Origin of the sequence: Streptomyces lavendulae subsp. lavendulae (assembly GCF_002803845.1) — a bacterium.
Classification (GTDB): domain Bacteria; phylum Actinomycetota; class Actinomycetes; order Streptomycetales; family Streptomycetaceae; genus Streptomyces; species Streptomyces lavendulae.
The window spans coordinates 2,693,879-3,150,670 of the sequence record NZ_CP024985.1; the positions used below are offsets into that span (position 1 = coordinate 2,693,879).

The window sequence follows — 456,792 nt, forward strand, 5'->3', positions numbered from 1 at the left end:
GCGGGCCGAGAGGCCGGGGAGGAAGGCGACGAGCCCGATGGCGACGGGGGCGCAGACGGCGGCGGTCGCGGTGGCGGAGGCCCCGGCGGCGATGGCGGCGAAGGTGGCCAGGCTCCCGGTGGCGGCGAGGAAGGTGGCCGCGACGAAGGGGGCGTCGCCGTCCGGGATGAGTGCGACGAGGGCGACGGAGGCGACGAGGACGCAGAGGCAGCCGAGCAGGAACTGCAGGCGGCCCGGCCCCTGGCCCGCGCCGGCGGCGACGATGCCGGATCCGGCGATCAGCAGGTGCGGCAGGCCGCCGAGGCCGAGCGCGACTGCGGAGCCGCGGTCGCGGTAGACGCGGGCGCGCACCCCGGCGGCGGCGGTGAGCAGGAGGCCCACGGCCCCCGCGATGATCCCCGGCAGGCCGTGCATGTCGTGCCGCAGGGGATCGGCGTACCAGAGGACGAACCCGAGCAGGACGAGCAGCAGGGCGGCGCCGGCCAGGCCCGCCCCGCGCAGCATGTCGTCGCTCCAGCGGTGCCGGTCGCGCACGACCGCCGCGGCGACCGCGTCGGAGACGTCGTCGAAGACGGCCGGCGGCAGGGACTCGGCGAAGGGGCGCAGGCTGAGCACCTCGCCGTCGAGCACCTGCTGGGCGGCGAGGGTGCGGGCGCCGTCGAGGACGGTGCCGGAGCGGCGCACGAGGTGGAATCCGGTGGGGGCGCCGACGGGCTGGGTCTGGCCGGTGAGGCGCAGCAGCTCCGGGTAGACGTCGGCGACGGCGATGTCCTCGGGGAGGGCGACGTCGATGCGGCTGTCGGGAGCCACGACGGTGACCCTGCAGAACCCCGTCGCCTCGGCCGTACTCACCTGTGGGACCCCCCTGGTTGGCGCCGGTGGCGGCGTCCGATTCGCGGATGCGCATGCTGCGCGCGTCACCCTACCCGGCGGGGGTGCGACTGTCGGCAAGTAGGATCACCGGGCGCGGAGGAGTCCCCCTCCACGCCCGGGACTTGGGGGCGCCGGTTGCGGCGTCCCGTCCGTTTTCAAGGGATTGATGCTCCGGTGAGCCAGATCGTCGTCAAACGCCCGCCCCGGTCCCTGCCGCCCGAGGTGCCTTCGGACGACCTGAGACTGGAGGCTCCGCCGGAACTCCCGCGGGGGCAGCAGGAGGGCATGCTGATGCAGCTCCTGCCGATGCTCGGCATGGGCTCGTCGGTCGTCTTCTTCTTCATGCCGGGTGCGGCGCCGTTCATGCGCATCATGGGCGTGCTGATGCTGGCGTCGACGGTGGGCATGGTCATAGCCCAGCTGGTGCGCTTCCGGCGCGGTACGCAGGGGCAAATGGCGGACGTACGCCGGGACTACCTCAAGTACCTCGCGCAGACGCGCCGTCAGGTGCGCAGGACCGCACGGGCGCAGCGTGACGCGCAGCTGTACCTGCACCCGGCGCCCGAGCAGCTGTGGTCGGTGGTGGCGGAGGGCTCGCGGCTGTGGGAACGGCGGGTGGGCGACGCGGACTTCGGCCAGGCCCGGCTGGGCCTGGGCGCGCAGCGGCTCGCGACGGCCCTGGTGGCTCCGGACACGGCTCCGGTGGACGAGCTGGAGCCGCTGACGGCGGGCGCGATGCAGCGGTTCCTGAAGGTGCACTCCTCGCTGGACGGGCTGCCGGTGGCGCTGTCGATCCGGGCGTTCTACCACGTGACGGTGTCCGGGGAGCCGGAGTCGGCGCGCGGTACGGCGCGGGCGCTGGTGGCGCAGCTGGCGACGCTGCACTCCCCCGAGGACCTGGTGGTGGCGGTGGTGGCCGCGCCGGGGGCGGTGCCGTCGTGGGACTGGGTGAAGTGGCTGCCGCACACGCAGGTGCCGGGCCGGGTCGACGGGGCGGGCACGAAGCGGCTGTTCGGCGATGACCTCGGTGAGCTGGAGGAGCTGCTGGGCCCGCGGCTGGAGGGGCGGTCGCGGTTCAGCCGCGAGGGGTCCCCGGTGCTGGACCAGCCGCACCTGATGGTGGTCCTCGACGGTGGACTGGTGCCGCCGGACTCGGTGTTCGCGGCCGCCGAGGGCCTCCAGGGCGTGACCATCGTGGAGGTGGTCGCGGGCGAGCTGGACGAGCCGCGTGGCGGTCTGTCGGTCGTGGTGCGGCCAGGCCGGCTGCGGCTGGAGTCGGGCGCGGGCGTCGTGTACGAGGGCACGCCGGACGTCCTGTCGCTGCCGGCGGCGGAGGCCCTGGCGCGTCAGCTGGCGCCGCTGCGCACGGGTGGCGGGGACGACGACGAACCGCTGCTGGCGAACCTGGACTTCACCGACCTGCTGAACCTGGGCGACGCGGCGGCCGTCGACGTGGCGCGGACCTGGCGGCCGCGTTCGGCCGGCGAGCGGCTGCGCGTGCCGATCGGTGTGGGCGAGGACGGCGCGCCGGTGATGCTGGACCTGAAGGAGGCCGCGCAGGAGGGCATGGGCCCGCACGGCCTGTGCGTGGGGGCGACCGGTTCGGGCAAGTCGGAGCTGTTGCGCACGCTGGTGCTGGGGCTGGCGGTGACGCACACCTCGGAGACGCTGAACTTCGTGCTCGCCGACTTCAAGGGCGGTGCCACCTTCACCGGGATGGGGCAGATGCCGCACGTCGCGGCGGTGATCACCAACCTGGCGGACGACCTCACGCTGGTGGACCGGATGGGCGACTCGATCCGCGGGGAGCTCCAGCGCCGTCAGGAGCTGCTGCGCTCGGCGGGCAACTACGCGAACATCCACGACTACGAGAAGGCCCGCGCGGCGGGCGCCCCGCTGGAGCCGCTGGCCTCGCTGGTGCTGGTCATCGACGAGTTCTCCGAGCTGCTCACGGCGAAGCCCGACTTCATCGACATGTTCATCCAGATCGGCCGCATCGGCCGTTCGCTGGGCGTGCACCTGCTGCTGGCCTCGCAGCGGCTGGAGGAGGGCAAGCTGCGCGGACTGGACACGTACCTGTCGTACCGGATCGGCCTGCGGACCTTCTCGGCGGCGGAGTCGCGCACGGCGATCGGCGTGCCGGACGCGTACCACCTGCCGTCGGTGCCCGGTTCGGGGTACCTGAAGTTCGGCACGGACGAGATGACCCGCTTCAAGGCGGCCTACGTGTCGGGCACCTACCGTTCGGGCGGGCCGGACCTGTCGGCGGGGCCGTTCCCGGTGGAGCGGCGGCCGGTGCTGTTCACGGCGGCCCCGGTGCCGGTGGTGTACGCGGCCCCGGACCCGGCGTACCTGGCGGCGGGCGCGGTCCGGGAGGACGACGCGCTCGCGGACACGGTGCTCGACGTGATCGTGGGCCGGCTGGAGGGGCAGGGGGTGCCGGCGCACCAGGTGTGGCTGCCGCCGCTGGACCAGGCGCCGCCGCTGGACCAGCTGCTGCCGGCGCTGGCCCCGTCGGCGGAGCGGGGGCTGCACGCGCAGGGGTACACCCGGCCCGGTGGGCTGGTCGTTCCGCTCGGTCTGATCGACAAACCCTTCGAGCAGCGCCGCGAGGTGCTCTACCGGGACTTCTCGGGGGCGGCGGGCCACATGATGGTGGTCGGCGGTCCGCAGTCGGGCAAGTCGACGCTGATGCGGACGCTGATCTCGGCGTTCGCGCTCACGCACACCCCGCGCGAGGTGCAGTTCTACGGGCTGGACTTCGGCGGCGGCGGTCTGTCCGCGGTGTCGGAGCTGCCGCACGTGGGCGGGATCGCCTCCCGGCTCGATCCGGAGCGGGTGCGGCGTACGGTCGCGGAGGTGGCGGGGGTCCTCAACCGGCGCGAGGAGTTCTTCCGGGCGAACGGCATCGACTCCGTCGCCACCTACCGGCGGCGGCGCGCGGCGGGCGAGCTGCCCGGCGAGGCGTGGGGCGACGTGTTCCTGATCGTCGACGGCTGGGGCGGTTTCCGCACCGAGTACGAGGGCCTGGAGCCGGTGGTCACGGACATCGCGTCCCGTGGTCTGGGCTACGGGATCCACGTGGTGGTCACGGCGGCCCGGTACATGGAGGTGCGGGCCGCGCTGAAGGACCAGATGCTGGGCCGGCTGGAGCTGCGGCTCGGCGACGTGATGGACTCCGAGTTCGACCGGCGGGTCGCGGCCAACGTGCCGACGGGGATGCCGGGACGCGGCCAGGTGCCGGAGAAGCTGCACTTCCTGGGCGCCCTGCCGCGCGTCGACGGCGCACACGACCCCGACAGCCTCTCTGAGGCCACGGCCGCCTTCGTGGCGGCGGTGCGCTCGGGCTGGTCGGGGCCGGCGGCTCCGGGCGTACGGCTGCTGCCGCGGCTGCTGCACGCGGACCGGCTGCCCAAGGGCGGGGAGTTCCCGGAGCGCGGGATCGCGATCGGCATCGACGAGACCGCGCTGGAGCCGGTGTTCGTCGACTTCGAGACGGACCCCTTCTTCCTGGTGTTCGGCGAGAGCGAGTCCGGGAAGACGAACCTGCTGCGGCTCATCGCCCGGCAGATCGCCGACCGGTACTCCCCGGACCAGGCCAAACTGGTCGTGGGCGACTACCGGCGCGGGCTGCTGGGGGCGCTGCCGGAGGAGCACCTGCTGGAGTACGCGCCGATGGCGGGCTCCCTGCAGATGCACATGGAGGCGCTGGGCGGGGTGTTCTCGCGCCGGCAGCCGCCCACCGACGTCACCCCGCAGCAGCTGCGCGACCGCAGCTGGTGGACGGGCCCGGACGTGTACATCGTGATCGACGACTACGACCTGGTCGCGACGAGCCAGGGCAATCCGCTGGCGCAGCTCGTGGAGTTCCTGCCGTTCGCCCGGGACACGGGCGTCCGCTTCATCATCGCGCGCAGCTCGGCGGGGGCCTCCCGGGCGCTGTACGAGCCCTTCATGCAGCGGATCAAGGAGCTGGGCGCGCAGGGCGTGGTGCTGTCGGGCGACCCCTCCGAGGGCGATCTGCTGGGCACCGTACGCCCGCGGCCGATGCCGCCGGGCCGCGGCTGGTTCGTCTCGCGCAGGCGCGGCACGTCGCTCGTGCAGCTCGGGCGGATGCCGGGGCTGTGAGGGCCGGTGCGGCCCGGCCGGGTGCGGGGTGATCATCGGGAAACGCTCCCCCGCGCCGGCCGCCAGCACCGATAATCGGCAGACCGCGGGAGCACCGCACCACCGAGGGAAGGGCCGCACATGGGCACCCAGCAGGAGAAGGACGAGCTGTACGCGCTCGACATCAGCGGCGTCGAATGGCAGGGCCCGCCCGGGACCAGCCCGGACGAGGAGCGGGTCGAGATCGCCAAACTGCCCGAGGGCGCGGTGGCGATGCGGTCCTCGCTGGACCGCGACACGGTGCTGCGGTACACGGCGGCCGAATGGGAGGCCTTCGTCCTGGGGGCCCGGGACGGGGAGTTCGACCTCACCTGAGGGTGGTCGCGCATGCGCGAAGGGGGCGCGCCCCGGGTGGGCGCGCCCCCTTCGCGCGGGCGCCGTGCCGGTGGGTACCGGGCTCAGAAGGCCTCGGTGAACAGGCGCGAGGCCTTCACGTCGGTGGCACGGTAGTCGCCCTTGCCGCGCTCGATGATCTGGGCGACCTTTTCGAGCTCCTGCTGCATGTGGTCGGCGCGGCGGTGGTACTTCGTCTGGAGGTTGACGTACTCCAGGTGCGCCTCACCGTCCCAGGTGTCGGTGACGACCTTCACGGCCGCCTCCATCTCGTCGAGGTCCTTGAGGATGTTCTTCGAGACGACGCGGATGCGGTCCGCCATCTGCTGGACGCTCTCGTACCGTACCCGGGTGTGGCCGTCGGTGCCGGACATGATCTTCTCCTTCGCGGTGGGGTTGCTGGGGACGGCGCCGGACTCAGATGCCGTCGAGGCCCGAACGGCCGCCGCTGCCGCCGCCGATCGAGTTGAACGCGGCGCGCACCTCGTCGTCCTGGGCGTTGGTCAGGTTCTTGGTCTGCGAGACGGCGTTGTGCAGCACGCCGAGCAGGCGGCGGATCTCGTCGTGGTCGATGTTGAGGTCCGACTGGGCCTTCTTGAAGCCCTCGGCACCCACACCGGTCCAGCCCGCGCTGACGGTGGCCAGGATGTCGGCCAGCTCGCGGGACTGCGTGGTCACGGCGTTGGCCGTCTCGGAGATCTTGTTGGCCGCCTTGACGACCGGATCGTCCGCAAGACCGAAGTTGTTCGTCATCCGAAGCTCCTCACTTCTCAATTCCCCGGCAGAACCGGCGGATTGCAGGGCGGAGCGGACCTTCGCGGCGCGGAATTCCAGCCACGCGCAACGCACTTCCCCCTCCGCTTCACGAATCCCCCGATCACAGTCGTGAAGCCTGCGGTCACTCTAGCCAGTTCGGGTTCCGCGCCCAACACCGGTGGGCCGTCACCGTAGATGAACCGTTACCGTTCACTGCAAAGGGTGTCGGCGGCGTCGGCGGGCCTCGCGGACGACCGTCGCGGTGGCGGCGATGACGGCGATGAGCACGGCGCCGACGCCCAGAGCGTACGTGCCGATCCGCTCCTCGCGCTCCTGGACGGTCTCCGACAGGGCGAGTTCGGCGGCCCGGGGCGCGGCCGCCGGGGGCGGGCCCGGGTCGGGGACGGGGGCCCGGGGAGCCTCGCGGTCCTGGGTGACGGCGCGGACCGGGTCCACCACACCCCATCCGACGTAGTCGTCACGGCCGTTGACGGCGCGCTCGGCGGTGTTCTGGATCTGCCAGACCACCTCCTGCGGGGTCCACTGCGGGTGCTCGGCGCGCAGCAGGGCCGCGACCCCGGCCACGTAGGGGGCGGAGAAGCTGGTGCCGTTGTCGATGCACTGGCCGAAGCCGGGGACGGTGGAGACCATGTCGACACCGGGGGCGGCGACGCCGATGAAGTCGCCGGGCTGGGAGAACGCGGCGCGTTCGTTGTTGCGGTCGGAGGAGGCCACGGCCAGGACCCCGGGGAAGGCTGCGGGATAGGTGCGGCGCTTCTGGCCGGTCAGGCCGTCGTTGCCGGCCGAGGCGACGACCACCGCCTTGGCGTCCAGGGCCCGCTGGACGGCCTTGCCCAGGTCGGAGTCGGGGGTGAGCGGGGCGTCGGTGTCCTGGGAGATGTTGATGACCTGGGCGCCCTTGGCCACCGCGTGGTCGATGGCCTGGGCGAGGGTGGCGGCGTTGCCGTTGCCCTGGCCGTCGTTCTGCCGGATGGGGATGACGGTGGCCTCGGGGGCGAGGCCGACGAAGCCGGTGCCCTCCTGGGGGCGGGCCGCGATCAGGCCGGCGACCTTGGTGCCGTGCCCGACGGTGTCGTTGGTGCCGTCGCCGCCCTTGGGGTCGAGGAAGTCCCGGCCGGCACCGGGATCGAGGGCGCCGGAGAGCTGCGGGTTGGCGCGGTCCACGCCGGTGTCGATGACGGCGACGCGGACGCCCTTGCCCTTGGTCCGCGCCCACAGCGCGTCCAGCATGAGCCGCTGGAGGGCCCAGGGCCGGTCGGCGATCTGCTTCTTCATGGGGAAGGTGCACTCCCCCGCCCCGGCGAGCCGCAGGGCGTACGGGGGTGGCGGCGGCGCGGACCGGGCGCCGGGCGCGGCGCCGGCACCGGCACCGGCACCGGCACCGGCACCGCACGCCGCGACGAGGGCGAGCGCGGCGCCCGCCAGGACGGCGCGGGGCGTCTGCGGCACGGACGGCCTCCTCATGAACCCTGCGGCTGACGGGCGGAGTTGGTGTCGAGGCGGGGTCCCTTGGAGAGGAACTCCGACCAGGCGATCGGCACCATGGCGGGCACGACCCCGCCGTAGCCGAGCCGGATCTGCGCCTGACTGGCCTCGGGACGGCCGTCGCCGCCCCCGCCCGGGGCCTGCGGGTCGGGCGCGCCGATCTTCGACTGCGCGGCGTCGCTGTCGCCGTTGGCCTGGACTGCGTAGCGCAGGCCGGTGTCGGTGACCAGGAACAGCGACCCGCCGGCGGTGGTCTGGCGGCCCTGGACCTGGGTGTAGAGCAGTCCGGTTCCGGGGGTGACGTAGGAACTGGTGCCGCTCGCGGCGATGTCGACGGGGAAGCCGGTCCCGGCCCAGGTGCTCAGCGTCTGGTTGCCCTGCCCGTCGACCGAGCGCAGCACGTTGCAGACGGTGTCGCGCCGTTCGGCGCCCTGCGGGGCGCCCGGGGTGTCGGCGACCCGGTTGACCTGCGGTCCGCGCTTGCGCGGCCAGCGGGCCTCCTCCTTGAAGGGGGTGGCGTCGGGGCCCAGGGACTGCAGGTCGATCTCGTGGGCCTTGCCGTGCATGTTGAGGCTGTCGGTGGCGGGCGAGGAGATCAGCAGCCAGGCCACGAACTCCGAGACGGGGGCGACCCGGTCGGGCAGGACGACGTAGTGCTGCGTTCCGGAGCCGGTCTGGGCGGTCAGCACCATGCCGACCCTGGCGTCGGCCGCGCCCAGGCCCGGTACCGCCGCGTTCGCGCCCGGGGTGCCGGGCAGTTGCGGGAAGGCCAGGTCGTCGCCCGCGTTGAGGGTGGCGAGCCACTCCGCGGTGACCGGCTGCGGGGTGGCGCCGGTGCCGACGAGGGCCGTGGTGAGGGTCGCGGAGTCCGGCCTGCCCTCCGGGAAGCGATACCTGGTCCCGGCAGCGTCCACGAGGAAGCGCTCCTTGGCCCCGCCGGTGCTCTGCACGTACAGCACCTGGCCGTCGGCGGTGCGGCGCGCGTCGTCGAGCAGTCCGGCCTCGCGGTCGGCGAGGACGAACGCCGCAGTCTGGACGCCCCGGCCGTTGCCGCCGGGCTGCTGGCAGACGGCCCAGCGCTTGGCCTTGCCCGCGTCCTGCTTCGCGGGGAGCCGGTCGGGGGCGTAGGGGATGCCGATGATGGGGCCGCGCGGGGGTTTGCCCGCGTCGAGCACCTTGTCCTCGACCTGGACGACCTTGAACTTCTGCGGGTCGAGGAGGAGCCGCGCGGAGGCCAGGTTCAGCACGGGGTGCAGCCGGGTCTGGTCCTTGCCGCCGACCTTGGTGGTCAGGACCACGTACCGGGTCGTCGACTGCCTGCCGACGATGACGGTCGCGCCGGGCTCGTCCCAGCCCTTGGGGGCCTGTGGCCGGAACATGCCCCAGGCTCCGAAGCCCGCGACCACGAGCGCCCCGATCACGACCCCGGGCACGACGGCGCGCAGCGGCCTGGGGGCGCCCTCCTCGGTACCGGTGGCCGAGGGCTGCAGGAACGCTGCCACCGTGCGCCGCTTCGCGAAGGTGTACGCGTTGAGCTCATCACGTCGTGATGCCATGACCGCCTGCTTCTCCCCGCACGGCCCGGTCGGTGGGTCCGTTCCCCGGGCCTTGGTTGTCGGACCGGGGACCTACTATGCCTCTTGACGGAGGGTCGGCCGGGGGCGGGTAGGCTGGGAAGTCGGCTCAGCGCCTTCCGGACCGGGGCGGTCAGGACTTGTCGGGGTGGATCGTGGAGGTTCCGGAGCGGGCGGCCGCTGCCGCACGGTGCCGGACGCGCCGGGTCCGCCCCCTTGATGGGGAGGTGCGCGAGTGAGGGCCACCGTGACGGAGCCGCAGGCGGCCTCGGCCGCGCCCGTACGGAGCGCCGTGACGCCGCATCCGAGGTCGGGCCCGGGCCGGTTCGGACCGTTCCGGCTGCAACAGCTGGTGCTCCTCCAACTCGCGGCGGCCGTACTGCTCGTGGCGTGGGTGGTGGAGCCGCTGCTGCTGGTGCCCGCCGGCGTCCTGGCCCTCGTCCTGGTACTGCTGGCCGTCGTACGCCGCCACCAGCGGTCCCTGCCCGAGTGGATCGGCGGCGCGCTCGCGCTGCGGGCCCGGCGCCGCAGGGCCGCGTCGCTCGCGGTGCCCGCGGGGACCGAGCCGGGGCTGGCTCCGCTGGTCGAGGCCGATCCGGCGCTTCGGACGCTGACCTTCAGCGACCGTGACCGGCGGCCGGTGGGCATGGTCGGCGACGGGACCTTCCTGACGGCCGTGGTCCAGGTGGACATGGACGCCACCGCGCTGCGCCCGGACCGGGGGGCGCGGCCGCTGCCGCTGTCCGCCGTACGGGACGTCCTCGAAGTGGACGGCATCCGGCTGGAGTCGGCGCAGCTCGTCCAGCACACGCAGCCCGCCCCGGCCCCGCACCTGCCCGCCCGGTCGATGGCGGCGCTCAACTACGCCCCGCTCCAGGCCCGGACGGGCACCCCGGCCGTGCGGCTGACGTGGATCGCGCTCAAGCTCGACCCCGAACTGTGCCCGGAGGCCGTCGCCGCCCGCGGCGGCGGTCTGGCGGGGGCGCAGCGGTGTCTGGTGCGGGTCGCGGACCAGCTGGCGAGCCGGCTGGCCGGGGCCGGGTTCCGGGCCGCCGTGCTGACGGAGCAGGAGCTGACGGGCGCGCTCGCGACCTCCTCCTGCGCGAACCCGATGGCGATCACCCAGGCGGGACGTTCCGCGAGCACCGGCCGGCGCACGGAGGAGACCCCGCGGACCTGGCGCTGCGACGACCGGCGGCACACGACGTACTGGATAGCCCGCTGGCCGCAGTTGGGCGGTACTGGGGCGGCACTGCCGCAGTTCGTGGCCCTGCTGACCTCGCTGCCCGCGCTGGCGACGAACTTCAGCCTGACGATGGCCCCGGCCGAGCGGCAGGGCGTGACGCTGACCGGGCACGTCCGGGTGACCGGGCGCAGCGACGAGGAGCTCGTCGCGGCCCGGCGGGAACTGGAGCGGACCGCGCGGGGCGTGCGGACGGGGCTGGTCCGGCTGGACCGGGAACAGGTGCCGGGGCTGCTGGCCTCGCTGCCGTTGGGAGGAGCGCGGTGACGGGCCCGGCGAGGAGAGCGGTCAGGGGCGGCTTCGGGCTGATCGGGCCGCGCCGGGAGCGGCACGTGGTCCCGGCGGGCGATCTGGACGCGCTGGCGCTGCCCGTCGGGGACGACGGGGTCGTCATCGGGGTGGACGCGGAGGGCCGCCCGGCGGTGCTCGGCGTGAACCGGCCCACGCCGTACGAGGTCACGCTGATCGGCGGGCTGTGGACGGCCCAGGTGCTGGCCCTGCGGACGGCGGCGACCGGGGCCCGGGTCGCGGTCGAGACGGGGCGCGCGCAGGTGTGGTCCGGGCTGGCCCGGGCGGCCGGCGGCGGGCAGCAGTGCGTGACCCTGCACGACGTGGGCCGGGTGCCGCCGCAGGGCGCCTCGGCGGGCAGTCCGGTGCTGGTGGTCCGGGACTGCGGGATGCGGCCGCCGCGCGGAAGGGTGGTGGCGGGGCCGTGGCAGTCCGTGCTGACCCTGCTGCCGTACCTGAGCCCGACGGCTCCGCGGCTGCTGAGGAACTCCTCGCTGGTGGGGGTGCAGCGGGTGTCCCCCGACGAGGCGGAGCGGATCGGCGTGCTGATGGAGCTGCCGCGGGCGGCGGTGGAGTCCCTGCCGACGCTCGGGGACGGGGTGACGCTGTGGTGTACGCCCCGGGACCGGAAGTTCGTGATGACGCAGGGCACGGAAACGGAGACGGGCCTGCTGGGCGCGGCGCGGCGCATCGACTGAACCGACGGGGGCGGTGGTGCGCGATGACGGTTGCTCAGGGCGCGGGTGGCCTGTAGGCAGGAGTACGGGGGCGTGACCTCGGGGGCCGTCGGTCCGCGGGGCGCGATTAGGCTGAGCGCGGGCGCGGCGTCGAGGTGGGCGCCCGACCGGTGTTCGACAGACCAGGAGGACCAGTGAGCGGCGATCGGAACGAGAGGCGCGGCGGGACGTGGGACGTCCCGACGGACGATCAGTCCGACGCGGAGCCCGATGTGACGGGCGAGTTCACCATCGACTACACCCCGCCGGCCTGGTACACGCAGGGCGCGTCGACGCCTGCCGCGCCGGTCCCGGGGCTGCCGGGGCTGCCCGAGGGCAGCGGCTTCGAACCCCACCGGCCGTCGGACGTGGTCTCCCCGCCGACGATGCGGATCGCTCCGCCGGTTCCGCGCACCCCGTCCGACACGCCGCCGCCGGCCGAGACCGCACTGCCCGGGTTCCCGGCCCCGGCGGACGCGGGCACCCCCGTCCTCCCGCCCCAGGGCCCGACCGGCTTCCCGGCCCCGGCCGACACCCCGCCGCCCGCAGCCCCGGCGGACGCCACTCCGCCCGCGTTCCCGGCGCAGGGCCCGGCCGACGCCCCGGCTCCGGCTCCGGCTCCGGCTCCGGCTCCGGCTCCGGCTCCGGCTCCGGCTCCGGCTCCGGCTCCGGCTCCGGCTCCGGCTCCGGCGGACGCTGCGCCGCCCGCGTTCCCGGCGCAAGGTCCGGCCCCCTTCCCGGCCGACCCCCCGGCCGCCGCGCCGTCCGCGTTGCCGGCGCAGGGTCCGGTCCCCTTCCCGACTCCGGCCGACGCCCCGCCGCCGTTCGCAGCCCAGGCCTCTGCGGACGCCGCGCCGCCCGCACACCCGGCTCAGGGCCTGGCGGCCTTCCCGGCCGATGCGCCGCCGTTCGCAGCCCAGGGCCAGGCCCCGGCGGACGCCGCTCCGCCCGCATACGCGGCGCCGAGCCCGACCGGCTCCTCGGCCCCCGCTCCTGCGGACGTCGCGCCGCCCGCGTTCCCGACGCAGGGTCCGGCCGACGCGCCCGCCCACCCGGGCCCGGCCGACGCAGTGCCCGCGTTCCCGGCCCAGGGCCAGGCCCCGGCCGATACCGCTCCGCCCGCATACGTGGCGCAGGGCCCGACCGGCTCCCCGGCCCCGGCCGACGCTCCCGCTGTGCCGTTCCCGGCCGGTTACCCGGCGCAGGGTCCGGTTGACGCCGTGTCCCCCGTCCAGGCCGCGGAGGGGGCGGGTCCGGCGGATTCCTCCGGCTCCGAGGGAGCGGCCCCGGCCGACGCCCCCTTCCGGGTGCCGGTGGTGGAGCCCATCGCCGTGCCCGCGCCGCCGGAGGTGCCGGCCGCGCCCCGGACCGCCACGCCCCCCGAGGGCGTGGCGGTGCCCCAGGACGCCCCGCAGGGTCCGTACGCCGCCGCGCCCTCTCCCGCGGATACTCCGTTCGGGGGACCCGGCGCCGGGGGTGAACTGCCGCCGCTGCCGCCCGCGTTCCCGTCCTCGGGTCCGCCCCAGGGGTACGGGTTCCCGCCCGTCACCCCGCAGCAGCCCCAGGCCCAGCCCCCGCAGGGGTACGGTTTCCCGCCGCCGCAGGCCACCGGGCAGGCCACCCCGCAGGCGGCGCCGCAGGCCCCCGCCCCCTGGCCCCAGCAGGCCGCGCAGCCGCACCCGCAGGGCCCGTACCAGCAGCAGCCCGGCCAGGGCCCCGGCGCGCCGCTGGGCTACACCGCCGCCGTCGAGCTGTCCTCCGACCGCCTGATCCGCGCCAAGCAGAAGCCCAAGCCCACCCGCTCCGGCTTCCGTTTCGGCGGCAAGGCCGCCGAGGCCGACCGCCAGCGGAAGCTCGAACTCATCCGCACCCCGGTGATGTCCTGCTACCGCATCGCCGTCATCAGCCTCAAGGGCGGCGTCGGCAAGACCACGACCACCACCGCCCTCGGTGCGACCCTCGCCACCGAGCGCCAGGACAAGATCCTGGCCATCGACGCGAACCCCGACGCCGGCACCCTCGGCCGCCGCGTCCGCCGCGAGACCGGCGCGACGATCCGCGACCTGGTCCAGGCGATCCCGTACCTGCACTCGTACATGGACATCCGGCGGTTCACCTCGCAGGCCCCCTCGGGCCTGGAGATCATCGCCAATGACGTCGACCCGGCGGTCTCGACGACCTTCAACGACGAGGACTACCGCCGCGTCATCGAGACGCTCGGCCGCCAGTACCCGATCATCCTCACCGACTCGGGCACCGGACTCCTCTACTCCGCCATGCGCGGGGTCCTGGACCTGGCCGATCAGCTGATCATCATCTCGACCCCGTCGGTGGACGGCGCGAGCAGCGCCAGCACCACCCTCGACTGGCTGTCCGCCCACGGGTACGCGGACCTGGTCTCGCGCTCCCTCACCGTCATCTCCGGGGTCCGCGAGACCGCCAAGATGATCAAGGTCGAGGACATCGTGCAGCACTTCGAGACCCGCTGCCGCGGGGTCGTCGTGGTGCCCTTCGACGAACACCTGGCGGCCGGCGCCGAGGTGGACCTGGACCTGATGCGGCCCAAGACGCGGGAGGCGTACTTCACGCTCTCCGCGCTGGTCGCCGAGGACTTCGTCCGTGCGCAGCAGCAGGGCGCGCAGGCGCACTGGGGCGGACCCCAGCAGCACCAGCAGCACCCGCAAGCCCCGCAGCCCCAGCAGCAGCCGTACCCCCAGCAGGCACCGCAGGCCCCGCAGGCCCCGGCCCCGCAGCCGGCGGGCCCGTACCAGCAGCCCCAGCAGCAGCCCCCGTACGGCGGCCAGCCCTACCCGCAGCCCGGCCAGCCCTGGCAGCAGCCCCCGGGCCAGCCCCCGCGCGACCCGCGCCTCGGCTGAGAGCGAGAGGGCCCGTACCGTCCCCAGGACGGTACGGGCCCTCTCGGCTCGCGCGGCGCGTCAGCGCTCGGAGTCGTACGCCTCCGTCAGCACCCGCGCCCGCTTCACGTCGTCGGCGATCGCCTCCAGCAGCCCGTCAAGCGACTCGAACTTCGCCATGCCCCGCACGTACGCGAGGAAGTCGACGGACACGTGCATCCCGTACAGGTCCAGCCCCACGCGGTCGATCGCGTACGCCTCGACGGTCCGCTCGGTGGCGTCGAACTGCACGTTCGTGCCGACCGAGATCGCCGCCGGCATCCGCTCGCCGTCCGCCGTCAGCCAGCCCGCGTACACCCCGTCGGCCGGGATCGCGGTGTGCGGCTGGGTCTCGACGTTCGCCGTGGGGTAACCGAGCTCGCGGCCGCGCTGCGCACCGCGCACCACGACGCCCTCGACCCGGTGCGGGCGGCCGAGGATCTCGGCGGCGCCGTCCATGTCCCCCTCGGCGACGAGCCTGCGCGCGAGGGTGGACGAGAACGGCACCCCGCCGCCCGCCTCGCCGCGCTCCACCAGGTCCACGACCTCGACCTCGTAGTCGTACGTGGCGCCCAGCTCGGTCAGGAAGTCGACGTTCCCGGCGGCCCGGTGGCCGAAGCGGAAGTTCGGGCCCTCGATGACGGCGCGCGCGTGCAGCTTGTCGACCAGCACCTTCACGATGAAGTCGGCCGGGGACAGCTGCGAGAACTCCGCCGTGAAGGGCAGGATCAGCAGTGCGTCGACCCCGAGACCGGCCATCAGTTCGGCACGGCGGTCGTAGGGGGCCAGGATCGGCGGGTGGCTGCCCGGCCGGACCACCTCGCTGGGGTGCGGGCTGAAGGTGACGACCACCGAGGGCACGCCGAGGGCCCGCGCCTTCTCCACGGCCCGCCCGATGATCAGCTGGTGTCCCCGGTGCACACCGTCGTAGGAGCCGATGGTGACGACGCTGCGTCCCCAGTCCTGGGGGATGTCCTCCAAGCCACGCCAGCGCTGCACTGTGACCGCTCCTCGCCCGAACCCGTGTAGTCCCTGTACTGATTGCCGATTGCAGGTCTAAGACTGCCATGCCGGTGGCCGGGGCCCCGCATCGGCGTCCGGCTCAGGGGCGGGCCGCCTCATGTGACGTCAGGGGCGGCCCTGCTGAGGGTCTCCACGGTACGCCGGGCACCGGGTCCGAGGAGGGCCGCGGCATCCGCCTCCGCGTCCGTGAGCCAGCGGGCGACCAGCGCCCCGAACGCCGGATCGGCCCGGGCCAGCTCCACCGTGCGGTGCTCGAACACCACGGGCCCGCCGGGGGCCCGCAGCAGCCGGCGGCCGGTCCGCCGCAGCAGCTCCCGGGTGCGCTCCTCGGGGCGTACGGGGGCCGCGGCGGCGAGGGCCTCCAGGAAGGTGCCCAGGACCGACGGATCTTCCTCCTCGCGCAGCAGTACGTCGGCCAGCTCGCCGCGCAGCGTCCGCGAGGGCTCCCCGCCCGGCGCCGCCAGTACGCGGGCCAGCTCGGACCGCACCGCCGAGGGGGCCGTGCGCAGGAGGTCCAGGACGAGGGCGCGCAGCACGGGCCCGGCGGCCGGGCCCTGTTCCAGGCGCCGGTCGACGAACGCGGCGGCGTGCGGGGCGTCCTCGGGGTGGCCGGCCAGGTGGTCCCGTACGAGGTCGCCCGCGCGCCGGGCCAGCCCGGGAGTGGTCAGCGCGGCCAGCGCGCGCAGCACCTCGCCGTCGGCGCGGGCCCGCAGGGCGGCGAACACGGCGTCCGGGTCGGGGAGTACGGGCAGGGCCGCGACCAGTGCGGAGGCGGGCAGCCGGGCTCCGCTGCCGGGGTCGCGGAAGCAGTCGAGGGCATCGGGCAGGTAGCGGGCCCGCACCTGGGGGTCGCGCAGCAGCACGGCGAGGGCGCTGCCGTGCAGGGGGGCGTCGCCGGGGCGGGCGAGCAGCGCCTGGGCGGCGTGGCGCAGCAGCTCCCGGTCGGCGGTGCTGCGCACGTGGGGGGCGGTCGCGAGGCCGTACGCGGCCGCGGCCACGCGGCGGCCGGGGCGCTCGTCGTGTGCCCAGCGGTGGACGGCGCGGGACAGGGCGGAGGGCTCGTCCTCGGCGAGGACGGCGAGCAGTTCGTCGGCGCGGGGGTGTCCGGCGCCGACGAGGGCCTCGGTGAGGTCGTCGACGGCCAGCGCCCGGTGGGTGTGCAGGAGGGCCTGGGCGGCGGTGGCCACGGTGGCTCCGGGGCGGCCGCGCAAGCGGCGTTCGTCGGTGAACCAGGCGCAGACCAGCGGCAGGACGAGCCGCGGGGCGCGGACGAGACGGCGGGCGGCGGCCTCCAGGTAGTGGTGGTCGGAGGGCAGCAGGCGGCGCAGCAGGTCGAGCCGGTCGGACTCGGGCAGCCGGAGCCGGTTCCAGAACCAGCCGCCGAACTCCCCGGGGCCCGCGCGGGCCACGTGCTCGGCGAGGGCGTGCAGGACGGGGAGGTGGGGGGCGGCGTCGGGGGCCCCGAGCAGGGTGCCGCGCAGCAGCCGGGCGGCCCACCAGACGCGGTCGGGGTGGACGGGGCCGTCCGGCTCCGCCGGCTGTTCCGTGAAGCTGTTGAGGGCGCCGACCAGGCGGTTCAGCACACCCCGGGTCTCGGCGGTCGGGAGCCGCCGCAGGGCCTCCAGGACGGGCCCGATGCGGTGCCGGGGCACGGGCGGCCCGGGAGTGGCGGGGCCGTGGTGGACGAGGGCGTCAAGGGCGGTGGGGACGTCGAGGTGGGCCGCCTGGAGCCAGTCGGAGAGCTCCTCGTGGGCGAAGCGGTAGCCGGGGCCGGCGGGGACGAGGAGGCCCTCGGTGAGGACGGCGGAGGCCCAGCCGGTGCGCCAGGGGAACAGTTCCTCGAAGGAGGCCCGGTCCAGCTGGCCCTGCCCGGGGCCGAGGCAGCGCCGGGCGGCCTCGTGCACCCGCCCGGCCACCCGCGCGGCAAGCCGCCGCACCCCGGGCCCGTACACCACCCCCAGCCCGCCACTCACGGGCCCCGGGTCCCGACCCCCGTCCCACGGACGGCCCGCGCCGTCGCCACCGGCCCCCGCGGGTCCCGGGGCACGACCCTGGGCTCCCGGATTACCCGAGTCACAGCCATCGGCACCCGCGGGTCCGGGGTCCCGGCCCCCGTCCCATGCACCATCCAGGCCACGGTCACCGGCCCCTGCGGGCCCCGGGTCGCGACCCTGGGCCCCCGGACGACCCGCGCCACGGCCCTCGGCCCATGGACGGCCCGCGTCACAGTCGTCGGCACCCGTAGGTCCCGAGGCAGGGCCATCGGCCCGTGGTTGGCCCGGGGCGCCGGCCCATGCCGGGTCGGTGCCGGGCCTCGCCCCGGCGCGGTGGGCGCCGGTGGTCCGGGTCCCGGCGGGCCACGCCCCGTACCCGGCCGAGCCGGGGCCGTCACCAGCCATCGGCCAGGCACCGGGCGATCCGGCCGTCCGCGGCCGCGGGATCCCGCCGTCCGGGGCGGGGCCCCGGCGGTTCCGCTCCCCGTCCCCCCGGACGCCACCGGCCGGGCCACCGGCGGACCCGGGGCCCGGACCCTGAGCACCGGCGGCTCCGGGCACACCGCCGCGCGTCCCGTCCGCGGGGTCCGGGCCATCGAAGCGCCCGCCGCCGAAGCCCGGACCCCCGACCTGCGCGCCACCGGAGTCCACGCCCCCGGCGTACCAGCCGCCAAAGCCCGCACCCCGGGCATACGCGCCATCAGGGTCCGAGCCACCGGCCTGCGCGTCACCGGGGTAGCCGCCGTCGAGGTCCGCGCCGTCGGCGGGCCGCCCGTCGGGGGCCGTGTCGCCGGGGGTGTGGGGGCGGTGGGTGGGGTCGGGTGGTGGAGGGGGAGCGGGGTGCGGGGTTCGCGCGGCGTCGGTGGGTGTGTCGGGGCCCGTGTGGGACCGCGGCGGGACGCCGGGGGGCCGCCCGGTGTCGGCGACGGCGATGCGGACGGCCACGCGCAGGGCCACCAGGTCCAGGTGCGCCGCGAACACCTCGTCGCGCCCCGGGCGGCCCGCCGTGACCCCGGCGGCCCGGATCCCGGCGAGCAGGCTCAGGGTGAGGGGGTGCCGGGCGTCGGCCTCCCGCACGGCGTCGTCCGGGATCCCCAGACGGGCCCGCGCCGTCCGCGCCTCGTCCGGGGTCAGGTCCCCGACCGGGAGCGCGGGCGGCAGCCGCCGGGCCGCCCGGTCCGGGGTGTGCAGCATCCCCGGCGGGTACAGCTTCCCGGCCCCCTCCCAGTATTCGGGCCGTGCGGCGACCACCAGCCTGGCCCCGGTCCCGCGCAGCCACCCGGCGGTGGCTCCGGTCCACGGCGCGAGGCGGTGTGCGAGCTGCGGCGGCATCTCCTCGGGGGTGTCCAGCACGACCAGCAGCGCCCGCCCCGCGGCCGCCGCCAGCCCGGCCACCCGCTCGGCCGTCCCCTGCGGCACGGGCCCCGCCCCGCCGGCGGTGACGATCCGGCCGGCCGCTTCGAGGGCCCGTGTCACGGCGTCGGCCAGGGAGGCGTCCCCGCCCCGCAGGTCGGCCCCGCGCAGCCACAGCGTCGGCGCGGGGAGGGGGCCGCGCGCGCGGTCGGCGGCGAGGGCGGCGAGGGCGGTGGTGCGGCCGGTGCCGGGGGCGCCGACCAGGCCCAGGACCGGGCGCTCGCCCGTGGTGAAGGCCGCGAGCCCGGCGGCGACCGCGGGGCGCGGCACGGGTTCCGCCGCGGCGTCGGGCGCGGGCGCGGTGCCGAGGGCCGGGGCCGGGGGGAATACCGAGCCGAGGGCGGTCGCGGTCAGCTCCAGCACCCCGGCGAGGTTGAGGTCGGCCCCGTACCCCGGCACGGTGGCGGAGTTGCGTTCCAGCAGGGCCGCGAGGGGGCCGCCGGGCGCCGCCGCGGCGCAGGCGCGCAGCGGGACGGCGAAGTTCCCGGAGCGGTGCTCCGTGCCGAGAGCGGTGCCGAGGACCGCGAGCACCGCTCCGGTCTCCGCGTCGAGGACCGGCCCCCCGCAGGTCTCCGCGCCCCGCCTGAGGGCGTCCCGGCCGTCCGTGCCGATCGCCAACTCGACGGTGGCGGGCAGGAGATGGGCGCGGCCGGCCGCGGTGTAGGTGACCTCCGCACCGGCCGCGAGCACCCGCGCCTGGCGCCAGCCCCGCGCGGGGAGGCGTACGTACGTCCCCGGAGGGATCTCCTCGCACGCCGCGACCGGCAGCGGCCGCAGCCCCAGCCCGTCGGTCCGTACGAGGGCCAGCCCGAGGTCCGGCAGGGGGGTCACGTCCTGCGGGCCGGCGGGCCAGCTACGGCCCTCCGGAGCGTGCAGGACCACCCGGCCCGGTCCGTCGACGGCCGCGTGGCTGGTGATCACCGTGCCGCGGTCGTCGGCCACGAAGCCGCTGCCGCGCGGCCGTCCGGCCTCGTCGCAGACCAGCACGAGCCTCAGCGCCTCGCCCGCGGCGTCACCGGCACCCGGTTCCGCCCCGGCGGCTCCCGTGCCCGGGCGCGCGCCGGAGCCCCGGCCCGGACCCGCGCCGAAGTCCGTCCGAGGCTCGGCCCCGCAACTCCTCGTACCGCCGGTGACCTCGTCCGTCATCGCCGCACCACTCCCCTGCCGCGGGACCCCTGGTCACGACGGTAGGCAAGTGAAGATCAGCACGAAAAGCACGCGGTGCGAAAGCGCCCCCTTACGCTCCCCGCATTCACTCCGAGCGCCTGCTCGGACGGGTGAATACGGGGCTCCGGGTGGATAGAGACCTACCCGAGGGGGGTCGTGGAGCGGTGAGCGGCAGTCCGTGTGCGCTCACCGCTCCACGTCGGCATCCCGACCGGCTCAGACGAAGACCGCGAGGGACTTCGCCTTGCCGTTCTTGCTCTCCACGAGCCCGAGCAGCTGCCCCTCGGGCCCGTAGACGGCGACCGTCCGGCCGTCCTGGTACTCGTCCGGCATCTCGATCCGCACCCCGTTGGCGAGCAGCGAGGCCCGCCGGGCGTCCAGGTCCCAGCGCGGGAAGGCGGCGGCAGCCGCCTCGCCGATCGGCATCACGGTCAGCTCCTCCTGGAGCTGGTCCAGCGTCCGCGCGCGGTCGAGCTTGTACGGGCCCACCCGCGTGCGCCGCAGCGCCGTGAGGTGGCCGCCCACGCCGAGGTCGGCGCCCAGGTCGCGGGCGAGGGCTCGGATGTACGTACCGCTGGAGCAGACGACGGAGACGACGAGGTCGACGACCTTGGTGCCGTCCTCGGCCTCCGCCTCCCGCATGTCGTACACCTGGAACGACGAGATGGTCACCGGCCGGGCCGGGATCTCGAAGTCCTCGCCGTCGCGGGCGCGCTTGTAGGAGCGCACGCCCTTGATCTTGATGGCGCTGACCTTGGACGGGACCTGCATGATGTCGCCGGTCAGCTTCGCGATGCCGGCGTCCACCGCCTCGCGGGTCACCCCGGAGGCGTCGGCCGACGAGGTGATCTCGCCCTCGGCGTCGTCCGTGAGGGTGTACTGCCCGAGACGGATGGTCCCGAGGTACTCCTTCTCGGTCAGCGCGAGGTGGCCGAGGAGCTTGGTGGCCTTCTCCACGCCGAGGACGAGGACGCCCGTCGCCATCGGGTCGAGGGTGCCGGCGTGGCCGACGCGACGGGTCTTGGCGATCCCGCGCATCTTGGCGACCACGTCGTGCGAAGTGAAGCCGGACGGCTTGTCGACGATGACAAGGCCGTCCGGAGTCTTCCCTGCGTTGCTGCTCATTCCGCGGCTGCGTCCTCGTCGTCCTCGTCGCCCGGCTTCTTGTACGGGTCGGCGTCGCCGGCGTACTGGGCGCCGGAGGAGACCTCCCGCACCTGGGCGTCGGAGGCGCGCGCCTTGTCGAGGAGGTCCTCGATGGTCTTGGCGTTCTCCGGGAGGGCGTCCGCGACGAAGGTCAGGGTGGGCGTGAACTTGGTCCCCGCCGCCCGGCCGACCGCGGAGCGCAGTACGCCCTTGGCGCTTTCGAGGCCCGCGGCCGCGCTGGCCCGGTCCTCGTCGTCGCCGTAGACCGTGTAGAAGACCGTGGCCTCCCGCAGGTCGCCGGTGACCCGGGTGTCCGTGATGGTCACGTGCGTACCGAGGCGGGGGTCCTTGACGCCGCGCTGCAGCTTCTCGGCAACCACCTCCCGGATGAGGTCCGCCAGCTTCTTCGCCCGCGCATTGTCGGCCACTGGTCCGTCTCCTTCTTCCTTGCAGACAAGCAATCAGTCTTCATCACCGTGGAACCGCCGCCTCACGGACAGCAGCTCCACTTCCGGACGCGCCGCGACCAGCCGCTCACAGCGGTCGAGCACGTCCGATACGAACCCCGCGTCCCCGCTCACCAGGGCGACCCCTATACGGGCCCTGCGGTGCAGGTCCTGGTCTCCCACCTCGGCCGCGCTCACGGAGAACTTGCGTTGGAGCTCGGCGACGATGGGCCGGACGACGGAGCGTTTCTCCTTCAGCGAGTGGACGTCGCCGAGGAGCAGATCGAAGGACAGAGTCCCCACGTACATGCAGTTCCGGATGTCCCGCCGGTGCGGGTTAGGTGGCCCGCCGGGCCGTCGCCCGGAGGGATCTCCCGGTCGCGCGAGCGGCCGGTCACCAGAACCGTACACGCAACGGCCGGGGCCGATCGACGGATATTCCGCCGACCGGCCCCGGTGTTACAGCTGACTACGACACGGTGCGAACCGCCTCGCGCTTACGCGCGGGGCTTCTCGCGCATCTCGTACGTCGCGATGACGTCGTCGATCTTGATGTCGTTGAAGGAACCGAGGTTGATACCACCCTCGAAGCCCTCGCGGATCTCGGTGACGTCGTCCTTGAAGCGGCGCAGACCGGAGATGGTGAGGTTCTCGGCGATGACCTTGCCATCGCGCAGGAGCCGCGCCTTGGTGTTGCGCTTGACCTCGCCGGAGCGGATGAGGACACCCGCGATGTTGCCCAGCTTGGACGAGCGGAAGATCTCGCGGACCTCCGCCGTACCGAGCTCGACCTCTTCGTACTCCGGCTTGAGCAGACCCTTGAGGGCCGCCTCGATCTCCTCGATGGCCTGGTAGATCACCGAGTAGTAGCGGACGTCGACGCCCTCGCGGTCCGCCATCTGCGCGGCACGGCCCACGGCACGGACGTTGTAGCCGATGACGATGGCGTCGGAGCCCATCGCCAGCGAGATGTCCGACTCCGTGACCGCACCCACACCGCGGTGCAGGACGCGGATGTCGACCTCTTCGCCGACGTCGAGCTGCAGCAGCGAGGACTCCAGGGCCTCGACCGCACCGGACGAGTCGCCCTTGATGATGAGGTTGAGTTCCTGGACCAGACCGGCCTTGAGGACCGAGTCGAGGTCTTCCAGGGACACCCGGCGGACGCGCTTGGCGAAGTTGGCGTTGCGCTCACGCGCAGCACGCTTCTCGGCGATCTGACGGGCGGTGCGGTCCTCGTCGACGACGAGGAAGTTGTCGCCGGCGCCGGGGACGTTGGTGAGACCCAGGACCAGGACGGGGGTCGAGGGACCCGCTTCCTCGATGTTGTTGCCCTTGTCGTCGAGCATGGCGCGCACACGGCCGTAGGCGTCGCCCACGACCATCGTGTCGCCGACGCGGAGGGTACCGCGCTGGACGAGGACGGTGGCGACGGCACCGCGGCCACGGTCGAGGTGGGACTCGATCGCAATACCCTGAGCGTCCTGCTCGGGGTTGGCGCGCAGGTCGAGCGAGGCGTCGGCGGTGAGGACGACGGCCTCCAGCAGGGAGTCGATGTGCAGACCCTGCTTGGCGGAGATGTCGACGAACATCGTGTCGCCGCCGTACTCCTCGGCGACCAGACCGAACTCGGTGAGCTGACCGCGCACCTTGACCGGGTCGGCACCCTCGACGTCGATCTTGTTGACCGCGACGACGATCGGGACGCCGGCGGCCTTGGCGTGGTTGAGCGCCTCGATCGTCTGCGGCATGACGCCGTCGTTGGCCGCGACCACGAGGATCGCGATGTCGGTCGACTTCGCACCACGGGCACGCATGGCGGTGAACGCCTCGTGACCCGGGGTGTCGATGAAGGTGATCTTGCGGTCTTCACCGTTGACCTCGGTGCCCACCTGGTAGGCACCGATGCCCTGGGTGATGCCACCGGCCTCGCCCGCGACGACGTTCGTCTTGCGGATGGCGTCGAGCAGGCGGGTCTTACCGTGGTCGACGTGACCCATGACGGTGACGACCGGCGGACGCGGCATGAGGTATTCCTCGCCGCCCTCGTCCTCGCCGAACTCGATGTCGAAGCCCTCAAGGAGCTCGCGGTCCTCTTCCTCCGGGCTGACGATCTGAACCTGGTAGTTCATCTCGCCGGCCAGCATTTCGAGGGTCTCGTCGGAGACGGACTGCGTGGCCGTGACCATTTCGCCGAGGTTCATCATCACGGCGACGAGCGACGCCGGGTTGGCGTTGATCTTCTCCGCGAAGTCGGTGAGGGACGCACCGCGCGACAGGCGAACGGTCTCGCCGTTGCCGCGGGGCAGCATCACGCCGCCGACGGACGGGGCCTGCATGGCCTCGTACTCCTGGCGCCTCTGACGCTTGGACTTGCGGCCACGACGGGCCGGACCGCCGGGACGGCCGAAGGCACCCTGCGTGCCACCACGGGCACCGGGACCACCGGGACGCCCGCCGAAGCCGGGACGACCGCCGCCACCGGCACCGGCCGGACCGCCGCCGAAGCCGCCGCCACCCGGACGCGGGCCGCCGAAGCCGCCGCCCGCCGGACGCGAGCCCGGACCGGCCGGACGGCCGGCGAAGCCGCCGCCGGGACGACCGGCGCCACCGGGACGGGGACCGCCCGCACCGGGACCACGGCCACCGGGGCCGCCACCGGGACGGGGACCGGGACCACCGGCAGCGGGACGCTGCGGCATCATGCCCGGGTTGGGACGGTTACCGCCGGGAGCACCACCGGGACGCGGGGCGCCGCCCTGCGGACGGGGCATGCCGCCCGGGGTCGGACGGGCGCCGCCGGGACCCTGCGGACGCGGAGCGCCACCGGGGCCGCCCTGCGGACGCGGAGCACCCTGGCCGCCGCCGGCGCCGGGGGCACCGGGACGGGGAGCGCCGGCCGGACGGGGCGCCTGCGGGCGCGCCATGCCGGTCGAGCCACCGGAGGTGAAGGGGTTGTTGCCCGGACGGGGACCGGCCGGACGGGCGCCCTGGGGACGCGGGGCCTGGGCGCCACCGGGGCGCGGGGCCTGGGCACCGGGGGTGGCGCCGGCCGGACGCGGGGCGCCGGGACGGGCACCGCCCTGACCACCCTGCGCCGGACGCTGCTGCGCCGGACGGGGGCCGGGGGCCGCGGCGGGACGCTCGGTGCGCGCCGGGGCGGCCGGGGCCGCCGGAGGCGCGGAGAACTCGGTCGCCACGGGAGCCGCCGGAGCGGGCTTCGGGGCGGGAGCCTTGGGACCGGGACGCGGGCCGGGAGCGGCCGGAGTCACCGGGGCGCTGACCGCCGGAGCCTCGGCAGCGGCGGGCTTGGGAGCCACCGGTGCGCCGGGCTTGGGGGCAGCAGGACGTGCCGCGGCGGCCGGGGAGGGCGCCGCGGGCTTGGCGGGCGCGGCCTTGCGGGGCGCGCCGGGCTTCGCAGCGGACTTGCCGGCGTTGCCGCCGGGCCCCTGCAGTGCGTCAGTCAACTTGCGTACAACCGGCGCCTCGATCGTCGAGGACGCCGAACGGACGAATTCACCGAGTTCTTGGAGCTTGGCCATGACGACCTTGCTCTCCACCCCGAACTCCTTGGCGAGTTCGTATACCCGGACCTTAGCCACTTCGCTCCTTTTAGGTCCGGGTTACGCCGGACCGTCGCTACTTCATGGGCGTACTCATCGCGTACTCATCGAGTGCTCATCGCAATCTCGACCTACTTCCAACTCGCGAGGTACCTGACCGCACGGGATGTCCGTGCCGTACTTCTTCTTACGGTGTCGCCTCGGCCTCGACGGCCAGGGCTGTGCGCAGTGCCGCCGTGTCGAGCGCTCCTGCGGACCGTAGGGCCCGGGGGAACGCTCTGCGGCGGACCGCCTGGTCGAGGCAGACCGCGGCAGGGTGCACATAGGCACCCCGGCCGGGCAGCGTACCGCGTGGATCGGGGACGCATTCGTCCCCGACCGCCACGATGCGCAGCAGATCGTTCTTGGCCGCTCGCTCCCGACACCCCACACAGGTGCGTTCGGGGCATGCGCGGGCTTGCGTCCGGCCAGACACGCCTAAGTCTACCTCCCCGTACCGACCTCACCCCTTCAGGTGAAAAATCGAACGGACGTTGTTGTGATCCACGAGCGGGCTTCCCCTTGCGGGTCCCGCTCCGTGTACCTGTCTACCGGCCGGAAACCTCCGGCCGGTACTGGTTTATTCCCGGCCCCGGCCCTGGCCGCGGTCGTGACCTCGGTCCTGGCCACGGTCGTGACCGCGGTCCTGGGCCCGGTCCTGGCCTCGGCCGCCGTCACCCTCGCCGTCCCGGTCCGAGTTCTCCTCGGTGTCCGGGCGGATGTCGATGCGCCAGCCGGTGAGCCGCGCGGCGAGGCGGGCGTTCTGGCCCTCCTTGCCGATGGCCAGGGACAGCTGGTAGTCGGGCACGGTCACCCGGGCGGAACGGGAGTCCCAGTCGACGACCTCGACCCTGCTCACCCGAGCGGGTGACAGGGCGTTCGCGACCATCTCCGCCGGGTCGTCCGACCAGTCGACGATGTCGATCTTCTCGCCGTGCAGCTCGGCCATCACGTTGCGCACGCGACTGCCCATCGGTCCGATGCAGGCGCCCTTCGGGTTCAGGCCCGAACGGGTGGACCGGACGGCGATCTTGGTGCGGTGACCGGCCTCGCGGGCGATCGCGGAGATCTCGACGCTGCCGTCGGCGATCTCGGGGACCTCCAGCGAGAACAGCTTCTTCACCAGGTTGGGGTGGGTGCGCGACAGGGTCACGGAAGGACCGCGGACACCCTTCGCCACCCGCACGACGTACGTCTTCAGACGGAGCCCGTGCGTGTACTCCTCACCCGGGACCTGCTCCTGCACCGGCAGGATGGCTTCCAGCTTGCCGATGTCGACCAGGACGTTCTTGGGGTCCTTGCCCTGCTGGACGACGCCGGTGATGACGTCCCCCTCGCGGCCGGCGAACTCGCCGAAGGTCAGGTCGTCCTCGGCGTCGCGCAGACGCTGGAGGATCACCTGCTTGGCGGTCGTCGCGGCGATCCGCCCGAAGTCCGACGGGGTGTCGTCGAACTCCTTCGGCTCCTGGCCCTCTTCGAGGTCCCTCGGGTCCTCCGTCGCCCACACGACCACGTGACCGTTGGTGCGGTCGAGCACGACGCGGGCACGCCGGAAGCTGCCCTCGGTGCGGTGGTACGCGATGAGGAGGGCCGACTCGATCGCCTCGACGAGCAGGTCGAAGGAGATCTCCTTCTCCCGGACCAGACCCCGCAGGGCACTCATGTCGATGTCCACGGCTACGCCTCCTCTTCCTTCTTGTCCTTGCGGTTGAACTCGATCTCGACACGCGCCTTGGCGATGTCGGTGAACGCGATGCGGCGGGTGGTCGCCTTGCGGCCCTTCACACCCGGTACTTCGAGGTCCAGGCCCTCGTCGTCGACGCCGAGGATGCGGGCGACCAGTTCCCCGGCACCCTTTTCACCGTCGGCGGACAGCTGAAACTTCACGAGGCGACCGGTCGCCCGAACGTAGTGACGGTGCTCGCTGAGCGGCCGGTCGGCGCCGGGGGAACTGACTTCGAGGACGTACTCGTCCTCACCCATCACGTCGGAGGCGTCGAGCAGGTCGGAGGCCTCACGACTCAGCTCGGCACAGGCGTCCAGTTCCACGCCCTCATCGGAGTCCACGACGATCCGCAGCATGCGGCGCTTGCCCGCCTTGGACAGTTCGATCTCTTCGAGGTCCAGTCCCCTGGCGGTGACGAGCGGCTCCAGCAGTCCGCGCAGCCTGTCGCTCTGGGTGGTGCTCATCCGGGTGACTCCTCGGCCGCGTGTGCTGTTGTGGTTTTCGTCGCGTGTCAGGTCAAAGGGTATCCGGTCGCGGAGGGTGTTGCCGTCCGCTCTCCCGACGGGCCCCCGGGTACCGTGATCACACCCTGCCCAGACACCACCCCCCGAGGACGGCGCCGTGCCCTGGACCCTGCCCCCCCGGCCCTCCCGAAGGAGCCTGCTCACCGGAGCCGCCGGCGCGGCCGGGGCCGCCCTGCTCGCCGGATGCACCGGCGGGGGCGGCCCGTCCGGGGACGGCACCGGGATTCCACTCGAACGGCGGATGCGGGAGGGCGCCGTTCGTGACAGTGCCCGGCTGCTCGAACGCTACGACGCCACCCTCGCCGTCCATCCCGGGCTGGCGGAGCGGCTCGCACCGCTGCGGGCCGCCGTCGCGGCGCACTCGGCGGCCCTGGCCTTCCCGGCCCCGGCCGCCACCCGTTCCGCCTCCCCCTCGCCCTCGCCGTCCGCATCCGCCGCCGCGGCGGCCGCCACGCCCTCCGGGTCCACCGCGGCCGGCCGTGCGGACGTGCCGCCGAAGCCCGCCGAGGCGCTGAGCGCCCTCGCCGACGCCGAGCGGAGCCTGTCGGAGGCGCGGACCATCGCGCTGGCCGGGGCGCCCGGGGAACTGGCCCGGCTGCTGGCCTCCGTCGCGGCCTGCGGCGCCGTCCACGCGTACCTGCTCACCTCCACCCCCGGAGCCGCCTCGTGAAGCCCGAACCCTCCCCCGCCGGCCGCGCGCTGCAGGCCGCCCAAGCCGCCCTGGCCGCCGAGCACGCGGCGGCGTACGGGTACGGGGTGATCGGCGCCCGGGCCGCGGCGGACCGCGCGACCGAGGCCCGCGAGGCGTACGGGACCCACGTGGCCCGGCGTGACGCGCTCACCCGCACGGTGCGCGAGCTGGGCGGCGCACCCGTGGCCGCCGAGGCGGCGTACGCCCTGCCCTTCGAGCTGCGCACCCCCGACGACACCACGCGGCTGGCCGCCGTGATCGAGGACCGGGTGGCGGGCGCGTACTCCGACCTGGTGCGGGCGGCCGACGGCCAGTTGCGCCGCGAGGCGGCCGACGCGCTGAGCGCCGCGGCCGTCCGCGCGGCGCGCTGGCGCGGCAGCGGCGTAGCCTTCCCTGGGCTCGCGGAACGCTCCGACCGAGCTCCCACCAGCTGAAAAGGATCACGCACGCATGGCTTTCGAACCGCCGCAGCGGCTTGTACGGGCGCTCGGCGAGCTGCCGGAGGAGGCGCGGGACACCCAGTGGCTGGGGCACCTGCCCGAGCTCACCGAGGAGGCGCTGCACCGGCGGCAGGTCGTGGCCCAGCGGGTCCAGGCCCCGGGCGGCCGCAGCAGCCTGGTGCTCCTCGTCCGGTACGCCGACGGCACCCCGGCCGCCCTCAAGCTGGCCCCGCCCGGGGCCCGGCCGGACCGGGAGCTGGCGGCGCTCGCCCACTGGGGCGGTTTCGGAGCCGTACGGGTCCTCGACTCGCGCCACCACGAGACGGACGGGGCCCTGCTGCTGGAGCGGCTGCACCCGGAGGTCTCGCTGCGTTCGCTGCCGGACGCCAAGGCCCTGCTGGAGGCGTGCGGCACGTTGCGGCGGCTGTGGGTGGAGCCGCCTCCCGGTCACCCCTTCGAGACGGTGGCCGAGCGCACGGCCCGCCAGGGCGAGGCGCTGCGCACCGCGCCCGCGGAGGTGCGGGCGCTCGCCGACTCGGCGCTGGCGGTGCGCGCGGAGCTGACGGCGCTGCCGGGCGAGCAGCTCCTGCTGCACGGGAACTTCCGGCAGGGCAAGGTGCTGGCCGGGGAGCGGGCGCCGTGGTTGACGGTGGGCCCGGATCCGCTGGTGGGTGAGCGGGCCTACGACCTGGCCCGGCTGGTGCGGGACCGGCTGGAGGACCAGATGGCCACCTCGGCGGGTGCGGCCGGGGCCCGGCGGCGGGTGCACCGGCTCGCGGACTCCCTGGAGGTGGACCGCGACCGGCTGCGGGGCTGGACGGTGTTCCGGGCGGTGGAGTCCGGGGTGCGGGCGCTGGCCGCCGGGCGGCGTGGGGACGCGGAGCTGCTGCTGGAGTTCGCCGCCTGGTTGTAGGGCATACCGTAGGTAAGAGGTATGAGTCCGGCAGGGGGCCGTCATGGTCGAGGAACTGCTGACAGCGGCGGTGGCCGCCGCCGCGGGTGTGATGGTGTACACGGGCGTCGCGGCCCGGGTGGTGAAGCAGTACGAGCGGGGCGTGGTCTTCCGCTTCGGCCGGCTGCGGGAGGGCGTCCGGGGGCCCGGGTTCACGATGGTGCTGCCGTTCGTGGACCGGCTGCGCAAGGTGAACATGCAGATCGTGACGCTGCCGGTGCCCGCCCAGGAGGGCATCACCCGGGACAACGTCACGGTGCGGGTCGACGCGGTCGTGTACTTCAAGGTCGTGGACCCGGCCAACGCGATCATCGAGGTGGAGGACTACCGGTTCGCGGTCTCCCAGATGGCGCAGACCTCGCTGCGCTCGATCATCGGCAAGAGCGACCTGGACGACCTGCTGTCCAACCGTGAGCAGCTCAACCAGGGGCTGGAGCTGATGATCGACAGTCCGGCGGTGGGCTGGGGCGTGCAGATCGACCGGGTCGAGATCAAGGACGTGTCGCTGCCGGAGACCATGAAGCGGTCGATGGCCCGGCAGGCGGAGGCCGACCGCGAGCGGCGGGCCCGCGTGATCAACGCGGACGCGGAGCTCCAGGCCTCGAAGAAGCTGGCGCAGGCCGCGGCCGTGATGTCGGAGCAGCCCGCCGCCCTCCAACTGCGCCTGCTCCAGACGGTGGTGGCGGTCGCGGCGGAGAAGAACTCCACCCTGGTGCTGCCCTTCCCGGTGGAGCTGCTGCGCTTCCTGGAACGTGCGGCCCCGACCCCCGCGGCGGCCCCGGACGCCCCTGCCCCGGACGCCCCGGCGGCGCCCGCGCCGGATGCCATCGGCCGGGGCCGGGCTGCGGGCGGGCTGTCGCCGGTCGCTTCGCCGCCGCCTCCGCCGCCTCCGGCGCGGCCGGACGGGCGGCCGGAGGGGCGGCGGGCGGAGTCCGCCTAGGCCTGGCCGGCCGGTGCGTTCAGGCGGGCGAGGGCCTCGTCCAGGGGGAGTTCCTCGCGGGTGCCGGCCGCGCGGTCCTGGAGTTCGACCACCCGGTCGCCCGAGCGGCGGCCCGCCACCAGGATCCGGGGCACGCCGATCAGTTCGGCGTCGGTGAGCTTGACGCCCGGGGAGAGTCCGGGCCGGTCGTCGAGCAGGACCCGGTGTCCGGCGGCGGCGAGGGCCGCGGCGGCCTCCTCGGCGAGCGCCAGCGGGACGGCCTTGCCGGCGGCCACGACGTGGACGTCGGCCGGTGCCACGGCGGCGGGCCAGCACAGGCCCCGGTCGTCGGCGGTCTGCTCGGCGAGCGCGGCGACGGCGCGGGAGACGCCGATGCCGTAGGAGCCCATGGTGACCCGGACGGGCTTGCCCTCGTTGCCGAGGACGTCGAGCCCGAAGGCGTCGGCGTACTTGCGGCCGAGCTGGAAGATGTGCCCGATCTCGATGGCCCGGTCCAGGCGCAGTCCGGCCCCGCAGGAGGGGCAGGGGTCGCCCGGCTCGACGACGACCACGTCGAGGTAGCGGTCGACCTCGAAGTCGCGGCCGCAGACCACGTTGCGGGCGTGCGTGTCCGCCTTGTTGGCGCCGGTGACCCAGGCCGTGCCGGGAGCCACGCGCGGGTCGGCGAGGTAGGGCACCTTGTCCAGGCCCTGCGGGCCGACGTAGCCGCGTACGAGGTCGGGACGGCCGGCGAAGTCCTCGGCCGTCACCAGCTCGACCACGGCCGGGGCGAGGTGCTCGCCGAGCTTGCCGAGGTCCACCTCGCGGTCGCCGGGGACGCCGACGGCCGTGATCTCGCCGTCGACCTTGACGAGGAGGTTCTTCAGGGTCGCCGACGCGGGGACGCCCAGGTGCGCCGCCAGGGTCTCGATCGTGGGGGTGTCGGGGGTGTCCACCTCCTCGATCGCCGGGTGTTCGGCGCTCACGGGGGTCAGCGCGAAGGTCACGGCCTCGGTGTTCGCCGCGTAGTCGCAGGACGGGCAGTCGACGAAGGTGTCCTCGCCGGCCGCGGCCGGTGCCAGGAACTCCTCGGACGCCGATCCGCCCATCGCCCCGGACACCGCCGAGACGATCCGGTGGTCCAGGCCGAGCCGCTCGAAGATCCGTACGTAGGCCTCGCGGTGGAGCCGGTAGGACTCGGCCAGGCCCTCGTCGGACACGTCGAAGGAGTAGGAGTCCTTCATCTGGAACTCGCGCCCGCGCAGCACCCCGGAGCGGGGGCGGGCCTCGTCGCGGTACTTGGTCTGGATCTGGTAGAGCATGACCGGCAGGTCCTTGTAGGACGTGCACTGGTCCTTGACGACGAGGGTGAAGATCTCCTCGTGGGTGGGGCCGAGCAGGTAGTCGGCGCCCTTGCGGTCCTTGAGCCGGAAGAGCAGGTCGCCGTACTCGGACCAGCGCCCGCTGACCTCGTAGGGCTCCTTCGGCAGCAGGGCCGGCAGCAGCACTTCCTGCGCCCCGATGGCGTCCATCTCCTCGCGGACGATGCGCGAGACGTTGTCCAGGACGCGCTTGCCCAGCGGCAGCCAGGTCCACACCCCCGCCGAACTGCGGCGGACGTAGCCGGCGCGTACCAGGAGGCGGTGGCTGAGGGTTTCGGCGTCGGCCGGGTCCTCGCGGAGGGTCTTGGCCATGAGGCGGGACATGCGCTGCACGTGTTGCGTTGACATGTCCGGAGGCTACCGGGGCGGGTGCGGCTCCCGGAAACCGTTTCGCGGGCCGAGCAGCGGGAGCCGCGCGCCCATGACCGCGTACGGGAGGCTCGCGCTCGGGAAGTGGACGCGGCGGGCCAGATCCCGGTAGCCGAGGGCGGTGTAGAGGCCGCGGGCGGGGCTGTCGGTGTCGATGGCGGAGAGGATCGAGTGGGGTTCGCTCGCCCCGTCGGTGAGCCGGGTGATGAGGGCGCGGCCGACGCCGTGGCCCTGGAACCCGGGGTGGACGTGGAGCTCGGTGATGACGAAGGAGCCGTCGAGCCAGCCGTCGGCGCCGCCGGCGCGCAGGTAGGGCTCGACGATGGTGGACCACCAGTGGGCGCGGTCGTTGGGCATTCCGTAGACGAACCCGGCGAGGGTCCCGTCGTCGGTGAACGCGCCGAGGGCGCGGGCGCCGGGGCAGGTCATGTGGCGCTGGACGATGTAGCGCCGGATGCCGACCTCCTCCTCGCTGAGCCCGAAGGCCACGGCCTGGACGCGCAGGGCCTCGTCCACGCGGCCGGCGAGGTCGAGGGGCCCGATGCGGAGTCCGGCGGGCCGTGCGGGGTCGTCGCCCCCGGGGGTAGGAAGCATGCGGCGACCTTACTGCGGGGTAGTACCGCTCGGGTACGGCTTCCGCGAGGAAAAGGGGAGCTCGGAACGGGGAAGGGTGCGGGGCCCGGGAGCGGCGCTCGGAACGGGAAGCTCAGAACAGGACGCTCATGAACGCGCCGACCTCGCGGAAGCCGACCCTGCGGTAGGAGGCGCGGGCCGCGGTGTTGAAGTCGTTGACGTAGAGGCTGACGACGGGGGCGATGTCGCGCAGGGCGTACTCGACGACGGCGGCCATGCCGGTCTCGGAGTGGCCCCGGCCGCGGAACTCGGGATCGACCCAGACGCCCTGGATCTGGCAGGCGCGGGCGGTGGCGGCGCCGATCTCGGCCTTGAACACGACCCTGCCGTCCTCGACGCGGGCGAAGGAGCGGCCGGTGCCGACCAGCTCGGCGACCCTGGCCTGGTAGAGGAGGCCGCCGTCGCCGGCGAGCGGGGAGATGCCGACCTCCTCGGTGAACATGGCGACGCAGGCGGGCATGATCAGGTCCATCTCGTCCTTGCGGACGCGGCGCACCAGGGGGTCGGCGGAGACCTCCGTGGACGGCTGCTCGATGACCATGAGGGGCTGGTGGGCGCGGACGTCGCGGGCCGGTCCCCAGCTGGGCTCCAGGAGCTTCCACAGCAGCCGGGTGGCCTCGGCGGGGCCGACGATGGAGGAGCAGCGGCGGCCGGTGCGGCGCGCCCGGTCGGCGAAGGCCCGTACGGCGTCGGGTCCGGCGCAGACGGGGACGAGGTTGGCACCGGCGTAGCAGAGCGAGCGGAGCTCGCCGCCGGCGTACCAGCCCCACATCTCCCCGCCCAGGCGCCAGGGGTCGAGCCCGGCGACCTGGACCCGGGAGGTGACGAAGGCGTTCTCGACCGGCTCGCGTCCGAGGATGTCGAGCGCGGCGTCGAGATCACTGGGCTCAAGGACCCGGGTGGTGGTCTGCGTCAACACTGGGGCCTCACCGTGCAGGTCTGCTGATCTCCGCACTGTACCCGGCGTCGCCTGCGGATGCCCTGTCCCACGGGTCACGAAAAGGCCCCGGCCCCGCCCCCGAGCTGCGGGAACGGGGCCGGGGCCGCTTCTTCGGATCAGACGCCGATGGCGACGGTGGGCTCGCCGGAGGCGATGCCGTCCTTCTCCATCTGCTCGGCGATCTTCATCGCCTCTTCGATGAGGGTCTCCACGATCTTCGACTCGGGGACGGTCTTGATGACCTCGCCCTTCACGAAGATCTGGCCCTTGCCGTTGCCGGAGGCGACGCCGAGGTCGGCCTCACGGGCCTCGCCGGGGCCGTTGACGACGCAGCCCATGACCGCGACGCGCAGCGGGACCTCCATGCCCTCCAGGCCCGCCGTGACCTCCTCGGCCAGCTTGTAGACGTCCACCTGGGCGCGGCCGCAGGACGGGCAGGAGACGATCTCCAGGCGGCGCGGCCGGAGGTTCAGCGACTCCAGGATCTGGATGCCGACCTTGATCTCCTCGACCGGGGGCGCGGACAGCGACACGCGGATGGTGTCGCCGATGCCCTCGGAGAGCAGCGCGCCGAAGGCGACCGCGGACTTGATGGTGCCCTGGAAGGCGGGGCCGGCCTCGGTGACGCCGAGGTGCAGCGGGTAGTCGCAGGCGGCGGCCAGCTGGCGGTAGGCGTTGACCATGACGACCGGGTCGTTGTGCTTGACCGAGATCTTGATGTCGCTGAAGCCGTGCTCCTCGAAGAGGGAGGCCTCCCACAGCGCGGACTCGACCAGCGCCTCGGGGGTGGCCTTGCCGTACTTCTTCAGCAGGCGCGCGTCGAGGGAGCCGGCGTTGACGCCGATGCGGATCGGGGTGCCGGCGTCCTTGGCGGCCCGCGCGATCTCCTTGACCTTGTCGTCGAACTGCTTGATGTTGCCCGGGTTCACGCGGACGGCGGCGCAGCCGGCGTCGATCGCGGCGAACACGTACTTCGGCTGGAAGTGGATGTCGGCGATGACCGGGATCTGCGACTTCTTCGCGATGACGGCGAGCGCGTCGGCGTCGTCCTGGGTCGGGCAGGCGACGCGGACGATGTCGCAGCCGGAGGCGGTCAGCTCGGCGATCTGCTGGAGCGTCGCCCCGATGTCGGAGGTCCTGGTGGTGGTCATCGACTGGACGGAGATCTGCGCGTCACCGCCGACGGCCACCTTGCCGACCTGGATCTTGCGGCTGACCCTGCGGTCGGCAAGCTTCGTCGGCACGGCCGGCATTCCGAGAGAGATGGCAGTCATCTGCTGTGCAACCCCAAGGTGTGGATCAAGGTCCCGAGATCGGCGGGCTCCAGGCTTCGAGATTACGCCAATCCACACGGTCCCCCCGCATCCGAGGGGGTGCGCCACCCGAACGTAGGGAGCCGGGCACGATGCGTGCCCGGCTCCCCGGTCCGTCCCGTATGGCGCTCCGCGGTCAGGTGATCTTGATCGGGTTCACCACGTCCGCGACGAGCACCAGCAGCGTGAAGCAGACGAAGACGCCGGCGACCACGTACGCGGCGGGCATCAGCTTGGCCACGTCGAAGGGTCCCGGGTCCTCGCGCCGGAAGAGCCTGGCGACGCTCCGGCGCAGGGACTCCCACAGGGCGCCGGCGATGTGGCCGCCGTCCAGGGGCAGCAGGGGCAGCATGTTGAACAGGAACAGCGAGAGGTTGAACATGCCCAGGACGTTGAGCAGGATCGAGAACTTCTGCTCGCTCGGCAGGTCCAGGGCGGCGATGTCCCCGCTCATGCGGGCCGCGCCGACGATGCCCATCGGGGAGTCGGGCTCGCGCTCGCCGCCGTCGAAGGCCGCGTTCCACAGGGCGGGGATCTTGGCGGGGAGCTTGACCAGGCCCTGGATGCTGCCGTCGACGATCTCGCCCATGTGGTCCACGGACTCGCCGAAGGACAGGGCCGCGATCTCGTTCTTCGGGCTGAAGCCGAGCCAGCCGGCCGTCACGTACTCGCCCTTGACGTAGCCGCCGTGGCCGTCGGTCCTGGCGACCCGGTTCTCGATGAGGTTCACGGGGACGACCACGCGCTGCCCGTCGCGCACGACGGTGACGGTGGTGGCGCCGATGGTGTCGCGGATCCGCTTCTGCAGCTCGGACCAGTCGGCGACCGGCCGTCCGCCGAAGGCGACGATCCGGTCGTCCGCCCGCAGGCCGGCCTGCTTGGCCGGGGCCACGGGGTCACCGGCCTTGCAGACCTCGCGGTTCTCGCTCTGCTGGATGACGCAGGGCGAGACGCTCGCGATCTGGGTGGTCGTCCGGTTGATCCCGAAGGTCATCCAGACGCCGAAGAAGATCGCCAGGGCGAGCACCAGGTTCATGAAGGGGCCCGCGAACATCACGATGACGCGCTTCCAGGGCTTGCGCGTGTAGAAGAGCCTCGACTCGTCCCCGGGCTGGAGCTCCTCGTAGGCCGCCGAGCGGGCGTCCTCGATCATGGAGCGGAACGGGGAGGTGGAGCGGGCCGTGACCTTGCCGTCCTCGCCGGGCGGGAACATCCCGATCATGCGGATGTAGCCGCCCATGGGGATGGCCTTGATCCCGTACTCGGTCTCGCCCTTCCTGCGCGACCAGATGGTCCTGCCGAAGCCGACCATGTACTGGGGCACGCGGATGCCGAAGAGCTTGGCCGTGGAGAGGTGGCCCAGCTCGTGCCAGGCGATCGAGAACAGCAGTCCGCCCACGAAGACGAGTACACCGATCAGGTTCAGCACCAGCGTCATGCGCTCGCCTCCAGGGCGGCCCGCGCCGCCATCTCCCGTGCCCGGGCCCTGGCCCAGGTCTCCGCTTCGAGGACGTCCGCCACGGTCAGGGAGGTTCCCGACTCCGGCGTCCCGTGCTCGTCGACCACGGCAGAGACGGTATCCATGATTGCTGTGAACGGCAGCCGACCGGCCAGGAAGGCCTCGACGCACTCCTCGTTCGCCGCATTGAACACGGCGGGCGCGGTTCCGCCCAGGGTGCCGACGTGCCGGGCCAGGCCCACGGACGGGAAGGCCTCGGTGTCCAGCGGGAAGAACTCCCAGGTCGACGCCTTGGTCCAGTCGAAGGCGGGGGCCGCGTCCGGGACCCGCTCGGGCCAGCCCAGACCGATCGCGATGGGGCCGCCCATGTCCGGCGGGGTGGCCTGGGCGAGGGTGGAGCCGTCGGTGAACTCGACCATGGAGTGCACGTAGGACTGCGGGTGGACGACGACCTCGATGCGGTCGAAGGGGATGTCGTAGAGCAGGTGGGCCTCGATGACCTCCAGGCCCTTGTTGACCAGGGTGGCGCTGTTGACCGTGATCACCGGCCCCATGGCCCAGGTGGGGTGCGCGAGGGCGTCCTCGACCGTGACGGAGGCCAGCTCCGCGCGGGTGCGGCCGCGGAAGGGGCCGCCGGAGGCGGTGACGACGAGCCTGCGGACGTCGGCGCGGGTGCCCGCGGCGAGCGCCTGGAAGAGGGCCGCGTGCTCGGAGTCCACCGGGATGATCTGGCCGGGCTTCGCGAGGGCCTTGACCAGCGGGCCGCCGACGATCAGCGACTCCTTGTTGGCCAGGGCCAGGGTGCGGCCCGCCCGCAGCGCGGCGAGGGTGGGCGCCAGGCCGATGGAACCGGTGATGCCGTTGAGGACGGTGTGGCACTCGGAGGCGGCGAGTTCGGCGGCCGCGTCGGGGCCGGCGAGGATCTCGGGCAGCGGCTCGGACGCGCCGTACTGCCCGCTCAGCGCCTCCTTGAGGGCCGGTACGGCGTCCTCGCGGGCGACGGCCACCGTCTCGACGCGCAGCAGCCTGGCCTGTTCGGCCAGCAGCCCGACGCGTCCGCCGGCGGCGGACAGCGCGGTGACGCGGAAGCGGTCCGGGTTGCGCAGGGCGAGGTCGATGGCCTGGGTGCCGATGGACCCGGTCGACCCGAGGATGACGATGTCCCGGCGGCCGGCCGAGGCGTCGAAGAGGAGGTGCGGGTCGGCGAGGGGGGCTGGACTGTCGCTCATGCCCCCCATTGTTGCCGCAACTCAGGGACGCTCGGACAGGGAGTCCCCGTCCGCGACCCGCAGGAGCAGGTGCGGGAGCGTTCCGGCGAAGTCCGGGAGGGTCCGGGCCGCCTCCCACCAGGCGTCCGGATCCCCGCCCAGGGCCAGTGCGAACAGCCGGGCGGCCTCGGCGCGGGCGGCGAGCACGGCCTCCGGCCGGTCGTAGCGGTCGGGGTGGTCGACCTCGCCGAGCCAGTGGTCCTCGTCCAGGGCCCAGCAGGCGGGGAGCTTGTGCCGGATCACGTCGGTGCCGGTCAGGAGCCCGCGGTCCAGGCAGTCCCGGACCCATCGGATGTCCTCGTCGACGGTCTCCATGGGCACGGCGAGGCTGGTCAGGGCCAGTTCCCGCTCCACTCCCCCGGTCGGTTCGAGGGCGGCCGGGGCCAGGGCGCGCACGGCCTCGGCGAGACCGTCGGCCGGCGGGCCGGGCTGCGGCCCGGGCAGGACGCCGTTCGCGACGCCGTGGGCGAGCGCGGTCAGTGCCCCCGGGAAGGACGGGGCCTGCCGCAGCAGTTCGCCCCACAGCCGCGGATCGTCCCCCAGGGGTTCCAGCGCGCGGGTGGCCGCGGTACGTATCTCCGCCCGCTCGGACAGGTTCCAGCGCAGGCCCCGGGTCCCGGCCGGGCCGCACAGCAGCAGGGCGCGGTGCGCGGGGGCGGTGTGGGCGACCAGCTCGGCCGGGGTGAGCAGCCCCATGCGGACGGCGCGGACGAACGGGCGGTGCCAGGCCCTGCCGTACGGGGCGGCGCCCGTGGTCGTCAGCAGCGTGCGCACGGTCTCCCGGGACGGCCGCGCGCGCATCAGCAGGGCCTCGACGGAGCCGGGCGGCAGCGGCCGCCGCAGGTGCTCGGAGGCCGTCAGCTCCGGGTCCGCCGTGTGCGGGAGCGCCAGGATGTCCAGCGGGACCCTGGGGTGGTGCGTGCCGTGGCGGCGGAGCAGGCCGATGAGCTCCTCGCCGCTCAGGGGACCGTCGGCCGGGTCGCGGCCGAGTTCGGCGCGCAGCAGCGGCAGCAGCGCCTGCGGGGTGCGGCGGGCCGCGTAGCGGTCGGGGCCCGGCAGTCCGGGCAGCGGGCAGCCGCGTACGTAGGGGTTGCGGGCGACGAAGTGCCGGTCCCGGTCGGTGCCGTCGCGCACGAGGAGGGTGACGGCGGTGGCGGGCAGGCGCTCGTCGCGGCAGAGGTGGTCGCGGGTTTCCGGGTCGAGCCGGCCGATCAGGTCCGCGGTGATGTGCTGCGGTGCGTGGCGCAGTACGAGCGCCACGCACCAGGCCCGCCGCCGGCTGTCCCTGTGTCCGTCCATCGCCTTGCTCCGTGCCGCTCGTACGCCTGTCCGCTTCCCCGCCGTGCGGCGATGATCGCAGGTCAGCGCAGCGGACGGTGCACGTTTTTGTGTACGGACGGGCCGGGGGCGGCCTCCGCGATCCACGGGCCGTCGCCCGAGGGGTCGAGGACGCCTTCCTCCAGCCAGGTGTAGGCGCCGCCGAGGACGCCTTCGACGACCTTGCGGTCGAGGTCGTCGGTGTTGGACCAGAGGCGGCCGAAGAGCTCCTCTACGCGGAGCCGGGACTGCCGGCAGAAGGCGTCGGCGAGCTGGTACGCCTCGCGGCCGTGGTCGCCGGTGGCGCGCAGGTGCTCGGCGCGGACGCAGGCGGCGCTCATGGCGAAGAGTTCGGCGCCGATGTCGACGATCCGGCCGAGGAACCCCTGCTTCGTCTCCATGCGGCCCTGCCAGCGCGCCATGGCCAGGAAGGTGGAGCGGGCGAGTTTGCGCGAGCCGCGCTCGACGTAGCGCAGGTGGGTGGCGAGGTCGGGGTGACCCGCCGGGTGGAACTCCCGGTAGGCGCCGGGGACCTGGCCGGGGCCGGCGGCCAGCTTGGGCAGCCAGCGGGCGTAGAAGCCGGTGGCGCGGGCTCCGGCCCTGGCCTTGTCGGACAGGGCCTTGTCGGGGTCGATGAGGTCCCCGGCGACCGAGAGGTGGGCGTCGACGGCCTCGCGGGCGATCAGCAGGTGCATGATCTCCGTCGATCCCTCGAAGATCCGGTTGATGCGCAGGTCGCGGAGCATCTGCTCGGCGGGTACGGCCCGCTCGCCGCGGGCGGCGAGCGACTCGGCGGTCTCGAAGCCGCGGCCGCCGCGGATCTGGACCAGCTCGTCGGCCATCAGGCAGGCCATCTCCGAGCCGTAGAGCTTGGCGAGGGCCGCCTCGATGCGGATGTCGTTGCGGTCCTCGTCGGCCATCTGGGAGGCCAGGTCGACCACCGCTTCGAGGGCGAAGGTGGTGGCCGCGATGAAGGAGATCTTCGCCCCGACCGCCTCGTGCCGGGCGACCGGGCGGCCCCACTGCTCGCGTACGCCGCTCCACTCGCGGGCGATCTTCAGGCACCACTTGCCGGCGCCGACGCACATGGCGGGCAGCGACAGGCGGCCGGTGTTGAGCGTGGTCAGGGCGATCTTGAGGCCGGCTCCCTCGGCGCCGATCCGCTGGGCGGCGGGCACCCGGACCCGGTGGAAGCGGGTGACGCCGTTCTCCAGGCCGCGCAGGCCCATGAAGGCGTTGCGGTGCTCGACGGTGATCCCCGGCGAGTCGGCCTCGACGACGAAGGCGGTGATCCCGCCGCGGTGCCCCTCGCCCTTCGGGACCCGGGCCATGACCACGAGGAGGTCGGCGACCACCCCGTTGGTGGTCCACAGCTTCACGCCGTCGAGCACGTAGGCGTCCTCACCGTCCGGCACGGCCGTGGTGGCCAGGCGGGCCGGGTCGGAGCCGACGTCGGGCTCGGTGAGCAGGAAGGCGCTGATCGCGGAGGTGGCGCAGCGGGGCAGGTAGGCGTCCTTCTGTTCCTTCGTGCCGAACATCTTCAGGGGCTGCGGGACGCCGATCGACTGGTGCGCGGAGAGCAGGGCGCCGATGGCCGGGCTGACCGAGCCGACGAGGGCGAGCGCCTTGTTGTAGTAGACCTGGGTCAGCCCCAGGCCGCCGTACTCGGTGCCGATCTTCATGCCGAGGGCGCCGAGCTCCTTGAGCCCGCGCACCGTCTCGTCGGGGATCCGTGCCTCGCGCTCGATGCGCTGACCGTCGATCTCGTTCTCGCAGAAGACCCGCAGCCGGGCCAGGAAGGCCTCCCCGCGCCGGACGTCCTCGTCGGCGGGGAGCGGGTGGGGGTGGATCAGGTCGAGCCGGAACCGCCCCAGGAACAGCTCCTTGGCGAAGCTGGGCTTGCGCCAGTCCTGTTCCCGGGCCGCCTCCGCGACCTGCCGCGCCTCGCGCTCGGTCACCTTGGGCTGTACGGGCTGTACGGGCTGCGTCGCTGACATCCGGGTGCTCACCTCGCCGTATCGGGGGGACTACCGATCGGTGCTACCTGTGAGTCGTACCCGTTCCGGGCACCCGGGAAAAGGCCCGTGCGGGTGGCGGGGAAAGGCGGCGGGGAAAAGGGGGACGGCCGGAGCCCCCGCACAGTAGGCTCCGGCCGTCGGTCCGTGACCGTACGAGTCGGTCAGATGTCGAGGCCCGTGAGGACCAGGACGCGCTCGTACGTGTAGTCGTCCATCGCGTAGCGGACGCCCTCGCGGCCCACGCCGGACTGCTTGACGCCGCCGTACGGCATCTGGTCGGCGCGGTAGGACGGCGCGTCGCCGATGATCACACCGCCGACCTCCAGCTCGCGGTGGGCGCGGAAGGCGACCTGCACGTCGCGGGTGAAGACGCCGGTCTGCAGGCCGAACTTCGAGTCGTTGACGGCGGCGAAGGCCTCGTCGGTGTTCTCGACCCGGGTGATCGTCAGGACCGGGCCGAAGACCTCTTCGGTGGCGAGCTTGACGCCCGCCGGGATCTCCGAGAGGACGGTCGGCTCGACCGTGGCACCGTCGCGCTTGCCGCCGGTGAGCAGCTTGGCGCCGGCGGAGACGGCCTCGTCCACCCAGGACTCGACGCGCTTGGCGGCGTCCTCGGAGACCAGCGGGCCGACGTCGGTGGCGTCGTCCGCCGGGTCGCCGGTGACCTGGGCCTGGACCTTCGCGACGACCTTCTCGACGAGGCGGTCGTAGACGGAGGCGTCGGCGATCACGCGCTGCACGGAGATGCAGGACTGGCCGGCCTGGTAGTTCGAGAAGGTCGCGATGCGGGTCGCGGCCCAGTCGAGGTCGGCCTCGGAGGACCAGTCGGCGAGGACGACGGCCGCGGCGTTGCCGCCGAGCTCCAGGGTGCAGTGCTTGTGGGGCACCGACCGCTGGATGGCGTAGCCGACGGTGTCGGAGCCGGTGAAGGAGATGACCGGGAGGCGGTCGTCCTTGACCAGGGCCGGCATCTTGTCGTTGGCGACCGGCAGGACCGACCAGGAACCGGCCGGGAGGTCGGTCTCGGCCAGCAGCTCGCCCAGGATCAGGCCCGAGAGCGGGGTGGCCGGGGCCGGCTTCAGGATGATCGGCGCGCCGACGGCGATGGCGGGGGCCACCTTGTGGGCGCACAGGTTCAGCGGGAAGTTGAACGGCGCGATGCCGAGGACCGGGCCCTTGACGAAGCGGCGGGTCAGGGCCAGGCGGCCGACGCCACCGGCGTCGGTGTCCAGGCGCTGGGCCTCTCCGCCGTTGAAGCGGCGGGCCTCTTCGGCGGCGAAGCGGAACACGGAGACCGCACGGCCGACCTCACCGCGCGCCCACTTGATCGGCTTGCCGTTCTCGGCGGAGATCAGCTGGGCGATCTCCTCGGTGCGCTCGGTGAGGCGCTTGGAGACGTGGTCCAGGGCGGCGGCACGTACGTGGGCGGGGGTCGCGGAGAACTCCGCCGTCACGGCGTACGCCGCGGCCACGGCCTCTTCCACCTGGGCGTCGGTGGGCACGCTGACCGTGCCGACGAGCCGGCCGTCCCACGGGTTGTGGACGTCGAAGCTGTCCTCGCCGGTGGCCTGGCGGCCGGCGAGCCAGAAGGCGTGGGTGGAAGTCATGCGAATCCCGGCCCTTCGGATTGTGCGGTGGGGTCCTTGTCGACACCACCGTAGGACTCCGCGGGGCTTTCGGCGTTTATCCGGCATGGAGCGCCGCCCTCCCGCCCTGCGCCGCTTTGTCACTGTCGCGGTCAGGACCCGCCGTGCGGTGGGGGCTACGGGGTGGTCGTGCCGGCCTTCAGGGCGAGCCACAGCTCCATCCGTACGTCCGGATCGTCCAGCGAGCGCCCGAGGATCTCCTCGACCCGCTTCATCCGGTAGCGCAGCGTGTGACGGTGCACGCCCAGGTCGGCCGCCGCCGCGTCCCACTGCCCGTGGCGCGAGAGCCAGGCCTGGAGGGAGGCGACGAGATCGCCCCGGCCGGTCGCGTCGTGCTCGCGCAGGGCCCGCAGGGTGCCGTCCGCGAAGGCCCGTACGGCGTCGTCGGCCAGCAGCGGCAGGACGGAGCCCGCCGCCAGGTCCTCGTGCTCGACGAGCGGCCGTCCGCGGCGCCGGGCCACGGCGAGGGCCTGGTCGGCCTGCTTGAAGGCGGCCGCCACGCCCGCCGCCGTAGCGGGCGCCGACAGTCCGACCACCAGTTCGTCCGGCTCGGGCCCCGTCGCGTCCCGGCCGCGCCGGGTCTCCAGCGCCTCGGCGTGGTCCGCGCACGCCTGTACGGCCGAACCCCCGTCGGCGGCGAGCACCACCAGCCGGCCCTCCTCCGGGACCACCAGCAGCGCCTCGCCGGTCCGGGCGGCCGCCGACTCGACCGCGTCGGCCAGCAGCGCCAGCCCCTCCGGCTGGGCCGTGCCCGGCAGCGCCGGTTCCGCGACGACGATCCGGAACGGCGCCTCCAGCAGGGCCCCGTACAGGTCCCCCGCCACCGCCCGGGCGTGCTCCGCCTCCCCCTCCAGCAGCATCCGCAGCACGGCGGCGCCGAGCCGGGACTCCGCGTCGTGCAGCGACCGGGAGCGCTCGGTGGTCAGGGTGAGCAGGGCGACGGCGGAGTGCACGGCGTACCGTTCGGCGGTGCCCAGCGGGGCGCCCGTGCCGACGGCCAGCGCGCCCCGGGCCCGCCGTCCGGTGCCCAGCGACTGGAGCTCGACGCGGTCCTCCGAGCCGCCGACGACCGCGCTCGCCGGCGCGGGCCGCTCCCGCAGCCGCTCCACGTCGGGGGTGAGCCGGGCGGCCCGGCGGGCGGCCCACTCGGGGGCGGCCGCGACGACGGCGCCGGAGGTGTCGTACAGCGCGGCCCAGCCGTGCACGTGGGCGGCCAGCTTCGCCAGCAGGTCGGCGGGGCCGTCGGCGGAGAGGGCGGCCCGGGTCAGCTCCCGCTGCGCCTCGAAGCCGGCCGTCACGGCCCGGTACTGGTCGGCGGCGAGGGCCGCCGAGACGGCCTTGCTGATGGCGAGGAACGGGGTGCGCCGGGGCACCTCCAGCAGCGGCAGGTCCTCCTCGCGGGCCGCGTCGACCAGTGCCTGCGGGACGGCCTCGTAGTTGACGCCGACGGCGAAGCCGATCCCCACGACCCCGGCGGCGGCGAGGCGCCGTACGTAGCGGCGCATCTCCTCGGGGTCCTCGGCGTCCAGCTTCATCGCCGTGACGAGCAGCAGCTCGCCGCCCTCCATGTAGGGGACGGGGTCGGCGAGCTCGCTGACGTGGGCCCAGCGCACGGGGGTGTCGAGCCGGGTCTCCCCGGCCCGGACGCTGAGTTTGAGCGCCGAGTGCTGGACGAGCGAGGCAAGGGTGAGCGGCATCGGGTACCAGGGGCCTTCGGCGGGAGGGGAGGGAGACTGCGGGGCCCTTCGGGATTTCGCCGTGTCGTATGAACGGCCCCTCTCGATTCTGCCACCCCGTACGGGTCGGCTCAGCCCGTTCCGGCCAACCGGACGAGCAGCGGCGCGGCCCGCTCCCCGCGGACCGAGGTCAGCGAGAGCACCGCGCAGCCGGGCGGTACGGCGTGCGCCAGCTCGGAGGCCGACCACCGCTCGCGCTCGACCTGGCGCACGGTGACGGCGTCGGTGGTGACCGCCTTGCCGGTGACCATCTTGCGGAAGGCGTGGATGGCCCGGGTGAGCGGCTGGTCGGCGAAGACGGTGCGGTGGGTGACGTCCCGGGTCTCGACCCATTCGGTGCCCCAGGCCTCGGCGAAGCGCTTCCCGTCCCAGGTGGTGACGCCGGAGAAGGCCATCCGGCAGCCGACGGCGCCGAGCAGCGGGGTGCGCAGGGCCTCCGGTACGTCGTCCAGCGCGCGCAGGGTCAGCAGCACCCCGGCGTTCACCGACCGCAGCCGCTGCACCCCGCGGACCGTCTCGGGGGTGAGGGTGTGCGAGGCGTCGTCGAGGGCGAGGAAGGCGAAGAGCGAGCGGTCGGCGCGGGCCGCGGCGCAGGCGTTGAACTGGGCGAGGAGGAGCCGGGCGAGCATCCGGGAGGCGTCGGCGTGGCCCCGTTCGGGGAGGTCGATGCGGACCCGGACGGGGTGTTCCAGGGCGCGCATGGAGAAGGGGCGGCCCTGGCCCGTGGTGTCGAAGAACCCGGCGAAGGCGGGCCGGTCCAGCAGGGCGAGCCGGTCGGCGAGGGCGGGGCCGGGGTCGGCGGGGGCGCCGTGCTGGCGGGCGCGGGCGTCGAGCTCGCGGAGCATGGCCTGTTCCCCGGCGTCCGCCAGCGCGTGGCGCAGCGCGTCGAGGGCGGGCGACGGCCCGTCGAGGAGTTCGCGCAGCTCCGGCACCGCGGGGAAGCGTCCGTGGGCCGTCCGGTAGGGGCCGAGCAGCTGCGCGAGGGCGGTCGCGGCGCGGCGCACGTCGACGCCGGGGAGGTCTCCGACGAAGGCCTCGGCGAGGAGGGTGGCGGCCTCGTCGGGGTCGGCGGTGCCGCCGTAGAGGTCGAGGTCGTGGACGGAGCCGGGGTCGCCGACGCGGACGACGATGTCGTAGCCGCCGTCGGGGCCGAGCCCGGGGCCGGCGGGGCCGGCGGATCCGGCCGAGCCGACGGCGATGACGGCGGCCTGGCCGGCGAGCGCCTGCAGCGCGAGGGACTCGACGACGGGCCGCACCAGCCGGGCGGTCTTCCCGGTCCCGGAGGGGCCGACGGCGAGCAGGGAGGTCCCGAGCACCTCGGGGTCGAGGGCGAGGGGGGTGCCGCGGCGGGCGTAGGGGTTGCGCTCCTGGTCCTCGACGCTGCCGAGCAGCACCTGCCGGGCGAGCAGGTCGTGCCGGGCGGCGCGCACGGGCAGGTCCCGGTCGCCGGAGGGGTGGAGGCAGGCGGCGGCGCCCTTGTCCCGCACGGAGTCGGCGAAGGCCCGCACGCGGGAGGGGTCGGCCTGGACGGAGTCCCAGGCGCGGCGGATGCGCGCGTAGTCCACGTCGTTCATCCGCCCCCCCGCCACCTCCCCCCCAAGCCTCTCGGCCACCTCCCACAGCCCGGCGGCCCGAAGCTGGGGCCACTGCGCGGGATCGGTGCCGTCTTCGGGGGCGACGGGCGGGGCGGAGGGCCGCCCCGGCCGCTCCTGGGGCGCGGGGCGGCGGCCCAGGCGGGTGAAGAAGACGACCACCGGTACCGCGACGGCCACATACACGAGGTTGCCGACCAGCGTGGCGGTGCCGTCGCTCATGTTCTCGTACGGCAGGTGTCCACCGACGAGGCCCAGGACCGTCACGGTGTTCGTCCAGATCAGCAGGCCGACGAAGAGTCCGCCTGCCGTCGCTCCCGCGATACGGGCGCGACGCCCGCGCGACGCGACGAGACGCTCGAAGGCCAGGCGCCAGGAGCCGAGCCGGCTGAACCAGAGGACCAGGACGGCCGTCACCAGCAGCATGTACGCCTGAAGGGCCGCCGTACCCCGCCCGTCGACCGGTCCGCCGCCCAGCTGCCACCAGTCGCGGGGGGTGAAGAGTTTGAGCGGGACGTCGAAGTAGGGGATGTAGTTGTTCGACACCAGAGACCACACCAGTACGCACGCCAGGAACGAGATCACCGCCCCGCTCAGCAGCGACCGGTCCGTGCCCGGCTCTGCCTCGTCCGCCCGCTTCGGCTGGTATCCGAACCGCCACACACCCGGCTCCGCCCTCGGCCGCGGTGTGCGGGCCCAGGTTGCCAGGGGGGAGCCCACCGTCGGGGCGTGGGACGGCTTCGGCGGCAGCGCAGGAGGGCCCGCCGGTCTCGGCACGCGGCCTCCCTGGGCCGTCCGTCCGTCGTGCGTGCCTTCGGTGTCCATGAACCCCTGCCCCCTGCCCGTGCCAAGCGCTGCGGCGCTCAATCTAGTGCCCGGTACGCCCCCGCGACCCGTGGCCCACCGGGTTCCGCGGGACGCGTCCCCGTTCCTTCCTATGGCCGCCGCGGACAAGGACACGCGGGTACCACTCCCGAACGGAGCATGCCTTACCCCCTCCCCCGGGCCTAGCCTGCGGACAAAGACACAAGTGCGTCCGAAAACACCCCCCAGGAGCCCCCTATGACCGCTGTCCCGCAGGAGCGCCGCATCGTCACCGCGATCCCCGGCCCCAAGTCGCAGGAGCTGCAGGCCCGCCGCCTTTCGACGGTGGCCGGCGGCGTGGGCTCCGTGCTGCCCGTCTTCACGGCCCGCGCGGGCGGCGGCATCATCGAGGACATCGACGGCAACCGCATGATCGACTTCGGTTCCGGCATCGCCGTGACCTCCGTCGGCGCCTCCGCCGAGGCCGTCGTGCGCCGCGCCTCCGCGCAGCTCGCCGACTTCACCCACACCTGCTTCATGGTCACCCCCTACGAGGGCTACGTCGAGGTGTGCGAGGCCCTCGCCGAGCTGACCCCCGGTGACCACGCCAAGAAGTCGGCCCTGTTCAACTCGGGCGCCGAGGCCGTCGAGAACGCCGTCAAGATCGCCCGTTCGTACACCAAGCGCCAGGCCGTCGTCGTCTTCGACCACGGCTACCACGGCCGTACGAACCTCACGATGGCCCTGACCTCGAAGAACATGCCGTACAAGCAGGGCTTCGGTCCGTTCGCCCCCGAGGTCTACCGCGTCCCGGTCGCCTACGGCTACCGCTGGCCGACCGGCGCCGAGAACTGCGGCCCCGAGGCCGCCGCCCAGGCGATCGACCAGATCAGCAAGCAGATCGGCGCCGAGAACGTCGCCGCGATCATCATCGAGCCGGTCCTCGGCGAGGGCGGCTTCATCGAGCCGGCCAAGGGCTTCCTCCCGGCGATCGTGAAGTTCGCCAACGACAACGGCATCGTCTTCGTGGCCGACGAGATCCAGTCCGGCTTCTGCCGCACCGGCCAGTGGTTCGCGTGTGAGGACGAGGGCATCGTCCCGGACCTGATCACCACCGCGAAGGGCATCGCGGGCGGCCTGCCGCTCGCCGCCGTGACCGGCCGCGCCGAGATGATGGACTCCGTGCACGGCGGCGGCCTGGGCGGCACCTACGGCGGCAACCCGGTGGCCTGCGCCGGTGCGCTCGGCTCCATCGAGACCATGAAGGAGCTCGACCTCAACGCCGCGGCGAAGAAGATCGAGTCGATCATGAAGACCCGCCTGACGGCCATGCAGGAGAAGTACGACATCATCGGCGACATCCGCGGCCGCGGCGCCATGATCGCCATCGAGCTCGTCAAGGACCCGGTCTCCAAGACCCCGTTCCCGGAGGCGGCCGGCGCGCTCGCCAAGGCTTGCCACGCCGAGGGCGTGCTCGTCCTCACCTGCGGCACCTACGGCAACGTGCTCCGCTTCCTGCCCCCGATCGTCATCGGCGAGGACCTGCTGAACGAGGGCCTGGACGTCATCGAGGCCGCTTTCGCGGGCATCTGAGCGAACACCCGAACACAGGCGCCCTTCCCTACCGCCGGTAACGGTCGGGCACTGTGAAGAAGGTGTGGGGGGCCGATGGCGGGAGCGCGTTCCCGCTGTCGGCCCCCCTCCCGTTGGCGTACGGTTTCTGCAGATGAGTGAGACAGACCGTTCCCGGGCAACCGGGGACGATTCCGGTACCGGGCTTCCCCAGCGCCGTACTGGGCATGCGTTCGCGCACACTCCTCTCAGATCGGACGGCCGTCCGCCCCAAACCCCCCGGGGCGCACGGCAACCCGATCCGGGCGGCCGTCCCGGAACCATCCCCCCTGTTCCGGGACGGCCGGCCATCCTCTCGGCCACCGCGGCCGTCTCGGCCCTCTGCGCCGTCCTCTTCGCCCTGATCACCTGGCAGGTCCGCGTCTCGGGGCCGCTGCTGACGCCGGATCACGCGCTGAGCCGCGCCGTGGTGTGCACCGTCCCCGACGCCTTCACCGAACGCCTCGCGGACCTCGGGAACGTCCCGGTCGCCGTGCCGGTCCTGGTCCTCGCGATGCTCTACGCCGCCCGGCGCGGCCGGGCCCGCGCCGCGCTGACGGCGGGCCTGGCGATGGCCCTGGTACCGGCGCTGATCGTGCCGCTCAAGGAGTGGACCGCCCGCCCGGGTCCGCTGGAGCCCTGGGCCGCCGGCTACTTCCCCTCGGGGCACACGGCCACGGCCCTGACGGCCTATACGGCGGCCGCCCTGCTGGTCGCCCCGTACACCCGCCGCCCCTGGCCCGCGGCCCTCGCGGCCCTGCTGACGGCCCTGACCGCGGCGGGCCTGGTCCTGCGCGGCTTCCACTGGCCCCTGGACGTCCTGGCCAGCCTCCTGCTGTGCACCCCGCTCCTGCTGGCCGTACGCCGGGCGGCGGCCCGCCCCGTACGGGCGGAACGCCACCCGGCCGGACGGCCGGCGGCGGCGGGTCAGCCGCCGAAGTAGGCGTCGAAGCCCCGGCTGAACTCCCAGCCGCCGAAGCGGTCCCAGTTGACCGACCAGGTCATCAGGCCGCGCAGGTCGGGCCGGATGCCGTGGGGCTGGTACGCCCCGCAGGCCAGCCCCTTCGTGAGGCAGTCCAGCGCCTTGGTCACCTCGGCGGGGGCGGTGTAGCCGTTGCCCGCGTCGGTCGTGGCCGGCAGGCCGATGGCGACCTGGTCGGGGCGCAGCGGCGGGAAGACCCGGGCGGTGTCTCCCGCGACCGGGAACCCGGTGAGCAGCATGTCCGTCATGGCGATGTGGAAGTCGGCGCCGCCCATGGAGTGGTACTGGCCGTCCAGGCCCATGACGGGGCCCGAGTTGTAGTCCTGGACGTGCAGCAGGGTGAGGTCGTCGCGCAGGGCGTGGATGACCGGGAGGTACGCGCCCGCGCGCGGGTCCTGGCCGCCCCAGGGGCCGGAGCCGTAGTACTGGTGGCCGAGCTGTACGAAGAAGGTCTCCGGGGCCATGGTCAGGACGAAGCCCGGGCCGTACCTGGCCTTGAGGGTCTTCACGGCGGAGATCAGATTGACGATCACCGGGGTGGTGGGGGCGCGGAAGTCGGTGTCGCCGGTGGCGAGGGAGAGGGAGTGGCCCTCGAAGTCGATGTCGAGGCCGTCGAGCCCGTACTCGTCGATGATCCTGCCGACGGAGGAGACGAAGGCGTCGCGGGCGGCCGTGGTGGTGAGCTGGACCTGGCCGTTCTGGCCGCCTATGGAGATCAGGACCTTCTTGCCCGCGGCCTGCTTGGCCTTGATGGCCGCCTTGAACTCGGCGGCCGACTCCACGTTCGGGCACTCGGTCACCGGGCAGAGCCGGAAGCGGATGTCGCCGGAGGTGACCGAGGTGGGTTCGCCGAAGGCGAGGTCGATGACGTCCCACGAGGCGGGGACGTCGGCCATGCGGACGTAGCCGGAGCCGTTGGCGAAGCTGCTGTGGAGGTAGCCGACGAGGGCGTGAGCGGGCAGCCCCGGGGTGCCGGGGCCCCCGCCGCCGGTGGTGGTGACGGTGACCGGCGGGCTCTGGGGCGACTCGCCCGCCGCGTTCACGGCCGCGACCCGGAAGGTGTACGGGGTGGACGCGGCGAGGCCGGTGACGGTGGCCGAGGTGGTGGCGGAGGTCAGCGGGGCGGCGCCGTCGCGGTAGACCTTGTACGAGGTGGCGCCGGTGGCCGCCGTCCAGGACAGGGCCACCGTGGAGGCGGAGGCGGCGGAGCCCGTGAGGCCGGCGGGGGTGGCCGGGGGCTGCGGCCCGGGCCCGGTTCCGCCCGGGTCGGGGCCGACGAGGGCGAGGTCGTCGGTGAGGTGGGCGCCCTGGCCGTACCAGCCGTGGGTGTAGACGGTCACGGAGGTGGTGGCGGGGCCGGTGCGGAAGCCGGTGGTGAGCTGCTTCCAGGCGCCGGGGGTCTGGGTCCAGGTGGAGACGTCGGTGGTGCCGGTGCCGCTCGCGCCGAGGTAGACGTACGCGCCCTGCACCCAGGCGGTGAGGGTGTACGCGGAGTCGGGCCTGACGGTGACGGTCTGGGAGCAGCGGGCGTTGTCCTGGCCGGCCGGGGTGGCCCGGAGGGCGGCACTCCCGCCGTGGACGGGGGCGGTGACGACGGCTCCGGACGCGCCGGAGCAGCTCCAGCCGTCGAGGCCGGATTCGAAGCCGCCGTTGCGGACGAGGTCGGCGTCCGCGGCCGCGGCGGGCGGGCCGGCGGTGAGGAGTCCGGCCACCGCCAGGGCGGCGGCCGTGAGGAGGGGGAGCACTCTGCGCACAACTGCCTCCGGAACATGGGGGGACGGGGCCTTGCTCCCTGGCGGGGAGCGACAGCGGCGCCCAAGATGATCCAGACCAATCCCCTTGTCAAGGGGTGCGGTCCGCGCCGCCCTCCCCCGCCAGCACCCGCGCCACCGCCTCGTGCATCGCGAGCTCCAGCACCACCGGGTCGGTGAGCGTCCCCTCCCCGTCCGGGACCACCAGCCAGCGCACCCCGTCCGCCTCCCGGACCGGGTGCGGGACCACGATCCAGGTCCCCCGCCCGGCGCCACGCACCCCCGTGCCGAGCCAGCGCGACGCCGTCCCCGGGGGCACGAAGAAGCCCACCCGGGCGTCGTCGCAGTCCGCGAGCACCGGACCGGGCCGGCCGGTGAGCAGGTGCAGTACGTCGAGGGTGGCCCGGCCCAGCTCCCCCGGCAGGATCAGCACGTCCCAGCTCCGGCCCGCGGGCAGGAGGGCGACCCCGAGGGGGCCGCGCTCCCATTCCCACCGGCAGGCGTCGGGATCCGGCGCCACCGATACCAGCCATTCCACTGCCGCTTTGGCCCCCGGGAACGCCATCGCCCGGCCTCCGTTCTCTCGTACGCGGTGAAGGGTTCTCACCGGGAGAGAGCGGGGCCGGGCGGCGGTATGACGCGAGTTCCGTTACTCCGTCATGGTGAAGCGGGTCACACGGTGGGCGCGCGGTGGGCGCGGGCGTCAGCTGTCGAAGCCGAGCCCGAAGCGGTCCAGGGTGCGCAGCCAGAGGTTGCGGCGGCCGCCGCGGGCGTCGGACCGGGCCAGCGACCACTTGGTGAGGGTGATCCCGGTCCAGGCGAACGGCTCCGGCGGGAACGGCATCGGCTTGCTGCGCACCATCTCCAGCCGGGTCCGCTCGCTGGACACCCCGTCGAGCAGGTCCAGCATCACGTCGGCCCCGAAGCGGGTGGCGCCGACGCCGAGCCCGGTGAAGCCGGCCGCGTAGGCGACCCGGCCCTTGTGGGCCGTGCCGAAGAAGGCCGAGAAGCGGGAGCAGGTGTCGATGGCCCCGCCCCAGGCGTGGCTGAACTTCACCCCCTCCAGCTGCGGGAACGCGGTGAAGAAGTGCTCCGCGAGCTTGAGGTAGGTCTCGGGCCGGTGGTCGTACTCGGAGTCGAGCTTCCCGCGGTACGGGTAGATGGCGTCGTAGCCGCCCCAGAGGATCCGGTGGTCCTTGGTGATCCGGAAGTAGTGGAACTGGTTGGCGCTGTCGCCCAGGCCCTGGCGTCGCTTCCAGCCGATGGAGGCGAGCTGCTCCTCGTCGAGCGGCTCGGTCATCAGCGCGTAGTCGTACACCGGGACGGTGAAGGGACGGATCCGCTTGACCAGCGAGGGGAAGATGTTGGTGCCCAGCGCGACCCGGCGGGCGAGGATCGTGCCGTACGGGGTGGTGACGGCCATCCCGGCGCCGACGGGGGCCATCTTCAGGCCGCGCGTGTTCTCGTAGATACGCACGCCCAGCTCCAGGCAGGCCCGCTTGAGGCCCCAGGCGAGCTTCGCCGGGTTGAGCATGGCGACGCCGTCGCGGTCCCACAGGCCCGCGAGGAAGGTCGGGGAGTCGATCTCGGCGCGCAGCGCTTCCCGGTCCAGCCATTCGGAGCCGTCCGCGAGGCCGAGCCTGCGCGCCTCCTCGTGGAGTTCGCGCAGTTCCTCGACCTGGTGGGGCTCGGTGGCCACGTCGATCTCACCGGTGCGCTCGAAGTCGCAGTCGATGCCGTAGCGGGCGACCGCCGCCTCGATCTCGTCGAGGTTGCGGGCGCCCAGCTCCTCCAGCTTGGCGAGTTCGCCGGGCCAGCGGGCCATGCCGTTGGCGAGCCCGTGGGTGAGGGAGGCCGCGCAGAAGCCGCCGTTGCGGCCGGAGGCGGCCCAGCCCGCCTCCTTGCTCTCGATCAGGACCACGTCCCGGCCGGGGTCACGCTCCTTGGCGATCAGAGCGGTCCACAGCCCGCTGTAGCCCCCGCCGACGACGAGCAGGTCGCAGCGCTCGTCGGAGGTGAGCGCCGGCTCGGCGGCCGGCTTGCCGGGGTCGTCCAGCCAGTACGCGACCGGCTTCGCTTCGGAAAGGGATTTCGCAACACTACGCATGGCGACTGGGGCCATGGCTTCCAACTCCCTACGGAACTGAACTGATTACTTCGGTTGTGCCTTCTTGCGGCGGTTGCCGACCCACTGGCCGGCGAGCACCACCAGGACCGCGATGACGAACATCGCCGTACCGATGACGTTGATCTGGACGGGCGTACCACGCTGGGCCGATCCCCACACGAACATGGGGAAGGTGACGGTGTTGCCCGAGTTGAAGTTGGTGATGATGAAGTCGTCGAACGAGAGCGCGAAGGACAGCAGCGCACCGGCCGCGATGCCGGGGGCGGCGATCGGCAGGGTGACCCTCAGGAACGTCTGCACCGGTCCGGCGTAGAGGTCGCGCGCGGCCTCCTCCAGCCTCGGGTCCATCGACAGCACGCGCGCCTTGACGGCGGCGACGACGAAGCTGAGGCAGAACATCACGTGCGCGATCAGGATGGTCCAGAAGCCGAGCTGGATGCCCATGTTGAGGAAGAGGGCGAGCAGCGAGGCGGCCATCACGATCTCGGGCATGGCCATCGGCAGGAAGATCAGCGAGTTGACCGCGCCGCGCGCCCGGAACCGGTAGCGCACGAGCGCGAAGGCTATCGCGGTGCCGAGCACGGTCGCGCCGATGGTGGCCCAGAAGGCGATCTGGAGGGAGAGCGAGAGGGAGCCGCACAGGTCGGCGACCCCGCAGGGGTCCTTCCAGGCGTCGAGCGAGAACTCCTGCCAGGCGTAGTTGAAGCGCCCGGCGGGGTTGTTGAAGGAGAAGACCGTCACGACGACGTTGGGCAGGATCAGGTACGCGAGCGTGCCGAGTCCCGCGATGACCACGAAATTGCGGCGGAGCCAGCCAAGGGGCTTGTTCATCAGACCAGGTCCTCCGTCCCCGCCCGGCGGATGTAGATGGACACCATGATCAGCACGATGGCCATGAGGATGAAGGACAGCGCGGCCGCCGTCGGGTAGTCGAGGATGCGCAGGTACTGCGACTGGATGACGCTGCCGATCATCCGGGTGTCCGTCGAGCCGAGCAGTTCGGCGTTGACGTAGTCACCGCTCGCCGGGATGAAGGTGAGCAGGGTCCCGGAGACCACGCCCGGCATCGACAGCGGGAAGGTCACCTTGCGGAACACCGTGGCGGGCCGGGCGTACAGGTCCCCGGCCGCCTCGTGGAGGCGGGTGTCGATGCGCTCCAGCGAGGTGTACAGCGGCAGGATCATGAAGGGGAGGAAGTTGTACGTCAGGCCGCAGACCACCGCGAGCGGCGTGGCCAGGACCCGGTCCCCCTCGGTCATGCCGAGCCAGCTGGTGACGTCGAGGAAGCCGACGGCGTTGAGGGCGCCGACCACCGGGCCGCCGTCGGCGAGGATCGTCTTCCAGGCCAGGGTGCGGATCAGGAAGCTGGTGAAGAACGGGGCGATGACCAGCACCAGCAGGAGGTTGCGCCAGCGGCCGGCCTTGAAGGCGATCAGGTAGGCCAGCGGGTACCCGAGCAGCAGGCACAGCGCGGTCGCGGTGCCCGCGTAGAGCAGGGACCTCAGGAACTGCGGGTAGTAGTCGCCGAAGGCCTCCCAGTAGGTCTGGAAGTGCCAGGTGACCTTGAAGCCCTCTTCGAGCGAACCGGTCTGCACCGAGGTGGAGGCCTGGTAGATCATCGGCAGCACGAAGAACACGAGCAGCCACAGGATGCCGGGGAGCAGCAGCCAGTACGGGATCAGGCGCTTGCGCAGGGACGCCTTGTGCACCGGGGGTTCGGCCGGGGCGGCCTCCCGGGGCGGCGCGGAGACGGCGGTCACGCGCTCTCCTCGACGGTCTCGACGCCGGCGTCGATGTCCATGGCGGCGTCCAGGCCGAAGGTGTGCTCCGGGTTCCAGTGGAGTACGACCTCGGCGCCGGGGACGAGGCGGGCGTCGCGCTCGATGTTCTGGGCGTACACCTCCAGCTCCGGGCAGACCCGGCTGTCTATCACGTACTGGGTGGAGACGCCGATGAAGGAAGAGTCGGCGATCCGGCCCGCGATCTTGTTGCGGCCGGCCGCGACGGTGTGCTCCTCGTCCGCGTGGACCAGGGAGATCTTCTCGGGACGCACGCCGACCAGCAGCTTTCCGCCCGCGCGGGGCGTGGTCGAACATCGCTGCCCGGGCAGCCGCAGCGTCGTGCCGGAGGCCGAGACGACGACGTCGGTGCCCGCGGACTCCACCGAGGCCTCGATCAGGTTGGAGGTGCCGAGGAAGTTCGCGACGAAGGTGGTCCGCGGGTTCTCGTACAGCTCGGCGGGGGCGCCCAGCTGCTCGACGCGGCCGCCGTTCATCACCGCGACCGTGTCGGCCATCGTCATGGCCTCCTCCTGGTCGTGCGTGACGTGCACGAAGGTGATGCCGACCTCCGTCTGGATCCGCTTGAGCTCCAGCTGCATCTGGCGGCGCAGCTTGAGGTCGAGGGCGCCCAGCGGCTCGTCGAGGAGGAGCACCTGGGGGTGGTTGATCAGGGCGCGGGCGACGGCGACGCGCTGCTGCTGGCCACCGGAGAGCTGGTGGGGCTTGCGCTGGGCGAACTGGCCGAGCTGCACCAGCTCCAGCATGTCGTCGACCTGCTTCTTGACGGACTTGATGCCGCGGCGGCGCAGCCCGAACGCGATGTTCTCGTAGATGCTCAGGTGCGGGAACAGCGCGTAGCTCTGGAAGACGGTGTTGACCGGGCGCTTGTACGGCGGCAGGTGGGTGACCTCGCGGTCGCCGAGGCTGACCGTGCCGGTGGAGGGCTCCTCCAGGCCGGCGATCATGCGCAGGGTGGTGGTCTTCCCGCAGCCCGAGGCGCCGAGCAGGGCGAAGAAGGAGCCCTGGGGGATGGTGAGGTCCAGCGGGTGCACGGCGGTGAACGATCCGTAGTGCTTGCTGATCCCGGCGAGGCGGACGTCGCCGCTCGCGGTCTTGTCAGTCATGGGTCGCGGCCTTCGGTGGTGGTGTCGTCGGAAGGGTGCGGGAGCGCGGGGGTGGAGGGGTCCGGCGGGGCCGGGCGGTGGGTCAGGCGCCGATGAGCTTGGTGAACTTCTCCTCGTACGCCGTCTCTTCCTCGCTGCTGAGGGAGCGGAAGGCGTGGGACTTGGCGGTCATCGCCTTGTCCGGGACGATCAGCGTGTTCTCCGCGAGCGCGGGGTCGATCTTGGCGAGCTCGTCCTTGACTCCGTCGACGGGGCAGACGTAGCTGATGAACGCGGCCAGCCGGGCGGCCACCGGGAGCTCGTAGTAGTAGTCGATGAGCTTCTCGGCGTTGGCCTTGTGCCGGGCCTGGGCCGGGACGAGGAGGTTGTCGCTGGAGGTGATGTACCCGGCCGCCGGGACCGCGTACTTGATGTCGGGGTTGCCGGCCTGGAGCTGGATCACGTCCCCCGCCCAGGCCAGACAGGCCGCGAGGTCCCCCTTGTCGAGGTCGGCGGTGTAGTCGTTGCCGGTGAAGCGGCGGATCTGCTTGGTGTCCACGCCCTTCTGGAGGCGGCCGATGGCGCCGTCGAAGTCCGCGGTGGTGAAGTTCGCCGGGTCCTTGCCCTGGTCGAGCAGGGTCATGCCGACGCTGTCGCGCATCTCGGTGAGGAAACCGACGCGGCCCTTGAGGGAGGGATCGTCGAGCAGCTGGGTGACGGAGTCGACCTTCCTGCCCTCGGTGGCCTTGGAGTTGTAGGCGATGACCGTCGATATGCCGGTCCAGGGGTAGCTGTAGGAGCGGCCCGGGTCCCAGTCGGGGCTGCGGAACTGCGGGGAGAGGTTGGCGTAGGCGTGCGGGAGGCGGGAGGGGTCCAGCTTCTGCGCCCAGCCGAGGCGGATGATGCGGGCGGCGAGCCAGTCGGTGACGACGATCAGGTCGCGCCCGGTGTCCTGGCCGGCGGCCAGCTGCGGGCGGATCTTGCCGAAGAACTCGACGTTGTCGTTGATGTCCTCGGAGTACTTGACCTCGATGCCGGTCCGCTTGCCGAACTCCTCCAGCGTGGGACGGGACTTCTCGTCCTCGCTGGTGTCCATGTACTCGGTCCAGTTGGAGAAGTTGAGCACCTTCTCCTGTTCCGAGTGGTCGGCGGAGGCGGCCGCGGTGCCGTCCTCGCGCCGGGCGGGCGGGATGCCGCAGGAGGTCAGGGCGGAGAGGCCGCCGAGGGTGAGCGCCCCGATGCCGGAAGCGCGCAGCAGCGAGCGGCGGGTGAGGGCACCGCGCCCGCTGGTGAGACTGCGCCGCATCGCGGCGAGCTGCGCCGCGGAGAGGCGGTCGGGGTCGAGCTGCTCCATTGGCTGTGGCCTTTCGGGAGGTGTGCCGCTGGTCGGGCGGTGGCTGTTATCGGTCCCCGAAGATGGTGCGGTGCCAGTCCTTGGCCGCCACCGCGGTGTTGTCGTACATCACGTGCTTGACCTGCGTGTACTCCTCGAAGGAGTAGGTGGACATGTCCTTTCCGAAGCCGCTGGCCTTGTAGCCGCCGTGGGGCATCTCGCTGATGATCGGGATGTGGTCGTTGACCCACACGCAGCCGGCCTTGAGCTCGCGGGTTGCGCGGTTCGCCCGGTAGAGGTCCCGGCTCCAGGCGGAGGCGGCGAGCCCGTACGGGGTGTCGTTGGCCAGGGCGAGGCCCTCGTCGTCGGTGTCGAAGGGCAGGACGACCAGCACCGGGCCGAAGATCTCGGACTGGACGACCTCGCTGTCCTGCGCGGCGCCGGAGATCAGGGTGGGCCGGTAGTAGGCGCCCTCCGCCAGCTCGCCCCCCGGGGCCTCGCCGCCGGTGACGACCGTGGCGTACGCGCGGGCGCGCTCGACGAAGGCGGCGACCCGGTCGCGCTGGGCGTGCGAGACCAGTGGGCCGAGGTCGGTGGTGGGCGCGAAGGGGTCACCGAGCCGGACGGTCTCCATCAGCTCGGCGACCCGGGCGACGAAGGCGTCGTGCAGGGGGCGCTGGACGTAGGCGCGGGTGGCCGCGGTGCAGTCCTGGCCGGTGTTGATCAGCGAGGCGGCGACGGCGCCGTGGGCGGCGGCCTCCAGGTCGGCGTCGTCGAAGACGAGGAAGGGGGCCTTGCCGCCGAGCTCCAGGTGGAGCCGCTTGACGGTGGCGGTGGCGATCTCGGCCACCCGCTTGCCGACCGCGGTGGAGCCGGTGAAGGAGGTCATGACCACGTCGGGGTGGCCGACCAGGTGCTCGCCCGCGTCCCGCCCGGCGCCCGTGACGATGTTGACGACGCCGTCGGGGATGCCCGCCTCCTTGGCCGCCTGGGCGAACATCAGGGAGGTCAGGGGGGTCAGCTCGGCGGGCTTGAGGACGATGGTGTTGCCCGCGGCGATGGCCGGGAGGATCTTCCAGGCCGCCATCTGGAGCGGATAGTTCCAAGGGGCGATGGAGCCGACGACGCCGATGGCCTCGCGCCGTACGTAGGAGGTGTGGTCCCCGGAGTACTCGCCGGCCGCCTGGCCCTGGAGGTGACGGGCCGCGCCCGCGAAGAAGGCGGTGTTGTCGATGGTCCCCGGTACGTCGAACTCCGTGGACAGCTTGACCGGCTTGCCGCACTGCAGGGACTCCGCGTACGCGAAGTCCTCCGCCTGCTCCGCCAGTACGCCGGCCAGCCGGTGCAGCGCGTCCGAGCGCTCCCCCGGGGTCGCGGCCGACCAGGCGGGGAAGGCCCGCTTGGCGGCGGCGACGGCCTCGTCCACGTCCGCCGTGCCCGCCAGTTCGTAGGTGAGCACCTCCTGGCCGGTCGCGGGGTCGACCACCGTGTGCGAGCGACCCGAGGTACCGGGGCGGAGCCGGCCGTCGATGTACTGCGCGCCGTCTGCGAAGCGGTCCTTAACCTGGAAGCGGTTACCCATCACGCTCTCACGCTCTCCGTAGCTACAGCTCGAATTGAGTGCCGATCCTGGCAGAGGCGTTCGCCTCCGCCAAGTGATTCCGTTGTTGCCTTTTGATTACGCGACGGAATCGGTCGACCATGTGTCGAGGCGCGCCCGAAATCCCGTACGAAGTGTCAGTGGTGACTGCAAGACTCGCGTGCATGGAGATGACCGACAAGTTGATCGGGCAGGTCAGCCGTGGTGAACGGCTGAAGTACCTGCCCTTCTGGGGCCACCGGCCGCAGCCGGACGGACGGCTCGGTCCGAGCTGCCTGAGCCAGTGGTGGCCGTCCGCTTTCACTGTGGGTGATGTCCGCTACGCCACGGCCGAGCACTGGATGATGGCCGGCAAGGCCCGGTTGTTCGGGGACGCGGAGGCGGAGCGGGCGGCACTGGAGGCCCGGAGTCCGGCGGCGGCGAAGAAGGCCGGCCGGCTGGTGCGCGGCTTCGACGAGGCCGTGTGGCAGCGGGAGCGGTTCGCGCTGGTCGTGGAGGGCAGCGTGCACAAGTTCGGCTCCGATCCGGCACTGCGGGCGTACCTGCTCGGTACGGGCACGAGGGTGCTGGTGGAGGCGAGCCCCGTGGACCGGATCTGGGGCATCGGACTGGCCGCCGACGACGAGCGCGCCCTGGACCCGGCGCGCTGGCGTGGGCTGAACCTGCTGGGCTTCGCGCTGATGGAGGCGCGGGAGCGGCTGCGGGAGGGGAACGCGGAGTGAATCCGGCGGAGCGGCGCCGGGTGGCGGCCGTCATCGTGCGGGGCGGCAGCGTGCTGATGGTGCGCGAGCGGGGACGGGGGCCGTCCGGCCGGCACGACGGGGCGGAGTACTGGACCCTGCCGGGCGGCGGGGTGGAGCCCGGGGAGGACCCGGAGGCGGCCGTGCGGCGCGAGGTGGCCGAGGAGACGGGGCTGCGGGCGCTGTCGGTGCGCTACGCCTACGAGGCTCCGTACCCCTCCGGCTGGACCACCTGTTTCCGGGTGGAGGTGGCGGCCGGGGAGCCGGTGCTGGGGGTGGACCCGGAGCTGGGGTGCGACTGCCCCCGGATGGTGGGCCTGACCTGGGTCCCCCTCCCCCGTACCGGGGCGGACGGCCCCTACATGGTCCCCACCCTGCTGTCCGCCGCCGCGCCCTGACCCGCTCGGGCGGCGGGGCGGGGGGCCGGAGGCGGAGGGGGCGAAGAGGTCGGGGGCGTCAGACGCGTTCGCGGGGCTGGTCGTCGGTCCGGGAGACCGAGGGGCCGTCCTGGCCGCCGCCGGATTCCTCCAGGGTGGGGCCGAGGAAGACCAGCAGGGTCACGCCGATGCCCAGCACGATGCCGACCCCGCCGAGGATGATCCCGGCCAGGGCCATCCCGCCGTTGGTGGATTCGCCGCGGCTCGCCTTGCCCCGGCCCAGCGCGCCGAGGACGACGGCGGCGATGCCGAAGGCGATCGACCCGAACATGGTCACGCAGCCGACCACCGAGAGGATGCCGAGCACCAGGGCGGCGACGCCGAAGCCGTTGGAGGCGGGCCTGGCATAGGGCGGGTACCCGGCATAACCGGGGTAGCCGGCGTAGCCCGGATAGCCGGGGTAGCCCTGCTGGACGGGCGGCGGCGGGCCGGGGTACGCGTAGGCGGCCGGGTCCGGCGGGACCGGGTAGCCGTACGCGGGCGTGGACGGCGGCGCGGATATCGGGGGCGGCGCGTACGGCGACGCCGCGGCCGGGGGCGGCGCGCCCTGGAACCCCGGCGGCCGCACGGACGGATCCTGCTCGTGAGCCGGTGGAACGGCGGCGGGCGCGGTCGGCGCGGTCGCGGCCGGGTGCACCGGGGGCACGGAGGGCGTCACCGGCGGCGCCCCGGCCGGCTTGCCCGGTTCCGCCGCGGACCTCTCGGGCGGGGCCCACGGGTCCCTCGGCTCAGGGCTCTGGTCGGTCATACGGCACCCCCCTCTCGTACAGCCATGCTAAGGGCTGCCACCGACACGCCCCGGGGCTGCCTACGATGAGGCCGACCTGCCCGCACCCGCGCCCTCCCGGAGGCACCCCATGCCCGACCTGCACCCCTTCATCGCGGGGCTGCCCAAGGCCGAACTCCACGTCCACCACGTCGGTTCGGCGTCCCCGCGCATCGTGGCCGAACTCGCTTCCCGCCACCCCGACTCGAAGGTCCCCACCGACCCCGAGGCCGTCGCCGACTACTTCACCTTCACGGACTTCGCCCACTTCATCGACGTCTACCTCTCGGTCGTCGACCTGGTCCGCACCCCCGACGACGTGCGCACGCTGACCTTCGAGGTCGCCCGCGACATGGCCCGGCAGAACATCCGCTACGCCGAACTCACCATCACCCCCTACTCCTCGACGCGCCGCGGCATCGACGAGGACGCCTTCATGGAGGCCATCGAGGACGCCCGCAAGGCGGCCGAGGCCGAACTGGGCGTCATCCTGCGCTGGTGCTTCGACATCCCCGGCGAGGCCGGCCTGGAGGCCGCCGAGGAGACCGTCCGCCTCGCCGTCGACCTGCGCCCCGCGGGCCTGGTCTCCTTCGGCCTCGGCGGCCCCGAGATCGGCGTGCCGCGCCCGCAGTTCAAGCCGTACTTCGACCGGGCGCGGGCCGCCGGTCTGCACAGCGTGCCGCACGCCGGCGAGACCACCGGCCCGGAGACGGTCTGGGACGCCATCCGCGAGCTGGGCGCCGAGCGCATCGGCCACGGCACCAGCTCCACCCGGGACCCGGAGCTGCTGGCGTACCTGGCCGAGCACCGCATCGCGCTGGAGGTCTGCCCGACCTCCAACATCGCCACGCGCGCCGTCGCGGACCTCGACGAGCACCCCGTCAAGGAGATGGTCGCGGCGGGCGTGCTCGTCACCATCAACAGCGACGACCCGCCGATGTTCGGCACCGACCTCAACAACGAGTACGCGGTCGCCGCCCGCCTCCTCGACCTCGACGAGCGGGGACTGGCGCAGCTGGCGAAGAACGCCGTCGAGGCCTCCTTCCTGGACCCGGCCGGCAAGGCGCGGCTCAGCGCGGAGATCGACGCGTACACCGCGGACTGGCTCGCCCGCTGACGTCCCGTCGGGCCCGGCGGCCGCGGAGAATGGGGGCATGAACACCCTGACTGCCGTCGGTCACCGCGGCGACCCCTACCGTGTCCGCGAGAACACCCTCGCCTCCGTGCGCTCCGCCTTCGCCCGGGGGGCGGACGCGGTGGAGGTCGACGTACGGCTGACCCGCGACGGCGTGCCGGTCCTCCTCCACGACGAGACCCTGCAGCGGCTGTGGGGCCACGACGTGCGGCTGGACGCCGTCACCGCCGCACAGTTGAAGGAGCTCGCGCAGGGCGGGATCCCCACCCTGCGCGAGGCCCTGACGGCCGCGGGGGCCGGCCGGCTGATGCTGGACCTGCCGGGCGCCACGGCCGAGACCGTACGGACCGTCGTGGGCCTGGTGCGCGAGTGCGGGGCGCGCGAGCGCACGTACTACTGCGCAGGGCCGGACACCATGCTCGCCGTCCGCGCCGCCGACCCGGGCGCGGAGATCGCCCTGACCTGGACCACCCTCTCGCCGCCGCGCCGGGTGCTGATCGACGCGGTGGCCCCCCGCTGGCTCAACTACCGCTTCGGGCTTCTCGACCGGGAGCTCACGGACGCCCTGCACCGGGACGGGCTGCTGGTGTCGGCGTGGACGGCGGACACCAAGCGGTCGATGCGCGCCCTGGTCGCGGCGGGCGTGGACTCCGTCACCACGAACAGGGTGGACGCCCTGACCGCGGTGCGGGCCGAGTCCGGCCGGTGATACGGGCCTGGGGGGAGCGGATCCGGACGGCGGACCCGCGTCGGCAGGACCTGGGGCTGACGCTGCTGGTGCAGGTGGCCACGACCATTCCGTTCGTGGTGCCCCGCGACCCCCGGGAGTCGCCCGCGACCTGGGCGGCGTACCTGCTGACCACGCTCGGCAACCTGCCGCTGGTGTGGCGGCGCAGGGCCCCGGTCCTGGCGCTGTGCGGGGTGGTCGCGGCGGGTTCGGTGTACCGGCTGGCGCTGGACGGGCCCGGGCAGCCGCTGCCGTACGCAGGGCTGATCGCCCTCTACACGATCGCGCTGCTCTGCCCGGAGCGGGTGCGGCTGGTCACGGGCGCCGTCGTGACGGTGGTGATCTTCGGTTCGGTCGCGCTCAACACGCAGACGGCGCGGGAGCTGCTGTTCTCGCTGTTCGTGTTCGGGGCGGCGTTCGCGCTGGGGCGGCTGCAGGCCACCCGGCAGGCGTACACCGAGGCGGCCCTGGAGCGGGCGGAGCAGCTGGAGCGGGCGAACCGGATCGAGGCGGAGCAGGCGGCGGCGCGCGAACGGGCCCGTATCGCGCGGGAGATGCACGACATCCTCTCGCACGCGGTCAGCATCATGATCGTGCAGGCGGAGGCGGGTCCGGTGGCGGTGCGCCGGGCCCCGGAACGGGCCGAGGCGGCCTTCGAGGCGATCGCCGAGACGGGCCGGGACGCGATGGCGCAGCTGCGGACGATGCTGGGGGTCCTGCGGACGGACGAGGCGGCCCCGCGTGCGCCGCAGCCGGGGATCGCGGGGCTGCCGGCGCTGCTGGACCGCGTCCGGGCGAGCGGGCCCACGGTCTCCTACGAGCGGACGGGCGAGGTGCGCGCGCTGCCGGCCGCGCTGGAGGCGACGGTGCACCGGGTGGTGCAGGAGGCGCTGACCAATGTGGTCAAGCATGCCGGGGCCTCGGCGGTGGAGGTACGCCTGGATTACGGGGTGGGGGACCTGACGGTGACGGTCACCGACGACGGCCGCGGACCGGACGGGGCACGGAGCGGCGCGGCGGGCGGCGGGCACGGGCTGATCGGGATCAGGGAGCGGGCGGCGGCGCACGGCGGGACGGCCCGGTGCGGCCCGGGGCCCGACGGGGGGTTCTCGGTGCGGGTGGTCCTTGTAACCTCGCCGCTGGAGGTGGGGAAGTGACGATCCGTGTGGTGGTGGCCGACGACCAGGAGCTGGTGCGCAGCGGTTTCGCGATGATCCTGGACGTCCAGGAGGACATCGAGGTCGTGGCGGAGGTGGGGGACGGGGCTTCGGCGGTGGAGGCGGTCGCCCGGCTCGCGCCGGACGTCGTGCTGCTGGACATCAGGATGCCGGTGCTGGACGGGATCGAGGCCTGCCGGAGGATCTCGGCGGGCGGCGCCTGCCGGACGGTGATGCTGACGACCTTCGACTCGGACGAGTACGTGTACGAGGCGCTGCACGCGGGGGCGAGCGGGTTCCTGCTGAAGGACGTGCGGCGGGACGATCTGGTGCACGCGGTACGGGTGGTGGCGGCGGGCGAGTCCCTGCTGGCGCCTTCGGTGGCGCGGCGACTGATCGAGGAGTACACGGCGGTGACGGCCCGGCCGGCGGGCGCGCGGGCCCTGTCGGAGGACCGGCTTCAGGTGCTGACGGCCCGGGAGCGGGAGACGCTGCTGCACCTGGGGCGGGGGCTGTCGAACGCGGAGATCGCGGCGGCGCTGACGGTGAGCGAGCACACGGTGAAGTCGCACGTGGGCAACGTGCTGGGGAAACTGGGTCTGCGGGACCGGATCCAGGCGGTGATCTGCGCGTACGAGACGGGTCTGATCGCGGCCGGTTCTCCCTCCGGAGAGTGAGGAGCGGCGTGTCGGCTCCCCCGCGCCGGTGAGTTGTCGTACCGGTGAAGACCCCTCTCACCGGTGATCCGCAACCACCCCTGTGAACAGCACCATTGAGGACGTCGGGGCAGCGGGTCCCGCGGCTCGCACACAGGGGGATCACCATCATGAAGACACGTACACGCACTCGCACGCTGGTCGCGGCCGCTCTGGTACTGGGCGTCGTGTCCGGCCCGGCGGTCGCCGCCCACGCCGCCGGGACGCCGGCGGCGGTCGCGGCGGCCACGGACGGCCGGGTCCGGGCCGCTGGGGCGCAGGCTCCCCTCTTCTCGTCCCCGCCCGACGCGGCGGCGCTGGAGCGGGCCATCGCGGGCCTGGGCGCCGATCACCCGGAGGCGACGGCCGCGCTGGTGCGGGTGGGCGGCACGAGCGGTTCCTGGAAGGGAAGTTCGGGGGTCGCGGACGTCCGCAGCGGACGCGGGGCGATCGAGGACGCCCGGTTCCGGGCGGGTTCGGTGACGAAGACCTTCACCGCCGCGGTGGTGCTGCAGCTGGCCGCCGAGGGCAGGCTGGATCTGGACCGGCCGGTGCAGGAGTACCTGCCGGGGCTGCTGCCCGGCGGCCCGGGCGGTTTCGAGCCCGTCTCCGTACGCCAGTTGCTGAACTACACGAGCGGCCTGCGGTCGGCGGACGGCCCGGGGGACGCCTTCGCGGACGAGTACGCCCACCGCTTCGACGTGGTGGACCCGCGGGCGCTGATCGCCAATGCGGCCGCCAAGGGCCCCGAGTCCCGGCCCGGCGAGAAGCAGCACTACAGCAACATCCACTACACGGTGCTCGGCGTGCTGATCGAGAAGGTGACGGGGACGACGTACGAGAAGGCGGTGTCCCAGCGGATACTGCGGCCGCTGGGGCTGCGTGACACCTCGTTCCCGGCCCGCACCCAGACGCGGATACCGGGCCCCCACAACCACGGCTACCAGGCGGTGCCGCAGCCGGGCGGGGGCAGCTCCCTGGTGGACGTGACGGAGTGGAACTCCTCCTCCAACTGGGCGGCCGGGGACCTCATATCGACCACGGCCGACCTGGAACGGTTCACGGTGGCGCTGTTCGGCGGCAAGGTGGTCCCGCGGCCCCAGCTGGAGGAGATGTTCACCGTCCCCGACGTGCAGGACGCCGAGACCGGTGAGCACGCGGTCCAGACGGCCGGCCTGAAGGAGTTCAGGCTGCCGGGCGGTGCCGTGGTCTACGGCAAGACCGGGGCCCGCTTCGGCTACAACACCGTGATCGGCGGCAGCCGGGACCTCTCCCGCACGCTCGTGTACTCGGTGAACTCCACCGATGCCAAGGGCCGGGACATGAACAAGGTGGCCATGGGCATCGTGGGTGCGGCCTTCGCCAAGTAGGTGCGGCGGGCGGCCCGGTCAGAGTCCGACGATGGAGTTCCAGCGTTTGGCGAAGGAGGAGCGCTCGGCCGAGGAGATGTCCCGGGCCACGACGAGGCGCTTGCGCATCCCGTCGTCGGGGAAGATCAGCGGGTTCTCGGCGAGCAGGGCGGTCTCCTTGTCCGGGGAGGCGGCCAGCACCTCACGGGCGGCGGGGACCGGGCAGACGTAGTTGACCGCGGCCGCGAGCTCCGCGGCCACCGCGGGCTCGTAGTAGTAGTCGACGAGGGCCTCGGCGTTGGCCTTGTGGCGGGCGAGGTTGGGGACGAGCAGGCTCTCGGCCCAGAGCTCGGCGCCCTCCTCCGGGACCACGAACTCGATGTCGGGGTTGTCGGCCTGGAGCTGGATGACGTCGCCGGAGTAGGCCTGGCAGGCCAGGACGTCTCCCTTGCTGAGGTCGGAGGTGTAGTCGTTGCCGGTGAAGCGGCGGATGTGCCTCTTCTTCACCATGCTCTCGACCTGGTCGCACATCCGGTGGAAGTCGGTTTCGGTCCACCGGGTGACGTCGGCGCCGTTGCCCTGCATGAGCAGGGCGAAGGACTCGTCGAGGCCGGAGAACAGCGTCACCTTGCCGGCCAGGTCCGGCTGCCAGAGGTCCTTGACGGACTTGATCTCCCGGCCCAGGGCCTTGCGGTTGTAGGCGATGCCGGTGATCCCCGACTGCCAGGGGACGGTGTGCAGCCGGCCCTCGTCGAAGGCGGGGGACCGCAGCTGGGGGTCGAGGTGGCGGGCCACGTTGCCCTGGGCGGACCGGTCCATCTTCTGGGCCCAGCCCAGGTGGACGAAGCGGGCGGCCATCCAGTCGCTGACGACCACGAGATCGTGACCGGTCGACTGGTGGTTCATCAGGGCCGGGCTGACCTTGCCGAAGAACTCGTCGTTGTCGTTGATCTCCTCGGTGTACCGGACCTCGATGCCGGTCTTCTTCGTGAAGGCCTCCAGCGTCGGGCGGCTCTCCTCGTCCTGGTCGTCGGTGTCGATGTAGAGCGGCCAGTTGGAGAAGGCGATGCTCCGGTCCCGGTCCGAGAGGTCCTGGCCCTGCCGCCGGTCCTCGGGGACGTAGGCGGCGGGCACACCGCAGCCGGTGAGGGCGGCCAGCAGGCCCGCGGCACCGAGGCCGCGCAGCGCCGCGCGGCGGGAGAAGGCGAGTTCAGGCATGGGCCCAGCCTCGGTGAACGCGAAGGGGCGGGCAATAGACAAGGTGTCTACTGCCCGCCCCTTCAGTGGCCTGCGGTGATCAGTCCGCGTCCGTCACCGCGACGGCCGCGGCGGTTCAGCCGTCGAGCGAGGTCATCACGTGCTTGATGCGGGTGTAGTCCTCGAAGCCGTAGGCGGAGAGGTCCTTGCCGTAGCCGGACTTCTTGAAGCCGCCGTGGGGCATCTCGGCGACGAGCGGGATGTGGGTGTTGATCCACACGCAGCCGAAGTCGAGGTTCTTGGACATGCGCATCGCGCGGCCGTGGTCCTTGGTCCACACGGAGGAGGCGAGGGCGAACTCGACGCCGTTCGCGTACTCCAGGGCCTGGGACTCGTCCGTGAAGGACTGGACGGTGATGACGGGGCCGAAGACCTCGTTCTGGATGATCTCGTCGTCCTGCTTGAGGCCCGAGACGACGGTCGGGGCGTAGAAGAAGCCCTTGTCGCCGACCCGGTGGCCGCCCGCCTCGACCTTGGCGTGGGCGGGAAGGCGCTCGATGAAGCCCGCGACCTGCTGGAGTTGGTTGGGGTTGTTCAGCGGGCCGTACAGCACGTCCTCGTCGTCCGGCTGCCCGGTCTTGGTCTCCGCGGCGGCCTTGGCGAGCGCGGCCACGAACTCGTCGTGGATCGACTCGTGGACCAGTACGCGGGTGGCGGCGGTGCAGTCCTGACCGGCGTTGAAGTAACCGGCGACGGCGATGTCCTCGACGGCCTTGGCCAGGTCGGCGTCCTCGAAGACCACGACCGGGGCCTTGCCGCCGAGCTCCAGGTGGACGCGCTTGACGTCCTTGGAGGCGCTCTCGGCGACCTGCATGCCCGCGCGCACCGAACCGGTGATGGAGGCCATCGCCGGGGTGGAGTGCTCGACCATGGCCTTGCCGGTCTCGCGGTCGCCGCAGACGACGTTGAAGACGCCCTTGGGCAGGACGGAGTCGATGATCTCCGCCATCAGGACGGTGGAGGCCGGGGTGGTGTCCGAGGGCTTCAGGACGACGGTGTTGCCCGCGGCGATCGCCGGGGCGAACTTCCACACGGCCATCATCATCGGGTAGTTCCACGGCGCCACCTGGGCGCACACGCCGACCGGCTCACGGCGGATGATCGAGGTCATCCCTTCCATGTACTCGCCGGCCGAACGGCCCTCCAGCAGGCGTGCGGCGCCGGCGAAGAAGCGGATCTGGTCCACCATCGGCGGCAGCTCCTCGCTGGCCGTCAGGCCCACCGGCTTGCCGGTGTTCTCCGACTCGGCGGCGACCAGCTCGTCCGCGCGCGCCTCGAAGGCGTCCGCGATCTTGAGCAGGGCCTTCTGCCGCTCGGAGGGGGTGGTGTCGCGCCAGCCCGGGAAGGCGGCAGCGGCGGCGGCCATGGCGGCGTCCACGTCGGCCTGGCCGGACAGCGGGGCGGTCGCGTAGACCTCGCCGGTGGCGGGGTTGACCACGTCGGTGGTCCGCCCGTCGGCGGCGTCCTTGAACTCCCCGCCGATGTAGTTGCGCAGACGACGCAGTTCGGTGGTCACTACAGCCACTCTCCTGATCACATGTCCAACGATTGAGACGACCTCCCAAGACTAGCTCCTCGGGCGACGCTTTCGACAGAGCCGGACATCACGAACTACGAAATCCGTGCAATCCGAGACCCTTCACAACGGATTTCATCGATTACGGGTTGCGGAACGGACGACTCCTCGTGCAGAGTGAGGTCGTGGTCAGTCGAAGCGCAGATTCCAGGAACAGACAACCGTCCCCTTCGGTCGATGCTGTGTCCCTGGCGATCATCGAGCAACTGCAGGAGGACGGTCGCCGTCCCTATGCGTCGATCGGCAAGGCCGTGGGCCTCTCCGAAGCGGCCGTCCGCCAGCGCGTACAGAAGCTGCTGGACCAGGGCGTGATGCAGATCGTCGCCGTCACCGACCCGCTCACCGTGGGGCTGCGGCGCCAGGCCATGGTCGGCATCAACGTCGAGGGCGATCTCGACCCGGTGGCCGACGCGCTGACCGCGATGGCCGAATGCGAGTACGTCGTGATGACCGCCGGGTCGTTCGACCTGATGGTGGAAATCGTCTGCGAGGACGACGACCACCTCCTGGAGACGATCAACAAGAAGATCCGCACGCTCCCCGGCGTGCGATCAACCGAGAGCTTCGTTTACCTGAAGCTCAAGAAGCAGACCTACATGTGGGGAACCAGATAACCGTGAGCCAGGACCTCTCCAAGACCGCGTACGACCACCTGTGGATGCACTTCACCCGCATGTCGTCGTACGAGAACTCCCCCGTCCCCACCATCGTCCGGGGCGAGGGCACCTACATCTGGGACGACAAGGGCAAGCGCTACCTGGACGGCCTCGCGGGCCTGTTCGTGGTCAACGCCGGTCACGGCCGCAAGGAACTGGCCGAGGTCGCCTACAAGCAGGCCCAGGAACTCGCGTTCTTCCCCATCTGGTCGTACGCGCACCCCAAGGCCGTGGAGCTCGCCGAGCGCCTCGCCCACTACGCCCCCGGTGACCTGAACAAGGTCTTCTTCACCACCGGTGGCGGCGAGGCCGTCGAGACCGCCTGGAAGCTCGCCAAGCAGTACTTCAAGCTGCAGGGCAAGCACACCAAGTACAAGGTCATCTCCCGCGCGGTCGCCTACCACGGCACCCCGCAGGGCGCCCTGTCCATCACCGGCCTGCCGGCCCTCAAGGCCCCCTTCGAGCCGCTGGTCCCCGGCGCGCACAAGGTGCCGAACACCAACATCTACCGCGCCCCGATCTTCGGCGACGACCCGGAGGCCTACGGCCGCTGGTGTGCCGACCAGATCGAGCAGGAGATCCTCTTCGAGGGCGCCGACACCGTCGCCGCCGTCTTCCTGGAGCCGGTGCAGAACGCCGGCGGCTGCTTCCCGCCGCCGCCCGGCTACTTCCAGCGCGTGCGCGAGATCTGCGACGAGTACGACGTGCTCCTCGTCTCCGACGAGACGATCTGCGCCTTCGGCCGCCTCGGCACCATGTTCGCCTGCGACAAGTTCGACTACGTCCCGGACATGATCACCTGTGCCAAGGGCATGACCTCGGGTTACTCCCCGATCGGCGCCTGCATCATCTCGGACCGCCTCGCGGAGCCGTTCTACAAGGGCGACAACACCTTCCTGCACGGCTACACGTTCGGCGGGCACCCGGTGTCCTCCGCCGTGGCGCTGGCCAACCTCGACATCTTCGACAAGGAAGGCCTGAACCAGCACGTGCTGGACCAGGAGGGCAACTTCTTCAACACCCTGAAGAAGCTGCACGACCTCCCGATCGTCGGCGACGTCCGCGGCAACGGCTTCTTCTACGGCATCGAGCTCGTCAAGGACAAGGTCACCAAGGAGTCCTTCACGGACGAGGAGACCGAGCGCGTGCTCTACGGCTTCCTCTCCAAGGCGCTCTTCGAGAACGGCCTGTACTGCCGGGCCGACGACCGTGGCGACCCGGTCATCCAGCTGGCCCCGCCGCTGATCGCGGACCAGGGCACCTTCGACGAGATCGAAGGCATCCTGCGCTCGGTGCTCACCGAGGCGTGGACCAAGCTGTAACCCCCGGCGCCACGCGGCGATAGTCCGATCACACGGCCCGGATCCCCCGTTCGAGTGAGAACGCGGGGGTCCGGGCCGTGTGCTGTCACCATCCAAGACGTTCATCTCTTTACATCTCAGTGCGGCGCCAGTGACCGAAGGGGCTCCGCTTCGTTCCCCCGGACGGAGGTGTACGCCATGGTGGCTCCATCGGACAATGCCCCACCGGACGATGACGTGCTCTGGGCACGCGCCCTGCACTACTCCCACAGCGGTTCCCCAGGACTCATCGGGGTCACCGCAGGAGTGCGCCGGGGCGAGATCCTGGCCGTGACCGGCCCGCGCGGCAGCGGGAAGACCACGCTGCTGCGCTGCCTGACCGGGCGGCTGGTGCCCGAACAGGGCGAGGTCTGGTTCGACGGCGTCCCCGTCCACACGCTGGGCCCCGTCGCCCGCGAACGGCTGCGCCGCGACCGGTTCGCCTGGATCGGGCCCGAGCCCCAGCTGCTGCCGGAGCTCAAGGTGTGGGAGAACACGGCCCTGCCCCTGCTGCTCACCGGCGCCACGCACCGCGCCGCCAAGCACGCCGCCTGCGCCTGGCTGGACCGCCTCGACATCGGCGGATTCGCCCGCAAGCGCCCCGGCGCCCTGACCCGCGCCGAATGCCAGCGCGTCGCCCTCGCCCGGGCCCTGGTCGGGGAGCCCACCGTGCTCTTCGCCGACGAGCCGACCGCCCCGCTGCACCGCGCCGAGCGCGCCCTGCTGCTGCGGACGCTCACCACCGCCGCCCGCTCCCACGGGATCACCGTGGTGCTGGCCACCCACGACGAGGAGACCGCCGCGCCGGCGGACCGCAGGCTGGACCTGCTCGACGGCCGCCCGGCCGCGGCCGCCACGGCGGCCGACTCACCCCGGACCACGGAGGACCAGGCCGCGTGCTCGCTCTCCGCCTAGCCCGCGGCTCCCGCCCCGCGGTCCAGCTGCGGCGGATGCTCGTCGCCGCCGCCTCGGCCGGCACCGGGTTCCTGCTGCTGTACGTCCTCGCGGAGGCGATGGCCCGGCCCGCCGGATCGCTGCCCCGGCTGCTGTGGGCCCTCGTGCCGCTCGCCGCCACCGTGCAGTTCGCGGTGGCGGTGGCGCGGACCGACCCGGCGACCCGGCCCCGCGAGGGGCTCGACGCCGTGGGGCTGGGCCCCGTACGGCTCACCCTGGTCGGCGCGGTCTCCACCGCCGTCGCCTGCGCCCTCGGCAGCGCCCTGGCCCTGGCCGTCTTCCTGCACCTGCGGGGCGAACTGGCGGGCCTGCCCTTCGACGGCGCGGGGGCCGGGCTGCTCCACGCGGACCAGCCGCTGCCGGTGGCCGGGGCCCTCACCCTGCTGTCCCTGATCCCCCTCACGGCCTCCGCCGCCACCGTCGTCGCCCTGCGCCCCCGCCCCCCGACGGCCGGGCTCAGTCCCCAGAGCGGAGTGCCCTGGGGGGTGGCGCTCGCCGCCAGCGGGCTCACCGTCGAGGCCTACGCCGGCCCGCGCGGGGCGGCCGTTCCGGCCGGCTGGGGCCTGATCGCGGTCGGGCTGGCCCTCGCCGGGCCCGGCGTGGCCTACGCCTGCGGCACCCTCGTCCAGGCCGTCCGCCCGGGCGCGCTGCGGCTGCTCGCCGGGCGGGCCCTCCAGGAGGAGGCCCCCCGCCTCGGCAGGCCCCTCGGGGTGCTCTGCGCCGTCGGCGCCGCCGCCCTCACCTCCGTGGCCCTGCGTGACCAGGGCGGCCTCCTCACCCCGCTCGGACCGCTGACCGGTCCGGCCGCCGCCCTGGTGGCCCTGTGCGCGGGCGCGACCCTTCTCACATCGGCCGCCGAGTCCCGCCACTCCCGCTCCGCCGCCCGGGCGGCCCTGCTCGACCTCGGTACACCGGGAACGGTGCTGCGTACGGCCGTGACCGTGCGGGCCGCCGCGCTCCTCGTCGTGTGCCTCCCGCTCAGCTGGGGTGTGGCGCAGCTGACGTCGCTGGCTTTGACCCGCTGAGCGGACCAGCCCTTAGTGTGGGCCGAATGGTCAACGCAGACATCGAGATCGAGACGCTCGCGGAATTCGACCGGGTCGCGGCCCGGGGCTCACTGAGCGGCTACCGCGTCCAGTCGGTCAACCTGCTGGAGCGGACGTTCGCGCTGCTGTCCGCCGACACCTCCGACGCCGTGTTCCTGGGCTGTGCGATGGAGCCCGACGCCTCGGCGAAGGTCCGTGCGGACGGCGCGCTCGTCTTCCCCCCGGTGCCGGACCTGCCCTTCGACCCGTACCGGGGGCGGCTATACACGCCCGACGAGCTCTTCGCCGGTCTGGCGGACGGTTACGAAGCCACCCCGGACGCCCAGACCTACGCCTGGTTCCAGGAGACCAAGGCCGACGGCGACGTCTTCTCCTCGATGCTCCGCTCCATCCACGACGACGCGGTCTGCGACGCCCTCGACGAACACCTCGCGGGCGCCCGCGTGGTCGGCGTGATGGGCGGCCACGCCGTGGAGCGCGGCGGCCCCGACTACCGGGGCGCCGCCGAACTCGGCCGGACGCTGGCCCGGTCGGGGCTGACGGTGGCCACCGGCGGCGGACCCGGCGCGATGGAGGCCGCCAACCTCGGCGCCTACCTGGCCCCGGCCCCCGACGGAGCCCTCACCGAGGCGCTCGGCATGCTGGAGAAGGCGCCCTCCTTCGCCCCGTCGGTCTCCGACTGGGCGCGCGCCGCCTTCGCCGTACGGGAGCGGTGGCCCGGGGGCGGCGACTCCGTCGGCATCCCGACCTGGTTCTACGGGCACGAGCCGCCGAACCCCTTCGCGAGCCGCGTCGCCAAGTACTTCGCGAACGCCACCCGCGAGGACGGGCTGCTCGCCCGGTCCACGGCGGGCGTGGTGTTCCTGCCGGGCGCGGCGGGCACGGTGCAGGAGATATTCGACAACGCGACCCCCAACTACTACGGGTCGCGCGGCGAACCGACGCCGATGGTCCTGGTCGGCCGCGCCCACTGGACCGGGCACCTGCCGGTCTGGCCGCTGCTCCGGGCCCTGGCGAGCGGCCGCTCGATGGAGTCCCGGATCGCGCTGGTGGACTCCGTGGACGAGGTCCCGGACGTGCTCGCCGCGATGCGCTGAACTCTCACCCGCTCCCCCAGGCAACTTCCGGGGCCGTTCACACGTCTGGTCTAGGTACCGCAAAACCTGCCAGACGTGAACGGAGCCCTCTGTGCTCATAGGCCTGCTGACCGCTGTCGCGGCGTCCATCTGCTACGGCACGGGATCCGTCCTGCAAGCCGTGGGCTCGCGCCGGGCCGCCCGGACCTCCCCGGCCGCCGCCGGGGTGACGGCGCACGGCGGACCGAACCTCACCTCCACCGCCAAGGCGGCGATGACCTGGGAGTTCATCGTCGGCACGATCCTCGACTTCGTCGGGTTCGGACTGGGTGCGCTGGCCGCCCGGATGCTGCCGCTGTTCCTGTCCCAGACGGTCATCAGCGCGAACCTGGTGATCACCGCCGTGCTGAGCGTGAAGATGCTGGGCATCCGGCTGACCCGCAAGGAGTGGGCCTCCATCGGAGTGGTGTGCGCGGCGCTGGTGCTGCTCGCCACGGCCGCCGGACACGAGGGCGGCCACCACGCCCCGATGGCCACGCACTGGTGGCTGCTCGCGGTGACCGCGCTGATCATCGTCGGCGGCACGGTGGCCGTGCGCTTCCTCGGCGCCCGGGCCGCGATCCTGGCGGGCCTGCTGTCGGGGCTGGCCTTCGGCGCACTGGGCGTCGGGGTGCGGATCCTGGACGGCGTCGAGCCCTTCGCCCTGGGGACGCTGCTCGCCGACCCGGCCCTCTACGCCATCGTGCTGGCGGGCGCGGGCGGCATGTACCTGCACACCGTCGCCCTCCAGATCGGCTCCGTCAACGGTGCGACGGCGGCGCTGGTCGTCGGCGAGACCGTGCTCCCGGGAGCCATCGGCGTGCTCTGGCTCGGCGACGCCTCCCGGCCGGGACTGGCATGGCTGGCCGTGCTGGGCTTCGTCCTCGCGGTCACGGGCGCCGTGGCGGTGGCCTGGTACGGCAACCACGAGGGGGCCGGGGAACCGGCGCCGGAGCCCGTCCCCGAGCCGGTGTCCTGACGCGCGGACACCCCTGCGTGCGGCGGCCGCGGGCCCGCCGCCCCGTTCACCCCCACGGGTGCCCGGGGTGGCGGGCCCGCGGCCGCTGCCGCTTGCTGGGTGCATGGAGACCACCACCGCCCGGATGGAGACGCCGCGCGCGGCCGGTGCGGCCGGGATCCTCTTCGCACTGCTGCTGGCGGCCTCGATCGCGCTGATCCGCTACGCCCTCCCCTCGGACGTCGCCCACGCACCCGTGGATCCCGACCGGCGCTGGGCGGTGAGCGCGGCGCTGGAGATCGTCCCGTTCGCGGGGATCTTCTTCCTCTGGTTCATGGGCGCCCTGCGCGCCCACACCGGGGACGCCGAGGACCGCTTCGTCGCCACCGTCTTCCTGGGCAGCGGCTTCGTCTTCGCGGCCACCCTGTTCGTCGCCGCCGCCGCGGCGGGCACCGTCCTCCAGGAGAGCACGGCGCAGTCCGGCTTCGGCCGCTCCTTCGCCTACACGGTGCTGACGACGTACGGGATGCGGATGGCGGCCGTGTTCGTCTTCACGACCTCGTCCATCGGCAGGCGGCTCGGCGTCTTCCCGAGGCCGGTGGTGCTGCTGGGCTTCGCGGTCGGGCTGGTGCTGCTGCTGGTGGGTTCCTCGCTGCCCTGGTCCGAGATGCTCTTCCCGGCCTGGGCACTGGCCGTCAGCGGGTACATCCTGCGGGTGAGCAGGCACTAGTCCTCCCGGCAGGCGACCCCGGGGTGGTGCGTGCATTCTGGAGACCGGGGGTGACGGGGGTGTTCGGGCCACGGAAGGGCTGATGCCTCATGAGGCTTGTCGTCGACCTCAACCGCTGCCAGGGATACGCCCAGTGCGCGTTCCTCGCTCCCGAAGTGTTCGCGATGCACGGTGAGGAATCGCTGCTCTACGACCCGAACCCGGGCACGGACGGGGAAGCGGACGCGGAGCTGCGCGAGAACGTCACCCGGGCGGTTGCCGCCTGTCCGGTACGGGCGATCTTGCTGGAGCTGGCGGACGGCCGTGCCGGGGACGGACCTGGAGGCGCGTCATGACCGTCGACGGCAGCCTGGAGAGGCTCAAGCGCGAGGGGCGCATCGTCGTCGTGGGCGCTTCGCTGGCGGGCCTGCGGGCCGCCGAGACCATGCGCGAGAAGGGTTTCACCGGCTCCCTCACGATGATCGGCGACGAACCGTACGAGCCCTACGACCGGCCCCCGCTGTCCAAGCAGGTGCTGCTGGGGCGGGCCGGCCCGGAACGCACCGCGCTGCCCCGCCGCCGGGACATCGAGGCCGCGTGGCGCCTCGGCGTCCCCGCGACCGGCCTGGACATGGCGGCCCGCCGGGTCCGCCTCGCCGACGGGGACGAGGTGGAGTACGACCGGCTGCTGATCGCCACCGGCGTGCGGGCCCGGCCCTGGCCCCAGGCGGACGAGGCCGCGCTCGACGGGGTGTTCGTCCTGCGCACCCGTGACGACGCGGCCGCCCTGGAACAGAAGCTCGCCGCCGGACCGGGCCGGGTGCTGGTGATCGGCGCCGGGTTCACCGGCTCCGAGATCGCCTCCGCCTGCCGGGAACGCGGGCTGCCCGTCACGGTCGCCGAACGGGGCGCCGCCCCGCTGGTCGGCGCTCTGGGCGGGGTGGTCGGCGAGGTGGCGGCCGAGATGCACCGCGAGCACGGGGTGGACCTGCGCACCGGGATCATGGTGACGCGGCTGGAGGGCGACGCCACCGGGCGGGTCCGCGTCGCGCACCTGTCCGACGGCACCACCCTGGAGGCGGACGTGGTGGTCGTCTCCCTCGGCGCCATGCGCAACACCGAGTGGCTGGCCGGGTCCGGGCTGGGCGCCGGCCCCCGCGGCATCGCGTGCGACGCGGGCTGCCGGGCCTTCGACATCCGGGGCATCGTCACCGACGACATCTACGTGGCGGGTGACGTGGCACGTTCCCCGCACGCCCTGTTCGGGTACCAGTTCCTGTCCCTGGAGCACTGGGGCAACGCGGTCGCACAGGCCGAGACGGCGGCGCACAACATGCTCAGCGAGAGCGCCGACCGCCGGCCCCACCTGTGGGTGCCGGCCTTCTGGTCCTCCCAGTTCGGCGTGAACATCAAGTCGGTCGGGGTGCCCTCCATGGGCACGGAGATCCTGATCGCCCAGGGCTCGCGCGACGAGCGCCGGTTCACGGGCGTCTACGGGTACCAGGGCCGGGTGATCGGCGCCGTAACCTTCGACCAGTCGCGGTGGCTGCAGTTCTACGAGCGGCTCATCGAGGAGACCGCGCCGTTCCCGCCGACGTTCACCACCGTGGACCGCAGGCCCGAGGGCAACCGGCCGATGCCCGCGGACTTCCCCGACCCGTCGGTGCCCACGCACGGCCCGACCATCACGCTCAGCGGCTATTCGCCGGCCGACCGGCGGATGACGTTCACCCCCGCGCACCACTGACCCGGACGCGCCCTCCCCGGAGGAGCGCGAGGAGCACGAGGACCCCTCATGACTCAAGACATCCTGCGTCAGATCCTGGACTACTCCAACCGGGCCGACCCGTACCCGCTCTACAAGGAGCTCCGCCGGACGCCGGTCTACCACGACGGCAGCGGGCCGTTCGTCGTCAGCACCTACTACGAGATCCAGGCCCTGCTGCACGATCCGCGGATCAGCTCCGACGCCCGCAACCTGGCGTCGAACGCGGCCGACCCGCTGGCCGAGCCGGGCGGGGAGGAGGAGACGGTCCTGCCGCCCTCCTTCCTGAAGCTCGACCCGCCCGAGCACGACCGGCTGCGCCGGATGACCAACCGGCCCTTCGGGCCGCCGCACTCCCCGCACCGCGTGCACGACATGCGGGGCGATCTGCACGAGATCGTCAAGGGGCTGATCGACAGGATCGCGGAGAACGGCAACGCCGAACGGATCGACCTGGTCGAGGAGTTCTCCTACCCCTTCCCCGTGACCGTGATCTGCCGGCTGCTGGGCGTGCCGCCCGAGGACGAGGCGCGCTTCCACGTCTGGGCGGACACCCTCGCGGCGAGTCTGGACCCGGATCCGGACGCCGACCCCAAGGAACGCGAGAGGCGCACGCACGACTCCCGCATGGAACTGGGCATGTACCTGTCCGGGCTGATCGAGGAGCGGCGCAAGAACCCGACCGGTGACATGCTCTCCGAGCTGGCCACCGGGAACGGTCCGGACGGCACCATGACCACGATGGAGGTGCTGAGCACGGCGGCGCTGCTGCTGATCGCCGGCCACGAGACCACGGTCAACCTGATCACGAACGGGATGCTCACGCTGCTGCGCTTCCCGGAGGTCCTCGATCGGCTGCGCGAGGAGCCGGAGCTGTCCGTCAACCTCGTGGAGGAGCTGCTGCGCTACGAGCCCCCGGTGCAGCTGGTCCCGCAGCGCAGCACCCTCGCCGACATCGAGGTGGCGGGGGTGTCCATCCCCAAGGGCGCCTCGCTGTGGCTGGTCCTGGCCGCCGGGAACCGGGACCCCCTGCGGTTCGAGGACCCGGACCGGTTCGACCCGGACCGCGAGGACATCCAGCACCTGGGCCTGGGCAGCGGCATCCACAGCTGCTTCGGGGCGCCGCTGGCCCGGCAGGAGGCCCAGCTGGCCCTGAGCGAGCTGGCCCGCAGGCTGGAGAACCCCCGGCTGCTGGCGGACCCGCCCCCGTACCGCCAGAACGCGGTGCTGCGCGGCCCCCGCCACCTGCCGATCGCCGTCGACGGCATCCGGCCCTGAGGGCCTGAGGGCCCCGAGGGGCGGGCCCCGCGGACCACGGTCCTCAGGGCCCGTCCGGCAGCACGACCACCTCGGACGGGGTGAAGGACACCCGGACCCGGTCACCCACGGCCGGAGCCCCCGCGAGGGAACACTCGGCCTCCAGCACCGGGCCCGCTCCGGGCCTCAGCAGCAGGGCCACATGGGTGCCGCGGAAGGTGCGCGAGGCCACCTCGCAGCTCAGTCCGTCCGTCCCGGCCGCCTCCAGACGTACGCCGACCGGGCGGATCAGCAGCCGCCGCTCGCCCTCCGGTGCCCCGGCGGGGACCGGGACCTTCCCCCACGGGGTCGCGGCCGCGCCCCCGGACACGGTGGCCGGGACCACGTTCTCGAAGCCGAGGAAGCGCGCGACGAACTCGGACGCCGGCCGCTGCCAGACCTCCAGCGGGGTCCCGGCCTGCGCGATCCGCCCGTCCCGCATGACCACGACCCGGTCGGCCAGCGCGAAGGCCTCGCCCTGGTCGTGGGTGACGGCGAGGACGGTGGTGCCGAGGCGGGAGAACAGGGAGCGCAGTTCCACCACGAGCCGCTCCCGCAGCCCCCGGTCGAGCTGGCCCAGCGGCTCGTCCAGCATCAGCAGCCGCGGCGAGGGGGCCAGCGCCCGGGCCAGGGCCACCCGCTGCTGCTCACCGCCCGACAGCGAGGCCACCGCCCGGCGCCCGGCGCCCGGCAGGCCGACCAGCTCCAGCAGTTCCTCGACCCGGGCGGCCGAGGACCCGCCGGAGGCACCCCGCATCCGCAGTCCGAAGGCGACGTTCCCGCCGACGTCCCGGTGCGGGAACAGCTGGTGGTCCTGGAACATGAGACCGACCCCGCGCCGGTGCACCGGCACCGCCGCCTGGTCCGCGTCACCGAGCAGCACCCGCCCGGCGGACACGGGCTGGAGCCCGGCGACCACCCGCAGCAGCGTGGACTTGCCGCTGCCGCTCGGCCCCAGCACACAGACGATCTCGTGCTCGGCGACCTCCAGGTCCACCGCGTCCACGACGGCCCGGTCGCCGAAGCGGACCGACACGCCGTCGAGCCGGAGCAGGGTCATCAGAACTCTCCCGAGGTCGTGGCGGGGCGCAGCCGTTCCAGCAGCAGCAGGGACACCGCGCACACCAGCATCAAAATCGTGCTCAGGGCCATCGCCTGCCCGTAGTTCATCTCCCCGGCCCGCCCCAGCAGCCGGGCCACCGCCACCGGCAGCGTCGGGTGGTCCGGCCGGGCGATGAACACCGTCGCCCCGAACTCCCCGAGCGAGACGGCGAAGGCGAAGCCCGCCGCGATCAGCAGGGCCCGCCGCACCAGCGGCAGGTCCACCTCCCGCCAGGCCCGCAGCGGCGACGCCCCGAGCACGGCCGCCGCCTCCCGCAGCCGGCCGTCCACGGCCCGCAGCACGGGCAGCATGGTCCGTACGACGAACGGAACACCGACGAGCGCCTGCGCCAGCGGCACCAGGATCCACGAGGTCCGCAGGTCCAGCGGTGGCTCGTCCAGCGTGATCAGGAAGCCGAAGCCCACCGTCACGGCGGACACCCCGAGGGGGAGCATCAGCAGGGCGTCGAAGCCCCGCACGAACGACCCGCCGCGGCGGGTCAGCGCCGCGGCCGCGAGCCCTCCGACGAACAGGGCGATGGCGGTGGCGGCCAGCGCGTACTGCAGGGAGTTCCAGATGGCCTCCAGCGGCGGCACCAGAAACGTTCCGCCCCCGGCGCCCGCGTCCTGCAGCGCCCGGTAGAAGCCCAGCCCGTACCCGCCGGGCGCGTCGAAGGACCGTTCCACCAGCACGGCCAGCGGTGCCACGATCAGCAGCGCCACGCTCAGCAGCACCCCGCCGAGCAGGATCCGCTGGGACCGGCCGCGCGGGCGGTGGGCGGTCTGCGCCGGGTCCACCAGCCGCAGCGCGCCCTCGCGCCGGCGCACGGTCCGGGCGTGCACGGCGAGGATCAGGCCGACGGCGGCGAACTGGACCATCGTCAGCACCGCGGCCGTCGGCAGGTCCAGGAGCTGCGCGGTCTGCCGGTAGACCTCCACCTCCAGGGTGGAGTACGAGGGTCCGCCGAGGATCTGCACGACGCCGAAGGAGGTGAAGGTGAACAGGAACACCATCAGCGACGCGGCGGCCACCGCCGGTCCCAGCGCGGGCAGCGTCACCCGCCGCCAGGCGGCGAACCGCCCCGCGCCCAGGACCCGGGCGGCCTCCTCCTGGCGCGGGTCCAGCTGGGCCCACAGCCCGCCGACCGTCCGGACGACGACGGCGTAGTTGAAGAAGACGTGGGCGAGCAGGATCGCCCAGACGGTGGTGTCCAGCCGGACGCCCCACAGCTCGTCGAGCAGTCCGCCCCGCCCCACCAGCGCCAGGAAGGCCGATCCGACGACCACGGTGGGCAGCACGAACGGCACGGTGACCAGCGCCCGCAGCAGTTGTTTGCCGGGGAACTCCAGGCGCGCGAAGACGTACGCGCCGGGAAGGGCGACCAGCAGGGTCAAGACGGTGGAGGCGAACGCCTGCCACGTGGTGAACCACAGGACGCCCGCGATGTCCGGCCTGGCCAGGACCTCGCCGATGCGCCCGAACTGCCATCCCTCGTCCGTCTTGAGCCCGCGCCCCACGATCGCGGCGACGGGATAGGCGAAGAACAGCCCGAAGAAGGCGAGCGGCACCGCCATCAGGGCGAACCTGACGGCGGTGGCGCGCCCGCCCGCCTTCGGGGAGGCGTCCCGCACTACTTCACGACGAGCGAGGACCATGCCTTGACCCACTGGTCACGGTTCTTGGCGATGGCGTCGGGGGCGACCGTTTCCGGCTTCTCGACGACCACGCCATGCTTCGTGAACACCTCGGGCAGCTTCGCGTCCTTGATCACCGGGTTCACGAACATCTGGAGCGGCATGTCCTCCTGGAACTTCTTGCCCACCAGGAAGTCGATGAGCGCCTTGCCGCCCTCCTCGTTCTTCGCGCCCTTGAGCAGACCCGCGAACTCGACCTGGCGGAAGCAGGTGCCGGTGGCCACGCCCGTGGGGGCCTCGGCCGGCTGCGGCTCTCCGTAGAGGACCTCGACCGGCGGGCTGGAGGCGTAGGAGACGACCAGCGGACGGTCGCCCTTGGCCTTCTTGCCGCCGGCGGAGCCGGAGAAGCGCTCGTTGTAGGCCTGCTCCCAGCCGTCGACGACCTCGACGCCGTTGGCCTTGAGCTTGCTCCAGTAGTCCTTCCAGCCGTCCTCGCCGTACTTGCCGACGGAGGCGAGGAGGAAGCCGAGGCCGGGCGAGGAGGTCGCGGCGTTCTCGGTGACCAGCAGGTTCTTGTACTCCGGCTTGGTCAGGTCGTCCAGCGTCTGCGGCGGGGCGATCTTCTTGTCGGCGAAGTAGGCCTTGTCGTAGTTGACGCAGATGTCGCCGGAGTCGACCGGGGTGACACGGTGCTGCTGGTCGAGCACGAACTCCGGCTTGACCTGGTCCAGGCCCTTGGCCTGGTACGGGGTGAAGATCCCGTTGTCGAGGGCGCGCGAGAGGAGCGTGTTGTCGACGCCGAAGAAGACGTCGCCGCGCGGGGAGCCCTTGGTGAGGATCTCCTGGTTCAGGGCGGCGCCCGCGTCGCCGGACTTCAGGACCTTGACGGTGTAGCCGCTCTGCTGCTCGAACTCCTTGAGGACCGTGTCGGTCACGTTGAAGGAGTCGTGGGAGACGAGGGTGATCGTCTTGGACTTCGGGGCGTCGCTCGCGCCCGCCGGCTTGTCCTTGGCGTCGCCGCCGCCGCAGGCGCTGAGCGTGCCGACGCCCAGCGCGGCCACGAGCGCCGCGCCCGCGATCTTCTTGGTGGTGCTCACTGGTGAATTCCTCCTGGGATGTCCAGGAGAAGACGCGGCCCTGCCCGGCGCTCTGTGGGAGCGGACGCCGGGCAGGGCGCAACAGCTTGAGTGATGACCGAACTTCCTACCCCGAATGACCGGGGCGAGGTTCAGAGGGTCTGCGGATGACGGTTACCGCACTCTCAGCGCTGTGGCGCTCCCCTGTCGGAATGATGAAGTTGTTCGGCCACAGGGTACCCCGTGGCCGATTACGGGCTGTCGCGGCCGGAATCTAGCGCTCGGAGGCGGCCAGCTGGCCGCACGCGCCGTCGATCTCCTGGCCACGGGTGTCGCGTACGGTCACCGGCACGCCGTGCCGGGCGATGGCCTCGACGAAGGCCTTCTCGTCCTCGGGGCGCGAGGCGGTCCACTTCGAGCCCGGGGTCGGGTTGAGCGGGATCAGGTTGACGTGCACGCGCTTGCCCTTGAGCAGACGGCCGAGCAGGTCGCCCCGCCAGGCCTGGTCGTTGATGTCGCGGATCAGCGCGTACTCGATGGAGATGCGCCGGCCGGACTTCTCCGCGTACTCCCAGGCCGCGTCGAGGACCTCGCGGACCTTCCAGCGGGTGTTCACCGGGACCAGGGTGTCGCGCAGCTCGTCGTCCGGCGCGTGCAGCGAGACGGCGAGGCGGCACTTGAAGCCCTCGTCGGCGAAGCGCAGCATGGCCGGGACCAGGCCGACGGTGGAGACGGTGATGCCGCGCTGCGACAGGCCCAGGCCGTCGGGCTCCGGGTCGGTGAGGCGGCGGATGGCTCCGACGACCCGCTTGTAGTTGGCCAGCGGCTCGCCCATGCCCATGAAGACGATGTTGGAGAGCCGGGCCGGGCCGCCGGGGACTTCTCCGTCGCGCAGGGCGCGCATGCCGTCCACGATCTGGTGCACGATCTCGGCCGTGGACAGGTTGCGGTCCAGACCCGCCTGGCCGGTGGCGCAGAACGGGCAGTTCATGCCGCAGCCGGCCTGCGAGGAGATGCACATGGTGACCCGGTCGGGGTAGCGCATCAGCACGGACTCGACGAGCGTGCCGTCGTGCAGCTTCCACAGGGTCTTGCGGGTGGTGTCGTCGTCGCAGCTGATGTGCCGGACGACGTTCATCAGCTCCGGCAGCAGCTCCTGCTGGAGCTTCTCGCGCGACCCGGCGGGGATGTCGGTCCACTCGGCCGGGTCGTGCGCGTAGCGGGCGAAGTAGTGCTGGGAGAGCTGCTTGGCCCGGAACGGCTTCTCGCCGATCGCGGCCACCGCCTCCCGGCGCTCGGCCGGGGTCAGGTCGGCGAGGTGCCGGGGCGGCTTCTTGGCCCCGCGAGGGGCGACGAAGGTGAGCTCTCCCGGAACGGGGCGGGCCATGGCAGGTACTCCTTGTAAGACGAAAGGCGCGCCGCAGAAGCAGCGCGCCTTCCAAGAGTAACCGCCCGGCGTGTCGCCCGGCTTTTCCGCAGGTCAGCCCGTACCGACGAAGGCCGCCAGCAGCAGCCAGACCACCGGAGCGGTCGGCAGCAGCGAGTCGAGCCGGTCCATGATGCCGCCGTGGCCCGGGAGCAGGGTGCCCATGTCCTTGATGCCCAGGTCGCGCTTGATCATCGACTCGCCCAGGTCACCCAGGGTGGCGCTGACCGCGACCGCGAGGCCCAGCAGCAGGCCCTGCCACCAGGAGCCCCCGTCGATCAGGAACTCCATGCACAGCGCGCCGGCCGCCATGGCGAAGGCCACCGCCCCGAAGAGTCCCTCGCGGGTCTTGCCGGGGCTGATGCGCGGGGCGAGCTTGGTCTTGCCGAAGCGCCAGCCCACCGCGTAGGCCCCCGTGTCGCTGACCACCGTCAGGACCAGGAAGGTCACCACCCGCTGGGGGCCGTCGTCGGCGGTGAGCAGCATCGCGACGAACGTGGCCAGGAAGGGCACGTAGAACGCCGCGAAGACGCCCGCCGTGACGTCCTTGAGGTAGTCCTCGGGCGCTTCGGTCATCCGCCAGACGAGCACGGCCAGCGCCGTGAGCGCCATGGCCACCCAGGCGCCCTCGGCCCCCCGGACGTATCCGGCGATCACCATGGCCGCGCCGCCGACCGCGAGCGGGACGAGCGGGGCCTTGATGCCCTTCTTCTCCTGGAGCCGGGAGGTGAGCTCCCACAGGCCGACGACGACGGCGACGACGATCACACCGACGAAGACGGCCTTCACGATGAACAGCGAAGCGAAGATCACCGCGCCGAGGCCGACGCCGACCCCTATGGCGGCACGCAGATCCCGCCCCGCGCGCTTCTTCTGCGGCGGCGGGGAGGCGTCCTGCGGTACCTGCGAAGGCGGGGGCGGGGGGCTGGGCATGGGCTCCTGCGGCGGCGTCTCGGCGCGGAACGGGGGGCCGCCGAAGGCGGCGGCCCCCCGATCGCGTGCTTCCCGGTCGTCGAAATCACGGCCGGCGGCATCGGGCACGATGGACATGGGCCGAGTCTGCGGGCCCACCAGCGCATCGTATGCGGGACCCGCCGCGACCGGCTCGGCGGCCCAGGGAGAGTCGTTCATCAGACCTCGAGCAGCTCGGATTCCTTGTGCTTGAGCAGCTCGTCCACCTGCGCGACGTACTTCGCGGTGGTGTCGTCGAGCTCCTTCTCGGCGCGGCGCACCTCGTCCTCGCCGGCTTCCTTGTCCTTGACGAGCTTGTCGAGGGCGTCCTTGGCCTTGCGGCGCACGGAACGGATGGAGACCTTGGAGTCCTCGGCCTTGGTGCGCGCGACCTTGATGTACTCCTTGCGGCGCTCACCGGTGAGCTCGGGGAAGGTCACCCGGATGATGCGGCCGTCGTTGCTCGGGTTGACACCGAGGTCGGAGTCGCGGATCGCCTGCTCGATGTTGCGCAGCGCGGACGCGTCGAACGGCGTCACGATCGCCATGCGCGGCTCGGGAACCGCGAAGGAGGCGAGCTGGTTGATGGGCGTGATGGCACCGTAGTAGTCCGCCACGATCTTGTTGAACATCGCCGGGTGCGCACGGCCCGTGCGAATCGCGGCGAAGTCCTCCTTGGCTACGACGACGGCCTTCTCCATCTTCTCCTCGGCCTCGAGGAGGATTTCTTCGATCACCACGTGCTCCTGCATGTCAGATATGGATGGTTCAGGCGGGCGGGGCGGTGCGAGCCGCCCGGACCGGGCCCGGCCGGAGCCGGGCCGCGGTGGGGCTCAGACCCGGGTGCCCTGGTCGCTCACGAGCGTGCCGATCTTCTCACCCTTGACGGCGCGGGCGATATTGCCCTCGGCGAGGAGTTCGAAGACCAGGATCGGCAGTGCGTTGTCGCGGCACAGCGTGATGGCCGTGGCGTCGGCGACCTTGAGGTCCCGGGACAGCACCTCGCTGTACTCCAGCGCGTCGAACTTCACCGCGTCCGGGTTGGTCTTCGGGTCGGAGTCGTAGACCCCGTCGACGCCGTTCTTGCCCATGAGGAGGGCTTCGGCGTCGATCTCCAGGGCACGCTGGGCGGCCGTGGTGTCGGTGGAGAAGTAGGGCATGCCCATGCCGGCGCCGAAGATCACGACGCGGCCCTTCTCCAGGTGCCGTACGGCGCGCAGCGGGATGTACGGCTCCGCGACCTGGCCCATGGTGATGGCGGTCTGGACCCGGCTGTCGATGCCTTCCTTCTCCAGGAAGTCCTGGAGGGCGAGGCAGTTCATGACGGTGCCGAGCATGCCCATGTAGTCGGACCGGGCCCGGTCCATGCCGCGCTGCTGCAGCTCCGCGCCGCGGAAGAAGTTGCCGCCGCCGATGACGATCGCGATCTCGGCGCCGTCGCGGACCACGGCCGCGATCTCGCGGGCGATGGCGTGCACGACGTCAGGGTCGACACCCAGCCCGCCGCCGCCGGAGAAGGCTTCGCCGGACAGCTTCAGCATGAAGCGGCGACCCTTCTTCTCGTGGTCGCTCTTGTCGTCGGAAGCGGTGTGGGTGTCCACGCCCTGGTTCATGGAGATCTCCTCGTGCACATACGAAGAAGGCCATTGCCGGTGGGTCCTTGCGGTTCCCTCTACGGCAATGGCCTCCTCGTCAGATCTGCGGTCGCCTCGCGCGAACGCGGACGACTGCTTCAGACCCTACCGGGGTCCGGTGTCCGTCGCGTACGGACGGACTCAGATGCCGACCTTGATGCGGGTGAAGCGCTTCAGGGTGACACCGGCCTCGTCCAGAACCTTCTGGACGGACTTCTTGTTGTCCAGGGCGTACGGCTGGCCGAGCAGCGTGGCGTCCTTGAAGAAGCCGTTGACGCGACCCTCGACGATCTTGGCGATCGCGGCCTCGGGCTTGCCCTCGGCGCGGGTGGTCTCCTCGGCGACGCGGCGCTCGGACTCGACGATCTCGGCCGGGACGTCCTCGGCGGTGAGGTACTTCGGCGCGAAGGCGGCGATGTGCTGGGCGATGCCCTTGGCCAGGTCGGCGTCGGCCTTGTCCAGCTCGACCAGGACACCGATCTGCGGGGGCAGGTCGGGCATGGTGCGGTGCATGTAGGAGGCCACGAAGGCACCCTCGTACGCCGCGAAGCGGTCCAGGACGATCTTCTCGCCGAGGTTGGCGTTGGCCTCGTCCACGAACGCCTGGACGGTCTTGCCGGCCTCGATCTCGGACGCGAGCAGCGCCTCGATGTCCGCGGGCTTGCTGGCAGCCACGTGGGCGGCGAGCTGGTCGGCGACGGCCAGGAACTTCGGGCTCTTCGCGACGAAGTCGGTCTCGCACTTGAGCTCGACGAGGACACCGGAGGTGGCGTCGGCGGCGATCAGGGAGGTGACGGCACCGTTCTCGGCGGAACGGCCCTCGCGCTTGGCGACACCCTTCAGGCCCTTGACGCGCAGGATCTCGTTGGCCTTGGTGACGTCACCGTCGGCCTCGACGAGCGCGTTCTTGCAGTCCAGCATGCCGGCGCCGGTGAGCTCGCGGAGCTTCTTGACGTCAGCGGCGGTGTAGTTCGCCATGAGTCTGTGATTCTCTCTCGAAGTCGTAGATCTACGGGTGAACGGCGGAGGCGCCGCGCTCGTGGCGCGGCTCCCCCGCCGTCATCGTCCGTGCTGCGAGTGCCCGGCGGATGAACGCCGGGCCCACTCAGTGGGTCAGGCCTGCTCGGCGTCGGCGGCCGGAGCCTCGACAGCCTCGACAGCCTCGGCGGCCGGGGCCTCGACGGCGGCGTCGGCCGCGGGGGCCTCGGCGTCGTCGGCCTTCTTCTCACCCTCAAGCAGGTCGCGCTCCCACTCGGCGAGCGGCTCGGCGGCGGCCTTCTCGCCCGGCTTCGAGTCACCGGTCGCAGCGCCGGAGCGGGCGATGAGGCCCTCGGCGACGGCGTCGGCGATCACGCGGGTGAGCAGGGTGACGGAGCGGATCGCGTCGTCGTTGCCCGGGATCTTGTAGTCGACCTCGTCGGGGTCACAGTTGGTGTCGAGGATCGCGACCACGGGGATGTGCAGCTTGCGCGCCTCACCGACCGCGATGTGCTCCTTCTTGGTGTCGACGATCCAGACGGCGCTGGGAACCTTCGACATCTCGCGGATACCACCGAGGGTCTTCTCCAGCTTGGTCTTCTCGCGGGAGAGGACCAGGAGCTCCTTCTTGGTGAGACCCGAGGCGGCGACGTCCTCGAAGTCGATCGCCTCAAGCTCCTTCAGACGCTGGAGGCGCTTGTAGACGGTGGAGAAGTTGGTGAGCATGCCACCGAGCCAACGCTGGTTGACGTACGGCATGCCGACGCGCGTCGCCTGCTCGGCGATGGCCTCCTGGGCCTGCTTCTTCGTACCGACGAACATGATGGAGCCACCGTGCGCGACGGTCTCCTTCACGAACTCGTAGGCGCGGTCGATGTACGACAGCGACTGGAGCAGGTCGATGATGTAGATGCCGTTGCGCTCGGTGAAGATGAAGCGCTTCATCTTCGGGTTCCAGCGACGGGTCTGGTGACCGAAGTGGACGCCGCTCTCCAGCAGCTCCCGCATCGTTACGACGGCCATGGCCATCTCCTTGGTTTCTCGGTTTGGTTCCTGACGCCCCGCCGCGCCCTGCCCCGCAGAGGGACCGAGAGACGCTTTCACCAGGCCGGATCCGGCCGATGCTGGGGCGTGCGAAGTCGACCCGGTGACCCGGATCGCCACAAGAAGTGTACGGGACCCGGCGGTATGCCGGGTGACGCCGTTGTCCACACGCTTTCGGCCATCCACAGGCACGGCCGTCCGGGGCCGTCCGCGCGGGAGCCTGTGGACATGACGACACTGCTGCTCACCCTGCTGCTGGCCCTGGCCCCCGGCCTGGCTCCCGCCCTGCCCGGGGCCCTCGTACCCGCCCCTGCCCCAGCCCCCGTCCCGGCGGCGGTCCGGCCGCTGCCAGCGCCGCTGTCCGTGGCCCGCTGGTGGGATCCGCCGCCGACTCCGTACGCGGCCGGCCACCGCGGGGTGGACCTGTCCGCTCCGGTGGGGGAACGGGTCCGGGCCGTCGGGCCGGGCCGGGTGCACTACGCGGGGCAGGTCGCGGGCCGCGGGGTGCTCTCCCTCACCCTCCCCGGGGGCCTGCGCACGACCTACGAGCCGGTGCGGCCGCTGGTCGCGGAAGGGGAGGAGGTCACGGCGGGACAGGAGGTCGCGGTCCTCACCGCCGGCTCCCACTGCCCGGCCCCGTGCCTGCACTGGGGCCTGCTGACCGGCGAGAACACCTACCTCGACCCGCTGACCCTGCTCCCCCGCCCCACGCCCCGCCTCCTGCCGACGGCCGGGCTCCCGCGGGGCGGCGGCTAGCCGCGCACGCCCCGCAGGGCCATGGCGACGGCGGCCTCGGTCACCACCTCGGGCTCTTCGGCCGCGCCCAGCTCGATCCGGCGCACCGCGGCGTCCACGACGCCCTGGAGCAGCATCGCGGCCAGCCGCGGTTCCGTCTGGCCCAAGGCGCCCAGGGCCTCGACGATCATCGCGACCAGGCCGCCGTGCGCGGCGCGGATCTTCTCCCGCGCGCCCGCGTCCAGCTCACTGGCCGAAATCGCCACCACCGCCCGGTGCCGGCGGTCCCCCACCAGCCCGAGCTGGCTGCGCACGTACGCCTCGATCTTCGCCTCGGGCGTCTGCGCCGCCTCCATGGCCGCCTCGATCTCGGCGGCCCACACGGGGAAGTCCACCGCGCACAGCTCTTCGACGACGGCCGCGCGCGACCGGAAGTACTCGTACACGGAGGACCGGGCGAGCCCGGTCCGCTCCGCGAGGGCGGGGAAGGTCAGGGCTTCCGTCCCGCCTTCGGACAGCAGGGAGCGCGCCGCGTCCAACAGGGCGCCGCGCTGCATCGACCGGTGCTCGGCCACGGAGGCCGCTCGAATCCTGGGCACGTCACCACTCTACGGAGGGTGTGCAAGGGCGGTACCGGCTCACCGGCCGACGTCGGCCAGCTTGGCCCTCAGCTGGAGCACGGACTTGGTGTGGATCTGGCTGACGCGGCTCTCGGTCACGCCCAGCACGTTGCCGATCTCGGCGAGGGTCAGGCCCTCGTAGTAGTAGAGGGTCACCACCGTCTTCTCCCGCTCGGGGAGCGTGTTGATCGCCCGTGCGAGCAGCCGGCGCAACTCCCGGTCCTCGGCCACCTCGACGGGGTCGTCGGCGGCGTGGTCCTCCAGGGTGTCCATCAGGGAGAGGCGGTCGCCGCCCTCCCCGCCGACGTGCAGCAGCTCTTCGAGGGCGACCACGTTGGCGAGGGACAACTGGCTGAAGACCGTGTGGAGTTCCTCCACCCCGATCCCCATCTCACCCGCGACCTCGCCCTCCGTCGGGGTCCGCCGCAGCTGGGCCTCCAGGGTGGCGTAGGCCCGCTCCACGGCGCGCGCCTTCTGCCGTACCGAGCGCGGGATCCAGTCGAGCGCCCGCAGTTCGTCGATCATCGCGCCGCGGATCCGGGTGATGGCGTACGTCTCGAACTTGATGGACCGTTCGATGTCGAACTTCTCGATCGCGTCGATCAGGCCGAAGACCCCGGAGGAGACGAAGTCGGCCTGTTCCACGTTGGGCGGCAGGCCGACGCTGACCCGGCCCGCCACGTACTTCACCAGCGGCGAGTAGTGCAGGATCAGCTGCTCCCGCAGCCGTTCGTCGCCCGAGTCCTTGTATGAGCGCCAGAGCACCTCCAGGGACGAGGGCGCGGTGGACCGCACGCTGCCGCGGGCAGCGGGGGGCACCGCAGCGCGGTCGGACCCTGAGGTGTGCTGGGGCATGCTTCGCCTTTGCCGGAGCGGGATTCCTTGGGAGCGTAGCGTGACGGAAGTGTCGCGGTGCGCGAAGAGTACGGGATGGCGCGGGGGCGCAGCGGCGCCCGGACTCGCACGGGCGGCCCGGGACCGGCGCCTGGCGCTCGGTCCCGGCGGCTGCCACCGGGAAGACCGCGTCTCTCATCGCCGTCACTCTTTCACCGGAACGCCCCAGGTCAATGACCGCCTCGCCGGGTGGCCCGGGATTGCGCCCCCTCTCGTGGCGTGCGCGGGGTCAACCGCCAGCCGTCGCCCTGCCGTTCGACGAACCCCAGAGAGTGAAGTTCGTACAGTCTGCCGATGACTTCATCGGTACCGGTGGCCGCGGCGAGGGTGATCTCCTCCAGTCGCGCGGCCCGGCCGGCGGGGAGCGCGTCGAGCACGCGCACGGTGTCCGGGGGCAGGAGGTCCCGGGCGAGCACCGGTCCGCGGCGCTCGGGTGCCAGCTCGCCGATGTCGCCGACCAGTTCCACCACCTCGGCGGCGTCGGTGACGAGCTGCGCCTCGCCGCGCAGCAGCTCGTGCACTCCGGCGGAGAGGCCGCTGGTGGCGGGGCCGGGGACGCCCATGGTGAGGCGGCCGAGCCGCTGGGCCCGGCGGGCGGTGACCAGGGAGCCGCTGCGATGGGCGGCCTCGACGACCACCGTGCCCCGGGTGAGGGCGGCGATGACCCGGTTGCGCAGGACGAACCGGCTCGGGGTGGGGTGGCTGCCGGGCGGCAGCTCCCCCAGCACCAGCCCCTGACGGGCGATCCGGCCGAGGAGTCCGGCGTGGCCGCGGGGGTAGCTCACGTCGACTCCGCAGGCCAGCACCGCGACGGTGGCGCCGCCGCTGCCGAGGGCGCCCCGGTGCACGGCTCCGTCGATCCCGTACGCGGCGCCGGAGACCACCACCCAGCCGCGCTCGGCGAGCCCGGCGGCGAGGGTCTGCGCCATGTGGGCCCCGTACGGGGTGCACGCGCGGGCCCCGACCACGGCGACCGAGCGCAGGGCCCAGGTCCGCAGGTCGGCGCCGCCCCGCAGCCACAGCCCGACGGGCCGGGCGTCCCCGAGGTCGTCCAGCTGGGTCGGCCATTCCGGCGAGCCCGGCGGGACGAAGCGGCACCCCGCCGCGGCGGCCTCCGCGAGGTCCCGCCGGGGTTCGGCGAGGGCGGCCCGTCTGCGGTACCCGGCGATCCGCTCGGGTCCGACCCCGGCCAGTACGCCGGTCTCCGCCCCGTCGCCGGTCAGGAGCCGCATCAGCCCGACGGCCCCGTGCTCGCGCAGCCACCGGCCGCCGCACTCGTCCCCGGGTTCCAGCACCCGGGTCAGCGCCACCCGCGCCAGCACCTCCGCCCCGGGCTCCGGTGCGGGCTCCACCGCGGCCTCCGCCACGCCCTCCCCTGCCTCCGTGCCGCCCCGCCCCCGACCGGTCCCGGCCCGCGGTTCCCGCCGCCCGTCGGTGTCGCCCCGGACCTCCGGGCCGTCGTGCCCGGCCCGCGCCGCGCCGTCCCGCTCACCCCTCCCGCCGCGGACCCCGGCCCCGGGGCCGCCGCGGCCGCCGTGCTCCGGGACCCCGGCGTCTCCCGGCCCGCCGGCGGTCACCGCCGGGCCCCGGTGTCCATGGCCGCCCCTCGGGCGATCCCGGTGCGCAGTTCCAGGGCGACGGCCACGTCCAGCGCGCCGGGGCGGTCGTGGCCGCGCAGGTCGGCCACGGTCCAGGCGACCCGTAGCACCCGGTCCAGGCCCCGCGCGGTCAGCAGTCCGCGCTCCATGTCCCGCTCGGCCCCGGCGAGCGCCCCGGGGGCGGCCGGCCAGCGGGTGCGCAACTCGTGCCCGGGGACCTCGGAGTTCAGCCGCCAGGGCGTGTCGGCGAACCGGACGGCGGCCCGGTCGCGGGCCTCGCGGACCCGGGCGGCGACGGTCGCGCTGCTCTCCCCCCGGCCGCCCTGCCCGAGGAGGTCGGAGCGGGTCACGGGCTCGACCTCGACCCTCAGGTCGACCCGGTCCAGCAGCGGCCCCGACAACCGGGCCTGGTAGCGCCGGATCACGGCGGCGGGGCATTCGCACCCGGCGCCGTGCAGGGTGTGCCGCCCGCACGGGCAGGGGTTCGCGGCGAGGACCATCAGGAAGCGGGCCGGCAGCCGCACCACCCCGGCGGCACGGGCGATGACCACGTGCCCCGCTTCCAGGGGCTGCCGCAGGGCGTCGAGCACCTTCCCGCTGAACTCCGCGGCCTCGTCCAGGAACAGCACCCCCCGGTGGGCCAGCGAGACCGCCCCGGGCCGGGGGATCCCGGCGCCCCCGCCGACCAGGGACTGCATCGTCGCGGAGTGGTGCGGGGCGCAGTACGGGGGCCGCCCGACCAGGGGTTCGCCGGGCGGCAGGATCCCCGCGACGGAGTGGACGGCGGTCACCTCCAGGGAGTCCTGCCGGTCGAGCGGGGGCAGGAGCCACGGCAGCCGCTCGGCCAGCATCGTCTTGCCCGCGCCGGGCGGCCCGCTGAGGAAGAGGTGGTGGCCCCCGGAAGCGGCCACCTCCAAGGCCCGGCGGGCCCCGTACTGGCCCGCGACGTCGGCGAGGTCGGGAGCGTCCGCGGCGTCGCCCCCGCCCCGGGCCAGGCCCGTACCGAGTCCGGCGCCCGGCACCACCAGCCCCGCCCGCATCGGGTCGGGGCGACCCGGCCGGTCCGGCGGCTCCTCCTCGGGCACCACCGCGTCGGTCAGGACGGCGATCAGCTGCCGCAGGCTGCGCACCCCGAGCACGGCGACGTCCGGGACCAGCCCTGCCTCACCGGCGCACTGTTCGGGCACCACCACCTGCCGGTACCCGGCTTCGGCGGCGGCGAGCACCGCGGGCAGGATCCCCCGCACCGGCCGGACCCGGCCGTCGAGGCCCAGCTCCCCGATGAGCACGAGGTCGGCGATCGCCCCCGGGTCGACCACCTCGGCGGCGCCCAGCACCGCGACGGCGACGGCGAGGTCGAAATGGGCGCCCGCCTTCGGGACGGACGCCGGGCTGAGCCCCACCGTGAGCTTCTTCTGCGGCCACTGGGCACCGGAGTTCACCACGGCGGCCCGCACCCGGTCCCGGCTCTCGACCAGGGTCTTGTCGGGCAGCCCCACCAGGGTGAAGGCGGCCACCCCCGGCTCCAGGTCGGCCTGGACCTCGACCAGTACGCCCTCGACGCCCACCAGGGCCACCGAGCAGGCCCGCGCGAACCCCATCAGGCCACGCCCCTGACGTGCTCCACCCGCGGCGCACCGCGCCGGGGCAGCAGTACTCCGACGAGGTCGATCCGCACCCCGCCCGGGGGCGGTCCGCCGTGATCGGCGAGCCAGCGCCCGGCCAGCCGCCGCAGCCGCTCGGCCTTCGCGGTCCGGAGCGCGGCCATGGGGTGCTCGAAGACCCCCTGGCGGCGCGTCTTGACCTCGCACAGGACGAGGGCGTCCCCGTCCCGCGCGACGATGTCGATCTCCCCGCCCCGGCAGCGCCAGTTCCGGGCGATCACCGTCATCCCCGACTCGGTCAGCCGCCGCACGGCGAGCTCCTCGCCGTACCGTCCCAGCGCCTGTCGTGCCACGCCCTTCGCGTTCATCCGGCACCACCTCCGGCACCGAGGTTCCCGCGTCCGGACGCACCGAGTGGATCTTGGTGGACAACCGGGGCGTTGTGGAAAACCCGCTCACCCCCAGGGGTGAGCGGGCGGGGCGGATCAGCCGCCCGGGAGTTCGAGGTCGCTCTTGTTGAGCTCCTCGATGTTCACGTCCTTGAAGGTCAGCACCCGTACCTGCTTGACGAAGCGTGCGGGCCGGTACATGTCCCAGACCCAGGCGTCCGCCATCGAGACCTCGAAGAAGACCTCCCCCTGGACCGAGTGCACCTGCATCTCGTAGTCGTTGGTGAGGTAGAAACGGCGCTCGGTCTCGATCACGTACTTGAACAGCCCGACGACGTCGCGGTACTCCCGATAGAGCTTCAGCTCCATCTCGGTCTCGTACTTTTCGAGGTCCTCGGCACTCATGGCATGTTCCCCTTCAGCCGTGCGTCCCCCTATTGTGCGCCAGCGCCACGGGCCCCTAAACGATTTCCGGGGCCAGGACCACCGGAGCACCCGGAGGACCGTCGTCGAGCAGCGTGCGCAGCAGCTCGGCGAGTCTGGTCGGGTACACCGTCTCATGGGCCGCCGACAGTTCCTCGGAGGTCCACCACCTCGCTCCCGCGACGCTGCGCCGCTCCAGCTCGGTGAGCCCGCCCATCTCGATCGCGGTCCGGTCGGTACGGGCGAGGAAGTACCACTCGTCCTGTTCCCAGCGCCGTCCGTCGAAGGGGAAGGCGCAGTAGCGGCGCCACAGCACCGGCCCCAGTTCGACCTCTGTGATCCCCGTCTCCTCGGCGAGTTCCCGCAGCGCCGCCTGCTCCCGGCTCTCGTCGCCCTCCAGCCCCCCGCCCGGCGTGAACCACCAGTCGGCGGCGGGATCGTCCGGCTCGAAGCCGTGCAGCAGCAGGATCCGGTCCTCCGGGTCCAGCAGGACCACCCGGGCGACCTTCCGCGGCTCCGGGACCCGCTGCCCGCCGGCGCCCGGCTCAGCGGGCACCGGAGGTCTCCCGCCGCCCGCGCCCCAGGATCCGTACGAGGGGGCCGTAGGCGGCCCCCAGCACCACCAGGGCGGCTCCTGCCACCACCGCGGCCACCTGGAGCCGCAGCGGCCCCGGCGCGGAGACCCCGCCGGGCAGGGAGGCGTACGCCCGCGGCCGTTCCACCATCGTCATCGACGGCCAGGCCAGCGCATCGACCCGGGCCGAAACGGCCGACCGGGGCACGGTGCCCTGCCCGGCCTCCTGGAGGTGCGCGCGGGAGTCGAGCGAGGAACTGCGGTGGTCACCCAGCAGGAAGAGGTTGTCCTCGGGCACCTTCACCTCGTACGGGGCGCCGGCCGTACCGATCGCCGCCCCTTCGCTGCCCGCCCGGTCGAGGTAGGGCTCGTCGAGCTCCTTGCCGTTCACGGTCAGCCGGCCGCCCTGGCCGCAGCAGCGGACGGTGTCGCCGCCCACGGCCACGACCCGCTTGACCATCGGAGAGCCGCCCCACTCGGTGTCGGTGAAGACGACGATGTCGCCGCGCCGCACCTGGTCGCCGTCGATCCGCTGGGCCAGGACCCGGTCGTTCGGCCGCACCGTCGGCACCATCGAGTCGGTCGGCACCGTGTACGGCTGGTACACCAGCGCCCCCCAGACGAAACCGCCGAGGAAGAACACGAAACCGATGGCCACGGCGAGCCCCGACAACACGTTGCCGAGGCCGCCGCGGCCACCGGTGGTCCCGCGTCTTGCCTGTGTTCCGCCCATTGCAGCGCCCCCACCTCGGAGATCGTCGACCTGGGCGGCACCCTACCGGGCGGTACGCCCGTTGGTCAGCCTCCTCCTGCGCCACATCACCACGGGCACCGCGCCCGTGAGGCCCAGCGCCGCCGGGCCGAGCCCGACCGGGGCGAGGCCGGAAGCCCCGAGGCCGAGGGCGGTCGCCGCCGCCTGGTGGTTGATGCCGGGCTGGTCGAAGGTGTCCGGAACCGGGAGGGTGGCCCACCGGGTGAGCGGCCACGCGACCACCACGGCCCGGCCGACGACCTTGTCCACCGGCACGAAGCCCTGGGTGGAGTCCTGCATGTGGTAGCGGGAGTCCTGGGAGTTCTGGCGGTGGTCGCCCATCACCCAGATCTTGCCCTTGGGCACGGTGATCGGGCCGAAGGGGGCGTCGTCGCAGGCGGTGTTGCCGGGGTAGATGTACGGCTCGTCCAGCGCCTTGCCGTTGACGACGACCGGTCCGCCCTTCTTGCACTCCACGGTGTCCCCGCCGACGGCGATGGTCCGCTTGATCAGGTCCTTCTCGTCCGCGGAGGGCATCAGGCCGATCTTGCTGAGGATCGTCTGCACGAAGTTGGGCTCCGGGGTGGGCTCCCCCGCCAGCCAGCTCGCCGGATCGTGGAAGACAACGACCTCGCCGCGCTCGGGCTCCGAACCGAACCACGGGGTCAACTTGTCCACCAGCACCCGGTCACCGCGCTGGAGGGTGTTCTGCATCGAGTCGGACGGGATCGAGAACGCCTGCACCAGGAAGGTCTTGATCAGCAGGGCCAGCAGGAGGGCGATACCGATGAGGAGCGGGAGCTCCTTCCAGAAGGAACGCTGCGGCTGTGCCGCCGCACCGCCGTCCTCCGCCCCGGTCTCGCGCTCGACGGCATCGTCCGGCCGCTCCTCGCCCTCATCGCGTCCGGACCGCGCGCCTACCGCCACGTCCCCCACATCCACTCCTCGTTCGGAATTCGCGTCCCGCGCCGGATCGGTCGACGGGCCCTCCCCTCCCTTAACGAGCGGGAGTTCCCTAAGGCGCGGGAGACCGAGGACACACTATGCGAACGCCGTGCCCCGACGGCGCCCAAGGCGCCCGCGCCGCCGACCGGTTCGCGCCGGATCCGGAACCGTCAGGAAGGTCGCCGGCTGCTCCAGCCTGCGCCAGTGGTCGAAGGGCCAGGCGATCACCACCGCCTGCCCGACCACGCCGTTCTCGTCGATGGTGCCGTCGAAGGCCTCGTCGAGGTGGTAGCGGGAGTCGGCCGAATTGGCGCGGTGGTCGCCCATTACGAAGAGGCGTCCCTTCGGTACGTGCACCTCGAAACGGATCTCCGAGGGGGCGTTGCCCGGTGACACGTACGGCTCATCGAGCGGCGCGCCGTTGACGGTCACCCGGCCCCGCGCGTCGCAGCACTTCACGGTGTCCCCGCCGACGCCGACGACCCGCTTGATGAGGTCCTGCTCGTCGGCGGACGGCAGCAGGCCGATGAAGGTCAGGGCCTCCTTGACCTGCTTGATCCCGGCCGGGTCCTGGTCCGGCTGGGCGGCCTCGCCCTTGAGCCAGCCCCCCGGGTCCTTGAACACGACGACGTCGCCGCGTTCGACCTTGGCGCCGAACCACGGGGTGAGCTTGTCCACGAGCACCCGGTCCCCGATCCGGATCGTCTGCTCCATCGAACCGGACGGGATGAAGAAGGCCTGCACGAGGAAGGTCTTGAGCAGCAGCGCGATGCACAGGGCGACGACCACGAGCAGCGGCAGCTCGCCCGCCCGCCGGGTGCGCCGACGCCGCCGGACCCGCCGTGCCAGCCTGCGCCGCTCGGCCCGGCCGCCGGGCTCCGGCGCGGCGGTCTCCTCCTCGCCGGCTCCGGCGGAACCCGAGGCGGCAGCGGAGGCCGAACCGGAGGCGGCGGCAGAAGCCGACCCGGGCTCCGGGTAAGGCTCGGGCTCGGGAACGGGCGGCGTCGGCTCCGGTTCCGCCCCGTGCCCCCTGTCCCGACCGCCCCTCGGGCGGCCCCGGCTACCCATGGGAGCCGCTCCCCACGCGGGACCACGCCCCCGCGCCGTCGGGCAGCGAGCCCCAGCGCGTCACCGGCCAGCCGAGCCAGTCGGCCCGCCCGATCACCTTCTCCACCGGCACCATCCCGCCGCCCGGCTCCCCCAGGTGGTCCCGGGAGTCACGGGACTGGGAGCGGTGGTCGCCCATGACCCACAGGGTCCCCAGCGGGACCACGATCCGGAAGGGCACCGCCGAGGGGGAGTCACCGGGGTGGAGGTAGGGCTCGTCGACCGCGACCCCGTTGACCTTGATCCGGCCGGCCGCGTCGCAGCACACCACGTCGTCCCCGCCGACGCCCACGACCCGCTTCACGAAGTCCGTGTCGGAGGGCTCCGCGAGCCCGAGCGCCGAGAACGCGCCGTGCACGGCCTCGCCGACCGGATTGCCCGCGGGACGTTCGCGCACGAAGGAGCCGGTCCCGTCGAAGACGACCACGTCCCCGCGCTTCGGCTCCTGGCCGAAACGGTACGCCAGCTTGTTGACCAGGACCCGGTCCCCGACCTTCAGGGTCGGCTCCATCGAGCGGCTGGGGATCAGGAACGGCTGGACCACGAAGTTGGCGAACAGCAGCAGGAAGACGGTGCAGACCACGCCGAGCAGCCCCGCCCGCCGCCAGGACGACGAGCGTCGGTCCCGTCCGGAAAACGCAGAACGCGGCCCCTCCTCCCCCTGCTCGGGGGAGGAGTGGCCGCGCTGTGTGAGCTCTGCTTCGGTGTCCATCGGGGGCGAGCCTATCCGGCCTTCCCCTGGACCCGGAGAGGAGATCAGCGGTCGCGCTTCTCCTTGATCTTCGCGGCCTTGCCGCGGAGCTCACGGAGGAAGTACAGCTTGGCGCGACGCACGTCACCGCGGGTGACGAGCTCGATCTTCTCGAAGATCGGGGAGTGCACGGGGAAGGTGCGCTCGACGCCGACGCTGAAGGAGACCTTGCGAACGGTGAAGGTCTCGGAGACGCCAGAGCCCTGGCGACGGATGACAACGCCCTTGAACTGCTGGATACGGGAGCGGTTGCCCTCGATCACGCGGACGTGCACGTTGATCGTGTCACCCGGGCGGAAGGCCGGGACGTCCGTGCGCAGGGAGGCGGCGTTGACGCCATCGAGCAGGTGAGACATGTTCTTCGTCTGCTTTCTTCGCACGACGCCACAGGTCGCCGGTGCGGATTTCCGTAGAGAATTCGGGAGCCGTGGCACGTCGCGGACGACGGTCCCCCTGTGGCAGGGGCGCACGCGAGCACACAGCAGCCGCCTATTCTTCCACGGCCTGCGGCCTGCGCCAAAATCGGCCGTCGGCGGTGGGCTTCCAGCCCAGGATGCTCAGGATCTCCCGGTCCTTCTTGTCGAAGGCGGAGGCCTCGCAGCGCTCGATCAGGTCCGGGCGGTTGCGGGCGGTCCGGCGGAAGGCCTCGTCCCGGCGCCACCGCGCGATCTTGCCGTGGTGGCCGCTGAGCAGCACCTCGGGGATCCCGCGCCCGCGCCACTGCGGGGGCTTGGTGTAGACCGGGCCCTCCAGCAGGTTGGCCATCTCGCCGGGCGCGAAGGAGTCGTCGCGGTGCGATTCCGCGTTGCCGAGCACCCCGGGCAGCAGCCGGGCCACGGCCTCCGTGACGACCAGGACGGCGGCCTCGCCGCCCGCCAGGACGTAGTCGCCGATGGAGACCTCGTAGACCGGCATCCGCGTCGCGTACTCGTCGATGACACGGCGGTCGATGCCCTCGTACCGGGCCGGGGTGAAGATGAGCCACGGGCGCTCGGAGAGCTCGACGGCCAGTTCCTGGGTGAAGGGACGGCCGCTGGGCGTCGGGACGACCAGGACCGGGCCGCGGGCTCCGGACTCGTAGCCGTCGGCCAGCGCCGCATCCAGGGCCTCGCCCCACGGATCGGTCTTCATGACCATGCCCGGCCCGCCGCCGTACGGGGTGTCGTCGACCGTGTTGTGCCGGTCGTACGTCCAGTCCCGCAGGTCGTGGACGTGTACGTCGAGCTGGCCGCGCGCCCGCGCCTTGCCGACGAGGGAGACGTTCAGCGGCTCCAGGTACTCGGGGAAGATCGTGACGACGTCCAGCCGCATCAGGCGCCGTCCCCGCCCTCGGCCCCGGCGTCGCGCGCCGACGCGATCTCGGCGCGGTCGTCGATCAGCCCGGGCGGCGGGGTGATGACGCAGCGCTGCTCCTCCAGGTCGATCTCGGCCACGATCTCCCCCACGAAGGGGATCATGACCTCGCTGCCGTCCGGGCGCTCGACGATGAAGAGGTCCTGGGAAGGCAGGTGGGAGATCTCCGTGATCCGGCCGACCTCGGTGCCGTCCTCCAGCACCACGTCCAGGTCCATCAGCTGGTGGTCGTAGTACTCGTCGGGCTCCTCCGGCAGCTCCGCCGGGTCGACGTCGGCGATCAGCAGGACGTTGCGCAGCGCCTCGGCACCGGTGCGGTCCTTGACGCCCGCGAAGCGGAGCAGGAGCCGGCTGCTGTGCACCCGGCCCGTCTCGATGGTCAGCGGACCCGCCGACGCCGGTTCGGTCCGCAGGACGGCGCCCGGGCTGAGCCGGAGCTCCGGCTCGTCCGTCCGCACCTCGACGGTGACCTCACCCTTGATCCCGTGGGCGCGGCCGATCCGCGCGACTACCAGCTCCACTGTGCGTCTCTTCCCCTTTGCGCGGCCGGACCGCCGCCGCTCCCGCGGAGGTGGTCCCTCTGCGTCCTGGTTTCTCAATCAATGGTCGCTCTGCTCACAGGCAGAAACGACTCGGGCCGGGGAAGGCGACGAACGCCCTCCCCGGCCCGTGCCGGTGATTCAACTGCTCAGCGGACCTGGTCCACGTCGACGAGGTCGACGCGGATCCCCCGGCCGCCGATGGCGCCCACGACGGTACGCAGTGCACGTGCGGTGCGGCCGTTGCGGCCGATCACCTTCCCGAGGTCGTCCGGGTGGACCCGGACTTCGAGCACCTGACCGCGGCGCAGGTTGCGCGAGGCGACCTGCACGTCGTCGGGGTTGTCCACAATGCCCTTCACGAGGTGCTCAAGAGCCTCCTCGAGCATGATCAGGCCTCGGTCGACTCGGCGGCGGCCTCAGCCTCGTCCGCCTTCTTGTCGGCCTTCTTGGCCTTCTGCGTGATGGCCTCGCCCTTGGTCTCGCCGATGCCCTCAAGGGCCTTGGCGAACTCGTCGAAGGAGCGACGCTTGCTCTCCTTCGTCTCGGGCTGGAGCAGCGGCGCGGGGGCCGGGAGGCCCTTGTGCGCCTGCCAGTCACCGGTCAGCTTCAGGATGGCGAGAACAGCCTCGGTGGGCTGGGCGCCAACAGACAGCCAGTACTGCGCACGCTCGGCGTTGACCTCGATGCGCGACGGGTTGTACGTCGGGTGGTAGATACCGATCTCTTCGATCGCGCGACCGTCACGGCGGGTGCGGGCGTCGGCGACGACGATGCGGTAGTGCGGCTGGCGAATCTTGCCGAGGCGCTTGAGCTTGATCTTGACTGCCACTGGAGTGGTGTCTCCTGAACTTGACGTGGTTGGGCACATGAGATGCCACGTGGGGTTGCGGTACTCGGGTGCCCGATGGACGCGTCAGCCGGAGGAGAGAGGGGTCCTATGCGACTGTCGAGTACAGCTGTCCATTGTGCCACATGCCTGCGGCGCTCCTCACGGGGAGGGGCGATCGGAGGCGTGCGGCAGCACCCCACCGGGCCGCCGCCCCGCCGGCGGGCCCGCGCCCGGCCGCCGCCCCCGTACGGCCGCGGGAGCCGCGGGGCCGCGGGCTCAGGAGGCGGCCGCCGAAACGGCGACCTCGGGGATGCGGAACGGCTTCATGCAGCCGCCGCACACGATCGGCGCCTGGGCCAGCACGGACGGGACCACCCGGACGTTGCGCCCGCAGTCGCAGACCGCCTTGACCCGTACGCCGCCGCCGGAGGAACCGTGCCGGGCGGCCGGACCGCGGAAGCTGCGCTTGGTGTCGGCGGCCGTGGCCGCCGTGTGCGCCTTCAGTGCGCGCTGGAGCCGCTCCATGGTGGGGCGGTAGCGCCTCTTGGCCTCGGGATTGAGGGAGACCAGGGAGAACCCGCTGCTGGCGTGCGGCTCCTCGGAGTGGTCCAGCCCCATCTCCTCGGCGATCGCCAGGAATCTGCGGTTGTGGTAGCGGCCGGCACGCGAGGTGTCACGGACACCGCGGGCGGCCGCGATGCCGTGGACTGCCTCGTGCAGCAGTCGCTCGAAGGAGAGCTCCGCGCCGCAGGCGGACGAGGACTCTCCGATCAGGGACTCGGGCGCGGCAAGGTCAGGCAGCTCGGGGTGGTACCGCTGAATGTCGGCCCACGCCTGCGCCAGCTCTGCGGCGAGAACAGGTGGTGTCGTGCTCACGTCGTGACAACGAGCCGGGGTGCCCCGGTGTTCCGATTCCGGGCCATTCCAAATTTTTTGCACGTACCAGTCAGTTCACTCTGATGCGTCCTGAGGAGGACGGGTGCGTCGATCTCAGGAGGAGTCGGTACGTAACGAAGACCGGCAATGGCCACGCCCCCGGCGCGCGGCCGAAGCCGCACGCCGGGGGCGCGATGCCGTGCGTCAGTACGAGCGCGCCACGATGGCGAGCGTACCGGGGGCGTCGTCCGCCTCCGGAACCGACCCGTCCGCCGCGATCAGGCAGCGCACGGAGACGGCCTGCTCGGCCAGCTTGGCCTCGCCCTCGGGGCCCAGGTCGGCCCACGGGATGCGCGCCCAGCCGCCTGCGACGGCGGCCTCGGCGGCCTCCTCGATGGTCGAGACGTCCGACGTGCGGGCCTCGCGGCGCTCGCGGGACTCGCGCAGCAGCTGCGCCTGGTCCTCGTCGAGGACCTTGGGCAGCAGGTCGGCGAGGGCGTCGATCTGCACCGGGGTCTTCCCGCCCGGGATCCGGCGGGCCAGCATCGCGGTGCCGGCCTCCAGGTCGCGGGGGCCGATCTCGATGCGGACCGGTACGCCCTTGAGCTCCCAGTCCACGGCGCGACGGCCGAAGGGGGTGTCGACGCGGTCGTCGACCTGGACGCGGATGCCCGCGGCCTTCAGCTGCGCACCGAGCTCTCGGACCTTGGCCACGGCCTCGTCGCCCTTGATCGCCATGACGACGACCTGGACGTGCGCGAGGCGCGGCGGGACGCGCAGGCCGTTGTCGTCGCCGTGGGACATGATCAGGCCGCCGACCATGCGGGTCGAGACGCCCCACGAGGTCTGCCAGACCAGCTCCTGCTTGCCTTCCTTCGACAGGTACTGGGTGTTGAAGGCCTTGGCGAAGTTGGTGCCGAGCTCGTGGCTCGTGCCCAGCTGGAGCGCCTTGCCGTCGCCCATCATGCCTTCGAGGGTGAGGGTGTTGATGGCGCCGGCGAAGCGCTCCTTGGCGGTCTTGCGGCCGAGCACGACGTCGATGCCGAGCACGTTCGTCATGAAGTCGCCGTAGACGTCGCGGTGGATGCGGGCGGCGTAGTCGCGGGCGTCCTCGTACGTGGCGTGGGCGGTGTGGCCCTCCTGCCAGAGGAACTCGCTCGTACGGAGGAACACGCGGGGGCGCATCTCCCAGCGGACCACGTTGGCCCACTGGTTGATCAGCAGGGGCAGGTCCCGGTAGCTCTGGACCCACTTGGAGAAGTAGTCGTTGATGATCGTCTCGGAGGTGGGCCGGACGACGACCGGCTCTTCCAGCTCCTTGCCGCCGCCGTGGGTGACGACCGCGAGCTCGGGGGCGAAGCCCTCGACGTGCTCGGCTTCCTTCGTCAGGTACGACTGCGGGATGAACAGCGGGAAGTACGCGTTCTGGGCGCCCGCGTCCTTGATGCGGGCGTCCATCTCCTGCTGCATCCGCTCCCACAGGCCGTAGCCGTACGGCCGGATGACCATGGTGCCGCGGACCGGACCGTTGTCGGCCAGCTCGGCCTTGTTGATCAGATCCTGGTACCAGCGGGGGAAATCCTCCGCCTGCGGGGTGAGAACGGGTGCCTTTGCCATGGCGCGAATGGTACGGCGCCGGGCGCACCGAGCGTGAATCGGGTGGCGCACTCCTCTGGACGCGGGGGCGAATGGGGAGTTCCCTGGCAACGGGGGCAAGGGGGCGAGACGGAATCAGGAGCGCTCTTTCGATGACACCGACGCCGACGGCGACGCTCGTCGCCCGGGACTGGGCGGAGATCCAGGAACGGATGCTGGTACCGCTGTACGAGGCGGTCTACGACCGGCTGGAGGTCGGGCCGGGTGACCGGCTGCTGGGCCTCGGCTGCGGGGCCGGGCTGCCCCTGCTGCTGGCCGCGGGCCGGGGCGCCGCCGCCACGGGCGTGGAGGCGGATCCGGCCCGCCGGGCGCTGGCCCGGGAGCGGCTGCTGGAGGTGGTGGCGGCTCCCCCGGTGCCCGCCGCGCGGCCCTACGACGTGCTGCTGGCGCTCTCGCCGGGGCCGGGCGCCCTCGCGGAGGCCCTGCCGGCGGTCCGGCGGGGCGGCGCGGTGGTGCTGGCCGACTGGGGTCCGGCGGAGCGCTGCACGGTTCCGGCGGTGCTGGGCGGCGGCCCGGCGGCCCGGGACCTGGACGAGCTGGTGGCGCGGGCGGGTCTGGTGCCCGACGGGTCGGGGCGGGTGTTCTGCCCGTTCGGGTACGCGGACGTGGACAGCGCCGTACGGGGTCTGCTGTCGACGGGGCTCTACGACGCGGCGGCCGATCCGGCGCTGGCGGAGAAGGAGCTGTCCGAGGCGCTTCACCCGTACGAGCGGACCGACGGAGCCGTCTGGCTGCCGAACATCTTCCGCTACGTCGTCGCCCGGGTGGCCTGAAGGCCGGCCGCCGGGCGGCCTCGGGCCGCCCGGCGCTACTTCTCCAGACGGGTGATCCCGGCCGCGGCGTACGCCGCCTTCTCGTCCAGGGTCTCGTGGGCGAGCAGGGCCTCGGCCAGGGCGTCGAGTTGCGGGCGGTGCTCGCGCAGGACGCGGCAGGCCTCCTCGTAGCACTCGTCGACGATCCGGCGCATCTCGTGGTCGACGGCGTCGAGGGTGGCGGGGGCGGCGGCGAGGCCGTAGGGGCTCTGTCCGTCGGAGGGGATGGCGGTCAGGCGTCCGACGCGCTCGCTCATGCCCCAGCGGCCGGCCATGCCGCGGGCGATGCCGGTGACCTGTTCCAGGTCGCTCTCGGAGCCCGTGGTGATGACGTCGTAGACGACGTGCTCGGCGGCCATGCCGCCCAGTGCGCCGATGATGCGGCCGCGGAGGTAGTCCTCGGTGTAGGCGTACCGGTCGGCGTCCGGGGCCGAGAGGGTGACGCCGAGCGCGCGGCCGCGGGGGACGATGGTGATCTTGCGGACGGGGTCGGCGCCCGGGCGGAGCATGCCGAGCAGGGCGTGCCCGCTCTCGTGGTAGGCGGTGCGGCGGCGCTCCTCGTCGGGCATCACCAGGGACCGCTCCGCGCCCAGCTGGATCTTCTCCAGGGCCTCGGACAGGTCGGCCGGGGTGACCTGGTCGCGCCGTCGCTTGACGGCCAGCAGGGCGGCCTCGTTGGCGAGGTTGGCGAGTTCGGCGCCCGTCATGCCCGGCGTGGTCCGGGCCACCCGGGTCAGGTCCACGTCGGGGGCGAGCGGGATGTCCCGGGTGTGGATGCGCAGGATGGCCGCCCGTCCGTCGCGGTCGGGCGGGGAGACGACCACCGTGCGGTCGAAGCGGCCGGGGCGGGTGAGCGCCGGGTCCAGGACGTCGGCCCGGTTGGTGGCGGCCAGCACGATCACGCCCTCGGCGCCGGAGAAGCCGTCCATCTCGGTGAGGATCTGGTTCAGGGTCTGTTCGCGTTCGTCGTGGCCGCCCACGCCGGCCCCGGCGCCGCGGGCCCGGCCGATGGTGTCGATCTCGTCGATGAAGATGATCGCGGGGGCCACCTTGCGGGCCTCCGCGAACAGTTCGCGCACCCGTGAGGCGCCCACGCCGACGATCATCTCGATGAACTCGGAGGCGGAGGCGGAGAAGAAGGGCACGCCCGCCTCGCCGGCGACGGCCCGGGCCAGCAGGGTCTTGCCGGTGCCGGGCGGGCCGGACAGCAGGACGCCGCGCGGCATCCGGGCGCCCATCCGGCGGTACTGTCCGGGGTTCTTCAGGAAGTCGACGACGTCGTTCAGCTCGCCCTCGACCTCGTCGATGCCCGCCACGTCCTCGAAGGTGGTGCGCTTGGCGCCCGCCAGCTCCACCGGTTTGGGCGGGGCCTTGCGGCCGAGGGCGCCCATGCCGCCCATCCCCGAGCCCATCCGCCGGGCGATGACCACCCACAGGAGGACCAGGAGCAGCATGGGGGCGAGGGAGAGCAGCAGATTGGCGAGGAAGCTGCGCTGTACGACGACCGGCGAGGCGGTCACGGTCACGTTGTGCTGGGTGAGGTTGGCCCACAGCTGGTCGTCGGCGAACGCGGGGCGCTGGGTGGTGAACTTGGTGTAGTCGCCCTTGCCGTCGGGGAGGGGCTGCGCGGACTTCAGCTCGCCCTGGATGGCGTCGCCCTTGGAGTAGATCTTCGAGACGTTGCCGGCGGCGACCTGCTTGCTGAACTCCGTGTACGAGACGACCGGTTCGTCGCCCTCGTTGAAGAAGGACAGGACCACGTTGGCGATCAGGTAGACGATCAGCGCGGTGAGGATCAGCCCGCGCCAGCCGCCGGGCATCCGTTTCCTGGGTGGCGGTGCGGGCGGGGCGCCCTCCGAACGCCAGGGGGTGTCGGCCCGGTCGCGCGGCGGTACGGGGGTGGGGCTGGGCACGGGGCCTCCTTATGCCGTCCTCCCGGCCGACCTTAGGCGACAAACAGGACGTATGCCCCCGCAGGAAACGGGAGGGCCCCGGCCGTGCGTGCACGGCCGGGGCCCTCTTCGCGTACCCGGGTACGCCTGCCCGGTGCTACTTCATGAACTTCTTGAACTCGTCCGGCAGGTCGAAGTCCTGACCGCCCTGGCCGCCCGTGGGCAGGCCGAACGGGTTGCCGCCGGCGGCGGGCTCGATCGCCTGCGGGCCCTGCTCGCGCCGGGCCGCGGCCGCGGCCTCCTCTTCCTTGCGCTTCATCGGGTTGCCGCTCTTGCGCTTGCCCTTGGCCTGCTTGACCTGCTTCTTCTGCCGGCCGGGGCCGCCGCCCATCCCGGGGATGCCGGGCATGCCCGGCATGCCGCCGCCCTGGGCCATGCGGGACATCATCTTGCGGGCGTCGAAGAACCGCTCGACCAGCGACTTGACGGCGCTGACCTCGACGCCGGAGCCCTTGGCGATGCGGGCGCGGCGGGAGCCGTTGATGATGTGCGGGTCCTGGCGCTCGGCCGGGGTCATCGACTTGATGATCGCGGCGGTGCGGTCCACGTCGCGCTCGTCGATGTTGTTGATCTGGTCCTTGATCTGGCCCATGCCCGGCAGCATGCCGAGGAGCTTGGAGATGGAGCCCATCTTGCGGACCTGCTCCATCTGGGCCAGGAAGTCGTCGAGCGTGAACTCCTTGGGACCCTTGGCGAGCTTGGCCGCCATCTTCTCGGCCTCGGCCTGCGAGAAGGTCTTCTCGGCCTGCTCGATGAGGGTGAGCATGTCACCCATGTCGAGGATCCGGCCCGCCATGCGGTCGGGGTGGAAGGCGTCGAACTCGTCGAGCTTCTCGCCGTTCGAGGCGAACATGATCTGCTTGCCGGTGACGTGCGCGATGGAGAGCGCGGCACCGCCCCGGGCGTCGCCGTCGAGCTTGGAGAGCACCACGCCGTCGAAGCCGACGCCGTCACGGAAGGCCTCCGCGGTGTTGACGGCGTCCTGGCCGATCATCGCGTCGACGACGAAGAGGATCTCGTCGGGGCTGACGGCGTCGCGGATGTCCGCGGCCTGCTGCATCAGCTCCTGGTCGATGCCGAGGCGGCCGGCGGTGTCGACGATGACGATGTCGTGCTGCTTGGTACGGGCGTACTCGACGGAGTCCTTGGCCACCTGGACCGGGTCTCCGACGCCGTTGCCGGGCTGCGGCGCGTAGACGGCGACACCGGCGCGCTCGGCGACCACGGAGAGCTGGTTGACGGCGTTGGGGCGCTGGAGGTCGCAGGCGACGAGGAGCGGGGTGTGACCCTGCCCCTTGAGCCAGAGGCCGAGCTTTCCGGCGAGGGTGGTCTTACCGGCACCCTGGAGACCGGCCAGCATGATCACGGTGGGCGCGGTCTTGGCGAAGCGCAGCCTGCGGGTCTCGCCGCCGAGGATGGAGACCAGCTCGTCGTTGACGATCTTCAGGACCTGCTGGCCGGGGTTCAGCGCCTTGCTGACCTCCTCGCCACGGGCCCTTTCCTTGACGTTCGCGATGAAGGAGCGGACGACGGGAAGCGCGACGTCGGCCTCAAGGAGGGCGATACGGATTTCCCGCGCCGCAGCGTCGATGTCCTGCTCGGAGAGGCGGCCTTTGCCCCGGAGGGACTTGAAGGTCGCGCTGAGGCGGTCGGAAAGCGTATCGAACACGGTGGTCGCGATTCCTCGGGTCGGGGGCGTGGTGGTCGTCCCCCAGGGTATCGGGCCACGCCGCCTGCCCGGCCCTGCGGGAGGCAATCCCCCGCCCGCCCCCCGCTCCGGCTCCCCGGGGCGGACCCCGGGGAGCCGGACGGGACCCGGTGCGGGGTCTAGGACAGGGCCGCCTCCACCGCGGCGGCCAGGGCGGCGGCGTCGGCCCCGGACAGGGGTTTGCCGTCGGTGTCGACCACGTACAGGGTGTCCACCGCGTTGGCGCCCAGCGTCGAGACGTGGGCGCTGCGCACCCGGACCCGGCGGGACTCCAGCGCGCGCCCGATGCGGTGCAGCAGCCCCACCGCGTCGGGCGCCCGCACCTCCAGCACGGTGGCCAGCGAGGAGACGTCGGGGACGACGGCCACCCGGGGCGGCGGCGGGACCACTCCGCGCCGCCTCGGGTACGCCGCCTCGCGGTCGGCGAGCCGCGCCGGGACGTCCAGCGAGCCGTCCAGCGCCCGGACCAGGTCGGTCCGCAGCCGGGCGGCCTCCGGCAGGGCCCCGTACTCCGCGGCCACCCGCCAGCGCAGCACCAGGGCCTCCCCCAGCCGGTCCGGCAGCTCCAGGAAGCGCAGCTCGGCCGCCCGCACGGTCAGCCGGTGCAGCGCCAGGACCCCGGCCGCGGCCGGGAGCACCCCCGGCTGGTCGGGGACGGCGACGACGAGTTCGACCCCGACGGCTTCCTCCTCCTCCCGGCGCGCGTGGAGCATGAGCACCGGCTCCCCGGTGCGCAGGGCCTCCACCGCCAGGCGCTCCTGTTCGGTGGTCGGGATGTCCGGCTCGGAGGCGTCGGGCGGGGAGCCGCTGAGGACGGCGGCGACCCGGGCCACGAGGTCGGCCACGAGGGAGCCCCGCCAGGTGCTCCAGGCGGCGGGTCCCGTCGCGAGCGCGTCGGCCTCGGTGAGGGCGTGCAGGATCTCCAGGGTGCCCGTCGAGCCGACGGCCGCCGCCACGGCCCGCACGGTGGCGGGGTCGTCGAGGTCGCGCCGGGTCGCGGTGTCGACCAGCAGCAGGTGGTGGCGCACGAGGGTGCCGAGCACGGCGATGTCCTCGGGGTCGAAGCCCACCCGGGCGGCCATGTCGCGGGCGATGGTCTCACCGGCCACCGAGTGGTCCCCGGGCCAGCCCTTGCCGATGTCGTGCAGCAGGGCCGCCATCAGCAGCAGGTCGGGCCGGCTCACCCGGCGGGTCAGCGCCGAGGCCCGCACGGCCGTCTCGATCAGGTGCCGGTCGACCGTCCAGGTGTGCACGGGGTTGCGCTGGGGCCGGCAGCGCACCCGCTCCCAGTCGGGGAGCAGCCGGGTGATCAGCCCCTCGGCCTCCAGCGCCTCCCACACGGCCACCGTGGGCTCCCCGGCGCCCAGCAGGGTGAGCAGCTGTTCCCGGGCCTCGGCCGGCCAGGGCACCGGCAGTGGCCGGGCCCGGTCCGCGAGGCGGCGTACGGCGTGCAGCGAGACGGGCAGGCCCGCCTGGGCGGCGGCGGCGCCGAAGCGCAAGGGCAGGACGGGGTCCCGCTCGGGCCGGGCGGCGAGGGCCAGCACGGCCTCCCCGTCGGACTCCACGACGCCCTCGGCCAGCGGTGCCCGTTCGCCGGCGGGCGCGCCACGGGTGCCGAGGAGTCCGCGCAGCCGGGGCCGGGCGGTCCGGGCCCGCAGCACCCGGCCGACCTCGCGCCAGGTGACGTCGCCCGCGTAGGAGATCACCCGGGCGGCCTCGTACACCTCGCGGAGCAGGGCGTCGGCGTCGAGCAGGCCGAGGCGGGCGGCGACCTGGGGCTGCTCCTGGAGGGAGAGCCGGTCGGTGGCCCGGCCGGTGACCAGGTGCAGCGCGTCCCGCGCGTCGAGCAGCCGCCGCCGGGCGTCGGCCAGTCCCTCGCGCGGGGCGTCGGCCAGCCAGGACGCGGCGACGGCCCGCAGGGCGGTGGCGTCGCGCAGTCCGCCGCGGGCCTCCTTCAGGTCGGGTTCCAGCAGGAAGCGCAGCTCACCGGCCCGCTCGGCGCGCTCGCGGCACAGGGCGTGCAGCTGTGGGAGCCGTTTGACGGCCTGGTTGCGCCAGTCGGCGAGGACGGAGGTGCGCAGCCCCGCGAGCAGCCCGGCGTCCCCGGCGACGAGCCGTGCGTCCAGCAGGCCGAGGTGGGCCTTGAGGTCCTCGGCTGCGGTCTTTCGGGCCTCGGCGGGGGTGCGCACCGAGTGGTCCAGGGCCAGGCCGAGGTCCCACACGGGATACCAGAGGCGGTCGGCGAGCGCGGCGAGCGCCCGGGGTTCCGCCTTGCCGTCGTGGAGCAGCAGCAGGTCGAGATCGCTGCGCGGGGAGAGTTCCGCGCGGCCGTAGCCGCCGACGGCGACGAGGGCGGCGCCGCGTACGCCGGTCTCCCGCGCGGCTGCGGCGAACAGCGCGGACAGCCAGTGGTCGGACAGCGTGGACAGCGCGGAACGCCGCGAGGGCCCGGACCGCGACTCCTCCTGGAGGAGTCGCAGCCGGGCCGCGGCGTACCCGCTGGGTCCCGAGCCGTCCGGGCGGTCGTCGCCGGCTTCGTCGGTGGTCACTTCGACGCTCGTCACCCAGGAGCTCCCGTCACCTAGAGCGCGTCGGCGCCGCGCTCGCCGGTGCGGACCCGGACGACCGAGTCCACGGGGACGCTCCACACCTTGCCGTCGCCGATCTTGTCGGTGCGGGCCGCCCGTACGACGACGTCGATCACGTCCTCGGCGTCCACGTCGTCGACGAGCACCTCGATGCGGATCTTCGGCACGAGGTCCACGGTGTACTCGGCGCCCCGGTAGACCTCGGTGTGACCGCGCTGGCGGCCGTAGCCGCTGGCCTCGGAGACGGTGAGCCCCTGGACCCCGAAGGCCTGGAGGGCTTCCTTGATCTCGTCCAGCTTGTAGGGCTTGACGATCGCGGTGATCAGCTTCATGCGTCGACCTTCTTGCTCGCTGCGGCAACGGGGGCGGGGGCCGCGGTGCCGCGGGAGGAGATCCCGCCGCCGGCCCCGCTGAAGTCGTAGGCGGTCTCGGCGTGCTCGCTCTGGTCGATGCCCGAGACCTCCACGTCCTCGGATACCCGCATCCCGATGGTCTTGTCGAGGAGGAAGGCCAGGACGGCGGAGACGACGAGGGAGTAGGCGAGGACGGAGAAGACGCCGACGGCCTGCTTGCCGAGCTGGGCCAGGCCGCCGCCGTAGAAGAGGCCGGCCGCGTCGGACTGGACCCCGCCGGTGGCGAAGAGGCCGACGAGCAGGGAGCCGGCGATGCCGCCGACGAGGTGGACGCCGACCACGTCGAGGGAGTCGTCGTAGCCGAACTTGTACTTCAGGCCGACGGCCATGGCGCAGAGCACGCCGGCGATGGCACCGATGGCGATCGCGCCGAGCGGGGAGCAGGAGCCGCCGGAGGGGGTGATGGCGACGAGGCCGGCGACCGCGCCGGAGGCGGCGCCGAGGGTGGTGAAGGAGCCGTGGCGCAGCTTCTCGTAGCCGAGCCAGGCGAGCATCGCGGCGGCGGTGGCGACCTGGGTGTTGACGAACATGACCGCGCCGACGCCGTCGTCGTTGCCGAGCCAGGATCCGGCGTTGAAGCCGAACCAGCCGAACCACAGCAGCCCGGCGCCGAGCATCACGAGGGGGAGGCTGTGCGGGCGCATCGGGTCCCTCTTGAAGCCGACGCGCTTGCCGATGACCAGGATCACGCCGAGGGCCGCGGCACCCGCGTTGATGTGGACGGCGGTGCCGCCCGCGAAGTCGATGACGCCGAGCTCGAAGAGCCAGCCGCCGGCGCCCCACACCCAGTGGGCGACGGGGAAGTAGACGACGGTGACCCACAGGGCGGAGAACAGCACCCAGGCGCTGAACTTCACGCGGTCGGCGAGGGCGCCGCTGATCAGGGCCGGGGTGATGACGGCGAACATCAGCTGGAAGACGGCGAAAACGTAGACCGGGATGGTGTAGCCGTCCCACAGCTCGGTGATGCCGATGCCGCTGAGGCCGACGTAGTCGGAGTTCCAGCCGATGAGCGAGCCGGAGTCGGTGCCGAAGGCGAGGCTGAAGCCGAAGAGGACCCACAGGATCGTGACGATCCCGAGGCTGATGAAGCTCATCATCAGCATGTTGAGGCTGCTCTTGACGCGGACCATGCCTCCGTAGAAGAAGGCGAGTCCCGGGGTCATCAGCATGACCAGGGCGGAGCAGATGAGCATGAACCCGGTGTTCGCGGCAGAGAGCGTCGGGGCGTCTGCCGCGAGGGTCGTGATGGCTGATGCCATCGGCGTCTCCTCGTCGTCGGTACGTTCGCGTGCGGGCGAGCGTGAAAACCTGAGCGGCGCAAGGCGTAGGCCGGGGGGCTGGCCTGGGGACTGGCCGGTTATTGGCCCTGAGATTCGCGCAGGCCGGTTTCCGGCGGCGCCGCTGGGTGTTTCGCCCCGATGACGAAGAGGTCGGGCGTGTTACGCGTCAATGAACAGGACTCGAAGGGCCCTGGAGCTCCGGGGAGGGCTAGACCGCCTCGGCGGCCTCGGGAAGCCGGGACGCGAGGAGGTCGGTGAGCCGGACCACCTCGGCGACGTCGCCGTATTCACGGGCGGCGCTGTCCACGGTCTTGCGGAGCCGGGTGTTCACCCGTTCGGAGCGTACCTTTCGCGCCACGTCGAGGGCGCGGTCCACGAGGACGGTGGCCTGCTCGGGTTCCTTCTGGAGCAGGTGGACGGTGGCCATGCCGATGAGGTTCAGGGCGTACGAGCGCTGGTGTTCGTCGTCCTTGGAGAACAGCTCGACGGCCCGCGCCATGACCGGTTCGGCGAGGGAGGCGTAGGTGGGGCTGCGTCCGGCGACGTAGGCCAGGTCCCGGAACGAGTGGGAGTTCTCGCCGTTGAGCTCGGCCTCGGAGAAGAAGCGGATCCAGTCGGGCTCGGGCTCGCCGTCGAAGCCGACGTCGGAGAAGGTGTCCTCGGCCATCCGCACGGCCCGCTTGCAGCGGCTCGGCTGGCCCATGTTGGCGTAGGCGCGGGCCTCCATCGCATACAGCATGGCCTGGGTGCGGGGTCCGGCGCAGTCGCGGCTGCCGTACTGGGCGAGGTGGACGAGCTCCAGCGCGTCCTCCGGGCGGCCCAGGTGGATCATCTGGCGGCTCATGCTGGAGAGGATGTACGAACCGAGCGGCTTGTCGCCGCCCTCCTTCGCGGCGTGCAGCGCGAGGACGAAGTACTTCTGGGCCGTCGGGTGCAGGCCGATGTCGTAGCTCATCCAGCCGGCGAGTTCGGAGAGCTCGGCGGCCACCTTGAAGAGCCGCTTCATGACCGGGGCCGGATGGTTCTCCTGGAGCAGGTCGGTGACCTCGTGGAGCTGTCCGACGACGGCCTTGCGGCGCAGTCCGCCGCCGCACTGGGCGTCCCACTGGCGGAACATCACGGTGGTGGCTTCGAGGAGGCCCAGTTCCGGTTCGGTCAGCCGGGGCGGCCGCTGCCCGGGGCCGCGGCCCGCGGAGCCGCCGTCGGCGCGCACGCCGGGGTCGGCGGCCGGGGACGGGACGAGCCAGCGCTGCATGGGCTCGATGAGGGCGGGGCCGGCGGAGAGGGCGAGGGAGGTCCCGAGGAAGCCCCGGCGGGCCAGCATGAGGTCGCTGCGGGAGAACTCGCTGAGCAGTTCCACGGTCTGCGGGCCCGCCCAGGGCAGGTCGACGCCGGAGACGGAGGGGGTCTGGTGGGCGGTGCGCAGGCCCAGCTGCTCGATGGCGACGACCGAGCCGAACCGCTCGGAGAACAGCTCGGAGAGGATCCGGGGCACGGGCTCGCGGGGCTGCTCGCCGTCGAGCCAGCGGCGCACCCGGGAGGTGTCGGTGCTGATGTGGTGGGCGCCCATCTGCCGGGCGCGGCGGTTCACCTGGCGGGCGAGTTCGCCCTTGGACCAGCCGCTGCGGACGAACCACGAGGTCAGCTGGACGTTCCTGTCCTCGGCGGCATCGCCACTCGTTCCGCTTGCGCCGCTGCCGCTCACTGGAACGCCCCCATCCGCATCGCTTTCTTCAGCACAAACCCTGGCCGGGGCGGACGGCGCCGCCTGGGACCTTCACAGGTCCTCCACAGTTTGCCTCCGGCATACCCACGACTGGGCTCGCCTTCCGGGTTCGTGCACCGAAAGTAATCCTACGATCACCGCTGCCGCGAGGTCGATTCCAGAAACGCCACCATTCGCCACCCCTTCGAATGAACTCCCCACCGGCCAGGCGCGATTCACTTGACACCACGGCGAAACAGAACGGTTGGACGGGAGTGCGCAGGGGGCGCGCGCGGCGAGGAGTGCGCCGGGCGGCCCCGGTGGAAGGCGTACTGCACCCGCCCGGCCGACCGGTGCCGCCGGCGTCGTAACCACCGGCGCGTCCGACCCGTTGGAGGGGGCATGGGCATGGGCTTCACGATCGGCGGCAGCCGCGGCACCAAGGAGTTCCGTTCCGGCGTCCGGCGCCGCGGCCGGACATCGGAGTGCACCACCGTGGCGGAGTACACGGGACTGTGGGGCTGGGACGCGGTCCCCGGCGCCCGCGCCGCCGCTCCGGCCCGGGACTGCTCCTGCGGTCGTACGAACTGCGTCGCTCCGGGGGCGCATCCGCTGGGCTTCGCTCCCACCGTCCCCGGGGGCGCCACCCTCGACGAGGTCACCGAGATCTGGGGCGAGTACCCCGGTGCGACGATCCTGCTCCCCGTGGGCCGCGCCTTCGACCTGATCGAGGTCTCCGCGGAGGCCGGGCGGCGGGCACTGGTGCGGATGGAACGCATGGGGCTTCCGCTGGGGCCCGTCACGGTGACCCCGGACGGCCGTGCGCAGTTCTTCGTCGCCCCGGGCGCCGCCGCCGAGCTGCCGCAGCTGCTGTACCGGATGGGCTGGGACGACGCCGACCTGGACCTGCGCGCTCTGGGCCACGGCGCCTTCCTGACCGCGCCGCCCAGCGACCACGCGGGCCTGGGCCCGGCCGGCTGGCTGCGCCGGCCCGCGCTGGACTGTGCGGGCGGCCCGCCGCAGGCCCGCCTGCTGCTGGGCACCCTGGCCTACACCTGCCACCGCTTCCGGCGCTGAGCCACCCTCGCACGCCAGTGCCCCCGCATCCGGCGCGGATGCGGGGGCACTGGCTACGCGTGACGGGGCCGGGCCCGGGCCCGGGGCCGGTCCTCAGTCGCCGATGAGGGCGTCCACGAAGGCTTCCGGCTCGAAGGGGGCCAGGTCGTCCGGGCCCTCGCCGAGGCCCACGAGCTTGACCGGGACGCCGAGCTCGCGCTGGACGGCGACGACGATGCCGCCCTTGGCGGTGCCGTCCAGCTTGGTCAGGACGATGCCGGTGATGTCCACGACCTCGGCGAAGACGCGCGCCTGGGTCAGGCCGTTCTGGCCGGTGGTGGCGTCGAGGACCAGCAGGACCTCGTCCAGCGGGCCGTGCTTCTCGACGACGCGCTTGACCTTGCCGAGCTCGTCCATGAGACCGGTCTTGGTGTGCAGGCGGCCGGCGGTGTCGATGAGGACCACGTCCGCGCCCTCGGCGATGCCCTCCTTGACCGCGTCGTAGGCGATGGAGGCGGGGTCGCCGCCCTCGGGACCGCGCACGGTGCGCGCCCCGACCCGCTCGCCCCACGTCTGGAGCTGGTCGGCGGCAGCGGCGCGGAAGGTGTCGGCAGCGCCGAGGACCACGCTGCGGCCGTCGGCGACGAGCACGCGGGCCAGCTTGCCGGTGGTGGTGGTCTTGCCGGTGCCGTTGACGCCGACGACCATCACGACGGCGGGGGTGTCCACGCCGCTCTCGGTCTTCACGGCGCGGTCGAAGTCGGTGCCGACCAGGGTCAGCAGCTCCTCCTTCAGCAGCGCGCGCAGATCGGCGGGGGTACGGGTGCCGAGCACCTTGACCCGCTCCCGGAGCCGGTCCACCAGCTCCTGCGTCGGCGCGACGCCGACGTCGGCGATGAGGAGGGTCTCCTCGATCTCCTCCCAGGTGTCCTCGTCGAGGTGCTCGCGCGAGAGCAGCGTGAGCAGCCCCTTGCCGAGCGAGTTCTGGGAACGGGCGAGCCGTGCGCGCAGCCGGACCAGGCGGCCGGCGGTGGGCTCGGGCACCTCGATCTCGGGTGCGGCCGGGGCCTCGGGCTCCGCCGCCGGCTCCTCGACCGGAGCCTCGGCCTCCGCCTCCGGGAGCCCAACCTCCTCGATGGTGCGGCGCGGCTCTTCCGCCGTCTCTACGGCGTCCTCCCCCACCTGCGGTTCGGCAGGCGGGGCAGTGATGGTCGGCGTGCTCGGCGGCGCCGTGGGGGGCAGCTGCTTCTTCTTGCGGCTGCTGACCACGAGCCCGCTGATCGCGCCGACCGCGACCAGGGCGATGACTACAGCAAGGATCAGGATTTCCATAACGACCCCAGTATCGGCCACGGGTCGCCCCGGGCCCCGTACCTTGGACGTTCGCACCGGGCCCGAAAGCCGCCATTTGTGGTTTTAACGTCAATTCCACGATGATGGTCGACTTGTTCCATGCCCGGCCCCCAGGGAGTACCGCATGCCTGCCGAAGAGACCGTCCTGGACGGCGCCGTCGAGAGCCGGGGCCTGGAGCCCGTGCCCGACGGCGAGCGCGGCGGCCGGGTCCGCGAGCTCTTCCCCACGTGGGTCGCCGCCAACATCAGCGTGCTGCTGCTCACCATGGGCGCGGGCCTGGTGATCTTCAACAAGCTCAACATCTGGCAGGTGCTGGTCGTCGCGGTCGCCGCGCCCGTCGTCTCGTACGGCATGGTCGGCCTGATATCCATCGCCGGGAAGCGCGGCGGGGCGCCCGGCATGGCGCTCTCGCGGGCCGTCTTCGGCCAGCGCGGCAACCTCTTCCCCGGCGCCCTGATCTGGGTGGCCCGGTGGGGCTGGGAGACCATCAACGCGGTCAGCGGCGCCTACGCCGTGCTGACCGTCCTCGACCTGCTCTTCGGCGTGAAGAGCAGCACCCCGCTGATCGTGGTCACCCTCCTCTTCTTCGTGGGCTGCACCTTCGTGGTCTCAGGGCTCGGCATCAACGCGCTGCGCGTCTGCTCGAAGTGGTCGACGTACCTCTTCGGCGCGTTCAGCGTGCTGGTCCTCGGCTACCTGCTCGTCACCACGGACTGGTCCGCCGTCTTCGCCAAGCCGGCCGGCTCCACGGCGATGATGGTCGCGGGCATCGGCACCATCGCGGCCGGCGGCATCAGCTGGGTCCCCTCGGGCCCGGACTTCACCCGCTACCTGCCCCGCACCGCCTCCTCCAGGGGCCTGGTCGGCGCGACGATCGGCGGCGCGGGCGTGGTCGTGCTGCCGATGGTGCTGATGGGCGCGGTGATGGCCGTCGGCACCCCGGACCTGGCCGGCGCGCAGGACCCGGTGTCCTTCATCGGCGAGCTGCTGCCGACCTGGATCGCGGTCCCCTACCTGCTCATCGCCCTCGTCGGCATGCTGCTGATCAACTCGATGTCCATGTACTCCGCCGGCTTCACCGCGCAGACCCTGGGCATCAAGGTGCCCCGCGCCGCGGCGGTCAGCGTCAACGCCGTCATCAGCCTGGTCTTCGGCTTCCTGCTGATGGTGGTCGCGACCGGCTTCTTCGGGTCGTTCATCTCCTTCCTGACCCTGCTGGCCGTGGCCTTCTCCGCCTGGATCGGTGTCTTCGGCGTGGACATGCTGCGCCGCACGTCCTACGACGGCGCCGCGCTGCTGGACACCACGCCGGGCAGCGCCTACTGGTACCGGGGCGGTTTCGCCTGGCAGGCCATGACGGCCTGGGGCGCGGCCCTGGTGGCGGGGCTGCTGTTCACCCGCGTGGACTGGTTCAGCGGGCCGCTCGCCTCCACCTGGATCGGGGAGAACGGCCTCGGCTGGGTGACCGGCATCCTGACGTCCGGCCTGCTCTACGCGGTCCTGCCCCGCACCCCGGCGCCGGCCGCGCAGGCTCCCGCCGAGGAGCACGGGCGCGTCGGATCCCTGTCCAACTGACGCCGCGTCAGCTAGCGTCCCCCTTCGCCCGCCCACCCACCTCCGGCGAAGGGGGACACCTCCATGCCCATCACCGTGGTCCGGTTCAATCTCGTCGACCCGCACGGCACCCCCGAGACCCTCTCGGCCCGCTACCGGGCCGCCCTGGAGATGGCCAGGTACGCGGACGACCTCGGCGTGGACACCGTCCAGACCGAGGAGCACCACGGCACCGCCAACAACTGGCTGCCGTCCCCCTTCGCCTTCGCGGGCGCCGTGTTCGGCGCCACCCGCCGGATCGCGGTCACCGTGTCGGCGATCATCGGCCCCCTCCACGACCCCCTCAAGGTCGCCGAGGACATCGCCGTACTGGACCTGCTCAGCGGCGGCCGGCTGGTGACGGTGGCGGGCATCGGGTACCGGCCCGAGGAGTACGAGCAGCACGGCGTGGAGTGGGGCCGGCGCGGCCGGCTCCAGGACGAGCTGCTGGAGACCCTGCTGAAGGCGTGGACCGGCGAGCCGTTCACCTTCCGCGGCAGGACCGTACGGGTGACCCCGCGCCCCTTCACCCGGCCGCACCCGCTGCTGCTGGTCGGGGGCAGCTCCGAGGCCGCGGCCCGGCGCGCGGCCCGGCTCGGGCTGCCGTTCTTCCCCAGCGCGCACCTGCCGGAGCTGGAGGAGTACTACCGGGCCCGGCTGGCGGAGTACGGCACGGAGGGGTTCTGCATGATGCCCGCGGCCGAGACCCCGCTGCTGCACGTCGCCGAGGACCCGGACCGGGTCTGGGCCGAGTACGGGGACCACTTCCTGCACGAGGCGGCCACGTACGCCTCCTGGCAGTCCAAGGACATCCGCAGCGCCGTCCGGTCGGCCGCCCGCTCGGTGGCGGAGCTGCGCGCGGAGGGCGTGTACCGGGTCCTGACCCCGGACGAGGCGGTGGCGTACGCGAAGGGCGCGGGCGAGGCGGGGAACCTGGTGCTGCACCCGCTGTGCGGGGGGATGCCGCTGGACGAGGGCAGGCGCAGCCTGCAGCTGCTGTGCGAACGGGTACTGCCCCGGCTCAAGGACTGAGCCGGGGCAGCGCCCGCGGAGGAGAGGGGTGGTGGCGGGGGATGGTTACCCCATCTCCTCCAACGCCTTGCCCTTGGTCTCCGGCACCCATTTGAGGATGAAGGGGATCGAGAGCAGGGCGAAGGCCGTGTAGATCAGGTAGGCGCCGGAGAGGTTCCAGTCCGAGAGGGTCGGGAACGACACCGTGATGACCCAGTTGGCGATCCACTGGGCGGCGGCGGCCACGCCGAGGGCCGCGGCGCGGATGCGGCCCGGGAACATCTCGCCGAGCAGCACCCAGACCACCACGCCCCAGGACAGGGCGAAGAAGAGGACGAAGCAGTTGGCCGCGATGAGGGCGACCAGCCCCTGGGTGTGCGGCAGGGCGATCTGGCCGCCGCTGGTGTCCTTGTAGGAGAAGGCCCAGGCGGCGCAGCCGAGGGAGATCGCCATGCCGGCGGAGCCGATGAGGGCCAGCGGCTTGCGGCCGATCCGGTCGACCAGGAGCATCGCGATCACGGTGCCGATGATGTTCACGACGGAGGTCTCGAAGGAGTACAGGAACGAGGAGCTCGGGTCCACACCGACCGACTGCCACAGCGAGGAGCTGTAGTAGAAGATCACGTTGATGCCGACGAGCTGCTGGAAGACCGACAGGCCGATGCCGACCCAGACGATCGGCAGGAAGCCGAAGCGGCCGCCGAGCAGGTCGGTGAACCTCGGCTTGTGCTCCGAGTGGATGGCGCTGTCGATCTCGCGGACGCGGGCGTCGGCGTCGATGTTGTCGCCCTCGACCTCGCGCAGCACCGTCTTGGCCTTCTCCATGCGGCCGACCGAGACGAGGAAGCGCGGGGACTCGGGGATCGCGAAGGACAGCAGGCCGTAGAGGACGGCCGGGACCACCATGACGCCGAGCATCCACTGCCAGGCTTCCAGGCCGCCGATCTCGCCGCGCTGGTCGCCGTCGGCGAGGTTGAGGATGCCCCAGTTGACCAGCTGCGAGACGGCGATGCCGATGACGATGGCGGCCTGCTGGAAGGAGGCGAGCCGGCCGCGGTAGGCGGGCGGCGAGACCTCGGCGATGTAGGCGGGGCCGATGACCGAGGCCATGCCGATGCCGAAGCCGCCGATGATGCGCCACATGGCGAGGTCCCAGAGGGCGAACGGCAGGGCGGAACCGATGGCGCTCGCGGTGAAGAGGACAGACGCGATCTGCATGCACCGGATTCGGCCGATCCGGTCGGCGATACGGCCGGCCGTGGCAGCGCCGAAGGCGCAGCCGATCAGCGCGGCCGCGATCACCTGGGCGAGTACGGCGGATCCGACGTCGAAGCGGTCGCGGATCGCCTCGACCGCGCCGTTGATGACGGAGCTGTCGTATCCGAAGAGGAATCCGCCCATGGCCGCGGCCGCGGTGATGAAGATGACGTGCCCGAGGTGCTCGGGGTGCGACGGGCTCGGCCCGCCGGGCGCCGGGGTCTTCGCTGTGCTGCTGGTCAAGGTGTGCTCCGTGGGGGTTTCGTCCGTTCTCCCAGTGGCGCACAGGTCAAGATCGGGCACCACCGGAGGACGGGAGACAGCGGAGCGAGCCTATGCGTTCATTTCCTGAAGTCAATAGTTGGCGTGAAGGTCGTGTTAAGCGGCTTGTTGGGACCTTGACTTCACTTCTTGAAAAGTAAAGGGGGTCGGCGCAGTTCGGCGCGGGTTCAGCGCAGTCGCTGGCTGATCACCTTCGAGACGCCGTCGCCCTGCATCGAGACGCCGTAGAGCGCGTCCGCGACCTCCATCGTCCGCTTCTGGTGCGTGATGACGATCAGCTGCGAGCTCTCCTGGAGCTCCACCATGATCCGGATCAGCCGTTGGAGGTTGGTGTCGTCCAGGGCCGCCTCGACCTCGTCCATCACGTAGAACGGACTGGGCCGGGCCTTGAAGATGGAGACCAGCAGTGCCACGGCCGTCAGCGAGCGCTCCCCGCCCGACAGCAGCGACAGCCGCTTGACCTTCTTGCCCGGCGGGCGGGCCTCGACGTCCACGCCGGTCGCCAGCATGTCGTCCGGGTCGGTGAGCACGAGCCGGCCCTCGCCGCCGGGGAACAGCCGCGAGAACACTCCCTCGAACTCGCGGGCGGTGTCGTGGTAGGCCTCGGTGAAGACCTGCTCCACCCGCCGGTCCACCTCCTTCACCACTTGAAGAAGGTCGGCCCGTGTCTTGCGCAGGTCGTCGAGCTGCTCGCTGAGGAACTGGTGCCGCTCCTCCAGCGCCGCGAACTCCTCCAGCGCGAGCGGGTTGACCTTGCCGAGCTGCTGGTAGGCGCGCTCGGCCGCCTTCAGACGCTTCTCCTGCTGCGCCCGGACGAACGGACCGGGCCGGTTGCGGGGGTCCTCGGGGTCCTCCGGAAGGACCTCGCCCTCGGCCGGCGGGGACGGCGGGACCGGCTGGTCCGGCCCGTACTCCGCGACCAGGGCGGCCGGCTCCACGCCCAGCTCCTCCAGCGCCCGGGTCTCCAGCTGCTCGATCCGCAGCCGCTTCTCGGCACCCAGCACCTCGCCCCGGTGCACGGAGTCGGTGAGCTTGTCGAGCTCGGCCTTCAGGTCACGGCCCCGGCCGCGGGCCTCGCCGAGCTCCCGCTCGCACGATCCCTTGGCCTCCTCGGCCGCCGTACGCTCCCGGTCCGCGCGGCCGATCGACACCTCCAGGTGCGCCAGCAGCTGCCGCGCGCCCTCGGCGACGGCGCGGCCCACCTCGGCCTCGTGGCGCAGCCGCTGCCGGCGCCGCTCCGCGCGGGTCCGGGCCTCGCGTTCGGCCCGGGCCGCGCGGTCCAGCCCGTCCGCGCGCCCGGCCAGCGCCTTGACCCGTTCCTCGTGGGTGCGCAGTTGCAGGCGGGCCTCCATCTCGGTCTGCCGCGCGTTCGCCCCGTCGGCCGCGAGCCGGTCCCGCGCCGAGGTGTCGGGTTCCCGCTCCACGGGCATCTCCTCCACCGCCGCGAGCCGCTCCGCGCACTCCTCCACCTCGGCCCGGGCCCGCTCCAGCGCCTCCTCGGCCTTGGCCGCGGCCAGGGCGCTGCGTTCGGCTTCGCCGAGGGCCCCCTTCGCCTGCCCGGCCAGCCTCCCCAGCTGCTGCGCCACCCCGGCGCGGGCGCGCTCCCCGGCCCGGTGCCGCTCGGCGAGCTCCTCGGCGAGGGCGGCCGCCGCGTCGCGACGGGCCCGGGCCTCCGCCTCGGCCGCGGTCAGCTCCCGGCACTCCCCGTCCAGCCGCTCCAGCTCCGCCGCCGCCTCGTCGACGGCGGCCTGCACCTCGATCAGGCTGGGCGCGCCCGCGGAACCGCCGTGCGCGAGGTGCGCCCCGAGGAGGTCCCCGTCCGCGGTCACCGCGACCAGGCCGGGGTGACCGGCCACCACCGCCTCGGCCTCCTCCAGGGTCCCGACCACGACGTGGTCCCGCAGCACCCAGGCCACGGCCCGGCGCACCTCGGCGTCCCCGCCCACCAGCGCGGCGGCCTCCCGCCACGCGGGCCCGCCCGCGGTCAGGACCGGGGCCTGCGGCTGCGCCGCCTCGCCCCCCGCCCCCCGGCCGTCCGCGGGGGCCGGGTGGGGGGCGTCGTCCGGACCCCGGTCCTGGCCGGGCAGAGCGGTACCGCCGCCCGGCGCGGGGGCCCGGTCCGGAGCCGCCCCGTCCGGGGCCCGGCCCGGGCCCGGGACCGCCGCCGGGGCCACCAGGAACGTGGCGCGGCCCGCGTCGGCGGCCCGCAGGTGACGGATGGCCAGGGCAGCCGCCGCCGGGGAGGCCACGGCCACCGCGTCGGCCGCGGCCCCGAGCGCGGCCGCCACCGCCACCTCGTACCCGGGAGCCACCGTCACCCGCTCGGCGGCCGGCCCCAGCAGTCCGGCCAGCCGCTCGCGCGCAGCGAGCAGCGCCCCCGTCCCGTCCTTGCGCCGCAGCCCCAGCGCGAGCGCCTCCCGCCGCGCCGACACGGCGGCTCGGGAGCGTTCCGCCGAGGTCAGCGCCTCCCGGGCGGCGGCCAGCGCGGCCTCCGCTGCGGCCAGCGCGGCCCGCGCCTGCTCGTGTTCGCCCTCCGCCGCCGGGTCTTCGAGCCCGCCGACCTCCTCGGCCAGCGCCTCGTACTCCTCCCGGGCGGCCTCCGCCCGCACCCGCGCCTCGTCCCGGGCGGCGACGAGCCGGTCGATCTCGGCCTCTGCGGCCCCGGCCCGGGAGCGGGCCGCGCCCAGCCGCCCGGTCAGCCGGGCCAGTTCCTCGCGCCGGTCGGCGATCGCCCGGGCCGCGTCCCGCAGCCGCCGTTCCTCCTCGGCGAGGGCCCGCTCCAGATCCGCCCGGTGCTCGGCGGTGTCCTCCAGCGCGCGCTCGGCGGCCTCCAGCGCGGCGGCCAGCTCCGCCTCCTGCTCCCGGATCCGGGCGGCCTCCCGTTCCAGTTCCTCGGGGTCGCGGCCGCGCCGCTCGTCCTCCACCGGGGCCGACGCGCTCTTGACCCGTGCCAGTGCCAGCGACTCGGTCCCCCGCACCCGCTCGGCCAGCTGCGAGAGCTCGTGCCAGGTCTGCTGCGCCCGCTGGAGCCGGGGCGCGAGGCGGCGTACCGATTCCTCCAGCGCGGCCTCCTGCCGCAGGGCCCCGGCCAGGTCCCGTTCGGCGGACTCCTTGCGCTCCTTGAGCGCGGCCTCGTCGGCGATCTCCGCGTCCAGGGCGCCCCGCAGGGCCACCAGGTCGTCGGCGAGCAGCCGCAGCCGGGCGTCGCGCAGGTCCGCCTGGATGACGGCGGCCCGCCGGGCCACCGCGGCCTGCCGGCCGAGGGGCTTGAGCTGGCGCCGCAGCTCGTCGGTCAGGTCCTGCACCCGCGCGAGGTTGGCCTGCATCGCGTCGAGTTTGCGCAGCGCCTTCTCCTTGCGCTTGCGGTGCTTCAGAACCCCAGCGGCCTCCTCGATGAAGGCGCGTCGGCCCATCGGGTCGGCGTGCAGGACGGAGTCGAGCCGGCCCTGGCCGACGATGACGTGCATCTCGCGGCCGATGCCGGAGTCGGAGAGCAGCTCCTGGATGTCGAGGAGCCGGCAGGTGTCCCCGTTGATCTGGTACTCGCTGCTGCCGCCGCGGAACATGATCCGCGTGATGGTGACCTCGGCGTACTCGATCGGCAGCGCGCCGTCGGAGTTGTCGATGGTGAGGGAGACCTCGGCCCGCCCCAGCGGGGGGCGGCCCGTGGTCCCGGCGAAGATGACGTCCTCCATCTTCCCGCCGCGCAGGGATTTGGCCCCCTGCTCCCCCATGACCCAGGACAGCGCGTCCACCACGTTGGACTTGCCCGAACCGTTCGGTCCCACGACGCAGGTGATGCCCGGCTCGAAGCGCAGGGTGGTCGCGGAGGCAAAGGATTTGAAGCCACGCAGGGTCAGGGACTTGAGGTGCACGCCGCCGGACTCTACCTTTCACGTTCGGTTTCGCCCATGAAGGTGCAGGGCACATCAGACGTTAAAGGAATGGGCCCCCCACCTGGCCCAATGCGGGCTCGCGGCGGGACGGCGGCGGAGTAGGACGCGGAGGGGGACAGGACGTCGGTGCAAGAAAGAAGGGACGCCGGAGCGTCCCTTGCAGATCATGCGGGGCTGGAGTGGTACGACGAGTAGCGCGGATCAGGTGAGCGCAGGCTCCGCCTGGGGTACGTCGAGGTCAATGCTGTCCAGCAGCGAGTCTCCGTGCTGAGCGGCGGCAGCGTTCAGTGCGTCGTTCTCGGACTGGATCCGTCCGAGCTCGGACTCGAGGTCCTGGACGCGCTGCTGAAGCCGTCGCATCTCGGCGAGGAGTCGCGGGTCGGAACCGCCGACGTAACCGAGAAGCGCCTTTGCCATGATGGATGGTCCTCCACACTGAGTGACCGACCGAAGCGGTGTGGGTCGTGAGGGAATCGCACCCGCGGATGTCCGGCAGCGACTGTCAGTCACTGCGCTTACTACTGCCAGCACTGCCAAACAGCTCAGGTGCGCGGGGCTTCCAGCGTCTCACCAAAAAGTTTGACGGTCAACACGATCACGCCCCGTATCGGCGGGCGGTCCGGCCGTCTCGGGCGGCGGGGAGGTCGGCCTCGGTTCCGAGCCTTCCACGAATCGATCTCCCCGGCAACGCCTCGACGGCGAATGCGCAGTTCCGACCGTGTGTGGTCCATCCAGGGATGCGATCAGTCCATGATCGTTCGATCGGTCACCGGATCGCGAAGCCCTCGTAGCCACCGCGCGGTGTGCCCCAGATCTCTGTCACCCCGTCCACCCGCCCGGGCGTGTCGGCGGAGCGGAGCCAGTCCAGCAGCCGGTGGCAATTCTCACGTTGACCTTCTGCCACCACCTGCACTCGGCCGTCGTCGAGATTGAGCGCGAAGCCGACCACCCCTCCGATCTCCAGAGCATTGGCCCTGGTGAACCAGCGGAAGCCCACTCCCTGTACTCGGCCGCGTACCCAGGCGGTCAGCCGGACGTCTTCATTCATGCATGAACGCTAACGGGGCAAACGATTCCGCATCACATCGCCCCCCAGGGCTCATCGACTACAGTCCCCCACCAATGCCTCACCCGTCCGGGTGAACAGGGTCGATCTTGCGAGGGAAGGCACGCCGCCGATGGGACGCCACCGACTCCATGCCACGCCGCGCCGCGGCGGCCGGCGCCGCACCGTCGTGCTGGGCGGGGTGCTCGGCGTGTCCGTGGCGGTGGCCCTCGGCACGGCGGCCGTCACGACCGGTTTCGTGCCGGTCGGCGGCTCCTTCCCCTACGTGGGCACGGACTCCGGGAGCCGGACCGAGGCCGGGGCGCAGCCGTCTGCGAGCCCCGAGCGGCAGGCGCCGGAGCAGCAGGGCGGCCTGGCCAACCTGTCCGGCCGCGCCTCCTCCGCCCCCGAGACGGGCACGCCCTCCACCAGCCCCTCGGCCTCCGCCTCTGCGTCGACCTCCCCCTCCCCTTCGGTCCCGCCCTCCCCGTCGGCCTCGCCCTCGACGGCGCCCCCGGCCCCGGTCCGGGAGCCGGAGAAGAGCGTGGCCCCGCAGACCACGAAGCCCGCGCCCCCGAAGACGGCCGCCCCGAAGCCCCCGGCCCCCAAGCCCTCCGCGACGACGCCCGACGACGGGCATTCCGCGGAGGAGGCCGCCGTCCTGACCCTGGTGAACCAGGAGCGGGCCCAGGCCGGGTGCGTCCCGGTCCGCGCGAACCCGCCGCTGGCCTCGCTGGCCGCGGCCTTCAGCAAGGACATGGCCGTACGGGGCTTCTTCGACCACACCGACCCGGACGGGAACACCCCCTGGAACCGGGCCGACAAGGCCGGGATCGGCGGCCTCGGCGGTGAGAACATCGCGCGCGGCCAGGGCGACGCCAAGTCCGTGATGCAGGCCTGGATGAACAGCCCGGGCCACAAGGCGAACATCCTCAACTGCGAATACCGGACCCTGGGCGTGGGCGTCTACTTCGGCGCCGGCGGCCCCTGGTGGACCCAGGACTTCGGCTTCTGACCGCCCCGCCCGCCCGGATCAGGGGCGGGCCACCGTGCGGGCCGCCCCTCGGGCCGCCCGCACCGGCGCCGGTCAGGCGCCGGACGCCGCCAGTGCCGCCCGGCCGGCCAGGACCACGCGGGTGTGCTCGGCCACGCGGCGGCCGAGGTGCTCGGCGGTCGCGATGTCGGCCTTGTGGACGCCCTCCGGACCCTCGTCGGAGTTGGTCTGGGCCGCGGCGCCGGAGGAGAAGCCGAGGCGATTGAGGTCGAACTCGGTGCCGGCGGTGGAGTTCCAGCCCGGCTTCAGACCCAGGTTGACCCAGCTCATGCCGTGCTGCGAGGCCAGCATCTGGAAGAACTGCAGGGTGTTCAGCTTGTCTCCGGCCTTGGAGGCGGAGTTGGTGAAGCCCGCGGCGATCTTGTCCTGCCACACGTCGCCGAACCAGCGCTTGGAGGTGGCCTCGGCGAAGACGTGGAAGGCGCCGGAGGCGGTGCCCATGTAGGTCGGGGAGCCGAAGACGATCGCGTCGGAGGCGTCGAGCAGTTCCCACTCGGCGTCGGTGATCGCGTCGACCTTGATCAGGTGGACCGTGGCACCCGTGGCGGCGGCACCCTCCCGCACGGCCTCGGCGACGACGGCGGTGTGGCCGTATCCGGAGTGGTAGGCGATCGAGACGACGGGGGCGGACGCGGTGGTGGACATGGTGGTTCTCCTCAAGAGCGGGGTGCGGGTGCACCGCCGCGCGCCGGGCACGGGGCGGTGCGACGAGAGAAAGAGAACCACTAACTTTTCGAAAGCGCAAGCGGACAGTTAGCGCTGCCCGGGAGTACGCTGTCCTTATGGAGACCCCTGTCTGTACCGACGCCACCACGGCCGACCTGCCGTTCGACGTCTTCGCACGCGCCTGCCCGTCCCGCGAGACCCTGGAACACGTCACCGGCCGCTGGGGCAGCCTCACCGTCGGCGCCCTGCGCGACGGTCCCTGCCGCTTCAACGAGCTGCGCCGCCGGGTCGAGGGCGTGAGCGAGAAGATGCTCTCCCAGACCCTGCACGCCCTGGAGCGCGACGGCATCGTCCACCGCGAGGCCCAGCCCACCAACCCGCCCCGGGTCGACTACGAGCTCACCCCGCTCGGCCGCGAGGTCGCCGACCGCCTGCTCTCCTTGATCCACTTCCTGGAGGGCAGCATGGACGAGGTCCTCGTCTCCCGGCGGTCCTACGACACCGCGCGCGGCGGCCGCTGACAGCGCGGGCAGAAGTAGCTGGACCGGTTCATCCACGCCCGCCGCCGGATCGGCGTACCGCAGCGTCGGCAGGGCTCGCCCTCGCGCCCGTAGGCGTCGAGGGACCGGTCGAAGTATCCGGATTCGCCGTTCACGTTGACGTAGAGGCTGTCGAAGCTGGTCCCGCCGACGTCCAGCGCGGCGTTCATGACCTCCCGCGCCCTGGCCAGGAGTTCCGCGCTCCGGGGGCGGGTGAGGGTGGCGGTGGGGCGCTCGTAGTGCAGCTTCGCGCGCCACAGGGCCTCGTCGGCGTAGATGTTGCCGACCCCGCTGATCAGGGACTGGTCCAGCAGCGCCCGCTTGAGCGTGGTGCGCTTGGCCCGCAGCGCCAGGTGGTACGCCCCCTCGTCGAAGAGAGGGTCGAGCGGGTCGCGGGCGATGTGCGCGATCACGTCGGGCAGCCCCTCGGCGCTGCCGGGGACGGTCTCGTGCAGCGAGAGCCCACCGAAGGTCCGCTGGTCCACGAAGCGCAGCTCGGTGCCGGCGGCGTCGTCGAAGCGGATCCGGATCCGCAGGTGCTTCTCGTCGGGGGTGTCGGCCGGCTGCACCAGCAGCTGCCCGCTCATCCCGAGGTGCCCGAGGACGGACAGCTCCCGCTCCTCCAGCGGCAGCCACAGGTACTTGCCGCGCCGCCTCGGCACGCCGACGGTCTGCCCGGCCAGGCGCGCCGCGAAGTCGGCCCCGCCCGCCGGATGGCGGCGTACGGCCCTGGGGTGGAGCACCTCCACGGACGCGACGGTCCGCCCGGCCACCCACCGCTCCAGACCGCGCCGGACCACTTCGACCTCGGGCAGCTCGGGCACGGTTCTCCTCCGGGTTCGACGCGGATCCGCTCGCTGCGGCCGAGCCTACCGGCCCCCGTGGGAGGCCCCCGAAACGGGTCCGCCCCGCCCCCCGCCGGAGCGGGGGGCGGGGCGGGAACGTCCCGAAGGAAGGGGTCAGACGCCCGGCGCCGGGTCGACGGGCGTCGGCGCCCCGCCGTCCGCGGCCCCGGTCCCGGCCGGAGCCGGGTCCTGCGCCGGAGCGGCGGCGGCCACGGCCGCTGCCGCGATCCGCTCGTCCGCGGCGGCACGGATCCCGCGCCACGCGGACTCCGCCGCCTGCTGTTCCGCTTCCTTCTTGCTGCGGCCGGTGCCGGTGCCGTACGAGACACCACCGACGCGGGCGGCAGCGGTGAAGGTCTTCTCGTGGTCCGGTCCGGTCTCGGTGACCAGGTACTCGGGCACCCCGAGCCCTTCGGCCGCCGTGAGCTCCTGGAGACTGGTCTTCCAGTCCAGGCCGGCCCCGAGGTTGGAGGACTTCTCGATGAGCGGGTCGAAGAGCCGGTGGACCAGCTCCGAGGCCGCGTCGAGGCCCTGGTCGAGGTAGACCGCGCCGATCACCGCTTCAAGGGTGTCGGCGAGGATGGAGGCCTTGTCCCGGCCACCCGTGCCCTCTTCGCCCCGGCCGAGCCGGATGAAGGAGCCGAGATCGAGGCCGCGCCCGACCTCCGCCAGTGCGCGCGAGTTGACCACCGCGGCCCGCAGTTTGGCCAGCTGGCCTTCCGGCAGGTCGGGGTGGGTGGTGTACAGCGTGTCCGTGACCACCAGGCCCAGCACGGAGTCCCCGAGGAACTCCAGGCGTTCGTTGGTGGGCAGACCGCCGTTCTCGTACGCGTACGAGCGGTGGGTCAGCGCACGCACCAGAAGGGCGGACTCGAGTCGATACCCGAGCCGCCCTTCCAGAAGCGTGTGGGACGAGGCCGCGTTGTTACTGTCTGCCTGCTTCTCAGCGTTGGACAGCTCAGACATTGCGCCTCTCACCAGCCGCTCAGACCTCGAGGACCTGGCGCTTGTTGTAGGTGCCGCAGCTCGGGCACGCAATGTGCTGGAGCTTCGGCTCCTGGCAACGCTCGCACGAAACCAGGGTGGGGACCGCAGCCTTCCACTGCGACCGGCGGTGGCGCGTGTTGCTGCGCGACATCTTCCGCTTCGGAACAGCCACGGCTACTTCTCCTGCTTCTCGGCGGCGCCCTGAACTCCGTCAGAGGCAGTGCCGCTCATGTTGTCCTTCTCATCGCCCTGATCGGTGACGAGTCCTTGCAATGCCGCCCAACGGATGTCGACGGCGTCGTGGTGGTGGTCCGGGTCGTCGTTCAGGCTGGTCCCGCAATCGGGGCACAGTCCGAGACAGTCCTCCCGGCACACCGGCTGCATCGGCAGTGCGAGCACCACCGCGTCCCGCAGCACGGGTTCGAGGTCGAACAAACCGTCCTCGAGGAAGAGCGTGTCCTCGTCGTCCTCGGCGTCGTCGGCCGGCTCCGCGGAGCGGTTCCGGTCGTCGGCGTCAGGGTACGAGAACATCTCCTGGAAGTCCGCCTTGAGCTCGCGCTCGACGGCCTCCAGACACCTTACGCACTCCCCCACGGCCGATGCACGGGCGGTGCCTGTGACAAGCACCCCTTCCATGACCGACTCCAGGCGGAGGTTGAGCTTCAGCGGGGCGCCTTCCGGCACTCCGATGACTCCGACGAGACCGAAGTCCGCCGGGGTCTCGATCTCACGGGAGAGCCGCTGCATGGCACCAGGACGCCGACCCAGCTCGTGCGTGTCGAACACGAGGGGGTTGCGGTGGTCGAGGCGGGTATTCAGGGCCGTTCCTGCTTTCACAGATCGCTGAAGATCGAGTTCCTGCCGCGTGAGCGAGAAGACGCTTACGGGCAGCATGGATCGCGGTGCATACGCGCGACCGAAGAGCCAGGATACCCGGCGCTTCGCTCTGAGCCCAATCCGGGGTCAGCGCCCCTGTTCGTACTGGCGCAGCTGGTCGAGGTTGATCATGCTCGTGTCGAAGAAGCTGGTCTCGTCCAGAGCGGGCTGCGAAGGCGCCTGCTGGGGATGGCGGTCCTGGGGCTGCTGGTAGGCGCCGTACGGGTCGGGCTGCTGTTGCTGCTGGTAGACCGCGTACGGGTCGGGCTGCTGCGGGACCCCGTAGGAGTGACCCGCGTACGGGTCCTGGTAGGCGTAGGCGTCCTGCTGCTGGACGGCCGGCTGCTGCGGGTACGGGTACGCGTCGTACTGCGGTGCGGGCTGGGCCTGCGCGGGGACGTGCGCGCGCACCGGGTCCGGCTCGGCCAGGCCGGCCAGGAAGTCCGCGTCGCTCGACGGGCGCGTCCCGGCGCCGCCGGCCGCGTCCTGGGCGGCCATGTGCGCGCCGAGGTCGTCCGTCGGGACCCGGCCCAGCAGCTTCTGGCGGCCCCGGCCGACGGCCTCCAGGGTCTTGGCGAGCACCGCCTCGAAGGTCGCCAGCTTGGTGTCCACGTACGCGTCCGCCTGCTGGCGCTGCACCTGCGGGTCGTGGCTGCGCTCGGGGGCGTCCGCGTCGGCGAAGCCCTGCTCGTCGAGGCCCGGGCCCCGTCCCAGGAGCTTCTCGCGGCCCCGGTCCACGGAGCCGATGGTCTTGCTGAGGACGACCTCGAAGTTGGCGAGCTTGCTGTCGACGTAGTCGTCCGCCTCGGCCCGGATCTCCTCGGCCTCGCGGCGCGCGTCCGCCAGGATCCGGTCCGCCTCGGCCTGCGAGCGGCGGGCGATCTCGGTGTCGGAGATCAGCGAACCCCGCTGGGCGTGCGCGGACTCGATGATCCGGTCCGCCTCCCGGCGGGCCTCCTCGACCATCTGCTCGCGGCCGCCGATCAGTTCGGCGGCCGCGGCGAGCGAGCCGGGCAGCGCCTGGCGCACCTCTTCGAGCATGTCCAGGAGTTCCGCACGGTTGATCACGCAGGACGCCGACATGGGCATGGACCGGGCGCCGCCGACGGCCGCGACGATCTCGTCGAGCTTCTTCTGTACGTCCATGGGGGCTCGCACTCTCTCTGCCTCGGACGGGTCCTGTGCCGGACGGGACCACTGACGGAGACGACTGTAGGGCCACCGGCCGGACGCGCGGCGCGGACCGGGGAAGCCTGGTCCGGCCGCCGCCGCCTCACTTCGCGCGCAGCCGCTCGATCAGCGCCGCGTGCACGTGCGCGGGGAGCAGGTGGGTGACGTCGCCGCCCCAGGTCGCGACCTCCTTGACCAGGGAGGACGAGAGGAAGCTGTAGGTGGGGATCGTCGGGACGAACAGCGTCTCGACGCCCGACAGGCCGCGGTTCATCTGGGCCATCTGGAGTTCGTAGTCGAAGTCGCTGACCGCGCGCAGGCCCTTGACGATGGCCGGGATGTCCCGCTGCTTGCAGAAGTCGACGAGCAGGCCGTGGAAGGCCTCGACCTCGACGTTGCCGTAGTCGGCGGTCGCCTCGCGGATCAGCTCGATCCGCTCCTCCACGGTGAACAGGCCCTGCTTCGACTGGTTGATCATCACGGCGACGTGCACCACGTCGTACAGCCTGGCGGCGCGCCCGATGACGTCGAGGTGTCCGTTGTGGATGGGATCGAAGGACCCCGGACAGACCGCGCGGCGCAACTGAACTCCCTCGTTCATGAGTCTTCGCTGGTGGAGGCGGCGCGACCGTGCCAAAGGGTGCCCTCGCCGTACTTCCGCGAACGGAGCGGCTCGAAGCCCTCGGGCCACGGGAACGCTCCGCTCCTCGTGCTCCGCTCCACGGTGACGAGCGCATCGTCGGTGAGCCAGCCATTGGACCGGAGTGTGAGGAGGATCTCCCCAAGATCGCCGTGCTCGACGGCGTACGGCGGGTCCAGGAAGACGATGTCGTACGGGTCCCCCTGTGCGGCCGCCGCCACGACCTGCTCGGCCTTGCCGGCCCGGAATTCGGCGCCGGGCAGGCCCAGCGTCCTGATGTTGTCCCGGATCGCCTTGGCGGCCTTGGCGTCGGCCTCGACGAGCAGGGTGTGGGCCGCGCCCCGGGAGAGGGCCTCCAGGCCCACGGCGCCGGAGCCGCCGTAGAGGTCGAGCACCCGGGAGCCCTCCAGCCCGTGCAGGGACTCCCACGTGGAGAAGAGCCCTTCGCGCATCCGGTCGGAGGTCGGGCGGGTGCCGGTGCCGGGCGGCACGGCCAGCCTCCGCCCGCCGGCGGTGCCGGCGATCACGCGGGTCATCTGGGGTCCTTCGGTGCTCGGGGGTTCGTTCGACGCTCCCCCATTGTCAGCCCTTCTCCAGGTACTGCTCCCGCTCGGTGTCCAGCAGGGCGTCCAGGGCGGTGCGCAGGCCGGGCAGGCGGGTCAGTTCGGGGTCGTCGGCGACCACGCGGGTGGCCTCCTCGCGGGCCTGGGCGATGACCTCCTCGTCCTCGATGACGGCGAGCATGCGCAGCGAGGAGCGCACGCCCGACTGGGCCTGGCCGAGGACGTCGCCCTCGCGGCGCTGCTCCAGGTCGATGCGGGAGAGTTCGAAGCCGTCGAGGGTGGCGGCGACGGCGGCGAGCCGGGCGCGGGCCGGGCTGGCCTCGTGCATCTCGCTGACCAGCAGGCACAGGCCCGGGGCGGAGCCTCGGCCGACCCGGCCGCGCAGCTGGTGGAGCTGGGAGACGCCGAAGCGGTCCGCGTCCATGATCACCATGACCGTGGAGTTGGGGACGTTGACGCCGACCTCGATGACGGTGGTGGCGACGAGCACCTTGACCTCGCCGGCGGCGAAGCGGCGCATGACGTCGTCCTTGTCGGCGGGGTCCATCCGCCCGTGCAGGACCTCGACGCGGAGCCCGGCGAGCGGTCCCTTCGCCAGCTGCTCGGCGATCTCCAGCACGGCGAGCGGGGGCCGCCTGTCCCCGTCCTCCTCGGCGGCCTTCTTCTTCTTGGGCTCGTCCTCGCCGTCCCCGATCCGGGGGCAGACCACGTAGGCCTGGTGGCCGTTGCCGACTTCCTCGCGGACGCGTTCCCAGGCCCGGGTGAGGAAGTGGGGCTTGTCCTGGGCGGGCACGACGTGGGTGGCGATCGGGGAGCGGCCGGCGGGCAGCTGGTCCAGGACGGAGGTCTCCAGGTCGCCGAAGACGGTCATCGCGACGGTGCGCGGGATGGGGGTGGCGGTCATGACGAGCAGGTGCGGGGGCTGCTTGCCCTTCGACCGCAGCGCGTCGCGCTGTTCGACGCCGAAGCGGTGCTGTTCGTCGACCACGACGAGGCCGAGGTCGTGGAAGCGGACCTTGTCCTCGATGAGCGCGTGGGTGCCGATGACGATGCCCGCCTCGCCGGTGACCAGGTCGAGCAGGGCCTGGCGGCGGGCGGGCATGCCCATGGAGCCGGTGAGCAGCACGACTTTGGTGCCCTGGTCGGAGCCGCCGAGCATGCCGCCCTCGGCGAGCTCGCCCATCATCTCGGTGATGGACCGGTGGTGCTGCTGGGCGAGCACTTCGGTGGGCGCGAGCATCGCGGCCTGCCCCCCGCTGTCGACGACGGCGAGCATGGCCCGCAGCGCGACCATCGTCTTGCCCGAGCCCACTTCGCCCTGGAGGAGGCGGTGCATGGGGTGGCTGGTGGCGAGGTCGTCGAAGATCTCCCGGGACACCTTCTGCTGGCCGTCGGTGAGGGTGAAGGGCAGCTTCGCGTCGAAGGAGTCGAGGAGGCCGCCGGGGGCGGGGCGGCGGGGGACGGCGGGGAGCTGGGAGTCGGCGTGGCGGCGGCGGGCGAGGGCGACCTGGAGGACGAAGGCCTCGTCCCACTTCAGGCGTTGGCGCGCGTCCTCGATGTCGGCCTTGGTGGCGGGGCGGTGGATCTTGAGGAGGGCCTCGGTGAGCGGGACGAGCCCGCGGCCCTCGCGCAGGGCGGCCGGAAGGGGGTCCACGGCCTCCTGGGCGCTGGGCAGGACCGCGTCCACGCATTTGGTGATCTTCCAGGACTCCAGCTTGGCGCAGGCGGGGTAGATCGGGATGAGCCGGTTCGCGAAGGCGGTCGCCGCGTCCCGGTCGGAGGCGTCGGCGCCGAGGAGTTCGTATGCGGGGTGGGAGAGCTGGAGCTTGCGGTTGAACATGCCGACCTTGCCCGCGAACATGGCGCGGGTTCCGGGCAGCAGGTCCTTGTGGGGTTTGTGGACGCCGGCTCCGAAGAAGACCAGCTGGAGCCGGCCGCTGCCGTCGGTGATGGTGACTTCGAGGCGTTTGCCGCGGCCGCCGTTGAAGGTCAGGATCCGGGCGTCGGCGACCTGGGCGACGACCGTCACGTGCTCGTCGAGCTGGTCGGCGAGCTCGGTCAGCGGGGTCAGCTCACCGCGCTCGGCGTACCGCCGGGGGTAGTGGTGGAGCAGGTCCAGGGCCGTGTGCAGGCCGAGCTGCTCGGCCAGCACCTTGGCGGTGGCGGGGCCGAGGGTCTTCTTGAGGTCTTCGTCGAGCGCGGGCACGTGTTCCATTGCACACCATCGCGCTGACAAGCCCGCTATTCCACCCCGATGAGCAGGGGCGCCGAGTACCGGCCGCCCCGGTAGGTGACCGTGTCGACGGCGAGGTGTCCGTGCTGCACGTACGCCTCCAGGCGCGCGGCGAGGGCGTCGGGGACCTCGGGGCCCAGGACGAGGGTGACCAGTTCGCCGCCGGAGCCGAGCATCCGTGCCAGGACGGCTTCGGCCGTCTCGGGCAGGCCGGCGCCGATGACGGCGACGTCGCCGTCGATCAGGCCGAGCACGTCGCCGGCCTGGCAGATGCCGGCGGAGGTGAAGGACTGCCGTTCGGCGACGGCCAGTTCGCCGTAGCGGGTGGCGCCGGCGGCGGCGGTCATGGCGACGACGTCCTCGTCGAAGCTGCCGTCCGGGTCGTGCACGGCGAGGGCCGCCAGGCCCTGGACCGCGGAGCGGGTGGGGATGACGGCGACGCGTACGCCGTCGGCGCGGGCCTGTTCGGCGGCGGCCGCGGCGGCGGCCCGCAGGTCGGCGGCGCCGGGCAGCAGGACCACCTCGCGGGCGTGGGCCCGGCGGATGGCGTCGAGCAGCACCGGGACGGCGGGCGGCTCGCCGGGGCGGGCCAGTACGGCGGTGGCGCCGGCCTCGCCGCACAGTCCGGCCAGCCCCTCGCCCTGGACGACGGCGACGACGGCCCGCTGGACGCGCGGGGCCCGCGCGAGGCGGCGCTCGTCGCCGAAGTGGGTGATGCGGATCCGGTACGGCCGCCCGGCGACCACTCCGGCCTCGACGGCCGCGCCGGGGTCGTCGACGTGGACGTGGACGTTCCACAGGCTGTCGCCGCCGACCACCACCAGGGAGTCGCCGAGCCCGTCGAGCGTGGCGCGCAGCTCCCCGACCGCCTCCTCGCCTGCCTCCAGCAGGTAGACCACCTCGTAGGCGGGTCCGCCCAGCTCCTCGGCGCACGGCCGGTCGTCCCGGGGGCCGGGCACGGCCCTGCCGCGCGCCGGTTCGGCCTCGGGCTCCTGTCCGGACAGCGCCTGCCACAGGGCCCCGAGTACGGCGACCAGCCCGCAGCCCCCCGCGTCGACGACCCCGGCCCGCCCGAGCGCGGCGAGCTGGCCCGGGGTCTCGGCGAGGGCCGCGCGGGCCCCCTCGTAGGCGGCGCGTGCCACGTCGGCGGCGGTCGCGGCGGCGGCTCCGGCTGCCGCTCCGGCTGCCGCCGCGGCCCGGGCGGCGGCTCCGGCGACGGTCAGCATGGTGCCCTCGACCGGGTGCGCGACGGCCTCGTACGCCTCCTCGGCGGCCTTGGACAGGGCGCTGGCCAGCAGCGGGCCTGCGTCGCGGCCGGCGGGCTCGGCGCCCAGGACGTCGGCGACCCCGCGCAGCAGCTGGGCGAGGATCGTCCCGGAGTTGCCCCGGGCGCCTATGAGGGCGCCGTGCGCGTAGGCCCGTACGGCCTCGGACAGGGAGGGGGTCCCGGCTGTGCCGTCGGTCACGTGGGCGGGGGGTGCGGCGAAGGCCTCGGTCAGGGCGCGGTCCGCGGATTCGGCGGTGAGGTAGAGGTTCGTGCCGGTGTCGGCGTCCGCGACCGGGTAGACGTTGATCGCGTCGATGTCCTCGCGGGCCCGGCCCAGTGCGGCCAGGGCCAGCGAGCTCCAGGTGCGCACCGCTTCGGCGTCGAGGGTGTGCGGGCCAGGCTCGTGCGCCACCGGGCGTTCCTCCTTGTGCGGGCCAGGGTTCACCGCAGGGTAACGAAGGACGGGCCCCGGCTCGGGACCCCGGGGCGGAGCCCGTCCCCGCCATGGTAGTTTTCTTGGACCCAAGCAGTCGTTGTATGCTGCTCAGGTTGCCCGTCGAGAGTCGGGTCATTCGTCCGGCAAGCCACTTCAGATCTCTGATTCCGGTGCGCCGGATTCCACCGTAATTGCATCTGAAGTCTTGGAGTGACCTGTGGCTGCCAACTGCGACGTTTGCGCCAAGGGGCCGAGCTTCGGCAACAACATCTCCCACTCGCACCGCCGCACCTCGCGTCGCTGGAACCCGAACATCCAGCGCGTCCGTGCCGTGGTCAATGGGACGCCGAAGCGCCTCAACGCCTGCACCTCGTGCATCAAGGCCGGCAAGGTCTCGCGCTGACGCCTCCCGTCGTCGTAGCGCAGCCCTTTCCGGTTGCCAAGAAGGCCGGTTCACCTCTGGTGAACCGGCCTTTTGCCTTTCCCGGGACGGTACGGGGAGGGGGTGGGCGCGTTCAGCGCCACTGCCAGGCGTGGTCGACGGGGCCGATGCCCGCGCCGAGCGCGAAGCCGGCCGCGATGGCGCCCGTGACGTACTCCTTGGCGGCCGTGACCGCCTCCGGGACGGCGAGGCCCTTGGCCAGGCCCGCCGCGACGGCGCTCGCGAGGGTGCAGCCGGTGCCGTGCGTGTGCCGGTTGTCGTAGCGGGGCGCGCGCAGCCACAGTTCCTCGGAGCCGTCGGTGAGCAGGTCCACGGCCTCGCCGCCGTGGGCGGCCAGGTGGCCGCCCTTGATCAGCGCCCAGCGGGGTCCGTGGCCGAGGACGGCGTCGGCGGCCCGGCGCATGCCGTCCTCGTCGGTGACGGTCAGCCCGGTGAGCTGCGCCACCTCGTCGAGGTTCGGCGTCGCCACCGTGGCCCGGGGCAGCAGCTCCCGGCGCACGGCGTCCAGCGCGGACGCGGCGAGCAGCGCGTCCCCGTGCTTGGAGACCCCCACGGGGTCGACCACCACCGGGGCCGCCGTGCCGGCCAGCAGCCCGGCCACCGTCTCCACCAGCACGGCGGAGGACAGCATCCCGGTCTTGACGGCCTGGACCCCGATGTCGTCGACCACGGCCCGGTACTGGGCGGTGACGGCCTGGGCGGGCAGTTCCCAGGCCCCCCGTACGCCGAGGGAGTTCTGCGCGGTCACCGCGGTGACGACGCTCATGCCGTGCACGCCGAGGGCGAGCATGGTCTTGAGGTCGGCCTGGATGCCCGCGCCGCCGCCGGAGTCGGATCCGGCGACGGTCAGGCACAGGGGCGGGTGCGGGTGTGGTGCCTGCCGGGTCACTGGGACGGTCCCTCGGCGGCCGGATCGGCGCCGAAGTGGTCCCAGCCGCCGGTGCTGGTCCAGGGGGCGCCGTCCACGGTCACCTGGGGCAGCGCGGAACGGTGCTGGACCTCCCCGATGACCTTCCAGCGGGCCGGGAGCTTCACGTCGGACGGGAAGGTCGCCACGATGGCGTGGTCCTCTCCCCCGGTCAGCACCCACTGGAGCGGGTCCACGCCGACGGCCTGGCCGATGTCGTGCATCTGGGTCGGGATGTCCACGGCCCCCGAGCGCACGTCGATGCGCACCTTGCTGGCCTCGGCGATGTGGCCGAGGTCGGCGATCAGGCCGTCGCTGACGTCGGTCATGGCGGTGGCGCCGAGTCCGGCGGCCGCGGGGCCCGCGTGGTACGGGGGCTCGGGGCGCCGGTGCGCCTCGACGAAGGCCCGCGGGGAGCGGAAGCCGCGCGAGAGCACCGCGTAGCCGGCCGCGGACCAGCCGAGCCAGCCGGTGACGGCCACGACGTCCCCGGGCCGGGCGCCGGAGCGCAGGACGGGTTCGTGGTTGCGCAGGTCACCGAGGGCGGTGATGGAGACGGTGATGGTGTCGCCGCGCACGACGTCGCCGCCGACCACGGCCGCGCCCGCCACCTGGCATTCGTCCCGGATGCCGTCCATCAGCTCGGTGGGCCAGGTGACCGGCAGTTCCGCCGGGACGACCAGGCCCAGGAGCAGCGCGGTCGGCACCGCGCCCATGGCGGCGATGTCGGCCAGGTTCTGCGCGGCGGCCTTGCGGCCGACGTCGTAGGCCGTGGACCAGTCGCGCCGGAAGTGCCTGCCCTCCAGCAGGATGTCCGTGCTCGCCACGACCCGTCGGTCGGGGGCCGACACCACCGCGGCGTCGTCGCCGGGTCCGAGCCGGACCGCCGGGGTGGTGGTGAGCCGTGAGGTGAGCTCCCGAATGAGCCCGAACTCCCCCAGCTCGCCCACAGTGCCCTTCATCGCTGTGCCCCTTCTTGGCAAGTCCGCTTGCGGTCGCGAGCCGTCACAGCTCTGGGTACCGTCAACAGATACGTCAACTTCTGCTCTCCGTGCGCCCCGCTGTGCGTGGCGCCGGGCCCACGGGTCTCCCCGCGGCGCACGGCGACGCGGTACCGTGGCGTCCCTTCTTCCCCGGGCCCGCCCGATCTGCCTGGGCCCATCCGAAGGTTAGGGGAAATGATCCTCGTGGCCGCCCTGGAGGTTCCGTGGTACAGGCGTACATCCTCATTCAGACCGAGGTGGGCAAGGCGTCGTTCGTCGCCGAGTCCATCGGAAAGATCGCGGGGGTGATCCAGGCCGAGGACGTGACGGGTCCGTACGACGTGATCGTGCGCGCCCAGGCCGACACGGTCGACGATCTCGGCCGCATGGTGGTCGCCAAGGTCCAGCAGGTGGAGGGGATCACCCGCACCTTGACCTGCCCCGTGGTCCATCTGTAGCCCCCGTCTACTCTTGGCCGGTGATGTCACTCCACCACCGGCCGTTCCGTCTAGCCGCCCCACTGGCCCTGCTGGCCCTCGCGGGCTGCGCCCCGGGGGATTCCGAGGCCCGGGTGGACCCGCCGCCCGCTCCGCCGGCCGCCGTCGCGGGGCTCTGTGCGTCGCTGCACAAGGAGCTCCCGGAGTCGGTGGCGGGACTGGCGCGGACCGCCACCGAGCCGGTGTCGGATCTGACCGCCGCGTGGGGCGGCTCGGCGATCGTACTGCGGTGCGGTATCCCCAAGCCCCCCGCGATGGCCGATCCGAAGCAGGAGGGCGTCGAGGTCAACGGCGTCGGGTGGCTGCTGGAGAAGATGTCCGACGGCGGCTTCCGGTTCACCACCGGGGCGCGGCTGGCGTACACGGAGGTCCGGGTCGACAAGGAGCATGCCACGGACGCGGGCATGCTGGTCGGTCTGTCCGCCGCCGTGGCCAAGACGGTGCCGGTGGGCATCTCCTCGTACTGATCCCGCGGGACCCGCCCCCGCTCACACCGCCGCCCGTCGGCCGCCCCTCTCGGGGCGGACGGCGGGCGGTCGGCTGTACGGGGCCGGGTGCGGCTAGCGCAGCCCGGTGGAGCGGCGCAGGGCCGCCTGGAGCAGGAGGTCCACCAGCTCCTGGTACTCGATGCCCGACTCCTGCCACATCCGCGGGTACATGGAGATCGGCGTGAACCCGGGCATGGTGTTGATCTCGTTGATGACGAAGGTGCCGTCCTCGGTGAGGAAGAAGTCGGCACGCACCAGGCCCTCGCAGGACGCGGCCTCGAAGGCCTCGATCGCGAGCCGCTGGACCTCGGCGGTCTGCTCCGGGGTGAGCGGGGCGGGCACGAGTCCGGTGGCGGAGTCGATGTACTTCGCCTCGAAGTCGTAGAAGTCGTGGCTGGAGACCGGCGGGATCTCGGCCGGGACGCTCGCGCGCGGCCCGTCCTCGAACTCCAGCACGCCGCACTCGATCTCGCGGCCGCGCAGCAGCGCCTCCACGATGATCTTCGGGTCGTGGCGGCGGGCCTCGTGGACGGCCGCTTCCAGTCCGGAGGGGTCGTCGACCTTGGTGATGCCGATGGAGGAGCCGGCGCGGGCGGGCTTGATGAACAGCGGCCAGCCGTGCTCGCCCGCGAAGTCCAGGATCCTGGCCGTGGCGGCGGCCGGGTCGGCCTCCCACTCACGGGGACGGATGGTCACGTACGGGCCGACCTTCAGCCCGAAGGAGGTGAACACCCGCTTCATGTAGTCCTTGTCCTGGCCGACGGCCGAGGCGAGGACGCCCGAGCCGACGTAGGGGACCCCGGACAGCTCCAGGAGGCCCTGGAGGGTGCCGTCCTCGCCGTAGGGACCGTGCAGGACGGGGAAGACGACGTCGACCTCGCCCAGCGCCTTGGGGACGGCGCCCGGCTCGGTGTAGACGACCTCGCGGCTGGCGGGGTCCACGGAGAGCACGACGGTGCCGTCCGGGGAATCCGCCAGTGCCTCCACGCTCGGGAGGACACGGTCCGCGATGGCCATGCGCTCGGGTTCGTCGGCGGTCAGGGCCCACCGGCCGTCCGTGGTGATGCCGATGGGCAGCACCTCGTACTTGGCACGGTCGATGGAGCGCAGCACGGCGCCCGCCGTGACGACCGAGATGGCGTGTTCCGAGCTGCGGCCGCCGAACACGACGGCCACGCGGGGCTTGCGGCCCTGCTGCTCAGGGGTCTGGGGGAGGTTCTCGCTGCTCATATCGCCACGAGGGTACCCGCTCACACGTCCGGAAAGGACTCAGCGGCGTTCCGGTTTCGCGCTGCGGCCCATCAGTTCCTTCAGCGCGACCAGCGGGGGCTTGCCGTGGTGCACGATGTCGACCACCGTGTCGGTGATCGGCATGTCCACCCCGTACCGGCCTGCCAGATCCGCCACCGACTGGCAGGATTTGACGCCCTCGGCGGTCTGCCGGGTGACCGCGATGGTCTCCTCCAGGGTCATCCCGCGGCCCAGGTTGGTACCGAAGGTGTGGTTCCGGGAGAGCGGCGAGGAGCAGGTGGCGACGAGGTCGCCGAGGCCCGCGAGGCCGGAGAAGGTGAGCGGGTCGGCGCCCATCGCCAGGCCCAGGCGGGTGGCTTCGGCCAGGCCGCGGGTGATGAGGGAGCCCTTGGTGTTGTCGCCCAGGCCCATGCCGTCCGCGATGCCGACGGCGAGGCCGATGACGTTCTTGACGGCGCCGCCGAGCTCGCAGCCGATGACGTCGGTGCTGGTGTACGGGCGGAAGTACGCGGTGTGGCAGGCGGCCTGGAGTCGCCGGGCCACGTCCTCGTCCACGCAGGCGACGACGGAGGCGGCGGGCTGGCGGGCGACGATCTCGCGGGCCAGGTTGGGTCCGGTGACCACGGCGACGCGTTCGGCGGGGACCTTGGCCACCTCTTCGATGACCTCGCTCATCCGCTTGGCGGTGCCGAGTTCGATGCCCTTCATCAGGGAGACGAGCACGGCGTCGGCGGGCAGCAGCGGCGCCCACGCGGCGAGGTTGGCGCGCAGGGTCTGCGAGGGGATGGCCAGGACGGCGAAGTCGGCGTCGCGGGCGGCCTCGGCGGCGTCGGTGGTGGCGCGGAGGTTCGCGGGCAGTTCGACGCCGGGGAAGTAGTCCGGGTTGGTCCGGCCGGTGTTGATGGCGTCGGCGAGCTCCTGGCGGCGCCCCCACAGGGTCACCTCGCAGCCGGCGTCGGCGAGCACCATGCCGAAGGCCGTGCCCCAGGAGCCCGTTCCGAAGACGGCCGCCTTCACGGGACGTGTCACTTGTCGCCCTCCCCCGCGGCGTTGCGCCGCTGCTCCGCCCTGGCCTTGCGGTGGTCGTACGGCTGCCCGGGCGCGCGCTGCCCGCGCAGTTCCTCCAGGAGCCCGGTGATGTCGGCCATGATGGCCTCGGTGGCCCCCTTGAGGACCTCCGGAGTGGGTTCCCGGTCGTAGTAGGCCGAGAGGTCCACGGGCGGTCCCGCGAGCACCTGGAGGGTCTTGCGCGGGAACAGGCGGACCTTGTTCTCCTTGGCGTAGGGCGGCATCGCGAGGTTCGCGCCCCACTGGGCCACCGGAATGACCGGGGCCTTGGTGATCAGTGCCACGCGGGCGACGCCGGTCTTGCCGGCCATCGGCCACATCTCCGGATCGCGGGTGAGGGTGCCCTCCGGGTAAAAGGCCACGCATTCACCGCGCTCGACGGCGTCGACGGCCGCACGGAATGCGTCCAGGGCGTTCGTGGTCTCCCGGTAGACGGGGATCTGCCCGGAGCCGCGGAGGATCGTGCCGACAAAAGGCACCTTGAAGAGTCCGGCCTTGGCGAGCAATCGGGGCACCCGGCCGGTGTTGTACTGGAAGTGCGCGTAGGAGAGCGGGTCCAGATACGAGTTGTGATTGACGGCGGTGATAAATCCGCCCTCAGCCGGAATGTGCTCCATTCCCCGCCAGTCCCGCTTGAAGAGCACTACCAGCGGCGGTTTAGCGATGACCGCCGCCAGGCGGTACCAGAAGCCGATTCTGCGGCGGGACACTCGGACACCTTCCTCTAGGAGCGGTGCGCGGCTTGGGCACCTTGCGGGCCGGACAAGTGTCGCTTCGGGTCCGGTCCCTGTCGAGGACACCGTACGCCCCGCTCGCACCACCGGGCCCCCCTGTGGCCGGTCGGAGGCGACAATGGGCCGACCGGGGGCCGGGCGACGGCCCGCCGATGGCCGGGGCGGGTGCGGGAGCGCACCGGAGGGAAGGGGTCCGTCACGAACGCCGTGTGGAGTCTGGTGGTGCCGCTGAAGCCCTTGGCGCTGGCGAAGAGCCGGCTGGCGGCGGCCGTCGGCGCGTCCCGTCCGGGGCTGGCTCTGGCCTTCGCCCAGGACACCGTGGCCGGGGCGCTGGCCTGCGCCTCGGTCGCGGATGTGGTGGTCGTCACGGACGACGTCCTGGCCGGTGCGGAACTGGCCAGACTGGGTGCGCGGATCCTTCCCGACTCCCCCGGGGCCGGGCTCAACGCCGCCTTGGACCACGGGGCGCGGGCGGTGCGCGCCGGGCGGCCCGGGACCGCGGTGGCGGCGATCAACGCGGACCTGCCCGCCCTGCGGCCGCCGGAATTGCTACGCGTGCTCGATACCGCCACCGCATTTCCCCGGGCATTTCTGGCGGATGCGGCCGGAATCGGTACGACGCTGCTTTGCGCGGGCCCCGACGTGGAATTGGCGCCCTCGTTCGGCGGACCCTCCCGGGCCCGTCATTCGGCCTCGGGGGCGGTGGAAATCGCACTGACGGACGTCGAGAGCGTCCGCCGGGACGTGGACACTCCGGCGGACCTGCGCACGGCCCTGGCCCTCGGCGTGGGGCGGCACACGGCCCGATACAGTGCCCGTATGCAGGCGACCGCGTACACGTACGACTCCCGGACCCACAGCGGCAGTGTGCTGCTGGACGACGGCACCCCGGTGCCCTTCGAGGCCGCGGCCTTCGAGGCGGGCGGTCTGCTGCTGCTGCGCCCGGGGCAGCGCGTGCGGATCGAGACGGACGGCGAGGGCCCGGCCCTGCGCATCACCCTGGTCACGCTGCAGACCTTCTGACCTGCACAAACCCCGGCCGAGCGGCCCGGGGCCACGCACCGCGGGCCGGCTTCCCTCTGCTGGGGAAGCCGGCCCGGCGTGTGTGACTCGTGCCCCTTACTTCTTGCGGGCGGTGGTCTTCTTCGCGGTGGTCTTGCGCGCCGTCGCCTTCTTCGTGGCGGGCGCCTTGGTCGCCGGGGTGGCCTTCTTGGCCGCCGGGGCGGTCTTCTTGGCGGCGGCGGTGGTCTTCTTCGCCGCGGTCGCCTTGACGGCGGTGGTCTTCTTGGCCGCCGTCGCGGCCTTCTTGGCCACCGGGGTCGTCTTCTTCGCCGTCGCGGTGGTCTTCTTGGCGACGGTCTTCTTGGCGGTCGCCGTGGTCTTCTTCGCGACCGTGGTCCTGGCCGCCGCCTTCTTGGCGGTGGTGGCCTTCTTGGCCGCGGCCTTCTTGACCGTCGCGGACGCCGAGGCACCGCCGGACAGGCTGCCCTTCGGCGCCTTCTTCACCGACACCTCGCCGCCCTTGGGGAGCTTCTTGGTGCCGCTGACCAGGTCCTTGAAGCCCTGACCCGCGCGGAAACGGGGAACCGAGGTCTTCTTGACCCGGACGCGCTCACCCGTCTGCGGGTTGCGGGCGTAGCGGGCGGGCCGCTCCACCTTCTCGAACGAGCCGAAGCCCGTGACCGAGACCCGGTCGCCCGCGACGACCGCGCGGACGATCGCGTCGAGTACCGCGTCGACAGCGTCCGCGGCCTGCTGGCGGCCGCCAACCTTGTCGGCAATCGCTTCTACGAGCTGCGCCTTGTTCACGTCTTCCCCTTCGGAGACTTCGCCAGAACGAATGTGTTCAAGCTTATTTCGCACGTTAGGCGGATATATACCGCAAATCAAACACGAAACGGGCTAATCACCCTAGTGCCGCAACGATGTAGGCCGTTACGGAGTTCCTTCGCATCAGTCGCCTTCAGGGAATCGACCCTCGTCGAGGTCCTTCATCAACCTGTCCAGGCGCCTTGCCGCATCGACGAGATCGTGCTTCGACGCCGCAGTGACGACCAACAGCTTCCGGGACAGCGCCATCCTTACGCCCTCCGGGACTTGCAGTGTGCGCACCCTTGCGTGTGCTTCTTTCAACCGGTCCGCGACGAGTTCGTAGAGGTGCAGTTGACTGTCGCGTTCCATGCACAGATTGTGCCATCTGGGGCGAGTTGTCGCCTCACGGGGCCTCAACATACGGCTGTGCCCCCCGCCGGAAGGCGGGGGGCACAGTGTTGCCGATGTGATCGCCCTAGGGCGAATAAGCGCTGATCAGGCAGGAATCACGCGCGAATCGTACGGGGCTTGAAGGCCGGGCGGGTGCTTTCGTAAGCGTCGATGTCCGCTTCGTTCTGAAGGGTGAGCGAGATGTCGTCCAGCCCCTCCAGCAGACGCCAGCGGGCGTTGTCGTCGAGTTCGAACTCCGCCTCGACGCCCTCGGCTCGGACCTTGCGGTCCACCAGGTCGACGGTGATCTCGGCGGTGGGGTCGGCCTCGGTCAGCTCCCAGAGCCGCTCGACCGTCTCCTGGGGCAGGACGACCGTCAGCAGACCGTTCTTCAGCGAGTTGCCGCGGAAGATGTCGGCGAAGCGCGAGGAGATGACGGTCTTGAAGCCGAAGTTCTGCAGGGCCCAGACGGCGTGCTCGCGCGAGGAACCGGTGCCGAAGTCGGGACCGGCGACCAGCACGGTGGCACCGGCGCGCTCCGGACGGTTCGTGACGAACTCCGGGTCCTTGCGCCAGGCCTCGAAGAGCCCGTCCTCGAACCCGTCGCGGGTGATCTTCTTCAGCCAGTGGGCCGGGATGATCTGGTCGGTGTCGACGTTGCTGCGGCGCAGCGGGACGGCCCGGCCGGTGTGGGTGGTGAAGGCTTCCATGGTTCAGACTCCGGCGGTCGCGGTGGCGTCGGACAGGTCGGCGGGCGAGGCCAGGTGGCCCAGCACCGCGGTGGCGGCGGCCACCTGCGGGGAGACCAGGTGGGTCCGTCCGCCCTTGCCCTGCCGGCCTTCGAAGTTGCGGTTGGAGGTGGACGCGGAACGCTCGCCCGGAGCCAGTTGGTCGGGGTTCATGCCCAGGCACATCGAGCAGCCCGCGTGCCGCCATTCGGCGCCGGCCTCCTTGAAGACCTTGTCCAGGCCCTCCTCCACGGCCTGGAGCGCGACCCGGACCGAGCCCGGGACGACCAGCATCCGTACGCCGTCGGCGACTTTGCGGCCCCCGATGATCCCGGCGACGGCCCGCAGGTCCTCGATGCGGCCGTTGGTGCACGAACCTACGAAGACCGTGTCGACACGGATGTCGCGCAGCGGCTGCCCGGCGGTCAACCCCATGTACTCCAGGGCCTTTTCGGCGGCCAGGCGCTCCGAAGCGTCCTCGTACGAAGCCGGGTCGGGGACGTTGGCCGACAGCGGCGCGCCCTGGCCCGGGTTGGTGCCCCAGGTGACGAACGGGGACAGCGTGGCGCCGTCGATGACGACCTCCGCGTCGAAGACCGCGTCGTCGTCGGTGCGCAGCGTCTTCCAGTACGCGACCGCCGCGTCCCAGTCCTCGCCCACGGGGGCGTGGTCGCGGCCCCGGAGGTAGTCGAAGGTGGTCTGGTCGGGGGCGATCATGCCCGCGCGGGCGCCGGCCTCGATCGACATGTTGCAGATGGTCATGCGGGCTTCCATCGAGAGCTTCTCGACGGCCTCGCCGCGGTACTCCAGGATGTAGCCCTGGCCGCCGCCGGTGCCGATCTTGGCGATGATCGCCAGGATCAGGTCCTTCGCGGTGACGCCCTCGGCCAGCTCGCCGGTGACGGTGATCGCCATCGTCTTGGGGCGGGCCAGCGGCAGCGTCTGGGTGGCCAGCACGTGCTCGACCTGGCTGGTGCCGATGCCGAAGGCCAGCGCGCCGAAGGCGCCGTGGGTGGAGGTGTGCGAGTCGCCGCAGACCACCGTGGTGCCGGGCTGGGTCAGGCCCAGCTGCGGTCCCACCACGTGGACGACGCCCTGCTCGACGTCGCCCAGCGAGTGCAGACGGACACCGAACTCGGCGCAGTTCGCCCGCAGCGTCTCCAGCTGCGCGCGGGAGACCGGGTCCGCGATCGGCTTGTCGATGTCGATCGTGGGGGTGTTGTGGTCCTCGGTCGCGATGGTGAGGTCGAGGCGTCGGACCTTGCGGCCGGCCTGGCGCAGGCCGTCGAAGGCCTGCGGGCTGGTCACCTCGTGCAGCAGGTGGAGATCAATGAAGAGGAGATCGGGCTCGCCCTCGGCGCGCCGGACGACATGGTCGTCCCAGACCTTCTCCGCGAGTGTCCTACCCATCGCTTTCCCTCCGGCTCACCGTCCCGGATCCAGTGGTTCGTGGACCCGTACATACAGACTCGCTGGTTCTTGGAAAAATTGAACTTGCGTTTCACAGTGTGAGACGTGAATATCGTTTCATGGACAACTCTAGCGGCGTCGGCGTTCTCGACAAGGCAGCTCTGGTATTGAGCGCACTGGAGTCCGGTCCGGCCACCCTCGCCGGGCTGGTCGCGGCGACAGGGCTCGCACGACCCACGGCACATCGCCTTGCCGTGGCACTGGAACACCACCGGATGGTGGCGAGGGACATGCAGGGCCGGTTCATCCTCGGTCCGCGGCTGGCAGAGCTTGCCGCCGCGGCCGGCGAGGACCGCCTGCTGGCCACGGCCGGACCGGTGCTCACGCACCTCCGTGACGTGACGGGCGAGAGCGCGCAGCTCTACCGTCGTCAGGGCGACATGCGCATCTGCGTGGCGGCCGCCGAGCGGCTGTCGGGCCTGCGGGACACCGTCCCCGTGGGCTCCACGCTCCCCATGAAGGCCGGATCGGCCGCGCAGATCCTGATGGCCTGGGAAGAGCCCGAACGGCTCCACCGGGGCCTGCAGGGCGCGCGCTTCACGGCCACGGCCCTGTCCGGCGTACGGCGCCGGGGCTGGGCCCAGTCGATCGGCGAGCGGGAGCCCGGCGTGGCCTCCGTCTCGGCGCCGGTGCGCGGTCCGTCGAACCGCGTGGTGGCCTCCGTATCGGTCTCCGGGCCGATCGAGCGCCTGACCCGGCACCCCGGGCGCATGCACGCCCAGGCCGTCATCGACGCGGCCGCCCGACTGACGGAGGCCCTGCGCCGCTCCGGCTGAGCACCTCCCGGCCACAGACCTCCCACCACCACCCCCGGGTCCGGGGGCGCGTACGACGCCGCACACGTCCGAACTCGCGCCTCCGGGCCCGTACTTATGCGCCGGGCCGGCCCACTCGGGCGCCCGGCCGGAAACAGCGAAGAGGCCCTCCGCGATGATCGCGGAGGGCCTCTTCCGTGCGTACCCCCGACCGGATTCGAACCGGCGCTACCGCCTTGAGAGGGCGGCGTGCTAGGCCGCTACACAACGGGGGCTAGCTGTTACTGCGGTACTGCGCTGGGCTACCAGGACTCGAACCTAGAATAAGGGAACCAGAAACCCTCGTGTTGCCAATTACACTATAGCCCAAAGGTCTAGACCAGCTAGACACTGTACCCCCGACCGGATTCGAACCGGCGCTACCGCCTTGAGAGGGCGGCGTGCTAGGCCGCTACACAACGGGGGCCCTAGCGATCCTGCATCAAGACGTCCGGGTGCGACCCTGGAGATCTCGCGGGAAGGATCTGTACCCCCGACCGGATTCGAACCGGCGCTACCGCCTTGAGAGGGCGGCGTGCTAGGCCGCTACACAACGGGGGCAAAGCACTGCGTTACTGCTGCACTGCGCTGGGCTACCAGGACTCGAACCTAGAATAAGGGAACCAGAAACCCTCGTGTTGCCAATTACACTATAGCCCACCGAACTTCAACCCCCTGGGGGGCTTTCGTTTGGTTAGCGCCTCCGTGTCCGGCCTTTCGGCCCGCTCCGGCGGCGCAGAAAGAACATTACCGGATGCCTGACCGTGCTCCAAAACGGGTATCTGCTGCCAGCAGCTCCGGCAGCCGGTCGAGTCCGGCGATCCGGTGCACTCCGGCCGGACCGGGCCCGCGCCCGCCGTCCCGGTCGAGCCAGACCGCCTTCAGGCCCGCGTCCCGGGCGCCCCGCGCGTCGATCTCCGGCTGGTCGCCCACGTACGCCACTTCGCCCGCGGGCAGCGCCAGGGCCGCGCAGGCTGCGAGGAAGGCGGCGGCGTCGGGCTTGCTGACGCCCAGCTCGGCGGCGCAGACGAGCACCTCGAAGCGGTCGCGCACCCCGAGGTGGCGCAGCTTGGGGTCCTGGTTGGCGGCGGAGGAGTTGGAGAGCACCCCGTGCCGGTAGTCACCGGCCAGGGCGTCGAGTACGGGCACGACGTCCGGGAACAGCACCCAGGCGGCCTTGTAGTGCTCGACGTAGCGGTCGAACCAGGCGTCGGCCTGCTCGTCGCCCATGCCCGGGGAGTCGAGGAAGTCCCGTACGCGGTCCTGCCGCTGGCCCTGGAAGGTGACCTCGCCGGCGGCGAAACGCGCCCAGTGCACCTCCGTGAGGCGCCGCCACAGGGCCAGGGCGTCGGCGGGGGTTCCGTAGCGCTCCCCCAGCCCCTCGTCGGCGAGGTGCCGTGCCAGGCCCGCCGAATCGGCACCCGTGTAGTCGAAGAGGGTGTCGTCGATGTCCCACAGCACGGCGCGGATCGGCATGGGTGCGAGCCTACGCCGCGGCGTCCTCCTTCGTGGGCACGACGAAGAAGTCCGTCACGAAACAGGTGACCTCGCCGTCGGCGTCCCGGCCGACCCAGGTCGGGTAGTGGCCGTCGCCCCAGCCGGAGCCGAAGGCGGCGATGTTGTGACCGTGCTCACCCGCGACCAGGTACGGGCCGGGGCCGTGGCCGGCTCCTTCGAAGGCGTCCCAGAGCGGGCCCTCGTCGCCCTCGCAGTCCGGGAAGGAGTCGTCGGCGGCCTTGTCGTAGAAGCAGCCGGCGCCCGCGTCCACCCCGTAGCCGAAGAACTCGCCGTCGCCGAGCCCGGAGACGTCCTGGCCCTCGGTCACGGCGTGCTCCCAGCTCGCCGTCGCCGTGTCCCGGATCACCAGCCGGGCGGCGGCCGTACGCAGGTGCGGGCGGCCGCCGGGGTCCGCGCCGGGGGTGACGAGGGTGGCTATCGCCGTCTCGACGCGGTAGCGGCCGGGGGCCACCCGGGTGGTGAACGGCTTGGTCCATCCCCCGCCGAGGCTGACGAAGGGGTCGCAGGCGATCACCTCGCCGCTTGGGAGCCACAGCTCGCCCGCGACGGCCACCGCGAGGGTGCCGCTCTCGCCGCTCTCGTAGACGAAGGAATGGCCCGGCGTGAAGTACCGGTCGAAGTCGGGGGCGGTCATCGGCATGGTGCGGCCTTCCGGGGAGTGCGTGATCGACTGCACGCACCTTAGGGCCGATCGCCGACAACGCCGAAAGGGGCGGCGGCCGGAAGGCCACCGCCCCTTTCACGGGGTGCGGATCAGGCGGCGAGCTTCGCCAGCGCCGCGTCGATGCGCGCCAGCGAGCGCTCCTTGCCCAGGATCTCCAGGGACTCGAAGAGCGGCAGGCCGACCGTGCGGCCGGTGACGGCCACGCGGACCGGGGCCTGCGCCTTGCCGAGCTTGAGGCCGTGGGTCTCACCGGCGGTCAGGACGGCCTGCTTGAGGGACTCCGGGTCCGACCAGTCGGCCGCGTCCAGGTTCTCGCGGGCGGTGGTCAGCAGGGCCGCGGGCTCGCCCTTCATGGCCTTGTCCCACGACGCCTGGTCCTCGACCGGCTCCTTCAGGAACAGGAAGTCGACGTTCGCGGTGATGTCCGACAGGACGGTGACGCGGGTCTGGGCGTGCGGGGCGATGCGCGCCCAGGCCTCGGCGTCGAAGTCCTCGGGGGCCCAGTTGGCGTGCGGGGCCCGGAGCCACGGCTCGCAGGCGTCCGCGAAGGCCTTGGGGTCCATGCGGCGGATGTGGTCGGCGTTGATCGCCTCGCACTTCTTGAGGTCGAAGCGCGCCGGGTTGGCGTTCACGCCGTCGATGTCGAACTTCGCCACCATCTCCTCGATCGAGAAGATGTCCTGGTCCTTGGAGAAGGACCAGCCCAGGAGCGAGAGGTAGTTCAGCAGGCCCTCGGGCAGGAAGCCGCGCTCGCGGTAGAGGTTGAGCGAGGACTCCGGGTCGCGCTTGGAGAGCTTCTTGTTGCCCTCGCCCATGACGTACGGCAGGTGGCCGAACTGCGGGGTGGCCTTGGCGACGCCCAGCTCGGTCAGCGCCTTGTAGAGGGCGATCTGGCGGGGGGTGGAGGACAGCAGGTCCTCGCCGCGCAGGACGTGCGTGATCTCCATCAGCGCGTCGTCGACCGGGTTGACCAGCGTGTACAGCGGGGCGCCGTTCGCGCGGACGATGCCGAAGTCCGGCACGTTCTCCGGGGTGAAGGAGAGCTCGCCGCGGACCAGGTCCGTGAAGGTGATGGTCTCGTCGGGCATCCGGAAGCGGACGATCGAGCTGCGGCCCTCGGCCTCGTACGCGGCCTTCTGCTCCGCCGTGAGGTCGCGGCACTGGCCGTCGTAGCCGGAGGGCTTGCCGGCCGCGCGGGCGGCGTCGCGGCGCGTGTCGAGCTCCTCGGTGGTGCAGTAGCAGTGGTAGGCGTAGCCGCCGTCCTGGAGCTTCTGCGCGACGTCCGCGTAGATGTCCATGCGCTGGGACTGGCGGTACGGGGCGTGCGGGCCGCCCACCTCGGGGCCCTCGTCCCAGGTGAAGCCGAGCCAGCGCAGCGAGTCGAGCAGCTGGACGTACGACTCCTCGGAGTCGCGCGCCGCGTCGGTGTCCTCGATGCGGAAGACGAACGTACCGCCGTGGTGGCGGGCGAACGCCCAGTTGAAGAGGGCGGTGCGGACCAGGCCCACGTGGGGGTTGCCGGTCGGGGAGGGACAGAAACGTACGCGGACGTTCGCGTTAGCCACGCTTGATCACCTTGTTGGTGAGAGTGCCGATGCCTTCGATGGTGACGGCGACCTCGTCGCCGACGTTGAGGGGGCCGACTCCGGCCGGGGTCCCCGTGAGGATGACGTCGCCCGGGAGCAGGGTCATGGCCTCGCTGATGTGCACGACCAGGTCCTCGACGGAGCGGACCATGTCGCTGGTGCTGCCGAGCTGGCGCTGTTCGCCGTTGACGGTGCACTGGACGGCCAGGCCCGCGGCGATCGCCGCCGGGTCGAGGCCGGTCTCGATCCAGGGGCCGAGGGGGCAGGCGCTGTCGAAGCCCTTGGCCCGGGCCCACTGCTTCTCCCGCTGCTGGACGTCGCGCGCGGTGACGTCGTTGGCGCAGGTGTAGCCGAGGATCACGTCCTTGACGCGCTCCCTGGGGACCTCCCGGCACATGCGGCCGATGACCACGGCGAGCTCCGCCTCGTGGTGGAGGTCCTGGGAGAAGGAGGGGTACGTGATCGGGTCGCCCGGGCCGACCACCGAGGTGGAGGGCTTGAAGAAGGTGATCGGCGCCTCGGGCACCTCGTTGCCCAGCTCCGCCGCGTGCTCCGCGTAGTTGCGGCCGACGGCCACGACCTTGTTCGGGAGCACGGGAGGCAGCAGCCGGACCTTGCTCAGCGGGACCTTCGTGCCCGAGAGCTCGAAGTCCGCGAAGGGGATGCCCTTGATGATGTCGAGGACGAGCTCCGACCCGTCGCCGGGGGCGGCGTCGCCCTCGACCGCGCCGAAGGCGACGTTGCCGTCGATCGAGAACCTGGCGATGCGCACGTGTTGCGTCTGCCCCTCTTGTGTTTCCGCTGGCTGGAGTCTGCGGACTCCAGGCTAACGCGGTGGGCGGCGGCGCTCCGCGTCCTCGCGCGGGGCCGCTACTGCGCGGCGGCGACCGGCGCGTCCATCAGGACGGTGCGGCGGGGGTTCGCGGTCTGGGCCGGCAGCTCGACGGAGTGCTCCGGGGTGGCCGGGGCCGCCTGCAGTTCCTCGGCGTCCTTGAGGTGCGCGAGGGTCGTGCGGCGGGGGTTGGCTATGTTGCGGAACATCATCGTCGTCTTCATCGGAGTTTCGGGCCCTCGGCTCGCTCGTGGGGTGAGGGTTGTCGGATGCGCCGGGTGTGGCGCCAACCCTTTAAAGGGCAAGGCTAAACATCTGAATCCCCGACCGAACCGGGAAGTAATGGCCACGAGCGTGTGAGTTTGCTCACCAACGAAGGGGCATTCCGGGCATAATGGTCAGTCAATTCCGCTTGACGAAACGGACATTGCGCCACTGAATCTGTCATTCCGCTCCTGATCATCAGGACTGGGACACCTTGCCAGAGGCAAGCTTTGATTGGCGTAAGTCCGATTCATCCCGATAGCGGTTGTACGTCGCGTAGCCCGCCCGTCACGTGCCGTGACCGGCTCGCCGGGGCGACACGCGCACCTTGTTGGAGATCCCCCACTGTGCTGGAATTCGCGGGACCGCCGCGGGTATCAGCCGGCGCGCAGGTGGCGCGAGAGAGCGCCGAGCGCGGTGGCAAGGAGAGGGAGACGCGCCGGTCACCGACGACCACCATGGGGCCGTCAGTGCCCCACGACTCGACACCGTCCCACCGCTCACCCGGCGGGACGCCTGGTCCAGAGGTTGCGACGCTAGTGCAGGGACGATTCAAGAGGGATGGCAGCGCTGCGGCGGAGCAGGAGCCGCGCGGCGGGACCGACCGTGGCTCCTCGCACCAGCACGCCCAGAACCGCGGGCCGGCTGTCGAAGGAGCGGGCGTCCCGGACGCCTCGGCTTCGGTGAAGGCGAAGGGCCGCGGCAAGTCCGCCAAGGCCGGCAAGGTCGCCAAGGCCGGCCGCGCCAAGGGCAAGAGCGAGCCGGCCGAGACCGACGAGGCGATACCGAAGGCCCCTCCCGGGCCCGGTTCCCGTCTGGCCATGCAGAACTGGCGCATCAGCACGCGACTGGTGTCGCTGCTGACGCTGCCGGTCGTCGCCGCCACCACGCTCGGTGGCTTCCGCATCAACGACTCGATGAACGACATCGCGCAGCTGGAGCACATGCAGCTGCTGACGACGATGACCCGGCAGGCCACCAACCTGGCCGCCATGCTCCAGGAGGAGCGCGACAAGTCGGCCGGTCCGCTGTCGCAGACCAAGGACGGCAAGGCCAACAGCCTCGTCCAGGGCGTCCGCGACCAGACCGACGCCGCCGCCAAGGCCTTCGCCTCCGCGACCGACAAGGTCGACAACGCGCAGGACAAGGACGAGACCCTCAAGTCGATCCGCAACAACATCCTGCAGATCGGCCGCCAGCTCACCGGCATCGAGGACATCCGCAAGAAGGCGTACGTCAACGGCGCCCAGCAGACCGTCACCGAGTACAACTCGCTGATCGTCTCGCTGCTCTCGCTCTCGCAGGACATGGCCCAGGCCACCTCCAGCCCCGAGATGATCAAGCGCACCCGCGCCCTGGCGGCGTTCTCCGCCGCCAAGGAGTACGCCTCCATCCAGCGCGCGATCATCGCCGCCTCGCTCCCCGAGAGCGGTGACAAGCCGGGCAAGCTGGAGGAGAACGACCGCCTCTACGCCCTCTCCGCGCTGCGCGGCGAGAGCCAGCAGAAGAAGACCTTCGAACTCGTCTACCAGGGCAAGCCCGAGGAGCTCCTCGCGGCGCTCGGCGACGGCAACACGGAGATCGGCACCGCCGACCACTACGCCCGCCGCGTCCTGAGCACCCAGGGACAGTTCGGCAAGGAGAAGAACCGGTCCTGGATGGACTGGTACGACGCCGACGACACCAAGCTCCAGGCGATGAAGGTCATCGAGCTCACGCTGCTCGAAGACATGGAGCAGAAGGCCCGCGAGCTCAAGAACGAGTCGCAGCAGGACGCCATCATCAACGGTGCCCTGATCCTCCTCGTCCTCGGCGTCTCGCTCGTCGGCGCGTTCATCATGGCCCGGTCCATGATCCGCTCGCTGCGCCGTCTGCAGGACACCGCGACGCGCGTCGCCCAGGACCGACTGCCCGAGCTCGTCAAGCAGCTCTCGGAGTCGGACCCGCAGGACGTGGACACCTCCGTGGAGTCCGTCGGCCTGCACACGCGCGACGAGATCGGCCAGGTGGCCGCGGCCTTCGACGACGTGCACCGCGAGGCCGTCCGCCTCGCCGCCGAGCAGGCCCTCCTGCGGGGCAACGTCAACGCGATGTTCACCAACCTCTCGCGCCGCTCCCAGGGCCTCATCCAGCGTCAGCTCTCGCTCATCTCCGAACTGGAGTCGCGCGAGGCCGACCCGGACCAGCTGTCCTCCCTCTTCAAGCTCGACCACCTCGCGACCCGCATGCGCCGTAACGGCGAAAACCTCCTCGTCCTCGCGGGCGAGGAGCCGGGCCGCCGGTGGACCCGCCCCGTCCCGCTCGTCGACGTGCTCCGCGCCGCGGCGTCCGAGGTGGAGCAGTACGAGCGCATCGAACTCGCGTCGGTGCCCGGCACCGACGTCGCCGGCCGCGTCGTCAACGACCTCGTGCACCTCCTCGCCGAGCTGCTGGAGAACGCCACCTCGTTCTCCTCCCCGCAGACCAAGGTCAAGGTCACCGGTCACGCGCTGCCCGACGGGCGCGTGCTCGTCGAGATCCACGACACCGGCATCGGCCTCTCCCCCGAGGACCTCGCCGCGATCAACGAGCGGCTCGCGTCGCCGCCGACCGTGGACGTCTCCGTCTCCCGCCGCATGGGCCTGTTCGTGGTCGGCCGCCTGTCCCTGCGACACGGCATCCGCATCCAGCTGCGCCCCTCCGACTCGGGCGGTACGACGGCCCTCGTCATGCTCCCGGTGGACGTCGCCCAGGGCGGCAAGAAGCCGGCTCCGATGCCGGGCCAGGGTGGTCAGGGCGGCCCCGCGGGCGCTCAGGGCGGTCCCGCGGGCGGCCAGGGCGGCCAGGGTGCTCCCGGCGGGCAGGCTTCCGTGCCCGGCGCGGGCGCGCGTCCCCCCGTGGGCGCCGGCCAGCAGCGCGGCCAGGTCCAGGGCGGCGGCCAGCGTGCCGCACTGCCCGGACGTGACGGCGCGCCGGGCCAGCAGCGTCCGCAGCAGGGCGGCCCGGGGCAGCGTCCCCAGGGCGGTCCCGGCGCCGCGACGGGTCAGGGCCAGGGCGCCTTCGGCTCCGGGGCCCCGCTGCCCGCCCGCGGTCAGGGCGGCAACCAGGGCGGCGGCCTCCTCTCGGGCGGTCCGCAGGCCCGTCCGGCCGGCATGCCGCAGCAGCCGGCGCCCGGCGGGTTCCCGCAGGGCAACGGCTTCGAGCGGCCGCAGCAGCCCCAGTCCCAGCAGCCCGGCCAGTACGGGCAGCAGGGCCAGCAGGGCCAGCCCCCGCAGCAGCCGGGCCAGCAGGACCGGCAGCAGCCGGCGCAGAAGGCTCCGGTCCAGCGCCGGCGCCCGCAGCTGCCGCCGCGCGGCGGCGCCCCCCGCCCGGAGCTTCCGGGTGCCGGCGCTCCCGCGGCCGGGCTCCCCCAGGCCACCAGCTGGGGAGTCGGGCAGAACGGCCAGGAGGTCCCGCGCGGCCACGACGAGCTGTCGGGCCCCGGCTCCACGGCCGAGTTCGCCCGTCCGGACTTCAACGCCCCGCGCCCGCAGGACGCGGGCCCGGGCCAGACCGGCCAGTTCGAGCGCCCGCAGCAGGGCGGTCCGCTGGACCCGTCCTCGACCGGCCAGTTCGCCCGGCCCGGCGGCCCCGGTGCCGGCGGCTACGGCGAACAGCAGCCGCAGGCGCAGCAGCCGGGCGGCTACGCCCCGGCCCCGCGCGCCGAGGCTCCGCAGCTGCCGCAGGCCCACCAGCCGGAGGCGCTGCCCGCGGCCCCGTCGCAGCACACCGGCGAGCTGCGCAGCCCGATCTTCGACACGCTGGAGTCGAACTGGTACCCCCAGCAGGACGCGCAGTCCTCCGGGCAGGCACCGGCCGTACCCCAGCAGCCCCAGCCGTCCGGGCCGCAGCGGTCCGCCGCTCCGGCGGCCCCGCAGCAGGGCCTGCCGCAGCGCGGCCAGGAGCACGCGGCCGAGCCCGCCACCGCGGTCACCGGCAGCACGCCGACGGTCAGCTGGCGGTCCTCCCCCAACGACGAGCTGATGCGTCAGGCGGAGCGGGTGCGTCAGCCCGCCGCGGGCGGCATCACCACCTCGGGGCTGCCCCGCCGGGTGCCGCGGGCGAACCTCGTGGCCGGTACCGCCCAGCAGCAGGCCGACGCCCAGGCGGGCCCGCAGGTCTCGCGTGCCCCGGACGACGTCCGCGGGCGCCTCACCAACCTCCGACGCGGTATCCAGCAGGGGCGTCAGGCCGGCACCTCCGGCCCCGCGACCGGCAGTTACCACATCGACCCCACTTACCAGCAGGAGCGATAGTTGAGTTCGATGAGCCAGGCGGCACAGAACCTGAACTGGTTGATCACCAACTTCGTGGACAACACCCCTGGGGTGTCCCACACCGTGGTGGTCTCCGCCGACGGACTCCTTCTGGCGATGTCCGAAGGATTCCCCCGTGACCGCGCCGACCAGCTGGCGGCCGTGGCCTCCGGTCTGACCTCGCTGACCGCCGGGGCCTCCCGGATCTTCGAGGGCGGCGCCGTCAACCAGACCGTGGTCGAGATGGACCGGGGATTCCTCTTCCTCATGTCCGTCTCCGACGGATCCTCGCTGGCCGTTCTCGCGCACCCCGAATGCGACATCGGCCTCGTGGGCTACGAGATGGCCCTCCTCGTGGACCGCGCCGGCAGCGTCCTCACCCCGGACCTGCGCGCGGAGCTTCAGGGAAGCCTGCTCATCTGACTCGCACACTCCCGGCCGGACGGTACTTCCGGCCGGGGGACCGGGACTCCGCACCCGGAAACCAGTACACCCGTCAGGCCGTCATCACGTCCCCCCACCGGCCGCCCCGTCAGACGGCACGCTGACCACTGCTGTCCAGCCCGGAGGATCAATGACCCCGCCCCCCGCCTATCCCGATGCGTACGGAGATTCGTACTCGGAAGGCGACCAGCCGCTGGTGCGTCCGTACGCGATGACCGGCGGCCGTACCCGGCCCCGCTACCAGCTCGCCATCGAGGCGCTGGTCAGCACCACGGCCGATCCGATGCACCTCTCCACCCTGCTCCCCGAGCACCAGCGCATCTGCACCCTGTGCCGCGAGGTGAAGTCGGTCGCGGAGGTCTCCGCACTGCTGTCGATGCCGCTCGGTGTCGCCCGGATCCTCGTGGCCGACCTGGCCGAGGCCGGAATGGTGGCCATCCACCAGCCGGGCAATGGAGAGGCCGGCGGAACGCCGGATGTAACGCTGCTCGAGAGGGTTCTCAGTGGACTTCGCAAGCTCTGACGCCGGAGCGGCTCCCCGCTCCACCACCTCCGCGAAGATCGTGGTGGCGGGCGGCTTCGGCGTGGGCAAGACCACGTTCGTCGGCGCGGTCTCCGAGATCAACCCGCTGCGCACCGAAGCCGTCATGACGTCCGCGAGCGCGGGCATCGACGACCTCACCCACACCGGTGACAAGACGACCACCACGGTCGCCATGGACTTCGGCCGCATCACCCTGGACCAGGACCTGATCCTGTACCTCTTCGGTACGCCCGGTCAGGACCGCTTCTGGTTCATGTGGGACGACCTGGTCCGCGGCGCGATCGGTGCCATCGTGCTCGTCGACACGCGCCGTCTCGCGGACTGCTTCCCGGCCGTGGACTACTTCGAGAACAGCGGCCTGCCGTTCGTCGTGGCGCTCAACGGCTTCGAGGGGCACCAGCCGTACACGCCGGAGGAGGTCCGCGAGGCCCTCCAGATCGGGCCCGACGCCCCGATCATCACCACCGACGCCCGCCACCGCGCGGACGCCAAGAGCGCGCTCATCACCCTCGTCGAGCACGCGCTGATGGCCCGGCTCAAGTAACACGGTCTCCAGGTGGATTCGCCGGGGCGGGCTGTGTCATCGGACACGGCCCGCCCCTGTCGTTCATAACGTTTCGACAGTGAATTGCCGCCAGTTGGGCACAGCGCGCGTTCGGCTGGTATCGCTGTGCGCACATCCGTCCCGGCTTTTGCCGTAGCTCGCTCTTTATGTCCGGTTTATGCGGGACATAAGGCTCTGGGAACGGCCGGTTTCAACTGTTTGGAACACGGCCGTTCATCATGCTGGAATTCAACGAACTAGCTAGTAGCACCGCCGAGAGGTTGTTGGTCGAGTGAGGCGAAGCAACTCGAGCCCCGCGGATGAACCCGCGCGCGGCAACTTCACCCCGCCGCCGCGCGCGGCCGCGTCTCCCGTCGACGTACCCGTGGAACCACCCACCGGCGGCGGCAGCACCAGCAAGTTCTCCCCCCGCAACTGGCGCGTGCCGACCCGTCTGAACGCCATCCTCCTCGTACCGGCCCTCGTGGGCCTGGTCATGGGCGGCTTCCAGGTGAAGGGTTCGGTCGACAGCTGGAACGAGGCCAAGGACGCCGAGCAGACCGCGCGGATCGTCCAGGCGGCGGCCGAATACGGCCAGGCCCTCCTCAACGAGCGCGACCTCACCGCCGAGCCCCTCCTCAAGGGCGACCGCAACAACGAGGCCGTGACGAAGGCCTACGCGGCCACCGACGCGGCCAAGGCCAAGTTCGCCCAGGCCGCGAAGAACCTGCCGCAGAAGCAGGGTCTGGAACGGCGCCTGGAGCTCTTCCGCCAGGAGGAGCCCAAGCTGGAGCAGGTCCGCAAGACGGCCTACGCCGTCCCCGAGACCGCCAAGAAGAACCTCCCCGCCGCGGCCGGCCCCATCCCGACCGAAGAGGGGTACGTGCTGGTCCAGCACTACCTCATGCAGTTCTCCAACGAACTGGGTCTCGGCACCGGCAACGTCACCAGCTACGGCCGCATGGTCTACGCGGTCGAGCTGGCCAAGGCCGCGAACTCGCTCCAGCGCTCCGTCGGCACGCACCTGCTGGTGCGCCCGAACGAGGACGAGAACGTCCGGAAGGCCCAGCTCGTCGCCTTCTCCTCCTACGCCTACCTCGAAGAGATCGCCATCGGTGAGTACGTCGCCGCCGGCACCGACGAGGACACCAACCGGCTGAAGGAGGTCATGGGCAAGAAGTCCCAGGAGGGCGCCGCCAAGCTCGCGCAGGCCAAGCAGGCCGCCGAGCAGTCCGGCAGCACCACCTTCAAGGCTCCGCCCGTGGTCAACGGCTCCGCGCTCACCGGTATGACCGAGGCGATAGCCAGCGGCGACAAGCCCGCCAAGCTCGCCCTGAACGGCACCACCGCCCCCGCCTGGCAGGCCGCCGCCACCGCCAAGTTCGACGCCTACGCCGAGATCGAGAAGGACCTCCTCGGCAAGGCCGTCGACGACGCCGTCGCCGTCTCCGACAAGTCGCAGAGCGACGCCATCCTCACCGGCGCCATCGTGGTCGTGGCCATGCTCGCCGCGTTCATCCTGGCCGGCATGATGGCCCGCCAGATGAGCCGCGCGATGCTGCGCCTGCGCAGCTCCGCCTTCGACGTCGCCGAGCAGCGCCTGCCGATGCTCGTCGACCAGCTCTCGCGCACGGACCCGGGCAAGGTCGACACCCGCGTCCAGCCGATCCCGATCAACTCCCAGGACGAGATCGGCGAGGTCGCCCGCGCCTTCGACCAGGTCCACCGGGAAGCGGTCCGGCTCGCCGCCGAGCAGGCGCTCCTGCGAGGGAACGTCAACGCGATCTTCACCAACCTCTCCATGCGCAACCAGTCGCTGATCGAGGGCCAGCTGACCCTCATCACCGACCTGGAGAACAACGAGGCCGACCCGGACCAGCTGGAGAACCTCTTCCGCCTGGACCACCTCGCCACCCGTATGCGCCGCAACGGCGAGAACCTCCTCATCCTCGCGGGTGAGAACCCGGGCCGCCGCTGGGACCAGCCGGTCCCCCTCGTCGACGTGCTGCGCGCCGCCTCCTCCGAGGTGGAGCAGTACGAGCGCATCGAGCTCTCGGGCGTCTCCGAGGCCGAGATCCACGGCCAGGCCGTGACCGACCTCGTGCACCTGCTCGCCGAGCTCCTGGAGAACGCCACCACGTTCTCCTCCCCGCAGACCAAGGTCCGCGTCAACGCCACGCGTCTGCCCGACGGGCGCGTGATGGTCGAGATCCACGACAAGGGCATCGGCCTCACCGCCGAGGACTTCGCGGACATCAACCACAAGCTGGCCAACCCGCCGACCGTGGACGCCGCGATCTCGCAGCGCATGGGTCTGTTCGTGGTCGGCCGGCTGGCGGACCGCCACAGCATCCGCGTGCAGCTGCGCCCCTCGGGCGAGGCGGCGGGCACCACCTCGCTGGTCATGCTCCCCGACGCCATCACCCACGGTGGCGGTGGCGAGGGCATCCCGGACGACGACTTCACCGTCTCCTCGATCATTCCGCAGCAGCAGAGCCAGCAGGCGGCCCCGCTGCGCACCGCCGCCGAACTCGGCTTCGACGACTCGCGCTACGACGCCCAGGGCGGACAGGGCCCCGACGGGGCGCCGGTCGACCCGGTCGTGCGCTCGCTCGGCCGCGAGGAGCGCCGGGCCCAGCTGGAGGCGCAGGTCGGCTTCCCGCAGGAGCAGCCGCAGCCTCAGCAGCAGCAGCCGGAAGCTGCCGGCCAGGAGTATCCGGAACCCCAGCCGGAGCACGCGTACCAGCCGTACCAGGGCTACGAGCAGCCGGCCGCGCCGGCCTACGAGGCCCCGTACGAGAACGCGCAGCAGCCCCAGTCCTACGAGGCGTACCCCGACCAGGGATATGCCTATACGGAAGACGGCTACCCGGAGCAGCAGCAGCCCGCGCAGGCGTACGACGGCGGTTACGAAGAGCAGTCACCGCAGGCGGCATGGCCCGAGCAGAACACCTTCCCGGGCTCCTACCAGCAGGACTACGGGATCGAATCGGAATCCCAGCCCGCTCCCGAACCGGCCCGGGAACGCGTAGGCTTCGACCGTCCGGGCGCCGCTGCCGACACCGGTCACGAAATGACCGGAGCGGGCCTGCCGCGACGCGGCAGCCAGCAGCAGTGGCAGCCGGCACAGCAGGAAGCGGAGTCCTCCGGATCCCTCTTCGAGCAGCGCCCGCAGCGTCAGCAGCAGGCCGCCGCCGCGGAGAAGGCCCCGGCGGAGGAGACGGACGACGGCGCCGCGTGGCGTTCGCGCAACGACGAGCGCTGGCAGCAGGCCGGCAAGCTCCGTGAGCCGAAGGCGGGCGGGGTCACCCCGTCCGGTCTCCCTCGGCGGGTACCCAAGGCCAACCTGGTCGAGGGCGCCGCGGAGACGACCCCGCAGGGCGGCCCGCAGGTCTCCCGCGCACCGGAGGACGTCCGTGGCAGGTTGAGCAACCTGCGACGCGGTGTCCAGCAGGGACGCAGCGCGGGTTCCGAGCAGTCAAGTAACAGCTATGACCAGGAGCGTTAGTGTGAGCCCGATGAGCCAGGCGGCACAGAACCTGAACTGGTTGATCACCAACTTCGTGGACAACACCCCAGGGGTGTCCCACACCGTGGTGGTCTCCGCCGACGGCCTTCTTCTGGCGATGTCCGACGGGTTCCCGCGCGACCGCGCCGATCAGCTGGCGGCCGTGGCCTCCGGTCTGACGTCGCTGACCGCGGGAGCCTCCCGGATCTTCGAGGGCGGCGCCGTCAACCAGACCGTGGTCGAGATGGACCGGGGATTCCTCTTCCTCATGTCCGTCTCCGACGGATCGTCCCTCGCGGTGCTCGCGCACCCCGAGTGCGACATCGGCCTCGTGGGCTACGAGATGGCCCTTCTTGTCGATCGCGCGGGCAGTGTCCTGACTCCGGATCTGCGCGCCGAGCTGCAGGGAAGTCTTCTCAACTAACAGACAGGCAGTGTGTTTCGCGTCATCGCACCGTAGGGTGCGGTGGCGCGGTTCCACAGGGAGTACTGCGTTCTTGGAGTCGGAGGAGGAAACGTGACAACACCCGGAGGACATCCTTATGGCGGCGCGCAGCAGCCGCAGGGTGGGCACGACCAGAACCGCTTCAACTTCCCCTCGGCTCCCAGCCGGCCCGTGCCGGAGCAGAACCCCTACCAGCACCAGCAGTACGGCCAGCCCCAGCAACCCCCGTATTCCCAGCGCCCTTCGCAGCAGCCGTTGCGCGGCTCCCAGCCGCAGGCTCCGAAGGCGCACAACCCGCTGGTGCGTCCGTACGCGATGACCGGCGGTCGTACCCGGCCGCGCTACCAGCTCGCCATCGAGGCGCTGGTCAGTACCACGGCGGATCCCGCCCGGCTGCAAGGGCAGTTGCCCGAGCACCAGCGCATCTGCCGCCTGTGCCAGGAGATCAAATCCGTAGCGGAGATCTCGGCACTTCTCTCCATTCCTCTTGGTGTCGCCCGCATCCTCGTAGCCGACCTGGCGGAGGCGGGCCTTGTCGCCATTCACCAGCCCGGCGGCGACGAGTCTGCCGGTGGCCAGCCAGATGTGACACTGCTCGAAAGGGTGCTCAGTGGACTTCGCAAGCTCTAACGGCGGAGCGGCTCCTGCTCGCTCCACCACCTCCGCGAAGATCGTGGTGGCGGGCGGCTTCGGCGTGGGCAAGACCACGTTCGTCGGCGCGGTCTCCGAGATCAACCCGCTGCGCACCGAAGCCGTCATGACCAGTGCCTCGGCCGGCATCGACGACCTCACCCACACCGGTGACAAGACGACCACCACGGTCGCCATGGACTTCGGCCGCATCACCCTGGACCAGGACCTGATCCTGTACCTCTTCGGTACGCCCGGTCAGGACCGCTTCTGGTTCATGTGGGACGACCTGGTCCGCGGTGCGATCGGTGCCGTCGTCCTCGTCGACACCCGCCGTCTCGCGGACTGCTTCCCGGCCGTGGACTACTTCGAGAACAGCGGCCTGCCGTTCGTGATCGCCCTCAACGGCTTCGACGGCCACCAGCCGTACACGCCGGAGGAGGTCCGCGAGGCCCTCCAGATCGGGCCCGACGCCCCGATCATCACCACCGACGCCCGCCACCGCGCGGACGCCAAGAGCGCGCTCATCACGCTCGTCGAGCACGCCCTGATGGCCCGTCTGCGGTAGCCGTCCCCCTCGTGCGCCGGAGCGCCGGGATCCCCTCAGGGGATCCCGGCGCTCCGTCTTTGCCGCCCCGCGCGTGGCACGCCCTGGCCCGCGGCCCGTTGTGGGATCGTCGCGTCGACCGGATCGGCGAGCGGCGAGTTTCGAGGTGATGGGGATGTCCGTGTCCCGCAGCGACGCGTACGGCACGTGGTTCTACGAGAGCCAGCAGGACGGCTCGGCGCGGTCCGCCGAGCGGGTGCTGCCGCTGGTCTTCGACCTGGTCGAGCCCTCCAGCGTGGTCGACCTGGGCTGCGGTACGGGGTCCTGGCTGGCGGCGGCCCGCCGGCTGGGCGCGCAGTCGGTCCTCGGGGTCGACGGGGACTGGGTCACCGAGTCCGCCCTGCGCATCCCGGCGGAGTCCTTCCTGCGGTGGGACCTCTCCGAGCCGCTGCGGCTGGAGGGCCGGCGCTTCGACCTGGCCATGTCCCTGGAGGCGGCCGAGCACCTGGACCCGGGCCGGGCCGACTCGCTGGTCGCCGACCTCTGCGCGCTGTCCGACGTGGTGCTCTTCTCGGCCGCGATCCCCGGTCAGACCGGCAGCGACCACCGCAACGAGCAGTGGCCGAACTACTGGCGCGACCACTTCGGCCGGTGGGGGTACGAGCTCGTCGACTGCCTGCGAACCCGGCTGTGGGACGACCCCGAGATCGAGCCCTGGTACGCGCAGAACGCCTACCTGTACGTGAGCGCGGACCGCCTGGCGGAGGACGAGCGGCTGCGGCAGGCGGCGGCGGAGACGGGGCGCATGCCGCTGTGCGCGGTGCACCCGGGGCTGCTGGCCCTCTTCTCGAAGCCCTTCGCTCCGGAGGTGCCCGTACCGCGCGTGCTGCGTCCCGCTCCGCTGCGTTTCACCGCGGCCGCGCGGTAGCCGACCGTCAGGCCTGGGCGGGCACCGACAGCCGCTGGAGGGCGAATCCGCGGTTGATTTCGGTCTGCCTGCGGTAGGAGGCGGGCAGGGCGGGCAGGGCGAGGAGCCGGTCGCAGGCGTGGAGGCTGGCGGCCAGGTCGCCCACCCAGAACGCGGTGATGGAGTACTCGAACAGCAGCCCCCAGCGGTAGACCCAGGGCTGGATGAACAGGACGTCGTCCGGGACCGGCCGGTCCAGGCAGGCCCGGACGATGGCGTGCGCCGAGTGGTACCGGCCGAGGAGCCGTAGCCGCGAGACCAGTTCGTAGCAGGCCTCCATCCGCTCCGGCCGGGACTCCCAGGCGCGGTCGAGCGCGTCCCTCGCGGCGGGCCAGTCGGCCGGGTCACCGCTGTCGCCGTGCAGCACGCCGACCTGGAGGAGGGACTGGTACACCTCCTCGCCCCAGCCGCCCATGGCCGCCCGCCGCTCGTACAGGCGGATGGCCTCGGCGCGTTCGCCCATGTCGCGCATGGTCTGGGCGAGGTAGAAGACGGTCCGTCCGTTGTCCGGGTCGCGTGCCATCTCGGCGCCCAGCAGCCGGGCGTCGCGCTCGAACTTGTCGTGCTTGGAGCCGCCGTCGCCGTGGTCCTCGATGGCCAGGGCGTCCAGGTGGGCCACGGTCTCCGAGCGGTCGCAGGTGATGTATTCGTGGGTGACGCCCTCGTACCGCCACGGCAGCCGGCCGCTCACCAGCCGCTTGATGCGGTACTCGGTGTCGCCCTCGTGGCGGAGCATGTACGAGTCGGCCACCAGCGGCGGCAGGGGCGCGTCGGCCCGCAGGACGAGGTCGGCGTCGAGGAGGAGCAGATAGTCGGCCTTGCCGCGGGCGTGGGCGATGTTGAGACTCCGGTTGTGGCCGAAGTCGGTCCAGGGCTCCTCGTGGAGTTCGCCGGGGATCCCGTCGAGGGCGGCGCGGATCAGCTGCTGGGTGCCGTCGGTGGATCCGGTGTCGGAGATGACCCAGGTGTCGATGTGGTCGCGCACCGAGGCCAGGCAGCGCTCGATGACGGCGGACTCGTTCTTCACGATCATGCAGAGGCAGATGGTCGGCTTCACGGCGGGGACCCTATGGACCGCCGGACGGGTACGGCCCGCAGCGCGCCGCGCGGCTGACCCGGGCGGGTGCGTGCACTGGGCCGAACCGCTGAACGGCGGGCGCGCCGCGCGGCGCGGCGCGGCGGGTGGTCCCCAGCATGTCTGCGTACCACCGGACGATCCGGTGATCATCCGATCAGATTTTCCAAGGAGCGGCACATGCGTCCTGAGGACAGCTGCAGATCCAAGCTGGGCCCGGTGCCCAGGCGAGCCGGCTGGCTCACCGGCGGAGCGTTCGCCTCCCTCGCCCTGGTGCTGGGCGGCGTCGCCTCCCCCGCCGTCGCGGCGGCGGCACCCGGGGCTGATGCCCTGGGCGGTGGGGATCACTGCACGTCGTCCGAGTCGCGGCACAAGGCGGCGCCGTCCGGCGGGGGTGGCGACGACGACGAGTGCCGCGGTCCGCAGGGCCCGAGGGGTCCGCGCGGTCCGAAGGGCGAGCGGGGTCCGACGGGTCCGACAGGTCCGACGGGCGCCACCGGAGCCACGGGTGCGACGGGTGCGACGGGAGCAGCCGGCCCGTGCATCGACATCGACAGTTACTCCCGCTCCAACAGCGAGTCGTTCAGCGCCGCCGTCCGCAACGGCATCGTCTCTGCCGGTCGTGCGCCGAACACGGGTGCCCCGGTGATCTGGCAGAACCTCTCGGGCATCACCGGCTACCCCAGTACCGCTGAAGCGGGCGTCCCGTGCGGCGTCTCGATCGAGGCCGCGGGCAACGACGCCTACGTCAAGACCCTGACCACCACCGGCCGGGTCTACCAGCTGCACGTCGCCGTCAACGGGGCGAACTTCACCCCCGACACCACGACGGGATGGGTGCTCCAGGTCGGCCCCGCCCTGCGCCGGGGCAAGAGCGTCCCCTTCCACGGAGAGGTTTCCTACGGCTTCTCGCCGAACAAGGTCGAGTGACCCGGGCCTGACCGTCCGGCATGCCGGCGCCCGGCCCCGCCCCCACCCCGGGGCGGGGCCCTTCGGCGTCCGGGCTGCGAACGCCGACGGCCGCCGTCCGTACCCGGGTTCGGGTACGGACGGCGGCCGTCGGACGAAGCGGTGGCGCGTCGGCTAGCCCTGCCAGCTGTGCGGGGCCTGGAAGCCCCGGCTGCGCTCCAGGCGGCGCCAGCCGGCCTGGGAGCGACGGGTGGTGGCGGCCTCCTCGGGCGCGGCGGCGGCGCGGGCGAGCAGGATCGCGGTGATCGCGGCCAGCTCCTCGGGCGCGGCGTTGCCCTTCTCGACCTTCAGCAGGGTGTCGGTGGCGGTGCTCATCGGTGGCAGGTCTCCTTCGCTCGTTACTGCGGCGGGTTGCCGTGCTTGCGGGACGGCAGATCGGCGTGCTTGGTGCGGAGCATCGCGAGGGCGCTCACGAGCACCTCGCGGGTCTCGGCGGGGTCGATGACGTCGTCCACGAGGCCGCGCTCGGCCGCGTAGTACGGGTGCATCAGCTCGGCCTTGTATTCCTTGACCATCCGGGCGCGCATCGCCTCGGGGTCCTCGGCGTCCGCGATCTGCTTGCGGAAGATGACGTTGGCCGCGCCCTCGGCGCCCATGACGGCGATCTCATTGGTCGGCCAGGCGTAGGTGAGGTCGGCGCCGATGGACTGGGAGTCCATGACGATGTACGCGCCGCCGTAGGCCTTGCGCAGGATCAGCGAGATCCGCGGCACGGTGGCGTTGCAGTACGCGTACAGCAGCTTGGCGCCGTGGCGGATGATGCCGCCGTGCTCCTGGTCGACGCCCGGCAGGAAGCCGGGGACGTCCAGCAGTGTGACGATCGGGATGTTGAAGGCGTCGCAGAGCTGGACGAACCGCGCGGCCTTCTCGGAGGCGTGGATGTCCAGGACGCCGGCGAGGTGGCCGGGCTGGTTGGCGACGATGCCGACGACCTGGCCGTCCAGCCGCGCGAGGGCGCAGATGATGTTGCGGGCCCAGCGCTCGTGGATCTCCAGGACGTCGCCGTCGTCGACGAGCTCCTCGATCACCTTGAGCATGTCGTACGGGCGGTTGCCGTCGGCCGGGACCAGGTCCAGCAGGACCTCGGAGCGACGGTCCTTCGGGTCGTCGGTCTCGTGGACCGGCGGGTTCTCGCGGTTGTTGGAGGGCAGCATCGTGATGAGGTAGCGGACCTCGGAGATGCAGGTCTCCTCGTCGTCGTACGCGAAGTGCGCCACGCCCGAGGTCTCGGCGTGCACGTCCGCACCGCCGAGGCCGTTCTGGGTGATCTCCTCGCCGGTCACCGCGCGGACCACGTCCGGGCCGGTGATGAACATCTGCGAGGTGTCGCGGACCATGAAGACGAAGTCCGTGAGCGCCGGGGAGTACGCGGCGCCGCCGGCGCAGGGGCCGAGCATGACCGAGATCTGCGGGATGACGCCCGAGGCCTTGGTGTTGCGCTGGAAGATGCCGCCGTACCCGGCGAGCGCCGAGACGCCCTCCTGGATGCGGGCGCCCGCGCCGTCGTTGAGGGAGACCAGCGGGGCACCGGCCGCGATGGCCATGTCCATGATCTTGTGGATCTTCGTGGCGTGGGCCTCGCCCAGCGCGCCGCCGAAGATCCGGAAGTCGTGCGCGTAGACGAAGACCGTACGGCCCTCGACGGTGCCCCAGCCGGTGATGACACCGTCGGTGTAGGGCTTCTTGGCCTCCAGGCCGAAGCCGGTGGCCCGGTGCCTGCGGAGCTGCTCGACCTCCTTGAAGGAACCCTCGTCGAGCAGGAGCGCGATGCGCTCACGCGCGGTCAGCTTGCCCTTGGCGTGCTGCGCTTCGGTCGCCCGGTCGCTGGGGCCGCGCCGGGCGTCCTCGCGGAGGGAGTGCAGCTCGGCCACGCGCCCGCGGGCGTCCGTCGGCTCGCTCGGAGTCTGGTCCACAACGGTCATGTACCGACCTTACGAAGCCCGGCCATGAAAACCCTCCGTTGGTTCTACACAGTCTCGGGCCCCATCCGCTGTACGGGCCGGACAGAACCTCCGGAGGATGTACGGACTCCCCCAGCGGGGACCTTCGGCCTTTGTGGGAGTCGAACAAAACCGACCCACATGGACGCAGGAAGTTGAAATTTGAACGGAATGGCTCTAGCCTCGCTCTAGTTGAACTTTCAAGCAATTTCCACGCAGAACCTTCCGAGGAGGAAGCCATGGGTCTCTTCACCCGCCGCAGCCAGACCACCCCCGTCGCCACGCTCGACGTGGACCCGGCGCTCGCCGCCCTCACCGGGGACTACACGATCGACGCGAGCCACAGCAGCATCGGCTTCACCGTGCGCCACGCCATGGTGACCAACGTCCGCGGCAGCTTCACCGAGCACGAGGGCACCCTGCACCTCGACGGCACGGACCCGTCCCGGTCCACGGCCGCCATCGACGTCACCATCGCCTCCGTCGGCACGGGCATCGCCGACCGCGACGCGCACCTGCGGGGCGCCGACTTCTTCGACGCCGAACGCTTCCCCCTGATGCGCTTCCGCTCCACCTCGGCGCAGCGCGTCGGCGGCGACACGTACCGGATCACCGGAGAACTGACGATCAAGGACGTCACGCGTCCGCTCTCCATCGACCTGGAGTTCGCGGGCAGCGCGACCGACGTCTACGGCAACGAGCGCGTCGGCTTCGAGGGCTCCGCCGAGATCCTGCGCTCCGACTGGGGCCTGACCTGGAACGCGGCCCTGGAGGCCGGCGGCGTCATGGTCAGCGACAAGGTGAAGCTGACCTTCGACATCTCGGCGATCAAGCAGGCCTAGTCCTGCCGGGCGGCTCCGGGCCGGGGGCGGCTACCAGCCGCCCCCGCCGTCGAAGCCGCCGCCCCCGTCGAAGCCGCCCCCGCCGCCGAAGTCCCCGCCGCCGAAGTCGGACGGGTTGAAGTCCGCCCCGGAGACGTCACCGCCCTCGAACCCGGAGCCCATGCCACCGCCGAAGTCGGAGGCGTAGGCGGGAGAGGACATCATCGAACCGAGCATCGTGCCCACGAGCAGGCCGGGCAGGATGCCGCCGCCGAAGTAGCCGCCGGCCCAGGGGCCGTACGCCGGGCCGGCGTCGTAGTACGGGCGCGGCCCGTGCTCGGTGTCGACGGTGCGGACCGCCGGGTCCAGGCCGTCCCGCAGCCGTACGGCGTCCGCCGCGCAGACCGGCACCGTACGCGGCGCCCCGCCGGCCGGCGCCCAGGCGGCGTCCTCCGTGCTCGGGCCGTGGCGCGGGTCGAAGAAGCAGGGCGAACGGCGCTCCGGCAGGGGCCGACCCTGGCGGCGCGCATCGAGGCGGGCCAGCGCGAAGCGGCCGTCCTCCAGCGCCTGGGTCACGCCCTGGACCTCCTCCGGGCGCTGCACCGAGGCCATGATCTGCTTGGCCTTCTCGTAGGAGTCCAGGCCCTGCTCGTAGTCCGCGCGCATCGCGTCGTCGGCGCCGGGCTCGCCCGGGTGGAAGTCGAGGCGGTCGAGCTCCTCGCCGAAGGCGGTGATGTCCTCGTCCACGACCACGCTGAGGCGCGCGACGGCCTCGCGGCGGGCCTCCTCCTTCTGCCTGCGGTTGCGCTTGACCAGCGCGTACGCCCCGCCGCCACCGACCAGTGCGACCGCGCCGAGGCCGATCAGGGCGCCGGTGGGGAAGGCCTCGTCCGCCGCGGCGCCGCCCCAGGAGGCCGGGGCTCCGCCCTTGACCTGGGTGAGGGCCTGGTCGACGAAGTTGTTGAGCTGGGTGTTCGCGTCCACCGGGGTGCCGGTCTTGACGGCGTCGGTGAGGTTGCGGACGGCGTTGCCGGACATCACCGTCCGGTCGGCGCCGGCGTTGAAGCCGTCGCCGAGGCGGATCGCGTACAGGCCGGTGATCCCGGTCTCGGCGCGGACCGCGCCGAGCACCTTGTCCTGCGGGAACTGGGCGGTGTTCGGGAGCACGGCGACGAACACCGGCTTCCCCGCGTCCTTGATCTTCTTGGCCAGCGCGTCCGCCTGGCTCTGGGACAGCTGTGACCGCGCCCCCGGGTCGACGTAGACCGGCCCCTCCTTCAGGGCCTCCCCCACGGCGGAGACCCCCGTGGCCGCCGACGCCTGCGGGGCGGCCACGAAGGCGGTCGCCGACAGGGCCAGCAGCAGGCCTGCCAGCATCGGTCGGAAGCGCGCGGAAATCAGCCTGGTCCTCATGCCCACGACGCTACCCGAACCGGATGTTTCCTGTGTGAGCTGGACATAAGGGCGATCCGGCGACCCGGCGGACCGCGCCGGGGACGCCTGCTCCGCCGGTTCGGCTACTCCGCCGGTTCGACGCCCGCGTGCAGGAGGCCGAAGGTGAAGGCGTCCTCCAGGGCCTGCCAGGACGCGGCGATCACGTTCTCGGCGACGCCGACCGTGGACCACTCCCGGGTGCCGTCCGTCGTGGAGATCAGGACGCGGGTCGTGGACTCCGTGCCGTGCTTGCCCTCCAGGATGCGGACCTTGTAGTCGATGAGCTCGAACTTGGCGAGCTGCGGGTAGAAGCGTTCGAGGGCCACGCGCAGGGCCCGGTCCAGGGCGTTGACCGGGCCGTTGCCCTCCGCCGTGGCGACGATCCGCTCGCCCTTGGCCCACAGCTTGACCGTGGCCTCGTTGGCGTGGGTGCCGTCGGGGCGGTCCTCGACGATCGCGCGCCAGGACTCCGTACGGAAGTACTTGCGGGCCCGGCCCTCGACCTCGGCGCGCAGCAGCAGCTCGAAGGAGGCGTCGGCGGCCTCGTACGTGTAGCCCCGGAGCTCCCGCTCCTTGACCCGCTCGACGACCCGGGAGATCAGCGCGCGGTCCCCGCCGAGGTCGACGCCGAGCTCCTTGCCCTTGAGCTCGATGGAGGCGCGGCCGGCCATGTCGGAGACCAGCATCCGCATGGTGTTGCCGACCCGCTCGGGGTCGATGTGCTGGTAGAGGTCGGGGTCGACCTTGATGGCCGAGGCGTGCAGGCCCGCCTTGTGCGCGAAGGCGGAGACGCCCACGTACGGCTGGTGCGTGGAGGGGGTGAGGTTGACGACCTCGGCGATCGCGTGCGAGATGCGGGTCATCTCGGCGAGGGCGCCCTCGGGGAGCACCTTGCGGCCGTACTTGATCTCCAGTGCGGCGACGACGGGGAAGAGGTTGGCGTTGCCGACGCGCTCGCCGTAGCCGTTCGCGGTGCACTGCACGTGCGTGGCGCCGGCGTCGACGGCGGCCAGGGTGTTGGCGACAGCGCAGCCGGTGTCGTCCTGGGCGTGGATGCCGAGGCGGGCCCCGGTGTCCGCGATGACCGTCGCGACGACGGCGGTGACCTGGGCGGGGAGCATGCCGCCGTTGGTGTCGCAGAGGATGACGACGTCGGCCCCGGCCTCGTGCGCGGTGCGGACCACGGACTTGGCGTACTCGGGGTTGGCGCGGTAGCCGTCGAAGAAGTGCTCGCAGTCGACGAAGACGCGGCGGCCCTGGGCGACCAGGTGGGAGACGGTGTCCCGGACCATCTCCAGGTTCTCTTCGAGGGTGGTGCGCAGGGCGAGCTCGACGTGCCGGTCGTGGGACTTCGCGACCAGGGTGATCACCGGGGCGCCGGATTCCAGGAGGGCGCGGACCTGCGGGTCCGCGGCGGCGCTGCCGCCGGCCCGGCGGGTCGCGCCGAAGGCGACGAGCTGGGCGTTCTTGAAGTCGATCTCGGCGCGGGCGCGGGCGAAGAACTCGGTGTCGCGGGGGTTGGCGCCGGGCCAGCCGCCCTCGATGAAGCCGACTCCGAAGTCGTCCAGGTGCCGTGCGATGGTCAGCTTGTCCGCGACCGTGAGGTTGATGCCCTCACGCTGGGCGCCGTCGCGCAGGGTGGTGTCGAAGACGTGGAAGCTGTCATCGAGGGCCGCTGTCGGCTCCGTCGCCTCTGTCGTCGTCATGCTGATCTGACTCCTGTCGGATGAGTGGTTCCGGAAGCCCGGGATCCACTGCCCCCATCATCGCGCGCTGCCGACCCGGCGTGGTTTTGGAGCCGGGAAACGAAAAGACCCCTCGCGGGTGCGAGAGGTCTGCGCGCGGGTCTGAGGCACGGTGGCCGCTGCCGCGAAGGTCTTCCACGGTTTCAGCGGTCACAGAGGACCGGCGCGCTGCTGTCCATAATCATGAGCTGAGCAGGCACGCTCGCAGTGTGCCACACCGCCCGTCGCCCGTGGACGCCGGTCTCAGCATCCGGGCACCCCGGTCCGGCAGCCGGTCCGGCCGCCCCGTCAGGCTTGTGCCACCAGGGCTTCCGCGAGGTACTCCGCCACGTGTTCGAGGATGTCCTCGCGCCCCGTGCCCGGCAGGCCGACGGCCAGCTGGATGCTGAAGCCGTCGAGCAGGGCCCGCAGGCGGGCCGCGAAGCGGTCGGCGTCCACGGGGCGGAACTCGCCGCGCGAGATGCCCTCGGCGAGGAGGGCGACCAGGTCGCGGTGCCAGGCGCCCTCGATGGCGGCCTGCCGTTCCCGTTCCTGGGGGCCGGCGTTCTGGGAACGGTTCCAGACCTCCAGCCACAGGGTCCAGTGCGGGTCCCGGGGGCCGTCGGGCACGTAGAGGTCCACGTAGGCCCCGATGCGGGCGCGTGCCGTGCCGGGACGGGACAGCAGGGCCCGCCGCTCGGTGCCCAGCGCCGCCTCGCTCCACTCCAGGGTCCGCAGCAGGAGCTCGTCCTTGCTGCCGAAGTAGTAGAGGAGGTGGCCGCTGCTCATGCCGACCTGGCGGCCGAGGCCGGCCATGGTCAGGCCGTCCAGTCCGCGCTCGGCGATCGTGGCCATGGCGGCGACGAGTACGTCCTCGCGCGGGGGCGCGTTCTTGCGCGCCGCCCGTACCGGTACTCCACCCGCCACCATGGGCCACTCCTTCACGAGGTTCGCCGGCGGTCCGTGGGTCAGACCTTCGGCTGCTGCTGGGTGATGCAGTGGATACCGCCACCCCCGGCGAAAATCGTACGTGCGTCAACGAGCGTCACGGTCCGCTCCGGGAAGAGACCGCGGAAGATCTCGGCGGCCTCCTCGTCGCGCGGGTCGTCGAAGGCGCACAGCACCACGCCGCCGTTGCAGAGGTAGTGGTTGATGTACGAGTAGTCCACCCATTCGCCGTCCTCCTCCAGGACGGTCGGCGCCGGGACCTCCACGACCTCCAGCTGCCGGCCGCGGGCGTCGGTGGAGGCGCGCAGGATCGCGGCGATGGTCTTGCAGCGCTCGTGGTCCGGGTGGGCGGGGTCGGGCTGGGTGTGGACCATGACCACGCCGGGGCGGGCGAACGCGGCGACGATGTCCACGTGGCCCTGGGTACCGTAGGTGCCGTAGTCGCCGGCCAGGCCGTACGGGAGCCAGATGGCCTTGGTGGTGCCGAGGTGGGCGTGGATCTCGGCCTCGACCTCCTGGCGGGTCCAGCCCGGGTTGCGTCCCTCTCCGAGCTGCACGGTGTCGGTCAGGAGCACGGTGCCCTCGCCGTCCACGTGGATGGCGCCGCCCTCGTTGACCAGGCGGGTGCTGTACGTACGGGTGCCCGCGAGGTCGGAGACGTGCCGGGCGATCTTCTCGTCGTGGTCCCAGCGGGCCCACTCCTGGGCGCCCCAGCCGTTGAAGGTCCAGTCGACCGCGGCCAGCTCGCCGGCCTCGTTGGTGACGAAGGTGGGGCCGATGTCGCGCATCCAGGCGTCGTCGAGCTCGCGCTCGACCAGCTGGACGTCCTCTCCGACGATCGCGCGCGCCGAGTCGGCGTCGCCCGGGGAGACGACGAGGGTCACGGGCTCGTACGAGCGCACCGCGCGGGCGACGGCGCCCCAGGCCTCGCGGGCCTCGGCGAGTTCCCGCTCGTTGGTGAAGGTGGGGTTGGGGCTGGGCCACGCCATCCAGGTGCGCTCGTGGGGGGTCCACTCGGCGGGCATCCGGAAACCGTCGGCGGTGGGCTTGTTCGTGGTCATGGCAGAGGTCCTTACGGGCTTCACAGGAAGTACAGGCGGTTGAGGGAGACCGACTCGGCGGCTTCGGAGCGCAGCGGTTCCCCGTCGAGGGAGACCAGTCCGCTGCGCGCGTCCACATCGACCGCGCCCACCCGGGAGTTGAGGAGGAGGTCGCGCGGGCCGATGCCGCGGGTGCCGCGGACGGCGACCCGGCGGCGGCGGGTGGGCATCTCGTCGGAGCCGAGCGCGGCGGCCGCGGCGGAGACGAAGGCGACGGAGATGTCGGCGGCGGTGGCCCCGTGGGAGCCGAACTGCGGGCCGAGGACGAGTGGTTCGCAGGTGTCGGTGGCGGCGTTGGGATCGCCGGTGACTCCGTAGGCGGGGAAGCCTGACTTGAGGACCAGCTGGGGCTTGGCGCCGAAGAAGGCGGGGCGCCACAGGACGATGTCGGCGAGCTTGCCGACCTCGATGGAGCCGATCTCGTGGGCCAGGCCGTGGGCGATGGCCGGGTTGATCGTGAGCTTGGCCATGTAGCGCAGGACGCGGGCGTTGTCGTCGCCCTCGCCGTCGCCTTCCAGCGGGCCGAGCTCGCCCTTCATCTTCGCGGCCATGGCGAAGGTGCGGCGGATCGTCTCGCCGGCGCGGCCCATGCCCTGGGCGTCGGAGGAGGTGATGCCGATGGCGCCCAGGTCGTGCAGGACGTCCTCGGCGCCCATGGTCCCGGCACGGATGCGGTCGCGGGCCATGGCGGCGTCGCCGGGGAGGTCCGGCTTGAGGTCGTGGACGGAGACGATCATGCCGTAGTGCTCGGCGACGGCGTCGCGCCCGAAGGGCAGGGTCGGGTTGGTGGAGGAGCCGATGACGTTCGGCACGCCCGCCATCTTGAGCACGTTGGGGACGTGCCCGCCGCCGCAGCCCTCGATGTGGAAGGCGTGGATGGTGCGTCCGTCCAGGACGCGCAGGGTGTCCTCGACCGAGAGGCATTCGTTGAGGCCGTCGCTGTGCAGGGCGACCTGTACGTCGTGCTCCTCGGCCACCCGCAGGGCGGTGTCCAGCGCGCGGGTGTGGGCGCCCATGTCCTCGTGGACCTTGAAGCCGGAGGCCCCGCCCTCGGCCAGGGCCTCGACCAGCGGGGCCGCGTCCGAGGAGGACCCGCGGGCCAGGAAGCCGATGTTGACGGGCCAGGCGTCGAAGGCGTTGAAGGCGTGCTTGAGGGCCCACGGGGAGTTGACGCCGACGCCCCAGACCGGGCCGAACTCCTGGCCGATGATCGTGGTGACGCCCGCGGCGAGCGAGGCCTCCATGATGCGCGGGGAGAGCAGGTGGACGTGGGTGTCGACGGCTCCGGCGGTGGCGATCAGGCCCTCGCCGGAGACGATGCTCGTGCCGGTGCCGACGACCACGTCGACCCCGTCGAGGGTGTCGGGGTTGCCGGCCCGGCCGATCGCGTGGATGCGGCCCTCACGGATGCCGATGGACACCTTGCGGATGCCGAGGACGGCGTCGATGACCAGGACGTTGCTGATCACGACGTCACAGGTCTCGCGGACGGCCGCTGCCTTCAGGTGCAGGCCGTCACGGGCCGTCTTGCCGAAACCGGCCAGGAACTCGTCCCCCGGCTTCTGCGCGTCGGACTCCACCCGGACGGTCAGCCCGGAGTCGCCGAGCCGGACCCGGTCCCCGGCGCGGGGGCCGAAGACGGAGGCGTACTCGTGCGGGTCGATGTGCCGGCTGCCCGGGGCGCAGTGCGCGCTGTGGTCGGTGTGGGGGGTCTGACGGCTCACGCAGGGTCTCCTTCCGGGGCGCCTTCCGGAGCGCCTTCGGTGGTGCCGGCCACGCCCAGGTAGCCGCAGGCGGCGGCCCGGCGCAGGGCCTCGGCCTTCGCGCCGGGGGCGTCGAGCGGGCCGTCGACCAGGCCCGCGAAACCGATCGCGATCCGGTCGCCGCCGATCGGGACGAGGCCGACCTCGCCCTCGCCGTGCGGGTCGAAGCGCACCGAGGACCCGGCCGGGACGCACAGCCGCATGCCGTAGGCCGCGGCGCGGTCGAAGTCGAGGCGCGGGTTCGCCTCGAAGAAGTGGAAGTGCGAGGTGACGCTCACCGGCACGGGGGCGGTGTTGCGCACCCGCAGGTGGAGGGCCGGCTCCGGCTGGGGGGCGCCGGGGCCCGGTACGACCGCGCCCGGGGCGTCGTCGCCGAGCGGGGTCGCGCCCCGGATCGGGGACGAGACCACCGCGAGGCGGGAGCCGTCGTCGAAGACGGCCTCCACGTGGACCTCGGTGACCACGTCGGCCACGCCGGGCAGCACGTCGTCGGGGCCCAGGACGCTCCGGGCCTCCTCGATGGCCTCCGCCAGGCGCCTGCCGTCCCGCGCGGCCTCGCAGACCGTGTCCGCGATCAGCGCGGTCGCCTCGGGGACGTTGAGCCGCAGGCCCCGGGCCCGCCGGGCCCTGGCCAGTTCCGCGGCACTGCGCAACAGCAGGCGGTCGCGCTCCGCAGGGGTCAGCCGCACGCCGATCCACCACCTTTTGAGTCGATGGGTTAGAGCATCACTCTAACTCTTCATTTCCTCGCTGGGAATCATTGACCTGGGGGCCGGGCCTGAGTCACATTGAGTGGCGCTCAAACAATTGCGCAACCACCCCCCGCCCTGCCAAGGGAGTCCCCCCATGCCCATCGAACAGCGCGGAGTCGACACCATCCCGGAGGAGGAGCGGACGAGCGGTCCCCGTGACCTGATCTCGATCCTTCTCGGCTCCAACCTCTGCCTCGGTGTGATCGTCTTCGGCTGGCTGCCCCCGTCCTTCGGACTGGGGCTGTGGCCCTCGCTCACCGCCATCGTGACCGGCACCGTCGTCGGGATCGCGGTGACCGCGCCGCTGGCACTGGTGTCCCTGCGCACGGCGACCAACCTCTCCACCTCCAGCGGAGCCCAGTTCGGCGTCCGCGGGCGGCTCGTCGGCTCGGTCGTGGGTCTGCTGCTCTCCCTCGGCTACACCGCGCTCACCCTGTGGATCGGGGGCGACGTGATGGTCGGCACCCTGTCCCGGCTCACCGGACTGCCGGACAACGGCATCACGCGGGCGGCGATGTACGGCGTACTCGCCGCGTGTACCGTCGTCGGGGCCGTGTTCGGCTACCGGCTGCTGCTGCGGATGAGCAAGGTCCTGTCCATCGGCATGGTGGTCCTGCTGGCCATCGGCGTCTTCGCCTACGCCCCCGACTTCACCACCGCCGCGCCGGAGGCCTCGTACCTCCTCGGCTCCTTCTGGCCGACCTGGCTGCTCGCCGCCGTCGCCGCCGGGCTCAGCGGTCCCGTCGCCTTCATCACCCTGCTCGGCGACTACACCCGCTACGTCTCCCCCACCCGGCACAGCTCCCGCAAGGTGTTCTGGGCCACCGCCTTCGGCCTGCTGGTCGGCCTGCTCGTACCGCAGCTGTTCGGCACCTACACCGCGCTCGCCGCCCGGGCGGGCTCCACGGACTACGCCGGGCCGCTCGTCGCCGCCTCGCCGTTCTGGTACCTGGTGCCGCTGCTCGCCGCGGCCGCCGCGGGTTCCGTGGGCAACGCCGGACTGATGCTGTACTCCATGGGCCTCGACCTCGACGCGATCGTCCCCAAGGCCACCCGTACGAAGGCCACCGTGATCGCCGCCACCGTCGCCACCGCCTTCGTCTTCGTCGGCTCCTTCGAGTGGAACGTGCAGTCCGCGATGACCTCCTTCGTCCTGCTGCTGACCGCCATCGGCACCCCGTGGGCCGTGATCACGCTGATCGGCTTCGTGCGCTGCCGCGGCCGGTACGACGCCGACGCCCTCCAGGTCTTCAACCGCCGCTCGGTGGGCGGGATCTACTGGTACCGCGGCGGCTGGAACCCGCGCGCCACCGCCTCCTGGGCGATCGGCGCGGGTGTCGGCCTGCTCGCCGTGAGCACCCCCTTCTACGAGGGCCCGCTGCTCGCCCTGACCGGCGGGGTGGACTGCTCCTTCATCTTCTCCGGCCTGGCCGGCGGACTCGTCTACACGGCGCTGACCGCCCGCACCGCGCCCGCCGCCGTCCCCGCCCCGGCCCCCGCCGCGGAGGAACCGGCCACCGTGTGAGGCCCTCCCCCGCCGGACGCACGAAGGCCCGCGCCCCCCGGATCGGGGGCGCGGGCCTTCGTGCGCGAGGGGTTCCCGGCGGCTAGCCGAGCGGGTGCATCCAGCCGTGGGTGTCGGCGGTGCGGCCGGTCTGGAGGTCGAGGAGCGCCTTGCGGAGCTTCATGGTGACCTCGCCGGGCTCGCCGTCGCCCTGGGTCCAGTTGGCGCGCTCGGACTTGACCGAGCCGACCGGGGTGATGACGGCGGCGGTGCCGCAGGCGAACACCTCGGTGAGGGTGCCGTTCTCGTTGTCGCGCTTCCAGTCCTCGGTGGTGATGCGGCCCTCCTCGGCGGTGTAGCCGAGGTCGCGGGCGATGGTGAGGAGGGAGTCGCGGGTGATGCCCGGCAGGAGCGAGCCGGTCAGCTCGGGGGTGACGATGCGGTCGCCGTACACGAAGTACAGGTTCATGCCGCCCATCTCCTCGATCCAGCGGTGCTCGACGGCGTCCAGCCAGACGACCTGGTCGCAGCCGTGCGAGGCGGCCTGGGCCTGGGCGACGAGGGAGGCCGCGTAGTTGCCGCCGGTCTTGGCGGCGCCGGTGCCGCCCTTGACGGCGCGGACGTACTCCTCGGAGAGCCACACGGAGACGGGCTTGACGCCGCCGGGGAAGTAGGCGCCGGCGGGCGAGGCGATGACCATGAAGAGGAACTCGTTGGCCGGACGGACGCCCAGGCCGACCTCGGACGCGAACATGAACGGCCGCAGGTACAGGGAGGCCTCGCCGGAGTCCGGCACCCAGGCGCTGTCCTGCTTGATGAGGGCGTCACAGGCCTCGATGAACAGCTCGGCCGGCAGCTCCGGCATCGCCATGCGGCGGGCGGAGGCCTGGAAGCGCTCGGCGTTGGCCCGCGGGCGGAAGGTGGCGACGGTGCCGTCGGGCTGCTTGTAGGCCTTGAGGCCCTCGAAGATCGTCTGCGCGTAGTGCAGGGTCATGTTCGCCGGGTCCATCGACAGCGGCGCGTACGGGACCAGCTCGGCGTCGTGCCAGCCGCGGCCCTCCGTCCACTTGATCGTCACCATGTGATCGGTGAAGTGGCGGCCGAAGCCGGGGCTGGCCAGGATCGCCTCGCGCTCCGCGTCGGACAGCGGGTTCGAGGAGGGCTTGAGCTCGATCGTGGGCATCGTCATGAGTGCTTGTCCTTCACCGTTTGTGTATGGCGGACCGCGCTCATGCGTACCAGGACGTTCGAGCTTCCCCGTTTTTCGCGGCCTCGCGTTCGATTATCGCGCGCGAGGGGGTTCCGGTGAAACGGGGTGAATGCGGCCCAGGGGAGATGGTGGCACCCGGGGCCGCACAGGAGAAGCCGCCGGGTCCGGTGGTCGCGACCCTGCGGCTTCCTGAGGTGGAGCTGCCGGGTCAGCCGGCTACGCGTGCGGCGAGGGCGTCGCCGATCGCGTCGGTGGAGCGGAAGGTCCCGTCGCGCTCGGCCAGGTCGGCGGAGACGGCGTCCTCGATGCGCACGGCCTGCTCCTCGTAGCCGAGGTGGCGCAGCAGGAGGGCGACGGAGAGGATCGTCGCGGTCGGGTCGGCCTTGCCGGTGCCCGCGATGTCGGGGGCCGAGCCGTGGACGGGCTCGAACATGGACGGGAAGGAGCCGGTCGGGTTGATGTTCCCGGAGGCGGCCAGGCCGATCCCGCCGGTCACGGCGGCGGCCAGGTCGGTGAGGATGTCACCGAAGAGGTTGTCCGTGACGATGACGTCGAAGCGCTCGGGCTGGGTGACGAAGAAGATCGTCGCGGCGTCGACGTGCAGGTAGTCGGTGGTGACCTCGGGGTACTCCTGGCCCACCTTGTCGAAGATGTTCTTCCACATGTGGCCCGCGTACACGAGGACGTTGTTCTTGTGAACCAGCGTCAGCTTCTTGCGCGGCCGGGCATTGGCCCGCTCGTACGCGTCGCGGACGACGCGCTCCACGCCGTACGCGGTGTTGATGCTGACCTCGGTGGCCACCTCGGCGGGGGTGCCGGTGCGCAGGCTGCCGCCGTTGCCGGTGTACGGGCCCTCGGTGCCCTCGCGGACCACGACGAAGTCGATCTCCGGACGGCCGGCGAGCGGGGTGGCCGTGTTGGGGAAGAGCTTCGAGGGGCGCAGGTTGATGAAGTGGTCGAAGGCGAAGCGGAGCTTCAGCAGCAGACCGCGCTCCAGGACGCCGGACGGGACCGAGGGGTCACCGATGGCTCCGAGCAGGATCGCGTCGTGGTGCTTGAGCGCTTCGAGCTCCGCGTCCGGGAGGGTCTCACCGGTGCGGTGCCAGCGCCGGGCGCCGAGGTCGTACTCCTTGGTCTCCAGCTTCACATCCTGGGGCAGGACCGCGGTAAGGACCTTGAGGCCCTGAGCCACGACTTCCTGGCCGATGCCATCACCGGGGATCACTGCGAGATTGATGCTGGTCGACATGACGGAACCGTACTCCGTGTCCCAGCCCTCAGACATATCGCGTCCACCATGTGGACCAATGGTCCACCGTGGACGCGACGTGTCCCGGGCCGGATCGGTGGGATCAGTGGCCGGTCGAACCGCCGTTGTCCCGGCGGTCCAGCGCGCGCTGGAGGGCGGCCGCGGCGTTCTTGCGGTCGGCGTCGGCCGGGGAGGAGTGGCGGACGCGACGGGTGGCGGCGGAGGTGGGGGTCATGGTGATCGACTCCTTGAGATCACGGCGTGGCGGGGCCACGGATGAGGGGTTCCTTCAAGGCGCCGGAAGAGGCGGGAAGCGGCGCGGCAGGGGTTGCCTGCCCAGGGGCGCGCGCTCTCGACCGCCATTCGCTGGATCAGCGAGACGTTCGGCTTCTACAAAGCTAGGCCAGGTGCGGCTGTATGTCTCGGCAATTACTCGGACTTCCTACTATCTGAGACGCCCGAACCCCCGGAAGGCCCCTCCCAGGGACTCCGTTTTCAGCCCCTTTCGGCCCTGAGTTCCCTGATCAGAGCCCTGACAGCGAGAGTGGACGCCAATTCCGGTGTGGTGACGTATCCCACGCGCCTCACCGGCCCCTGAGGGCCCAGTCCGGCGATCTCGACGGCGTCCGTGGCCTCGCGCAGCGACAGCTCCGGAAGGATCGCCATGCCCAGGCCCCGGCCGACCATGGTCAGCACCATGGCGTCGTCCTCGGCCTTCACGGTGGCCCGCGGGATCCAGTCCTGGGCCCGCCACCAGTCCCGGGTGTAGGAGCCGCAGTTCTCGTCCCAGTCCAGCAGCGGCAGCGCCTTCGGGTCGGGGTGCCCGGCCGGGTGGACCAGGGAGTAGGCCTCCCGGGTGAGCTCCCCGCTCAGCAGGCCGTCGGGGAGACCGTCCGGCAGACCGGACGGCCCGGACGGCGGGCCGGACGGCGGGCCGGAAGCGGGCCCGCTCAGGGTCGCGATGGCGAGGTCCGCCCGCCCCGCCGCCACCTCCCCCGCGGTACCGGGCCCGAGTTCGCGCACCACCCTGATCTCGGGCCGGACCCCCGGGTGCCGCGCGGCCAGCCGCTCCAGCGCGGGCGGCAGCAGGTGCAGGGCCGCGCTGCGGAAGGCGGCGATGCGCAGGACCCCCTCCGCCGTCCCCGGCCCGGCGGCGGCCCGGCCGGCGGCTCGGGCCTCCGCGCCCAGCACCTCGTAGAGCCGCAGGATGCGCCTGCCCAGGGCCACGGCCCGCTCCCCCGCCGGGGTGGGCGAGGCGCCGGCGCGCCCGCGGTCGAAGAGCACCGCGCCGACCTTGGCCTCGCTGCCGCGCACCGAGTGGGAGACCGCCGACTGGGTGATCCCGAGCCGGTGCGCGGCGGCGGAGAAGCCGCCCGCCTCGGCGACGGCCACCAGCACCCTCAGTTCCTGCGGCGCGAGCTCGGTCACGGGGTTCCCACCTCGGTGTATGAGCCGCGCTCATGGGTGCGCGGCTTCCATGAGGGCAACCCCCTGCCCGGCCCCGGGATTCCTCCCTACGTTCGTCGCCATGACCACCACGCACACCGCTTCCTCCGTCCACCTGACCGCCCGCCCCACCGGCTTCCCCTCCCCCTCCGGCTTCGCCTTCGTGTCCCACCCCGTTCCCGAACCCGCCCCGGGCACCGCGCTCGTGGAGAACCTGCTGCTCTCGGTGGACCCGTACCACCGCGGGATGATGGACGGCGGCGAGGGCGGCTTCGCCCTGCACTCCCCCCTCGAAGGACGCTCGGTGGGCCGGGTGACCGCCTCCCGCGATCCGGGCCTGGCCGAGGGCGACCTGGTCTTCCACCGCTCGGGCTGGCGCACCCACGCCCTGGTCACCCTGGGGGTGGACGGCACGCGCAAGCTGCGCGGCCACGCGGGCGTCCCCCTGGAGGCGTACCTGTCCGTCCTGGGCGGGACCGGCCTGACCGCGTACGCCGCCCTCACCCGGACGGCGGCCCTGCGCGAGGGCGAGGACCTGTTCGTCTCGGCCGCGGCGGGCGGGGTCGGCACGGCCACCGGGCACATCGCCCGGCTGCTCGGCGCCCGCCGGATCATCGGCAGCGCGGGCTCGGCGGCGAAGGTGCGCCACCTCACCGACGTCCTCGGCTTCGACGCGGCCTTCGACTACCACGACGGGCCGGTCGGCGAGCAGCTGGCGCAGGCCGCCCCGGACGGCATCGACGTCTACGTGGACAACGTGGGCGGAGACCACCTGGAGGGCGCGATCGACGTCCTGCGCGAGTACGGGCGGATCGCCTGGGTCGGCGGGATCTCGATGTACAACGGCGACCGCTCCCCCGCGGCGCCCCGCAACCTCTTCGAGGTCGTACACAAATCGCTGCGCCTGGAAGGGGTATTGGTTCGAAATCACACCAATCTGCAGGACGAGCTGGAGGACTTCCTGGTCCCCCACCTGCGCAGCGGACGGGTGAGCACCGAGACCACCGTTGTCCAGGGGTTCGACCGGACCGTGGAGGCTTTCCTGGGCGTACTGCGCGGGGAGAACGTGGGCAAGATGCTGGTCCGTCTCAAGGACTGAATCCGGCCAACCGGATGTTCACCGAGTTCTTACCGCACAGATGTAGACCTTTGCAGGGGCTGCCGCCACTCTTGCCGTCAATGTGCCAGCGGGGCACTTGAGTTGGAGGCGAGCAGCCAGTGACACCGATCAGCCGCAGAGGTTTCGTGGGAATCGGCGCCGGGCTCGTGGCGGGGGCGACCCTGCCCGCGATCACGCCGACGACGGCGGCCGCGGCCGCCGCGACCGGCACGATCACCGATGTGAAGCACGTGGTGATCCTGATGCAGGAGAACCGCAGCTTCGACCACTACTTCGGCAGGCTGAAGGGCGTCCGCGGCTTCGGCGACCGCGCCGCCGGCAACATCCCGGGCGGCTGGGGCACGTTCAACCAGCCCAACTGGGGCGGGCGCCAGTACCCGTGGAAGCTCTCCGCCACCCCGGCGGCCGGCGGCGCCGACAGCGAGACCCTGGCCCAGTGCACGGGCGACCTCCCGCACAGCTGGACCTCGCAGCACGCGGCCTGGAACAAGGGCCGGATGGACAACTGGGTCCTGGGCGTCGGCAAGACCCACACCCTCGGCTACCTGGACCGCGGGGACATCCCCTTCCACTACGGGCTCGCCGACAACTACACGATCTGCGACGCCTACTTCTGCTCCACCCTCAGCGCCACCGGCCCCAACCGCACCTTCCTGTGGAGCGGCAAGGTCGACGCGGGCAGCAAGGACGGCGGCGAGGAGTCCGGGCTGACCTGGGAGACGTACGCGGAGGCCCTCCAGCGGGCCGGGATGACCTGGAAGGTCTACCAGAACGCCCAGGACAACTACGGGGACAACGGCCTGGCCTACTTCAAGCAGTTCACCGACTCCAAGCCGGGCGACCCGCTGTGGGACCGGGGCATGGCCTCGGTCCCCAAGGTCACCGGCTCCACCCCGGACGACATCGCCGCCGCCATCCGCGCGGACGTCGTCGCCGGCACCCTGCCCCAGGTGTCCTGGGTGGTGGCGAACGAGGCCTTCTCCGAGCACCCGTACGCCCCGCCCGGCGACGGCGCGCACTTCGTGGACCTGGTCTACCGGGCGCTCGCCGCGAACCCGGAGGTCTTCGACTCCACCGTCCTGTTCCTCAACTACGACGAGAACGACGGCTTCTTCGACCACGTCCCGCCGCCGGTCGCCCCGCCCGGCACCGCCGGCGAGTACCTGGACGGCGTCCCGATCGGCCTCGGTTTCCGCGTCCCGATGCTCGTGATGTCGCCGTGGACCCGGGGCGGCTGGGTCAGCTCCGAGGTCTTCGACCACACCTCGGTGCTCCGCTTCATGGAGACCTGGACGACAGCCCTGGGCACTCCGGCCACCTGCCCCAACATCAGCCCCTGGCGCCGCAAGGTGGTCGGTGACCTGACCGGCGTCTTCGACTTCGCGCACCCCGTCTACGGGGTCCCCTCGGGCCTCCCGCCGACCGCCAAGGTGATCGGGCAGGCGACGTGCGGCCCGCTGCCCAACCCGGCCCCCCAGGACAACGCCCTCCCGGCGCAGGAGCCCGGGACGCGCCCGGCGCGGGCGCTCCCGTACCAGGTCAACGGCAACCTGGACCGCTTCGAGTTCGGGACGGCCGGGCAGATCACGGCCTGGTTCTCGATGACCAACCAGGGCGCCCCGGCGAAGCAGGCGGCGCACTTCTCCATCCACCCGCACCAGTACCGGGACACCACCGCCTGGCAGTACACGGTCGACCCCGGCACCACCGCCGCGGACTGGTTCTCCATCGGCCTCGGCAGCGGCTCCGGCAAGTACGACATCTCCATGTACGGGCCGAACCGCTTCCTGCGCCGCTTCATCGGCGACGCGACCAAGGTGGGCAAGTCCCTGGAGGTCGCCGCCCGCTTCGCGGTCGAGTCGGGCACCGGCAAGATGGCGATCTGGTTCAAGATGACGAACGCGTCCGCCTCGCCGGTCACCTTCACCGTCCGCTCGAACGCCTACCGCACGGACGGACCGTGGACGTACACCGTCCCGGCGAACTCCTCGCGCGAGGACTTCTTCAACGCGGTCGCGTACAGCAAGGGCTGGTACGACTTCACGATCCTGGCGGACGCGGACGGCACCTGGTCGCGCCGCTACACCGGCCACATCGAGACGGGCGCGGCGAGCGTCTCCGGCTCCTAGCCCCGGCCGCCGGAGCGGCGCCCGGCGCGCGGCGCCGCTCGGGCGCGGCTCCGGCTCCGACTCCGCTCCGGCGGCGGGGCCTACAGCACGTCGCCGTCGCGCCAGTCGAAGTCGAGCCGCCCGGCCGGGTCCGGCACGACCCCGCCGGGCGGCGTCCACACGTACGTCGAGCCCTCCTCGTCGGGGAGGCGCACCGGGCCGTCCGGGCCGAGGACCCCGACCGGGCCGGGGTGCGGGCGCCAGCCGCGGCCCGCGTACAGGGCGGCCCCGGCCTCGGAGGCGGACAGGGCGCCGAGCACGTACGCCCGCCCGATCACCCCCTCCAGGGCGGCCATCACGGCCCCGCCCAGTCCGGCGCGCCGCAGGTCCGGCCGTACCGCCACGGCCTCCACGTACCCGGTGCGCAGGGCGCGGCCGCGGTGCAGCACCCGGCGCTGGACGACGCTGCCGTGCGCGACGAGCGATCCGTCCCGGTGGAGCAGGGCGTGCACACCGCCGAGGGCGTGTTCGAAGTCCTCGTCGGCGAAGTCCCCCGCGAAGGCGAGGTCGAGCAGCTCCCGGATCGCGCGCAGCTCCCCGGCACGCAGTTCGGCGGTGTGGACGAGGCGTACGGTCACGGCGTCTCCAGCCAGTCGGTGTACCAGGCGCGGAAGTCGGGTGCGGCGGGGACGAATCCGCCCCAGTCCGGGTCCAGCCGCCACACCTGTCCCGCGTACGGGCCGTTCAGGACCAGCCGGAGGTAGAGCCCGCAGCCCTCCTCGGCGAGGGTGAGCGTGCCGGCGGCGAGCTCCCCGTCCCCGCGGCCGAGGGGCCCGGGACGCGGCGCGGTCAGCGCGAAGGGCGCCGCCGCACGGCCCGGCCGCCGGTCGTCCTCCCATTCCCCGTCCACCGCCCAGTCCTCCCCCGCCGCCGCCTCCGGGCGCGGGGTGACCAGCGGCAGCAGCCCGTGGCCGGGCCCCGCCGGGCCGTCGCCCACCGCGGTCACGAAGGCCCGGTACTGCGGCGGCAGCCGGATCCCGTGCAGCTCCTCGAAGCCGTCGACCGCCGCCGGGGCGAGCGGGGCGGCCAGCGCGTACCGGTGCGTCCGCGCCCCGTGCCGGGCGTGCCCCGGGTCCCGGGCGGCCTTGTCCCGCAGCCGCTCCCGTACGGCGCGCGCGTCCCAGATCTCCATCCGGGGACGGTATCAACGCCCCCGCAGCCTGCCGCGGAGCCGCCCCAGCTCGGCCCCGGTCAGGCCCGCCGCGCGCAGGTAGGCCGCCGCGTCCAGGCGGTGGGCGGCGTCGCGGGCGAGAGCGTGGACGGTGGTGCCGAGTCCGGTGACGTAGTCCTCGATCGCGGTGGCGTCGTAGGGGCTGCCCTGCGCGGCGTACCGGGCGCGTACGCGCGGCTCGCTCAGCCCGTGGTCGTCGGCGATCTCCTCGGCGCTCGCGCCCGCGAGCCGCAGCAGGACGAGCGCGACGATCCCGGTGCGGTCGCGGCCCAGGCCGCAGTGGAAGGCCACGGCGCCCGGCGGGGCGTCGGCGACGGCGCGCGCGACGGTGGCGACCCGGTCGGGGAAGCGGTCCAGGAAAGGCCGGAAATACGCGGGGGTCGCGAAACCCGGGGTGCCCCACCACACGTCCCAGAAGTCCCGGTGCTCGATGCCGTCGAGCGGAATCGCCAGCGTGGTGATCCCGGCCGGGCGGGGTGCGTGGTCCAGCGGCCGCTCGTCGTCGTTGCGCAGGTCGATGACGGTCCGCACCCCGTGCGCGGCGAGGGTGGTCCAGCCCTTGGCGGTGAGGTCGTCGAGGCTGTCCGCGCGTACCAGGACCCCGGGCGGCAGGCTCCCGAGGCCGCCGAGGTCGCGGGCGTTGAAGCAGCCCTCCCAGTCGACGAATCGACCGACGTTCGTCACGGTCATAGCCCCCCTGTCAGTACACATCGGACAGTCGTCGAGGACGCGACTCTGGCCTCAGGGGTTCCCCCGCGTGAAGATCTGCGCATGTCGCCCCGTACCCAGCAGTGGACCCCGACCCATGGCCAGCCCTACCGGCCCGTCGCCTACCGGCCCGCGCGCATGCCGAGCGAGGAATCCCTCGCGCGCGCGGCGGAGCTGCGGGCCCGGATGGACGAGCGGCGCACCGTACGCCACTTCTCCCCGGACCCGGTACCCGACCAGGTCGTCCTCGACGCCGTCGCCTGCGCGGCCACCGCCCCCTCCGGGGCGCACCAGCAGCCGTGGACCTTCGTCCTGGTCAAGGACCCGGGCGTGCGGCGCCAGATCCGCGCCGCGGCCGAGCAGGAGGAGGAGATCTCCTACGACGGCCGCCTCGGCGACGAGTGGCTGGCCGCCCTGCGCCCGATCGGCACCGACGCGGTCAAGACCCACCTGACGGACGCCCCGGCGCTGATCGTGGTCTTCCAGCAGCGGTACTGGCTCGGCCCCGACGGCACGAAGCGCAAGCACTACTACGTCGACGAGTCGGTCGGCATCGCCGTCGGGATGCTGCTGTCCGCCCTGCACCTGTCGGGCCTGGCGGCCCTCATCCACACCCCGAGCCCGATGCGGTTCCTGGGCCACGTCCTGAACCGCCCGGAGAACGAGAAGGCCTTCGCGGTCATCCCGATCGGCTACCCGTCCGCCGACTGCGAGGTCCCGGACCTGATCCGCAAGTCCCTGGACCAGGTGCTGGTGGAGGTCTAGCCGTCGCCGTCCGGCCCGGCGGGCGGCGGACCCGGCCGCCCGCCCAGTGCCTCCGCCAGCCGCATCCCGATCCGCACACGGTCCTCGGGCGTCCCGGCGTCCATGGCGGCCCGCACGTGCCGCAGGATGAGCCAGTCCCGCACCACTTTGGTGACCCCGAGCACGGCCGCCGTCACGATCGCCGCGGTCAGCATCACCGGTACCTCCGCTCGATCGACGCGGTGATCCCGGCGATCTCCCCGTCCCCGTGTGCGAAGTCCATGCACCGAACGGTCACCTCCGCACCGCCGAGCCTGATCACGCCGGGACGGGCGGGCGGCGCACCCGGTTCGGGGTGCCCCCCTGCCTGGGGCTCGGCGAGACCGCTGCGGCGCAGCGACCGCTCCATCTCCGGGGCTCCGGGCGCGCAGCACCACTCCAGCACGAGGTCCTGGTACTGGTGGCAGTACGAGTTCACCCAGCCGTGGGCGTTCCCCGTACGGTTGACCAGCGCCGGACGGCGGAGCAGCCGGCTGAGCAGGTGGTCGCGGGAGGCAGGGTCCGGCCCGGCCGTCGCGGTGCGTGTCCAATAGTGGAGTTCCTCCAGCTCCGCAGGATGTGGCGCCCCGCCTGCGCTGCGGCCCACGTACCGCAGCCCGTCGCCGTCGTCCGGAAGCCGCCAGGAGCTGGGGACGCCCCGAAGGCGGATGGTTCCGCCGCCGACGGCATCCCGCAGGGTCAGCCCCTCCGTGTCGGAGGTGACCCGCAGGCCGGGCACCCCGCGCAGGCCCCCGTAATCCTCGTCGAGGCGGGGCAGCAGCTCGGTGACGACCCGCCGGGCCATCCGCTCGTGGAGCCGGAGGGCAAGGCCGTCCGCCGACGGCACAGCGGCGACGACGCCGAACACCGCCCCGTCGAGCTGTCCGTCGCGAAGGGCGTCGCCCGCAGTCAGCGCGACCATTGCTTCGAAGGCGCGCTGGGCCGGGTCGGCCGCGTCGGGTACCGGTCGGCGGCGGGTGATCAGGCCGGCTTCGGCCCAGCCGAGGCAGGTGCGGTGCGGCAGCCCGGTGGCTGCGCGGCAGATGGACGCGGCACAGTGGTGATTGTCTGTACGCCTGGACATACGTCTCCCCGGGCGCCGACCCCGGTACGGGCGCGTAGAGGTTGCGTATCTCCCAGCGGTCTGTCCCACCCCGTACGGGAACTCGTCAGAGCCCTTGGCTCCCTCGGGATACCGGGCCCGAGTGGCGGAGCTGGTCGCCGTACACGACAACTGCGTTCAGGCTAGCAGGAGTTACCGAGAGGGGAAATGGATACCGCCCCCGCTCCGGACTTGGGGGTACCGGAGCGGGGGCGGGGTTCAGCGGGGGGCGGGTCAGCCCATGTGGGGGTAGCCGTACTCGGTCGGCGGGACCAGGGTCTCCTTGATGGAGCGGGTCGAGGTCCAGCGCAGCAGGTTCGAGGCCGCGCCCGCCTTGTCGTTGGTGCCCGAGGCACGGCCGCCGCCGAAGGGCTGCTGGCCGACGACGGCACCGGTCGACTTGTCGTTGATGTAGAAGTTGCCCGCGGCGAAACGGAGCTTCTCCATCGTGTCGGCGGCCGCGTAGCGGTCCTGCGCGATGACGGCGCCGGTCAGGGCGTACGCCGAGACGTTCTCCATCTGGGCGAGCATCTCGTCGTACTTGTCGTCCTCGTAGACGTGGATCGCGAGGATCGGGCCGAAGTACTCGGTCGTGAAGACCTCGTTCTCCGGGTCGGTGCACTCGATGACGGTCGGGCGGACGAAGTAGCCCTCGGCGTCGTCGTAGGTGCCACCGGCGACGATCGTGCAGGTCGGGTCGGCCTTCGCACGGTCGATCGCGGCCTTGTTCTTCGCGAAGGAGCGCTCGTCGATGACCGCGCCGATGAAGTTGGTCAGGTCGCGGACGTCACCCATGGTGATGCCGTCGACCTCGGCGGCGAACTGCTCCTTGAAACCGTCGTTCCAGATGGAGGCCGGAACGTAGGCGCGCGAGGAGGCCGAGCACTTCTGGCCCTGGAACTCGAAGGAGCCGCGGGTCAGGGCGGTCTTCAGGATCGCGCGGTCCGCGGACGGGTGCGCGACGACGAAGTCCTTGCCGCCGGTCTCGCCGACCAGGCGCGGGTAGGAGCGGTACTTCTCGATGTTGTTGCCGACCGTCTTCCACAGGTACTGGAAGGTCTTGGTCGAGCCGGTGAAGTGGATGCCGGCCAGCTCGGGGTGGTTCAGGGCCACCTCGGAGACGGCGATGCCGTCGCCGGTCACCAGGTTGATGACGCCCTTGGGCAGGCCGGCCGCCTCCAGGAGCTCCATGAGGAGGACCGCGGAGTGGGTCTGCGTCGGGGACGGCTTCCACACGACCACGTTGCCCATCAGGGCCGGGGCGGTCGGCAGGTTGCCGGCGATGGCCGTGAAGTTGAACGGCGTGATCGCGTAGACGAAGCCTTCGAGCGGGCGGTGGTCGCTGCGGTTCCACACGCCCGCGGAGTTCGCGGCGGGCTGCTCGGCCAGGATCTGGCGGGCGAAGTGGACGTTGAAGCGCCAGAAGTCGACGAGCTCGCACGGGGTGTCGATCTCGGCCTGCTGCGCCGTCTTGGACTGGCCCAGCATGGTGGAGGCGGCCAGCTTCTCGCGCCACGGGCCGGCGAGCAGCTCGGCGGCGCGCAGGATGATCGCGGCGCGGTCGTCGAAGGACATCGCGCGCCAGGCCGGGGCGGCGGCCAGGGCGGCGTCGACGGCCTCCTGCGCGTCGGCCTCGGTGGCGTTGGCGTAGGTGCCGATGACCGACTTGTGGTCGTGCGGCTGGACGACGTCGAAGCGCTCGCCGCCGCCCATCCGCTTGACGCCGTCGATCGTCATGGGGAGGTCGATCGGGTTCTCGGACAGCTGCTTGAGCTGGAATTCGAGGCGCGCACGCTCCGGGCTGCCGGGGGCGTACGAGTGGACCGGCTCGTTGACCGGCGCGGGGACCTGGGTCACAGCATCCATGGGGCTGGTAACTCCTTGAGCTAGTGGGGTGCCTAGTTCTTGGTGATCATCGAGCGGAGGAAGAACAGCAGGTTGGCCGGCTTCTCCGCGAGGCGGCGCATGAAGTAGCCGTACCAGTCGGTGCCGTACGCCGTGTAGACGCGCATCCGGTGGCCCTCGGCGGCCAGCCGCAGGTGCTCCTCGCTGCGGATGCCGTACAGCATCTGGAACTCGTACTCGTCCAGCTTGCGCCCTGCCTGGCGGGCCAGCTCCTGGCCGATGGCGATCAGGCGCGGGTCGTGGGACCCGATCATCGGGTAGCCGTCGCCCTCCATCAGGATCTTCATGATCCGGACGTACGCCTTGTCGATCTCGGCCTTGTCCTGGTACGCGACCTCGGCCGGCTCCTTGTAGGCGCCCTTCACGATGCGGACGCGGCTGCCGGCGGCGGCCAGGCGGCGGGCGTCGGCCTCGGTGCGGAAGAGGTAGGCCTGGATCACGCAGCCGGTCTGCGGGAAGTCCCGGCGCAGCTCCTCGTGGATGGCGAACATCGAGTCGAGGGTGGTGTGGTCCTCGGCGTCCAGGGTCACGGTGGTGCCGATGGCCGCGGCGGCCTCGACGACCGGGCGGACGTTGGCGAGGGCCAGCTCGTGGCCGCCCTCCAGCGCCTGGCCGAACATGGACAGCTTGACGGACATCTCGACCGTCTCGCCGAGCCCCAGCTCCTTGAGGCGCCCGATGAGCTCCAGGTAGGCGTCGCGGGCCGCGTGGGACTGCTCCACGGCGGTGATGTCCTCGCCGACGACGTCGAGGGTGACCTCCAGGCCGTTCCGCGTGAGGTCCTCCACGATCGGGATGACCTGGCCGACCGTCTCACCCGGGATGAAACGGTTCACCACGGGCTTGGTCACGGGGGCGGCGGAGACGATGCGGCGCATCTTGTCGCTGCGCGAAGCGGCGAGGATCACGGGACCCAGCACGGGGCACCTCCAACGGGTGGCAGAAGCGGAGTACGGCCGCCGTGCGGGGTGGGCCGCGGCCGTGAGGAAAACGCAAGTAAAACCACCGTGAAACCTAAGGATCTCCACGATCCTCTGCCATCGACAGCTGTCACGCATCCGTGGTCCGGATGTCATACATCTGTCTGAAGAGCCGTGTGCGAGATGGGAGAATGGGCGCGTGAAGGGCGATTACCAGGACCTGGTCGACGAGATCTCGGCGCTGCTCGGCGCCCCGGCCACACTGGAGAACCGGGACTTCCGCCTGATCGCCTTCGGCGCCCACGACAGCGACGACGATCTGGTCATGGACCCCGTCCGCACCCGCTCGATCCTGACCCGGCAGTCCACGGCCGCCGTCCGCTCCTGGTTCGAGGCCTACGGGATCACCCGCGCGACCGGCCCCGTCCACATCCCGGCCGCCCCGGACGCGGGGGTCTTCCGCGGGCGGATCTGCCTGCCGGTGCGGTACCGGGGCATCGTGCAGGGCTACGTGTGGCTCCTCGACCAGGAGCCGGGCCCGGGGGCGGAGGCGCTGGCCGCGGCGATGGAGGTGGCCGAGCGGATCGGGGTGCTGCTCGCCGAGGAGGCGAAGGCGGGCGCCGGCCTGTCCCGGGAGTTCCGCGCGGTCCTCACCGCCGGGCGGGGCTGGCAGCAGGACATGGCGGTGGCCGCGCTGCGGGTGGCCCTGGGGCCGGGGGCCGAGGGACTGCACGCCGCCGTGTGCGTGGCGCCGTGGACCGGGGAGGCTCCGGCGTCGGTGCCGGGGGCGGCGGCGGTGTGCGTCGTACCGGGTGACGCCGCCGACGCGAACGGTGTGCCGGGCGGGTCCGGCGCGGGTCCCGGGGGCTCCGGGGCGCTCGCCGTCCTGCTCCGGCTGCGCTCGACGGACGCGCTCGCCCCGGCCCTGACCGCGGTGAACCGGCTGCTGCCCCGCGCCGGGGCCGCGGGGGCCGCGGGCCCCGGACCCGGAGCCGCGCCGGACGCCGCGCCCGGCCCCACCGCGGGACTGTCCGACCCGGTCCGGACGCTCGCGGAGCTGCCCGCCGCCTGGGCGCAGGCCACCGCCGCGGCCCGGACGGCCGCCGCCCGGCCCCGCCTGGGGCCGGTGGCCCAGTGGTCGGCGATCGGCCCGTACCGGATGCTGGCCGCCCTGGCGGCGGGCCCGGCGGACGACCCGGCGACCCGGGCCCTGCTCGGCCCGGCCCACCGGGAACTGGCCCGCACCGCCGAGGTGTTCCTCGACTGCGCGGGTCAGGCGGGCCGTGCGGCGGCCGCGCTGGGCATCCACCGCCAGACCCTGTACTACCGGCTGGGCCGGGTGGAGCAGCTGACGGGGCTCGACCTGGACGACGGCGAGGACCGCCTGCTGCTCCACATGGCCCTCAAGGCCTCCCGCCTGCACGGCTGACCCTGCGGGGACAGAGGGGGCGGCACCGCCCCGAGGCCGCGCCGCCGGGGGCCCGACGAGCCCGGCGGATGCCCGCCGGGGCACCCTCCAGAGGCCCGGCGAGGCCCGGCGGATGCCCCCGGCCGGGGCCCGCCAGGGGCGCGCGGCGAGTGCCGGTCAGGCCTTGTCGGCCTGCGCCGCGGCCGTGACCGTCTCGGCCACCCGCCGCAGGCCCTCGGTGAACTCCTCCGCCGTGGCGGCGCTCGCCGGGTCGAACAGCCACTGGATCATCAGGCCGTTGAGCAGCGCCTGGTAGACGGTGCCGCGGGTGCGCTCGTCGTGTTCGGTGACCTCGTCCTCCGGGGTCCCGGTCAGCATCGAGATCAGGCCCCGGCGCCCCTCCCGCTGCGAGGCGCCCAGCATGGCCCGCAGTTCGGGGTGCTGACCACGGCCCAGCGCGATCTCCAGGCTGGCCGCCCAGACGGGCGCGGTCTCCTCCTGCCGGTCCACGACCCCCTCCCACAGACCGCGCATGCGCTCCAGCGAGCCGTCCGCGCCGCCCATGGACCCGCCGAAGCCCTCGCCCCATTCCTCCATCAGGGCGATGAACGCCTGGGTGAGCAGGGCGTCCTTGGAGCCGTAGTGGTAGCCGATGGACGCCAGGTTGGTGCCGGAGGCGTTGACGATGTCGCGCGCGGTCGTCCGCACGAACCCCTTCTCGGCCAGGCACTTCTTCGCGCCTTCGAGCAGATCTTCGCGATGTCCCATGGCGTCACGGTAGCAAGACAAGCGTCCCAGACATAAGTTCCATACATCCGTCATAGACAAGCGTTTATGACGGATGTACATTCCTTTCCATGACGAACCCCGCCGCTACGGCGCCCCTCGCCGGCCGCCGCGAATGGACCGCGTTCACGGTCCTGTTGCTGCCCCTGCTCCTGGTCTCGATGGACACCTCCGTCCTCTACTTCGCCATCCCGGCCATCACCCGGGAGCTCGACCCGAGCGCCACCCAGCAGCTGTGGATCTTCGACAGCTACGCCTTCGCCCTCTCCGGCCTGCTGATCACGATGGGCTCGCTGGGGGACCGGATCGGCCGCCGCAAGCTCCTGCTGGCGGGCGCCGGCGCCTTCGGCCTCGCCTCCGTCGCCGCCGCCTACGCCACCAGCGCCGAGATGCTGATCGCGGCCCGCGTGCTCCTCGGCATCGGCGGCGCGACCCTGATGCCCTCCACCCTGGCCCTCGTACGCAACCTCTTCCGCGACGACAAGCAGCGCGGCAAGGCCATCGCCCTCTGGTCCGGGGCCATGACCGGCGGCATCGCCCTCGGCTCGGTGCTCAGCGGCGTGCTGCTGAACCACTTCTGGTGGGGCTCGGTCTTCCTGATCAACGTGCCCGCGATGCTGCTCCTGCTGGTCCTGGTCCCGGTGCTGGTACCAGAGTTCAAGGACCCGGCGCCCGGACGCTTCGACCTGCTGAGCGTCCCGCTGTCGACGGCCGCCGTCCTGCCGGTGGTCTACGGGCTCAAGGAGATCGCCGCCGAGGGCTTCGAACCCCGCTACCTCGCGTGCCTGCTCGTCGGCCTGGCCTTCGGCCTGGTCTTCGTCCGCCGCCAGCGCCGCCGCGAGGACGCGATGGTCCCCCGGGCGCTGTTCCGGGGGCGCGGCTTCGGGGCGGGCATCGGCCTGAACACCGTCGCCGCCTTCGCCATGATGGGCTCGGCCTACTTCACCACCCAGTACCTGCAGTCGGTGCTCGGCATGGGCACCCTGGAGGCGGCCCTGTGGAGCCTGGCCCCGTCCCTCTTCATCGGAGCCGCGGCCCCCGTCGGAGCGGCCCTGGCCCAGAAGACCGACCGGGCCCGCGTCATCGCCGGCGGCTTCGTCCTGGCCGCCGCCGGGTTCGCCCTGATCTCCCTGGTGGGCACCGACTCCCTGTGGCTGATGCTGGCCGGCGCCGGGGTGCTGGCCTCCGGCATCGTGGTGGTGATGTCGCTGGTCTCCGACATGGCGCTGGCCTCGGCCCCCGCCGAGAAGGCCGGCTCGGCCGCCTCGCTGCTGGAGACGGGCCAGGAGTTCGGCGGCGCCCTCGGCATGGCCCTGCTCGGCAGCCTCGGCACCGCCGTCTACCGCTCCGACCTGTCGGGCGCCGAACCCGCCGTCCGGGAGACCCTGGGCGGCGCGGTGGCCACCGCCGCGCAGACCGGCGGAGCGGCCGGCGACCGGCTGCTGGCCCTGGCCCGCGAGGCCTTCGTCCACGGAATGCAGTACGCGGCCTGGGGCGGGGCGGCCCTGCTCCTCGTGGCGGCGGCCGGAGCCCTGGCCATGGCCCGGAGCGGGAAGGGTGCCGCCCCGGCCTCGGCGGAGCGGGCCGTACCGGCCGGCACGCCGGCGGTCTGATCCCCGTAGCGGCGGGAGGAGGAAACGCAAAGGGCCCGGGGGAACACCCCCGGGCCCTTTCGGATGCGGTGCGGCGGTCAGCCGAGGTTGACCGTACGGGCCGACGCGGCACCGATCTCGGCGGAGATGGCCGCCAGGACGTCGACCGGGACCTCGGCGTCGACGGTGAGGACGACGAGCGCCTCGCCGCCCTCCTCGGCACGGGCGACCTGCATGCCCGCGATGTTCAGACCGGCCTCGCCGAGCAGCTGCCCGACCTTGCCGACCACGCCGGGGCGGTCGGTGTAGCGGAGCACGATCATGTGGTCGGCCAGGGCCAGGTCCACGTCGTACTCGCCCACGCCGACGATCTTCTGGAGGTGCTTGGGACCGGCCAGGGTGCCGGAGACCGAGACCTCCTGACCGTCCGACAGGGTGCCGCGCACGGTGACCACGTTGCGGTGGTCCGGGGACTCGGAGCTGGTGGTCAGGCGGACCTCGACGCCGCGCTCCTGCGCGAACAGCGGGGCGTTGACGTAGGAGACCGTCTCGTCGACGACGTCCTCGAAGACACCCTTGAGCGCGGAGAGTTCGAGCACCTTGACGTCGTGCTGGGTGATCTCGCCGCAGACCTCGACGTCGAGGCGCACCGCCACCTCGCCCGCGAGGGCGGTGAAGATGCGGCCGAGCTTCTCGGCGAGCGGCAGACCGGGACGGACGTCCTCGGCGATGACACCGCCCTGGACGTTGACCGCGTCCGGCACGAGCTCGCCGGCGAGCGCGAGACGCACCGACTTGGCGACGGAGATGCCGGCCTTCTCCTGGGCCTCGTCCGTGGACGCGCCGAGGTGCGGGGTGCAGACGACCTGGTCGAGCTCGAAGAGCGGGGAGTCCGTGCAGGGCTCCTTCGCGTACACGTCGAGACCGGCGCCGGCGACGCGGCCCTCCTTGATGGCCGAGTACAGCGCGGCCTCGTCCACGATCCCGCCGCGGGCGGCGTTGACGATGCGGACGGACGGCTTCACCTTGTGCAGGGCCTCGTCACCGATGAGACCGAGGGTCTCGGGGGTCTTGGGCAGGTGCACGGTGATGAAGTCGGCGACTTCGAGGAGCTCGTCCAGCGTCAGCATCTTGACGCCCATCTGGGCGGCGCGCGCGGGCTGCACGTAGGGGTCGTAGGCCACGATCTTCATGCCGAAGGCCGACATGCGCTGGGCGACCAGGACGCCGATGCGGCCGAGGCCGACGACGCCGAGGGTCTTCTCGCTGAGCTCGACGCCCGTGTACTTGTTCCGCTTCCACTCGCCGTTCTTCAGGGCGGTGTTGGCCTGCGGGATGTTGCGGGCGGTGGCGACGAGCAGACCGCAGGCGAGCTCGGCGGCGGTGACGATGTTGGAGGTCGGGGCGTTCACGACCATCACGCCGGCCTTGGTGGCGGCGGAGACGTCGACGTTGTCGAGACCGACACCGGCGCGCGCGACGACCTTCAGCTTCTTGGCGGCGGCGATCGCCTCGGCGTCCACCTTGGTGGCGGAGCGGACGAGGATCGCGTCGACGTCGACGATCGCGGGGAGCAGCTCGGCGCGGTCGGCGCCGTTGACGTGCCGGATCTCGAAGTCCGGACCGAGCGCGTCCACCGTGGCGGGCGACAGCTCTTCGGCGATGAGTACGACAGGTTTCGAGCTCACGTGGGTCATCCTCACAAGTCCAGTGCGGACGGCCGTCCCGACGGCCGCAGGCGGTGGAGGGGGTAGCCGCGTGGAAGACGCACGACACTGTGGGCCTGACGCGTTGTGTTGTGCAGTGTAGTAGCGGATCCGAGCCGGAATTCCGCCTGTACGGAAGGATCACCCGTCCGTGATTGGCCGGGGTGGACAATCCGCGCTACACCAGGCCTACATTCCGGCCATCTCCACCCGTGGGGGCGGTGCGCGGCGGGGCCGGAACGCATCGTCCCGGCCCCGCCGCCCACGGAATCAGCTCTCGTCGCTGTCGACCCAGCTCATCAGCTTGCGCAGCTTCTTGCCGGTGGTCTCCAGCAGGTGGGCCTCGTCGGCCTTCTTGTACTCGTTGTACTTCGGCAGACCCGCCTTGTACTCCGCCATCCAGGTGTTGGCGAACTCGCCGCTCTGGATCTCGGCCAGGACCTTCTTCATCTCGGCCTTGGTGGCGTCGGTGATGACGCGCGGGCCGGTGATGTAGTCGCCCCACTCGGCGGTCTCGGAGACCGACCAGCGCATCTTCTCCAGGCCGCCCTCGTACATGAGGTCCACGATGAGCTTCAGCTCGTGCAGGCACTCGAAGTACGCGATCTCCGGCTGGTAGCCGGCCTCGGTCAGGACCTCGAAACCGGCCTTGACCAGAGCGGAGGCGCCACCGCAGAGGACGGCCTGCTCACCGAACAGGTCGGTCTCGGTCTCCTCGGTGAAGGTCGTCTTGATGACGCCGGCGCGGGTGCCGCCGATGCCGGCCGCGTAGGAGAGCGCCAGGTCGAAGGCCTTGCCGGTGGCGTCCTGCTCGACGGCGGCGATGCACGGAACGCCGCGGCCCTCCTCGTACTGACGGCGGACCAGGTGGCCCGGGCCCTTCGGGGCGACCAGCGCGACGTCGACGTTGGTGGGGGGCTTGATGAAGCCGTACCGGACGTTGAAGCCGTGGCCGAAGAAGAGCGCGTCGCCCTCCTTGAGGTGGTCCTTGATGGACTCCTCGTAGATCTCGGCCTGGAGCGGGTCCGGGGTCAGGATCATGATGACGTTCGCCCACTCGGCGGCCTCCGACACGGAGACGACCTTCAGGCCCTGCTCCTCGGCCTTGGCCTTGGACTTCGAGCCCTCCTTGAGGCCGACGACGACGTCGACGCCGGAGTCACGGAGCGACAGCGCGTGGGCGTGGCCCTGGCTGCCGTAACCGATGACCGCGACCTTGCGGCCCTGGATGATGGACAGGTCGGCGTCGTTCTCGTAGAACAGCTCGGCCACTGGGATATCTCCTTGGTGCGCTGGTGTTGCTCCCACCGTACGGCGGGGAACGGAATCTGAGTTTGTCGGTCTCGCCATTCGAACCGGGGCATTCGAGCCCCGGAGCGCCGCGGCCGGCGACCGCGGCGGGGCGCCGCGGCCGGACGGTGCGGTCAGGCGCTGCGGTCAGGCGCTGCGGTCAGGCGCTGCGGTCGAGCGAGCGCAGGCTGCGGTCCGTGATGGACCGGCCGCCACGCCCTATGGCGATGGTGCCGGACTGCACGAGCTCCTTGATGCCGAAGGGCTCCAGCATCTTGAGCATGGCGCCCAGCTTGTCGGTACCGCCGGTGGCCTCGATGGTGACGGCCTCCGGGGAGACGTCGACCGTCTTGGCGCGGAACAGCTGGACGATCTCGACGATCTGCGAGCGCGTCTCGTTGTCGGCGCGGACCTTCACCAGGACGAGTTCGCGCTCGATGGCGTTGTGCGGCTCCAGCTCGACGATCTTGAGCACGTTGACCAGCTTGTTGAGCTGCTTGGTCACCTGCTCCAGCGGGAGGTCCTCCACGTTCACGACGATGGTGATGCGGGAGATGTCGGGGTGCTCGGTGACGCCGACCGCGAGGGAGTCGATGTTGAACCCGCGGCGGGAGAACAGCGCGGCGATCCGGGCGAGGATGCCGGGCGTGTTCTCGACCAGGACGGAGAGCGTGTGCTTGGACATGTGAGGCGTTCTCTCTCTCAGGCTCTCTCGGCTCAGTCGTCTTCGTTGTCGCCGAAGTCGGGGCGGACGCCCCGGGCTGCCATGACCTCGTCGTTGGAGGTGCCGGCGGCGACCATCGGCCACACCATGGCGTCCTCGTGGACGATGAAGTCGATCACGACCGTGCGGTCGTTGATCGCGTTGGCCTCGGCGATGACCTTGTCCAGGTCCGCCGGGTCCTCGCAGCGCAGCGCGACGCAGCCCATGGCCTCGGACAGCTTGACGAAGTCCGGGACGCGGGTGCCCTTGCGGGGCGCGACGGACTCGCCGAGCTGGGAACCGACGGTGTCGTGGCCGGTCTCGTCCGCGTGCAGCACGGTGTTGGAGTACCGCTGGTTGTAGAACAGGGTCTGCCACTGGCGGACCATGCCCAGCGCACCGTTGTTGATGATCGCGACCTTGATCGGGATGTTGTTCAGGGCGCAGGTGACCAGTTCCTGATTGGTCATCTGGAAGCAGCCGTCGCCGTCGATCGCCCAGACGGTGCGCTCCGGCATGCCGACCTTGGCGCCCATCGCGGCCGGGACCGCGTAGCCCATGGTTCCGGCGCCGCCGGAGTTCAGCCAGGTGCGGGGCTCCTCGTACTTGACGAAGTGCGAGGCCCACATCTGGTGCTGGCCGACGCCCGCGGCGAAGATCGTGCTCTTCGGCGCGAGCGCGCCGATCCGCTCGATGACCTGCTGCGGCGACAGCATGCCGTCCTCGGGCAGGTCGTAGCCCAGCGGGTAGGTCTCGCGCCAGCGGTTGAGGTCCTTCCACCAGGCGGTGTAGTCGCCCGCGTTGCCCTCGGTGTGCTCGGCCTGGACGGCCTGGATCAGGTCGGCGATGACCTCGCGGGCGTCGCCGACGATCGGGACGTCGACCTCGCGGTTCTTGCCGATCTCCGCGGGGTCGATGTCCGCGTGGATGACCTTGGCGAACGGCGCGAAGCTGTCCAGCTTGCCGGTGACGCGGTCGTCGAAGCGGGTGCCGAGCGCGATCAGCAGGTCCGACTTCTGGAGCGCGGTGACGCCGGTGACGCTGCCGTGCATGCCCGGCATGCCGACGTGCAGCGGGTGGCTGTCGGGGAAGGAGCCGAGGGCCATCAGGGTGGTGCAGACCGGGACGCCGGTCAGCTCGGCGAGGACCTTCAGTTCGGCCGTGGCGCCGGACTTCATGACGCCGCCGCCGACGTACAGGACCGGGCGCTTGGCCTGACAGATGAGCTTGGCGGCCTCGCGGATCTGCTTGGCGTGCGGCTTGGTGACCGGCCGGTAGCCGGGCAGGTCCATGGACGGCGGCCAGGAGAAGGTGGTCTTCGCCTGGAGGGCGTCCTTGGCGATGTCCACCAGGACCGGCCCGGGGCGGCCGCTGGCGGCGATGTGGAAGGCCTCGGCGATCGTCCGCGGGATGTCCTCGGCCTTGGTGACCAGGAAGTTGTGCTTGGTGATCGGCATCGTGATGCCGACGATGTCCGCCTCCTGGAAGGCGTCCGTGCCGATCGCCTTGGAGGAGACCTGGCCGGTGATGGCGACGAGCGGGACGGAGTCCATGTGCGCGTCGGCGATCGGGGTGACCAGGTTGGTGGCACCCGGGCCCGAGGTGGCCATGCACACGCCGACCTTGCCGGTGGCCTGTGCGTAGCCGGTGGCGGCGTGTCCGGCACCCTGCTCGTGGCGGACCAGGATGTGACGGACCTTCTTGCTGTCCATCATCGGGTCGTACGCGGGGAGGATGGCGCCGCCCGGGATGCCGAAGACGGTGTCGCACCCCACCTCTTCGAGAGAGCGGATGAGGGACTGGGCGCCCGTGACGTGCTCAACTGCGGTGGGCTGGTGTCCACCCGTACGGGGCCGCGGCTGCGGATGGTGGGCCCCGGTGGCCTGCTCGGTCATCGGCATTCTCTTCTCGAAGCTGAGGGTTTTACGAGGGGCGGGGATCCCCCGGATCAGGGCCGGGGGCGTGTGCCAGTGCAACAAAAAACCCCTCGTGCCTGGTGGCAAGCGAGGGGAGCGCGTCGGTAGCGTTGAGCGGGGACATGGTGGTCCCAGCTTCAGCCGACGCGCTTTCCAAGTACGAGAATTCGGGTGCGCATGGCACTGACCCTCCCTCCGGCGGGAGGTCGATGTCAAGCGGGTGGGACGGGCGTCTCATTATTTGAGCCTCTACGGATGACCATCGAACCACCGGACGAGCCACCGGCCAAGGCCGGCTGGGCCGTACCGCCCGGTACTGGGAACGTACCCCTCACGAGCGCGCGGCGCAGCCTGTATTCGTCGAGTGGTCCGGAGAAGGCCGCTCCCTGGCCGTGGGTGCACCCCATGGCCCGCAGGGCCAGCACCTGCTCGGGCAGGTCCAGGCCGTCCGCCACGGACTGCATGCCCAGGTCATTTGCGATACGCAACAATCCGGCGGTGATCTTGTGCAGCCGGGCGGACTCGACCACCCCCTCGACCAGGCCCCGGTCGAGCTTGAGGAGGTCCACGGGGAGCCTGCGGAGGGCGCTGATGGCCGCGTAGCCGCTGCCGAAGCCGTCCAGGGCGATCCGGACGCCGAGCCGGTGCAGGGCCGTCAGGCGGCGCTCCAGCTCGTCGAAGGGCACTCTGGGGTCGGAGGCGGCGAGTTCCAGCACCAGCGCCCCGGAGGGCAGTCCGTGCCGGGCCAGCAGCGCCTCCACGGAACCGCGGGGCAGGGAGCGGTCGAGCAGCCGCTGCGCGGTCATCCGTACGGCCACTGGTACGTCGTGTCCCGCCCGATGGCGCTCGGCGGCCCGCTCGACGGCCTCTTCCAGCAGCCAGCGGCCCAGTTCGGTGGTGCGGGCGGCGTCCTGCCCGGCGGACCCGGTCTCGCCCTGCTCGGCCACCCGGAGGAATTCGGCCGGCGTGAAGAGGATCCCCTGGGCGGAGCGCCAGCGGGCCTGGGCGGCCACCGCGGTGACCTCGCCGGTTGCCAGCGAGACCACGGGCTGGTGCAGCAGGGCGAACTCGCCCTCGTGGAGCGCGGTGCGCAGCCGGCCCGCCAGCTCGGCCTTGCGGACGACCTCGGCCTGCATCTGGGGGGCGTACAGCTCGACGCGGTCCTTGCCGCCGGCCTTGGCCCGGTACATCGCCAGATCCGCGTTGCGCATCAGGTCCGAAGGGGTGATGCCGGGGTCGGCGAACGCCACGCCGATGCTGGCGGCGACCCGTACCTCGCTGCCCGCGATGCGGTAGGGCTGGGAGAGGGTGCTGCGCAGCCGCTCGGCGATCTCGTGCACCTGGTACTCGCGGGCGCTGCGGTCGCGGCTGCCGTCGCCGAGGATCAGGGCGGCGAACTCGTCCCCGCCGAGCCGGGCGGCGGTGTCCCCCGCCCGGACGGCGTCCTGGAGGCGGCGGGCGGCCTCGACGAGCAGTTCGTCGCCGGCCTGGTGGCCGATGGTGTCGTTGACCGCCTTGAAGCCGTCGAGGTCGATGAAGAGAACGGCGGTGCTGTGGTCCCCGGCCCGGCGGCCGGTGAGCGCCTGGCGCACCCGGCGGGTGAACAGGGCCCGGTTGGGCAGGTCGGTCAGCGGGTCGTGTTCGGCGCTGTGCTGGAGCTGGGCCTGGAGGCGGACCCGCTCGGTGACGTCCCGGCTGTTGAGGATGAGCCCGCCCTGGTGCCGGTTGACGGTGGACTCCACGTTGAGCCATTCGCCGCTGCCCGATTCGAACCGGCACTCGATGCGGGTGGTGGGCTCCTCGGCGGGCGGCGCGGCCAGGAAGCGGCGTACCTCGTGCACCACGCGTCCGAGGTCGTCGGGGTGGATCAGGCTGGCCAGCTCGCTGCCGATCAGCTCCTCCGCCTCGCGGCCGTAGACCCCGGCCGCGGCGGGGCTGACGTAGCGCAGGGTCCCGGTGGGCGCGGCGATCATGATGACGTCGCTGGATCCCTGGACCAGGGAGCGGAAGTGGTTCTCCTTCTGGGCCAGTTCCTGGGTGAGCGCGATGTTGTCGAGGAGCATGATGCCCTGCCGGATGACGAGGGCGAGGACCACGGTGCAGCCGGTGAAGACGACCATCCGGTCGACCTTCCGGCCGTCGACGACGTTGTAGAGGATGCCGAGGGTGCACACGGCGGCGGCGAGGTAGGGGGTGAGGGCGGGCAGCGAGCCGGTGATGGGACGGCTGTGGGGCCGTTCGACCCGCGGGGGCGGCACCCGGTCGGCGCCGTCGGGCCGGCGGGCACCCCAGGGCGCGTAGGCGAGCAGCAGGGAGCCCGCGAACCAGCCGGCGTCGAGGATCTCGCCGGAGCGGTAGGTGGTGTTCAGCAGCGGCGAGGTGAACAGCGCGTCGCTCAGGACGGTCAGGGCGAGCGCGGCGATGGCCGTGTTGACGGCGGAGCGGTTGTTCGCGGACCGCCGGAAGTGCAGGACCAGGACCATCGAGACGAGCGCGATGTCCAGGAGCGGGTAGGCGAGCGAGAGCGCGGCGCGCGGGACGCTGCCGGGCGCTCCGGACTGGGCGGTGCGCGCGGCGTTGGCGAGGGCCAGGCTCCACGAGAGGGTCAGGAGCGAGCCGCCGATGAGCCAGGAGTCCAGCCCGAGGCAGACCCAGCCGGCCCGGGTGACGGGGCGCTTCGCGAGGACGAGCAGGCCCACGATGGCGGGCGGGGCGAAGCAGAGGAAGGCGAAGTCGGCGAGCGAGGGCTCGGGGACCTTCTGGCCGAGGATGACCTCGTACCAGCCCCAGACGGCGTTCCCTAGGGCTCCCATGAGCGAGGAGAACGCGAACATCAGCCAGGCGGGGCGCTCACGCCGGTCGATCGTCCTGGCGTAGTGGTAGCAGGAGACGGCGGCCAGTAACCCCGCCGTGCTGAGGCCGAAGTCGCCCATGACCTTGGCGAGTTCCTCGGACCCCCAGCCGAGGGCGGCTCCCACGGCGTACCCGCCGCTGACCACCGCGAGGAGGAGCTGCGCCGCCAGGCCCCCGCCGCCGCCCGCCACGGGCGGCCGGGTCAGCAGCGCCGCCCCCGGGGGGTTCACCGGTCCCCCTCGCCGGCTGGTTCCGGCGCGCCCCATCGTCGCCTCCGGCGGCTCTGCCGCATCGGATCCTTCGTCCATTGGCCGTGCATCGCCCGTCGCCCCCCAAAGTGTCCGATCACTCCCCAGCGCCAGACGTACGTGGCGCAGCCCCTGGTTCCGGACGATACACCACTTTCGTCACTCAGCGACATAGGCTCTCTACTCTGCGTCACCATCAAGAGCGTGATGGACACCACGCGCATACGGGTGGTTGCGGAGTGTGTGCGGCGGGGTCTGGCCCGTGACCAGGACGGTGTTGTCCACGGGCTCCCCGGCGGCGAACCGGGTGAGCTGGCGGGCGACGAGCCGCTTCGCCCTGGGTTCGAACGCCGAGCTGCTGCCGCCCACATGAGGTGTGATCAGCACGTTCGGGGCGTGCCAGAGGGGGTGGCCCGGCGGCAGCGGTTCGGGGTCGGTGACGTCGAGCGCGGCGTGCAGCCGGCCGGGGCGCAGTTCGGCCAGGAGGGCCTCGGTGTCGACGACGGGGCCGCGCGCGACGTTCACGAGCAGGGCCCCGTCCTTCATCCGGGCGAGGAAGCCGGTGCCGGCCAGGCCCCGGGTGTCCTCGGTCAGGGGGGTGCAGAGGATCACCACGTCCGCGTCCGGCAGCAGGCGGGGCAGGTCGGCGAGGGCGTGCACCGGGCCGTGCGGGGCCTCGCGGGCGGAGCGGGCCACACGGGTGACGGTCCCGCATTCGAACGGGAGCAGCCGGTCCTCGACGGCCGCGCCGATCGACCCGTAGCCGACGATCAGGACGGCCTTGTCGGCGAGTGCCCCGTAGAAGCCGCCGTGCCACTCCTCGCGGTCCTGGCCGCGCACCATGCCGGGGATGCCGCGCAGGGAGGCGAGCGTCAGGGTGAGGGCGAGCTCGGCGGTGCTGGCCTCGTGGACGCCGCGGGCGTTGCAGACCCGGACCCCGGCGGGCAGGCCGTCGAGGCCGCCGGCGAGGTGGTCGATGCCCGCGGTGAGCGTCTGGACGACCCGCAGGGCGGACATTCCGGCGAGCGGGCGCAGGGTGACGGTCCGGGACTTCATGTACGGCGTGACGTAGAAGACACAGTCGGCGGGGTCGGCCGGGAACGATTCCTCACCGTCCCACCGTCGGTAGCGGAAGGAGGTGGGGAGACCCTCGATCTCCTCGGCGGGGAAGGGGAGCCAGACGTCCCCGGTCGCAGCAGTCATGATCACGAGGCTATGCGAAGGGAACTGGATCAAGCCGTTACTTTGAGGTCCGTACCGGGAGGGGGACGCAGGGGTGGAGCGCAGGGCGATCGGGGCCGGGCCGCTGACGGTCGGGGCCATCGGGCTCGGGTGCATGCCGATGAGCTGGGCCTACGCGCCTTCGCGACGCCGGGGCGAGGAGTCGCTGCGGACCGTGCACACGGCGCTGGACCTGGGGGCCAACCTCCTGGACACGGCTGACCTGTACGGGCCGTTCACCAACGAGCTGGTGGTCGGGCGGGTGCTGCGGGAGCGGCGGGCGGAGGCCTTCGTGTCCGCCAAGGTGGGGCTGCGCGCCGGTGAGCAGCACGTGGTGGCCGACGGGCGGCCGGGGTACGTGCGACGGGCGTGCGACGCCTCGCTGCGGCGGCTGCGGACCGACGTCATAGACCTGTACCAGTTGCACCGGGTGGATCCGGACGTGCCGGTGGAGGAGACCTGGGGCGCCATGGCGGAGCTGGTCGGCGCGGGGAAGGTGCGGGCGCTGGGGTTCTGCGCGCTGGGCGCCGGGGCCGGGCCGGGGGCCGGTCGGCGCGGGGACCGGGGCTACCGGTCGACGGTGCGGCAGCTGGAGCGGGTCCAGCAGGTGTTCCCGGTGACCGCGGTGCAGGCGGAGCTGTCGGTGTGGTCGCCGGAGGCCGCGTGGCAGCTGCTGCCGTGGTGCGCGGCACGGGGTGTGGGGGTGCTGGCGGCGATGCCGCTGGGGAGCGGGTTCCTGACGGGGACGCTGACGCCCGGGCAGGGGTTCGAGGACGCGGACGTGCGGGCGCGGCACCCTCGGTTCACGGCGCACGCCATGGCCTCGAACCAGGTGCTGGTGGCGGCGCTGCGGCGGGTGGCGCTGCGGCACGGGCCGGAGGTCACGGCGGCGCAGGTGGCGCTGGCGTGGGTGCTGGCGCAGGGGCCGCACGTGGTACCGGTGCCGGGGGCGGAGCGGGCGCACTGGGCCGCCGAGAACGCCCGGGCGGCGGAAGTGCGGCTGACGGCCGGGGAACTGGCCGAGATCGCGGCGCTGCCGGCCGCGGTGGGTGCCTGGGACTGACCCGACGGGCGGGGCGCCGGACGGTCGGGCCCGATCCCGCACAACCACTCGATCGGGTGTACGACCGCTGGAACTTCCGGATGTGCCGGACCTGTTGAGAGGGATGAAAGGCGGGATCGGCGGACCGGAGGGGAGCGGGACCATGCGATACGGAAGGAACCGGCGGGGCGGGAGCGGGGCGTACGCGGGCGGGGCGGCCGGGGGCGGGGCGGCCGGGGCTCCGGGCGGCGGGATCGTGGGGACGGGGGACGGCGGGGCGCGGGGCCCCGGTGCGGGGCGCCGCACCGGATCGGGGCCGCCCGGGCGGGGCGCGGCGGTGGCGCTCGCGCTGGCGGGGTGCGGGGCCTTGCTGACGGCCGGCTGCTCCTCCGGCGGTGTGCCGCCGGGGGCGGGCGGCTCCCCGCCCGGGTCGCCGCCGGAGACGGCGTCGCCGGGGCCTTCGGGGACGGCTCAGGATCCGGCGGTACCCCCGGCCCGGGGCTCGGTGACGGTGTCGGGGGAGGTGGCCGAGGGCCTGGAGTCCCCCTGGGGGGTGGCCCCGCTGCCGGGCGGGGACCTGCTGGTCGCCTCCCGCGACAAGGGCACCATCAGCCGTGTCCGGACGGACACGGGAGCCGTGACGCAGATCGGCAGGGTGCCCGGGGTCGCGCCGGGCGGGGAGGGCGGGCTGCTGGGCCTGGCCCTGTCCCCCACGTTCGCCTCGGACCGGCTGGTGTACGCGTACTTCACGACCGAGTCCGACAACCGCATCGCCCGGATGCGGTACGACGAGCAGAGGCAGCCGGGGCAGCAGCTGGGCGCGCCCGACACGGTGCTGCGGGGCATCCCCAAGGGCGTCGTCCACAACGGCGGCCGGATCGCCTTCGGGCCGGACCGGATGCTCTATGCGGGCACCGGCGAGACCGGGGACACGGCACTGGCCCAGGACAGGAAGTCGCTGGGCGGCAAGATCCTGCGGATGACCCCGGACGGACAGCCGGTGCACGGCAATCCGGAGGCCGATTCCGTCGTGTACTCGTACGGGCACCGCAATGTGCAGGGCCTCGCCTGGGACAAGGACAAACGGCTCTGGGCGGCCGAGTTCGGCCAGAACACCTGGGACGAGCTGAACCTGATCGAGCCGGGCGGCAACTACGGCTGGCCGGAGGCGGAGGGGAAGGCAGGCCGGGCGGGGCTGCGTGATCCGGTGGCGGTGTGGAAGCCGGACGAGGCCTCGCCGAGCGGGATCGCCTGGGCGCAGGGGTCGGTGTGGATGGCCGGGCTGAAGGGCGAGCGGCTGTGGCGGATCCCGTTGCGGGGCGCCGTACCCGCGGCGGAGCCGGAGGCCTTCCTGCAGGGGAAGTACGGGCGGCTGCGGACGGTGGTGTCCCTCGGCGGGGACCGCTTGCTGCTGGTCACGAGCGAGACAGACGGGCGCGGGTCGCCTGAGGCCGGCGACGACAGGGTCCTGACCCTGACGGTGCGCTGAACCGAGTGGCCCCGGAGGGGGCGGAGAGGCACGGTGGGCACGGTGTTCGACGCGATCCAGGAGCTCTTCAACCCTGGTTCCCGGCATGCGCGCGAGGAGCGCGAACGGCTGGAGCTGTCCCGGACCGACGTCGGTGACGGCGATCCGGGACGGGGCCCGATAGACCTCGGCTCCGGCCGGGTGCTCATACGGCCCCGGAAGGACCGGCCGGAGGGGGAGGCGGACGCGTCCTAGCCACGGCCCGCCGGGGTGGCGGGCTCCGGCACCGCGGGGGTGAACAGACGCAGCCTGTGGGCGAGTGCGGCGGCCTCGCCCCGGCCGGCGACGCCCAGCTTGGCCAGGATGTTCGAGACGTGCACGCTGGCCGTCTTCGGGGAGATGAAGAGTTCCTCGGCGATCTGCCGGTTGGTGCTGCCCGTGGCGACCAGGCGCAGGACGTCGCGCTCGCGGCTGGTCAGGCCGAGGGCCTCCAGGGGGTCCTCGGTGTGCCGGTCGGGCCGGTCGGCGCCGGTGTGGTCGGCGGTCAGCGGGAGCCGGGCGCGCTGGGCGAGCAGGGCCAGCTCCTCGCGGAGCCGGCGGGCGCCGAGCCGGTCGGCGGCGGCGTGGGCGTCGCGCAGCAGGCAGGCGGCCTCCTCGCGGTCGGCGCCGCGGGCCAGCATCGCCTCGGCGAGGCGGTGGCGGGCCCGGGCCAGCAGGTAGGGGCGCTGGAGGGGGCGGACGGCGGCCTCCACCGCGGTCCAGTCGGCGAGGGTGTCGCGTCCCTCGGCGCGCAGCAGTTCGGCCCGCAGGTACTCGGCGTGGGCGCTCCACACGGGTGCCGGGGTGGGCAGGTCCCTGGCACCGGTGCGCAGGACCGTCAGGGCCGCCTCACGGCCCTCGTCGGCGGCGGGCAGGCCGCGGGCGTCGGCCTCGGCGGAGGCGGAGGCCAGGAGCAGCGGCCAGGCGTAGCGGTGCTGGCCGAGCGCGAACCCGAGGGCGACGGCTTCGGCGGTCTCGGCGCGGACGTCGGCGATGCGGCCTTCTCCCTCGGCGATGCCGATCGCCAGCCGGTAGAGCGGCAGCCGGTGCTGGGGCTGGGCGTCGTGGGTGCCGAAGTGGGTGTGGGCGGCGGCCAGCTGGTGGGCGGCCTCGGTCAGTTCGCCGCGGGCCAGGGCCAGGTGGACCAGGTGTGCGGCGGCGGTGCCGCGCGGGGGTGCGCCCTGGCCGTCACGCAGGGTGCGGCGGGCCTCCGTGGCCGCCTCGTCCCAGCGACCGAGGCTGTACAGGCTCTCGGCCATGTTGCCGCGTAGCCAGGCCTCGGTGTCCAGGAGCCGGGATTTGGCGACGAGCCGGATCCCTTGTTCGGCCAGTTCCACCGCTTCGCGGGACCGGCCGAGTCCTTCGAGTTGAGAGCTGAGGTTGATGTGAGCACGACCGGCGAGCAGGGTGAATCCGAGTTCCGAGGCACGGACCAGGACGTCGTGGATCTCGGCGAGTCCGGCGTCCGGGTCACCGGAGTCGGCGAGCAGGCTGCCGTGGGTGATCCGGGCGTTGAGCTCGGTCTCCTCGGCTCCGACCATCCGCGCGTACTCGACGGCGCGTTCGGCGGCCACGAGGTTGGCGGGGCCGGGGTTGTGGAGCATGCCCCAGCCGGCGGCGCGGACCAGGACGTCGGCGTGCACCTGGGACGGGGGCAGCCCCTTGACCAGTTCCTGCGCCCTGGCGATCTCCTCCCAGCCGTCGCCCCGGGCGAGGTTGGCCACCAGCCGGGAGCGCTCGGTCCAGAACCAGGCGGCGCGCAGCGGGTCGGAGCCGTCCTCGTCGAGGATCCGCAGGGCGAGCTTGACGAGCTTCAGGGCGCGTTCCCGTTCGCCGCCGAACCGGGCGGCGACGGTGGCCTCGGCGAACAGGTCGAGGCGCTGGAGCGGGGTGGTCTCGGGGTCGCAGCCGCAGGGCGGGTACACGTCGGTGTAGTCCGCGGGGCGCAGTTCGTCGCGGACCTCTTCGGGGGTGCTCTCCCACAGTTCCATGGCGCGCTCCAGCAGGCTGAGCTGCTCGGAGTAGGCGTGGCGGCGGCGGGCGGTGACGGAGGCGGCGAGGACGGCGGGCAGGGCCTTGGCCGGGCTGTTCGCCGCGTACCAGTAGTTGGCGAGCCGGATGACCCGTTCCTCGGCGCGGACCAGGCTCTCGTCGGCCTCCATGGCCTCGGCGTAGCGCCGGTTGACGCGGGCGCGCTCGCCGGGGAGCAGGTCGTCGCTGACGGCCTCGCGGACGAGCGAGTGGCGGAAGCGGTAGCCGTCGCCGTCGGAGGTGGCGAGGAGGATGTTGGCGCCGACGGCCGCGCGCAGGGCCTCGATCAGTTCGTCCTCGCCGAGCTGGACCACGGCGCGCAGCAGGGCGTACTCGACGGTGGAGCCGCCCTCGGCGACGACGCGCACCACGCGCTGGGCGGCGTCGGGGAGGACTTCGACGCGGACGAGCAGGAGGTCGCGCAGGGATTCGGTGAGCCCGGTGCGGCAGCCGCTCTCGCGGGAGGCCACGAGTTCCTCGACGAAGAAGGCGTTGCCGTCGGAGCGGTCGAAGACGGAGTCCACGAAGCTCTCTTCGGGCTCGCTGGCGAGGATCCCGGCGAGCTGGCGGCGGACCTCGGCCCGGTTGAAGCGGCGCAGTTCGATCCGCTGGACGGTGCGCAGCCGGTCGAGTTCGGCGAGGAGGGGGCGCAGGGGGTGGCGGCGGTGGATGTCGTCGGCCCGGTAGGTGGCGACGAGGACGAGGCGGCCGCTGCCGAGGGTGCGCAGGAGGTAGGCGAGCAGGTGCCGGGTGGAGGTGTCGGCCCAGTGGAGGTCTTCGAGGACGAGGACGACGGTGCGGTGGGCGGCGAGGCGTTCCAGCATCCTGGCCGTCAGCTCGAAGAGCCGGGCGGTGCTCTCCTCGTCGTGCGGGCCGCGGGGGGTCTCGCCGAGTTCGGGGAGGATCCGGGCGAGTTCGTCCTCCTGGCCGGCGGCCGCGGCGGCGAGTTCGTCGGGCAGCTGGCGGAGGAGGGTGCGCAGGGCGGTCGAGAACGGGGCGAAGGGAAGCCCCTCCGCCCCGATTTCCACGCATCCTCCGACGGCCACCACTGCTCCGTGGCGGGCGGCCTCGCCGAGGAACTCCTCCGTCAGCCTGGTCTTGCCGACGCCCGCCTCTCCGCCGATGAGCAGGGCCTGCGGCTCCTGTCCGGCAGCGCGTTCCAGGGCGTCGACGAGTGCGGCCAGTTCGTCGGCTCGGCCGACGAACACCGGGCTGACGGATCTGGTTTCCACACCGCCGAGGATCGCACAGAGGTGCGGGTTGGCGGCACTGCTTATCGCTGCGCTTCTCATCACGCGTCAGCTCGTCCGGTCCGCGGCGCTGTTTACGCGGCGCGGGTGAAGAGGCTGCGGTGTCCTCTCGCCGTCCTTTCGGATTCCTGGCCGCGAGAGGCGCGGTCGGCCTTCTTGGCCTGCTGGACCATCCGGAAGCGGTCGGCCTCGCGGATGAGGTCGGCGCGGCGGGCGGTGGCCATCTCGTACTCGAACATCTCGTACTCCCTTGTCGCGTTTCTCCGGCACCTCGTTCGGTGTGATCCAAGATTCGCTTCCCAGAGGGGTCCGCCGCATGGGGCTCATGCCGCATCTCTGCGGCGCGGGGGGCCTTAGTACCGGACCCAGGATCCCCGGAGGGACTTAGGTCCGGCCTGAGAGGGAGTGGAGAGGCAGTGGAGCGGGCGTAAGGCGGTGCCTACTGGGCGGCCGTCGGGAGGGCCACGAGGAGGTCGAAGTACATGAGGCCGAACACCAGGACGCCGAGGACGCCGAGGGCGACGGCGGCCCAGGAGACGGAGCGGACCCAGACCGGCAGGACCCGGCCGGGGGTACCGAAGGCGGGGCGGGCCAGGACGAAGGCGGCGAGGAGGAGGGCGAGGGTGGACAGGACACCGTTGACGAGGGCGGTCATGTGCCAGGCGTCGCCGTACAGGGCGGCGATCTTCTCCTTGGCGGTGGTCGCGTTGACCGACTCGATCTGGCCGATGAGCGTCTGGCGTTCGGCGATCACGCGGGACACCCAGCTGCCGCTGAGGGCGACGAGCCCGAGGCCGGCGGCGACGATGGAGGTGGCCGCGGCGCCGACTCCGGAGCCGTGCCCGGAGTCCTCCCCGTCCGCCGCGTCCTCGTCGAACTCCGCGTCCTCGTCCCCGGCGGCCCCGGCCTCGGCCGCGGCCGGGGTCTCGGTCGCGGCCGCGGCCTCGACGGCCGGCTCGGCGGCCCCGTCGGCGGGGGCGGCCCCTTCGGCCGCGGTGGTGGCGGCCGCGGTGTCCGGCGCCGCCTGCTCCCCGGCGGCGTCCGTCTCGGCGGCGGTCGGGGCGAGGGTCTTCGTGGTGTCCATGGCGGGCACCGTAGGCGGCGTTTCTGAGAGGTTCCTGAGAGGGCTCACGGCGTGGGCCCGGTGGCGGGCCGCGGGCTCCGGGCGGCGCCCGCGGCCCCGGCGGCTACACGGCGGGGGTGGCGGTCCATTCGTGGGCCAGGAGCGACCAGACCTCGGTGTCCTGGCGGACGCCCCGGTGGAGGTGGTTCTGCCGCATGACGCCCTCGCGGGTCATGCCGAGGCGTTCGGCGACCGCGATGCTCTTCTTGTTGCCGGTGGCCACGTGCCATTCCACGCGGTGCATGCCGCGCTCGCGCACGGCCCAGTCGATCAGGACCCGGCAGGCCTTGGTGACCAGGCCCCGGCCGGCTCCGGCGGGCTCCATCCAGCAGCCGACCTCGCAGTTGCCGGAGGCGGCGTCGAAGCTCGGGAAGAGGACCCCGCCGACGAGGGTGCCGTCCACGCGGATGCCGTACAGGCGGCGTCCGTCGGCGGCCGCGGACTCAGCGTTCGCGCCGAGCAGGCGGCGGGCGGATTCGAGGTCGGTGGCGCGGTCCGGGAAGCCCACGTACTGGCCGATGAACTCGCGGCCGCGGTCGATGTGGGCCAGGAACTCCTCGGCGTGCCAGATCTCCAGCGGGAACAGCTGGGCGTCGTCGGCGAGGTCTATCGCGAACATGCGTGCTTCCTTGCGGCTCGTAACCGGTCAGCGGGACAGGGGGGCCGAGGGCGCGTGGTCCGCGTCCGGCCGCTGCGTCGGAAGTGTCGCACGGGGGCGGCACTCCGGGGGTTCGATGCTGATGCGGGGCAGCAGGCGGTCCAGGCGGCGGGGTATCCACCAGTTCGCCCCGCCGAGCAGGTGCATGAGGGCGGGGACGAGCAGGGTGCGCAGGACGAAGGCGTCGAGCGCGACGGCGGCCGCGAGGGCGATGCCGAACATCGCGATGAGGCGGTCGCCGCTGAGCACGAACGCCAGGAAGACGGAGATCATGATGACGGCGGCGGAGTTGATCACGCGGCTGGTCTCGGCGAGTCCCACCCGGACGGCCCGCCGGTTGTCACCGGTCTCCAGCCATTCCTCGTACATCCGGCTGACCAGGAACACCTGGTAGTCCATGGAGAGCCCGAACAGCACGGACACCATGATCACCGGGAGGAAGGGTTCGATCGGGCCGGCGCTGCCCAGGCCCATCAGCTCGCTCCCCCAGCCCCATTGGAAGATCACGACGACCACGCCGAAGGAGGAGGCGACGGCCGCGACGTTCATGGCGGCCGCCTTGAGCGGGATGCCGAGGGAGCGGAAGGCCAGCAACAGCAGCAGGCAGCCCAGGGCGATGACCACCCCGACGAAGAGGGGCAGCTTGCCGACGATCACGCCGGCGAAGTCGTCGTAGCCGGCCGTCACCCCGCCGACGTGGGCCTCCATGGTGCTGCCCTGCGCGGCGCGCGGGATGACGTCCCGGCGCAGGGTGTCGACCAGCTCGCTCGTGGCCCGGGACTGCGGCGCGGAGCGCGGTACGACCGTCAGGACGGCGGTGTCCGCGCTGCGGTTGAAGACGGCGGGACCGACGGAGGCGACGTTCCCGGTGGTGCGCAGGGCCTCGGTCAGCCGGTCGACGGCGACGTGGTCGCCGGCCCCGTCGAGGCGGGCGACGATCGCCAGCGGGCCGTTCGTACCGGGCCCGAACCCCTCGGCCAGCAGGTCGTACGCCTTGCGGGTGGTGGATCCGGCCGGGTTGTTGCCCTGGTCGGAGGTGCCGAGGTGGAGCGAGAGGGTGGGCAGCGCCAGCACAAGCATGACCAGCGTGGCGAGCAGGCCGAGCGGCTTGGGGTGGCGCTCCACGAAGGCGGACCAGCGGGCGGCGAATCCCGTCGGCGACTCCGCGCGGGGGCCGTCGGCGGCGAGCCTGCGGCGTTCGCGGCGCGAGAGGGCCCGGGGGCCTATGTACGAGAGGAGGGCGGGCAGCAGGGTGACGGAGGCCGCCACCGTGAGCACCACGGTGAGGGAGGCGGCCAGCGCGACGCCGTCGAGGAAGTTCAGCCGCAGCACCAGCATGCCGAGCAGGGCGATGCAGACGGTGGCCCCGGCGAAGACGACGGCCCGGCCCGTGGTGGCGACGGCGTTCTCGGCGGCCTCGGCGACGGTGAGCCCGCGGGTCAGTCCCTTGCGGTGCCGGGTGACGATGAACAGGGCGTAGTCGATGCCGACGCCCAGGCCCACGAGGGTGCCCAGCATCGGCGCGAAGTCGGCGACGGGCATGGCGTGCCCGAGGAGGGTGATCCCGAAGTAGGCGCTGCCCACGCTCACCAGGGCGGTCGCGATGGGCAGCAGGCTCGCGGCCAGGGAGCCGAAGGCGAGGAAGAGCACCACCGCGGCGATGAGGACGCCGATGACCTCGGCGAGGTGGGCGCTGGGAGCCTCGGTCAGCCCTATCGCGCGGCCGCCGAGTTCGACCTGGAGACCGTCGGCCAGGGTGGCCGGGTTCCGGACGGTGTCCACGACCGCCTCGGCCTGGGAGCGGGGTACGGAGTCGGCCGGCCGGTCGAAGGTGACGACGGCGTAGGCGGTGCGGCCGTCGGGGCTGATCTGCGCGGCTCCGGCGGGCCCCGGCCCGTAGGGTCCGGCGACCGATCCGACGCCGGGCAGGGCGGCGACGGCGTCCAGGGCCCGGGTCATGCGCCGTTCGACGTCCGGGGTGCGCGCGCTCTGGTGGTCCGGGGTCCGCCACACGATGGTGTCGGTGTCGCCGCCCCGGCCGTGGAAGCCCTCGCGCAGGAGGGCGTTGGCCTTCGCGGACTCCGTGCCGGGGACCTCGTAGTCGTTGGAGAACGCGGTTCCGGCCGCGCCGGCCGCGGCGGCGGTGGCGCCGAGGGCGAGCAGCCAGATCAGGACGGTGACCAGTCGGTGCCGCATGCACCACCGTGCGATTGCTGCCAACGGACGTGCTCCCTGGTGGTTCGGATCTTCAGCGGGAGGCGGCCCGGCGCAAAGAACTCGTGAACTCGTGAACTGCTGGATTTGTGAAGAGACGGGGTGGTCTACACCTCAAAACGCCACGATGTCAGCGTTCGGTGATCGTTGGCCCGTTTCGTGTGCACCGTCACAGGCCCGCACGGGGTCGGGGAGCCTTGGTCAGGGGGTGGACGGGACGGACGGCCGGTCGGAAGGCGGGTCGGTCGGCGGGTCGGCGCGGTAGCCGGGGACCGAGGGCCAGCGCACGGTGAGGACCACCGCGTCCTCCTCGGCGTACCAGGAGTGGTCGACCCCGCGCCCCCAGACCACGTAGTCCCCCTGCTCGGCGAGGACCACGGTCCGTCCGGGGAACTCCAGCCGGAACCGTCCGCTGATGAGGACCTGGAGCGCGGTGCGGTGTTCGCCGGTGACCCACCGGGCGCGTTCCTCGCCCCGGGGATGGACGCCCCACTTGATCTCGACGTCCTCGCTGTGGCGGGGGTCGCCGGTCTCCTTGAAGTGCCCGAGGAGCCAGCCCCGGTCGGCGGCGGCGTCGGGCCCGGCCTTGCCGGTGTAGATCATCGGTTCGTGGTTCACGGGCCGAGGCTATTGCAGTTGTGGAAGCGGACCGGCACCTGGTGAGCTGGCCCGATGACGATGGATCAGGACGAACTGCTGAAGGTGCGCGACCGCTACGACGCGGAAATGCGGCGCGACGCCGTGCCCGACGCCGCGAACGCGCGGGTGGAACGGGTGGGTGCGGTCGTCCGGCAGACCGTGCCGGGGCTGGGCTGGAACGGCGTGCTGTGGTCGGACCTCGACGCGGACACGGCGGACGCGGAGATCGCGGCGCAGGTGGCACACTTCAGGGCCCACGCGGACGCCGGGGGTGACGGGGAGTTCGAGTGGAAGCTCTACTCCCACGACCGGCCCGCCGACCTCGGGGACCGGCTGCGGGCGGCGGGCTTCGTGCCGGAGCCGCCGGAGACCCTACTGGTGGGCCGGACCGGGGACCTCGCCGCGCTGTCGGTGGAACCGCCGGAGGGGATCACCCTTCGGGTGGTCACGGACGAGGCCGGGGTGGACCTGATGATGGAGGTCCACCGGCGGGCCTTCGGCAGGGAGCGGCCGCGGATCCGGGAGCAGATGCTGAACCTGCTGCGGGACGAACCGGACACGATCGAGGCCGTGCTGGCGATGGCCGGCGAGGTTCCCGTCAGCGCGGCCCGCATGGAGATGCGGCCCGGCTGCTCCTTCGCCGGCCTGTGGGGCGGCGGGACCGACCCGCAGTGGCGCGGGCGGGGCATCTACCGCCTGCTGGTGGCCCACCGCGCCCGCGTCGCGGCGGCCCGCGGCATCCCGTACCTCCAGGTGGACGCCTCGGACGACAGCCGCCCCATCCTGGAGCGCCTGGGCTTCGGCGTCCTGGGCGTGACGACCCCGTACCTCCGGCGGCGCTGACGGGAACCGGGTGTCCGGAACTCCTTTGCCGGGCGGGGACGAGGGGGCAGGATCTTGGGCATGAAACGCATCGACCCTCCGCTGACCGGGACCGAACGCGAGACGCTGCGCGCGTACCTCGACTTCCACCGGGCCACCCTCGCCCTGAAGTGCGAGGGCCTCACCGACGAGGAACTGCGCCGCCCGGCCTCACCGCCGTCGACCCTCTCGCTGCTCGGTCTGGTCCGGCACATGGCGGAGGTGGAGCGGCAGTGGTTCCGCCGCACGATCGGCGGAGCGGTCGTGCCGCACCTGTGGTCCGCGGAGCACGACTTCCAGGCCGCCTACGACGCCTCCCGCTCGACCCGGGCCGAGGCGTTCGCCGCGTGGGAGGCGGAGGTCGAGCACTCCCGCGCCGTCGAGGCCGCCGCCGCTTCCCTGGAGGTGACGGTGCACGTCCCGAAGTGGGGGGCGGACGCCTCGCTGCGGCTGGTGATGCTGCACATGATCCACGAGTACGCCCGCCACAACGGCCACGCGGACTTCCTCCGCGAGGCCGTCGACGGCACCGTGGGGGCCTGAGCCCCCGGAACGCGGATGCTCAGGCTCAGGCCGGACGCCAGTAGCCCAGTGCGTGCACGCGCTGCTTCGGCAGGCCGAGGTCCTTGCGCAGGTACGCCGTCAGGGCGCGGGTGGTGGCGGTGTCGCAGGCCGGCCAGACGTACGCCGAGGCCGGGTCCGGGCCGAGCAGCTCCGGCAGTTCGGCCCGGACCCGGTCGGCCGGGGCCGTGCCGCCGCGCGGCACCCGCCGGACGTCGCGCGGGGCCGCGCCGGCCCGGACGGGCAGCCCCGCGTCCGAGGGGTGCTGCGTCTCGAACCGGACGGTGGCTTCGAGGGTGTCACGGGGCCGGGCCCCGAGCGCCCACCGGCTCGCGAGACCGTCGTGCAGGACGAACTGGAAGGCGAAGGTCCCGGCGGCCGGATCGGGGTCGACCAGGGTGTAGGCCCGCTGGTGCGGCCTGCCGCCGCCCCCGAACCAGGCGCGGACCCACATCGTCGGGTGCGCGGCTCCCAGCCCCCTTGCCGACCGCCATGTCCGCCCCTTCCCCCCGCACCCTTATAGTTAGGGCAGCCTAACCTAAGACACTGGGGGAAGAGTGTGAGCAGTGTGACTACCGAGGCCTACGAGGTCTACCGCGACAGCTGGGGCATCCCCCACCTCCGCGCGTCCGACGCCCTCCGGCTCTCCTACGCCCAGGGCCGCGTCACGGCCGTGGACAGGGCCTGGCAGCTGGAGGTCGAGCGGCACCGCGCCCAGGGCTCCAGCGCCTCGTTCCTCGGGCCCGACTGCGTCACCTGGGACCGGTTCGCCCGCCAGGCCCGCCTCGACGACACCGCCCGGCGCTGCCACGAGGCCCTCGACCCGGACACCGCGGCCTGGGTCCGCGCCTACGTCGACGGGGTCAACGCCGGCCTCGCCGAAGGCGCCGCCCGCGACGACCGGTTCGCGCGCACCGGCCACACCCCCACGCCCTGGGAGCCCTGGGTACCGCTGTCGATCTGGATCGGCACCCACATCCTCTTCGCGGGCTTCGCCACCAAGCTCTGGCGCGAGCGCGTGGCCCGCGCCCTGGGTCCCGGGGCCGCCACCCTCTTCGCGACGGACGGGCCGGGCACCGCGGGCAGCAACGGCTGGCTGGTCCCGCGCGAGCGGACCGCCACCGGCGCGGCGATCATCGCGGGCGACCCGCACCGGTTCATCGAGGACCCCGGCGTCTACCAGCAGATACGCCTGGCCTGCCCCGAGTTCGACGTCCTCGGCCTGGCGGTCCCCGGCGTCCCCGGGCTCGGCCACTTCGGGCACACGGGCGGCGTCGCCTGGGCGATCACCAACGCCATGGCCGACTACCAGGACCTCTACGTCGAGCGGCTCAGGAACACGGCCGACGGGGACGGGGTGGAGGCCCTCGGCCCGGACGGCACCTGGGAGCCGGTGACCCGGCACACGGAGACCGTCACCGTTGCCGGGGGCCCGGACGTGGAGGTCGAGGTCCTGGAGACCCGCCGCGGCCCGGTGATCATCCGCCCGGCCGACGAGGACGCCCCGGACCTCGTGGACGCCGAGGACGCCGAGGACACCGAGTACGCCCCGGCCGCCACCGGCGCCCCCACAGACGCCCCGAACACCGCGGCCGCCCCCGACGCCCCCCAGACCCTCTCCCTCCGCTACCCGCCCCGCGTCCGCGCGGACCTCGGCTTCGCCGCCCTGCCCGCCCTGCTCCGCGCCCGCACCGTCGCCGACGTCGACCGCGCCCTCGACGGCTGGGCCGAGCCCGTCAACGTCGTCCACGCCGCCGACACCGAGGGCGGCCTCCTGCACCGCGTCGCGGGCGCCGTCCCGCTGCGCGACCCCGCCAACCGGCTCCGCCCGGTGCCCGCCTGGGAGCCGCGGCACGCCTGGCAGGGCTGGACGGCGGCCCCCGCCGAGCCGGTGCAGGGCTTCGCCGTCATGGCGAACGCGCGCGGCATCGCCTCCCCCCTCGGCGTGGAGTTCGCGCCCCCGCACCGCGCCAACCGCATCCGCGCGCTGCTCAGCGGCTCGACGGACTGGACGCCCGGCGCGATGGCCGACGTACACCGGGACACGCACCTCGCGTCGGCCGAGCCCCTGCTCGCCCTGCTTCCCGCGCTCGACTCCCTCTCCCCGGCCGCCGAGAAGCTGCGGGCCCGACTGCTCGCGTGGGACCGGCACATGGAGGCCGACAGCACCGACGCCACCGTCTTCTCGGCCCTGCGCACCGCGACCGTACGCCGTCTCGCGGCGGACCCGGTCTTCGCGGGGCTGGCCGGGGCCCCGGCCGGCCCCGACGTGTTCCACCCGTGGCTGTACCTGGTCCCGCGCGTCGGCTACGCCCTGGAGAGGCTGCTCACCACCACCCTGCTGCCCGCCCTGGACCGGGCGGCGCACGTCCGCGCCGCCCTGGAGGAGACGGCCGCCGCGGACCTCCCCGACACCCCCTGGTCGGAGGTGCACGTCCTCGCCCCGTGGCAGGCGGTCCCCGACCCGCAGGCGCAGTGGCCCGGCCTCGGCGGCGACCACGACTGCGTCAACGCCACCTCCTCCGTCCCCGGGTTCACCGACCGCACCGCCCGCGCCTCCGCGGCCCGCTACGTCTGGGACCTGGCCGAGCGCGAGAACAGCCTCTGGGCCGTCCCCCTGGGCGCGGACGGCGTCACCGGCTCCCCCCACCACCGCGACCAGCTCCCGCTCTGGGCCGACTGCGCCCTCGTCCCGGTCGTCACCGACTGGACCCGTCTGACCAAGGAAACCGCATGATCAGCACCCGTACCCCCGTCCACACCCGCACCGTCGAGGGCTTCGGCACGATCACCATCACCCCCGTGGACCCCGCCGCCGACTCCGCGCTGATCCACAGCTGGGTCACCGAGGAGCGCGCCCGCTTCTGGGGCATGAACGGGGCCGGCCGCGAGCTGGTGCAGGAGATCTACGAGGACGTGGACCGCCGCACCACCCACCACGCCTTCATGGTCGGCCTCGACGGCGAGCCGGTGGCGCTGTTCCAGACGTACGACTGCGCCGAGGACCGGGTCAGCGAGTGCTACGAGGTCCGGCCCGGGGACGTCGGCGTGCACCTGCTGATCGGCCCCAGCGGCGGCGCGGCCCGGCACGGCTTCACGGGGACCCTGATCGAGGCCTTCCTCGCCTACCTGTTCTCCGACGGGGGCGCCCGCCGGGTGGTCGCCGAGCCGGACGCCCGCAACGCCAAGGCCATCTCCCTGCTGGAGCGCTCCGGCTTCGTACTCGGTCCGGAGGTGGAGCTCCCGGAGGTCGACCTCCCCGAGGTCTTCCTCCCGGCCAAGCCCGCCCGCCTGGCCTTCCTCGGCCGGGAGGCCGCTCACTGAGCGACCGCGCCGCGGCAGAACGGCGGAGGGGCCGCGCCCGGGAGATCCCGGGCGCGGCCCCTCGCGTTGGGCGGTGATCCGCCGGCTCAGCCCTCGGAGACGCCCAGGCGCTCCAGGATGAGCTCCTTGACGCGGGCCGCGTCGGCCTGGCCGCGGGTGGTCTTCATGACCGCGCCGACCAGGGCGCCCACGGCCGCGACCTTGCCGCCGCGGATCTTGTCCGCGATGGCCGCGTTGCCCGCGATGGCCTCGTCCACGGCCGCGCCGAGCGCGCCCTCGTCCGAGACGACCTTCAGGCCTCGCTTCTCGACGACCTCGTCCGGGGTGCCCTCGCCGGCGAGGACGCCCTCGATGACCTGGCGGGCCAGCTTGTCGTTCAGGTCGCCGGCCGCGACCAGGGCCGCGACCCGGGCCACCTGGGCCGGGGTGATCGGCAGCTCGTCGACGACGACGCCCTGCTCGTTGGCGTTGCGGGCCAGCTCGCCCATCCACCACTTGCGGGCGGCGGTCGAGTCGGCGCCGGCCTCGATGGTGGCGACGATGGAGTCCACCGCGCCCGCGTTGAGGATCGACTGCATGTCGTGCTCGTTCACGCCCCACTCCTCGCGGAGGCGGTTGCGGCGCACGCGCGGCATCTCGGGCAGGCCGCCGCGCAGCTCCTCGACCCAGTCACGGGCCGGGGCGACGGGGACGAGGTCGGGCTCCGGGAAGTACCGGTAGTCCTCGGCGTTGTCCTTGATGCGGCCGGCCGTGGTGGAGCCGTCCTCCTCGTGGAAGTGCCGGGTCTCCTGCACGATCGAGCCGCCGGACGACAGCACGGCCGCGTGGCGCTGGATCTCGAAGCGCGCCGCACGCTCGACGGAGCGCAGCGAGTTGACGTTCTTCGTCTCCGAGCGGGTGCCGAATTCCTTCGTCCCGTTCGGGCGCAGCGACAGGTTCACGTCGCAGCGCATCTGGCCCTTGTCCATGCGGGCCTCGGAGACGCCGAGCGCCTTGATGACCTCGCGCAGCTCGGCCACGTACGCCTTGGCGACCTCGGGGGCGCGCTCGCCCGCGCCCTCGATCGGCTTGGTGACGATCTCGATGAGCGGGATGCCGGCGCGGTTGTAGTCCAGCAGGGAGTGGGACGCGCCGTGGATGCGGCCGGTGGCACCGCCGACGTGCAGCGACTTGCCGGTGTCCTCCTCCATGTGGGCGCGCTCGATCTCCACGCGGAAGATCTCGCCGTCCTCCAGCTGTACGTCGAGGAAGCCGTTGAAGGCGATCGGCTCGTCGTACTGGGAGGTCTGGAAGTTCTTCGGCATGTCCGGGTAGAAGTAGTTCTTCCGGGCGAAGCGGCACCACTCGGCGATCTCGCAGTTCAGCGCGAGACCGATCTTGATGGCCGACTCGACGCCGATCGCGTTGACGACCGGGAGCGAGCCGGGCAGACCGAGGCAGGTGGGGCAGGTCTGCGAGTTGGGCTCGGCGCCCAGCTCGGTGGAACAGCCGCAGAACATCTTGGTCTTGGTGCCGAGCTCGACATGGACCTCAAGGCCCATGACGGGGTCGTACGACGCGAGGGCGTCTTCGTACGACAGCAGTTCGGTGAAGGTGGTCACGGTGAAACTTTCCCTCTCAGCCCAGCAGGACGTCGTCGTCGCCCAGGCGCTTCAGCTCGCGGTACAGGATCGCGAGACCGGTGACGATGGCGGCGGCGGACACGACGGCGTCGACCAGCTTCAGCGTGTCGTGCTCGGTGCGGGCCTTGCGGGCCTGCTTGATCACGCTGATGGCACCGAAGGCGGTGGTGCCGATCGACAGGTACGTACCGGACTTGGACTTCTTGAAGCCCTTGGCCTTGGACAGCGCACTCGAACTCACAGCGACGGTGCCTCCTCAAGCAGCGGGTGCCCCCAGCGCTCGACGAAGGCGGCCTCGACGGCGGCACCGACCTTGTACAGCCGGTCGTCCTTCATCGCGGGGGCGATGATCTGCAGTCCGACCGGGAGACCGTCCTCCGGGGCCAGGCCGCAGGGGAGCGACATGGCGGAGTTGCCGGCCAGGTTGGTCGGGATGGTGCACAGGTCCGCGAGGTACATCGCCAGCGGGTCGTCGGTGCGCTCACCGATGGCGAAGGCGGTGGTCGGGGTCGTCGGGGAGACGATCACGTCGACCTGCTCGAAGGACTTCTCGAAGTCCTTGGTGATGAGCGTGCGGACCTTCTGGGCGGAACCGTAGTACGCGTCGTAGTAGCCGGAGCTGAGCGCGTACGTGCCGAGGATGATGCGGCGCTTGACCTCGTCGCCGAAGCCGGCCTCGCGGGTCAGGGCGGTGACGTCCTCGGCGGACTTGGTGCCGTCGTCGCCGACGCGCAGGCCGTAGCGCATGGCGTCGAAGCGGGCGAGGTTCGAGGAGCACTCGGACGGCGCGATCAGGTAGTACGCGGCCATCGCGAGGTCGAACGACGGGCAGTCCAGCTCGACGATCTCGGCGCCGAGCTCCTTGAGGAGCTCCACCGACTCGTTGAAGCGCTGGACGACGCCGGCCTGGTAGCCCTCGCCGGCGAACTGCTTGACCACACCGACGCGCATGCCGGCGACGGAGCCGTTGCGGGCCGCCTCGACGACCGGCGGTACCGGGGCGTCGATGGAGGTGGAGTCGAGCGGGTCGTGGCCGGCGATGACCTCGTGGAGCAGGGCCGCGTCCAGGACCGTACGGGCGCAGGGTCCGCCCTGGTCGAGGGAGGAGGAGAAGGCCACCATGCCGTAGCGGGAGACGCCGCCGTAGGTGGGCTTGACGCCGACGGTGCCGGTGACGGCGGCGGGCTGGCGGATGGAACCGCCGGTGTCCGTGCCGATGGCGAGCGGGGCCTGGAACGCAGCGAGGGCCGCGGCGCTGCCGCCGCCGGAGCCGCCGGGGATCCGGGTGAGGTCCCAGGGGTTGCCGGTGGGGCCGTAGGCGCTGTTCTCGGTGGAGGACCCCATGGCGAACTCGTCCATGTTGGTCTTGCCGAGGATGACGACGTCGGCTTCCTTCAGCTTGCGCGTCAGGGTGGCGTCGTAGGGCGGGATCCAGCCTTCGAGGATCTTCGAACCGACGGTGGTCGGGACCCCGACGGTGGTGAAGATGTCCTTGAGCGCGAGCGGGACGCCGGCCAGCGGGCCGAGCTCCTCGCCGGCGGCCTTCTTGGCGTCGACGGCGCGGGCCTGCGCGAGGGCGCCCTCGCGGTCGACGTGCAGGAAGGCGTGGACCTTCTCGTCGGTCGCCTCGATCCGGGCCAGGTGGGCCTCGGTGACCTCGACGGCCGTGAGCTCGCCGGAGGCGATCTTCTCGGCGGTCTGCGCGGCCGTGAGCTTGATGATGTCGATCATGACTGTTAGTCCTCCCCCAGGATCTGCGGCACCTTGAAACGCTGCTGCTCCTGGGCGGGAGCGCCGGAAAGCGCCTGCTCGGGGGTGAGCGACGGACGGACCTCGTCCGCGCGCATGACGTTCGTCAGCGGCAGCGGGTGGGAGGTCGGCGGGACGTCTTGGTCGGCGACCTCGGAAACGCGGGCGACCGCGCCGATGATGTCGTCGAGCTGTCCTGCGAAGTGGTCGAGCTCTTCGCTCTTCAGCTCCAGACGCGCCAGCCGAGCGAGGTGGGCGACCTCCTCGCGCGTGATGCCAGGCATGCAGCGATCCTCTGGGGGTGGTGAGTGTGTAGGTTTCGGGCCCAATCCTATGGGGCCCGGCCCCGACCCACTAAACGGTTACCCCCGGACCCCCGCGTCAGGAGGCGGAACCGGTCGGCGTCTCCGACGTGGCGGCGGCCGCGGCGGCGAGTTCCGCCGTGATGTCTGCCGGGCGGCGCCAGCCGCGTTCACCGCGCGCCAGGAGCCAGGCCGTCGCCTCCTGGGGCGGCATGGCGGCGGCGACCAGCCATCCCTGGACGGCGTCGCAGCCCAGGTCCCGCAGGCGTTCCCAGGTCTCGTCGTCCTCCACTCCCTCGGCGACGACCAGCAGCCCGAGGGAGTGCGCCAGGTCGACGGTGCAGCGCACGATCTCCGCGTCCTGCGCGTCCACCGCCAGGCGGGCCACGAAGGAGCGGTCGATCTTCAGCTCGCTGACCGGGAGCCGGCGCAGGTGCACGAGCGAGGAGTAGCCGGTGCCGAAGTCGTCCAGGGACATCTTCACGCCGTGGCCGGTCAGCCCGGCCATGGTGTCGGCCGCCCGCTGGGGGTCCTCCAGCAGCACGTGCTCCGTTATCTCCAGCTGGAGGCCGCTCGCCGGGACCCCGTGCCGGGCCAGGCGCGCCGCGACCGCTCCGGCGAAGCCCGGGGTGTGGACGTCACGCGGTGAGACGTTGACGGCGACCGGGACCTTCAGGCCCTGCGCCCGCCAGCGCGCGACCTGCGCGAGGGCGGTCTCCAGGACGTACTCCGTCAGGTGCGGCATCAGCCCGGAGGTCTCGGCGATCGCGATGAACTCGTCGGGCGAGACCCTGCCCCGCTCCGGGTGCACCCAGCGGACGAGCGCCTCCAGCCCCGCCACCTGCCCGTCGAAGCGGACCTTCGGCTGGTAGTGGAGTTCCACCTCGCCGGCGTCCAGGGCCCGCCGCAGGTCGCCGAGGAGGCCGAGCCGGTCGGGGGTGTTGCTGTCGCGCTTGGACTCGTACACCTCCACGCCGGTGCGGTCGCGCTTGGCCTGGTACATGGCGACGTCGGCCCGCCGCAGCAGCCCCTCCGCGTCCAGCGCGTGGTCGGGGAAGACGGCGAGGCCGGCGCTGGCCTCCAGGACGAGGGTGAGGCCGTCCAGGTCGAGCGGGGAGCTGAGCTCGGCGACCAGGTGGCGGGCGACCCGCTGGGCGCTGGTGGTGGAGTCCGCGAAGGGCAGCAGCACGGCGAACTCGTCGCCGCCGAGCCGGGCCGCCTCGGCGTCGGGCGGGAGGGCCTGGCGCAGCCGGTCGGCGATCTGGAGCAGCAGCCGGTCCCCCGCCAGGTGGCCGAGGGTGTCGTTGACGGCGCGGAAGCGGTCCAGGTCGATCAGCACCAGGGCCGAGCGGGTGCCCAGCCGTTCGGCCTCGTCCAGCGCGGACCAGGCCCGCTCCAGCAGCCACTGCCGGTTCGGCAGCCCGGTCAGCGGGTCGCGCAGCTGCTCCTCGGCGCGGGCCCGCGCGATCCACAGGGTGGAGTCGAGGGCGATGAGCGGTACGGCGAACAGCGGCAGCAGCACCGGCTGGGTGCTGGCCACCACGCAGATCAGCGGGGCGATGCCGAGCAGGGCCGCGGCGACGAGCGCCTGCCGGATCAGGGCGGTACGGGCCACGGTGGGCAGCCCGCCGCCGCGCGGGGTCAGCGCGAACCACAGCAGGACCCGGGTGACGAGCAGGTAGGAGACGGCCACCAGGACCACCTCGGGGACGGCCGCGAGGTCCCAGGTGGTGGGCGACCAGGGCGCCCCGACGGTCGGGGCGTCGCCGAAGGCGGCCAGGACGAGGGCCCCGGCGCCGATACCGAGGATGTCGACGGAGCCGTGCAGCAGGCCCTGGCGCCAGCGGTGCCGGCGGGCCGCCCCGACCAGGGAGACCACCGCGAGCGAGACGAGTCCGGCCGGGATCCAGCCGTAGAGGATGAGCACGCCGAGGGTGAGGGCCGCGCCCGATCCGGTGCCGCCCCACCAGCGGTCCCGGCCCAGCGCCACGAGGTGGCCGACGATGATGCCCGTGAGCAGGGCCAGCGCCCAGCCGACGGTGCCCCCGGGGAAGAGTGCCTGACGGTCGGTCAGTGCCAGGGCGATGCCGCCGAGGAGCACGACGGCGGACAGGCCCACGACGACGAGGGGCAGCACGGTGCGACCCCGCTCCTGCCCCGTCCCGCCGCCCGGTCCGCTGTCGAGGGCACGGGTCTCCGGTGTCCTGGCTCCCAGGACACCGAGCCGGCCCGCCCGCATGGGCGGGATGTCCCCGCCGAATTCAGGTGACGGGTCGGCGCTTTCGGTGGGTTTCATGCCCGTCCCTCTCACAGCCGGCGATGCCGATGTCACGCGATGGCCCCGATGTCATGCCATCACGGCCGGAAGCGCATCAGGCAGCCGTGCACGACAGGCGCACCCCACAACAGTAGGACGCGAGAGGCTCCCAGGGGCAGCTGTCGGCGGTGGTTGCCCGAATGCGACCCAGCCATCCTCATCAGTACGGTATCCGCCGAACGGGTGAGTTTGGACCAGGACCCCCGGCTCACCCATCCGATGATCCGACAGCTCACCGCCCCACGACCAGCCCTGTACCGGCCGTTTACCACCGGACCCCGCGCCGGGCGTGCGCCCGCCCGTACGGACGCACGCCACGCATCCGATCGCCTTCGCCACTCCCCGCGGGGGACTCCCGTACGGGCTACTCCTGTGCCGCGCCCGCGCCCTCGGCCGGCAGCGCCGCCTCGCGGGCCGCGTCCGGGCCCTGCTCCAGCAGGACGGCGAAGCCCGCGTCGTCGAGGACGGCCAGCCCCAGCTGCATGGCCTTGTCGTACTTGGAGCCGGGATTGTCCCCGACCACGACGAAGGAGGTCTTCTTCGACACCGATCCGGTCACCTTGGCGCCCCGGCTCTGCAGGGCCTCCTTGGCGCCGTCACGGGTGTGGCTCTGCAGAGTGCCGGTGACGACCACGGTCAGCCCCTCCAGCGGACGCGGGCCCTCCTCCTCGGCGGAACCTTCCTCTTCCATCCGGACACCGGCCTCCCGCCACTTGCGCAGGATCTCCTGGTGCCACTCGACGGCGAACCACTCCTTGAGGGAGGCGGCGATGATCGCCCCGACGCCCTCGGTGGCGGTCAGCTCCTCCTCGGTGGCCTGCTCGATGCGCTCGATCGACCGGAACTCCCGGGCCAGGGCCTCCGCCGCGACCGGGCCGACGTGCCGGATCGACAGGCCGTTGATGACGCGGGCGAGCGGGCGCTCCTTGGCCGCCGCGATGTTCTCCAGCATGGCCAGGGCGTTCTTCTTGGGCTCGCCCTTCTGGTTGGCGAAGACCGTGACGATCTTCTCCTCGCCCGTCTTCGGGTCCCGCTTGGGCAGCCCGCTGTCCTGGTCGAGGACGTACGCCTTGATGGGCAGCAGCTGCTCGATGGTGAGGCCGAAGAGGTCGCCCTCGTCGCGCAGCGGCGGCTCGGCGGGCTCCAGCGGGCCGGTGAGCGCGGCGGCCGCGACGATGCCGAAGTTCTCGATGTCCAGGCTCTGTCTGCCGGCGAGGTAGTAGAGCCGCTCGCGCAACTGCGCCGGGCAGGACTGGCCGTTGGGGCAGCGGACGTCGATGTCCCCCTCCTTCATCGGCCGCAGCGCCGTCCCGCACTCGGGGCACTGCTCGGGCATCACGAACTCCCGCTCGCTGCCGTCGCGCAGGTCCACCACCGGGCCCAGGATCTCGGGGATGACGTCTCCCGCCTTGCGGAGCACGACGGTGTCCCCGATGAGCACGCCCTTGGCCTTGACGACCTCCTGGTTGTGCAGGGTCGCGAACTCCACCTCGGAGCCCGCCACCGTGACCGGCTCCACCTGCGCGTACGGGGTGACGCGCCCGGTGCGGCCGACCCCGACCTTGATGTCGATCAGCTTGCTGTTGACCTCTTCCGGGGCGTACTTCCAGGCGATCGCCCAGCGCGGGGCGCGGGCGGTGGAGCCGAGCCGGCCCTGGAGGGCGATCTCGTCGAGCTTGACGACCACGCCGTCGATCTCGTGTTCCACCGAGTGCCGGTTCTCCCCGAAGTACGCGATGAACTCGCGGACTTCGGCGAGCGAGGAGACGACCTTGTTGTGCCGGGCGGTGGGCAGGCCCCACTCGTGGAGCAGCTCGTACGCCTGGGACTGGCGCTCGATGGCGAAGCCCTCGCGGGCGCCGATGCCGTGCACCACCATGTGCAGCGGGCGGCTCGCGGTGACCTTCGGGTCCTTCTGGCGCAGCGAACCGGCGGCCGCGTTGCGCGGGTTGGCGAAGGGCTTGCCCTGGGCCTCCACGAGCCGGGCGTTGAGCTCCTCGAACTTCTCCATCGGGAAGAAGACCTCGCCGCGGATCTCGACGAGGGCCGGGATCCGGTCTCCCTTGAGCCGGTCCGGGATCTCGGCGATGGTGCGGACGTTGGGCGTGATGTCCTCACCGGTGCGGCCGTCGCCGCGGGTGGCGGCCCGGGTCAGGCGGCCGTTCTCGTAGGTGAGGTTGACGGCGAGGCCGTCCACCTTGAGCTCGCACAGGTAGTGGAAGTCCGGGGTGTTCACGTCGCGGGCCACGCGCTCGGCCCAGGCGGCCAGTTCCTCGTCGTCGAAGGCGTTGTCGAGGGAGAGCATGCGCTCGCGGTGCTCGACGGAGGCGAAGTCCGTCTCGTACGCCCCGGCCACCTTCTGGGTGGGCGAGTCGGGCGTGCGCAGCTCGGGGTACTGCTCCTCCAGGGCCTCCAGCGAGCGCAGCAGCCGGTCGAACTCGGCGTCGCTGACGACCGGCTGGTCGCTGACGTAGTACCGGAAGCGGTGCTCCTCGACCTGCTCGGCGAGCAGCCCGTGCTGCTCGCGCACCGCCGTCGGTACCGCCGTGTCCTGCTGTTCGGCTGCCATGCCGTGTCCTCCCGTGGCCCGTCTCGACCGTCACTCAGGGTTGTCGGCGAGCGACCTCGCCGCCCTGACGCAATGGGCCTGCACCGCGCGGGCGTACGCGGGCGAGGCGCCCGCCAGACCGCACGAGGGGGTGACCACGACGGACTCGGCGAGAGTCCCCGGAGCCAGCCCCAGCCTGCGCCAGAGCTTCCTGACACCCATGACGCTACCGCCCGGGTCCGACAACGGGCCGTCGGTGCCCGGCACCACTCCGGCGAAGAGTTTCACACCGTCTTCGACGGCCTCCCCGATGGCGTCGTCCTCGCGCTCGGTGAGCAAGGAGAAATCGAACGACACGCCCGTGGCGCCCGCCCGGCGCAGCAGGCCGAAGGGGACCTCGGGGGCGCAGGAGTGCACGATCACCTCCCCGTCGTGGACGGCGAACAGCTCCCGCAGGGCGGATTCGACGACCTGCCGGTCGACGGCCCGGTAGGTGCGGTAGCCGCTGGCGGAGCGGACCCGGCCGAGCAGGACGGCGGTGAGCGAGGGCTCGTCGTACTGGAGGACGATCTCGGCGCCGGGGATCCGCTTGCGCACGTCGGCCAGGTGGCCGCGCAGGCCCTCGGCGAGGGATCCGGCGAGGTCCCGGCAGGCGCCGGGGTCCTGGAGCAGGGCCTCGCCGCCGTGCAGCTCCAGCGCGGCGGCCAGGGTCCACGGCCCGACGGCCTGGACCTTGAGCTTGCCGGTGTACCCCTGGGTGAACTCCTCCAGGGCGTCGAGGTCCTCGCCGAGCCAGGAGCGGGCGCGGCGGGTGTCGCGGCCCGGCCGGTCGCTGATCCGCCAGCCGCTCGGCTCCACGTGGGCGTACAGGTCGACGAGGAGGCCGAGGGAGCGGCCGATCATGTCCGCGCCGGGTCCGCGGGCGGGCAGCTCGGCGAGGTAGGGGAACTCCTCGAAGGACCCGGTGACGGTCTTGGCGGCCTCGCGGGCGTCGCCGCCGGGCAGCGAGCCGACGCCGGTGGCGCTCGCGGTCATCGGCCGGGCCTGACGGTCAGGTCGTTGACCTCGGCGTCGCGCGGGAGGTCCACGGCCATGACGATGGTGGTCGCCACCGACTCGGGGTCGATCCAGCGGGCGGGGTCGTACTCCTTGCCCTCCTGGGAGTGCACCTTGGCCTGCATCGGGCTTGCCGTGCGGCCCGGGTAGACCGAGGTGACGCGGATGCCGTTCGGCTTCTCCTCGGCGCGCAGGGAGTCGGCGAGGGCCTTGAGGCCGTGCTTGGAGGCGGCGTAGGCGCTCCAGTCCGCGTGGGCGGTGAGGCCGGCGCCGGAGTTCACGAAGACGACGGTGGCCTTGGAGGCCCGCAGGGTGGGCAGCAGCAGCCGGGTCACCTCGGCGGGGGCGATCAGGTTGACGTTGAGCTGCTGGTGCCAGGTCTTGGGGCGCAGATCTCCGACGGGTCCGAGGTCGACGATCCCGGCGATGTGCAGGAGGGAGTCGATCCGCTCGGGGACCGGCTGCTTGGAGAAGGCCCAGGACAGCCGGTCGGGATCGGCGAGGTCGCCCACGAGGGTCCGCGCGCCGGGGTAGCGCTCGACGAGCTGCCGGGCGCGGGCGGCGTCGCGGGCGAGCAGGACGAGGTCGTCGCCGCGGGCGTGCAGGCGGGCGGCTACGGCGGCGCCGATGCCGGATCCGGCACCGGTGATCAGGTGAGTAGGCATACGGCCCATGCTCGCACCCCGCGGACGGCGCCGGCCCCGCCACCCGCGGCCGGCCGGCGGGGGCGGGCTCAGAGGCCGGCGGACCCGCGGAGGGCGGCGGCGGTCCTCGTGGCGTCGTAGCCCGCCGGAACGCCCTCGACGAGGAGGATGTCGCCGGGGATGTGGCGGCTGCGCAGGGGGAGGATCTCCTGGTAGGCGGGGGACGCGTACCAGGCCCGGGCGCGCTCGATGTCCGGGAAGGCGATGATCACGAGGTCGCCGGGGAAGGAGCCCTCCAGGACCTCGACCGGGTTGCCGTGGACGAGGAAGCGGCCCTCGAAGGGATCCATGGTCGACTGGATCTCCTCGATGTAGCGCAGGACGTCCTCGTTCATGGTCTCGGGACGGATGTGGCCGATGGCGTACGCGGTCATGGTCGTTCCCCCTGTCGACGGGCCCGGTGTTCCGGGCCGCTGGAACGATCCTGTCAGCGGGCGGCGGCCGGGGCGATTACCTCCGGGGTCATCTCCGGAGTCGTCTCCGGGGCCGTCTGCGCGACCGCCTCCGGCCGCGCGGTGTGCGGGCCGAAGGTGCGGCGGTAGGCGATCGGGGAGACCCCGAAGGCGGTCCGCATGTGCTGGCGCAGGGAGTTCGCCGAGCCGAAGCCGGACCGGTGCGCGACGAGGTCGACGGGCAGGTCGCTGGACTCCAGCAGCTGGCGGGCGATCTCCAGGCGCTGGCCGGTGAGCCACTGGACGGGGGTCATGCCGACCTCGTCGCGGAAGCGCCGGGTGAAGGTGCGCAGGCTCATCCGGGCGTGGGCGGCGAGCTCGGCGAGGGTGATCGGCTCGGCGAGGCGTTCCAGGGCCCAGGCGCGGGTGGCGGTGGTGGTGGCGACGGTGGGGGCGGGGACGGGGCGGTCGATGTACTGGGCCTGGCCGCCGTCGCGCCAGGGCGGTACGACGCACAGCCGGGCGGCGCGGTTGGCCACGGCGGTGCCGTGGTCCTGGCGGATCATGTAGAGGCAGAGGTCGACGCCCGCGGCCACGCCGGCCGAGGTGAGGATGTCGCCGTCGTCGACGAAGAGGACCTCCTCGTCGAGCCGGACGCGCGGGAAGCCCCGCTGGAACTCGGGGGCGTGCAGCCAGTGCGTGGTGGCGGGCCGGCCGTCGAGCAGACCCGCGGCGGCGAGGACGTAGGAGCCGGTGCAGAGGGAGACCAGCCGGGTGCCGGGCCGGATCGCGGCGAGGGCGTCGACGAGCGCCTGCGGCAGGGCCTCGCCCCGGGCGAGCTCGTCCATGGCGTGCGTGGGCGGGATGATCACGGTGTCGGCCGCGGCGAGGGCCTCGGGGCCCGCCGAGACGCCGATGGTGAAGCCCGCGTCGCTGGTCACGGGCCGGCCGTCGGCGGTGCAGACGGTGAGCTCGTAGAGCGGGTTCCCGGCGTCGTCCTGGGCGTTGCCGAAGACCCGGGAGGGGATCCCGAGCTCGAACGGGGGGACGCCTTCGAGGGCGAGTACGGCGACACGGTGCATGGCCAGATCCTGTCACATGGTGGCCGGACGGCCAATACCGTGCGGTCGGGGCAGCGGCCAGAGTGGACCCGTCGGCCGGTGGTACCGGCACGGAAAGCCAGCAAGGAGATATTTCATGCGCGCCGTCGTCGTCAGCAAGTGGGGCGGACCCGAGGTCCTCGTCGAGACCGAGGCCGAGCGTCCCGAGCCCGGCATGGGCGAGGTGCTCGTCCGGGTCCACGCGGCCGGGGTGAACCCGGTGGACTGGAAGACCCGCGAGAGCGGCGGCCTGATCCCCTGGGGGCCGGTCCCGGCGGTCGGGTGGGACGTCTCGGGCACCGTGGAGGCCGTCGGACCGGGCGTGACCCTGTACCGGGCGGGCGACGAGGTGTACGGGATGCCCCGCTTCCCGCAGCAGGCCGGAGCGTACGCCGAGTACGTGACCGCCCCCGCCCGGCACCTCGCCCGCAAGCCCGCCTCGCTGAGCCACGTGGAGGCGGCGGCCCTGCCGCTGGCCGCGCTGACCGCCTGGCAGGCGCTGGTGGACACCGCCGGGGTCTCGGCCGGGCAGCGCGTCCTGGTGCACGCCGCGGCGGGCGGGGTCGGCCACCTCGCCGTGCAGATCGCGAAGGCCCGGGGCGCGTACGTGATCGGCACGGCGAGCGCCGGCAAGCACGAGCTGCTGCGCGCCCTCGGCGCCGACGAGGTGATCGACTACCGCACCACCGACTTCGAGGACGCGGTCGCGGACGTGGACGTCGTCGTCGACGCCATCGGCGGGGACCACGGGGAGCGCTCGCTGAAGGTGCTCAGGCCCGGCGGGCACCTGGTGACCCTGCCCGGCCCGGACGGTCTCCCGGCCGACCCGGGTGGCGTGCACGCCTCCTGGGTCCTGGTGGAGCCGGACCTGAAGGGGCTGGAGGAGATCACGGCCCTGGTCGAGGGGGGTCTGCTCAAGCCGCTGATCGACACGGTGCTGCCGCTGGAGCAGGCCGCGAAGGCCCACGAGATCGGCGAGCGGGGCCGCACCACGGGCAAGATCGTCCTGACCGTCGCCTGAGGGCGGTGGTCCCGCCCGCCGCCCGCACCCGGGACGGGGTGGGGGCGGGAGCGGGAGCGGGACGCCGGGGTCAGACCGCGGCGGCCGCGGCCTTGGTGGTGGTGGCGATGGTGGCGGAGCCGACCACGCGGGTGCCGTCGTAGAGCACGATCGCCTGGCCGGGGGCCACGCCGCGGACCGGCTCGGTGAAGGTGACGCGCAGCTCGCCGTCCACCGTCTCGGCGAAGACCTCGGTCTCGCCGCCGTGGGCGCGCAGCTGCGCGGTGTAGGTGCCGGGGGCGGCGGCGGCGGAGCCGCACCAGCGGGGGCGGATCGCGGTGAGGGCGCTGACGTCGAGGGCCTCGACGGGGCCGACGGTGACCGTGTTGTTCACCGGGGAGATGTCGAGGACGTAGCGGGGCTTGCCGTCGGGGGCGGGGTGGCCGATCCGCAGGCCCTTGCGCTGTCCGATGGTGAAGCCGAAGGCGCCCTCGTGGGTGCCGACCTTCTCGCCGTTCTCGTCGACGATGTCGCCCTCGGCCTTGCCCAGGCGGTTCGCGAGGAAGCCCTGGGTGTCGCCGTCGGCGATGAAGCAGATGTCGTGGCTGTCGGGCTTCTTCGCGACGGCCAGGCCGCGCTCCTCGGCCTCGGCGCGGATCTCGTCCTTGGTGGTGAGGGTGTCGCCGAGGGGGAAGAGGGCGTGGGCGAGCTGCTTCTCGTCGAGGACGCCGAGGACGTAGGACTGGTCCTTGGCCATGTCGGAGGCGCGGTGCAGCTCGCGGGTGCCGTCCTCGTTCAGGACGACGGTGGCGTAGTGGCCGGTGCAGACGGCGTCGAAGCCGAGGGCCAGGGCCTTGTCGAGCAGCGCCGCGAACTTGATCTTCTCGTTGCAGCGCAGGCACGGGTTCGGGGTGCGGCCGGCCTCGTACTCGGAGACGAAGTCCTCGACGACGTCCTCGCGGAAGCGCTCGGCGAGGTCCCAGACGTAGAAGGGGATGCCGATGACGTCGGCGGCGCGGCGGGCGTCGCGGGAGTCCTCGATGGTGCAGCAGCCGCGGGCGCCGGTCCGGAAGGACTGCGGGTTCGCGGAGAGCGCCAGGTGGACGCCGGTGACGTCGTGCCCGGCTTCGACCGCTCGGGCGGCGGCGACGGCGGAGTCCACGCCACCGGACATGGCGGCCAGGACGCGAAGGGGGCGGGCGGTGCGCGGCAGGTTCTCAGTCATAGCACCGTCCAGGGTACGGGGAACCGGGCGGGGTCACGGCGCGTTGTCGGCTGTGGGGGGTGGATCACATGGCGGAGCAGGGGACGAAGGGTCCGGCGGAGCCGGGGAAGCGCACGACGGGCCGGACCCGCAGGGCGGTGCTCTTCGGCGGGATCGGGGTGCTCGGGGCGGCGGCGCTCGTGGGCCGGGAGGAGATCGGGCGGGCCTGGTGGCTGCTGCCGGGCGTGCGCAAGCCGCGCAAGGAGGGTGAGCTGGACCACGCGGGGGCGAGCTGGACCGCGGCCTCCCCGGCGAACTGGCGGATGGCGGACCGGCCCGACGACTACCGCATCGACCGGATCGTCGTGCACGTCACCCAGGGCAGTTTCGCGTCCTCCGTGGACGCCTTCAAGAACCCGTTCCACAAGGCCTCGGCGCACTACATAGTGCGCCAGGACGGGCACGTGGAGCAGATGGTGCGCGAGCTGGACGTGGCCTTCCACTCCGGGAACCGCTCGATGAATGAGCGCAGCGTGGGCATCGAGCACGAGGGGTTCGTGGACCGGCCGCAGGACTTCACCGACGCCCTGTACGCGGCCTCGGCCCGGCTGGCCGCCGATGTCTGCCGGAGGTACGGCATACCGGTGGACCGCACCCACTTCCTGGGGCACTCCGAGGTCCCGGGCGCCGACCACACGGACCCGGGCCCCCACTGGGACTGGGACCGCTACCTCGGTCTGGTCCGCGCCGGGCTCACGGTGACCGCCGCGACCGCCGCGACCGCCGCACCGGCCGCCGCTTCGCCCGGTCCTGGATGAGGCCTAGCTGAGGCCCGCCGTACGGGCGCGTTCGACGGCCGGGCCGATGGCGGCGGCCACCGCGGCGACGTCCTCCCGGGTGGAGGTGTGGCCGAGGGAGAACCGCAGGGTGCCGCGGGCCAGCTGCGGGTCCGTGCCGGTCGCCAGCAGGACGTGGCTGGGCTGGGCGACGCCCGCGGTGCAGGCCGAACCGGTGGAGCATTCGATGCCCTGGGCGTCCAGGAGCAGCAGCAGGGAGTCGCCCTCGCAGCCGGGGAAGCTGAAGTGGGCGTTCGCGGGGAGGCGGTCCTCGGGGTCGCCGCCCAGGACGGCGTCGGGGACGGCCTCCAGGACGGCGCCGATGAGCTCGTCGCGCAGCGCGCCGACCTCGGCGGCGAAGCGTTCGCGCCGCTCGGCGGCCAGTACGGCCGCGACGGCGAAGGCCGCGACGGCCGGCACGTCGAGGGTCCCGGAGCGGACGTGCCGCTCCTGGCCACCGCCGTGCAGGACGGGGACGGGGCTCTGGTCACGGCCGAGCAGCAGCGCGCCGATGCCGTAGGGTCCGCCGATCTTGTGGCCGCTGACCGTCATCGCGGCGAGGCCGCTGTCGCCGAAACGGACGTCGAGCTGTCCGAAGGCCTGGACGGCGTCGGAGTGCAGCGGGATACCGAACTCGCCCGCGATGGCAGCCAGTTCACCGACCGGCATGACGGTGCCGATCTCGTTGTTGGCCCACATGACGGTGGCCAGGGCCACGTCCTCGGGGGCCCGCTCGACGGCCTCGCGGAAGGCCTCGGGGTGGACCCGCCCGTAGCGGTCCACGGGCAGGTACTCGACCCGCGCGCCCTCGTGTTCGCCGAGCCAGTGCACGGCGTCGAGGACGGCGTGGTGCTCCACGGGGCTGGCGAGGATGCGGGTGCGGGCGGGGTCGGCGTCGCGGCGGGCCCAGTAGAGGCCCTTGACGGCGAGGTTGTCCGCCTCGGTGCCGCCCGCGGTGAAGACCACCTCGCTCGGGCGCGCGCCGAGTGCCTCGGCGAGGGACTCGCGGGCCTCCTCGACGGTACGGCGGGCCCGGCGGCCGGCGGCGTGCAGGGAGGACGCGTTACCCGTGACGGCGAACTGCGCGGTCATCGCCGCAGCGGCTTCCGGGAGCATCGGCGTGGTCGCGGCGTGGTCGAGGTAGGCCATGATCCCCCGATTCTACGAGTCCCCGGGCGCCGGGTTCCCCGGGGTACGCGCGGCCGGGACGGCCGGTGGCGCGCGAGCGCGGCGCGACCCGGGCCACGGTCGGGGCCACGGGCCGCGCCGGGGTCGCGCGCGGAGCCGCGCCGGGGGCTACGGGCGCGGGGCGCGGGCCAGCTGGCGGGACTGGGCCACCAGGCGGTCGGCGGAGTCCCAGACCTCGGCGTCCTCCTCCAGGAAGCCGCCGGCCAGGTTGCGCGTGACGATGCCCACCCGCAGCGGACCGGGGGCCGGGCGGCAGCGGATGTGGGTGGTCAGCTCGACGGTCGGGGCCCAGCCCAGCAGGCCGAGGTCGAAGGCGGTCGGCGGGAGCGCGTCCACCGCGAGCAGCAGCGACAGCGGGTCGGCGTCGCGGCCGTCGGCCAGCTCGAACCAGGCCCGCATCTCGCCCTTCCCGGACGGCGCGCCGACCGCCCAGCCGGCGGTCGCCGGGTCCAGGCGGAGCCGGAGCCGGTCCACGATGGCCGAGCTGCCGGGGATCGGCGCCGGGCCGGCCTCGGCGCCGAGGCAGTCCTCGTAGGGCGGGATGACGGGCGGCTTCGCCACCGTGTGCACGGTGTCGGGGAGGCCGTCGAGGTCGCCGTAGGAGGCGAGCACACGGATGCGCTCGACCTCGGCGCCGTTCTCGTCGAACTGGAAGAGGGAGGCCTGGCCCGTGGAGAGGTTCCGGCCGGCCCGCACGACCTGGGTGCGGATCACGGCGGGGCCTGGCACCGAGGAGGTCAGGTAGTGGGCCGAGACGGTGAAGGGGTCCGGGTGCGGCAGGGCCGCGGACAGGGCCCGGCCGACCAGGGCCAGCAGATAGCCGCCGTTGACGGCGCTGATGATCGTCCAGCCTGCGGAGAGTTCCGCGTCGTAGACCCCGGGCTCGCCCGCGCGCGGGGCGATGGTGGTGTCGCGGTCGAATTCGCTGTCGCCGATGGTGGCCTGGGCGGCTGTGTGTGACATGGCTCGAAAATACACCTGCAAGCTACTAAGCGGTAGCTTTCTTTTGCCGGGCGGGCCGGGCGGGACCGGGCGGGGCCTACGGCTCCTCGGCGACCGCGGAGCGGCGGTTCCATGCCAGCGGGGCCCGCCAGTGGTAGCGCATCGCGAGCAGCCGCAGGACGAAGGTGGTGACGATGGCGACGCCGGTGGTCAGGGCGTTGAGCACCTCCAGGCCGATGAAGACGGCCACCATCGAGGCCCCGACCATGGCCGGGACGGCGTACATCTCCCGGTCGCGCAGCAGCGAGGGGACCTCGTTGACGAGGACGTCGCGCAGGACGCCGCCGCCGACGGCGGTGGCCAGGCCGAGCGCGGCGGACGCGGTCAGGCCCAGGCCGTACTCGTAGGCCTTGGTCGTGCCGGTGACGCAGAACAGGGCGAGGCCGGCGGCGTCGCAGACGTTGATGGCCCGGTTGATCCGCTGCACCTCGGGGTGCAGGAAGAAGACGATCGCGGCGGCGACCAGCGGCGTCACGAAGAAGCTGAGCTGGCCGAAGGCGGCGGGCGGCACGGCGCCGATGACGAGGTCGCGGAAGAGGCCTCCGCCGAGGGCGGTGACGAGGGCGAGGACGGCGATGCCGAAGACGTCGAAATTCTTGCGGACCGCGAGCAGGGCGCCTGCCAGGGCGAAGACGAAGATGCCCGCGAGGTCCAGGGCGTGCTGGACGTCGGGCGGGAAGAGATCGTGGAGCACCCCGCCATTGTCGCCCGCCGCGAACGCCGGTGGCTCCGCCGGTCGGGACGAGTGGCTCCGCCGGTCGGGACGAGTGGCTCCGCCGGCCGGGACGAGTGGCTCCGCCGGCCGGGACGGGTGGCAGCCGGAGCCGGGGCGCGTGGGGCCGCATCCCGCTCCCCCACGCGACGGCCGCCCCGGCCGGGTGGCTCCGCCGGCCGGCGTCGGCGGGCCGCACCCGCCGGGCACGCGCGACGGCCGCCCCGGCCGGGTGGCTCCGCCGGTCGCACGTGCGGCGGAGCCGGTGGTGCGGCGGAGCCGGGGCTGCGTTGCGGGCCGCCGGAGCCCCCGGGGGTGGCTCCGCCCCCGGACCCCCGCGCCTCGAACGCCCGCGGGGCTGGTGTGGGTGTGGCGGGGCCCCGGGTGTGACCCGGGGCCCCGCCCGGGGGCGGTGGGTCCGTCCGCTACTCCGGACCCGCCACCCCCACGTCTGACCCGCCCGCGGGCACCGCCCCGGCAGGGGCGAGGGGACCGTCGCGAACCCCGCCGCCCCCGCAGGCACCGCCCGGCAGGGACACCGCCCGCCCGGGGCAGTGCCCGGCAGGGCAGGGGCTATTCGGTGGCCGTTGCCACCGCCTCGGTGGCGCCCGGCAGGGCCGGGTCGCCCGGGGCCTGGTCGGGGGCGTTCTCCGGGTGGTGGCACGCCACCTGGTGCCCGGTCTTCAGGGCGACCAGCGGCGGGTCCACCTTCGTGCACATCTCCGTCGCCTTCCAGCACCGCGTGTGGAAGCGGCAGCCGGCCGGCGGGGAGATCGGCGAGGGCACGTCGCCCTTGAGCAGGATGCGCCCGCTCTTCGCCCCACGCCGCCGCGGGTCCGGGACCGGCACCGCCGACATCAGCGCCGTCGTGTACGGGTGCATCGGGGCCTCGTACAGCGACTTTCGGTCGGCCAGCTCCACGATCTTGCCGAGGTACATCACCGCGATGCGGTCCGAGACGTGCCGGATGACCGACAGGTCGTGCGCGATGATCACGTACGTCAGGCCGAGCTCCTCCTGGAGGTCGTCCAGCAGGTTCACCACCTGGGCCTGGATCGACACGTCCAGCGCGGAGACCGGCTCGTCCGCGACGACGAGCTTCGGCTTGAGGGCCAGGGCGCGGGCGATGCCGATGCGCTGGCGCTGGCCGCCCGAGAACTCGTGCGGGTAGCGGTTGAAGTGCTCGGGGTTCAGGCCGACCAGCGACAGCAGCCGCTGGACCTCCGCCTTCAGGCCGCCCTCGGGGGTGACCTTCTGGAGCCGGAAGGGCGCGCCGACGATCGTGCCGACCGTGTGCCGCGGGTTCAGCGAGCCGTAGGGGTCCTGGAAGATCATCTGCACGTCGCGGCGCAGCGGACGCATGCCCGCGACGCCCAGGTGCGTGATGTCCTTGCCCTCGAACTCGATCCGGCCGTCGGTCGGTTCGAGCAGCCGGGTGATCAGGCGTCCCATGGTGGACTTGCCGCAGCCGGACTCGCCGACGATGCCGAGGGTCTCCCCCCGCCGGACCTCGAAGTCGATGCCGTCCACGGCCTTGACGGCCCCGGCCTGCCGGCGCAGCAGCCCCTTGTTGATGGGGAAGTGCTTGACCAGCCCGGTCACCTTCAGGAGCGCGTCCTCGGTGTTCGTTTCAGGGTTCTCGCTCACAGCTTCGGCGCAATCTCTTCGGTCCAGATCCGGGTCCGCTCCTCCTGCGACATGTGGCAGGCGGACCAGTGCCGGCTGTCGTCCTCGGTCAGCTCGGGGCGCTGGGTGCGGGTGATGCCGCCCTTGGGCACGTCGGCGTAGGGGCACCGGGGGTTGAAGGCACAGCCGCTCGGGATGTTGATGAGGCTGGGCGGCGAGCCCTTGACCGGGATCAGGCGCTCGGTCTGGTCGCGGTCGATGCGCGGCATGGAGCCGAGCAGGCCCCAGGTGTAGGGGTGCCGGGGACCGTAGAAGACCTTCTCGGCGGTGCCGCGCTCGACGCACCGGCCGCCGTACATCACGAGGATGTCGTCGGCCATCTCGGCGACCACGCCGAGGTCGTGCGTGATCATGATGACCGCGGAGCCGAACTCCTTCTGGAGGTCGCGGATCAGGTCGAGGATCTGCGCCTGGACGGTGACGTCCAGGGCTGTGGTCGGCTCGTCCGCGATGAGCAGCTCGGGGTTGTTGACCAGCGCCATCGCGATCATCGCGCGCTGGCGCATGCCGCCGGAGAACTCGTGCGGGTAGGCGTCCACCCGCCGGTGGGGCTCCGGGATGCCCACGCGGTCGAGCATCTCGACGGCGCGGGTGCGGGCCGTCTTCTTGTCGACGTCGTGGTGGGTCCGGTAGGCCTCGACGATCTGCTTGCCGACCGAGTAGTACGGGTGCATCGCGGACAGCGGGTCCTGGAAGACCATCGCCATCTTGCGGCCGCGCAGGCGGCGCACCCGGTCGGCGTCGGCGGCGACCAGGTCCTCGCCGTCGAGCACGACCTCGCCCGAGATGTGGGGGCGGCTGCGTGCGTTGCCGGTGCGGTGCAGGCCCATGATGGCCAGCGAGGTCACCGACTTCCCGGAGCCGGACTCGCCCACGATGCCGAGGGTCTTGCCGCGTTCCAGGTCGAAGGAGAGTCCGTCGACGGACTTCACCAGGCCGTCGTCGGTCGGGAAGTGCACGCGCAGGTCGCGTACGGAGAGGAAGGGGGCCGCGTCGCGCGGTCCGCCCTGCTCCGGGACGAAGGCGGGCTCGTCGGAAACGGTCTTGGTCACGTCAGCCTCACGCGCGGGTCGATGACGGCGTACAGCAGGTCCACGATCAGGTTGGCCATCACCACGAACAGCGCGGCGAGCAGGGTGACTCCCATGATCACGGGGAGGTCGCCCTGGCCGATGGCGGCGACGGCCGCCGTCCCCAGACCCTGGAAGTTGAAGGTCGTCTCGGTGAGCACCGCGCCGCCGAGGAGTCCGCCGAGGTCGAGGCCGAACATCGTGACGATCGGGGTGAGGGTGGAGCGCAGGGCGTGCTTGCGGATGACCACGCCCTCCTTGAGTCCCTTGGCGCGCGCCGTGCGGATGTAGTCCTCGCCGAGGACTTCCAGCATGGTCGCCCGGGTGATGCGGGCGTAGGTGGCGGCGAAGAGGAAGGCCAGGGTGACCCAGGGCAGGATCATGCTGTTGAGCCAGGCCAGCGGATCCTCGGTCAGGGGTTTGTAGTTGGATACGTCCAGCCAGCCGAGGCTGTAGACGAAGACCGCCGGGGCCACCATGCCGGTGAAGAAGATCGGCAGGGAGACGCCGGCGAGGGCGCCGACCATGACGGTGCGGTCGATGGCGGTCCGGCGTTTGAGCGCCGAGACCACTCCGGTGGCCACACCGGCCAGAACCCAGATGACCGCCGCGCCGAGGGCGAGCGACAGGGTGACCGGCATGCGGTCGAGCATGGTCTGCCAGACGGGTGCCTCGCTCTTGAAGGAGTAGCCGAAGCACGGCGCGGCGCAGTGCGTGACCTCGGTGCCCGCGTCGTAGTCGCGGCCGACGAAGATCCCCTTGAGGAACACCCAGTACTGCTCGGAGATCGGCTTGTCGAAGCCCATCTTGACCCGGATGCCCTGCAGGGCGGTCTCGCTGGTCTCGCGGCCGGCGTACATGAGCGCGGGGTCGCTGCCGGTCAGCTTGGGGACCGCGAAGAAGATGCCGAAGGTGACCGCGGAGACCACCAGCAGCGTGGCGGCGACGTTGAAAAGCCGCCGTATGAGGTAGACGAGCACTGCAGTCGGCCGCCCGGGGCGGGCGGCCGCCGTCCCGCGTGGGGACGGCAGCCGCCGCCTGCGGCCTTCACCTGCCCTTCGGACTAGCGCACGTGCGGTGAAGGCACTTACTTGCGTACTTGCGTAGTTGCTGCTGTCTTACGGGCCCTCGCGGGCCGGTACTGCTCGCCCGACTACTTGCCGACGCCCAGGACCGCGAGGTCGATGCGGCCCATCGAGTCGTTGAAGTAGACGTTGGTCAGACGCGGGTTGTGGTAGATCAGCGCCTTGTCGAAGTTGATCGGCAGGTAGAGCGCCTTCTCCATGACCTTCTGGTTGATCTGGCCGTAGAACGGGGCGGCGGCCTCAGGGGTGGCGGCGGCAGCGGCGGTCTTGAACAGGCCGTTGATCTCCGGGTCGTTGACCTCGGTGTAGTTGTTGTTGCCGTTCGGCAGGATGAACGAGCCGTCGACCAGCGGCTGCAGGAAGCCCGAGCCGGAGTTGTAGTCGGCGCCCCAGCCCATGACGATGATGCCGTAGTTCTTCTTCTTCACGTTCTCGGGCGAACCGATCGTGGAGGAGGAGAGCTTGCCGTCGTACTGGTCGATCGTCGCCTTGACGCCGATCTTGGCGAGCGCGGCCTGGAGGGACTCGGCGCTCTTGACCTCGGGGGCGCGGTTGTTGCGGACCGCGATGGTGGTCTCGAAGCCGTCGGGCTTGCCGCAGGCCTTGAGCGCGGCCTTGGCCTTGTCCAGCTGCGGCTTGCCGGAGGTCAGGTTGAACGGGTCGTACTTCTTGTCCGAGCCGGGGATGCCGGGCGGCAGCATGTTCGCGCCGAGGTCACCGCTGGTCGGGCCACCGCGGGCGTTCTGCAGCGACTTCGGGTCGGCCGCGTAGATGACGGCCTTGCGGCACTCGATGTTGTCGAACGGCGCGACCGTCTGCGGGAAGGCGAAGTAGCGGATGTAGCCCGTGTAGGGGTTGTCCGCGTTCTTCTTGAGGTTCGCGTCCTTGAGGATCTTGTTCTTGGCCGCCTGCTGGACACCGGTGCCGTCGACGGCGAGGTCGATGTCGCCGGAGAGCAGGCGCTGGTCCATGTCGTCCGGGTTGGTGGTGACCGTGAAGGTGACCTTGTCCGGCAGACCCTTGCGGATCGTGTCGGTGGCCTGGTCCCAGTTCTCGTTGCGGACGAAGGTCGCGCCCTTGCCCGAGGCGAAGGACTCCACCTTGTAGGGACCGGTGGCGACCGGCTTGTTGGTGTACGAGGCGCCCTCGTCCTTGCCCGCCGGGACCGGCGAGGAGGACGGCATGGCCAGCAGGTACTTGAAGTCGGAGTTGGCGCTCGCCAGGTTGAAGACGATCGTGTGGTCGTCCGGCGTCTCGACGGACTTCAGGCCCATCTTGTTCGGGTCGGTGTCCTTGTAGGGACCCGGGTACTTCTGGCCCTGGTCGAGCAGGTCGATCAGGTACGTCGGACCGCCGGACAGCACGTCCTGCGCGAAGACGCGCTCGATGCCGTACTTGAAGTCCTTCGCGGTGATCGGCGAGCCGTCCTCGAACTTCACGCCGTCCTTGATCTTGACGGTGTACGTCTTGCCGTCGTTGCTCAGGACGGGCTCGCCCGCGGCGAGGTCCGGGACCAGCTTGGTGCCGGCCGCGCCGGGCTTGCTGTCGTAGGCGTACAGCTGGCGGATGTAGAGGCGCTGCAGGTTCCACACGAAGCCGTAGTAGGCGCGCGCCGGGTCGAGGAAGTCGACGTCCTGCGGGGACCAGAGCTTCAGCTCGCCGCCCTTGGCGTCGGAGGCGTTGACCAGGGAGGCGGTGGCACCGCTGTAGCCCTTGTCGCCCTTGTCGTCGCTGCCGTCTGCCTTCTTGTCGTTGCCACCGCACGCGGCGGTCAGCGACAGGGCGGCGATCACGGCGGTGATCGCGAGTGCCTGCTTTCTGCGGATCACGGTTGTCCAACCTCCAGAGGTGGGTGAATCGAAGAAGCGGTTCAGCTGCCCTTGGGGTCGAGTGCGTCACGCAGCCCGTCCCCGAAGAGGTTGAACGCCAGGACGGTGATGAAGATCGTGATACCCGGGACCACCATGTACATGGGGTCGTCCTGGTAGATGGGGACGGCGTCGGAGAGCATCTTTCCCCAGGAGGCCGTGGGCGGCTTGACGCCGGCACCCAGGAAGCTGAGGGCCGCTTCCGTCAGGATGTTGGTCGGAATGATCAGCGTCGAGTAGACGAGGATCGGCGCGATCAGGTTGGGCAGCAGCTCCTTGATCAGGATGTAGCCGCGGCCCGCGCCGAGGCTGCGTGCGGCCTCGACGTACTCGCGTTCACGCAGGGAGATCGTCTGGCCCCGGACGATACGGCCGATGTACGGCCAGCCGAAGAAGCCGATGACGACGATCAGCACGCCCATCCGGACGCCCGAACCCTCGAACCCCCACAGGGAGTTGGGGACCACGGAGACCAGGGCGATGGTGAACAGCAGCTGCGGGAAGGCCAGCAGCAGGTCCATCACGCGGCTGATGACGGCGTCGACCCAGCCGCCGAGGAAGCCGGCCAGGGCGCCGAGCAGGCTGCCCAGGACGACCGAGACGAAGGCCGCCAGGAAGGCGACGACCAGGGAGATGCGGGCGCCGTAGACGATCCGGCTGAACACGTCGCGGCCGTTGGTCGGTTCGACGCCCAGCAGGAAGTCGGAGCTGATGCCGCCGAAGGAGCCGAGCGGCGTGCCCAGGTCCGGGTCGATCATGTCCTCGTGGAACTCGTTGGGATCGTGCCCCAGCAGGCCCACGATCAGCGGCGCGAAGACCGCCACCAGGATCAGGAGGATCACGACCACGCCGCCGGTCAGCGCGACCTTGTCGCGCTTGAGCCGCATCCAGGCGATGCGGCCGGGCGAGCGGCCTTCGATGGCCTTGGCAGGGACGTCGGCTACGGACACGGGTGCGGGCGTTTCCGCGCTCGTGTCGTGCTGTGGTGCCGTCATCGTGGTGGGGACCCCTCTCGGCCGACGGGTTGCCGGCCCATGCCCGCCGCTGTGGCGGCGTTGGTGCGGAGTGGCGCTCGGAGTGCTCGGGACACGTGGAACGCGTGCGAAGTGCGGTGGGAGGTGCGAACTGCGGACTGCGAAAAGCGGGGCTATACGAACTGCTATACGAACTGCTGTGCGAATTGCTGTACGGAGCGCGGTGCGATGCAGCCGACGTGCGAGAAGTGCGGGAAGTGCGGGAAGTGCCGTGTGAAACAACAAGCGAAGTCCACGTGCCGAACCGCGCCCTGGAGGACTGACCGGCTCTTGGGTGGGGAGTCTTCATCGGGCGCTCGACCAGCCGCCAGACCCGCAGATGAATGGATGCGCAACCGTGATCTGACGCCCCGGTTCCCGTTATCCGGACTCCGCTCACGGCTCAGCGGAGCAAGACCGTCCGTTCGGTACACAAACGGACATGCCGCCCAACACGCAGGAGGAGTGCGCCAATTGGACGCCCAACAGGGGTGATATCCGGACAAGGAGAAGGCCGCCGGGAACCGTGGTTCCCGACGGCCGAAGGTCCGTCGAAGCTGTCCGTCTCAGGCCCCGGGCGCGCCCGCGCGAGTCCCTGTTGACGGGTCGGTACGGAGCCCCGTTCCGGCCCGGCGGAGCCGGTCAAGTGGTTTTCCGCGCGGGCTAGTACGCCGCGGCCTGGCCCTCGCGGTCGTAGAACGGCCGGGTCTGCGCCCGCAGCCACATCGCCACCGGATCGTGCTCGTCCGCCAGCGCGACCGTGCACACGGGCACGCCCTCGGGGACCGCCCCGACCGACTGGCGCATCATCTCGCGTACGGATTCCAGCGCGGGCGCGGAGGCGTCGTACAGGTCGAGCCCCACCGCGAGGTAGGCCGTCCCGAGCGCGGGCTGGACCCACGCCCGGCGCAGCGACCTGACGGCCGGTGTGCGGTGCGCGTGCTGCGTCAGCAGCCCGTAGAACTGCGGGAGCTCCAGGGCGGGCTCGGAGAGCCGCAGCGGGCCCGCGGGCATGCGGTCCAGGCCGGTGGCGACGCGGCGCAGGTCGGCCCACGGGACGCCGAGGCCGCCGCCCGGGGCGTGCGGGTTGACCCACAGGCCCCAGCGGTCGGGGTAGAGGGCGCGGGCGATGTCCCGGCCGGTGACCACCTCGTAGCCGCGGTTCCAGCCGCTGGCGGCCAGCTCCTGCGGCGAGGTCACGCAGGGCGCGTATCCGAGGCCCTCGACCTCCATGCCGCCGTACTGGGCGTCCGGCGAACCCGGCTGCCCCTGCCACAGCAGCATCCACAGCCTGCCCTCGGCGAGGGCGTGCAGGAATGACTCATAACTCTCATAGCGCCCGGGAGTCACCTGGCGCAGCATGTGCTCGACCTGCCCGGCCGCGGCCGTGCCTGACGCACTCACCCGGTACCCCTCTTCGTCCGCCCGTCGTCCACCCGTACCAACCAGCTTAAGCGGCGCTAGGGAAGGTAGAAGGGGCGTACGCGCTCACGAATCCAGTCCGTGACCGGGTCCTCCGCCGCGTCCAGGAGGATCAACTGCACCGGCCAGGGCGCGGGTACGCGGGCCAGGGCGCGGCCGAGGGCCTCCAGGGGGGCGTCGCGCAGCCCGAGATCCTGTCCCACCAGCCGGACGCCGACGTAGAGCTGCGGGGGGCCGGCCTCGACGCTGGCGAGGCAGCGGTGCGCGGCGGTGACCACGCCGGTGGCGCGGAACTCCTCGGCTGCGGCGGCCAGGAAGTCGACGGGGTCCTCCTGCCAGTCGGGCTCGAAGAGCCGGACGCGGCCGCCGGTGGCGGGGCCGTCGAGCGGGGTCCGGCCGGCGCGGCACAGCTCGGCGACGGCGGCGGGGGGCAGCGGTACCCCGACGGCGCCCTCGGGGTTCACGGCGATGCCGAGCTGCGGGGGCAGGCCGCGGGCGAACTCGACGGCGGGGGCGATCGCGAAGTCCATGGCGGGTCCGGCGCCGTGCCGGAACTGGGCCTCCGAGCTGTAGACGGGGACGTACGCCTCCCCGCCGATCAGCATCGTCGGGAGGTCGAGGGCGGCGTGGTCGGGGCTGCCGCCGTGGGGCAGGGGTACCCAGACCTGGCTGCGGCCGAGGGCCTCCAGGATCCGCGGCCCGGCGTCCGGGCGGCCGAGCGCCGCCCCGAGGACCTGTTCCAACTCGTTCGCCGGCCAGCCGCTGCCCTGCATGTACCCCTGCCTCCGTACGGTTCCGCCCCGATGTCGCCCCGAGGCTACCGCCCACCCCTGATCCCCCTCCCCCGCAGCCCTCAGAAGAAGCAGATGCGGGTCACCGCCGCCGCCGAGCGGCGGTCCAGGATGACCGCGGAGTCGCATCCCGCCGGCAGGCGTCCGGCCTCGGCGTCGCGCAGCAGCCGTCCCACCGCGCCCCGGTGCCGTGCGAAGGCATACGCCGAGACCCGGCGCCCCCGCGCCTCCTGCCCGGAGCGGGCCTCCTCGGCCGTGGTGTCCAGCAGCAGCAGGTGCAGCGAGCGGCCCCGGCGCCGGGCGGCCGCGGCGAGCATCCCCCGCACCCACATCTGGGTGCCGCAGTCGTGGACCACCACGGAGTCCCCCGTGCGCAGCCGCCGCCACAGCCCCCAGTAGTGCGCGGCCCGCACCAGCGGCCGGTACACGGCGTAGGGCAGGGCCCCCGGCATCCGGCGCTCCCAGCGTTCGCGGGCGTCCTGGGAGTCGATGCCGCCGTCCTCGGCCGCCCGCTTGATCAGGGTGCTCTTGCCGCCGCCGGGCAGGCCGGAGACCACCACGATGTCCCCGGCGGGGAAACCGAGCCGCCGCGGCCCGGCCACCGCTGCGCCGCGCAGGTCGCGGACCCGGCCGGCCGGCCGCGGCCGCGGACTGCGCTGGGCCGGGACCCCGTCCACCGTTCCCGTCGCCGCCAGCACTCCGAATCTCCGCACAGTGATCGTCTCCCCCCGAATCGGGTCGCCAGGACCCCGTGCCCACTGAGTGTAAAGAGACGGTAATCCGGTGGCCTCGGTTCCGGTCCGTCCGTTCTTCCAGGGCCCCACTGCCCGCTCCCGAGCGTCCCGTGCAATGATGTGCGCCATCTGGACACCAACTGCATACCGGCCGCTTGAATCCGCGCGGGAGAGTCCCGGCACGCCGCGAGGCCGTGCCCGGGCGCCGAAGGAGCAAGTACCTCCCTTGAATCTCTCAGGCCCCGTACCGCGTGGATGAGGCAGATCTGAAAAGCGAGCGACGACGTCCGTCCCCCGACGGCCGCCGCGCGCTCCACCCAAGGTGCAAGCCAGGGCGTCCCGCCGTGTCGCGGGAACTCTCGGCGAACCTCTCAGGTTCCGATGACAGATGGGGAGGATCGTCCTCGTCATGTCATGCCCTGGGACCCGGGAGCCACACCCATGAGCACTGCCCCCCGCCTGACCGCGCTCGACGCGCTGCACCGCTCGCTCGGTGCGACCATGACCGACTTCGCGGGCTGGGACATGCCGCTGCGCTACGCGAGTGAGCGCGACGAGCACAACGCCGTGCGGACCAAGGCCGGCCTGTTCGACCTGTCCCACATGGGCGAGATCACCCTGACCGGCCCCGAGGCCGTCAAGGTCCTGGACTACGCACTGGTGGGCAACATCTCCACCGTCGGCGTCGGCCGCGCCCGCTACACGCACATCTGTCAGGAGGACGGCGGGATCCTGGACGACCTGATCGTCTACCGCCTGGGCGAGACCGAGTTCATGGTGGTCGCCAACGCCTCCAACGCCCAGGTCGTCCTGGACGCCCTCACCGAGCGCGCCGACGGCTTCGAGGCCGAGGTCCGCGACGACCGCGACGCCTACGCGCTGATCGCCGTGCAGGGCCCGGAGTCCCCCGGCATCCTGAAGTCGCTGACCGACGCCGACCTGGACGGCCTGAAGTACTACGCGGGCCTGCCGGGCACCGTCGCGGGCGTGCCCGCGCTCATCGCGCGTACGGGCTACACGGGCGAGGACGGCTTCGAGCTGTTCGTCTCCCCGGAGCACGCCGTGGAGCTGTGGCAGGCGCTGACCGAGGCGGGCGAGGGCGTCGGCCTGGTGCCGGCCGGCCTGTCCTGCCGCGACACGCTGCGCCTGGAGGCGGGCATGCCGCTGTACGGGCACGAGCTGACCACCTCCCTCACCCCCTTCGACGCGGGGCTGGGCCGGGTCGTGAAGTTCGAGAAGGAGGGGGACTTCGTCGGCCGCGCCGCGCTGGAGGCCGCCGCCGAGCGTGCCGCGACGAACCCGCCGCGCAAGCTGGTCGGCCTGATCGCCGAGGGCCGCCGCGTCCCGCGCGCCGGTTTCCCGGTCGTCGCCGACGGCCAGGTCATCGGCGAGGTCACCTCCGGTGCCCCGTCCCCGACGCTGGGCAAGCCGATCGCGATGGCCTACGTCGACGCGGCGCACGCCGCGCCCGGCACCTCCGGCGTCGGCGTGGACATTCGCGGTACGCATGAGGCGTACGAGGTCGTGGCTCTGCCGTTCTACAAGCGGCAGAAGTAGTCGCCGCAGCCGCACGGCCGACCGTACGGCCGTGTCCCGGCGCCCCGGCGCCCGTCTCGGTCCGCGAGACCACTGTTCACATCCACTCCCCCGCATCCAGGAGAATCAGGTCATGAGCAACCCCCAGCAGCTGCGTTACACCAAGGAGCACGAGTGGCTGTCGGACGCCGTCGACGGCGTCGCGACGGTCGGCATCACGGAGTTCGCGGCCAACGCGCTCGGTGACGTCGTCTACGCCCAGCTCCCCGCGGTCGGCGACACCGTCACCGAGGGCGAGACCTGTGGCGAGCTGGAGTCGACCAAGTCGGTCAGCGACCTGTACTCCCCCGTCTCCGGCGAGGTCGTCGAGGCCAACCAGGACGTCGTGGACGACCCGGCGCTCGTCAACACCGCCCCGTTCGAGGGTGGCTGGCTGTTCAAGGTGCGCCTCTCGGAGGAGCCGAAGGACGTGCTCTCCGCCGACGAGTACGCCGCGCTCACCCACTCCGACAACTGAGACCCCAGGGGATCCTGATGTCCGTTCTGAACACCCCCCTCCACGAGCTCGACCCGGACGTCGCCGCCGCCGTCGACGCGGAGCTCGTACGCCAGCAGTCGACCCTGGAAATGATCGCGTCGGAGAACTTCGCTCCGGTCGCCGTCATGGAGGCCCAGGGCTCGGTCCTGACCAACAAGTACGCCGAGGGCTACCCCGGCCGCCGCTACTACGGCGGCTGCGAGCACGTCGACGTGGTCGAGCAGATCGCCATCGACCGCATCAAGGCGCTGTTCGGCGCCGAGGCCGCGAACGTGCAGCCGCACTCCGGTGCGCAGGCCAACGCCGCCGCGATGTTCGCGCTGCTGAAGCCGGGCGACACGATCATGGGCCTGAACCTGGCCCACGGCGGTCACCTGACCCACGGCATGAAGATCAACTTCTCCGGCAAGCTCTACAACGTGGTCCCGTACCACGTCGACGAGTCGGGTCAGGTCGACATGGCCGAGGTCGAGCGCCTCGCCAAGGAGTCCAAGCCGCAGCTGATCGTCGCCGGCTGGTCCGCGTACCCGCGCCAGCTGGACTTCGCCGCCTTCCGCCGCATCGCGGACGAGGTCGGCGCGTACCTCATGGTCGACATGGCGCACTTCGCCGGCCTGGTCGCCGCGGGTCTGCACCCGAACCCGGTGCCGCACGCCCACGTCGTCACCACCACCACGCACAAGACCCTCGGCGGTCCGCGCGGCGGTGTCATCCTGTCGACGCAGGAGCTGGCCAAGAAGATCAACTCCGCGGTCTTCCCGGGCCAGCAGGGCGGCCCGCTGGAGCACGTGATCGCGGCCAAGGCGGTCTCCTTCAAGATCGCGGCCTCGCCCGAGTTCAAGGAGCGCCAGGAGCGCACCCTGGAAGGCGCGAAGATCATCGCCGAGCGCCTGGTCCAGGCCGACGTCACCGAGGTGGGCGTCTCCGTCCTCTCGGGCGGCACCGACGTGCACCTGGTCCTGGTGGACCTGCGCAACTCGGAGCTGGACGGCCAGCAGGCCGAGGACCGCCTCCACGAGATCGGCATCACGGTCAACCGGAACGCGATCCCGAACGACCCGCGTCCCCCGATGGTCACCTCGGGCCTGCGCATCGGTACGCCGGCGCTCGCCACGCGCGGTTTCGGCGCCGAGGACTTCACCGAGGTCGCGGAGATCATCGCCGCCGCCCTGAAGCCCGACTTCGACGCCGATGACCTCAAGGCGCGCGTCTCCGCGCTCGCCGCGAAGTTCCCGCTGTACCCGTCGCTCTAAGCAGCCGCGGTGGGGCCCGGCCGCGTTTCCACGGGGTCGGGCCCCTTTCGTGACCGAAGTCCCTGGTGGATTCCGCCTATCACCTCCGAAACCACGGCACCGCCCGCCCGGCGATGGGGATGGACCCGGGCTTCTCCGTCCTGCTCCCGGTGACCGTCGGCCACGGCCGGGAGACCCTGGCCCCTTCCTGGCTGCCCGCCGCGAAGATCCTCTGCCCGCCGACCTCCGCCTTCGCCGCCCGCGCCCGCTACCGGCCGAAGTGGCCCGGCACCGGCATCGTCACCGCCCCGACCCCGCCGGCCGCCCCGATCGTCGCCCTGATGGCCGCCATGGCGCTCGTCACGTGCTTCCGGGCCGTCCGGGCGGGCGTCAGGGCCCACCGCGCGGGCCCGCCCGGCCCGGACCCGGCCCCGGACCGGGCCGAAGGGCCGGCCAGGGGCTCCAGGACACCGGAGCGCGAGCTGTCTCACGTCTGACGGACCCGTCCGGGAGCCGAACCGTTCATCTCCACGCGATACGCTCGACTGCCGGACAAAATCCCCGGATCCACCCCTCTTCTCCACCGAAGATCCACCACTCCTGCCCCCTCCCCACCCACGAGCAGACAAGGGAGTCCGCCAGTGGCCATCTCCGTCTTCGACCTCTTCTCCATCGGTATCGGCCCGTCCTCCTCCCACACGGTCGGCCCGATGCGCGCGGCGCGCATGTTCGCGACGCGGCTGAAGAAGGACGGCGTCCTCGCCCAGACCGCCTCCGTGCGCGCGGAGCTCTTCGGCTCCCTCGGCGCGACGGGCCACGGCCACGGCACCCCCAAGGCGGTCCTGCTCGGCCTGGAGGGACACTCCCCCCGCACCGTGGACGTCGAGAGCGCCGACGCCGAGGTGGAGCGCATCCGGCAGAGCGGCCGGCTGCGGCTGCTGGGCGCGGAGATAGGCGACGGGCACGAGATCGCCTTCGACGAGCCGAACCAGCTGATCCTGCACCGCCGCCGCTCGCTGCCGTACCACGCGAACGGCATGACCCTCTTCGCCTACGACGAGTCCGGCGCGCCCCTGCTGGAGAAGACCTACTACTCGGTCGGCGGCGGCTTCGTCGTGGACGAGGACGCGGTCGGCGAGGACCGGATCAAGCTCGACGACACCGAGCTGAAGTACCCCTTCCGCTCGGGTGACGAGATGCTGCGGCTCGCCAACGAGACGGGCCTGTCGATCTCCTCCCTGATGCTGGAGAACGAGAAGGCCTGGCGCACCGAGGAGGAGATCCGCGAGGGCCTCCTGGAGATCTGGCGGGTCATGCAGGCCTGCGTCTCGCGGGGCATGTCCCGCGAGGGCATCCTGCCCGGCGGGCTGCGCGTCAAGCGCCGTGCCGCCTCCACGGCGCGCCAGCTGCGCACCGAGGGCGACCCGATGATGCACCGCAGCGAGTGGACGACGATCTACGCGATGGCGGTCAACGAGGAGAACGCGGCGGGCGGCCGGGTCGTCACCGCGCCCACCAACGGCGCCGCGGGCGTCCTGCCGGCGGTCCTGCACTACTACATGAACTTCGTCCCGGGTGCCGACGAGGACGGCGTGGTCCGCTTCCTCCTCGCCGCGGGCGCGATCGGCATGCTCTTCAAGGAGAACGCCTCCATCTCCGGCGCCGAGGTCGGCTGCCAGGGCGAGGTGGGCTCGGCCTGCTCCATGGCGGCCGGCGCCCTCGCCGAGGTCCTGGGCGGCACCCCGGAGCAGGTCGAGAACGCGGCCGAGATCGGCATGGAGCACAACCTCGGCCTGACCTGCGACCCGGTCGGCGGCCTCGTCCAGATCCCCTGCATCGAGCGCAACGGCATGGCCGCCGTGAAGGCCGTCACCGCCGCCAAGATGGCGATGCGCGGCGACGGCAGCCACAAGGTCTCCCTCGACAAGGTCATCAAGACCATGAAGGAGACCGGCGCCGACATGAAGGTCAAGTACAAGGAGACCGCGCGCGGCGGTCTCGCGGTCAACGTCATCGAGTGCTGACCGGACCGGCGTCCCGACGGGCGTCCTGACGGGCGGGAACGGTGGAGGGGCCCGGTGCGAAAGCGCCGGGCCCCTCCGTGCAGGCACACAACGCGGCCCTCGCCGGCATCCTGGGCAGCGGGGTGGGCGGCAGCAACCTCGGCAACTCCGCCACCGCCCAGCAGGTCGCCTCGGGCTTCGGTGCGTCGAACCAGCACAACGGGGCGCAGACCAACGGCTCCGCCGCCACCGTCCTCGGGCAGTCCGGCTCCAACGCTTCGCTGGTCTGGAACCCGCTGCCGTAACAGCGGGGGCGCGGCCCGCCGCCGCGGGCCCGTCGAGCCCGCCCTCCCCCGGAGGGCGGGCTCGCGCGCGTCCCGGCTACGATCGGGCCGACCGGCGAGGAGGCAGTCATGGACACGGCAGGAACAGCGTCAACTGCACCTGGTTCAGCAGGCTTTGGGTTCCGCCGCCCCTTCGCCCCACCCTCGGCGGCGGCCCCCGGAGGTCCCGGAAACGGGTCCTGCGGCCCGTCCGGCTCGGGACCTTCGGCCCCGGGGAGCGCGGCGAGCGTCGGCTAGCGTGCCCGGAGGGGGTCCGTCCACGCCACCCGCGCGAAGAGAGGCAGAGCCACCATGGCCACCACCGAACACCGCGTCCTGCCGCTCCGGCTGGAGGCCGCGCCGCTGTCCGTCCCCCTGGTCGGCGCCTTCGTCTACCGCACGGACCGGCCGTACGAGCTGGCCGTCGACTTCCGCGGCGCCGGGACCCACCTCGCCCGCTGGGTGTTCTCGCGCGAGCTGCTGCTCGACGGGCAGGTCTGCGCCACCGGTGAGGGCGACATACAGGTGTGGCCGCTGCGGCGGGGCACCGAACCGCGCGTGTTCCTCGCCTTCAGCAACGGCGCGCAGAGCTGTGTGGTCTCGGCCCGCGCCAAGGACGTGCGCGAGCTGTGCCGGCGGCTCACGGAGCTGGTCCCGCGGGGGCAGGAACGGCGCCACTACGACCTGGACGCGGAACTGAGCGCACTGCTCGCGCACTGAGGGAACCGCGTGGCGCCCCACGGGTGTCCTACCCGGTGACAGCCTGTCCCCGTCTCACGAGAATCGGGGGAACGTCATGCGTCACCTGAACCGCCTGCGCCACCGCCGGACCGTGGCCCTGGCCACGGGCGCCCTGCTCACCGCCGGGCTCGCGCTCGCCGCACCGGCCTCGGCCGCCGCGTCCGCCGCTCCGTCCGCGCGCACCCTGACCCCGCTCGTCGTCAACGCCCGCTGGGGCGGTCACTGCACGTACGACCGGATCGTCATCGACCTCCAGGGCTCCGTGCCCCCGGTCACCGTCACTCCCGTCCCGCAGCTGGTCTACGACGGGTCCGGCAAGCCCGTCCCGCTGGCCGGGAAGTACTTCCTGGAGATCCGCCTGCACCCCGCCGCCGGTCACGACGACGCGGGGCAGAACGTCTACCAGGGCCCCAAGCTCCAGAAGATCTCCCTCAGCAAGCTCAAGGGCCTCGCCCTGACCGGCGACTACGAGGGGTACGTGACCTTCGGCGCCGCCTTCGACACCAAGCCCGCCTTCACCACCTCGGTCCTCCACTCGCCCGAGCGGTACGTGGTGGACGTCGCGCACCCGAACACCTGCTGACCCCGGCGGCCCGGCCCGGGACGCCGCACGGCTAGCGGTGTTCCGGGTTGGGGAAGTCGAAGCGGCAGCCCGCGTCCCACAGGGAGCGCTGGTTGCCGTGCGCCGGGATGCCGCCCGCCCGTTTGAGGAGGGCGGCCAGGTGCATGAGGTTCCAGGACATGAAGGCCGTGTTGCGGTTGGTGAAGTCGTTGTCGGGGCCGCCCGATCCGGGGTCCAGGTAGGACGGTCCGGGGCCGGCCTCGCCGATCCAGCCCGCGTCGGCCTGGGGCGGGATGGCGTAGCCCAGGTGCTGGAGGCTGTAGAGGACGTTCATGGCGCAGTGTTTGACGCCGTCCTCGTTGCCGGTGATCAGCGCGCCGCCGACCCGCCCGTAGTAGGCGTACTGGCCGCGGTCGTTGAGCAGGGAGGAGCAGGCGTAGAGCCGCTCGACGACCTGCTTCATGACGGAGCTGTTGTCGCCGAGCCAGATCGGGCCGCAGAGCACGAGGATGTCGGCGTCCATGATCCGGCTGTAGAGAACCGGCCACTGGTCGCTCTCCCAGCCGTGTTCGGTCATGTCGGGCCAGACCCCGGTCGCGATGTCGTGGTCCACGGCGCGGATGAGCGAGGTCCGGGCGCCGGCAGCCTCCATGACGGCCCGGCTCTTCGCGATCAGGCCCTCGGTGTTGCTGGTCTCGGGCGAGCGCTTGAGGGTGCAGTTGACGTAGACGGCGGAGAGGTCCGAGTAGTCGAAGCCCTGGGTGTCGGCAGCCATGCGCCCCACCCTTCCCCGGGTCCGCGCGGGCCGCCAGCCGGTCGCGTCCGTCCGGGCCACGCCGGGTGGCGGGCGAGCGGGATCCGGCCATCCGAACGGCGGAATTGGGGTGGGTTGTTACCGGTCCGTCCTGGCGACTAGGGTCAGCTGGCCTTGGTGTTCGGGAAACCGGTGGGAAACCGGTGCGGCCCTCGCCACTGTGATCGGGAAGTCCTGCTCCGCCCCCGGACCACCTCCGGGGGTGCCCCGCTGCGGGGAGCCACTGGGCCCGCGCGGGAGACCGCACGGGCCCGGGAAGGCGGAGTCAGGGCATCGGTACCCGTGAGCCAGGAGACCGGCCGGGGCGCGTCGTCCATCCACGAGGTGCTGGAGAGGTCTCTACTCATGCACATAGCCGAGGGGTTCCTGCCCCCCTTGCACGCGGTCGCCTGGGGCGCCGCGTCCGCCCCGTTCGTCGTCCACGGAGTCCGCGCCCTCACCCGCGAGGTGAAGGCCCATCCGGAGAGCACCCTGCTGCTCGGGGCCTCGGGGGCGTTCACCTTCGTCCTGTCCGCGCTCAAGATCCCCTCGGTGACGGGCAGTTGCTCGCACCCGACCGGGACCGGGCTCGGCGCCATCCTCTTCCGGCCGCCCATCATGGCGGTGCTCGGCACGATCACCCTGCTGTTCCAGGCCCTGCTGCTGGCGCACGGCGGGCTCACCACCCTCGGCGCCAACGTCTTCTCCATGGCCATCGCCGGGCCCTGGGCCGGCTACGCCGTCTACCGGCTGCTGCGGAAGTCCGGTGCGCCGCTGATGGTGACCGTCTTCCTGGGCGCCTTCTTCGCCGACCTCGTCACCTACTGCGTGACCTCCGTCCAGCTGGCGCTGGCCTTCCCGGACCCGGGCAGCGGCTTCCTCGGCGCGCTGGAGAAGTTCGCCGGGATCTTCGCCCTGACCCAGATCCCGCTCGCGGTGAGCGAGGGGCTGCTGACGGTGCTCGTGATGCGCCTGCTGATGCAGTCCAGCAGGTCGGACCTGGTCCGGCTCGGGGTCGCGAAGCTGACCGGCGGCGCCGGCGCACAGCAGGAGGCGACGGCCCGATGACCCGCAACGCGAAGATCAACACCCTGCTGCTGTTCCTGGTGGCGGCGCTGGCCGTGCTCCCGCTCGCGCTGGGGCTCGGCGACGACAAGGAGGAGCCGTTCGCGGGCGCCGACGCGCAGGCGGAGTCGGCCATCACCGAGCTGAAGCCCGACTACAAGCCCTGGTTCTCGCCGCTGTACGAACCCCCTTCCGGGGAGGTCGAGTCGGCGCTGTTCGCCCTCCAGGCGGCGCTCGGCGCGGGCGTGCTCGCGTACTACTTCGGCGTGCGCAAGGGCCGCCGGCAGGGCCTCGCCCAGGCGGCCGCGGCGGCCGCGGGCCCCGACGGGTCCGCATCCGGGTCCGCCGCCCCGACGGCCGCGGAGTCGTAGGCGGTGCTGCCGATCGACGTGGCGGCGCACGGGAGCCGCTGGCGGGGCCGCCACCCCCTGGAGAAGGCCCTGCTGGGACTCGGGCTGACCGTCACCGCCGTGTGCCTGCCGCCCTGGCCCGGCGGGCCGCTGGTGGCCGCGGCGACCCTGGCCGTGCTGCTCGGTCCGGCCGGGGTGGCGGGGCGGCAACTGTGGCGGGCCTTCCGGATGCCGCTCGGCTTCTGCGTGACCGGGGCGCTGCCGCTGCTGGTGTCGCTGGGCGGGCCCGCCGGGTTCGTCTCCCTGGCGCCGGACGGGCCCCGGCACGCCGGGGAACTGCTGCTGCGCACCTCGGCGGCCTCGCTCGGCGTGCTGCTGTTCGCGTTCACCACCCCGGTCTCGGACGTGCTGCCGCGCCTGGTGCGGGCGGGGGTGCCCGCCCCCGTGGTGGACGTGGCCCTCGTGATGTACCGGATCGGCTTCCTGCTGCTGGATTCGATGGCCCAGGTCCGCCGGGCGCAGGCGGCCCGGCTCGGGCAGAGCGGCCGGGCGGCGGTGTGGCGTTCCCTGGCCGGGCTCGCGGCGACCTCCTTCGTCCGCGCCTTCGACCGCGCGGGCCGGCTCCAGGAGGGGCTGGCCGGGCGCGGCTACGACGGCGCGCTGCGGGTGCTCGTCCCGCGGGCCGCGCTGTCCTGGCGGTTCCTCGCGGCCACCGCCGCCCTGCTGACCGCCCTGGTCGCGGGGACCCTCGTACTGAAGGAGCTGTACCTGTGACCGTGGTGGTGGAGCTGGCCGGGGCGGGCTATGCCTACGAGGACGGCCCGGCCGTGCTGTCCGGGGTGGACTTCGGGATCGAGCGGGGCCGCGCGCTGGTCCTGCTGGGCCGCAACGGCAGCGGCAAGACCACGCTGATGCGGCTGCTGAGCGGGGGCCTGCGGCCCGGTACGGGCGAGCTGCGCCTGGACGGCGAACGGGTGGCGTACGACCGGGCGGGGCTGACCCGCCTGCGGACCTCGGTGCAGCTGGTGGTGCAGGACCCGGACGACCAGCTGTTCGCGGCCTCCGTCGAACAGGACGTGTCCTTCGGCCCGATGAACCTGGGGCTGGCGGAGGCGGAGGTCCGCGCGCGGGTCGACGCCGCCCTGGCCGCCCTGGACATCACCGCGCTGCGGGACCGCCCGACCCACCTGCTCTCGTACGGGCAGCGCAAGCGGGCGGCGATCGCGGGGGCGGTGGCCATGGCCCCACGGGTGCTGATCCTGGACGAGCCGACGGCCGGGCTGGACCCGGACGGTCAGGAGCGGCTGCTGGACGTGCTGGCGGGGCTGCGGGCGGACGGCACCACGGTGGTCATGGCCACGCACGACGTGGACCTGGCGGTCCGCTGGGCGGACGACGCGGCGGTGCTCACCCCGTCGGGCATCCGGACCGGACCGGCGCACGGGCTGCTGTCGGATCCGGAGCTGCTGGCCTCGGCGGGCCTGCGCCAGGCCTGGTCCCCGGCGGTGACGGCCTTCCTGCGCGCCCGCGGCCTGCTGTCCGAGCACGCCCCGGGCCCGCGCACCCCGGAGGCCCTGGCCGGCTTGCGTCCCTGACGGGCGGGCCCCCGACCGTAAACTCCCCCCATGTCGCTGCCGCACGCCATCCTCACCGCCCTGCTGGAGAAGCCCTCGTCGGGGCTGGAGCTGACCCGGCGGTTCGACAAGTCGATCGGGTACTTCTGGTCGGCGACCCACCAGCAGATCTACCGGGAGCTCGGGCGGCTGGAGGAGGCGGGGCTGATCCGGGAACTGCCCAGCGAGGTCCCGGTGCGGGGGCAGAAGAAGGAGTACGAGGTGCTGCCCGACGGCAGCGCGGAGCTGGCCCGCTGGGTGGACGAGAGCCAGGACCCCAAGCCGATGCGGGACGCGCTGCTGCTGCGGCTGCGCGCGGCGGGGGTGGTGGGGCTCCAGGGGCTCGGTCCGGAGCTGCGGCGCCATCTGGAGCTGCACCGGGAGCAGCTGGCGAAGTACGAGGCGATCGAGGCCAAGGACTTCCCGCCGGGCCGGGACGCGGTGGAGGACCGGCTGCGCCGGATCGTGCTGCACGGCGGCATCGCCCTGGAGGGCTTCTGGCTGGCCTGGCTGCGGGAGGCGCTCGCGGAGGTCGAGGCCATGGAGGGCACGTCCGGGGCCTGAGGGGTGCGGCCGGCGCGGGGCCGGACCGCGCCCCCGCCCCGGCAGGGGGACGGGGGCGGCGCGGGGCCTACTTGTTCAGGGCGGCCCAGAACTCGTCGAAGCTCATCAGGCCGTCGCCGTTGGCGTCCTTGGAGGCGATCACGGCGTCCGCGACCGAGGCGGTGACGAACGCGTCGCCCATCGCCTTCATGGCCGCGCTGTACTCGTCGGCCGTGACGAAGCCGTCACCGTTCACGTCGAACTTGTTGAACGTCGCCCGTGCGCTCTCGATGTCCGCCACTGGGTCCACCCCTTCTTGGTGCTTGTTGACCGGCTCAGGGTAGCGGCACTCCGCGGGGAGCGGCGCCGCGGGTCCCGTTCGACCGGCAGAAAGAAATTCAATTACCCTTCCGTAATGCGGAAGTGATAATTCCGGCCAACAATTCCGCCGTGGACTTGTCACGCTCCGGGATCACGGCATAACGTACCGGCATTGCCGCCACACCAGGAGCGCAGGGCTCCCAGGGACAAGTGGCAACAAGGGCGATCAAACAGGTGACGATCACAGCTGACGCATCATTCGAAGTTCTGCCCTTCACCCGCACCTGCCGCCACATCTGGGAAGACGGCGACCATGTGCTGATCGGAGTGAGTCCCGGCAACAGCTACTTCAGCTCCGAACGCATATCGAGCCTCGCCAGATGGGCCGTGACCCGCTTCGCGCAGGTCGACTTCGTCTACGCAGACCTCCACGTAGACCGGATGTTCGCCGCTTTCGGCTACACCCGGGAACACGCGGAGAAGCGTTCGGCGAAGGAGATCAAGGCGGTCCGCAGGAGGATCATCAAAGGCGTCGAGGAATCAGGACCTCAGCACGCCGAGATCCGGGTGAGAGCACTTTCCGAGTTCCAGTCGAACCCCGTTTACCAACTCTTGCACCGACGCGTTCTGCATTTCCTGGAGACCGACGACGTATTCCGCAAGGGCTGTGAGGAAATGGCCCTTCACTTTGTCGGGTCCAAGTTGCCGGAAGGTGAATCCATCACCGACGCGCAGTTGCAGGTCTGTTTCGATTACATGGCGGCGGAGCTGCCCTTCTTCGTGGACACCCCGAGCATTCTCGACGTGCCGTCCTCGGTGGCGGCGTACCACGTCAAGATGCCGATGACCGACGTCCTCTTCGCGCGGGGCGGCGGCCTGCGCGCGACCCGCAACCAGGCGTACGCCGTCGTACGCCCCGAGACCGCCGGGTCCACGCCCCCCGCACCGCCGCACGACACCACCGCGCGGGACACCACCGCGCACGGCACAGCACCGACCGAGAGGACCGTCGATGAGCGTCGAGCAGCTTGAGGGCACGCAGGAGCGGGGGCCGGAGCCGGAGCCGCTCCTGGACTTCCCCCTCTCCCGGCGCGGTGACGTGCTCCCCGAGGAGTGCTCGTGGCTGCGCGAGAAGGCCCCGGTCGCCCGGGTCCGCACCCTCACCGGGGACCCGGCCTGGCTCGTGAGCAGCTACGCGCTGGCCAAGCAGGTGCTGGAGGACGAGCGGTTCAGCCTCAAGGACACCGCCAACGCCGGGGTGCCCCGCCAGTACGCGCTGACGATCCCGCCCGAGGTCGTCAACAACATGGGCAACATCAACAGCGCCGGGCTGCGCAACGCGGTCATGAAGGCGCTCAACCCCCGTCAGAAGGGGCTCCAGGACTTCCTGCGCGCCACCGCCGGCGAGCTGATCGAGGCCCTGGTCGCCGAGGGCGGGCCGGCCGACCTCCGGACGGGGTTCGCCGACCCCTTCTCGGCGGCGCTGCACTGCCAGGTGCTGGGCGTGCCCTTCGAGGACTGGAGGCGGCTGATGTCGGGGCTGGACGTCGCGTTCATGACCGCGCGCGAGCCCTTCGCCGACTCCGCGCTCAACTGGTACAAGGACGTCGGTTACTTCGCCGACGCGTTCAAGGCGCAGCTGGCGCGGACCGCCGAGGAGCGTACGGGGCTCCTCGGAAAGTTCGCCGGACTGCGGGAGGCCGACCCGGAGTCGGCCCACCTGACGGACGAGATGTTCGCGACCGTCGCCGTCTCGCTCTTCGGCGCGGGCGCGGTCTCCACGTCCGCGTTCCTGGTACTGGCGGTCCTCGCCCTGCTCCAGCGGCCCGAGCTGATCGGGTACCTGCGCGAGCACCCGGAGCGCATGGGCGCGGCGGTGGACGAGCTGCTGCGCTGGAACCTGTCCGTGGGCGACGGCCTGCCGCGCCTGGCGATGGCGGACGTCCAGGTCGGGGACGTGCTGGTGAAGGAGGGCGAGCTGGTGCTCGTCCTGCTGGAGGGGGCCAACTTCGACCCGGAGGCCTTCGAGCGCCCGGACGAGCTGGACCTGGAGCGCAAGAGCGCCAACGCCCACCTCGCCTTCGGCGCCGGCCGGCACTTCTGCCCGGCGTCCGCGCTGGGCCGGGCGCATGCGGAGATCGCCCTGGAGGTGCTGGTCGAGCGGCTGCCCGACCTGCGCCTGGCCGTCCCCGCGGAGAACCTCGTGTGGCGGACCGGCTTCATCAAGCGGCTGCCCGAACGGCTGCCCGTCGCCTGGCAGTAACCCCACGGGACCGGTGTCCCGGGAGCTGTGCGAGCTCCCGGGGCACCTCCGTGCGTACGGGCCTAGCGGAAGATGCCGGTGTGGCCGAGGGAGTAGCGGCCGGGCTGCGGGTAGACGGCGAGGCCGTGCGGGCCGTCGCCGACCGGGATCCTGGCCAGCTCCTTGCCGCTGACGGTGTCGATCGCGTAGACCTCGGAGTTGTAGCGGCCGGACAGCCAGAGCACCTTGCCGTCCGCGGAGACCCCGCCCATGTCGGGGCTGCCGCCGTCGGGCAGGTCCCACTTCTTGGTGAGCTTGTTCTGCTTGAAGTCGAAGACGGAGATGGTGCCCTCGCCCCGGTTGGAGACGTACATCTCCCGGGAGTCGCGGCTGACGTACAGACCGTGACAGCCCTTGCCGGTGGGCAGCAGCTTGGGCACGTCGAACTTGTCCCCGCTGAGCACCCACATGCCGTGCGCCATCATGTCCGCGACGTAGAAGGTCTTTCCGTCGGGGGAGATCTTCACGTCCTGCGGCATCGCCCCCTCGAAGGGGAGTTTCTGCTGGCCGACGACCTCCATCTTCTCGGTGTCGACCTTGAGGAGTTCTCCGGAGAACTCGCAGCTCACGATGAAGTAGCGGCCGTCGGAGGAGAAGTCGGCGTGATTGACGCCGTAACAGGTCACGGGGACGGTTTTCACTCGGTTCATGGTGTGCGGGTCGCGGAAGACCAGTTCGCGGTCCATGGACGCCATCACGACGGCGTACTTCCCGTTCGGGGTGAAGTACAGGTTGTACGGGTCGTGCACCTCGACGGGTTCACCGGCCTCGCCGGTGGCCGGGTTGATGGGGGTGAGGGTGTGGCCGCGGTTGTTGTTGACCCACAGGGTCTTCATGTCCCAGGACGGCACCACGTGCTGCGGCTGGATGCCGACCGGGATGGTGTCGATGACCTTGTAGGTGGCCGGGTCGATGACGGACACCGTGTTGGAGTTGGTGTTGGGGACGTAGACGCGGGACGGGAAGTCCTTGACCACCGGGGACAGCCGGTTCGGGCGGTCCGCCGCGTACACGTCGTTCGGGTCGAGCACCGGAGGCATCCCGGCGAGTCCGGGCGGGGCGGCCGGGACGGCCTTGACCGGTTGGGCCGGCCCCTTGGAACCGAGCGCCTCGGGCTCGCCCTTTCCGCCGGATCCGCAGCCCGCCAGGGCGGCCAGGACCAGTCCGGCGAAGAGCGCGGTGGCCTTCCGTGGAAGGCGGTTCGTGGTCATGAGGTCAGCAGCTCCGTGGTGGTCACCGCGCGCAGCTTGCGGCGCGCGAGTTCTTCGAGGAGGGGCGGCAGCGCGTCGACCGTGTCCGCGTAGCCGAAGTGCAGGCTCACCACCGATCCGCCGTGGATCGTCCCGGTGACGTTGCGGATGACGGCCGCGGCGCCGGGTGAGGTGAAGTCGAGTGAGTCCACGTCGTACGAGAGGACGTGCGGGTACCCCGCCCGCTGGGCCAGCTTCTGGACGAGCGGGGAGGCGTACTGGGTCTGGGAGGGGCGGAACCAGGTGCCGATCGAGCCGGTGAGCCGCTTGAGGCGCTCGGCGCAGCCGGTGATCTCGGCGTAGGCCTCCGCCTCGGGCAGGTCGTTGACGGCGAGGTGGCGCTGCGTGTGGTTGCCCAGTTCGTGGCCGCCGTCCAGGACGCGGCGGGCCATGTCGGGGTGGTCGTCGAGCCAGGTGCCGATGGCCAGGACGGTGACCCGCGCGCCCCCCTTCTCCGCCTCGGCGAGGACGGCGCGGGCGATGGCGGGGTCCCCGTTGCCGTGGAAGGTCAGGGCGACCTCCGGACGGTCGCGCGGGCCGTGCCCGATCTCCACGGGCTGGCCGGGGAAGCGGCGGGGCGCGGGGGCGGGGCCGGCCGGGGCGGGCTTGGCCCGGACCGGGCCGGCGGATGGCGCGGGGCCCTTGGCGGGCCGGTCCGCGGCGCAGCCGGCGGCGAGGCCGGCCAGGACGGCGGTGCCCGCGCGCAGGGCCGCGCGGCGGCCTGGAGGTGAGAACACCTGCCCATTTAAGAGGTGGATGGGCGAGAAGATAACGATTGACCCAATTCGGGACCTATGCGGCCCGCGTGTCGGGAGGGCGACTGTCCGCTATGTGATCAACGATTTACGCAGAGCGGTCGATACTTATTCATTGAATGAGAGGTGAGTGGCCCACCTCACCTAAGATTTAGATGAAAACTCTTAGGATATGCACACTTATGTCCGAGTAGGGACTTTTGGCGTTTGGACCCTCGTCTGCCATAGTCGGAACCACGGCTTCCCTTTGACCCGAGCGAAGTCTTCCGCCGAGGATCACACACCCCAACGATCCTCGGCGCACCCATGGAACCCCCGCAGCGCCCCACCTCGGCGACAGGGGGTTTCTGGCGTTTGCGGGGCCTCAGGCGCCGGGAGCGCCCTAGCGGTCGGCGACACGCATCTCGAACCAGGTGATCTTGCCGCGCGGCAGCAGGTCGGCACCCCAGCGGTCGGACAGCTTGTCGACGAGGAAGAGCCCGCGGCCCGTCACGTCCAGCTCGTGGACCGGCATCAGGCAGGGCAGTCCGCGCGAGGGATCGCGCACCTCCACACGGATCCACCCCCGGCGGCGCAGCATCCGTAAGCCGAAGGTGCGCGCGCCCGTGTGGCGCACGGCGTTGCCGACGAGCTCGGAGACCAGCAGGACGGTGTGCTCGGCGATCTGCGGCGACAGCCCCCAGAAGCGGATCACCACGCTCTGCGCGAGCCGGCGGGCCGTGCTCGCCGACTCCGGCATGGACGGCAGCGTCACCTCGCCCTCGGCCGGATTGCCGTACGTCTCCAGCGCTTTGAGGCCCTGTTCCTCCTCGACCGCCGCCGTGAGCCGCACGGCCTGCGCGCCACTGCGCTGCCGCGGTTGTTCCACACCCTCCAGGCCCGCCATGCACCCATCATGGACGGCCGATGCGCCCGTCCGGGCCGTTCCACGGGAAAACACCACCCGGGATCATGCCTCCCGGAGGGCCTCCACGGCATATGCACCGGGCAACCGGAAGCCGGTGGGATCGACCTGACCTGCGATGACGGTGCGCTGTGCGACGATCACCGTCGGTGGATCAAGAGCTCTGCTTAAGGCTGCCTTAAGGCCTGGCTAATCCACCCGCAGGGGTTCTCCCCCACCGCGTCCCGGTGGCCCCGGCTAGACGAACTTGGCCTTGCCCGGGCCCTCTTCGACGAAGCTGCGCATGCCGCGCTCGCGGTCCTCGGTGGCGAACAGGCCCGCGAACCAGTTGCGTTCGATGGTCAGGCCGGTGTCGATGTCCGCCTCCAGGCCCGCGTCCACGCACTCCTTCGCGGCGCGCAGGGCGATCGCCGGGCCCTGAGCGAGCTTCGCGGCCCACGCGTGCGCCTGCTCGTACACCTCGGCGGCGGGCACGACGCGGTCCACCAGACCGAGCGCGAGGGCCTCGTCGGCCTTGACCATGCGGCCGGTGAAGATGAGGTCCTTGGCCTTGGACGGCCCGACCAGCCGGGACAGCCGCTGGGTGCCGCCCGCGCCCGGGATCAGGCCCAGCAGGATCTCGGGCTGGCCGAGCTTGGCGTTGTCGGCGGCGATCCGGTAGTCGGCGCAGAGCGCGAGCTCGCAGCCACCGCCCAGCGCGTAGCCGGTGATGGCGGCGACGACGGGCTTGGGGATCCGGGCGACGGCCGTGAAGGCGTCCTGGAGGGCGCGGGACCGGGCGACCATCGCCGCGTGGTCCATCGTCTGCATCTCCTTGATGTCCGCGCCGGCCGCGAACACCTTCTCCCCGCCGTAGATGATCACCGCGCGCACATCGGCTCGGTCGGTGGCCTCCACCGCGAGCTCGCGCAGCCGGTCCTGGGTGGCGATGTCCAGGGCGTTCATGGGCGGGCGGTCCAGCAGGATGGTGCCGACGCCTTCGGAGACTTCGAGAGAGATGGTCATACGGGGAAGGTTAGTGCCGGTTAACGGCAGGTGGCCCGGTGCTGTGGGTCACAGCACCGGGCCACCTCGACTACGCCGGGAGGGGTACTACTTGGTCCACTCCGCCCAGTCCATGTTCCAGCCGTTGAGGCCGTTGTCCGGGGCGATCTGCTTGTCCTTGGAGTTCTTCACGACGACGACGTCGCCGATCAGGGACTCGTTGTAGAACCAGGCCGCGGGGGTGCTGTCGTCACCGGCTCCGCGCTCGTCCTCCAGGCCGACGCAGCCGTGGCTGACGTTCTCCGAGCCGAAGGTGCTGGAGGGGGCCCAGTAGTTGCCGTGGACGAAGGTGCCGGAGTTCGACAGGCGCATAGCGTGCGGGACGTCGGAGATGTCGTACTCGCCGCCGAAGCCGACGGTGGCGCCGTTCATCCGGGTCACCTTGTACTTCTCGCTGATGACCATCTGTCCGTTGTAGGTGGTCGTCGCCGGGGCGCCCGCGGTGATCGGGATGTCCTTGAGGACCTGGCCGTCACGGACGACCTGCATCGTGTGCGCGCTCGCGTCGACGGTGGTGACCTGCGAGCGGCCGACGGTGAAGGTGACCGTACGGGTCTGCTTGCCGTAGACCCCGGGGCGGCCCTCGACGCCGTCGAGGGCGAGCTTCACGGTGACCTTGGTGCCCGCGGCCCAGTACTTCTCGGGACGGAAGTCGAGACGGTCGTTGCCGAACCAGTGGCCCTCGACCTTCACGGCCGGCTCCGCCGTCACGGTGATGGCCTTCTCGACGGCCTCCGTGTTGGTGATGCCGCGCGTGAAGTTGATGGAGACCGGCATGCCCACGCCGACGGTGGAACCGTCCTCCGGCGTGTAGTGGCCGACGAAGGTGTTCTGCGGGGTGAGGGTGGTGAAGGTGGTGTCCTTGGCGGACTCCCGGCCGGCCTCGTCCTTGGCGACCGCGTGAACCTTGTACTCGGTGGCGGCGGCCAGGTTGCGGGCGGGCTCCCAGCTCGCGCCGTCACCGGCCAGCTTGCCCTCCACCGCGTTGCCCTTGGTGTCGGCGACCGTCACCGTGGTCAGCTTGCCGCCGGTGCTGGAAATCTTCAGGATGCCGCTCGTCGCGACCTCCTTGGCCCCGTCGTCCGGCTTGACGTTCACCACGGCCTTGGACGCCTCGGTGCCGCTCTTGGCCCCGGCGGCCGTCCCCTTGGCGTCGCTCCCGCCGCTGCCGCCGCTGTTGCTTCCGCCGCCGCCGCTGCACGCGGTGGTGAGCAGCAGGGCCGCCCCCAGCAGAAGGGCCGGCAGGCCGGTGCGGACGCGGCCGCGTATCGGCTGCAGGTTCACTCGTGTTCTCCCCATGTCCCCCGCGCGCGGGCAGTCGCGCGCATGTCGACAGGAAATCACATGGGTGGACCACGAAAAGGCACGGTCATGTCACCGTTCCGTCCCAAGTGGGACGTACGGCGGCGTGTCAGCCTTCGGTCCCGGGCTTGGTACCCCAGACGTAGACCGCGTCCCCTTCCGTCAGCAGGTTCCACAGACGCTCGGCGTCCGCCAGGGAGAGGTTGACGCAGCCGGCCGATCCGCCGTGCGCGTACAGGTCGCCGTGCCGTCCGTGCAGGGCCTGGCCCCCGTCGAAGAACTGGGCGTACGGCATCGGGGAGTCGGGGTAGAGCGTGGAGACGTGGTCCTTGTGCCGCCAGTAGATCTCGTGGCGGCCGGTCCGGGTCTCCTGGTCGTCGCGGCCGGTGCGGACGGGCACCGGCGCGAAGACCACGCGGCGGCCCTCCTGGACCCACAGGAGCTGGCGGTCCAGGTCCACGCACGCCACCCGGTCCTCGTCGACGGGGCAGCGGCCCGCGGCGTTGGGGTTCGGGCGGGCGGCGACGGCCGTCATCATGCGGAAGGTGGCGAGGCCGGCGTAGCCGTCGGCGGGGGCGATGCGGTGCGCGCGCTGGAAGGCCCGGACGGCGGCGCAGTCGCCCGGCGACTGCACCCCGTCGACCTTCCGGTGCAGGTGGGCCTCCAGCTCCCGCTGGTAGGGGCCGGTCCCCGCGGTGCAGGCCGTCTCGGGGTCGGGGGCGGCGGCGAGCGCGGGGCCCGGCAGGACGAGGACGGCGAGGAGGGCGGCCAGGACGGCCGCGGGTCCTGTCGCTTGACGTACGGTCATCGGTCCTCCTCGGGTCCGCCCGCCGGACCCCCGCACCCCAGCCAACCCGCGCGGGCGGGGCGCCGCCCGCGCGGCTGCGCCGGTGGGGTGAGGGGTCCACTCCACCGGCGCAGCGGGGGGCCGTGCGGCCGGGCGCGGGGCGGTCAGGCGCCGGGGCGCTTGTCGTGCTCCTTGCCGTCGTGCTTGCCGTGTTCCTTGCCCGGGTCCTTGCCGTGCTGGTCCCGCTTGTTCTGGAGCGTGACGACGACGTGGTTGCCGGGGGCCGTCGCCGTGACCCGCACCGGGCCGGTCACCCGGTCGCCCGGCAGCACGTAGCCCTCGGGGACGTCCGTCTCGACCAGGTAGTACAGGCCCTCGGAGAGCCCGTCGAAGTCGCAGACCCCGTTGCGGTCGGTCGCGCAGCCGTCCTTGACCTTCTGGTCGGCGTTGATGCCGCGGGTCTGGAGGCCGTCGGTGCGGTTGGTCTCCTTCCAGAGCTCGAACACCGCGCCGTGCAGCGGCCGCTTCGTCTTGGCGTCCTTCTTCACCAGGTGCAGGGAGCCGGGGCGCTCCTCGTTCTCCTTGCGGTTCGGGACGGTGACGACGATGCCCCGGACCAGGTCCTCCCGCGTCAGGTCGAAGGGGGTGACGGGGTCGGCGGGCCGCTCGTAGCCGGCCGGGAAGCCGGTCTCCCGCCAGTAGTACGTCTCGTCGACCGGCAGCTCGACCGTGCAGGTCCCCTGCGCGTCCGTCACGCAGACCCCGTCCAGCCGCTCGTCGGCGTCGTCCCCCGTGGTCTGCAGGCCCGTCCGGTCGTTGGTCTCGCGCCACAGCTCGAAGCGGGCGCCGGGCAGCCCGGCCCCGGTGTCCCGGTCGGTCTTGCGCAGCACGACCTTGGCACCCGGCGTCCGCGTGCGGGTGTTCACGGCCCGCACCTCGACCCCGGCGGCGGCGTTCTCGGGGGTCAGCGTCAGCGTGAAGACCGGGTTCGCGGGCAGGTCGTGTCCGGGCGGGGCGGCCGTCTCCCGCCAGTGGTACGTCCCCGGCGCGGTACCGGTGCGCTCGCAGCGGCCGGTGGCCGGGGTGGTGCAGTCGCTGACGCGGGTGTCGGGATCGGCGCCCTCCGTCTGGAGGCCCGGTACGCCGTTCGTCTCGTGCCAGAGCTCGAAGCGGGCGCCGGCCAGGGGGCGGCCCTCGTCGTCGACCTTGGCCACGGCCACCGTGCCCGTCGGGGCGGGGGTGGAGCCGCAGTCGGGGAGGTCGCCGGTGAAGGGGTAGGCGTGGAACTCCTGGCCGCCGCCCCCGATCGTCTCGCTGCCGTGGGTGACGGAGCCCGTGGTGAAGAAGCGGCCGTTGATCCCGGGCAGGGTGACCAGGGTCTCGGAGGCCTGGTTGCCGATCAGGAAGCTGCCCTGGAACTGGCCGGTACCGATCAGGTTCACCGTGGCGGCGTCCGGGAAGTTCCACAGCAGCCGCTCGCGGTAGGCGTTCAGCGGGTCGGTGTCCGCGATTCCGCCGCTGTAGGTGTTGAGGGTGCGGGTGCCCGCGCCGAGCACGTTGACCAGGACGGTGGCGCCGGGCGGGATCTGCGCGAAGCGGATGCCCTGCTGGGCGCCCTGGTTGCCGACCAGGTTCGCGTCGACGTTGAACACCTGGAGCGGGGATCGGTTGTCCCCGGTGAACACGGTCTCGAAGCCGCTGTTGACGACGGTGCCGGTCGCCGGGCGCGGGCTGCCGTCGACCTTGGCGTAGCACTGGCTGGCCGCGCTGAGCCGGTCGCGCAGGCCCGCGTACGGGGCCCTGGCGTTCGGGTCGGCGGTGCGGGTGCCGGTCACGGTGCCGCTGAGGGTGCCCCCGTAGCGGACCACGCCCCGGTCGGCGATCAGCGTCTCGCCGGTGGCGACGGTGACGTTCGCCCCGGTGGTGAGGAAGTCCGCCCCGTCGGAGGGCGGGACCAGCGAACCGGCGCCGACGATGCCGACGTTGTAGCGGGAGTCCGCGCCGGCCAGCTTGTCCTGGTCGAAGCTGCCGAGCACGACGAGGCGGCCCTCGGCCTCGGAGGCCCGTCCGCGGACCCGGAACTGCCCGCCGGCGAAGATGTTGACGGCGTCGTCACGGCCCTTGATGCTGCCGTCGCTGCCGATCGGCGGGAAGGGACGCGGGCAGTCACCCGGGACGCAGGGGCCGAGTCCGCCGGGCAGCGGGGCCCGCACGGTGCGGGCGGCGGCCGGGGGACCGGCGTCGGGAGCCGCCGCCAGGGCCGTGGGCGCCCCGGCGGCCAGCACGGCCCCGATCGCGAGCCCTAGGGTCCAGTTCCTTGCTGACATGACGCTCCGTCCGTATCCGCGCTGATCGCCCGGCCAGGCTCTGGGGGCGCCCCAGTTCTAGAACACGGCGTCGGCGCGGCGGAGGGAGGACACTCTCGGGCCTCGGCATTGCGGTCCGACAATCACTCGATTGCGGGTCAGCCGAGGGCGGAGCCGGCGACCCAGTCGGCCCAGGACATGTTCCAGCCGCCCAGTCCGTTGCTGGCGGCCACGACGCGGTCCTGCGAGTTCACGACCTCCACCACGTCCCCGACCAGGGTCCGGTCGAAGAACCAGCCCGCCGGGGTGTCCGAGCCGCCGCCCTTGTCGTCGCGCAGGCCCACGCAGCCGTGGCTGGTGTTGCTGGAGCCGAAGGTGTCCGGGCTGGCCCAGTAGTTGCCGTGCAGGAAGGTGCCGGAGTTGGTGAGCCGCATGGCGTGCGGGACGTCGGGGATGTCGTACTCGCCGCCGAAGCCGACGGTCTGCCCGTTCATCCGGGTGACGTCGAACATCTCCATCACCACCATCTTGCCGTTGTAGGTGGTGTTCTTGGGCGCCCCGGCGCTGATCGGGATCGTCGACAGCAGCTGCCCGTCCCGGCGGACCTCCATGGTGTGCGCGGCGGCGTCGACGAGGGAGACCTGGGAACGGCCGACGGTGAAGCGGACCGTCTTGTCCTGGATCCCGTACGAGCCGGGCGCGCCCTCGACGTCGCGCAGGTCCATCTTGACGGTGACCTCGGTACCGGGCTTCCAGTACTCCTTGGGCCGGAAGTCGAGGCGCTCGCCGCCGAACCAGTGGCCGACGACGGGCACGGCCGGGTCCGAGGTGACGGTGATGGCCCGCTCCACGTCGGCCCGCTGCTTGATGGAGCGGCTGAACTTGAAGGAGACGATCATCCCGGTGCCGACGGTGGAGCGGTTCTCGGGCTTGAAGTAGCCGATGAACCTCTCCTCGGGGACGTAGGTGGTGAAGGTGGTGTGCCGGGCCTGGCGGCGGTCGTGCCCGTCGCGGGCGACGGCGTCGACGGTGTACTTGGCGGCGAGCGAGAGCCGCCCGGCCGACGGCGCGGGGCTCCAGCTGAGCCCGTCGGGGGCGATGGTCCCGGGGACCTGCTCCTCCTGGGCGTCCTCCACCTTGGTGACGACGACCCGTTCCAGCCGGCCCTCGGGCACGTTCACCCGCAGCGGCCCCTCGGCGGGGACCCCCTTGGCGTTGTCCGCCGGGGTGATCCGGATGGCCTCGTCCGGCAGGCGGGGTTTGCCGGGCAGGGCGATCTCCACCGGGGAACCGCCGTCCTTGGTGCAGCCGGTCAGCCCGCCCAGCAGGCCCGCCCACGCCGCCACGGCGGCCAAGCCCGCCCCTGCCCGCCTCGTCAGAAGAGTCACGCACCGTCCAACGACCGGCCCCCTCCGGGGGAAACGTGAGGGCCGGGCACGTTCCGGGCAGAACTGTTCGGGCAGAACAGTGGGAAGGACCAGACGGGGGCGGGCCAGGCCGGGACGCCGGGCCGCACTCCCCCGCCGGTACCAGGAGCCGTGGAGGCGGGCAGTGTCGAGCGCAGCCGAGCAAGAGGCGGTGGATGCCGCCGCCAGCAATGCCGTGGGCGGCCCCGAGGCCAGGGACGCCATGGACTCCGTGCGCGAGCGGGTCCAGGCACAGGTGTTACGGGCCGCCGCACACCCGGCGCCACCCGTGTGGCCCGGGTCCGCGCATCCCCTGGGGGCCCGCTTCCACCCGGGCCCCGGCGGGGTCGCGGGCACCAACTTCGCGCTCTGGGCCCAGGGCGCGGAGGCCGTGGAGCTGTGCCTCTTCGACGGGGACGGGGTCGAGACCCGCTGCACCCTGACCGAGCTCACGCACGAGATCTGGCACGGCTTCGTCCCGGGGGTCCACCCCGGTCAGCGGTACGGCTTCCGGGTGCACGGCCGCTGGGACCCCTGGACGGGGGCCCGGTACAACCCGGCGAAGCTGCTCCTGGACCCGTACGCGCGCGCCGTCGACGGGGACTTCGCCCTGCCGCCCGAGGTCTACGGGCACGTCCGGGACTGGCCCCAGCAGTACATCGCCGACACCGTGCGCGACGACCGGGACTCGGCCCCGTTCGTCCCGAAGGGGGTGGTCGTCCACGATGACGACGACTGGGCGGACGACGTCCGGCCGAAGACGCCCTGGGCCGATTCGGTGATCTACGAACTGCACGTGCGCGGCTTCACGATGCGCCATCCGGGTGTTCCCGAGGAGCTGCGCGGCACCTACGCGGGGCTGGCCCACCCGGCGGCGGTCGAGCACCTGACCAGCCTCGGCGTGACCGCGGTGGAGCTGCTGCCGGTGCACCAGTTCGCGCACGAGGACCACCTGCTGCGCCGGGGCCTGCGCAACTACTGGGGCTACAACTCGGTCGGCTACTTCGCCCCGCACGCCGGGTACTGCGCCAGCGGGACCGCCGGGCAGCAGGTAGGCGAGTTCAAGCGGATGGTGAAGGCCCTGCACGCGGCCGGGATCGAGGTCATCCTCGACGTGGTCTACAACCACACGGCGGAGGCCGGGGAGCTGGGACCGACGCTGTCGCTGCGCGGGATCGACAACCGGGGCTACTACCGGCTCCAGTCCGACCAGCGCCGCTACGCCGACTACACGGGCTGCGGGAACACCCTGCACGCCGGACGGCCGCACGTGCTGCGCCTGATCACCGACTCCCTGCGCTACTGGGTCACCGAGATGGGGGTGGACGGCTTCCGGTTCGACCTGGCGGCGGCGCTGGCCCGCTCGATGCACGACGTGGACATGCTCTCGCCGTTCCTCGCGGTGATCGCCCAGGACCCGGTACTGCGGCGGGTCAAGCTGATCGCGGAGCCCTGGGACGTGGGGTCGGGTGGCTATCAGGTGGGGGCGTTCCCGCCGCTGTGGACGGAGTGGAACGACCGCTACCGCGATGCCGTGCGCGACTTCTGGCGGGGCGCGCTGCCCGACGTGAGGGACCTCGGCTACCGGCTGTCGGGCTCCAGCGACCTGTACGCGTGGGGCGGGCGGCGGCCGTACGCCTCGGTGAACTTCGTGACGGCGCACGACGGGTTCACCCTGCGGGACCTGGTGACCTACGAGCGCAAGCACAACGACGCCAACGGCGAGGAGGGCCGCGACGGGACGAACGACAACCGGTCGTGGAACTGCGGGGCGGAGGGCGAGAGCGCGGACCCGGGGGTCGGGGCGCTGCGCCGGCGCCAGCTGCGCAACCTGCTGACCACGCTGCTGCTGTCGACCGGGGTGCCGATGCTGGTGGCGGGCGACGAGTTCGGGCGCACGCAGGGCGGCAACAACAACGCGTACTGCCAGGACAACGAGACGGGATGGGTGGACTGGTCGCTGCTGGAGGACCCCGCCTGGAAGGAGCTCTTCGCACTGACCCGGCGGCTGATCGCGCTGCGCCAGGCGCATCCGGTGCTGCGCCGGAGGGCGTTCTTCTCGGGGCGGGCGCAGGGCGCGGACGGGCTGCGGGACCTGGCCTGGTTCACCCCGGCGGGCACGGAGATGACGGAGCGGGACTGGTACGCGCCGGCCGCCGCGGTGGGGCTGTACCTGTCGGGGCGGGACATCCCCGGGCGGGACGAGCGGGGTCTGCAGGTGACGGACGACAGTTTCCTGGCGCTGCTGCACGCCGGGGACCGGCCGGTGGAGTGGATCCTGCCGGGCCCGCCGTGGGCGGGGACGTACGAACTGGTCCTGGACACCTCCCGGGAGGCGCAGGCCGAGGCGCCGGCGGGGCGGCACCGGGGCGGGGAGCGGCTGACGGTCCCGGCGCGGTCGGTGCTGCTGCTGCGGGTGGTGTCGTAGGGCCGCCGTGCGCCCGGCCGCCGCGCCGGTTCCGGACGGATCGGCCCGTCCGGAACCGCGGCCCGTGGCCGTCCTGCGATGATGTGCCCCTCATACGAACACCCGTGCCCTCGTGCACGTGTGCCATCGCCGGGGATCAGGGGAACGCATGGCGAGAGTCGGGACCGCGCTGCTGGAACTGCGCGGGGCGCAGAAGTCGGCCAAGGGGGTGTCGCTCTATTCGCGCTTCGTCAACCGGCCCGCCGGGCGGTACCTGGCCGCCGGATCGTACGCGCTCGGGCTCACGCCGAACCAGGTGACGCTGGTCAGCGCCGCCTTCAGCTTCGCCGCCGTGGCGGCCGTCGCGCTGGCCGCGCCCTCCTGGGGGCTGGGCGTCGCCGTGTGGGCCGCGCTCGCGGTCGGTTTCGCCTTCGACTCCGCCGACGGGCAGCTGGCCCGGCTGCGCGGGGGCGGCAGCGCGGCGGGCGAGTGGCTCGACCACGTCGTGGACGCCGCCAAGCTGACCGCCCTGCACGCCTGTGTGCTGATCGCCTTCTACCGCTTCCCGGAGGAGTACGGGACCGGCTCCGACGGCTGGCTGCTGGTGCCGCTGGGCTTCCAGTTCGCCTCGGTCGTCACCTTCTTCGGCGGTCTGCTGACCGAGAAGCTCAAGCCGAAGCCCGCCCCGGGCAGCCCTGCCGCGGCGCCGTCGACCCTGCGGGCCGTGGCCCTGCTGCCCGTGGACTACGGGGTGTTCTGCCTGGTGTTCCTGCTGCTCGGCGGCGGGGCGCTGTTCCGCTGGGCGTACGCGGGCCTGGGCGCGGTGGCCACGCTGTTCCTGCTGGCGTTCCTGGCGAAGTGGTTCCGGGAGCTCAGCGCCGTTCGGCGGTGAGGGGTTCGGCCTGGGGCTGGGCGAGCGCGTCCAGGGCCCGGCGCAGCTGGGTGCTGGACGTGTGGACGGTGTAGGGGAAGTAGACGACGTCGACCCCGTGGGCGGCGAAGTCCCGCTCCAGCCGGTCGCCCTTGGGGGTGCCCCGCCAGTCGTCGCCCTTGAAGATCACGTCGAAGCGGACCTGCTTCCAGGTCTCGACCTTGTCGGGGACCGTCTCGACGAAGGCCGCGTCGACGTACTTGACGCTGCGGACGATCTCCAGCCGTTCCACCAGCGGGATCATCGGGCGGCGGCCCTTGGCCAGTTCGGCCATCTCGTCCGAGACCACACCGGCGACCAGGTAGTCGCACCGGCTGCGGGCGTGGCGCAGGATGTTGAGGTGTCCGATGTGGAAGAGGTCGTAGGCTCCGGGCGCGTAACCCACCCGGTACGGCCTGCGCGCCGCCGAAACGGGCTCGGACATGTCGTACTCCGTCATCAGTTACCCCCCAGCGGCCGCACCCCCCGGTGCGGCGGATTAGCAGACAATAGCGTGCACGTTCCGCACCCTGTGGGTGAACGAATAGGGTGACGTGCGCATCATCCAGGGGAGAAGGGGACGTTCAGTGTCCACATCCGGTCACCGGCGCCTGCTGCTGGTTTCCACCAACTACGCCCCGGAGCACGCGGGCATAGGCCCGTACGCCACCCAGATCGCGGAGCACTGGGCCGAAATCGGCCACGAGACGCATGTGTTGGCGGGCATGCCGCACTATCCGGCCTGGTCGGTCGAGCCGGAGTACAAGGGGGCGCTGCGGCGCACGGAGCAGCGTGCGGGGGTCACCGTGCACCGGCGCGCGCACACGGTGCCGCCGCGTCAGACCGCCGTCCGCCGGGCCCTTTTTGAAGGATCGATTCTGCTGCACGGCGCGGTGGCCCCGCCCCGGATGCCGAAGCCGGACGCGATCCTGGCCCAGATGCCCAGCCTGGCCGGCGGGGTGCTCGCCGCCCGGCTCGCGGCGAAGTGGAAGGTCCCCTACGTCCCGGTCGTCCAGGACCTGATGGGGGCCGCGGCCGCGCAGAGCGGGATCAGCGGCGGCGACAAGGCCGCCGCGTTCGCCGGGCGCGCGGAGGCGTACGCCCTGGGGCGCGCCACCCTGGTCGGCGTCATCCACGAGACCTTCGTGGACCGGGTCGTCGGCATGGGCGTGGACCCGAAGCGGATCCGGCTGGTCCCCAACTGGTCCCACGTGCCGCAGCCCACCAAGCCGCGCGGGGAGACCCGCCGTCACCTCGGCTGGGCACCCGGCCAGACCGTGGTGCTGCACTCCGGGAACATGGGCCTCAAGCAGGGCCTCGACGTCCTCGTCGGCGCGGCCCGGCTCGACCCGCAGGTCCGTTTCGTCCTCATGGGCGACGGCAGCCAGCGCGCGGCCCTCGCCGACCTCTCGGCCGACGTGCCGAACCTGGACATCATCCCCCCTGCCGCCGACGGGGAGTTCCCCGATATCCTCGCGGCGGCGGACGTCCTCGCGGTCACCCAGCACGCGGCCGTGCTCGACATGAGCGTCCCGTCCAAGCTGACCTCCTACTTCCAGGCCGGCCGGCCCGTCGTCGCGTCCGTCGCGGCCGAGGGCGGGACCGCCCAGGAGGTGGAACGTTCCGGCGCGGGGGTGCTCGTACCCCCGGAGGACCCCGCGGCCCTGCTGAAGGCCGTACGGGCCCTGGCCGAGGACCCCGAGGGCGCGGACGCGCTGGGCGCCGCCGGGCCCGTCCACGTGGCGGCCCACCTGAGCCGTGAGGCGGGCCTGGCCCGCATCGACGCACTGATCGACGAAGCACTTGGGGGTCTCCAGCCGTGACCGAGACGAACCGCCCGGCAGCGGCCCCGGCCGACGACGAGCCGGACCTGCTGCGGGACCAGTTCAAGCAGCTCCTGCGCTACCGCCGGCTCCTCGGCGCGGGCGTGGGCATCGGCCTGCTGGGCGGCGTCTACCTCGGCATCTCCACCGCGGACACCTATGTCGCGACCGCCGACGTCGTCCTGCGCGCCCCCACCGACGACCCGTTCAACCCGAGCCTGGCCCCCGACAAGGCCATCAACATCGGCTCCGAACGCCAGGTCGCGCTCTCCAGCTCCACGGCCGAGCAGGCGGCGAAGAAGCTGGGCATCGCCGACAAGGACTTCGCCGCGCTGCGCGGCGGCCTCCAGGTGACCAACCCGCCGCAGACGATGGTGCTCCGCTTCACCTACACCTCGGCCTCCCCCAAGGAGGCCGCCAAGCGGGCGAACGCGATGACCGCCGCCTACCTGCTCAAGCGGCAGGAGGCCCTCGACGCCACCCGCGACAAGATGGTCAAGGGCTACGAGGACCAGCGCGACCCGGTCGCCAAGCAGCTCGACGAGACGGCCCGGCAGGCCAACAACCTGCCCGCCGGAACGGCCCGCGACTCGGCGCTGTCCTCCAAGACCGACCTGCAGAGCAAGGTCAACACCCTCAACGGCAACATAGCCAAGCTCGCGGCCCTGGACATGACCCCCGGCCGGGTCACCAGCCCCGCCACCCCGCCCGCCGCGCCCGACGGTCCGGGCATCCCCATGTCGCTCGCGCTCGGCGCGGCCGTGGGCCTCGCACTCGGTCTGCTCGCCGCCTGGGTACGCCTCGTCTTCGACCCGGCGCCGCGCTCCGAGGGCGACGTGGCGCGGGCGCTGCGGGCCCCCGTCCTGGGCTCCCTGCCACGGGACAAGACCGGCGGCGGACCGCTGCTCGCGGCCGGTGAGGCCGATCCCCGGCTGGCCGAGGAGTACCGTTCGGTGGCCTTCCGGCTCGCCTACGACTCCCGCTTCGCCGACCGGCGCCGCCTGCTGGTGGTCGCCCCGCGCGGCAGCAGCGAGACCGCCGCCGCGGTGGCCGTGAACCTCGCCGCCTCCTTCGCCGAGACCGGCAAGGACGTCCTGCTCATCGAGGCCGACCTGCGCACCCCCGTGCTGGCCAGCCAGCTGCCCACCGACGCGGGCGCGCGGCCCCGCTGGAGCCAGCCGGGCGCCGCCGCGGCCGGCCCGGACGCCGACTGGCCCGACGGCCGGCAGCTGGTGGTGGACGCGGGCGAGTCGGGCTCCTTCGACCTGATCCCCGGCGAGCGGGCGCGCAACGTCCCCCGCGCGCTGACCTCCCCGCGCGCCACCCGGCTGATCTCCGAGGCCGACTCCCCCAACTCCACCGTCGTGGTCCTCGCCCCGCCGGTGCTCTCCTACGCCGACGCCCTCGCCCTCGTCGACCGCGTCGACGGAGTCCTGGTCGTCTGCGACCCGCGCGCGGTGCACCGCAGCGACCTGTCGCGGATCCGCGAGCTCATCGGCGGCGCGGGCGGCACCGTGCTCGGCGCCGTCCTGCACACGCCCCTGGCCACGGAGAAGCGCGGCGGGCGCGGCGCCTCGAAGAAGGCCGCGGCGGCCTCCGGCGCGGGCCCGGCGCCCGCCCCGCAGCCGCTGACCCGGCAGCCCGCCGACCTCGGGGAGCAGATCGCGGGCGACGGCAGCGACACCGTCGCCCTGCGCACGGTCCGTACGGGCCGGCGGTGAGCCGGCGGGGCCTCGGCGCCGTCGCCTCCGTCCTCGACCAGGCCGCCTCCAGCGCCACGAACATCCTGGTGCTGGTCCTGGCGGCCCGGCTCTCCTCGGCGTCCGGCTTCGCCGACTTCTCGATGGTGTACGTGACCTTCAGCGTGCTCCTCGGCCTCAACATGGCCTACGTCGGCCAGACCGTGGTCCTGGAGAAGGGCGGGCGGCTCGCGACGGTGTGCCGCTCCTCCGTGCTGTTCACCGCGGCCGCGTCGGCGGTGGCCGGGCTGCTGCTGGCGGTGGTGGGCCTGGCCCTGGCCGGGGACGCCGGGCGGGCCTTCCTCGCCCTGGGCCTCGTCCTGGCGCCGGTCCTCGTCCAGGACGGCCTGCGCTACTGCTTCTCCGCGCTGCGGGTGCCCCAGCGGGCGCTGGCCGCGGACTCGCTGCGGCTGCTGTGCGTGGTCGCGGCGCTGGCGGCGCAGCCGGCCGGGGCCTCGGCCGGGCGGCTGGTGCTGGTGTGGGGGCTGTCGGCGCTGCCCGCGCTGGGTCTGGGCCTGTGGCTGCTGCGGCCCCACGTGCGGGGGGCGCGGGCCGACCTGCGCCCGTACCTGCGGCGCGGGCACCTCGGGCAGCGGTTCGTGGTCGAGTTCGCCGTCGGCAACGGCTCCAGCCAGCTGGCGGTGCTCGGGCTCGGGGCGTTCGCGACCCCGCTGGCCGTCGGCGCGCTGCGCGGTGCGACCACCCTCTTCGGTCCGCTGAACGTGCTGTTCAACTCGGCGAACGCCTTCGGGCCGCCGGTGGTCGGCCGGGCCTCCGGCAAGCGGGGCGTGGTCCGGCTGACCGCCCTGATGGGCGCCGCCCTCGCCGTGCTCGGGGCCGGCTGGGCGGCCGTCCTGTACGCGCTGCCCGACCGGCTGGGCCGCCATCTGCTCGGCGACACCTGGGCGGCGGCCGCCGCGCTGCTCCCGGCGACGGGCGCGCAGTACGCGGTGATGGGACTGGGGACCTGCGCCCTGCTGACGCTGCGGGTGCTGAACCCGAAGGCCACCCTCTCCCTCCAGATCGTCTTCTCCCTGCTGTCGGTGGCCCTGCTGCTGGGCGGGTACGCGCTGTGGGGCGTGGCCGGAGCCGCCTGGGGCCTGGCCCTGGGCTCGGCGGCCAAGGCGGCCGCGGGCTGGCTGCGGGTGGCCCGGCTGGAGACCCCCGCCCCCGAGGTCGCGACCGCCGCCTGAACCCCGCCGGGCGCCGCCGGGCAGGAAGGGGTCACCTCGGCCGGGACCGCACCGGTCAGCGCAGGGTCGTCCCCTTGTCGTGGCGGTACGTGGCCACGAGCGCGAGGCACATCCCGGCGATGGCCACGCGCCCGGACGCCTGCAGGAGCGGGCCGCGCAGCAGGATGAAGGAGTACCCGGCGACCAGCGGGACCACGGTGGAGATCAGGCTGCCCGGCGGGGAGCGCCGCGTGGCGCGCTTGGCGTACCGGCGGTCGACGCGGGCGGCGGCGTAGCCCATGGCGAGGAGCCCGGCGCCCATGCCCAGCGGCCCGAAGTCGAGCCACAGTTCCGCCCAGATCGGGGAGGAGAGGTTGGTGTTGACCGTGCCCATCCACTGGCCGACCATCACGCCCGTGTCGCGCGGCTTGCCCGGCCACACCGAGCGGGGCACCGCGAAGAAGACGGATCCGGCGAGCTGGCGGCCGTAGAAGTGGCCGGGGCCGGAGTTGGAGAAGGTGATGGTGTTGGCGAACATGCCGATCTGGTCGTAGTCCTTGAGCGCCATGGGCTCCAGGAACGAGGTCGTCTCGACGGGCTTGTAGTTCTTCTCGTCGTAGCGGAAGCGGTCCGCGAAGGGGAAGACGAGCAGGGCGACCACCACCGCCATCGACAGGGCCACCCGGTACATCGCGGCGCTCACCGGGAAGACGGTGAAGAGCAGCGCGAACAGGACGGTGAGGAACCAGTAGCGCGGGTTCGAGACGGGGTTGTTGACGATCAGGTTCAGGGCGGCGAGCGCACCCGTCGTGGCGATGACCGAGACCTTGCGGCGGGCGTACTTCGAGGTGATCAGCCAGCGCGTGTACAGGAGCAGGGCGAGCAGGGCCGGGACGGTGCCGAAGCCCCGCAGCAGGGCCTGGCCGGCCTGGCCGTCGCCGTTGGAGACGCCCGCCTCCTGGATGCCCGCGATGATCTCCTGGCGGCTGGAGAAGAAGACCGCCGGTCCCCCCAGCTTCACGATGAACGCCGCGCTGCCCAGGAAGGCGAACAGGGTGAGGAGTTGGAGGCGCCGCCGGTGGACCATCACCGGCCTCGGCTCCTTGCGGGCGCCGCCGGCCCGGCGCGCGGCGGGCCGGTGACGGGCCAGCAGCACGCCGACGTCGAAGGCCGTACAGCCCAGCAGCACCAGGCCGATGGCGACGGTGAGGTCGGAGCGGGGGCCGACGACCGGCGTGGGGACCCGGCCGAGGACGGCCTGGGCGAGGGGGGCCACGCCCATGGCCATGTACACGAACAGCCAGAAGGAACCCTGCAGCAGCTTGCGGCGGCTGGTCAGCACCATGGCCGAGAGCCGCGCGCCCGCGTACATGGCCAGCAGCAGCTGCAGCCAGAAGGCGGCGTCGCGCTGGCCGTCGCCGGACTGGGCGGCGACGACGAACGGCAGGAAGACGGTGAACCCGAGGGCGAGGGGGACCGAGAGCGCACGGGAGAGAAGGGTGCGCGGGGTGGTCACCCGCCCCCACTGCGACTCGTCGAGGAGCAGGGGCCGTTCGGGGGCGACCGAGGGTTCGCGTACGTCCGTCACCACTGTTGCCCCCACCCCTGTGCGTGATCCGCGCGCAGTCTAGTCTGAGCGTTCCGCGCCCGGGGAGGCGCGTCGGGGTGGACGACGAGGGGCGACTGTTGCGTGATCTTCCTGCCTTCACGCTGGCCGGCTACGACAAGGGGCGCGGTCTGCTGACCCAGGCCCTGTGGTTCGCGGTGATGAACACGCTGTTCATGGCGTGGTTCTGCCCGGCCCGGCTGCGGGTCGCGCTGCTGCGGGCGTTCGGGGCGCGGATCGGCGAGGGGGTGCTGATCCGCCACCGGGTGCGCGTGCTGTGGCCGTGGAAGCTGACCGTCGGGGACCACACCTGGATCGGCGAGGGCGCCTGGCTGCTGAACCTGGAGCCGGTGACCATAGGCGCGAACGTGTGCCTCTCGCAGGAGTCGCTGCTGTGCACCGGCTCGCACGACCACCGCGCCGCCGACTTCCGTTACCGCAACGCCCCGATCGTGGTCGAGGACGGCGCGTGGGTGGCCGTACGGGCGACCGTGCTGGCGGGCGTGACCGTCGGGCGGTGCGCGGTGGCGGGCGCCGGGTCCGTGGTCCACAAGGACCTGCCGGAGCTGACCCTGCAGACCCAGGACGGGCGTCGCCGCCCGGTGGAGGAGCCCAAGTGAGCGCCGCGCGCAAGGTCCTGCACGCCGTCACCCTGCACTCCCCCTCGCACGCCTTCGGCGGGCCGGTGCGGGTGGCGCTGAACCTGGCCAAGGGGCTGCGGGAGCGCGGCCACGAGGCCCGGCTGCTGGCGCTGGGCGAGGGCTTCGACCCGTGGCCGGACTCCGTGGAGGGGGTGCCCGCCAGGCTGTTCCCGGCCCGGCGGATCCTGCCGCTCGGCTTCAGCGGGATGACCTCGCCGGCCCTGCTGGCGTCGGCGGGCCGGCTGGTGCGGGCGGCCGATCTGGTCCACGTCCACCTCGCCCGGGACCTGGTGACCCTGCCCGTGGCCCTCGCCGCGCTGCGGGCGGGCAAGCCGCTGGTGCTGCAGACCCACGGGATGGTGGACCCGAGCGACAAGCTGCTGGCCAAGGTGCTCGACGCGGTGGCGGTACGCCGTCTGCTGCGCGGGGCCGACGCCGTGCTGTACCTGACCCCGCACGAGCGGGCGGGGCTGGAGGCGGTGGTGGGCGGGCCGTCGGTGCGTACCGTCCGCCTGGTCAACGGCACCCCGGCGCAGGAGGAGCGGCCGCCCCTGTCCGGCCCGCCGCGCGTGCTGTACTCCGCGCGGCTCCAGGCCCGCAAGCGGCCCGTCGACTTCGTGGACGCGGCGCCCGCCGTGCTCGCCTCCCACCCGGACGCCCACTTCGTGGTGGCGGGCCCGGACGAGGGGGAGCTGGCGGCGGTCCGCGCCCGGATCACCGCCCTGGGGCTGTCGGACCGCTTCACGGTGCCCGGGGCCCTGTCCGGCGCCGAGGTGCTCGCGGAGCTGCGCCGGGCCCACGTCTACGTACTGCCGTCGGTGGACGAGCCGTTCCCCATGTCGGTCCTGGAGGCCCTGGCGGTCGGGGTCCCGCCGGTGGTGACCCACTCCAACGGCCTGGCCCGCGACATCGCGGCGGCGGGCGCGGGCCGTGCGGTGGAGCCGGGCCCGGCGGGCGTCGCCGGGGCCGTCCTCGACCTGCTGGAGCCCGCCGCGAACGCGGCGGCCTCGAAGGCGGCCCGCGAACTGGCCGCGGCCTCCTTCTCGATGGACTCGGTCCTCGACACCCTCCTCGGGATCTACGGGGGCATCACGCGCTGAGCCGGGCCGCCACGCGGGCTCAGAGGGTGTCGCGCCGTTCCTCCACCACCGGGACGCCCAGCGCGCGGCGGCGCTTGAGGACGCTCGCGTAGACGCCGAGGCCCACCGCGCCCGCCACCATCATGATCACGCCCACCAGGTCGAGGTTGACGCTCTCCATCTGCCAGTCGCTCGCGAAGGTGAGGATGGCTCCCACCACGATCAGGGCGATACAACCGCCGATGCCGCGCATAACGTTCGCCTCCCGGCTGTTGGGCTTGTGAGCCCGCGGATACCCCGGCACGGAACACGAAAACGCCGCCGTCGCACCCGGGTCGGGTGCGGCGGCGGCGTCCGTCCGTACGGGCCGGGGGTGTTACGCGGGCACCCAGGCGTAGCAGCCCGTCGAGCGGAACTCGGTGGTGCCGGCCGGGACGGTGGCCGTGATCCGGTCACCGGCCTTGGGCGGGGTCTCGGGGCCCGAGGCCAGGACCGCGCCGTCCTTGCCCCTCGCCTCCCAGGTGCAGGTGGTGCTCTGGGTCAGCGCCCGGTAGGTACCGGGGGCCGGGACGGTCCGGGGGGAGTCCCCGAAGCCCTTCTCCGCCACCGCCAGCACCGGCTTCTGCTCCGGGCACAGGAACTCGATGGCGTCCTTCGCCCCGGTGACGTCCCCGGAGATGATGGCCGCGGCCGCCGCGTCCTTGTCCCGCTTGGCGGTGCGCTCCACCCGCTGGCAGGTCTCCTGACCGGTCTGCAGGACGGCCGCCGGGTCCGTCTTCTCCGGGACGCGTCCGCTCAGGTACTGCTTCTCGTTCGCCTTGAAGCTGCCCGTCTTGGGGGTCAGCCTGGCGTCCGGCAGGACCGGTCCCGTCGGCTTGGCGTCGGGGGAGGCGGCCGCGGTGGGCGCCGTGGAGGCGTCCGCCGGGTCGGGGACCGGGCTGGAGGCCGGCGGCTTCGGCTTGCCCGCCGCGTCGGCGGCGGCCTTGCCGTCGCCGTCGGAACTGCAGGCGGTCAGCGTCAGGGCGGCGGCCAGGAGGACGGCGGCCGCGGCGGAGCGTCGGTACATCAGGTGGCTCCCCTACGGGGTCGGAAAGGCGTACGGGGCCCGCCGTGTGCCGGCCGGGCCCCGTACGCCGTCAGGCGGTTACTTCGGGCCGAAGGTGAGGATCAGCTGCGGAGCGGCGTCCGCGGCCGTCGACTCCGCGGACCACAGCCACATCGCGTCGGTGCCCGTGCTCGTCAGGCCGAGGCTGTAGCTGCTGCCCAGCACGGCGGAGATGGCGGTGGTGTCCAGCTCGACGTTCTGGACGGCCGAACCGTCCGGCACGCCCGAGATGGAGCCGAGCGCGGTGGTGCCGAGGGTGGGCTTGGTGTTGAACGTCGTGCCGGTGCCGCTCCAGGTACCGGTGACCGGGACCACGGAGACGGTGTCGGCGGTGCCGGCCCCGGCCTGCGTGGAGGTCTTGAACTGGAGGGAGGCGCTCTTCAGGACCTGCCCGGACGGAGCCGCCGGGAGGGTGAAGCGCAGGTACGACTCGTACGCCGAGGTACCGCGCACCGCGAGCTGGGTGGAGGTGCCGTAGGCGGTGCTCGGGGCGCCCTGGTTGATGTAGGTGTCCTCGGTCGCGACGACCTTGGAGACCGTGTCGACGGCGGCCTTGGCCAGGTCGAAGTGGGACTTGACCTGGGCCTGGGTCAGCGCCGACGGGTAGACGGCCGTCTCGTCGATGGAACCGGCGAAGAAGTTGCTGGTCGGACGGGTCGGCCAGCTGCTGAGGTTGTCGCCGCCCACGTGCCAGAAACCGGCGTACGAGGTGGAGTTCGTGGCGCTGTTCGTGCCCTTGTTCTGGCCGTCGACGTACAGCGTCATGCCGCCGGGGCCCTGCGTACCGACGACGTGGTGCCACTTGTTGTCGTTGTACGTCTCGAACAGCCCGGTGGAGATGGTGCGGGTGGAGCCGTTGTAGACGCCGAAGATCAGACGACCGGTGTTGGTCATGTAGATCTGCTTGTCGTACGAGCCGCTGCTGTTGACCGTGTTGTTGCCGAAGCCGATCAGCTTGCCGCCGCGCGTGGTGCCGGTCTTGAACCAGGTCTCGATGGAGTACGAGGCGCCGACCGTCTGGCGGTGGTCGCTGTACACCTGCTGGCTGGTGCCGTTGAAGCCCATCGCCGTGCTGGTGCCGGTGATGGCGCCGGGGCTCTGGCCCAGGGCCGGGGCGCCCACCTGGATGCCGCTGGTGTTGCCGGACACCGAGGAGTCGGCCACGTACGGGCTGACGGTGTCGTCGTAGCGCCAGTAGAGGTTGGCGCCGTCCGCGCGGACCTTGTCCGGGTAGGCCTGGACCGAGGTCGGGACGGTCACGGAGACGTTCGCCGACAGGGCGCTGGTGTTGCCCGCGCCGTCGGTGGCGGTCACCCGGTAGCTGTAGGCCTGGCCCGCCTTGACGGTGGTGTCGGTCCAGGAGGCCTGCGGGCGCTCCCACTCCAGGGAGTCGGCCGAGACCGTGGCGATCGGGGTGCCCGAGCCGTTGCGGTAGATCCGGTACGTCAGCTTGCTGTCGTCCTGGTCGTAGCTGGTGCGCCAGCGGACCTGGACCTCACCGGGCTTGACGCTGCCGACGCTGGCGAGCGGGGTGGTGGGGGCGCCGACGTCGCCGGTGGAGGCGAAGCGGGTCAGGGCCTGCTGCGCGCGGCCGTTGATGAGGGTGAACTCACCGCCGACCCACATGTACTTGACGTCGTTCTTCTCCGCGATCGACATGACGCGCGGGCCGATGCCCTCGCCGATGCCGTCGTTCGCGGTGGGGTGCCATCCGAGCTTCGGCGGGCTCGGCACGAAACCGTCCACGGGCGCGGGGGCGGCACCCTTGTGGTCGGTCTGCTGGGCCAGCAGGAAGTTGCGCTTGCCGTCGGGGAACTGGCCCTCCAGCGAGCAGTCGTGGGCGTGCGAGGAGCTGTAGAGCACGCCGTCGTACGGCAGCACGTACTGGGTGGCGCCCAGGCAGCGGTCGCGCCACTTCTCGTTGAAGCCGGTGTCGAGGCCGATGCGGCCGTCGAAGACACCGCCGCCCGAGCCCTCGTTGCCGGTGTAGTAGCCCGTCGCGTCGGCCGCGATGTGCTTGACCACCGAGTTGGAGGGGATGGTGGAGTAGGTCTTGGCGACCGCGCCGGTGGTCGCGTCGACCACGGCCAGGGCGTGCGTGTTGGAGCCGTTGACCGAGAAGAAGTCGCCGCCGAGCAGGACGTTCTTGCCGTCGTTGCTGACCTGGATCGCACGGCCCGGCTCGTCCGCGTTGGCGGTGAAGGGCTTGAGCGCGCCGGAGCCGGCGTCGACCGCGGCGAACCGCTCGCGGGTCTGGCCCTCGACCGCGGCGAAGTCGCCGCCGACGTAGAGGGTGTCGTCGGTGACGGCGAGCGCACGGACGGTGGCGGGGACGGCCGGGTGGAACGAGGCCTTGGGGGCGCAGGTCTCGATGTCGATCGCCGCGAGGCTGGAGACCGGGGTGCCGTTGACGGCCCCGAAGTAGCCGCCCGCGTAGAGGGTCTTCTTGTCCTTCGAGACGGCCAGCGCCCGCACGGTCGCGGTGCCGTCGCCGACGGTGAAGGCCAGCTTGCAGGAGGTGGGGTTGCCCGTGGCGGCGTCGAGCGCCACGAAGTTCACGGCTTCCTGCTCGGTACCGGCCACGGCGTCGGGCGGGCGGACCGCCGAGAAGGTGCCGCCGGCGAAGACGGTGCCGTTCACCTGCTCCATGGCGAAGACGACGCCGTTCGGCTGCCACGTGGGCAGTTCGTCGGCGGTGAACGCCACGGGCGGCGTGATGGCGGAGGCCTCGGGCATCAACACCAGGCCTATTCCGGTACCGGCGCCGGCCAGTGACAGGGCGAGGGCAGCAGTCAGCCCTCTGGATCTACGCATGAGCCCCCCAGGGCAATCGCCCGGCTTGATGGCTGGAACTATCCGAACAGCCATATGTACTGGCGCAGACTAGGGCTCACCCGAGGCCCCGGTCACCTCAGTTGACCCCCTGCATACCAAATTGGAACCAACAGGGTGCAACGCGGGAGACGCACTTCGGACATACGGCAGGTTTGTCCCGGCCAAGACCGCGGAAGGTCGCGGTGATGACCGGGACACGGCAAATCGTAGGCGAAGCGCAGGGCCTCAGCGGTCGATACGCACGCTCGCGCCCGCCAGTTGGTCCTCGACCTGACGGATGTCCGCGTCCACCATGATCCGCGCCAGTTCCGGCACGAGGACCGACGGCTTCCAGCCAAGGAGCTCCTGTGCCTTGGACGCGTCGCCGATGAGCGCGTCGACCTCGCTCGGGCGCTCGTACTTGGGGTCGTAGCGCACGTGCTCGTTCCAGTCGAGGCCCGCGTGCGTGAAGGAGGACTCCACGAACTCGCGGACCGTCGCGGCGACTCCGGTGGCGACCACGTAGTCGGTCGGCTCGTCCTGCTGGAGCATCCGCCACATCGCGTCCACATACTCGGGGGCGTAGCCCCAGTCGCGGACGGCGTCGAGGTTGCCGAGGTAGAGGTGGTCCTGGAGACCGGCCTTGATGCGGGCGACCGCGCGGGTGATCTTGCGGGTCACGAAGGTCTCGCCGCGGCGCGGGGACTCGTGGTTGAAGAGGATCCCGTTGACGGCGAACATGTCGTACGCCTCGCGGTAGTTGACCGTGGTCCAGTACGCGAACACCTTCGCGGCGCCGTACGGGCTGCGCGGGTGGAAGGGGGTGCCCTCGTTCTGCGGGGGCGGGGTCGCGCCGTACATCTCGGAGGACGAGGCCTGGTAGATCCGGGTGTCCACACCGCTGGCCCGGATGGCCTCCAGCAGCCGCAGCGCGCCGAGGCCGGTCACGTCGCCCGTGTAGAGGGGGGCGTCGAAGGAGACCCGGACATGTGACTGGGCGCCCAGGTTGTAGACCTCGTCGGGGCGTATGTCACGGAGCAGGTTCACCAGGGCCACGCCGTCGGAGAGATCGGCGTGGTGCAGGACGAAGGAGCGGTTCGCGGTCTGCGGGTCCTGGTAGACGTGGTCGATCCGCTCCGTGTTGAAGCTGGAGGACCGCCGCACGAGCCCGTGCACCGTGTAGCCCTTGGAGAGCAGGAGCTCGGCGAGGTACGAGCCGTCCTGTCCGGTGACGCCGGTGATCAGTGCGGTCTTGCCCATGGGGTCCCCCAGGTTGTCGTTGCTGTCGTTGCTGTCGTTCGTGGTCGGGCTGCGTCCGGCCCGGTCGGCCGGGGTGTGAGGTGCGGGAACGCACCGTACTGCGTCGATCGGACGCCCTTCGCCCCCGGGGCGCCGCTGCCGGGCCCGGCGACGGCCGGAAATCCGGGCCCGAGGCCGGGGCCCCAGGCCGGGGCCCGGGGCCGAGGCCGGGGCCGGGGTGCGCAGTTGGGGCCGGGGCCGGAGTGCGGGTTGCGGGGAAGGCCGCAGCAGCGGACTGGCATCATCGGCGGTATGACAAGTTCGCCGCTCCTGCCCCCGCACGCCCGCGTATTCGTCGCCGGACACCGTGGCCTCGTGGGGTCCGCGGTCGCCCGCCGGCTCACCGCCGACGGCCACGAGGTGCTCACCCGCGGCCGGGCCGACCTCGACCTGCGCGACGCCGCCGCCACGGAGGCCCACCTGCGCGACGTGCGCCCCGACGCGGTCGTGCTGGCCGCCGCCAAGGTCGGCGGGATCATGGCCAACAGCACGTACCCGGTGCAGTTCCTGGAGGACAACCTCCGGATCCAGCTCAGCGTCATCGCCGGCTCGCACGCCGCCGGGGTGGGCCGCCTGCTCTTCCTCGGGTCCTCCTGCATCTACCCGAAGCACGCCCCGCAGCCGATCCACGAGGACGCGCTGCTGACGGGCCCGCTGGAGCCCACCAACGAGGCGTACGCCCTCGCCAAGATCGCCGGCATCGTGCAGGTCCAGTCCTACCGCAAGCAGTACGGGGCCTCGTACATCTCGGCCATGCCGACGAACCTCTACGGCCCGGGCGACAACTTCGACCTGGAGTCCTCGCACGTCCTGCCCGCCCTCATCCGCCGCTTCCACGAGGCCGCCGCCGAGGGGCGGGACGAGGTCACCCTGTGGGGCAGCGGCACCCCGCGCCGAGAGTTCCTCCACGTCGACGACCTGGCGGCCGCGTGCGCGGTGCTGCTGGAGCGCTACGACGGGGACGAGCCCGTCAACATCGGCTGCGGCGACGACCTGACCATCAAGGCGCTGGCCGAGACGGTCGCCGAGGTGACCGGCTTCGAGGGCCGGCTCGCCTGGGACACGTCCAAGCCGGACGGGACCCCGCGCAAGCTGCTCGACGTCTCCCGCCTGACCTCGCTGGGCTGGAAGCCGGGCATCCCGCTGCGGGACGGCATCGCCGCCACCTACCGCTGGTGGCTCGACCAGAGCCGGCAGAACTGACTCCACCACGGCCCTCAGTACGCTCCGCGACCGTCGACGACGGCGCGGAGCGTACGGCCCATCACGTCGACATCGCTGGTGAACGACCAGTTGTCCACGTACTGGAGATCGAGCTGAATCGTTTCGTCCCAGGAGAGGTCCGACCTCCCGCTGATCTGCCACAGGCCGGTCATCCCGGGCCGCACGGTGAGCCGGCGCAGCTCGACCTCGTCGTACTCCGCCACCTCCTCCGGCAGCGGCGGGCGCGGCCCGACCAGGGACATGCTGCCGGTCAGCACGTTGACCAGCTGGGGCAGTTCGTCCAGTGAGGTACGGCGCAGCAGGCGGCCCACCCGGGTCACCCGGGGGTCGCGGCGCATCTTGAACATCAGGCCGTCGTTCTCGTTGGCCCCCGTGAGCTCGGCCTTCAGCCGGTCGGCGTCCACCACCATCGTGCGGAACTTCCACATGACGAAGGGCTCACCGTCGCGGCCGATGCGGCGCTGGCTGTAGAAGGCCGGCCCGCGCGAGCCGAGCCGGATGGCCAGGACGACCGCCAGGAACAGCGGGGACAGCAGGAGCAGTCCGACGGCGGCGCCGAGGCGGTCCAGCACCGACTTGAGCAGGGTCTGCACCCCGCGGCCCACGGGCGGCGCGACCCGAAGCACCGCGAGTCCGCCCGCGGACTGGGTCTCCAGCCGCTTGACGGATATCTCCACCAGCCCGGGGAACACGGCCAGTTCGAGGCCCTCGTCGTGCAGGGCCCAGGCCACCCGGCGCAGCCGCTCCCCCGCGATCCGCGCGCCCGGCGCCACCAGCACCAGGTCGGCGTGGTGACTGCGGACGGCACCGAGCACCGGGGCCCCGTCGCCGTTCGGGGCCTCGGGCATCCCCGCGTCCAGCCGGGCCGCGACCGGGACGCCGCTGGTCAGGGAGCCGTCGCCGACGGGTACCACGCCGACGACGACGTACGGGTGGTCGGTGCGCGCGGCGAGGTGCGCGATGACGTGCTCGGCGGCCTCGGGCTCGCCGATGACCAGGACCCGGCTGACGGCCTGGGCCTCGCGGCGGGCGGCGGACAGGTGCCGGTAGGTGAGCTTGTGGCAGGCGACGGTGACGAGCAGGGCGGGCAACAGCGCCCCGAGGGCGGCCAGTCGGGGGGTGGCCTCCCCCGTCATCACCCGGGCGACGGCCAGGATTCCGATCAGAATCAGCCAGTCGTGCACGACGGGCAGCACTCCGCGGGATTCTCCGAGGGTCCGGGAGGAGTAACGTCGTCGCAGGCCCTGCACGCCGGTCCACGCGAGGGCGGCGGCGAGTGCGCAGGAGACCGGCCTGGCCTGCTGCGCGGCGTCGAAGACCAGGCCGACGGGTGCCGCGGCCCCGACGAAGTCGGCCGTCACCGCCGCCGGCAGGTACCACCGGGCCTTGTCACCGAGGCGCCGTGCGGGGGCGGTTGTCGTCCCCTCCGCACCCGCGGCCGTTCCGGCCACTCTTTGCGCAGGAAAACGGACATGCCTCATGGGCCCCCCTGGCACGTGGTCTATGTCGGTGGCGCGTGCCCGTGGCTTCCCCTGGCGACGGGCATCTGTCGCACCGGGAAACAGTACGACAAACACCCGTACGTTTAATGCCGTTCGGGTGAACGAGGCCTCTCGTTGCCCAAGCGTTAAATACCGGTATCAACTATTCCGGATCCCGGATCCCTCCTTCCCACACGAAGGTGAATGGTTCGGATACCGGATACGTCTCTACGGACAACGGACTGTTTCCGGCCAACCTTTTGACGCGGCCCTGACATCACAGCCAACTGATGGCACTCTTCGATCCGTTCATCGCATCAGCCCTGATCTGCCCGGAGGCCCACCCAGCCATCCGGAACCCCCCTTGCAGAAGGAGTCTGCGTTGAGTTCCACCCCCCAGAGGCGTGCCACTGCGGCCGGAGCACTCGTAGCCGCGGCAGCCCTGCTCGCCGTAGGTATACAGGCCGGTACCGCCACCGCCGACGTCACCGCGTCGCAGGCCGCCAAGGTCGCCCAGCCCAATCCGGGCGCGGCCAACCTCGTACTCAGCGCTTCGGAGCGTGCGACGCTCCTGGCCGACGCCAACTCGACCACCGTGCAGGCCGCCAAGGCCCTCGGTCTCGGCAGCGGCGAGAAGCTCGTCGTCCGCGACGTGGTCAAGGACGCGGACGGCACCACGCACACCACCTACGAGCGGACCTACAACGGTCTGCCCGTCCTCGGCGGCGACCTGACGGTCCACGCCAAGGGTGGTGTCACCAAGAGCGTGACCAAGGCCACCAACCACGAGATCAAGGTCGCGGACACCTCCGCCACCGTGACCCCGTCGGCCGCCGAAGGCACCGCCTTCGCCGCGCTGTCGGCCGCCGGCGGCAAGGACGCCAAGGCCGAGCAGGGTGCCCGCAAGGTGATCTGGGCCGCCGAAGGCGCCCCGGTCCTCGCCTACGAGACCGTCGTCGGCGGTGTCCAGAGCGACGGCGTCACCCCGAGCAAGCTGCACGTGGTCACCGACGCCAGGACCGGCGCGAAGATCACCGAGTGGCAGGCCGTCGAAAAGGGCATCGGCAACACCGAGTACAGCGGCCAGGTCACCCTGGGCACCTCGCAGTCGGGCAGCAACTACACGCTGACCGACGCGGGCCGCGGCGGTCACAAGACCTACGACCTCAACGGGGGCAGCTCCGGCACCGGCACGCTCTTCACGAGCACGTCCGACACCTGGGGCAACGGTTCTCCCTCCAACCGTCAGACCGCCGGCGCCGACGCCGCCTACGGTGCGCAGCTGACGTGGGACTACTACAAGAACGTGCACGGCCGCAACGGCCTGCGCAACGACGGCGTGGCCCCGTACAGCCGGGTCCACTACGGCAACGCGTACGTCAACGCGTTCTGGGACGACTCCTGCTTCTGCATGACCTACGGCGACGGCACGGGCAACAACCACCCGCTGACCTCCATCGACGTGGCCGCGCACGAGATGACCCACGGCCTCACCTCGGTCACCGGCAACATGACCTACAGCGGTGAGCCCGGTGGTCTGAACGAGGCGACCTCCGACATCATGGCGGCGAACGTCGAGTTCGCCGCGAACAACCCCAACGACGTCGGTGACTACCTCGTCGGCGAGAAGATCGACATCAATGGCGACGGCACGCCGCTGCGCTACATGGACAAGCCGAGCAAGGACGGCGGCTCCAAGGACGCGTGGTACTCGGGCATCGGCTCCATCGACGTCCACTACTCCTCGGGCCCGGCCAACCACGTCTACTACCTGATGTCCGAGGGCTCCGGCGCCAAGGTCATCAACGGGGTCAGCTACGACTCCCCGACCTCGGACGGCCTCCCGGTCACCGCGATCGGCCGTGACGCCGCCGCGAAGATCTGGTTCCGCGCGCTGACGGTGGGCTACTTCAAGTCCAACACCAACTACGCGGCCGCCCGTACGGCGACCCTGCAGGCCGCCGCCGACCTGTACGGCCAGGGCTCGACCACGTACAACAACGTGGCCAACGCCTGGGCCGGCATCAACGTCGGTGCGCGCATCGTCTCCGGCGTCTCGGTCACCCCGATCGCCAACCAGACCACCCAGATCAACACCGCCGTGAGCCTGCAGGTCCAGGCCACGAGCACCAACCCGGGTGCGCTGAGCTACGCGGCGACCGGCCTGCCGGCCGGCCTGTCGATCAACTCCTCGACCGGCCTGATCTCGGGCACGGCCACCACCGCGGGCACGTCCAACGTGACCGTCACGGTGACCGACTCGGCGAACAAGACGGGTACGGCGTCCTTCACCTGGACGGTCGGCACCGCCCAGCAGAACGTCTTCGAGAACACCAACGACTACGCGATCAACGACAACGCGACGGTCGAGTCCCCGATCACCGTGACCCGCACGGGCAACGCCCCGAGCACCCTCAAGGTGGACGTCGACATCAAGCACACGTACGTCGGTGACCTGCGGGTCGACCTGGTCGCCCCCGACGGCACCGTCTACAACCTGCGCAACCGCAGCGGCGGCAGCGCGGACAACATCCTCCAGAGCTTCACCGTGAACGCCTCCTCCGAGGTCGCCCAGGGTGTCTGGAAGCTCCGTGTCGCGGACCTCGCCTCCGCCGACACCGGCAAGATCGACAGCTGGAAGCTCACCTTCTGACCCCCACGAGGGGCACCGGTGGACCAGAGCTGAACCGCTAGATCACGGGGCCGCCCGGGAGAGAGACCTCCCCGGGCGGCCCTGTTCCATGCGCCCCGAGGGACGGGACGCGGAAGGGCCCGGCACCCCGTGGGGTGCCGGGCCCGTCGTGCCGGGGGGGGGGATCAGCCGCGTGAGCCGACGACCCGGCCGAAGAGGTCGCCCGCGCGGTCCCGCACGGTGCGCGGTCCGGCGCTGCGGTCCTCGTCCTCCCAGTCGTCGCCGTCGTGGCGGCCGTGGTGCCCGTCGACCGGCTTGAAGTAGACCGACCGGACGTTGAGGTTGTGGGCCCGGTCGCCCGGGAACACCGTCTCCTCGGCCTCGCCGCCGCAGTTGCCGTTGCGGTAGACCAGCGCGATGGAGTCCGTCTCGTTCTTCACGGCGTACGCCGGGTGGCGCTGGGCGTGGGTGAGCTGGTAGCAGGTGTCGTTGTCCCCGGGGTGGATCTGACCGGTGCGGGCCTCGCCGTCCCCGTCGGTGAAGCGGTAGAAGAAGGTGCCGAGGCTGTCGTGGTGGGGATCGTGGCCGAAGGCCAGGGACTGGCCGGCCGTGGGGAGGACGAGCGCGAGGGACGCGAGCAGCCCCGCCGCGGTGGTACGAAGACGCATGATCGTTCCGTTTCTCGGGTTCCGGCGGTGCCCTGATCGGGCGGGCACCGCGGGCAGCGTAGGAGCGGACCCGAGGGCGGGACGGGCGCGGCATGCTCAGTGCGTTCGAAGGTTCACCCTCACGGAACGCCTCTGAGCCATCCGCCTCCCTCAGACGGAGGTCCGCTCGGAGGCGGCCGCCGCCGGGGCGGAGGCCCGGGCCGGGACCGGGGCCCCGGCGGCCGGGCGGCGGATCAGCAGCGCCACCAGCAGCGCGCCCGCCACGCCCATCACCCCCGAGGCCAGGAACGTCTCCCGCAGCCCGCTCGCGAAGGCCGCCTCCACCCACCGCGCCGCGTCCGGGGCCTCGGCGAGCAGCCGCCCCGCCCCGCCGGAGGCCAGTACGTCGGCCGTCTGGCGCGGCCGGCCGTCGAGCCCGGAGACCAGCCCGGCGTGGAACACCGCGCCCAGCACCGCGATCCCGAGGGCGTTGCCGAGCTGCCGGGAGGTGTTCAGGGCGCCGCCCGCCATGCCCGCGCGGGCCGGTGCCACCGAGGCCATCGCTACGGCCGCGAGCTGCGGGGTGGCCATCCCGACGCCGATGCCGGTCAGCACCAGCCCCGGCACCAGTGCCGTCCAGCCGTCACCGGGGTCCGTCATCCAGGCCTGGAGCAGCGCCCCCGCGCCGATCAGCAGCAGTCCGCCGGCGATGGTCAGCCGCGGCGGGGCCGCGTGCAGCAACCGCCCGGCCAGGGCCGAGACCACGAAGGCGGCCAGGCTCATCGGCACCAGCACCAGACCGGCCTGGACCGGCCCCATGCCCTCGGCGGACTGGAGCCACAGGGAGACGTACATCAGGTATGAGAAGGCCGCGCCGGACAGCAGCAGACCGCCCGCCATGACGGCGACGAAGTGCGGGCTGCGGAAGAGCGAGAGGTCCAGCATCGGCTTGGTGCTGCGCAGCTCGACGAGGACGAAGGCGGCGAAGGCGACGACGGCCAGCCCCAGCAGGCCGAGGGTGGCGGCGGAGGTCCAGCCGTTCTCGCCGACCCGGATCAGGGCGTAGGTCAGGGCCCCGGCGCCCGCCGTGAAGGTGACCATACCCGGCAGGTCCAGGCCCGTGGCCCGCGGGTTGCGGGACTCGGCCACCGCCTTGACGGTCACGTAGACGGCCAGGGCGCAGAAGGGCAGGTTGATGAAGAAGATCCAGCGCCAGCCGAAGTGCTCGGTCAGCAGCCCGCCGACGATCGGCCCGGCCGCGGCGGCGGCGCCGTTGACCGCTCCCCAGACGCCGAAGGCGATCCCGCGGTCGCGGCCCTGGTAGGCGGAGCTGAGCAGGGCCATGGTGGTGGCGAACATCGCCGCGCCGCCGAGCCCCTGGACGGCGCGGAAGGCGATCAGCGCCTCCGGGCCGGTCGCCAGGCCGCAGGCGAGGGAGGCGGCGGCGAAGACGGCGAGCCCACCGAGGTAGACGCGGCGCCGCCCCATCCGGTCGGCGAGCGAGCCCGCGCCCAGCAGCAGGGCGGCCAGGGCGAGGGCGTAGACGTCCATCACCCACTGGAGTCCGGCGAAGCCGGTCTTCATGTCCTCGGCCATGTCCGGCAGGGCGACGGTCACGATGGTGACGTCGACCAGCAGCATGAAGGCCCCGAGGCACACGGCCGTCAGGGGGAGCCATTTGCGCATGGGGGTTCTCCTCGGTCGCTGATCCCGGGAGGGGTGTGGGTCCCGGTGCCCCCAAGGTCCCAGCGCCGCGTGCCCGCCCCCGAACCAGCGGGCCCCCCGTGCCGGATTTCCCTCATCGGAGCGCCTGGGATGATGGAAACCATGAACGACGTGGAGCTGGACGCCCTCGACCGGTCCCTGGTGCAGGCCCTCGTGATCGACGGCCGGGCCCCCTTCAGCCGCCTCGCCGAGGTACTGGAGGTCTCCGACCAGACGGTCGTGCGCCGCTACCGGCGCCTGCGGGCCACCGGCCTGATCCGGGTCGTCGGGCTGCCGCAGGGCAGCCGCGTCGGCCTGTTCGAGTCCTGGCTGCGGGTGCAGTGCGCCCCCGATGCGGCGCTCCCGGTGGCGGAGGCGCTCGCCCGCCGGCCGGACATCGCGTGGGTGACCCTGAACTCGGGCGGTACGGAGGTCCACTGCATGACCCGGGCCCGGACCCGCAAGGACCGGGACGCCCTGCTGCTGGAGAAGCTGCCGCGCACCCGCCGGGTGACCGGCATCAGCGCCCACACCATCCTGCGGAAGTTCTTCGGCGGGCCCGACGCCTGGCCCGGCATCGACGTGCTGCGCCCCGACCAGATCGCGGCCCTGGAACGGCCGCCCGTGGAGCCCGGTCCCGAGCGCTACGTCCTGGACGAGACGGAGCTCGCGCTGCTCTCGGTGCTGGGCCGGGACGGCCGCGCCGGGTATCCGGAGCTGGCCCGCGCCACCGGCCTGTCGGAATCGACCGCCCGGCGGCGGGTGGAGCGGCTGCGCGATCTCGGGGCGCTCTTCTTCGACGTGGAGTTCGTCCCGTCGCTCTTCGGCATCGAGGCGGAGGCCACGCTGGTGCTGACCGTTCCCCCGGCCCGGCTGGCGCAGGTGGGCGAGGCGTTGGCGGGCCACCACGAGGTGGCCTTCGCGGCGGCCGTGACGGGGTCGGCCTCCCTGATGGCGGTGGTGGTCTGCCGGGACACCGACGCGCTCTACACGTACCTGACCGAGCGGATCGGCGCCGTGGACGGCGTCGGCCAGGTGGAGGTGATCCCGAGCCTGCGCAGCGTGAAGCGGGCCGGGATGCTGGTGGAGGACGGGCAGCGGCTGGTGGACCCGCCGCCCGTCCCCTGAGGGCACCGCGTCAGCGCAGCACCACGCCGCCCACCGGTTCGGCGTCCACCGGGGCGGCGACCAGACCCAGTTCGGCCGCCGTCGCCAGCAGCGGGTGGCTCGGCAGGACCCGCACGGTGTAGCCGAAGGGCCCCGTGCGGTCGAGGGCGAGCGGGCCCTCGTAGACCCAGCGGCCCTCCAGGTCCGGTCCGACGGCGGGCTTGAGCGGGAAGGTCCGGGCGTCCCGGATCACGTCCTGCGCGTCGACCCGGCCCGCGACGGCCTGCACCTCCACGTCGTCGGGTGCCAGCGAGTCCAGCGCCACCCGGACCCGCAGGGTGAGGGTGGCGCCCAGCTCGGCGGTGCCCCCGACGGGCGCCGCCGCGACGGCCTCCACGTGCTCGACCGCCACCCGCGGCCAGGCCGCCCGGACGCGCCCCTTCCACCAGGCGAGGTCCCGCGCGGCGGCGGGGTCCAGGGCCCGGTGGGAGAGGGCGGCGGGGGCGTAGAGCCGCTCCACGTACTCCCGCACCATCCGCCCCGCGAGCACCTTCGGGCCCAGGGACACCAGGGTGCGGCGGACCATCTCGATCCACCGCACGGGCAGCCCGGTCCGCCCGGTCCGGTCGTAGAACCGGGGTGCGACGCGGCTCTCGATCAACTCGTAGAGGGCGCCCGCCTCCAGGTCGTCGCGCCGGTCCTCGTCGGTGCCCAGGCCGTCGGCGGTGGGGATCGCCCAGCCGAAGTCGGGCTCGAACCACTCGTCCCACCAGCCGTCGAGGACGGAGAGGTTGAGGCACCCGTTGAGGGCGGCCTTCATCCCGCTGGTGCCGCAGGCCTCCAGCGGCCGCAGCGGGTTGTTCAGCCAGACGTCGCAGCCCGGGTAGAGCTTCTGGGCCATGGCCATGCCGTAGTCGGGCAGGAACACGATCCGGTGGCGCACCCGCGGGTCGTCGGAGAAGCGCACCAGCTCCTGCACCAGGCGCTTCCCGCCGTCGTCGGCCGGGTGCGCCTTGCCCGCGACGACGATCTGCACGGGCCGTTCCGGGTCCAGGAGCAGCCGGCGCAGCCGCTCGGGATCGCGGAGCATCAGCGTGAGCCGCTTGTACGAGGGCACCCGGCGGGCGAACCCGATGGTCAGCACGTCCGGGTCCAGGACGGAGTCCACCCAGCCCAGTTCGGCGTCGGCGGCCCCGCGCTGCTTCCACGAGGCCCGCAGCCGGTCCCGCACCTCCTGCACCAGCTGCTCGCGCAGGGCCCGGCGTACGTCCCACACGTCCTGGTCCGCGATCTGCGCGACCGCGTCCCAGCGCGGCGAACCGCCGACCGCGAGAGCGTCCTCGGTGCGCCCGGGCCCGATCTGGCGGGCGCCGAGCCGCATCACCTCGGGGGCGACCCAGGTCGGGGCGTGCACCCCGTTCGTGACGGACACGATGGGCACGTCGGCCGCGTCGAAGCCCGGCCAGAGCCCGGCGAACATGCCGCGGCTGACGGCCCCGTGGAGGGTGGAGACCCCGTTGGCGCGCTGGGCCAGGCGCAGCCCCATGACGGCCATGTTGAACACCCCGGGGTCACCGCCCGGGAAGGTCTCGGCCCCGAGCTCCAGGATCCGCTCGACCGGTACGGAGGGCAGCTCGCCGCCCTCGCCGAAGTGCCGGGCGACCAAGGAGCGCTCGAAGCGGTCGATGCCCGCGGGCACGGGGGTGTGCGTGGTGAACACGGTCCCGGCGCGGACCGCCTCGACGGCGGCGTCGAAGCCGAGCCCCTGCTCCCCTTCCAGTTCCCTTATGCGCTCCAGGCCCAGGAACCCGGCGTGGCCCTCGTTGGTGTGGAAGACCTCGGGGGCGGCGTGCCCGGTGATCCCGCAGTAGGCGCGCACGGCCCGGACGCCGCCGATGCCGAGCAGCATCTCCTGGAGCAGGCGGTGGTCGCTGCCGCCGCCGTAGAGCCGGTCGGTCACCTCGCGGGCGGCGGCGTCGTTGTCCTCGACGTCGGAGTCGAGCAGCAGCAGCGGTACCCGCCCGACGCGGGCCTGCCAGATGTGCGCGTGCAACGACCGCCCGCCCGGCAGGGTGAGCGACACCCGGGCGGGGGTCGCGTCCTCGTGGCGCAGCAGGGTCAGGGGCAGTTCGTGGGGATCGAGGACGGGGTAGTGCTCCTGCTGCCAGCCGTCGCGGGAGAGGGACTGGCGGAAGTAGCCGTGCCGGTACAGCAGCCCGACACCGATGACGGGGACGCCGAGGTCGCTGGCGGCCTTGAGGTGGTCGCCGGCCAGGATCCCGAGGCCGCCCGAGTACTGCGGCAGCGCGGCGGTGATCCCGAACTCGGGGGAGAAGTAGGCGATGGCGGCGGGGAGCTCGGCGGTGTTCTCCTGGCTCTGGTACCACCTCCCGCCGTGGACGTAGTCGTCGAGGTCGGCCGCGGCGACGGCGAGTCGCCGCAGGAACCGCCGGTCGGCGGCGAGTTCCTCCAGCCGGGCGGCGGGCACGGACCCGAGCAGCCGGACGGGGTCGCCGCCGGCGGCCTGCCAGCCCTCGGGGTCGACGGATTGAAAGAGTTCGCGGGTTTCCGTATGCCACGACCAGCGCAGGTTGCGCGCGAGTTCGGCGAGCGGCATCAGGGGTTCCGGGAGGACGGGGCGCACGGTGAATCGACGGATGGCCTTCACGTGTACCACCTTCGCAGGGGATGACGGATAGGAGCGGCCGCACCACGCTGTGCACCCGCGCAACGCCCCCGGAAGGCTAGCGTCGCCCCCGGCCGCGGGCCATCCCGCCTCAGCCCGTGCGGCCGGGCCGCAGCAGTGCGTCCAGGTAAGTGCGGGGCCGGGCCGGGAGGGTGGCGGCGTCCAGGGCGTGCAGGAGCGCGAGGTGCGGGGGGCCGAGGAAGGGGGCCAGGCCCAGGAGGGCCGCGAGCTCGGACTCCAGGGCGGCCGGGTCGGTCTCGGCGACGGCGGCACGGGCCAGGGCGGCACAGAGCATCCGTCCCGCCTCCGGGTCGACGACGGGTGCGGCCGCTCCGCCCGTGCCGGCTGCTCCGCCTGTTCCGCCCGTGCCGCCTGTTCCGCCCGTGCCGGCGGCTCCGGCCGCGTCCGCCGCCCCGGCGGCGGCCAGGGCGCGGACGCGGGGGTCGGGTGCGCGCAGCCCGCGTACGCACTCCCGCGGGCGGGGGTCGGCGTCGAGGCGCTCCCACTCCCCCAGGCCGCGCGCCCCGGGCCCGGAGAGCAGCACCCGCCCGGTGCACCCGGAGTCGAGGCGGTCGGCGGCCCGGCCGTAGAGCTCGATGCGCTCCAGTACGGTCCACGCCCCGTCCGGGGTGCGCAGCCACAGCCCGGTGCGCGGGGCGCCGCGCAGGCAGCGCACGACGGCCAGGGTGGCGGCGCCGTTGGGCCGCACGGGCGCGGAGATCTGGAGCCGGCCGGCCCGCGCGAGGAGCCGGGCGAGCACGGGGGAGTCGGAGCGGACCAGGCCGAGCCGGTGCAGGTCCCCGTCGGTGAGTCCCGCTTCGACGGCGGGCAGCGCGTCGAGCTGGGCCGCGAGCGCGCCGGGTTCCGTCTCGGCGCCGGCCGCCCGCACGAGGGCCGCGCCGATCGCCTCCTCCGCCTCCGGCTCCCACACCCGCAGCGCCACCCGGCGTGCGGCGGCCTCCCGTTGCCGGGGGTCGGGATGTCCGAGCTGCTCCGTCAGGCCCATGCCCGGCATTGTCCCGCGTGCGCGGGGCGCGGCGGACCGCCGGCATCATCTCCCGTGGCCGAAGTTCCACCGGGCCGGCAGGTCGGCGTCGCACAGGGCGCACACGTACCACTCCTCCCTGACGACGTTGCACGCGCGGCAGCTCTCGCACCGGCGGAAGACCACCGCGTGGGTGAAGCCCTCCGGGCGGTGGATCCCGGCCCGGTCCAGGGCGGCGGCGACGGCCCGCCAGGCCGTCAGGTCGGGGCAGTAGCCGGTGGACAGGTTGCTCACCGCGTCCACCGTCCACGGCCCGGCGGCGCCCCGCAGGAAGCCCATCTCCCCCGCCGCCCGTACCGGTTCGCCGCCCGCGCAGACGACGTGCTCGCTGCGCCGGGGCGCGATCCGCAGCACCCCCTCCCGGTCGACCACGTAGGTGCAGGGCTCGCCCGGGTCTCCGGGGAGGGGCTCCAGGTCCCCCGGGCCGCGCACGGCCCGGCCGCGGACCCCGGGGCGGACGAGGGCGGCCGGGCCCGGCGGGCCGACGTACGGGAACAGGGGCGGCGGGGCGGCCACCGGCTACGCCGGCTCCGGGTCCGTCGCCAGGCGGGCGTGCAGGTGCTCGTCGTGCCAGCCGTCCGCGTGGTGGAGGGCGCCGCGCATCGTGCCCTCCAGGGGGAAGCCCGCCCGGACGGCGACGGCGCAGGAGGCCGGGTTGGCCACCGAGTGGCAGATCCGCAGCCGGTGCAGGCCGAGGTCGTCGAAGGCCCACCGGGAGACGGCCCGTACGCCCTGCACCGTCGCGCCGCGCCCGCGCCCGCGGGGCAGCAGCCAGTACAGGAACTCCGCGCTCGAACCGCTCACATCGATGTCGCCGAGGCCGACGAGCCCGACGGCCGGAGCCGGGCCCGGTTCGGCCAGCGCCCACACCGCGGCCTCCCCCGCCTCCCAGCGCAGGCCCCAGCGCCGGACGCGGGCGGCGGCCGATTCCGGGGATTCCGGCTCGGGCCGGTTCCAGTGCCGTATACCGGGGTCCGCGTACGCCTCCACGAGGACCGGTGCGTCCGCCTCCCGCCAGGGCCGCAGCTCCATCCCGCAGGGCAGCGCGAACACCGGCTGTGGGGCCCTGGTGGCAGGTGGGGCGGGGGATGTCTCGGTGTACAACGGCTGCTCCTCGCCGACTTGACGGAGCCTCGGCGGATGTCGATCCATCCCCTGGACTTCCGCGTGCCACTACGTACGAGTAGTTAACCAACAGCACGGATTGGGCGGGGTGTGAGTGGGGCAGGGCTCTGCGGGTACGCGCGGTACACGCACGGTGCACCCGCCCCCAACCTTTCCCCGCCACCCGAGTGAACGCGGACAGGAGCGGCCATGCCCGCAGCCCAGCCGTCTTCCGAGCGGCTAGAAACAGAGCGAACAGAGCGTGCACTACCGGCCGTCATCACGGCCGGCCTGTTGTCACCGAGCCCTGCGAACTGCCCCCAGGTGATCCCATCATGATCGGTCGCATTCCCGTGCTGGACGTCCGCCCCGCCGTCGACTGCGGCGCCAGACCCGCCAAGGCGGTCGTGGACGAGGTCTTCGAAATCTCCGCCACCGTGTTCCGAGAGGGCCACGACGCCGTGGCCGCGCACGTCGTACTGCGCGACCCCAGCGGGCGGCTGCGCCCGCCCGTCCCCCTGACCGAGCTCGCCCCCGGCACCGACCGGTGGGGGGCCCGGGTGTCCGCCGAGGTCGAGGGGAGGTGGACCTACACCGTCGAGGCGTGGAGCGATCCGGTCGCCACCTGGCGCGCCCACGCCGCCATCAAGATCCCGGCGGGCCTCGACACCGGACTGACCCTGCTCGAAGGCGCGGAGCTCTACACCCGCGCCGCGGCCAAGATCCCCAAGCGCGACGGACGCGAGGCCGTACTGGCGGCGGCCGACGCGATGCGCGACGAGGACCGGCCGGTGGAGCAGCGGTACGCGGCCGCGCTCGCCCCGGCGGTCGACGCGGCGCTGGCCAGGCGCCCCTACCGGGAGCTGGTCACCGCGGCCAAGCCGCTGCCCCTGCAGGTCGAACGCAAGCGGGCCCTCTTCGGTTCCTGGTACGAGATGTTCCCGCGCTCGGAGGGCGCGGTGGTCGAGCCGGACGGGGCGCCGGTGAGCGGCACCTTCCGGACGGCCGCCGAGCGGCTGCCGGCCATCGCCGCCATGGGCTTCGACGTGGTGTACCTGCCTCCCGTCCACCCCATCGGCTCCACCCATCGCAAGGGCCCCAACAACACGCTTTCGGCAGGGAGTTGGGATCCGGGCGTACCGTGGGCGATCGGTTCCACGGAGGGCGGGCACGACGCCGTCCACCCCGAGCTCGGCACCATCGAGGACTTCGACGCCTTCGTCGCCCGCGCCCGCGAGCTGCGCATGGAGATCGCCCTCGACTTCGCCCTCCAGTGCTCCCCGGACCACCCGTGGGTGGAAAAGCACCCGGAGTGGTTCCGCCACCGCGCGGACGGGACGATCGCCTACGCCGAGAACCCGCCGAAGAAGTACCAGGACATCTACCCGATCCACTTCGACGCCGACATGGCCGGCATCGTCGCGGAGACGGTCCGGATCCTGCGGCACTGGATGGACCACGGCGTGCGGATCTTCCGCGTGGACAATCCGCACACCAAGCCGGTCGTGTTCTGGCAGAAGGTGATCGCGGACATCAACAAGTCCGACCCCGACGTGATCTTCCTGGCGGAGGCCTTCACCCGGCCCGCCATGATGCGCGCGCTCGCCGCGATCGGCTTCCAGCAGTCGTACACGTACTTCACCTGGCGCAACACCAAGGCCGAGCTGACCGAGTACGTCACCGAGCTGTCCGGGGACCGTTCGGCCTCCGTGATGCGGCCGAACTTCTTCGTGAACACGCCCGACATCCTGCACGAGTACCTGCAGAAGGGAGGCCGGCCGGCCTTCGAGGTCCGGGCGGTCCTCGCCGCCACCCTCTCCCCCACCTGGGGCGTCTACGCCGGCTACGAGCTCTGCGAGAACGAGCCGGTGCGCGAGGGCAGCGAGGAGTACCGGGACTCCGAGAAGTACGAGCTGCGGCCGCGCGACTGGGCCGCCGCCAACCGCGAGGGCCGCTCCATCGCCCCGCTGATCACCACCCTGAACCGGCTCCGCCGGCGCAACCCCGCACTCCAGCAGTTGCGCGACATCCACTTCCACTCGACCGACAACGAACAGGTGATCGCTTTTTCGAAGCACGCCGGAGCCAATTCCGTACTGGTGGTCGTCAACCTCGATCCGCACCACACCCAGGAGGCGACGGTCTCGTTGGACATGCCGGTACTCGGCCTCGACTGGCACGGGTCCCTCGCGGTGCGCGACGAGCTCACCGGCGAGACCTACCACTGGGGCAGGGCGAACTACGTGCGCCTAGAGCCGGGCCGCACGCCCGCGCACGTACTGGCCGCCCTGCGACCGTCCCCGCCCACCGGAGGGTCACCCACCACATGATGATCAACGATCCCGTCCACGACACCTTCGAGGACACCCCCGCCAAGGACCGCGATCCCGACTGGTTCAAGCGGGCGGTCTTCTACGAGGTGCTCGTCCGCTCCTTCCACGACAGCAACGGCGACGGCGTGGGTGACCTCAAGGGGCTCACCGCGAAGCTGGACTACCTCCAGTGGCTCGGCGTCGACTGCCTGTGGCTGCCGCCGTTCTTCGCCTCGCCCCTGCGCGACGGGGGCTACGACGTCTCCGACTACACCTCCGTGCTGCCCGAGTTCGGCGACCTCGCCGACTTCGTGGAGTTCGTCGACGCGGCCCACACCCGCGGCATGCGGGTGATCATCGACTTCGTCATGAACCACACGAGCGACCAGCACGAGTGGTTCCAGCAGTCGCGCAAGGACCCGGACGGACCGTACGGCGACTACTACATGTGGGCCGACAACGACAAGCAGTACCAGGACGCCCGCATCATCTTCGTCGACACCGAGACCTCGAACTGGACGTACGACCCCGTACGCAAGCAGTACTACTGGCACCGCTTCTTCTCGCACCAGCCGGACCTCAACTACGAGAACCCGGCGGTGGTGGAGGAGATCGTCTCCGCGCTGCGCTTCTGGCTGGACCTCGGCATCGACGGCTTCCGTCTCGACGCCGTGCCCTACCTGTACGCCGAGGAGGGCACCAACTGCGAGAACCTCCCCCGTACCCACCAGCTCCTCAAGCGGGTCCGGGCCGAGATCGACGCGCACTACCCCGACACCGTGCTGCTCGCCGAGGCCAACCAGTGGCCCGAGGACGTGGTCGACTACTTCGGGGACTTCGCCAAGGGCGGGGACGAATGCCACATGGCGTTCCACTTCCCCGTCATGCCGCGCATCTTCATGGCGGTGCGAAGAGAGTCCCGCTACCCCGTCTCCGAAATCCTGGCCAAGACCCCGGCGATCCCGGACCGCTGCCAGTGGGGCATCTTCCTGCGCAACCACGACGAGCTCACCCTCGAAATGGTCACGGACGAAGAGCGCGACTACATGTACGCCGAGTACGCCAAGGACCCGCGGATGCGGGCCAACATCGGCATCCGGCGCCGGCTCGCCCCGCTCCTGGACAACGACCGCAACCAGATGGAGCTGTTCACCGCGCTCCTGCTGTCGCTGCCCGGCTCGCCGGTGCTCTACTACGGCGACGAGATCGGCATGGGCGACAACATCTGGCTCGGCGACCGCGACGGGGTCCGCACCCCGATGCAGTGGACCCCGGACCGCAACGCCGGTTTCTCCTCCTGCGATCCGGGCAGGCTGAACCTGCCGGTCATCATGGACCCGGTCCACGGGTACCAGGTCACCAACGTCGAGGCGGCCATGGCGTCGCCCTCCTCGCTGTTGCACTGGACCCGGCGGCTGATCGAGATCCGCAAGGCCAACCCGGCCTTCGGCCTCGGTTCGTACACCGAACTGCCCTCGTCCAACCCGGCGGTCCTCGCGTTCCTGCGCGAGTTCGGGGACGACCTGGTGCTGTGCGTGCACAACTTCTCCCGTTTCGCGCAGCCCACCGAGCTGGACCTGCGGTCGTTCAACGGGCGGGTTCCCGTGGAACTCACGGGTGACGTGCGCTTCCCGCCGATCGGCGAGTGGCCGTACCTGCTGACCCTGGCGGGCCACGGCTTCTACTGGTTCCGTCTGCGGAGCGAGAAGCGCTCCGACTGACGGGGCCGATGTACGGGGCGGGCACTCATTTGGGTCAATCGCCCGCCCCTGTACGGATCATCCTGACCCGACACTCGCCCATACCGGAGAAGCAACTGCCGCGCATCCGGGACACTCTGCGCATTCTGTGACGGCCCGGGGAAAGGACGCGACGCCATGTCGGAGGCTGCATCCGCCCGGAGCCGGCTGGCGGCCGACCGGGCCGCCGGGATCGCCCCGCTGGAACCGATGCTGCGGGCCTGGCTGCCCACGCAGCGCTGGTTCGCGGGCAAGGGCCGCGCCATCAGCAGGCTCAGGGCCGTCTCCGCGGCCGAACTGCTGCCGCCGGGGTCCACCCCCGGCCTGCTGCACCTGCTCCTCGACGTGGACGGGGACTGCTACCAACTCCTGCTCGGCATCCGCCCGTCCCCCCTGCCGCCCGCCCTCGGCCCCGCCCTGATCGGGCACGTCGACAGCGGGCCGTACACGGGCCGGACGGTCTACGAGGCACTGGGCGACCCCCGGCTGGCCTCGATGCTGCTGGAGCGGCTGCGCTCCCCCGGGACCCTGGGGCCGCTGCGCTTCGACCGGGACCCCGGGGCCCCCGTCCCGGCCGGGCTCACCCCCCGTCCGTTGTCCGGGGAACAGACCAACTCCTCGCTGATCTACGGGGATTCGTACATCCTGAAGGTCTTCCGCCGGGTCGGTCCCGGGGTCAACCCCGACCTGGAACTGCCCAGAGCCCTGGCCGCCGCCGGCTGCGCCCGGGTACCCGCCCCGGTCGCCTGGTACGAGGCCGATCTGCCCGGTGGAGAACCGTTGACCCTGGGCGTCCTCCAGCCCTACCTGCGCGGCTCCGACGACGGCTGGCAGCTGGCGCTGCGCCGGCTCGGCGCCGGGGCCGACTTCACCGCCGAGGCGCACGCGCTGGGCCGGGCCACCGCCGAGGTGCACAGCGCCCTGGCCGCTGCCCTGCCCACCCTGGCGCTCGGCCCCGAGCAGACGGCCCGGCTCGCCGCCGGGATGACCGCGCGGCTCGCCGCCACCGTCCGCGAGGTGCCCGCCCTCCAGCCCTACGAGGCCGGGCTGCGCGGGGCCTTCGACGCCCTGGCCGCCTCCCGGGGCGCCGGGGTCCCCGCCCAGCGCATCCACGGCGACCTGCACCTGGGGCAGACCCTGCGCACCGCCGACGGCAGCTGGTCGCTGATCGACTTCGAGGGGGAGCCCGCGCGGCCGCTGGCGGACCGGCGGCGGCCCGAACCGGCCGTGCGCGACATCGCCGGGATACTGCGCTCCTTCGACTACGCCGCCCGCTCGCACCGGCCGTTCGCCCCCGCCTGGGCGGACGCCTGCCGGTCCGCGTTCTGCGAGGGCTACGCCCGCACCACCGGCCGCGACCCCCGCGAGGACCCGGTGCTGCTGCGCGCGTACGAGACCGACAAGGCGGTGTACGAGGCCCGTTACGAGTCCCGGCACCGCCCCGACTGGCTGCACGTCCCGATGGCGGCGATCCGCCGTCTGTCGGAACCCCAGCGACCCGCCCACCGCATGCCCCCGCCGGTCACCCCCGGCACCACTCCCCACCCGAAGCCCCCGAGGAGGCCGCTCGCGTGAGCGCCGCACGACAGCCGTCACCGACCGTCCGCGACAAGGCCGCACCCGAGCCCGCCGCACCGGCCGCGCCGAAGGGGGCCCGCGCCCCCCGGGCCCGCCGCGCCGCCCCGCCCCACGGGGTGCGGCCGGCCCCCGCGCTGGCCGCGGAGGAACGGGCCCGGCTGCTGGAGGGCCGCCACCACGACCCGCACGCGGTGCTGGGGGCCCGCACGCAACGCGGCGGGGTGGCCTTCCGGGTGCTGCGCCCGTACGCGAAGGCCGTCACGGTCGTCGCCAAGGGGCTGCGGACGGAGCTCGTCGACGAGGGGGACGGGCTGTTCTCCGGGCTGCTGCCGCTGACCGGGGTGCCGGACTACCGGCTCCTGGTGACGTACGACAGCGACGAGATCGAGGTCCACGACCCCTACCGGTTCCTGCCCGCCCTCGGCGAGCTGGACCTGCACCTGATCGGCGAGGGCCGGCACGAGGAGCTGTGGACGGCGCTCGGCTCGCAGCCGATGGAGCACCAGGGGGTGGCGGGCACCCGGTTCACCGTGTGGGCGCCCAACGCCCTGGGCGTGCGCGTGACCGGGGACTTCTCGTACTGGGACGCGGTCGCGTACCCGATGCGCTCGCTGGGCGCGAGCGGCGTGTGGGAGCTGTTCCTGCCGGGGGTCGCCGAGGGCGCCCTGTACAAGTACGAGATCACGCGCCCGGACGGCGGCCGCACCCTGCGCGCCGACCCGATGGCCCGGTACGCCGAGGTCCCGCCGGCCAACGCCTCGATCGTGACCGCCTCCCGGTACGAGTGGCAGGACGCGGAGTGGATGGCCCGGCGCGGGGCCCTGGCGCCGCACCAGGCGCCGATGTCGGTGTACGAGCTGCACCTGGCGTCCTGGCGGCCGGGGCTCTCGTACCGGCAGCTGGCGGAGCAGCTGCCGGCGTACGTGAAGGAGCTGGGCTTCACGCACGTGGAGCTGATGCCGGTCGCCGAGCACCCCTTCGGCGGGTCCTGGGGCTACCAGGTCACCGGGTTCTACGCGCCGACCTCGCGGATGGGCACGCCGGACGACTTCCGCTTCCTCGTCGACGCGCTGCACCGGGCCGGGATCGGGGTGATCGTCGACTGGGTCCCCGCGCACTTCCCGCGCGACGACTGGGCGCTCGCGGAGTTCGACGGCCGGCCGCTCTACGAGCACCAGGACCCGCGGCGGGCCGCGCACCCGGACTGGGGGACGCTGGAGTTCGACTACGGCCGCAAGGAGGTCCGCAACTTCCTGGTCGCCAACGCCGTGTACTGGTGCCAGGAGTTCCACGTGGACGGGCTGCGCGTGGACGCGGTGGCCTCGATGCTGTACCTGGACTACTCGCGCGACGAGGGCGACTGGTCGCCGAACGCGCACGGCGGCCGGGAGGACCTGGACGCGGTGGCGCTGCTCCAGGAGATGAACGCGACGGTGTACCGGCGCTTCCCGGGCGTGGTGACGATCGCGGAGGAGTCGACGGCCTGGGACGGGGTGACCCGGCCGACGGACTCCGGCGGGCTGGGCTTCGGCCTGAAGTGGAACATGGGCTGGATGCACGACACGCTGCGCTACGTGTCGAAGGAGCCGGTGCACCGCAAGTACCACCACCACGACATGACCTTCGGGATGGTGTACGCGTTCAGCGAGAACTTCGTGCTGCCGATCTCGCACGACGAGGTGGTGCACGGCAAGCGTTCGCTGGTGTCGAAGATGCCGGGCGACTGGTGGCAGCAGCGGGCCACGCACCGCGCCTACCTGGGCTTCATGTGGGCCCATCCGGGCAAGCAGCTGTTGTTCATGGGGCAGGAGTTCGCGCAGGGTTCGGAGTGGTCGGAGACGTACGGCCCGGACTGGTGGGTGCTGGACTCCTCCTACCCGGCGGCCGGTGACCACCTGGGCGTACGGAGCCTGGTGCGCGACCTGAACCGCACGTACACGGCCTCGCCCGCGCTGTGGGAGCGGGACAGCGTGCCGGAGGGCTTCGCGTGGGTGGAGGCGGACGCCGCCGACGACAACGTGTTCGCGTTCCTCCGGTTCGCGCGGGACGGCTCGCCTCTGCTGTGCGTGTCGAACTTCTCCCCGGTGGTGCGGCACGGCTACCGGATCGGGGTGCCGCAGGAGGTGGGCCAGTGGCGCGAGGTCCTCAACACCGACCTCGAACCGTACGGCGGGAGCGGCGTCCACCACGCCCGTGCGCTGCGCCCCGAGCCGGTTCCGGCCCAGGGGCGTGCGGTGAGCCTGCGGATGACGCTCCCGCCGATGGCGACGGTCTGGCTCAGGCCGTAGCGACCGGGCGCTGCTCCAGGTGCTCTTCGAGTTCCTGGAGCAGCTTCCGCTTGGCGCGGGCGCCGACCATCTGGCGGACGGGCTCGCCGCCCCGGAAGACGAACAGCGTCGGGGCGGCCAGGACCCCGTAGCGGGCGGCGGTGGCCGGGTTGCGGTCGACGTCGATCTGGACGACCTTCAGCCGGTCCGCCTCCTCGGCCGCGACGGCGGACAGGACGGGGGCGAGCTGGCGGCAGGGTCCGCACCAGTCCGCGGTGAACTCCACCAGGACGGGCCGGTCCCGCTCCTGCAGTACCTCGGCGGTGAAGTCGGCGTCGGTCACTTCGGGTACGCCGTGGGCGCGGGTCATGTGGTTCCCCTCTCGTACGGGTGGTGCGGTCGCGGATCAGCCGGTCATCTCGCAGCGCGGCGCGGGCGGCTCCCCGCCTCCGTCCCCGGCGGTGTGCCCGGCGGCTTGCCCAGCCGCTTCGCCGGCGGCTTCCTCGGCGGCGGCCAGCTGCCGGGCGACCTGCTCGCGGACGCCGGCGAGCTGGCCGATGAGGCCGTCGAGTTCGCCGAGCTTGCGCCGGTAGACGGCGAGCGAGGCCGGGCAGGAGTCCCCGGCCGGATGGCCGGCGCGCAGGCAGTCGACGAAGGGGCGGGTCTCCTCCAGTTCGAAGCCGAAGTCCTGGAGGGTGCGGATCTGCCGCAGCAGCCGCAGGTCGTCCTCGTCGTAGTCGCGGTAGCCGTTGCCGGTCCGCCGGGCGGCCAGCAGCCCGCGTGATTCGTAGTACCTGAGGGTCCGTGTGCTGGTCCCGGCCCGCTTCGCCAGTTCGCCGATGCGCATGGACCGACCGTAGGGCTTGACGCGGACGTCAAGGCAAGGGCGGGCGCGGGCCGGGATTCCGGGGACCCTCGCCACCCCCGTGCGCGAGGGTCCCCGACAGGGATCACGTACGGGGCGGATGTCCGGTTCGGGGCCTGTGACGGGGATCACTCCACGAGTATCGGCGGACACCTGAAATGGAGTGGCTGAATCCGTACGCTGATATTGGATCTTCTCTTGATCCGATTACCGGACAGTCGCTGAGAAACCTGACCAAAGCGTCGAACTCCATAGGACTTTCCTACGAGTTATGAGCTTGTTTGATTGGTTGGTAGTCGGCACGCCTCGGCCACTCCTACGGTGTGCCGTGTGCACTCCAGCCCACCTTTCAATGCCCCCGCCGCGCGTCGCCTGCGCGCGGCCCTGGGCATGGCTCCCGGTCATGTCGCCTATGGCCTGCGCGCCCAGTACGGACTGCTCGTCGCGCCCGAAACCGTGATGGCGTGGGAACGGGGCGAACAGTCCCCCACCTCCGCCGAGCTCACGGCGCTCGCCGGCGTGCTCTGGTGCGCCCCCGGCGAGCTGCTCGCCGAGCCCGTCTCGCTGCGCGAACACCGCTTGGCCCGGGGCCTGGACCCCGAGGACCTGGCCCGGCGGATCGGGCTGGACGCGAGCGCGTACCAGAAGATGGAGGACACCGGGCGCTGGAAGGGCAACGAGCGGCAGTCCGCGGCCCTCGCCTCGGTGCTCGGCCTGACCCTGGCCCAGTTCGTGGCGGCGACCGGCAAGCAGGAAGAGCTCGCCGGGCTGCTGCGCAGCGCGGTCACCACCCGCTGGCAGGCGTACACGAAACCGCTGGCCAAGCTGCTGCCGGTACCCAAGGCCCATCTGGAGCGGGTCCTGGAGACGATGCACAACGACTACCAGTCCCGGATGGTGGCCACCCTGAGCTGGGGCGGCGGCGGGGGCGCGGCCGGGACCGGGGACGCGGGCCGGGAGTTCCTCGCGGAGATCGTGGACCGCTTCTGGGCACTGGCCGGCGGTGCGGGATAGGCCACACCCCCGTCGCGGCGAAGCGGCTCCGGGCGCTCCACGAGGGCGACGCCCGGGGCCGTTCGGCGCGCAAATGGGGTCGAAGGTCCCGGCCGGCGGGGCCTGCCGGACCTCGTCAGAAGACGGACTCGGCCTCGTACATCCGGTTGTCCGGGACGGTCTTCAGCTCGGTGACGGCGTGGGCCAGCGGGGCCATCACGATGTCGGTGCCGCGCAGGGCCGTCATGTTGCCGAAGTCGCCGCGGTGGACGGCCTCCACCGCGTGCCAGCCGAAGCGGGTCGCGAGGACGCGGTCGTAGGCGGTGGGGGTGCCGCCGCGCTGGACGTGGCCGAGGATGACCGGGCGGGCCTCCTTGCCCAGCCGGTGTTCCAGCTCGACGGCGAGGCGGTTGCCGATGCCGGCGAAGCGCTCGTGACCGTAGGCGTCGATCTCGCCCTTCTCGTAGGGCATGGAGCCCTCGGCCGGGTGCGCGCCTTCGGCGACGCAGATGACGGCGAACTTCTTCCCTCGGGAGAAACGTTCCTCCACCATTTTGACCAGGGCGTCCACCTCGAACGGGCGCTCCGGCAGGCAGATGCCGTGCGCACCTCCGGCCATGCCCGACTCCAGGGCGATCCAGCCCGCGTGCCGGCCCATGACCTCGACGACCATCACGCGCTGGTGCGATTCGGCGGTGGTCTTCAGGCGGTCGATGGCCTCGGTGGCGACCATGACGGCGGTGTCGAAGCCGAAGGTGCGGTCGGTGGAGGAGATGTCGTTGTCGATGGTCTTCGGTACGCCGACCACCGGCATCCCGGCGTCGGACAGCATCCGGGAGGCCGTCAGGGTACCCTCGCCGCCGATCGGGATCAGCGCGTCGATCTCGTAGCGCCGGGCCAACTCGGCTGCGTTCTCGGCCGCTTCGTGGAGCCGGGCGCGCTCCATGCGCGCCGAGCCGAGAATGGTGCCGCCGCGGGCGAGGATGCCGCTGACGGCGTTGATGTCGAGGGGGCGGTAGTGACCGTCGAGGAGGCCCTTGAAACCATCTTCGAAACCGATGACCTCGTCCCCGTGACCGACCACGGCGCGGTGTACGACCGACCGGATGACAGCGTTCAGGCCCGGGCAGTCGCCGCCTGCGGTGAGAACTCCGATACGCATCGTGCTGTGTCTCCTGCTCCTGGTCGTCCGCGGCCGGGCGCGTGCGGGCGGACGGCCGTACAAGATGAAGGGCGTAATGGTGAACCCTGTCCGATTGTTCCACGCTCCGAGGAGCCCGCGCTCTTCGTGCCACTCCGCCGGCAGGGCCTTTCGACCCTCCCCGGCAGGCCTTTTTCCCGGTGGGCGTCGTATCCATCCGCAGAGGTATTGTCAAGAGGTCAAGCCCACACCAATCGGGACAACCGAGCCGAAGATCGCCCCGCCAAGCGGCGGGGCCGGACCGGCGCACACATCATGGGACGGAGAGCTCGCGTGACGCGCAGCGTGTACGTGACCGGTATCGAGCGGGGGGACGGCCGCCAGGTCGTCGAGCTGGGGATCATGGAGCTCCTGACCCGTCAGACGGGCCGGGTCGGCGTGTACCGGCCGCTGCTGCACGACGGCCCCGACCGGCTCTTCGACCTGCTCAAGGCCCGCTACCGGATCGACCAGGACGCCGCGACGGCGTACGGCATGGAGTACCAGGAAGCCTCCGCGATCCTCGCCGAGAAGGGCACCGACGAGCTGGTGTCCCGGCTGGTCGACCGCTACCACCGGGTGGCCCGCGACTACGAGGTCATGCTGGTCCTCGGCACCGACTACGCCGAGACCAACCTCCCGGACGAGCTCGCCCTGAACGCCCGCCTCGCCAACGAGCTCGGCGCCGTCGTCGTCCCCGTGGTGGGCGGCACCAAGCACCCCGCCGAGGCCGTGCGCGCCGAGGCGCGCAACGCCCACCGGGCCTACGAGAGCCTGGGCTGCCACGTCGTGGCGATGGTCGTCAACCGGGTGGCCCCCGAGGACCGCGACGTCATAGCCGAGCGGCTCGCGGCCCGGCTGCCCGTGCCCTGCTACGTGCTCCCCGACGACAAGTCCCTCTCGGCCCCCACCGTCGCCCAGATCACCCGGGCGCTCGGCGGCGAGGTGCTCCTCGGCGACGAGGCCGGGCTGGCGCGCGACGCCCTGGACTTCGTCTTCGGCGGCGCGATGCTGCCGAACTTCCTCAACGCCCTGACCCCCGGCTGCCTGGTCGTCACCCCCGGGGACCGCTCCGACCTGGTGGTGGGGGCGCTGGCCGCGCACACCTCCGGGACCCCGCCGATCGCGGGCGTGCTGCTGACCCTGAACGAGCGTCCGACCGACGAGGTCCTGACCCTGGCCTCGAAGCTGGCACCGGGCACCCCGGTGGTGTCGGTGGCCGGCAACAGCTTCCCGACGGCGGCCGAACTCTTCTCGCTGCAGAGCCGGTTGAACTCCGCGACCCCGCGCAAGCTGGAGACGGCCCTCGGCCTCTTCGAACGGCACGTGGACACCGCCGAACTGCGCGGGCTGCTGTCCGTGGCCCGGTCCGAGCGGGTCACCCCGATGATGTTCGAGCACGAGCTGCTGGAGCGGGCCCGCGCCGAGCGGCGCCGCGTCGTCCTGCCCGAGGGCACCGAGGAGCGCGTGCTGCGCGCGGCCGACGTGGTGCTGCGCCGGGGGGTCTGCGACCTGACCCTGCTGGGCGAGGAGCAGGCGATCCTGAAGAAGGCAGGCGACCTGGGCCTCGACATCTCGGGCGCGCAGCTGATCGACCCGGCGACCTCCCCCCTGCGGGAACGGTTCTCCGAGTACTACGCCCAGGCCCGCGCCCACAAGGGCATGACCGTCGAACTGGCCGCCGACGTGGTCACCGACGTCAACTACTTCGGCACCCTGATGGTCCAGCAGGGCCTCGCCGACGGCATGGTGTCCGGCTCGGTGCACTCCACCGCCGCGACCATCCGCCCGGCCTTCGAGATCATCAAGACCAAGCCGGAGGCCTCCATCGTCTCCTCGGTCTTCTTCATGTGCCTGGCCGACAAGGTCCTCGTCTACGGCGACTGCGCCGTCAACCCGGACCCGAACGCCGAGCAGCTCGCCGACATCGCCGTCCAGTCCGCCGCCACCGCCGCCGCCTTCGGCGTCGAGCCGCGGATCGCGATGCTCTCGTACTCGACCGGCACCTCCGGTTCGGGCGCGGACGTGGACAAGGTCCGCAAGGCCACCGAGATCGTCCGCGCGCAGCGCCCCGACCTGGCCGTGGAGGGTCCGATCCAGTACGACGCCGCGGTGGAGCCGTCGGTCGCGGCGACCAAGCTGCCGGACTCCGAGGTGGCCGGCCGGGCGAGCGTGCTGATCTTCCCCGACCTCAACACGGGCAACAACACGTACAAGGCCGTGCAGCGTTCGGCGGGCGCCGTCGCGGTCGGCCCGGTCCTCCAGGGTCTGCGCAAGCCGGTCAACGACCTCTCGCGGGGCGCGCTGGTGCAGGACATCGTCACCACCGTGGCCATCACCGCGATCCAGGCGCAGTCCCAGGGCGCGCCGGCCGCCACCGCCTGACCCCCCTCCGTCCGCAAGAAGGAAAGACCGCCACCGTGACCGCATCGCGCGTACTCGTCCTCAACTCCGGCTCCTCGTCGGTCAAGTACCAGCTCCTCGACATGGCGGACCGGTCCCGCCTCGCGATGGGCCTGGTGGAGCGGATCGGCGAGGAGACCTCCCGGCTCGTGCACGAACCGCTCGCCGGCCCCGGCGCGGAGGCGGGCAGGCGCGAGCGGCTCGGCCCGATCGCCGACCACGAGGCCGCGCTGAAGGCGGTCGCCGCGGAGCTGGCCGCCGACGGCACGGGCCTGGACTCCCCGGAGCTGGCCGCGGTCGGGCACCGGGTGGTGCACGGCGGGACCCGGTTCACGCAGCCGACGGTGATCGACGACGAGGTGCTCGCCGAGATCCGCAGCCTGATCCCGCTGGCTCCGCTGCACAACCCGGCGAACGTGACCGGCATCGAGGTGGCCCGCTCGCTGCGCGCGGACCTCCCCCAGGTCGCCGTCTTCGACACGGCCTTCCACTCGACGATGCCGGAGCACGTGGCCCGGTACGCGATCGACGCGGCGACGGCCGACAAGTACGCCATCCGGCGCTACGGCTTCCACGGCACCTCGCACGCCTACGTCTCCCGGGCGACGGCGGCGCTGCTGGGCAAGCCCGTCGAGGACGTCAACGTGATCGTGCTCCACCTGGGCAACGGGGCTTCGGCCTCGGCCGTCCGCGGCGGGGTGTGCGTGGAGACCTCGATGGGCCTGACCCCGCTGGAGGGCCTGGTCATGGGCACCCGGTCGGGCGATCTGGACCCCGCGGTCGTCTTCCACCTGGCCCGGGTCGGCGGCCTGTCCGTCGACGAGATCGACTCGCTGCTGAACAAGAAGAGCGGTCTGCTGGGTCTGTGCGGCGACAACGACATGCGCGAGGTGCAGCGGAGGGCGGACGGGGGCGACCCGGCGGCCCGGCTCGCGCTGGCGGCGTACGTCCACCGTCTGAAGAAGTACATCGGCGCCTATACGGCCGTACTCGGCCGGGTGGACGCGGTGGTGTTCACGGCGGGCGTCGGGGAGAACGCGGCCGCCGTCCGGGAGGCTGCGGTGGCCGGCCTGGAGGAGCTGGGTCTCGCGCTGGACCTCGAAGCCAACGCGGTCCGCTCCGGCGAGCCCCGGCTGGTGTCGCCGGAGTACGCCCGGGTGGCCGTGGCCGTGGTCCCGACCGATGAGGAACTGGAGATCGCGACCCAGGCGTACGCGCTGGTTACCCAGTAGTCACTTGGACTTTCCACCAGACGGAATATTCCGCTACGAAACAAACGGATAGGATCCGCTTCATGCGCCGTTCCAAAATCGTCTGCACGCTGGGCCCCGCCGTCGACTCGTATGAGCAGCTGAAAGCGCTCATCGAGGCAGGTATGAACGTGGCCCGATTCAACTTCAGCCACGGATCCCAGGCAGAACACCAGGAGCGGTACGACCGCGTCCGGAAGGTCTCCGAGGACACCGGGCGCGCCGTCGGCGTCCTGGCCGACCTCCAGGGTCCGAAGATCCGCCTGGAGACCTTCGCCGAGGGTCCCGTCGAGCTGGTGCGCGGTGACGAGTTCACCATCACCACCGAGGACGTCCCGGGCGACAAGTCCATCTGCGGCACCACCTACAAGGGGCTCCCGGGCGACGTCGCCAAGGGTGACCAGATCCTGATCAACGACGGCAACGTCGAACTGCGGGTGACGGAGGTCGACGGCCCGCGGGTGCGGACCATCGTCATCGAGGGCGGTGTCATCTCGGACCACAAGGGCATCAACCTGCCGGGTGCCGCCGTGAACGTCCCCGCCCTGTCGGAGAAGGACGTCGACGACCTGCGCTTCGCCCTGCGGATGGGCTGCGACATGGTCGCCCTCTCCTTCGTCCGCGACGCCAACGACGTCAAGGACGTCCACAAGGTGATGGACGAGGAGGGCCGCCGCGTCCCCGTCATCGCCAAGGTCGAGAAGCCCCAGGCCGTCGAGAACATGGCGGCGGTCGTCGACGCCTTCGACGCGGTCATGGTGGCCCGCGGCGACCTCGCCGTCGAGTACCCGCTCGAAAAGGTCCCGATGGTCCAGAAGCGGCTCATCGAGATGTGCCGCCGCAACGCCAAGCCGGTGATCGTCGCGACCCAGATGATGGAGTCGATGATCACCAACTCCCGCCCGACCCGCGCCGAGGCCTCCGACGTCGCGAACGCCATCCTCGACGGCGCCGACGCGGTCATGCTGTCGGCCGAGTCCTCGGTCGGCGCCTACCCGATCGAGACCGTCAAGACGATGTCGAAGATCGTCGCGGCGGCCGAGGAAGAGCTCCTCGCCAAGGGCCTCCAGCCGCTGGTCCAGGGCAAGAAGCCGCGCACCCAGGGCGGCTCCGTCGCCCGCGCGGCCTGCGAGATCGCGGACTTCCTCGACGGCAAGGCGCTCATCGCCTTCACCCAGTCCGGCGACACGGCCCGCCGCCTGTCGCGCTACCGCGCCACGCAGCCGATCCTGGCCTTCACCACCGACGTGAACACCCGCAACCAGCTCACCCTGAGCTGGGGCGTCGACTCCTACGTCGTCCCGCACGTGGACAACACCGACGCGATGGTCGACCTGGTGGACGGCGAGCTGCTCAAGCTGGGCCGCTACGCCGCCGGCGACACCATGATCATCACGGCCGGCTCGCCCCCCGGCGTCCCGGGCACGACCAACATGGTCCGCGTCCACCACCTGGGCAACCCCACCCAGGCCTGACCCACCGGCCCGACTCTGCCGCACAGAGACCGAGGGCGGCGCCCCCGACTCCCCCACCGGGACCGGGAGCGCCGCCCTCGGTGCGTTGACACGACCGCCGCGCTGAAGTCCATGGCAGCCGCGCGCACCTCGGCGGCCGACGCCGCTCGGGCCGCCGAAGAACCAGGACGTGGCGCGGGACTTCGACTCGCTTGCGGCCAAGCTCAGGGACAATCCGCCCCAGGGGCCGGTCACCTCGATCCCCCCCCCCCCCCCGCAGGATCGAGGACACTTACGGTGTCGTCGCGATGACCGACAAGAAGCACGAGCCGAGCGTGATCAAGGAACTGAAGAAGCTGTATGGCTGAGCCCCTCCACACCGTGGAGACGGACCGGTTCTCCATCACGTACATCCTCGGCGCCGAGGATGATCCTCGGACCGTGAAGAACACCGACGCGATCGTCACGGCACCCGGCGGAACGCGCTGGAGTGCCACGCTCCTGACCCTCGACGAGGTCGCCCGCGTCATGGACGTGTGGTCGACCACCGGCGAATGCGCCGACGGATCCTACTTCCAGGTCAAGGATCTGGTGATCGTCCGTGAGCCCGGAGTGGACTCCATGACCCGGGCGCTGGTGGACATCTTCGACGAGTACGGCATGAACACCGAGGTCTTGCCCCGGTTCGACGTCTGAGCACCACACGCACGACCGAGGCCCGCTCCCCTTCGGAAGCGGGCCTCGGTTGTATGCGGGCTTGTGCGGGACTACTTCTCCGCCGGGCCGACGTAGTTCTTGAGGCCCGGGACGGTGAGGTCGCCGCCGAACTGGCCGGCCTGGACGACCTTGACGTTCGTGAAGAACGCGAAGGGGACGTTCAGGGGCGGCGGGCTGTTCGGGGTGAACTCGATCGGGATCAGGCCGAAGAGGTTCCCCTTGAGGCTTTCGGTGTACATCGTCACCTTGGCGCCCCGGATCTTGGACGTGGAGCCCGGGCGGGACTTCAGGTGGGCGACGTTGTCGCCCGTTCCGACCGTTTGGTACAGGTCCTTGATGTCCAGGGAGTCCGCGGTGAACTTCAGGACCTTCTTTACCTTGCCGCCCGCCGTCTTCACCTCGACGATGCCCGCGTAGTCCAGGCCGTAGAGGGTCAGCAGCGAGCTGTCGAGGTACCAGGGCTCGTCCGGCAGGAGCGGGATGCCCGGCTCCAGCTTCGCGTCGGCCAGGGCCTTGGCGTCGTAGGTCGGGCACGGGAAGGGCTGCTTGCCGTCCGGGTCCGTGGACGCCGAGGCCGAGGGAGAGGGCGACGGCGAGGCCTCGGGGTCGGTCTCGTCGGCGGTCTTCTTCGGGTCGGCGGCCTTGCCCGTCTCGTCCTTCGGGGTCTTGACGGTGTCCTTGACGTCCTGGGGCAGTTCCTTGACCTCGACGCCGGCCTTCTTCGCCGCCTCGCGGATCGCGTCCGCGGCCGGGTCCGTGGTCTTCGCCGCGCCGCTCGGGGTGGGCGCGGGCGTCGGGGTGGCCGGCTTCTGCGCGTCCTTGAGCGGCCTGCCGAGCGCGTCGACGAGGCCCTTGAGGGCGTCGCCCACTCCCAGCGGGTCGAGCGGGTTCGTGGGCTTGGCCGCCGGAGCCGAGGGGGAGGGCGAGGTGCTCGCACTCGCGGACGGCTTGGGCGCCGGCGGCGCCTGCTTGTCCGCTTCCTTCTTGGGGGAGCCGGACGCGGAGGGCGCGGGGGTGGTGACCGGCTTCGGGCTCCCGCTCGCGCCAGGCGAGGGCGTCGTGGTGGGCGACGTGCTCGGCGAGGCCGTCTTGGAGGGCGACGGCGAGGCCGATTCGGACGGCTCGTCCGACCGGGTCACACACGGGCCGGGCGCGAAGGGGATGTCCTTGTCGTCGGCCAGGGCCATCTTCGGGGCCATGCCCATCCCGACGAACACGGCCGTCGGCATCGCCGCCAGCGCCATCGTCTTGCCGACGGGTATCTGGAGCTTGTTCAGCAGCGACTTCCTGGGCGCCGCGTGGCGCGGGCCCTTCCTGTCGCGCGACTCTGCGCCTGGGGCCACGCCCCGCTGCGTCTCGTCACCCCGCACTGTTCCTCCCGCCATCGGCGTGGGCATTCGTCTCGGTCGCGTAAGCCGTTTCCACGTCGCGGGGACCGGGGACGCCCAGGAGGCCGTGCGCCGGGTCCTGCGCCTTGGCCTCCGCCGCGTCCTCGGGCTCCTCCTCGACCGGCTTCCCCGGGGCCCAGGACAGCGCGAGCGCTCCGCCGAGCAGGGAGAACAGGAATCCGAGGAAGAAGCCGCCCAGGTTCGACACCGGCAGGGAAACCAGCGCGAGGAGGATCGCGGCGACACCGGCGAACACCCGGATGCCCTGCTGGAACCAGAGGGCGATGCCGAGGGTGATCAGCAGGAGGCCGATGATCAGCGAGCCCGCGCCGGCGGTGGTCGCCATGGCGATGGTGATGTTGCCCAGCCGGAGGTCCGCGTAGGGGAAGTAGGCGATCGGAACGCCGCCCACGGCGGTGAAGAGACCCGCCCAGAAGGGCCGTTCCCCCCTCCAGGCACGGAAGCGGTAGTACACCACGGTGAACCAAGCGTCGTCTGCGGCGCGAACCGGGGCCTGGGGGTTCATGGACAACAGCTCCCTGGAAACGGTGGTACGGAAACTCTGTGGAGCCCGCGGGGGCGGGCGGCGGTGTCCGCCCCCGCCCCCGCGGTCGCTCGACCGGGATCGACTACTTCTCGTCCTGGTAGCACGGCTGGTCGCCGCTGAGCAGACGGAGCTTGAGGTTGGGCAGCGTGAAGGTGCCCGCCGTCGTCGCCCACGCCTTCTGGCGCACGTTCGTCAGCACGGCCTTCTTGGCGCGCTGCGAGAACAGGGCACCGTTGGCCACCGTGTTGGCCTGCGGGGCCGTCGGGTGGTCCTTGTCGGCCGCATCCGCGACCGCGACACCGATGTCCAGGTCCTTGAACTCGGCGTCGGTGTCGAGCTCGGCGACGTCCAGGTAGATGTTCGACGCCACCGCCGGCGTGCCCTTGTTGCCGGTCTGGAGCTTCATCGTGATCGCGCCGAGGCCCGGGATCGGGGTGACCAGCGACTGGCACATGTTGGTGATCTCGGCGCGGCGGAACCCGGAGATGGTGACCGGGTGCGCCGCTTCCTTGCCGTCCAGGCCCTTGCCCTTGGCGACGCTGCCGTACTGCAGCAGGTCGTCACCGTCGAGCTTGTCGGCCGAAACCTTGAAGTCCTGGCCCGAGACGCTGAAGGACGCCGCGAGGGCACCCTGCGCCAGACCCACACCGACCGCGGCCGTGGCCGCGATGCTCGGCACCATGACGAGCGCGAAGCGCTTCCATCTGGTCCCGCCACGAACCTGAGAACTCATATCGTTCCTCCTTCTCGGACGTACATCTCCGGTCCGGGCCGTGCCCGTCCTGGGATGGGAGAAGTGCTACGTCCTCGGGAAGGAGCGCAGGAGGCCGGGTGTGGCTGGGCCACGTCCCGTACACCGGCGATCACCCCCGAGCGACAACCACTGGGCCACGCGTTCGCGCAACCTGGAGGACAGGCTCCGCCGGGTGTGGTGGAGACCCCCCTGTCCCACGGCCGGTGCCACTGCCACCGGCCGGCCCGGTGGGGACCCTCCACCGCGGCTCCGGATGAGCGGCTCTGCGGGAAGGACCGAGCGTCGCCGATCGTGGTCCATTCGCGGCCGGGGCACAAGGGGGTTCGTTACTGGCGGGTAACGGCTGGATAACCGGGGTGCGACCCGGCGCCGTCGAGTGGCCACACAGGGTGTCACCCAGGGCCACGACAGAAGGGGAGGAGACCGAACCAACCGGACAGTTCACGGGGTTCGCTTTACTGCGAGTAACAGCGGCCGCGATTACCAAGTTTTGGTAAAGCGCGGCCGCTGTTTATCTACGTGTCAACAAATCGCCGGCGCCCGGAGGGGCGCCCGGCACCGCCTAGAACAGCACGCGCGCCAGCGCGGTGCGGGCCGCGGTGACCCGGGGGTCGTCCGCGCCGATGACCTCGAAGAGCTCCAGGAGCCGGACCCGCACGGAGTCCCGATCGTCACCGAAGGTGACGCGGACCGTGTCCACCAGACGCGCGAAGGCGTCGGCGACGTGGCCGCCGGCCAGGTCCAGGTCGGCCGCCGCCATCTGCGCGGCCGGGTCCTTCGGACGCTCGGCCGCCTCGGCGCGCACGGTCTGCGGGTTCAGGTGCTGCACCCGGGACAGCAGCTCGGCCTGGGCCAGGCCCAACTTCGCCTCGGTGTTGGCCGGGTCGTCGGCGAGCACGTTCTTGTACGCCTGCACGGCCCCGCCCAGGTCGCCCGCGTCCAGCGCGACGACGGCCGCCTCCAGCAGGGCGTCGTACGGACCGGCCGGCTCGGGGGCCCGCTCGGCCGCGACGCCCTCCGCGCCCGGGTCCACCTGGAGGCCGACGAGGCCGAAGCGCTCCTCGGCGACCTGGACCAGCTGAGCGAGGGTCTCGCGGATCTGCTGCTCCGGGGCCACGCCCTGGAACAGCGGCAACACCTGGCCGGCCACGACGGCGAACACGGCCGGGATGCCCTGGATGCCGAACTGCTGCATCAGCATCTGGTTGGCGTCGACGTCGATCTTCGCCAGGACGAAGCGGCCGTTCGCCTCGGCGGTCAGCCGCTCCAGGAGCGGGCTGAGCTGCTTGCACGGCTCGCACCACTCGGCCCAGAAGTCGAGGACGACCGGGACCTCGTTGGAGAGCTGGAGGACATCGCTTTCGAAGCCGGCCTCGTCGACGTCGATCACGAGCGCGGACGGCGGTACGGCGCCACCGGGCGCGGCGCCCGCTCCGGCGCCACCCTGCCGGGCCGCCTCGGCGCGCGCCTGCTCGGCCTTGGCCTTGGCTTCGCCGGCCGCCTTCACCGCGGCGAGGTCGACGACGCCGCTCATGGACATGTTTCTGGGCTGCATGCGTACATCCTCCCCCGTGTGCGCGCGCCGACGAAAAGGATCCCGAAAGATCGTCCCGCTGATCGGTCGAACCGTTGTGCGGCGCCGGGTCCCCACCTGGCGCCAGTAGCCTTCGCGTGGTTGTCGCTCTTTCGCTACGAGCCGTAGCGTAACTCCCCCGCGCCCCGGGCGCCCCGTGATCTGAACCACAGCGAACGACCCCCCGCCGGTTCCGCTACTGACGGGTATGGTCTCGGCCATGCGCAACCCCAGCCCTTGTACGAGCCCCCCGCCCGGCCGCACCGGCCGTCCCCGCAGCGCGGCGGCGGACGCCGCGATCCTCGCGGCGACCCGGGACGCGCTGGTGGAGCTGGGCTGGTCGAAGCTGACGATGGGGGACGTCTCGGCCCGCGCGGGCGTCGCGAAGACCACCCTCTACCGGCGCTGGGCGGGCAAGAGCGAGCTGGTCGTGGACGCGGTCGCGGAGCTGTTCGACGCGCTGGAACTTCCCGACCGGGGCTCGCTCGAAGCGGACATCGAGTACGTGGTCCTGCAGTTCGCGCAGCTGCTGCGGCGCCCCGAGGCGCGTACCGCCCTGATGGCGGTGGTCGCCGAGTCCACCCGGGACGAGGCCCTGCGCGGGCGGATCCGGTCGGCGATCGTGGACCGGCAGAAACGTCTCGTCGTACTGGGTCGCGAACGGGCCCAGGCGCGCGGGGAACTTCCGTACGAGGAGGACGAGGCCCTCGCCGGCCTTGCCACGGACCTGATCTTCGACGTGATCGCGGGCACGGTGGTGCACCGCGCCCTGGTCAGCTGCGAGCCGGTGGACGAGCTGTGGGTGTCCGCCTTCACCTCGCTGCTGATGCACGGCCTGCGGGGCGCCGCCTCCGCCTGAGGCCCCCGCCCGGACCAGCCAGGGAAACGCGGAGGCCGGCCACCTCCCCCGCCGTGCGGCGGGGGCGTGACCGGCCTCGCGGGCCGTCCGTCAGAAGCCGGGCGGCTCGGTGTAGGTGCCCCACTCGTCGCGCAGGACGTTGCAGATCTCGCCGAGCGTGGCCTCGGCCCGCACGGCGTCCAGCATGGCCGGGATCATGTTGGAACCGTCGCGGGCGGCGGCCAGCATCTCGTCGAGCGCGGCGCTCACCTTGACGTCGTCGCGACGGCCCTTGCGCGCGGCCAGTTCCTGGACCTGGACCCGCTCCACCTCGTGGCTGACGCGGAGGATCTCCAGGTCGCCGGTGACCGAGCCGTGGTGGACGTTGACGCCGACGACCCGCTTGTCGCCCTTCTCCAGGGCGCGCTGGTACTGGAAGGCCGACTCGGCGATCTCCCCGGTGAACCAGCCGTCCTCGATGCCGCGCAGGATGCCCGAGGTGATCGGCCCGATCGGGTGCTGCCCGTCCGGGTGGGCGCGCAGGCCGCGCTCCTTGATCTGCTCGAAGATCTTCTCGGCGTCGGCCTCGATGCGGTCGGTGAGCTGCTCGACGTACCAGGAGCCGCCCAGCGGGTCGGCCACGTTGGCGACGCCGGTCTCCTCCATCAGCACCTGCTGCGTGCGCAGCGCGATCTCGGCGGCCTGCTCGCTGGGGAGGGCGAGGGTCTCGTCGAGGGCGTTGGTGTGCAGGGAGTTGGTGCCGCCGAGGACGGCCGCGAGGGCTTCGACGGCGGTGCGCACGACGTTGTTGTACGGCTGCTGGGCGGTGAGGGAGACACCGGCCGTCTGGGTGTGGAAGCGCAGCCACATGGCCTTGTCGGACTTCGCCCCGTAGACCTCCTTCATCCAGCGGGCCCAGATGCGGCGGGCGGCGCGGAACTTGGCGATCTCCTCGAAGAAGTCGAGGTGCGCGTCGAAGAAGAAGGAGAGGCCGGAGGCGAAGTGGTCGACGTCCAGGCCGCGGGAGAGGCCGAGTTCCACGTAGCCGAAGCCGTCGGCGAGGGTGTAGGCGAGCTCCTGCGCCGCCGTGGCCCCGGCCTCGCGGATGTGGTAGCCGGAGACGGACAGCGGCTTGTAGGCCGGGATGCCGTTCGCGCAGTACTCCATGAGGTCGCCGATGAGGCGCAGGTGCGGCTCGGGTTCGAAGAGCCACTCCTTCTGGGCGATGTACTCCTTGAAGATGTCGGTCTGGAGCGTGCCGTTGAGCACGGCCGGGTCGACGCCCTGGCGCTCGGCGGCGACCAGGTACATGCAGAAGGCGGGCACGGCGGGCCCGGAGATGGTCATCGAGGTGGTGACGTCGCCGAGCGGGATGTCCTTGAAGAGGACCTCCATGTCGGCGGCGGAGTCGATGGCCACGCCGCAGTGGCCGACCTCGCCCAGGGAGCGGGGGTCGTCGGAGTCGCGGCCCATGAGGGTGGGCATGTCGAAGGCGACGGAGAGGCCGCCGCCGCCGGCGGCCAGGATCATCTTGTAGCGCTCGTTGGTCTGCTCGGCGTTGCCGAACCCGGCGAACTGCCGGATGGTCCAGGTCCGGCCGCGGTAGCCGGTGGCGTGCAGACCGCGGGTGTAGGGGTACTCCCCGGGCCAGCCGATGCGCTCGAACCCCTCGTACGAGTCACCGGGCCGGGGCCCGTAGACGGGGTCGACGTCATCTCCGGAGAGCGTCGTGAAATCGGCCTCGCGCTTGCGGGCCTTGTCGTACCGGGCCTGCCAGCGTCGGCGGCCCTCCTCGATGGCGTCAGCGTCCATACCCACGAATTTACTAGGACGTCCTAGTAAATGTCGATGGGAAACCCCGGGGAGTCCTTCCCCGGGGTCGTCCGGCCGAGTGAAGCTCTAGGCCTTCGCGGGCGCGAGGGCGTCCTCGACCAGCGGCTCGACGTCGGCGCGCACGGTGCGCTCGACGAAGAAGGCGGCCAGCGGGATGGTCCCCGACGCCAGCACCCACAGCAGCTTGCCGAAGGGCCACTTCGCCTTGGAGCCCAGGTCGAAGGCGAAGACCAGGTAGATCATGAAGAGCACACCGTGGACCTGCGAGACCGCCAGGGTCAGGTCGGCGCCGGTGTCGAAGCCGTACTTGGCCACCATGCAGGCGCAGAGGATCAGGAGCATGACCGCGGTCACGTAGGCCATGACGCGGTAGCGGGTCAGCACGCTTCGTTTCATGGCCACGAGCCTAACCGTCCGTTTTGCGCGATCTTGACGCGGCCCCGGCCCGGGGCTGGTTCTCCTCGAAGTCCGCGGCCGCCACCCGCAGCGGGCGCAGCAGCGCGAAGATCTCCGCGCACTCCTCGGCGTCGTACGCGCCCAGGCCGAAGTCGATGCCCATCAGGTCCTTCGTCGCCGCCTCGACCACCTCCCGGCCCTTCTCCGTGATCGACGCGAGCGTGCCGCGGCCGTCGTGCGGGTTGGGGCGCTTGGCCACCAGGCCGGACCGCATCAGCCGGTCGACGGTGTTCGTCACCGAGGTCGGGTGGACCATCAGGCGCTCCCCGATCTTCGACATCGGGAGCTCCCCCGCCTGGGAGAAGGTCAGCAGCACCAGCGCCTCGTAGCGGGCGAAGGTCAGCCCGTACGGCTTCACCACCGCGTCGACCTCGGCCAGCAGGATCTGGTGGGCGCGCATGATCGAGGTGATCGCGGCCATGGAGGGCACGGGACCCCAGCGCTGACGCCAGAGTTCGTCGGCGCGGGCGATGGGGTCGAAGGGGAGGCTGAGCGGCTTGGGCATCCACCAGACCCTACCGGGCGGCCATTTGGCGGTCAGCCCCGTCTCACCCCTCGGCCCGGCGCACCGGGAGCGCCCGGGGCGCACTGGGTGCGGCGGGCGCGGCGGGTGCGGTGGCGCGCAGCCGGGAGAGGAGGAGCAGGACGACGGCCGTGCCGAGGACGGCGGCGCCGGTGACCACCACGTGCGCCGGGAGGAACTCGGCGGCGGCCCCGGCGAGCGCCATGCCGACGCCCTGGAGGGTCATCAGGCCGGTGCCGAGCAGGGTCATCGCCCGGCCGCGCAGCGCGTCGGGAACGGCGTCCACGTACATCCGGTCGAGGCCGATGGTGTAGGCGTGGGTGAGCCCGGCCAGCAGGAGCGCCCCGAGGAGGACGGGGGCGCCGGGCCGGACGGCGTAGACGAGGAGCGGGAGGAACGCGACGGCTGCCAGCGGGGCGGTGATCCGCGAGCGCGTCCGGGCGGTGAGGGCCGAGCCGGCCCAGAGTTCACCGGCGACGGAGCCGACGGGCAGCGCGCACATGAGCACCCCGAGGGTGGCGGTGCCGGCCCCGATGCCGTCCGCGTAGGGCGTCAGGAGAGCCTCGGGCACGACGGCGAAGGCGGGCGGCAGCCAGCACAGCAGCGTCAGGACGCGCAGCCGCCGGTCCCCGAACACGGCACGGATCCCGTCGAGCGGGGACCCGGCCCCGGCCCCGGCGCCGGCCCGGGCGGGCCGGTCACGGGTGCCGAGGCGCAGCAGCAGCGCGGAGGCGAGGAACCCCGCCGCGGTGAGGGCGATCGCCCCGCGCGGGGCGAGGACGGTGAGCAGGAGCCCGCCGAGGCCGAAGCCGGTGAGCTGGGCGCCCTGGGAGACCATGCGCAGCAGCGAGCGGCCGAGGACGAAGGTCTCGCCGGTGCCGAGGATGTCGGCGAGGGAGGCGCTGCGGACGCCCTGGAACAGCGGGGCGACGAAGGCCATGGCGCAGCGCAGGACCAGGATCGCGGCGACCGGGGTCCCCGGCCAGACCATGGCCGCCGCGCAGGCGGCGCAGAGCAGGTCGCAGGCGACGAGGACCCTGCGGGCGGGGTGGCGGTCGGCGAGCGGGGCGAGGAGGGTGCCGCCGAGGGCGTGGGGCAGGAACCCGAGGGCGAAGGTGAGGGCGCTCATCAGGGCGGAGCCGGTGGCGCGGTAGACGAGGACGGTGAGGGAGATCTCGGCGACGACGACCCCGAGCAGCGACAGCAGGTGCGCGAGGAACACGACCCGGAACTCGCGGACCCGGAACGCCGACCGGTACCCCTCCCCCTGACGCTGCCGCACGGACCCGCCGCCGGGGGCCGGAGCGGAGTCGGGTGCGGGCACGGGTACGCGGGCCGAGGCGGTCGCGGGGGCCGGAACGGAATCGGGCGCCGGGCCCGGGGCGGTCGCGGGGCCCGGTGGCGCGGCCGGCCGGACGGGCCCGTGGGGCGGCGCTCCGGCCCGGGCGGGGTCGGTGGGTGTGGGCATGGGGTCAGCCTCGGGCCGCCTGGGGTGGGGCGGTAGACATTCGGCAGCGGCCGAATCGAAGGGGCCGCCGTATCGAAGGGGCCGCCATGGGGAACCACTTCCGCTTCGGCCCGGCCGATCTGCTGCGCTGCCGCTTCGGGATCTCCCCGCGCTGGGAGACGCAGGAGGCGGTACGGGTCCTGATGCGCCCGGACCGGCAGGCGTACCACCTGCCCTGGCTGAGCCGGATCCGCGCCGCGGCGGCCGGCCTGGACCTGCGTCCGCTGTGGCTGCTGATGCCGCGCCGGGGGCACCACCCCGACCTGCTGAGCCCGCCCCCGACGGGCCCGTCCCCGTCCTTCGAGGAGGAGATGGCGCGGGTGCGCGCGGCGGCCGGGGACCCGGAGGAGGCCCGCGAGGACCTGCGCCGCTCCCTGGCCTGCACCCCGGGCGCCCTGGAGAGCGCCGCCGGGCGCCGGATGCTGGCGGATCCGGGCCGGGCGGTGGCGGAGCTGGCCGATCTGACCGAGGCCGCCTGGCGGGCCCTGGTCGCCCCGCACTGGCCCAGGCTGCGGGCCCTGCTGGAGGCGGACGTCCTGTTCCACTCCCGGCGGCTGGCGGCGGGCGGGCTGGAGGCGCTGTTCGACGGCCTCCACCCCGATCTGCGGTGGGACGGCGGGACGAACACCCTGACCGTCGAGCGCCCCGCCCACCACGACCGCGAACTCGGCGGCCAGGGGCTGCTCCTGATGCCGAGCGCCTTCGTCTGGCCGGAGGTGGTCGGTGGCTACGACCCGCCGTGGCAGCCCACGCTGGTGTATCCGGCCCGGGGCATCGGCGCCCTGTGGGCGGCCTCGGACGGGCCGGCGCCGAGCGCGCTGGCCGGGCTGCTGGGGCGGGCCCGCGCCGAGGTGCTGTGCGCGCTGCACGAGCCCGCCTCCACGACGGCCCTCGCGCACCGTCTGGGCCTGGCGCCCTCGACGGTCTCGGCCCACCTGAAGGCGCTGCGCGCGGCGGGACTGCTGATCCCGTCGCGCCACGGCCACCAGGTGCTCTACGAGCGCACGCCCCTGGCCATCGCGCTGGCGACCGGCTGCGCCCCGTAGGCGCGGCCGCCGGTGCGGAGCCGGCGGCCGGTGCGGCGCGGCGGTCCGTCAGCCCTCGGCGAGGTGGCGTTCGACCGTCTCGACCTTCGAGGTCATGCCGTCGGTGACGCCGGGCCGGATGTCGGCCTTGAGGATGAAGGACACCCGCGGAGCCTTCGCCTCGACGGCGGCGACCGCGCGCCGGACCACGTCCATCACCTCGTCCCAGGGACCTTCCACGGTGGTGAACATCGCGTCGGTGCGGTTCGGCAGACCGGACTCGCGCACCACGCGGACCGCGTCGGCGACGTACTCGCCGACCTCTTCACCGACCCCCAGCGGGGTCACCGAGAACGCGACGATCACGCCTGGGCCGCCTCACGGGCGCGGGCCGCGATGACGCTGTCGGCCTCGTCGCGCTTGAGCAGCCGGTCCCCGTACAGGCCGCCGAAGGGCAGCAGCGCGAACAGGAAGAACAGGGCCACCTTCTTGAGCGGCCACTTCGCCTTGTTCCACACGTCGAGCAGGAAGACCGCGTAGATCACGAACAGGATCCCGTGCAGGATCCCGAGCGGCATCATCAGGTAGTCGATGTCCGACACCCGGCTGAGCAGCGAGCCGAAGATCAGCAGCGCCGGGAACGAGAGGGCTTCCGGAACGGAGATGAGGCGCAGCCGGTGCAGGGCGGAAGCGGTCTTGATGTCCACGTGGAACCTTCGCGGGAGGAGGCCGGGGGTCCGTCCCAGTGTCTCAGCCGTCACGGAAGATCTTGTGGCGGGTCCCCGCGGATCCCCAGGAGTCGGGAGAGTGTGGCGCATATCGGCCACCAGGCCCTGTTCGGGCCCGCCCGCTGCCGATACCTTCGTCCCCGTGGCTCAGTTCCGACTCCAAGGCAGCAAGGTGCTCGCCGTCGACCTGACCGGTGACGCCGTGAAAGCGAAGAACGGCGCCATGGTCGCGTACGACGGCCAGATGGCCTTCAAGAAGATGACCGGCGGTGGCGAAGGCCTCCGCGGAATGGTGACCCGTCGCCTGACGGGTGAACAGATGACCGTGATGGAGGTGCAGGGACACGGCACCTGCTACTTCGCGGACCGGGCGAGTGAGATCAATCTGGTCAATCTGCGCGGTGAGAAGCTGCACGTCGAGTCCAGCAACCTGCTGTGCACCGACGCCGGCCTGCGCACCGGCACCACCTTCACCGGCCTACGCGGCGCGACCACGGGCAACGGCCTGTTCACGACCACGGTCGAGGGCACGGGCCAGGCGGCGATCATGTCCGACGGCCCGGCGGTGGTGCTGCGCGTCAGCGGCCAGTACCCGCTGTCGGTGGACCCGGGCGCGTACATCGCGCACACCGGGAACCTCCAGCAGTCCTTCCAGTCCGGCGTGACCTTCCGCACCCTGATCGGCGAGGGGTCCGGAGAGGCCTTCCAGATCCGCTTCGAGGGCGAGGGCCTGGTCTACGTGCAGCCCAGCGAGCGCAACACCGTCGGGGGCGACGTCTGATGCCGTTCCGCGAGATCAACTCGAAGATGATCGAGGCCCAGGTCATCCCCGGGCAGCGGCTGTACAGCCAGCGCGGGGCGATGCTGGCCTACCGCGGCGACGTCTCCTTCACCCCGAGCATGACGGGTGGCCAGGGAGGCGTGATGGGCATGATCGGGCGCCGGGTGGCGAACGAGCAGACCCCGCTGATGACCGTGGAGGGCAGCGGCACCGTGATGTTCGGCCACGGCGGCCACCACGTCCAGGTCGTCAACCTCTCGGGCGAGACCCTCTACGTCGAGGCCGACCGGCTGCTCGCCTTCGACGGCACCCTCCAGCAGGGGACCATGTTCATGGGCTCGCAGGGCGGTGTCATGGGCATGGTGCGCGGCCAGGTGACCGGGCAGGGCCTGTTCACCACCACCCTCAAGGGCCACGGCGCGGTCGCCGTGATGGCCCACGGCGGAGTCCTGGAACTCCCCATCACCCCGAACCGGCCGGTCCACGTCGACCCGCAGGCGTACGTGGCCCACCACGGGGACGTCAGGAACAAGCTCTCCGCCGCCCTGGGCTGGCGGGACATGGTCGGCCGCGGTTCGGGCGAGGCGTTCCAGCTGGAGCTGTCCGGCCAGGGCGCCGTCTTCGTACAGGCCTCGGAGGAGAAGCTGTGAACTTTGGTCCCGTGACCGGCGGACCGGGCGGCCCGACGGTCTTCGACCCGCACTCCCTGCCCTCCGACGACAACGTGAACGCCTACACCTTCTGCGTGGAGCTCAAGGGGAGCCAGTGGTTCCTGCAGAAGGGCAAGATGATCGCCTACTACGGGCGCATCGACTTCAACGGCATCGGCAACGGCCGCTTCGACCGGCTGCTGCGCACCAGCTTCCACTCGCCGCTGCACGCGAGCGACTGGGTGGTGGCCGAGGGCTCGGGCAAGATGCTGCTGGCCGACCGCGCCTTCGACGTGAACTCGTACGATCTGGACGAGGGCAACCTGACGATCCGGTCGGGGAACCTCCTGGCCTACCAGCCCTCGCTCGCCCTCAAGCAGTCCATCGTCCCGGGCTTCCTGACGCTGATCGGAACCGGGAAGTTCGTGGCGGCGTCCAACGGACCGGTGGTGTTCATGGAACCGCCGCTGCGCGTGGACCCGCAGGCCCTGGTGGGCTGGGCGGACTGCCCGTCCCCGTGCCACCACTACGACCACGGCTACATGACGGGCGTGATGGGCGGGCTGCGCTCGCTCACGGGACTCGGCGGCACCTCGGGCGAGGAGCACCAGTTCGAGTTCGTCGGGGCCGGGACGGTACTGCTCCAGTCGTCGGAGATGCTGATGGCGGAGCAGTCGGTGGGCGCGGTGGGCGCCGGCGCGGCCACGGGCCACGCCCAGGGCGTACCGGGGGCCGGGCAGGGTCCGCTGGGCCAGCTGGGCGTACCGCGGATGCCGGGACAGCTCGGTGACCTCCAGCGGCGACTCGGACTGTGAGACTCCGACTGTGAGACTCCCCACACCTTCCCATTTTTGTACGTAATTCAACTTCTTAGGTAGAGTTCATTCATGGAGACCATCGAGACCGAGACGGCCACCCGCTGGCTGACCGACGCCGAGCAGTGCGCCTGGCGCACCCACCTGGACGTCAGCAGACTGCTGATGCACCAGCTGGAAAAGGATCTCCAGCCCTTCGGGCTCACCAACAACGACTACGAGATCCTCGTGAACCTCTCGGAGTCGGACGGCCACCGGATGCGCATGAGCGACCTGGCCACCGCCACGCTGCAGTCCAAGAGCCGGCTGTCCCACCAGATCACCCGCATGGAGACGGCGGGCCTGGTGCGCCGGGTGAACTGCGAGTCCGACCGCCGCGGCCTGTACGCGGTGCTCACGGACGAGGGCATGGACACCATGCGCAAGGTGGCCCCCCACCACGTGGCATCGGTGCGGGAGCACTTCATCGACCTGCTGCCGCCGCAGGCCCTGGCGGCCCTGCGCGAATCGCTGCGCCCCGTCGCGGAGCACCTGCGGGAGAACCGCGGCAAGGTCTGAGCGGCGGGCGCCCGCCGCGCCGGACGGAGGCGGCGGCCGGAGAATGAGCGGTGGTATCGCTCACCGCCGGCCGCCCGCCGCCCGCCGGGCACCACAAGCGCGCAGGCCGGTCCGAGGAGGTCCTGCCATGAAGCGCACCCCGTACGTCCGCGCCGCCGTGTCCGTGGTCCTGCTGGCCGCGGGTCCGGTGGCGGCCGCGACGTCGGCGTCGGCCCACACGGCGCGCACCGCGACCGCCGTCACCGCCATCACGGCCGCCCGCGCCGACACCGACGCGCAGGGGGCCGCCGCGGCGGCCCTCAAGAAGTACCCGGGCTACGTCGAGTCCCTCGACCAGGACGGCGCCGTCTGGCACGTCAACGTGGTCGGCAAGAACGGCAAGAGCAACTCCGAGGTCATCGTGAGCTCCTCCGGCGCCGCGACCCGGGCCAACCAGGACACCGGCCAGGACGCGGGCGAGTACAAGACCCTGATCGCGGCCAAGGTCGGCGCGGCCAAGGCGATGAAGGCGGCGCTGGCCGCCCAGCCGGGCAAGGTCCGGTCCCTCGACTGGGACGACGAGAACGACAACGGCGTCGCCGACCACTGGTCGGTGCAGATCAAGTCCGCGAACGGCGCCACCCGGGACGTCGGCATCGACGCCACGACCGGCAAGGTGGTCCCCGCCGACTCCGGCGGCGACAACGGCGACGACGGCAGCGACAGCGGCTGACCCGCCCCGGGCAGCGGTGCGGGGGCGGCGCCACCCGGCAGCCGCCCCCGGCACCCCGCACTCCCCCCTCGGGCCCCGGCACTCCCCCTCGGGCCCCCCCGAGGCCCCGCTCAGGCCTCCGAGGCCCCGCTCAGGCCTCCGTGAGGCCGTCCAGCAGGGCGTCCGCCGCCGCGTACGGGTCCAGCTCGCCCGCGGCGACCCGTACGGCCAGCGCGTCGAGCCGCGCGTCCCCGTGCAGGTCGGCCAGCCGGCCGCGCAGGGTGGTGATCGCGATCGTCTCCACCTCGCGGGCCGCCCGCGCCGCGCGGCGCCCGTCGAGCACCCCGTGCTCGTCCATCCAGGCCCGGTGCTTCTCCAGGGCCTCGACCAGTTCGTCGATGCCCTGCCCGCGCGCCGCGACCGTCTTGACGATCGGCGGCCGCCAGTCCTCCGGGCCGCGGGACTCGCCGAGCCCCAGCATGTGGTTGAGCTCCCGGGCCGTCGCGTCCGCGCCGTCCCGGTCCGCCTTGTTCACCACGTACACGTCGCCGATCTCCAGGATCCCGGCCTTCGCGGCCTGGATCCCGTCGCCCATCCCGGGCGCCAGCAGCACCACCGAGGTGTCGGCCTGCGAGGCGATCTCCACCTCGGACTGGCCGACGCCCACCGTCTCGACCAGGATCACGTCGCAGCCCGCCGCGTCCAGCACCCGGATCGCCTGCGGGGCGGCCCAGGCCAGGCCGCCGAGGTGCCCGCGGGTCGCCATCGAGCGGATGTAGACCCCCGGGTCGGAGGCGTGGTCCGACATCCGGACCCGGTCGCCGAGGAGCGCCCCGCCCGAGAAGGGCGAGGACGGGTCCACGGCGAGCACGCCGACCCGCTTGCCGGCCTTGCGGTAGGCCGTGACGAGCGCCGAGGTCGAGGTCGACTTGCCGACGCCGGGCGAGCCGGTCAGACCGACCACGTACGCGCCGCCGGTCAGCGGGGCCAGGGCCGCCATCACCTCGCGCAGGTGCGGGGACGCCCCCTCGACCAGTGAGATCAGCCGGGCCACGGCCCGCGGCCGGCCCTCGCGGGCCTGCGCCACCAGCGTGGGGACGTCCACCGTCGTCATCCGCGCACCTACGCCTTCGGGACGCGGATCACGAGGGCGTCGCCCTGGCCGCCGCCACCGCAGAGCGCGGCCGCGCCCACGCCGCCGCCGCGGCGCTTGAGCTCCAGCGCCAGGTGCAGCACCACGCGGGCACCGGACATGCCGATGGGGTGCCCCAGGGCAATGGCGCCACCGTTGACGTTCACCTTTTCCGGGGTCACGCCGAGGTCCTTCATTGACTGGACGGCGACCGCCGCGAAGGCCTCGTTGATCTCGATGAGGTCCAGGTCGGAGACCTCCAGGCCCTCCTTCTCCAGCGCGTGCAGGATCGCGTTCGAGGGCTGCGACTGGAGGGAGTTGTCCGGACCGGCCACGTTGCCGTGGGCGCCGATCTCGGCGATCCACTCCAGGCCCAGCTCCTCGGCCTTGGCCTTGCTCATCACGACCACGGCGGCGGCGCCGTCGGAGATCTGCGAGGAGGTGCCGGCGGTGATCGTCCCGTCCTTGGCGAAGGCGGGACGCAGCTTGCCGAGCGATTCCACGGTGGTCTCCGCGCGGATGCCCTCGTCCGCGGTGAACAGCACCGGGTCGCCCTTGCGCTGCGGAATCTCGACCGGGGTGATCTCGGCCTCGAAGACGCCGTTCTTCTGCGCGGCGGCGGCCCGCTGGTGGGAGGCGGCCGCGAACGCGTCCTGCGGGGCGCGCTCGATGCCCAGCCGGGTGTTGTGCTTCTCGGTGGACTCGCCCATCGCGATGTTCTCGAAGGCGTCGGTGAGGCCGTCGTACGCCATGGCGTCGAGCATCTCGATCGCGCCGTACTTGAAGCCCTCGCGGGACTTCGGCAGCAGGTGCGGGGCGTTGGTCATCGACTCCTGGCCGCCCGCGACCACGATGTCGAACTCACCGGCGCGGATGAGCTGGTCGGCCAGGGCGATGGCGTCGAGGCCCGAGAGGCACACCTTGTTGATGGTGAGGGCGGGGACGTTCATCGGGATGCCCGCCTTGACGGCGGCCTGGCGGGCGGGGATCTGGCCCGCGCCGGCCTGGAGCACCTGGCCCATGATCACGTACTGGACCTGGTCGCCGGAGATGCCGGCCCGTTCCAGCGCCGACTTGATGGCGAATCCGCCGAGGTCGGCGCCCGAGAAGGACTTCAGCGAGCCGAGCAGACGCCCCATGGGCGTGCGGGCCCCGGCGACGATCACTGAAGTGGTGTTGTTCGTTCCGGACATGAGGCACAGCCCCTTGGATGAGGAGTGAACGAGGGTTTACCTGAATGTACTGAGCAGTACCCGCGCCGTCACCGGGCAGTCGGTGTGATCGCTGGCACGTTGCGTAACCACCCTCCGCGGCGGTGGACTGGACCCATGCTGACAAGAATCGACCACATCGGGATCGCCTGCTTCGACCTCGACAAGACCGTCGAGTTCTACCGTGCCACGTACGGCTTCGAGGTGTTCCACACCGAGATCAACGAAGAGCAGGGCGTGCGCGAGGCCATGCTCAAGATCAACGAGACCTCCGACGGCGGGGCCTCCTACCTCCAGCTCCTGGAGCCCACCCGCGAGGACTCCGCGGTGGGCAAGTGGCTGGCCAAGAACGGCGAGGGCGTCCACCACATCGCCTTCGGCACCGCGGATGTCGACGGCGACTCCGAAGCCATCCGGGGCAAGGGCGTACGGGTCCTCTACGACGAGCCGCGCACCGGCTCCATGGGCTCCCGGATCACCTTCCTCCACCCCAAGGACTGCCACGGAGTCCTCACCGAACTGGTCACCTCGAACCCTGATCACTGATGCCCCCATTCCCCGGCCGGTAGAGTGGCACTGGCTCGGCCGGGGTTCGGTGCGGAGACGGGGTCGGGGCCCGAACCCCTGCCCCGGTATCTGACACCATTCCCCGGGGGCGTCGTTCAGCGGGCGAGCGATGCTCAATTGGGAGTGAGCTTGCGACCAGGGGACGGATGGGACCGCGCTGTGCGGGGCTACGAAAGCCAGGAGAGCCATCAGGCCGAGGCCGACCATCTCTCGCGCTTCGAGGCCGAGATGGAGCGGCTGAAGAAGGAGCGCGGGAAGGCCGTCCAGCACGCAGAAGACCTGGGATACCAGGTCGAAGTGCTGCGCGCCAAGCTCCATGAGGTGCGCCGCAATCTCGCGTCCCGCCCCGCGTACGACGGCGCGGACATGGGGTACCAGGCGGAGCAGCTGCTCCGCAATGCCCAGGTGCAGGCCGACCAGATGCGCTCGGACGCCGAGCGCGAACTGCGCGATGCCCGGGCCCAGACCCAGCGCATCCTCCAGGAGCACGCCGAGCACCAGGCGCGCCTCCAGGCCGAGCTGCACACCGAGGCCGTCAACCGGCGCCAGCGCCTGGACCAGGAGCTCAACGAGCGCCGCCAGACGGTCGAGGCCCACGTCAACGAGAACGTCGCCTGGGCCGAGCAGCTGCGCGCCCGGACCGAGTCCCAGGCCCGCCGGCTCATGGACGAGTCCCGCGCCGAGGCCGAGCAGGCGCTGAACGCCGCCCGCGCCGAGGCCGCCCGGACCGTGGAGGAGGCCCGCCGCCGGCTCGCCGCCGACGCGGAGGCCGCCCGTACCGAGGCCGAATCCACGCTGCTGCGTGCCCGCAAGGAGGCCGAGCGGCTGCTCGCCGCCGCCTCGGCGCAGGCCCAGGAGGCCACCGAGCACGCGGAGCGGCTGCGCAGCAGCACCACCGCCGAAGCCGAGCAGACCCGGCAGCAGACCCTGGACCTCGGCCGGGTGGCCGAGGCCCGGGTCCAGGAGGCCGACGCGGCGCTGCGCACGGCCCGCGCCGAGGCCGAGACCCTGCTCGCGGACGCCAAGGAGAGCGCCGCCCGGCAGCTCGCCTCGGCGGAGTCCGTCAACGAGCAGCGCACCCGCACCGCGAAGGAGCAGGTCGCCCGGCTGGTCGGCGAGGCCACCAAGGAGACCGAGGCCCTCAAGGCCGAGGCCGAGCAGGCCCTGGCCGACGCCCGCGTGGAGGCCGAGCGGCTGCGCACCGAAGCGGGCGAGCAGGCCCGTACGGCCGCCGCCGAGGACACCGCCGCGCAGCTGGCGAAGGCCGCCCGCACCGCCGAGGACGTGCTCAACAAGGCCTCGGAGGACGCCCGGGCCACCACCCGCGCCGCCTCCGAGGAGGCCGAGCGGATCCGCCGCGAGGCGGAGGCCGAGGCCGAGCGGCTGCGTCTGCAGGCTGCGGCCACGGCCGACGAGCTCAAGGGCGCGGCGAAGGACGACACCGAGGAGTACCGGGCCCGTACCGTCGAACTCCAGGCTGAGGCCCGGCGGCTGCGCGGCGAGGCGGAACAGCTGCGCGCCGAGGCCGTCGCCGAGGGCGAGCGGATCCGCGGGGAGGCCCGCCGCGAGGCGGTCCAGCAGATCGAGGAGGCGGCCCGGACCGCCGAGGAACTGCTGGGCAAGGCCAAGGCGGACGCGGACGAGCTGCGCGGCGGTGCGACCGCCGAGAGCGAGCGGGTCCGCGCCGAGGCCGTGGAGCGGGCGACGACCCTGCGCCGGCAGGCCGAGGAGACCCTGGAGCGCACCCGCGCGGAGGCCGACCGGCTGCGCGCGGACGCCGAGGAGCACGCCGAGGCCCTGGTCGCCGAGGCGGACGCGGCCGTACGGGCGCGGCGCGAGGAGACCGAGCAGGCACTGGCCGCGAAGCGGGCGGAGGCCGATCAGGAGCTCGTGCGCCTGCACACGGACGCCGAGGGACGGCTGGCCACGGCGGAGCAGACGCTGCGCGACGCACGCGCCGCGGCGGAGGGCATCCGCAAGGAGACCACCGAGGAGAACGACCGGCTGCGCGCCGAGGCGGCGGAGCGGATCCGTACCCTCCAGGCACAGTCGGAGGCGGAGGCCGAGCAGCTGCGCACGGAGGCCGCGCAGGACGCGGGCCGGGTCCGCGCGGAGGCCGAGCAGGTGTCCGTACGGCTGCGCGCCGAGGCGGAGACCGAGTCGGAGCGGCTGCGCGCCGAGGCGCAGGAGACCGCGGACCGGCTGCGCGCCGAGGCCAAGGCGGCCGCCGAGCGGGTCGCGGCGGAGGCCGCGGAGGCCCTCGCGGCCGCCCAGGAGGAGGCCGCGCGCCGTCGCCGGGAGGCCGAGGAGACCCTGTCGGCGGCCCGTACGGACGCGGGCAACGAGCGGGCCCAGGCCCGTGAGCAGAGCGAGGAACTGCTGGCGCAGGCGCGCAAGCGCTCGGAGGAGGCGCAGGCCGAGGCGGTCTGGCTGACCGAGGAGGCGGAGAGCCGCGCCGCGGAGCTGGTCGCGGCGGCGGAGGCCACCGCCCAGCAGGTGCGGGACTCCGTGGCCGGCCTGCACGAGCAGGCCGAGGAGGAGGTCGCCGGACTGCGCAGCGCGGCCGAGCACGCGGCGGACCGTACGCGTACGGAGGCCGAGGAGGAGGCGGACCGGGTCCGCGCCGAGGCCCGTGCGGACCGCGAGCGGGCGGCCGAGGACGCGGCGCGCCTGCGCAGCGAGGCCCGCGTCGAGACGGACGCGGCGAAGGCCCTGGCGGAGCGCACGGTCGGCGACGCGATCGCCGAGGCCGAGCAGCTGCGCGCGGATACGGCGGAGTACGCCCAGCGGGTGCGCACGGAGGCGACGGACGCCCTGGCGGCGTCCGAGCGCGACGCGGCGCGGACCCGGGCGGACGCCCGCGAGGACGCGAACCGGATCCGCGGCGAGGCGGCGGAGTCCCTGGAGTCCGCGCGCGCCGAGGGCGGCCGGATCGTCACCGAGGCCACCGCCGAGGCGGAGCGGCTCACGGAGGAGACCCTGGCGGCGAACGCGCTGACGGTCGACGAGGCACGGGCGGAGGCCGAGCGGCTGACCGCGGAGGCGGAGCAGGCGGCCGAGGCCACCCGCGCCGAGGCCGCGGCCACCCTGGACGAGGCCCGAGCCGAGGGCAACCGGCTCCGTACGGAGGCCGCCGAGCAGGCGGACCGGCTCATCACCGAGGCCACGGCCGAGGCGGAGCGGCTCACGGAGGAGACCCGTGCGGCCAACGAGCTGACGGTCGGCGAGGCGCAGGAGGCGGCCGACGCGCTGCGCGCCGAGGCGGCGGACACCCTCGACGAGGCCCGCGCCGAGGCGAACCGGCTGCGCACCGAGGCCGCCGAGCAGGCGGACCGGCTCATCACCGAGGCCACCGCGGAGGCGGAGAAGCTCACGGCGCAGGCGGCGCAGACGCTGGCCGCGGCCGAGCGGGATTCCACGAGGATCCTGGTCGACTCCCGTGCCGAGGGCGACCGGCTGGTCGAGGAGACCCGCGCGGCCAACGAGCTGACGGTCGGCGAGGCGCAGGAGGCGGCCGACGCGCTGCGCGCCGAGGCGGCGCAGACCCTGGACGAGGCCCGCGCGGAGGGCGGCCGGATCATCGGCGAGGCCACCGCGGAGGCGGAGCGCGTCACGGTCGCGGCGAACGAGACCCTGGCGGGCGCGGAGCGGGAGGCCGAGCAGACGCTCGACGAGGCCCGCACCGAGGCGGGCCGGGTGCGCACCGAGGCCGCCGAGCAGGCGGACCGGCTCATCACCGAGGCCGTCACCGAGGCGGAGAAGCTCACCGAGCAGACCCGCAAGGACAACGAGCGGACGGTCGGCGAGGCGCAGAACGAGGCCGAGCGGCTGCGTGCCGACGCGGCGGAGGCGCTGGCCTCCGCGCAGGAGCACGCGACGCGGACCCGGTCCGAGGCGGAGCGGGTCAAGGCCGAGGCGGCGACCGACGCGGAGCGCACGCGCACCGAGACCCGTGAGGAGTCGGAGCGGCTGCTGGACGAGGCGCGCGAGGAGGCCAACAAGCGCCGCACCGAGGCCGCGGAGCAGGTGGACCGGCTCATCACGGAGGCGGCGGCGGAAGCCGAGAAGCTCACCTCCGAGGCGGGCCGCCAGGCCCTCGCCGCCACCACGGCGGCCGAGGAGCAGGCCGACGCGATGGTCGACGCGGCGCGCAAGGAGGCCGCGCGGATCACTTCGGAGGCGACCGTCGAGGGCAACTCCCTGGTGGAGAAGGCCCGTACCGACGCCGACGAGCTGCTGGTCGGGGCGCGTACGGACGCCGCGGCCATAAGGGAGCGGGCGGAGGAGCTGCGCGGCCGGGTGGAGTCCGAGGTCGAGGAGCTGCACGAGCGCGCCCGCCGGGAGTCGGCGGAGCAGATGAAGTCGGCCGGCGAGCGCGTGGACAAGCTGGTGCGCGCGGCGACGGAGCAGAGCGTCGAGGCGGAGGCCAAGGCCAAGGAGCTGGTGTCGGACGCGAGCAGCGAGGCGAGCAAGGTCCGCATCGCGGCCGTGCGCAAGGCCGAGGCGCTGCTCAAGGAGGCCGAGCAGAAGAAGGCCGACCTGTCGCGGCAGGCCGAGAAGGCGCTCGCCGAGGCGCAGGCGGAGGCCGAGCGGCTCGTCGACGAGGGCCGTCGTGAGCTGGAGGTCCTGGTGCGCAGGCGCGAGGACATTCAGGCGGAGATCTCCCGTGTCCAGGACGTTCTTGAGGCGTTGGAATCATTCGAGGCACCTTCGGGTGGCGGAAAGCCCGCATTGGGTGGCCAGGGCGCGGGGGGCGTGAAGGCCGGAGCAACAGCGGGTTCCACTCGTTCGGGTGGCAAGGCGTCAGAGGGGTAGTCAGAAGACGGGATGTGTGCTTCTGAGGGAGGTTCAGGCGAAGGAGTGACAAGCATTCTGCCGTCTTGCCACTCAAAAGGGGTGTCATTGTCCAGGGCAAACCCGGATTGACTCGATGACACGCCGCCCGGGCGCCTAGGATTCCCCTTAACACCTCACGTAGCACCTCATCGGTCTCATTCGACAGGAACCCCATGAGCGACACTTCCTCCCCCTTCGGCTTCGAGCTCGTGCGGCGTGGTTACGACCGCGGTCAGGTGGACGACCGCATTACCAAGCTGGTCTCCGACCGCGACAGCGCACTTGGACGCATCAACTCTCTGGAAAAGCGCATCGAGGAGCTACACCTCGAAACGCAGAACGCCCAGGCCCAGGTGAGCGACGCCGAGCCGTCGTACGCCGGTCTGGGCGCCCGGGTCGAGAAGATCCTGCGACTGGCCGAGGAGGAGGCGATGGACCTTCGCGAGGAGGCCCGTCGCGCGGCCGAGCAGCACCGTGAGCTGGCGGAGTCGGCCGCCCAGCAGGTGCGCAACGACGCCGAGTCGTTCGCGGCGGACCGCAAGTCGAAGGCGGAGGACGAGGGCGTCCGCATCGTCGAGAAGGCCAAGGGCGACGCCTCCACCCTGCGCGCCGAGGCCCAGAAGGACGCGGCCTCCAAGCGCGAGGAGGCCGACGCCCTGTTCGAGGAGACCCGCGCCAAGGCCGCCCAGGCCGCCGCGGACTTCGAGACCAACCTGGCCAAGCGGCGGGAGCAGTCCGAGCGCGACCTGGCCTCGCGTCAGCAGAAGGCCGAGAAGCGCCTCGCGGAGATCGAGCACCGCGCGGAGCAGCTGCGCCTGGAGGCCGAGAAGCTCCGTACGGACGCCGAGCGCCGGGCCCGCCAGACCGTGGAGACCGCGCAGCGCCAGGCCGAGGACATCGTCGCCGACGCGAACGCGAAGGCCGACCGGATCCGCAGCGAGTCCGAGCGCGAGCTGGCGGCGCTCACCAACCGCCGCGACTCCATCAACGCGCAGCTGACCAACGTCCGCGAGATGCTGGCGACTCTGACCGGCGCGGCCGTGGCCGCGGCCAACCCGATCGTCGACGACGAGCCCGTGTCCCGGGGCGTGCCGGCGCAGCAGAGCCGCTGAGCCGCCGGTAGACGGACTCACGGTGTCGGGCCGTACGTCACTCTTTTGAGGTGGCGTACGGCCCTTCGGCGTTCTAGCGTGGCCGCATGATCGAGCTTGAGGGCCTTACCAAACGATTCGGCGCGAAGACCGCCGTGGACAACCTCAGCTTCCAGGTCAGACCGGGGGTGGTGACCGGCTTCCTCGGCCCCAACGGGGCGGGGAAGTCCACGACCATGCGCATGATGCTCGACCTCGACAACCCGACCAACGGTACGGTCCGGATCGACGGCAAGCACTACCGGGACCTGACGGAACCGCTGAAGCACATCGGGGCGCTGCTGGACGCGAAGGCCATGCACGGCGGCCGCAGCGCGTACAACAACCTCCTCTGCCTGGCCGAGTCGAACCGGATCCCGCGCAGCCGCGTGGCCGAGGTCCTGGACCTCGTCGGCCTGACGCCGGTGGCGAAGAAGAAGTCGAAAGGATTTTCGCTCGGAATGGGCCAGAGGCTGGGAATCGCCTCCGCCCTGCTCGGGGATCCGGAGATCCTCATGTTCGACGAACCCGTCAATGGTCTGGACCCGGAGGGAATTCTCTGGATCCGCAATCTTATGAAGGGGCTGGCCGCCGAGGGGAGGACGATCTTCGTCTCCTCCCATCTGATGAGCGAAATGGCCCTGACCGCGGACCATTTGGTGGTGATCGGACAAGGGAGGCTCCTTGCCGACTTGTCGATGTCCGATTTCATCCAGCAGAACTCGCGCAGTTACGTGCGCCTGCGCACCCCACAGCAGGAACGGCTGAAGGACGTCCTGCACGAGGCCGGGATCGACGCCGTCAGCGTGCCCGCCACCGGAGCCCTGGAGATCGACGGGGTCCCGGCGGAGCGGCTCGGCGAGCTGGCCGCCCAGCACCAGATCGTGCTGCACGAACTCAGCCCGCAACGGGCTTCACTGGAGGAAGCGTTCATGCGCATGACGGCGGACTCCGTCGAGTACCACGCCCACGCGCCGGGGACCACCGCGCCCGCGGGCGCGGCCACCGCCGCCCCCGCCTGGGGCGCCGGCTACGAGGCGACGCGCGAAGGCGGCGAGTGACCCATGGCCTTCACCGCCGTCCTCAAGTCCGAGTGGACCAAGATCCGCACGGTCGCCTCCACGAGCTGGACCCTGGCCTGCGCCCTGCTGGTCACGGTCGGCATCAGCGCACTGCTCTGCTCCTTCGTCTCGTCCCGCTTCAAGGACATGTCCGCCGCGGAGAAGCTGACCTTCGACCCGACCATGACCAGCTTCGCGGGCATGTCCCTCGGCCAGCTGGCGATGATCGTCTTCGGGGTCCTGGTGGTCGGCACCGAGTACAGCTCGGGCATGATCCGCACCTCGCTGGCCGCCGTGCCCCGGCGCGCGAGCTTCCTCTTCGGCAAGCTCACGGTCGCCACCGCCCTGGCGCTGGTCGTGGGTCTCGCCACCAGCTTCCTGTCCTTCTTCCTCGGCCAGGCCCTGCTGGGCGACCACGGCATCGGCATCGGCGAGGACAACGTCCTGCGCGCGGTGGCCGGGGCCGGGGTGTACATGGCCCTGATCGCGCTGTTCTCGATGGGCGTGACCGCCGTCCTGCGCAGCTCGATCCTGGCGCTCGGCATCCTGATGCCGTTCTTCTTCCTGATCTCGACGATCCTCGGGGCCTTCGAGGCGACCCGGAAGGTGGCCCAGTACTTCCCGGACCAGGCCGGCTCCAAGATCATGGAAACCGTCACGGACACCACGAACCAGGTCCACGCTCCCTACGGCCCCTGGGGCGGACTCGGGATCATGCTCCTGTGGGTGCTGGCGGCCGTACTCGGCGGATACCTGGTGCTCAAGAAGCGCGACGCGTGAGGGACGGGAGTGACCCGGCGTCCTCCTTGTGACGGACGCCTCCCGTACTACGGGACATCCCGGAGCCGGATCTCAGGGAGAGCTCAGGGATCCGGCCCGGGAGGGAACCACGCAGGACTCGATATCCTCTTAAGGCGTACGCGGGCGAGAGCCGTCCCGGCCTGGCAAGGGGCAGCACGATGATCGAGGCAGTCGGCCTGACCAAGCGCTTCGGCGCCAAGACCGCCGTCGACGGGCTTTCCTTCCAGGTCAAGCCGGGCCACGTCACCGGATTCCTCGGGCCCAACGGCTCCGGGAAGTCCACCACCATGCGCATGATCCTCGGCCTGGACCGGCCCACCGCCGGGCAGGTCACGATCAACGGCCTGCCCTTCCGGGAGCTGCCGAACGCCCAGCGGCACGTCGGGGCCCTGCTCGACGCCAAGGCCGTGCACGGCGGCCGGCGGGCCCGCGCGCACCTGCTGTCCATCGCCCAGCTCTCCGGGATCCCCGAGAAGCGGGTCGACGAGGTCCTGGGCGTGGTCGGGCTCCAGGACGCGGCCCGCCAGCGCACGAAGGGCTTCTCCCTCGGCATGGGGCAGCGGCTCGGCATCGCCACCGCCCTCCTCGGCGACCCTCAGGTCCTGCTCTTCGACGAGCCGGTCAACGGCCTCGACCCCGAGGGCATCCTCTGGGTCCGCAACCTGATGCGCCAGCTCGCCGCCGAGGGCCGTACCGTGTTCGTCTCCTCACACCTGATGAGCGAGATGGCGCTGACCGCCGACCACCTGATCGTGATCGGCCGGGGCCGGCTGCTGTCCGACATGAGCACCCAGGACTTCATCACCCACAACTCGGCCGGATTCGCCCGGGTCCGCGTGGCGGGCAACGGCCCCGACGGCCGGGTCATCCTGGGGACGGCGCTGACGAAGGCGGGCGGCCGGGTGCTCCAGGAACCCGACGGCGCCCTGCGGGTGACCGGGCTGGAGCTGCCCCGCATCAGCGACCTCGCGCACGAGACCGGCGTACGCCTGTGGGAGCTGTCCCCGCACCGGGCCTCGCTGGAGGAGGCCTACATGCGGATGACCCAGTCCTCCGTCGAGTACACCTCCACCGACGACCCGCGCGCGGAGCTGTGGGAGCCCGAGCCGCTGACCGTCCCGGACTGGGAGGAGGAGGTGCAGGCCCCCGTGGTCCCCGCCGAGACCGCGGCGAGCTTCTTCGCTCCCCCGCCCCCCGGATCCGCCGCGCGGCCCTTCCTGATGCCCGGCAGCCCCGCCGATCTCGCCCCCGCCGCCCAGAACAGCCCCGAGGAACCCCGATGACCGCCACCGCCGACGCGACCCCGGCCGCGAGCGCGCGGCAGGACGGGGGCTACAGCTCGCCGCTGCCCACCCCGCGGCCCCACCTCGGGCACGCCCTGGCCTCGGAGTGGACCAAGCTGACCTCCGTGCGCTCCACCGTGTGGACACTCGGCTCCCTCGTGGCCCTGGTCGTCGGCATCGGCGTCTTCGCCGTGCTGCAGACCGGTTCCGCCGACTACAAGTCGATCCCCTTCGTCGCGCCCGCCCTCTTCGGCATGATGGTGGGCCAGCTCGCCGTCATGGTGCTCGGAGTGCTGACCGTCTCCTCCGAGTACGGCACCGGCCTGATCCGGACCACCCTCACCGCCGCCCCGGACCGGCTGCGGGTGCTCACCGCCAAGTACCTCGTCTTCGGCGCGGTCGCCTTCGGGGTCACCCTGGGCTCGGTGGCGTTCGTGGGCATCTCCGCCGCCCTCCTGCGCAACGGCCCCGAGGCCGGGTACCACGGCGCCGGCGAGTGGGTGGGCGCCTTGGGCGGCTGCCTCTACGTGACCCTGCTGGGCGTCCTCGCGCTCGCCGTCGGCGCCCTCGTACGGCACTCGGCCGGCGGGATCGCCATCATGCTCGGCCTGGTCACGATGCCCCCGGTCCTCGGGGCGATCCTCACGGGGTGGCCCGTCAGCAGGGAGATCGGTCTGACGGTGGTCCGCTACAACGCGCCGATGGGGCTGATCCAGCTCTTCGGGCTGCCCAACAGCGGCATGGACGGCAGCCCGACCCCCAGCGACCTGGCCCAGCTGGGGCTGCTGGTCCTGGTGACCGCGCTCGCCGTCACCGCCTCGTACGTGGTGGTGCGCCGCCGCGACGTCTGAGCCCCGGGCCGGTCAGTACCTCGGCGCGTTGCGGGACCGCTGCACCTTCGAGGTGCGGCGGTCCTTCGCGTTCCAGCAGGCCTTGTGCCAGTGCCGCCGGTCGTCCACGCCGCCGTACTCGGGCCAGGCCACCAGGTGCGGGGTGCCCGAGGGGATCTCCTGGTCGCAGCCGGGGCAGCGGTAGCGCTTGCCCGCGGCGCTCGCCCCCGCCACGTGCCGGACCTTCCACTCCTCGCCCTGGTACTCCTCGGTCCGCTCCAGGCCGTACCGGTCGAGGCCGGTCGCAGGTCGTTCGTCCGGAGTCTCGCCGCCCCTGGGGCGGTTGTGGCGCGGTGACACGTATACCTCACGAATGGGCGGCCGACAGTGACTTTCTCCCAGACTACGCGCAGCGAGCCCGGGTACCCGCAGGGTGGCGGACGGAGGCCGGACCCATAAGAGAACCGGCCCGACAATCTCAATAACTTTGCTGTCAGACCGTGCCTTTGGCACGTGTCAGACGTTGTTGCCATCAGATGCTGATGTCATCAACGAGTCGGTCCACCTGGGGGAGGCCGCGTCAGCCGCGAGGAGGCTAAGGCGATGCGCGTAGGAGCGTTTGTACTGGCGGCCCAGTTCCCGGGCCAGGGACAGGGCGAGGCACTGCACCGGGCGGTGCGGACCGCCGAGGTGGCCGAGGAGGCCGGACTGGACTCCGTCTGGCTGGCCGAGCACCATTTCGTGCCGTACGGCGTCTGCCCGTCGGCGGTGACCCTGGCGGCCCTGCTGCTGGGCCGGACCCGGCGGCTGCGGGTCGGCACGGCGGTGAGCGTGCTGCCGAGCACGCACCCGGTGGCCCTCGGGGAGCAGGCGGCCCTGCTCCACGTCACCTCGGGCGGCCGGTTCACCCTGGGGGTGGGCCGGGGCGGGCCGTGGGTGGACCTGGAGGTGTTCGGGGCCGGCCTGGAGGCCTACGAGACGGGCTTCCCCGAGGACCTCGACCTGTTGCGCCGCTGGCTGACCGAGCCCCGGGTGGGCGCCGCCGGGGCGCGGCACGGCTTCCGCGAGGTGGCCGTCGTACCGTGCCCGGCGCAGGCCCTGGACGGGGACGGGAGTGGGCCGGAAGTGATCGTCGCCTGCACCTCCCCGACGTCGGTGCGCCTCGCCGCCGAGCGGGGGCTGCCGATGCTGCTGGGCATGCACAGCGGGGACGAGGAGAAGGCGGAGATGGTCGCGCTGTGGGGGCGGACCGCGCGGGAGGCGGGCCACTCCCCCGAGACCGTACGGGCGGCCGGGCACGTGTCGGCCGGGGTGTGCCAGCTGGCGGACCGCACGGCGGACGCCCGGGAGGCCCTGCTCAAGGCGATGCCGGGCTGGCTCCGGCAGGGCCTGGACGCCCATGTGACGGTGGACGGCCGGCAGCGCTCGATGCGCGACCCCGTCGCCTACACCGAGCTCCTGTGCGACCTGCATCCGGTCGGCAGCCCCGCCCTGGCCGCGGACCGGCTGGCGGCGACGGCCGAGCGCACCGGTATCACGCGCTTCGCCCTGCTGACCGAGGGCTCCGGCGACCTCGCGGCGACGGAGGAGAACGTGCGGCGGCTCGGCACGGAGGTGCTGCCGCTGCTGGTGTGACGCGGGCGGGACGCGGCGGTCCCGGGTCCGGGGACGGGCCTGGGCTGCCGCTCCGGTGTCAGTCGCACCTCCCGCGACACGGAGCGGCAGCGGAGTACGGTCCCGCTAGCAGTCGCGCAGTTCCGGCGACTGGTTGAGCAGCTGGCCGCGGATGGACGTGAACTTGGCCAGCCGGTCGTCCACCGAGGGATCGAGCGGGAACACCGCTACCCGGTGGCAGTTCTGGAATGCCAGGCGCACCCCGAAGTGCCGCTGCAGCGCACCGCGTATCGCGTCACTCGCGAGCGCGCGCAGCAGCTGCCCACGGGCCTGCTCGTCCGGCGGCGGCGTCTGGTTGTCGGCGAACTCTCCGCCCTCAACCTCCAGCTGGGCCGTCAACGAGCTGATCATCTCCCATGCGTAGGGCAGGGAGGTCCGGACGCAGTCGACGAATGCGGCTTCGTCGACCTCGCCTCGCTCGGCCTGTTCGAGTAGGGCCGGTGAGACGTCGAGCGACATGGGTTCTCCTCTCGTGACCCCGGACGATTGGGTTGCCGGAGTCTTACGGGCAGGGAGGGAGGCCGCGACGCAGCGTGCACGCTCGGCAACCTCCCGCTCACCACGGTAGGCGCCCGCCGGGTACCGCACCAGGAGAATGCGCATACAACGCGCCATCGGCGAACGGGGCTTTCAGGGGCGAATCGCGTGGAGGCCTTCTCGTCGAGTAGCGTTGCCGACCATGCGTCTCGTCATTGCCCGCTGCTCCGTCGACTACGCGGGCCGGCTCACCGCCCATCTGCCCTCGGCACCCCGTCTGATCCTCGTGAAGGCCGACGGCAGTGTCTCGATCCACGCGGACGACCGAGCGTACAAACCGCTCAACTGGATGTCCCCGCCGTGCACCCTCAAGGAGGGGACCGGAGACGACGCGGGCGTCTGGACCGTCGTCAACAAGGCGGGCGAGAAGCTCATCATCACCATGGAAGAGGTCCTCCACGACTCCTCCCACGAGCTGGGCACCGACCCCGGGCTCATCAAGGACGGCGTCGAGGCGCACCTCCAGGAGCTGCTCGCCGACCGCATCGACACCCTGGGCGACGGGTACACCCTGATCCGGCGGGAGTACATGACGGCGATCGGCCCCGTGGACATCCTGTGCCGGGACGCCTCGGGTGCGACGGTGGCGGTGGAGATCAAGCGCCGTGGGGAGATCGACGGGGTCGAGCAGCTCACCCGGTACCTGGAACTCCTCAACCGCGACCCGCACCTGGCGCCGGTCCGGGGGATCTTCGCGGCCCAGGAGATCAAGCCGCAGGCGCGGGTGCTCGCCAACGACCGCGGCATGGACTGCGTGGTCCTCGACTACAACGCCCTGCGCGGCATCGAGGACGACAAGCTCCGCCTCTTCTGAGCCGGTCCTTCCGACCGTGCGACGGCCCCCCGAGCGACTGCTCGGGGGGCCGTCGTCGTGTCAGGCCGTCGCCGGCGTGCTCGGGGACCCGGGTGCGCCCGGGATCTGGGGCGCGGTCGGGGACTGGGCCGCCGTCGAGGTGGCCGGGGGCGTCGCGGGAGAGGTGGCCGGCGGGGGCTCGGTCGGCGTCGTCGACGGGGGGTGCGAGACCGGCGGCTCCGGGGAGGCCGGGGGCTTGGCCGGCGGGGTCGTCGCCGGCTTCGTCGCGGGCGGGGTCGTCGCCGGGGGCGGCTGCGGACCGTTCGTACGGGCGGGCGGGGTCGGCTGCCCGGACTGCCCCGTGCCCGGCTCCGGCGCGGAGGGCTCCGACCGCGGCGGGGGCGAGGAGGCGCCCGGCTCGGGGGCGGGGTCGTTGCCGCCGCCGCCCGGCACCTGCGGCTGGACCGCGGGCGGGCCGTCCGGGGTCGAGGACACGGTGGGCGCCTGCGGCTGCTCCTGGTCCTCGGAGGCCAGCGCCAGGCCGACGACCGTGCCGAGTGCGACCACCGTGAGCGCCCCGGCGGCAGCCAGCAGCACCGTCTTGCGCCGCCCCGCCGGTTCGGGCTCCGGCCGGCCGGAGGCGGCCGGCGGCGCGAGCTGCGGGAGCTTGGGGAAGGCGTCCTCGAACACCTGCGACAGGGTCGTCGGGGTGGACGCGGGCGACGGCTGCCGCCCGATCACCGGGGTGATCCGGGTGACGGCCTCCGATCCCTCGGGCGCGAGGGGCGCGACGGGCGCGACCGCGTCCGGCTTCACCGTCGAGACGGGCGGCGTCGGAACCGTCAGGGCGGTCGATGCGGCGGTCGGTGCGGTCGGCGCCGCCGCCGCCGGAGCCGCCTGCCCCGTCAGCGGCGTCGGAACCGTCGGTGCCGCCGCACCCGTCGGTGCCGGAGCCAGGGCCGAAGGCTGCTTCCGGGCCGGTATCGCGGCCCCGGGGAAGGCCGCGGGAGCGGCCCCGGGGAGGTTCACCGGCGGTTCCAGCCGCAGCGGCGGCGAGACCTCCACCCCCAGCGCCTCCCGGTCGGTGACCAGCGCCAGGGCCCGGCGTCCCGCCACCGTGCCCCGCTTGTCCGCGAGCGCGCCGCGCAGCCCGATGGAGGCCTCCAGCTCCGCACGGGCCCGGTCCAGGCGCCCCTCGCAGAGCGCGAGCACGCCGAGTTCGTGGTGGAAGTAGGCCTGTTCGGCGACCTCTCCCGCCTTCCGCGCGGCCTCGGCGCCCGCCCGCAGCACCCGCTCCCACGCCTCCCAGTGCAGGGAGGCCGCGAAGGCCGGCGCCGCCGTGCGGGCCAGGAGTACGGCCGCCACCACATCGGCCCCGGCCAGCGCGGCCAGCACCGCGTCGGCCTCGGCGGCGACCCGCTCCGGGGTCACCGAGGCGTGCCCGGTCCACCAGGCGTAGTGCCGGGCGGCGGTGCGGGCCTCCTCGGCGGCGGTGTCCCCGTACCCGGCCTCCTCCAGCTGCCGGGCGACCCCCTCCGCGAGGCGGTGGCGCGGCCCGACGGGGGTGATCAGCCCGCAGCCCAGCAGTTCCGCGACGGCCGAGTCGGCGTGCGTGTCCCCGACGAGCGCGGGCAGGTGCGCGTGGTGCGGGAGCTCGCCGCCGAGCGCGCAGGCGATCCGCAGGGCGGCCCGTGCCGACTCGCTGACCCGGGAGGCCAGCAGTTCGGCGGGGGCCGCACCCTCCGCGAGGGTGGGCAGCGGCACGTGGGCGGGCTCGCGGGGGCGCTCCTCGAAGACCCCCGGCTCCTCGTCCTCGTCCTGGGCGGACAGCCGGTTGATCTCGTCGCGCTGCCGCAGCAGGGCGGCGGCCTGGACGAAGCGCAGCGGCAGCCCCTCGGAGGCGAAGCGCAGGTCGCCCGCCCAGGCGGTCTCCTCGTCGGTCAGCGGCCTGCCGGTGCCCGCCTCCAGCAGGGCCGCGCAGTCGGCGCGGCCGAGGCCGCCGAGGAAGACCTCCTCCAGGTGCGTGTCGTCGGAGGGGGACTTGGTGTCGGGGGCGGCGGCGAGCAGGTAGGCGCATTCGGGGGTGGCGCGCAGCAGTTCATCCAGGGCGGCGCCGCCCAGCTCCAGGTCGTCGAGGAGGACGACGGCGCCGATCTCACCGGCCCGCGCGAGGAGTTCCGTACGGTCCGGGCGCCTGTCGGGGGCCTCGTACACGGCGGCGTAGAGGGCGTACAGCAGCTCGGCCGGCTGCTGGAGGCCGTACCCGCTCAGCCGGACGACGCCGTCGGGGGCGAGGCCGGCGCAGTCGCGGGCGACGAGGTCGAGGAGGGCGGAGCGGCCGGATCCGGCGGGCCCGGTCAGCCGGACGGAGCGTCCGCGCCCCAGCAGCCGGGCGATCCGCTCCCGTTCCTCGGCACGGCCGAGGAGGGGGACGGCGGGTACGGGCGGTCCCGGGAGCGCCGGGGGCCGTGCGGCGGTGTCCCGGGCGGCGCGGGAGGCCGCGTCGCGCTTGGCGGGGCCACGGCGGGCGGCGGGGGCCGAGGTGGGGCGCAGGGGCTCGATCTCGCTGCCGTCGACGGGGTTGACGGTGAGGGTGAAGTCCCCCGCGGTCAGGGTCACGATCCGGGCGGGGGCGAGGGGGGCCGGGGGCGAACCGGCGGGTCCGCCCGCGGGCACGTGCGCGGCCGGTCCGCCCTGCTCGGGCTGCCCCTGCGTACCGTCCGTACGGTCCATGACCAAGTCCCCCGATCGCGTCGCGCGCCGCCGTCGTCGCCGCCGTCCTTACGCCCGGCTTCGCTCGCGCCGCTGTCGCTACTCGTCCGGTTTCCGCCCGAACCCTAGACCGTGGCCGGGCGCGCGGGAACCGCAGGGGTGCCTTCACCACCGGACCGTTACGTTTCTTCCGGATACGTCCGGTGCGGAACGCGGGGGTCCGCCATGGCGGACGGCCGCTCAGACCCGGGGCAGGGATTCCGCTTCCAGCCCGCCCTCGATCGCCAGGATCCGGTGCAGCCGGGTCGCCACCAGGAGGCGCTGCATCCGGTCCGGCACCCCGCGCAGGACGAGGCGCCGGCCGCTGCGCCCGGCCCGCCGGTGGGCTCCCATGATCACGCCGAGTCCGGTCGCGTCCCAGGAGTCCAGTCCGGTCAGGTCGAGCACGAGGTCGCCGTGGCCGTCGTCGAGGGCGGTGTGCAGGACCGTACGGGCGTCCGCCGCGCTGCGCACGTCGAGGCGACCCCCGACAGCGAGTTCGGCGTGGTCGCCCCTGATGTGCATGTGTGCTCCCCGGCTGTACTGCGTGCGTGTGGTCCGATAGATCCGTGGTCGGCAACTCTCACTGCAACTGACTGCCCCGCGGGCGGGGAAGTTGCCGACTGTGAGCGAACCGATACCTAATTCACCCCATAGGGTGCGGAGATTCGAACGTTCGTTCTCAGTGCTTGTAGAAGCCCTGTCCGCTCTTGCGGCCGATGTCGCCCGCGTCGACCATGCGGCGCATCAGCTCCGGCGGCGCGAACTTCTCGTCCTGCGACTCGGTGTAGATGTTGCTGGTGGCGTGCAGCAGGATGTCGACGCCGGTGAGGTCCGCGGTGGCCAGCGGCCCCATCGCGTGGCCGAAGCCCAGCTTGCAGGCGATGTCGATGTCCTCGGCGGAGGCGACGCCCGATTCGTACAGCTTCGCGGCCTCGACCACGAGCGCGGAGATCAGACGGGTCGTCACGAATCCGGCGACGTCGCGGTTGACGACGATGCAGGTCTTGCCGACGGACTCGGCGAACGCGCGGGTGGTGGCGAGGGTCTCGTCGCTCGTCTTGTAGCCGCGGACCAGCTCGCAGAGCTGCATCATCGGGACGGGCGAGAAGAAGTGCGCGCCGACGACCCGCTCCGGACGCTTCGTCACGGCCGCGATCTTGGTGATCGGGATGGCGGAGGTGTTGGAGGCCAGCACCGCGTCCTCGCGCACCAGGTCGTCCAGGGTGCGGAAGATCTCGTGCTTGACCTCCAGCTTCTCGAAGACCGCTTCGACGACGATGTCCACGTCCGCGACCGCGTCGAGGTCGGTGGTCGTCGTGATCCGGGCGAGCGCCGCCTCGGCGTCCTCGGCCGTCATCTTGCCCTTGGCCACGAACCGGTCGTACGAGGCCTTGATCCCGTCGGTGCCACGGGTCAGCGCGGCGTCGGTGACGTCCCGCAGGACGACGTCCCACCCCGCCTGAGCGGAGACCTGAGCGATCCCGGAACCCATCAGTCCGGCACCGATGACGGCGAGCTTCCCAGCCACTGCACACCCCTCGTTTCCCATGCGGGCCAGTCTCATGGCCTCTCCGGCGGAGACTAGCGCCCGGGAGGGACGGTGTGACCGTGAAGTAACACGCGTCACGTCTCAGATGACGGACATCACACCGGGACGGCTCAGCAGCCGTGCACCGCCCCCCAGTTCACCCGCCGCTGCCCGGCGGGGTGGCGGCGGTGCGGGTCTCCGGCGGCCCCGCACTACCCTGGCCGCATGGTGAACCTGACGCGTATCTACACCCGTACCGGCGACCAGGGCACGACCGCCCTCGGCGACATGAGCCGTACGCGCAAGACCGACCTGCGCATCTCCGCGTACGCCGACACCAACGAGGCCAACGCCGCGATCGGCACCGCCATCGCGCTGGGTTCCCTGCCGGAGCCGGTCGTCAAGGTGCTCGTCCGGATCCAGAACGACCTCTTCGACGTCGGCGCCGACCTGTGCACCCCGGTGGTCGAGGACCCCCAGTACCCGCCGCTGCGCGTCGAGCAGTTCTACGTCGACAAGCTGGAGGCCGACTGCGACGCCTTCAACGAGGAGCTGGAGAAGCTGCGCAGCTTCATCCTCCCCGGAGGCACCCCCGGCGCGGCCCTGCTGCACCAGGCCTGCACCGTGGTCCGGCGCGCCGAGCGCTCGACGTGGGCGGCGCTGGAGGAGCACGGCGAGGTGATGAACCCGCTGACGGCCACCTACCTCAACCGCCTCTCCGACCTCCTGTTCATCCTGGCCCGTACGGCCAACAAGGAGATCGGCGACGTGCTGTGGGTGCCCGGCGGCGAGCGCTAGCCCGGACGCCCGACCGGGCCTAGCGGTCCTTTCCGGCCAGGATCCCCTCCTCGCCGGAGGCCCGCTCCGCGCCCGCCGGGGCCTTGCGGGGCCAGAGCGAGTAGGTCGCGGCGACCACCACCTGGATGCCCAGGACCCGCAGGGCCACCAACTGCCAGTCCCTCAGGGCTCCGGTGTCGGCGGCGTCACCGACGTACCAGACGCCGGCCTGGAGCAGGGCGAGCGCGACGGCGGCGCCCGCAAGGGTCCGCGCCCACAGCTTCCACTCATGGACCGCGCGCTCCCGGCCGTACTTCGCGCCCGGCGGTTTCGGGCCACCGGCGAGGCGGTGGGCGGCGTGCCCGTCGAGCCACTTCACGGTGTAGTGCCCGTAGCCGACGGTGTAGCCGAGGTAGAGGGCGGCCAGGCCGTGCCTCCAGCTCGGCTCGCCGCCGTTCTTCAGGTCCATGAAGGAGGCCACCAGCAGCACCAGCTCCAGCAGCGGCTCGCACAGCAGCACGGCGGCCCCCAGCCTCGGCATCCTCAGCAGATACCGCAGCGCCAGCCCCCCGGCCAGCAGGACCCAGAAGCCGACCTCACAGGCGATGATCAGCGCGACGAGCACGTCCCCGCCTCCCTTCCTCTCGCTTCCCCCGTGGTTCCCTCCATCCTTCCGGCCGCCGTGCCCGGACGCCTCCTCACCGGTGACGAATCCCGACTGCATCCTTCGGTGTAGCGCCGTCTCCGCCCCGGTACCGAGGCCGCGCCGCCCGGCACCGTGTTGGATGGGACGGTGACACCCGAGATCCCCCGCCCCCGCCGCGACGACGCCCTGATCGCGATGATCAGCACCCTCGCCGGTCTCCTGCTGTGGTCGCTCGGGGTCCACAGCACCGGCCCCGGGGGCACCGGCTACCGGCACCAACTGCCCGACTGGGCGGCACTGGTCCCTCTGCTGACGGCCGGCGGCATGGAGCTGCTGCGCCGCACCGTGCCGAACGTCACCCTGGTCGTCGGCGCCCTCGCGGTGGTCGCCGACCAGTTCACGGTGGGCAGCATCGCCACCGTCGTGATGTTCACCGACCTGATGTACGCGGCCGTCGTCTACGGCACACCCGCCATGGCCCGGCGCCTGCCGGTCGGCACCGGCCTGATCACCGTCGTCGTCACGATCGCCGCCGTCGCCTTGCTGCGCACCCCGCAGGCCCTGCTGATCGGCGTGCTCACCGGCATCGTCAGCTTCGCCCCCGCCCTGACCGGCGCCACCCTGCGCAACCACCGGGAGGCCGCCGAGGCCGCCCGGCTGCGCGCCGAGCAGACGGCGCTGCTGGCCGAGATGGACCGTACGCAGGCGGTAGCGGGCGAGCGGGCCCGGATGGCCCGGGAACTGCACGACATGGTGGCCAACCACCTTTCGGCGATCGCCATCCACTCCACCGCCGCGCTGTCCATCGACTCCCCCGCCACCAGCCGCGAGGCCCTCGGCGTGATCCGCGAGAACAGCGTCCAGGGACTGGCCGAAATGCGACGGCTGATCGGTCTGCTGCGCGATGCGGGCGCCGGGCAGGAGGCGGTGGCCGTGCCCTCGCTGGACGGGCTGGAGGCGCTGGTCGGGCAGGCCCGCACCAACGGGGCGTCGAGCGGGCTGGACTTCGTGCTCGACGACACCCGGGCGGACGGCCCGGCGCCGCCGGCCCCGGTGGAGCTGGCGGCGTACCGGATCGTGCAGGAGTCGCTGACCAACGCCCTCAAGCACGCGACCCCCGGCACCGTCGCGATCAGGGTGGCCCACGAGGACGGCGGGACGCTGCTGACGGTGGGCGTGGACTCCCCCTACGGAGACCGGTCCGGCCCCCGCGCCCCCGGCTCCGGGGCGGGGCTGATCGGCATGCGCGAGCGGACGGAACTGCTCGGCGGCACGTTCACGGCGGGACCGGCCGGACCCGTCTGGCAGGTGCGGGCGGCCTTGCCCGCGGAGGAGAAGGCGGTACGGGAATGACCATCAGGGTCGTGGTGGCCGAGGACCAGCGCGCGGTACGGGCCGGCCTCGTGCTGATCCTGCGCAGCGCCGGGGACGTCGAGGTGGTGGGCGAGGCGGCCGACGGCGAGGAGGCGGTGCGCCTGGCCCGCGAGCTGCGGCCGGATCTCGTCCTCATGGACGTGCAGATGCCCCGTCTGGACGGGGTGTCGGCCACCCGGCAGGTGGTCGCGGAGGGCTTGGCCGACGTCCTCGTCCTGACCACCTTCGACCTGGACGAGTACGTCTTCGGGGCGCTGCGCGCGGGGGCCTCGGGCTTCCTGCTGAAGGACGCGGACGCGGCGGAGCTGATCGCGGCGGTGCGGACGGTGGCGCGCGGCGAGGGGCTGATCGCCCCGGCGGTGACCCGCCGCCTGATCGCCGAGTTCGCGGCGCCGCATCCGGTACGGGGCTCCGCGCTCCCGCAGACGGCGGAGGCGGTGGAGTCGCTGACGCGGCGCGAGCGGCAGGTGCTCGGCGCTCTGGGCGAGGGGCTGTCGAACGCGGAGATCGCCGTCCGGCTGGACATGGCGGAGGCCACGGCGAAGACGCACGTCAGCCGTCTCCTGAACAAGCTGGGTCTGCGCAGTCGGGTTCAAGCAGCCGTATTGGCAGGGGAGTTGGGGATCCAGCTCGATACCTGAGGTGAGGTCTGGACCTCTTGACGCTTGGTCCAGACCTTTCTAATCTCACCGCAACACTGTGGTGAGCGTGCCATGTCAAAGGCCCCGGCCCACGACACCGCGTGCTCACGGGCGGCGCAGGTCCCACCCCCATGCAGCAGTCGGCCCCGCGACTGCTGCGGACCTACGGAGGAGCACCCTTGAGCACAGCACCCCCACGACGCATCCGCCTGTTCCGGAGGCTGGCCGCCACGGCGGCCGCCCTCGCCCTGCCCGTCGCCGGCCTCGTCGGCCTGGCCGGCCCCGCCCAGGCCGCCGCCTCGGCGACCGCCACCTTCACCAAGGTCTCCGACTGGGGCTCCGGCTTCGAGGGCAAGTGGACGGTGAAGAACACCGGCACCACCACGCTCAGCAGCTGGACCGTGGAGTGGGACTACCCCTCCGGCACCTCGGTCACCTCCGCCTGGGACGCCACCGTCACCAGCTCCGGCACCCACTGGACGGCCAAGAACGTCGGCTGGAACGGCACCCTCGCCCCCGGCGCCACCGCCAGCTTCGGCTTCAACGGGGCGGGCCCCGGCGCCCCCTCCGGCTGCAAGGTCAACGGCGGCTCCTGCGAGGGCGGCACCACCCCCACCGACACCCCGCCCTCGGCCCCCGGCACCCCCACCGCCACGGGCGTCACCGAGACCGCGCTGACCCTGTCCTGGCCGGCGGCCACCGACGACAAGGGCGTCAAGAACTACGACGTCTACAGGGGCGGCACCAAGCTCACCACCGTCGCCGGAACCACCTTCAACGACAGCGGCCTGACCAAGGGCACCACGTACAGCTACACGGTCACCGCCCGGGACACCGCCGACCAGACCGGCCCCTCCTCCGGCGCCCTCTCCGTCACCACCCCGGGCGGCGGCACCGACCCCGGCAACCCGGGCGACCCGGGCGCCAGGGTCAAGCTCGGCTACTTCACCGACTGGGGCGTCTACCAGCGCAACTACCACGTGAAGAACCTGGTCACCTCCGGCACGGCGGCCAAGATCACCCACATCAACTACGCGTTCGGCAACGTCCAGAACGGCAAGTGCACCATCGGTGACTCCTACGCCGACTACGACAAGGCCTACACCGCCGACCAGAGCGTCGACGGCGTCGCCGACACCTGGGACCAGCCCCTGCGCGGCAACTTCAACCAGCTGCGCAAGCTGAAGGCCAAGTACCCCGGTATCAAGGTCATCTACTCCTTCGGCGGCTGGACCTGGTCCGGCGGCTTCGGCCAGGCCGCCCAGAACCCGGCCGCCTTCGCCCAGTCCTGCTACGACCTGGTCGAGGACCCCCGCTGGGCGGACGTCTTCGACGGGATCGACATCGACTGGGAGTACCCCAACGCCTGCGGGCTGTCCTGCGACACCAGCGGCGCCGCCTCCTTCAAGAACCTGATGTCGGCCCTGCGCACCAAGTTCGGCGGCTCCAGCCTGGTCACCGCCGCGATCTCCGCCGACGGCTCCAACGGCGGCAAGCTCGACCTCGCCGACTACGGCGGCGCCGCCCCGTACGTCGACTTCTACAACGTCATGACGTACGACTTCTTCGGCGCCTGGGACGCCAAGGGCCCGACCGCCCCGCACTCCCCGCTGACCTCCTACACCGGGATCCCGATCGCCGGCTTCAACTCCGAGGCCGCCATCACCAAGCTCAAGGGCAAGGGCATCCCCGGCTCCAAGCTCAACCTCGGCATCGGCTTCTACGGCCGCGGCTGGACCGGCGTCACCCAGGACGCCCCCGGCGGCACCGCCACCGGCCCCGCGCCCGGCACCTACGAGCAGGGCATCGAGGACTACAAGGTCCTCAAGGGCAGCTGCCCCACCACCGGCACCGTCGCCGGCACCGCCTACGCCAAGTGCGGAAGCAACTGGTGGAGCTACGACACCCCCGCCACCATCGCCGGGAAGATGTCCTGGGCCAAGCAGCAGGGCCTCAAGGGCGCCTTCTTCTGGGAGTTCAGCGGAGACACCGCGAACGGCGAGCTCGCGAGCGCCATCCACACCGGCCTGCAGTAGCAGCCGCCCCCGGGACGCGCAGAAGCCGGGGGGACGGGTCCGCCCCCGTCCCCCCGGCTTCTTCCACGCGTCCTACGCGACGTTCACCCGCTGGCCGGGAGGCGCCGCCTCCAGCCAGGCCAGGAAGCCGGTCAGCGCGTCCTCGCTCATCGCCAGCTCCAGGCGGGTCCCCCGGTGGGAACAGCCGAGCACGATCGCGTCGGACAGCAGGGCCAGCTCCTCCTCGCCCTCGGGCGCACGGCGGGCGAGCACCTCGATCGAGGAACGCTCCAGCAGCCGGCGCGGGCGCGGGGAGTACGAGAACACCCGGAACCACTCGATCCGGTCACCGCTGTAGCGCGCGACCCCGTAGACCCAGCCCTTGCCGGAGACATCGGGCTCGTCGGCCATGCCCCAGCGCAGGCTGCAGTCGAAGGTCCCGCCGGAACGCTGGATGAGTCTGCGGCGCAGGCCGAAGACAAACAGCCCGATCACCACCAGGGCTACGACCAGGCCGCTCACAAGCAGAGCGAGGAGCATCTTCACCGACCTCCTCGCTCATCGAAATCCCGCAAAAAACAAAACGGATCCGCATCGCCTCAGCCGCGACCCGGTCTGGAAAATTCCAGCACGGACCGCGGCTGAGGTCACACACTCTTCGGTACGGGGCTCAGTGCCCCGTCACCGCGCGCAGCCGGACATCGGCGCGACGTTCGGCGGCCGCGTCGGCCTCCGACTTCGCGCGCTCCAGTGCCCGCTCCGCCCGCTGGACGTCGATCTCGTCCGCGAGCTCGGCGATCTCGGCCAGCAGGGACAGCTTGTTGTCCGCGAACGAGATGAATCCGCCGTGTACCGCGGCGACGACAGTGGCGCCCTCGCTGGTACGGATGGTCACCGGGCCCGATTCCAGCACACCGAGAAGCGGCTGGTGACCGGGCATGACGCCGATGTCGCCGGACGTGGTGCGGGCGACAACAAGGGTGGCCTCGCCGGACCAGACATTGCGGTCCGCCGCGACCAGCTCGACGTGCAGCTCAGCAGCCAAGGTGGCTCCTCGGGTCACCACCCGGCGGGTCAGCCGGGTGTTGGGTCAAATTCTAATGGGCGTGGGGAGAGGGACGGGACACACCCGCCCCTCTCCGTACATCTGCGAAACCGGATGCGCTCCGAGGAGCGCGTCCGACTAGGAGACGCCCAGCTCCTTGGCGTTGGCCTTCAGGTCCTCGATGCCACCGCACATGAAGAACGCCTGCTCGGGGAAGTGGTCGTAGTCACCGTCGCAGATCGCGTTGAACGCGGTGATCGACTCGTCGAGCGGAACGTCCGAACCGTCCACGCCGGTGAACTGCTTGGCGACGTGGGTGTTCTGCGACAGGAAGCGCTCGACACGACGGGCACGGTGGACAACGAGCTTGTCCTCCTCGCCCAGCTCGTCGATACCGAGGATCGCGATGATGTCCTGGAGGTCCTTGTACTTCTGCAGGATCCCCTTGACACGCATGGCGGCCGCGTAGTGGTCCGCCGCGATGTACCGCGGGTCGAGGATGCGGGACGTCGAGTCCAGCGGGTCCACGGCCGGGTAGATGCCCTTCTCGGAGATCGGACGGGAGAGAACCGTCGTCGCGTCGAGGTGGGCGAAGGTGGTCGCCGGCGCCGGGTCGGTCAGGTCGTCCGCGGGGACGTAGATCGCCTGCATCGAGGTGATCGAGTGACCACGGGTCGAGGTGATGCGCTCCTGGAGGAGACCCATCTCGTCGGCCAGGTTCGGCTGGTAACCCACCGCGGAGGGCATGCGGCCGAGCAGGGTCGACACCTCGGAACCCGCCTGGGTGTACCGGAAGATGTTGTCGATGAAGAACAGCACGTCCTGCTTCTGCACATCGCGGAAGTACTCCGCCATGGTCAGACCGGCCAGGGCGACGCGCAGACGGGTGCCCGGGGGCTCGTCCATCTGGCCGAAGACGAGCGCCGTCTTGTCGATGACGCCCGAGTCGCCCATTTCCTCGATGAGGTCGTTGCCCTCACGGGTACGCTCACCGACGCCCGCGAACACCGACACACCGTCGTGGTTGTTGGCGACGCGGTAGATCATTTCCTGGATCAGAACGGTCTTGCCGACACCGGCACCACCGAACAGACCGATCTTTCCACCCTTGACGTACGGGGTGAGAAGGTCGATGACCTTGACGCCGGTCTCGAACATCTCGGTCTTCGACTCAAGCTCGTCGAAGGAGGGCGCCTTGCGGTGGATGGGCCAGCGCTCGGTGACCTCGGCGTTCGCCTCGGGGTAGTTGAGCACCTCACCCAGGGTGTTGAAGACCTTGCCCTTGGTGAAGTCACCGACGGGGACGGTGATGCCCTCGCCCGTGTCGGTCACCGCGGCCTGGCGGACCAGACCGTCGGTGGGCTGCATCGAGATGGTGCGGACCAGGCCGTCACCCAGGTGCTGGGCGACTTCCAGGGTCAGCGTCTTGAGCTTGCCGTCCTCGGCCGGGTCGGCGACCTGGACCTTGAGGGCGTTGTAGATCTCGGGCATGGCGTCGACGGGGAACTCCACGTCGACGACCGGGCCGATGACCCGGGCGACGCGGCCCGTGGCGGCGGCCGTCTCAACAGTGGTCGTCATTACTTGTCACTCCCCGCGGTCGCGTCAGCCATGGCGCTCGCGCCACCGACGATCTCGCTGATTTCCTGGGTGATTTCGGCCTGGCGGGCCGCGTTGGCAAGCCGGGAGAGGCTCTTGATGAGGTCTCCGGCGTTGTCGGTCGCCGACTTCATCGCGCGGCGGCGGGCGGCGTGCTCGGAAGCGGCCGACTGCAGCAGTGCGTTGTAGATGCGGCTCTCGACGTAGCGCGGCAGCAGGGCGTCGAGGACGTCCTCCGCCGACGGCTCGAACTCGAACAGCGGAAGGATCTCGCCCTTCGCGCCGTCCTCGTCCTGAGCCTGGTCGAGGCTGAGCGGCAGCATCCGGCCGTCCACCGCGTTCTGCGTCATCATCGACACGAATTCCGTGTAGACGATGTGCAGCTCGTCCACGCCGCCCTCGGCCGTCTCCGTCTGGATGGCCTCGATCAGCGGCGCGGCGACGCGCTTGGCGTCGGCGTAGGCCGGGCTGTCGGTGAAGCCGGTCCACGAATCCGCGACCTTGCGCTCGCGGAAGCCGTAGTAGGCGACACCCTTGCGGCCGACGATGTACGAGTCGACCTCCTTGCCCTCAGCGCGGAGCCGCTCGATGAGCCGCTCCGACTGCTTGATGGCGTTCGAGGAGTAGCCGCCGGCCAGACCGCGGTCGCTCGTGATGAGCAGGACCGCGGCGCGCACCGGCGCCTCGACCTCGGTGGTCAGGGCGTGCTTGGTGTTCGAACCGGTCGCCACCGCGGTCACCGCACGGGTGAGCTCGGTCGCGTACGGCATCGATGCCGCCACCTTGCGCTGCGCCTTGACGATGCGCGAGGCGGCGATCATCTCCATCGCCTTGGTGATCTTCTTGGTCGCCGTGACGGCACGGATGCGACGCTTGTAGACCCGGAGCTGCGCTCCCATGAGTCAGGTCCCTTCCGTCGTCACTTGGAGACGTTGACGGCCGGCGCGTCCTCGCCCAGGAGCTTGCCGTCCGAGGTCTCGAACTGCTGCTTGAACGCAGCGATGGCGTCGGCGATGGAGGACAGGGTGTCGTCCGACATCTTGCCGCCGTCGGCGATGGAGGTGAGGAGGTCCTTGCGCTCGCGGCGCAGGTGCTCCAGCAGCTCCGACTCGAAGCGACGGATGTCGTTGACCGGGACGTCGTCCATCTTGCCGGTGGTGCCGGCCCAGACGGAGACGACCTGCTCCTCGACGGGCATCGGCTGGTACTGGCCCTGCTTCAGCAGCTCGACCATGCGCTTGCCGCGCTCCAGCGAGTTCTTCGACGCGGCGTCCAGGTCGGAACCGAAGGCGGCGAACGCCTCCAGCTCGCGGTACTGGGCGAGGTCCACGCGCAGACGGCCGGAAACCTGCTTCATGGCCTTGTGCTGGGCGGAGCCACCGACGCGGGAGACCGAGATACCGACGTTCAGCGCCGGGCGCTGGCCCGCGTTGAACAGGTCGGACTCCAGGAAGCACTGGCCGTCGGTGATGGAGATGACGTTGGTCGGGATGAACGCCGACACGTCGTTCGCCTTGGTCTCGACGATCGGCAGACCGGTCATCGAACCGGCACCCATCTCGTCGGAGAGCTTCGCGCAGCGCTCCAGCAGACGCGAGTGCAGGTAGAAGACGTCACCCGGGTAGGCCTCGCGGCCCGGCGGGCGGCGCAGCAGCAGCGACACGGCGCGGTAGGCGTCGGCCTGCTTCGACAGGTCGTCGAAGATGATCAGGACGTGCTTGCCGGCGTACATCCAGTGCTGGCCGATGGCGGAACCGGTGTACGGCGCCAGGTACTTGAAGCCGGCCGGGTCGGACGCCGGGGCGGCGACGATCGTCGTGTACTCAAGCGCGCCGGCCTCTTCCAGGGCGCCGCGAACGGACGCGATGGTCGAGCCCTTCTGGCCGATGGCGACGTAGATGCAGCGGACCTGCTTGTTCACGTCGCCCGAGCGCCAGTTGTCGCGCTGGTTGATGATCGTGTCGACGGCAAGAGCGGTCTTGCCGGTCTGACGGTCACCGATGATCAGCTGACGCTGGCCACGGCCGATCGGCACCATCGCGTCGACGGCCTTGTAGCCGGTCTGCATGGGCTCGTGCACCGACTTGCGGACCATGACGCCCGGGGCCTGCAGTTCGAGGGCGCGGCGGCCTTCGGTCGCGATCTCGCCGAGGCCGTCGATCGGGTTGCCGAGCGGGTCGACGACGCGGCCGAGGTAACCCTCGCCGACGCCGACGGAGAGCACCTCACCGGTGCGCTGCACCGGCTGGCCCTCCTCGATACCGCTGAACTCGCCGAGGACGATCGCACCGATCTCGCGCTCTTCGAGGTTGAGGGCGAGACCGAGGGTGCCGTCCTCGAACTTCAGCAGCTCGTTCGCCATGGCGGAGGGCAGGCCCTCCACCTTCGCGATGCCGTCGCCGGCAACGCTGACCGTTCCGACCTCCTCGCGCGAGGCCGCGTCCGGCTGGTACGACTGGACAAAGTTCTCCAGTGCGTCCCGGATCTCCTCCGGCCGGATCGTGAGCTCCGCCATCTGGGTTCCCTGCTCTCCTTGTTGGGCCTGAAGCTTCTTAGGGGTCTGGGGGCGACCCCCAGGAATCTTCTGCAAGTTCTGCACGGCCCAACCGGGCCGCTAGGAATGCGTTGTTCTAATTTGGTGGCTGGTCAGCCGGCCATGCGGCGGGTCGCCTCGGAGAGGCGGTCCGCGATGGTGCCGTCGATGACCTCGTCGCCGACGCGCACCGAGATCCCGCCGAGGACCTCGGGGTCCACGTCCAGGTTCAGGTGCATCTGGCGGCCGTACAGCTTGGCCAGCACCGCGCCGAGACGCTGCTTCTGCACGTCGCTGAGCGGAACCGCGCTGGTCACGGTCGCGACCATGCGGTCCCGGCGCTCGGCGGCGAGCTTGGAAAGGGACTCCAGTCCCGCTTCCAGGCTACGTCCACGCGGCTGCGAGACAAGACGGGTGACCAGGCGCTCGGTGACCGGGTTCGCCTTGCCGCCGAGCAGGCTGCGCAGCAGCTCGCCCTTGGCGGAGGCGGTGGCCGCGCGGTCGGTCAGCGCGGAACGCAGCTCGGTGTTCGAGGCGACGAACCGGCCGAACCGGAAGACCTCGTCCTCGACGTCGTCGAGCGCGCCGCCGCGCTGGGCGGCGGTGAGGTCGGCGGTGGCCGCCAGCTCCTCCAGCGAGTCCACCAGGTCGCGGGACTGCGACCAGCGGGAACGCGCCATGCCGGACACCAGGTCGAGGGTCTCCCCGCCCACCTGGCCGGACAGCAGCCGGCCCACCAGCTCGGCCTTGGCCTCGCCGGACTGCGCCGGGTCCGTGATGACCCGACGCAGCGAGACCTCACGGTCGAGCAGCGCGGTGACGGCTGCCAGCTCACCGGCGAGCTTCGCCGCGTCGACGGACGTGTTGTCCGTCAGCGCGTCGAGACGCTCGCGCGCGGAGGCCAGCGCCTCGCGGCTCGCTCCGTTCATCGGGCCGCCTCGGCCTTCTCCTCAAGCTCGCTGAGGAAGCGGTCGATCGTGCGGCTCTGCCGGGCGTGGTCCTCAAGGGACTCGCCGACGAGCTTTCCGGCCAGGTCGGTGGCGAGCTTGCCCACGTCCTGACGCAGCGCCTGAGACGCGGCCTTGCGGTCCGCGGCGATCTGGGCGTGGCCGGCAGCGATGATCTCCTCACGCTGCCGCTGGCCCTCTGCGCGCAGTTCTTCCTTGAGCGCAGTGCCCTGCTCCAGCGCGTCCTGGCGCAGGCGCGCGGCCTCGTGCCGGGCTTCGGCGAGCTGGGCCTTGTACTGCTCCAGCACGCTCTGGGCCTCGGTCTGAGCGGCTTCCGCCTTCTCGATACCGCCCTCGATGGCCTCGCGGCGCTCGTCCAGAACCTTGTTGATGTTCGGGAGGAGCTTCTTCGCGAGGAAGCCGAAGACGATGACGAAGGCGATCAGACCGATGACGAGCTCGGGGATCGGCGGGATGAGGGGGTTTTCCATCTCCTCGGCCGCCAGAACCATGAGGTTCACATCAGTGCCTTTCGTCTAATGGACTGTTCGTCGAGACCGAAGATCAGGAGCTCGGGTAGACGAACGGCATGACCAGACCGATGAGCGCGAGCGCCTCACAGAAGGCGAAGCCGAGGATCTGGTTGGCGCGGATCAGGCCGGCAGCCTCGGGCTGACGGGCGAGGGCCTGGGTGCCGTTACCGAAGATGATGCCGACGCCGACGCCGGGGCCGATGGCCGCGAGACCGTAACCAACGGAGCTGAGGGAGCCGGTGACGGCGGCAAGGGTCTGGGACATGCCAGTTCTTCCTTCTCTTTCACGGACCGGTGGGGGTTGGCCACCGGACGAATGGGGGCTGAGCGGGGGCGGGCCTGGCTCAGTGGTGCTCGGCGAGCGCGCCCTGGATGAAGCTGCAGGCCAGGAGGACGAAGACGTACGCCTGGACGGCCTGGATGAAGAGCTCGAAGGCGGTCATCACGATGACCATCACGAACGAGACACCCGCGTAGGCGATGCCGATGCCGTTCAGCAGGTACCAGCTGGCGATCGTGAAGAGCAGCAGCAGGGTGTGACCGGCGAACATGTTCGCGAACAGTCGGACCGCGTGGGTGAACGGGCGCACCAGGACGTTCGAGAAGAACTCGATGACCATGATGAGCGGCAGCACGCCGCCGAGGCTCTTGTCGTAGCCCGTCAGGTTCTTCAGGCCGCCGACGAAGCCGTGGCGCTTGAAGGTGACCGACATCCACACGCAGTAGACCATCAGGGCCAGGATGGCCGGGTACGCGATGATCGAGGTCACCGGGAACTGGGCCACCGGGATGATCGACCAGACGTTCAGGATCCAGACGAAGAAGAACAGCGAGACCATGAAGGGGACGTACTTCTCGCCCTCCTTCTTGCCGAGCGTCTCGTAGACGATGCCGCGGCGGACGAAGTCGTAGCCGGCCTCGGCGACCATCTGGAGCTTGCCCGGGACCATCTTCGGCTTGCCGAAGGCGGCCCAGAAGAAGCCCACGATGATGATCGAGCCCAGCAGGGCCAGCAGCATCGGCTTGTTGAAGTAAGCACTGGTGGTGCCGGGCTCGCCCCAGAGCGGCTCGAAGAGGAACGAGTGCAGGCCCGGGCCGGGGAAGCCACATCCGTCGAAGATGTGACAGTCGGTCTCGAAGGCGAGCACCTGAGTCGGGTCAGCACTCACCGCGGGCTCCTTCAGCGTGGCGCATAGGTACGGCAACCTCGTTGTGTCGGCGCGGCGCGCAGCCGCGGTTCGGCACTGGACTGGTGTAACGGATGTGGGGGCGGCAGTCAGGCATCGAGCCTCGCGATGGAACAGGCGTCAGCTCAGATGCCCGCGCCCGCAGTGCCGCAGTTGGAACCGGACGATAGCAGGATCTCGAACGCGCCCTTATCCCGGCCCTACCCCTCACGACTTCGACCCCGGGTTTTCGGGCTTTTCGGTCTTCGACGAGTCGGGCTCGACGTAGAGGATCTTGGCTTTCATGTGAGCGCGCGTCTGTGCGCCGATCCACACGAGGGTGGTGGCGACGAGCGTGATCGCGAACGCCCGGGGGTTGAACAGCGTCGTGTTCTTGAACACGGCGAGAAAGACGAAGAGCAACAGGATCTGGGTCGCGTAGAGCATGAGACCCATGGCCTGGAACAGGTGCGGAAGGGATTTCGCGGTGCGCTGCAGAACCACGAATCCGATGCCCATGAAGAGAATCACGACCACGGTGGCGACGATGGCTCCGACGGCCCCCTTGCCGCCCACGACCAACGCGCTGATCACGGCGGCTACAGCACCGGCTACAGCTGTGGGTACGGCGGTTTGCAGGAGGGATCGGACGTCATCTGACCGCATGGCGGTTTGCTCCGCGTGGTGGTGGGGGCACGGGACTCGTACGGGACGAGCGTAAGCCCGGTCCGAGTGAGAGCCTCGGGCCAATGGACCGTCGCACTACGGTCCTTCGGCTCTGTCGCCGGGTTTAGTGAACGGTATCACAAACTATTTGATGAGAGCTTTACCTGTCCGGTGTGCTGACTGTCACACATGAGAGTGACCCTGCGCGTGTGTGCGCGCCACCCAAGCGGCTTGTCTGGTAAAGGGCGTTCATGTCGGACATGCACCTGGGCTGTCAGCGCGCCGATCCGGCCTTCCGCCGGTCGGGGAAGCGCGAACGGGGGCCAATGGCGGTAGCGCCGTTGACGCCCGAGACCCCGGCCGCGATCGGCCGCGCCGGCTCCGGCTCCGTCCCCGCGTCCTCCCGCACGGCCGCCTCCGCCGCCCGCTCCGCGTGCCGGTAGCGCGGCGGAACCAGCGCCTCGGCCCAGCGCGGCGCCCGCGGGGTGAACCGCGGCAGCAGGAGCAGGACGAGACCCAGCCCGCTCAGCGCGGCGATGGCGAGGACGATCCACATGGAGGTGGAATGCACCGAATAGGCCACCGCTCCGAATGCGATCAGCCCCGACCAGAAATACATGATGAGTACGGCGCGGCTGTGGGAATGCCCGAGTTCCAGGAGCCGGTGGTGCAGATGACCGCGGTCCGCGGCGAAGGGCGACTGGCCCTTCCAGGTCCGCCGCACGATCGCCAGCACCAGGTCCGCGATCGGAATCGCGACGATGCTCAGCGGCAGCACCAGCGGGATGAAGGCGGGCAGCATCGCGTGCGTCGCATTGCGCTCACCACCCGCGAAGAGGGCCATCGTGTCCGGGTCCACCTGCCCGGTGATGGAAATGGTCGACGCGGCCAGCACCAGGCCGATCAGCATCGAGCCGGAATCGCCCATGAAGATCCGCGCCGGGTGCATGTTGTGCGGCAGGAAGCCCAGGCACATGCCCATCAGGATCGCGGCGAAGAGCGTCGCGGGGGCGGCCGCCTCGATGCCGTAGCCGAACCAGATCCGGTAGCCGTAGAGGAAGAACGCGGCGGACGCGATGCAGACCATGCCGGCCGCCAGGCCGTCCAGGCCGTCCACGAAGTTCACCGCGTTGATGGTGATCACGACGAGGGCGACGGTCAGCAGGTTGCCCTGCCACTGGGTGAGCGCGACCGTCCCGATGCCCGGGACGGGGAGGAACAGGATGGTCAGGCCCTGCATCACCATGACGCCGGCCGCGATCATCTGCGCGCCCAGCTTGATCAGGGCGTCGAGCTCGAACTTGTCGTCCAGCACGCCGACCAGCCAGATCAGCGCCGCGCCGGAGAGCAGGGCCCGGGGCTCGTTCGACAGCTCGAAGACCCCGTTGAGGTTGCGCAGGTGGTCGGCGACCAGCAGGCCCGCGCACAGACCGCCGAACATGGCGATGCCGCCGAGCCGCGGCGTGGGCTCGCGGTGCACGTCGCGGGCGCGGATCTCCGGCATGGCGCCGACCGCGATCGCGAACTTCCGCACGGGCCCGGTCAGCAGGTAGGTCACCGCGACCGTGACGCAAAGCGTCAGCAGATATTCACGCACTGGCTGCCCCAGATGTATCGCCGGCCATCTCAGCCCCACACATTAGCCGCGATGTCACCGGTCAAGAGGACGCGCGGGTACCCCTTACCGGTTGCGGTACGCGCCGCATGCCCCTTTAAACCCCGTACGGGGGAAATCCACCGGTCAGCTCGGCGACCTCCTTGCGGGTCTGTGCCGCCGCCCCGCCGCGCAGCGCGGCCGTGAACAGCCCGGCGATCCGGACCATCTCCGCCTCCCCCATCCCCTGCGTGGTCACCGCCGCAGTGCCCAGCCGGATCCCGCGCTGGTCCCCGTACGGCAGCGCACAGGTGTCCAGGACGATCCCGGCGGCCGCGAGCCGGCCGCGGGCCGTCGGCCCGTCGATCCCGAGCCGTGCGGGATCGGCGCTGATCAGGTGGGTGTCCGTACCGCCGGTGGTGAGCGTGAAGCCGCGGTCCTCCAGGGCCCGGGCCAGGGCCCTGGCATTGGCCACGACCCGGTGCGCGTACTGCGTGTAGGCCGGTCCGGCCGCCTCCCCGAAGGCCACCGCCTTCGCCGCGATGGTGTGCATCTGGGCGCCGCCCTGGGTGAAGGGGAACACCGCCCGGTCGACGCGCTCCGCGAACTCCGCGCCGCACAGCACCATCCCTCCGCGCGGGCCGCGCAGCACCTTGTGCGTGGTCGCGCACACCAGGTCCGCGTACGGGACGGGGCTCGGCGCCGCGCCGCCCGCGACCAGTCCGATCGGGTGCGCGGCGTCGGCGATGAGGTACGCCCCCACCTCGTCGGCGATCTCCCGGAACGCCGAGTACTCGGGGTGACGGGGGTAGGAGATCGACCCGCAGACGATGGCTTTCGGCCGGTGCGCGCGGGCGAGCTCCTGCACCTGCGCGTAGTCGATGAGCCCGGTGGCGGCGTCGACCCCGTACCCGACGAAGTCGAACCAGCGGCCGGAGAAGTTCGCGGGCGAGCCGTGCGTGAGGTGTCCGCCGTAGGAGAGCCCCATCGCCAGGACCGTGTCTCCGGGGCGCAGCAGCGCGGCGTACGCGGCGAGGACGGCCGAGGAGCCGGAGTGCGGCTGTACGTTCGCGTGCTCGACCCCGAACAGCGCCCTGGCCCGCTCCACCGCGGTCCGTTCGGCCAGGTCGGCGTACTCGCAGCCGCCGTGGTGGCGGGCGCCGGGGTACCCCTCGGCGTACTTGTTGGCGAGGGCGGAGCCGAGGGCGGTGAGCACGGCGGGCGAGGTGAAGTTCTCGGCGGCGCTGAGCTGCAGGGTCTCGGCCTGGCGCTGCCGCTCCCCCGCGAGGACGTCGGCCATCTGCGGATCCTGCTGCCGCAGCAGGTCCGTGGCCGGGGTGATGACGCTCATGGCGCGGCTCCAGGGGCGACCCGTCAGGTATCAGCCACGATAGCCCCGGCGTCCTGCGCGTGCCCGCCCGCGCCACGGGCTCCGGGGGCCGGTCCCGGCCCCTCCTCGCCGGGTCAGCGCGGTGCGGTGACGCCCGTCAGGGCCGTGACCACGGGGTCCAGGGCCTGGTTGATCTCGTCGCCGATCGAGCGGAAGAAGGTGATCGGCGCCCCGTACGGGTCGTACACCTCGTCCGCGTCGGCGGAGGGCGCCAGCAGCCAGCCCCGCAGCGCGGCGGCGGCCCGCACCAGCGCACGGGCGCGTTCGGCCATGCCGTCGTCGAGCGGCGGCAGCGTCGCGGGGTCTATCGCCCGCACGAGCCGGGTGAACTCCTTCAGCGTGAAGGTCCGCAGTCCCGCCGAGTGGCCCATCGAGATGACCTGGGCCCGGTGGTCCCGCGTGGCCGTCAGCACCAGGTCGGCGCGTATGACGTGCTCGTCCAGCAGCTCGCGCCCGGTGAAGCCGGAGGCGTCGGCGCCGAAGTCCGCGAGGACGGCGGCGGCGTTCGCCTCCATCGGGGCCCCCTCGTGGCCCCACGTGCCCGCGCTCTCGACGATGAGATCGCCGGCCACGAGACCGAGGGCGTCCAGCCGGTGCGTCAGGGCGTGCCGGGTCAGCCGCTCGGTGATGGGCGAGCGGCACACGTTGCCGGTACTGACGTGGAGTATGCGGAAGGAGTCTCCCCCGGCCGCGGCCGGCAGGTGCCCCCTGGCTATGCCACGCCCCTCAGGGCTCACGGGGCCACCTCAAGGTCGGGTACGACCTCCCGCAGCTGCTCGGCGGTCAGCGCCCCGGCACGCAGCAGGACGGGAACCTTCCCGGTGACGTCGACGATCGACGACGGCAGGGTGCTGGGCGTCGGGCCGCCGTCCAGGTACACCGAGACGGAGTCGCCCAGCATGGCGCGCGCCGCGTCGCAGTCCTCGGGCGCCGGGTGTCCGGACAGGTTGGCGGAGGAGACCGCCATCGGACCGACCTCCGTCAGCAGCTCGATCGCGACGGGGTGCAGCGGCATGCGTACGGCGACGGTCCCGCGGGTCTCGCCCAGGTCCCACGCCAGCGACGGCTGGTGCTTGGCGACGAGGGTCAGCCCGCCCGGCCAGAAGGCGTCGACGAGCTCCCAGGCCTGCTCGGAGAAGTCGGTGACCAGGCCGTGCAGCGTGTTCGGGGAGCCGATGAGGACGGGGGTGGGCATGTTGCGGCCCCGGCCCTTGGCGGCGAGCAGGTCGCCGACGGCCTCCTTGCTGAAGGCGTCCGCGCCGATCCCGTAGAGGGTGTCGGTCGGCAGCACGACGAGTTCGCCGCGGCGTACGGCGGATGCCGCTTCACGCAGACCGGTCTTGCGGTCCGTCGCGTCGTTGCAGTCGTATCGCCGGGCCATCAGCGGGCCTCCTCGTACAGCGGGGTGGTGGCGGGAAGGGGGGTCGCGCCGGTCACGGCATCGCCTTGCGGGCGGTCGCGAAGCGCGGGCGGTTGTTCAGGTCGGGGTGGTCGGCGGAGTCCGCCCAGCCCCGCTCGTCGGCGAAGATCCACGGCACCTGGCCGCCCTGGGTGTCGGCGTGCTCGATGACGACGATGCCGCCGGGCCGCAGCAGCCGGTGCGCGGTGCGCTCGATCCCGCGGATGGTGTCGAGGCCGTCCTCGCCGGAGAACAGCGCCATCTCGGGGTCGTGGTCGCGGGCCTCCGGGGCCACGTACTCCCACTCGGTGAGCGGGATGTAGGGCGGGTTGGAGATCACCAGGTCGACCTGGCCGTCCAGCTCGGGCAGCGCGCTCAGCGCGTCGCCCTGGTGGACGGTGACGCGGGAGCCCTCGGCGTTCTTGCGCGTCCACCGCAGGGCGTCCTCGGACAGCTCCACGGCGTGCACGCGCGAGCGGGGCACCTCCTGGGCCATGGCGAGCGCGATCGCGCCGGAGCCGGTGCACAGGTCCACGATCAGCGGCTCGACGACGTCCATCGCCCGGACGGCCTGTATGGCCCAGTCCACGACCGACTCGGTCTCGGGCCGGGGCACGAACACCCCGGGGCCGACCTGGAGCTCCAGGTAGCGGAAGAAGGCGCGGCCGGTGATGTGCTGGAGCGGCTCGCGCGCCTCGCGGCGGGCGACGGCCTCCCAGTAGCGGGCGTCGAAGTCCGCGTCCTTGACGTGGTGCAGTTCCCCCCGCTTGACGCCGTGCACGAAGGCCGCGAGCTCCTCCGCGTCGAAACGCGGTGAGGGCACGCCGGCGGCGGCCAGCCGCTGGGTGGCCTGGGCCACCTCGGCAAGCAGCAAGTTCACGCTGGTCCTCCGGGCTGCTGTCGTACGGGGGGTGGTACGGGGATCGGGCCGGATCAGTGCGCGGCGGCGAGCTTGGCCGCCGAGTCCGTGTCGACGCAGGCCTGGATGACCGCGTCGAGGTCGCCGTCGAGCACCTGGTCCAAGTTGTACGCCTTGAAACCGGTCCGGTGGTCCGAGATCCGGTTTTCCGGGTAGTTGTACGTACGGATCTTCTCCGAACGGTCCACGCTGCGCACCTGGCTGCGGCGCACGTCGGAGGCCTCCTGCTCGGCGGCTTCCTGGGCGGCGGCCAGCAGGCGCGAGCGCAGGATGCGCATGGCCTGCTCCTTGTTCTGGAGCTGGCTCTTCTCGTTCTGGCAGGAGGCGACCACACCGGTCGGGATGTGCGTGATGCGCACGGCCGAGTCGGTGGTGTTGACGGACTGGCCGCCGGGGCCGGAGGAGCGGTACACGTCGATGCGCAGGTCGTTGGCGTTGATCTCGACCTCGACCTCCTCGGCCTCCGGGGTGACGAGCACGCCGGCGGCGGAGGTGTGGATGCGGCCCTGGGACTCGGTGGCCGGAACGCGCTGTACGCGGTGTACGCCGCCCTCGTACTTCAGGCGGGCCCAGACGCCCTGGCCGGGCTCGGTCGCGCCGTTGCCGCCCTTGGTGCGGACGGAGACCTGGACGTCCTTGTAGCCGCCGAGCTCGGACTCGGTGGCGTCGATGATCTCGGTCTTCCAGCCCACGCGCTCGGCGTAGCGCAGGTACATGCGCAGCAGGTCGCCCGCGAACAGGGCGGACTCGTCGCCGCCGGCGCCGGCCTTGACCTCCAGGAGCACGTCCTTGTCGTCGCTGGGGTCGCGCGGGACGAGCAGCAGGCGGAGCTTCTCGGTGAGCTCTTCGCGCTGGGCGCTCAGTTCCTTGGCCTCGGCGGCGAAGTCCGGGTCGTCGGCCGCCAGCTCCTTGGCCGTCTCGATGTCCTCGGCCGACTGCTTCCAGGCACGGAAGGTCGCGACGATCGGGGTCAGTTCCGCGTAGCGCTTGTTGAGCTTGCGCGCGTTGGCCTGATCCGAGTGGACCGAAGGGTCGGCGAGCTTCGTCTCAAGATCGGCGTGTTCGCCGACCAGTTCCTCGACCGCTTCGAACATCGGGTGCTCCTGTGGTGAAAGTAAAAATGGGCTGGTTCGGCTGAACGACGACAAAGGCGCCGGTCCGGCCGCCCCCGCGAAGTCAGGGGGCGGCCGGTGACCGGCGCCTGGGTCGCGCTACTTCTTGGCCGCACCCTTGCCGAAGCGGGCCTCGAAGCGGGCCACACGGCCACCGGTGTCGAGGATCTTCTGCTTGCCCGTGTAGAACGGGTGGCACTCGGAGCAGACCTCGGCACGGATGGTGCCCTCGGTCAGGGTGCTACGGGTGGTGAACGACGCGCCACAGGTGCAGCTGACCTGGGTCTCGACGTACTCGGGGTGAACATCGCGCTTCAAGGTGTCTCCTAGATTCGGGAGGGCGCCGGGTCGCAGGAGCCGAATTGCGCACTGCGTGAACCGGGGCCGACAGACCAGTCTGCCAGGACCGGGCCGCCTGTCAAAATTCTGAGGACGCTCCCCTCAACGGGGAGGAGCGGGCATCTATTCCGGCCGGGTCCCGGCAGGAAGGGCTACTGGACGATCGAGCCCGCGGTGCTCTTGTCCCCGTTGGAGTGTTCGGTGGCCGCGGCGGGGATGGGCTGGTCGGCCAGCAGGGCGTCCCAGACCATCTTCGAGTCCTTGGGCAGGAGCGCGACGCGGTCCTTGTCGAGCGGGTCCTGGGTCACCGGGACGGTGATCATGTGCATGTTCTCGCCGCTGATGCCCTGGAGCCCCTGGGCGAAGCTCGCGAGGGACTTCACGTCGCCGAGCGCCTTGTCGGTGGTGATCGCCTTGGTGGCGGAGTCGGCGAGACCGTAGAGCTTCTTCGGGCTGTCGAAGACGCCGACGCCCTTGACCTGCTTGATCAGCGCCTTGATGAAGGCCTGCTGGAGCTGTATTCGGCCCAGGTCGCCGCCGTCGCCGACGCTCTTGCGCGTGCGGACCAGGCCGAGGGACTGCTCGCCGTTGAGCTTGTGGGAGCCGGCCGGCAGGTCGAGGTGGCTGCCGTAGTCCTTGATCGGCTTGGTGGTCGTGAGCTCGACCCCGCCGAGGTTGTCGATGATGTTCTTGAAGCCGGTGAAGTCGACCTCGATGTAGTGGTCCATGCGGATCCCCGACATCGCCTCGACGGTCTTCACCGCGCAGGCGGCCCCGCCGATGGTGAAGGCCTCGTTGAACTGCGCGCGCTGCCGGGGGGCGCTGTTCTTCCCCTTGCCGATGGGGCAGGCGGGCCGCGGCAGCATCGTGTCGCGCGGGATCGACACCACGCTGGCCTGCTTGTGGCCCTCGTAGAGGTGGATGATCATCGCCGTGTCGGAGCGGGCCGAGCCGCCGTCGTCCGCGCCGTACTCGCGGTTCGCCCCCTCGCGGGAGTCGGAGCCGAGGACCAGGATGTCCATCGAGCCGTTGTCGACGTTCGGCGGGCGGTCCTTGCCCAGGGCCTGGTCGATGTCGACGCTGTGCAGGTTGCCGTTGAGCTTGAAGTAGAACCAGCCGAGGCCACCGCCTCCGAGCAGGACGACGCCCGCTGCGGTCCACGCGGCGATGGTGAGGGCACGGCGCCGACGCGGCGGTTTCCGGCGGCGCCGGGTGACGGCGCGGCGGCCGCGGCCCTTGCTTTCCTCGCTCATGCTCTCCTCAGTCCTGCGTGCGTTGCCCGCCGTATCTCTCACTCAGACGGACGAATGCGTTCCAGGGTTCCACGGCGCGCGGGGCGTACGGAACCCCGGGGGCGGCTCCCCCCGACGGGGGTGGACGGTGCGTGACGCCGCGGCCACCCGGGGTTGGGATCGTGAACGTACGAGCCTGCGGAGGGGTTCATTCCGCAGCATGAATGTGGCGAAGGTCGCACAGGCCCCGAACCGGGAAACCGTGGGGCGTGACGACACGAAGCCGCCCCCGCCGCGGGTGCGGCGGGGGCGGCTTCGGTGAGGCGGACCCGGTCAGTCGTCGTTCTTGCCGGCCGGGGTCGTCTTCGCGATCTGCATCAGGAACTCGGCGTTCGACTTCGTCTGCTTCATCTTGTCGAGCAGCAGCTCGATCGCCTGCTGCGAGTCGAGCGCGTGCAGCACCCGGCGCAGCTTCCAGACGATGGCGAGCTCCTCGCTGTTGAGGAGGATCTCCTCCTTGCGGGTGCCCGACGGGTCGACGTCGACGGCCGGGAAGATGCGCTTGTCGGCGAGCTTGCGGTCGAGCTTGAGCTCCATGTTGCCGGTGCCCTTGAACTCCTCGAAGATCACCTCGTCCATGCGCGAGCCGGTGTCGACGAGCGCGGTGGCCAGGATGGTCAGCGAGCCGCCGTCCTCGATGTTGCGCGCGGCACCGAAGAAGCGCTTCGGCGGGTACAGCGCGGTCGAGTCGACACCACCGGACAGGATGCGGCCGGAGGCGGGCGCCGCGAGGTTGTACGCGCGGCCCAGACGGGTGATGGAGTCCAGCAGGACGACCACGTCGTGACCGAGCTCGACGAGACGCTTGGCGCGCTCGATGGCCAGCTCGGCGACGGTGGTGTGGTCCTCGGCCGGGCGGTCGAAGGTCGAGGAGATGACCTCGCCCTTGACCGACCGCTGCATGTCGGTGACCTCTTCCGGACGCTCGTCGACCAGGACGACCATCAGGTGGCACTCGGGGTTGTTGGTGGTGATCGCGTTGGCGATCGCCTGCATGATCATGGTCTTGCCGGTCTTCGGCGGGGCCACGATCAGGCCTCGCTGACCCTTTCCGATCGGCGACACGAGGTCGATGATGCGGGTGGTCAGCACCCCCGGGTCGGTCTCCAGACGGAGCCGGTCCTGCGGGTAGAGCGGCGTCAGCTTCTGGAACTCCGGGCGGCCTCGGCCGGATTCGGGCGCCATGCCGTTGACGGAGTCCAGACGCACGAGGGCGTTGAACTTCTCGCGGCGCTCGCCGTCCTTGGGCTGACGGACCGCACCGGTGGTGTGGTCGCCCTTGCGCAGACCCGCCTTGCGGACCTGGGCGAGGGAGACGTACACGTCGTTCGGGCCGGGCAGGTAGCCCGAGGTCCGGATGAACGCGTAGTTGTCGAGGATGTCGAGGATGCCCGCGACGGGGATCAGCACGTCGTCGTCGGCGACCTGCGGCTCGTTCGGCGCGAACTCGTCGCGGCCGCGACGGCCCCGGCGGTCGCGGTAACGGCCGCGACGGCCGCGACGGCCGTCCTCACCGTCGAAGTCGTCCTGCGGGCCGTTGTCCTGACGGTCCTGACGACCCTGCTGGCCCTGGCCCCGGCCGCCCTGCTGCTGACGGTCGGCGCGGTCCTGCCGGCCGCCGCCCTGGCCCTGGCCCTGGCCCTGGCCGCCCTGGCCCTGACCGCCCTGGGCCTGACCGCCCTGGGCCTGGCCCTGGTCGTCGGCCTTGGCACCGCGCTCGCGGCGGCCCTGGCGCTCGCCCCGCTCGGCACGGTCACCGCGCTCGGCACGGTCACCCCGCTCGCCGCGGTCACCGCGCTCGCCGCGGTCACGGCGGTCACGGCGGGTCCGGCCCTCGCCGGCCTCCTGCGGCTGGCCCTGGGCCGCGACGGTGGTCGCCGCCTCGGCCTTGGGCTCGGCCGCGGCCACCGGAGCGGCCTCGGTCTTCTGCTCGACCGCCACGACGGCGGGCGCCGAGGACTCCGGGCTGCCGGAGGGCGCGGTCGCCCGACGGCGGCGGCGCTCGCCGACCGGGGCGTCCTCTACCCCGCGCTCGGCTTCCGCCGTGCGGGAGGGGCCCCCGGCGGGCTGGCCCGGGATGTCGATCTGCGCCTGCACGGCGGGCTTCTCGGCGGCGGGCGCCGCGGCGGCGGCCTCGCCCGTGCGGGCCTTGCTGGTGGCGCGGCGCTTCGGCTTGGTCTCGGCGGCGTCGGCGGCGGGGGCCGCGGCCTTGGGGGCGCTGCCGCCCTGCGCCTCCTTGATGACCTCGATCAGCTGGCTCTTGCGCATCCGCGCGGTGCCCCTGATCCCGAGGCCCGACGCGACCTGCTGCAGCTCGGCCAGGACCATGCCCTCAAGGCCGGTGCCGGAGCGGCGGCGCTTGGGTGCGGCGCCCGCGGCGGGGGCACTGGTGTCGACGTTGGTGTCGGCAGCGCCCATCAGATCGGTGGTGTCGCTCACGAAGGGTCCTTCCCTGGAGCGGACGTCGGCCTGTCTGGCTCGGCGACCGGTTGTGCTGTCCGGCAACGGACCAGAACCTGATGGGTCATGGACCGCGGCCGGGGCGGTGGTCCGCCGATCGATGTACGGCGGAGAGAAACGTGCATGGGTGGTTCCGGCGAGAAGCCCCCGAGCTGGAAGCGTGGGAATGTCACGCCGATTCCGGAGCGTGCTCGAAACTGCTGGCAGCGATCAAAGCAGTCGGGGAGGCTCCCGGAAGAAAGGTGGTCCCGGATGGGGACACTGAGCACCGAGCCATGGCGGCTTCGGATGCGCACTTGAGACTAACACTACCGGATCCAACAGATATTCCCCCTCTCAATCACCGGCAATAGCCCCTTCCGCGGGGTGGGCGGCCTGCCCGGCCGCCCGCCCCCGGCGGGCCGTGTCGTCACGACACGGACTGCCCGCCCTGGGTACCCAGCGGAAGGACGCTCGCGCCCGCGGCGTCGAGGGCGAGCCGGTTGGCCGCCCACCCTTCGCCCGCGAGCTGCGCGACCTTGTCGGCCGCGTCGTTGTCGACCAGCGCGAGGACCGTGGGGCCCGCGCCGGAGATGACCGCGGGGATGCCGTCCGCCCGCAGCCGGCCCACGAGCGCCACGCTCTCGGGCATCGCGGGCGACCGGTACTCCTGGTGCAGCCGGTCCTCGGTGGCGGGCAGCAGGAACTCGGGACGCCTGGTCATGGCCTCCACGAGCAGGCCCGCGCGGCCCGCGTTCACGGCCGCGTCCACATGCGGCACGGTGCGCGGCAGCAGTCCCCGCGCGGTCTCGGTCAGGACCGGCTTGGAAGGCACGAAGACCACCGGAACGATGGAATCGGCGGGGTCCATCCGGATCGCCTTGGCACTGCCCCCGTCCATCCAGGCCAGGGTGAAGCCGCCGAGCAGACAGGCGGCGACGTTGTCGGGGTGCCCCTCGATCTCGGTGGCGAGCTCCAGCAGCGCGGCGTCGTCGAGCCTGGCCTCGCCGCCTATGGTCACGGCGCGCGCGGCGACGATGCCGGCGCAGATCGCGGCGGAGGAGGAGCCGAGGCCACGGCCGTGCGGGATGCGGTTGGCGCAGACGACCTCCAGGCCGCGCGGCTGCCCGCCCAGCAGGTCGAATGCCGTGCGCATGGAACGTACGAGGAGGTGGCTCTCGTCCCTCGGGAGGGTGTCGGCACCCTCACCCGCGATGTCGATGTTCAGGCCGGAGTCGGCGACCCGGACGACCACGTCGTCGTAGAGCCCCAGGGCCAGGCCGAGGGCATCGAAGCCGGGGCCGAGGTTGGCACTGCTGGCGGGGACGCGCACTCGTACGGCGGCGGCGCGGAACGCTGGACCTGCCATCGGTCGATGACACTCCTTGTGACTGTGCGAGATCTGGTGTCGGTGCGGGATCTTCGCTGCGAATGTACTGGAGAACGTACGACACCCGAAGGCCCTTGGGGCAGCACCGCGTCATATGCGCGGTGGCGGATGTAAGTACAGCGTATCGAAGGAAGGTTCTCTCGCGACATAGGGCGCACAGGAGGCGCACGATGCGTGTCGCGGTCTTCCGCGGTTCCGCCTTGACTTTTGGTGCCGTACGGGCCGAGTTGCCGGATTCCGCGGACTTCCGGGATCCGGCAACCCGGCGGCGGGCCGGGAGGCCGGGGTCAGGGCCCCGGCCTCCCGGCCCTCCGGGTCAGATCAGGCCGAGACGGGCGGCCGCGGCCTCGGCGTCCACCGGAATGGTGACCGGCTGCGGAGCGCCGGCGACCGCCCAGTCGGGGTCCTTCAGGCCGTTGCCGGTGACGGTGCACACGATCGTCTGGCCGGGATCGACCAGGCCGAGCTCGGCGGCCTTCAGCAGACCGGCCACCGACGCGGCCGAGGCGGGCTCGACGAAGACGCCCTCCTGGGCCGCCAACAGCCGGTAGGCGGCCAGGATCTGGCGGTCCGTCACCTCGTCGATGAAGCCGCCCGACTCGTCCCGCGCGGCCAGCGCGTAGTCCCAGGAGGCCGGGTTGCCGATGCGGATCGCGGTGGCGATGGTGTGCGGCTCCTTGACGACCTCGCCGCGCACGATCGGCGCGGAGCCCGAGGCCTGGAAACCCCACACGCGGGGCGTACGGGAGGCCAGGCCGTCGGCCTTGTACTCCTTGAAGCCCTTCCAGTACGCGGTGATGTTGCCCGCGTTGCCCACCGGCAGGACATGGATGTCGGGGGCGTCGCCGAGCGCGTCCACGATCTCGAACGCGGCCGTCTTCTGGCCCTCGATCCGGACCGGGTTGACGGAATTGACCAGCGCGACCGGGTAGTTGTCGGACAGCGCCCGGGCCAGGTCCAGGCAGTCGTCGAAGTTGCCGTCAACCTGCAGGATCTTGGCGCCGTGCACGAGCGCCTGACCCATTTTGCCCAGCGCGATCTTGCCGCGGGGCACGAGCACCGCGGACACCATGCCGGCGCGCACCGCGTAGGCGGCGGCGGAGGCGGAGGTGTTGCCCGTGGAGGCGCAGATGACGGCCTTGGCGCCGTCCTCCTTGGCCTTGGTGATGGCCATCGTCATGCCGCGGTCCTTGAAGGACCCCGTCGGGTTGGCGCCCTCCACCTTGAGGTGCACCTCACAGCCCGTGCGCTCCGAGAGCACCTGGGCGGGGACGAGGGGAGTGCCGCCCTCGCGGAGCGTGACCACCGGGGTCGTGTCCGTCACCGGCAGGCGGTCCCGGTACTCCTCGATGATGCCGCGCCACTGGTGGGTGCGATTGCTGCTCATGGGTCCTTACTCCCCTTCAACACGCATGATGCTGGCGACACCGCGCACGGTGTCCAGCTTCCGCAGCGCCTCGACGGTCCCCGAAAGGGCGGCGTCGGGCGCGCGGTGGGTGACGACGACGAGGGAGGCCTCGCCGTCCTTGCCCTGCTGACGGACGGTGTCGATCGAGACACCGTGCTCCGCGAAGGTCGTCGCCACCTGGGCGAGGACGCCCGGCTTGTCGGCCACATCGAGGCTGATGTGGTACCGGGTGACGACGTCCCCCATGGGGCTGACCGGCAGCTGGGTGTACGCCGACTCGCCGGGCCCCGTTGCCTGGGCGAGCTTGTTGCGGCAGACCGCGACGAGGTCGCCGAGGACCGCGGACGCGGTCGGAGCGCCACCCGCGCCGGGCCCGTAGAACATGAGCCGCCCGGCGGCCTCCGCCTCGACGAAGACGGCGTTGTACGCCTCGCGCACGGAGGCGAGCGGGTGGCTGAGCGGGATCATCGCCGGGTGCACGCGGGCGGTGACGGACTGGCCGTCCGCGGCCCGCTCCAGGATCGCGAGGAGCTTGATGGTGCAGCCCATGCGCTTCGCCGAGGCGAAGTCCGCGGCGCTGACCTCGGTCATGCCCTCGCGGTAGACGTCGTCGAGACGGACCCGGGTGTGGAAGGCGATGCCGGCCAGGATCGCGGCCTTGGCGGCCGCGTCGTAGCCCTCGACGTCGGCGGTCGGGTCGGCCTCGGCGTAGCCGAGGGCGGTGGCCTCGTCCAGGGCCTCCTGGTAGCCGGCGCCGGTCGAGTCCATCTTGTCGAGGATGAAGTTCGTCGTGCCGTTGACGATGCCCATCACGCGGTTGATCTTGTCGCCCGCGAGGGACTCGCGCATCGGGCGGACCAGCGGGATGGCGCCGGCGACGGCCGCCTCGTAGTAGAGGTCCAGACCGTGCGTCTCGGCCGCGGCGTGCAGCGCGGCGCCGTCCTGGGCGAGCAGCGCCTTGTTCGCGGAGACGACGGAGATGCCGTTCTCGAAGGCGGTGGTGATCAGCGTGCGGGCGGGCTCGATACCGCCGATGACCTCGATGGCCACGTCGATGTCACCGCGTTTGAGGAGGGCGGTGGCGTCGGTGGTGATCAGCGCGGGGTCGATGCCCTCGCGCACCTTGGAGGGACGGCGCACAGCCACGCCGGCGAGTTCGACGGGCGCGCCGATCCTGGCTGTCAGATCGTCGGCGTGCGTCGTCATGATGCGCGCCACCTCTGAGCCGACCACTCCACAGCCCAGCAGCGCCACCTTCAGCGGACGCGTACGCATCATTCGACCTACGCCTTTCGATCTTCCATCCGTAACCCGTGCGCGGATTGCGTGCGGGTCCTGAACCAGTCTCACTCAATGGACAGGACTTTCCATCCTCGGTCCATTGAGTGAGACACCCTTGAGATACCTATTTTGGGGGTCCTGGGGCTTTCCCCAGAAATATGGGAATCATCCGAGGTCGAGACGCAGGAGATCTTCCTCCGTCTCGCGCCGGACGATCACCCGCGCCCCGCCGTCGCGCACGGCGACGACGGGCGGGCGCAGGGCGTGGTTGTAGTTGCTGGCCATGGAGCGGCAGTAGGCCCCGGTGGCGGGTACGGCGAGGAGGTCCCCGGGCGCGAGGTCGGCCGGCAGGAACGCGTCCTTCACCACGATGTCGCCGCTCTCGCAATGCTTGCCGACGACGCGGACCAGCATGGGCTCGGCGTCGGAGACGCGGGAGACGAGGGTGACCCCGTATTCGGCGTCGTAAAGGGCGGTGCGGATGTTGTCCGACATCCCGCCGTCGACGGAGACGTAGGTGCGCAGGCCTTCCAGCGGCTTGATCGTGCCCACCTCGTAGAGGGTGAACGCCGTCGGGCCGACGATCGCGCGGCCGGGCTCCACGGAGATCCGGGGCGCCTTGAGCCCGGCGCTCTCGCACTCCCGCGCCACGATCTCGGTGAGGGCCTTGGCGATCTCGTGCGGCTCGCGCGGGTCGTCGGCGGAGGTGTAGGCGATGCCGAGGCCGCCGCCGAGGTCGATCTCGGGCAGCTCGACGCCGTGCTCGTCGCGTACGGCGGCCAGCAGCCGGATCACCCGCTTGGCGGACACCTCGAAGCCGGCCATGTCGAAGATCTGGGAACCGATGTGCGAGTGGACACCGAGCAGGTCGAGGCTCTCGTGCCCGAGCGCCCGCCGCACGGCCTCGGCGGCGGACCCGTCGGCGACGGCGATGCCGAACTTCTGGTCCTCGTGCGCGGTCGCGATGAACTCGTGCGTGTGCGCTTCCACGCCCACGGTCACGCGGATCTGCACGGGCTGGCGCACGCCCAGCTCACGGGCGATGTGCGCGACGCGGGCGATCTCCTGGAAGGAGTCGAGCACGATGCGGCCGACTCCGGCGGTGACGGCCCTGCGGATCTCGCTCTCCGACTTGTTGTTGCCGTGGAAGGCGATCCGCTCGGCGGGCATCCCGGCGGCGAGGGCGGTCGCCAGTTCCCCGCCGGAACACACGTCCAGGTTCAGCCCCTCTTCCTTCAGCCACTTCACGACGGCCTTGGAGAGGAACGCCTTGCCGGCGTAGAAGACGTCCGCGTCCTTGCCGAAGGCGTGCGCCCAGGCGCGGCAGCGGGCGCGGAAGTCCTCTTCGTCGAGGAAGTAGGCGGGCGTCCCGAACTCCTCGGCCAGCCGGGTCACTTCCATCCCGCCGACGCAGACCACCCCGTCGTCGTTGCGGGTGACGGTGCGCGCCCAGACCTTCTCGTCCAGCACGTTCAGGTCGGCGGGCGGCGGGGCGTAGTGGCCCTCGGGCAGGACGTCGGCGTGGCGGGGCCCGGCGGGGTGCGCGGAACGGCTCATCGGAATCTCTCTTCGCGGGTCACAGGAAGTCGGGGGCGTCTACGCCGAGCAGGGCCAGGCCGCCGGCCAGCACCGTCCCGGCGGCTTCGGCGAGGGCCAGCTGGGCACGGTGGGCGGCCGAGGGTTTCTCGTCCCCTCGGGGCAGGACGTGGTGCTGGTGGTCGAGGAGCGCGTCGGCGACGGCGACGAGGTGCCGGACGAGCCGCTCGGGGGCCCGGTGGTGCGCGGCGGCTTCGAGGACGAGCGGATACTCGGCGATCAGCCGCACCAGCTCGCGGCCCCCCGTCCCCCCACCCTCTCCCGGCTCGGCGTCGAACCCGAGCTGCTCGGCGTTGCGGCTCAGGGCGCGGGCGCGGGAGTGGGCGTACCGCACCCGGAAGAACTCGTTGGACTCGTCCTGGACGAGGAGGCCGGGCGTGAAGGCGGGAGTCTCCCGGGCCGGGACACCGACCATGGCCCAGCGGGCGGCGTCCTGCCCGTAGGCGGCGATCACGTCACCGTCACGGCGGGCGACGGGCGCCACGGCCATCGCCGCGCGCTCCTGCCCGTACGACTGCCCCTGCGAGGCCGCGATCCGCCCGGCGGCCTCGCGCACGGCCCGCTCGCGCGGCCCGACGGAGGGGGCCCAGCAGAAGGGGTCGGCCGCACGGCCGCCGGCGGCGTACCCGTACCGGACTCCGGCGCCCAGCACCTCCCGTACGAGGGCGGCCTCGGAGCGGGCGGCGAGGGTGAAGTTCAGGAACCCGGCCCCGGTGACGTCGACGCGCGCGATCCCGGGCTCCTCGGCGAGCAGCCGGGCCAGCACGTCGGCCACGTCGCGGGGGGCGCGGGCGGCCCCCTTGGCCACCTGGAAGGCGACGGGGGTGGCGTACTCCCCCACCCCGCCGGGCCGCGTCCGCTCGACGACGACCCGCTCGGGCACGGAACCGGCGCCGCCCAGCTCACCGCCCTCGACGGCACGGCGTACGGCGTGTACGACGGCACGAGAGAGGTCGGCGGGGATCACGTCGCCCAGCCTAGGGGAGAAGCCGCATCGGCCCGCACCGGGTTTCGCCATGTGAACAAACACCCGGAACACCCCCGGCCGGGCCCCCTGTAAAGAGGCGCCCTCACACCCCTCTGCCGGCCGACGCACCCTTGCGCTCACGGCGGTCCTTGCGCTCGACGAGCCTGCGCACGATGCGCACCAGCTCGGCGGGCTCGAAGGGCTTGGCGAGGAACGCGTCCACCCCGGCGGCGATCCCGGCCTCGACCTCATGCTGGGTGCAGGCGCTCACGATGGCGACGGGCAGGTGCCGCGTCCGCGGGTCGGCCCGCAACTGCGCGGCGGCCCCGAACCCGTCCAGCCGGGGCATGACCACATCAAGGGTGATCGCGTCGGGCTGCACCCGGTGCACGATGTCCAGACACTCGGCACCATCGCTCGCGGTCACGACCTCGAAGCCCTCCAGCTCGAGATTGACCTTGATCAGCTGCCGGATGACCTTGTTGTCGTCGACAACAAGCACCCGGCCCGAGGCGCCTGGCACAACTTGAGGGTAGGTCGCCCTAAGCCCCCGCGTCCGGGTTTTCGCCACTTCCACCCCCTCCGGGCGACCGACCTCCCTCTCCCGCCCAAATCCGTTCCTGATCACCCCACGGAAGCTGGTAGTGTTCAACCCGTCGCCGCACAGCGGACGACACGCCCCCGTAGCTCAGGGGATAGAGCAACGGCCTCCGGAGCCGTGTGCGCAGGTTCGAATCCTGCCGGGGGCACTTCGCAGGAAGTGCCCAAAGACCCCGCCATCAGCGGCAACGCTGAGACGGGGTCTTCGCGTATGTGCGGCCATGTCGGCCCCCGAGGCGGGGAGGCGGCCACAACTGTGCGGGGCGGCCCGGGGCACTCGGGCTCAGTGGCTTGCCGGTGGCTTGTCGATGTTGGCGTCGCTGCTGGCCCAGAGGTAGATGCGGGTGGTGCCGGGCTGGAACTCGTGCGCGTAGATCTTCGTGCAGAACTGGACCGCCTGGCCTTCGGGAGTCTTGGTGTCGCCGTGGCAGAGGCCGCCGATGCGCATGCCGTCGACGAAGGTCTCGGGCTCGGGCAGGCCGAGGTGGCTGAAGCCGTCGCTGCGGGTGTACCCCGGCTCCTTGGGGTGGGTGTTGCGGACCAATTGCGTGCCCTCCCGCTGCAGCGGCTTGAGGAATCGGTCCGCCTCGGCGGTCGTCACGGTGAAGGTGAGCAGCGCGACGTCGTACTGCACGTTGGAATTGAGGCCTGCCCGCCGGTCGGTGGCCGTCTCCGGTACCTGGAAGCCCATCGTCCTCGCCATCCACTCGGGGGTGACGTTCTGCTCCCAGCAGCAGTTCTTCTGCTCCTCGGTGGGGTGCGTGAGCTCGTACATGGACCACAGGACCAGACCGAGGACGCCCAGAACACACAGGCCCGTGAACGCCCAGGCGCCGAGGGCGAGACGCCGGTGCCAGGACCGGTTCGTGCTGCTCATCGGTCGATCTCGCCGCCGCCGTCGCGGGCGTGGCGGCCGGGGTCACTGCGCTCACCGGCCCGTCCCGGATCGTCGGGGGCTGGCAACGCCGCACCATTGCCCAGTTCGTAGTGCTTGACCGAACCGCTTCCCGCCATGTTGAACTCCTGGGCCAGGCCCACCTTGTGCTGCCGGCCCGGCTCGCCGTCCGGGATGCCGAAGCTCCAAATGTGCACGCCCTTGCCCTCGTCCCAGTTGTAGCGGTCCCAGACGTTGACCTGGTAGTCGAGCCCGACCTTCGGTTGGCCTCCGGCGCCCGGCACGACGGTCACCACCCCTGTCACGTTCGACCGGGCGGAGCCGACCGCGTAGAACCAGTTGGGGTCCGTCATCTGGGAGAAGGAGTAGTCCTCGTTCGGAGTCTCGACCGGTAGGACGACGGCCCGGCCACCGTTCCTCTCGTACTCCGCCAGCGCCTGCTCGCGCCATTGCGCCTCATGGGGCAGAAGATGGCGATGGCTCACATGGTTTTGGAAGTCGTCATCGTCGGTGAGCATTTTGTCGACGGGGAGCCTCATGGGGGTGCCGGTGTCGTCCAGGTAGTGCTTCATGTGGCGTGCCGCGTCGTTCATGTCGCCCCCGTCAGCGGCCACTACGAGCCCCTGCATCTTCATCCGGGTGCCCCAGTCGCCCCAGTCGGGATCCTCCGATCCGTGCTTGCCGGATCCACGGTCGGGTGCCACCCGCTTGACCGACGGGTTGAGGAGTCCGGCAGCGAGCAGGTCGCCCCTGTGGGCGGTCCACAGCTGCGCGCGGGCGTCGGGGCTGAGGGACTGCCACAGCCTGCGCAGCTCGGCCTGCTGGGCCGGCTTGGCGTCCCCGCCCAGGGCGGCCAGTTTCATGGCCCGCGGCAGCTGGTCCTGGTCCAGTGAGGTGTACTCGGCGTGGCCCGCGTCGTACGGGTCGGCTCCGTGCGAGGCACGCAGGGCGCGGGTGGCGGCCGCGTCCACCTCGGCCGCGTCGGTGACCATGCCGGTGAGCGTGTCGGCGTACCAGCGGACCATGTCCTCGGTGCGCCGACTGGGGCCCTTCGCATCGCAGACGGACGATTCCACGCGCACCCTGCCGCCACCGGCGTCCGACACCAGCAGCCCCGGGTCCGGCTCGGGATGATGGGCCGGGTCTCCCTGCCTCGCCTCGTCTGCCAGCTCTTTCGCCCGTTTCTGGATCCGGGTCAGCTCGGCGTGCGCGTCGGCGAGGACCGCGTGGATGCTCCTGGCCTCACGCTGGAGGTCGTCGACCTCCTTTGCCGCGCTGCGGACGAACTCCCGGGTGACGGTGGCGTTCGCCCCTTCCCAGCGGGCCGCCTCCGACTTCTTCACCAGGCCGTCGCGCACGGTGCCGTGCAGCTTGGCGAGTTCCTCGGCGGCCGTCTTCCACTCCGTGGCGGCTTCGTTCAGTTTGGCGAGGTCGATCGTCATCAGGTCGGTCCAGGTGAAGGTCACTTCACGTGCCTCTGGATCTCGGAGACCGACATGGCGGAACCGTCCCGGTGACGCAGGTCGGCGGCGATGGCCTCGTCGTCACGTGCGTGCGCCTGCTTGGAGTAGTCGAGGTGGTTGGAGATGTGCGCGTACATCTGCAGCACCGTCTTGACCTGCGAGTCCCAGGTGAAGAGGGTCACTGACAGCTCCGACCCCATGGCCAGGTTCTTCCCGGAGCACTCGGCCGCGGCCCGGGCGGTCGCCCCGGTGCCGGCGATGTCCGACTTCTTGCGCAGCTCGCCGTGGACGAGGAACGCCTCGTGCCCGACGGCCCCCAGGTCGTCCTGCGTGACGACCAGGTCGTACGGCGAACCGCTCCCCGCGGCGGCGCTCTGTTTGGCGGCTGCCCATTCCTCGTCGAACGACACCGAACCCTCCCCCTGGTGCGCGCGTCGGAAGAGTTCACCCTAACAACCCGCAGGACAGGGGCTGTTCGGTCAGCGGGCTTCCGGGGTGGGGGGTGCCGGGCGGCGGGAGAGGGTCAGGGTGAGGGTGGCTGTGGTGAGGGTGATGAGGCCGCCTGTGGAGAGGGCCCAGCGGGGGCCCCAGTGTTCTGCGAGCCAGCCCGTGAGGAGGGCGCCCAGGGGGGTGCCGCCCTGGAAGATCACCGTGTAGAGGGCCATCACGCGGCCCCGGTAGGCCGGGTCGGTGCCCAGTTGGACGCGGTGGTTCGAGGCCTGGGCGAAGTACATCATCGTGAAACCGGTCAGGGTCAGGAGCAGGCAGGCCGTGGTCAGGGTCGGGGCCAGGCCCGCGAGGGCCTCCGTCGCGCCGAAGGCCAGTGCCGAGCCGGTCACCACGAGGGCCGACGGGCGGCCGCGCCGGGCGGTGGTGGCGAAGGCGGCCAGCAGGGAGCCCGCCGCGAGGGAGCTGCTGAGCAGGCCGAAGGCGGTGGAGTCGGTGTGGAACTCCGTCTTGGCCATCAGCGGCAGGGTCAGCTGGAAGTTGAACCCGGCCAGGCCCACCACGCCGAGCAGCACCAGGGGCAGTACGAGGTCGGGCCGCCGGCCGACGTAGCGCAGGCCGTCCGCGACCCGGGGCCGGGCCGGCCGCTCCGCGGGGACGTGCAGTTCGGCCGGGCGCATCAGGGCGACGCTGGCGACCGTGCCGAGGTAGCTGACGGCGTTGATGAGGACGACGGCCGCCACGTCGAGGCGGGCGATGAGGAAGCCCGCGATCGCCGGGCCCACCACGCGGGCGACGTTGAAGTACGCCGCGCTCATCGCCGAGGCGTTCGGCAGGAGTTCGCCGCCGACCATCTCGCCGACGAACGAGATCCGGGTCGGCGCCTCCACCGCGTTGACGGTGCCCAGGGCCAGGGCGAAGAGCCAGATGTGCCAGAGCCGCACCTCGCCGAGGAGGATCCACAGGCCCAGCGCCAGCGCGAGCACCCCGGACGCGCTGTTGGCGAGCATCAGGAGGCTGCGTTTGCTGTGCCGGTCGGCGAGCCTGCCCCCGTACAGGGTCAGCAGGAGGACGGGCGTGAACTGCAGGGCGGTCACGACGCCCAGGGCGGTGCCCGAGTCGCCGGACAGTTCCAGGACCAGCCAGTCCTGGGCGATGACCATCATCCAGGTGCACGTGACGGAGAGGAGCTGTCCGAGGACGAACAGCCGGAAGTTGCGCACCGAGAGGGACTGGAAGGTGCGTCTCAAGGTCTCCACGGTCCGGCCGTTCCCCTTCCCCGTCCCCGGCGCCGCACGGGCTCGGCGGCACACCTGGGAACACGGTCGTCCCGCCCACTCGATTCTGTCTCGTGACGGGGTTCCGGCCACTTCCGGTGGTCCGTACGAGGGGGGAGGGGCGGGGTTGGTGGGTTTGGGGGGTGGGTGGGGGGGGGGGGCGGTCGTAGGGTGGTCGGACAGGCCGCATTGTGCCGCTGACCAGGGCCTTTGCGGGAAGGCAGCGCGTGGAGGATGGGGCGAGGCGGATGCGTGAGCTGGCGGAGACCGCACGGCAGTGGGTGGCGGAGGGGCGGGTCGCGTTCCTGGCGCGGCCGGTGACCGAGCAGGGGTTCGGGCCGCGGGATCCGGCCGGGGCCCTGCTCGTGGACGTGCGGGGCGAGTGCGTGGGGGCCCTGTACCGCGGGGTGTTCGACGCCGAGCTCGTCGCCGAGGCGGCGGCGCTGGGCGGGGGCGCGGGCGCGGAAGGGGCCCGGGTGTGCGAGCTGTCCGTCGGGGCGGGCGAGGCGGTGGAGGCCCGGCTGACCTGCGGCGGGCAGGCCGAGGTGCTGTTGCAGCCGCTCGCGGCGATCCCGGCCGAGTGGTGGGAGCTGCTCGGGACGGGGGCCGGGGTGGCGCTGGTGACCCGGCTGAACGAGGACGCCGACCGGGCGGAGAGCCGGGTCGTACGGGCCGACGGGACCGCCGGCGACGACGCCGAGCGCCGGGCCGGGGAGCTGCTCGGTACGCGCCGTCCCGGCCGGGACGCGCTGTACGGGGGGTCCGGGCTGGTGCTCGTGGAGGCGTACCCGTCGGCGCCGCACGTGGTGATCGGTGGGGCCGGGGAGCTGGCCGAGGTCATCGCGGCCCAGGCGGCGCTGCTCGGCTGGGAGGCGGTGGCCGTGGAGAGCGCGGCCGAGGCGGAGAAGGTGCTGAGCGCCCATCGGGACGCCGCCTGCCTGGTGCTGCTCAGCCACGAGCCGGACTTCGACGTGCCGGCCCTGCGGACGGCGCTCGCGCTCGGGATCCCGTACGTCGGTGCGCTCGGTTCGCGGCGGACCACCGCCCGGCGCCGGGAGGGGCTGCTCGCGGCCGGGGTCCGGGAGGCCGAACTGGCCCGGGTGCACGGGCCGATCGGGCTCGACCTGGGCGCCAAGACCCCGGCGGAGACGGCCCTGGCGATCTGCGCCGAGATCCTCGGGGTACTCGGCGGCCGGGAGGCGCAGGGCCTACGGGATTCCGACGGCCCGCTGCGGTGACGGACCGCCCGGGGGCGGTGACGGACCGGCGGGGTCGGTAGGGACCACCGGGCGTCCGGCCCGGGCGGGCGGACCGCTCTGGCCGGACGGGCCAGGCGGGGGGTCGCCGGCTGGTCGGGCGAACGGACGGACCGGACGGGCCAGGCGAGCCAGGCAAGGCGGCCGGGCCGGAGGGGCCGGACGGGGCGGCCGGGCCGGACGGGGTCGCCCGGCGCCGGCTGGCCGCTCCCCCGCGGTGCGAAGTTTCTGTGGGCCGATTGCATGAAATCAGACCAAACGCGGGAAAATAGGACGTATGAACACGACCCTGATCCCCCTCGCGGCGGACGCGACACTGGGCCAGATCGCATGGTTCCTCGTCGTCGGGCTCGGCGTCGTCGGCGTCCTGCTCGGCGGCTTCGCACTGGGCCGGAGGGTCCGCGACCACGAGCCACCGCCCCCCACCCCCGAGAGCCAGCCCCACCTGCCCGACGGCGGTGCGGTGTACGAGGTGCGCGAGGAGCGGGACTACGTCGAGATCCCCGAAGGCGGCCTGCGCCCCCACGAAATGCAGGGGTACGGAAACTTCGGCTCCCGCACCCACAGCCATCCGGACGACGCCCGCGCCGAACGGGAGTCCGGCTACGAAGTCCCCAAGGGGCCCGGACCCCACGTGCAGCCCGGGGCTCCCCCGAACGCGGGGCGCGGCGCCCACGCCTGAGAGCAGGACCACCGACCCCCGACCCCCGGCCTCTGACCCGCGGCCCCGCGGGTCAGAGGCCCGTCCGGAGCCGGAGCACCTCCGGCGGCGGATGCCGGGCCGAGCTGCGCCGGACCTCTGCGGCCAGGGGCGGGTCCAGCAGGCGGAACGGCACCTCGCCGAGCCCGATCGCGGTGACCGTGGCCGCGGCCGGGGCCGCCTCCCCGAGGGTGGCGACGGCCGCCGCCATCTCCGTACGCAGCCCGGCGGGCAGCGGGCTCGACACCACCGGCGCCTCGTCGTCCCCCGGCAGCACCAGGACCAGGGCCAGCGGGCAGCGCGGGGTGCCGGTGAAGCCGATCACGGCCGCGTCCGCGACGTCGGTGTGGCGCAGCTTGCGCCAGGAGCGCCGGCCCGCGGGGTAGCTCTCGTCGAGCCGCTTCACGACCAGGCCTTCGATGCCGCTGGCGGGCAGGGTCGCGTACCAGGTCTCGGCGAGCTCGGGGTCCGTGGTCATCGGCACCGGCTGGAGCGGCGGGCCCAGGGGCAGGAGGAGGTCGACCAGGAGGGCCCGGCGACGTTCGTAGGGGCGGGTCCGGACGTCGAGCCCGGCCAGTTCCAGCACGTCGAAGGCGGCGTACGAGGCCGGCAGGCGTTGCGCGAGCACCGCCGCGCGGGCCGCGCTGGCGGCCGCGGCGCGCCGCTGGACCAGTGCGAAGTCCGTACGGCCCGCGTGCCACACCACCACCTCCCCGTCCAGTACGGTCCCGGCGGGCAGTTGCCGGGCGGCGGCGGCCAGGTCGGGGAAGGCGGCGGTCACGATCCGGCCGGAGCGGGCCTGGAGGACCACGTCCTGCGCGGTGCGCACGACGACGAGGCGGTGACCGTCGAACTTCGGCTCGTACGCCAGTCCGGCCCCGCGCGGCAGGGTCCGTACGGCTGCGGCCAGTGCCACGCGGATCATGGCAGTCTCCCCGCGCGGGCGGGGTCGGTCAGGGGGGCCAGCAGGTCGCCGTCGCGGGCCAGCCGGGGCGCCATGTCGTCGGCGAGGAACACCAGGTCGGCGGCGGTCCGGCAGCCCTCGACCTCCTCCCAGGTGACGGGGGCGGAGACGGTGGGCAGCTCCCGCGCGCGCAGGGTGTAGGGGGCGGCGGTGGTCTTGGCGGCGGCGTTCTGGCTGTGGTCCACGAACACCTTCCCGGGGCGCAGGGCCCGGGCCATCCGGTGCAGGACCAGGCCGGGGAGGGCGGCCTCGGCCTCCTGGGCGAGGGTCTTGGCGTACGCGGACACGCGCGCCGACGGGGTCGGCTCGATCGGGACGGCCAGGTGCAGGCCCTTGGAGCCGGAGGTCTTGGCGTAGGCGTCGAGGCCGTCGGCGGCGAGGCGCCCGCGCAGCCAGCGGGCGGCGGCGCAGCATTCGACGACGGTGGCGGGCGGGCCGGGGTCGAGGTCGAAGACGATCCGGTCGGCGACGGCTGGGCGGCCGGCCGTCCACTGGGGGGTGTGGAACTCCACGACGAGGTTCGCGGCCCACATGAGGGTGGGCAGGTCGCCGACGACCACCTGTTCGGCCCCCGCGTCCTCGGAGCGGGGCACGGGGGTGGTCCTCACCCAGGCGGGCGTACCGGGCGGCGGGTTCTTGGTGAAGAAGAGCTGTCCGTCCGGACCGTCGGGATAGCGCAGGAAGGAGACCGGGCGGTCGCGGATGTGCGCGAGGAGGGAGTCCGCGACCGTGGCGTAGTAGTGCAGCACCTCGCCCTTGGTGAAGCCGGTCCGCGGGTACAGGACCTTGTCCAGGTTGCTGAGCGCGATGCGACGCCCCTCCACCATGGTGATCGGCGTCATACGATGAGATTGCCACGAATCAGGAGGAACCGTGCGATCCATTTGGAACGGGGCGATCTCCTTCGGCTTGGTCAGCATTCCGATCAAGCTCGTCAACGCCACCGAGAGCCACTCGATCTCCTTCCGTCAGATCCATGTGAGCGACGGCGGCCGGGTCCGCTACCGCAAGGTGTGCGAACTCGACGGTGAGGAGGTGCCGGCCGCCGAGATCGGCAAGGGGTACGAGGAGGCCGACGGGTCGATCGTCCCGATCACGGACGAGGACCTGGCGCGGCTGCCCATCCCGACCGCGAAGACGATCGAGATCGTGTCGTTCGTGCCGGCCGAGGAGATCGATCCGTTGCAGATGGACGCCGCCTACTACCTCGCGGCGAACGGCGCCACGGCGGCGAAGCCGTACACGCTGCTACGGGAGGCGCTGAAGCGGAGCCGGAAGGTGGCGATCGCCAAGTACGCGCTGCGCGGGCGGGAGCGGCTCGGCATGCTGCGGGTCGTCGACGACGTGATCGCCATGCACGGGCTGCTGTGGCCGGACGAGATCCGGCAGCCGGAGGGCGTGGCCCCCGAGGCGTCGGTGACCGTACGGGAGGCCGAACTCGATCTGGCCGACGCCCTGATGGCCACCCTGGGCGAGGTGGAGATCGCCTCGCTGCACGACGACTACCGCGAGGCCGTGGAGGCCATGCTCGCGGCGAAGACGGGCGAGGGGTTCGAGCCGGCCGAGGCGGTGGTGGAGCCGGCCGGCGGCCAGGTGATCGACCTGATGGCGGCGCTGGAGAGCAGCGTACGGGCGGCCAAGGCCTCCCGGGCCGGGGGTTCCGGGGAGTCCGCGGAGTCCGCGGCGGAGGCGGAGGTGACGCCGATCCGCGGCCGCAGGACGCCGGCGGCGAGCGCTCCCGCGCCCAAGGCGGTGGGCGGGAAGAAGTCGACGGCGTCGACGGGCACCGCGAAGAAGACGGCGGCCGCGAAGAAGACCGCGGCCGGGGGGAAGAAGAGCACCGCCACGGCCAAGGGCGCGGCCGGTACGAAGTCCGGGGCCGGGGCCCGGGCCGGGGCCCGCAGTACCAAGTCCGCCTCCGCCGCCGGCGCCAAGTCGGCCGGTACCGGCCGGGCTTCGGCCGCCGGCGCCACCGCCGGCGCGGGGGCCGCCAAGAAGGCGGCGCCCCGCAAGCGGAGTTCGGCCTGAGGGGGTCGCACCGAGGGGTGCGCGCTATGGGGCCGACCAGGTGGACCGGGTGCGGGCCAGGGTGAAGAGGGCCTCCACGTCAGGGAGTTTGAGGGTGGCGGGGGCGGCCGTCAGGACGGCGGCCGCGGTGGCGGACTGGAGGACGAGGACGTCCCGGACCGTCGGGGCCACGTCGATGCGGGAGGCGTCGGCGAGGGCCAGGACGGGAGTGACCTGGGCGGTCAGCGCCCGGGCCGTGCGGGCCGCCGCCCTGCGGATCCATCGCGGGTCCGGTCGGGGCTCGGCGCGGCCCACCGTCAGCAGCAGGTCACCCACTTGGGCGCGCTGGCGGCGCCCCGCGACCGTGCGGACGGCGAACACGCCGGCCGGCCCGACGAGCAGGTGGTCCAGCATCCCGAGGCCGGGCAGCGGGACGTCGTGCAGGGCCCGCCAGTCCTCTTCCTCCAGGGCGTCGAGCTCCGCCCCGATCCGCTGCCGCGCCTGGAGTTCCTGCCGCATCCGGTGCCGGGCCCTGCTGCCGGGCGAGCCGTACGCGAGCTCGCCGAGCAGGGTCTCGCCGGGGCGGTTCGGGGCCAGATCCAGGTCGGGCGGCAGGGTGAGCCGGAGCAGTTCGGCAGGGGTGGGGACCGGCGGCGGCCCGATGGTCCAGTCACCGCTCAGGTACGGGCGCAGGGCCGCCAGGACCGCCGCGCGCTGGTCGTCCTCAAGGACGCTGATCCGGTTGGTCCGCCGGTCGTACCAGGCCACCGCGTGGCCGTCGGAACCGCTGACGTAGAGCCGGCCGCGCCCCGGCCGGCCGCTCGGAAGCACCTTGAGTCCGCTCATCGGCCTCACCCCCGCCGTCCATGTGAGCAGCCGGCGCCGCCCACGGCAATCCCTCCGTTGTGTAACAGCTCCGTCGGCTCCTTGCGGCCTGCCTGTTACAAGAACAGTGCTCCCTCGCAACGGCCGGCGCCTATTTTTATGGCGCCCGGACCCTCCGGGCCGCCCCGACCGACGCCGAAGGAACCCCGTGAGTACCGTCAGCCGCCGCTCGACCGTTCGCGCCGCCGCCGTGACCGCATGCGTCGCCGGTCTGCTGGCGCTGCCCGCGGCCACGGCGTTCGCCGAGGGCAGGCCGGCGTCCGGGGCGCAGCGGACGCTGGTCAAGAGCATCTTCCTGGCGGACGGCCGCTCCACCGCGAAGGTGTACCGCCTCGCCAAGGACGCGTACCAGGCCGACATCCTGCGCTCGGGCACCACGGTGGCCACGCTGACCAGCCGGGACGGCTCCACCGGTTTCGGCGGGTCCGGCGAGCTGCACGCCGCGCTGCGGCCGGACGGGCGGCTGTCCTCCTGGGTCGGCGAGACCCGCCCGCAGGACGGCTCCCACGCGGTGGCCGGTGACGGGCACAAGACCGGGACCCGGCACGGGAGCGGTGGGGGCGACGGCCGGGTGCTGCCCGCCTCCACGGAGGACGGTGGCGGGCGGGGCGCTACGGGTACCGGGTCGGGCACCGGCACCGGCACCGCGCAGGCCTTGCGGCTGCACTCGCTGGCCGACGGGCCCGGCGACGGCGTGCTGCTGCTCGCCGCGGGCGGCGGGATCGCGGCCGTGGGCGCGGCCGGGCTGGGCTTCGCCATGCTGCGGCGGGGGCGGACGGACGGCTGAGCGGGGCCGGGGGCCGGTGAGGGCCGCCGGCGGGGAGTCCACACCTCGGACCGGGCGGCAAAAGGGACGTACCTCTGCATAAGGTTGCTTCGGCCGGAATCGGTCGTACGCAATCCACAGGAAGGCCCTCCACCGTGCGAATACCGCCGTCGCGTGCGGGTGCCGCCCTGCTCGGGCTGCTGCTGCCGCTGCCGCTGCTCGCGGGCTGCGGGAACACCGGCGGGCTCGCGGCCGCCGGGCCCACCCCGACGGCGAGCGGACCCGTACACCTGTGGCCGGAGCGGGCGGGCGCCGAGGTCCCGCCCGCCGATCCCGGGGGCGCGCCGCCCGAGTACGTACAGGGCCTGCCACGGGTCGTCGGCCAGAACGTGCACGACGTCGACCCGGTGGCGCTGGTCCAGGCGGAGCTGCGGGCGCGGCCCGGGCTGGTGACGGGGCCCGACGGGATGCCCGCGGAGACCGCCGCGGCGATCATGGCGTGCGGGACCGCGGGCGAGGACCCGGGGCGCTGCCCGGTGCGCCGGCCGTATTACCGGGACCTCACCGGGAACGGCAAGGACGAGGTCGTGGTGGGCATCGAGTTCCCGGACCGGATGATGTCCGTACGGGTCTACACCGCGGACCCCGACGGCCGGCTCAACCGCATCATGGCGACCACCCAGACCGTCGTCGCCGTCGAGCTGGCCGGACGGGACGTGATCCTGCGGGTGCCGAGCGGCAACCCGGGGTACGAGCTGATCACCGCCTGGTCCTGGGACGGCAAGCAGAGGACGATGCTGCCGGCGCGGGAGCAGATCGTACGGGTGCCCGCGCCGCCGCGGCCGTCCGCCGGCGGCGCGTCATGAGGCGGGTGCTGCCCGCGTGGACGGCCACGCTGACCTGGAAGTCGGCGTGCTTCATCGTGGTGATGTGCTGCTCGCTGGCGGCGGTGCTGGGCGTACTGGTGCACGCCGAGGTGACCCGGCAGACCGTCGCGGCCGCGCGGGAGAAGGCGCTGGCCAAGCTGCACGACGCCGCTGCCGCCTACGAGGCGGGCGAGGCGCTGCCACCGGATTCGGGCATCGATCCGGCGGGGCTGCCGCCGGAGCTGCGGGCCCTGGCGGTGAGCGGGCAGCGGGCGACCGTCGTCGCGGACCGCCTGGGGCAGCCCGTGATGTGGGCCGCCGCCCCGGCGGACGGGCGGGCGCTGGCCACCGCGATCGAATACGGGCAGAGCGCGCGGACGATCCGGGGGCTGGACAACGCCATCATCGGCTCCTCGGTGCTGGCCATCGGCGGGACGCTGCTGGTGGGGGCCTTCGCCGTGACCCGGGTGACGCGCAGGCTGCACCAGACGGCGACGGTCGCCCGGCGGATCACCGGCGGCGACCTGGACGCGCGGGTCGGCGACCGGCGCACGACCGATCCCTCGCGGCACCAGGACGAGGTCTCCACGGTGGCCGGGGCGCTGGACACGATGGCGGGCACGCTCCAGGCGAAGCTGCTGAGCGAGCAGCGGTTCACGGCCGATGTCGCGCACGAGTTGCGGACGCCGCTGACCGGGTTGCAGGCCGCGTCGGAGCTGCTGCCGGAGGGGCGGCCGACGCAGCTGGTGCGGGAGCGGGTGCGGACGATGCGGCAGCTGACCGAGGACCTGCTGGAGATCTCCCGGCTGGATTCGGGGAGCGAGCGGGTGGATACCGATCTGCACCAGCTGGCGCGGCTGGCGCGGAGGGTGGTGCGGGCGTCGGGGACGGACACGGAGGTCGTGGTCGTCAGGGACGCGCACGTGGAGACGGACCGGCGGCGGCTGGAGCGGGTGCTGGGGAACCTGGTCGCGAACGCGCACAAGCACGGGCGGGGGCCGGTGGTGGTGACGGTGGACGGGCCGGTGGTGACCGTACGGGACCACGGGGACGGGTATCCGGAGTACCTGCTCGCGCACGGGCCGCAGCGGTTCCGGAGCGGGGGGAAGGGGAAGGGGCACGGGCTGGGGCTGACGATCGCGGTGGGGCAGGCGGAGGCGATCGGCGCGGGGCTGGAGTTCCGGGGGGCGGAGGGGGGCGGGGCGCTGGCGGTGCTGAGGTTGCCGTAGCCCTGGCCGGGCCGTTGCCCTGGCCGGGCCGTTGCCCTGGCCGGGCGGGGTCGGGGGTGGCCGGGGTCGGTGCCGGGGCGGGGTGTCGTCCGGGACTGCATGATTTATGGTGCCCTGTCCGGGCCTCCAGTGGCCTGTCGGCACCTCGCGCCAACAAATCACGTTTTACGTCCCGGCCAACACCCCACCCCGTCCCCGCCCCCGGCCGGGGCACATTTCCACCCTGGCCAGGTGAAATCCAGCCTCGCCGGCGTTTGAGGCGCGGGGGTCCGGGGGCTGGCCCCCGGCAGGCGGCCCGCACGAAATCCAGCCCCGCCGGCGTTTGAAGCGCGGGGGTGCGGGGGCTGGCCCCCGGCAGACGGCCCGTACACCGACAGCCCCGCAGGGTTACGGCTTCGGGGGTTTGGTCCACGGCCAGCGCGGCTTCGGTTTGCGGCCCGTCGGGGTGAAGGCGTACTTCCAGCCCTTCTGGAGCCCCAGCCGCTTCGAGTAGCCCGCCGGGACCCGTTCGTACAGCAGGACCGTCGGGAGGCCGCCGTCCGGGGCCGGGACCGGGATCTCGTACCACTTCGGGGGGTGGCCGGTCGGGCCGAGGAGGATCGGGAGGACCCGGCCGTCCATGGGGCCGCCCTCGAAGGGGGTCGGTTCGCTTCTCACCCCACCAGTGTCACAGCAGGTGGGCCGCCTCGGAGACCACCGGGATCACGCGGCGGGCGAGGACGCCCACGGGGCCGTCGGCCGACTCCAGGGCCAGGGCGGCCCGGGCGGCGGACGCCGTTTCGGGGTCGGTGGCGGCGGTGGCGGTGAGGAGGGCGATGAACTGGTCCAGGAGCCAGTCGCGCAGCTCGCCGGCCTCCGGCTGCCTGCCCTCGTCGATCCAGATCAGGGAGGCCGCCTCGACTGCGGTGATCCACGTGCGGACCATCATCCGCAGCCGCGGCCCGGGCGTGGGGACGCCGAGGTGGACGAGGATCTGGTCGGCGGCCGCGCGGCGGATGCCGTCGACGGTGGCGGTGGTGCGGGAGGTCTCGACGACGCTGCCGCCCTGGAGGAGGGCGGAGAAGCCGGTGTGGTGTTCGTCGACGAAGGCGAGGTAGCGGTCCAGGGCACGGGAGAGCCGTTGGGTGAGGGGACCCTGCTGGGGCTCGGCGAAGCAGAGTTCGAGGACGTCGGCGGCGGAGCGCAGGGCGGCCTCGTAGAGCTGCTGCTTGCCGCCCGGGAAGTAGCGGTAGACCAGCGGCCGGGAGACCCCGGCGGCCTCCGCGACGTCGTCGAGGGAGACCTCCTCCGGTGCCCGGTGCGCGAACAGCGACAGGGCCGCGTCGAGGAGTTGGGCCCGCCGCTCCTCGACGCTCAGCCTGCGGTACGCGCGTACGGTCATGCACGCAGGGTAGACGACGCCCCTCAGGCCAGGAGGCCGGAGCTCTTCCACAGCCGGCGGCCGACTCCGCGCAGTACGCCGATGTCGTCGAGGAAGTCGGTGAGCCGTTTGGCGCCGGTCTGCATGACCTCCCGGCGGTGTCCGCTGGCCTTGACCTGGGCGACGGCTTCGCGCCGGTCCAGGCCGATGTTGTCGTAGACCTGGGGGTTGACGAAGGCCAGGGAGAAGACGCGGGCGGCCTCCCCGCAGCTGATCCGGGTGAGTTCCTGCTCCCAGCGCGGGGCGGTCAGCATCTGGCGGCGCAGTTCCTCGCGGGCGTAGCGGACGTGGCGGGCCTCCTCGATGACGTGGATCCGGGTGACTCCGCGCACCAGGGGCTGGATCCGCTCGTCGGGGAAGGTGAGGCGCTGCATCCAGTCGAGGATCTCCTCGCCGAGGAGGGTGCAGGCGAAGGAGCCGGGGGTGGTGGAGACCGTCTTGAGGATGCGGGCGAGGTTGTGGTTGACCCGGGAGACGGGGTAGGCCGGGGTGCCGCTCTCGCGGATCATGCGGGCGAACATCATGGAGTGGCGGCACTCGTCGGCGATCTCGGTGAGTGCGTAGCGGACGTGGTTGCTGGTCAGGGACTTGTCGTAGATGTGGCGGACCAGCAGCTGCATGAGGATGATCTCGAACCAGATGCCGAGGGAGCCGAGGGCGGCGGCTTCGTGGCGGGAGAGGTCGATGCGCTGCTCCTCGCCCATCTTCTTCCACAGCGGGGTGTCGTAGAGGGAGAGCAGTTCGGGCGGCCAGTAGTACTTGCCCTCGATCGGCGGGGCGTCCCAGTCGAGTTCGCGGTCCGGGTCGAAGGAGTGCTTCGCGGAGGATTCGAGCAGTCGTTCCGCGACCTGCTCGCGGTCCTTGAGCAGGCCGAGGGCGTCCCTCAGCGCGGCTCGTTCCGTCACTGTCGTCATGGCTTCGGGCACCTCGCGGTCGGGTTACCTGCGGTCACCTCTTATAAGACTGCCTGTCAGCAAGGGCGTCAATCCCTCGCGCACGACTTGTTGACCCCGCGTCTACCAACGTGTGACGCTGCCAACCACCGCATCCCGCACGGCAGTCGAGGAGGCGTCAGTGTCGACGCACGAGCTCTACACCACAGCCCCGGGCGAGGGCGTCTGGCAGGTCCCCGCCACCGGTTCGGCCCGCTTCGGCTGGGAGTACGACGGAGGCCGCGAACGTCTCCTCGCGCTCTACCGGAAGGGCAAGGACAAGCAGTGGGACGGCGCCAAGCGCATCGACTGGGGCATCGAGGTGGACCCGTACGATCCGCTCGGCACCCCCGACGAGGTGCTGACCCTCTACGGCACCCGCCACTGGGACAGGATGACCGACCGGGACAAGGGCGAACTGCGCCGGCACTACAGCGCGTGGAACTTCAGCCAGTTCCTGCACGGCGAGCAGGGCGCCATGGTGTGCGCGGCGCGCATCGTGGAATCGGTGCCGGACCTGGACGCGAAGTTCTACTCGGCCACCCAGACCATGGACGAGGCCCGGCACGCCGAGATCTTCGGCCGCTTCCTGCACGAGAAGGTCGGGATGCTCTACCCGATCAACGACAGCCTCCAGGGACTGCTCGGGGACACCCTGCGCGACTCCCGCTGGGACATGCCGTACCTGGGCATGCAGGTGCTCATCGAGGGCCTGGCGCTGGCCGCGTTCGGCATGATCCGCGACACCACCGACAAGCCGCTGCCCAAACAGATCCTGGCCTACGTGATGCAGGACGAGGCCCGGCACGTGGCCTTCGGGCGGATGGCCCTGCGCGACTACTACAAGCAGCTGACCGACGCCGAACTGCGCGAGCGCGAGGAGTTCGTGATCGAGGGCTGCTACCTGATGCGCGACCGGCTGCGCGGGGTCGAGGTCCTGGAGAACTTCGGCATACCCCGGCGGGAGGCGGAGGAGTACAGCGAGCAGTCGGAGTTCCTGCACCTGTTCCGCAAGCTGCTGTTCAGCCGGATCGTGCCCTGCGTCAAGGACATCGGACTGTGGGGCGAACGGCTCCAGAAGGCCTACCTGGACATGGGGGTCTTCGACATGGGCGACGCCAATCTGGACCTCCTCATGAGCCAGGACGAGGAGCTGGCCGAGTCCCTCGACCGCGAACGCTTCGCGGCGGAGGAACAGGAGCGCGTGGCGGAGGTGGCCGCCGCCGTCAGGGAGGGCGCCAAGGAGGCCGAGGGGGCCGCCGGCTAGCGCGGGACCGGTGGGTGCGGGCCGCCCGCGGCGGTTCAGCGGGTGGACAGGGCGGCCTCCATCACCGCCCGCGCGATCGGCGCCGCGGCGCCGTTGCCGCTGATGTCCCCGCGGACCGCCGACGCGTCCTCGACCACCACGGCCACCGCCACCGCCGGCTGCGGAGCGCCCTTCGCCCGGGCCCAGGAGATGAACCAGGCGTACGGGGTACCGGCGTTGCCGACGCCGTGCTGCGCCGTGCCGGTCTTGCCGCCGACCTGCGCGTCCTTGATCGCCGCGTTGCGCCCGGTGCCGTTCTCGACGACCTTCACCATCAGCTCCTGCATCCGCAGCGCCGTGGCCGGGCTCATCGCGCGGCCCAGGGTGCGCTGGTCGGTGCGCCGCACCTGCGAGCCGTCGCCCCGGGTGGTGCGGTCCACCAGGTAGGGCGTCTTGATCTCCCCGCCGTTGGCGACCGCCGCCGCGACCATCGCCATCTGGAGCGGGGTGGCCTTGGTGTTGAACTGCCCGATCGAGGAGAGCGCCAGCTGGTCGGGGCTCATGTCGGTGTCGAAGTTCGACCGCGACACCCAGGAGGGGACCCGCAGTCCGTCGTCGTTGAACCCGAACCGGTCCGCCGCCTCCGCCATCCGGCGCAGGCCGACCCGCACCCCGATCTTGGCCATCACCGTGTTGCAGGAGAACTGCACCGCCTCCGCCATCGAGGCGTCCTGGCAGCCCGTGCCGGCGTTCGGGAGCAGGGTGCTCGTACCGGGGAGCGGGTACGGGTCGGGGGTCTCGGTCGGCGCGTCCACGTCGGTGACCACGCCGGAGTCGAGGGCCGCGGCCGCCGTCACGATCTTGAAGGTGGAGCCGGGCGGGTAGGTCTCGCGCAGCGCCCGGTTCAGCATGGGCTTGGCAGGGTCCGCGTTCAGCCGCCGCCAGGCCGCCTTGACCTTCGCGCCGGTACCGGAGAGCAGGCCGGGGTCGTAGGAGGGGCTGCTCACCAGCGCCAGGATCCGGCCCGTCGCCGGTTCCACGGCCGCAACCGCGCCCCGCTTGCCGCCCAGCCCCCGGTACGCGGCCCGCTGGACGGCGGCGCGCAGGGTGGTGACGGCGTTGCCGCCGCCGGGGCGGCCGCGCGAGAGCTCGTACCAGAGGGGGAAGGCGGACAGTCCGGGATCGGTGCCGGACAGGACGGCGTCCTCGGCGCGCTCGACGAAGCTGGTGCCGTACGTCTGGGAGGAGAAGCCGGTGACGGGGGCGTAGAGCGGGCCGTCGGCGTACGTGCGCTCGTAGCGCAGGAGCTGGCCGCTGTCGCGGGAGCCGGTGACGGGCTTGCCGTCGACCAGGATCTCCCCGCGCGGTTCGGCGTAGCGCTGGACGGCGGGCCGCTTGTTGGCCGGGTTCGCACCGTAGGCGGCGGCCTCCCAGACCTGCACCCGGGCGACGTTGACCAGCAGGGCGAGGAGCAGCAGGGCGCAGAACCACGCGCACCAGCGGATGTAGCGAATCATCCGGCCCCCTCCCCGGCGCTCTCGGCGGGACGGGGGCGTCGGGCGTTGTCGCTGAGCCGGACCAGCAGCGCCACGATGATCCAGTTGGTGACGACCGACGAGCCGCCCTGGGCGAGGAAGGGCATGGCCATGCCGGTCAGCGGGATCAGGCCGGTCACGCCGCCCGCGATGACGAAGACCTGGAGGGCGATGATCGAGGCGAGCCCGGTCGCGAGCAGCCGCCCGAAGGGGTCGCGCAGGGCGAGCCCGGCGCGGAAGCCCCGGGACACGAGGAGCCCGTAGAGGAGCAGGATCGCGGTGAGGCCGACGAGGCCGAGCTCCTCGCCGGCGGTGGCGAGGACGAAGTCCGACTTGGCGGCGAAGCCGATGAGGAAGGACTGGCCGTGGCCGAGGCCGGCGCCGAGGAGGCCGCCGGCGGCGAAGGAGAAGAGGGACTGGGCGAGCTGGCCGGGGCCCTCGCCCCGCTCGATGGAGGCGAAAGGATTCAGCCAGTCGTCGACGCGGCCGTGCACGTGCGGTTCCAGGGTCCCGACGGCGTAGGCGCCGAGGGCCGCGAGGACCAGCCCGATGGCGATCCAGCCGATCCGTCCGGTGGCGGTGAACAGCATGATCACGAAGAGGCCGAAGAACAGGAGCGAGGTGCCGAGGTCCCGCTCCAGGACCAGCACGCCCACGCTGAGCAGCCAGATCGCCAGGATCGGGCCGAGCACCCGGCCGGGCAGGAGGCGCAGCTTCCAGAAGATCCGGCGACCGGTGAGGGCGAGGGCGGTGCGGTTCGCGGCGAGGTACGCGGCGAAGAACACGGCGAGCAGGATCTTGGCGAACTCCCCCGGCTGGAAGGAGAGTCCCGCGAAGCGGATCCAGATGTGGGCGCCGTTGACGGCCGGGAAGAGGACGGGGACGAGCATCAGGGCGAGCGCGGCGGCGACCGAGAGGTAGGCGTACTTCTGGAGCGCGCGGTGGTCGCGCAGCCCCGCGACGACGAGGACGAACAGCACCACCCCGAGGGCCGACCAGCGCAACTGGTCGCCCGCGCCGCTCTCGCCGGGGGTCGCGAGGTCGAGCCGCTGGATGAGGACCAGGCCCAGGCCGTTGAGCAGCACGGCGATCGGGAGCAGGAGGGGATCGGCGTAGGAGGCCCGGAACCGGACGGCGAGGTGCGCGAGCAGGGCGGCGGCGGCGAGGCCCCCGGCGTAGCGGCCGCCGGGGCGGGGGAGGTGGCCGGTGTCCGCGAGGCCGACGTAGAGGTGGCCCAGTACGGAGATCAGGACCGCACCGGCGAGCAGCGTCAACTCGATGCCCCGGCCCTTGGGGGTCCGGGCATCGGGGGGCGGGGGCGGAGCGGGCTCCGTCACCCTCGCCGTCAGAGCGGTCATACGGGGAAACGTAGCAAGGGTGGGGCTGGTATGTCCGCTTATGTCATAGTGTGCCGAAGAGTCGTCATAAACGGTCAGGAGTAGGGAGCCCCGGCGCATGGGACCTGTGGAATTCATCGTCCTGGCCTTCCCGGAGGAGCAGCTCCGGGTACCGGCCGTCGAGGCCGTGATGGGGCTGCGCAAGACCGGGGTGGTCCGGCTGATCGACGGCCTCGTCACGACGAAGACGGCCGGGGGCGAGGTGATGGCCGCGGAGTTCGACGAGTTCGTCGAGCTACGGGGCCTCCTGGCGGGCCGCGACGTGGCGCGGCTGATCGGCCCGGAGGACGTACGGGAGGCGGCGGAACTCCTGGACCGGGGCAGCTGCGCGCTGCTCCTGGTGGTCGAGCACGTCTGGGCGCAGGACGCGGCGGTCGCCGTACGGGCGGCGGGCGGACGGATCGTGGGGTCGGTCCGGATCCCGGCGGACCGGGTGGAGGTGGCGTGATGTTCATCCGGCCGGTCGGCGTCACCGTCTCCCCCGCACTCCGCCCACCGGGCCACCCACTGCTCCGCGGCCTCCTCCGCCGCGCGGCGGGCGCGGCGGAGTGGGCGACGGCGGAAGAGGGCGTGGCGGAGGAGAGCGTGGCGGAGGAATTGGAGGAGGCGCTGGAGGAGGGGGTCCGGCGGGAGTACGAGGTGGAGGCGGGGACCGAGGCCGAGCGGGAAGGGCCCGGCGCGCCGGAGGGGCCCGGCGCGCCGGAAGGCGGGGACGGGGGCGAGCCCCCGACCGAGGCGGAACCCCCGACCCACCCACCCGTGACCGGGCCCACCCTGGTGGCGGAGCTGACCCAACTCTCCGACCTGGCCCGTCAGGGCCTCCTGACCCCGGAGGAGTTCACCCTGGCGAAGGGGCGGTTGCTGCGGGGGTGAGGGGTCCCGCCTGGTCCGGATCAGGGAGGGTTTGGAGGTTTCCCGTCAGTCTCATCGTCCTTCCGCGTCGGGCCGGGCTGTCAAGGGCGCTCCTTCGTCGCGTCGCTTCGCGATGGCCTTCGGCCACCCTTGACAGGCCGACCCGCCACGGAATGCCAAAGACTGCCGGGAAACCCCCAAAAGAACGGTCACGGGGGAAGTGAGGGAGGGGCGGGTGGCGCAGTGATGCGAGACCCGTCTTCGCCCGGTCCCGGATTCCGGCCCCGAATGGGCATCGGTCCGAGGCCCGGGCCGGCCCAGACCACCCGACAGGACGATCAGGGCGTCCAACGAACCTCACGGGCGCGTCGGATCGCTACGCGCTTCGCCCGGCATAGCGTCCGGCGGCCGTCTGGGGCTGGACATAAGCCGCCCACGGCCGGGAGTCTCTGTCCCTCACGCGAGCGCGGGCCGTTTGTCCTTTTTGGGGTGCTGGATGGGCCCCGAAGGGGCTCTGATGGCGTCTCTCGGACTCTGCGGACGACTTTGTCGTCCGCAGAGTCCGACAGAGCCCTCAGGGGAACAGGAAAGGCCCCAGGCGGCCTTCAGCCGCCCGACAAGCGGGCCAATTACTCGCCGTGGGCGGCTTATGTCCAGCCACAGGCGGACGGCAGACGCTATGCCAGGCGAAGCGCGTAGCGATCCGATGCGCGTGGTGCCCGCCGGACGCTCTCGTCGCCGTGTCGGGCGGTCTGGCCGCCCCCGGCCCGGAATCTGATGGAAGTGGGGCCGCATCTCGGGTCCACCCAGGCGGGACGGCATGGGCATCCCTGAGACACCCGCACATCCACTCTTCCTCCCGGCCGTTTCCCTGGGGGCTTCCCGACAGTCTTTGGCATTCCGGGACGGGTCGGCCTGTCAAGGGTGGCCGAAGGCCATCGCGAAGCGACGCGACCGAAGGGAGCGCCCTTGACAGGCCGGCACGGCACGGAAGGACAGTGGACTGGCGGGACGCCCCCAGCCCTTCCCTGATCCCGGCCAAGGGTGCGCCGCCGCCCCCCGACCCCGCCCAACACCCCCACACCCCCACACCCCCACACCCCCAACACCCCCCACACCCCCACCCGGGTGACCCCGCCGTTCCGCCTCGGGGGTTACGGGGGTGGTACGTGGCAGCATCGGGCGGTGTCACGGAGGTGATTACATGACAAAACGACTGTTGCGGCTGGCCTGCCTGGCCGCCGTGCTCGTCGCTGCCGCCGGGCCGCCGCCCGTCGCGCGGGCCGAGCCCGTCGGGGAGTTGCTGACCCGGCTGCAGGGGCTGTACCAGCGCGCCGAGGAGGCCAGCGAGGCGTACAACGCCACCGAGGTCGCCCTCAAGGCCGGCCAGGACGAGGAGCGGCGGCTCACCGCCGAGCTCGGGCGGGCGCGTACCGCGCTCGGTGCCGAGAAGGCCACCGCCGGGCGGCTGGCCCGGGAGCAGTACCAGGGCACCCTCGGGCTCTCCCCGTACCTGCGGATGCTGCTCTCCGGCGACCCCCAGCAGGCCGTCGACCAGCGCCGGATCGCCGCCCGCCAGGGCGCCCGGCAGGCCGGGGTCGTGGCGCGGCTGGAGCGCGGCGAGCAGCGGGCCGACGCCCTGGCGGCGGCGGCCCGCAAGGCCCTCGACACCCAGCAGGGTCTCGTCGCCGAGCGCAGGAAGCAGCACGAGGAGGTGACGGGCCGGCTGAAGGACGTCGAGCGGCTGCTCGCGGCGCTGACCCCCGAGGAACTGTCGGGGCTGGACCGGCGCGAGGCGGCCGTCACCGCCGGGGCGCAGCGGGAGCTGGTGGACTCCGGCCGGCTGCCCGCCCGTACGGGGACGCCCACGGCGGCCGGTGGCGCGGCCCTGCGGTACGCGACGGCGCAGATCGGCAAGCCGTACGTGTGGGGCGCCGAGGGGCCGGGTTCCTTCGACTGCTCCGGGCTGACCTCGAAGGCCTGGGAGCACGCCGGGCGTTCCATCCCCCGGACCAGCCAGGAGCAGTGGGCGCAGCTCCCCCGGGTGCCGCTGGACCGGCTGCGTCCGGGCGACCTGGTGGTCTACTTCCCGAAGGCGACCCACGTGGCCCTGTACATCGGGGACGGGAAGGTGATCCAGGCGCCGCGTCCGGGTGCCACCGTGAAGGTGTCCCCCATCGCCGCGAACCCGTTGCTGGGGGCGGTGCGGCCGGATCCGGAGGGGGTCCCGCTGGCGGAGTTCACCCCGCCGCCGCTGCCCGAGGGCGCGACGGCGGGGGACGACACGGGCTATTCCGCCGGGACGGGGGACAGCGACGAGGACACCTCGGCCAGGTAGTCGGCCGTGTCCTCGGGCTCGTAGAAGTAGGAGTCGAAGTCGGCCGGGTTGTCGAAGCCGTTGGCGAAACGGTCCGCCACCGGCTGGAGCCGCCCGGCCGCGCCGATCAGCTCCAGCACGTGCTCCGGCGGGGCGCCGAGCATGGCGTTGGTCCACTCGGTGACGGGCATGCCGGTGGTGAACCAGTACTTGTCGAAGGTGGCCTTCATCCAGGCCTCGTCGAACGGCCGGTCGCCGTGCATGAGGATGGAGGAGAGGTACGAGGCCGCGCACTTGGCGGCCGAGTTCGAGCCCTGGCCGGTGATCGGGTCGTTCGCCACGACCACGTCCGCGACGCCCAGGACCAGGCCGCCGCCCGGCAGCCGGCCGACGGGGTTGCGGACCACGGGGGCGTAGCGGCCCGCGAGGGTGCCGCCGGCGTCCGTCAGCTCCACCTTGGTGGCGCGGGCGTACTCCCAGGGCGTGTACTTCTCCATGAGCTCCAGCGTCAGCGCCAGGTGCTCGCCCGGGTCGTTGACGCCCCGGAACACGTCCAGCGGGCCGCCGGGGAGGCCCTCCCAGAAGAGGATGTCGGCGCGGCCGGAGGTGGTGAGGGTCGGCATGACGAAGAGCTCGCCGACGCCGGGGACCAGGTTGCAGCGGACGGCTTCGGTCTCCGGGTGTTCGGGGCGCGGCCCGAGTCCGTGGACGTAGCTGACGGCGAGGGCGCGCTGGGGGGCGTCGTAGGGCGAGCGCGTCGCGTTCCGCTCGAACATGGAGACCAGTTCGCCCTTGCCGGCGGCGACGAGCACCAGGTCGTAGGTGCGGGAGAAGAAGTCCAGGTCGGCGACGGAGGCGCCGTGGATGACCAGCTGGCCGCCGCGCTGGGTGAAGGTGTCGAGCCAGCCGGCCATCTTCACGCGCTGGTCGACGGACTGGGCGTAGCCCTTGAGGCGGCCGAGCCAGTCGATGGGGCGGGTGGCGTCGGGGGCGGCGACCGAGACGCCGACGCCCTCGATCCGGGGGGCCTGGCGCTCCCAGAAGTTCAGCTGGAGGTCGCGCTCGTGCTGGAGCGCCGAGTCGAACATGCACTGCGTGGACATGACCCGCCCGGTGCGGATCTCGTCCGCCGTCCGATTGGACATGAGGGTGACCTCGTACCCCTTCGCCTGGAGGCCGAGGGCGAGCTGGAGACCGGACTGGCCGGCCCCCACGACAAGTATCCTGCGCATCTCACGTTCTCAATCTGCGGGACGGTTCGGGCTATTCGGGGGTGGCGTCCAGCGCGTGGCCCACGAGGGTCAGCAGGGATTCGACGACCGTCGCCCGGCGCCGCGCGTCCATGATCACGACGGGGACCTCCGGCGGGATGGTGAGCGCCTCCCGCACGTCCTCCACGTCGTAGGCCTGCGAGCCCTCGAAGTGGTTGACGGCGACGGCGTACGGGAGCCCGCAGCTCTCGAAGTAGTCGAGCGCGGGGAAGCAGTCGCGCAGCCTGCGGGTGTCGGCGAGGACGAGTCCGCCGATGGCCCCGCGGACGAGGTCGTCCCACATGAACCAGAACCGTTCCTGGCCCGGGGTTCCGTACACGTACAGCACGAGGTCGTCGTCGAGGGTGATGCGGCCGAAGTCCATCGCGACGGTCGTCGTGTGCTTGTCCGGGGTGCCGGTGAGGTCGTCGGTGGGTGCGGCGGCCTGGGTCATCACCGCCTCGGTGCGCAGCGGGGTGATCTCGGAGACGGAGGAGACGAAGGTGGTCTTGCCGACGCCGAAGCCGCCCGCGACGAGCACCTTGACGGCGACGGGCGCGCGCGAACGGTCGTACTGCCAGGGCTGGACGGGTTCGTCGTCCAGCAGGGCGGCCGGGTCAGAGACGGCGAAGACCACTGAGCACCCTTTCCAGCAGCGCGCGTTCGGGCCGGCCGGTGCCGTGCCCGGTGCCGTAGACGCGGACCCGGCCCTGGTCGGCGAGGTCGCTGACGAGGACGCGGACGACGCCGAGGGGCAGCTTCAGCAGGGCGGCGATCTCGGCGATCGTGCGCATGCGGCGGCACACCTCGACGATGGCCCGCATCTCGGGCATCCGGTCGGGCGTCTTGGCCGGGCCGGTGTCGAGGGCGGCGACGAAGGTCTCCACCAGCAGGACCTGCGTGAAGCGGGTGCGGCCGCCCGTGAGGGAGTACGGGCGGACGCGGGCGGGGCGGCGGTCGGCGCCGCGTATCGGCAGCCGGTCGGAGGCCGTACTCCTCACGGGGTCTTCTCCATCGACTGGCGCAGCTCACTGCGGACTTCGGGGGTCAGGACGTGGCCGGCCCGGCCGACGAAGAGGGCCATGTGGTAGGCGATGACGCTCATGTCGCAGTCGGGGGTGGCGTGCACGCCGAGCAGGGAGCCGTCGCTGATGGCCATGACGAAGACGGAGCCGTTCTCCATCGCCACCATGGTCTGCTTGACCGCGCCGAACTCCATGAGGGCGGCGGCGCCGGTGGTGAGGCTGCCGAGTCCGGAGACGATGGTGGCGAGGTCGGCCGAGGCCCCGCGGGGGCCCTTGGGGCGCCCCTCCTGCGGGGTGTCCGAGGCCCCCGGTTCGGAGGAGAGCAGCAGGAGACCGTCCGAGGAGACGACGGCCACGGAGTTGACTCCGGGCACCTCCTCGACCAGGTCGGTCAGCAGCCACTGCAGGTTGCGGGCCTGGGTGCTCAGTCCGTACGTACTGGGCGCGGTCATGTGCGGGCCTCCTGTGCGGTGTCCCCCTGGTCGGTGTGTCCCTGCCCCCGCCCGCGGTCCTGCGCGAGCTCGGCGGCGGCCACGCGGCGCCCGTCCTGGGCGCCCTGGTAGAACCCGCCGAGGCGACGGCGCAGTTCTTCGGCGTCCACCCGGCGCGGCTCGGGGCGGGCCGCGGCGGGGCGTCCGGCGGCGGGGCCGGGGACGGAACGCGGGGTGCGCTTGGGGAGGCCCTTGTCGGTGACGGCCTCGGAGAGGGGTGCGGCGACGGGTCCGGGGATGGCCCCGGAGCCGGCGTCGGGTGCGTGGCCGGGGTGGCTGCCCTGGCGCGGTACGAAGCCGTCCCCGGCGTCCTCGACGCGCCGGTGGGCGGTCGTGTCGGCGTCGGCCTGGGGGACGACGCGTGCCAGCAGTTCCCCGGCCGGGGTCTCCGGCTCGGCGGACGCCGTGAAGACCTGGTCGGCCGGGGGCGGCGGGGCATCCTCGAAGGCCTCGGCCAGCGGGACGACCCGGGCGGGGGCCTCTCCCTCCGGGGCCTCCGCCTCAGCGGGCTCCGCCGGGGACTCGGACGCGGAGGCGCCCGCCCCCTGGGGCTCGGACTCCAGGGACTCGGATACGAGGGCGTCGAAGAGCGGGGCGTCGCAGGCCCGGGGCTCGGCACCCTGGGACCCGGACACCGGAGCGTCGGGCACCGGCGACTCGGAGCCCAGGGGCTCGGACCGCGGAGCGTCGGACCCCAGGGACTCGGGCTCCGGGGACTCCGACCCAAGAGACTCCGACACCAGCGCATCGAACAGCGGAGCGTCGGACGCCGGGGACTCGGACGTCTGGGCGTCGGTCGCCTGGGCATCCGCCCCTTGGGCGTCAGAACCCTGGCCATCGTCGGTCGCCTGGGCGTCGGCCCCCTGCGCGTCGGCCTCGAAGGCCTCCGCCAAGGTGACCACCCGGGCCGGAGCTTCCGGTTCCGTGGGCTCGGGGAGCGGGGCGGAGCCCGTGAGGAGGCCCTCCGACAGGGGGCCGTCCGGCAGGGCCTCCGCGAGGGCGTCGTCCGTTTCCGCGCCGGCCGTCGTGGCCTCCGGGCGGAGCCTCGGCGACAGGGTGTTCTCGTTGGCCTCGGCGACCACCCCGGGCAGCTGGAGCGCGGGAGCGCCCGGCGAGGCCAGGGTGTGCACCGGGGAGGCGGGCGGGCCCGCCGGGAGCAGGTGGGCGGGGATGACGACCAGCGCCTCCGTGCCGCCGTGCCGCGGGGCCCGCAGCTCGGCCGTCACGCCGTGGCGCGCCGCGAGCCGCCCGGCGACGTACAGGCCGAGGCCCAGGCCGTGTTCGGCCTCGGGCTCCTCGTCGTAGGCGTCGGGGGTGGACAGGCGCAGGTTCAGCGCGTCGAGCCGGTCGCCGGTGACGCCGATGCCCTCGTCGACGACGGTCAGGACCACGTCGCCGGAGTCCTGGATCAGCGCGGACACCTTCACCTTGGCCTCGGGCGGCGAGAAGGTGGTGGCGTTCTCCAGGAGTTCGGCCAGGACGTGCGAGATGTCGTCGGCGGCGTGCCCGGCGACCTGCGGTGCGACGGGCAGGACGGCCAGGTCGACCCGCTCGTAGCGCTCGATCTCGCTGACGGCGGCCCGCATGACGTCGACCAGCGGCACCGGCAGGCTCTGCCCGTGGCCGTGTTCCTGTCCGGCGAGGACCAGGAGGTTCTCGTTGTGGCGGCGCATCACGGTCGCCAGGTGGTCCAGCTTGAAGAGGGTGGCGAGCCGGTCCGGGTCGCCCTCCTTGGACTCCAGGTCCTCGATGACCGCGAGTTGGCGCTCGACCAGGCCCAGGGTCCGCAGCGAGAGGGAGACCGAGGTGGTCGACATGACCCGGCGGTGTTCCTCCAGCCCGGCCCGCAGTTCCTTGAGTTCCGCCTCCAGCGCCTCGCGGCCCGAGGAGAGGGCCTCGTTGCGGCCGATGAGGCGGCGCCGGTCGGCGTCGAGGCCGGCGATCTTCGTGTGCAGGGCGACCGTCTGGTCCCGTACGGCGTTGAGGTGGCGCACGACCTCGGCGAACTCGTCGTTGCGGCCGGTGAAGCGCACCGGCTCGACGGAGCCCTCCGGGGTGGCCAGCCGCTCCGCGCCGCGGCGCAGCACGGACAACGGGCGGGTCAGGGAGCGGGCGATCGCGGTGGAGAAGCCGATGACGAAGAGGAAGAGCACGCCGAGCCCGGCGACCATCAGTTCGAGCCGGGTCACGTCGTCGTCGCGCAGGGTGGCGAGGGCGGTGGCCCGCTGGCCGGCGAGGGTGGACTCCACCGACCGCATCCGGTCGATCCGTGCGGTGAGCGCGGTTCCGACGGCGCCGGCGTCGACCTTGCGGTCGGCCGGGGTGAGCGTGGGCCGGTCGGTGAGCCGCTTGAGGTGGTCCTCGGCGGTCTTGACCTCGGGGCCGGTGACGGTGACCGCGAGGGTCTCCCGTACGTCGGGGCGCGCGGCGCGGTTGAAGTCGTCCAGCGCGGCCTGTTCCCGGACCCGGGACCGCTGGGCGGCGGAGGTGAGTTCGTCGGCGACGGCGGAGCCCGGAGGCTGCTCGCCCCGGGGGACGGCCAGCGCGGCGAGCAGCAGTCCGCGGGTGGCGGAGGCCTGGTCGACGGCCTGGCCCAGCGGGGCCGTGGGCCGGGTGAAGGCGAGGGCGGCCTCGGCGCGCGGCGGGGTGAGTTCGGCGAGCCGGTCGCCGGGCGCGAGGAGTTCGGTGATGACGCCCGCGTAGGCCTGCTGGGCGGCGAGGGCGGTGCCCTTGCCGTCGAGGGCCTCGGTGCGGACTCCCTTGATCCGGCCGAGGGCGCGGGCGAGTTCCCCGTCGGCCTCGGGGCGGATCTCGGCGATCTGCCGGTCGGTGCGCGCCGTCCGCTCGTCGACGGGGGCCTTGCCGTTGCCGGGCCTGCCCTTCGCCGCGTACTCGACGACGGCGTCGCGCTCGTCGCCGAGGAGGTGGACGAGGGTGAGGGTGTGCTGCGTCTGTTCCGCGAGGGTGACCAGGCGCTGTGAGTCGTTCAGTTCCCTCGTTGCGGAGATGACGGCGGGGGTGCCGGCCGCGAGGACGGTGAGTCCGGCGACTGCCACCCCGATCACCAGCCTGCGGCGAACGCGGACGCGCCGTCCTGCGTTGGCGGGTCCGTCGGCGCTGGCGGTGCCGTTCTTCCGAGACCGCTTCTTCTGCACCGGTGCTCGCAATCCTGTACGTGTGCTCGTGCTCGTCTACTCGTGTGGCCGAGGTAACGGCCGGTCAACAAGTAAACGCCCCCTGCCCCCTCGTACCGCCTCAGACCTTTGCAGCGTGTTGGGAGGAGAGCCGCACATCGCCCACCCGGCCACTCGAAGGAGTGAACATCACGGAGGAGTGGCCGACCAACTCGGGCATCCCGTGTCAGGGGGCCGCCGTGGACGGGTGGTTGAAAGAACGAGCCGGGCTTTGGCAATATGCCCGCCCACATGCCCGCGGGGCCGCGCCGGGCGCGGTGTGGGCGGGGGCTCCGTACGCACCGTTATTGGTATGGACCTTCTGGGGCCCGGGAGTTCCCGGCGGGCAGAATGTCCGCATGCGCATCGACCTGGCCTCGGCCCCCGGCAACCCGGAACGCCCCAACGAGGACTGGGCGTCGGCCGCGATACCTGCGGCGGGAGGTGGCGTCCTGGTCGTCCTGGACGGAGTCACCCCGCCACGCGGGGACGACGGGTGCGTGCACGGAGTGCCCTGGTTCTCGGCCCGGCTCGGCGGCCGATTGACCGAACTGTCCGGATCGCGACGGGACATGCCGCTGGACCGGATCCTGGCGCGGGCCATCCGCGAGACGGCCGACGCGCACCGCGACACCTGTGACCTTTCTCACGTCCGGACCCCGCAGGCGACGGTCGTGATGGTGCGCTGGGACGGGGCCTGCGTGGAGCACCTCGTGCTCTCGGACTCCGTCCTCCTGCTCCGCGCGCCCGACGGCGCGGTGACGGCGGTGCTCGACGACCGGCTGGACCGGATCCCGCGCGAGGTGCTCGGCTCGGTGGCGGCGACGGACGCGCTGCGCAACGCCGACGGGGGCTTCTTCACCGCGGCCGCCGACCCGGCGGTGGCGGCCCGCGCGGTCACCGGGCGCACCCCGCGCGGGGAGGTGGTGGCGGTCGCGGCGCTGACGGACGGGGCGAGCCGGTGGACGGACACGTTCGGGGAGGGCGACTGGGCCGCCTGTCTGGACGTGCTGCGCAAGGAGGGCGCCGAGGGGCTGATCGGGCGGGTGCGGACCATCGAGTCGGATCCGCTGCGTCCGCCGGCCCGGCACAAGCGGCACGACGACGCCTCGGCGGTCTACGCGGAACTCTGAGCCGGCGCGGCGCGCGGTCCGGCGCGGCGCCCGGTCCCCGCTCCGGCCCTACTCCTCGCCGGAGTTGAGCTGGTTGAGCAGGCGGGCCAGCTCCGCCACCTCGCCCCGGTCCCAGTCGGCCAGCTTGCGCATGTACTGCTCGCGGCGGGCTCCCCGTACGCGCAGGAAGCGGGCCCGGCCCTCGTCGGTGAGGCCGACGAGGAAGGCGCGGCCGTCGGCCGGGTCCGGCTCGCGGGCCACCAGGCCCAGGACCTCCAGGGCCCGCAGCTGGCGGCTCATGGTGGCCTTGCCGACCCCGAAGTAGGCGGCGAGCTCGGTGGCCCGCTGGCGGCCGGCGGCCTCCAGCCGGACGAGCAGCCCGTACGCGGCGGGCTCCAGCTCCGGGTGGAGCGCGCGGGCCATCTCGCCGGAGGAGGCGCGGGCCCGCCGGAGGAAGACGGACAGCTCCCGCTCCAGGGCAAGGAACTCCTGGTCTTCGCTCCCGTGCACGTCCCGCTCCGATCGGTGGTGGTGTCCCCCTGCGGGCCCGCTGCGGGCCCGGTGTACGGGCCCAGTATTTCGCAGGGGGCGGGCCGACGGCCCGGGGCCCCGCCGATGCGGGTCCCCGGGCCGTACGGAGCTCTCGTGCGCAGGTCAGGCGGCCTTGGTGAAGGACATCGCGGCCGGGGCCAGGGCCAGCTCCAGGACCTGTCGCACATCCGTCACCGGGTGCACCTCCAGCCCCTCCAGCACCTCGGCCGGGACGTCGTCCAGGTCGGCCTCGTTGCGCTTGGGGATGATCACGGTGGTCAGGCCCGCGCGGTGCGCGGCCAGCAGCTTCTGCTTGACCCCGCCGATCGGCAGCACCCGGCCGGTGAGGGAGACCTCGCCGGTCATGGCCACGTCGGTGCGGACCTGGCGGCCGGACAGCAGCGAGGCGAGGGCCGTGGTCATGGTGATGCCCGCGCTGGGGCCGTCCTTGGGGACCGCGCCGGCCGGGAAGTGGATGTGCACGCCCCGGTCCTTGAGGTCGGCGACCGGCAGCTCCAGTTCCGCGCCGTGCGAGCGCAGGAAGCTCAGCGCGATCTGCGCCGACTCCTTCATCACGTCGCCCAGCTGGCCGGTGAGGGTGAGCCCGGCGGCCCCCGTCTCGGGGTCGGCGAGCGAGGCCTCGACGAAGAGCACGTCGCCTCCGGCACCGGTCACGGCGAGGCCGGTGGCCACGCCGGGGACGGCGGTGCGCCGCTCCGCGGGGTCCTGCGCGGACTCCGGGACGTGGTGCGGCCGCCCGATGAGGGCGCGCAGGTCGTCGGCGCCGATGGTGAAGGGCAGCTCCCGCTCGCCCAGCTCGTGCTGGGAGGCCACCTTGCGCAGCAGCCGGGCGATGGACCGCTCCAGGGTGCGCACGCCCGCCTCGCGGGTGTACTCGCCCGCCAGCTTGCGCAGGGCCTCCTCCTGGAGCACCACCTCGTCGGCGGCCAGGCCCGCGCGCTCCAGCTGGCGGGGCAGCAGGTGGTCGCGGGCGATGACGACCTTCTCGTCCTCGGTGTACCCGTCGAGGCGGACCAGTTCCATGCGGTCGGCCAGGGCCTCGGGGATGGCTTCGAGGACGTTGGCGGTGGCCAGGAAGACCACGTCGCTCAGGTCCAGCTCCACCTCCAGGTAGTGGTCGCGGAAGGTGTGGTTCTGCGCCGGGTCCAGGACCTCCAGGAGGGCGGCGGCCGGGTCCCCGCGGAAGTCGGAGCCGACCTTGTCGATCTCGTCGAGGAGGACGACCGGGTTCATGGACCCGGCCTCCTTGATCGCGCGGACGATGCGGCCCGGCAGGGCGCCTACGTAGGTACGGCGGTGGCCGCGCACCTCCGCCTCGTCGCGGACGCCGCCGAGGGCGACGCGGACGAACTTGCGGCCCATGGCGTGGGCGACGCTCTCGCCGAGGGAGGTCTTGCCGACGCCGGGCGGGCCGACGAGCGCGAGCACGGCTCCGCCGCGCCGGCCGCCGATGACGCCCATGCCGCGCTCGCCGCGCCGCTTGCGGACGGCGAGGTACTCGGTGATGCGGTCCTTCACGTCGCCGAGTCCGGCGTGCTCGGCGTCGAGGACGGCGCGGGCGCCCTGGATGTCGTACCGGTCCTCGGTCCGCTCGTTCCAGGGCAGTTCGAGGACGGTGTCCAGCCAGGTGCGGATCCAGGAGCCCTCCGGGCTCTGGTCGCTGGCGCGTTCGAGCTTGTCGACCTCCTTGAGGGCGGCCTCGCGGACCTTCTCGGGCAGGTCGGCGGCCTCGACGCGGGCGCGGTAGTCGTCGGACTCCTCGCCCTCCTGCTCCCCGTTCAGCTCGCGCAGTTCCTTGCGGACGGCTTCGAGCTGACGGCGCAGGAGGAACTCGCGCTGCTGTTTGTCGACGCCGTCCTGGACGTCCTTGGCGATGGACTCGGCGACGTCCTGCTCGGCGAGGTGGTCGCTGAGCGCCTTGACGGCGAGCCGGAGGCGGGCGACCGGGTCGGCGGTCTCCAGCAGTTCCACCTTCTGGGCGGTGCTCAGGAAGGGCGAGTAGCCGGAGTTGTCGGCGAGCGCCGAGACGCCCTCGATCTGCTGGACCCGGTCCACGACCTGCCAGGCGCCGCGCTTCTTGAGCCAGGTGGTGGCGAGGGCCTTGTACTCCTTGACGAGCTCGGCGACGGCCCCCGGCAGCGGGTCGGGCACCTTCTCGTCGACGGTCTCGCCCTCCACCCAGAGCGCGGCGCCGGGCCCGGTCGTGCCGGCTCCGATCCTGACGCGGCCACGGCCGCGGATCAGGGCGCCGGGGTCCCCGTCGGAGAGCCGGCCGACCTGCTCGACGGTTCCCAGCACACCTGTGCCGGTGTACTTGCCGTCGACCCGGGGCACGAGCAGCACCCGGGGTTTCCCGCTCCCGGCCGCCGCCTGCGCCGCCTCCACGGCTCCGCGCACCTCGGCGTCGGACAGGTCCAGCGGTACGACCATTCCGGGCAGCACGACCTCGTCGTCGAGCGGCAGCACGGGCAGGGTGAGCGTTACGGACGTCGAAGCCATGATCTTCCCTCCGGCAGTGAAGTTGAGCTATGCCGACTCAATGCACCTGCGCCCCGGGATGTTCCCCAACTCCCGTTCGCCGGGGGCGAACACCTGCGCGCAGGCCCCCGGGAGGCACGAGCAATCAGCGGCGCGTCGGGCGGGCGCCTTCTGACCCCTTTTCACAAAGACGAGACGTTCCGTCTTGACTCGATGCACGCGCGGCGGGCACAGTAGGGGCATCAAACGAGACGGAACGTCTCGCCGCATCGACGAGGGGAGCCCCCGTGCGCACCGAAACCGCAGGTACCGACCGCGTCTGGTTCATCACCGGTGCCAGCCGCGGGCTCGGCCGGGCCTTCGCCGAAGCGGCCCTGGCCGCCGGGGACCGCGTCGCCGTCGCCGCACGCACCACCGGGCCGCTGGAGGAACTGGCCGCCGCGCACCCCGGCCGGGTGCTGCCCCTGCCCCTGGACGTCACCGACCGGGACGCGGTCGCTGCGGCCGTCGCCACCGCCGTCGGCCGCTTCGGACGGCTCGACGTCGTCATCAACAACGCCGGGACCCTGACGATGGGCATGGTCGAGGAGTTCACCGAAGCCGAGGCCCGCGCCCAGATGGAGGTCAATTTCTTCGGCGCGCTGTGGGTGACCCAGGCCGTACTGCCCGTCCTGCGCGGGCAGGGCGCGGGACACCTCGTACAGGTCTCCAGCATCGGTGCGCTCAGCGGCTTCCCGAGCACCGGGCTCTACAGCGCGAGCAAGTGCGCCCTCGAAGGGATGAGCGAGGCCGTCGCCATGGAGGCGGCCGGCTTCGGGGTCAAGGTGAGCATCCTGGAGCCCGGCGGCTACTGGACCGACCTCTATACGGCGATGGGCGCCACCACCCCCCTGGAGCCGTACGCCCCCCTGCGGGCGCGGCTGGAGGAGCAGTTCGCGGAGGGGTCCGTGGACAGTGATCCGGCACTCGCCGCGCGGGCGCTGCTCTCGCTGGTCGACAGCGCGGAACCGCCGCTGCGCCTGCTGCTGGGGAGCATGGTCTACGACCTGGCCTTCGACATCGCCCGGCGACGGATGGACACCTGGGCGGGCTGGGAGTCCGTCAGCCGTGCCGCGGAGGCGGCGGTGCCCGCCCCGGTGGCCTGAGGGCCGGCGTCAGCCGGAGACGTGGAGGTCCCCCGAGGTGGTGCGGAAGGAGAGCCGGGAGGGGGCGGCCGGGGTGGAGGCCAGGGTGACGTCACGGTCGCCGGAGGCCGTGGACGCCGTCACCTCGTACGGGCCCCCGGGCAGCCGGGCCCGGACATCGCCCGAGGTGGTGGTGACCGACAGGGAGGCCGGGGGCGCGGCGAAGCCGACGGTGGCGTCGCCGGAGGCGGAGCGGATCTCGGCGTCGGGGGCGCGCAGGGCGGTGGCCTCGATGTCGCCCGAGGCGGTACGGATCCTCAGCGGGCCGGTGATCCGCTCGGCGCGCACGTCCCCGGAGCCGGAGGTGACCTCGGCGGCCGCGACCCCCGCCACGGTGATGCGGCCGCTGCTGCTGTCGAGCCGGACCTTCGCGGAGGCGGGCACCTCCAGGCGGTAGTCGACCCAGCAGGAGTCCGCGCAGCCCGCGGTGAAGCTCAGCACGCCGTCGGAGACCCGCCGGCCGGGCTCGGGGGTCGCCTCGCCGCGGTAGTGCACGGTCCGGTGGACCCGCACCCCCGGTCCGGCGCCGGGGGTGACCTCGATGGAGCCGCGGCGCGCGTCCGTCACCTCGACCGCGGTGACGGCCTCGGTCACGGTGTCGTCGGCGGTGAGGCTCCTGGACGTGCCCCCGGGCAGGGAGCAGCCGACGAGGAGGAACCCGGCGGTGACGGCGGTGACGGCGCCGCCGAAGGCCTTCCGGCCGGGGCGGGCTGACGCGGTGTGGGCTGGCATGCCGCCCAGTCTTCCGGCCCCGGGGCCGCCGGGCCCTGGGGCCGGTACCCGTTCCGGGGTGGGGGTATCCCCCGGCCGGGGCGGGGCGGTCAGGGGCCGGAGGTCACCGGGCGGTCGGGGGAGGGCAGGCCCCATTCGCTCCAGGAGCCGTCGTACACCGCCGTGTCCCGGTACCCGGCGAGAGTGGCGCCCAGCGCGAGCACGCAGGCCGTCACCCCGGACCCGCAGCTGAAGCGGAGCCGTTCCTTCCCCGCGGCCACCGCCTCGAAGGCCGCGCGGAGCCCGTCGGGCGGGAGCATCAGGCCCTGCGGCCCCTGGAGCCGCCCGAACGGCAGGTTCACCGCGCCCGGCATGTGGCCGCCGCGCAGTCCCGGCCGGGGTTCGGGGGCGGTGCCCTCGAAGCGCTCCCGGGTGCGGGCGTCCAGGACGGCGGCCGCCGGATCGGCCAGCGCCGCCGAGACCGCGGCGGCGTCCACCAGCAGCCCGGGGCGGGGCCGGGCGGTGAAGGAGCCGCGCGGGCCCTCGTACGCCGCCGGGGCGTCCTCGACGGGCAGCCCGGCGGCGGTCCAGGCGGGCAGGCCCCCGTCGAGGACGGCGGCCCGGTCGAAGCCCATGGCGCGCAGCATCCACCAGGCGCGGGCGCTGGAGTAGATCCCGGCGCCGTCGTAGACGACCACGGTGTCGGTGTCGTCGAGGCCCAGGCCGCGCATCGCGTCGGCGAACTCCGCGGCGGCGGGCATGGTGTGCGGCGCGGCGGCGGCGTGGTCGGACAGCGCGCCGTCGAGGTCGAAGGGCCGCGCGCCGGGGATCCGCGCGGGGGCGCCCCGGTGGGCGCCGACGGAGGCGTCGAACAGGACCACTCCGGGCCCGCCGATCCGCTCCGCGAGCCACTCCACCCCCACGAGCGGCCCGAACGGGGCGGCCGGGTCCGGACGTTCGGACGCGGGTACGGGCCCGGCGGCGGGGTCGGGCGTGGACATACGGCACCTCCGGAGAGCACGCCGGCCCCCGCCCACCGGAGTGCACGGGACCCGACGGGTACTGACGCGGTCCGCAACATCCTCCCCCGCCCGCACCCCCACCCGCCAACACCCCCCACCCGAGGGCGAATCCACCCCGGCCACCCCGGCCACCCCGACCGGACCGAGACCCCCGCCCCGCTCAGTCGCAGCCGCCCGGTCTCGCGTACACCACGACCCGGGCCCCCCGCACCGTCGTCAGCGAGCAGCGTTCGAAGGTGGTGGCCAGGGCCTCGCGTTTGGCGGCCTCGGTCGGGTACGGGTCCAGGGGCTGGCCCTGCGGGTCCAGCAGGGCGATCACGCGGGGAGAGTCCAGCAGTGCCGTCCGGATCCGCTCCGGCGGCAGTTCGGTGCCGTGGAGGGTGTTCGAGGCCGCCGGGGAGCGGTCCAGGGCCACGTCGCGCAGGCCCGCGTAGGCGGTGGGCGAGGACAGCAGCCATTCGCGCCGCCGCGACGGCATGAACAGCACCGCGTCCCCGGGCCTGGCCCGCTCCCGGACGGCGGCGGCCACCGCGAGGACGTCGTCCTTGCGGCTCTCGGGGGTCCGCAGCCACGCGGACCACCAGCCCAGGGGCACCAGCAGTACGGCGGCCAGCAGCCAGGGCCACCACCCGCGCGCGCGGGCGAGCCGGGCCCCGACGAGGAGGGCCGGGCCGACGAGCGCGTAGAGGACGTACCGGTCGACGTACCAGGGGTGCACCAGCGACACCGTCATCAGCAGTCCGGGCGGCAGCAGCGCCAGCGGTACGGCGACCCGGGCGAGGTCCGCGAGGTCCCGCTCGGCGGCGCCCCGCGCGAGCAGCAGCACCACCGCCGCGAGCACCCCGTAGGCCGCCCAGTCCTGCCAGGAGGGCCGTCCGAGCCAGCCCAGCTGCGCCCGCGCCTGTCCGGCGCTCAGCAGCGCCAGCGGCGCCAGCCCGGCCACCACGGCCGCCGCGCTCCACCGCCAGCCGGGCGAGCGGCGGGCCGCGGGGGCGTGGGCGAACAGGGCCAGGACGGCGAACTCGTGCAGCCAGCAGCCGAGGAGCAGGACGGCGGCGTACGCGGCCCACCGCTCGCGCAGCATCAGGTGGGTGGCCCAGACCACGGCCGCCGTGACGAGGGCGTACGAGCGCCCCTCCTGGGCGTAGGCCTGTACGGGCGGGAGCAGGGCGTAGGCGGTGCCGGCGAGGAGCGCGGCCCGCTCCCCCGCCAGGCGGTGGGCGACCGCGGCCACACCGGCGGCGGCGAGGGCGGCGCCGGCCACGGAGGGCAGGCGCAGCGCCCACAGGCCCCCGTCCCACAGGGCGAAGACCGCGTGCATCAGCAGGTAGTAGAGGCCGTGGACGGCGTCGACCCGGGCGAGGAGGCCGGCGAGGGCGGCCAGGGGGCGGTGGGCGACCTGCCAGGTGGTGGACTCGTCGCGCCACATGCTGCCGTCGCCGGGGCCGCGTTCCAGTGCGAGGAGGCCGAGGAGGACGGCGAACAGCGGGGGCGCCCAGCGCCAGGCGGCGATGCGGCGGATGACGGCCTCCCGGGATGCGTTCCGTGGTGGGATGGAAGTCCATGGTCGGGGTCGGCCGGGGTACCCGGGAGGCGAATGTGCGAACGGTGCGGACGGGACGGACGGCACGGGCCGCGGCGGGGGCGCTGCTGGCGGTGGCGGTACTGATCGGCTGCGGCGCGGGCGCCGGCGGCTCCCCCGGGCCCGGCGGGCCCTCGGGCGGGGCGACGGCCGGCGCCACCGCGGGGACCCCCGGGTCCTCGGGCCTGCCCGCCCCGTCCGCGTCCCCGAGCCGGGATCCCGCCGCGGAGCGGCTGGTCACCGTCACCCGTACCGGCGGCTTCGCCGGGCGGACGGTGGTCCTCACCGTCCGGGGCGACGGCTCGTGGACCCGGACCTCGGGCACCGCGCAGCCCGGGGCCGGGCAGCTGCCCCCGTCGGGCCTGGAGGCGCTGCGCAGCGCGCTGCGGGCCGCGGACCTGCCCCGGCTGCCGGCCGACGCCAGGGCCGACCCGCCGGTCTACGACGGGTTCGCGTACGAGTTCGCGTACGACGGGTCCACGGTGAGCTCCGACGAGGGTTCGCTGACCCCCGGGCTGCGGAAGGTGCTGGCGGCCCTGCCGGGCTTCTAGGGCCGCGCCGGGCGGGTCCACCGGGCGTCCACCGGGCCGCAGGCCCTTTCCGGCCACCGCACCGCGTGTTGTCCGGCAACGCGGTGCGCGGCCCGTCCACCCGGGTGTTCGCTGTCCGAACCGCACATAGCCGCAGGCCGGTGCCTCCTCTACGCTGCACCCCATCACGCGGGATCTTCAGGGGCGGGACATGGAACAGACACACACCACCCACAACGGCGCCGCGGCCACCCCGGGCGCCCAGCGGCGCGTGCTCGTGGTCGAGGACGACCGCACCATCGCCGACGCCATCGCGGCCCGGCTGCGGGCGGAGGGCTTCCAGGTGCAGACGGCCTACGACGGGCCGGCGGCCGTGGCGGCCTCCGAGAGCTGGCTGCCGGAGCTGCTGGTGCTGGACGTCATGCTGCCGGGCTTCGACGGGCTGGAGGTGTGCCGCCGGGTCCAGGCGCAGCGGCCCGTGCCCGTGCTGATGCTGACCGCCCGGGACGACGAGACCGACATGCTGGTCGGTCTCGGGGTCGGGGCGGACGACTACATGACGAAGCCGTTCTCCATGCGGGAGCTGGCCGCGCGGGTCCACGTACTGCTGCGCCGGGTGGAGCGGGCCACGCTGGCCGCGACCGCCCCGCGCGGGGCCACGCTGCGCCTGGGCGACCTGGAGATCGACCACGCGCAGCGGCGGGTCCGGGTGCAGGCGGAGGACGTGCACCTGACGCCGACCGAGTTCGACCTGCTGGTGTGCCTGGCGGGGACCCCCCGTGCGGTGCTCTCGCGGGAGCAGCTGCTCGCGGAGGTGTGGGACTGGGCGGACGCGTCGGGCACCCGTACGGTCGACAGCCACATCAAGGCGCTGCGCCGGAAGATCGGGGCGGAGCGGATCCGGACGGTCCACGGCGTCGGGTACGCCCTGGAGACCCCGGCGCAGGCGTGAGCGACCGGCCCCCGGGCGCGGGGTTGCGGCCCTACTCGCCGTTCTCGATCAAGACGAAGCTGGGCACGCTCGTCGTGGTGTCGGTGTTCATCACCACGGGTCTGCTGATGGTGGCGCTGCGCACGGCCACGGAGCTGCGGTTCATCACGGTGTTCTCGGTGATCGCCTCGATGCTGATCACCCAGTTCGTGGCGCACAGCCTGACGGCGCCGCTGGACGACATGACGACGGTGGCGCGCGCCATCTCCCACGGGGACTACACGCGCCGGGTGCGCGGGGCCGGACGCCGTGACGAGCTGGGCGATCTGGCCGCGACGATCAATCTGATGGCCGATGACCTGGAGGCCGTGGACAGGCACCGTAGAGAACTGGTCGCGAACGTCTCGCACGAGCTGCGCACGCCGATCGCGGCGCTGCGGGCGGTGCTGGAGAACGTCGTGGACGGGGTCTCGGAGGCCGATCCGGAGACGATGCGCACGGCCCTGAAGCAGACGGAGCGGCTGGGCCGGCTGGTGGAGACCCTGCTGGACCTGTCCCGGGTGGACAACGGGGTGGTGCCGCTGAAGGCGCGCCGCTTCGAGGTGTGGCCGTACCTGTCGGGGGTGCTGAAGGAGTCGGGGCTGGCAGCCGCGGGGCGGCCGGGGCTGGCGTCCGGTTCGGGCGGGCACACCCGTAACGACGTGCACCTTCACCTGGACGTGTTCCCTCCGGAGCTGACGGCGCACGCGGACGCGGAGCGGCTGCACCAGGTGGTGGCGAACCTGATCGACAACGCGGTCAAGCACAGTCCGCCGCACGGCCGGGTGACGGTCCGCGCCCGGGCCGGCGACGCGCCCGGGAGTCTGGCCCTGGAGGTCGTGGACGAGGGGCCCGGGATTCCGGAGGCGGAGCGGCACCGGGTCTTCGAGCGGTTCAACCGGGGTGCGGCGCGCGGCGGCGACGGGGGTACCGGGCTGGGTCTGGCGATCGCCCGATGGGCCGTCGGCCTGCACGGCGGGCACATCGGCGTGGCCGAATCGTCACGGGGTTGCCGAATCCTTGTCACTCTTCCGGGCAGCTCACCGGCATCGTCTTGACGTAGGGTTCTGGTGGGAAGGACATGATCTCGGCCACACGTGCCCGGGGTCGTCAGGGGTGCGAAGCCATGGGGGTCGCAACCTCGGTGCCCCCTACCCGAACCACGCTAGTTTCCCGCCATTCCACGTGACGAAACCCGCCGTTCGATGTGACCTGCGCGACGGAAGTCCCGCCCGGCCTGCAAGGCACCGTCCAGGAGGCGTAGCCTTTATTCCCGCTGTCCATACCTTGTGAAGCGGAAGAGGGCGGTTGCCGCCGTGTCGCCACAGTCCCCCAGTAACCCGAGCACCACGACCGAAGCAGCAGAGGGCGGGAAGACCCCTGCCTCAGGCTTCGGCGCGAATGAGTGGCTCGTCGACGAGATCTATCAGCAGTACCTCCAGGACCCGAACTCGGTCGACCGGGCCTGGTGGGACTTCTTCGCCGATTACAAGCCGGGGGGCGCTGTCGCTCCGGTGAAGGCGGACGGTCCCGGGAAGTCCACGACGACGGATGGCGCCTCCGCACAGGCCGCCACCTCCGCCGCAGCTCCTCAGGCCCCTGTCGCCGCCGCCACGGGGGCGGCGCGCGCCGTGCCCCCCGTCGCCGGCAACGGCTCCTCCGGAGCGGTCCCGGCCGCCCCGGCCGCTCCGCCTGTGTCAGCTCCTGCCCCTGCTCCTGCCACCCCCTCTGGTGCCCCTGCTGTGACTGTCACCTCCCAGGCCCCGGCCGCCGCACCGGCCGCGCCCGCCCCTCAGGCTCCGGCTCCGGCCGCCGCCCCCGTAGCCGCCCAGAAGGCCGCGCCCGCCACCGAGGCCCCCTCCGGCCCCGAACTGGTGACGCTCCGCGGCCCGGCTGCTGCCGTGGCCAAGAACATGAACGCCTCCCTCGACGTCCCGACGGCCACGTCCGTCCGCGCCGTCCCGGTGAAGCTGCTGTTCGACAACCGCATCGTCATCAACAACCACCTCAAGCGCGCCCGCGGTGGGAAGATCTCCTTCACCCACCTGATCGGGTACGCGATGGTGCAGGCCATCAAGGCCATGCCGTCGATGAACCACTCCTTCGCGGAGAAGGACGGCAAGCCGACCCTGGTCAAGCCGGAGCACGTGAACTTCGGCCTCGCGATCGACCTGGTGAAGCCCAACGGCGACCGCCAGCTCGTCGTCGCCGGCATCAAGAAGGCCGAGACCCTCAACTTCTTCGAGTTCTGGCAGGCCTACGAGGACATCGTCCGCCGCGCCCGCGTCGGCAAGCTGACGATGGACGACTTCACCGGCGTCACCGTCTCGCTGACCAACCCCGGCGGCCTGGGCACCGTGCACTCCGTGCCCCGCCTGATGCCCGGACAGTCGGTCATCATGGGCGTCGGCTCCATGGACTACCCCGCCGAGTTCCAGGGCACCTCGCAGGACACCCTGAACAAGCTGGGCATCTCCAAGGTCATGACCCTGACCTCGACCTACGACCACCGGGTCATCCAGGGCGCGGCCTCCGGCGAGTTCCTGCGCATCGTCGCGAACCTGCTGCTCGGCGAGGACGGCTTCTACGACGCCGTCTTCGAGGCGCTGCGCATCCCGTACGAGCCGGTCCGCTGGAACCGCGACATCGACGCCTCCCACGACGACGACGTCACGAAGGCCGCCCGCGTCTTCGAGCTGATCCACTCCTACCGGGTCCGCGGCCACGTCATGGCCGACACCGACCCGCTGGAGTACAAGCAGCGCAAGCACCCCGACCTCGACATCACCGAGCACGGCCTCACCCTGTGGGACCTGGAGCGCGAGTTCGCGGTCGGCGGCTTCGCCGGCAAGTCGATGATGAAGCTGCGCGACATCCTCGGCGTGCTGCGCGACTCGTACTGCCGCACCACCGGCGTCGAGTTCATGCACATCCAGGACCCGAAGCAGCGCCGCTGGATCCAGGACCGCATCGAGCGCGCGCACTCCAAGCCGGAGCGCGAGGAGCAGCTGCGCATCCTGCGCCGCCTGAACGCCGCCGAGGCCTTCGAGACCTTCCTGCAGACGAAGTACGTCGGCCAGAAGCGCTTCTCCCTGGAGGGCGGCGAGTCCGTCATCCCGCTGCTCGACGCGGTCATCGACTCCGCGGCCGAGGCCCGCCTCGAAGAGGTCGCCATCGGCATGGCCCACCGCGGCCGCCTGAACGTCCTCGCCAACATCGTCGGCAAGTCGTACGCGCAGATCTTCCGCGAGTTCGAGGGCAACCTCGACCCGAAGTCGATGCACGGCTCCGGCGACGTCAAGTACCACCTGGGCGCCGAGGGCACCTTCACGGGCCTGGACGGCGAGCAGATCAAGGTCTCGCTCGTCGCGAACCCCTCGCACCTGGAGGCGGTGGACCCGGTCCTGGAGGGCGTGGTCCGCGCGAAGCAGGACGTCATCAACAAGGGCGGCACCGACTTCACCGTCCTGCCACTCGCCCTGCACGGTGACGCGGCCTTCGCCGGCCAGGGTGTGGTCGCCGAGACGCTGAACATGTCGCAGCTGCGCGGCTACCGCACCGGCGGCACCGTGCACGTGGTCATCAACAACCAGGTCGGCTTCACCGCCGCCCCGGAGTCCTCGCGTTCCTCGATGTACGCGACCGACGTGGCCCGCATGATCGAGGCGCCGATCTTCCACGTGAACGGCGACGACCCCGAGGCCGTCGTCCGCGTCGCGCGCCTGGCCTTCGAGTTCCGCCAGGCGTTCAACAAGGACGTGGTCATCGACCTCATCTGCTACCGCCGCCGCGGCCACAACGAGTCCGACAACCCGGCGTTCACCCAGCCCCTGATGTACGACCTGATCGACAAGAAGCGCTCGGTGCGCAAGCTGTACACCGAGTCCCTCATCGGTCGCGGCGACATCACCCTGGAAGAGGCCGAGCAGGCGCTCCAGGACTTCCAGGGCCAGCTGGAGAAGGTCTTCGCGGAGGTCCGCGAGGCCGCCACGCAGCCGCCCATCAGCGTGCCGGCCCCGGCGCAGGCCGCGGCCGAGTTCCCGGTGAGCGTGAACACGGCGATCTCCCAGGACGTCGTCAAGCGGATCGCCGAGTCCCAGGTCAACATCCCCGAGGGCGTCACCGTCCACCCGCGTCTGCTGCCGCAGCTGCAGCGCCGCGCGGCGATGATCGACGACGGCACCATCGACTGGGGCATGGGCGAGACCCTGGCCTTCGGCTCGCTGCTGATGGAGGGCACCCCGGTCCGGCTGTCCGGCCAGGACTCCCGCCGCGGCACCTTCGGCCAGCGCCACGCGGTCCTCATCGACCGGGAGACCGGCGAGGACTACACGCCGATGCTGTACCTCTCGGACGACCAGGCCCGCTTCAACGTCTACGACTCGCTGCTCTCCGAGTACGCGGCCATGGGCTTCGAGTACGGCTACTCGCTGGCCCGCCCGGACGCGCTGGTGCTGTGGGAGGCGCAGTTCGGTGACTTCGTCAACGGCGCGCAGACCGTCGTCGACGAGTTCATCTCCTCCGCCGAGCAGAAGTGGGGCCAGACCAGCGGCGTCACCCTGCTCCTCCCGCACGGCTACGAGGGCCAGGGCCCGGACCACTCGTCCGCCCGCCCGGAGCGCTTCCTCCAGCTGTGCGCGCAGAACAACATGACGGTCGCGATGCCGACCCTGCCGTCGAACTACTTCCACCTGCTGCGCTGGCAGGTCCACAACCCGCACCACAAGCCGCTCATCGTCTTCACCCCGAAGTCGATGCTGCGTCTGAAGGCGGCGGCGTCGAAGGCGGAGGAGTTCACGAACGGTTCGTTCCGTCCGGTCATCGGCGACTCGACCGTGGACCCGAACGCGGTCCGCAAGGTCGTCTTCTGCGCGGGCAAGGTCTACTACGACCTGGAGGCCGAGCGGGAGAAGCGCGGCATCACCGACACGGCGATCATCCGCATCGAGCGGCTGTACCCGCTGCCGGGCGCGGAACTCCAGGCGGAGATCGCCAAGTTCCCGAACGCGGCGAAGTACATCTGGGCCCAGGAGGAGCCGGCGAACCAGGGTGCGTGGCCGTTCATCGCGCTGAACCTGATCGACCACCTCGACCTGGCCGTCGGCGCCGACATCCCGGCCGGCGAGCGCCTGCGCCGCGTCTCGCGTCCGCACGGCTCGTCCCCGGCGGTGGGCTCCGCGAAGCGCCACCAGGCGGAGCAGCAGCTCCTGCTGAACGAGGTCTTCGAGGCGTAGTCGCCCCGCTGAGCCGAACGGTCGGAAGGCCCGGTCCCCATGGGGGGCCGGGCCTTCCGGCTGTCCGGGGGGGGTCGGACCCGGCCGCCGGAAAGCGGCCGATGATCTTACCGAAGTCTGACGCACCCTCTGGGAACGCCCACAACTCCCCTTCCGCCTCTAGCGTGTTCGTACATCCCCCGAGTGTCACCGGTCGGCGCGAGCCGCACCCGGTGACGACTCGCATCCGGGGATGCATGAAATTTCACGAGAAGGCAGGAAAATGACGGTCGAGACGCTTCCCCTCTGCGCGTACCCGGAGTGCCCCAACCACCCCGAGGCGCCGACGCCCGGCAACCCCGAGCCCCGGTACTGCGCCCACCCCGACCACAACGCGCTGGGCGCGTTCCGCAGGTTCCGGGCCAAGCGGCAGCAGCGCAGGGACGAGAAGCGCCAGGCGGCCGAGGCCGGAAAGGCGGCCGGTAAGGCGCCCGGCGCGGAGGCCCTGCCGGACGTGGAGGGATCCGACCCCCGCACCGACCTCGTGACGCTCCTCTCCCGGCTGTCCGCGGACCTGCCGGGCTACATCGAGGAACTGGCCCTCGTCACGGACTCGGCCACCGCCGAGGAGCGCATCCGGACCGTGACCCGGGCCGCGGCCCAGCGGACCCTGGAGGCCGAACGGCGCACCGCGCTGGCGGAGGAAGCCGCGGACATGGCCGTCGCCCAACTGGACGTGGCGAAGCACCGGTTCGAGGAGGAGGTGGACAAGATCCGCCAGGAGGCCGCGCAGCAGGTCGCGGACCTGGCGTTCGTACGGGCCGAGCTGGAGCGCTACCGCGAGCGGGTCGCCCAGCTGGAGCAGCGGCTCGACGGCGTACGCGAGGAGGCGGACGCGGCCCGCCGGGAGCGCAGCGAGACCGCGCGGCAGGCCGAGCAGCACCGGTGCGCGGCCTGACGACCGCACCTTCGCAGACCGGTCCGGTGCCGCCACGGGACGGGGCGCCGGACGCCCCGCGGGTCTGCCGGGTCCACCGCCTACGGCTGGGGCTCGAAGTCCCAGTACGGGCGGGTCTGCTGGCGGGCCGAGACCGTGTGGACGTGCTGGGGGCCGAGGGTGCGGGTCAGGGCCTTGATGCCCGCCTCCTCGTGCTTGGAGGCCTCCGCGTCCTCCCGTACCGAGCGCAGGTCCGCGGCGAGGGCGATCTGGGCGCTGAGCGCCATCGGGTGGTCGGGGCCGAGGATCCGCTCGGCCCCCCGCAGCGTCTCGCGGCTGAGGTCGAGCGCGTCCTCCAGGCGGCCGGTGATGTTGCGGTGCCCGGTGGTGTTCAGGGCGCAGCCCAGGGTCCAGGGGTGGTGGTCGCCGAGCGCGGCCCGCATGCCGACCAGGGCCTGCTCGGCGAGGTTGAGGGCCTCCGTGCGTTCGCCCTGGGCCCGCAGCACCAGGGCGAGGTTGCCGACGGTGCCGATGCTGTACGGGTGGGCGAGGCCCAGCTGGGACTGGTAGCCGCGGACGACCTCCTCGGAGATCCGGCGGGCCTCCTCGATGTCCCCGTACTCGCGCAGGTAGGTGGCGTAGTCGGAGGCGACCATCAGCGTCCAGGGGAACTCGGCGCCGAACACCCGGGTGGAGCGTTCCAGGACGCTGCGCAGCCGGGAGCCGGCGCCGGGGATGTCGCCGGAGCGGCGCAGGCACATGCCGAGGTTGTGCTCGGCGCGCAGGGTCTGCGGGTGGTTGACGCCGAGGACCTGGGTGTTGAGCTTGAGGCCCTGTTCCTGGCGGGCGAGGGCCTCGCGGTAGCGGCCCATCAGGCGCAGTCCCATCGCGCAGCCGATGCCGGAGGAGAGGGTGGCGATGTGGCGGACCCGCAGGACCCGTTCGCGGCGGCGCAGGGTGTCCAGGTCGGTGTCGTAGGCCTCCTGGTAGCGGCCGAGCAGGCGCAGGACGACGGCGACGTTGTTCTGGGCGTTGAGGGTGGTGGAGTCGTCCTCGCCGAGGAGTTCGCGGTAGGTGGTGAAGGCGTGCTCCAGCAGGGTCCGGGCCTGGTCGAACTTGGCGGTGCTGAGCAGGACCCCGGCGTAGGTGCTGGTGGCGCGCAGGGTCTCCAGGTCGCGGTCGCCGCGTTCGGCGACGAGCCGGTCGGCGACCGAGCGGGCGAGGGTCTCGGCCTGCCGGAAGCGGCCGAGCATGCGCAGGGCGCCGCCGTAGTGGTAGCTGAGTTCGCGGACCTGGTCGTGGTCGTCGCCGAGCATGGCCCGCCAGACGCCGTCGGTCTGCTCGGACAGGCGCAGGCAGGTGCGGTATTCGCCGGCCAGGATCAGGTAGCGCAGACAGTGCAGCAGGAAGCTCTGGATGCGGGGGTTGCTGCTGGTCAGGACGCCCGCGGAGTCGAGGTGCGGGATGAGCTCGGCGTAGCGGGGCCAGAGCCGGGAGTCGGTGGGGCGGCCCGGGTCGGCGGCGGCGAGGACCTGGCGGACGGCGCGTGAGAGCTGGTCGGCCTCGTCCTCGGCGAGGTTCTCGCGGACGATGTTGTGGACCATGCGGTGCAGTTGCACGGTCTCCAGGCCGCCGCCCTCCTCCACGGAGAGGTCGGAGTACTCCAGGCGCACGACGGAGAACTGGACCAGCTTGTTGAGGGCCGCGTTCCAGCGGATCTGGTCGTTGATCAGGCCCGCGAGGTGTTCGGGGACGTCGTCGGCGGGGAACTCGCGCAGCAGGCGCAGCGGGACCCGGCCGGGGGCGAAGAAGACGAACAGCCGCAGGAGGGCGAGGGCGTCGGGGAAGTTCTCCCGGACGTTGTTGAGGAGTATGGCCAGCGCGGTCGGGAAGGGCAGCGGGTAGTCGTCGGAGAGGGTGACGGCCTCGTGGGAGTCGAGCCTGCGCTGGAGGAGGTTCAGGTACTCGCCCACGCCGATCGGCGAGTCGGCGAGCCAGCCGGCGGTCTGGTCGAGGGCGAGGGGGTAGTCCTCCAGCGCCTCGGCGAGCTGGTCGGCCTCCTCGCCGGTGAGGCGGCGGGCCCGGCGGCGGATGAAGGTGATGGACTCGGGGCGGGCGTAGAGGGGGACTTCGACGAGGCTGGTGTGGCGGGCGGCCCATTCGCGGTTGCGCGAGGTGATGATCACGTCGCCGGCGCCGGAGGGCAGCAGGTCGGTGAGGTCGTCGGGGTTGTCGCAGCCGTCGAAGACCATCAGCCAGCGGTGGAACGGCGCCCCGCGCCGCAGTGCCTCCAGTACGGCCCGGATCTGTTCGCCGTAGCTGCCGGCGCCGCGCGGCAGGCCGAGGGCGGGGGCCAGGTCGGCGAGGCGTTCGCGCAGGGTGGGGCGGTCCTCGGCGGGCACCCACCAGACGACGTCGTACTCGGAGGCGAAGCGGTAGGCGTACTCGGTGGCGACCTGGGTCTTGCCCACGCCGGACAGCCCGAGCAGGGTCACGGTGGACGCGCCGGGCGGTGCCTCGGTGAGGGCTTCGCGGAGCCGGCCGATGACGTCGTTGCGGCCGGTGAAGCGCGGGTTGCGGCGCGGGACCCGGCCCCAGATCTCGGGCGGGTCGTTGGGGAAGCGGGGCCCGCGGCGGCCGCTCTCGGTGCCGATCCGGTCGGTGGGCAGCTCCAGGCGGCGCAGCACCCGGTACTCGGCCTCGTAGGAGTCCAGGCCCCACAGGTCGGTCTTCTCCAGCGCGGCCACGGCGCTGGGCAGCGGGGCGTCGGTGAGGCAGACGGCGGCGAACCGGTCCGGGTGGGCCTCGGTGACGGCGCGCAGGGCGGTGTTCCACTCCTCGTCGGTGTGGGTGCCGGCGGAGAAGTAGCGCTCGCTGAGGACGAGGAGGACCTTGCCTCCCGCCCGGGGGAGGTCGTCCAGGGCCTCGGCGAGGCCGGGACTGGTCTGGGGGTCCCAGCGCTGGAGCGCGACGCGGTGGCCGTGCTCCTCCAGGCGGTGGGCGATCCACACCGCCCAGGGGCGGTTGAAGCCCGCGAAGCTGATGACGAAGCGCTGCGGCTGGGCGGCTCCGTCGCGGTCGAGTCGCGTACCGGTACCGGTCATGCGGCCGTCTCCCTGGGGTCCGGGCGGTGGACGGGACGTGAGGCGGTGCGAGGGGCGGTGCGGGGGCTGTGCGGGGGTGCTGCGGTGGCTGTGCGGGCTTGAAAGGTACCGCAGCCCGGGGCCCTCAGACCTGTACGAATGCCGCGAGTTCGGGGTGGGCCTCGCACCAGGCACGCCGCTCGCGCTCCAGCGCGCGCCGGGCGGTCGCGTGCTGGTCCCCGGGGGGCGGCAGTTCGTCCATGGTCCGCTCGGCGGCCGCCATTCCGTCCACGAACTCCCGCCCGGTGACCGTCAGTTGAGGCTGCGCCCGCAGTACGGGGAGGACGGCGGCGACCTGCGCGCGCACCCGCGCGTGCTGCGCCCAGGCGCCCCGGGCCCCGTACAGCGCGGCCCGCTGCCAGTACCCGGCCAGCGCCAGGTGGGCGTACGCCCCGTGCAGCAGCCCCTCCAGCGGCCTCGGGTCGCTGCGCCAGGGGGCCCAGAGCCGGGGCGTGCGGTCGGCGGTGTGCAGGGTGAGGACGTCGGCGAGGGCGGCCAGTTTGCCGTGCTGCACCTCGTGGACCAGGGTCGCCGCCAGCGCGGGCGGGGCCTGGGCGCGGGCCAGGACGGATCCGGCGGCCGCGGGGAGGGTGGCACCGCTGGAGCGGGTGCCGCCGCCGAGGGGCACGACCGTGCGCAGCAGCCGGCCGATCTCGTCCGCACGGGCGGAGTCGTAGCGCTCCAGCAGGGTGAGGGCGCCGGACCACTGGGTGTCCCAGCGCTTGTGGCCCTTGGGGGTGAGCCGGCGGGCCGGGCGTACGGGGGCCGGGTGCGCGGCGGGCGGGGCTCGGTAGGGGTCGAGGTCGTCGAGGGCGGTCCGGCCGCCGGGCAGGGCGTGCAGCGGGAGGGTGGCGCAGGAGTCCCAGGAGCGTTCGGTGAGGGCGAGCGGGCCGGGCCGGTCGGGGCGCAGCAGCCCGAGGGTGGGCAGGGCGAGCCGGCCGCCGACGGGCCGCAGGGTGGCCTTGAAGCCGATGCCGGCGCGCAGCGCGGCGGCGACGGCGAGCGCTCCGAGGTGGGCGAGGTCGGGCGGGGGTCCCTGGGACGCGTGCAGGCGGCGCAGGGTCTCCTCGGCCCAGACCCCGGTGGCGGGGTAGTGCAGGACGTCGCGCACGGCCTCGGGGTCCTGCCGTTCGGCCTCCTCCAGGAGCGCCCAGCGCTCGGCGGCCTCCGCGCCGGGCGCGGCGTCGAGGACGGCGCGCAGCAGCAGGAGCCGCTTGGAGCGGCGTACGTCGCGCACCAGGCGGGTGCCCTCGGCCGAGGGCTCGGTGGAGGCGAGGGCGCGCAGCGTGTGGGAACTGACGGCGAACCGCACGAGCCCGCCACCGGGCTCGGCCCCGCCCTCCAGTGCCACACCCTGGCCCCGGCCCTGGTCCCGGCCCTGGCCCCGGTCCACCGCCCGGGCCCAGTCCTCGGGCCTGCCCTGGGCCCGGACCCGGGCCCAGGGCAGGCCCTGGCCCGGGGACGGTGCCGCTCCCTCGGGCAAGGCCTGCTCCGGCAGCGGGACCCCGTCCGGAGGTGAGTCTCCGGCCCGGGGGTCCGGGATGGCGGGTACGGCCCGGGAACGGGGTTCGGCGTCGGCCGATCGGGTGTGGTGGGTCATGAGGCGGCTCGTCCCGTCGTCGCGGCCAGGTGCAGGGCCCCGGCGATGTGCCGGATGACGGCCTGGAGGTCGGCGCAGTACACGGACGGCCGGTGGAAGCCCTCCCCCTCGCGGTAGCGGTGCGGGTAGTGGCCGCCTCCGCACACCTCGACGAGTTCGCAGGACCGGCAGCCGGGTGCGAGGGCCTCCAGGCCGAGCTGGCGGGCCACGAAGCCGGGGTGGTCGAGCAGCTGGTCGAAGCTGTGGGTGTCCACGCTCATGCCGGTCGCGGCGGCCCCTTCGTACGCGGACTTCAGCGAGTCGGCCTGCTCGACGGTGCCGTCGGTCTCGACGACGGCGGTGGCCGCCGGGGCCAGGCCGAGCGTCTCGGTGGCGGTGGGCAGGCCCAGCAGCAGCGCGATGACCTCCTCGAAGATCCGGATCCGGGTCCGCCGCGCCCCGTCGTGCCACCAGCGGTCGAAGACGGCCAGCAGCCAGTCGCCGTACGGGGTCCCGGGTCCGGGACGGCCCGGTGGCGGGGTGCTCCAGTTGGCCAGCGGCAGCAGCAGGCCGATGGCGGGCGGCGCGAAGGCGAGCAGGGACTCGTACGTCTCCACCGGGTCCTGCGCCAGGTCCACCACGCACAGCACCCCGGCATAGCCGTCGGGGTGCCGGGCGAGCAGCCGCAGCCCGCGCGCGGCGGCACCGAAGCCGGGCCGCCCGCCGTGGTCCACGCGGCGGGCGTTGTGCGCGGGCAGTCCTCCGTCGAGGCTGACGCCGACCCGGATCCCGGCGGCGGCCAGGGCGGTGATCCGGCCCCGGGTCAGGAGGGTGCCGTTGGTCTGCACGCTCGCGGTGACGCGGGTGCGGGGTGCGCGCCGGGCCACGGCCGCCCGTACCGCGTCGACGGGCGCGGCGAGGGCGGCGGGGGCCGCCAGCAGCGGTTCTCCGCCGTGCAGGACGAGGTCGACGCGGGGCAGGTCGTGGGCGGCGGCGTGTTCGGCGATCCGCTCGGCGGCGCGCAGGGCGGTGGCCCGGGTCATGACGGCGGGGCGGGTGCGCCAGCTCTGGTCGGCCATCTCGTAGACGTAGCAGTAGGTGCACGCGAGGTTGCAGCGGCTGTGGGTCTTGAGGACGAACTGCCGGATCGGCTGGGGGCGGTGGCCGGCGGCGCGCAGGGCCGGCACGTCGAGCCGGGCGTACGGCCAGGGGGCGTGGAGCGCGTGCCGGTCGAGGGCCGGGTGCGCGGGCAGCACGGGACCGCTCGTGATCGCTCGGCTCATCCGCCGGCACCTCCCTCCCCCGGCCGACACCGGGGGGACCCCCGGGACGGTCCATCCCTGCCCCCCGGACGGGCCCGGCTAACGGCGGAAAGTGGTCAACCCGCGCCGGTGCGGGGCGCGGTCAGGTGACGCCGGAGTCGAAGGCGTTGAGGATCTCGGCGGGGTGGGTGACCCGTTCGACCATGCTCTCGATGACCTCGGCGAGCACGGGGTGGTCGATCCCGCGCAGTGCGGCCAGGTCGAGCCCGGAGAGGTCCGGGAGCTGCCCGGGACACGGGCGGGTCGGTGCTGCCGCTTCCTGACGTCCGGTCACCATGGGCTGCCCGTCCCCCTGTCGTCCCGCTCTTCCGGTCCACTGCCTCTTCCCGCCGCCCGGCGGGGGGAAACGGTTCACAGGCCCTCCTCCAGGGCGCGGATCCGCTCCGTGAGCGCCGCGGCGGACCGCGGCGCCCCGGAGGGTCCGGGCTCCGCTTCTCCGGCCTCCACCGCTCCCGCCATCGCCTCGCACTCCACCGTGTCCGCTTCGGCCGCCTCGGCCCGCGCCGGGTCGAGGCGCCGGCGCAGTTCCAGGGCGGCCCGGTAGGCGTCGAGTGCGGCCCGCGGGCGGGCGAGGCGTTCCAGGACGTCGCCGCGCAGCTCCTGGACGCGGGCCGCCAGCTGGAGGGCGGTGTCGTGCCGTTCGTCCGGGTCGGCCTCCAGGGCGGCGCGCCAGGCCCGGCGGTAGGAGTCCGCGGCCCGGTCGAGGCGGTCGACGGTGCGGGTGTGGGCGTGGATCTCCTGCTGGACGTCGCCGTGGTCGCGCCAGGCGCGGGCCCGTTCCAGGGGGTGGTGGCTCTGCCGGACGGCGAGTTCCAGCAGGTACTCCGCTTCCCGCAGGTCGACGAGGTCCCCCTCGTAGGCGTGCCGCAGCCGCAGGCCGGTGGCCAGCCGCAGCAGCCGGTGGGCGGCTCCCGGGTCGGACTGGGGCACCGCCGAGCGGCTCTCGCGCAGCACCCGTACGGCGGTGGAGGCGAAGCGGCGCCCGCCCGCGGCGCGCGCCCGGTCCAGGAGCACGTCGCCCCACTCGGCCAGCAGCCCGGCGAAGGCCTCCCCGTCCCGGGGGAGCAGCCGGCGGGCGCGCCCGTACGCCTCGGAGGCCTCCTCCAGGGCCGCCGGGTCCGCGTCACGGGCGGAGCGGGCCCGGTGCACCCGGGCCAGGCAGAGCAGGGCGGCGAGCCGGGCCTCGGGTTCGGTGGCGGCCCCGTCCAGGGCGCGGGCCAGCTGCCCGGCGGCCTCCTCCAGCCGGGCGGGCAGGTACCGCAGGGCCTCGGCGAGTTCCACCCGTACGCGGGCGGTGCGCGCGGCGGGGCTCTCGGCCGGGAGGCCCTCCCCGGCGGCGGTGCCGGTGTCCGGGGCGGTCGTGGCGGCCTGCTCGGCGAGGAGCGCGGTGAGGCCCCGTGACAGGTGGGCGGCGGCCCGCTCGGCCAGTGCGGTGCGTTCCGCGGGGTCCGGGGTGCGGGGCAGCAGGGCCAGCAGGACGCGTCCCAGGGCCAGGGCCAGGGCGGGGTGCGGTCCCCCGCCGGGGGCGGCGTCCGGGCCGGTCAGGGCCTCCAGCGCGGACCGGGCCTCGTACAGCGGGCCCGGGTCGTCGCGCAGCGCGCCCAGCCGGATCAGGGTCTGCGCCCGCCGCACGGCGCAGTCGCGGCGCAGGGCGGGGCCGGCGGCGGCGCCCGCCGCGGCGAACTCCCGGTCGGCGGCGGCCAGCAGCTCCGGGTCGGGCACGGCCGCGAGGGCCCGCTCGTACAGCACCCGGCCCCGGGCGGCGCGGGCGGGCGGGGAGCCCAGTGCGGTCAGCGCCCGCTCGGCCTCGTCGAGGAGTTCGGGGTCCCGCTGGACGGCCCACAGCCGCAGCAGTGTCCCGGCCAGCTCGGTCTCCGCCTCCTCCGGCGGGTCCTCGGGCCCGGCGGGGGCCGCCACGGCCCGCCGCAGCAGTGCGGCGGCCTCGTGCAGGGCCCGGGCGTCGCCGTCGGCGAGGCGGTCGCGGGCGGCCCGGAGCCCGGGGGCCCGGCCCGCGGGGGCGGACGGGTCGGGCTCGGGCACGGGGGCGGCGTCGGGGTCGTCTTCGGGGGGACCGGGCAGGTAGCGGCGTACGACCTTGGCCGAGACGTGCGCGAAGGCCTGCGGGAGCCGCCCGGCGGGCACCCTGCCCAGGTCGTCCGCGGGGCCGTCCGGGGGGACGCCGGTGAGCTGGGAGACGGCGAGCGCCGGGAAGTCGCGCACGCCGCGGCCGAAGTGCGCCCGTACGTACTCCGAGCAGTGTTTGAGCACCAGGGCGGCCTCGTCCCGTCCCAGCGGCCCCAGCAGCACGTCCTGCACCCCGGGAACGAACTCGTACCAGTGACCGGGGGGTTCGCCGCTGCGCCGCAGCAGTCCGCCGAGCAGGACCTCGGCCAGGTCGGAGGGCTCCGAGTCCGGCAGCATCGTGCGCTGGACCAGCCGCATCACGGGCAGGGTCAGCGGCGCCGCCGCCAGGTACACGGCGAGCTGTACGGCGCCGGGCGCGGCGGAGGCGCGGAAGCGGCGCACCAGCTCCCGGGGCGGCCGGGCGGTGCGGGGCAGCGGGACGGGGGCGGCGGGGTGCCGGGCGAGGACCCGGCCGACCTCGGCGGGCACCGGGCCCGTGCCGAGTCCTGCGACGAGCCGGGCCCAGGCGCCGAGTGCGGCGGCGTGCGGCGGCAGCACGGGGACGGTGAGCCCGCCCGTGGGCTGTCCGGGCCGCGGTGGCCGGTCCGGGCGGAACCTCAGCTTCAGCCCGCCGCCGACGGCCTCGCCGCCGCCCTCGGCGTGCTCCAGCACTCCGCGTTCGGTCGGCAGCCAGCTGCGGCTCCACAGCCGCTGCGGCAGCGGCTGCACGATCACGCAGGGCGTGCACTCGGCCCAGCGGTGGAGCAGCCGCTGGGCCTCGCCCTCCCGCCACACCGGGCCGGTGCAGTCGGAGACGACCATGGTCAGCGCCCGCCCGGTGGGGTCGCGCAGCTGGTCGCCCGAGCGCAGGGCGGTGGCCGGCGAGGGGCCGCGTCCGACGGCGGCGGTGCCGTCCGCGAGCCGGTGCAGGTAGTGCGCCTGGACGTCCCGGAAGGCGCCCAGCCGCTCGCAGACCGACCGGAGTTCCTCGAACATCTCCTGCCAGACCGCCATCGAGGGGGAGGCGTCCATCACCAGCCTGACGGTCGCCTCGCGCCGGGTCTCCGGCCGGAGCACCGGGATGACCAGGCCCGGGGCGCGGGCGCTGGCCTCGGCGGTGGCGGCCTCGTCGAGGACCGTACGGACGGGCCGGCCGGGGGGCCGGTGGCGCTGGAGGGCGCGCAGGGCCCGCTGGATGTCGAGGATGCGGGGCAGCGCGGCGGCGCCGGGCACCCGGACCGGCACTCCGCCCCCGACCGGGATCTCCGCGTCCGGATCGTCCTCGGCGCCGTACCGCGCCCCGGCGGCGTAGAGCCTGACCGGGTCCTCGGCCTCCGGCTCCTCCCGGCGCGGAGGCGGGGGCGGCCGCTCCCCCGGCGGCTGCGCTCCCCGCTCCCGCGGGTCCACCGGGGCCCGGTCCGGACCGGCGGGGACGGGCCGGGCACGGCTGCGGGTACGGGCGGCCAGCCAGAGGGCGTCGGCCAGTTCCCCGGCGGACGGATCGAGCCCGGCGGCCCGCAGCAGCCCGGCCAGGGCGCGGATGTCGGGGTCCACGGGCCCCGGGTCGGCGGAGGCGGCCACGGGCCCTCACCTCGGACGGTCGAGGCGCTGGATGAGCAGGTCGGCGAGGTCCTCCCGGGTGGGCGGGGCGGCGTAGTGCGTCAGGTAGATGGCGTTGAGCAGCTGGTCGGCGGCGACGAGCTCGGAGCGCGAGCGGCTGAGGAACTCCCGGATCAGGTCGGCGCCCAGCCGGGCGGCCTCCTCCCCCAGGTGCGCCCGGACCATGGTGGCCAGCCGCTTCTCCCCCGGCTGCCCCAGCTTGAGCTGGATGCACCGGCGCAGCAGGGCCGCCGGGAAGTCCCGTTCGCCGTTGCTGGTCAGGATGATGAACGGGAAGGCCCGGCAGCGCACCCGCCCGTCCCGGACGGTCACCTTCGCCCCGTCGTCGGTGAGCACCCGCACCTCCGGCTCGGAGTCGGCGACCCGTTCCAGTTCCGGAAGGGTGAACTCGCCTTCCTCCAGTACGTTCAGGAGGTCGTTGGGCAGGTCTATGTCGCTCTTGTCCAGCTCGTCGATCAGCAGGACGCGCGGCCGCTCGGTGGGCAGCAGCGCCGTCCCCAGCGGCCCGAGCCGGATGTACTTCCCGATCCCCCCGGCCCCGGCCCCGCCGCCGCCCCCGCTCGCGGCGATCTGCACGTCCTGGAGCCGGGCGAGGGCGTCGTAGCGGTACAGCCCTTCCTGGAGCACGGTCCGCGACACCACGGGCCAGCGCAGCACCCGGCCGAGCTTCAGCTCGTGGGCGACGGCGTGCGCGAGGGTGGACTTCCCGGTGCCGGGGTAGCCGGTGACCAGCAGCGGCCTGCGCAGGTAGAGGGCCGCGTTGACGGCCTCCAGCTCCTCCGGCTCGGGCCGGTGCAGTTCGGCGGCCTGCCGGTGGGCTCCCAGGCGGCGCGCCACGTTGCCGTCGGCGGTGGCGGCCGCCCCGCCCGGCGGTTCGACGGGGCCGCCGTCGAAGTCCCGCCACGGCGGCGGATCGGGCAGTGCCGCGATCCCGTCGTGGGGTTCGCCCACGCCCCGGTAGATGAGCCATTCGTCGTTCACGGCCGTCCCCTCCCACGCAACGCGACTCGCCCGCACCGGCTCCCGCCCGGCCGGCGCCCCTCCCGCCGGCCACCGGCCCGCCGGTTCACAGATCCCCCTGCAACGGCTCGTCCTCCGGCAGGGCCCGCGCCGGGTCCTCCCATACGAGGGCCAGCCCGGCCGCCCAGTAGGCGTCGGGATCCGCCCCGTACGCCCGCCCGCGCAGCGCCTGGACGCGCAGCGGCAGCACCGCGCCCCGCCCCGCCTCGGCCAGTTCCTCCCGGACGCCCCGGTGGTAGGGCGCGCAGGACGCCCCGGGGTCGGCCGGGGGCCGTCGGCACACGACCACCCCGTAGCCCGCGTCCCGCAGGACGTGCAGCGCGCCCAGGGTGGGTTCGGCGGCCGGCGCCCGGCAGAGCACCGGGACGGTGTTGTCGGCCAGCCCGGCCGGCCACTCCGGAGAGGGGCTGCGGGGGCGCCCCCGGGAGCAGTCGGCGCGCTGGTCCAGGAGCGGGCCGGCCTGTACGCGGGTCCAGCGCGGGCCGGCCGCCTCCCCGGCCCCGGCCGGGGGGAGGCGGAAGACCACGGGCCGCTGCACGCCGACCGGCACCCCGCCGGACACCGTCCAGGCGTCCACCGCGAGCCCGAACAGCTCGGGGGCCGCCGCGACTTCGAGGAGCGCGGCCGATTCGTGCGTGTCGCACCGGCGGAAGCCCTCGGCGAGCGGGGCCCGCAGTGCCTCCGGCAGCGCGGCGAGGGTCTCCCGTACGCCCGCGTCCACCGGGGTGACCCGGCCGGGGCGGGCCGGTCCGGCGAGCACCGAGACCCGCCAGTCGTAGACGTCCTCCCAGCCGTGCGCCCACACCTCCAGCAGCACCGAGGGCCCGGTGGGCAGTCCCCGGTCCCGGCGGACCGGTCCGTGCGCCGCCCGGCCCACGGCGGCGCGCCTGCGCTGCTCCCGCTCGGCCAGGCCGCGCTCGTGGCGCTCGCCGAGCTCGCGGCGCAGCGGGCGCCACAGCCGTTCCGCGGTGGCGCGGACCCAGTCCCACAGTTCCTCGTCGGCCCCCGGCGCCGGGGGTTCGCGGTGGTCGGCCACGCTCACGTCGGTGGCGTACCGGAGCATCGCGGCGGCCTCGCCGCCCGCGCCCGGCGGGTCGTGGAGCAGCCCGAGCCCGTCGCGCCAGCTGAGCGGGGCGGGCAGGGCGGTGTCCGGTTCCTCGCCGCGGGCCTGCTCGGCCAGCTCGCGGACGGCCTCCGAGGAGCCGGGGGGCGGGAGTTCGGCGAGCAGTCCGCACAGGGTGGTGCGTTCGCCGGGGGTGAGCCGCCCGCGTCCGCCGTAGCGGTCCCCGTCCGCGGCGGCGAGCTCGTCGTGTACGTCGGTCCAGGTCCGGCGGCTGTCGAGGTCGCTGACGTGGCGGTCGTAGTGGTAGAGGTCGTGGGCCTGCATGACCCTGCGGTACAGGCCGGTCTGCCCGGTCGCGGCCATCGGCAGGGTCCGCAGCTGTGCCACGGACACGGCGAGTCCGCCCCCGCCGCCGTGGCGCCGGGCCTTGACCACGCCGACGACCTCTCCGCGCGCCAGGTCCACCACGGGCCCGCCGGACATGCCGGCCTCGATCTCGTCCTCGTCGCCGAGGCGGATCGCGGCGCCGCCCGCCGCGGTGCCGCGCAGGCGGGTGGTGCGGCCGGTGATCTCGCGGATGCCGAGTTCCTCGGTGCAGCCGAAGTACGCGGCCTCCTCCAGCCGGGGTCCGGCCCGGTCGGTCAGCCACACGCAGGCGTGGGAGATCGGCGAGAGCACCCGTACGAGCGCCAGGTCGGGCAGGTCCCACAGGGCGCGCCGGCCGGGCCGGCGCTCCTCCAGCCGTTCGGGCAGGACGCACTCCACGCGCCCGGTGACCGTCCCGATGCCCGCGTCGGCCCGGGAGCCCGGGGGGCCGGAGCCCGTTCCCGGACCGGGTCCGGAGGAGAAGCTGATGCCGACCTCACGCCCCGCCAGACGCATCGCAGCACCCCCTTCACCGACCACGTGCGCGCACGTCAGGACCCAGCCGGGGGCGATGAAGAAGCCGCTCCCCCACGTGGGTCCGGTCCAGTCGTTGCCGGGGTTGTCATACCCGCCCGGGGGCGCGTGGACGCGTACCGTGGCGGCCCGGACCAAGGGCTCCAGGAGCTCGAAGGCGCGCGCGGGCCCGGCCGTGCGCCCATCAGGCATCCCTCGACCCCCGTCCCCCGCTCGCCCCACCGGGACCTCCACGCTAGCGCCGCGGCGGGGAGGGCGGGAGGTGTCGCCGCGACCCGGCTTATCCTGGCGGGAAACACCCCCATCACCACACAGCACGGAGCCCGACTTGTACTTCACCGATCGCGGCATCGAGGAGCTGGAGAAGCGGCGCGGCGAGGAGGAGGTCACCTTCGAGTGGCTGGCCGAGCAGCTGCGCACGTTCGTCGACCTGAACCCGGACTTCGAGGTCCCGGTGGAACGCCTGGCGACCTGGCTGGCCCGCCTGGACGACGAGGACGAGGACGAGGAGTAGCCGCGGGGAGGGCGCGGACCTGGACTGGTCCGCGCCGCACCGTCCCCCGTACGACCGAGGGGCCCGACCGCGTGCGGTCGGGCCCCTCGGTCGTACGGGGGACGGGCTGGGCCTGGATCAGGCGGCCTTGGTCTCCCAGAAGATGCGGTCGATCTCGGCGATGAGCTCCAGGGCCTTCGCGCCGGTCGCCGGGTCGTTCGACGCCTTGGCGGCCGAGAGGGCCTTCAGGGTGTCGTTGACCAGGGTGTGCAGCTGGGGGTACTTCTCGAAGTGCGGGGGCTTGAAGTAGTCGCTCCAGAGCACCGACACGTGGTGCTTCGCGAGCTCGGCGCGCTGCTCCTTGATGGTGATGGCGCGGGCGCGGAAGTCGGCGTCCTCGTTGGCCTGGTACTTCTCCTGGACGGCCTTGACGGACTCGGCCTCGATGCGGGCCTGGGCCGGGTCGTACACACCGCAGGGCAGGTCGCAGTGGGCGGAGACCTTCACCTTGGGGGCGAAGAAGCGGGAAAGCATTGGAGTGGGTCCTCCTCGTGATCGTCTTCTCAAGGGTGGAGATTACTCGCTGAGAAAGCGGAAATCGCTGGCGCCCCCATGGGCTTAGGACAAAAGTCCAGGGGCGGTCGAGGAGTGGTGAGCGAACGTACGGGACCGTACGGCAGCATGCGGGGAGGACGAGGAGGCCGGACATGACGGAGAACAGGCGCACACGGGGGCGCATCGGCATCACCGAGGTGACGGGCCCGTCGATGGCCCCGACCCTGGCGGACGGGGACCGGCTGGTGGTCCGGTACGAGGCGCTGGTCCGGCCGGGTGACGTGGTGGTCTTCCGCCATCCGCTGCAGCAGGACCTGCTGGTGGTGAAGCGGGCGGCCGAGCGCCGGCCGGGCGGCTGGTGGATGCTCGGCGACAACCCGTTCAACGAGACCGGGGACAGCACCGACTACGGCGCGGTCCCCGAGGAGCTGGTGCTGGCGGTGGCCCGGCTGCGCCTGCGGCCGCGCCCGGGCGGTCAGCGTTCGCTGAGGGCGTGGCTGTCCTGGGCGGCCTCGGCGGTGCGGCCGATGCGCGCGGACTCCTCGGCCTCCAGCCGCTTGCGGGCGCGGTAGGCGGCGACGTTGGCGCGGGTGGCGCAGCGGTCGGAGCAGTAGCGCCGGGAGCGGTTGGTGGAGGTGTCGAGGTAGGCGTTGCGGCAGGGCGGCGCCTGGCACAGGCCCAGGCGGTCGGGGCCGTGCTCGGTGAGGGCGAAGGCCAGGCCCATCGCGGCCATGGCGGCGTAGCCGGCGGAGGCGTTGGAGGGGTGCTCGGCGAGGTGGATGTGCCAGTCGGGGCGGCCGTCGGGGCCGACCAGCTCGTGGCCGGAGACCTGGGGGCTGACGGGGAACTCCATGAGGAGGGAGTTCAGCAGGTCGACGGCGAGGACGTGGTCGCCGCCGTCGGCGGCCTCGAAGACGGCGCGCAGCCGGCCGCGCACGTTGCGGAAGCGCGTGACGTCGGTGTCGGCGACCCGGCGGGCCATCTGCACGCTGGCCCCGAAGAGGGCGCGGACGTCGTCCACCGAGGTGAGCGCGTCCTTGTTGCGGGCCGGCTCCTCGGTGTTGACCAGGCGCACGGCATAGTCCGAGTAATGGGCCAGTTCCACTTGTAGTCCTTACGGATGCGGATTAGTGTCAGCAGCGGCCGAGGTAACGGCTGGTACTGGTTCGAGGGTATTACGTACGGAGGGGTTCTCGATGACGGATACGGCGACCGGGTCGTTCGGTACGGACTGGCAGGCATGGCAGGACAGCTGGGACCGCCAGCAGGAGTGGTACATGCCCGACCGCGAGGAACGGTTCCGGGTCATGCTGGACATGGTGGAAGCACTGGTCGGCCCCGCCCCCCGGGTACTGGATCTCGCGTGCGGTACGGGAAGTATCACGGACAGGCTCCTCAAGCGGTTCCCGGAAGCCACCAGTACGGGGCTGGATCTCGACCCCGCGCTTCTGACGATCGCCCGGGGCCACTTCGCGGGCGACGACCGGGTCACCTTCGTCACCGCCGACCTCAAGGACCCCGACTGGCCCGCGGCCCTCCCGTACGCGTCCTACGACGCGGTCCTGACCGCGACCGCGCTGCACTGGCTGCCCAGCGCCGACCTGGCCGTCCTCTACGGGCGGATCGCCCCGCTGGTCCGCCCGGGCGGGGTCTTCATGAACGCCGACCACATGCCCGACCCCGCCACCCCGCGCATCGACGCCGCCGAGCACGCCCACCGGCACGCCGGCATGGACCGGGCCCGCGCCCTGGGCGTCCCGGACTGGCGCGAATGGTGGGCCCTGGCCGCGGCCGACCCGGTCCTGGCGGAGCCCACGGCGGCCCGGTTCGAGATCTACGGGGAGCACGCGGACGGCGACACCCCGGACGAGGCCTGGCACGCCCGGACCCTGCGTGCGGCCGGCTTCGCCGAGGCCCGCTCGGTCTGGCGCTCCCCCTCGGACGCACTGGTCCTGGGCCTGAAGTAGGACTTCACCGAGGCGCCCGGGCACGGCGAAGGGGCGGTACGGGAATCCCGTACCGCCCCTCACGCGCGTACCGCGGTTACAGCACCTTGGACAGGAACGCCTTGGTGCGGTCGTGCTGCGGGTTGCCCAGGACCTCGCGCGGGTGGCCGGACTCGACCACGACGCCGCCGTCCATGAAGACGAGGTTGTCGCCGACCTCGCGGGCGAAGCCCATCTCGTGGGTCACCACGATCATGGTCATGCCCGATTCGGCCAGGTCGCGCATGACGTCGAGGACGTCGCCGACCAGCTCCGGGTCGAGCGCCGAGGTGGGCTCGTCGAAGAGCATCAGCTTCGGCTCCATGGCCAGCGCGCGGGCGATCGCCACGCGCTGCTGCTGGCCGCCGGAGAGCTGGGTCGGGTAGTTCCCGCCCTTGTCGCCGAGGCCGACGCGGTCCAGGAGCTTGATCGCCCGCTCGCGGGCCACTGCCTTGGACTCGCCCTTGACCATGACCGGGGCTTCCATGACGTTCTCTATGGCCGTCATGTGCGGGAAGAGGTTGAAGCGCTGGAAGACCATGCCGATGTCCCGGCGCTGGGCCGCGACCTCGCTGTCCTTCAGCTCGTAGAGCTTGTCGCCCTTCTGCTTGTACCCGACCAGCTGGCCGTCGACCGAGAGCCGGCCGGCGTTGATGCGCTCCAGGTGGTTGATGCACCGCAGGAAGGTGGACTTGCCGGAGCCGGACGGGCCGACCAGGCAGAAGACCTCGCGGGGGGCGACTTCCAGGTCGATGCCCCGCAGGATGTGGGCGGCGCCGTACGACTTGTGGACGCCTTCGGCCTTGACCATCGGCTGGGCGGTCACTTCGCCACCTCCGTACGGCGGAACATGTTCAGGTTGGCCTTGAGCCGCTCGAACGGGGTGGGGGGCAGCGTGCGCAGCGAACCGCGGGCGTAGCGGCGCTCCAGGTAGTACTGGCCGACGCTGAAGATGCTGGTCAGCGTCAGGTACCAGATGGACGCCACGAAGAGCATCTCCATGATGGCACCGGCCGTGGTGCCGATGTTGGAGCTGGCCCGCAGGAGTTCGGGGTACTGCACCGCCGAGACCAGGGAGGAGGTCTTCAGCATGTTGATGAACTCGTTGCCCGTGGGCGGGATGATCACGCGCATCGCCTGCGGGAGCACCACGCGGCGCATGGTCTGCATCCCGGTCATGCCGAGCGCGTGCGAGGCCTCGCTCTGGCCCTCGTCGACGGACTGGATGCCGGAGCGGACGATCTCCGCCATGTAGGCGCCCTCGTTCAGGCCGAGGCCCAGCAGGGCGACCATGAACGGCGTGAGGACGTCGACGGTCTCGTTCTTGTAGATCGGTCCCAGGTTGATGTACTGGAAGATCAGCGACAGGTTGAACCACACCAGCAGCTGGACGTAGACCGGGGTACCGCGGAAGAACCAGATGTAGAGCCAGGACACGAAGCTCGTGACCGGGTTCTTCGACAGGCGCATCACCGCGAAGAGGATGCCGAGCACGAGGCCCAGCGCCATCGACGAGACGCTGATGATGACGGTGTTGCCGAGGCCGCTGAGGACCGAGGGGTCGAACAGCTTGTCGCCGACCGTCGCCCAGATGATCTTGCCCTGGGAGAAGGCGTAGACGAGCCACCCGAGGAGTACGGCGACGACCACGGCGCTGATCCAGCGGCCGTAGTGCCGTACGGGGATTGCCTTGATGGCCTCGTAGGGAGTGGCGCCCGAGGCCCCGGGCCCGGCCGGCGGTGTGGCGGCCGAACCCTTGTCGATCTTGTCAGTCACAATGACTGCCCTTCAGTGGAGCGCTCGGTCTTACTTGCCCGCGTTGATCGTGGCCGACTGCACGGCACTGCCCTGGACGTTCCACTTCTCCAGGACCTTGGCGTAGGAGCCGTCCTTGATGATGGCGTCGAGGGCGTCCTTGAGGGCGTCGCGCAGCTGCGTGTTGTCCTTGGAGACCGCGATGCCGAAGAGACCGACGTCGGACTGCTGGCCGCCGACCTCGAAGTCGTTGCCGCCGCCCGAGGTCTTCGCGATGTACGCGGCGACCGGGTAGTCGTTCAGGTCGGCCACGGCGCCGCCGGCCTTGACGCGGGTCTGGGCCTCGGCGTCGGTGTCGAAGGCCTCGATGGTGAGCTTCTTGTCACCGCACTTCTCGGCCTGCGCCTTGAAGGTGTCCTCGTAGATCGTGCCGCGCTGGACGGCGACCGTGCGGCCGCACAGGTCGTCCAGGGACTTGATGTTCTCCGGGTTGCCCTTCTTGAGGATCAGGGAGACGCCGGAGGAGAAGTAGTCGACGAAGTCGACGCCCTTGCCGATCTTCTGGCCCTTGTCGTCCAGGCCCTCCTGGCGCTTCTTGTTGTCGGTGATCGAGGAGATCGCGACGTCCTGGCGGCCGGTCTCCAGGGAGGTGATCAGGCCGTCGAAGGTGCCGGAGGTGAACTGGAGCTTCACACCGAGCTGCTTGCCGAGCGCGTCCGCGATGTCGGGGTCCACACCGACGATCTTGCCGCCGTCGACGAACTCCATGGGCGCGTAGGCCGTGTCGGAGCCGACCTTGATGACACCGGCGTCCTGGATCTTCTTCGGGAGCTTCGAGAACAGCGGGGCGCTGTTGTCGGCCTTGCCCGAGGCGTTCGAGGAGGCCTTGTCCGTCTGGTCGCCACAGCCGGTGAGGATCAGGGCGCCGGCGACCGCGATCGCGCCGACCGCGGCGATCCGGGACCGGGCGGCGGTCGTACGACGGGTGGTGCTTGCGGTCATGGGCTGGTTCCTCCGACAGGGGTGGAAAAGCATCCGAGAGGGGTCGGGCACGCACCATCGAGTGCCGCGTCCCTGTGTGATTACGGCATCTTGCCATTCGGACTGACGCATTCAGGCTGCCCATCAGGTCAAAATCAGATAACGGGCGCTGCCGACTACCCAACAGGACTGCGGGCAAGGCCCCTCGGAGCCGTACAAACCGCCGTGACCAGCCCTTTTGTCCTCACTATTTCCGGCCTGTCTCACCCCTTGGACAGAGAGGTTTGGACTTTTAGCCAAAAACAGGACAAGCGACCTACAGTTGAGCGGGAATCGACTCGTCTGGGCATGCGTTCTTCGGGTAGAACAGATCCTTACACCCCTCATCCGGGGCTCAGGGCGCGCGTGCGGCGCGCCCGCGCGTACGAACCTCCCCTTCGCGGAGGCGGGCCAACCGCCGACGCGGAGTACGGACGCGGTGCCCGCCCACCCCTTAACCAGGAGTGGCCACCCTCAACGATTCAAAGGACTTAAGGGGTCACACGAAGTGGCAGCGGAGATCGTCAACCCTCGCAGCGACAGTGCGACGGACAACAACCCCGATGCGGTGTTCGCACTGCACCGGGGCGGCAAGATGGCCATCCAGGCCACGGTGCCGGTGAACGACAAGGACGACCTGTCCCTGGCGTACACCCCGGGCGTGGCGAAGGTGTGCACCGCCATCGCCGAACAGCCCGAACTCGTGAACGAGTACACCTGGAAGTCGAACGTGGTCGCCGTCGTCACCGACGGTACGGCCGTGCTCGGACTCGGTGACATCGGTCCCGAGGCCTCCCTCCCCGTCATGGAGGGCAAGGCGATTCTGTTCAAGCAGTTCGGCGGCGTGGACGCGGTTCCGATCGCGCTCGCGACCAAGGACACGGACGAGATCATCGAGACGGTCATCCGCCTCGCACCGTCCTTCGGCGGGGTCAACCTGGAGGACATCTCCGCGCCCCGCTGCTTCGAGATCGAGCGCCGCCTCCAGGAGGCGCTGGACATCCCGATCTTCCACGACGACCAGCACGGCACGGCGATCGTGACGCTGGCCGCCCTGCGCAACGCGGCGAAGCTCACCGGCCGCACCCTCGGCGACCTGCGCGCCGTGATCGCGGGCGCCGGCGCGGCGGGCATCGCCATCGCCAAGATCCTCGTGGACGCGGGCATCGGCGACGTCTGCGTCGCCGACCGCAAGGGCGTCGTCTCGGCGGACCGCTCCGACCTGACGGACGTCAAGGCGGAGATCGCGGGCCTCACCAACAAGACGGGCCTGAACGGCACGCTGGAGGAGGCCCTCGCGGGCGCGGACGTCTTCATCGGCGTCTCCGGCGGCACGGTCGGCGAGGAGGCCGTGGCCACCATGGCGAAGAACTCCTTCGTCTTCGCCATGGCCAACCCGAACCCGGAGGTCCACCCCGACGTCGCGCACAAGTACGCGGCGGTCGTGGCCACGGGCCGTTCGGACTTCCCGAACCAGATCAACAACGTGCTGGCCTTCCCGGGCATCTTCGCGGGTGCCCTGAAGGTGCGCGCGACCCGGATCACCGAGGGCATGAAGATCGCCGCCGCCGACGCCATCGCCGGTGTCGTGGGTGACGAGCTCGCCGCCGACTACGTGATCCCCTCGCCGTTCGACGAGCGCGTCGCCGAGGCCGTCACGGCCGCGGTCGCCGCGGCGGCGAAGGCCGACGGAGTGGCCCGCCTGGCCTGACCGCCACGTTGAGCCCTACGCGAAGAGGCCCGGCCGCATCACTGCGGCCGGGCCTCTTCGCGTGCGCGTCGTCCCCTCGCAGAACGCACCCTCCCGGCCCCCGAACCGGGAGGGGTCGTTCCGTCTTTTCCTTGCCGGGCGCGCGAGAGAGCGCGGGGACGCAAAGCGGGAATGCGACGGGGATGACAGGCTCATGACGAGCGCGCCGCATGGCTTGAATCCTACCTCGATCCAGACCCCCTCCCGACGTTCCGTTTAGTCCTATCCAGTGGATAAACCACCTGGTACGGAGGGCACTTGGGGGGTCACGCACGGCTTCCGCTCCGGCACGGCGACACGCCCCGACCCCTGGCCAGACGGGTCTACCGACCGGTAGCCTCTGGCCGCATGTTCGCTGCCTATGCCGCCCGAATCGACCGAGACCAGCCGCTGAACGGCCTTGTACTGGGCGACCGCCCGGCACCCGAGGCCCGCCCCGGCTGGGTGACCGTGAACGTCCGCGCCGCCTCCCTCAACCACCACGACCTGTGGTCGCTGCGCGGAGTCGGTCTGGACCAGGACAAACTGCCGATGATCCTCGGCTGCGACGCCGCCGGAACCGACCAGGACGGCAACGAGGTCGTCCTGCACTCCGTGATCGGCCAGAGCGGCCACGGCGTCGGCCCCGACGAGCCGCGCTCGATCCTGACCGAGCGCTACCAGGGGACCTTCGCCGAGCAGGTCACCGTCCCCGCCTGGAACGTGCTGCGCAAGCCCGCCGAGCTCTCCTTCGAGGAGGCCGCCTGCATGCCGACGGCCTGGCTGACGGCCTACCGGATGCTCTTCACCAACGCCGGGGTGCGCCCCGGCGACTCCGTCCTCGTCCAGGGCGCGGGCGGCGGGGTGGCCACCGCCGCGATCGTCCTGGGCCGCGCGGCCGGCCTGCGGGTCTTCGCCACCAGCCGCGACGAGGCCAAGCGCAAGCGGGCGGTGGAGCTGGGCGCCCTGGAGGCCTTCGAGCCGGGCGCCCGGCTGCCGCACCGGGTGGACGCGGTCATCGAGACCGTGGGGGCCGCCACCTGGTCCCATTCGGTCAAGTCCCTGCGGCCCGGCGGGACCCTGGTCATCTCGGGCGCCACCAGCGGCGACCGCCCGGCACATGCCGAGCTGACCCGGATCTTCTTCCTGGAGCTGAAGGTGGTCGGCTCCACCATGGGCTCGAAGGACGAGCTGGAGGACCTGCTGTCCTTCTGCGCCGCCACCGGCGTACGGCCGGTCATCGACGAGGTGCTGCCGCTCGACCGGGCGCGCGAGGGCTTCGAGAAGCTGGAGGCGGGCGACCTCTTCGGCAAGATCGTCCTCACCACCTGACCACTCCCCCACGGCACCCGTTTGTCAATCAGGGTTGACAGTCCTCCCCTGTCAACCTAGATTGACATGCATGACGGAAGCCACCGACCTCGCAGAACGGGCCGGAGACCAGGACCCCCGCGTGGGCCTGCACGCCGTGGCCGCCCTCCGCAGGCTGCTGGAGCAGCTGGAGGCCGTACAGGTGCGCAGCGCCCGCGCGCAGGGCTGGTCCTGGCAGGAGATCGCGGCCGAGCTGGGCGTCAGCCGGCAGGCCGTACACAAGAAGTACGGGAGGCTGTGATGTTCGAACGCTTCACCCGGGACGCCCGCGACACCGTGAAGGGCGCACTGGACGAGGCCCGGCGGGCCGGCGCCGCCACGGTCACCGAGGAGCACCTGCTGCTCTCCCTGATGGGCCTCGGCGCCCTGGACCCGCTCGGCGTGGACCGGGAGTCCGTACGGGCCCGGCTCGCCGAGTCCCGGCGCCGCGGCGGGATGTCCAAGGCCGACGAGGAGGCCCTCGCCGGACTCGGCATCGACCTCGGCGAGATCGTCGCCCGCATCGAGGAGACCCACGGCGCGGGCGCCCTGGCGACCCCGCCGCCGCGCCGGCGCGGCATCGCCGCGCTGCGGCGCCGCGACCGGGAGGCGGAGCACCACGTCCCCTTCACGGCGGGCGCGAAGAAGGTGCTGGAGCAGTCCCTGCGCATCGCCCTGGGCCGCCACGACAGGCACATCGGCACCCTGCACCTGCTGCTGGCCCTGCTGTCCCGGCCGGGCACGGTCTCCGAGGTCCTCACGGACCACGGGATCACCTACGCCGCGGCCGAGACGGCCCTGGCCGCCTGACCCTCCGCTACGCCCCCGGGCGCAGCCCTGCCTCGATCCTGGCGGCGGCCGCCGCCAGGTGGGCGCGGGCCTCGGCCAGCTGGGCGGGGGTCACGCCGTGGTCGCGCGCCGCGTCGCGGACGTCGTCGCGGAAGCGGTCCAGCAGCCGGTCCAGGTCCCGGGCCGGGTCGGCGGTGGGCGCGAGGTCCTCGGCCCACCCGGCGCCCGAGGGCCCCGGGGCGCTGGGCGACCCGGCGGGAGCGTTGGCCGCCGGCCCTCCGCCGAGCCAGGCTCCGGCGAGGCTCCCGAGGACCCCGCCGGGCTTGGCGAACTGCTCCTGGAGCTGGGCGGCGATCCGCTGGACCTCCTCGCGGGCCCGCTCCTGCGCCTCCTTGGCCTGGCGGCGGGCCTGCTGGGCCTCTTCGCGGGCCCGGCGGCTCTCGTCCTTCGCCCGGCGGGCCTGCTCCTTCCACTCCTGCTTCGCCTTGCGGAGCTCCTCCTTGGCGGCCTTCCAGGACTCGTCGTCGACCTGCGTGGCCGTGGCGGAGGCGGCGGCCCGCATCTCGCGCCGCAGGTCGCCGGCGGCGCCCCGGACGTCGTCGCGGATCTCGGCGGCCAGCTCGGAGACGGAGTCGCGGATCTCCAGCTCCAGGTCGGCCAGTTCACCGCCGCGGTCGGCCAGTTCGGCCCGGCCCGTCTCGGTGATGGAGTACACCTTGCGCCCGCCTTCGGTCGCGTACGTGACGAGTCCCTCCGCCTCCAGCTTCGCCAGCCGCGGGTAGACGGTGCCCGCGGAGGGGGCGTAGAGGCCCTGGAAGCGCTCCTCCAGCAGGCGGATCACCTCGTACCCGTGGCGGGGCGCCTCGTCCAGGAGCTTGAGCAGGTAGAGGCGGAGTCGGCCGTGGGCGAAGACGGGCGGCATGTCAGAGCACCTTCTTGTCGAGCTGGAGGGGGGCGTCCGCGTCGGCCTGCGGGCGGCGCAGCAGGGCGATGGCCCCGGAGACGGTCGTCGCCCGCAGGGTGCCCGCACCCGTGCCGAGCGTGCCGGTGATCCGCTTGGCGCCGAGCTGCCCGGAGACCCGCAGGTCCTCGAAGGCGTTGGAGACCCCGCCGGTGGCGGTGTTGGCCTCCACCTTGGCGTCGGCGGGGTGCGGCAGGCGGATCGCCACCTCGCCGGAGACGGAGTTGAGGAAGATGTCCACCGGCGCGGGGGCGTCCGGCGCGGGGGCGAGGTCGATGAGCATGTCGCCGCTGACCGAGTCGGCCCGTACGTTGCCGCCGAAGCCGTCGACCACCGTCAGGCCGCCGGAGACAGAGTGGAAGCCGAGCTCGCCGGTCAGGGACTGGGCCTCGACGCTGCCGGAGACGGTGTGCGCCTTGACCCGGCCGGACAGCCCGACGAGGGTCGCGTCACCGGAGACCCCGTTGACCTCGGTGCCGCCCGCGATGCCGGAGACGAAGACGGTGGCGCTGACGGTGGCCAGCTGCACGTGGGTGCCGGCCGGCAGGGTCAGCGTCACGGTCACGCTGCGCTCCCAGGCCTTGCGGCCGTCCTCGGAGGCGCCCTTCCAGGCCTTCCACGGCTTGCCCTCGAACCACTTCTTGAAGCCCTGGGAGCCGTTCCAGGGGAGGTCCTCGTAGGACAGGGTGAGGGTGCCGCCCTCCTGGACCACGTGCAGCGGCGGCCCGTCCACCTCGGCGACCTCCAGCCGCGCCGGGCCGGCGTCGACCGCGGCCACCACGTTGACCGTGCCACCGACCACACGGACGCGCAGGTCGGTCACCGGCTGCTCGAAGGTGAGCTTCTGCGGTGCGGCGACGGACCACGTCATCTGCTCTGCCATGGTGCTGCTCCTCCTCGTGGGCTGACGCACGCAACATATCGCGTCTTCTGTAGAACACGATATATCGCGGCATGCCGAAGTCAAGCACCGCGCACAACGGAGGACAAAGGGGGACGGGGCACGACGACCCGGCCGGGGGCGGGGACGGGGACGGGGTGGGGCAGGCAACGACGAGGACTCAGGCCGCCAGCAGCGGACTGTCGTGGTGCCGCAGCCACGCCCGGTACGGCGGCGTCCGCAGCGCCGCCTCGCGGTAGGCCGCGCGGAGGTCCTCGTAGACCTCCGCGTGCGCCCCCGGCCGCGTGGCCAGCAGCAGCCGTACCGCCAGCGGGTCCCCCGACAGCGGCCGGATGGCCATGTCCTCCCGCGGCCCCGAGGTCGGCTGGCAGGGCGCGACCGCCTCGCCGGACACGATCAGCGAGGTGGCGGTGTGGTAGTCGGCGTGCAGCACGGGCGGGTCGAGCCCCGCCCCGGCGAAGACCCTGCGCAGACCGTCCCATTCACCGTCGACGGACGGGTCGACGGTCCAGCGGTCTCGGGCCAGGTCCTGTAACTCCACCACCGACGACCGCGCGGCGGGATGGTCCCGCGCCATGGACACGAACTGCGGCTCGCGCTCCATCAGCACGCGCAGCTGGAGCCCGTCCGG

The 456,792-nt window shown here is 72.5% G+C and carries 402 protein-coding genes, 6 tRNA genes, 2 pseudogenes and 2 riboswitches (2 of these 412 only partly in view); of the genes and pseudogenes, 145 read left to right on the top strand and 265 right to left on the bottom strand.

Annotation, left to right across the window (positions count from 1 at the left end; translation table 11 throughout):
- Positions 1-852, bottom strand: partial view of a type VII secretion integral membrane protein EccD gene (gene eccD, locus SLAV_RS11130; RefSeq protein ID WP_030227597.1) — the 5' portion only. The gene continues 669 nt to the left of window position 1, outside the view; only the first 852 of its 1,521 coding nucleotides appear in the window; its start codon is at positions 850-852; the stop codon falls past the left edge of the window.
- 195 nt (positions 853-1,047) lie between these two features.
- Between eccD and SLAV_RS11135 the strand changes: the two genes are divergently transcribed.
- Complete coding sequence (locus tag SLAV_RS11135; protein WP_030227596.1) at positions 1,048-5,001, top strand: type VII secretion protein EccC; 3,954 nt, start codon at positions 1,048-1,050, stop codon at positions 4,999-5,001.
- A gap of 120 nt (positions 5,002-5,121) precedes the next feature.
- Positions 5,122-5,355, top strand: coding sequence for a DUF397 domain-containing protein (locus SLAV_RS11140; protein WP_030227593.1), 234 nt, complete (start codon positions 5,122-5,124; stop codon positions 5,353-5,355).
- Between the two features lie 83 nt (positions 5,356-5,438).
- On the opposite strand, the gene SLAV_RS11145 is transcribed toward SLAV_RS11140, so the two are convergent.
- The 4 genes from SLAV_RS11145 to eccB all read right to left on the bottom strand — a co-directional run bounded on the left by SLAV_RS11145 (position 5,439) and on the right by eccB (position 9,191).
- The gene (locus SLAV_RS11145; RefSeq protein WP_030227590.1) at positions 5,439-5,747 is read right to left on the bottom strand and encodes a WXG100 family type VII secretion target; all 309 of its coding nucleotides are present in this window, start codon (positions 5,745-5,747) and stop codon (positions 5,439-5,441) included.
- Positions 5,748-5,790: 43 nt separating this feature from the next.
- Positions 5,791-6,126, bottom strand: a complete 336-nt coding sequence (locus tag SLAV_RS11150) for a WXG100 family type VII secretion target (protein WP_030227588.1) — start codon at positions 6,124-6,126, stop codon at positions 5,791-5,793.
- 213 nt (positions 6,127-6,339) lie between these two features.
- Positions 6,340-7,599 (bottom strand): type VII secretion-associated serine protease mycosin, encoded by a 1,260-nt coding sequence (gene mycP / locus SLAV_RS11155; protein WP_234333481.1) that lies wholly within the window; start codon positions 7,597-7,599, stop codon positions 6,340-6,342.
- A gap of 11 nt (positions 7,600-7,610) precedes the next feature.
- On the bottom strand, positions 7,611-9,191 hold the full coding sequence (gene eccB / locus SLAV_RS11160; RefSeq protein ID WP_030227584.1) for a type VII secretion protein EccB: 1,581 nt from the start codon (positions 9,189-9,191) through the stop codon (positions 7,611-7,613).
- Positions 9,192-9,456: 265 nt separating this feature from the next.
- Here eccB and eccE point away from each other — a divergent pair, with 265 nt between their 5' ends.
- The 3 genes from eccE (at position 9,457) to SLAV_RS11175 (ending at position 14,332) form a co-directional block, all read left to right on the top strand.
- Positions 9,457-10,719: a type VII secretion protein EccE gene (gene eccE / locus SLAV_RS11165; protein ID WP_234333480.1), complete on the top strand. Its 1,263-nt coding sequence runs from the start codon at positions 9,457-9,459 to the stop codon at positions 10,717-10,719.
- Entirely contained in the window at positions 10,716-11,438 is a 723-nt protein-coding gene (locus tag SLAV_RS11170) for a hypothetical protein (RefSeq protein ID WP_030227580.1), read from the top strand. The genes eccE and SLAV_RS11170 overlap by 4 nt, the downstream gene beginning before the upstream one ends.
- Before the next feature lie 173 nt (positions 11,439-11,611).
- Positions 11,612-14,332 (top strand): SCO5717 family growth-regulating ATPase, encoded by a 2,721-nt coding sequence (locus SLAV_RS11175; RefSeq protein ID WP_100660864.1) that lies wholly within the window; start codon positions 11,612-11,614, stop codon positions 14,330-14,332.
- 60 nt (positions 14,333-14,392) lie between these two features.
- On the opposite strand, the gene SLAV_RS11180 is transcribed toward SLAV_RS11175, so the two are convergent.
- The 9 genes from SLAV_RS11180 to rimP form a co-directional block, all read right to left on the bottom strand.
- On the bottom strand, positions 14,393-15,349 hold the full coding sequence (locus tag SLAV_RS11180; RefSeq protein ID WP_030227574.1) for a bifunctional riboflavin kinase/FAD synthetase: 957 nt from the start codon (positions 15,347-15,349) through the stop codon (positions 14,393-14,395).
- 119 nt (positions 15,350-15,468) lie between these two features.
- Positions 15,469-19,926, bottom strand: coding sequence for a S1 family peptidase (locus SLAV_RS11185; RefSeq protein ID WP_051840517.1), 4,458 nt, complete (start codon positions 19,924-19,926; stop codon positions 15,469-15,471).
- A gap of 237 nt (positions 19,927-20,163) precedes the next feature.
- Positions 20,164-21,072 carry a tRNA pseudouridine(55) synthase TruB gene (gene truB / locus SLAV_RS11190; protein ID WP_030227572.1) on the bottom strand — a complete coding sequence of 303 codons (909 nt, stop codon included), beginning with the start codon at positions 21,070-21,072 and terminating at the stop codon, positions 20,164-20,166.
- Complete coding sequence (gene rbfA, locus SLAV_RS11195; RefSeq protein ID WP_030227571.1) at positions 21,069-21,521, bottom strand: 30S ribosome-binding factor RbfA; 453 nt, start codon at positions 21,519-21,521, stop codon at positions 21,069-21,071. The genes truB and rbfA overlap by 4 nt, the downstream gene beginning before the upstream one ends.
- Positions 21,522-21,554: 33 nt before the next feature.
- Positions 21,555-21,848 (bottom strand): DUF503 domain-containing protein, encoded by a 294-nt coding sequence (locus SLAV_RS11200; protein ID WP_030227569.1) that lies wholly within the window; start codon positions 21,846-21,848, stop codon positions 21,555-21,557.
- A 188-nt stretch (positions 21,849-22,036) separates the two neighbouring features.
- Entirely contained in the window at positions 22,037-25,141 is a 3,105-nt protein-coding gene (gene infB / locus SLAV_RS11205) for a translation initiation factor IF-2 (protein ID WP_078950194.1), read from the bottom strand.
- Positions 25,142-25,289: 148 nt separating this feature from the next.
- Positions 25,290-25,577, bottom strand: coding sequence for a YlxR family protein (locus SLAV_RS11210; RefSeq protein WP_078950193.1), 288 nt, complete (start codon positions 25,575-25,577; stop codon positions 25,290-25,292).
- 144 nt (positions 25,578-25,721) lie between these two features.
- Entirely contained in the window at positions 25,722-26,816 is a 1,095-nt protein-coding gene (gene nusA / locus SLAV_RS11215) for a transcription termination factor NusA (protein WP_078950192.1), read from the bottom strand.
- A gap of 2 nt (positions 26,817-26,818) precedes the next feature.
- A complete protein-coding gene (gene rimP / locus SLAV_RS11220) occupies positions 26,819-27,331 on the bottom strand; it encodes a ribosome maturation factor RimP (protein ID WP_030227561.1) in 513 nt (170 codons plus the stop codon).
- Between the two features lie 157 nt (positions 27,332-27,488).
- Here rimP and SLAV_RS11225 point away from each other — a divergent pair, with 157 nt between their 5' ends.
- The 4 genes from SLAV_RS11225 to SLAV_RS11240 are packed head-to-tail and all read left to right on the top strand — an operon-like array spanning position 27,489 to position 30,414.
- Positions 27,489-28,061, top strand: a complete 573-nt coding sequence (locus SLAV_RS11225) for a hypothetical protein (protein ID WP_100660865.1) — start codon at positions 27,489-27,491, stop codon at positions 28,059-28,061.
- A complete protein-coding gene (locus SLAV_RS11230) occupies positions 28,058-28,516 on the top strand; it encodes a DUF4439 domain-containing protein (protein ID WP_030227557.1) in 459 nt (152 codons plus the stop codon). Before SLAV_RS11225 ends, SLAV_RS11230 begins: the two co-directional genes overlap by 4 nt.
- Positions 28,517-28,532: 16 nt before the next feature.
- Positions 28,533-29,435: an aminoglycoside phosphotransferase family protein gene (locus SLAV_RS11235; protein ID WP_030227552.1), complete on the top strand. Its 903-nt coding sequence runs from the start codon at positions 28,533-28,535 to the stop codon at positions 29,433-29,435.
- Positions 29,436-29,478: 43 nt separating this feature from the next.
- On the top strand, positions 29,479-30,414 hold the full coding sequence (locus SLAV_RS11240; protein WP_030227550.1) for a slipin family protein: 936 nt from the start codon (positions 29,479-29,481) through the stop codon (positions 30,412-30,414).
- Here SLAV_RS11240 and SLAV_RS11245 read toward each other — a convergent pair.
- The 11 genes from SLAV_RS11245 to SLAV_RS11295 form a co-directional block, all read right to left on the bottom strand.
- Positions 30,411-32,123 (bottom strand): proline--tRNA ligase, encoded by a 1,713-nt coding sequence (locus SLAV_RS11245; RefSeq protein WP_030227547.1) that lies wholly within the window; start codon positions 32,121-32,123, stop codon positions 30,411-30,413. The genes SLAV_RS11240 and SLAV_RS11245 overlap by 4 nt on opposite strands.
- Before the next feature lie 9 nt (positions 32,124-32,132).
- The gene (locus SLAV_RS11250) at positions 32,133-32,738 is read right to left on the bottom strand and encodes a GNAT family N-acetyltransferase (protein WP_030227544.1); all 606 of its coding nucleotides are present in this window, start codon (positions 32,736-32,738) and stop codon (positions 32,133-32,135) included.
- A gap of 112 nt (positions 32,739-32,850) precedes the next feature.
- Positions 32,851-33,696 (bottom strand): GNAT family N-acetyltransferase, encoded by an 846-nt coding sequence (locus SLAV_RS11255; RefSeq protein WP_199922136.1) that lies wholly within the window; start codon positions 33,694-33,696, stop codon positions 32,851-32,853.
- A gap of 137 nt (positions 33,697-33,833) precedes the next feature.
- Positions 33,834-34,991 carry a flavodoxin-dependent (E)-4-hydroxy-3-methylbut-2-enyl-diphosphate synthase gene (gene ispG / locus SLAV_RS11260; RefSeq protein WP_030227539.1) on the bottom strand — a complete coding sequence of 386 codons (1,158 nt, stop codon included), beginning with the start codon at positions 34,989-34,991 and terminating at the stop codon, positions 33,834-33,836.
- A gap of 175 nt (positions 34,992-35,166) precedes the next feature.
- A complete protein-coding gene (locus SLAV_RS11265) occupies positions 35,167-36,468 on the bottom strand; it encodes a M50 family metallopeptidase (protein WP_030227615.1) in 1,302 nt (433 codons plus the stop codon).
- Positions 36,465-37,718, bottom strand: coding sequence for a 1-deoxy-D-xylulose-5-phosphate reductoisomerase (dxr, locus tag SLAV_RS11270; RefSeq protein WP_030227536.1), 1,254 nt, complete (start codon positions 37,716-37,718; stop codon positions 36,465-36,467). Before dxr ends, SLAV_RS11265 begins: the two co-directional genes overlap by 4 nt.
- Positions 37,719-37,739: 21 nt before the next feature.
- Positions 37,740-39,056 (bottom strand): serine/threonine-protein kinase, encoded by a 1,317-nt coding sequence (locus SLAV_RS11275; protein ID WP_037686646.1) that lies wholly within the window; start codon positions 39,054-39,056, stop codon positions 37,740-37,742.
- Between the two features lie 62 nt (positions 39,057-39,118).
- Positions 39,119-41,071, bottom strand: a complete 1,953-nt coding sequence (locus SLAV_RS11280; RefSeq protein WP_030227533.1) for an acyl-CoA dehydrogenase family protein — start codon at positions 41,069-41,071, stop codon at positions 39,119-39,121.
- Positions 41,072-41,253: 182 nt separating this feature from the next.
- Positions 41,254-42,699 (bottom strand): aldehyde dehydrogenase family protein, encoded by a 1,446-nt coding sequence (locus SLAV_RS11285; protein ID WP_030227532.1) that lies wholly within the window; start codon positions 42,697-42,699, stop codon positions 41,254-41,256.
- Positions 42,700-42,854: 155 nt separating this feature from the next.
- Positions 42,855-44,435, bottom strand: a complete 1,581-nt coding sequence (locus SLAV_RS11290) for a PucR family transcriptional regulator (protein WP_030227529.1) — start codon at positions 44,433-44,435, stop codon at positions 42,855-42,857.
- Between the two features lie 110 nt (positions 44,436-44,545).
- Complete coding sequence (locus tag SLAV_RS11295) at positions 44,546-46,891, bottom strand: type IV secretory system conjugative DNA transfer family protein (protein WP_030227528.1); 2,346 nt, start codon at positions 46,889-46,891, stop codon at positions 44,546-44,548.
- 237 nt (positions 46,892-47,128) lie between these two features.
- Between SLAV_RS11295 and gabT the strand changes: the two genes are divergently transcribed.
- Both gabT and SLAV_RS43840 read left to right on the top strand, forming a co-directional pair.
- Positions 47,129-48,463, top strand: coding sequence for a 4-aminobutyrate--2-oxoglutarate transaminase (gene gabT / locus SLAV_RS11300; protein WP_030227525.1), 1,335 nt, complete (start codon positions 47,129-47,131; stop codon positions 48,461-48,463).
- A 445-nt stretch (positions 48,464-48,908) separates the two neighbouring features.
- Positions 48,909-49,424: a phosphatase PAP2 family protein gene (locus SLAV_RS43840; protein WP_335341788.1), complete on the top strand. Its 516-nt coding sequence runs from the start codon at positions 48,909-48,911 to the stop codon at positions 49,422-49,424.
- Here the strand turns inward: SLAV_RS43840 and SLAV_RS11310 are convergent.
- The 8 genes from SLAV_RS11310 to SLAV_RS11345 form a co-directional block, all read right to left on the bottom strand.
- Complete coding sequence (locus SLAV_RS11310; RefSeq protein WP_234333485.1) at positions 49,409-51,208, bottom strand: chitinase; 1,800 nt, start codon at positions 51,206-51,208, stop codon at positions 49,409-49,411. The two genes, SLAV_RS43840 and SLAV_RS11310, sit on opposite strands and share 16 nt — an antisense overlap.
- Positions 51,209-51,305: 97 nt before the next feature.
- Entirely contained in the window at positions 51,306-51,779 is a 474-nt protein-coding gene (locus tag SLAV_RS11315) for a hypothetical protein (protein WP_030227518.1), read from the bottom strand.
- A 138-nt stretch (positions 51,780-51,917) separates the two neighbouring features.
- Positions 51,918-53,336, bottom strand: a complete 1,419-nt coding sequence (locus tag SLAV_RS11320; protein ID WP_030227515.1) for an NAD(P)/FAD-dependent oxidoreductase — start codon at positions 53,334-53,336, stop codon at positions 51,918-51,920.
- Positions 53,337-53,366: 30 nt separating this feature from the next.
- Positions 53,367-54,173 carry an ABC transporter permease gene (locus SLAV_RS11325; protein ID WP_030227511.1) on the bottom strand — a complete coding sequence of 269 codons (807 nt, stop codon included), beginning with the start codon at positions 54,171-54,173 and terminating at the stop codon, positions 53,367-53,369.
- Complete coding sequence (locus tag SLAV_RS11330; protein WP_030227509.1) at positions 54,173-55,102, bottom strand: ABC transporter permease; 930 nt, start codon at positions 55,100-55,102, stop codon at positions 54,173-54,175. Before SLAV_RS11330 ends, SLAV_RS11325 begins: the two co-directional genes overlap by 1 nt.
- Positions 55,099-56,247, bottom strand: coding sequence for an ABC transporter ATP-binding protein (locus SLAV_RS11335; RefSeq protein WP_030227507.1), 1,149 nt, complete (start codon positions 56,245-56,247; stop codon positions 55,099-55,101). Before SLAV_RS11335 ends, SLAV_RS11330 begins: the two co-directional genes overlap by 4 nt.
- Before the next feature lie 82 nt (positions 56,248-56,329).
- Positions 56,330-57,580, bottom strand: coding sequence for a polyamine ABC transporter substrate-binding protein (locus SLAV_RS11340; protein ID WP_030227505.1), 1,251 nt, complete (start codon positions 57,578-57,580; stop codon positions 56,330-56,332).
- A 46-nt stretch (positions 57,581-57,626) separates the two neighbouring features.
- A complete protein-coding gene (locus SLAV_RS11345; protein WP_030227502.1) occupies positions 57,627-59,141 on the bottom strand; it encodes a gamma-aminobutyraldehyde dehydrogenase in 1,515 nt (504 codons plus the stop codon).
- 182 nt (positions 59,142-59,323) lie between these two features.
- Between SLAV_RS11345 and SLAV_RS11350 the strand changes: the two genes are divergently transcribed.
- Together SLAV_RS11350 and SLAV_RS11355 are read left to right on the top strand one after the other, a co-directional pair.
- Positions 59,324-59,881, top strand: coding sequence for a riboflavin biosynthesis intermediates N-glycosidase (locus SLAV_RS11350; RefSeq protein WP_030227501.1), 558 nt, complete (start codon positions 59,324-59,326; stop codon positions 59,879-59,881).
- Positions 59,878-60,297, top strand: coding sequence for an NUDIX hydrolase (locus SLAV_RS11355; protein ID WP_037686642.1), 420 nt, complete (start codon positions 59,878-59,880; stop codon positions 60,295-60,297). Before SLAV_RS11350 ends, SLAV_RS11355 begins: the two co-directional genes overlap by 4 nt.
- Before the next feature lie 58 nt (positions 60,298-60,355).
- Here the strand turns inward: SLAV_RS11355 and SLAV_RS11360 are convergent, their stop codons facing one another.
- Positions 60,356-61,084 carry a DUF4190 domain-containing protein gene (locus tag SLAV_RS11360; protein ID WP_051840515.1) on the bottom strand — a complete coding sequence of 243 codons (729 nt, stop codon included), beginning with the start codon at positions 61,082-61,084 and terminating at the stop codon, positions 60,356-60,358.
- 109 nt (positions 61,085-61,193) lie between these two features.
- Between SLAV_RS11360 and SLAV_RS11365 the strand changes: the two genes are divergently transcribed.
- The 5 genes from SLAV_RS11365 to SLAV_RS11385 all read left to right on the top strand — a co-directional run bounded on the left by SLAV_RS11365 (position 61,194) and on the right by SLAV_RS11385 (position 66,186).
- On the top strand, positions 61,194-62,219 hold the full coding sequence (locus SLAV_RS11365; protein ID WP_030227494.1) for an adenosine deaminase: 1,026 nt from the start codon (positions 61,194-61,196) through the stop codon (positions 62,217-62,219).
- Between the two features lie 37 nt (positions 62,220-62,256).
- Complete coding sequence (locus SLAV_RS11370) at positions 62,257-62,946, top strand: glycerophosphodiester phosphodiesterase (RefSeq protein WP_030227492.1); 690 nt, start codon at positions 62,257-62,259, stop codon at positions 62,944-62,946.
- Positions 62,943-64,121, top strand: coding sequence for a sensor histidine kinase (locus tag SLAV_RS11375; protein ID WP_030227488.1), 1,179 nt, complete (start codon positions 62,943-62,945; stop codon positions 64,119-64,121). The genes SLAV_RS11370 and SLAV_RS11375 overlap by 4 nt, the downstream gene beginning before the upstream one ends.
- Positions 64,118-64,798 (top strand): response regulator transcription factor, encoded by a 681-nt coding sequence (locus tag SLAV_RS11380; RefSeq protein ID WP_030227487.1) that lies wholly within the window; start codon positions 64,118-64,120, stop codon positions 64,796-64,798. The genes SLAV_RS11375 and SLAV_RS11380 overlap by 4 nt, the downstream gene beginning before the upstream one ends.
- 149 nt (positions 64,799-64,947) lie before the next feature.
- Positions 64,948-66,186 (top strand): serine hydrolase domain-containing protein, encoded by a 1,239-nt coding sequence (locus tag SLAV_RS11385; protein WP_030227484.1) that lies wholly within the window; start codon positions 64,948-64,950, stop codon positions 66,184-66,186.
- A gap of 18 nt (positions 66,187-66,204) precedes the next feature.
- On the opposite strand, the gene SLAV_RS11390 is transcribed toward SLAV_RS11385, so the two are convergent.
- Entirely contained in the window at positions 66,205-67,383 is a 1,179-nt protein-coding gene (locus tag SLAV_RS11390) for a polyamine ABC transporter substrate-binding protein (protein ID WP_030227482.1), read from the bottom strand.
- A gap of 115 nt (positions 67,384-67,498) precedes the next feature.
- Positions 67,499-68,938, bottom strand: coding sequence for a gamma-aminobutyraldehyde dehydrogenase (locus SLAV_RS11395; RefSeq protein ID WP_030227481.1), 1,440 nt, complete (start codon positions 68,936-68,938; stop codon positions 67,499-67,501).
- Positions 68,939-69,108: 170 nt separating this feature from the next.
- On the opposite strand from SLAV_RS11395, the gene SLAV_RS11400 reads away from it, so the two are divergent.
- The 10 genes from SLAV_RS11400 to SLAV_RS11445 all read left to right on the top strand — a co-directional run bounded on the left by SLAV_RS11400 (position 69,109) and on the right by SLAV_RS11445 (position 78,819).
- The gene (locus SLAV_RS11400) at positions 69,109-69,612 is read left to right on the top strand and encodes an Lrp/AsnC family transcriptional regulator (RefSeq protein ID WP_037686641.1); all 504 of its coding nucleotides are present in this window, start codon (positions 69,109-69,111) and stop codon (positions 69,610-69,612) included.
- Positions 69,597-70,976 carry an aspartate aminotransferase family protein gene (locus tag SLAV_RS11405; protein ID WP_030227477.1) on the top strand — a complete coding sequence of 460 codons (1,380 nt, stop codon included), beginning with the start codon at positions 69,597-69,599 and terminating at the stop codon, positions 70,974-70,976. Before SLAV_RS11400 ends, SLAV_RS11405 begins: the two co-directional genes overlap by 16 nt.
- Before the next feature lie 177 nt (positions 70,977-71,153).
- Entirely contained in the window at positions 71,154-71,909 is a 756-nt protein-coding gene (locus SLAV_RS11410; RefSeq protein ID WP_030227475.1) for an ABC transporter ATP-binding protein, read from the top strand.
- On the top strand, positions 71,891-72,973 hold the full coding sequence (locus SLAV_RS11415; protein ID WP_030227473.1) for a membrane protein: 1,083 nt from the start codon (positions 71,891-71,893) through the stop codon (positions 72,971-72,973). Before SLAV_RS11410 ends, SLAV_RS11415 begins: the two co-directional genes overlap by 19 nt.
- A 26-nt stretch (positions 72,974-72,999) precedes the next feature.
- Positions 73,000-74,091, top strand: coding sequence for an LOG family protein (locus SLAV_RS11420; protein ID WP_030227471.1), 1,092 nt, complete (start codon positions 73,000-73,002; stop codon positions 74,089-74,091).
- Positions 74,092-74,182: 91 nt separating this feature from the next.
- Positions 74,183-75,088, top strand: a complete 906-nt coding sequence (locus SLAV_RS11425; protein WP_030227468.1) for a DMT family protein — start codon at positions 74,183-74,185, stop codon at positions 75,086-75,088.
- 103 nt (positions 75,089-75,191) lie between these two features.
- A complete protein-coding gene (locus SLAV_RS11430; RefSeq protein WP_030227466.1) occupies positions 75,192-75,797 on the top strand; it encodes a hypothetical protein in 606 nt (201 codons plus the stop codon).
- Positions 75,798-75,886: 89 nt separating this feature from the next.
- Positions 75,887-76,132: a ferredoxin gene (locus SLAV_RS11435; RefSeq protein ID WP_030227463.1), complete on the top strand. Its 246-nt coding sequence runs from the start codon at positions 75,887-75,889 to the stop codon at positions 76,130-76,132.
- On the top strand, positions 76,129-77,523 hold the full coding sequence (locus SLAV_RS11440; RefSeq protein ID WP_030227462.1) for an NAD(P)/FAD-dependent oxidoreductase: 1,395 nt from the start codon (positions 76,129-76,131) through the stop codon (positions 77,521-77,523). Before SLAV_RS11435 ends, SLAV_RS11440 begins: the two co-directional genes overlap by 4 nt.
- A 48-nt stretch (positions 77,524-77,571) precedes the next feature.
- On the top strand, positions 77,572-78,819 hold the full coding sequence (locus tag SLAV_RS11445; protein WP_030227460.1) for a cytochrome P450: 1,248 nt from the start codon (positions 77,572-77,574) through the stop codon (positions 78,817-78,819).
- 43 nt (positions 78,820-78,862) lie between these two features.
- On the opposite strand, the gene SLAV_RS11450 is transcribed toward SLAV_RS11445, so the two are convergent.
- From SLAV_RS11450 to rpsB, 9 genes are all read right to left on the bottom strand, one after another.
- A complete protein-coding gene (locus tag SLAV_RS11450; protein ID WP_030227457.1) occupies positions 78,863-79,897 on the bottom strand; it encodes an ABC transporter ATP-binding protein in 1,035 nt (344 codons plus the stop codon).
- The gene (locus tag SLAV_RS11455; protein WP_030227455.1) at positions 79,897-81,513 is read right to left on the bottom strand and encodes an ABC transporter permease; all 1,617 of its coding nucleotides are present in this window, start codon (positions 81,511-81,513) and stop codon (positions 79,897-79,899) included. Before SLAV_RS11455 ends, SLAV_RS11450 begins: the two co-directional genes overlap by 1 nt.
- Positions 81,514-81,569: 56 nt before the next feature.
- Positions 81,570-82,670: a thiamine ABC transporter substrate-binding protein gene (locus SLAV_RS11460; RefSeq protein WP_030227452.1), complete on the bottom strand. Its 1,101-nt coding sequence runs from the start codon at positions 82,668-82,670 to the stop codon at positions 81,570-81,572.
- Between the two features lie 253 nt (positions 82,671-82,923).
- A complete protein-coding gene (rlmN, locus tag SLAV_RS11465; RefSeq protein ID WP_030227450.1) occupies positions 82,924-84,036 on the bottom strand; it encodes a dual-specificity RNA methyltransferase RlmN in 1,113 nt (370 codons plus the stop codon).
- A 93-nt stretch (positions 84,037-84,129) separates the two neighbouring features.
- A complete protein-coding gene (locus SLAV_RS11470; RefSeq protein ID WP_030227447.1) occupies positions 84,130-85,206 on the bottom strand; it encodes a phosphatidate cytidylyltransferase in 1,077 nt (358 codons plus the stop codon).
- On the bottom strand, positions 85,206-85,763 hold the full coding sequence (gene frr, locus SLAV_RS11475; RefSeq protein WP_030227444.1) for a ribosome recycling factor: 558 nt from the start codon (positions 85,761-85,763) through the stop codon (positions 85,206-85,208). Before frr ends, SLAV_RS11470 begins: the two co-directional genes overlap by 1 nt.
- Before the next feature lie 96 nt (positions 85,764-85,859).
- Positions 85,860-86,639 carry a UMP kinase gene (gene pyrH, locus SLAV_RS11480; RefSeq protein WP_030227443.1) on the bottom strand — a complete coding sequence of 260 codons (780 nt, stop codon included), beginning with the start codon at positions 86,637-86,639 and terminating at the stop codon, positions 85,860-85,862.
- Positions 86,640-86,801: 162 nt separating this feature from the next.
- A complete protein-coding gene (gene tsf / locus SLAV_RS11485) occupies positions 86,802-87,638 on the bottom strand; it encodes a translation elongation factor Ts (RefSeq protein WP_030227440.1) in 837 nt (278 codons plus the stop codon).
- A 135-nt stretch (positions 87,639-87,773) separates the two neighbouring features.
- Positions 87,774-88,661: a 30S ribosomal protein S2 gene (rpsB, locus tag SLAV_RS11490; protein ID WP_030227437.1), complete on the bottom strand. Its 888-nt coding sequence runs from the start codon at positions 88,659-88,661 to the stop codon at positions 87,774-87,776.
- Positions 88,662-88,910: 249 nt separating this feature from the next.
- On the opposite strand from rpsB, the gene SLAV_RS11495 reads away from it, so the two are divergent.
- Positions 88,911-89,438, top strand: coding sequence for a M23 family metallopeptidase (locus SLAV_RS11495; RefSeq protein WP_030227435.1), 528 nt, complete (start codon positions 88,911-88,913; stop codon positions 89,436-89,438).
- Here SLAV_RS11495 and SLAV_RS11500 read toward each other — a convergent pair.
- From SLAV_RS11500 to proS, 18 genes are all read right to left on the bottom strand, one after another.
- Positions 89,435-89,992 (bottom strand): TetR/AcrR family transcriptional regulator, encoded by a 558-nt coding sequence (locus SLAV_RS11500; RefSeq protein WP_030227433.1) that lies wholly within the window; start codon positions 89,990-89,992, stop codon positions 89,435-89,437. The genes SLAV_RS11495 and SLAV_RS11500 overlap by 4 nt on opposite strands.
- Before the next feature lie 63 nt (positions 89,993-90,055).
- Entirely contained in the window at positions 90,056-90,892 is an 837-nt protein-coding gene (whiG, locus tag SLAV_RS11505; protein WP_030227431.1) for an RNA polymerase sigma factor WhiG, read from the bottom strand.
- A 209-nt stretch (positions 90,893-91,101) separates the two neighbouring features.
- Entirely contained in the window at positions 91,102-92,298 is a 1,197-nt protein-coding gene (gene dprA, locus SLAV_RS11510) for a DNA-processing protein DprA (RefSeq protein WP_051840522.1), read from the bottom strand.
- 206 nt (positions 92,299-92,504) lie between these two features.
- Entirely contained in the window at positions 92,505-94,130 is a 1,626-nt protein-coding gene (locus SLAV_RS11515) for a YifB family Mg chelatase-like AAA ATPase (RefSeq protein ID WP_030227423.1), read from the bottom strand.
- Positions 94,130-94,501: a YraN family protein gene (locus SLAV_RS11520; RefSeq protein WP_030227421.1), complete on the bottom strand. Its 372-nt coding sequence runs from the start codon at positions 94,499-94,501 to the stop codon at positions 94,130-94,132. The genes SLAV_RS11515 and SLAV_RS11520 overlap by 1 nt, the downstream gene beginning before the upstream one ends.
- 117 nt (positions 94,502-94,618) lie before the next feature.
- Complete coding sequence (locus SLAV_RS11525) at positions 94,619-94,927, bottom strand: DUF2469 domain-containing protein (protein WP_003965949.1); 309 nt, start codon at positions 94,925-94,927, stop codon at positions 94,619-94,621.
- Between the two features lie 55 nt (positions 94,928-94,982).
- Positions 94,983-95,501, bottom strand: coding sequence for an NUDIX hydrolase (locus SLAV_RS11530; RefSeq protein ID WP_030227418.1), 519 nt, complete (start codon positions 95,499-95,501; stop codon positions 94,983-94,985).
- Complete coding sequence (gene lepB / locus SLAV_RS11535) at positions 95,491-96,252, bottom strand: signal peptidase I (protein WP_030227416.1); 762 nt, start codon at positions 96,250-96,252, stop codon at positions 95,491-95,493. The genes SLAV_RS11530 and lepB (SLAV_RS11535) overlap by 11 nt, the downstream gene beginning before the upstream one ends.
- Before the next feature lie 42 nt (positions 96,253-96,294).
- The gene (lepB, locus tag SLAV_RS11540; protein WP_030227413.1) at positions 96,295-97,197 is read right to left on the bottom strand and encodes a signal peptidase I; all 903 of its coding nucleotides are present in this window, start codon (positions 97,195-97,197) and stop codon (positions 96,295-96,297) included.
- Between the two features lie 114 nt (positions 97,198-97,311).
- Positions 97,312-98,283, bottom strand: a complete 972-nt coding sequence (lepB, locus tag SLAV_RS11545) for a signal peptidase I (protein WP_030227412.1) — start codon at positions 98,281-98,283, stop codon at positions 97,312-97,314.
- Entirely contained in the window at positions 98,276-99,034 is a 759-nt protein-coding gene (gene lepB, locus SLAV_RS11550; RefSeq protein WP_030227410.1) for a signal peptidase I, read from the bottom strand. Before lepB (SLAV_RS11550) ends, lepB (SLAV_RS11545) begins: the two co-directional genes overlap by 8 nt.
- A 44-nt stretch (positions 99,035-99,078) precedes the next feature.
- Positions 99,079-99,429 (bottom strand): 50S ribosomal protein L19, encoded by a 351-nt coding sequence (rplS, locus tag SLAV_RS11555; RefSeq protein ID WP_030227407.1) that lies wholly within the window; start codon positions 99,427-99,429, stop codon positions 99,079-99,081.
- 133 nt (positions 99,430-99,562) lie between these two features.
- A complete protein-coding gene (gene trmD / locus SLAV_RS11560) occupies positions 99,563-100,384 on the bottom strand; it encodes a tRNA (guanosine(37)-N1)-methyltransferase TrmD (RefSeq protein WP_030227405.1) in 822 nt (273 codons plus the stop codon).
- Entirely contained in the window at positions 100,384-100,947 is a 564-nt protein-coding gene (gene rimM / locus SLAV_RS11565; RefSeq protein ID WP_030227402.1) for a ribosome maturation factor RimM, read from the bottom strand. Before rimM ends, trmD begins: the two co-directional genes overlap by 1 nt.
- Before the next feature lie 167 nt (positions 100,948-101,114).
- The gene (locus SLAV_RS11570; protein WP_007266827.1) at positions 101,115-101,354 is read right to left on the bottom strand and encodes an RNA-binding protein; all 240 of its coding nucleotides are present in this window, start codon (positions 101,352-101,354) and stop codon (positions 101,115-101,117) included.
- 2 nt (positions 101,355-101,356) lie between these two features.
- Positions 101,357-101,797, bottom strand: coding sequence for a 30S ribosomal protein S16 (gene rpsP / locus SLAV_RS11575; RefSeq protein WP_030162461.1), 441 nt, complete (start codon positions 101,795-101,797; stop codon positions 101,357-101,359).
- Positions 101,798-102,073: 276 nt separating this feature from the next.
- A complete protein-coding gene (locus SLAV_RS11580) occupies positions 102,074-102,673 on the bottom strand; it encodes a hypothetical protein (protein ID WP_030227400.1) in 600 nt (199 codons plus the stop codon).
- Between the two features lie 204 nt (positions 102,674-102,877).
- Positions 102,878-104,290: a proline--tRNA ligase gene (proS, locus tag SLAV_RS11585; protein WP_030227399.1), complete on the bottom strand. Its 1,413-nt coding sequence runs from the start codon at positions 104,288-104,290 to the stop codon at positions 102,878-102,880.
- A gap of 131 nt (positions 104,291-104,421) precedes the next feature.
- Between proS and SLAV_RS11590 the strand changes: the two genes are divergently transcribed.
- Positions 104,422-105,102, top strand: a complete 681-nt coding sequence (locus SLAV_RS11590) for a methyltransferase type 11 (protein ID WP_037686635.1) — start codon at positions 104,422-104,424, stop codon at positions 105,100-105,102.
- Between the two features lie 35 nt (positions 105,103-105,137).
- Here the strand turns inward: SLAV_RS11590 and ftsH are convergent, their stop codons facing one another.
- The 6 genes from ftsH to nsdA form a co-directional block, all read right to left on the bottom strand.
- Positions 105,138-107,054: an ATP-dependent zinc metalloprotease FtsH gene (ftsH, locus tag SLAV_RS11595; RefSeq protein WP_030227397.1), complete on the bottom strand. Its 1,917-nt coding sequence runs from the start codon at positions 107,052-107,054 to the stop codon at positions 105,138-105,140.
- A 136-nt stretch (positions 107,055-107,190) separates the two neighbouring features.
- Positions 107,191-108,762: a signal recognition particle protein gene (gene ffh / locus SLAV_RS11600; protein ID WP_030227394.1), complete on the bottom strand. Its 1,572-nt coding sequence runs from the start codon at positions 108,760-108,762 to the stop codon at positions 107,191-107,193.
- A gap of 158 nt (positions 108,763-108,920) precedes the next feature.
- Positions 108,921-111,365, bottom strand: a complete 2,445-nt coding sequence (locus SLAV_RS11605) for a [protein-PII] uridylyltransferase (RefSeq protein ID WP_030227392.1) — start codon at positions 111,363-111,365, stop codon at positions 108,921-108,923.
- Positions 111,366-111,382: 17 nt separating this feature from the next.
- Positions 111,383-111,721, bottom strand: coding sequence for a P-II family nitrogen regulator (locus SLAV_RS11610; protein WP_030227390.1), 339 nt, complete (start codon positions 111,719-111,721; stop codon positions 111,383-111,385).
- Complete coding sequence (locus SLAV_RS11615) at positions 111,718-113,064, bottom strand: ammonium transporter (RefSeq protein WP_030227389.1); 1,347 nt, start codon at positions 113,062-113,064, stop codon at positions 111,718-111,720. The genes SLAV_RS11610 and SLAV_RS11615 overlap by 4 nt, the downstream gene beginning before the upstream one ends.
- Before the next feature lie 229 nt (positions 113,065-113,293).
- On the bottom strand, positions 113,294-114,790 hold the full coding sequence (gene nsdA, locus SLAV_RS11620) for a transcriptional repressor NsdA (RefSeq protein ID WP_030227386.1): 1,497 nt from the start codon (positions 114,788-114,790) through the stop codon (positions 113,294-113,296).
- Between the two features lie 408 nt (positions 114,791-115,198).
- On the opposite strand from nsdA, the gene SLAV_RS11625 reads away from it, so the two are divergent.
- The gene (locus SLAV_RS11625) at positions 115,199-115,867 is read left to right on the top strand and encodes a bifunctional DNA primase/polymerase (RefSeq protein WP_030227384.1); all 669 of its coding nucleotides are present in this window, start codon (positions 115,199-115,201) and stop codon (positions 115,865-115,867) included.
- A 93-nt stretch (positions 115,868-115,960) separates the two neighbouring features.
- Here the strand turns inward: SLAV_RS11625 and ftsY are convergent, their stop codons facing one another.
- The gene (gene ftsY, locus SLAV_RS11630; protein ID WP_030227382.1) at positions 115,961-117,178 is read right to left on the bottom strand and encodes a signal recognition particle-docking protein FtsY; all 1,218 of its coding nucleotides are present in this window, start codon (positions 117,176-117,178) and stop codon (positions 115,961-115,963) included.
- 145 nt (positions 117,179-117,323) lie between these two features.
- Between ftsY and SLAV_RS11635 the strand changes: the two genes are divergently transcribed.
- Together SLAV_RS11635 and SLAV_RS11640 are read left to right on the top strand one after the other, a co-directional pair.
- On the top strand, positions 117,324-118,775 hold the full coding sequence (locus tag SLAV_RS11635) for a purine-cytosine permease family protein (RefSeq protein WP_030227380.1): 1,452 nt from the start codon (positions 117,324-117,326) through the stop codon (positions 118,773-118,775).
- 63 nt (positions 118,776-118,838) lie between these two features.
- Positions 118,839-119,825 carry an LLM class flavin-dependent oxidoreductase gene (locus SLAV_RS11640; RefSeq protein ID WP_030227377.1) on the top strand — a complete coding sequence of 329 codons (987 nt, stop codon included), beginning with the start codon at positions 118,839-118,841 and terminating at the stop codon, positions 119,823-119,825.
- A gap of 45 nt (positions 119,826-119,870) precedes the next feature.
- On the opposite strand, the gene SLAV_RS11645 is transcribed toward SLAV_RS11640, so the two are convergent.
- The 4 genes from SLAV_RS11645 to SLAV_RS11665 form a co-directional block, all read right to left on the bottom strand.
- Positions 119,871-121,304 carry a sugar porter family MFS transporter gene (locus SLAV_RS11645; RefSeq protein ID WP_030227376.1) on the bottom strand — a complete coding sequence of 478 codons (1,434 nt, stop codon included), beginning with the start codon at positions 121,302-121,304 and terminating at the stop codon, positions 119,871-119,873.
- Positions 121,305-121,510: 206 nt separating this feature from the next.
- On the bottom strand, positions 121,511-125,218 hold the full coding sequence (locus SLAV_RS11650) for an AAA family ATPase (protein ID WP_030227374.1): 3,708 nt from the start codon (positions 125,216-125,218) through the stop codon (positions 121,511-121,513).
- A 222-nt stretch (positions 125,219-125,440) separates the two neighbouring features.
- Positions 125,441-125,656, bottom strand: coding sequence for a hypothetical protein (locus tag SLAV_RS11655; RefSeq protein WP_030227372.1), 216 nt, complete (start codon positions 125,654-125,656; stop codon positions 125,441-125,443).
- Positions 125,657-126,005: 349 nt separating this feature from the next.
- On the bottom strand, positions 126,006-126,287 hold the full coding sequence (locus tag SLAV_RS11665) for an acylphosphatase (RefSeq protein WP_030227369.1): 282 nt from the start codon (positions 126,285-126,287) through the stop codon (positions 126,006-126,008).
- Between the two features lie 130 nt (positions 126,288-126,417).
- Here SLAV_RS11665 and SLAV_RS11670 point away from each other — a divergent pair, with 130 nt between their 5' ends.
- Positions 126,418-127,299 (top strand): CAP domain-containing protein, encoded by an 882-nt coding sequence (locus SLAV_RS11670; RefSeq protein WP_051840513.1) that lies wholly within the window; start codon positions 126,418-126,420, stop codon positions 127,297-127,299.
- Positions 127,300-127,371: 72 nt separating this feature from the next.
- Here the strand turns inward: SLAV_RS11670 and SLAV_RS11675 are convergent, their stop codons facing one another.
- Positions 127,372-127,983 (bottom strand): flavodoxin family protein, encoded by a 612-nt coding sequence (locus tag SLAV_RS11675; RefSeq protein ID WP_030227364.1) that lies wholly within the window; start codon positions 127,981-127,983, stop codon positions 127,372-127,374.
- 137 nt (positions 127,984-128,120) lie between these two features.
- On the opposite strand from SLAV_RS11675, the gene SLAV_RS11680 reads away from it, so the two are divergent.
- A complete protein-coding gene (locus SLAV_RS11680; RefSeq protein WP_030227363.1) occupies positions 128,121-128,525 on the top strand; it encodes a winged helix-turn-helix transcriptional regulator in 405 nt (134 codons plus the stop codon).
- On the opposite strand, the gene mutM is transcribed toward SLAV_RS11680, so the two are convergent.
- The 9 genes from mutM to SLAV_RS11725 all read right to left on the bottom strand — a co-directional run bounded on the left by mutM (position 128,498) and on the right by SLAV_RS11725 (position 137,536).
- Positions 128,498-129,367: a bifunctional DNA-formamidopyrimidine glycosylase/DNA-(apurinic or apyrimidinic site) lyase gene (mutM, locus tag SLAV_RS11685; RefSeq protein WP_030227361.1), complete on the bottom strand. Its 870-nt coding sequence runs from the start codon at positions 129,365-129,367 to the stop codon at positions 128,498-128,500. The two genes, SLAV_RS11680 and mutM, sit on opposite strands and share 28 nt — an antisense overlap.
- A gap of 135 nt (positions 129,368-129,502) precedes the next feature.
- Positions 129,503-130,354, bottom strand: coding sequence for a ribonuclease III (gene rnc, locus SLAV_RS11690; protein WP_030227359.1), 852 nt, complete (start codon positions 130,352-130,354; stop codon positions 129,503-129,505).
- Positions 130,355-130,373: 19 nt separating this feature from the next.
- Complete coding sequence (gene rpmF / locus SLAV_RS11695) at positions 130,374-130,547, bottom strand: 50S ribosomal protein L32 (protein ID WP_003965982.1); 174 nt, start codon at positions 130,545-130,547, stop codon at positions 130,374-130,376.
- 2 nt (positions 130,548-130,549) lie between these two features.
- Positions 130,550-131,194 carry a YceD family protein gene (locus tag SLAV_RS11700; protein WP_030227356.1) on the bottom strand — a complete coding sequence of 215 codons (645 nt, stop codon included), beginning with the start codon at positions 131,192-131,194 and terminating at the stop codon, positions 130,550-130,552.
- Positions 131,195-131,338: 144 nt separating this feature from the next.
- Positions 131,339-132,397, bottom strand: a complete 1,059-nt coding sequence (locus SLAV_RS11705; protein ID WP_030227355.1) for a F0F1 ATP synthase subunit B — start codon at positions 132,395-132,397, stop codon at positions 131,339-131,341.
- A 127-nt stretch (positions 132,398-132,524) separates the two neighbouring features.
- Positions 132,525-133,004 (bottom strand): pantetheine-phosphate adenylyltransferase, encoded by a 480-nt coding sequence (gene coaD / locus SLAV_RS11710; protein ID WP_030227352.1) that lies wholly within the window; start codon positions 133,002-133,004, stop codon positions 132,525-132,527.
- Between the two features lie 14 nt (positions 133,005-133,018).
- On the bottom strand, positions 133,019-133,597 hold the full coding sequence (gene rsmD / locus SLAV_RS11715; protein ID WP_030227351.1) for a 16S rRNA (guanine(966)-N(2))-methyltransferase RsmD: 579 nt from the start codon (positions 133,595-133,597) through the stop codon (positions 133,019-133,021).
- Between the two features lie 46 nt (positions 133,598-133,643).
- Positions 133,644-135,839, bottom strand: coding sequence for an ATP-dependent DNA helicase RecG (gene recG, locus SLAV_RS11720; RefSeq protein WP_030227349.1), 2,196 nt, complete (start codon positions 135,837-135,839; stop codon positions 133,644-133,646).
- A 26-nt stretch (positions 135,840-135,865) separates the two neighbouring features.
- On the bottom strand, positions 135,866-137,536 hold the full coding sequence (locus SLAV_RS11725) for a DAK2 domain-containing protein (protein ID WP_030227346.1): 1,671 nt from the start codon (positions 137,534-137,536) through the stop codon (positions 135,866-135,868).
- A gap of 241 nt (positions 137,537-137,777) precedes the next feature.
- Between SLAV_RS11725 and rpmB the strand changes: the two genes are divergently transcribed.
- Positions 137,778-137,963, top strand: a complete 186-nt coding sequence (gene rpmB, locus SLAV_RS11730) for a 50S ribosomal protein L28 (protein WP_007266795.1) — start codon at positions 137,778-137,780, stop codon at positions 137,961-137,963.
- A gap of 112 nt (positions 137,964-138,075) precedes the next feature.
- Here rpmB and thiD read toward each other — a convergent pair whose 3' ends face one another.
- Both thiD and SLAV_RS11740 read right to left on the bottom strand, forming a co-directional pair.
- On the bottom strand, positions 138,076-138,891 hold the full coding sequence (thiD, locus tag SLAV_RS11735; RefSeq protein WP_037686630.1) for a bifunctional hydroxymethylpyrimidine kinase/phosphomethylpyrimidine kinase: 816 nt from the start codon (positions 138,889-138,891) through the stop codon (positions 138,076-138,078).
- Positions 138,888-139,871, bottom strand: a complete 984-nt coding sequence (locus SLAV_RS11740; protein WP_030227342.1) for a thiamine-phosphate kinase — start codon at positions 139,869-139,871, stop codon at positions 138,888-138,890. The genes thiD and SLAV_RS11740 overlap by 4 nt, the downstream gene beginning before the upstream one ends.
- Positions 139,872-140,116: 245 nt before the next feature.
- Between SLAV_RS11740 and SLAV_RS11745 the strand changes: the two genes are divergently transcribed.
- Positions 140,117-140,350 carry an Lrp/AsnC ligand binding domain-containing protein gene (locus SLAV_RS11745; protein WP_030227340.1) on the top strand — a complete coding sequence of 78 codons (234 nt, stop codon included), beginning with the start codon at positions 140,117-140,119 and terminating at the stop codon, positions 140,348-140,350.
- Between the two features lie 23 nt (positions 140,351-140,373).
- On the top strand, positions 140,374-140,856 hold the full coding sequence (locus SLAV_RS11750) for a DUF3515 domain-containing protein (protein WP_030227338.1): 483 nt from the start codon (positions 140,374-140,376) through the stop codon (positions 140,854-140,856).
- Positions 140,857-140,949: 93 nt separating this feature from the next.
- Here the strand turns inward: SLAV_RS11750 and SLAV_RS11755 are convergent, their stop codons facing one another.
- The 3 genes from SLAV_RS11755 to SLAV_RS11765 are packed head-to-tail and all read right to left on the bottom strand — an operon-like array spanning position 140,950 to position 143,906.
- Positions 140,950-142,107: a D-alanine--D-alanine ligase family protein gene (locus tag SLAV_RS11755; RefSeq protein WP_030227337.1), complete on the bottom strand. Its 1,158-nt coding sequence runs from the start codon at positions 142,105-142,107 to the stop codon at positions 140,950-140,952.
- Between the two features lie 39 nt (positions 142,108-142,146).
- Positions 142,147-143,157: an NAD(P)H-dependent glycerol-3-phosphate dehydrogenase gene (locus SLAV_RS11760; protein ID WP_030227335.1), complete on the bottom strand. Its 1,011-nt coding sequence runs from the start codon at positions 143,155-143,157 to the stop codon at positions 142,147-142,149.
- Positions 143,154-143,906 (bottom strand): lysophospholipid acyltransferase family protein, encoded by a 753-nt coding sequence (locus tag SLAV_RS11765; RefSeq protein WP_030227333.1) that lies wholly within the window; start codon positions 143,904-143,906, stop codon positions 143,154-143,156. The genes SLAV_RS11760 and SLAV_RS11765 overlap by 4 nt, the downstream gene beginning before the upstream one ends.
- Before the next feature lie 189 nt (positions 143,907-144,095).
- Here SLAV_RS11765 and cofC point away from each other — a divergent pair.
- Positions 144,096-144,746 (top strand): annotated as a pseudogene (gene cofC, locus SLAV_RS11770) (2-phospho-L-lactate guanylyltransferase); the annotation flags it as partial.
- Between the two features lie 303 nt (positions 144,747-145,049).
- On the opposite strand, the gene SLAV_RS11775 reads toward cofC, so the two are convergent.
- From SLAV_RS11775 to leuC, 4 genes are all read right to left on the bottom strand, one after another.
- Positions 145,050-145,739: an HU family DNA-binding protein gene (locus tag SLAV_RS11775; RefSeq protein ID WP_030227331.1), complete on the bottom strand. Its 690-nt coding sequence runs from the start codon at positions 145,737-145,739 to the stop codon at positions 145,050-145,052.
- A 144-nt stretch (positions 145,740-145,883) separates the two neighbouring features.
- A complete protein-coding gene (locus SLAV_RS11780; RefSeq protein ID WP_030227330.1) occupies positions 145,884-146,111 on the bottom strand; it encodes an SCO5555 family protein in 228 nt (75 codons plus the stop codon).
- Between the two features lie 137 nt (positions 146,112-146,248).
- Entirely contained in the window at positions 146,249-146,842 is a 594-nt protein-coding gene (gene leuD / locus SLAV_RS11785; protein WP_030227329.1) for a 3-isopropylmalate dehydratase small subunit, read from the bottom strand.
- Between the two features lie 3 nt (positions 146,843-146,845).
- Positions 146,846-148,270, bottom strand: a complete 1,425-nt coding sequence (gene leuC / locus SLAV_RS11790) for a 3-isopropylmalate dehydratase large subunit (RefSeq protein WP_030227328.1) — start codon at positions 148,268-148,270, stop codon at positions 146,846-146,848.
- A gap of 119 nt (positions 148,271-148,389) precedes the next feature.
- Between leuC and ndgR the strand changes: the two genes are divergently transcribed.
- Positions 148,390-149,106 carry an IclR family transcriptional regulator NdgR gene (gene ndgR / locus SLAV_RS11795; RefSeq protein ID WP_007266782.1) on the top strand — a complete coding sequence of 239 codons (717 nt, stop codon included), beginning with the start codon at positions 148,390-148,392 and terminating at the stop codon, positions 149,104-149,106.
- Positions 149,107-149,287: 181 nt separating this feature from the next.
- On the opposite strand, the gene SLAV_RS11800 is transcribed toward ndgR, so the two are convergent.
- The 10 genes from SLAV_RS11800 to SLAV_RS11845 form a co-directional block, all read right to left on the bottom strand.
- A tRNA-Glu gene (locus SLAV_RS11800) sits at positions 149,288-149,360 on the bottom strand.
- Between the two features lie 22 nt (positions 149,361-149,382).
- Positions 149,383-149,454 (bottom strand) — tRNA-Gln (locus tag SLAV_RS11805).
- A gap of 24 nt (positions 149,455-149,478) precedes the next feature.
- Positions 149,479-149,551, bottom strand: a tRNA-Glu gene (locus SLAV_RS11810).
- Between the two features lie 61 nt (positions 149,552-149,612).
- Positions 149,613-149,685, bottom strand: a tRNA-Glu gene (locus SLAV_RS11815).
- 27 nt (positions 149,686-149,712) lie between these two features.
- A tRNA-Gln gene (locus SLAV_RS11820) sits at positions 149,713-149,784 on the bottom strand.
- 87 nt (positions 149,785-149,871) lie between these two features.
- A complete protein-coding gene (locus tag SLAV_RS11825) occupies positions 149,872-150,600 on the bottom strand; it encodes an HAD family hydrolase (protein ID WP_030227326.1) in 729 nt (242 codons plus the stop codon).
- A gap of 10 nt (positions 150,601-150,610) precedes the next feature.
- Positions 150,611-151,282 (bottom strand): DUF4241 domain-containing protein, encoded by a 672-nt coding sequence (locus tag SLAV_RS11830; protein ID WP_030227324.1) that lies wholly within the window; start codon positions 151,280-151,282, stop codon positions 150,611-150,613.
- 113 nt (positions 151,283-151,395) lie between these two features.
- Entirely contained in the window at positions 151,396-152,871 is a 1,476-nt protein-coding gene (gene gltX / locus SLAV_RS11835; RefSeq protein WP_030227320.1) for a glutamate--tRNA ligase, read from the bottom strand.
- Positions 152,864-153,664: a fumarylacetoacetate hydrolase family protein gene (locus SLAV_RS11840; RefSeq protein ID WP_030227316.1), complete on the bottom strand. Its 801-nt coding sequence runs from the start codon at positions 153,662-153,664 to the stop codon at positions 152,864-152,866. The genes gltX and SLAV_RS11840 overlap by 8 nt, the downstream gene beginning before the upstream one ends.
- 98 nt (positions 153,665-153,762) lie before the next feature.
- Complete coding sequence (locus SLAV_RS11845) at positions 153,763-153,948, bottom strand: hypothetical protein (protein WP_030227314.1); 186 nt, start codon at positions 153,946-153,948, stop codon at positions 153,763-153,765.
- A 579-nt stretch (positions 153,949-154,527) separates the two neighbouring features.
- Here SLAV_RS11845 and SLAV_RS11850 point away from each other — a divergent pair.
- The 9 genes from SLAV_RS11850 (at position 154,528) to SLAV_RS11890 (ending at position 165,852) form a co-directional block, all read left to right on the top strand.
- Positions 154,528-158,262 (top strand): nitrate- and nitrite sensing domain-containing protein, encoded by a 3,735-nt coding sequence (locus tag SLAV_RS11850; protein ID WP_030227313.1) that lies wholly within the window; start codon positions 154,528-154,530, stop codon positions 158,260-158,262.
- Positions 158,263-158,271: 9 nt separating this feature from the next.
- On the top strand, positions 158,272-158,685 hold the full coding sequence (locus tag SLAV_RS11855; protein WP_008739864.1) for a roadblock/LC7 domain-containing protein: 414 nt from the start codon (positions 158,272-158,274) through the stop codon (positions 158,683-158,685).
- Between the two features lie 151 nt (positions 158,686-158,836).
- Positions 158,837-159,229 (top strand): DUF742 domain-containing protein, encoded by a 393-nt coding sequence (locus SLAV_RS11860; RefSeq protein WP_030227311.1) that lies wholly within the window; start codon positions 158,837-158,839, stop codon positions 159,227-159,229.
- Positions 159,210-159,794 carry a GTP-binding protein gene (locus tag SLAV_RS11865; protein ID WP_100660867.1) on the top strand — a complete coding sequence of 195 codons (585 nt, stop codon included), beginning with the start codon at positions 159,210-159,212 and terminating at the stop codon, positions 159,792-159,794. Before SLAV_RS11860 ends, SLAV_RS11865 begins: the two co-directional genes overlap by 20 nt.
- Before the next feature lie 292 nt (positions 159,795-160,086).
- Positions 160,087-163,302 carry a sensor histidine kinase gene (locus tag SLAV_RS11870; RefSeq protein WP_030227310.1) on the top strand — a complete coding sequence of 1,072 codons (3,216 nt, stop codon included), beginning with the start codon at positions 160,087-160,089 and terminating at the stop codon, positions 163,300-163,302.
- Positions 163,303-163,312: 10 nt separating this feature from the next.
- Positions 163,313-163,726 carry a roadblock/LC7 domain-containing protein gene (locus SLAV_RS11875; protein ID WP_030037347.1) on the top strand — a complete coding sequence of 138 codons (414 nt, stop codon included), beginning with the start codon at positions 163,313-163,315 and terminating at the stop codon, positions 163,724-163,726.
- A gap of 93 nt (positions 163,727-163,819) precedes the next feature.
- Complete coding sequence (locus SLAV_RS11880; protein ID WP_100660868.1) at positions 163,820-164,377, top strand: DUF742 domain-containing protein; 558 nt, start codon at positions 163,820-163,822, stop codon at positions 164,375-164,377.
- Positions 164,358-164,945: a GTP-binding protein gene (locus SLAV_RS11885; protein ID WP_073911148.1), complete on the top strand. Its 588-nt coding sequence runs from the start codon at positions 164,358-164,360 to the stop codon at positions 164,943-164,945. Before SLAV_RS11880 ends, SLAV_RS11885 begins: the two co-directional genes overlap by 20 nt.
- 154 nt (positions 164,946-165,099) lie before the next feature.
- Positions 165,100-165,852 (top strand): methyltransferase domain-containing protein, encoded by a 753-nt coding sequence (locus tag SLAV_RS11890; RefSeq protein ID WP_051840509.1) that lies wholly within the window; start codon positions 165,100-165,102, stop codon positions 165,850-165,852.
- 7 nt (positions 165,853-165,859) lie between these two features.
- On the opposite strand, the gene SLAV_RS11895 is transcribed toward SLAV_RS11890, so the two are convergent.
- Positions 165,860-166,948: a tetratricopeptide repeat-containing glycosyltransferase gene (locus SLAV_RS11895; RefSeq protein WP_037686626.1), complete on the bottom strand. Its 1,089-nt coding sequence runs from the start codon at positions 166,946-166,948 to the stop codon at positions 165,860-165,862.
- Positions 166,949-167,185: 237 nt separating this feature from the next.
- On the opposite strand from SLAV_RS11895, the gene SLAV_RS40990 reads away from it, so the two are divergent.
- Positions 167,186-167,896, top strand: a complete 711-nt coding sequence (locus tag SLAV_RS40990) for a hypothetical protein (protein ID WP_158740551.1) — start codon at positions 167,186-167,188, stop codon at positions 167,894-167,896.
- Between the two features lie 153 nt (positions 167,897-168,049).
- On the opposite strand, the gene SLAV_RS11910 is transcribed toward SLAV_RS40990, so the two are convergent.
- Both SLAV_RS11910 and SLAV_RS11915 read right to left on the bottom strand, forming a co-directional pair.
- On the bottom strand, positions 168,050-168,250 hold the full coding sequence (locus SLAV_RS11910) for an acyl-CoA carboxylase subunit epsilon (RefSeq protein ID WP_030227297.1): 201 nt from the start codon (positions 168,248-168,250) through the stop codon (positions 168,050-168,052).
- Between the two features lie 23 nt (positions 168,251-168,273).
- Positions 168,274-169,857 carry an acyl-CoA carboxylase subunit beta gene (locus SLAV_RS11915; protein ID WP_100660869.1) on the bottom strand — a complete coding sequence of 528 codons (1,584 nt, stop codon included), beginning with the start codon at positions 169,855-169,857 and terminating at the stop codon, positions 168,274-168,276.
- A 257-nt stretch (positions 169,858-170,114) separates the two neighbouring features.
- On the opposite strand from SLAV_RS11915, the gene SLAV_RS11920 reads away from it, so the two are divergent.
- Positions 170,115-170,717, top strand: coding sequence for a YceI family protein (locus tag SLAV_RS11920; RefSeq protein WP_030236237.1), 603 nt, complete (start codon positions 170,115-170,117; stop codon positions 170,715-170,717).
- Positions 170,718-170,747: 30 nt separating this feature from the next.
- On the opposite strand, the gene SLAV_RS11925 is transcribed toward SLAV_RS11920, so the two are convergent.
- From SLAV_RS11925 to ureA, 6 genes are all read right to left on the bottom strand, one after another.
- Positions 170,748-172,109 (bottom strand): hypothetical protein, encoded by a 1,362-nt coding sequence (locus SLAV_RS11925; protein WP_030236234.1) that lies wholly within the window; start codon positions 172,107-172,109, stop codon positions 170,748-170,750.
- 104 nt (positions 172,110-172,213) lie between these two features.
- Complete coding sequence (gene cimA, locus SLAV_RS11930; RefSeq protein ID WP_030236230.1) at positions 172,214-173,836, bottom strand: citramalate synthase; 1,623 nt, start codon at positions 173,834-173,836, stop codon at positions 172,214-172,216.
- A gap of 327 nt (positions 173,837-174,163) precedes the next feature.
- On the bottom strand, positions 174,164-174,784 hold the full coding sequence (locus tag SLAV_RS11940) for a TetR/AcrR family transcriptional regulator (protein WP_030236226.1): 621 nt from the start codon (positions 174,782-174,784) through the stop codon (positions 174,164-174,166).
- 38 nt (positions 174,785-174,822) lie between these two features.
- On the bottom strand, positions 174,823-175,863 hold the full coding sequence (locus SLAV_RS11945; protein WP_037687985.1) for an agmatine deiminase family protein: 1,041 nt from the start codon (positions 175,861-175,863) through the stop codon (positions 174,823-174,825).
- A 20-nt stretch (positions 175,864-175,883) separates the two neighbouring features.
- On the bottom strand, positions 175,884-177,566 hold the full coding sequence (locus SLAV_RS11950; RefSeq protein WP_030236222.1) for an urease subunit alpha: 1,683 nt from the start codon (positions 177,564-177,566) through the stop codon (positions 175,884-175,886).
- Between the two features lie 56 nt (positions 177,567-177,622).
- Complete coding sequence (gene ureA, locus SLAV_RS11955; protein ID WP_037687983.1) at positions 177,623-178,354, bottom strand: urease subunit gamma; 732 nt, start codon at positions 178,352-178,354, stop codon at positions 177,623-177,625.
- 157 nt (positions 178,355-178,511) lie between these two features.
- On the opposite strand from ureA, the gene SLAV_RS11960 reads away from it, so the two are divergent.
- Positions 178,512-179,942 (top strand): cytosine permease, encoded by a 1,431-nt coding sequence (locus SLAV_RS11960; protein WP_030236216.1) that lies wholly within the window; start codon positions 178,512-178,514, stop codon positions 179,940-179,942.
- An 82-nt stretch (positions 179,943-180,024) separates the two neighbouring features.
- On the opposite strand, the gene SLAV_RS11965 is transcribed toward SLAV_RS11960, so the two are convergent.
- The 4 genes from SLAV_RS11965 to SLAV_RS11975 form a co-directional block, all read right to left on the bottom strand.
- Positions 180,025-181,110 carry a branched-chain amino acid aminotransferase gene (locus SLAV_RS11965; RefSeq protein WP_030236214.1) on the bottom strand — a complete coding sequence of 362 codons (1,086 nt, stop codon included), beginning with the start codon at positions 181,108-181,110 and terminating at the stop codon, positions 180,025-180,027.
- Between the two features lie 229 nt (positions 181,111-181,339).
- On the bottom strand, positions 181,340-182,380 hold the full coding sequence (locus SLAV_RS11970; protein WP_030236211.1) for a 3-isopropylmalate dehydrogenase: 1,041 nt from the start codon (positions 182,378-182,380) through the stop codon (positions 181,340-181,342).
- A 103-nt stretch (positions 182,381-182,483) separates the two neighbouring features.
- On the bottom strand, positions 182,484-182,615 hold the full coding sequence (locus SLAV_RS43120) for a hypothetical protein (protein WP_256462237.1): 132 nt from the start codon (positions 182,613-182,615) through the stop codon (positions 182,484-182,486).
- Positions 182,616-182,875: 260 nt separating this feature from the next.
- The gene (locus SLAV_RS11975; RefSeq protein ID WP_030236209.1) at positions 182,876-183,808 is read right to left on the bottom strand and encodes a LysR family transcriptional regulator; all 933 of its coding nucleotides are present in this window, start codon (positions 183,806-183,808) and stop codon (positions 182,876-182,878) included.
- Between the two features lie 100 nt (positions 183,809-183,908).
- On the opposite strand from SLAV_RS11975, the gene SLAV_RS11980 reads away from it, so the two are divergent.
- A complete protein-coding gene (locus SLAV_RS11980) occupies positions 183,909-184,925 on the top strand; it encodes an NADP-dependent oxidoreductase (protein ID WP_030236205.1) in 1,017 nt (338 codons plus the stop codon).
- Positions 184,926-185,044: 119 nt separating this feature from the next.
- The gene (locus SLAV_RS11985; protein ID WP_030236202.1) at positions 185,045-187,075 is read left to right on the top strand and encodes a phosphocholine-specific phospholipase C; all 2,031 of its coding nucleotides are present in this window, start codon (positions 185,045-185,047) and stop codon (positions 187,073-187,075) included.
- Positions 187,076-187,155: 80 nt separating this feature from the next.
- Here SLAV_RS11985 and SLAV_RS11990 read toward each other — a convergent pair whose 3' ends face one another.
- Genes SLAV_RS11990 through SLAV_RS11995 form a run of 3 tightly spaced genes read right to left on the bottom strand, consistent with a single transcriptional unit; the run spans position 187,156 to position 188,975 of the window.
- Entirely contained in the window at positions 187,156-187,719 is a 564-nt protein-coding gene (locus SLAV_RS11990; protein WP_388099371.1) for a GNAT family N-acetyltransferase, read from the bottom strand.
- Positions 187,689-188,246 (bottom strand): SMI1/KNR4 family protein, encoded by a 558-nt coding sequence (locus SLAV_RS42355; protein WP_030236197.1) that lies wholly within the window; start codon positions 188,244-188,246, stop codon positions 187,689-187,691. Before SLAV_RS42355 ends, SLAV_RS11990 begins: the two co-directional genes overlap by 31 nt.
- Before the next feature lie 12 nt (positions 188,247-188,258).
- A complete protein-coding gene (locus SLAV_RS11995; RefSeq protein ID WP_030236194.1) occupies positions 188,259-188,975 on the bottom strand; it encodes a tyrosine-protein phosphatase in 717 nt (238 codons plus the stop codon).
- Positions 188,976-189,056: 81 nt separating this feature from the next.
- On the opposite strand from SLAV_RS11995, the gene SLAV_RS12000 reads away from it, so the two are divergent.
- Positions 189,057-189,758: a nitroreductase family protein gene (locus SLAV_RS12000; RefSeq protein ID WP_030236191.1), complete on the top strand. Its 702-nt coding sequence runs from the start codon at positions 189,057-189,059 to the stop codon at positions 189,756-189,758.
- On the opposite strand, the gene SLAV_RS12005 is transcribed toward SLAV_RS12000, so the two are convergent.
- From SLAV_RS12005 to SLAV_RS12020, 4 genes are all read right to left on the bottom strand, one after another.
- A complete protein-coding gene (locus SLAV_RS12005) occupies positions 189,755-189,952 on the bottom strand; it encodes a hypothetical protein (RefSeq protein ID WP_030236189.1) in 198 nt (65 codons plus the stop codon). The genes SLAV_RS12000 and SLAV_RS12005 overlap by 4 nt on opposite strands.
- Positions 189,952-190,860: a hypothetical protein gene (locus SLAV_RS12010; RefSeq protein ID WP_030236187.1), complete on the bottom strand. Its 909-nt coding sequence runs from the start codon at positions 190,858-190,860 to the stop codon at positions 189,952-189,954. Before SLAV_RS12010 ends, SLAV_RS12005 begins: the two co-directional genes overlap by 1 nt.
- Before the next feature lie 252 nt (positions 190,861-191,112).
- The gene (gene pruA / locus SLAV_RS12015) at positions 191,113-192,744 is read right to left on the bottom strand and encodes an L-glutamate gamma-semialdehyde dehydrogenase (protein WP_030236183.1); all 1,632 of its coding nucleotides are present in this window, start codon (positions 192,742-192,744) and stop codon (positions 191,113-191,115) included.
- Positions 192,745-192,776: 32 nt separating this feature from the next.
- On the bottom strand, positions 192,777-193,703 hold the full coding sequence (locus SLAV_RS12020) for a proline dehydrogenase family protein (protein WP_030236180.1): 927 nt from the start codon (positions 193,701-193,703) through the stop codon (positions 192,777-192,779).
- A 199-nt stretch (positions 193,704-193,902) separates the two neighbouring features.
- Here SLAV_RS12020 and SLAV_RS12025 point away from each other — a divergent pair, with 199 nt between their 5' ends.
- Entirely contained in the window at positions 193,903-195,132 is a 1,230-nt protein-coding gene (locus tag SLAV_RS12025; protein WP_030236177.1) for a PucR family transcriptional regulator, read from the top strand.
- A gap of 156 nt (positions 195,133-195,288) precedes the next feature.
- Here SLAV_RS12025 and SLAV_RS12030 read toward each other — a convergent pair whose 3' ends face one another.
- Positions 195,289-195,879, bottom strand: a complete 591-nt coding sequence (locus SLAV_RS12030) for a TetR/AcrR family transcriptional regulator (RefSeq protein ID WP_030236176.1) — start codon at positions 195,877-195,879, stop codon at positions 195,289-195,291.
- 89 nt (positions 195,880-195,968) lie between these two features.
- Here SLAV_RS12030 and SLAV_RS12035 point away from each other — a divergent pair, with 89 nt between their 5' ends.
- Positions 195,969-197,510 carry an MFS transporter gene (locus tag SLAV_RS12035; RefSeq protein ID WP_030236174.1) on the top strand — a complete coding sequence of 514 codons (1,542 nt, stop codon included), beginning with the start codon at positions 195,969-195,971 and terminating at the stop codon, positions 197,508-197,510.
- A 77-nt stretch (positions 197,511-197,587) separates the two neighbouring features.
- On the opposite strand, the gene serA is transcribed toward SLAV_RS12035, so the two are convergent.
- From serA to SLAV_RS12065, 6 genes are all read right to left on the bottom strand, one after another.
- On the bottom strand, positions 197,588-199,177 hold the full coding sequence (serA, locus tag SLAV_RS12040) for a phosphoglycerate dehydrogenase (protein ID WP_030236171.1): 1,590 nt from the start codon (positions 199,175-199,177) through the stop codon (positions 197,588-197,590).
- Positions 199,178-199,465: 288 nt separating this feature from the next.
- Positions 199,466-200,467 (bottom strand): ketol-acid reductoisomerase, encoded by a 1,002-nt coding sequence (gene ilvC, locus SLAV_RS12045; protein ID WP_030236170.1) that lies wholly within the window; start codon positions 200,465-200,467, stop codon positions 199,466-199,468.
- A gap of 178 nt (positions 200,468-200,645) precedes the next feature.
- Positions 200,646-201,170 (bottom strand): acetolactate synthase small subunit, encoded by a 525-nt coding sequence (gene ilvN / locus SLAV_RS12050; protein WP_030236168.1) that lies wholly within the window; start codon positions 201,168-201,170, stop codon positions 200,646-200,648.
- Between the two features lie 32 nt (positions 201,171-201,202).
- On the bottom strand, positions 201,203-203,089 hold the full coding sequence (locus SLAV_RS12055; protein ID WP_030236165.1) for an acetolactate synthase large subunit: 1,887 nt from the start codon (positions 203,087-203,089) through the stop codon (positions 201,203-201,205).
- Positions 203,090-203,316: 227 nt separating this feature from the next.
- A complete protein-coding gene (locus SLAV_RS12060) occupies positions 203,317-206,223 on the bottom strand; it encodes a putative bifunctional diguanylate cyclase/phosphodiesterase (protein WP_234333780.1) in 2,907 nt (968 codons plus the stop codon).
- Between the two features lie 162 nt (positions 206,224-206,385).
- Positions 206,386-207,408 carry a 2-hydroxyacid dehydrogenase gene (locus SLAV_RS12065; RefSeq protein ID WP_078950528.1) on the bottom strand — a complete coding sequence of 341 codons (1,023 nt, stop codon included), beginning with the start codon at positions 207,406-207,408 and terminating at the stop codon, positions 206,386-206,388.
- 73 nt (positions 207,409-207,481) lie between these two features.
- Here SLAV_RS12065 and SLAV_RS12070 point away from each other — a divergent pair, with 73 nt between their 5' ends.
- The 3 genes from SLAV_RS12070 (at position 207,482) to SLAV_RS12080 (ending at position 210,191) form a co-directional block, all read left to right on the top strand.
- Complete coding sequence (locus SLAV_RS12070; protein WP_030236158.1) at positions 207,482-208,489, top strand: aldo/keto reductase; 1,008 nt, start codon at positions 207,482-207,484, stop codon at positions 208,487-208,489.
- Between the two features lie 142 nt (positions 208,490-208,631).
- Positions 208,632-209,957 carry a PQQ-dependent sugar dehydrogenase gene (locus SLAV_RS12075; RefSeq protein WP_159038058.1) on the top strand — a complete coding sequence of 442 codons (1,326 nt, stop codon included), beginning with the start codon at positions 208,632-208,634 and terminating at the stop codon, positions 209,955-209,957.
- A gap of 33 nt (positions 209,958-209,990) precedes the next feature.
- On the top strand, positions 209,991-210,191 hold the full coding sequence (locus tag SLAV_RS12080; protein ID WP_335341808.1) for a DUF6191 domain-containing protein: 201 nt from the start codon (positions 209,991-209,993) through the stop codon (positions 210,189-210,191).
- Here SLAV_RS12080 and SLAV_RS43125 read toward each other — a convergent pair.
- The 6 genes from SLAV_RS43125 to SLAV_RS12105 all read right to left on the bottom strand — a co-directional run bounded on the left by SLAV_RS43125 (position 210,188) and on the right by SLAV_RS12105 (position 217,854).
- The gene (locus SLAV_RS43125; RefSeq protein WP_030236151.1) at positions 210,188-213,298 is read right to left on the bottom strand and encodes a helix-turn-helix transcriptional regulator; all 3,111 of its coding nucleotides are present in this window, start codon (positions 213,296-213,298) and stop codon (positions 210,188-210,190) included. The genes SLAV_RS12080 and SLAV_RS43125 overlap by 4 nt on opposite strands.
- A 32-nt stretch (positions 213,299-213,330) precedes the next feature.
- Entirely contained in the window at positions 213,331-213,495 is a 165-nt protein-coding gene (locus tag SLAV_RS40995) for a hypothetical protein (protein ID WP_158740794.1), read from the bottom strand.
- A gap of 200 nt (positions 213,496-213,695) precedes the next feature.
- The gene (locus SLAV_RS12090; RefSeq protein WP_051841256.1) at positions 213,696-214,340 is read right to left on the bottom strand and encodes a hypothetical protein; all 645 of its coding nucleotides are present in this window, start codon (positions 214,338-214,340) and stop codon (positions 213,696-213,698) included.
- A 103-nt stretch (positions 214,341-214,443) separates the two neighbouring features.
- Positions 214,444-214,998 (bottom strand): GNAT family N-acetyltransferase, encoded by a 555-nt coding sequence (locus SLAV_RS12095; protein ID WP_030236147.1) that lies wholly within the window; start codon positions 214,996-214,998, stop codon positions 214,444-214,446.
- 27 nt (positions 214,999-215,025) lie between these two features.
- Complete coding sequence (locus SLAV_RS12100; RefSeq protein WP_037687978.1) at positions 215,026-217,257, bottom strand: MMPL family transporter; 2,232 nt, start codon at positions 217,255-217,257, stop codon at positions 215,026-215,028.
- Positions 217,258-217,452: 195 nt separating this feature from the next.
- On the bottom strand, positions 217,453-217,854 hold the full coding sequence (locus SLAV_RS12105; protein WP_051841255.1) for a cupin domain-containing protein: 402 nt from the start codon (positions 217,852-217,854) through the stop codon (positions 217,453-217,455).
- Between the two features lie 75 nt (positions 217,855-217,929).
- Here SLAV_RS12105 and SLAV_RS12110 point away from each other — a divergent pair, with 75 nt between their 5' ends.
- Together SLAV_RS12110 and SLAV_RS12115 are read left to right on the top strand one after the other, a co-directional pair.
- Positions 217,930-218,733, top strand: a complete 804-nt coding sequence (locus tag SLAV_RS12110) for a GNAT family N-acetyltransferase (RefSeq protein ID WP_030236140.1) — start codon at positions 217,930-217,932, stop codon at positions 218,731-218,733.
- A gap of 60 nt (positions 218,734-218,793) precedes the next feature.
- Positions 218,794-219,294 (top strand): DinB family protein, encoded by a 501-nt coding sequence (locus SLAV_RS12115; protein ID WP_030236137.1) that lies wholly within the window; start codon positions 218,794-218,796, stop codon positions 219,292-219,294.
- A 25-nt stretch (positions 219,295-219,319) separates the two neighbouring features.
- Here the strand turns inward: SLAV_RS12115 and SLAV_RS12120 are convergent.
- Positions 219,320-219,775, bottom strand: a pseudogene (locus tag SLAV_RS12120) (siderophore-interacting protein); the annotation flags it as partial.
- 96 nt (positions 219,776-219,871) lie between these two features.
- Between SLAV_RS12120 and SLAV_RS12125 the strand changes: the two are divergent.
- Complete coding sequence (locus SLAV_RS12125; RefSeq protein WP_394298626.1) at positions 219,872-222,049, top strand: penicillin acylase family protein; 2,178 nt, start codon at positions 219,872-219,874, stop codon at positions 222,047-222,049.
- The gene (locus SLAV_RS12130; protein ID WP_030236129.1) at positions 222,046-222,636 is read left to right on the top strand and encodes a GNAT family N-acetyltransferase; all 591 of its coding nucleotides are present in this window, start codon (positions 222,046-222,048) and stop codon (positions 222,634-222,636) included. Before SLAV_RS12125 ends, SLAV_RS12130 begins: the two co-directional genes overlap by 4 nt.
- Positions 222,637-222,722: 86 nt before the next feature.
- Here the strand turns inward: SLAV_RS12130 and gatB are convergent, their stop codons facing one another.
- From gatB to SLAV_RS12180, 10 genes are all read right to left on the bottom strand, one after another.
- Positions 222,723-224,177, bottom strand: a complete 1,455-nt coding sequence (gene gatB / locus SLAV_RS12135; RefSeq protein ID WP_051841262.1) for an Asp-tRNA(Asn)/Glu-tRNA(Gln) amidotransferase subunit GatB — start codon at positions 224,175-224,177, stop codon at positions 222,723-222,725.
- A 76-nt stretch (positions 224,178-224,253) separates the two neighbouring features.
- The gene (locus SLAV_RS12140) at positions 224,254-224,499 is read right to left on the bottom strand and encodes a hypothetical protein (protein ID WP_030236124.1); all 246 of its coding nucleotides are present in this window, start codon (positions 224,497-224,499) and stop codon (positions 224,254-224,256) included.
- Positions 224,496-225,989, bottom strand: coding sequence for an Asp-tRNA(Asn)/Glu-tRNA(Gln) amidotransferase subunit GatA (gene gatA, locus SLAV_RS12145; RefSeq protein ID WP_030236122.1), 1,494 nt, complete (start codon positions 225,987-225,989; stop codon positions 224,496-224,498). The genes SLAV_RS12140 and gatA overlap by 4 nt, the downstream gene beginning before the upstream one ends.
- A gap of 5 nt (positions 225,990-225,994) precedes the next feature.
- Positions 225,995-226,291 (bottom strand): Asp-tRNA(Asn)/Glu-tRNA(Gln) amidotransferase subunit GatC, encoded by a 297-nt coding sequence (gene gatC, locus SLAV_RS12150; RefSeq protein WP_007266718.1) that lies wholly within the window; start codon positions 226,289-226,291, stop codon positions 225,995-225,997.
- A 97-nt stretch (positions 226,292-226,388) separates the two neighbouring features.
- The gene (locus SLAV_RS12155; protein ID WP_234333779.1) at positions 226,389-228,605 is read right to left on the bottom strand and encodes a putative bifunctional diguanylate cyclase/phosphodiesterase; all 2,217 of its coding nucleotides are present in this window, start codon (positions 228,603-228,605) and stop codon (positions 226,389-226,391) included.
- 385 nt (positions 228,606-228,990) lie between these two features.
- Positions 228,991-231,195 carry an NAD-dependent DNA ligase LigA gene (gene ligA / locus SLAV_RS12160; RefSeq protein WP_030236117.1) on the bottom strand — a complete coding sequence of 735 codons (2,205 nt, stop codon included), beginning with the start codon at positions 231,193-231,195 and terminating at the stop codon, positions 228,991-228,993.
- Between the two features lie 30 nt (positions 231,196-231,225).
- Positions 231,226-232,209: a methionine synthase gene (locus tag SLAV_RS12165; protein ID WP_030236115.1), complete on the bottom strand. Its 984-nt coding sequence runs from the start codon at positions 232,207-232,209 to the stop codon at positions 231,226-231,228.
- Positions 232,206-232,895, bottom strand: coding sequence for an SDR family oxidoreductase (locus tag SLAV_RS12170; protein ID WP_030236112.1), 690 nt, complete (start codon positions 232,893-232,895; stop codon positions 232,206-232,208). Before SLAV_RS12170 ends, SLAV_RS12165 begins: the two co-directional genes overlap by 4 nt.
- A gap of 68 nt (positions 232,896-232,963) precedes the next feature.
- The gene (locus SLAV_RS12175; protein WP_030236109.1) at positions 232,964-233,308 is read right to left on the bottom strand and encodes a DUF1330 domain-containing protein; all 345 of its coding nucleotides are present in this window, start codon (positions 233,306-233,308) and stop codon (positions 232,964-232,966) included.
- Positions 233,309-233,361: 53 nt separating this feature from the next.
- Entirely contained in the window at positions 233,362-234,408 is a 1,047-nt protein-coding gene (locus tag SLAV_RS12180) for a GlxA family transcriptional regulator (protein WP_078950524.1), read from the bottom strand.
- 115 nt (positions 234,409-234,523) lie between these two features.
- Here SLAV_RS12180 and SLAV_RS12185 point away from each other — a divergent pair, with 115 nt between their 5' ends.
- A complete protein-coding gene (locus tag SLAV_RS12185; RefSeq protein WP_030236104.1) occupies positions 234,524-235,447 on the top strand; it encodes an NADP-dependent oxidoreductase in 924 nt (307 codons plus the stop codon).
- Positions 235,448-235,517: 70 nt separating this feature from the next.
- On the opposite strand, the gene mnmA is transcribed toward SLAV_RS12185, so the two are convergent.
- Positions 235,518-236,651: a tRNA 2-thiouridine(34) synthase MnmA gene (gene mnmA / locus SLAV_RS12190; RefSeq protein ID WP_030236103.1), complete on the bottom strand. Its 1,134-nt coding sequence runs from the start codon at positions 236,649-236,651 to the stop codon at positions 235,518-235,520.
- Between the two features lie 68 nt (positions 236,652-236,719).
- Between mnmA and SLAV_RS12195 the strand changes: the two genes are divergently transcribed.
- On the top strand, positions 236,720-237,448 hold the full coding sequence (locus SLAV_RS12195) for an N-acetylmuramoyl-L-alanine amidase (RefSeq protein WP_037687975.1): 729 nt from the start codon (positions 236,720-236,722) through the stop codon (positions 237,446-237,448).
- Positions 237,449-237,451: 3 nt separating this feature from the next.
- Here the strand turns inward: SLAV_RS12195 and SLAV_RS12200 are convergent, their stop codons facing one another.
- From SLAV_RS12200 to SLAV_RS12250, 11 genes are all read right to left on the bottom strand, one after another.
- Positions 237,452-238,615: a cysteine desulfurase family protein gene (locus tag SLAV_RS12200; protein WP_030236095.1), complete on the bottom strand. Its 1,164-nt coding sequence runs from the start codon at positions 238,613-238,615 to the stop codon at positions 237,452-237,454.
- Between the two features lie 147 nt (positions 238,616-238,762).
- Positions 238,763-239,617, bottom strand: a complete 855-nt coding sequence (locus SLAV_RS12205) for a thioesterase family protein (RefSeq protein ID WP_030236092.1) — start codon at positions 239,615-239,617, stop codon at positions 238,763-238,765.
- A gap of 76 nt (positions 239,618-239,693) precedes the next feature.
- Positions 239,694-240,350, bottom strand: coding sequence for a trimeric intracellular cation channel family protein (locus tag SLAV_RS12210; RefSeq protein ID WP_030236089.1), 657 nt, complete (start codon positions 240,348-240,350; stop codon positions 239,694-239,696).
- A gap of 591 nt (positions 240,351-240,941) precedes the next feature.
- Positions 240,942-242,015: an ABC transporter ATP-binding protein gene (locus tag SLAV_RS12215; protein ID WP_234333777.1), complete on the bottom strand. Its 1,074-nt coding sequence runs from the start codon at positions 242,013-242,015 to the stop codon at positions 240,942-240,944.
- Positions 242,012-243,106, bottom strand: a complete 1,095-nt coding sequence (locus tag SLAV_RS12220) for an ABC transporter ATP-binding protein (protein ID WP_030236084.1) — start codon at positions 243,104-243,106, stop codon at positions 242,012-242,014. The genes SLAV_RS12215 and SLAV_RS12220 overlap by 4 nt, the downstream gene beginning before the upstream one ends.
- Entirely contained in the window at positions 243,103-244,104 is a 1,002-nt protein-coding gene (locus tag SLAV_RS12225; RefSeq protein WP_030236081.1) for an ABC transporter permease, read from the bottom strand. The genes SLAV_RS12220 and SLAV_RS12225 overlap by 4 nt, the downstream gene beginning before the upstream one ends.
- Positions 244,105-244,277: 173 nt before the next feature.
- Positions 244,278-246,038 carry an ABC transporter substrate-binding protein gene (locus tag SLAV_RS12230; RefSeq protein WP_030236079.1) on the bottom strand — a complete coding sequence of 587 codons (1,761 nt, stop codon included), beginning with the start codon at positions 246,036-246,038 and terminating at the stop codon, positions 244,278-244,280.
- Between the two features lie 41 nt (positions 246,039-246,079).
- Entirely contained in the window at positions 246,080-247,072 is a 993-nt protein-coding gene (locus SLAV_RS12235; RefSeq protein WP_030236075.1) for an ABC transporter permease, read from the bottom strand.
- A 681-nt stretch (positions 247,073-247,753) separates the two neighbouring features.
- Positions 247,754-248,494, bottom strand: coding sequence for an enhanced serine sensitivity protein SseB C-terminal domain-containing protein (locus tag SLAV_RS12240; protein ID WP_078950522.1), 741 nt, complete (start codon positions 248,492-248,494; stop codon positions 247,754-247,756).
- A gap of 56 nt (positions 248,495-248,550) precedes the next feature.
- Positions 248,551-249,285 carry an enhanced serine sensitivity protein SseB gene (locus SLAV_RS12245; RefSeq protein ID WP_030236069.1) on the bottom strand — a complete coding sequence of 245 codons (735 nt, stop codon included), beginning with the start codon at positions 249,283-249,285 and terminating at the stop codon, positions 248,551-248,553.
- Between the two features lie 80 nt (positions 249,286-249,365).
- Positions 249,366-250,022, bottom strand: a complete 657-nt coding sequence (locus SLAV_RS12250) for an AAA family ATPase (protein WP_030236067.1) — start codon at positions 250,020-250,022, stop codon at positions 249,366-249,368.
- Positions 250,023-250,193: 171 nt separating this feature from the next.
- A riboswitch (glycine riboswitch) is annotated at positions 250,194-250,297 on the top strand.
- 181 nt (positions 250,298-250,478) lie between these two features.
- Here SLAV_RS12250 and gcvT point away from each other — a divergent pair.
- The 8 genes from gcvT (at position 250,479) to SLAV_RS12290 (ending at position 256,993) form a co-directional block, all read left to right on the top strand.
- Complete coding sequence (gene gcvT / locus SLAV_RS12255) at positions 250,479-251,594, top strand: glycine cleavage system aminomethyltransferase GcvT (RefSeq protein WP_030236064.1); 1,116 nt, start codon at positions 250,479-250,481, stop codon at positions 251,592-251,594.
- A 112-nt stretch (positions 251,595-251,706) separates the two neighbouring features.
- Positions 251,707-252,090 (top strand): glycine cleavage system protein GcvH, encoded by a 384-nt coding sequence (gcvH, locus tag SLAV_RS12260; RefSeq protein WP_030236063.1) that lies wholly within the window; start codon positions 251,707-251,709, stop codon positions 252,088-252,090.
- A 17-nt stretch (positions 252,091-252,107) separates the two neighbouring features.
- The gene (gene glyA, locus SLAV_RS12265; RefSeq protein ID WP_030236060.1) at positions 252,108-253,364 is read left to right on the top strand and encodes a serine hydroxymethyltransferase; all 1,257 of its coding nucleotides are present in this window, start codon (positions 252,108-252,110) and stop codon (positions 253,362-253,364) included.
- Between the two features lie 65 nt (positions 253,365-253,429).
- A complete protein-coding gene (locus SLAV_RS12270) occupies positions 253,430-253,840 on the top strand; it encodes a hypothetical protein (RefSeq protein ID WP_030236058.1) in 411 nt (136 codons plus the stop codon).
- A gap of 144 nt (positions 253,841-253,984) precedes the next feature.
- A complete protein-coding gene (locus tag SLAV_RS12275) occupies positions 253,985-255,367 on the top strand; it encodes an L-serine ammonia-lyase (protein ID WP_030236055.1) in 1,383 nt (460 codons plus the stop codon).
- Positions 255,368-255,444: 77 nt separating this feature from the next.
- Positions 255,445-255,651, top strand: a complete 207-nt coding sequence (locus tag SLAV_RS12280; protein WP_051841253.1) for a hypothetical protein — start codon at positions 255,445-255,447, stop codon at positions 255,649-255,651.
- Between the two features lie 330 nt (positions 255,652-255,981).
- Positions 255,982-256,389, top strand: coding sequence for an SsgA family sporulation/cell division regulator (locus SLAV_RS12285; protein WP_030236047.1), 408 nt, complete (start codon positions 255,982-255,984; stop codon positions 256,387-256,389).
- Between the two features lie 76 nt (positions 256,390-256,465).
- Positions 256,466-256,993 (top strand): AMIN-like domain-containing (lipo)protein, encoded by a 528-nt coding sequence (locus SLAV_RS12290; RefSeq protein WP_051841252.1) that lies wholly within the window; start codon positions 256,466-256,468, stop codon positions 256,991-256,993.
- Positions 256,994-257,024: 31 nt separating this feature from the next.
- On the opposite strand, the gene SLAV_RS12295 is transcribed toward SLAV_RS12290, so the two are convergent.
- Positions 257,025-257,747: a flavodoxin family protein gene (locus SLAV_RS12295; RefSeq protein WP_030236042.1), complete on the bottom strand. Its 723-nt coding sequence runs from the start codon at positions 257,745-257,747 to the stop codon at positions 257,025-257,027.
- A 114-nt stretch (positions 257,748-257,861) separates the two neighbouring features.
- Positions 257,862-258,104: riboswitch (cobalamin riboswitch) on the top strand.
- A 27-nt stretch (positions 258,105-258,131) separates the two neighbouring features.
- Between SLAV_RS12295 and SLAV_RS12300 the strand changes: the two genes are divergently transcribed.
- Genes SLAV_RS12300 through SLAV_RS12320 form a run of 5 tightly spaced genes read left to right on the top strand, consistent with a single transcriptional unit; the run spans position 258,132 to position 261,357 of the window.
- Entirely contained in the window at positions 258,132-258,833 is a 702-nt protein-coding gene (locus SLAV_RS12300; RefSeq protein ID WP_030236039.1) for an energy-coupling factor ABC transporter permease, read from the top strand.
- On the top strand, positions 258,830-259,201 hold the full coding sequence (locus SLAV_RS12305) for an energy-coupling factor ABC transporter substrate-binding protein (RefSeq protein ID WP_030236036.1): 372 nt from the start codon (positions 258,830-258,832) through the stop codon (positions 259,199-259,201). Before SLAV_RS12300 ends, SLAV_RS12305 begins: the two co-directional genes overlap by 4 nt.
- A 3-nt stretch (positions 259,202-259,204) precedes the next feature.
- Positions 259,205-259,954 (top strand): cobalt ECF transporter T component CbiQ, encoded by a 750-nt coding sequence (cbiQ, locus tag SLAV_RS12310; RefSeq protein WP_030236034.1) that lies wholly within the window; start codon positions 259,205-259,207, stop codon positions 259,952-259,954.
- Positions 259,951-260,775 carry an ATP-binding cassette domain-containing protein gene (locus tag SLAV_RS12315; protein ID WP_030236032.1) on the top strand — a complete coding sequence of 275 codons (825 nt, stop codon included), beginning with the start codon at positions 259,951-259,953 and terminating at the stop codon, positions 260,773-260,775. The genes cbiQ and SLAV_RS12315 overlap by 4 nt, the downstream gene beginning before the upstream one ends.
- Before the next feature lie 30 nt (positions 260,776-260,805).
- A complete protein-coding gene (locus SLAV_RS12320; RefSeq protein WP_030236030.1) occupies positions 260,806-261,357 on the top strand; it encodes a PadR family transcriptional regulator in 552 nt (183 codons plus the stop codon).
- A 67-nt stretch (positions 261,358-261,424) separates the two neighbouring features.
- On the opposite strand, the gene SLAV_RS12325 is transcribed toward SLAV_RS12320, so the two are convergent.
- Complete coding sequence (locus SLAV_RS12325; protein WP_030236026.1) at positions 261,425-261,637, bottom strand: EF-hand domain-containing protein; 213 nt, start codon at positions 261,635-261,637, stop codon at positions 261,425-261,427.
- A 254-nt stretch (positions 261,638-261,891) separates the two neighbouring features.
- Between SLAV_RS12325 and SLAV_RS12330 the strand changes: the two genes are divergently transcribed.
- Together SLAV_RS12330 and SLAV_RS12335 are read left to right on the top strand one after the other, a co-directional pair.
- The gene (locus SLAV_RS12330) at positions 261,892-262,689 is read left to right on the top strand and encodes a tRNA-dependent cyclodipeptide synthase (RefSeq protein WP_078950527.1); all 798 of its coding nucleotides are present in this window, start codon (positions 261,892-261,894) and stop codon (positions 262,687-262,689) included.
- On the top strand, positions 262,670-263,920 hold the full coding sequence (locus tag SLAV_RS12335) for a cytochrome P450 (protein ID WP_051841251.1): 1,251 nt from the start codon (positions 262,670-262,672) through the stop codon (positions 263,918-263,920). Before SLAV_RS12330 ends, SLAV_RS12335 begins: the two co-directional genes overlap by 20 nt.
- Positions 263,921-263,982: 62 nt before the next feature.
- Here SLAV_RS12335 and SLAV_RS12340 read toward each other — a convergent pair whose 3' ends face one another.
- The 8 genes from SLAV_RS12340 to SLAV_RS12375 form a co-directional block, all read right to left on the bottom strand.
- Positions 263,983-265,170, bottom strand: a complete 1,188-nt coding sequence (locus SLAV_RS12340; protein WP_030236017.1) for a YncE family protein — start codon at positions 265,168-265,170, stop codon at positions 263,983-263,985.
- On the bottom strand, positions 265,167-265,946 hold the full coding sequence (locus tag SLAV_RS12345; RefSeq protein ID WP_030236015.1) for a polysaccharide deacetylase family protein: 780 nt from the start codon (positions 265,944-265,946) through the stop codon (positions 265,167-265,169). Before SLAV_RS12345 ends, SLAV_RS12340 begins: the two co-directional genes overlap by 4 nt.
- A gap of 400 nt (positions 265,947-266,346) precedes the next feature.
- On the bottom strand, positions 266,347-266,850 hold the full coding sequence (locus SLAV_RS12350) for an ATP-binding protein (protein ID WP_030236012.1): 504 nt from the start codon (positions 266,848-266,850) through the stop codon (positions 266,347-266,349).
- A 255-nt stretch (positions 266,851-267,105) separates the two neighbouring features.
- Positions 267,106-267,873, bottom strand: coding sequence for an enoyl-CoA hydratase/isomerase family protein (locus SLAV_RS12355; RefSeq protein ID WP_030236008.1), 768 nt, complete (start codon positions 267,871-267,873; stop codon positions 267,106-267,108).
- An 87-nt stretch (positions 267,874-267,960) separates the two neighbouring features.
- On the bottom strand, positions 267,961-269,211 hold the full coding sequence (locus SLAV_RS12360; RefSeq protein WP_030236005.1) for a L,D-transpeptidase: 1,251 nt from the start codon (positions 269,209-269,211) through the stop codon (positions 267,961-267,963).
- 112 nt (positions 269,212-269,323) lie between these two features.
- Positions 269,324-270,022: a L,D-transpeptidase family protein gene (locus tag SLAV_RS12365; protein WP_030236003.1), complete on the bottom strand. Its 699-nt coding sequence runs from the start codon at positions 270,020-270,022 to the stop codon at positions 269,324-269,326.
- A gap of 143 nt (positions 270,023-270,165) precedes the next feature.
- A complete protein-coding gene (locus tag SLAV_RS41000; RefSeq protein ID WP_078950520.1) occupies positions 270,166-272,328 on the bottom strand; it encodes a choice-of-anchor A family protein in 2,163 nt (720 codons plus the stop codon).
- Between the two features lie 137 nt (positions 272,329-272,465).
- A complete protein-coding gene (locus SLAV_RS12375; RefSeq protein WP_234333776.1) occupies positions 272,466-273,662 on the bottom strand; it encodes a L,D-transpeptidase in 1,197 nt (398 codons plus the stop codon).
- Between the two features lie 196 nt (positions 273,663-273,858).
- Here SLAV_RS12375 and glgX point away from each other — a divergent pair, with 196 nt between their 5' ends.
- Both glgX and SLAV_RS12385 read left to right on the top strand, forming a co-directional pair.
- Positions 273,859-276,141, top strand: a complete 2,283-nt coding sequence (gene glgX, locus SLAV_RS12380) for a glycogen debranching protein GlgX (RefSeq protein WP_030235995.1) — start codon at positions 273,859-273,861, stop codon at positions 276,139-276,141.
- A 148-nt stretch (positions 276,142-276,289) separates the two neighbouring features.
- Positions 276,290-277,012: a CDP-alcohol phosphatidyltransferase family protein gene (locus SLAV_RS12385; protein WP_030235992.1), complete on the top strand. Its 723-nt coding sequence runs from the start codon at positions 276,290-276,292 to the stop codon at positions 277,010-277,012.
- Here the strand turns inward: SLAV_RS12385 and SLAV_RS12390 are convergent.
- A complete protein-coding gene (locus tag SLAV_RS12390) occupies positions 276,993-277,475 on the bottom strand; it encodes an FAD synthase family protein (RefSeq protein WP_030235990.1) in 483 nt (160 codons plus the stop codon). The two genes, SLAV_RS12385 and SLAV_RS12390, sit on opposite strands and share 20 nt — an antisense overlap.
- A 172-nt stretch (positions 277,476-277,647) precedes the next feature.
- On the opposite strand from SLAV_RS12390, the gene SLAV_RS12395 reads away from it, so the two are divergent.
- The 3 genes from SLAV_RS12395 to SLAV_RS12405 are packed head-to-tail and all read left to right on the top strand — an operon-like array spanning position 277,648 to position 281,785.
- Positions 277,648-278,853, top strand: coding sequence for a glycosyltransferase family 4 protein (locus SLAV_RS12395; RefSeq protein WP_051841261.1), 1,206 nt, complete (start codon positions 277,648-277,650; stop codon positions 278,851-278,853).
- Complete coding sequence (locus tag SLAV_RS12400; RefSeq protein WP_030235984.1) at positions 278,850-280,574, top strand: LPS biosynthesis protein; 1,725 nt, start codon at positions 278,850-278,852, stop codon at positions 280,572-280,574. Before SLAV_RS12395 ends, SLAV_RS12400 begins: the two co-directional genes overlap by 4 nt.
- Positions 280,571-281,785 (top strand): MATE family efflux transporter, encoded by a 1,215-nt coding sequence (locus SLAV_RS12405; RefSeq protein ID WP_030235980.1) that lies wholly within the window; start codon positions 280,571-280,573, stop codon positions 281,783-281,785. The genes SLAV_RS12400 and SLAV_RS12405 overlap by 4 nt, the downstream gene beginning before the upstream one ends.
- A 55-nt stretch (positions 281,786-281,840) precedes the next feature.
- Here the strand turns inward: SLAV_RS12405 and SLAV_RS12410 are convergent, their stop codons facing one another.
- Complete coding sequence (locus SLAV_RS12410; RefSeq protein WP_030235977.1) at positions 281,841-283,352, bottom strand: hypothetical protein; 1,512 nt, start codon at positions 283,350-283,352, stop codon at positions 281,841-281,843.
- Positions 283,353-283,450: 98 nt separating this feature from the next.
- On the opposite strand from SLAV_RS12410, the gene SLAV_RS12415 reads away from it, so the two are divergent.
- Positions 283,451-283,990, top strand: coding sequence for a WcaF family extracellular polysaccharide biosynthesis acetyltransferase (locus SLAV_RS12415; protein WP_030235974.1), 540 nt, complete (start codon positions 283,451-283,453; stop codon positions 283,988-283,990).
- A complete protein-coding gene (locus SLAV_RS12420) occupies positions 283,987-285,111 on the top strand; it encodes a glycosyltransferase (RefSeq protein WP_030235971.1) in 1,125 nt (374 codons plus the stop codon). Before SLAV_RS12415 ends, SLAV_RS12420 begins: the two co-directional genes overlap by 4 nt.
- A gap of 19 nt (positions 285,112-285,130) precedes the next feature.
- On the opposite strand, the gene SLAV_RS12425 is transcribed toward SLAV_RS12420, so the two are convergent.
- From SLAV_RS12425 to gmd, 4 genes are all read right to left on the bottom strand, one after another.
- On the bottom strand, positions 285,131-285,343 hold the full coding sequence (locus SLAV_RS12425) for a hypothetical protein (protein ID WP_030235969.1): 213 nt from the start codon (positions 285,341-285,343) through the stop codon (positions 285,131-285,133).
- Positions 285,344-285,466: 123 nt separating this feature from the next.
- Entirely contained in the window at positions 285,467-286,156 is a 690-nt protein-coding gene (locus tag SLAV_RS12430; RefSeq protein ID WP_030235967.1) for a hypothetical protein, read from the bottom strand.
- A gap of 78 nt (positions 286,157-286,234) precedes the next feature.
- The gene (locus SLAV_RS12435; RefSeq protein WP_030235966.1) at positions 286,235-289,009 is read right to left on the bottom strand and encodes a CBM96 family carbohydrate-binding protein; all 2,775 of its coding nucleotides are present in this window, start codon (positions 289,007-289,009) and stop codon (positions 286,235-286,237) included.
- Positions 289,010-289,255: 246 nt separating this feature from the next.
- Positions 289,256-290,269 carry a GDP-mannose 4,6-dehydratase gene (gmd, locus tag SLAV_RS12440; protein WP_030235965.1) on the bottom strand — a complete coding sequence of 338 codons (1,014 nt, stop codon included), beginning with the start codon at positions 290,267-290,269 and terminating at the stop codon, positions 289,256-289,258.
- 291 nt (positions 290,270-290,560) lie between these two features.
- Here gmd and SLAV_RS12445 point away from each other — a divergent pair, with 291 nt between their 5' ends.
- Positions 290,561-291,511, top strand: a complete 951-nt coding sequence (locus SLAV_RS12445) for a GDP-L-fucose synthase family protein (protein ID WP_030235964.1) — start codon at positions 290,561-290,563, stop codon at positions 291,509-291,511.
- 14 nt (positions 291,512-291,525) lie between these two features.
- Here SLAV_RS12445 and SLAV_RS12450 read toward each other — a convergent pair whose 3' ends face one another.
- The gene (locus SLAV_RS12450) at positions 291,526-293,013 is read right to left on the bottom strand and encodes a sugar transferase (RefSeq protein ID WP_030235963.1); all 1,488 of its coding nucleotides are present in this window, start codon (positions 293,011-293,013) and stop codon (positions 291,526-291,528) included.
- Positions 293,014-293,395: 382 nt separating this feature from the next.
- On the opposite strand from SLAV_RS12450, the gene SLAV_RS12455 reads away from it, so the two are divergent.
- On the top strand, positions 293,396-295,666 hold the full coding sequence (locus SLAV_RS12455) for a M4 family metallopeptidase (protein ID WP_030235961.1): 2,271 nt from the start codon (positions 293,396-293,398) through the stop codon (positions 295,664-295,666).
- A 164-nt stretch (positions 295,667-295,830) separates the two neighbouring features.
- Here SLAV_RS12455 and SLAV_RS12460 read toward each other — a convergent pair whose 3' ends face one another.
- Both SLAV_RS12460 and SLAV_RS12465 read right to left on the bottom strand, forming a co-directional pair.
- Entirely contained in the window at positions 295,831-296,313 is a 483-nt protein-coding gene (locus SLAV_RS12460) for a hypothetical protein (protein ID WP_030235960.1), read from the bottom strand.
- Positions 296,314-296,463: 150 nt separating this feature from the next.
- Entirely contained in the window at positions 296,464-297,978 is a 1,515-nt protein-coding gene (locus SLAV_RS12465; RefSeq protein WP_037687969.1) for an MFS transporter, read from the bottom strand.
- Between the two features lie 141 nt (positions 297,979-298,119).
- Between SLAV_RS12465 and SLAV_RS12470 the strand changes: the two genes are divergently transcribed.
- A complete protein-coding gene (locus SLAV_RS12470) occupies positions 298,120-299,124 on the top strand; it encodes an Lrp/AsnC family transcriptional regulator (RefSeq protein WP_037687967.1) in 1,005 nt (334 codons plus the stop codon).
- A gap of 10 nt (positions 299,125-299,134) precedes the next feature.
- Here the strand turns inward: SLAV_RS12470 and glgP are convergent, their stop codons facing one another.
- The 4 genes from glgP to SLAV_RS12490 form a co-directional block, all read right to left on the bottom strand.
- The gene (glgP, locus tag SLAV_RS12475) at positions 299,135-301,771 is read right to left on the bottom strand and encodes an alpha-glucan family phosphorylase (protein WP_030235951.1); all 2,637 of its coding nucleotides are present in this window, start codon (positions 301,769-301,771) and stop codon (positions 299,135-299,137) included.
- 109 nt (positions 301,772-301,880) lie between these two features.
- Entirely contained in the window at positions 301,881-302,795 is a 915-nt protein-coding gene (locus SLAV_RS12480) for a hypothetical protein (RefSeq protein WP_030235948.1), read from the bottom strand.
- A 45-nt stretch (positions 302,796-302,840) separates the two neighbouring features.
- Positions 302,841-303,350, bottom strand: a complete 510-nt coding sequence (locus SLAV_RS12485) for a hypothetical protein (protein ID WP_030235945.1) — start codon at positions 303,348-303,350, stop codon at positions 302,841-302,843.
- 3 nt (positions 303,351-303,353) lie between these two features.
- On the bottom strand, positions 303,354-303,938 hold the full coding sequence (locus SLAV_RS12490; RefSeq protein WP_030235943.1) for a GNAT family N-acetyltransferase: 585 nt from the start codon (positions 303,936-303,938) through the stop codon (positions 303,354-303,356).
- A 335-nt stretch (positions 303,939-304,273) separates the two neighbouring features.
- Between SLAV_RS12490 and SLAV_RS12495 the strand changes: the two genes are divergently transcribed.
- The 4 genes from SLAV_RS12495 (at position 304,274) to glgB (ending at position 311,855) form a co-directional block, all read left to right on the top strand.
- Positions 304,274-306,268 carry an alpha-1,4-glucan--maltose-1-phosphate maltosyltransferase gene (locus tag SLAV_RS12495; protein WP_030235940.1) on the top strand — a complete coding sequence of 665 codons (1,995 nt, stop codon included), beginning with the start codon at positions 304,274-304,276 and terminating at the stop codon, positions 306,266-306,268.
- Entirely contained in the window at positions 306,265-307,971 is a 1,707-nt protein-coding gene (gene treS, locus SLAV_RS12500; protein WP_030235938.1) for a maltose alpha-D-glucosyltransferase, read from the top strand. Before SLAV_RS12495 ends, treS begins: the two co-directional genes overlap by 4 nt.
- A 156-nt stretch (positions 307,972-308,127) precedes the next feature.
- Positions 308,128-309,564 (top strand): maltokinase N-terminal cap-like domain-containing protein, encoded by a 1,437-nt coding sequence (locus tag SLAV_RS12505; protein WP_051841248.1) that lies wholly within the window; start codon positions 308,128-308,130, stop codon positions 309,562-309,564.
- Complete coding sequence (gene glgB / locus SLAV_RS12510; RefSeq protein ID WP_030235932.1) at positions 309,561-311,855, top strand: 1,4-alpha-glucan branching enzyme; 2,295 nt, start codon at positions 309,561-309,563, stop codon at positions 311,853-311,855. The genes SLAV_RS12505 and glgB overlap by 4 nt, the downstream gene beginning before the upstream one ends.
- Here the strand turns inward: glgB and trxA are convergent.
- On the bottom strand, positions 311,845-312,204 hold the full coding sequence (gene trxA / locus SLAV_RS12515; RefSeq protein WP_030235931.1) for a thioredoxin: 360 nt from the start codon (positions 312,202-312,204) through the stop codon (positions 311,845-311,847). The two genes, glgB and trxA, sit on opposite strands and share 11 nt — an antisense overlap.
- A 36-nt stretch (positions 312,205-312,240) precedes the next feature.
- A complete protein-coding gene (locus SLAV_RS12520; protein ID WP_030235929.1) occupies positions 312,241-312,681 on the bottom strand; it encodes a MerR family transcriptional regulator in 441 nt (146 codons plus the stop codon).
- Between the two features lie 408 nt (positions 312,682-313,089).
- On the opposite strand from SLAV_RS12520, the gene SLAV_RS12525 reads away from it, so the two are divergent.
- The gene (locus SLAV_RS12525) at positions 313,090-313,713 is read left to right on the top strand and encodes a helix-turn-helix domain-containing protein (protein ID WP_030235927.1); all 624 of its coding nucleotides are present in this window, start codon (positions 313,090-313,092) and stop codon (positions 313,711-313,713) included.
- Positions 313,714-313,828: 115 nt separating this feature from the next.
- Here the strand turns inward: SLAV_RS12525 and SLAV_RS12530 are convergent, their stop codons facing one another.
- A complete protein-coding gene (locus SLAV_RS12530; RefSeq protein WP_030235925.1) occupies positions 313,829-314,854 on the bottom strand; it encodes an ATP-dependent 6-phosphofructokinase in 1,026 nt (341 codons plus the stop codon).
- Positions 314,855-315,166: 312 nt separating this feature from the next.
- On the opposite strand from SLAV_RS12530, the gene pta reads away from it, so the two are divergent.
- From pta to SLAV_RS12550, 4 genes are all read left to right on the top strand, one after another.
- Positions 315,167-317,257 carry a phosphate acetyltransferase gene (gene pta / locus SLAV_RS12535; RefSeq protein WP_030235923.1) on the top strand — a complete coding sequence of 697 codons (2,091 nt, stop codon included), beginning with the start codon at positions 315,167-315,169 and terminating at the stop codon, positions 317,255-317,257.
- Between the two features lie 35 nt (positions 317,258-317,292).
- Positions 317,293-318,507, top strand: coding sequence for an acetate kinase (locus SLAV_RS12540; RefSeq protein ID WP_030235920.1), 1,215 nt, complete (start codon positions 317,293-317,295; stop codon positions 318,505-318,507).
- Between the two features lie 62 nt (positions 318,508-318,569).
- Positions 318,570-320,000 carry a pyruvate kinase gene (gene pyk / locus SLAV_RS12545; protein WP_030235917.1) on the top strand — a complete coding sequence of 477 codons (1,431 nt, stop codon included), beginning with the start codon at positions 318,570-318,572 and terminating at the stop codon, positions 319,998-320,000.
- 339 nt (positions 320,001-320,339) lie between these two features.
- Positions 320,340-320,675, top strand: coding sequence for a hypothetical protein (locus SLAV_RS12550; RefSeq protein WP_030235915.1), 336 nt, complete (start codon positions 320,340-320,342; stop codon positions 320,673-320,675).
- Between the two features lie 71 nt (positions 320,676-320,746).
- Here SLAV_RS12550 and SLAV_RS12555 read toward each other — a convergent pair whose 3' ends face one another.
- The 4 genes from SLAV_RS12555 to SLAV_RS12570 form a co-directional block, all read right to left on the bottom strand.
- On the bottom strand, positions 320,747-322,066 hold the full coding sequence (locus SLAV_RS12555) for a hypothetical protein (RefSeq protein WP_030235913.1): 1,320 nt from the start codon (positions 322,064-322,066) through the stop codon (positions 320,747-320,749).
- Positions 322,056-322,610: a DUF6114 domain-containing protein gene (locus SLAV_RS12560; protein ID WP_030235909.1), complete on the bottom strand. Its 555-nt coding sequence runs from the start codon at positions 322,608-322,610 to the stop codon at positions 322,056-322,058. The genes SLAV_RS12555 and SLAV_RS12560 overlap by 11 nt, the downstream gene beginning before the upstream one ends.
- A gap of 103 nt (positions 322,611-322,713) precedes the next feature.
- Positions 322,714-323,364 carry a DUF6230 family protein gene (locus SLAV_RS12565; RefSeq protein ID WP_030235906.1) on the bottom strand — a complete coding sequence of 217 codons (651 nt, stop codon included), beginning with the start codon at positions 323,362-323,364 and terminating at the stop codon, positions 322,714-322,716.
- A 583-nt stretch (positions 323,365-323,947) separates the two neighbouring features.
- Positions 323,948-324,940, bottom strand: coding sequence for a tetratricopeptide repeat protein (locus tag SLAV_RS12570; RefSeq protein WP_030235905.1), 993 nt, complete (start codon positions 324,938-324,940; stop codon positions 323,948-323,950).
- Positions 324,941-325,178: 238 nt separating this feature from the next.
- Here SLAV_RS12570 and SLAV_RS12575 point away from each other — a divergent pair, with 238 nt between their 5' ends.
- Positions 325,179-325,817, top strand: coding sequence for a TetR/AcrR family transcriptional regulator (locus SLAV_RS12575; RefSeq protein ID WP_030235902.1), 639 nt, complete (start codon positions 325,179-325,181; stop codon positions 325,815-325,817).
- A 90-nt stretch (positions 325,818-325,907) separates the two neighbouring features.
- Here SLAV_RS12575 and icmA read toward each other — a convergent pair whose 3' ends face one another.
- From icmA to SLAV_RS12595, 4 genes are all read right to left on the bottom strand, one after another.
- Positions 325,908-327,608, bottom strand: a complete 1,701-nt coding sequence (gene icmA / locus SLAV_RS12580; protein WP_030235899.1) for a coenzyme B12-dependent isobutyryl-CoA mutase large subunit — start codon at positions 327,606-327,608, stop codon at positions 325,908-325,910.
- 87 nt (positions 327,609-327,695) lie between these two features.
- Positions 327,696-328,025 carry a DUF3817 domain-containing protein gene (locus SLAV_RS12585; protein WP_030235898.1) on the bottom strand — a complete coding sequence of 110 codons (330 nt, stop codon included), beginning with the start codon at positions 328,023-328,025 and terminating at the stop codon, positions 327,696-327,698.
- Positions 328,026-328,035: 10 nt separating this feature from the next.
- Positions 328,036-328,590 (bottom strand): MarR family winged helix-turn-helix transcriptional regulator, encoded by a 555-nt coding sequence (locus tag SLAV_RS12590; RefSeq protein WP_051841247.1) that lies wholly within the window; start codon positions 328,588-328,590, stop codon positions 328,036-328,038.
- A 43-nt stretch (positions 328,591-328,633) separates the two neighbouring features.
- Entirely contained in the window at positions 328,634-330,076 is a 1,443-nt protein-coding gene (locus SLAV_RS12595) for an MFS transporter (RefSeq protein ID WP_078950517.1), read from the bottom strand.
- 86 nt (positions 330,077-330,162) lie between these two features.
- Between SLAV_RS12595 and SLAV_RS12600 the strand changes: the two genes are divergently transcribed.
- A complete protein-coding gene (locus tag SLAV_RS12600; protein ID WP_030235891.1) occupies positions 330,163-331,161 on the top strand; it encodes an ArsR/SmtB family transcription factor in 999 nt (332 codons plus the stop codon).
- Positions 331,162-331,209: 48 nt separating this feature from the next.
- On the opposite strand, the gene SLAV_RS12605 is transcribed toward SLAV_RS12600, so the two are convergent.
- Together SLAV_RS12605 and SLAV_RS12610 are read right to left on the bottom strand one after the other, a co-directional pair.
- Positions 331,210-331,506 (bottom strand): MTH1187 family thiamine-binding protein, encoded by a 297-nt coding sequence (locus SLAV_RS12605; protein WP_030235889.1) that lies wholly within the window; start codon positions 331,504-331,506, stop codon positions 331,210-331,212.
- Positions 331,503-331,847, bottom strand: coding sequence for a DUF3817 domain-containing protein (locus SLAV_RS12610; protein WP_030235886.1), 345 nt, complete (start codon positions 331,845-331,847; stop codon positions 331,503-331,505). Before SLAV_RS12610 ends, SLAV_RS12605 begins: the two co-directional genes overlap by 4 nt.
- A gap of 163 nt (positions 331,848-332,010) precedes the next feature.
- Between SLAV_RS12610 and SLAV_RS12615 the strand changes: the two genes are divergently transcribed.
- The 5 genes from SLAV_RS12615 (at position 332,011) to SLAV_RS12635 (ending at position 335,384) form a co-directional block, all read left to right on the top strand.
- Positions 332,011-332,649, top strand: a complete 639-nt coding sequence (locus SLAV_RS12615; RefSeq protein WP_078950516.1) for an AIM24 family protein — start codon at positions 332,011-332,013, stop codon at positions 332,647-332,649.
- Positions 332,649-333,299 carry an AIM24 family protein gene (locus SLAV_RS12620; RefSeq protein WP_030235880.1) on the top strand — a complete coding sequence of 217 codons (651 nt, stop codon included), beginning with the start codon at positions 332,649-332,651 and terminating at the stop codon, positions 333,297-333,299. The genes SLAV_RS12615 and SLAV_RS12620 overlap by 1 nt, the downstream gene beginning before the upstream one ends.
- 11 nt (positions 333,300-333,310) lie before the next feature.
- Positions 333,311-334,114, top strand: coding sequence for an AIM24 family protein (locus SLAV_RS12625; protein ID WP_030235878.1), 804 nt, complete (start codon positions 333,311-333,313; stop codon positions 334,112-334,114).
- Between the two features lie 81 nt (positions 334,115-334,195).
- Positions 334,196-334,672: a MarR family winged helix-turn-helix transcriptional regulator gene (locus SLAV_RS12630; RefSeq protein WP_030235875.1), complete on the top strand. Its 477-nt coding sequence runs from the start codon at positions 334,196-334,198 to the stop codon at positions 334,670-334,672.
- Between the two features lie 127 nt (positions 334,673-334,799).
- Positions 334,800-335,384, top strand: coding sequence for a PepSY domain-containing protein (locus SLAV_RS12635; RefSeq protein WP_051841246.1), 585 nt, complete (start codon positions 334,800-334,802; stop codon positions 335,382-335,384).
- Between the two features lie 130 nt (positions 335,385-335,514).
- Here SLAV_RS12635 and meaB read toward each other — a convergent pair whose 3' ends face one another.
- Entirely contained in the window at positions 335,515-336,477 is a 963-nt protein-coding gene (gene meaB, locus SLAV_RS12640) for a methylmalonyl Co-A mutase-associated GTPase MeaB (protein ID WP_030235868.1), read from the bottom strand.
- Between the two features lie 8 nt (positions 336,478-336,485).
- Entirely contained in the window at positions 336,486-337,688 is a 1,203-nt protein-coding gene (locus tag SLAV_RS12645) for an acetyl-CoA C-acetyltransferase (RefSeq protein ID WP_030235866.1), read from the bottom strand.
- 135 nt (positions 337,689-337,823) lie between these two features.
- Between SLAV_RS12645 and mce the strand changes: the two genes are divergently transcribed.
- The 7 genes from mce to SLAV_RS12680 all read left to right on the top strand — a co-directional run bounded on the left by mce (position 337,824) and on the right by SLAV_RS12680 (position 348,235).
- On the top strand, positions 337,824-338,252 hold the full coding sequence (gene mce, locus SLAV_RS12650; protein ID WP_030235855.1) for a methylmalonyl-CoA epimerase: 429 nt from the start codon (positions 337,824-337,826) through the stop codon (positions 338,250-338,252).
- A gap of 180 nt (positions 338,253-338,432) precedes the next feature.
- Entirely contained in the window at positions 338,433-343,088 is a 4,656-nt protein-coding gene (scy, locus tag SLAV_RS12655; protein ID WP_030235852.1) for a polarized growth protein Scy, read from the top strand.
- Between the two features lie 194 nt (positions 343,089-343,282).
- The gene (locus SLAV_RS12660; RefSeq protein WP_030235850.1) at positions 343,283-344,221 is read left to right on the top strand and encodes a coiled-coil domain-containing protein; all 939 of its coding nucleotides are present in this window, start codon (positions 343,283-343,285) and stop codon (positions 344,219-344,221) included.
- Positions 344,222-344,307: 86 nt separating this feature from the next.
- Entirely contained in the window at positions 344,308-345,300 is a 993-nt protein-coding gene (locus SLAV_RS12665; RefSeq protein WP_030235847.1) for an ABC transporter ATP-binding protein, read from the top strand.
- Between the two features lie 3 nt (positions 345,301-345,303).
- Entirely contained in the window at positions 345,304-346,080 is a 777-nt protein-coding gene (locus SLAV_RS12670) for an ABC transporter permease (RefSeq protein WP_030235844.1), read from the top strand.
- Between the two features lie 179 nt (positions 346,081-346,259).
- A complete protein-coding gene (locus SLAV_RS12675; RefSeq protein WP_030235841.1) occupies positions 346,260-347,384 on the top strand; it encodes an ABC transporter ATP-binding protein in 1,125 nt (374 codons plus the stop codon).
- On the top strand, positions 347,381-348,235 hold the full coding sequence (locus SLAV_RS12680; RefSeq protein WP_030235839.1) for an ABC transporter permease: 855 nt from the start codon (positions 347,381-347,383) through the stop codon (positions 348,233-348,235). The genes SLAV_RS12675 and SLAV_RS12680 overlap by 4 nt, the downstream gene beginning before the upstream one ends.
- Before the next feature lie 12 nt (positions 348,236-348,247).
- Here SLAV_RS12680 and SLAV_RS12685 read toward each other — a convergent pair whose 3' ends face one another.
- Positions 348,248-348,574, bottom strand: a complete 327-nt coding sequence (locus SLAV_RS12685; protein WP_030235836.1) for an Rv1322 family protein — start codon at positions 348,572-348,574, stop codon at positions 348,248-348,250.
- Between the two features lie 243 nt (positions 348,575-348,817).
- Between SLAV_RS12685 and SLAV_RS12690 the strand changes: the two genes are divergently transcribed.
- Positions 348,818-349,849 (top strand): LLM class flavin-dependent oxidoreductase, encoded by a 1,032-nt coding sequence (locus tag SLAV_RS12690; RefSeq protein ID WP_030235833.1) that lies wholly within the window; start codon positions 348,818-348,820, stop codon positions 349,847-349,849.
- Positions 349,850-349,954: 105 nt separating this feature from the next.
- Here the strand turns inward: SLAV_RS12690 and SLAV_RS12695 are convergent, their stop codons facing one another.
- Positions 349,955-350,347, bottom strand: coding sequence for an SCO5389 family protein (locus SLAV_RS12695; RefSeq protein WP_030235830.1), 393 nt, complete (start codon positions 350,345-350,347; stop codon positions 349,955-349,957).
- Positions 350,348-350,567: 220 nt separating this feature from the next.
- Here SLAV_RS12695 and nucS point away from each other — a divergent pair, with 220 nt between their 5' ends.
- Entirely contained in the window at positions 350,568-351,239 is a 672-nt protein-coding gene (gene nucS / locus SLAV_RS12700; protein ID WP_030235827.1) for an endonuclease NucS, read from the top strand.
- Between the two features lie 60 nt (positions 351,240-351,299).
- On the opposite strand, the gene SLAV_RS12705 is transcribed toward nucS, so the two are convergent.
- From SLAV_RS12705 to SLAV_RS12715, 3 genes are all read right to left on the bottom strand, one after another.
- Positions 351,300-353,951, bottom strand: a complete 2,652-nt coding sequence (locus SLAV_RS12705) for an ATP-binding protein (RefSeq protein ID WP_051841245.1) — start codon at positions 353,949-353,951, stop codon at positions 351,300-351,302.
- A gap of 219 nt (positions 353,952-354,170) precedes the next feature.
- Positions 354,171-354,494 carry an STAS domain-containing protein gene (locus SLAV_RS12710; RefSeq protein WP_030235822.1) on the bottom strand — a complete coding sequence of 108 codons (324 nt, stop codon included), beginning with the start codon at positions 354,492-354,494 and terminating at the stop codon, positions 354,171-354,173.
- Positions 354,495-354,651: 157 nt separating this feature from the next.
- Positions 354,652-355,500: a 3-hydroxyacyl-CoA dehydrogenase family protein gene (locus SLAV_RS12715; RefSeq protein WP_030235820.1), complete on the bottom strand. Its 849-nt coding sequence runs from the start codon at positions 355,498-355,500 to the stop codon at positions 354,652-354,654.
- Positions 355,501-355,725: 225 nt separating this feature from the next.
- Between SLAV_RS12715 and SLAV_RS12720 the strand changes: the two genes are divergently transcribed.
- The gene (locus SLAV_RS12720) at positions 355,726-356,298 is read left to right on the top strand and encodes a cob(I)yrinic acid a,c-diamide adenosyltransferase (RefSeq protein ID WP_030235817.1); all 573 of its coding nucleotides are present in this window, start codon (positions 355,726-355,728) and stop codon (positions 356,296-356,298) included.
- A 19-nt stretch (positions 356,299-356,317) separates the two neighbouring features.
- On the opposite strand, the gene SLAV_RS12725 is transcribed toward SLAV_RS12720, so the two are convergent.
- The gene (locus SLAV_RS12725; protein ID WP_030235814.1) at positions 356,318-356,902 is read right to left on the bottom strand and encodes a hypothetical protein; all 585 of its coding nucleotides are present in this window, start codon (positions 356,900-356,902) and stop codon (positions 356,318-356,320) included.
- A 216-nt stretch (positions 356,903-357,118) separates the two neighbouring features.
- Here SLAV_RS12725 and SLAV_RS12730 point away from each other — a divergent pair, with 216 nt between their 5' ends.
- The 3 genes from SLAV_RS12730 (at position 357,119) to SLAV_RS12740 (ending at position 360,974) form a co-directional block, all read left to right on the top strand.
- The gene (locus SLAV_RS12730; RefSeq protein ID WP_051841258.1) at positions 357,119-358,276 is read left to right on the top strand and encodes a sensor histidine kinase; all 1,158 of its coding nucleotides are present in this window, start codon (positions 357,119-357,121) and stop codon (positions 358,274-358,276) included.
- Positions 358,273-358,938: a response regulator gene (locus SLAV_RS12735; RefSeq protein ID WP_030235809.1), complete on the top strand. Its 666-nt coding sequence runs from the start codon at positions 358,273-358,275 to the stop codon at positions 358,936-358,938. Before SLAV_RS12730 ends, SLAV_RS12735 begins: the two co-directional genes overlap by 4 nt.
- Positions 358,939-359,069: 131 nt before the next feature.
- On the top strand, positions 359,070-360,974 hold the full coding sequence (locus SLAV_RS12740; RefSeq protein ID WP_234333775.1) for a glycoside hydrolase family 18 chitinase: 1,905 nt from the start codon (positions 359,070-359,072) through the stop codon (positions 360,972-360,974).
- Positions 360,975-361,046: 72 nt separating this feature from the next.
- Here SLAV_RS12740 and SLAV_RS12745 read toward each other — a convergent pair whose 3' ends face one another.
- The 25 genes from SLAV_RS12745 to SLAV_RS12865 form a co-directional block, all read right to left on the bottom strand.
- The gene (locus tag SLAV_RS12745; protein ID WP_030235804.1) at positions 361,047-361,493 is read right to left on the bottom strand and encodes a DUF2550 domain-containing protein; all 447 of its coding nucleotides are present in this window, start codon (positions 361,491-361,493) and stop codon (positions 361,047-361,049) included.
- Between the two features lie 130 nt (positions 361,494-361,623).
- Positions 361,624-361,998, bottom strand: a complete 375-nt coding sequence (locus SLAV_RS12750) for a F0F1 ATP synthase subunit epsilon (protein ID WP_030235802.1) — start codon at positions 361,996-361,998, stop codon at positions 361,624-361,626.
- A 138-nt stretch (positions 361,999-362,136) separates the two neighbouring features.
- Positions 362,137-363,579, bottom strand: coding sequence for a F0F1 ATP synthase subunit beta (gene atpD, locus SLAV_RS12755; RefSeq protein ID WP_030235800.1), 1,443 nt, complete (start codon positions 363,577-363,579; stop codon positions 362,137-362,139).
- Positions 363,579-364,496, bottom strand: coding sequence for a F0F1 ATP synthase subunit gamma (locus SLAV_RS12760; RefSeq protein ID WP_030235798.1), 918 nt, complete (start codon positions 364,494-364,496; stop codon positions 363,579-363,581). Before SLAV_RS12760 ends, atpD begins: the two co-directional genes overlap by 1 nt.
- Positions 364,497-364,516: 20 nt before the next feature.
- A complete protein-coding gene (gene atpA, locus SLAV_RS12765; protein WP_030235795.1) occupies positions 364,517-366,112 on the bottom strand; it encodes a F0F1 ATP synthase subunit alpha in 1,596 nt (531 codons plus the stop codon).
- Between the two features lie 131 nt (positions 366,113-366,243).
- Complete coding sequence (locus SLAV_RS12770; RefSeq protein WP_030235793.1) at positions 366,244-367,059, bottom strand: F0F1 ATP synthase subunit delta; 816 nt, start codon at positions 367,057-367,059, stop codon at positions 366,244-366,246.
- Positions 367,056-367,589 (bottom strand): F0F1 ATP synthase subunit B, encoded by a 534-nt coding sequence (locus tag SLAV_RS12775; RefSeq protein ID WP_030235791.1) that lies wholly within the window; start codon positions 367,587-367,589, stop codon positions 367,056-367,058. Before SLAV_RS12775 ends, SLAV_RS12770 begins: the two co-directional genes overlap by 4 nt.
- 52 nt (positions 367,590-367,641) lie before the next feature.
- On the bottom strand, positions 367,642-367,875 hold the full coding sequence (gene atpE / locus SLAV_RS12780; protein ID WP_007266589.1) for an ATP synthase F0 subunit C: 234 nt from the start codon (positions 367,873-367,875) through the stop codon (positions 367,642-367,644).
- Positions 367,876-367,954: 79 nt separating this feature from the next.
- Positions 367,955-368,794, bottom strand: coding sequence for a F0F1 ATP synthase subunit A (atpB, locus tag SLAV_RS12785; protein WP_078950526.1), 840 nt, complete (start codon positions 368,792-368,794; stop codon positions 367,955-367,957).
- Positions 368,795-369,004: 210 nt separating this feature from the next.
- A complete protein-coding gene (locus SLAV_RS12790; protein ID WP_030235785.1) occupies positions 369,005-369,442 on the bottom strand; it encodes a Cg1360 family ATP-synthase-associated protein in 438 nt (145 codons plus the stop codon).
- Between the two features lie 274 nt (positions 369,443-369,716).
- Complete coding sequence (locus tag SLAV_RS12795; protein WP_199922206.1) at positions 369,717-371,051, bottom strand: MraY family glycosyltransferase; 1,335 nt, start codon at positions 371,049-371,051, stop codon at positions 369,717-369,719.
- A 103-nt stretch (positions 371,052-371,154) separates the two neighbouring features.
- Positions 371,155-372,387, bottom strand: coding sequence for a serine hydroxymethyltransferase (locus tag SLAV_RS12800; protein WP_030235779.1), 1,233 nt, complete (start codon positions 372,385-372,387; stop codon positions 371,155-371,157).
- 113 nt (positions 372,388-372,500) lie between these two features.
- Entirely contained in the window at positions 372,501-373,163 is a 663-nt protein-coding gene (locus tag SLAV_RS12805) for an arsenate reductase/protein-tyrosine-phosphatase family protein (RefSeq protein WP_030235777.1), read from the bottom strand.
- Positions 373,160-373,807: an L-threonylcarbamoyladenylate synthase gene (locus SLAV_RS12810; protein WP_030235774.1), complete on the bottom strand. Its 648-nt coding sequence runs from the start codon at positions 373,805-373,807 to the stop codon at positions 373,160-373,162. The genes SLAV_RS12805 and SLAV_RS12810 overlap by 4 nt, the downstream gene beginning before the upstream one ends.
- Positions 373,808-373,859: 52 nt before the next feature.
- Positions 373,860-374,705, bottom strand: a complete 846-nt coding sequence (prmC, locus tag SLAV_RS12815; RefSeq protein WP_030235773.1) for a peptide chain release factor N(5)-glutamine methyltransferase — start codon at positions 374,703-374,705, stop codon at positions 373,860-373,862.
- A 53-nt stretch (positions 374,706-374,758) separates the two neighbouring features.
- Entirely contained in the window at positions 374,759-375,838 is a 1,080-nt protein-coding gene (gene prfA / locus SLAV_RS12820) for a peptide chain release factor 1 (protein ID WP_030235769.1), read from the bottom strand.
- A 117-nt stretch (positions 375,839-375,955) separates the two neighbouring features.
- Positions 375,956-376,174: a 50S ribosomal protein L31 gene (gene rpmE / locus SLAV_RS12825; RefSeq protein WP_007266580.1), complete on the bottom strand. Its 219-nt coding sequence runs from the start codon at positions 376,172-376,174 to the stop codon at positions 375,956-375,958.
- A 173-nt stretch (positions 376,175-376,347) separates the two neighbouring features.
- A complete protein-coding gene (locus SLAV_RS12830; RefSeq protein WP_030235767.1) occupies positions 376,348-377,448 on the bottom strand; it encodes an LCP family protein in 1,101 nt (366 codons plus the stop codon).
- Between the two features lie 312 nt (positions 377,449-377,760).
- On the bottom strand, positions 377,761-379,926 hold the full coding sequence (gene rho / locus SLAV_RS12835) for a transcription termination factor Rho (protein ID WP_030235765.1): 2,166 nt from the start codon (positions 379,924-379,926) through the stop codon (positions 377,761-377,763).
- Positions 379,927-380,356: 430 nt separating this feature from the next.
- Positions 380,357-381,295 carry a homoserine kinase gene (gene thrB, locus SLAV_RS12840; protein WP_030235762.1) on the bottom strand — a complete coding sequence of 313 codons (939 nt, stop codon included), beginning with the start codon at positions 381,293-381,295 and terminating at the stop codon, positions 380,357-380,359.
- A 337-nt stretch (positions 381,296-381,632) separates the two neighbouring features.
- A complete protein-coding gene (gene thrC / locus SLAV_RS12845) occupies positions 381,633-382,703 on the bottom strand; it encodes a threonine synthase (RefSeq protein WP_030235759.1) in 1,071 nt (356 codons plus the stop codon).
- 6 nt (positions 382,704-382,709) lie between these two features.
- Positions 382,710-384,002 (bottom strand): homoserine dehydrogenase, encoded by a 1,293-nt coding sequence (locus SLAV_RS12850; RefSeq protein ID WP_030235757.1) that lies wholly within the window; start codon positions 384,000-384,002, stop codon positions 382,710-382,712.
- A gap of 168 nt (positions 384,003-384,170) precedes the next feature.
- A complete protein-coding gene (lysA, locus tag SLAV_RS12855; RefSeq protein WP_030235754.1) occupies positions 384,171-385,562 on the bottom strand; it encodes a diaminopimelate decarboxylase in 1,392 nt (463 codons plus the stop codon).
- A gap of 19 nt (positions 385,563-385,581) precedes the next feature.
- The gene (nrtL, locus tag SLAV_RS12860; protein WP_030235751.1) at positions 385,582-386,568 is read right to left on the bottom strand and encodes an ArgS-related anticodon-binding protein NrtL; all 987 of its coding nucleotides are present in this window, start codon (positions 386,566-386,568) and stop codon (positions 385,582-385,584) included.
- A 103-nt stretch (positions 386,569-386,671) separates the two neighbouring features.
- Positions 386,672-387,139 carry a response regulator gene (locus tag SLAV_RS12865; protein WP_037687951.1) on the bottom strand — a complete coding sequence of 156 codons (468 nt, stop codon included), beginning with the start codon at positions 387,137-387,139 and terminating at the stop codon, positions 386,672-386,674.
- Between the two features lie 106 nt (positions 387,140-387,245).
- Here SLAV_RS12865 and SLAV_RS12870 point away from each other — a divergent pair.
- Positions 387,246-387,317, top strand: a tRNA-Arg gene (locus SLAV_RS12870).
- Between the two features lie 134 nt (positions 387,318-387,451).
- Here the strand turns inward: SLAV_RS12870 and SLAV_RS12875 are convergent.
- The 4 genes from SLAV_RS12875 to SLAV_RS12890 form a co-directional block, all read right to left on the bottom strand.
- Positions 387,452-388,045 carry a hypothetical protein gene (locus SLAV_RS12875; RefSeq protein ID WP_051841243.1) on the bottom strand — a complete coding sequence of 198 codons (594 nt, stop codon included), beginning with the start codon at positions 388,043-388,045 and terminating at the stop codon, positions 387,452-387,454.
- Entirely contained in the window at positions 388,042-389,529 is a 1,488-nt protein-coding gene (locus tag SLAV_RS12880; protein WP_234333774.1) for a hypothetical protein, read from the bottom strand. The genes SLAV_RS12875 and SLAV_RS12880 overlap by 4 nt, the downstream gene beginning before the upstream one ends.
- Positions 389,526-389,936 carry a hypothetical protein gene (locus SLAV_RS12885; protein WP_030235741.1) on the bottom strand — a complete coding sequence of 137 codons (411 nt, stop codon included), beginning with the start codon at positions 389,934-389,936 and terminating at the stop codon, positions 389,526-389,528. Before SLAV_RS12885 ends, SLAV_RS12880 begins: the two co-directional genes overlap by 4 nt.
- A gap of 69 nt (positions 389,937-390,005) precedes the next feature.
- A complete protein-coding gene (locus tag SLAV_RS12890) occupies positions 390,006-391,232 on the bottom strand; it encodes an MFS transporter (protein WP_030235735.1) in 1,227 nt (408 codons plus the stop codon).
- 266 nt (positions 391,233-391,498) lie between these two features.
- On the opposite strand from SLAV_RS12890, the gene SLAV_RS12895 reads away from it, so the two are divergent.
- Complete coding sequence (locus SLAV_RS12895) at positions 391,499-392,488, top strand: XdhC family protein (RefSeq protein ID WP_030235732.1); 990 nt, start codon at positions 391,499-391,501, stop codon at positions 392,486-392,488.
- A gap of 295 nt (positions 392,489-392,783) precedes the next feature.
- Positions 392,784-393,188, top strand: coding sequence for a DUF6479 family protein (locus tag SLAV_RS12900; protein WP_030235729.1), 405 nt, complete (start codon positions 392,784-392,786; stop codon positions 393,186-393,188).
- Between the two features lie 52 nt (positions 393,189-393,240).
- On the opposite strand, the gene SLAV_RS12905 is transcribed toward SLAV_RS12900, so the two are convergent.
- Together SLAV_RS12905 and ligD are read right to left on the bottom strand one after the other, a co-directional pair.
- Entirely contained in the window at positions 393,241-394,131 is an 891-nt protein-coding gene (locus SLAV_RS12905; RefSeq protein ID WP_199922204.1) for an ATP-dependent DNA ligase, read from the bottom strand.
- Entirely contained in the window at positions 394,128-395,012 is an 885-nt protein-coding gene (ligD, locus tag SLAV_RS12910) for a non-homologous end-joining DNA ligase (protein WP_030235723.1), read from the bottom strand. Before ligD ends, SLAV_RS12905 begins: the two co-directional genes overlap by 4 nt.
- 31 nt (positions 395,013-395,043) lie before the next feature.
- Between ligD and ku the strand changes: the two genes are divergently transcribed.
- Complete coding sequence (gene ku / locus SLAV_RS12915) at positions 395,044-396,198, top strand: non-homologous end joining protein Ku (protein WP_030235718.1); 1,155 nt, start codon at positions 395,044-395,046, stop codon at positions 396,196-396,198.
- 24 nt (positions 396,199-396,222) lie between these two features.
- Here the strand turns inward: ku and SLAV_RS12920 are convergent, their stop codons facing one another.
- On the bottom strand, positions 396,223-397,023 hold the full coding sequence (locus SLAV_RS12920; RefSeq protein WP_030235712.1) for a nuclease-related domain-containing protein: 801 nt from the start codon (positions 397,021-397,023) through the stop codon (positions 396,223-396,225).
- Between the two features lie 187 nt (positions 397,024-397,210).
- On the opposite strand from SLAV_RS12920, the gene SLAV_RS12925 reads away from it, so the two are divergent.
- The 3 genes from SLAV_RS12925 (at position 397,211) to SLAV_RS12935 (ending at position 399,923) form a co-directional block, all read left to right on the top strand.
- On the top strand, positions 397,211-397,849 hold the full coding sequence (locus SLAV_RS12925) for a hypothetical protein (RefSeq protein ID WP_030235708.1): 639 nt from the start codon (positions 397,211-397,213) through the stop codon (positions 397,847-397,849).
- Between the two features lie 134 nt (positions 397,850-397,983).
- Positions 397,984-398,694 (top strand): hypothetical protein, encoded by a 711-nt coding sequence (locus tag SLAV_RS12930; protein WP_051841242.1) that lies wholly within the window; start codon positions 397,984-397,986, stop codon positions 398,692-398,694.
- Entirely contained in the window at positions 398,691-399,923 is a 1,233-nt protein-coding gene (locus tag SLAV_RS12935; protein WP_030235702.1) for a histidine kinase dimerization/phospho-acceptor domain-containing protein, read from the top strand. The genes SLAV_RS12930 and SLAV_RS12935 overlap by 4 nt, the downstream gene beginning before the upstream one ends.
- Positions 399,924-400,310: 387 nt before the next feature.
- On the opposite strand, the gene SLAV_RS12940 is transcribed toward SLAV_RS12935, so the two are convergent.
- The 3 genes from SLAV_RS12940 to SLAV_RS12950 are packed head-to-tail and all read right to left on the bottom strand — an operon-like array spanning position 400,311 to position 402,257.
- Complete coding sequence (locus SLAV_RS12940; RefSeq protein WP_030232517.1) at positions 400,311-400,580, bottom strand: DUF8847 domain-containing protein; 270 nt, start codon at positions 400,578-400,580, stop codon at positions 400,311-400,313.
- Between the two features lie 10 nt (positions 400,581-400,590).
- A complete protein-coding gene (locus SLAV_RS12945) occupies positions 400,591-401,304 on the bottom strand; it encodes a TetR/AcrR family transcriptional regulator (RefSeq protein WP_030232520.1) in 714 nt (237 codons plus the stop codon).
- 23 nt (positions 401,305-401,327) lie between these two features.
- Positions 401,328-402,257: an AurF N-oxygenase family protein gene (locus SLAV_RS12950; RefSeq protein ID WP_030232522.1), complete on the bottom strand. Its 930-nt coding sequence runs from the start codon at positions 402,255-402,257 to the stop codon at positions 401,328-401,330.
- Positions 402,258-402,417: 160 nt separating this feature from the next.
- Here SLAV_RS12950 and SLAV_RS12955 point away from each other — a divergent pair, with 160 nt between their 5' ends.
- Positions 402,418-403,542 carry a ferritin-like domain-containing protein gene (locus tag SLAV_RS12955; protein ID WP_030232525.1) on the top strand — a complete coding sequence of 375 codons (1,125 nt, stop codon included), beginning with the start codon at positions 402,418-402,420 and terminating at the stop codon, positions 403,540-403,542.
- A gap of 35 nt (positions 403,543-403,577) precedes the next feature.
- Here the strand turns inward: SLAV_RS12955 and SLAV_RS12960 are convergent, their stop codons facing one another.
- A complete protein-coding gene (locus SLAV_RS12960) occupies positions 403,578-405,038 on the bottom strand; it encodes a penicillin-binding transpeptidase domain-containing protein (RefSeq protein WP_030232527.1) in 1,461 nt (486 codons plus the stop codon).
- On the bottom strand, positions 405,035-406,414 hold the full coding sequence (locus tag SLAV_RS12965) for an FtsW/RodA/SpoVE family cell cycle protein (protein WP_030232530.1): 1,380 nt from the start codon (positions 406,412-406,414) through the stop codon (positions 405,035-405,037). The genes SLAV_RS12960 and SLAV_RS12965 overlap by 4 nt, the downstream gene beginning before the upstream one ends.
- Positions 406,415-406,511: 97 nt before the next feature.
- On the opposite strand from SLAV_RS12965, the gene SLAV_RS12970 reads away from it, so the two are divergent.
- The 3 genes from SLAV_RS12970 to SLAV_RS12985 all read left to right on the top strand — a co-directional run bounded on the left by SLAV_RS12970 (position 406,512) and on the right by SLAV_RS12985 (position 409,643).
- The gene (locus tag SLAV_RS12970; protein WP_030232533.1) at positions 406,512-406,901 is read left to right on the top strand and encodes a DUF6325 family protein; all 390 of its coding nucleotides are present in this window, start codon (positions 406,512-406,514) and stop codon (positions 406,899-406,901) included.
- Positions 406,901-407,326, top strand: coding sequence for a hypothetical protein (locus tag SLAV_RS41005; RefSeq protein ID WP_158740715.1), 426 nt, complete (start codon positions 406,901-406,903; stop codon positions 407,324-407,326). Before SLAV_RS12970 ends, SLAV_RS41005 begins: the two co-directional genes overlap by 1 nt.
- A 1,183-nt stretch (positions 407,327-408,509) precedes the next feature.
- Positions 408,510-409,643, top strand: coding sequence for a C40 family peptidase (locus SLAV_RS12985; protein ID WP_030225676.1), 1,134 nt, complete (start codon positions 408,510-408,512; stop codon positions 409,641-409,643).
- Here the strand turns inward: SLAV_RS12985 and SLAV_RS12990 are convergent.
- The 5 genes from SLAV_RS12990 to SLAV_RS13010 are packed head-to-tail and all read right to left on the bottom strand — an operon-like array spanning position 409,595 to position 415,543.
- A complete protein-coding gene (locus tag SLAV_RS12990) occupies positions 409,595-410,854 on the bottom strand; it encodes a styrene monooxygenase/indole monooxygenase family protein (protein ID WP_030225679.1) in 1,260 nt (419 codons plus the stop codon). The two genes, SLAV_RS12985 and SLAV_RS12990, sit on opposite strands and share 49 nt — an antisense overlap.
- A gap of 31 nt (positions 410,855-410,885) precedes the next feature.
- Complete coding sequence (locus SLAV_RS12995; protein WP_051840307.1) at positions 410,886-411,509, bottom strand: GTP-binding protein; 624 nt, start codon at positions 411,507-411,509, stop codon at positions 410,886-410,888.
- Positions 411,490-411,873 carry a DUF742 domain-containing protein gene (locus tag SLAV_RS13000; protein ID WP_030225685.1) on the bottom strand — a complete coding sequence of 128 codons (384 nt, stop codon included), beginning with the start codon at positions 411,871-411,873 and terminating at the stop codon, positions 411,490-411,492. Before SLAV_RS13000 ends, SLAV_RS12995 begins: the two co-directional genes overlap by 20 nt.
- On the bottom strand, positions 411,870-412,349 hold the full coding sequence (locus tag SLAV_RS13005) for a roadblock/LC7 domain-containing protein (RefSeq protein ID WP_030225687.1): 480 nt from the start codon (positions 412,347-412,349) through the stop codon (positions 411,870-411,872). Before SLAV_RS13005 ends, SLAV_RS13000 begins: the two co-directional genes overlap by 4 nt.
- Entirely contained in the window at positions 412,346-415,543 is a 3,198-nt protein-coding gene (locus tag SLAV_RS13010) for a sensor histidine kinase (protein ID WP_030225689.1), read from the bottom strand. Before SLAV_RS13010 ends, SLAV_RS13005 begins: the two co-directional genes overlap by 4 nt.
- A 377-nt stretch (positions 415,544-415,920) precedes the next feature.
- Here SLAV_RS13010 and SLAV_RS13015 point away from each other — a divergent pair, with 377 nt between their 5' ends.
- A complete protein-coding gene (locus SLAV_RS13015) occupies positions 415,921-416,694 on the top strand; it encodes a protein phosphatase 2C domain-containing protein (RefSeq protein ID WP_030225691.1) in 774 nt (257 codons plus the stop codon).
- A gap of 48 nt (positions 416,695-416,742) precedes the next feature.
- Here the strand turns inward: SLAV_RS13015 and SLAV_RS13020 are convergent, their stop codons facing one another.
- Both SLAV_RS13020 and lon read right to left on the bottom strand, forming a co-directional pair.
- Entirely contained in the window at positions 416,743-417,183 is a 441-nt protein-coding gene (locus SLAV_RS13020; protein WP_030225696.1) for a MarR family winged helix-turn-helix transcriptional regulator, read from the bottom strand.
- Positions 417,184-417,327: 144 nt separating this feature from the next.
- The gene (lon, locus tag SLAV_RS13025) at positions 417,328-419,724 is read right to left on the bottom strand and encodes an endopeptidase La (RefSeq protein ID WP_030225698.1); all 2,397 of its coding nucleotides are present in this window, start codon (positions 419,722-419,724) and stop codon (positions 417,328-417,330) included.
- Between the two features lie 266 nt (positions 419,725-419,990).
- On the opposite strand from lon, the gene SLAV_RS13030 reads away from it, so the two are divergent.
- Positions 419,991-420,848, top strand: coding sequence for an SDR family NAD(P)-dependent oxidoreductase (locus SLAV_RS13030; protein WP_030225700.1), 858 nt, complete (start codon positions 419,991-419,993; stop codon positions 420,846-420,848).
- A 9-nt stretch (positions 420,849-420,857) separates the two neighbouring features.
- Here SLAV_RS13030 and SLAV_RS13035 read toward each other — a convergent pair whose 3' ends face one another.
- The 3 genes from SLAV_RS13035 to SLAV_RS13045 form a co-directional block, all read right to left on the bottom strand.
- Positions 420,858-421,619 (bottom strand): DUF4097 family beta strand repeat-containing protein, encoded by a 762-nt coding sequence (locus tag SLAV_RS13035; RefSeq protein WP_030225702.1) that lies wholly within the window; start codon positions 421,617-421,619, stop codon positions 420,858-420,860.
- 89 nt (positions 421,620-421,708) lie between these two features.
- The gene (locus SLAV_RS13040; protein ID WP_051840308.1) at positions 421,709-422,599 is read right to left on the bottom strand and encodes a sulfurtransferase; all 891 of its coding nucleotides are present in this window, start codon (positions 422,597-422,599) and stop codon (positions 421,709-421,711) included.
- Positions 422,600-422,780: 181 nt separating this feature from the next.
- Positions 422,781-424,049 carry a glycosyltransferase family 39 protein gene (locus tag SLAV_RS13045; protein WP_030225706.1) on the bottom strand — a complete coding sequence of 423 codons (1,269 nt, stop codon included), beginning with the start codon at positions 424,047-424,049 and terminating at the stop codon, positions 422,781-422,783.
- Positions 424,050-424,219: 170 nt separating this feature from the next.
- On the opposite strand from SLAV_RS13045, the gene SLAV_RS13050 reads away from it, so the two are divergent.
- The 5 genes from SLAV_RS13050 to SLAV_RS13070 all read left to right on the top strand — a co-directional run bounded on the left by SLAV_RS13050 (position 424,220) and on the right by SLAV_RS13070 (position 431,873).
- Positions 424,220-424,753 (top strand): hypothetical protein, encoded by a 534-nt coding sequence (locus SLAV_RS13050; protein WP_158740456.1) that lies wholly within the window; start codon positions 424,220-424,222, stop codon positions 424,751-424,753.
- A 190-nt stretch (positions 424,754-424,943) separates the two neighbouring features.
- Positions 424,944-425,684, top strand: a complete 741-nt coding sequence (locus SLAV_RS13055; protein ID WP_030225711.1) for a response regulator transcription factor — start codon at positions 424,944-424,946, stop codon at positions 425,682-425,684.
- On the top strand, positions 425,681-426,760 hold the full coding sequence (locus SLAV_RS13060; protein WP_030225713.1) for a HAMP domain-containing sensor histidine kinase: 1,080 nt from the start codon (positions 425,681-425,683) through the stop codon (positions 426,758-426,760). The genes SLAV_RS13055 and SLAV_RS13060 overlap by 4 nt, the downstream gene beginning before the upstream one ends.
- A 258-nt stretch (positions 426,761-427,018) precedes the next feature.
- Positions 427,019-430,936, top strand: coding sequence for a multifunctional oxoglutarate decarboxylase/oxoglutarate dehydrogenase thiamine pyrophosphate-binding subunit/dihydrolipoyllysine-residue succinyltransferase subunit (locus SLAV_RS13065; protein WP_030225715.1), 3,918 nt, complete (start codon positions 427,019-427,021; stop codon positions 430,934-430,936).
- Between the two features lie 262 nt (positions 430,937-431,198).
- The gene (locus SLAV_RS13070; protein WP_030225718.1) at positions 431,199-431,873 is read left to right on the top strand and encodes a hypothetical protein; all 675 of its coding nucleotides are present in this window, start codon (positions 431,199-431,201) and stop codon (positions 431,871-431,873) included.
- 80 nt (positions 431,874-431,953) lie between these two features.
- Here SLAV_RS13070 and fxsT read toward each other — a convergent pair whose 3' ends face one another.
- The 7 genes from fxsT to SLAV_RS13105 all read right to left on the bottom strand — a co-directional run bounded on the left by fxsT (position 431,954) and on the right by SLAV_RS13105 (position 444,815).
- Positions 431,954-434,956: an FxSxx-COOH system tetratricopeptide repeat protein gene (gene fxsT, locus SLAV_RS13075; RefSeq protein ID WP_030225719.1), complete on the bottom strand. Its 3,003-nt coding sequence runs from the start codon at positions 434,954-434,956 to the stop codon at positions 431,954-431,956.
- Positions 434,957-435,080: 124 nt separating this feature from the next.
- Positions 435,081-436,595: an aKG-HExxH-type peptide beta-hydroxylase gene (locus SLAV_RS13080; protein WP_234333395.1), complete on the bottom strand. Its 1,515-nt coding sequence runs from the start codon at positions 436,593-436,595 to the stop codon at positions 435,081-435,083.
- Positions 436,592-437,857 (bottom strand): FxsB family cyclophane-forming radical SAM/SPASM peptide maturase, encoded by a 1,266-nt coding sequence (locus SLAV_RS13085; RefSeq protein ID WP_078950109.1) that lies wholly within the window; start codon positions 437,855-437,857, stop codon positions 436,592-436,594. Before SLAV_RS13085 ends, SLAV_RS13080 begins: the two co-directional genes overlap by 4 nt.
- 121 nt (positions 437,858-437,978) lie before the next feature.
- On the bottom strand, positions 437,979-438,173 hold the full coding sequence (gene fxsA, locus SLAV_RS13090; RefSeq protein WP_030225722.1) for an FxSxx-COOH cyclophane-containing RiPP peptide: 195 nt from the start codon (positions 438,171-438,173) through the stop codon (positions 437,979-437,981).
- A 74-nt stretch (positions 438,174-438,247) separates the two neighbouring features.
- Positions 438,248-441,601 carry an SAV_2336 N-terminal domain-related protein gene (locus SLAV_RS13095; protein ID WP_051840310.1) on the bottom strand — a complete coding sequence of 1,118 codons (3,354 nt, stop codon included), beginning with the start codon at positions 441,599-441,601 and terminating at the stop codon, positions 438,248-438,250.
- Between the two features lie 6 nt (positions 441,602-441,607).
- Entirely contained in the window at positions 441,608-442,621 is a 1,014-nt protein-coding gene (locus SLAV_RS13100; RefSeq protein WP_030225724.1) for an AAA family ATPase, read from the bottom strand.
- 85 nt (positions 442,622-442,706) lie between these two features.
- Complete coding sequence (locus SLAV_RS13105; RefSeq protein ID WP_078950110.1) at positions 442,707-444,815, bottom strand: VMAP-C domain-containing protein; 2,109 nt, start codon at positions 444,813-444,815, stop codon at positions 442,707-442,709.
- A gap of 136 nt (positions 444,816-444,951) precedes the next feature.
- Between SLAV_RS13105 and SLAV_RS13110 the strand changes: the two genes are divergently transcribed.
- Positions 444,952-445,137 (top strand): DUF6104 family protein, encoded by a 186-nt coding sequence (locus SLAV_RS13110; RefSeq protein ID WP_030190019.1) that lies wholly within the window; start codon positions 444,952-444,954, stop codon positions 445,135-445,137.
- 117 nt (positions 445,138-445,254) lie between these two features.
- Here SLAV_RS13110 and sodN read toward each other — a convergent pair whose 3' ends face one another.
- Positions 445,255-445,650, bottom strand: coding sequence for a superoxide dismutase, Ni (gene sodN, locus SLAV_RS13115; RefSeq protein ID WP_007266490.1), 396 nt, complete (start codon positions 445,648-445,650; stop codon positions 445,255-445,257).
- 173 nt (positions 445,651-445,823) lie between these two features.
- On the opposite strand from sodN, the gene sodX reads away from it, so the two are divergent.
- Positions 445,824-446,243, top strand: coding sequence for a nickel-type superoxide dismutase maturation protease (sodX, locus tag SLAV_RS13120; protein ID WP_030225728.1), 420 nt, complete (start codon positions 445,824-445,826; stop codon positions 446,241-446,243).
- Here sodX and SLAV_RS13125 read toward each other — a convergent pair.
- Positions 446,147-446,776 carry a CGNR zinc finger domain-containing protein gene (locus SLAV_RS13125; RefSeq protein WP_030225729.1) on the bottom strand — a complete coding sequence of 210 codons (630 nt, stop codon included), beginning with the start codon at positions 446,774-446,776 and terminating at the stop codon, positions 446,147-446,149. The two genes, sodX and SLAV_RS13125, sit on opposite strands and share 97 nt — an antisense overlap.
- 91 nt (positions 446,777-446,867) lie before the next feature.
- Here SLAV_RS13125 and SLAV_RS13130 point away from each other — a divergent pair, with 91 nt between their 5' ends.
- Positions 446,868-447,638 carry a class I SAM-dependent methyltransferase gene (locus tag SLAV_RS13130; protein WP_030225731.1) on the top strand — a complete coding sequence of 257 codons (771 nt, stop codon included), beginning with the start codon at positions 446,868-446,870 and terminating at the stop codon, positions 447,636-447,638.
- A 76-nt stretch (positions 447,639-447,714) separates the two neighbouring features.
- Here the strand turns inward: SLAV_RS13130 and SLAV_RS13135 are convergent, their stop codons facing one another.
- The 3 genes from SLAV_RS13135 to SLAV_RS13145 are packed head-to-tail and all read right to left on the bottom strand — an operon-like array spanning position 447,715 to position 450,413.
- A complete protein-coding gene (locus SLAV_RS13135) occupies positions 447,715-448,467 on the bottom strand; it encodes an amino acid ABC transporter ATP-binding protein (RefSeq protein ID WP_030225732.1) in 753 nt (250 codons plus the stop codon).
- Between the two features lie 11 nt (positions 448,468-448,478).
- Positions 448,479-449,432, bottom strand: a complete 954-nt coding sequence (locus SLAV_RS13140) for an amino acid ABC transporter permease (RefSeq protein WP_030225733.1) — start codon at positions 449,430-449,432, stop codon at positions 448,479-448,481.
- A 30-nt stretch (positions 449,433-449,462) separates the two neighbouring features.
- Entirely contained in the window at positions 449,463-450,413 is a 951-nt protein-coding gene (locus SLAV_RS13145) for an ABC transporter substrate-binding protein (protein ID WP_030225734.1), read from the bottom strand.
- 526 nt (positions 450,414-450,939) lie between these two features.
- Between SLAV_RS13145 and SLAV_RS13150 the strand changes: the two genes are divergently transcribed.
- The 4 genes from SLAV_RS13150 to SLAV_RS13165 all read left to right on the top strand — a co-directional run bounded on the left by SLAV_RS13150 (position 450,940) and on the right by SLAV_RS13165 (position 454,320).
- The gene (locus SLAV_RS13150; protein WP_030225738.1) at positions 450,940-452,142 is read left to right on the top strand and encodes an NAD(P)-dependent malic enzyme; all 1,203 of its coding nucleotides are present in this window, start codon (positions 450,940-450,942) and stop codon (positions 452,140-452,142) included.
- 387 nt (positions 452,143-452,529) lie between these two features.
- Positions 452,530-453,492: a zinc-binding dehydrogenase gene (locus tag SLAV_RS13155; protein ID WP_030225739.1), complete on the top strand. Its 963-nt coding sequence runs from the start codon at positions 452,530-452,532 to the stop codon at positions 453,490-453,492.
- A 70-nt stretch (positions 453,493-453,562) separates the two neighbouring features.
- Positions 453,563-453,772, top strand: coding sequence for a helix-turn-helix domain-containing protein (locus SLAV_RS13160; RefSeq protein WP_030225748.1), 210 nt, complete (start codon positions 453,563-453,565; stop codon positions 453,770-453,772).
- Complete coding sequence (locus tag SLAV_RS13165) at positions 453,772-454,320, top strand: Clp protease N-terminal domain-containing protein (protein ID WP_030225749.1); 549 nt, start codon at positions 453,772-453,774, stop codon at positions 454,318-454,320. Before SLAV_RS13160 ends, SLAV_RS13165 begins: the two co-directional genes overlap by 1 nt.
- Before the next feature lie 7 nt (positions 454,321-454,327).
- On the opposite strand, the gene SLAV_RS13170 is transcribed toward SLAV_RS13165, so the two are convergent.
- From SLAV_RS13170 to SLAV_RS13180, 3 genes are all read right to left on the bottom strand, one after another.
- Positions 454,328-455,221: a PadR family transcriptional regulator gene (locus SLAV_RS13170; RefSeq protein ID WP_030225751.1), complete on the bottom strand. Its 894-nt coding sequence runs from the start codon at positions 455,219-455,221 to the stop codon at positions 454,328-454,330.
- A 1-nt stretch (position 455,222) separates the two neighbouring features.
- Entirely contained in the window at positions 455,223-456,143 is a 921-nt protein-coding gene (locus tag SLAV_RS13175) for a DUF4097 family beta strand repeat-containing protein (protein WP_030225752.1), read from the bottom strand.
- Positions 456,144-456,321: 178 nt separating this feature from the next.
- Positions 456,322-456,792, bottom strand: partial view of a LysR family transcriptional regulator gene (locus SLAV_RS13180; RefSeq protein ID WP_030225753.1) — the 3' portion only. The gene runs 462 nt beyond the window's last position; 471 of the gene's 933 nt are visible here — the last part of the coding sequence; its start codon lies beyond the right edge, outside the window; the stop codon is at positions 456,322-456,324.

Excerpts from the sequence above, each read along its gene's own strand:
- SLAV_RS11140 (WP_030227593.1), top strand. The coding sequence starts at position 5,122 with ATGGGCACCCAGCAGGAGAAGGACGAGCTGTACGCGCTCGACATCAGC.
- SLAV_RS11145 (WP_030227590.1), bottom strand. The coding sequence starts at position 5,747 with ATGTCCGGCACCGACGGCCACACCCGGGTACGGTACGAGAGCGTCCAG.
- SLAV_RS11150 (WP_030227588.1), bottom strand. The coding sequence starts at position 6,126 with ATGACGAACAACTTCGGTCTTGCGGACGATCCGGTCGTCAAGGCGGCC.
- eccB (WP_030227584.1), bottom strand. The coding sequence starts at position 9,191 with ATGGCATCACGACGTGATGAGCTCAACGCGTACACCTTCGCGAAGCGG.
- SLAV_RS11185 (WP_051840517.1), bottom strand. The coding sequence starts at position 19,926 with ATGACGGACGAGGTCACCGGCGGTACGAGGAGTTGCGGGGCCGAGCCT.
- truB (WP_030227572.1), bottom strand. The coding sequence starts at position 21,072 with ATGAGCAGCAACGCAGGGAAGACTCCGGACGGCCTTGTCATCGTCGAC.
- SLAV_RS11200 (WP_030227569.1), bottom strand. The coding sequence starts at position 21,848 with ATGTACGTGGGGACTCTGTCCTTCGATCTGCTCCTCGGCGACGTCCAC.
- rimP (WP_030227561.1), bottom strand. The coding sequence starts at position 27,331 with ATGAGCACCACCCAGAGCGACAGGCTGCGCGGACTGCTGGAGCCGCTC.
- SLAV_RS11235 (WP_030227552.1), top strand. The coding sequence starts at position 28,533 with ATGGCTTTCGAACCGCCGCAGCGGCTTGTACGGGCGCTCGGCGAGCTG.
- SLAV_RS11240 (WP_030227550.1), top strand. The coding sequence starts at position 29,479 with ATGGTCGAGGAACTGCTGACAGCGGCGGTGGCCGCCGCCGCGGGTGTG.
- SLAV_RS11245 (WP_030227547.1), bottom strand. The coding sequence starts at position 32,123 with ATGTCAACGCAACACGTGCAGCGCATGTCCCGCCTCATGGCCAAGACC.
- SLAV_RS11250 (WP_030227544.1), bottom strand. The coding sequence starts at position 32,738 with ATGCTTCCTACCCCCGGGGGCGACGACCCCGCACGGCCCGCCGGACTC.
- ispG (WP_030227539.1), bottom strand. The coding sequence starts at position 34,991 with ATGACTGCCATCTCTCTCGGAATGCCGGCCGTGCCGACGAAGCTTGCC.
- SLAV_RS11265 (WP_030227615.1), bottom strand. The coding sequence starts at position 36,468 with ATGACGCTGGTGCTGAACCTGATCGGTGTACTCGTCTTCGTGGGCGGA.
- dxr (WP_030227536.1), bottom strand. The coding sequence starts at position 37,718 with ATGAGCGACAGTCCAGCCCCCCTCGCCGACCCGCACCTCCTCTTCGAC.
- SLAV_RS11275 (WP_037686646.1), bottom strand. The coding sequence starts at position 39,056 with ATGGACGGACACAGGGACAGCCGGCGGCGGGCCTGGTGCGTGGCGCTC.
- SLAV_RS11280 (WP_030227533.1), bottom strand. The coding sequence starts at position 41,071 with ATGTCAGCGACGCAGCCCGTACAGCCCGTACAGCCCAAGGTGACCGAG.
- SLAV_RS11285 (WP_030227532.1), bottom strand. The coding sequence starts at position 42,699 with ATGACTTCCACCCACGCCTTCTGGCTCGCCGGCCGCCAGGCCACCGGC.
- SLAV_RS11290 (WP_030227529.1), bottom strand. The coding sequence starts at position 44,435 with ATGCCGCTCACCCTTGCCTCGCTCGTCCAGCACTCGGCGCTCAAACTC.
- SLAV_RS11295 (WP_030227528.1), bottom strand. The coding sequence starts at position 46,891 with ATGGACACCGAAGGCACGCACGACGGACGGACGGCCCAGGGAGGCCGC.
- gabT (WP_030227525.1), top strand. The coding sequence starts at position 47,129 with ATGACCGCTGTCCCGCAGGAGCGCCGCATCGTCACCGCGATCCCCGGC.
- SLAV_RS11315 (WP_030227518.1), bottom strand. The coding sequence starts at position 51,779 with ATGGCGTTCCCGGGGGCCAAAGCGGCAGTGGAATGGCTGGTATCGGTG.
- SLAV_RS11320 (WP_030227515.1), bottom strand. The coding sequence starts at position 53,336 with ATGGCCCCAGTCGCCATGCGTAGTGTTGCGAAATCCCTTTCCGAAGCG.
- SLAV_RS11325 (WP_030227511.1), bottom strand. The coding sequence starts at position 54,173 with ATGAACAAGCCCCTTGGCTGGCTCCGCCGCAATTTCGTGGTCATCGCG.
- SLAV_RS11335 (WP_030227507.1), bottom strand. The coding sequence starts at position 56,247 with ATGACTGACAAGACCGCGAGCGGCGACGTCCGCCTCGCCGGGATCAGC.
- SLAV_RS11340 (WP_030227505.1), bottom strand. The coding sequence starts at position 57,580 with ATGGAGCAGCTCGACCCCGACCGCCTCTCCGCGGCGCAGCTCGCCGCG.
- SLAV_RS11345 (WP_030227502.1), bottom strand. The coding sequence starts at position 59,141 with ATGGGTAACCGCTTCCAGGTTAAGGACCGCTTCGCAGACGGCGCGCAG.
- SLAV_RS11350 (WP_030227501.1), top strand. The coding sequence starts at position 59,324 with ATGGAGATGACCGACAAGTTGATCGGGCAGGTCAGCCGTGGTGAACGG.
- SLAV_RS11360 (WP_051840515.1), bottom strand. The coding sequence starts at position 61,084 with ATGACCGACCAGAGCCCTGAGCCGAGGGACCCGTGGGCCCCGCCCGAG.
- SLAV_RS11365 (WP_030227494.1), top strand. The coding sequence starts at position 61,194 with ATGCCCGACCTGCACCCCTTCATCGCGGGGCTGCCCAAGGCCGAACTC.
- SLAV_RS11370 (WP_030227492.1), top strand. The coding sequence starts at position 62,257 with ATGAACACCCTGACTGCCGTCGGTCACCGCGGCGACCCCTACCGTGTC.
- SLAV_RS11385 (WP_030227484.1), top strand. The coding sequence starts at position 64,948 with ATGAAGACACGTACACGCACTCGCACGCTGGTCGCGGCCGCTCTGGTA.
- SLAV_RS11390 (WP_030227482.1), bottom strand. The coding sequence starts at position 67,383 with ATGCCTGAACTCGCCTTCTCCCGCCGCGCGGCGCTGCGCGGCCTCGGT.
- SLAV_RS11410 (WP_030227475.1), top strand. The coding sequence starts at position 71,154 with ATGGTGGCTCCATCGGACAATGCCCCACCGGACGATGACGTGCTCTGG.
- SLAV_RS11420 (WP_030227471.1), top strand. The coding sequence starts at position 73,000 with ATGGTCAACGCAGACATCGAGATCGAGACGCTCGCGGAATTCGACCGG.
- SLAV_RS11430 (WP_030227466.1), top strand. The coding sequence starts at position 75,192 with ATGGAGACCACCACCGCCCGGATGGAGACGCCGCGCGCGGCCGGTGCG.
- SLAV_RS11435 (WP_030227463.1), top strand. The coding sequence starts at position 75,887 with ATGAGGCTTGTCGTCGACCTCAACCGCTGCCAGGGATACGCCCAGTGC.
- SLAV_RS11440 (WP_030227462.1), top strand. The coding sequence starts at position 76,129 with ATGACCGTCGACGGCAGCCTGGAGAGGCTCAAGCGCGAGGGGCGCATC.
- SLAV_RS11445 (WP_030227460.1), top strand. The coding sequence starts at position 77,572 with ATGACTCAAGACATCCTGCGTCAGATCCTGGACTACTCCAACCGGGCC.
- SLAV_RS11450 (WP_030227457.1), bottom strand. The coding sequence starts at position 79,897 with ATGACCCTGCTCCGGCTCGACGGCGTGTCGGTCCGCTTCGGCGACCGG.
- SLAV_RS11455 (WP_030227455.1), bottom strand. The coding sequence starts at position 81,513 with ATGGCGGTGCCGCTCGCCTTCTTCGGGCTGTTCTTCGCCTATCCCGTC.
- rlmN (WP_030227450.1), bottom strand. The coding sequence starts at position 84,036 with ATGGCCCGCCCCGTTCCGGGAGAGCTCACCTTCGTCGCCCCTCGCGGG.
- SLAV_RS11470 (WP_030227447.1), bottom strand. The coding sequence starts at position 85,206 with ATGAACGACTCTCCCTGGGCCGCCGAGCCGGTCGCGGCGGGTCCCGCA.
- pyrH (WP_030227443.1), bottom strand. The coding sequence starts at position 86,639 with ATGAACCAGGGCGTGGACACCCACACCGCTTCCGACGACAAGAGCGAC.
- tsf (WP_030227440.1), bottom strand. The coding sequence starts at position 87,638 with ATGGCGAACTACACCGCCGCTGACGTCAAGAAGCTCCGCGAGCTCACC.
- rpsB (WP_030227437.1), bottom strand. The coding sequence starts at position 88,661 with ATGGCCGTCGTAACGATGCGGGAGCTGCTGGAGAGCGGCGTCCACTTC.
- SLAV_RS11495 (WP_030227435.1), top strand. The coding sequence starts at position 88,911 with ATGACGACACTGCTGCTCACCCTGCTGCTGGCCCTGGCCCCCGGCCTG.
- whiG (WP_030227431.1), bottom strand. The coding sequence starts at position 90,892 with ATGCCCCAGCACACCTCAGGGTCCGACCGCGCTGCGGTGCCCCCCGCT.
- SLAV_RS11515 (WP_030227423.1), bottom strand. The coding sequence starts at position 94,130 with ATGGGGTTCGCGCGGGCCTGCTCGGTGGCCCTGGTGGGCGTCGAGGGC.
- SLAV_RS11520 (WP_030227421.1), bottom strand. The coding sequence starts at position 94,501 with ATGAACGCGAAGGGCGTGGCACGACAGGCGCTGGGACGGTACGGCGAG.
- SLAV_RS11525 (WP_003965949.1), bottom strand. The coding sequence starts at position 94,927 with ATGAGTGCCGAGGACCTCGAAAAGTACGAGACCGAGATGGAGCTGAAG.
- lepB (WP_030227416.1), bottom strand. The coding sequence starts at position 96,252 with ATGGGCGGAACACAGGCAAGACGCGGGACCACCGGTGGCCGCGGCGGC.
- lepB (WP_030227412.1), bottom strand. The coding sequence starts at position 98,283 with ATGGGTAGCCGGGGCCGCCCGAGGGGCGGTCGGGACAGGGGGCACGGG.
- lepB (WP_030227410.1), bottom strand. The coding sequence starts at position 99,034 with ATGGACACCGAAGCAGAGCTCACACAGCGCGGCCACTCCTCCCCCGAG.
- rplS (WP_030227407.1), bottom strand. The coding sequence starts at position 99,429 with ATGTCTCACCTGCTCGATGGCGTCAACGCCGCCTCCCTGCGCACGGAC.
- trmD (WP_030227405.1), bottom strand. The coding sequence starts at position 100,384 with ATGCGGCTGGACGTCGTCACGATCTTCCCCGAGTACCTGGAGCCGCTG.
- SLAV_RS11570 (WP_007266827.1), bottom strand. The coding sequence starts at position 101,354 with ATGCTCGAGGAGGCTCTTGAGCACCTCGTGAAGGGCATTGTGGACAAC.
- proS (WP_030227399.1), bottom strand. The coding sequence starts at position 104,290 with ATGGCAAAGGCACCCGTTCTCACCCCGCAGGCGGAGGATTTCCCCCGC.
- SLAV_RS11590 (WP_037686635.1), top strand. The coding sequence starts at position 104,422 with ATGACACCGACGCCGACGGCGACGCTCGTCGCCCGGGACTGGGCGGAG.
- SLAV_RS11610 (WP_030227390.1), bottom strand. The coding sequence starts at position 111,721 with ATGAAGCTGATCACCGCGATCGTCAAGCCCTACAAGCTGGACGAGATC.
- SLAV_RS11615 (WP_030227389.1), bottom strand. The coding sequence starts at position 113,064 with ATGGCATCAGCCATCACGACCCTCGCGGCAGACGCCCCGACGCTCTCT.
- SLAV_RS11625 (WP_030227384.1), top strand. The coding sequence starts at position 115,199 with ATGGGCTTCACGATCGGCGGCAGCCGCGGCACCAAGGAGTTCCGTTCC.
- ftsY (WP_030227382.1), bottom strand. The coding sequence starts at position 117,178 with ATGGAAATCCTGATCCTTGCTGTAGTCATCGCCCTGGTCGCGGTCGGC.
- SLAV_RS11635 (WP_030227380.1), top strand. The coding sequence starts at position 117,324 with ATGCCTGCCGAAGAGACCGTCCTGGACGGCGCCGTCGAGAGCCGGGGC.
- SLAV_RS11640 (WP_030227377.1), top strand. The coding sequence starts at position 118,839 with ATGCCCATCACCGTGGTCCGGTTCAATCTCGTCGACCCGCACGGCACC.
- SLAV_RS11655 (WP_030227372.1), bottom strand. The coding sequence starts at position 125,656 with ATGGCAAAGGCGCTTCTCGGTTACGTCGGCGGTTCCGACCCGCGACTC.
- SLAV_RS11665 (WP_030227369.1), bottom strand. The coding sequence starts at position 126,287 with ATGAATGAAGACGTCCGGCTGACCGCCTGGGTACGCGGCCGAGTACAG.
- SLAV_RS11670 (WP_051840513.1), top strand. The coding sequence starts at position 126,418 with ATGGGACGCCACCGACTCCATGCCACGCCGCGCCGCGGCGGCCGGCGC.
- SLAV_RS11675 (WP_030227364.1), bottom strand. The coding sequence starts at position 127,983 with ATGTCCACCACCGCGTCCGCCCCCGTCGTCTCGATCGCCTACCACTCC.
- SLAV_RS11680 (WP_030227363.1), top strand. The coding sequence starts at position 128,121 with ATGGAGACCCCTGTCTGTACCGACGCCACCACGGCCGACCTGCCGTTC.
- rnc (WP_030227359.1), bottom strand. The coding sequence starts at position 130,354 with ATGTCTGAGCTGTCCAACGCTGAGAAGCAGGCAGACAGTAACAACGCG.
- SLAV_RS11705 (WP_030227355.1), bottom strand. The coding sequence starts at position 132,397 with ATGGACGTACAGAAGAAGCTCGACGAGATCGTCGCGGCCGTCGGCGGC.
- rsmD (WP_030227351.1), bottom strand. The coding sequence starts at position 133,597 with ATGACCCGCGTGATCGCCGGCACCGCCGGCGGGCGGAGGCTGGCCGTG.
- recG (WP_030227349.1), bottom strand. The coding sequence starts at position 135,839 with ATGGAACACGTGCCCGCGCTCGACGAAGACCTCAAGAAGACCCTCGGC.
- SLAV_RS11740 (WP_030227342.1), bottom strand. The coding sequence starts at position 139,871 with ATGAAGGGCACTGTGGGCGAGCTGGGGGAGTTCGGGCTCATTCGGGAG.
- SLAV_RS11750 (WP_030227338.1), top strand. The coding sequence starts at position 140,374 with ATGTCACTCCACCACCGGCCGTTCCGTCTAGCCGCCCCACTGGCCCTG.
- SLAV_RS11755 (WP_030227337.1), bottom strand. The coding sequence starts at position 142,107 with ATGAGCAGCGAGAACCTCCCCCAGACCCCTGAGCAGCAGGGCCGCAAG.
- SLAV_RS11780 (WP_030227330.1), bottom strand. The coding sequence starts at position 146,111 with ATGGAACGCGACAGTCAACTGCACCTCTACGAACTCGTCGCGGACCGG.
- leuD (WP_030227329.1), bottom strand. The coding sequence starts at position 146,842 with ATGGAAGCCTTCACCACCCACACCGGCCGGGCCGTCCCGCTGCGCCGC.
- leuC (WP_030227328.1), bottom strand. The coding sequence starts at position 148,270 with ATGGGTAGGACACTCGCGGAGAAGGTCTGGGACGACCATGTCGTCCGG.
- ndgR (WP_007266782.1), top strand. The coding sequence starts at position 148,390 with ATGGACAACTCTAGCGGCGTCGGCGTTCTCGACAAGGCAGCTCTGGTA.
- SLAV_RS11825 (WP_030227326.1), bottom strand. The coding sequence starts at position 150,600 with ATGCCGATCCGCGCCGTGCTGTGGGACATCGACGACACCCTCTTCGAC.
- SLAV_RS11830 (WP_030227324.1), bottom strand. The coding sequence starts at position 151,282 with ATGCCGATGACCGCCCCCGACTTCGACCGGTACTTCACGCCGGGCCAT.
- SLAV_RS11845 (WP_030227314.1), bottom strand. The coding sequence starts at position 153,948 with ATGAAGACGACGATGATGTTCCGCAACATAGCCAACCCCCGCCGCACG.
- SLAV_RS11855 (WP_008739864.1), top strand. The coding sequence starts at position 158,272 with ATGAGCCAGGCGGCACAGAACCTGAACTGGTTGATCACCAACTTCGTG.
- SLAV_RS11860 (WP_030227311.1), top strand. The coding sequence starts at position 158,837 with ATGACCCCGCCCCCCGCCTATCCCGATGCGTACGGAGATTCGTACTCG.
- SLAV_RS11875 (WP_030037347.1), top strand. The coding sequence starts at position 163,313 with ATGAGCCAGGCGGCACAGAACCTGAACTGGTTGATCACCAACTTCGTG.
- SLAV_RS11890 (WP_051840509.1), top strand. The coding sequence starts at position 165,100 with ATGTCCGTGTCCCGCAGCGACGCGTACGGCACGTGGTTCTACGAGAGC.
- SLAV_RS11910 (WP_030227297.1), bottom strand. The coding sequence starts at position 168,250 with ATGAGCACCGCCACCGACACCCTGCTGAAGGTCGAGAAGGGCAACGCC.
- SLAV_RS11915 (WP_100660869.1), bottom strand. The coding sequence starts at position 169,857 with ATGACCGTTGTGGACCAGACTCCGAGCGAGCCGACGGACGCCCGCGGG.
- SLAV_RS11920 (WP_030236237.1), top strand. The coding sequence starts at position 170,115 with ATGGGTCTCTTCACCCGCCGCAGCCAGACCACCCCCGTCGCCACGCTC.
- SLAV_RS11925 (WP_030236234.1), bottom strand. The coding sequence starts at position 172,109 with ATGAGGACCAGGCTGATTTCCGCGCGCTTCCGACCGATGCTGGCAGGC.
- cimA (WP_030236230.1), bottom strand. The coding sequence starts at position 173,836 with ATGACGACGACAGAGGCGACGGAGCCGACAGCGGCCCTCGATGACAGC.
- SLAV_RS11940 (WP_030236226.1), bottom strand. The coding sequence starts at position 174,784 with ATGGTGGCGGGTGGAGTACCGGTACGGGCGGCGCGCAAGAACGCGCCC.
- SLAV_RS11945 (WP_037687985.1), bottom strand. The coding sequence starts at position 175,863 with ATGACCACGAACAAGCCCACCGCCGACGGTTTCCGGATGCCCGCCGAG.
- SLAV_RS11960 (WP_030236216.1), top strand. The coding sequence starts at position 178,512 with ATGCCCATCGAACAGCGCGGAGTCGACACCATCCCGGAGGAGGAGCGG.
- SLAV_RS11965 (WP_030236214.1), bottom strand. The coding sequence starts at position 181,110 with ATGACGATGCCCACGATCGAGCTCAAGCCCTCCTCGAACCCGCTGTCC.
- SLAV_RS11970 (WP_030236211.1), bottom strand. The coding sequence starts at position 182,380 with ATGTCGACCAGCATCAATCTCGCAGTGATCCCCGGTGATGGCATCGGC.
- SLAV_RS43120 (WP_256462237.1), bottom strand. The coding sequence starts at position 182,615 with ATGACCCCCACCTCCGCCGCCACCCGTCGCGTCCGCCACTCCTCCCCG.
- SLAV_RS11980 (WP_030236205.1), top strand. The coding sequence starts at position 183,909 with ATGACCACCACGCACACCGCTTCCTCCGTCCACCTGACCGCCCGCCCC.
- SLAV_RS42355 (WP_030236197.1), bottom strand. The coding sequence starts at position 188,246 with ATGGAGATCTGGGACGCGCGCGCCGTACGGGAGCGGCTGCGGGACAAG.
- SLAV_RS11995 (WP_030236194.1), bottom strand. The coding sequence starts at position 188,975 with ATGACCGTGACGAACGTCGGTCGATTCGTCGACTGGGAGGGCTGCTTC.
- SLAV_RS12000 (WP_030236191.1), top strand. The coding sequence starts at position 189,057 with ATGTCGCCCCGTACCCAGCAGTGGACCCCGACCCATGGCCAGCCCTAC.
- SLAV_RS12005 (WP_030236189.1), bottom strand. The coding sequence starts at position 189,952 with ATGCTGACCGCGGCGATCGTGACGGCGGCCGTGCTCGGGGTCACCAAA.
- SLAV_RS12010 (WP_030236187.1), bottom strand. The coding sequence starts at position 190,860 with ATGTCCAGGCGTACAGACAATCACCACTGTGCCGCGTCCATCTGCCGC.
- pruA (WP_030236183.1), bottom strand. The coding sequence starts at position 192,744 with ATGGATGCTGTGACCCAGGTCCCCGCGCCGGTCAACGAGCCGGTCCAC.
- SLAV_RS12030 (WP_030236176.1), bottom strand. The coding sequence starts at position 195,879 with ATGGGACATCGCGAAGATCTGCTCGAAGGCGCGAAGAAGTGCCTGGCC.
- SLAV_RS12035 (WP_030236174.1), top strand. The coding sequence starts at position 195,969 with ATGACGAACCCCGCCGCTACGGCGCCCCTCGCCGGCCGCCGCGAATGG.
- ilvN (WP_030236168.1), bottom strand. The coding sequence starts at position 201,170 with ATGTCCAAGCACACGCTCTCCGTCCTGGTCGAGAACACGCCCGGCATC.
- SLAV_RS12055 (WP_030236165.1), bottom strand. The coding sequence starts at position 203,089 with ATGCCGATGACCGAGCAGGCCACCGGGGCCCACCATCCGCAGCCGCGG.
- SLAV_RS12060 (WP_234333780.1), bottom strand. The coding sequence starts at position 206,223 with ATGGGGCGCGCCGGAACCAGCCGGCGAGGGGGACCGGTGAACCCCCCG.
- SLAV_RS12065 (WP_078950528.1), bottom strand. The coding sequence starts at position 207,408 with ATGACTGCTGCGACCGGGGACGTCTGGCTCCCCTTCCCCGCCGAGGAG.
- SLAV_RS12075 (WP_159038058.1), top strand. The coding sequence starts at position 208,632 with ATGCGATACGGAAGGAACCGGCGGGGCGGGAGCGGGGCGTACGCGGGC.
- SLAV_RS43125 (WP_030236151.1), bottom strand. The coding sequence starts at position 213,298 with ATGAGAAGCGCAGCGATAAGCAGTGCCGCCAACCCGCACCTCTGTGCG.
- SLAV_RS40995 (WP_158740794.1), bottom strand. The coding sequence starts at position 213,495 with ATGTTCGAGTACGAGATGGCCACCGCCCGCCGCGCCGACCTCATCCGC.
- SLAV_RS12090 (WP_051841256.1), bottom strand. The coding sequence starts at position 214,340 with ATGGACACCACGAAGACCCTCGCCCCGACCGCCGCCGAGACGGACGCC.
- SLAV_RS12095 (WP_030236147.1), bottom strand. The coding sequence starts at position 214,998 with ATGTTCGCGATAGACCTCGCCGACGACGCCCAGCTGTTCCCGCTGGAG.
- SLAV_RS12105 (WP_051841255.1), bottom strand. The coding sequence starts at position 217,854 with ATGATCTACACCGGCAAGGCCGGGCCCGACGCCGCCGCCGACCGGGGC.
- SLAV_RS12110 (WP_030236140.1), top strand. The coding sequence starts at position 217,930 with ATGGATCAGGACGAACTGCTGAAGGTGCGCGACCGCTACGACGCGGAA.
- SLAV_RS12115 (WP_030236137.1), top strand. The coding sequence starts at position 218,794 with ATGAAACGCATCGACCCTCCGCTGACCGGGACCGAACGCGAGACGCTG.
- SLAV_RS12130 (WP_030236129.1), top strand. The coding sequence starts at position 222,046 with ATGATCAGCACCCGTACCCCCGTCCACACCCGCACCGTCGAGGGCTTC.
- gatB (WP_051841262.1), bottom strand. The coding sequence starts at position 224,177 with ATGGGCCTTGAGGTCCATGTCGAGCTCGGCACCAAGACCAAGATGTTC.
- gatA (WP_030236122.1), bottom strand. The coding sequence starts at position 225,989 with ATGATCGACATCATCAAGCTCACGGCCGCGCAGACCGCCGAGAAGATC.
- gatC (WP_007266718.1), bottom strand. The coding sequence starts at position 226,291 with ATGCCTGGCATCACGCGCGAGGAGGTCGCCCACCTCGCTCGGCTGGCG.
- SLAV_RS12155 (WP_234333779.1), bottom strand. The coding sequence starts at position 228,605 with ATGAAACCCACCGAAAGCGCCGACCCGTCACCTGAATTCGGCGGGGAC.
- ligA (WP_030236117.1), bottom strand. The coding sequence starts at position 231,195 with ATGGCAGCCGAACAGCAGGACACGGCGGTACCGACGGCGGTGCGCGAG.
- SLAV_RS12165 (WP_030236115.1), bottom strand. The coding sequence starts at position 232,209 with ATGACCGCGAGCGCCACCGGCGTCGGCTCGCTGCCCGGCGGCGACGCC.
- SLAV_RS12170 (WP_030236112.1), bottom strand. The coding sequence starts at position 232,895 with ATGCCTACTCACCTGATCACCGGTGCCGGATCCGGCATCGGCGCCGCC.
- SLAV_RS12175 (WP_030236109.1), bottom strand. The coding sequence starts at position 233,308 with ATGACCGCGTACGCCATCGGCCACATCCGTCCCGAGACCATGAACGAG.
- SLAV_RS12180 (WP_078950524.1), bottom strand. The coding sequence starts at position 234,408 with ATGCACCGTGTCGCCGTACTCGCCCTCGAAGGCGTCCCCCCGTTCGAG.
- SLAV_RS12185 (WP_030236104.1), top strand. The coding sequence starts at position 234,524 with ATGCGCGCCGTCGTCGTCAGCAAGTGGGGCGGACCCGAGGTCCTCGTC.
- mnmA (WP_030236103.1), bottom strand. The coding sequence starts at position 236,651 with ATGACTGAGAACCTGCCGCGCACCGCCCGCCCCCTTCGCGTCCTGGCC.
- SLAV_RS12195 (WP_037687975.1), top strand. The coding sequence starts at position 236,720 with ATGGCGGAGCAGGGGACGAAGGGTCCGGCGGAGCCGGGGAAGCGCACG.
- SLAV_RS12200 (WP_030236095.1), bottom strand. The coding sequence starts at position 238,615 with ATGGCCTACCTCGACCACGCCGCGACCACGCCGATGCTCCCGGAAGCC.
- SLAV_RS12205 (WP_030236092.1), bottom strand. The coding sequence starts at position 239,617 with ATGTCACACACAGCCGCCCAGGCCACCATCGGCGACAGCGAATTCGAC.
- SLAV_RS12235 (WP_030236075.1), bottom strand. The coding sequence starts at position 247,072 with ATGACGGCACCACAGCACGACACGAGCGCGGAAACGCCCGCACCCGTG.
- SLAV_RS12245 (WP_030236069.1), bottom strand. The coding sequence starts at position 249,285 with ATGCAGGGCAGCGGCTGGCCGGCGAACGAGTTGGAACAGGTCCTCGGG.
- gcvT (WP_030236064.1), top strand. The coding sequence starts at position 250,479 with ATGAGCACTGCCCCCCGCCTGACCGCGCTCGACGCGCTGCACCGCTCG.
- gcvH (WP_030236063.1), top strand. The coding sequence starts at position 251,707 with ATGAGCAACCCCCAGCAGCTGCGTTACACCAAGGAGCACGAGTGGCTG.
- glyA (WP_030236060.1), top strand. The coding sequence starts at position 252,108 with ATGTCCGTTCTGAACACCCCCCTCCACGAGCTCGACCCGGACGTCGCC.
- SLAV_RS12285 (WP_030236047.1), top strand. The coding sequence starts at position 255,982 with ATGGCCACCACCGAACACCGCGTCCTGCCGCTCCGGCTGGAGGCCGCG.
- SLAV_RS12290 (WP_051841252.1), top strand. The coding sequence starts at position 256,466 with ATGCGTCACCTGAACCGCCTGCGCCACCGCCGGACCGTGGCCCTGGCC.
- SLAV_RS12295 (WP_030236042.1), bottom strand. The coding sequence starts at position 257,747 with ATGGCTGCCGACACCCAGGGCTTCGACTACTCGGACCTCTCCGCCGTC.
- SLAV_RS12300 (WP_030236039.1), top strand. The coding sequence starts at position 258,132 with ATGCACATAGCCGAGGGGTTCCTGCCCCCCTTGCACGCGGTCGCCTGG.
- SLAV_RS12305 (WP_030236036.1), top strand. The coding sequence starts at position 258,830 with ATGACCCGCAACGCGAAGATCAACACCCTGCTGCTGTTCCTGGTGGCG.
- SLAV_RS12320 (WP_030236030.1), top strand. The coding sequence starts at position 260,806 with ATGTCGCTGCCGCACGCCATCCTCACCGCCCTGCTGGAGAAGCCCTCG.
- SLAV_RS12335 (WP_051841251.1), top strand. The coding sequence starts at position 262,670 with ATGAGCGTCGAGCAGCTTGAGGGCACGCAGGAGCGGGGGCCGGAGCCG.
- SLAV_RS12340 (WP_030236017.1), bottom strand. The coding sequence starts at position 265,170 with ATGACCACGAACCGCCTTCCACGGAAGGCCACCGCGCTCTTCGCCGGA.
- SLAV_RS12350 (WP_030236012.1), bottom strand. The coding sequence starts at position 266,850 with ATGGCGGGCCTGGAGGGTGTGGAACAACCGCGGCAGCGCAGTGGCGCG.
- SLAV_RS12355 (WP_030236008.1), bottom strand. The coding sequence starts at position 267,873 with ATGACCATCTCTCTCGAAGTCTCCGAAGGCGTCGGCACCATCCTGCTG.
- SLAV_RS12360 (WP_030236005.1), bottom strand. The coding sequence starts at position 269,211 with ATGGGGAGAACACGAGTGAACCTGCAGCCGATACGCGGCCGCGTCCGC.
- SLAV_RS12365 (WP_030236003.1), bottom strand. The coding sequence starts at position 270,022 with ATGACCGTACGTCAAGCGACAGGACCCGCGGCCGTCCTGGCCGCCCTC.
- SLAV_RS41000 (WP_078950520.1), bottom strand. The coding sequence starts at position 272,328 with ATGTCAGCAAGGAACTGGACCCTAGGGCTCGCGATCGGGGCCGTGCTG.
- SLAV_RS12385 (WP_030235992.1), top strand. The coding sequence starts at position 276,290 with ATGGCGAGAGTCGGGACCGCGCTGCTGGAACTGCGCGGGGCGCAGAAG.
- SLAV_RS12390 (WP_030235990.1), bottom strand. The coding sequence starts at position 277,475 with ATGTCCGAGCCCGTTTCGGCGGCGCGCAGGCCGTACCGGGTGGGTTAC.
- SLAV_RS12425 (WP_030235969.1), bottom strand. The coding sequence starts at position 285,343 with ATGCGCGGCATCGGCGGTTGTATCGCCCTGATCGTGGTGGGAGCCATC.
- SLAV_RS12430 (WP_030235967.1), bottom strand. The coding sequence starts at position 286,156 with ATGTACCGACGCTCCGCCGCGGCCGCCGTCCTCCTGGCCGCCGCCCTG.
- SLAV_RS12435 (WP_030235966.1), bottom strand. The coding sequence starts at position 289,009 with ATGCGTAGATCCAGAGGGCTGACTGCTGCCCTCGCCCTGTCACTGGCC.
- gmd (WP_030235965.1), bottom strand. The coding sequence starts at position 290,269 with ATGGGCAAGACCGCACTGATCACCGGCGTCACCGGACAGGACGGCTCG.
- SLAV_RS12445 (WP_030235964.1), top strand. The coding sequence starts at position 290,561 with ATGACAAGTTCGCCGCTCCTGCCCCCGCACGCCCGCGTATTCGTCGCC.
- SLAV_RS12450 (WP_030235963.1), bottom strand. The coding sequence starts at position 293,013 with ATGAGGCATGTCCGTTTTCCTGCGCAAAGAGTGGCCGGAACGGCCGCG.
- SLAV_RS12460 (WP_030235960.1), bottom strand. The coding sequence starts at position 296,313 with ATGCGTCTTCGTACCACCGCGGCGGGGCTGCTCGCGTCCCTCGCGCTC.
- SLAV_RS12465 (WP_037687969.1), bottom strand. The coding sequence starts at position 297,978 with ATGCGCAAATGGCTCCCCCTGACGGCCGTGTGCCTCGGGGCCTTCATG.
- SLAV_RS12470 (WP_037687967.1), top strand. The coding sequence starts at position 298,120 with ATGAACGACGTGGAGCTGGACGCCCTCGACCGGTCCCTGGTGCAGGCC.
- SLAV_RS12480 (WP_030235948.1), bottom strand. The coding sequence starts at position 302,795 with ATGGGCCTGACGGAGCAGCTCGGACATCCCGACCCCCGGCAACGGGAG.
- SLAV_RS12495 (WP_030235940.1), top strand. The coding sequence starts at position 304,274 with ATGATCGGTCGCATTCCCGTGCTGGACGTCCGCCCCGCCGTCGACTGC.
- treS (WP_030235938.1), top strand. The coding sequence starts at position 306,265 with ATGATGATCAACGATCCCGTCCACGACACCTTCGAGGACACCCCCGCC.
- SLAV_RS12505 (WP_051841248.1), top strand. The coding sequence starts at position 308,128 with ATGTCGGAGGCTGCATCCGCCCGGAGCCGGCTGGCGGCCGACCGGGCC.
- trxA (WP_030235931.1), bottom strand. The coding sequence starts at position 312,204 with ATGACCCGCGCCCACGGCGTACCCGAAGTGACCGACGCCGACTTCACC.
- SLAV_RS12520 (WP_030235929.1), bottom strand. The coding sequence starts at position 312,681 with ATGCGCATCGGCGAACTGGCGAAGCGGGCCGGGACCAGCACACGGACC.
- SLAV_RS12525 (WP_030235927.1), top strand. The coding sequence starts at position 313,090 with ATGGCTCCCGGTCATGTCGCCTATGGCCTGCGCGCCCAGTACGGACTG.
- SLAV_RS12530 (WP_030235925.1), bottom strand. The coding sequence starts at position 314,854 with ATGCGTATCGGAGTTCTCACCGCAGGCGGCGACTGCCCGGGCCTGAAC.
- pyk (WP_030235917.1), top strand. The coding sequence starts at position 318,570 with ATGCGCCGTTCCAAAATCGTCTGCACGCTGGGCCCCGCCGTCGACTCG.
- SLAV_RS12550 (WP_030235915.1), top strand. The coding sequence starts at position 320,340 with ATGGCTGAGCCCCTCCACACCGTGGAGACGGACCGGTTCTCCATCACG.
- SLAV_RS12560 (WP_030235909.1), bottom strand. The coding sequence starts at position 322,610 with ATGAACCCCCAGGCCCCGGTTCGCGCCGCAGACGACGCTTGGTTCACC.
- SLAV_RS12565 (WP_030235906.1), bottom strand. The coding sequence starts at position 323,364 with ATGAGTTCTCAGGTTCGTGGCGGGACCAGATGGAAGCGCTTCGCGCTC.
- SLAV_RS12570 (WP_030235905.1), bottom strand. The coding sequence starts at position 324,940 with ATGCAGCCCAGAAACATGTCCATGAGCGGCGTCGTCGACCTCGCCGCG.
- SLAV_RS12575 (WP_030235902.1), top strand. The coding sequence starts at position 325,179 with ATGCGCAACCCCAGCCCTTGTACGAGCCCCCCGCCCGGCCGCACCGGC.
- icmA (WP_030235899.1), bottom strand. The coding sequence starts at position 327,608 with ATGGACGCTGACGCCATCGAGGAGGGCCGCCGACGCTGGCAGGCCCGG.
- SLAV_RS12585 (WP_030235898.1), bottom strand. The coding sequence starts at position 328,025 with ATGAAACGAAGCGTGCTGACCCGCTACCGCGTCATGGCCTACGTGACC.
- SLAV_RS12590 (WP_051841247.1), bottom strand. The coding sequence starts at position 328,590 with ATGCCCAAGCCGCTCAGCCTCCCCTTCGACCCCATCGCCCGCGCCGAC.
- SLAV_RS12595 (WP_078950517.1), bottom strand. The coding sequence starts at position 330,076 with ATGCCCACACCCACCGACCCCGCCCGGGCCGGAGCGCCGCCCCACGGG.
- SLAV_RS12600 (WP_030235891.1), top strand. The coding sequence starts at position 330,163 with ATGGGGAACCACTTCCGCTTCGGCCCGGCCGATCTGCTGCGCTGCCGC.
- SLAV_RS12620 (WP_030235880.1), top strand. The coding sequence starts at position 332,649 with ATGCCGTTCCGCGAGATCAACTCGAAGATGATCGAGGCCCAGGTCATC.
- SLAV_RS12635 (WP_051841246.1), top strand. The coding sequence starts at position 334,800 with ATGAAGCGCACCCCGTACGTCCGCGCCGCCGTGTCCGTGGTCCTGCTG.
- meaB (WP_030235868.1), bottom strand. The coding sequence starts at position 336,477 with ATGACGACGGTGGACGTCCCCACGCTGGTGGCGCAGGCCCGCGAGGGC.
- SLAV_RS12645 (WP_030235866.1), bottom strand. The coding sequence starts at position 337,688 with ATGTCCGGAACGAACAACACCACTTCAGTGATCGTCGCCGGGGCCCGC.
- mce (WP_030235855.1), top strand. The coding sequence starts at position 337,824 with ATGCTGACAAGAATCGACCACATCGGGATCGCCTGCTTCGACCTCGAC.
- SLAV_RS12660 (WP_030235850.1), top strand. The coding sequence starts at position 343,283 with ATGAGCGACACTTCCTCCCCCTTCGGCTTCGAGCTCGTGCGGCGTGGT.
- SLAV_RS12665 (WP_030235847.1), top strand. The coding sequence starts at position 344,308 with ATGATCGAGCTTGAGGGCCTTACCAAACGATTCGGCGCGAAGACCGCC.
- SLAV_RS12670 (WP_030235844.1), top strand. The coding sequence starts at position 345,304 with ATGGCCTTCACCGCCGTCCTCAAGTCCGAGTGGACCAAGATCCGCACG.
- SLAV_RS12675 (WP_030235841.1), top strand. The coding sequence starts at position 346,260 with ATGATCGAGGCAGTCGGCCTGACCAAGCGCTTCGGCGCCAAGACCGCC.
- SLAV_RS12680 (WP_030235839.1), top strand. The coding sequence starts at position 347,381 with ATGACCGCCACCGCCGACGCGACCCCGGCCGCGAGCGCGCGGCAGGAC.
- SLAV_RS12690 (WP_030235833.1), top strand. The coding sequence starts at position 348,818 with ATGCGCGTAGGAGCGTTTGTACTGGCGGCCCAGTTCCCGGGCCAGGGA.
- SLAV_RS12695 (WP_030235830.1), bottom strand. The coding sequence starts at position 350,347 with ATGTCGCTCGACGTCTCACCGGCCCTACTCGAACAGGCCGAGCGAGGC.
- nucS (WP_030235827.1), top strand. The coding sequence starts at position 350,568 with ATGCGTCTCGTCATTGCCCGCTGCTCCGTCGACTACGCGGGCCGGCTC.
- SLAV_RS12705 (WP_051841245.1), bottom strand. The coding sequence starts at position 353,951 with ATGGACCGTACGGACGGTACGCAGGGGCAGCCCGAGCAGGGCGGACCG.
- SLAV_RS12710 (WP_030235822.1), bottom strand. The coding sequence starts at position 354,494 with ATGCACATCAGGGGCGACCACGCCGAACTCGCTGTCGGGGGTCGCCTC.
- SLAV_RS12720 (WP_030235817.1), top strand. The coding sequence starts at position 355,726 with ATGGTGAACCTGACGCGTATCTACACCCGTACCGGCGACCAGGGCACG.
- SLAV_RS12730 (WP_051841258.1), top strand. The coding sequence starts at position 357,119 with ATGATCAGCACCCTCGCCGGTCTCCTGCTGTGGTCGCTCGGGGTCCAC.
- SLAV_RS12735 (WP_030235809.1), top strand. The coding sequence starts at position 358,273 with ATGACCATCAGGGTCGTGGTGGCCGAGGACCAGCGCGCGGTACGGGCC.
- SLAV_RS12740 (WP_234333775.1), top strand. The coding sequence starts at position 359,070 with ATGCAGCAGTCGGCCCCGCGACTGCTGCGGACCTACGGAGGAGCACCC.
- SLAV_RS12745 (WP_030235804.1), bottom strand. The coding sequence starts at position 361,493 with ATGCTCCTCGCTCTGCTTGTGAGCGGCCTGGTCGTAGCCCTGGTGGTG.
- atpD (WP_030235800.1), bottom strand. The coding sequence starts at position 363,579 with ATGACGACCACTGTTGAGACGGCCGCCGCCACGGGCCGCGTCGCCCGG.
- SLAV_RS12760 (WP_030235798.1), bottom strand. The coding sequence starts at position 364,496 with ATGGGAGCGCAGCTCCGGGTCTACAAGCGTCGCATCCGTGCCGTCACG.
- atpA (WP_030235795.1), bottom strand. The coding sequence starts at position 366,112 with ATGGCGGAGCTCACGATCCGGCCGGAGGAGATCCGGGACGCACTGGAG.
- SLAV_RS12770 (WP_030235793.1), bottom strand. The coding sequence starts at position 367,059 with ATGAACGGAGCGAGCCGCGAGGCGCTGGCCTCCGCGCGCGAGCGTCTC.
- SLAV_RS12775 (WP_030235791.1), bottom strand. The coding sequence starts at position 367,589 with ATGGTTCTGGCGGCCGAGGAGATGGAAAACCCCCTCATCCCGCCGATC.
- atpE (WP_007266589.1), bottom strand. The coding sequence starts at position 367,875 with ATGTCCCAGACCCTTGCCGCCGTCACCGGCTCCCTCAGCTCCGTTGGT.
- SLAV_RS12790 (WP_030235785.1), bottom strand. The coding sequence starts at position 369,442 with ATGCGGTCAGATGACGTCCGATCCCTCCTGCAAACCGCCGTACCCACA.
- SLAV_RS12800 (WP_030235779.1), bottom strand. The coding sequence starts at position 372,387 with ATGAGCGTCATCACCCCGGCCACGGACCTGCTGCGGCAGCAGGATCCG.
- SLAV_RS12810 (WP_030235774.1), bottom strand. The coding sequence starts at position 373,807 with ATGGCCCGGCGATACGACTGCAACGACGCGACGGACCGCAAGACCGGT.
- prfA (WP_030235769.1), bottom strand. The coding sequence starts at position 375,838 with ATGTTCGAAGCGGTCGAGGAACTGGTCGGCGAACACGCCGATCTTGAG.
- SLAV_RS12830 (WP_030235767.1), bottom strand. The coding sequence starts at position 377,448 with ATGAGCGAGGAAAGCAAGGGCCGCGGCCGCCGCGCCGTCACCCGGCGC.
- thrB (WP_030235762.1), bottom strand. The coding sequence starts at position 381,295 with ATGGCAGGTCCAGCGTTCCGCGCCGCCGCCGTACGAGTGCGCGTCCCC.
- thrC (WP_030235759.1), bottom strand. The coding sequence starts at position 382,703 with ATGAGCAGCAATCGCACCCACCAGTGGCGCGGCATCATCGAGGAGTAC.
- SLAV_RS12850 (WP_030235757.1), bottom strand. The coding sequence starts at position 384,002 with ATGATGCGTACGCGTCCGCTGAAGGTGGCGCTGCTGGGCTGTGGAGTG.
- lysA (WP_030235754.1), bottom strand. The coding sequence starts at position 385,562 with ATGAGCCGTTCCGCGCACCCCGCCGGGCCCCGCCACGCCGACGTCCTG.
- SLAV_RS12875 (WP_051841243.1), bottom strand. The coding sequence starts at position 388,045 with ATGAGCAGCACGAACCGGTCCTGGCACCGGCGTCTCGCCCTCGGCGCC.
- SLAV_RS12895 (WP_030235732.1), top strand. The coding sequence starts at position 391,499 with ATGCGTGAGCTGGCGGAGACCGCACGGCAGTGGGTGGCGGAGGGGCGG.
- SLAV_RS12900 (WP_030235729.1), top strand. The coding sequence starts at position 392,784 with ATGAACACGACCCTGATCCCCCTCGCGGCGGACGCGACACTGGGCCAG.
- SLAV_RS12905 (WP_199922204.1), bottom strand. The coding sequence starts at position 394,131 with ATGATCCGCGTGGCACTGGCCGCAGCCGTACGGACCCTGCCGCGCGGG.
- ligD (WP_030235723.1), bottom strand. The coding sequence starts at position 395,012 with ATGACGCCGATCACCATGGTGGAGGGGCGTCGCATCGCGCTCAGCAAC.
- SLAV_RS12920 (WP_030235712.1), bottom strand. The coding sequence starts at position 397,023 with ATGAGCGGACTCAAGGTGCTTCCGAGCGGCCGGCCGGGGCGCGGCCGG.
- SLAV_RS12935 (WP_030235702.1), top strand. The coding sequence starts at position 398,691 with ATGAGGCGGGTGCTGCCCGCGTGGACGGCCACGCTGACCTGGAAGTCG.
- SLAV_RS12945 (WP_030232520.1), bottom strand. The coding sequence starts at position 401,304 with ATGACCGTACGCGCGTACCGCAGGCTGAGCGTCGAGGAGCGGCGGGCC.
- SLAV_RS12950 (WP_030232522.1), bottom strand. The coding sequence starts at position 402,257 with ATGACGACAGTGACGGAACGAGCCGCGCTGAGGGACGCCCTCGGCCTG.
- SLAV_RS12960 (WP_030232527.1), bottom strand. The coding sequence starts at position 405,038 with ATGATTCGCTACATCCGCTGGTGCGCGTGGTTCTGCGCCCTGCTGCTC.
- SLAV_RS12965 (WP_030232530.1), bottom strand. The coding sequence starts at position 406,414 with ATGACCGCTCTGACGGCGAGGGTGACGGAGCCCGCTCCGCCCCCGCCC.
- SLAV_RS12970 (WP_030232533.1), top strand. The coding sequence starts at position 406,512 with ATGGGACCTGTGGAATTCATCGTCCTGGCCTTCCCGGAGGAGCAGCTC.
- SLAV_RS41005 (WP_158740715.1), top strand. The coding sequence starts at position 406,901 with ATGTTCATCCGGCCGGTCGGCGTCACCGTCTCCCCCGCACTCCGCCCA.
- SLAV_RS12985 (WP_030225676.1), top strand. The coding sequence starts at position 408,510 with ATGACAAAACGACTGTTGCGGCTGGCCTGCCTGGCCGCCGTGCTCGTC.
- SLAV_RS12990 (WP_030225679.1), bottom strand. The coding sequence starts at position 410,854 with ATGCGCAGGATACTTGTCGTGGGGGCCGGCCAGTCCGGTCTCCAGCTC.
- SLAV_RS13005 (WP_030225687.1), bottom strand. The coding sequence starts at position 412,349 with ATGACCGCGCCCAGTACGTACGGACTGAGCACCCAGGCCCGCAACCTG.
- SLAV_RS13015 (WP_030225691.1), top strand. The coding sequence starts at position 415,921 with ATGCGCATCGACCTGGCCTCGGCCCCCGGCAACCCGGAACGCCCCAAC.
- lon (WP_030225698.1), bottom strand. The coding sequence starts at position 419,724 with ATGGCTTCGACGTCCGTAACGCTCACCCTGCCCGTGCTGCCGCTCGAC.
- SLAV_RS13035 (WP_030225702.1), bottom strand. The coding sequence starts at position 421,619 with ATGCCAGCCCACACCGCGTCAGCCCGCCCCGGCCGGAAGGCCTTCGGC.
- SLAV_RS13040 (WP_051840308.1), bottom strand. The coding sequence starts at position 422,599 with ATGTCCACGCCCGACCCCGCCGCCGGGCCCGTACCCGCGTCCGAACGT.
- SLAV_RS13045 (WP_030225706.1), bottom strand. The coding sequence starts at position 424,049 with ATGTGGCGCGACGAGTCCACCACCTGGCAGGTCGCCCACCGCCCCCTG.
- SLAV_RS13055 (WP_030225711.1), top strand. The coding sequence starts at position 424,944 with ATGGAACAGACACACACCACCCACAACGGCGCCGCGGCCACCCCGGGC.
- SLAV_RS13070 (WP_030225718.1), top strand. The coding sequence starts at position 431,199 with ATGACGGTCGAGACGCTTCCCCTCTGCGCGTACCCGGAGTGCCCCAAC.
- fxsT (WP_030225719.1), bottom strand. The coding sequence starts at position 434,956 with ATGACCGGTACCGGTACGCGACTCGACCGCGACGGAGCCGCCCAGCCG.
- SLAV_RS13080 (WP_234333395.1), bottom strand. The coding sequence starts at position 436,595 with ATGACCCACCACACCCGATCGGCCGACGCCGAACCCCGTTCCCGGGCC.
- SLAV_RS13085 (WP_078950109.1), bottom strand. The coding sequence starts at position 437,857 with ATGAGCCGAGCGATCACGAGCGGTCCCGTGCTGCCCGCGCACCCGGCC.
- fxsA (WP_030225722.1), bottom strand. The coding sequence starts at position 438,173 with ATGGTGACCGGACGTCAGGAAGCGGCAGCACCGACCCGCCCGTGTCCC.
- SLAV_RS13105 (WP_078950110.1), bottom strand. The coding sequence starts at position 444,815 with ATGCCTGATGGGCGCACGGCCGGGCCCGCGCGCGCCTTCGAGCTCCTG.
- sodN (WP_007266490.1), bottom strand. The coding sequence starts at position 445,650 with ATGCTTTCCCGCTTCTTCGCCCCCAAGGTGAAGGTCTCCGCCCACTGC.
- sodX (WP_030225728.1), top strand. The coding sequence starts at position 445,824 with ATGACGGAGAACAGGCGCACACGGGGGCGCATCGGCATCACCGAGGTG.
- SLAV_RS13130 (WP_030225731.1), top strand. The coding sequence starts at position 446,868 with ATGACGGATACGGCGACCGGGTCGTTCGGTACGGACTGGCAGGCATGG.
- SLAV_RS13135 (WP_030225732.1), bottom strand. The coding sequence starts at position 448,467 with ATGGTCAAGGCCGAAGGCGTCCACAAGTCGTACGGCGCCGCCCACATC.
- SLAV_RS13145 (WP_030225734.1), bottom strand. The coding sequence starts at position 450,413 with ATGACCGCAAGCACCACCCGTCGTACGACCGCCGCCCGGTCCCGGATC.
- SLAV_RS13155 (WP_030225739.1), top strand. The coding sequence starts at position 452,530 with ATGTTCGCTGCCTATGCCGCCCGAATCGACCGAGACCAGCCGCTGAAC.
- SLAV_RS13160 (WP_030225748.1), top strand. The coding sequence starts at position 453,563 with ATGACGGAAGCCACCGACCTCGCAGAACGGGCCGGAGACCAGGACCCC.
- SLAV_RS13165 (WP_030225749.1), top strand. The coding sequence starts at position 453,772 with ATGTTCGAACGCTTCACCCGGGACGCCCGCGACACCGTGAAGGGCGCA.
- SLAV_RS13170 (WP_030225751.1), bottom strand. The coding sequence starts at position 455,221 with ATGCCGCCCGTCTTCGCCCACGGCCGACTCCGCCTCTACCTGCTCAAG.
- SLAV_RS13175 (WP_030225752.1), bottom strand. The coding sequence starts at position 456,143 with ATGGCAGAGCAGATGACGTGGTCCGTCGCCGCACCGCAGAAGCTCACC.